The organism is Roseburia hominis, assembly GCA_040702975.1.
Classification (GTDB): Bacteria; Bacillota; Clostridia; order Lachnospirales; family Lachnospiraceae; genus Allocoprococcus; species Allocoprococcus hominis_A.
The window spans coordinates 115344-576716 of record CP159990.1; the positions used below are offsets into that span (position 1 = coordinate 115344).

389 protein-coding genes, 14 tRNA genes, 3 rRNA genes, 9 pseudogenes and 1 riboswitch (2 of these 416 running past the window's edge) are annotated in these 461373 nt (G+C 44.0%); of the genes and pseudogenes, 165 read left to right on the forward strand and 250 right to left on the reverse strand.

Annotated elements, in window-relative coordinates; translation table 11 throughout:
• The 11 genes from ABXS75_00490 to ABXS75_00540 all read right to left on the reverse strand — a co-directional run.
• Positions 1–194: the 5' portion of an SDR family oxidoreductase gene (locus ABXS75_00490; protein ID XCP85324.1), read on the reverse strand. 781 nt of this gene lie to the left of the window's left edge; only the first 194 of its 975 coding nucleotides appear in the window; its start codon is at positions 192–194; the stop codon falls past the left edge of the window.
• A gap of 59 nt (positions 195–253) precedes the next feature.
• Positions 254–1564: a nucleotide sugar dehydrogenase gene (locus ABXS75_00495; protein XCP85325.1), complete on the reverse strand. Its 1311-nt coding sequence runs from the start codon at positions 1562–1564 to the stop codon at positions 254–256.
• Positions 1565–1614: 50 nt separating this feature from the next.
• Positions 1615–2709 carry a glycosyltransferase family 4 protein gene (locus tag ABXS75_00500; protein XCP85326.1) on the reverse strand — a complete coding sequence of 365 codons (1095 nt, stop codon included), beginning with the start codon at positions 2707–2709 and terminating at the stop codon, positions 1615–1617.
• Positions 2710–2853: 144 nt separating this feature from the next.
• A complete protein-coding gene (locus ABXS75_00505; protein XCP85327.1) occupies positions 2854–3507 on the reverse strand; it encodes an acetyltransferase in 654 nt (217 codons plus the stop codon).
• 72 nt (positions 3508–3579) lie between these two features.
• Positions 3580–4218: an acetyltransferase gene (locus tag ABXS75_00510; GenBank protein XCP85328.1), complete on the reverse strand. Its 639-nt coding sequence runs from the start codon at positions 4216–4218 to the stop codon at positions 3580–3582.
• Positions 4215–4871, reverse strand: a complete 657-nt coding sequence (locus ABXS75_00515) for a sugar transferase (protein ID XCP85329.1) — start codon at positions 4869–4871, stop codon at positions 4215–4217. The genes ABXS75_00510 and ABXS75_00515 overlap by 4 nt, the downstream gene beginning before the upstream one ends.
• Before the next feature lie 11 nt (positions 4872–4882).
• Entirely contained in the window at positions 4883–6166 is a 1284-nt protein-coding gene (locus tag ABXS75_00520) for a DegT/DnrJ/EryC1/StrS family aminotransferase (protein ID XCP85330.1), read from the reverse strand.
• A 104-nt stretch (positions 6167–6270) separates the two neighbouring features.
• The gene (locus tag ABXS75_00525; protein ID XCP85331.1) at positions 6271–6780 is read right to left on the reverse strand and encodes a transcription termination/antitermination NusG family protein; all 510 of its coding nucleotides are present in this window, start codon (positions 6778–6780) and stop codon (positions 6271–6273) included.
• A gap of 170 nt (positions 6781–6950) precedes the next feature.
• On the reverse strand, positions 6951–7544 hold the full coding sequence (gene loaP / locus ABXS75_00530; protein XCP85332.1) for an antiterminator LoaP: 594 nt from the start codon (positions 7542–7544) through the stop codon (positions 6951–6953).
• Between the two features lie 705 nt (positions 7545–8249).
• A complete protein-coding gene (locus ABXS75_00535) occupies positions 8250–8855 on the reverse strand; it encodes a class I SAM-dependent methyltransferase (protein ID XCP87207.1) in 606 nt (201 codons plus the stop codon).
• 98 nt (positions 8856–8953) lie between these two features.
• Entirely contained in the window at positions 8954–9982 is a 1029-nt protein-coding gene (locus tag ABXS75_00540; GenBank protein XCP85333.1) for a site-specific integrase, read from the reverse strand.
• Between the two features lie 189 nt (positions 9983–10171).
• Here ABXS75_00540 and ABXS75_00545 point away from each other — a divergent pair, with 189 nt between their 5' ends.
• Positions 10172–10441, forward strand: coding sequence for a helix-turn-helix transcriptional regulator (locus tag ABXS75_00545; protein XCP85334.1), 270 nt, complete (start codon positions 10172–10174; stop codon positions 10439–10441).
• 213 nt (positions 10442–10654) lie between these two features.
• On the opposite strand, the gene ABXS75_00550 is transcribed toward ABXS75_00545, so the two are convergent.
• The 11 genes from ABXS75_00550 to ABXS75_00600 form a co-directional block, all read right to left on the reverse strand.
• Positions 10655–12124 (reverse strand): protein kinase, encoded by a 1470-nt coding sequence (locus tag ABXS75_00550; GenBank protein ID XCP85335.1) that lies wholly within the window; start codon positions 12122–12124, stop codon positions 10655–10657.
• A gap of 11 nt (positions 12125–12135) precedes the next feature.
• Positions 12136–13833 (reverse strand): protein phosphatase 2C domain-containing protein, encoded by a 1698-nt coding sequence (locus ABXS75_00555; GenBank protein XCP85336.1) that lies wholly within the window; start codon positions 13831–13833, stop codon positions 12136–12138.
• A gap of 38 nt (positions 13834–13871) precedes the next feature.
• Complete coding sequence (locus ABXS75_00560; protein ID XCP85337.1) at positions 13872–14588, reverse strand: hypothetical protein; 717 nt, start codon at positions 14586–14588, stop codon at positions 13872–13874.
• 13 nt (positions 14589–14601) lie between these two features.
• Positions 14602–16023 (reverse strand): hypothetical protein, encoded by a 1422-nt coding sequence (locus ABXS75_00565; GenBank protein XCP85338.1) that lies wholly within the window; start codon positions 16021–16023, stop codon positions 14602–14604.
• A gap of 149 nt (positions 16024–16172) precedes the next feature.
• Positions 16173–16868 carry a hypothetical protein gene (locus tag ABXS75_00570; GenBank protein ID XCP85339.1) on the reverse strand — a complete coding sequence of 232 codons (696 nt, stop codon included), beginning with the start codon at positions 16866–16868 and terminating at the stop codon, positions 16173–16175.
• Positions 16861–21165, reverse strand: a complete 4305-nt coding sequence (locus tag ABXS75_00575) for a hypothetical protein (GenBank protein XCP85340.1) — start codon at positions 21163–21165, stop codon at positions 16861–16863. Before ABXS75_00575 ends, ABXS75_00570 begins: the two co-directional genes overlap by 8 nt.
• 80 nt (positions 21166–21245) lie before the next feature.
• Complete coding sequence (locus tag ABXS75_00580) at positions 21246–21740, reverse strand: DUF4231 domain-containing protein (GenBank protein XCP85341.1); 495 nt, start codon at positions 21738–21740, stop codon at positions 21246–21248.
• 307 nt (positions 21741–22047) lie between these two features.
• Complete coding sequence (locus ABXS75_00585; GenBank protein ID XCP85342.1) at positions 22048–22965, reverse strand: tyrosine-type recombinase/integrase; 918 nt, start codon at positions 22963–22965, stop codon at positions 22048–22050.
• 586 nt (positions 22966–23551) lie between these two features.
• Positions 23552–24727 (reverse strand): IS91 family transposase, encoded by a 1176-nt coding sequence (locus ABXS75_00590; GenBank protein XCP85343.1) that lies wholly within the window; start codon positions 24725–24727, stop codon positions 23552–23554.
• Positions 24724–25572 (reverse strand): site-specific integrase, encoded by an 849-nt coding sequence (locus ABXS75_00595; GenBank protein XCP85344.1) that lies wholly within the window; start codon positions 25570–25572, stop codon positions 24724–24726. Before ABXS75_00595 ends, ABXS75_00590 begins: the two co-directional genes overlap by 4 nt.
• A 334-nt stretch (positions 25573–25906) precedes the next feature.
• Positions 25907–26842, reverse strand: a complete 936-nt coding sequence (locus ABXS75_00600) for a hypothetical protein (GenBank protein XCP85345.1) — start codon at positions 26840–26842, stop codon at positions 25907–25909.
• A 27-nt stretch (positions 26843–26869) separates the two neighbouring features.
• On the opposite strand from ABXS75_00600, the gene ABXS75_00605 reads away from it, so the two are divergent.
• Complete coding sequence (locus ABXS75_00605; protein ID XCP85346.1) at positions 26870–29155, forward strand: hypothetical protein; 2286 nt, start codon at positions 26870–26872, stop codon at positions 29153–29155.
• Here ABXS75_00605 and ABXS75_00610 read toward each other — a convergent pair.
• The 6 genes from ABXS75_00610 to ABXS75_00635 all read right to left on the reverse strand — a co-directional run bounded on the left by ABXS75_00610 (position 29129) and on the right by ABXS75_00635 (position 40647).
• On the reverse strand, positions 29129–30109 hold the full coding sequence (locus tag ABXS75_00610) for a hypothetical protein (protein XCP85347.1): 981 nt from the start codon (positions 30107–30109) through the stop codon (positions 29129–29131). The genes ABXS75_00605 and ABXS75_00610 overlap by 27 nt on opposite strands.
• 464 nt (positions 30110–30573) lie before the next feature.
• Positions 30574–32424: an AAA family ATPase gene (locus ABXS75_00615; protein ID XCP85348.1), complete on the reverse strand. Its 1851-nt coding sequence runs from the start codon at positions 32422–32424 to the stop codon at positions 30574–30576.
• A 131-nt stretch (positions 32425–32555) separates the two neighbouring features.
• Positions 32556–35969: an SIR2 family protein gene (locus ABXS75_00620; protein XCP85349.1), complete on the reverse strand. Its 3414-nt coding sequence runs from the start codon at positions 35967–35969 to the stop codon at positions 32556–32558.
• A 96-nt stretch (positions 35970–36065) separates the two neighbouring features.
• The gene (locus ABXS75_00625) at positions 36066–36518 is read right to left on the reverse strand and encodes a hypothetical protein (GenBank protein XCP85350.1); all 453 of its coding nucleotides are present in this window, start codon (positions 36516–36518) and stop codon (positions 36066–36068) included.
• A gap of 24 nt (positions 36519–36542) precedes the next feature.
• Complete coding sequence (locus ABXS75_00630; GenBank protein ID XCP85351.1) at positions 36543–40160, reverse strand: LamG-like jellyroll fold domain-containing protein; 3618 nt, start codon at positions 40158–40160, stop codon at positions 36543–36545.
• A 124-nt stretch (positions 40161–40284) separates the two neighbouring features.
• Positions 40285–40647 carry a hypothetical protein gene (locus tag ABXS75_00635; protein XCP85352.1) on the reverse strand — a complete coding sequence of 121 codons (363 nt, stop codon included), beginning with the start codon at positions 40645–40647 and terminating at the stop codon, positions 40285–40287.
• A gap of 292 nt (positions 40648–40939) precedes the next feature.
• Here ABXS75_00635 and ABXS75_00640 point away from each other — a divergent pair.
• Positions 40940–42256: pseudogene (locus ABXS75_00640) on the forward strand (IS66 family transposase).
• A 433-nt stretch (positions 42257–42689) separates the two neighbouring features.
• On the opposite strand, the gene ABXS75_00645 reads toward ABXS75_00640, so the two are convergent.
• From ABXS75_00645 to ABXS75_00890, 50 genes are all read right to left on the reverse strand, one after another.
• A complete protein-coding gene (locus ABXS75_00645; GenBank protein XCP85353.1) occupies positions 42690–43553 on the reverse strand; it encodes a fumarate hydratase in 864 nt (287 codons plus the stop codon).
• The gene (locus tag ABXS75_00650) at positions 43546–44052 is read right to left on the reverse strand and encodes a fumarate hydratase C-terminal domain-containing protein (protein ID XCP85354.1); all 507 of its coding nucleotides are present in this window, start codon (positions 44050–44052) and stop codon (positions 43546–43548) included. Before ABXS75_00650 ends, ABXS75_00645 begins: the two co-directional genes overlap by 8 nt.
• A 99-nt stretch (positions 44053–44151) precedes the next feature.
• A complete protein-coding gene (locus ABXS75_00655; protein ID XCP85355.1) occupies positions 44152–45297 on the reverse strand; it encodes an HpcH/HpaI aldolase/citrate lyase family protein in 1146 nt (381 codons plus the stop codon).
• Between the two features lie 22 nt (positions 45298–45319).
• Positions 45320–46219 carry a peptidase gene (locus ABXS75_00660; protein ID XCP85356.1) on the reverse strand — a complete coding sequence of 300 codons (900 nt, stop codon included), beginning with the start codon at positions 46217–46219 and terminating at the stop codon, positions 45320–45322.
• A 61-nt stretch (positions 46220–46280) separates the two neighbouring features.
• Entirely contained in the window at positions 46281–47411 is a 1131-nt protein-coding gene (gene aepY, locus ABXS75_00665; protein XCP85357.1) for a phosphonopyruvate decarboxylase, read from the reverse strand.
• A gap of 21 nt (positions 47412–47432) precedes the next feature.
• Complete coding sequence (locus ABXS75_00670; protein ID XCP85358.1) at positions 47433–48404, reverse strand: aldo/keto reductase; 972 nt, start codon at positions 48402–48404, stop codon at positions 47433–47435.
• A gap of 5 nt (positions 48405–48409) precedes the next feature.
• The gene (locus ABXS75_00675) at positions 48410–49756 is read right to left on the reverse strand and encodes an MmgE/PrpD family protein (GenBank protein XCP85359.1); all 1347 of its coding nucleotides are present in this window, start codon (positions 49754–49756) and stop codon (positions 48410–48412) included.
• Between the two features lie 983 nt (positions 49757–50739).
• Entirely contained in the window at positions 50740–51339 is a 600-nt protein-coding gene (locus tag ABXS75_00680) for a hypothetical protein (GenBank protein ID XCP85360.1), read from the reverse strand.
• Positions 51336–52100 carry an acylneuraminate cytidylyltransferase family protein gene (locus tag ABXS75_00685; protein XCP85361.1) on the reverse strand — a complete coding sequence of 255 codons (765 nt, stop codon included), beginning with the start codon at positions 52098–52100 and terminating at the stop codon, positions 51336–51338. Before ABXS75_00685 ends, ABXS75_00680 begins: the two co-directional genes overlap by 4 nt.
• Positions 52097–53029 carry a Gfo/Idh/MocA family oxidoreductase gene (locus tag ABXS75_00690; GenBank protein ID XCP85362.1) on the reverse strand — a complete coding sequence of 311 codons (933 nt, stop codon included), beginning with the start codon at positions 53027–53029 and terminating at the stop codon, positions 52097–52099. Before ABXS75_00690 ends, ABXS75_00685 begins: the two co-directional genes overlap by 4 nt.
• On the reverse strand, positions 53026–54012 hold the full coding sequence (locus ABXS75_00695) for a Gfo/Idh/MocA family oxidoreductase (GenBank protein XCP85363.1): 987 nt from the start codon (positions 54010–54012) through the stop codon (positions 53026–53028). Before ABXS75_00695 ends, ABXS75_00690 begins: the two co-directional genes overlap by 4 nt.
• A gap of 45 nt (positions 54013–54057) precedes the next feature.
• Entirely contained in the window at positions 54058–54744 is a 687-nt protein-coding gene (locus tag ABXS75_00700; GenBank protein ID XCP85364.1) for an acylneuraminate cytidylyltransferase family protein, read from the reverse strand.
• 2 nt (positions 54745–54746) lie between these two features.
• Positions 54747–55892 (reverse strand): UDP-N-acetylglucosamine 2-epimerase, encoded by a 1146-nt coding sequence (gene neuC / locus ABXS75_00705; protein XCP85365.1) that lies wholly within the window; start codon positions 55890–55892, stop codon positions 54747–54749.
• Positions 55889–56899 carry an N-acetylneuraminate synthase gene (gene neuB, locus ABXS75_00710; GenBank protein XCP85366.1) on the reverse strand — a complete coding sequence of 337 codons (1011 nt, stop codon included), beginning with the start codon at positions 56897–56899 and terminating at the stop codon, positions 55889–55891. Before neuB ends, neuC begins: the two co-directional genes overlap by 4 nt.
• Before the next feature lie 2 nt (positions 56900–56901).
• The gene (locus ABXS75_00715; GenBank protein ID XCP85367.1) at positions 56902–57531 is read right to left on the reverse strand and encodes an acetyltransferase; all 630 of its coding nucleotides are present in this window, start codon (positions 57529–57531) and stop codon (positions 56902–56904) included.
• A gap of 3 nt (positions 57532–57534) precedes the next feature.
• Positions 57535–58584 (reverse strand): sugar phosphate nucleotidyltransferase, encoded by a 1050-nt coding sequence (locus ABXS75_00720; GenBank protein XCP85368.1) that lies wholly within the window; start codon positions 58582–58584, stop codon positions 57535–57537.
• Complete coding sequence (locus ABXS75_00725) at positions 58581–59756, reverse strand: LegC family aminotransferase (GenBank protein XCP85369.1); 1176 nt, start codon at positions 59754–59756, stop codon at positions 58581–58583. The genes ABXS75_00720 and ABXS75_00725 overlap by 4 nt, the downstream gene beginning before the upstream one ends.
• Before the next feature lie 22 nt (positions 59757–59778).
• Positions 59779–60930, reverse strand: a complete 1152-nt coding sequence (locus ABXS75_00730) for a polysaccharide biosynthesis protein (GenBank protein XCP85370.1) — start codon at positions 60928–60930, stop codon at positions 59779–59781.
• Positions 60931–61017: 87 nt separating this feature from the next.
• Positions 61018–62418 carry an oligosaccharide flippase family protein gene (locus ABXS75_00735; protein XCP85371.1) on the reverse strand — a complete coding sequence of 467 codons (1401 nt, stop codon included), beginning with the start codon at positions 62416–62418 and terminating at the stop codon, positions 61018–61020.
• A gap of 53 nt (positions 62419–62471) precedes the next feature.
• Complete coding sequence (locus ABXS75_00740; protein ID XCP85372.1) at positions 62472–63581, reverse strand: polysialyltransferase family glycosyltransferase; 1110 nt, start codon at positions 63579–63581, stop codon at positions 62472–62474.
• Between the two features lie 50 nt (positions 63582–63631).
• Positions 63632–64777, reverse strand: a complete 1146-nt coding sequence (locus ABXS75_00745) for an O-antigen ligase family protein (GenBank protein XCP85373.1) — start codon at positions 64775–64777, stop codon at positions 63632–63634.
• A gap of 219 nt (positions 64778–64996) precedes the next feature.
• Positions 64997–66166 carry an ATP-grasp domain-containing protein gene (locus ABXS75_00750; GenBank protein ID XCP85374.1) on the reverse strand — a complete coding sequence of 390 codons (1170 nt, stop codon included), beginning with the start codon at positions 66164–66166 and terminating at the stop codon, positions 64997–64999.
• Between the two features lies 1 nt (position 66167).
• Positions 66168–67013: an NAD(P)-dependent oxidoreductase gene (locus tag ABXS75_00755; protein XCP85375.1), complete on the reverse strand. Its 846-nt coding sequence runs from the start codon at positions 67011–67013 to the stop codon at positions 66168–66170.
• On the reverse strand, positions 67010–67720 hold the full coding sequence (locus tag ABXS75_00760; protein XCP85376.1) for a sugar transferase: 711 nt from the start codon (positions 67718–67720) through the stop codon (positions 67010–67012). Before ABXS75_00760 ends, ABXS75_00755 begins: the two co-directional genes overlap by 4 nt.
• A gap of 5 nt (positions 67721–67725) precedes the next feature.
• Positions 67726–68397 carry a PIG-L deacetylase family protein gene (locus tag ABXS75_00765; protein XCP85377.1) on the reverse strand — a complete coding sequence of 224 codons (672 nt, stop codon included), beginning with the start codon at positions 68395–68397 and terminating at the stop codon, positions 67726–67728.
• Positions 68398–68420: 23 nt separating this feature from the next.
• Entirely contained in the window at positions 68421–69050 is a 630-nt protein-coding gene (locus tag ABXS75_00770; GenBank protein ID XCP85378.1) for a hypothetical protein, read from the reverse strand.
• 315 nt (positions 69051–69365) lie between these two features.
• Positions 69366–69875, reverse strand: coding sequence for an antiterminator LoaP (loaP, locus tag ABXS75_00775; GenBank protein ID XCP85379.1), 510 nt, complete (start codon positions 69873–69875; stop codon positions 69366–69368).
• A 406-nt stretch (positions 69876–70281) separates the two neighbouring features.
• Positions 70282–72183: a nucleoside-diphosphate sugar epimerase/dehydratase gene (locus ABXS75_00780; protein ID XCP85380.1), complete on the reverse strand. Its 1902-nt coding sequence runs from the start codon at positions 72181–72183 to the stop codon at positions 70282–70284.
• A gap of 112 nt (positions 72184–72295) precedes the next feature.
• Positions 72296–72496: a hypothetical protein gene (locus tag ABXS75_00785; GenBank protein ID XCP85381.1), complete on the reverse strand. Its 201-nt coding sequence runs from the start codon at positions 72494–72496 to the stop codon at positions 72296–72298.
• Positions 72497–72530: 34 nt separating this feature from the next.
• Positions 72531–73991: an LCP family protein gene (locus ABXS75_00790; protein XCP85382.1), complete on the reverse strand. Its 1461-nt coding sequence runs from the start codon at positions 73989–73991 to the stop codon at positions 72531–72533.
• A 105-nt stretch (positions 73992–74096) separates the two neighbouring features.
• Complete coding sequence (locus tag ABXS75_00795; protein ID XCP85383.1) at positions 74097–74831, reverse strand: immunoglobulin-like domain-containing protein; 735 nt, start codon at positions 74829–74831, stop codon at positions 74097–74099.
• 12 nt (positions 74832–74843) lie between these two features.
• Positions 74844–75542, reverse strand: a complete 699-nt coding sequence (locus tag ABXS75_00800) for a polysaccharide biosynthesis tyrosine autokinase (protein XCP85384.1) — start codon at positions 75540–75542, stop codon at positions 74844–74846.
• A 5-nt stretch (positions 75543–75547) separates the two neighbouring features.
• Positions 75548–76315 carry a Wzz/FepE/Etk N-terminal domain-containing protein gene (locus ABXS75_00805; protein ID XCP85385.1) on the reverse strand — a complete coding sequence of 256 codons (768 nt, stop codon included), beginning with the start codon at positions 76313–76315 and terminating at the stop codon, positions 75548–75550.
• Positions 76316–76354: 39 nt separating this feature from the next.
• Positions 76355–77092, reverse strand: a complete 738-nt coding sequence (locus tag ABXS75_00810) for a CpsB/CapC family capsule biosynthesis tyrosine phosphatase (GenBank protein XCP85386.1) — start codon at positions 77090–77092, stop codon at positions 76355–76357.
• A gap of 336 nt (positions 77093–77428) precedes the next feature.
• Entirely contained in the window at positions 77429–78535 is a 1107-nt protein-coding gene (locus tag ABXS75_00815; protein ID XCP85387.1) for a HigA family addiction module antitoxin, read from the reverse strand.
• The gene (locus ABXS75_00820; protein XCP85388.1) at positions 78528–78887 is read right to left on the reverse strand and encodes a type II toxin-antitoxin system RelE/ParE family toxin; all 360 of its coding nucleotides are present in this window, start codon (positions 78885–78887) and stop codon (positions 78528–78530) included. Before ABXS75_00820 ends, ABXS75_00815 begins: the two co-directional genes overlap by 8 nt.
• A gap of 198 nt (positions 78888–79085) precedes the next feature.
• Entirely contained in the window at positions 79086–79328 is a 243-nt protein-coding gene (locus ABXS75_00825) for a helix-turn-helix transcriptional regulator (protein XCP85389.1), read from the reverse strand.
• A gap of 160 nt (positions 79329–79488) precedes the next feature.
• The gene (locus ABXS75_00830) at positions 79489–80109 is read right to left on the reverse strand and encodes a nucleoside recognition protein (GenBank protein ID XCP85390.1); all 621 of its coding nucleotides are present in this window, start codon (positions 80107–80109) and stop codon (positions 79489–79491) included.
• A gap of 146 nt (positions 80110–80255) precedes the next feature.
• Positions 80256–81521 (reverse strand): AI-2E family transporter, encoded by a 1266-nt coding sequence (locus ABXS75_00835; GenBank protein XCP85391.1) that lies wholly within the window; start codon positions 81519–81521, stop codon positions 80256–80258.
• A gap of 245 nt (positions 81522–81766) precedes the next feature.
• Positions 81767–82879, reverse strand: coding sequence for a sn-glycerol-3-phosphate ABC transporter ATP-binding protein UgpC (ugpC, locus tag ABXS75_00840; protein ID XCP85392.1), 1113 nt, complete (start codon positions 82877–82879; stop codon positions 81767–81769).
• Positions 82880–83131: 252 nt separating this feature from the next.
• Positions 83132–83584: an RbsD/FucU domain-containing protein gene (locus ABXS75_00845; protein ID XCP85393.1), complete on the reverse strand. Its 453-nt coding sequence runs from the start codon at positions 83582–83584 to the stop codon at positions 83132–83134.
• 138 nt (positions 83585–83722) lie between these two features.
• A complete protein-coding gene (locus ABXS75_00850) occupies positions 83723–84451 on the reverse strand; it encodes a GntR family transcriptional regulator (protein XCP85394.1) in 729 nt (242 codons plus the stop codon).
• A gap of 26 nt (positions 84452–84477) precedes the next feature.
• Positions 84478–85260, reverse strand: a complete 783-nt coding sequence (gene frlD / locus ABXS75_00855; GenBank protein ID XCP85395.1) for a fructoselysine 6-kinase — start codon at positions 85258–85260, stop codon at positions 84478–84480.
• A 77-nt stretch (positions 85261–85337) separates the two neighbouring features.
• Complete coding sequence (locus ABXS75_00860; GenBank protein ID XCP85396.1) at positions 85338–86093, reverse strand: GntR family transcriptional regulator; 756 nt, start codon at positions 86091–86093, stop codon at positions 85338–85340.
• Positions 86094–86182: 89 nt separating this feature from the next.
• A complete protein-coding gene (locus ABXS75_00865; GenBank protein ID XCP85397.1) occupies positions 86183–86611 on the reverse strand; it encodes a secondary thiamine-phosphate synthase enzyme YjbQ in 429 nt (142 codons plus the stop codon).
• Between the two features lie 10 nt (positions 86612–86621).
• Positions 86622–87467 carry an amidohydrolase family protein gene (locus ABXS75_00870; GenBank protein XCP85398.1) on the reverse strand — a complete coding sequence of 282 codons (846 nt, stop codon included), beginning with the start codon at positions 87465–87467 and terminating at the stop codon, positions 86622–86624.
• Between the two features lie 15 nt (positions 87468–87482).
• Complete coding sequence (frlC, locus tag ABXS75_00875; protein XCP85399.1) at positions 87483–88313, reverse strand: fructoselysine 3-epimerase; 831 nt, start codon at positions 88311–88313, stop codon at positions 87483–87485.
• Between the two features lie 52 nt (positions 88314–88365).
• Positions 88366–89187: a fructoselysine 6-kinase gene (gene frlD / locus ABXS75_00880; GenBank protein XCP85400.1), complete on the reverse strand. Its 822-nt coding sequence runs from the start codon at positions 89185–89187 to the stop codon at positions 88366–88368.
• 84 nt (positions 89188–89271) lie between these two features.
• Positions 89272–90267, reverse strand: a complete 996-nt coding sequence (locus ABXS75_00885) for an SIS domain-containing protein (protein XCP85401.1) — start codon at positions 90265–90267, stop codon at positions 89272–89274.
• A 45-nt stretch (positions 90268–90312) separates the two neighbouring features.
• Positions 90313–91677 carry an amino acid permease gene (locus ABXS75_00890; GenBank protein XCP85402.1) on the reverse strand — a complete coding sequence of 455 codons (1365 nt, stop codon included), beginning with the start codon at positions 91675–91677 and terminating at the stop codon, positions 90313–90315.
• Between the two features lie 556 nt (positions 91678–92233).
• On the opposite strand from ABXS75_00890, the gene ABXS75_00895 reads away from it, so the two are divergent.
• On the forward strand, positions 92234–92968 hold the full coding sequence (locus ABXS75_00895) for a GntR family transcriptional regulator (protein ID XCP85403.1): 735 nt from the start codon (positions 92234–92236) through the stop codon (positions 92966–92968).
• A 44-nt stretch (positions 92969–93012) separates the two neighbouring features.
• Positions 93013–93741 (forward strand): GntR family transcriptional regulator, encoded by a 729-nt coding sequence (locus tag ABXS75_00900; protein XCP85404.1) that lies wholly within the window; start codon positions 93013–93015, stop codon positions 93739–93741.
• Between the two features lie 125 nt (positions 93742–93866).
• Here the strand turns inward: ABXS75_00900 and ABXS75_00905 are convergent, their stop codons facing one another.
• The 15 genes from ABXS75_00905 to ABXS75_00975 all read right to left on the reverse strand — a co-directional run bounded on the left by ABXS75_00905 (position 93867) and on the right by ABXS75_00975 (position 108226).
• Entirely contained in the window at positions 93867–94925 is a 1059-nt protein-coding gene (locus ABXS75_00905; protein ID XCP85405.1) for a PDDEXK nuclease domain-containing protein, read from the reverse strand.
• 150 nt (positions 94926–95075) lie between these two features.
• Positions 95076–95915 carry a 16S rRNA (cytidine(1402)-2'-O)-methyltransferase gene (gene rsmI / locus ABXS75_00910; protein XCP85406.1) on the reverse strand — a complete coding sequence of 280 codons (840 nt, stop codon included), beginning with the start codon at positions 95913–95915 and terminating at the stop codon, positions 95076–95078.
• A 1-nt stretch (position 95916) separates the two neighbouring features.
• Positions 95917–96672, reverse strand: a complete 756-nt coding sequence (locus tag ABXS75_00915; GenBank protein ID XCP85407.1) for a tRNA1(Val) (adenine(37)-N6)-methyltransferase — start codon at positions 96670–96672, stop codon at positions 95917–95919.
• The gene (locus ABXS75_00920) at positions 96662–97573 is read right to left on the reverse strand and encodes a stage 0 sporulation family protein (protein XCP85408.1); all 912 of its coding nucleotides are present in this window, start codon (positions 97571–97573) and stop codon (positions 96662–96664) included. The genes ABXS75_00915 and ABXS75_00920 overlap by 11 nt, the downstream gene beginning before the upstream one ends.
• Before the next feature lie 3 nt (positions 97574–97576).
• Positions 97577–98566 (reverse strand): DNA polymerase III subunit delta', encoded by a 990-nt coding sequence (gene holB, locus ABXS75_00925; GenBank protein ID XCP85409.1) that lies wholly within the window; start codon positions 98564–98566, stop codon positions 97577–97579.
• Between the two features lie 70 nt (positions 98567–98636).
• Positions 98637–99233 (reverse strand): guanylate kinase, encoded by a 597-nt coding sequence (locus ABXS75_00930; protein XCP85410.1) that lies wholly within the window; start codon positions 99231–99233, stop codon positions 98637–98639.
• Positions 99226–100707: an aminotransferase class I/II-fold pyridoxal phosphate-dependent enzyme gene (locus ABXS75_00935; GenBank protein ID XCP85411.1), complete on the reverse strand. Its 1482-nt coding sequence runs from the start codon at positions 100705–100707 to the stop codon at positions 99226–99228. Before ABXS75_00935 ends, ABXS75_00930 begins: the two co-directional genes overlap by 8 nt.
• Positions 100708–100938: 231 nt before the next feature.
• A complete protein-coding gene (locus ABXS75_00940; GenBank protein ID XCP85412.1) occupies positions 100939–101856 on the reverse strand; it encodes a hypothetical protein in 918 nt (305 codons plus the stop codon).
• Entirely contained in the window at positions 101856–102089 is a 234-nt protein-coding gene (locus ABXS75_00945; protein ID XCP85413.1) for a hypothetical protein, read from the reverse strand. Before ABXS75_00945 ends, ABXS75_00940 begins: the two co-directional genes overlap by 1 nt.
• On the reverse strand, positions 102089–102703 hold the full coding sequence (locus tag ABXS75_00950; protein ID XCP85414.1) for a hypothetical protein: 615 nt from the start codon (positions 102701–102703) through the stop codon (positions 102089–102091). The genes ABXS75_00945 and ABXS75_00950 overlap by 1 nt, the downstream gene beginning before the upstream one ends.
• Positions 102704–102829: 126 nt before the next feature.
• On the reverse strand, positions 102830–103273 hold the full coding sequence (locus tag ABXS75_00955) for a DUF3781 domain-containing protein (GenBank protein ID XCP85415.1): 444 nt from the start codon (positions 103271–103273) through the stop codon (positions 102830–102832).
• A 343-nt stretch (positions 103274–103616) separates the two neighbouring features.
• Positions 103617–104681, reverse strand: a complete 1065-nt coding sequence (locus ABXS75_00960) for a DUF4340 domain-containing protein (GenBank protein ID XCP85416.1) — start codon at positions 104679–104681, stop codon at positions 103617–103619.
• A 4-nt stretch (positions 104682–104685) separates the two neighbouring features.
• The gene (locus ABXS75_00965) at positions 104686–106230 is read right to left on the reverse strand and encodes a GldG family protein (GenBank protein XCP85417.1); all 1545 of its coding nucleotides are present in this window, start codon (positions 106228–106230) and stop codon (positions 104686–104688) included.
• 12 nt (positions 106231–106242) lie between these two features.
• Complete coding sequence (locus tag ABXS75_00970) at positions 106243–107109, reverse strand: ABC-2 transporter permease (protein XCP85418.1); 867 nt, start codon at positions 107107–107109, stop codon at positions 106243–106245.
• Positions 107093–108226 (reverse strand): ABC transporter ATP-binding protein, encoded by a 1134-nt coding sequence (locus tag ABXS75_00975; GenBank protein XCP85419.1) that lies wholly within the window; start codon positions 108224–108226, stop codon positions 107093–107095. Before ABXS75_00975 ends, ABXS75_00970 begins: the two co-directional genes overlap by 17 nt.
• A 297-nt stretch (positions 108227–108523) precedes the next feature.
• Here ABXS75_00975 and ABXS75_00980 point away from each other — a divergent pair, with 297 nt between their 5' ends.
• Entirely contained in the window at positions 108524–109015 is a 492-nt protein-coding gene (locus ABXS75_00980) for a prolyl-tRNA synthetase associated domain-containing protein (protein XCP85420.1), read from the forward strand.
• A gap of 297 nt (positions 109016–109312) precedes the next feature.
• On the opposite strand, the gene ABXS75_00985 is transcribed toward ABXS75_00980, so the two are convergent.
• Positions 109313–110632, reverse strand: a complete 1320-nt coding sequence (locus ABXS75_00985) for a hypothetical protein (GenBank protein XCP85421.1) — start codon at positions 110630–110632, stop codon at positions 109313–109315.
• A gap of 262 nt (positions 110633–110894) precedes the next feature.
• Positions 110895–111587, reverse strand: coding sequence for a 5'-methylthioadenosine/adenosylhomocysteine nucleosidase (locus ABXS75_00990; GenBank protein ID XCP87208.1), 693 nt, complete (start codon positions 111585–111587; stop codon positions 110895–110897).
• Between the two features lie 237 nt (positions 111588–111824).
• Here ABXS75_00990 and ABXS75_00995 point away from each other — a divergent pair, with 237 nt between their 5' ends.
• Positions 111825–112067, forward strand: a complete 243-nt coding sequence (locus ABXS75_00995; protein XCP85422.1) for a TIGR03905 family TSCPD domain-containing protein — start codon at positions 111825–111827, stop codon at positions 112065–112067.
• Between the two features lie 56 nt (positions 112068–112123).
• Here ABXS75_00995 and ABXS75_01000 read toward each other — a convergent pair whose 3' ends face one another.
• From ABXS75_01000 to ABXS75_01055, 12 genes are all read right to left on the reverse strand, one after another.
• Positions 112124–113242 carry a glycerol dehydrogenase gene (locus tag ABXS75_01000; protein XCP85423.1) on the reverse strand — a complete coding sequence of 373 codons (1119 nt, stop codon included), beginning with the start codon at positions 113240–113242 and terminating at the stop codon, positions 112124–112126.
• A gap of 18 nt (positions 113243–113260) precedes the next feature.
• Positions 113261–114466 carry an iron-containing alcohol dehydrogenase gene (locus tag ABXS75_01005; GenBank protein XCP85424.1) on the reverse strand — a complete coding sequence of 402 codons (1206 nt, stop codon included), beginning with the start codon at positions 114464–114466 and terminating at the stop codon, positions 113261–113263.
• 3 nt (positions 114467–114469) lie between these two features.
• A complete protein-coding gene (locus ABXS75_01010) occupies positions 114470–115183 on the reverse strand; it encodes an ABC transporter ATP-binding protein (protein XCP85425.1) in 714 nt (237 codons plus the stop codon).
• Positions 115176–115955 (reverse strand): ABC transporter ATP-binding protein, encoded by a 780-nt coding sequence (locus ABXS75_01015; GenBank protein ID XCP85426.1) that lies wholly within the window; start codon positions 115953–115955, stop codon positions 115176–115178. The genes ABXS75_01010 and ABXS75_01015 overlap by 8 nt, the downstream gene beginning before the upstream one ends.
• A 4-nt stretch (positions 115956–115959) precedes the next feature.
• The gene (locus ABXS75_01020; GenBank protein ID XCP85427.1) at positions 115960–116961 is read right to left on the reverse strand and encodes a branched-chain amino acid ABC transporter permease; all 1002 of its coding nucleotides are present in this window, start codon (positions 116959–116961) and stop codon (positions 115960–115962) included.
• 9 nt (positions 116962–116970) lie between these two features.
• Complete coding sequence (locus tag ABXS75_01025; protein ID XCP85428.1) at positions 116971–117849, reverse strand: branched-chain amino acid ABC transporter permease; 879 nt, start codon at positions 117847–117849, stop codon at positions 116971–116973.
• 105 nt (positions 117850–117954) lie between these two features.
• Positions 117955–119118, reverse strand: coding sequence for an ABC transporter substrate-binding protein (locus ABXS75_01030; GenBank protein ID XCP85429.1), 1164 nt, complete (start codon positions 119116–119118; stop codon positions 117955–117957).
• A gap of 194 nt (positions 119119–119312) precedes the next feature.
• Positions 119313–119987 carry a hypothetical protein gene (locus ABXS75_01035; protein XCP85430.1) on the reverse strand — a complete coding sequence of 225 codons (675 nt, stop codon included), beginning with the start codon at positions 119985–119987 and terminating at the stop codon, positions 119313–119315.
• A gap of 79 nt (positions 119988–120066) precedes the next feature.
• Entirely contained in the window at positions 120067–121575 is a 1509-nt protein-coding gene (locus tag ABXS75_01040; GenBank protein ID XCP85431.1) for a xylulokinase, read from the reverse strand.
• 35 nt (positions 121576–121610) lie between these two features.
• Complete coding sequence (locus ABXS75_01045; protein XCP85432.1) at positions 121611–122411, reverse strand: SDR family oxidoreductase; 801 nt, start codon at positions 122409–122411, stop codon at positions 121611–121613.
• A 21-nt stretch (positions 122412–122432) separates the two neighbouring features.
• Positions 122433–122774 (reverse strand): phenylpyruvate tautomerase MIF-related protein, encoded by a 342-nt coding sequence (locus tag ABXS75_01050; protein ID XCP85433.1) that lies wholly within the window; start codon positions 122772–122774, stop codon positions 122433–122435.
• Between the two features lie 21 nt (positions 122775–122795).
• The gene (locus ABXS75_01055) at positions 122796–123497 is read right to left on the reverse strand and encodes an HAD family hydrolase (protein ID XCP85434.1); all 702 of its coding nucleotides are present in this window, start codon (positions 123495–123497) and stop codon (positions 122796–122798) included.
• A 406-nt stretch (positions 123498–123903) separates the two neighbouring features.
• Between ABXS75_01055 and ABXS75_01060 the strand changes: the two genes are divergently transcribed.
• The gene (locus tag ABXS75_01060) at positions 123904–124803 is read left to right on the forward strand and encodes a LysR family transcriptional regulator (GenBank protein XCP85435.1); all 900 of its coding nucleotides are present in this window, start codon (positions 123904–123906) and stop codon (positions 124801–124803) included.
• Between the two features lie 477 nt (positions 124804–125280).
• On the opposite strand, the gene cysK is transcribed toward ABXS75_01060, so the two are convergent.
• From cysK to ABXS75_01090, 6 genes are all read right to left on the reverse strand, one after another.
• Complete coding sequence (gene cysK, locus ABXS75_01065) at positions 125281–126207, reverse strand: cysteine synthase A (protein XCP85436.1); 927 nt, start codon at positions 126205–126207, stop codon at positions 125281–125283.
• Between the two features lie 17 nt (positions 126208–126224).
• Positions 126225–127814, reverse strand: coding sequence for an AAA family ATPase (locus tag ABXS75_01070; protein ID XCP85437.1), 1590 nt, complete (start codon positions 127812–127814; stop codon positions 126225–126227).
• A 307-nt stretch (positions 127815–128121) separates the two neighbouring features.
• Positions 128122–129366, reverse strand: a complete 1245-nt coding sequence (locus ABXS75_01075) for an ISAs1 family transposase (protein ID XCP85438.1) — start codon at positions 129364–129366, stop codon at positions 128122–128124.
• 40 nt (positions 129367–129406) lie between these two features.
• Positions 129407–129988, reverse strand: a complete 582-nt coding sequence (locus tag ABXS75_01080) for a hypothetical protein (protein ID XCP85439.1) — start codon at positions 129986–129988, stop codon at positions 129407–129409.
• A 630-nt stretch (positions 129989–130618) separates the two neighbouring features.
• Positions 130619–131074 carry a DUF6147 family protein gene (locus ABXS75_01085; GenBank protein XCP85440.1) on the reverse strand — a complete coding sequence of 152 codons (456 nt, stop codon included), beginning with the start codon at positions 131072–131074 and terminating at the stop codon, positions 130619–130621.
• Positions 131075–131131: 57 nt separating this feature from the next.
• The gene (locus ABXS75_01090; protein XCP85441.1) at positions 131132–132085 is read right to left on the reverse strand and encodes a DUF4367 domain-containing protein; all 954 of its coding nucleotides are present in this window, start codon (positions 132083–132085) and stop codon (positions 131132–131134) included.
• A gap of 95 nt (positions 132086–132180) precedes the next feature.
• Between ABXS75_01090 and ABXS75_01095 the strand changes: the two genes are divergently transcribed.
• Positions 132181–133248, forward strand: a complete 1068-nt coding sequence (locus ABXS75_01095) for an undecaprenyldiphospho-muramoylpentapeptide beta-N-acetylglucosaminyltransferase (protein XCP85442.1) — start codon at positions 132181–132183, stop codon at positions 133246–133248.
• 123 nt (positions 133249–133371) lie between these two features.
• Here the strand turns inward: ABXS75_01095 and ABXS75_01100 are convergent, their stop codons facing one another.
• The gene (locus tag ABXS75_01100) at positions 133372–133926 is read right to left on the reverse strand and encodes a sigma-70 family RNA polymerase sigma factor (GenBank protein ID XCP85443.1); all 555 of its coding nucleotides are present in this window, start codon (positions 133924–133926) and stop codon (positions 133372–133374) included.
• A gap of 167 nt (positions 133927–134093) precedes the next feature.
• Positions 134094–134504 (reverse strand): HIT family protein, encoded by a 411-nt coding sequence (locus ABXS75_01105; GenBank protein XCP85444.1) that lies wholly within the window; start codon positions 134502–134504, stop codon positions 134094–134096.
• 110 nt (positions 134505–134614) lie between these two features.
• Between ABXS75_01105 and ABXS75_01110 the strand changes: the two genes are divergently transcribed.
• Entirely contained in the window at positions 134615–135349 is a 735-nt protein-coding gene (locus tag ABXS75_01110) for an ATP-binding protein (protein ID XCP85445.1), read from the forward strand.
• Positions 135350–135474: 125 nt separating this feature from the next.
• Here the strand turns inward: ABXS75_01110 and ABXS75_01115 are convergent, their stop codons facing one another.
• The 16 genes and pseudogenes from ABXS75_01115 to ABXS75_01190 all read right to left on the reverse strand — a co-directional run bounded on the left by ABXS75_01115 (position 135475) and on the right by ABXS75_01190 (position 150451).
• Complete coding sequence (locus ABXS75_01115) at positions 135475–136266, reverse strand: DUF6382 domain-containing protein (protein ID XCP85446.1); 792 nt, start codon at positions 136264–136266, stop codon at positions 135475–135477.
• Between the two features lie 119 nt (positions 136267–136385).
• Positions 136386–136811 (reverse strand): TadE family protein, encoded by a 426-nt coding sequence (locus tag ABXS75_01120; protein XCP85447.1) that lies wholly within the window; start codon positions 136809–136811, stop codon positions 136386–136388.
• The gene (locus ABXS75_01125) at positions 136805–137227 is read right to left on the reverse strand and encodes a prepilin peptidase (GenBank protein XCP85448.1); all 423 of its coding nucleotides are present in this window, start codon (positions 137225–137227) and stop codon (positions 136805–136807) included. The genes ABXS75_01120 and ABXS75_01125 overlap by 7 nt, the downstream gene beginning before the upstream one ends.
• The gene (locus ABXS75_01130) at positions 137218–137970 is read right to left on the reverse strand and encodes a pilus assembly protein (protein XCP85449.1); all 753 of its coding nucleotides are present in this window, start codon (positions 137968–137970) and stop codon (positions 137218–137220) included. Before ABXS75_01130 ends, ABXS75_01125 begins: the two co-directional genes overlap by 10 nt.
• Positions 137971–138176: 206 nt before the next feature.
• On the reverse strand, positions 138177–139544 hold the full coding sequence (locus ABXS75_01135; protein XCP85450.1) for a DUF5702 domain-containing protein: 1368 nt from the start codon (positions 139542–139544) through the stop codon (positions 138177–138179).
• Between the two features lie 27 nt (positions 139545–139571).
• Positions 139572–139751, reverse strand: coding sequence for a Flp1 family type IVb pilin (locus tag ABXS75_01140; GenBank protein XCP87209.1), 180 nt, complete (start codon positions 139749–139751; stop codon positions 139572–139574).
• 56 nt (positions 139752–139807) lie between these two features.
• A complete protein-coding gene (locus ABXS75_01145; protein ID XCP85451.1) occupies positions 139808–141130 on the reverse strand; it encodes a hypothetical protein in 1323 nt (440 codons plus the stop codon).
• 52 nt (positions 141131–141182) lie between these two features.
• Positions 141183–141941, reverse strand: coding sequence for a type II secretion system F family protein (locus tag ABXS75_01150; GenBank protein ID XCP85452.1), 759 nt, complete (start codon positions 141939–141941; stop codon positions 141183–141185).
• Positions 141880–143100 carry a CpaF family protein gene (locus ABXS75_01155; protein XCP85453.1) on the reverse strand — a complete coding sequence of 407 codons (1221 nt, stop codon included), beginning with the start codon at positions 143098–143100 and terminating at the stop codon, positions 141880–141882. The genes ABXS75_01150 and ABXS75_01155 overlap by 62 nt, the downstream gene beginning before the upstream one ends.
• Positions 143075–144028, reverse strand: a complete 954-nt coding sequence (locus tag ABXS75_01160) for a hypothetical protein (protein XCP85454.1) — start codon at positions 144026–144028, stop codon at positions 143075–143077. Before ABXS75_01160 ends, ABXS75_01155 begins: the two co-directional genes overlap by 26 nt.
• 307 nt (positions 144029–144335) lie before the next feature.
• Positions 144336–144542, reverse strand: coding sequence for a pro-sigmaK processing inhibitor BofA family protein (locus tag ABXS75_01165; protein ID XCP85455.1), 207 nt, complete (start codon positions 144540–144542; stop codon positions 144336–144338).
• A gap of 312 nt (positions 144543–144854) precedes the next feature.
• On the reverse strand, positions 144855–145340 hold the full coding sequence (locus ABXS75_01170) for a dCMP deaminase family protein (GenBank protein XCP85456.1): 486 nt from the start codon (positions 145338–145340) through the stop codon (positions 144855–144857).
• Positions 145341–145351: 11 nt separating this feature from the next.
• Positions 145352–146893, reverse strand: coding sequence for an L-threonylcarbamoyladenylate synthase (locus ABXS75_01175; GenBank protein XCP85457.1), 1542 nt, complete (start codon positions 146891–146893; stop codon positions 145352–145354).
• 59 nt (positions 146894–146952) lie between these two features.
• On the reverse strand, positions 146953–147675 hold the full coding sequence (locus ABXS75_01180) for an N-acetylmuramoyl-L-alanine amidase (protein XCP85458.1): 723 nt from the start codon (positions 147673–147675) through the stop codon (positions 146953–146955).
• Positions 147676–147740: 65 nt separating this feature from the next.
• Positions 147741–149475 (reverse strand): annotated as a pseudogene (locus tag ABXS75_01185) (glycosyl hydrolase family 18 protein).
• A gap of 745 nt (positions 149476–150220) precedes the next feature.
• Positions 150221–150451, reverse strand: a complete 231-nt coding sequence (locus ABXS75_01190) for a hypothetical protein (GenBank protein ID XCP85459.1) — start codon at positions 150449–150451, stop codon at positions 150221–150223.
• A 468-nt stretch (positions 150452–150919) separates the two neighbouring features.
• Here ABXS75_01190 and ABXS75_01195 point away from each other — a divergent pair, with 468 nt between their 5' ends.
• The gene (locus tag ABXS75_01195) at positions 150920–151705 is read left to right on the forward strand and encodes an adaptor protein MecA (GenBank protein XCP85460.1); all 786 of its coding nucleotides are present in this window, start codon (positions 150920–150922) and stop codon (positions 151703–151705) included.
• Between the two features lie 279 nt (positions 151706–151984).
• On the opposite strand, the gene nadC is transcribed toward ABXS75_01195, so the two are convergent.
• From nadC to nadA, 3 genes are read right to left on the reverse strand one after another with little or no spacing between them, the layout of a single operon-like run.
• Positions 151985–152836 carry a carboxylating nicotinate-nucleotide diphosphorylase gene (gene nadC, locus ABXS75_01200; GenBank protein XCP85461.1) on the reverse strand — a complete coding sequence of 284 codons (852 nt, stop codon included), beginning with the start codon at positions 152834–152836 and terminating at the stop codon, positions 151985–151987.
• Positions 152837–152871: 35 nt separating this feature from the next.
• A complete protein-coding gene (locus ABXS75_01205) occupies positions 152872–154029 on the reverse strand; it encodes an L-aspartate oxidase (protein XCP85462.1) in 1158 nt (385 codons plus the stop codon).
• Positions 154030–154046: 17 nt separating this feature from the next.
• A complete protein-coding gene (gene nadA / locus ABXS75_01210; GenBank protein XCP85463.1) occupies positions 154047–154952 on the reverse strand; it encodes a quinolinate synthase NadA in 906 nt (301 codons plus the stop codon).
• A gap of 263 nt (positions 154953–155215) precedes the next feature.
• Between nadA and ABXS75_01215 the strand changes: the two genes are divergently transcribed.
• Entirely contained in the window at positions 155216–156148 is a 933-nt protein-coding gene (locus ABXS75_01215) for a DUF4474 domain-containing protein (GenBank protein ID XCP85464.1), read from the forward strand.
• Positions 156145–157068, forward strand: coding sequence for a metallophosphoesterase (locus ABXS75_01220; protein ID XCP85465.1), 924 nt, complete (start codon positions 156145–156147; stop codon positions 157066–157068). Before ABXS75_01215 ends, ABXS75_01220 begins: the two co-directional genes overlap by 4 nt.
• A 110-nt stretch (positions 157069–157178) precedes the next feature.
• Here ABXS75_01220 and ABXS75_01225 read toward each other — a convergent pair whose 3' ends face one another.
• Entirely contained in the window at positions 157179–158099 is a 921-nt protein-coding gene (locus ABXS75_01225; protein XCP85466.1) for a D-ribose ABC transporter substrate-binding protein, read from the reverse strand.
• 173 nt (positions 158100–158272) lie between these two features.
• On the opposite strand from ABXS75_01225, the gene ABXS75_01230 reads away from it, so the two are divergent.
• On the forward strand, positions 158273–159724 hold the full coding sequence (locus ABXS75_01230) for a DDE-type integrase/transposase/recombinase (GenBank protein ID XCP85467.1): 1452 nt from the start codon (positions 158273–158275) through the stop codon (positions 159722–159724).
• Positions 159725–160093: 369 nt separating this feature from the next.
• Here the strand turns inward: ABXS75_01230 and rbsC are convergent, their stop codons facing one another.
• The 8 genes from rbsC to ABXS75_01270 form a co-directional block, all read right to left on the reverse strand.
• Entirely contained in the window at positions 160094–161029 is a 936-nt protein-coding gene (gene rbsC / locus ABXS75_01235) for a ribose ABC transporter permease (GenBank protein XCP85468.1), read from the reverse strand.
• Positions 161029–162513, reverse strand: coding sequence for a sugar ABC transporter ATP-binding protein (locus tag ABXS75_01240; GenBank protein ID XCP85469.1), 1485 nt, complete (start codon positions 162511–162513; stop codon positions 161029–161031). The genes rbsC and ABXS75_01240 overlap by 1 nt, the downstream gene beginning before the upstream one ends.
• A gap of 14 nt (positions 162514–162527) precedes the next feature.
• Positions 162528–162941, reverse strand: a complete 414-nt coding sequence (rbsD, locus tag ABXS75_01245; GenBank protein ID XCP85470.1) for a D-ribose pyranase — start codon at positions 162939–162941, stop codon at positions 162528–162530.
• 5 nt (positions 162942–162946) lie between these two features.
• Entirely contained in the window at positions 162947–163834 is an 888-nt protein-coding gene (gene rbsK, locus ABXS75_01250; protein XCP85471.1) for a ribokinase, read from the reverse strand.
• Between the two features lie 2 nt (positions 163835–163836).
• Positions 163837–164826 (reverse strand): LacI family DNA-binding transcriptional regulator, encoded by a 990-nt coding sequence (locus ABXS75_01255; GenBank protein XCP85472.1) that lies wholly within the window; start codon positions 164824–164826, stop codon positions 163837–163839.
• Positions 164827–165088: 262 nt separating this feature from the next.
• Positions 165089–165298: a DUF1858 domain-containing protein gene (locus ABXS75_01260; GenBank protein XCP85473.1), complete on the reverse strand. Its 210-nt coding sequence runs from the start codon at positions 165296–165298 to the stop codon at positions 165089–165091.
• Positions 165299–165477: 179 nt separating this feature from the next.
• Entirely contained in the window at positions 165478–166581 is a 1104-nt protein-coding gene (locus ABXS75_01265; protein ID XCP85474.1) for a PD-(D/E)XK nuclease family transposase, read from the reverse strand.
• A gap of 625 nt (positions 166582–167206) precedes the next feature.
• Positions 167207–168130 (reverse strand): C40 family peptidase, encoded by a 924-nt coding sequence (locus tag ABXS75_01270; GenBank protein ID XCP85475.1) that lies wholly within the window; start codon positions 168128–168130, stop codon positions 167207–167209.
• Positions 168131–168487: 357 nt separating this feature from the next.
• Here ABXS75_01270 and ABXS75_01275 point away from each other — a divergent pair, with 357 nt between their 5' ends.
• Together ABXS75_01275 and ABXS75_01280 are read left to right on the forward strand one after the other, a co-directional pair.
• Positions 168488–168877 (forward strand): transcriptional repressor, encoded by a 390-nt coding sequence (locus ABXS75_01275; protein XCP85476.1) that lies wholly within the window; start codon positions 168488–168490, stop codon positions 168875–168877.
• A 171-nt stretch (positions 168878–169048) separates the two neighbouring features.
• Positions 169049–169591 (forward strand): rubredoxin-like domain-containing protein, encoded by a 543-nt coding sequence (locus ABXS75_01280; protein ID XCP85477.1) that lies wholly within the window; start codon positions 169049–169051, stop codon positions 169589–169591.
• Positions 169592–169860: 269 nt separating this feature from the next.
• Here the strand turns inward: ABXS75_01280 and ABXS75_01285 are convergent, their stop codons facing one another.
• From ABXS75_01285 to ABXS75_01305, 5 genes and pseudogenes are all read right to left on the reverse strand, one after another.
• Complete coding sequence (locus tag ABXS75_01285) at positions 169861–171696, reverse strand: extracellular solute-binding protein (GenBank protein XCP85478.1); 1836 nt, start codon at positions 171694–171696, stop codon at positions 169861–169863.
• Between the two features lie 10 nt (positions 171697–171706).
• On the reverse strand, positions 171707–173557 hold the full coding sequence (locus tag ABXS75_01290) for an extracellular solute-binding protein (protein XCP85479.1): 1851 nt from the start codon (positions 173555–173557) through the stop codon (positions 171707–171709).
• 43 nt (positions 173558–173600) lie between these two features.
• Positions 173601–175850 (reverse strand): ATP-binding protein, encoded by a 2250-nt coding sequence (locus ABXS75_01295; GenBank protein XCP85480.1) that lies wholly within the window; start codon positions 175848–175850, stop codon positions 173601–173603.
• Between the two features lie 149 nt (positions 175851–175999).
• Positions 176000–176182, reverse strand: a pseudogene (locus ABXS75_01300) (IS630 family transposase).
• Positions 176183–176982: 800 nt separating this feature from the next.
• Positions 176983–178317, reverse strand: coding sequence for an acetyl-CoA hydrolase/transferase C-terminal domain-containing protein (locus ABXS75_01305; GenBank protein XCP85481.1), 1335 nt, complete (start codon positions 178315–178317; stop codon positions 176983–176985).
• A gap of 558 nt (positions 178318–178875) precedes the next feature.
• Between ABXS75_01305 and ABXS75_01310 the strand changes: the two genes are divergently transcribed.
• A complete protein-coding gene (locus ABXS75_01310; protein ID XCP85482.1) occupies positions 178876–179523 on the forward strand; it encodes a hemolysin III family protein in 648 nt (215 codons plus the stop codon).
• A gap of 94 nt (positions 179524–179617) precedes the next feature.
• Here the strand turns inward: ABXS75_01310 and ABXS75_01315 are convergent, their stop codons facing one another.
• From ABXS75_01315 to ABXS75_01450, 28 genes are all read right to left on the reverse strand, one after another.
• Positions 179618–179866: a GIY-YIG nuclease family protein gene (locus ABXS75_01315; GenBank protein XCP85483.1), complete on the reverse strand. Its 249-nt coding sequence runs from the start codon at positions 179864–179866 to the stop codon at positions 179618–179620.
• 174 nt (positions 179867–180040) lie between these two features.
• The gene (locus ABXS75_01320; GenBank protein XCP85484.1) at positions 180041–181210 is read right to left on the reverse strand and encodes a PD-(D/E)XK nuclease family transposase; all 1170 of its coding nucleotides are present in this window, start codon (positions 181208–181210) and stop codon (positions 180041–180043) included.
• A gap of 234 nt (positions 181211–181444) precedes the next feature.
• Positions 181445–182239, reverse strand: coding sequence for a peptidoglycan DD-metalloendopeptidase family protein (locus tag ABXS75_01325; GenBank protein XCP85485.1), 795 nt, complete (start codon positions 182237–182239; stop codon positions 181445–181447).
• Between the two features lie 172 nt (positions 182240–182411).
• On the reverse strand, positions 182412–183293 hold the full coding sequence (locus ABXS75_01330; protein ID XCP85486.1) for a SpoIID/LytB domain-containing protein: 882 nt from the start codon (positions 183291–183293) through the stop codon (positions 182412–182414).
• Between the two features lie 127 nt (positions 183294–183420).
• On the reverse strand, positions 183421–185904 hold the full coding sequence (locus ABXS75_01335; protein ID XCP85487.1) for a glycogen/starch/alpha-glucan phosphorylase: 2484 nt from the start codon (positions 185902–185904) through the stop codon (positions 183421–183423).
• 100 nt (positions 185905–186004) lie between these two features.
• The gene (gene ileS / locus ABXS75_01340) at positions 186005–189151 is read right to left on the reverse strand and encodes an isoleucine--tRNA ligase (protein XCP87210.1); all 3147 of its coding nucleotides are present in this window, start codon (positions 189149–189151) and stop codon (positions 186005–186007) included.
• Positions 189152–189749: 598 nt separating this feature from the next.
• Positions 189750–191174: a serine hydrolase gene (locus ABXS75_01345; protein ID XCP85488.1), complete on the reverse strand. Its 1425-nt coding sequence runs from the start codon at positions 191172–191174 to the stop codon at positions 189750–189752.
• 86 nt (positions 191175–191260) lie between these two features.
• A complete protein-coding gene (locus ABXS75_01350; GenBank protein XCP85489.1) occupies positions 191261–192979 on the reverse strand; it encodes an ABC-ATPase domain-containing protein in 1719 nt (572 codons plus the stop codon).
• 130 nt (positions 192980–193109) lie between these two features.
• Positions 193110–193182, reverse strand: a tRNA-Lys gene (locus ABXS75_01355).
• A gap of 33 nt (positions 193183–193215) precedes the next feature.
• Positions 193216–193288 (reverse strand) — tRNA-Phe (locus ABXS75_01360).
• Between the two features lie 5 nt (positions 193289–193293).
• Positions 193294–193367: transfer RNA gene (locus ABXS75_01365), tRNA-Met, on the reverse strand.
• 33 nt (positions 193368–193400) lie between these two features.
• Positions 193401–193482 (reverse strand) — tRNA-Tyr (locus ABXS75_01370).
• Positions 193483–193516: 34 nt separating this feature from the next.
• Positions 193517–193589, reverse strand: a tRNA-Thr gene (locus ABXS75_01375).
• A 107-nt stretch (positions 193590–193696) separates the two neighbouring features.
• Positions 193697–193769: transfer RNA gene (locus ABXS75_01380), tRNA-Val, on the reverse strand.
• A gap of 89 nt (positions 193770–193858) precedes the next feature.
• A tRNA-Asp gene (locus tag ABXS75_01385) sits at positions 193859–193932 on the reverse strand.
• Positions 193933–194007: 75 nt separating this feature from the next.
• A 23S ribosomal RNA gene (locus ABXS75_01390) occupies positions 194008–196894 on the reverse strand.
• A gap of 405 nt (positions 196895–197299) precedes the next feature.
• Positions 197300–197372 (reverse strand) — tRNA-Ala (locus tag ABXS75_01395).
• A 113-nt stretch (positions 197373–197485) separates the two neighbouring features.
• Positions 197486–197559 (reverse strand) — tRNA-Ile (locus ABXS75_01400).
• 11 nt (positions 197560–197570) lie between these two features.
• Positions 197571–197688: ribosomal RNA gene (gene rrf / locus ABXS75_01405) — 5S ribosomal RNA — on the reverse strand.
• Between the two features lie 66 nt (positions 197689–197754).
• A 16S ribosomal RNA gene (locus tag ABXS75_01410) occupies positions 197755–199286 on the reverse strand.
• The 16S, 23S and 5S rRNA genes sit together here with 10 tRNA genes alongside, the layout of an rRNA operon.
• Before the next feature lie 251 nt (positions 199287–199537).
• Positions 199538–199625, reverse strand: a tRNA-Ser gene (locus tag ABXS75_01415).
• Positions 199626–199837: 212 nt separating this feature from the next.
• The gene (locus ABXS75_01420) at positions 199838–200842 is read right to left on the reverse strand and encodes an oligopeptide/dipeptide ABC transporter ATP-binding protein (protein ID XCP85490.1); all 1005 of its coding nucleotides are present in this window, start codon (positions 200840–200842) and stop codon (positions 199838–199840) included.
• Positions 200843–200859: 17 nt separating this feature from the next.
• Complete coding sequence (locus tag ABXS75_01425) at positions 200860–201807, reverse strand: ABC transporter ATP-binding protein (GenBank protein ID XCP85491.1); 948 nt, start codon at positions 201805–201807, stop codon at positions 200860–200862.
• Positions 201808–201809: 2 nt separating this feature from the next.
• Entirely contained in the window at positions 201810–202703 is an 894-nt protein-coding gene (gene opp4C, locus ABXS75_01430) for an oligopeptide ABC transporter permease (protein ID XCP85492.1), read from the reverse strand.
• Positions 202704–202708: 5 nt separating this feature from the next.
• Positions 202709–203674 (reverse strand): ABC transporter permease, encoded by a 966-nt coding sequence (locus ABXS75_01435; GenBank protein XCP85493.1) that lies wholly within the window; start codon positions 203672–203674, stop codon positions 202709–202711.
• Between the two features lie 61 nt (positions 203675–203735).
• Positions 203736–205397 carry an ABC transporter substrate-binding protein gene (locus tag ABXS75_01440; GenBank protein ID XCP85494.1) on the reverse strand — a complete coding sequence of 554 codons (1662 nt, stop codon included), beginning with the start codon at positions 205395–205397 and terminating at the stop codon, positions 203736–203738.
• Positions 205398–205455: 58 nt separating this feature from the next.
• A complete protein-coding gene (locus ABXS75_01445; protein XCP85495.1) occupies positions 205456–206271 on the reverse strand; it encodes a DUF169 domain-containing protein in 816 nt (271 codons plus the stop codon).
• A 265-nt stretch (positions 206272–206536) separates the two neighbouring features.
• Positions 206537–207244, reverse strand: coding sequence for a lysophospholipid acyltransferase family protein (locus ABXS75_01450; protein ID XCP85496.1), 708 nt, complete (start codon positions 207242–207244; stop codon positions 206537–206539).
• Between the two features lie 319 nt (positions 207245–207563).
• On the opposite strand from ABXS75_01450, the gene ABXS75_01455 reads away from it, so the two are divergent.
• The gene (locus ABXS75_01455) at positions 207564–208811 is read left to right on the forward strand and encodes an IS110 family transposase (GenBank protein ID XCP85497.1); all 1248 of its coding nucleotides are present in this window, start codon (positions 207564–207566) and stop codon (positions 208809–208811) included.
• Between the two features lie 162 nt (positions 208812–208973).
• Here ABXS75_01455 and ABXS75_01460 read toward each other — a convergent pair whose 3' ends face one another.
• From ABXS75_01460 to ABXS75_01560, 21 genes are all read right to left on the reverse strand, one after another.
• Positions 208974–209525 (reverse strand): Fe-S-containing hydro-lyase, encoded by a 552-nt coding sequence (locus ABXS75_01460; GenBank protein XCP85498.1) that lies wholly within the window; start codon positions 209523–209525, stop codon positions 208974–208976.
• A 111-nt stretch (positions 209526–209636) separates the two neighbouring features.
• Positions 209637–210479 (reverse strand): fumarate hydratase, encoded by an 843-nt coding sequence (locus ABXS75_01465; protein XCP85499.1) that lies wholly within the window; start codon positions 210477–210479, stop codon positions 209637–209639.
• A gap of 141 nt (positions 210480–210620) precedes the next feature.
• Positions 210621–212270, reverse strand: coding sequence for an AAA family ATPase (locus ABXS75_01470; protein XCP85500.1), 1650 nt, complete (start codon positions 212268–212270; stop codon positions 210621–210623).
• A 243-nt stretch (positions 212271–212513) separates the two neighbouring features.
• On the reverse strand, positions 212514–214106 hold the full coding sequence (locus ABXS75_01475) for a sodium:solute symporter family protein (protein ID XCP85501.1): 1593 nt from the start codon (positions 214104–214106) through the stop codon (positions 212514–212516).
• A 287-nt stretch (positions 214107–214393) separates the two neighbouring features.
• Positions 214394–215584, reverse strand: a complete 1191-nt coding sequence (locus ABXS75_01480) for a thiolase family protein (protein XCP85502.1) — start codon at positions 215582–215584, stop codon at positions 214394–214396.
• Positions 215585–215602: 18 nt separating this feature from the next.
• A complete protein-coding gene (gene fabG / locus ABXS75_01485; protein ID XCP87066.1) occupies positions 215603–216346 on the reverse strand; it encodes a 3-oxoacyl-ACP reductase FabG in 744 nt (247 codons plus the stop codon).
• 30 nt (positions 216347–216376) lie between these two features.
• Positions 216377–217969, reverse strand: coding sequence for a CoA-transferase (locus ABXS75_01490; GenBank protein XCP85503.1), 1593 nt, complete (start codon positions 217967–217969; stop codon positions 216377–216379).
• Between the two features lie 3 nt (positions 217970–217972).
• Positions 217973–219598, reverse strand: a complete 1626-nt coding sequence (locus tag ABXS75_01495) for a class I adenylate-forming enzyme family protein (GenBank protein XCP85504.1) — start codon at positions 219596–219598, stop codon at positions 217973–217975.
• A gap of 16 nt (positions 219599–219614) precedes the next feature.
• On the reverse strand, positions 219615–220388 hold the full coding sequence (locus ABXS75_01500; GenBank protein XCP85505.1) for an SDR family oxidoreductase: 774 nt from the start codon (positions 220386–220388) through the stop codon (positions 219615–219617).
• 37 nt (positions 220389–220425) lie between these two features.
• Entirely contained in the window at positions 220426–221184 is a 759-nt protein-coding gene (locus ABXS75_01505) for an IclR family transcriptional regulator (GenBank protein XCP85506.1), read from the reverse strand.
• Between the two features lie 12 nt (positions 221185–221196).
• Complete coding sequence (locus ABXS75_01510) at positions 221197–221826, reverse strand: RpiB/LacA/LacB family sugar-phosphate isomerase (GenBank protein ID XCP85507.1); 630 nt, start codon at positions 221824–221826, stop codon at positions 221197–221199.
• A gap of 74 nt (positions 221827–221900) precedes the next feature.
• Positions 221901–222506 (reverse strand): flavodoxin family protein, encoded by a 606-nt coding sequence (locus tag ABXS75_01515; protein ID XCP85508.1) that lies wholly within the window; start codon positions 222504–222506, stop codon positions 221901–221903.
• A 111-nt stretch (positions 222507–222617) separates the two neighbouring features.
• Positions 222618–224126: a Na+/H+ antiporter NhaC family protein gene (locus ABXS75_01520; GenBank protein ID XCP85509.1), complete on the reverse strand. Its 1509-nt coding sequence runs from the start codon at positions 224124–224126 to the stop codon at positions 222618–222620.
• Positions 224127–224301: 175 nt separating this feature from the next.
• Positions 224302–225126, reverse strand: a complete 825-nt coding sequence (locus ABXS75_01525; GenBank protein XCP85510.1) for an amidohydrolase family protein — start codon at positions 225124–225126, stop codon at positions 224302–224304.
• Positions 225127–225182: 56 nt separating this feature from the next.
• On the reverse strand, positions 225183–226319 hold the full coding sequence (locus tag ABXS75_01530) for a Gfo/Idh/MocA family oxidoreductase (protein ID XCP85511.1): 1137 nt from the start codon (positions 226317–226319) through the stop codon (positions 225183–225185).
• 47 nt (positions 226320–226366) lie between these two features.
• The gene (locus ABXS75_01535; GenBank protein ID XCP85512.1) at positions 226367–228247 is read right to left on the reverse strand and encodes a thiamine pyrophosphate-dependent enzyme; all 1881 of its coding nucleotides are present in this window, start codon (positions 228245–228247) and stop codon (positions 226367–226369) included.
• Positions 228248–228507: 260 nt separating this feature from the next.
• Entirely contained in the window at positions 228508–229878 is a 1371-nt protein-coding gene (locus ABXS75_01540) for a hypothetical protein (protein XCP85513.1), read from the reverse strand.
• Between the two features lie 208 nt (positions 229879–230086).
• Entirely contained in the window at positions 230087–230728 is a 642-nt protein-coding gene (locus tag ABXS75_01545; GenBank protein XCP85514.1) for a NosD domain-containing protein, read from the reverse strand.
• On the reverse strand, positions 230638–232542 hold the full coding sequence (locus ABXS75_01550; GenBank protein XCP85515.1) for a choice-of-anchor R domain-containing protein: 1905 nt from the start codon (positions 232540–232542) through the stop codon (positions 230638–230640). Before ABXS75_01550 ends, ABXS75_01545 begins: the two co-directional genes overlap by 91 nt.
• A gap of 18 nt (positions 232543–232560) precedes the next feature.
• Positions 232561–233046 carry a TIM barrel protein gene (locus tag ABXS75_01555; GenBank protein XCP85516.1) on the reverse strand — a complete coding sequence of 162 codons (486 nt, stop codon included), beginning with the start codon at positions 233044–233046 and terminating at the stop codon, positions 232561–232563.
• Between the two features lie 5 nt (positions 233047–233051).
• A complete protein-coding gene (locus ABXS75_01560) occupies positions 233052–233363 on the reverse strand; it encodes a hypothetical protein (protein XCP85517.1) in 312 nt (103 codons plus the stop codon).
• A 36-nt stretch (positions 233364–233399) separates the two neighbouring features.
• Here ABXS75_01560 and ABXS75_01565 point away from each other — a divergent pair, with 36 nt between their 5' ends.
• The 6 genes from ABXS75_01565 (at position 233400) to ABXS75_01590 (ending at position 238432) form a co-directional block, all read left to right on the forward strand.
• Positions 233400–233825 (forward strand): hypothetical protein, encoded by a 426-nt coding sequence (locus ABXS75_01565; GenBank protein XCP85518.1) that lies wholly within the window; start codon positions 233400–233402, stop codon positions 233823–233825.
• 19 nt (positions 233826–233844) lie between these two features.
• Complete coding sequence (locus ABXS75_01570) at positions 233845–234852, forward strand: Gfo/Idh/MocA family oxidoreductase (GenBank protein ID XCP85519.1); 1008 nt, start codon at positions 233845–233847, stop codon at positions 234850–234852.
• A 234-nt stretch (positions 234853–235086) separates the two neighbouring features.
• Positions 235087–235539: a DUF2975 domain-containing protein gene (locus ABXS75_01575; GenBank protein ID XCP85520.1), complete on the forward strand. Its 453-nt coding sequence runs from the start codon at positions 235087–235089 to the stop codon at positions 235537–235539.
• Between the two features lie 12 nt (positions 235540–235551).
• A complete protein-coding gene (locus tag ABXS75_01580) occupies positions 235552–235767 on the forward strand; it encodes a helix-turn-helix transcriptional regulator (GenBank protein ID XCP85521.1) in 216 nt (71 codons plus the stop codon).
• A 269-nt stretch (positions 235768–236036) separates the two neighbouring features.
• Complete coding sequence (locus ABXS75_01585) at positions 236037–237521, forward strand: DUF4173 domain-containing protein (protein ID XCP87067.1); 1485 nt, start codon at positions 236037–236039, stop codon at positions 237519–237521.
• A gap of 287 nt (positions 237522–237808) precedes the next feature.
• Entirely contained in the window at positions 237809–238432 is a 624-nt protein-coding gene (locus ABXS75_01590) for a PHP domain-containing protein (GenBank protein XCP85522.1), read from the forward strand.
• A gap of 148 nt (positions 238433–238580) precedes the next feature.
• On the opposite strand, the gene ABXS75_01595 is transcribed toward ABXS75_01590, so the two are convergent.
• The 7 genes from ABXS75_01595 to dnaA form a co-directional block, all read right to left on the reverse strand.
• Positions 238581–238820 (reverse strand): hypothetical protein, encoded by a 240-nt coding sequence (locus ABXS75_01595; GenBank protein XCP85523.1) that lies wholly within the window; start codon positions 238818–238820, stop codon positions 238581–238583.
• Positions 238821–238918: 98 nt separating this feature from the next.
• Positions 238919–241456 (reverse strand): DNA gyrase subunit A, encoded by a 2538-nt coding sequence (gene gyrA, locus ABXS75_01600; GenBank protein ID XCP85524.1) that lies wholly within the window; start codon positions 241454–241456, stop codon positions 238919–238921.
• Positions 241457–241481: 25 nt separating this feature from the next.
• Positions 241482–243398 (reverse strand): DNA topoisomerase (ATP-hydrolyzing) subunit B, encoded by a 1917-nt coding sequence (gyrB, locus tag ABXS75_01605; GenBank protein ID XCP85525.1) that lies wholly within the window; start codon positions 243396–243398, stop codon positions 241482–241484.
• A gap of 43 nt (positions 243399–243441) precedes the next feature.
• Entirely contained in the window at positions 243442–244533 is a 1092-nt protein-coding gene (gene recF / locus ABXS75_01610; GenBank protein ID XCP85526.1) for a DNA replication/repair protein RecF, read from the reverse strand.
• A 12-nt stretch (positions 244534–244545) separates the two neighbouring features.
• The gene (locus ABXS75_01615) at positions 244546–244755 is read right to left on the reverse strand and encodes an RNA-binding S4 domain-containing protein (protein XCP85527.1); all 210 of its coding nucleotides are present in this window, start codon (positions 244753–244755) and stop codon (positions 244546–244548) included.
• 19 nt (positions 244756–244774) lie between these two features.
• On the reverse strand, positions 244775–245887 hold the full coding sequence (dnaN, locus tag ABXS75_01620; protein XCP85528.1) for a DNA polymerase III subunit beta: 1113 nt from the start codon (positions 245885–245887) through the stop codon (positions 244775–244777).
• A 183-nt stretch (positions 245888–246070) separates the two neighbouring features.
• Entirely contained in the window at positions 246071–247471 is a 1401-nt protein-coding gene (gene dnaA / locus ABXS75_01625; protein XCP85529.1) for a chromosomal replication initiator protein DnaA, read from the reverse strand.
• A gap of 325 nt (positions 247472–247796) precedes the next feature.
• On the opposite strand from dnaA, the gene rpmH reads away from it, so the two are divergent.
• From rpmH to rsmG, 8 genes are all read left to right on the forward strand, one after another.
• The gene (rpmH, locus tag ABXS75_01630) at positions 247797–247931 is read left to right on the forward strand and encodes a 50S ribosomal protein L34 (protein XCP85530.1); all 135 of its coding nucleotides are present in this window, start codon (positions 247797–247799) and stop codon (positions 247929–247931) included.
• Between the two features lie 127 nt (positions 247932–248058).
• Positions 248059–248406, forward strand: coding sequence for a ribonuclease P protein component (rnpA, locus tag ABXS75_01635; GenBank protein XCP85531.1), 348 nt, complete (start codon positions 248059–248061; stop codon positions 248404–248406).
• Positions 248407–248524: 118 nt separating this feature from the next.
• Entirely contained in the window at positions 248525–248737 is a 213-nt protein-coding gene (yidD, locus tag ABXS75_01640) for a membrane protein insertion efficiency factor YidD (protein XCP85532.1), read from the forward strand.
• Between the two features lie 42 nt (positions 248738–248779).
• Positions 248780–250045 carry a YidC/Oxa1 family membrane protein insertase gene (locus ABXS75_01645; GenBank protein ID XCP85533.1) on the forward strand — a complete coding sequence of 422 codons (1266 nt, stop codon included), beginning with the start codon at positions 248780–248782 and terminating at the stop codon, positions 250043–250045.
• A 13-nt stretch (positions 250046–250058) separates the two neighbouring features.
• Positions 250059–251045 carry an RNA-binding cell elongation regulator Jag/EloR gene (jag, locus tag ABXS75_01650; GenBank protein ID XCP85534.1) on the forward strand — a complete coding sequence of 329 codons (987 nt, stop codon included), beginning with the start codon at positions 250059–250061 and terminating at the stop codon, positions 251043–251045.
• Between the two features lie 506 nt (positions 251046–251551).
• Positions 251552–252928 carry a tRNA uridine-5-carboxymethylaminomethyl(34) synthesis GTPase MnmE gene (mnmE, locus tag ABXS75_01655; GenBank protein ID XCP85535.1) on the forward strand — a complete coding sequence of 459 codons (1377 nt, stop codon included), beginning with the start codon at positions 251552–251554 and terminating at the stop codon, positions 252926–252928.
• Positions 252894–254786, forward strand: a complete 1893-nt coding sequence (mnmG, locus tag ABXS75_01660) for a tRNA uridine-5-carboxymethylaminomethyl(34) synthesis enzyme MnmG (protein XCP85536.1) — start codon at positions 252894–252896, stop codon at positions 254784–254786. The genes mnmE and mnmG overlap by 35 nt, the downstream gene beginning before the upstream one ends.
• Before the next feature lie 8 nt (positions 254787–254794).
• On the forward strand, positions 254795–255508 hold the full coding sequence (gene rsmG, locus ABXS75_01665) for a 16S rRNA (guanine(527)-N(7))-methyltransferase RsmG (GenBank protein ID XCP85537.1): 714 nt from the start codon (positions 254795–254797) through the stop codon (positions 255506–255508).
• Between the two features lie 49 nt (positions 255509–255557).
• Here the strand turns inward: rsmG and ABXS75_01670 are convergent, their stop codons facing one another.
• Complete coding sequence (locus ABXS75_01670; protein ID XCP85538.1) at positions 255558–256562, reverse strand: alpha/beta fold hydrolase; 1005 nt, start codon at positions 256560–256562, stop codon at positions 255558–255560.
• 528 nt (positions 256563–257090) lie between these two features.
• On the opposite strand from ABXS75_01670, the gene ABXS75_01675 reads away from it, so the two are divergent.
• The 8 genes from ABXS75_01675 to ABXS75_01710 all read left to right on the forward strand — a co-directional run bounded on the left by ABXS75_01675 (position 257091) and on the right by ABXS75_01710 (position 263471).
• On the forward strand, positions 257091–257519 hold the full coding sequence (locus ABXS75_01675; GenBank protein ID XCP85539.1) for an NUDIX domain-containing protein: 429 nt from the start codon (positions 257091–257093) through the stop codon (positions 257517–257519).
• A gap of 62 nt (positions 257520–257581) precedes the next feature.
• The gene (locus ABXS75_01680) at positions 257582–257845 is read left to right on the forward strand and encodes a hypothetical protein (GenBank protein ID XCP85540.1); all 264 of its coding nucleotides are present in this window, start codon (positions 257582–257584) and stop codon (positions 257843–257845) included.
• Between the two features lie 553 nt (positions 257846–258398).
• Positions 258399–259166, forward strand: a complete 768-nt coding sequence (locus ABXS75_01685) for an AAA family ATPase (GenBank protein XCP85541.1) — start codon at positions 258399–258401, stop codon at positions 259164–259166.
• Positions 259167–259168: 2 nt separating this feature from the next.
• Positions 259169–260077, forward strand: a complete 909-nt coding sequence (locus tag ABXS75_01690) for a ParB/RepB/Spo0J family partition protein (protein XCP85542.1) — start codon at positions 259169–259171, stop codon at positions 260075–260077.
• Positions 260078–260079: 2 nt separating this feature from the next.
• Positions 260080–260622, forward strand: coding sequence for a DUF4446 family protein (locus tag ABXS75_01695; protein ID XCP85543.1), 543 nt, complete (start codon positions 260080–260082; stop codon positions 260620–260622).
• 167 nt (positions 260623–260789) lie between these two features.
• Positions 260790–262070 (forward strand): serine--tRNA ligase, encoded by a 1281-nt coding sequence (gene serS / locus ABXS75_01700; protein XCP85544.1) that lies wholly within the window; start codon positions 260790–260792, stop codon positions 262068–262070.
• Between the two features lie 96 nt (positions 262071–262166).
• Positions 262167–263042: a DUF3881 family protein gene (locus ABXS75_01705; GenBank protein XCP85545.1), complete on the forward strand. Its 876-nt coding sequence runs from the start codon at positions 262167–262169 to the stop codon at positions 263040–263042.
• 357 nt (positions 263043–263399) lie between these two features.
• A tRNA-Arg gene (locus tag ABXS75_01710) sits at positions 263400–263471 on the forward strand.
• A 126-nt stretch (positions 263472–263597) separates the two neighbouring features.
• Here ABXS75_01710 and ABXS75_01715 read toward each other — a convergent pair.
• Both ABXS75_01715 and ABXS75_01720 read right to left on the reverse strand, forming a co-directional pair.
• Positions 263598–264293, reverse strand: coding sequence for a nucleotidyl transferase AbiEii/AbiGii toxin family protein (locus ABXS75_01715; protein XCP85546.1), 696 nt, complete (start codon positions 264291–264293; stop codon positions 263598–263600).
• 184 nt (positions 264294–264477) lie between these two features.
• Positions 264478–265065, reverse strand: a complete 588-nt coding sequence (locus ABXS75_01720; GenBank protein ID XCP87068.1) for a hypothetical protein — start codon at positions 265063–265065, stop codon at positions 264478–264480.
• Between the two features lie 726 nt (positions 265066–265791).
• Between ABXS75_01720 and ABXS75_01725 the strand changes: the two genes are divergently transcribed.
• The 7 genes from ABXS75_01725 to ABXS75_01755 all read left to right on the forward strand — a co-directional run bounded on the left by ABXS75_01725 (position 265792) and on the right by ABXS75_01755 (position 272174).
• Positions 265792–266979 carry a MalY/PatB family protein gene (locus ABXS75_01725; protein ID XCP85547.1) on the forward strand — a complete coding sequence of 396 codons (1188 nt, stop codon included), beginning with the start codon at positions 265792–265794 and terminating at the stop codon, positions 266977–266979.
• 105 nt (positions 266980–267084) lie between these two features.
• Positions 267085–267813, forward strand: a complete 729-nt coding sequence (locus tag ABXS75_01730; GenBank protein ID XCP85548.1) for a DUF5058 family protein — start codon at positions 267085–267087, stop codon at positions 267811–267813.
• Positions 267814–267830: 17 nt separating this feature from the next.
• The gene (locus tag ABXS75_01735) at positions 267831–268385 is read left to right on the forward strand and encodes a hypothetical protein (protein XCP85549.1); all 555 of its coding nucleotides are present in this window, start codon (positions 267831–267833) and stop codon (positions 268383–268385) included.
• A gap of 12 nt (positions 268386–268397) precedes the next feature.
• Complete coding sequence (locus ABXS75_01740; protein XCP85550.1) at positions 268398–269375, forward strand: dipeptidase; 978 nt, start codon at positions 268398–268400, stop codon at positions 269373–269375.
• Positions 269376–269410: 35 nt separating this feature from the next.
• Positions 269411–270634, forward strand: a complete 1224-nt coding sequence (gene pepT / locus ABXS75_01745; protein XCP85551.1) for a peptidase T — start codon at positions 269411–269413, stop codon at positions 270632–270634.
• Positions 270635–270803: 169 nt separating this feature from the next.
• Positions 270804–271265: a MarR family transcriptional regulator gene (locus ABXS75_01750; protein ID XCP85552.1), complete on the forward strand. Its 462-nt coding sequence runs from the start codon at positions 270804–270806 to the stop codon at positions 271263–271265.
• Positions 271266–271415: 150 nt separating this feature from the next.
• The gene (locus ABXS75_01755; protein XCP85553.1) at positions 271416–272174 is read left to right on the forward strand and encodes an EFR1 family ferrodoxin; all 759 of its coding nucleotides are present in this window, start codon (positions 271416–271418) and stop codon (positions 272172–272174) included.
• 229 nt (positions 272175–272403) lie between these two features.
• On the opposite strand, the gene ABXS75_01760 is transcribed toward ABXS75_01755, so the two are convergent.
• Positions 272404–273246 (reverse strand): PocR ligand-binding domain-containing protein, encoded by an 843-nt coding sequence (locus tag ABXS75_01760; GenBank protein XCP85554.1) that lies wholly within the window; start codon positions 273244–273246, stop codon positions 272404–272406.
• 137 nt (positions 273247–273383) lie between these two features.
• Here ABXS75_01760 and ABXS75_01765 point away from each other — a divergent pair, with 137 nt between their 5' ends.
• The 10 genes from ABXS75_01765 to ABXS75_01810 all read left to right on the forward strand — a co-directional run bounded on the left by ABXS75_01765 (position 273384) and on the right by ABXS75_01810 (position 290017).
• Entirely contained in the window at positions 273384–274247 is an 864-nt protein-coding gene (locus tag ABXS75_01765; GenBank protein XCP85555.1) for a class II fructose-bisphosphate aldolase, read from the forward strand.
• Between the two features lie 61 nt (positions 274248–274308).
• Positions 274309–275715, forward strand: coding sequence for a hypothetical protein (locus tag ABXS75_01770; GenBank protein XCP85556.1), 1407 nt, complete (start codon positions 274309–274311; stop codon positions 275713–275715).
• Positions 275716–275729: 14 nt separating this feature from the next.
• Positions 275730–277214, forward strand: coding sequence for an FGGY-family carbohydrate kinase (locus ABXS75_01775; protein ID XCP85557.1), 1485 nt, complete (start codon positions 275730–275732; stop codon positions 277212–277214).
• A gap of 128 nt (positions 277215–277342) precedes the next feature.
• Entirely contained in the window at positions 277343–278320 is a 978-nt protein-coding gene (locus tag ABXS75_01780; GenBank protein XCP85558.1) for an aldose 1-epimerase family protein, read from the forward strand.
• Between the two features lie 211 nt (positions 278321–278531).
• Positions 278532–279860 (forward strand): AAA family ATPase, encoded by a 1329-nt coding sequence (locus tag ABXS75_01785; GenBank protein ID XCP85559.1) that lies wholly within the window; start codon positions 278532–278534, stop codon positions 279858–279860.
• A 128-nt stretch (positions 279861–279988) separates the two neighbouring features.
• The gene (locus ABXS75_01790) at positions 279989–280447 is read left to right on the forward strand and encodes a DUF4869 domain-containing protein (protein ID XCP85560.1); all 459 of its coding nucleotides are present in this window, start codon (positions 279989–279991) and stop codon (positions 280445–280447) included.
• Between the two features lie 5 nt (positions 280448–280452).
• Entirely contained in the window at positions 280453–280953 is a 501-nt protein-coding gene (locus ABXS75_01795; protein XCP85561.1) for an ATP-binding protein, read from the forward strand.
• 624 nt (positions 280954–281577) lie between these two features.
• Positions 281578–286674, forward strand: coding sequence for a hypothetical protein (locus tag ABXS75_01800; GenBank protein ID XCP85562.1), 5097 nt, complete (start codon positions 281578–281580; stop codon positions 286672–286674).
• A 344-nt stretch (positions 286675–287018) separates the two neighbouring features.
• Entirely contained in the window at positions 287019–288431 is a 1413-nt protein-coding gene (locus ABXS75_01805) for a hypothetical protein (protein ID XCP85563.1), read from the forward strand.
• Between the two features lie 242 nt (positions 288432–288673).
• Positions 288674–290017, forward strand: coding sequence for a sialate O-acetylesterase (locus ABXS75_01810; GenBank protein ID XCP85564.1), 1344 nt, complete (start codon positions 288674–288676; stop codon positions 290015–290017).
• 16 nt (positions 290018–290033) lie between these two features.
• Here the strand turns inward: ABXS75_01810 and ABXS75_01815 are convergent, their stop codons facing one another.
• Complete coding sequence (locus ABXS75_01815; GenBank protein XCP85565.1) at positions 290034–290273, reverse strand: Txe/YoeB family addiction module toxin; 240 nt, start codon at positions 290271–290273, stop codon at positions 290034–290036.
• Entirely contained in the window at positions 290266–290535 is a 270-nt protein-coding gene (locus ABXS75_01820) for a type II toxin-antitoxin system RelB/DinJ family antitoxin (GenBank protein XCP85566.1), read from the reverse strand. Before ABXS75_01820 ends, ABXS75_01815 begins: the two co-directional genes overlap by 8 nt.
• A gap of 315 nt (positions 290536–290850) precedes the next feature.
• Here ABXS75_01820 and ABXS75_01825 point away from each other — a divergent pair, with 315 nt between their 5' ends.
• Positions 290851–291723: a tyrosine-type recombinase/integrase gene (locus tag ABXS75_01825; protein XCP85567.1), complete on the forward strand. Its 873-nt coding sequence runs from the start codon at positions 290851–290853 to the stop codon at positions 291721–291723.
• Positions 291659–292864 (forward strand): IS91 family transposase, encoded by a 1206-nt coding sequence (locus ABXS75_01830; GenBank protein ID XCP85568.1) that lies wholly within the window; start codon positions 291659–291661, stop codon positions 292862–292864. Before ABXS75_01825 ends, ABXS75_01830 begins: the two co-directional genes overlap by 65 nt.
• A 447-nt stretch (positions 292865–293311) precedes the next feature.
• Here the strand turns inward: ABXS75_01830 and ABXS75_01835 are convergent, their stop codons facing one another.
• Entirely contained in the window at positions 293312–294586 is a 1275-nt protein-coding gene (locus ABXS75_01835) for an ATP-binding protein (protein XCP85569.1), read from the reverse strand.
• Between the two features lie 265 nt (positions 294587–294851).
• Here ABXS75_01835 and ABXS75_01840 point away from each other — a divergent pair, with 265 nt between their 5' ends.
• From ABXS75_01840 to ABXS75_01960, 25 genes and pseudogenes are all read left to right on the forward strand, one after another.
• A complete protein-coding gene (locus tag ABXS75_01840) occupies positions 294852–297500 on the forward strand; it encodes a family 78 glycoside hydrolase catalytic domain (GenBank protein XCP85570.1) in 2649 nt (882 codons plus the stop codon).
• A 169-nt stretch (positions 297501–297669) separates the two neighbouring features.
• On the forward strand, positions 297670–298500 hold the full coding sequence (locus ABXS75_01845; protein XCP85571.1) for an MBL fold metallo-hydrolase: 831 nt from the start codon (positions 297670–297672) through the stop codon (positions 298498–298500).
• Between the two features lie 14 nt (positions 298501–298514).
• A pseudogene (locus ABXS75_01850) lies at positions 298515–299930 on the forward strand (glycoside hydrolase family 1 protein).
• Positions 299931–299932: 2 nt separating this feature from the next.
• Positions 299933–300916, forward strand: a complete 984-nt coding sequence (locus ABXS75_01855; protein XCP85572.1) for an ROK family protein — start codon at positions 299933–299935, stop codon at positions 300914–300916.
• A 48-nt stretch (positions 300917–300964) separates the two neighbouring features.
• Positions 300965–302146 (forward strand): FAD-dependent oxidoreductase, encoded by a 1182-nt coding sequence (locus ABXS75_01860; protein XCP85573.1) that lies wholly within the window; start codon positions 300965–300967, stop codon positions 302144–302146.
• Between the two features lie 114 nt (positions 302147–302260).
• Positions 302261–302879 (forward strand): annotated as a pseudogene (locus ABXS75_01865) (hypothetical protein).
• Between the two features lie 21 nt (positions 302880–302900).
• Positions 302901–303884 carry an AraC family transcriptional regulator gene (locus ABXS75_01870; GenBank protein XCP85574.1) on the forward strand — a complete coding sequence of 328 codons (984 nt, stop codon included), beginning with the start codon at positions 302901–302903 and terminating at the stop codon, positions 303882–303884.
• Positions 303885–304013: 129 nt separating this feature from the next.
• Positions 304014–305417, forward strand: a complete 1404-nt coding sequence (rhaB, locus tag ABXS75_01875; GenBank protein XCP85575.1) for a rhamnulokinase — start codon at positions 304014–304016, stop codon at positions 305415–305417.
• 43 nt (positions 305418–305460) lie between these two features.
• Positions 305461–306288, forward strand: a complete 828-nt coding sequence (gene rhaD / locus ABXS75_01880; GenBank protein ID XCP85576.1) for a rhamnulose-1-phosphate aldolase — start codon at positions 305461–305463, stop codon at positions 306286–306288.
• 9 nt (positions 306289–306297) lie between these two features.
• Positions 306298–307716: an arabinose isomerase gene (locus ABXS75_01885; GenBank protein XCP85577.1), complete on the forward strand. Its 1419-nt coding sequence runs from the start codon at positions 306298–306300 to the stop codon at positions 307714–307716.
• Positions 307717–308114: 398 nt separating this feature from the next.
• Positions 308115–309302, forward strand: coding sequence for a BTAD domain-containing putative transcriptional regulator (locus ABXS75_01890; protein XCP85578.1), 1188 nt, complete (start codon positions 308115–308117; stop codon positions 309300–309302).
• Between the two features lie 271 nt (positions 309303–309573).
• Positions 309574–309927, forward strand: a complete 354-nt coding sequence (locus ABXS75_01895) for a hypothetical protein (GenBank protein ID XCP85579.1) — start codon at positions 309574–309576, stop codon at positions 309925–309927.
• Positions 309928–309953: 26 nt separating this feature from the next.
• Entirely contained in the window at positions 309954–310667 is a 714-nt protein-coding gene (locus ABXS75_01900; protein XCP85580.1) for a hypothetical protein, read from the forward strand.
• A 21-nt stretch (positions 310668–310688) separates the two neighbouring features.
• Entirely contained in the window at positions 310689–311279 is a 591-nt protein-coding gene (gene lepB, locus ABXS75_01905; protein ID XCP85581.1) for a signal peptidase I, read from the forward strand.
• Between the two features lie 442 nt (positions 311280–311721).
• Positions 311722–316674: a SpaA isopeptide-forming pilin-related protein gene (locus ABXS75_01910; GenBank protein XCP85582.1), complete on the forward strand. Its 4953-nt coding sequence runs from the start codon at positions 311722–311724 to the stop codon at positions 316672–316674.
• A gap of 190 nt (positions 316675–316864) precedes the next feature.
• A complete protein-coding gene (locus ABXS75_01915) occupies positions 316865–318430 on the forward strand; it encodes a SpaH/EbpB family LPXTG-anchored major pilin (protein XCP85583.1) in 1566 nt (521 codons plus the stop codon).
• 107 nt (positions 318431–318537) lie between these two features.
• The gene (locus tag ABXS75_01920) at positions 318538–319437 is read left to right on the forward strand and encodes a class C sortase (GenBank protein XCP85584.1); all 900 of its coding nucleotides are present in this window, start codon (positions 318538–318540) and stop codon (positions 319435–319437) included.
• Positions 319438–319450: 13 nt separating this feature from the next.
• Positions 319451–320413 carry a class C sortase gene (locus tag ABXS75_01925; protein ID XCP85585.1) on the forward strand — a complete coding sequence of 321 codons (963 nt, stop codon included), beginning with the start codon at positions 319451–319453 and terminating at the stop codon, positions 320411–320413.
• Entirely contained in the window at positions 320406–321566 is a 1161-nt protein-coding gene (locus ABXS75_01930; protein XCP85586.1) for a DUF5979 domain-containing protein, read from the forward strand. Before ABXS75_01925 ends, ABXS75_01930 begins: the two co-directional genes overlap by 8 nt.
• A 15-nt stretch (positions 321567–321581) precedes the next feature.
• Positions 321582–322184 (forward strand): hypothetical protein, encoded by a 603-nt coding sequence (locus ABXS75_01935; protein ID XCP85587.1) that lies wholly within the window; start codon positions 321582–321584, stop codon positions 322182–322184.
• A complete protein-coding gene (locus ABXS75_01940) occupies positions 322184–323017 on the forward strand; it encodes a hypothetical protein (GenBank protein XCP85588.1) in 834 nt (277 codons plus the stop codon). The genes ABXS75_01935 and ABXS75_01940 overlap by 1 nt, the downstream gene beginning before the upstream one ends.
• 11 nt (positions 323018–323028) lie before the next feature.
• Positions 323029–323874, forward strand: a complete 846-nt coding sequence (locus ABXS75_01945; GenBank protein ID XCP85589.1) for a hypothetical protein — start codon at positions 323029–323031, stop codon at positions 323872–323874.
• Positions 323867–325018, forward strand: coding sequence for a hypothetical protein (locus ABXS75_01950; protein ID XCP85590.1), 1152 nt, complete (start codon positions 323867–323869; stop codon positions 325016–325018). Before ABXS75_01945 ends, ABXS75_01950 begins: the two co-directional genes overlap by 8 nt.
• 386 nt (positions 325019–325404) lie before the next feature.
• Positions 325405–326508, forward strand: a complete 1104-nt coding sequence (locus ABXS75_01955; GenBank protein XCP85591.1) for a PD-(D/E)XK nuclease family transposase — start codon at positions 325405–325407, stop codon at positions 326506–326508.
• A gap of 402 nt (positions 326509–326910) precedes the next feature.
• On the forward strand, positions 326911–327519 hold the full coding sequence (locus ABXS75_01960) for a signal peptidase I (protein XCP85592.1): 609 nt from the start codon (positions 326911–326913) through the stop codon (positions 327517–327519).
• 172 nt (positions 327520–327691) lie between these two features.
• Here the strand turns inward: ABXS75_01960 and ABXS75_01965 are convergent, their stop codons facing one another.
• Genes ABXS75_01965 through ABXS75_01995 form a run of 7 tightly spaced genes read right to left on the reverse strand, consistent with a single transcriptional unit; the run spans position 327692 to position 332535 of the window.
• Positions 327692–328753, reverse strand: a complete 1062-nt coding sequence (locus ABXS75_01965; protein ID XCP85593.1) for a PilT/PilU family type 4a pilus ATPase — start codon at positions 328751–328753, stop codon at positions 327692–327694.
• Positions 328754–328779: 26 nt separating this feature from the next.
• Positions 328780–329199 (reverse strand): hypothetical protein, encoded by a 420-nt coding sequence (locus ABXS75_01970; GenBank protein XCP85594.1) that lies wholly within the window; start codon positions 329197–329199, stop codon positions 328780–328782.
• Positions 329199–329624 carry a hypothetical protein gene (locus ABXS75_01975; GenBank protein ID XCP85595.1) on the reverse strand — a complete coding sequence of 142 codons (426 nt, stop codon included), beginning with the start codon at positions 329622–329624 and terminating at the stop codon, positions 329199–329201. The genes ABXS75_01970 and ABXS75_01975 overlap by 1 nt, the downstream gene beginning before the upstream one ends.
• A complete protein-coding gene (locus tag ABXS75_01980; GenBank protein XCP85596.1) occupies positions 329621–330121 on the reverse strand; it encodes a DUF4860 domain-containing protein in 501 nt (166 codons plus the stop codon). Before ABXS75_01980 ends, ABXS75_01975 begins: the two co-directional genes overlap by 4 nt.
• Before the next feature lie 10 nt (positions 330122–330131).
• Positions 330132–330455 (reverse strand): hypothetical protein, encoded by a 324-nt coding sequence (locus tag ABXS75_01985; protein ID XCP85597.1) that lies wholly within the window; start codon positions 330453–330455, stop codon positions 330132–330134.
• Between the two features lie 10 nt (positions 330456–330465).
• Positions 330466–331518 (reverse strand): type II secretion system F family protein, encoded by a 1053-nt coding sequence (locus ABXS75_01990; GenBank protein ID XCP85598.1) that lies wholly within the window; start codon positions 331516–331518, stop codon positions 330466–330468.
• A gap of 21 nt (positions 331519–331539) precedes the next feature.
• Positions 331540–332535 (reverse strand): transglutaminase-like domain-containing protein, encoded by a 996-nt coding sequence (locus tag ABXS75_01995; protein ID XCP85599.1) that lies wholly within the window; start codon positions 332533–332535, stop codon positions 331540–331542.
• 149 nt (positions 332536–332684) lie between these two features.
• Here ABXS75_01995 and ABXS75_02000 point away from each other — a divergent pair, with 149 nt between their 5' ends.
• Positions 332685–332891 carry a hypothetical protein gene (locus ABXS75_02000; protein ID XCP85600.1) on the forward strand — a complete coding sequence of 69 codons (207 nt, stop codon included), beginning with the start codon at positions 332685–332687 and terminating at the stop codon, positions 332889–332891.
• Between the two features lie 106 nt (positions 332892–332997).
• Here ABXS75_02000 and ABXS75_02005 read toward each other — a convergent pair whose 3' ends face one another.
• Positions 332998–333795: an IclR family transcriptional regulator gene (locus ABXS75_02005; GenBank protein XCP85601.1), complete on the reverse strand. Its 798-nt coding sequence runs from the start codon at positions 333793–333795 to the stop codon at positions 332998–333000.
• Between the two features lie 241 nt (positions 333796–334036).
• On the opposite strand from ABXS75_02005, the gene ABXS75_02010 reads away from it, so the two are divergent.
• Entirely contained in the window at positions 334037–335047 is a 1011-nt protein-coding gene (locus ABXS75_02010; GenBank protein ID XCP85602.1) for a tripartite tricarboxylate transporter substrate binding protein, read from the forward strand.
• 327 nt (positions 335048–335374) lie between these two features.
• Here ABXS75_02010 and ABXS75_02015 read toward each other — a convergent pair whose 3' ends face one another.
• Positions 335375–336826, reverse strand: coding sequence for a DDE-type integrase/transposase/recombinase (locus ABXS75_02015; protein XCP85603.1), 1452 nt, complete (start codon positions 336824–336826; stop codon positions 335375–335377).
• 173 nt (positions 336827–336999) lie between these two features.
• On the opposite strand from ABXS75_02015, the gene ABXS75_02020 reads away from it, so the two are divergent.
• The 5 genes from ABXS75_02020 to eda all read left to right on the forward strand — a co-directional run bounded on the left by ABXS75_02020 (position 337000) and on the right by eda (position 342728).
• Entirely contained in the window at positions 337000–337230 is a 231-nt protein-coding gene (locus ABXS75_02020; protein XCP85604.1) for a hypothetical protein, read from the forward strand.
• A 268-nt stretch (positions 337231–337498) separates the two neighbouring features.
• On the forward strand, positions 337499–339016 hold the full coding sequence (locus tag ABXS75_02025) for a tripartite tricarboxylate transporter permease (GenBank protein XCP85605.1): 1518 nt from the start codon (positions 337499–337501) through the stop codon (positions 339014–339016).
• Between the two features lie 26 nt (positions 339017–339042).
• Entirely contained in the window at positions 339043–340068 is a 1026-nt protein-coding gene (locus ABXS75_02030) for a sugar kinase (GenBank protein ID XCP85606.1), read from the forward strand.
• 22 nt (positions 340069–340090) lie between these two features.
• Positions 340091–341737, forward strand: coding sequence for an FAD-binding protein (locus tag ABXS75_02035; protein XCP85607.1), 1647 nt, complete (start codon positions 340091–340093; stop codon positions 341735–341737).
• Positions 341738–341759: 22 nt separating this feature from the next.
• The gene (gene eda / locus ABXS75_02040; protein ID XCP85608.1) at positions 341760–342728 is read left to right on the forward strand and encodes a bifunctional 4-hydroxy-2-oxoglutarate aldolase/2-dehydro-3-deoxy-phosphogluconate aldolase; all 969 of its coding nucleotides are present in this window, start codon (positions 341760–341762) and stop codon (positions 342726–342728) included.
• Between the two features lie 165 nt (positions 342729–342893).
• On the opposite strand, the gene ABXS75_02045 is transcribed toward eda, so the two are convergent.
• Together ABXS75_02045 and ABXS75_02050 are read right to left on the reverse strand one after the other, a co-directional pair.
• Complete coding sequence (locus ABXS75_02045; GenBank protein XCP85609.1) at positions 342894–343190, reverse strand: hypothetical protein; 297 nt, start codon at positions 343188–343190, stop codon at positions 342894–342896.
• Positions 343191–343427: 237 nt separating this feature from the next.
• Positions 343428–344198 (reverse strand): arginine deiminase family protein, encoded by a 771-nt coding sequence (locus tag ABXS75_02050; GenBank protein XCP85610.1) that lies wholly within the window; start codon positions 344196–344198, stop codon positions 343428–343430.
• 324 nt (positions 344199–344522) lie between these two features.
• Here ABXS75_02050 and ABXS75_02055 point away from each other — a divergent pair, with 324 nt between their 5' ends.
• From ABXS75_02055 to ABXS75_02100, 10 genes are all read left to right on the forward strand, one after another.
• A complete protein-coding gene (locus tag ABXS75_02055; GenBank protein XCP85611.1) occupies positions 344523–344846 on the forward strand; it encodes a cupin domain-containing protein in 324 nt (107 codons plus the stop codon).
• A gap of 253 nt (positions 344847–345099) precedes the next feature.
• Positions 345100–346809: an AAA family ATPase gene (locus ABXS75_02060; GenBank protein ID XCP85612.1), complete on the forward strand. Its 1710-nt coding sequence runs from the start codon at positions 345100–345102 to the stop codon at positions 346807–346809.
• A gap of 377 nt (positions 346810–347186) precedes the next feature.
• On the forward strand, positions 347187–348611 hold the full coding sequence (pyk, locus tag ABXS75_02065) for a pyruvate kinase (GenBank protein XCP85613.1): 1425 nt from the start codon (positions 347187–347189) through the stop codon (positions 348609–348611).
• A 173-nt stretch (positions 348612–348784) separates the two neighbouring features.
• The gene (locus ABXS75_02070) at positions 348785–350491 is read left to right on the forward strand and encodes an AAA family ATPase (protein ID XCP85614.1); all 1707 of its coding nucleotides are present in this window, start codon (positions 348785–348787) and stop codon (positions 350489–350491) included.
• 76 nt (positions 350492–350567) lie between these two features.
• Positions 350568–350981, forward strand: a complete 414-nt coding sequence (locus ABXS75_02075) for a hypothetical protein (GenBank protein XCP85615.1) — start codon at positions 350568–350570, stop codon at positions 350979–350981.
• A gap of 25 nt (positions 350982–351006) precedes the next feature.
• Positions 351007–352053, forward strand: coding sequence for a type II TA system antitoxin MqsA family protein (locus ABXS75_02080; protein XCP85616.1), 1047 nt, complete (start codon positions 351007–351009; stop codon positions 352051–352053).
• 120 nt (positions 352054–352173) lie between these two features.
• Entirely contained in the window at positions 352174–353754 is a 1581-nt protein-coding gene (locus tag ABXS75_02085) for a glucose-6-phosphate isomerase (GenBank protein XCP85617.1), read from the forward strand.
• A gap of 197 nt (positions 353755–353951) precedes the next feature.
• Positions 353952–355058, forward strand: a complete 1107-nt coding sequence (locus ABXS75_02090; protein ID XCP85618.1) for a helix-turn-helix domain-containing protein — start codon at positions 353952–353954, stop codon at positions 355056–355058.
• A gap of 38 nt (positions 355059–355096) precedes the next feature.
• On the forward strand, positions 355097–357406 hold the full coding sequence (locus ABXS75_02095) for a hydratase (GenBank protein ID XCP85619.1): 2310 nt from the start codon (positions 355097–355099) through the stop codon (positions 357404–357406).
• A gap of 184 nt (positions 357407–357590) precedes the next feature.
• A riboswitch (TPP riboswitch) is annotated at positions 357591–357699 on the forward strand.
• Between the two features lie 47 nt (positions 357700–357746).
• A complete protein-coding gene (locus ABXS75_02100; protein ID XCP85620.1) occupies positions 357747–358412 on the forward strand; it encodes an energy-coupled thiamine transporter ThiT in 666 nt (221 codons plus the stop codon).
• Positions 358413–358552: 140 nt separating this feature from the next.
• Here the strand turns inward: ABXS75_02100 and ABXS75_02105 are convergent, their stop codons facing one another.
• Positions 358553–358780, reverse strand: a complete 228-nt coding sequence (locus ABXS75_02105) for a hypothetical protein (GenBank protein ID XCP85621.1) — start codon at positions 358778–358780, stop codon at positions 358553–358555.
• Positions 358781–359084: 304 nt separating this feature from the next.
• Here ABXS75_02105 and ABXS75_02110 point away from each other — a divergent pair, with 304 nt between their 5' ends.
• Both ABXS75_02110 and ABXS75_02115 read left to right on the forward strand, forming a co-directional pair.
• Positions 359085–359675, forward strand: coding sequence for an RNA polymerase sigma factor (locus ABXS75_02110; protein XCP85622.1), 591 nt, complete (start codon positions 359085–359087; stop codon positions 359673–359675).
• On the forward strand, positions 359672–361663 hold the full coding sequence (locus ABXS75_02115) for a beta-propeller domain-containing protein (protein XCP85623.1): 1992 nt from the start codon (positions 359672–359674) through the stop codon (positions 361661–361663). The genes ABXS75_02110 and ABXS75_02115 overlap by 4 nt, the downstream gene beginning before the upstream one ends.
• A 281-nt stretch (positions 361664–361944) precedes the next feature.
• Here the strand turns inward: ABXS75_02115 and ABXS75_02120 are convergent, their stop codons facing one another.
• Both ABXS75_02120 and ABXS75_02125 read right to left on the reverse strand, forming a co-directional pair.
• Positions 361945–363309, reverse strand: coding sequence for a DUF4097 family beta strand repeat-containing protein (locus tag ABXS75_02120; protein ID XCP85624.1), 1365 nt, complete (start codon positions 363307–363309; stop codon positions 361945–361947).
• Positions 363296–363643 carry a helix-turn-helix transcriptional regulator gene (locus ABXS75_02125; GenBank protein ID XCP85625.1) on the reverse strand — a complete coding sequence of 116 codons (348 nt, stop codon included), beginning with the start codon at positions 363641–363643 and terminating at the stop codon, positions 363296–363298. Before ABXS75_02125 ends, ABXS75_02120 begins: the two co-directional genes overlap by 14 nt.
• Before the next feature lie 531 nt (positions 363644–364174).
• On the opposite strand from ABXS75_02125, the pseudogene ABXS75_02130 reads away from it, so the two are divergent.
• From ABXS75_02130 to ABXS75_02150, 5 genes and pseudogenes are all read left to right on the forward strand, one after another.
• Positions 364175–364485 (forward strand): annotated as a pseudogene (locus tag ABXS75_02130) (TnpV protein).
• A 140-nt stretch (positions 364486–364625) separates the two neighbouring features.
• A complete protein-coding gene (locus tag ABXS75_02135; GenBank protein ID XCP85626.1) occupies positions 364626–365066 on the forward strand; it encodes a LytTR family DNA-binding domain-containing protein in 441 nt (146 codons plus the stop codon).
• A 10-nt stretch (positions 365067–365076) separates the two neighbouring features.
• Complete coding sequence (locus ABXS75_02140; protein XCP85627.1) at positions 365077–365547, forward strand: DUF3021 domain-containing protein; 471 nt, start codon at positions 365077–365079, stop codon at positions 365545–365547.
• Positions 365540–365659, forward strand: a pseudogene (locus ABXS75_02145) (cysteine-rich KTR domain-containing protein). The gene ABXS75_02140 and the pseudogene ABXS75_02145 overlap by 8 nt, the downstream one beginning before the upstream one ends.
• Positions 365660–366119: 460 nt before the next feature.
• On the forward strand, positions 366120–367592 hold the full coding sequence (locus ABXS75_02150) for an IS1182 family transposase (GenBank protein ID XCP85628.1): 1473 nt from the start codon (positions 366120–366122) through the stop codon (positions 367590–367592).
• Between the two features lie 9 nt (positions 367593–367601).
• Here the strand turns inward: ABXS75_02150 and ABXS75_02155 are convergent, their stop codons facing one another.
• Positions 367602–368390, reverse strand: a complete 789-nt coding sequence (locus tag ABXS75_02155; GenBank protein XCP85629.1) for an MmcQ/YjbR family DNA-binding protein — start codon at positions 368388–368390, stop codon at positions 367602–367604.
• Positions 368391–368807: 417 nt separating this feature from the next.
• On the opposite strand from ABXS75_02155, the gene ABXS75_02160 reads away from it, so the two are divergent.
• A complete protein-coding gene (locus ABXS75_02160) occupies positions 368808–370532 on the forward strand; it encodes an AAA family ATPase (GenBank protein XCP85630.1) in 1725 nt (574 codons plus the stop codon).
• 140 nt (positions 370533–370672) lie between these two features.
• Here the strand turns inward: ABXS75_02160 and ABXS75_02165 are convergent, their stop codons facing one another.
• Together ABXS75_02165 and ABXS75_02170 are read right to left on the reverse strand one after the other, a co-directional pair.
• Positions 370673–371335, reverse strand: a complete 663-nt coding sequence (locus ABXS75_02165) for a DUF6198 family protein (GenBank protein XCP85631.1) — start codon at positions 371333–371335, stop codon at positions 370673–370675.
• A gap of 225 nt (positions 371336–371560) precedes the next feature.
• The gene (locus ABXS75_02170; protein ID XCP85632.1) at positions 371561–372418 is read right to left on the reverse strand and encodes a hypothetical protein; all 858 of its coding nucleotides are present in this window, start codon (positions 372416–372418) and stop codon (positions 371561–371563) included.
• A 167-nt stretch (positions 372419–372585) separates the two neighbouring features.
• On the opposite strand from ABXS75_02170, the gene ABXS75_02175 reads away from it, so the two are divergent.
• Positions 372586–372795 (forward strand): hypothetical protein, encoded by a 210-nt coding sequence (locus tag ABXS75_02175; protein XCP85633.1) that lies wholly within the window; start codon positions 372586–372588, stop codon positions 372793–372795.
• A 187-nt stretch (positions 372796–372982) separates the two neighbouring features.
• Here ABXS75_02175 and ABXS75_02180 read toward each other — a convergent pair whose 3' ends face one another.
• The 6 genes and pseudogenes from ABXS75_02180 to bioB all read right to left on the reverse strand — a co-directional run bounded on the left by ABXS75_02180 (position 372983) and on the right by bioB (position 378803).
• Entirely contained in the window at positions 372983–374179 is a 1197-nt protein-coding gene (locus tag ABXS75_02180; protein XCP85634.1) for a hypothetical protein, read from the reverse strand.
• 321 nt (positions 374180–374500) lie between these two features.
• A pseudogene (locus ABXS75_02185) lies at positions 374501–375161 on the reverse strand (DUF6198 family protein).
• A gap of 4 nt (positions 375162–375165) precedes the next feature.
• Positions 375166–375531, reverse strand: coding sequence for a hypothetical protein (locus ABXS75_02190; protein XCP85635.1), 366 nt, complete (start codon positions 375529–375531; stop codon positions 375166–375168).
• A 147-nt stretch (positions 375532–375678) separates the two neighbouring features.
• A pseudogene (locus ABXS75_02195) lies at positions 375679–377089 on the reverse strand (amidophosphoribosyltransferase).
• A 173-nt stretch (positions 377090–377262) separates the two neighbouring features.
• Positions 377263–377820 carry a biotin transporter BioY gene (locus ABXS75_02200; protein XCP85636.1) on the reverse strand — a complete coding sequence of 186 codons (558 nt, stop codon included), beginning with the start codon at positions 377818–377820 and terminating at the stop codon, positions 377263–377265.
• A 14-nt stretch (positions 377821–377834) separates the two neighbouring features.
• The gene (gene bioB / locus ABXS75_02205; GenBank protein ID XCP85637.1) at positions 377835–378803 is read right to left on the reverse strand and encodes a biotin synthase BioB; all 969 of its coding nucleotides are present in this window, start codon (positions 378801–378803) and stop codon (positions 377835–377837) included.
• Between the two features lie 1673 nt (positions 378804–380476).
• Here bioB and ABXS75_02210 point away from each other — a divergent pair.
• From ABXS75_02210 to glyA, 3 genes are all read left to right on the forward strand, one after another.
• Positions 380477–384058, forward strand: a complete 3582-nt coding sequence (locus ABXS75_02210) for a hypothetical protein (protein XCP85638.1) — start codon at positions 380477–380479, stop codon at positions 384056–384058.
• Between the two features lie 197 nt (positions 384059–384255).
• On the forward strand, positions 384256–386193 hold the full coding sequence (gene glgB, locus ABXS75_02215; GenBank protein XCP85639.1) for a 1,4-alpha-glucan branching protein GlgB: 1938 nt from the start codon (positions 384256–384258) through the stop codon (positions 386191–386193).
• 106 nt (positions 386194–386299) lie between these two features.
• On the forward strand, positions 386300–387541 hold the full coding sequence (glyA, locus tag ABXS75_02220; protein XCP87069.1) for a serine hydroxymethyltransferase: 1242 nt from the start codon (positions 386300–386302) through the stop codon (positions 387539–387541).
• Between the two features lie 58 nt (positions 387542–387599).
• Here the strand turns inward: glyA and ABXS75_02225 are convergent, their stop codons facing one another.
• Together ABXS75_02225 and trmB are read right to left on the reverse strand one after the other, a co-directional pair.
• Positions 387600–387926 carry a thioredoxin family protein gene (locus ABXS75_02225; GenBank protein ID XCP87070.1) on the reverse strand — a complete coding sequence of 109 codons (327 nt, stop codon included), beginning with the start codon at positions 387924–387926 and terminating at the stop codon, positions 387600–387602.
• A 423-nt stretch (positions 387927–388349) separates the two neighbouring features.
• Positions 388350–389006, reverse strand: coding sequence for a tRNA (guanosine(46)-N7)-methyltransferase TrmB (gene trmB / locus ABXS75_02230; GenBank protein XCP85640.1), 657 nt, complete (start codon positions 389004–389006; stop codon positions 388350–388352).
• Between the two features lie 221 nt (positions 389007–389227).
• Between trmB and ABXS75_02235 the strand changes: the two genes are divergently transcribed.
• Positions 389228–389869, forward strand: coding sequence for an adaptor protein MecA (locus ABXS75_02235; GenBank protein XCP85641.1), 642 nt, complete (start codon positions 389228–389230; stop codon positions 389867–389869).
• A gap of 255 nt (positions 389870–390124) precedes the next feature.
• Here ABXS75_02235 and ABXS75_02240 read toward each other — a convergent pair whose 3' ends face one another.
• Positions 390125–390598 carry an Lrp/AsnC family transcriptional regulator gene (locus ABXS75_02240; GenBank protein XCP85642.1) on the reverse strand — a complete coding sequence of 158 codons (474 nt, stop codon included), beginning with the start codon at positions 390596–390598 and terminating at the stop codon, positions 390125–390127.
• A gap of 224 nt (positions 390599–390822) precedes the next feature.
• Here ABXS75_02240 and ABXS75_02245 point away from each other — a divergent pair.
• From ABXS75_02245 to ABXS75_02260, 4 genes are all read left to right on the forward strand, one after another.
• Positions 390823–390895, forward strand: a tRNA-Lys gene (locus ABXS75_02245).
• Between the two features lie 125 nt (positions 390896–391020).
• Positions 391021–392211: a phosphopentomutase gene (locus tag ABXS75_02250; protein XCP85643.1), complete on the forward strand. Its 1191-nt coding sequence runs from the start codon at positions 391021–391023 to the stop codon at positions 392209–392211.
• Positions 392212–392248: 37 nt separating this feature from the next.
• Positions 392249–392551 carry a hypothetical protein gene (locus ABXS75_02255; GenBank protein XCP85644.1) on the forward strand — a complete coding sequence of 101 codons (303 nt, stop codon included), beginning with the start codon at positions 392249–392251 and terminating at the stop codon, positions 392549–392551.
• A 52-nt stretch (positions 392552–392603) separates the two neighbouring features.
• Positions 392604–393935, forward strand: coding sequence for an MATE family efflux transporter (locus tag ABXS75_02260; protein ID XCP87071.1), 1332 nt, complete (start codon positions 392604–392606; stop codon positions 393933–393935).
• Between the two features lie 138 nt (positions 393936–394073).
• On the opposite strand, the gene ABXS75_02265 is transcribed toward ABXS75_02260, so the two are convergent.
• The 10 genes from ABXS75_02265 to ABXS75_02310 all read right to left on the reverse strand — a co-directional run bounded on the left by ABXS75_02265 (position 394074) and on the right by ABXS75_02310 (position 402947).
• The gene (locus ABXS75_02265; protein ID XCP85645.1) at positions 394074–395438 is read right to left on the reverse strand and encodes a sodium-dependent transporter; all 1365 of its coding nucleotides are present in this window, start codon (positions 395436–395438) and stop codon (positions 394074–394076) included.
• A gap of 102 nt (positions 395439–395540) precedes the next feature.
• On the reverse strand, positions 395541–395687 hold the full coding sequence (locus ABXS75_02270; GenBank protein ID XCP85646.1) for a hypothetical protein: 147 nt from the start codon (positions 395685–395687) through the stop codon (positions 395541–395543).
• Positions 395688–395771: 84 nt separating this feature from the next.
• Positions 395772–396257: a GAF domain-containing protein gene (locus tag ABXS75_02275; GenBank protein XCP85647.1), complete on the reverse strand. Its 486-nt coding sequence runs from the start codon at positions 396255–396257 to the stop codon at positions 395772–395774.
• Between the two features lie 125 nt (positions 396258–396382).
• Positions 396383–396453, reverse strand: a tRNA-Gly gene (locus tag ABXS75_02280).
• Between the two features lie 178 nt (positions 396454–396631).
• A complete protein-coding gene (locus tag ABXS75_02285; GenBank protein XCP85648.1) occupies positions 396632–397543 on the reverse strand; it encodes a dihydrodipicolinate synthase family protein in 912 nt (303 codons plus the stop codon).
• 18 nt (positions 397544–397561) lie between these two features.
• Positions 397562–398665, reverse strand: a complete 1104-nt coding sequence (locus tag ABXS75_02290; protein XCP85649.1) for a Gfo/Idh/MocA family oxidoreductase — start codon at positions 398663–398665, stop codon at positions 397562–397564.
• A 21-nt stretch (positions 398666–398686) separates the two neighbouring features.
• Positions 398687–399523, reverse strand: a complete 837-nt coding sequence (locus tag ABXS75_02295; protein ID XCP85650.1) for a carbohydrate ABC transporter permease — start codon at positions 399521–399523, stop codon at positions 398687–398689.
• Positions 399524–400408, reverse strand: a complete 885-nt coding sequence (locus ABXS75_02300; protein XCP85651.1) for a sugar ABC transporter permease — start codon at positions 400406–400408, stop codon at positions 399524–399526.
• Between the two features lie 67 nt (positions 400409–400475).
• Positions 400476–401816 carry an extracellular solute-binding protein gene (locus ABXS75_02305; protein ID XCP85652.1) on the reverse strand — a complete coding sequence of 447 codons (1341 nt, stop codon included), beginning with the start codon at positions 401814–401816 and terminating at the stop codon, positions 400476–400478.
• Between the two features lie 264 nt (positions 401817–402080).
• Positions 402081–402947, reverse strand: a complete 867-nt coding sequence (locus ABXS75_02310) for a helix-turn-helix domain-containing protein (GenBank protein XCP85653.1) — start codon at positions 402945–402947, stop codon at positions 402081–402083.
• A gap of 277 nt (positions 402948–403224) precedes the next feature.
• On the opposite strand from ABXS75_02310, the gene ABXS75_02315 reads away from it, so the two are divergent.
• From ABXS75_02315 to ABXS75_02325, 3 genes are read left to right on the forward strand one after another with little or no spacing between them, the layout of a single operon-like run.
• Positions 403225–403680: a YhcH/YjgK/YiaL family protein gene (locus ABXS75_02315; GenBank protein ID XCP85654.1), complete on the forward strand. Its 456-nt coding sequence runs from the start codon at positions 403225–403227 to the stop codon at positions 403678–403680.
• 2 nt (positions 403681–403682) lie between these two features.
• Positions 403683–404396 carry an N-acetylmannosamine-6-phosphate 2-epimerase gene (locus ABXS75_02320; GenBank protein ID XCP85655.1) on the forward strand — a complete coding sequence of 238 codons (714 nt, stop codon included), beginning with the start codon at positions 403683–403685 and terminating at the stop codon, positions 404394–404396.
• Positions 404389–405339: an ROK family protein gene (locus ABXS75_02325; GenBank protein ID XCP85656.1), complete on the forward strand. Its 951-nt coding sequence runs from the start codon at positions 404389–404391 to the stop codon at positions 405337–405339. Before ABXS75_02320 ends, ABXS75_02325 begins: the two co-directional genes overlap by 8 nt.
• Before the next feature lie 138 nt (positions 405340–405477).
• On the opposite strand, the gene ABXS75_02330 is transcribed toward ABXS75_02325, so the two are convergent.
• The gene (locus ABXS75_02330) at positions 405478–405708 is read right to left on the reverse strand and encodes a hypothetical protein (protein ID XCP85657.1); all 231 of its coding nucleotides are present in this window, start codon (positions 405706–405708) and stop codon (positions 405478–405480) included.
• A 215-nt stretch (positions 405709–405923) separates the two neighbouring features.
• Here ABXS75_02330 and ABXS75_02335 point away from each other — a divergent pair, with 215 nt between their 5' ends.
• From ABXS75_02335 to ABXS75_02385, 11 genes are all read left to right on the forward strand, one after another.
• Positions 405924–408011 (forward strand): penicillin-binding transpeptidase domain-containing protein, encoded by a 2088-nt coding sequence (locus tag ABXS75_02335; GenBank protein XCP85658.1) that lies wholly within the window; start codon positions 405924–405926, stop codon positions 408009–408011.
• 101 nt (positions 408012–408112) lie between these two features.
• The gene (locus ABXS75_02340; GenBank protein XCP85659.1) at positions 408113–408268 is read left to right on the forward strand and encodes a hypothetical protein; all 156 of its coding nucleotides are present in this window, start codon (positions 408113–408115) and stop codon (positions 408266–408268) included.
• Positions 408269–408297: 29 nt separating this feature from the next.
• Entirely contained in the window at positions 408298–409446 is a 1149-nt protein-coding gene (iadA, locus tag ABXS75_02345) for a beta-aspartyl-peptidase (protein ID XCP85660.1), read from the forward strand.
• A 427-nt stretch (positions 409447–409873) separates the two neighbouring features.
• Positions 409874–410839: an ABC transporter permease gene (locus ABXS75_02350; GenBank protein ID XCP85661.1), complete on the forward strand. Its 966-nt coding sequence runs from the start codon at positions 409874–409876 to the stop codon at positions 410837–410839.
• Positions 410840–410849: 10 nt separating this feature from the next.
• A complete protein-coding gene (locus ABXS75_02355; protein XCP85662.1) occupies positions 410850–411704 on the forward strand; it encodes an ABC transporter permease in 855 nt (284 codons plus the stop codon).
• Positions 411705–411708: 4 nt separating this feature from the next.
• Positions 411709–412686 carry an ABC transporter ATP-binding protein gene (locus ABXS75_02360; GenBank protein XCP85663.1) on the forward strand — a complete coding sequence of 326 codons (978 nt, stop codon included), beginning with the start codon at positions 411709–411711 and terminating at the stop codon, positions 412684–412686.
• Positions 412679–413683, forward strand: a complete 1005-nt coding sequence (locus ABXS75_02365) for an ABC transporter ATP-binding protein (GenBank protein ID XCP85664.1) — start codon at positions 412679–412681, stop codon at positions 413681–413683. Before ABXS75_02360 ends, ABXS75_02365 begins: the two co-directional genes overlap by 8 nt.
• A gap of 65 nt (positions 413684–413748) precedes the next feature.
• Entirely contained in the window at positions 413749–415341 is a 1593-nt protein-coding gene (locus ABXS75_02370) for an ABC transporter substrate-binding protein (GenBank protein XCP85665.1), read from the forward strand.
• Between the two features lie 171 nt (positions 415342–415512).
• A complete protein-coding gene (locus tag ABXS75_02375; protein ID XCP85666.1) occupies positions 415513–416898 on the forward strand; it encodes a M14 family zinc carboxypeptidase in 1386 nt (461 codons plus the stop codon).
• Between the two features lie 16 nt (positions 416899–416914).
• The gene (locus tag ABXS75_02380) at positions 416915–417775 is read left to right on the forward strand and encodes a MurR/RpiR family transcriptional regulator (GenBank protein XCP85667.1); all 861 of its coding nucleotides are present in this window, start codon (positions 416915–416917) and stop codon (positions 417773–417775) included.
• Between the two features lie 366 nt (positions 417776–418141).
• Entirely contained in the window at positions 418142–418363 is a 222-nt protein-coding gene (locus ABXS75_02385) for a hypothetical protein (GenBank protein XCP85668.1), read from the forward strand.
• Positions 418364–418375: 12 nt separating this feature from the next.
• Here ABXS75_02385 and ABXS75_02390 read toward each other — a convergent pair.
• A tRNA-Pro gene (locus ABXS75_02390) sits at positions 418376–418450 on the reverse strand.
• A gap of 300 nt (positions 418451–418750) precedes the next feature.
• Here ABXS75_02390 and ABXS75_02395 point away from each other — a divergent pair.
• Entirely contained in the window at positions 418751–419695 is a 945-nt protein-coding gene (locus tag ABXS75_02395; protein ID XCP85669.1) for an AEC family transporter, read from the forward strand.
• 66 nt (positions 419696–419761) lie between these two features.
• A complete protein-coding gene (locus tag ABXS75_02400) occupies positions 419762–420202 on the forward strand; it encodes a GNAT family N-acetyltransferase (GenBank protein XCP85670.1) in 441 nt (146 codons plus the stop codon).
• Positions 420203–420374: 172 nt separating this feature from the next.
• Here the strand turns inward: ABXS75_02400 and asnB are convergent, their stop codons facing one another.
• The gene (gene asnB / locus ABXS75_02405) at positions 420375–422210 is read right to left on the reverse strand and encodes an asparagine synthase (glutamine-hydrolyzing) (protein XCP85671.1); all 1836 of its coding nucleotides are present in this window, start codon (positions 422208–422210) and stop codon (positions 420375–420377) included.
• Positions 422211–422409: 199 nt separating this feature from the next.
• On the opposite strand from asnB, the gene ABXS75_02410 reads away from it, so the two are divergent.
• From ABXS75_02410 to ABXS75_02560, 31 genes are all read left to right on the forward strand, one after another.
• A complete protein-coding gene (locus tag ABXS75_02410; GenBank protein ID XCP85672.1) occupies positions 422410–422499 on the forward strand; it encodes a putative holin-like toxin in 90 nt (29 codons plus the stop codon).
• Between the two features lie 289 nt (positions 422500–422788).
• Positions 422789–423979, forward strand: a complete 1191-nt coding sequence (locus ABXS75_02415; GenBank protein ID XCP85673.1) for an iron-containing alcohol dehydrogenase — start codon at positions 422789–422791, stop codon at positions 423977–423979.
• A 77-nt stretch (positions 423980–424056) separates the two neighbouring features.
• A complete protein-coding gene (locus ABXS75_02420) occupies positions 424057–424698 on the forward strand; it encodes a 4'-phosphopantetheinyl transferase superfamily protein (GenBank protein XCP85674.1) in 642 nt (213 codons plus the stop codon).
• A 249-nt stretch (positions 424699–424947) separates the two neighbouring features.
• Complete coding sequence (locus tag ABXS75_02425) at positions 424948–425754, forward strand: polyphosphate polymerase domain-containing protein (protein XCP85675.1); 807 nt, start codon at positions 424948–424950, stop codon at positions 425752–425754.
• A gap of 94 nt (positions 425755–425848) precedes the next feature.
• The gene (locus ABXS75_02430; protein XCP85676.1) at positions 425849–426523 is read left to right on the forward strand and encodes a DUF4956 domain-containing protein; all 675 of its coding nucleotides are present in this window, start codon (positions 425849–425851) and stop codon (positions 426521–426523) included.
• On the forward strand, positions 426523–428721 hold the full coding sequence (locus ABXS75_02435; GenBank protein XCP85677.1) for a carbohydrate-binding domain-containing protein: 2199 nt from the start codon (positions 426523–426525) through the stop codon (positions 428719–428721). Before ABXS75_02430 ends, ABXS75_02435 begins: the two co-directional genes overlap by 1 nt.
• Positions 428722–428963: 242 nt before the next feature.
• Positions 428964–429434 carry a hypothetical protein gene (locus ABXS75_02440; protein ID XCP85678.1) on the forward strand — a complete coding sequence of 157 codons (471 nt, stop codon included), beginning with the start codon at positions 428964–428966 and terminating at the stop codon, positions 429432–429434.
• A 138-nt stretch (positions 429435–429572) separates the two neighbouring features.
• The gene (locus ABXS75_02445; GenBank protein XCP85679.1) at positions 429573–430301 is read left to right on the forward strand and encodes a hypothetical protein; all 729 of its coding nucleotides are present in this window, start codon (positions 429573–429575) and stop codon (positions 430299–430301) included.
• Between the two features lie 758 nt (positions 430302–431059).
• Complete coding sequence (locus ABXS75_02450; GenBank protein ID XCP85680.1) at positions 431060–433246, forward strand: alpha-galactosidase; 2187 nt, start codon at positions 431060–431062, stop codon at positions 433244–433246.
• A gap of 31 nt (positions 433247–433277) precedes the next feature.
• Positions 433278–434309, forward strand: coding sequence for a LacI family DNA-binding transcriptional regulator (locus ABXS75_02455; protein ID XCP85681.1), 1032 nt, complete (start codon positions 433278–433280; stop codon positions 434307–434309).
• A gap of 348 nt (positions 434310–434657) precedes the next feature.
• Complete coding sequence (locus tag ABXS75_02460; GenBank protein XCP85682.1) at positions 434658–436010, forward strand: ABC transporter substrate-binding protein; 1353 nt, start codon at positions 434658–434660, stop codon at positions 436008–436010.
• Between the two features lie 143 nt (positions 436011–436153).
• Positions 436154–437170, forward strand: a complete 1017-nt coding sequence (locus ABXS75_02465) for a sugar ABC transporter permease (GenBank protein XCP85683.1) — start codon at positions 436154–436156, stop codon at positions 437168–437170.
• The gene (locus tag ABXS75_02470; GenBank protein XCP85684.1) at positions 437167–438018 is read left to right on the forward strand and encodes a carbohydrate ABC transporter permease; all 852 of its coding nucleotides are present in this window, start codon (positions 437167–437169) and stop codon (positions 438016–438018) included. The genes ABXS75_02465 and ABXS75_02470 overlap by 4 nt, the downstream gene beginning before the upstream one ends.
• Positions 438019–438099: 81 nt before the next feature.
• On the forward strand, positions 438100–439122 hold the full coding sequence (locus tag ABXS75_02475) for a glycoside hydrolase family 130 protein (GenBank protein ID XCP85685.1): 1023 nt from the start codon (positions 438100–438102) through the stop codon (positions 439120–439122).
• A complete protein-coding gene (locus tag ABXS75_02480) occupies positions 439123–440346 on the forward strand; it encodes an AGE family epimerase/isomerase (GenBank protein ID XCP85686.1) in 1224 nt (407 codons plus the stop codon).
• Positions 440343–441521, forward strand: coding sequence for a glycosidase (locus ABXS75_02485; protein ID XCP85687.1), 1179 nt, complete (start codon positions 440343–440345; stop codon positions 441519–441521). Before ABXS75_02480 ends, ABXS75_02485 begins: the two co-directional genes overlap by 4 nt.
• Before the next feature lie 102 nt (positions 441522–441623).
• Complete coding sequence (locus ABXS75_02490; protein ID XCP85688.1) at positions 441624–442277, forward strand: hypothetical protein; 654 nt, start codon at positions 441624–441626, stop codon at positions 442275–442277.
• Between the two features lie 20 nt (positions 442278–442297).
• Positions 442298–442915 carry a YesL family protein gene (locus ABXS75_02495; GenBank protein XCP85689.1) on the forward strand — a complete coding sequence of 206 codons (618 nt, stop codon included), beginning with the start codon at positions 442298–442300 and terminating at the stop codon, positions 442913–442915.
• 12 nt (positions 442916–442927) lie between these two features.
• On the forward strand, positions 442928–443968 hold the full coding sequence (locus ABXS75_02500; protein XCP85690.1) for an electron transporter RnfD: 1041 nt from the start codon (positions 442928–442930) through the stop codon (positions 443966–443968).
• Between the two features lie 34 nt (positions 443969–444002).
• Positions 444003–445727 carry a phospho-sugar mutase gene (locus ABXS75_02505; protein ID XCP85691.1) on the forward strand — a complete coding sequence of 575 codons (1725 nt, stop codon included), beginning with the start codon at positions 444003–444005 and terminating at the stop codon, positions 445725–445727.
• 13 nt (positions 445728–445740) lie between these two features.
• Positions 445741–447594 carry a type I phosphomannose isomerase catalytic subunit gene (locus ABXS75_02510; protein XCP85692.1) on the forward strand — a complete coding sequence of 618 codons (1854 nt, stop codon included), beginning with the start codon at positions 445741–445743 and terminating at the stop codon, positions 447592–447594.
• A 138-nt stretch (positions 447595–447732) separates the two neighbouring features.
• Positions 447733–451401, forward strand: coding sequence for a glycosyl hydrolase (locus ABXS75_02515; protein XCP85693.1), 3669 nt, complete (start codon positions 447733–447735; stop codon positions 451399–451401).
• Positions 451402–451553: 152 nt separating this feature from the next.
• Positions 451554–452099 carry an NUDIX hydrolase gene (locus ABXS75_02520; GenBank protein ID XCP85694.1) on the forward strand — a complete coding sequence of 182 codons (546 nt, stop codon included), beginning with the start codon at positions 451554–451556 and terminating at the stop codon, positions 452097–452099.
• A 252-nt stretch (positions 452100–452351) separates the two neighbouring features.
• Positions 452352–452576, forward strand: a complete 225-nt coding sequence (locus tag ABXS75_02525) for a transcriptional regulator (protein XCP85695.1) — start codon at positions 452352–452354, stop codon at positions 452574–452576.
• A complete protein-coding gene (locus ABXS75_02530) occupies positions 452566–453669 on the forward strand; it encodes a PD-(D/E)XK nuclease family transposase (GenBank protein XCP85696.1) in 1104 nt (367 codons plus the stop codon). The genes ABXS75_02525 and ABXS75_02530 overlap by 11 nt, the downstream gene beginning before the upstream one ends.
• A 366-nt stretch (positions 453670–454035) precedes the next feature.
• Positions 454036–454953 (forward strand): C39 family peptidase, encoded by a 918-nt coding sequence (locus ABXS75_02535; protein ID XCP85697.1) that lies wholly within the window; start codon positions 454036–454038, stop codon positions 454951–454953.
• A gap of 11 nt (positions 454954–454964) precedes the next feature.
• Positions 454965–455588 (forward strand): class I SAM-dependent methyltransferase, encoded by a 624-nt coding sequence (locus ABXS75_02540; protein XCP85698.1) that lies wholly within the window; start codon positions 454965–454967, stop codon positions 455586–455588.
• Between the two features lie 18 nt (positions 455589–455606).
• Complete coding sequence (locus ABXS75_02545; protein XCP85699.1) at positions 455607–456482, forward strand: aldose 1-epimerase family protein; 876 nt, start codon at positions 455607–455609, stop codon at positions 456480–456482.
• Positions 456483–456546: 64 nt separating this feature from the next.
• Positions 456547–458568, forward strand: coding sequence for a beta-galactosidase (locus ABXS75_02550; GenBank protein XCP85700.1), 2022 nt, complete (start codon positions 456547–456549; stop codon positions 458566–458568).
• Positions 458569–459008: 440 nt separating this feature from the next.
• Entirely contained in the window at positions 459009–459707 is a 699-nt protein-coding gene (locus tag ABXS75_02555; protein XCP85701.1) for an ABC transporter ATP-binding protein, read from the forward strand.
• 11 nt (positions 459708–459718) lie between these two features.
• Positions 459719–461373 carry the 5' portion of an FtsX-like permease family protein gene (locus tag ABXS75_02560; protein XCP85702.1) on the forward strand. 679 nt of this gene lie beyond the right edge of the window, so only the first 1655 of its 2334 coding nucleotides appear in the window; its start codon is at positions 459719–459721; its stop codon lies beyond the right edge, outside the window.

The following is a 461373-nucleotide window of genomic DNA, read 5'->3' on the forward strand; positions in this document are numbered from 1 at the left end:
TTAATAAACTCATAGTTAGAATTATCCATAAACATATCAACATTGGCCTGCTTGCCCGTAGATAAATCATCCAGACAGCGCACTTTATATCCAAGTTTAAGAATCGCTTCACAAAGATTCGATCCAATAAAGCCAGCTCCGCCAGTAACCAGAAATAAGCTGTCTTCATGAAATTTTACATTTTGATAACCCATCTATAATCCTCCAATAAATTCTATAAGGACAGATAATATATTATATCTCTCCAGTCACTTTATAATCTCCAGTATATATATCCAGCAGCTTCATACTCTTTACGATTCAGAAGTCCCTTAATATCAAGAAGTACCTTTGTCCCAGTGCCAAAAAAGCTATTCATTTCAGATATTGAAAAATTACAAAATTCGGTATGAGCAACCGCCAAAACAATTGCATCCATATCCTTAATGGTACTCATATCTACAAATTCAATACCGTATAATTGTTTTGCTTCATCAGAATCTGCCTCTGGGTCAGCAATAAGTGGATCAATACCGTACTCATTGAGTTCGCTAACGATATCAACAATTTTTGTATTTCTAGTATCTGGACAATTTTCCTTAAAAGTAAAGCCTAAAATAGCAACCTTTGCCCCTTTTACTGCTTTGTCAGCTGAAATCAAATTCTTAACACAGTTCTCTGCCACATACTTTCCCATATCATCATTAATCCTTCTTCCGGATAAAATAATCTGGCTGTGATATCCCATCATTTCTGCTTTATACGTCAAATAGTAAGGATCTACTCCTATACAATGCCCTCCTACAAGTCCCGGGTAAAATTTAAGAAAATTCCATTTCGTACCGGCAGCTTCCAAAACAGCTTTTGTATCAATACCCATTCTATTAAATATAATTGACAATTCATTCATAAAAGCAATATTAATATCTCTTTGGCTATTCTCAATAACCTTAGCAGCTTCTGCAACCTTAATACTCTCTGCGCGATGAACCCCTGCATCCACCACTAACTCATAAACCTTTGCCACGCATTCTAACGTTTCTTCGTCCATACCTGATACAATCTTTGTTATTGTTTCAAGTCTGTGAACCTTATCACCTGGATTAATACGCTCTGGCGAATAACCAATTTTAAAATCAACCCCACATTTTAGTCCGGACTCTTTTTCAAGAATAGGAACGCATACTTCCTCTGTAACACCCGGGTAAACTGTTGACTCAAAAACTACAACAGAACCTGTCGTTAAATTTCTTCCAAGAATAATACTTGCGCTCTCTACAGGAGTTAAATCTGGCGTGTGATCATCATTAACCGGTGTTGGTACCGCTACAATATGAAACTTTGCTTCACGAAGTTTCGATTCATCTGCAGTAAACTCTACTGTTGTATTGCTTATTGCCCCATCTCCTACCTCATGTGTAGGATCAATTCCGCTCTTGTACAAATCAATCTTCTTAGTATTTAAATCAAATCCTATAACATTAATTTTTTTTGCAAAAGCCACAGCTATAGGCATACCAACATATCCAAGCCCCACCAAAGATAATTTTTCTTTTTTAGTAATAAGCTGATTATAAAGTTTCATTTTGTTTTCTCCTTCTACCCTTTCCAGTTCTTTCTTTTTTAATTTGCAAATTACCTTTGAGCAGCATATTCGATTTCTTGCTTATATGCATTTATAACAATATTTCGGTCATATTCCCTCATCATTTTTTTTCTTGCCGCACCCCCCATTTCCCTACGCTGATTCTGTGTAGTTAACAAAAACAAACGCATCGCTTCAATCAAACTGTCCACACTTTTGACTTCGCAACCATAGCCTGTTATATTTTCATCAAATGCTTCTTGACATCCTGGAATTCTTGTAGCAATCACTGGTCGCCCAGTTGCAGACGCTTCAAGCAGTACATTTGCCATACCTTCATGGTAAGAAGGCAGAACAATGCAATGACATTTGGCATAAAATGGATGCACAATATTCTGACGCCCATAATTTACTATCTCGCCTGCCTTTTCCGCCTTTTCTAAAGCTTTTGAATAATCTTCATCCCCCCATCCTACAATATCCAAAACAACATTTTTATTTTCATTGTGGATAACATGTATGGCCTGTAAAAGTTCTTCTATTCCCTTATCTTTCATTATGCGTCCAACAAATAAGAAATGAATACCTTCCGAATCTGAAGGATATGGTTCCAAACAATATGTATCCAAATTTACACCTGATCCCGGAATCAACCTTGTCTTCCCTTTCACTATACCTTTGTCTTCAAATAGCTTTAGGTTGCTTTTATTCTGGAAGAAAATACAGTTTGCTTTCTTTAATCCAATCTTATATAAAGATATTGATATGGTTGCCAACAGGCCCCCATTTTCAATCGTTGTACCAAGCCCTGTCACATTTGCGATGTATGGAATTCCTTTTCGACCGCATACCAACCCTCCATATACATTCGGCTTAATCGTATAGGTTAACACAACATCAGGTTTAATATTTGAAATAGTTTTTCTGTAGAAATGAACGAGTTTCAAATCTTTAATTGGATTAGTACTTCTTCGATCCAACACATTGCAAGAAACAAATTTGCACCCAATAGCCTCAATTTTCTCCACAAACTCTCCGCCCGGAACACAAAAGTACACTTCATGTTTCTCGACAAGAGTCTCTAGTAGCTCACGTCGAAACTTGTACAAACCCATATCAATATTAGCCAATATCAATATCTTCATAATTACGAATCCTCTCTCAATATCCAAATTAGAAACATTATCTATATTCCTTTTGTGACGGTCTAATCAGTATCTATATTTTGTCTTTTAGGAAGCTCAAACCTCAACATAGCCATAAGTCAAACGTTCATCGTCTCTTTCCTTCTATTCAAAAAATTTGATTGGTTTTGCCGGGCTTCCCAACGCAGTACACCTGTCTGGAATATCTTTAACAACTACTGCTCCAGCACCTACAATACTTCCTGTACCAATCTTTTTTCCCTGAATAATCTGCATCCCGGTTCCCAATTCGCTACATTCGCCAATTTCTACATTACCAGATACATTGACACTTGGATACATAGTCACAAAATCATGAATAATGCCATCATGTCCGATAGTACAATCAAGATTAATAATCACATGGCTGCCTATTTTAATATCTACAGTAATAATTGTCCCAGCACAAATGATACAACCCTCGCCAATTTCTACTCTTTTGGAAACAATAACATCCGGATCGACTACAGTTGCAAACTGAACTTTTCCAGACAACTTTTCAACAATCGTCTTCCTGACTTTTGCAGAGCCCACGGCACAAACCGTATATACCTCTTTTTTTTCAGCTTCCTCTAGCAGATAATCACAGCCACCTAAAACTGGATATTCGCCTTCATTCTTTCCCCACAAAAAAGTGTTATCATCAATGAATCCTTTAAGATTCCAGGTAAGATTAACTTTGTTAATTCTTTCAATCAGCCAGACAACCTCTCTCCCAAAGCCGCCAGCCCCGATTATGTATAAATTTCTCATATCCATTATGCTGCCTCCTTACGCACACTTGCTCCTGGAAGCATAATAAAATATTCTGGATTTACTTGTCTGGAGGAACTACCCCCCCCCCAGACCGTTTTCTTTTGCCATATTCTTCTCCTCCGCAGGAACACCCAAATATATCCCCGCTTTACTTATATTTCTTATAACCACTGCTCCTGCGCCAATCATACAATCTCCGCAGATGCTTACATTATTGCTTACCGTTACTCCTGCACCAATCCAGGTTCTCTCCCCTACATTGACTGTACCTGCCACATGCGCACCAATAGAAATATGAACATAATCCCCAATTACACAATCATGATCGACAGATGAACAGGTGTTGATGATGCAACCTTTTCCAATTGTCGTTTCTGGATTAATAACAGCACCTGCCATTACTACTGTGCCAATTCCAATCTTTACAAATTCCGCTATGACAGCATCCGGATGAATCAATGTGGCAATCTGCACGCCAACATATTCAAGCTTTTTCTGTATTCTCTGACGAATTGAAGCATCTCCAATCGCCACAATCACATCACATTTTTGATAAACAGCTTCTTCACTTTTTCCAACCACAGGATAATCACTGCATTCTTTTACTGATTCGTTATCATCAAGGAAAACGATCTCATCATACCCATTTCTCACTGCAATATCTGCCACGACTTTACCATGACCACTTGCGCCAATAATTACCAGTTTTCTCATGATTGCACCCTCATGCTTTCGTTGGCGGTACTTTTTGTTCCCATAAACTCTTCCATGGTCGCAGAAGTTTCAGAATTAATTCCTTCCCGTTTCAATACCGTCCATACGGTCATGAAAATAATCTTCCAGTCACCAAGAAATGTTATATGATCTACATACTCTACATCATAATCAAACTTTTCTTCCCATGTGATTGAATTTCTGCCATTCACTTGTGCCAATCCTGTAAATCCAGGTCTAACCTCATGCCTTCTTACCTGATGTTCGTCATATAGTTGAAGATACTTAACCAGCAACGGACGAGGACCGCAGACCGACATCCGTCCAACGAGGATCGCCGCCAATTCTGGTAATTCATCTAAAGAAGTCGAACGAAGCATTTTACCGAAAGGTGTGAGGCGCTGTTCGTCCGGCAATAACTGACCATTTTCATCTCTTTCATCTGTCATTGTTCGAAATTTATACAGTTTAAATATCTTACCGTGTAACCCTGGCCTTTCCTGTGCAAAAAGAACCGGCGACCCAATCTTTACCCTTACCAAAATTGCAATAATTAACATGACAGGGCTTAAAACGATGCATGCCAGTAATGCACATAGAAAATCCTGTGGACGTTTTATGTACTTTTCATAAAATCCCTTTTTATGTTCCATTTGAATACCTCTTACATGAAACAATTCCTAATAACCTCAATAACCTTCTCCTGCTGTTCTTCCGTCATCTTGTTATCACTCGGCAGACACAGACCACGATTGAAAATATCCATGCCAACATCGACACAACCACCCTCAATGTAAGCATTTGTTCTTGCCCTGCCATTACCATCCCGAACCACAAATGGATTCATACGGTAAATCGGCTGCACGTGCATTGGTTTCCAGATTGGACGTCCTTCTGCATTGATGCTTGTGATAGCATCCAGAATTTCCGTTGGGCAACTCTTTCCATGCTCTGAGATATAGAGCACATCCTGTTCCCCTCTAACCTGCTTACACATAGCATCTTTATCAATAATCAAACAGCTTAACCAGTAGTTCGGTTCAGAATTCACTTCATCATATGGATTCATCTGCACCGGCAACCCCTTTAAACCTTCTTTGTATCGCTCATAAATTGCTTTCTTCTGTGCAATATGCTCTTCCAGATAAGGAAGCTGACCACGAACGACGCCTGCTATCACATTGCTCATGCGATAGTTGTAGCCAAGTTCCTCATGCTGGTACCATGGTGCATTTTCTCTAGACTGTGTAGACCATTTTCGAACCTTATTTGCCGCATTCAAATCATCTGTCAAAAGCATACCACCAGAAGAACCGGTGATAATCTTATTCCCATTAAAGGAAATTGCATTGAATGTTCCAAATGTTCCAGTCTGAGCGCCTTTGTAAGTCGCACCAAAAGATTCCGCAGCGTCTTCGATCATAACAGCACCGTGTCTAGCACAGATTGCTTTCAGTTCGTCTATCTTACCTGGTGTCCCATAAAGGTGTGCAATAACGACAACCCTCATTTCCGGATACAACTCAAACGCTTTTTCAAGTGCTGCCGGATCCATATTCCAGGTATCATACTCCGTGTCAATAAAAATAGGGATACCGCCTTCATAAACAACCGGGTTAACCGTAGCATCAAAAGTCATATCGCTTGATGCAACATATTGTCCGGCAAGTGCTCCCTTTCCCAGTTCTGGCTTTCCATACATCATCTCACCGGCAAGTTTTACTGCCAGGTGCAAAGCCGCAGTGCCTGCGGACAAAGCAACTGCATACTTACAGCCCAGCTTTTCACAAATAATTTTTTCAACCTTATTTATATTTTCGCCCACAGTAGACATCCAGTTCGTCTCGTAGGCTTCTGTTATATATTTAATCTCCTTACCGTGCATTGTCGGCGATGACAGCCAAACTTTTTTCTCAAACGGCTTCATATCATGTTTTTTGGCAAACATCGTACATTCCTCATTTACTCTAACTACATATTTTCAAGTGGTATAAACAGTGCGAATCCTTGTTCCATTTCGCTCCCCCTTCTGAGCGTGCTTTTAGGCTTTCTTTAATCCGTCTCCAATCGAACCCCCAACAAAATCTCCCTCACTTCCCCCAACAACTCCTTCTCTATCCAAACGCTCCTCTTCCGAAGCCTCTGCCTTACCATACATCCCAGATATTCCCCAAGCGCTCCCTCCGCGGCCACAATCTGCCCTTCCTCATCAACCCGGACAAGCGACCTCCTGACCACATGCGTCTCATCCTGAATACTTTCCAAAAACTCCTGCTCATCCTCCGCCACCCTCAGAAACATCTCACCCTCACTCGCAAGCAACTTACTGAGCTTCGGAATATTTTTCAATTCAAAATACACTTCTTCCGGCGAATCCGTTTGAATAAAAACATAAGCCGGGAACAATGGTTTCAGATAAACCCGATATTCCCCGCCTATTTTAAGCGTATATTCTCTTTTTATATAGAAGCAATCCGCATAACACTCTTTCGAAAGTTGCTTCTTAACCATTTTCACCAGACTGTCCTCTTGGCCGGACATCGTCTGAATCACATACCACACCTCGTCAACTCCTTTTTGGGTATGCTTCGCCATATCCGCAACTTAAATAAAAAAGTTCCGAACACTTTCCAGCATCTCCACGCTCAATATTACTCAAACTAACACACTCCATGGCCCTTACCACAGAACATATTTCCTGTTTCAGTGTTTATTAAAATAACAGAATTACTTCAACTTTTCTCTACAATCTCCAACCCCGCAGTAATATAGTCAGAAGAATTTCCATTTCTCCGCTCCACACGGGCAAGCCTTTTGTGCCTGTCGATCTTTCGGATCTGATTTTCCAACCCTATAAGCGGCCCTTCCGTAATCAACGTGACTCCATCCCGAATGATTCCTCTGGACATTTTCAAATGATGCTGCCTTCCGCAGAGACGCCTTAACATTTCTTCCTCTTCCGGAGTGACCGGTGTAAATGTTGTACTCTCATCCTGAACATTCGCCATTTTCCCGAAATTCCTAAGCTCTTCATACAACTTTCCGGAATCTTCACTCTCCAGAAATACATAGTCTGGAAACATAGGCTTTTTCTCCAAATGCCAGGTGCCCTGATATTTTCGCATCCTATCATACGTAAATGCAAAGATATCTTTCGCCGCCGAATGTGTCAAATGCTCTCTGCACATCTGTATCACATCCTGCTCATTCTCTCTGGGACAATATAATGCATACCAGATAGGAATCCCTCCTTTAGGCCATATAGTATAGGCAAATACTTTCTTAGAACATGTTAATCTAAGAGTTTCCGTTGCCAATCTGATCATGTTTGTGTGAAAGTGAGTTATAAAATTGCTATTATTGCAATTAATTTGAAATTTTTGAGGGGTAATAATCTGCCCATTACATTAAAATTCTCACGCCATTATAAAATTGATATCGTTATAAAACTTGGAAATTCCGCAAAGAAATTGACTTACATACCATAGCATGAAACGATGATGTCATAAAAACGATGACATAAATCAAAAAATATGAATAGATTTAGTTTCTATTATAAAACTATATGGAAAGTTCATGCTGCTTTCACCTCTGCTTGTCAGCAAGGATAAAGATCCACCAAGCTTTCGTTCAATCACGATTAGCAACTAATATTATCAAGAACTTTGACTGAAACAGCAAAAATATATTATAAAAATTTAATATTCGACATTTCAAAAGAAAAATGCTTGTTGTAAAATCGGTAAATGTTAACAAAACGCAACAAAATTGTGGATAGCGGTTGAATTTTCCTATGAATCCCGTTATAATAGCAAATGGAATTACGAAACCTAGAAGATAGCGTTTCCTATATTAACATGCTCTAAGAACCTTTTTCAGCAACCATCCCAAAATCTCCATTTTACGCGATCAAAAGAACCTTCAACTGGACAACCTCACGATATTGACCACCCCATTCCCAGATACACCTGCCAACAAAAAACCTGAGACCAAACCACAGTTGATTCAGCCCCAGGCCCATAACATTAACCCTATTTTTTAAAAATAAACACTGGCATCGGAGGATTATTTCCCCGATTATAATATTCATTCACAATCACGACATATTCCCTTGACGGAAGATTTTTAATAAACTCCAAAATCCGTTCCTTCTCCTCAAATCCCGTATCCCCGCCGCTATAAATGCAAAGACACATCATTCCACCATTTTTCAAAATATCCAGCCCTTTACATATCGCGGTCACACTAGTGTCCGCCGAGGTCGCAATACGGTGATCCCCTCCGGGAAGATACCCAAAATTAAAACAAATGACATCCGCGGAACATCTCTTTACATACTGGTCCATATGTTCATGCCCGTCCTTAATCAAACGTGCCCTTTCCAGACATCCCTGATCCGTAAGCAACGCTTTGGTCGCTTCCAACGCCTGATCCTGAATATCAAAGGCTATGACCTCCCCATTCTTTCCGGCAAGCTCACAAAGCAGCAAAGTATCGTTTCCATTTCCCATAGTTGCGTCGATATAAACTCCCTCTCTGGCTGCCTGCGAACGAATGATTTCATGGCACCAGTATGTGATTTGTGATTGTTTCAAATTTCTCACCCTCTCCAAATTCCTCTCATATTTGTTGCTTATTCCCCCAAATTGCTGTTTCTTTCATTTTGCCTCTCCAAATATAACAAAAATTTACTAATTTATCAAGCAGAACTCCACATTTCTACTTTTTTCGACACCTATGAGCATTCAGATATAAGGCATACCTTCGCCATACTCCGCCTCTTCTGGTCCATCGAAGAATGTACATATTTATTCAATGTAATATTCACATTCGCATGTCCCAAAATCTCGCTGAGTGATTTCACATCCATCCCATTTTCCACACACCTTGTCGCAAACGTATGTCGAAGTCCATGATAATTGATCGGCTTCATCCGGCACTGCCTCAAATAAGATTTAAAAATATTTTCCAGCGTTCGGGGCTCCACAAAATTTTCCTCATCCCCAGACAGTAAGTAGACCGCCTCTGGCAGATCCTCCAGTTTTCGCAGCCGCCCCATCAAAAATTCCGGAATCGGTATATCCCGTTTAGAAGAAATACTTTTCGGTTCCGTAACCACCACTTTTGTTTTCGTTCCCACATTGCCGTTAAAATCCTGAATCCTCTGCATCGTCCCTCTCACTTCCAGAATTCCACTCTCAAATCGAATATGCTTCCTTTGCAACGCGCAGACCTCCCCGATGCGCAGTCCCATATACAGGCTCAACAAAATCCCTGTTTTGGTCAGCTCATCATCTTCCATCAAAAACTCTTCCAAACACATTTGTTCCTTATAACTAAGTACCTGAATTTCCGGTTCCGCCGCTCTCACTTTAATGAGTTCCAGGTGACATGGAAAATCAACATTTTGCCTCCTCGCAAAGAGGCATATTTCTTTTAATACTACTAAAATATCTCGTACCGTTTTCTCGGATAGACCTCCTTTTCCGCGAATTTTTCCATTTTTTAACTTTTCTTCAATATAATCTTCTACCAATTTAGTAGTGAAATTTGAGATTTTGACCTGCCCCAGTTGCGGAAGAATATGTTTCTCCACAAGATTATAATATTTGACGTAAGAAGACTCTTTCACGTGAAATTTTACATTTCCCAGCCATGCCTTCGCAAACTCATCAAAGTATCCTTCCTCACCTCCCCTCTCCTGATATACATTCCTGCGCAAAAAACGAAACATCTTTTCTCCCAATACGTTTTCAGTTGACATAGATCATCATTCCTTCCTTTTTGAATCATTATATATTTGATGTCTTCGCAACTGGAACCAATTCATCAATATCCTTAACATTTGTATCATTTTTACAACCCACCACTGTCTTTCTTGTTAGTACAATCAATAAAAAAGTGCAAAATGTGAGACGATATGATTAAAAATAACAGAGAGGAAGGTAGAATTATGCCAAAACCAAGAACTAAGACCGGAGAAAAGAATCTGATCAGCAAACAGCTCATTGAACTTAGGAGAAAATACGATTATTCTCAAAGAGACCTGGCTTACCAGCTTCAACTGGCAGGCTATGACATGGATAAGAATGTGATTACCAGAATTGAGACAAATAAACGGTATGTCACGGATTTGGAGTTAAAAGCTCTGACGGAGATTTTCCATGTTTCTTATGATTATTTGATTAATGGGGAAGGAGGGGATGACGAAAAGGGGCAGTAATAGATAGTGCATTGTGGGGGTAAAGGGGAGTTCATTTATCCCAACTTGTCATAGATACTATAAAGTAGAACTGGTCTTCACTTTTAATGTACCCAATAACTCATCGTTGAATTGGACGCACATGACTTCCAATTCAACGATAGTGCTTTTTTCATGCAAAAATTACCGCTTTTCAGGATATCCAACCTTTTTCTTTCACAATCAAGGCGATATCTATATAAACGGAATTGCATACAGTAATTTTTCCTGCTCATAATTAGAGATTTCCGTATTTAGCAACTGCGCAATCTCCTCATTGGGGCAATAACCTTCCCGTCCCTTTTTCTGAATTCGTTTTAAGTATCGGATAGCCGGTATATATCCCTTTTTTGCTGCGCTTTCTAAATATCCAATCCCTTTCTGCATATTTCCCTGAATCTTCCGATACCCCTGACAAAGCATTCTCCCATAAGTATAGCCTCCAATTTCCGAACCGTTCTCGGCCGATTTTTTCATATAAAAGAGGCCTTCCTTTTCCTCCCCTTTGTCATAAAAATACAGTCCATACAAGTATTGTGCCACAGCATCCTCCGACTCAGCCATCATTTTAAGCATCAGAACTTCTTCCGACTTCAGCATACGATATTGCTTGTCCAAAGACATTTTGATATAAATAATAATTCTAAAACATGCCAGTTCTTCTTTATTGGGCGTCCTCCTCCCAGACTCTCTGAATTTTTGAAAACCTTCAACCGCATACGCTTCAGCAAGATTCTTCTTATCTTCCATCAACGCCTTCTTTGCAAGATACACATAAACGTTAAAGAAAATTCTATTTACATTATTGACCACAGGCAACCTTTCAAGTTCCCTTCTCATATCCACTGCATGCAGATATCTCGCAGTCGGCTCCCACTCTATTGCCTTCAAAATAACATTCTGAAATGCTGCTGAACCTTGCTGCAGCCTAGGCTTTCCTCCCTGCTTATAAAACCTGATCGGGCATTCTCCCTGTGTCAAAATATAGTACAGACTTGCTCCAAGGCTGAAAATATCACTGTTAAATCCCACCAGTTCCCTTCCATTCAACACTTCCGGCGCTCCAAAAGCCCTCGTCCCATGCGGCGTCACCTTGCTATACTGAAAAGTTAATTCCCTTGCAAGGCCAAAATCCCCAAGAATAAATCTGGGACTTCCTTCAACCCATTTAATAAAAATATTCCCCGGTTTAATATCCCGATGCAATATTTTCCTTTCTTCTAATGCTTCCAGGGCTTTTAGCACATCTATTGCAATTTGGATCAGCAATCCTTCTGTCAAATTCTGTGTCCGAACAAAATCATCCAGACATTGATACTTCTCTTCAAACATAAAAAACAGATTTGCTCTTCCCACCTTCCCGGTGCAGATTTCGCATGAATCAATAAGCCTTGTTATATACTTACAATCGCGCATTTTCATCAAAAAATGGATTTCCTGTCTCAAATATCTGACAATATGCTCATAGTAAAAATCATATGACTTATAACTTCCCTCCATCTTTGACAGGAGTTGGTCAACAGAAACTACCTTAAGTACAGCCTCTTGCCCCATCCCCAATACCTCATATACTTCTGCCATTCCTCCCTTTCCCAGGTATCTCCCTAAACTTAACGTACTTTGAACCTTCTGTTTCAGAATACGTTCAACTTCTTCAGCATACATTCTTTTTCTCCTTATTCAAGTGCATTTATGTCATTTAGCATATCTGCTGCCTGCCTGTATCCGTTCCCCTTATAGTGGCTACGCGCCTTCAAAATAATTTTTCCAAATTCAGTAGTCTGGAAACTGCGCTTTACTTTTCCCCATCCCCATAAAGAATATGGCAACTCCTTGGTCTCTGACAACATTCTGTACAAAACATTTCCTAAACAATACAGATCAAACCCTGCGTTTTCCTGATTCAACTCCCTGGCTCCTTCAAAGCCGCTCAGCACAAAGCAAGGGCTTCCTGCAATACAATCCATCATAATATTATCCTCTCGGATATTTCCATGCAGAATATGTACTTCCTCTAACACTAATAATGCATTCAAAATATCTTGCGCCACCTTTCGGGCAAGCAATTCCATATACAGATACTCCGTCCTCATCTCACTTCTCATATAATCTGCCAGAGTAACATATTTCTCCCGCCTTCTTTTAGCGAATATTGGTCTTTTTTCGATAAATGTCCGAATAACGCTATACCTTTTCTCGATAACTAAAAACATTTTTACCTCTCCGGACTCTTCCATCACAACCTCACAGTCCGCATATATATCAACAATATTTGGACAATCCCCCATTCTTTTCAGAGCGTGTAGAACGCCTCGCATTCTCGCCACCTCAGCCTTGTATCTCCCCTCCATGTTGATACTCCGGTCCACTGATCTTTTGACCAAATCCCGAACTAGAATCACTTTTGCGACAGCCTGCTGTTCCACCCCCTGAAGATAATACTCATAAACGTGCTCTCTGTTCCTTCCTTTTCCATACACATAATATCCAGGCGACATCCTCCATACAATTTGTTCCACGATTTCGGCACTCGCCAGCCGTCCTTCCTTTCCCTGATAATACTTCCGGGGAATAAAAATCGTATTGGTTCTACTTTCCTGTGCAGACACTTCTTCTGCATATATCTCCGGACTCAATAAAACTGCAAGAATCGACCAATCATCAAGTTTTTCCACTTCCAGTTCTGTCATTTGATCCAGAAGCCTTCCAAAATCCACATCATCTTCTACCAAACCGTTCACAAGGAAAGGCAGCAATTCTTTAACTGTCTCCTCTGGATTACCAAATCCTCTGTCTTTAAACATAAGCTGCGGACCATCAGACATCAGGACTGCCATAGCAGGATTCTGCTCTTTCCTATCCACAATTTTAATATAAAAATGCTCATATGCGTCCCCACTCACCGTAAAAAAAGTTTGCTGTGAGGATAACTTATTCTCAGGTCCAGACACAAAACAGATTTTCCCGGCAACATCAGCCATATATATAGCTCCATCCCCGATATGGCCGGTTAGTATAAACCTGCTATTTATAACGACAAATACCAATGTCGCAGAAAAATGTCTCAAATCCCTACACCCTACACGCCGCGCCTGCTCCCCAATATAATATATACATTGACTAAGGACTTTCTGTTTCTGCTCCTCTTTAGAGAATTTCATGAACTCTTCTAATGCAATCTGCTGAAACAGCTCTATAACTGCCCGCACATTACACTCCGATGCCATTTTTGCATACTGTGCCTGACTGGCCCCATCAGACAATGCCAACACTACCATGTCATCTGACTGCATAAAATACTCCGCAGTATCCTGGCACTGAACACCTTTTTCCTGATGGATTGTTCCTTTGCGAATAAACCGAAATATTTTCATCCGCCACTCTCCTTTTGTGAAATTTCCAAAATGCCTCATCAAAACAAATGATGTATAATTTGTTCCATTGGTGTCTCTGTATCAAGAACCGTTGCACCAATCAATTCAAAGAATGATTCAATACGATTCATTCCTGATAGCCCTTCCGAAACACAAACTATGTGGTCACCCAACTCTTTCAATTTGCTCATATTGGCTGATGCCCCACCCTGCCTTTGAATACCAGCCGCTGCAAAGGATAATTTCCGTTTTTCCTCCAATTGTCTGATTTCTTTAGCCGCCATCATATATCTCTCCTCAATCTCTTTTCCAACACTATCCGGAGCTCCAAGCCATGCACTTGGATATCCATCCGTAAGCAAAAACAATTTAGGCTGCCAATACTCTATCATATTCGCTTTATATTCTTTTTTCTTTTCCTCAAGAAGCCGAAGTGCTTCCAACAACGCCCTTCCAGTATCAGTATATCCTATAACGCCCGCTATCATAAGCTGATCTGGCTCCACATTTTCCAACGGTTCAAAATTTACCTTCACTTCCGCTTCCCCATTAAAGAAAATAACCAGCAAATCTACACTTTTTTGAAAATTAGGAGTTTCCTTCAGTTTTTTGATTAGTTTTTCCATTGCCCGATTAATAATTTCCCGCACATCCGCCGTCGAACTACTGATATCCTCCAAAATACCGATTGGTATTCGCTTCGTTGCAGCATAATTCTTTTTTTCTACTCTATACTCATTTGGATTCCATGCCATAAATGTCCACCTCCTATTTCATCGCCTCTAAAAAAATATGCATCCAGTAACCTATACTAAAATCTTTTTTAAATGTAAACGCCTCCACAAAGGCTTTCTGTAAAATCACTGGAACACCTTTCCATTTTTCTAAACAAATTGCATTCACCTCCATCTCCTCATATTCTGCTACCTTATATGGAAATTCATATGTTCCCCAAAATAATCTGTTTTCTGACGCTGCATCCAACGCTGCCTTTTGAAACAGCGGAGAATACGTTCCACAAACAAGAAGTTTGAACATCAAAACTCCAAACGCAAAATCCTGGTATCTCGGCTCAATCATAAAATTTCCCTGCTTTCCTACCAACTCTTTATGCATGTAATGTGGACGCATGCACACACCTGCGCCATAATGCATGAGTTGAAAGCTATCCGTATCTATTAAATGCATTTTTTTATTTTTGTCCAGAATAATATTATCACCATCTAAATCCACTACCAGCATATGGCACAGGTTTAACTCCAACATAACCAATGCCAGATCCTGAAGCACTTCTGCAATATCAAACTCTATACTCGTATCCACCATTGCATCTGTCAGACTGTTACCTGAAATCCGTTTTACGGCAATCCCCACAAGTTTGCCGCCATTATAAAGCAGACCTTTTGGCAATTCCACCTGCTCTCTTCCCCTGAATTTAGCGCCTTGCTGGAGCAACATCAAATATTCCATCTTCTTTAAATGATTAGAAGAAGGATATTCTTTAAATATTTTTAATACGATATCTTCTTGTTCTGAAATCCCATAGACCTTCGACTCCCCTCCTTCTCCCACGCATTCCGCTTTGCTATATTCTGCTATTTCCTTCCCTCCTATGCCTTTAGAAGTAACTTTCTGGACACTATCTATTTTAATTTTCTCTCTTGCACCATTACGAATTGTTTTTACATGACCTACGCAATCTAAAAGTCTGAGCCACTGCCTGGCCACTTTTACCGAAGCAATGCACTCGTCCGAAGAATACTGTGTATGCTCCCAACGATTGTGAAAAAACACATAATAGTTCTCCTTCTCCGAAACATTCTTCAAAAATTCTTTTAATTTTAATTGGTCTCCAAATATAAAAATCAATCTCACAGTTTTCGATGTACCCAATGCTGTAAGAGGTGCCTGAGAATAGTAAAATTCTTCCAGGTTCCCTTCTATATAGACAGCCTTTCTCTTTTTCCCCAATCGAAACACCAGCCCTACTTTTTTCCCAAACACACTTGATTTCCTTAAGAATTGAAGCTCATAATATACATTCTCCGGAAACACCCATTTCCAGGGAATTTCTTCTACGATTTTTTCCAACATTTCATCTGGGAAATTTAATATACTAGTATGAAAAACTAACATACCATTTTCATCTGGATTTAATAAATAGAATTTTTTCAGTTCATCGTACAACATGATTTTTCTCTCTTTGTATTTTATTGAACATTTATCTGAATACGTTCAACGGACAAAATTAAAATATGTAAGCCTCCCATTGGTAATCCGCAAAAAGGAACTACCCGCGGGAGGCTTTTAAGTCCTGCAACTTTATCCTTCTTCAAACATTATGCAAAAATCTTCCCGTAAGGATCATCCATCAACATATCAATATTAAAACCACTTTTTTCAAAATCCTGCTGTCTCTGCCAGCACAAAACCTGTTTCAACTGCTGATAACCAATTGACAGGTTGAACAGCGAAATCTGGCTTTTATTACTCAAATCAGACAGCCATTCATCTACGTCCAGAGGATATATTCTGCAACTATCCAAATATCGTACAAATTCTTCCTTAAACACTTCCAAAGGCAAAAGCAAAAATAATGCCACAACATCTGCGGCGACCTCTTCCAACCCTTGTGGAATGAGCGGTATCGCATAGCTGCTTTCAAAAATCTTATACTCTGAGCTGATAATCCACCGTCCAATCGCATGCGCGATTGCGTAACGCTGCGTCTTATAGCTCACAGAATTATCTACAGTAATTGTAATACGATCCCCTCTGGTAAAAATCTTCCCCAACATGCGACTGTAACGCTTTTCTCCCGTTGAGTTCAATTCCTCTCGCTCCACATGAAATCCATGCTCTCTCGCTATCATTTCGATATCGATAGGGAACCTCGGTTTTCCGCTACCTGTTTTTTCATACACATCATTTACTACTTTCTCAGCTGCCAGTGCCGCTTTTAAATACGTTCTGGTGATATTTTCGATATTCTCTACCGAAATACACCCATTAAAATAATCCCTTAAATTATTCATGAATTTCTTCCTTCTCTGCCTTTTTTAGTCCAATATTAGTGATTTTCTTAATAAATTGATAATTAAAATGCTGCTCGATCTGTTTTCCTCCTCTTTCCGTCAAAATTTGCTCGCTTTCCTTCCAGATGGCCTCATAATTTTCCTGAATTACCTCCTGATCATTGCCATTCATCTGTGCAGTCCATCGGGACAGATTCTCTCTTCTTGAATTTTCATCCCAATCCCGGATTTTAATCCTTTGCATTTCTTCCTTCAATACTGCATCTTGTATTTTTTCTATTTTCCTCCACCATATATAACAATAATCTGTCAATTCATCCAACAGCCGGAACATTTCCTTATTTTCCATGATCTCATCCCGAAAATATCCTACCGTAAAATAAGCACTTTCATTCAAAATTTCCGTGTAAATTTTCCTGCATAACTCATTCAAGTCAGAAACAGGCGGCAATTCTTTTGCTTCATCTGTCCGCGGCTGATAAACTTCAAATCTCTTCTGTAAGACCATATCAAATCCCAAACGAATCTTATCCCAAAATCCTCCTGCCTTGACTGGACGTTTCACACTATTTAAATGCGCTGCATACCTTTGATTAAATAAGTTCATAAAATCTTGATCATCTTCAAATAAATACATATCAATTTCCACACATTTTTCCAGTGCTTTTCCTTCATTGATAATTTGTGGTGTGATTTCCTTTTCCAACAATTTCGTTAACTCCTGTATCGTATTTCCCATATATGGCAACACCATATACCCTCTATTTGCATATACATATTTCTCCGTAATACTACATACATCTTCCTGAACCTCATTCACCATGAGCGCCTCATACCCTTTCCATACAAAAGATGCAAAACGGTCCGCATTGCTTTTCGTTTTCCGCTCGGCCATTTTTTTCATAAGAAGATATTTTGCATTTCTATTATAAAAGATACTGTCCAGAGGCTTACCTGACAGCACGTGAATCCTTTGATTCCCTCCAAAATCAGCAAATATTCCTACTACCGGGACATATTTCATCAACCATTGGATAAAAGAGCTTTGTGCTGCTGACTGGTCCTTAACAATACCCACAATATTTTTCAAGACAATTACCGCCCACTGCTCCAGACTCTCCTGCCAACACCTATCTCTGTTTGCTCCAAATGTCTCTTTAGCAATTTCATCAATAATATCCGGTTTCGACTCCTTGGAAAGCATCACCAGATAATTGACCCAAACATCTCCTTCATAGCGCCTGGTCGAAATTACCACAAAACGATTTTCACGGTTGAAGAAATCAGCCACTGCTATATCCGCTCGCGAACTGATCTGGCAGATATTTTTCTCCGCATCAATAAACAATTCATCCACCTTTATCTTTCCCGCTGTATCCATCACTCCGTGATCCGCCAGCTTCTGCCGATAGTCTTCCATTATTTTACCGACTTTTTGGATTGTTCTGTTCCATCTATTATCTTCTAGCCTATCATTTGTTGACAAATATTTCTTCCGCTCCTTCCCCCGCTCCAGCATATAGAAATGATAAAACAAACTAATCCCCATTAGCTGGCGCTTCCATCCCAGGTCATTCTCATTCTTTTTAACTGCCCTTTTTATCATTCTTTCCAGATTATTGCCTACCGCCTCAACAAAATCCCAGTTCTTATGATTGCCACTGTCTTCCTCAGGATTCTCCTCACTTCCTCTGTTATCGTATTTGTCCTCTTCCAGCACAAGCCTTTTCAACGCCTCAAATAATCCCTGGAAAATATCTGGTACCACGGTTTCCTGAATATATCGCTCGCCTTCCTCCGTAAATCCATTCCGGCTCAACTGCAGAAAGCTTTTCGTACTCCTATGTCCCTGGATATCAATATGCTCCAATAATTCAGCGTCATTTTTAACCTCCATGGACTCAATCCATATTCCTTTATAATACACTTTACATAGTTTTTTCTCACCGGAATTACCTCTGCCTATAATTCTACCAACACCCAGTTTGGCACTCACAGCCCGTTTTTCCAGCCACAAATAAACATCCATTTTAGTCAGATCTACCATACAGGTCCCATTGGTCAGATTGTACTTTATAATATTTTTCCCAGAATAATCTGCTTTTGAATTCTCATCAGAACACACCTGATATGCAGAACCTTCACCCGAATTACACTTATAGATCCAACTGGTATATTCTCTCAAAATCGATTCTTTATATCGACGGTTATCTTTCGTATTATCGAATACAATGTTATGGATTTTTTCTGCCAGCTTGGAGCTATAATTTCCTTCCATGTCAAACTTAACATAGGCATAGACCGGAAATAATAGATTCTCTAATTGTCTGTCAATGTCCAGCAAAATCTGTGATGTCAATTCCACGATGTCATGCTTCATCGTATCCAGCTCATACCCATCTTCAAATGGATCGTAGCCCGGCCACGCTTCCATGAATTCCTTTCTAGGCTTACATTTATCGTAACCAATAAATACCCGGAATTCTGTACCATAGGCCATCGGATTATCCAAATCATCCAGTGGCTCCACGTTAATATAGCCTTTATCTCCATTTGCACCATTACGGAATTCAATCCGGTAATGCTCTCCATTGCGCACATAAGTCTCACACAAAAACTGATCCGTGACAAGAAATACTGACTGTAAACCGATACCAAATTCCCCAGTAGGCCTCAACCAATCCGGCATCTCTCTTATCATCCGCTTACGCCCCTGATAACTGGTTCCCACATCCGAAATTGACTTAATAGTCTCTTTATCAATTCCGGTTCCATAATCACGAATACTGAACAAAATTCCATAATTCTCATTTTCATCACATTTCTCCGGAATATCTTCATATTGAATTGGACTACACACATTATTTGCATCCTGATGTGCACACTGAATCTCAATCTCAATAGGATATTCAACCGGATTAATAATCGTAGAAATATTTGTAATGGAAGGTTGCTCCTGCTCTTTTTTGTATCTCAACTTAGAACTGGATTTGAAATCACGATAGCACTGTATCTTCGTAGAATCAATCGCATTCTGCACCAATTCCCGCACGAAAGGAAAACGACCAGAGTAAATATTTTCTCCCTGAAGCAATGTAAATGCTTTTCTCTGGGAAATCTGGAACCGCATCATTGTAAGCTCCAGCGGAATCGCTTTCCCTTTTAGTAAAAGACGTGGCGCCTTAAGGGATGGCAGCGCGCCGCTAAATCCCCTCGGAGCAATACTGGACCAGTGATAACTTGCCGATTTCAGCAAATCTTCCAGCGCATCACATTCACTTCTCACCAAACGCATTGCTTCACGACTCTCACAATCGGCCTCAATCACCACTTCTTCCGGCGTTATTTTCAGCGTACGAATCGCCAAATGCTTATCATAATGCGCCTGAGACTGCATTGGAAATCTCCCTAAAAACGCCTGTGCAAAAGGATGGAAACGATCATTGTCAATATCAAGTGCATCCCCAAGCTGCAAAAGCACCGCAACAAAACGAGGATGGATCATATCCTTCTCATATCCATTTTCCTCATCAGGCAAATCCATCACATGCTGAAATTCCCAATCTGTATGCAGACTAGCACAGTCCGCAATCCGGAAAAAAATTCTCATTGGAATACCGGACATAGCGAATTCCGACTGGAGCATATCCTTCCCTTTGATCCAATCCTTTACCTTCGTTGCTACATTTTCTCCGTGCTTCCTGCGCTGGTACTCCGAAAGCATTTGAATAACAGCATAGTATGTATCCAGTTTTTCAGCATAAAGCTTCTGCTGTTTTTCATAATACTCCCTTCCACCATAATCTACCGTTTCCTCCGAACGCTTTCTATAGCATCTTTTCTTTAACTGCTGCGCAGCATACCGCATATCCTCGTCCGCACTATTTTCCAGATTATCTATCATATCGGCAAACTCGTCACTTTTAATAATATTCTCCCTGTCGCTTGCCAGCATAGCCATCCCGATATCATGGACGTATACTGTATGTAAAATGGCAAAGCAATCCGTAGCCGAAAGTTCTTTAATCCGGTTTTCTCCCAGAATCCGCTCAATATTATATAACACTGCTTCCGCATGAGAGGCATTGTGTCTACTGTAAGACGGAAAGGACGCTACCGTAAGCTCCAGAAGCCGGGTAAGCCACCCTTTATTCTGCCGCCACGCATGCCACAAAGTCGCGCTGCGCTCACTTTTTTCCGGATGCCTTTCATACATCTGAAGCTGCCCTTCAATCGTTAACCTATTTGGCATATACCTTTTACTCTCCCGCTGATAAATCATCTCTTCCTCACTCATAACTTTATCCTCGCTAGTATCGTAAATTTTACATATTTTCCTACTTTGCATACTTTCCCAATTACTATGTATATGCTTTACTATTTACTCTCATGAATATCCTTTTCTTTTTCCCGGACTACTTCGCACCATTTTCTCGCTTCATCGCTGATTAATGCCTCTATATTCATAACAAATTTATGAAATCGTTTCTCCTTTTCCGCATATTTTCCACTCCCTGTTGCATATATTCTCTGTTCCCTCCCCAGTTGATTATAAGTGTCACGATAAATAATCCACTTTTCACGTGTACGCCACATTCCCATAATTGACTCCACCAGCAAACAAATAGAGGAGGCCATTGCCGCGATCCATGGCCTATCCGCTGTTACATCAATCATTTGTATGATCGGAATGGCTGCAAGCGCAATAAACTTGATAATATTGAAACCATAATATTGATATTTACATCTCTTTGCACGTCTTGCATAATATCTAATATAATTGTTAACAACTTCAAAATATTCCTCTTCTGTTGACTCATGGCCTTTCATAAAATATAGTTCTTCTTCATAGGTATTTTTTGATTTCCCCATTCCACATTTCACTCCTGTTTATTGCTTAAACGGCTTTCTATTTAGCAACGTCACTGCCAAAATGGCTACATACTTATTAAACATTAACACTAATATAAGTTTAAATCCTTCCTATTCTTTGGGCAAGCGCGAACCTTGTCGCAATTTGTCGAACCGGAGATATTTTGCCTTCTTTCACCAGTAGGACTAAACGATGATGCTCTCATTTTTTAATATGAAATTACCCTTTCTACAAATTTCCTAAAACCAAGATCGTGGATGACGGCGGAATCAAATCCCAGACAAGCTATAAAAATGCAATAAAAATTTATGCAGCCCCGACTATATTCATATGATTCCGCGGATGCATTTCTCTCAAAATTTCAGCCTGTTTTTTCGATGCAATATGTATATAAATCTGTGTCGTTTTAATAGAACTATGCCCCAAAATCTGTTGAACACAACTCACATCCACCCCTTCCTCAATTAAATAAGTGGCAAACGAATGCCTGAACATATGAGGCGTAATGTTTCTTTCGATTTGTGCCAGTTTCGTATATTTTCTTAACATCAGCCGAATGGATTGCTCCGTATACCGATTTCCTCTATTGTTCACAAAAAAATACCCACTCTCCTTGATTGCCTGCTCGTTTTGCGCATAATACTTTCTCAGAACTGTCAGAACAGCATAATTTCCAATCTGAACATATCGTTCCTTCCCGCCTTTCCCCATAAGCCTTATAAGTCCCGTATTTAAATTGATACTATCCTCCCGTATATTCGAGATTTCATATACTCTCGCCCCAGTTGCGAAAAACATCTCTACAACCGCCGTATCCCGCAGCATGCATTTGCGGGATATCGTATTATTTCCATTTAAACATTGATACATCTGATTCAAAAGCTGCTCGATCTCCTCCCGCGGAATGATTCTTGGAAGGGTTACATTTTCTTTAAATTTAACTCTTATTTTCCGAAATGGATTTTCGTCAATGATTTCTGCCTCTTCCAGATAATTATAATACGCTTTTATGGATGCTATTTTCCTCTTTACAGTCTTCTGCTTATAATTTTTATGTAGTTGTGTAATATATTCTTCTATTTTCTCCTTTTCAGGCCTCTCCGCACCAACAAATGCAAAATACTGATGCAAATCAATGCGATACGCCTTTAATGTTTTCTTATCCAGTTCCTTTCGATATTCACAATACTCTAAATACATTTCCAGCTTATTCTCCAAGTTCATCTTTCGTTTCCTCCTTCTTTTGTCCGTAATTTGCGAGGTGCTGAATTCGCTTGTCTGACGGATTTTGGCCGTTTGTAATTCAGATATCACCTTCTTTTATTTAAACATGATACTACTTATTTCGACATTATTTTTAATGAAAATGCGAAATTTGGCATGAAGGGGGGACTTAAGGATTTTTTAGATGTTATAAATGGTAGAGTTCATTTGTTGTTGGTGAATGTAAAAACTATTCGTAGAGTTTTATTTTGGAGTGGCTTTAGATTGCACAGGATAATGGTGGATAATTAGCAGTTATCCGTTATTTGATAAATCGTTAAGGAAAGAATCGAAGATGGTGCAAACGAAAAAGCAGCCTTGAACTCTTTGATAACTGCCCTTTCGTTTGCATCAATTTCGATTTTTCCTGGTTGAACAAAGCGCATCCGGGCGGCCGCTATATATGGGCTTTCAATTCTGACGCTCTTTGCAAAACAGTATATCGCATGCCTGTGCAGATGGAGAAAAATCCCTTTAAAATCATTTCCAGAGCACCACGAATAAGCCTCCATAGGAAGCTTTTTTGAAAATATTCAGTTGCAGGTGTTTAACATAATAGGTGTGGCTCAGGCCTTGTGTAATACCTGCCAGACGGCAGAGGAATGATGTTTCCACCGCAGGATGAGCATTTGCAGACATCCTTGTTATAGAGCAGTTTGATAATAGCGGGCGCATCAAGATCTTTAAGTCTGGAAATGTATTTCTTACAGCCAAGCAGATTGCGGCATAGTATAATCTTCTTGTTTTTATTCCGAGAAGAAAGCAGGCCGTAATGCCGAATCCGCACAAAACGTTTTGGAGGAACATGCATCAGAAATCTCCGGATGAATTCTTCCCCAGGAAGTGTAAGTTCCTTCCACTGGCCTTGATTTTTGTAATCCTTAACAGTAAACGTAACCGTGGAATCCGTCATACCCTTTATTCGGTAGTTGCTTATGGCAATCCTGTGAGTATATTTGCCAAGATATTTGATAACAGACTCCGCACCACGGAATGGCTTCTTGCAATAAGGAATCCATTCTTTGGCATAGCAGGTGTCCAAAAGTTCCATGAAGGCATAATGATTTTTGTAAGGTTCCGCTGTTCCATGGAACTCCAGCTTTCCATCCGTCCATAGCTGTTTTAGCCCGGCAAGATACTTGCCCCGAAAAACCCTGGAAATGACTTTGACAGGGAGAAAAAAATCCTCACCGTTATCTTTCCAGTGGTTCTTGGCATCCAGCCCTCCGCCTAACACGATGGTGTGGATATGGGGATGGAAATTCATCGCACTTCCCCAAGTGTGGAGAATACAGATATAACCGATGTCTGCCCCAAGGTATTTTTTATCTCTGGCAAGTTCGCTTAAAGTATCTGAAGCTGCATGATACAAGGCATTATAGAGTGACTTCTGGTTGCTGTAAATGACAGGATTTAATTCCTCAGGCACAGTGAAAACCACATGAAAGTATGGGGCGTCCAGTATATCCTCCCTGCGGGCATCTACCCACTTTTCCTTCGGAAACTCCTGACACATGGGACAACACCTGTCCCTGCAGGAATTATAATGGACGGAGATACAGCCGCAGTCCTCGCAAACACTTACATTAACACCAAATGCACCGGTTTTGCAATTCATGATGTGATAAGCTGCTTTTCGCTGTGCCGCAGACAGTTCATGAGTTTTCTCATAGTCAGAATAAAAGCGGTTAAACACATCCTGTATCGTGCAGTTTTCGCTCATGATTCACCGCCTTCCGGAGCATCAAAAGGGCTGCGGATACCAAGAAGAGTTTTGTTGCTTACATGAAGGTATATATCCGTAGAGCGGGGATCAACATGACCAAGAAGGGACTGGATATATTTGATATCCGTTCCACTTTCAAACAGGTGGCTTGCAAAACTATGGCGGCACGCATGGGAAGAAACACGGCGGGTAATACCGGCGCGTCTGGCACTTTCTTTAAAGAACTGGTTGATACTGTTCGGCTCAAGGTATCCACCGGTCCATGAGCTTGGGAAAAGAATGCCTTTCGGACGGCCGCACTGATACCAGTACTCTGTGAGAAGATCCAGATTTCTCCGGGAAAGGATCGTATACCGGTCGATCCTTCCCTTTGTCTCACGGACATGAATGGTCAAGTTGGTACGGGAAATATCATCATAGTGGAGATGGATCACCTCGGATACGCGCAATCCAGAGGAATACATGGTCGCAATGATGGCTTTATGCTTCAGGTTCGTTGTTGCATCAATGATGGCATTTATCTCCTGATGGGTAAGGACTGTTGGAAGATTACGTTCCCGCTTCATTGCAGGAATTTCATCATCGTCCCAGCGTATCTTCAATACTCTTTTGTAGAAGAACTTGATTGCTGAACGATAATGATTATGTGTTTCCGGCGATCTGCCTTCCAGACGTTTCATGGTAAGAAAGGCATCTGCATCCTCGAGTGTGAGGTCAGTAACAGGCTTATTGGTGCAGCGCAGGAAATAGCTGACATCACTGCAATACAGTTGAATGGTCCGTTCTCTAAGGTTGCGTTTTTCCGCAGCTTGGCGGATGGAATTAAAAATATCTTCGTACATTATAAAACCTCCATGAATAAGTAGTTGTTAATAGTGGCAGCTACCTATCAAGGAGGTGCATTGGCATCATAATTCCGATTGCGGAAGACACCAAAAAGTGCTATTGTATTCATAGGCAGTGGGAGTCTCCGTGTTTGATTGTTTTGTGTGGTAACTGAACAATACCGTATTACGGGAGATTTTTCCACTGCTTTTTATTTGTTGTTAAAGAAAAACTGCGCCCCAGCCTTGGCAGGCCATCGCGCAGCGATTTTGTTCAATCGGGGATAATACTTGATTATCCTTAATCGGACTGCAGAATAATGCCCCATTATCCTTTATTACAAGCAGAATATTACCCGATATGGAACATGGAAAGAATAGCTTTTTCATAAATTTCTGTTGCTATATTCCTGCCCAATGGAACTTGCTGAATAAACTGATCCATTGCAACACCGGCATTAATTTCCAACACGGTTAGATTGCCATTTTCTTCTTCTATTATATCAATAGTTGCAAAAGATATTCCTATGGCATTGGCAGATTTAATGGCAAGATTGCACAGTTTTGAGCGTAAATCAGATTCCTCTATGATTTGGCAAGATGCTCCTTGCGTCAAATTAAATTTCCAGTTCAAGATTATCTTTTGCCCTACTGGATGGATAAGATTTAACTCTTTATATAATTGACGATTTATCATTTCAAAATCATATGATTGCCCAACAAGCAATTCCATTAATGTAGATTTGCCGTCTGCAATAATATGAGGTAAGCTCTTTCTATAAACAAGAAGTATAGTTCCATTCAAAAAAAAGGTTCTATATTCATTAACAGCATTTATGTAAGGTGTAGCAACTATAAATTTATAGCTGGAATATATTGATTGAAGTGCTTTTTCAACTTCTTTCATTGTGGAACAGCGGCATACATTTTTACCCTCGTAGGAATTATTAGGTTTAATTACAATGGTTCCGTATTGCTCCAACAATTTTCTGCAAACACATAAGTTGCTCTCCGGGTTATTTTCGTATTCCTCTGTTCCAATACGAGACAGTTTGTGGCATTCTACTACAGGAATATTACAGGCTTGCAATACTATAGATGTTTCATATTTGTTATCTGCCAGACGTGAAGCTATGGCAGAATTCAAATCAAATCGCCTGCTCCATATAAAATGTTGTTCCTTTTGGTATAATAGGCGCAGAACTGAAGTGTTATCGAATGAGGTTATGCGTATGGAATGTTTTTTGCATATCTCATTAATTATCTCTAAATAGTCTTTTGGGTACATGACAATTACCTCCGGAGGTTGATATTAATGCAAGAAGCTTATAAAAATCGCAAAAAAGAAATTAACGATGTTGTCGATTTCATTTTTTCTGCGGACAGTCAAATATTGCTTTATGAGAGTGCTAAAGGTGCTGGCAATACAGCCTTTATAAGTAGAGCTATATATATGATGCGGACCACACCATCTGTTCAGCTTTTTAGTGCAGAATTATCAACAGATGTAAGAAATCCGATACAGGCTATCACTAATGGATTAAGCAGTAAAAACAATCAACTTTATCAACAACTTCAAATGTTCACAGACCAAGAATATGGTACTTATGAAGTGCCATTACTTTCGTCAGTCATTAAGGATATTAGCCAATCAGACACACTTGCAGCTTTGTTTCAGCCTAAATCAGCGCTACCCATTTATGCGGGTTTCTATCAGAGTCGTTTGAAAGAGATTTTTTTTATTTTAGTTGATGAAATAACCAAAACAAAAACACTTGTTATTTTTATAGATAACATACAATTTATGGACAATGAATCTATTTATGAATTACAGGCACTTTTAAATAACCCCAAAGTAAAAATTGTATGTTCTAAGTCTGATACAGGAGAAAATTTTGAAAAGTTCTACCTGGAGACCAAATATAAGTATGCCTATACAGAATTGTCTTTTCCAATGCCTAATATTAGTTATGTAAAAAAACTGGGTGAAATCTACCATAAAAGCATGTCCGACAAAGAGGCGGATATGATTTTATTCAAATCAAGTGGAAATATCCGCAAAATCCTATTTCATTTAAGAGAACCATTAGGAAAGCAGTCTGTTGATTCGATTAACTTACAAACTTTAAAAATCATATACCTTTACAATGATTTTATTACAAGCAAAACATTGCTGAAAATATTAGATGCTAGTCCATATAAAAAAGTTTTCCCTATCGGATCCATACCAACAATGCTTAATTCATTGGAAAAAGAAGGTTTTCTTAAAACACTGATCGATATTGATGGAAGGATCAAAAGTTATCGCGTAGATTCTACTTATATCCCTGAATTAGATATTGCTGATCGCCTGATAATTTCTAAATCTCTCTTAGCATACTATAAACAGTGTAAGGAGTTGTCCTATCAGCATCTATTACAAGCATGGGATTTTGCTATATTACTAAAGGATCAAAAAAGTAGTCAACAATTTGCAATTTCCATAGTAAGAAACGCTCTTCAAATGGGCTATGTTGTTAATGAAGATATTATATCTGCTGCACAAACAAGTGAGGATGATCAGATACAGTTACTTATAGCCATTTTCTTTTTTTGTAATGCAAGATACAAGCAAGCCAAAAATATACTGGACAAATTTATTTTAGACAATACAAATCGTGCTATAAATGTAATATATGCAATTACCTTGAACAGATGTAGGGAGCATCAATTAGCCCAAGAACGATTGCAGCGTCTGATAGACACATCTACTGATGTTGATGAACTTGCAATATTAATTTCGTTTTTAATAAGCAATGATGTTCATAGCGGTAAGCTATCAGACGCTATAAATATATATCAGACTTTTGATAAACAACTAAAGTGCAGTAAAAAGTATCCATATTTTTTAAGAAATGCGGCCACTATATTTGTACCCTCAAAAGCTCACCAACTTCGAAATATGGCAAAATGTATATTTAAAGAAAATGGGGACTTATTCGGGTATTATAGTACAATTATTAATCTGACTTCATACAATCTCAAAAATGCCTCTATATCTTACGCATTAAGTCAGGCATTAATGGCATTTGAAGGATTACAACAATTCGGTGCAAGCCAGATTCACTTGGCAGCTAACAATCTTGGCATCTGTTATTTGATGGATAATAATTACATTGAAGCTATAAAGTATCTAACCTTGTCCATTGATATTGCCAAAACAATCATGCCAATTGGATATGCTACATTCAATCTTGCTGCGTTGTATATAAAAACTGGAGAAACTCAAACCGCCTATGAGCTGGTTACTAATTTGCAACAACGTGTACTTTCCTCTGGTCTGCCAAGATTGAAAGGGAAATACTATCTTTTTATGGCTGTTATAGAATATGTACTCGGCAATTCTGATAATTCGCAAAAATATGGGCACCTTGCGTTAAAGGAATCTAATTTTGCTCCAGGCACAAAACCTTACAGTGTAGTATCATTTCTTAACAAAAAATGCAACGCATCCTGTCATTACGAATTTGAACAATGGGAGGATTTGTATGCACCTTGCTTTTTGGAATATTGGACAATTAACTCTATTGATATTTTAGCAGATGAGCTTTTGCCGTTTTAAACTGTTCCTAAGTATTTGTGTTACTAAATCGGCTTGCGATAACCCTACATTGTTTGCTGATATACAAAAAGCAGATTGCCGTCCAAGATTACAACATACGTTAAATTCAATGAATTCAACTGTTTTGGATGATACCATAAAATCGATCCTTGTATAGTCAATCGGTGTAATCAATTTTAAAAAAGCATCCGATTGACGCACAAGTTCGACTTCAAGTGTTCTATCTAAATTAATCGTTCTGGTCAAACCGGAATCTAATTTCCTTTTCTGTCGGTAAGTAACTACGTTTCCTTTCAGAATAGACTTTTCTTTTACCGATGGTAGATGAATTGCAACAGAATCGTTAAAATAAACTGGAACACTATAAAATATGCCATCTACGAATTTTTCCACAATAACATCAATGCCGTACCGTTGTAAATCGATAATCTTTTCTCGGGCGTCTTCCCAATAGTTGGCAATGGAACTTTCATCAATATAAGCCGAAGATGCCCCAAAACGCGGTTTTACAAAATAGGGCCCCGCAAATGGTTGTTTAAATGAAATGGTATCATCTGCGTCGATGGTTATCCATTCTGGTGTATTTAGTCCCGCATACTTTGCCGCCATTTTAGCAAGATGTTTATCCTCTGCCAGCGCTCGTATATTAGGTCTAGCACCTAAATATGGAATATTAAGATATTCCAATAAAGCCGAAACAAATATTTCTGAATTTCGGTAGGGTGCACGGTTTAATAATGTAAAAACATAATCATATGAACTAGACTTTTCAAAAAGGAAATTGACATCATGACAGCAAACTGTCTTGGGGCAAATACCCTTTAAAATCTGATAAATGTCATAGTGATATTGTGCATATATTCCATCAGATTCTTCTGTTATTAATGGATAATCCTCCCCTGCATTAGGGGCAAATTTTGCCAGAAATATAATTCGTAAATCCTTTTCTTGCATAACTTTTCCTCCAGATTATGGGAATCACATTTGAACTGTGATTTTGTGTTGTCAAAAAATAACAGATAATGGGGCATTATTCTGCAGTCCGATTAAGGATAATCAAGTATTATCCCCGATTTATCAAATAACGGATAACTGCTAATTATCCACTATTATCAATTATTAAAAACATTTCCCTATTTTTCTACAATAACAATTTCTCTATTCATATTTTACTCATCTTAAACTACCCCTGATATAAGTTTATATGCACCTCATTTTTAATGCAAGCGCTAACTTTGTCTAAACATGTCGAATGCTCCCTTCGTAACACTAGAGGGCACCCAACAACCGGAAATTCATCCCCTAACTTCGTTCGATTATACAATTATATTGCAGCACGCACCGATCATTTGTTCAATCAACTTTTCACAATCTTCTATTTACCAAAATATGGAGTCAAATTACATTAAGTAATTATTTTATCTTAGTTCAATTTCCACATTTTTTCCGCAAAAAGCCACTCCATATTTCAAAACAGACCTGACCCCTGCTTTTTCCAGCATTGCTTGGTACTTCTTTTCCTCAATCTGCCAAATAGCATCTTTTGCCAATTCTTTCAGTCCGCCGCTGTCTTTTGAAGCTTTCAGCTCTATGAGGATGCCCGGCAGCCCTTCTTTTCTCGGTTTCATGCAAATATCAAATCGCCCTTCTCCGGATTCTCGATTTGAAGTAATCTCATAACAGTTATCCACGATAGCACACAAGCCGAGCACAAAACCATGATAGAAGCTTTCTTTCGCCACATCATAGAAACTTGCGGACTGTAACAGGAGTTTTTCCAGTTTCCTCTTTAACTCTGCGGCGTCTCCTGTGTACAAGGCCACCTGAATATCAATTGCAGTTGCCTGCGGAATCATCGGACTCATCCGCTCCAGTATCTCCTTGTTATACACATAGGTAATCTCCCAGTTCGGAATCGCAAGTTCACACATATAATCCCCATTAAAGGAAGCCTCAGTTTTAACAGTTTTCAGATACCCAGCTACCAGGAGGAAGCTGTATACAGAAGAAGGCCGCTCTTTAATCTGTGGATATATTACATTGGTATCGATACATGCGGTTACGGTTCTTCCCTGCAGCAATGACCGGAGGCTCTCATAGATTAATTCCTCTACACTTTTTAGCATCTCGCCGATGATATCATTACTGCCCGTTGCAATCCAGAAGGCTCTTGGTTCACAGCTATTGGCGAAGTAATAGCTCACAGACCATGGATTAAAAATGTCGACATTGCCAAACCGGTATCCGTCGTACCATTCACAGATTTCCTTGTACTTGCTGCTTGCTTTATAATAGGCCGCCATCTCCTTCACTTCATCAGCCGTAAATCCAAAATACTCACAGTACTTCTGATCAATAACAGAGTTAATCTTGAGATTATTAAGACCACTGAAAATAATTTCCTTTGAGCTCAAAATACCTGTCATAAAACCATAGGAAAGATGAGGGTTATCCTTTAACCCCCCTGAAAAGAAATTTCGCATGAACAGCACCGCCTGATCATAAAACCCTTCGGTGAAGCCCTGTTGAATCGGTGTATCATACTCATCAATAATAATGATGGGAGACACACCATAATGCTTATCCAGCATTCGTGATAGGATTAGTAATCCCTGAGACAATTCCACTTCACTGGCTTTTTGACCTGCGACCTTCTGATAGTATTCCTTATCAAAAGCATTGACCTTCCCGCTATCCATCAGCTCCTGGTGTCGGAGGAACTCTCCTGAAAGCACGGATGCAATATTGGCAAGTGAGTCTTCCCAATTCTGATTTTTGATATCCTTAAAGGTAATAAAAATCACAGGATACTTTCCCTGAAAATCCCGATACTTCTGTCCACATGACCAGATTTTCTTATCACGAAACAATACAGACGTATCCTCCTCGCTAATTTCAAAAAAGGTTTTTATCATATCCATATTCAGCGTTTTGCCGAATCTGCGGGGTCTTGTAAAGAGAGATACCTTCGCTTTTTCATCCAGAAATTCCTTAATCAGCAGGGTCTTATCTACATAGTAATATTCTGACACGGCAGTCTTATAATCCGACACGCCAATCGGCAGCGGCAAATCTTCCGGTAACTTTGTTTTCACATATGCACCGGTTTTTACCCTCTTATCCCCCGGCTTTGCAGCATCAGCAGGAATCAGCCAACACTTATTTTTAATCGCACCTGGAATCCTTCCTTCCCTGCAAAGCGTTGTTATTCTCCGTTCTCCGATTCCCCATAGAATGGAGGCTTCTTTTATCGTCATCACATCAGGCATAGCTTGGATCTCCTTTGCATTTTTGGTCTTATTATACTCCAATATAAGCAAGGAGGCAACTTTATACGGAATAATATTTTATATTTTTGATATTCTGCTGTTTTATTGCCCAATCATTTAAAACATTGGTACTATCTATACCCATAAATTTTTCTCAGCATTTGCACTGACTCAATCAGTTGATTTTCTTCGTTATATGAAGAATAGTCCGCTCTTTGGGCAACAGCCTCCATTTCTTTGAATGTTCTTCGCTGTTCGTTTCTCATATCATGTGACTGCGCATATTCAAGCCTTGACATAAGCAGCCCGAAATACCCTTCCTGGAACTCAATTTCTCCCGGATACTGCAAAGACCACTCTTTTGCCTGTGCTAATAGTTTGTCCGGAACATTGCGATAGTCCGATGTTTTTGCAAATGCATAGTTGCTGACGGCGACATAAGCCGAGCGTATTCTCATGGAATCGGGGAATTCTGAAAAATATTTTCTTATTTTATCATATTCTTCAGCCAGCAGCTTTCCTTTCTTATATGAAATTGCATAACTGTTTATGGCACATAAAGCAGCCACTTCCGCAACTTCCTGCAATCCATTCCTCTCATACAACCGCGTAAGCTGTTCTTCCAGATTTCTTATCCGCTCTACGCTACCGCCAATCAGGGTTCCCAGATAATCATATGCTGCTTCCATGCCTGTCCTGCACATATCATCCTGCCAGCCATACTGCTCTATATAATGCAACACCTTATCCCACTCAGCCCCAACATTCGCTTTCTTATTGTGATATAGCTTTAGATGGCTAAGCAGACTGTAATTCTGACAAAGAATATATCCCAACCGTTGGTTTTCCGGGAGTATTTCAACAGCCGTCTCTATCTTCTGTAGGAAATCAGCATATTTCTGCACTTGACTCGCATTATGAATGCCTATGCAATACGCCTCTATTACATCAACCGCTTCATCCCGAATGGGAACAAAATCGGCACTACACCTCATATACTGGATGAAATGCACCCCGCTTTCATAAAGCCGTTCAACATCATTCCTGTCCGTGAGAACAACGGCGATCCTTCTCCACAGTTCCATCTCATATTTCTGAAAGCAGGGTTCACTATCAATAAGAACCTGTTCAACCGCTTGAATATCCTCCACCGCATCTATTCGCCTCAGCAGGCTGATATAATATTCAAAATAATTCAGCATCTCTGCCGGCGGCGTGACTATCATTTTCTGGAAGCCTTTATTAGCCGGCCAATCATCCAGCGCAAGCGACAGAAAATTCCCAAATCCCAAAATAGAATTGGATCTTGCCAGTTTTGTAAACCGACCGATATCTCTGGCATTTACAGTATATGTCACTATGAACTCTTTAATAATATCCGGAAACACCGGCTCAATGATCCATGCATGATCCGGAAGTGCCGCCACATGCCAAATCCTGTTTTCCCGTACTCTGTCAAGCTCCGCAACCTCCTCGGCCTTTGCCGCACCTGCCCCTACCTTCATCTGCAAATACACTTCCTGCGGATCGGCGTGCAGTTTAACATACGGTGTGAAATAAGCAAACCTTTCAACCTCATCAAGGGTTCTGATCACATTGATATCTTCCTCATCTATCGCCCCGTTCTCCGGATTAAAAAATGCCTCGGCAATCGTATCTTTGCCGGTATCTTCTACAAGCTCATCCATGGAAACGAACAAATCAGAAAATACATTGTCAGCTCCCGGTTTTCCGCTTTCATCATCAAAAAATTGTGTTAATCTCCTGCAGTCTTCTTCCAGATAATTTTCTCCATAAACATCCGCAAGATTAAACCGTTCAATCGCACACGCCATCGCCAAAAGCCGCATGTAAGAATCCACCATAGCCCCATCGCCAAGGATCTTCCTCCATCGCCCCATTTCCCGATGCAGGTATTCGCCCAGCAGTTCTTCAGCCGACGACAAAGAGAGCTCTCCTTCCTTACTCAGCCACACCTCAATGAAGATGCTCAGATACAGTGGTCTGTAACAAGCAGGCTCTACGGATGTTCTGAAAGCTTTCTCTATTTCGCCACTTGCGCTTTGAATATTTGCTTTACAGGTTTCAATAAAATCATTTGATTCTACAAGCGGCAGATACGCAGAAAGATAATTTTCTACATACCTGATCTCATGATCAACAGATAACGCTTCTACCATCAACGCCTTATCGTACACTGCGCTATCAAACAACAGTCTATCTTCCGCATAGAATGCTCTTTTTATTATTGTCAGCCAATCAGAATCCTTCGCTCTTTGCTCTCTTTCGACAAACAGGATACGCAATTTGTACGAAAATGTGCTGAAAATCTCCCGAAAAGCCGCTATCATCTCTGCGCATTCATGTTCTTTTCCAAGGACATAGTCAAATACGATTATAGTATCCGTGAACGGCTTAAAATTCCTGGCTTCTTCCGGGTTCTTCCGGGCGAAGAAACCAAACCAATTGGCTGGTGCATTCCGCAGCCATTCCAGAATAAGCCTGCTTTTTCCAATTCCCCCGTCACCAAGAACCGTCCACCAGGAAAAACAAACATCCTGCTCCAAGAAATCGTTTAACTTCCGTAATTCTTCCTCTCTCCCAACAAACCTATTAAATTCATTTGAAAAATGCAAACGTCCAAACGCAGATGTAACTGTCGGAATATTCTGATAAGGGTTTACTGCCATAATACTTCTCAGCTTTGTTCTTTTGCGCAGGCGCAAAGCCGATAATTCGGCAAGAAATATCGGAAGGTCTCCATAGTCATCCCCATAAAAGACCGATACCGCATTTGCAGGCAACGCCGGCGCCAAATCGCCGTTTTTTAACAGACAGAAATAAGGAATATCCGTCACGCCCAGCTTCTCTGCCACAAAAGACAGAAATCCTGATAGATTCGGATCTTCCATCGTCCCGCCGCACCCAACAATGATTAACGGATGTGTGCTGAGCAGATTTTGAATAAATTGAGCCCCTGCATTGGCAAGAATGCCCTTATACTGCGGATCATCAGCAACGATATCATCGACTCCATGAAGTTTATCATACACACCATGGAGATGAATAACCTTGTTATCCGCATCTCCCCGGATAATCGAGAGAATTTCTGCCGGTACGGAATAGGAAACAGGACTTGCATGCAGGCTTTCCTCAATCTGTAAATCATAGTTCGTAGTTGCAATCAGGTCGCCTGCTCTCCATATTCTACAGAGAGCGGCTTTAAAATCTGGCTCTATCGGATGGAGAGAACCAATCGTTTTGTCCATGAAGGCAGTATAACAATTCGAAAGCTTCAACTTCTCTAATAGAAATGTTACAGCATCAATCAGTTCTCCCGCAGACCAGGAGCCGATACGACGTTCCAATTCCTTCCGGTCATCAGGGTTAAGGCTGTTTTTCCCCGCCATAATCCAGTTCGACCAGCTTAATCCGTGACCGCCGAGGGACATGGACGCTCCTGCTCCGAACAGATATACAATTTTCTGATTACTTTCTAAGATAGATAGTAGCTGTGGATAATCTGCTATATGAGTTATAGCCATCTTTTTCATCGCCTTTCTACTGTGAAGCTTTATAGCATGAATGCGGAGATTGTCACTAAAGCAATCGTTTCCCTATGGTTACTCTTTTCAGTTTTCTTATTTCATATTCTTCAGGCAGAAATTCAGAGACTTTATATGGATAATCTTGATGTCAGGTAAAATACCGTCAAGAAGGATCTCCAGTGTAATTGCATAGGAAACCGACTTTTTACCGTCTTTGCCTATAAAGATTTTCAGCTCCAAGCCTTTCAGCCGGAACTTGATTTTTGAAAAATCTATAATCCCACTGGAAGCATCATTCCCCGAGATGTACACATCGTTTTTTATCGCTTGCAATACCTGTCTCTCATCGAGCTGCTGTTCTTCAACAAGCTCATTAAAATCTGCGGTCATTGCAGAAAGCGTAATACTCTCTGCCGATTCAACTGCATCTGACGAAAACAGGATTGTCATACCCTCATCCGAAACCATATACTCAGCAGTCAAATCAGCACCCATAAACTCAAATTCTAAACTCACAGACATCTGCGGTGCATGAATAGTATTCATATTTTTACTTCAACCTCCAGTCGTTTAAATACAACGATTACGTAAAATACTGCCAATCTGTTCTGAGTCGACCTGGCCGCCTGTTATAATTGTCAGGAACAGATTCCCAATACAAGTCATTTTCACAGATCCGCTTTCATTTTGACTTGTGAACAAGACCGATGCATTTGCAAATACACCGTCAGGTTCAGTAAGTTTCAGGTCACTCGAGGAAATACTACTCAGCATTTGAAGCATTACCTCATGAGCCATACCTGGTTCACTGCACGGAACAACAATCAGTTCAATGGTATTTTCAGGAATGTCATCATGAATGTATCTGTTATGATAGGAACCGGCTATACCTAAATATGCACTTGTTTCTATCAGCTTATATTCATCAAATTGAATCATTGAATCTGGCTTATAAAAAGCAGATTGACCACATGCTTCAGCAGAAGCCCATTTATCATATTTGTAATAATCCCTTATTTCCTGAGATACACTTATCTGTCTGTTGGCATTGCTCTTAAAATACGGATTATACACATTAGCTCTCATATTGCAGATACCTATTCCATCCTTCCTGTTTGCCGCCAGGTGTTCTCTGTATGAATTTTCGGGAGCTGCCGGCATTGGCAGCGGCGGGATAGCAGATAGCGTTGAAAATGGCACATTAACAGGAAGAAACGGTACTCTTTGAGCATCATCGGCATTATCCCATGGCGTATCCCTGTTATCATATTCCAGACACGCATCATAAACCATTAAATCTTTGTCACTTGGTTTAGAGATTTTATAATCGAAGTTGGCGGCAACCGCATGAAACCTAAAACCACCCTTAAATGGTAAGCCCCAGCTTCCGGTACCGATTGCAATTACTTTGTTAAGCTTAAATCCTACGCCGCCTTTTCCTTCCATTCGTCTGACTCTAAGCGTGCAGCCCCATAAATTACTAAATATTGCTACCATGCATGCACAATCTGAACAATTGATTTTAACAGGAACAGATAGAGTTCCTGAATTCTGTAAATCATTTAAAAGCCTGTTATAATCAACTCCTGCCGCACCAGAAACATACCTTGGTGCGCCGCGCATGGTTTCATAGGAAAAAACATCATGCATTGAATTTATCTTAGACGTAATTCGTCCGGCAATCTCTTCGCATGTACTTGCTCCTTTGACCCAAGGATAGGAAAGCTCAATAAACGGAATGCAGGGCAATGTACTGCCAATCCAAGGCACATCGGGCAGTCTGGGGATGACATAAACTGTATTTTGGGATACGGCAAGCCGTATCCAATCGTCTTTATTTTCCAATTTTACCTGCCACTCCAGAACAAGCTGAAATGAATTAACCGCCGACCTGATTGTGTGTGCGGGAAAATCAACTGAGAGAAACTGCGTTTCCTGTTTATATCCATTCAATTTTATAGACACTTCATTGCTGTTTCCAAGGCTTTCGTCACCTGCAGTTCTATCTATAGCCCTGACAAATGCCTTGCCGACATAATCGCTTTGTATATTCAGCTTTATCTTTACAGTAATTTTCTTTACCGTTGGATTATTAGCAGTATTATTATATATGTCTGTTATGCAATACAACAATGGATAAGCGATATTTCTTCGTTTTCTCCATTCTGCTTCAGCCAAATCGGACAAATCGGAGTCGCTGCACATAATTGAGCCGACTGTATTGGAGGTTGAATGAAAGGTAATCTCTTCAAGTGCAAACGGAGTACTTGAATGTTTTGCAAGATGAAGTGCGACAGTAACCGCAAGCGAGGCAATTTCTGCCAGTAAGCTCACAACGCCGCCTAAAGCTCTGGCAATCAAAATAATACCGATTTTGATGACTGTAAATAAGTTCACAGAAAACATAACGCGCAAAAGCGCTTTAAGCACATTTTGATGATACAGTTCCAGAATAAAGTCGATACATTTGGCTGCTACATTTTTCTCTGTCGCGCCCATGAATATTGATCCCAGGCTCGGTATATTCACAATATTCTGACGAATATAACCAACGATTGCCTGTCCGGAAGCGGGACTTAATCCGAACAGGATAAAACAAATGCCTCCAACAACAATGATGATAAGCTCAGTCATCCAAAGAATGTATTCACTATCCGGATCGTCATCATTTTTCACCATATCTGAAACTATATAGGATTCTTTTGCCAGATGAATAACAAAATATATTTTTTCGTCCTTCTCAAAATGATCGACTGCAAAGAAATGTTCCGGTACGGCTTCAATCACCGTACCATTGACCTTCTGATGCTGCTCCAGATACTTCTGAATCGCAATTGTACGAAGTTCATTGGGAATCTCCATATCGGTATACGGATTTTCCGAAGCAGAATCATCCATGCCTCCCTCATGCTCACCTTTTTGCGTAGCTTCCGGCTCTGTCATGCCAAGATAAACTCCGCGCATTCGACCGGCAGGAATAAAATCGATCAGATCAACAAAGCTGTTCTGGAAGAAAAATGCATCTTTCGGATTATTTCCATCCGAAGCAGTGTCCGGAAGCTTTTTGGAAAATTCAATTAATTCATCCTCTGAAAGTGCCTTGTCCCAGATATCAATCCTTGAAATTGCTCCCTCAAACACATCGGTACCGTTTTCCGTACCACCGTTTACCTTAGAGCCTATATAACATATCGGATCATCAAGTTCTGAAGGAATGGGCAAAAGCCCGGATTTTAAAAGCGCAAGGCTATTATCAATATATATCCTACATGTAGCTTTCTCAAATACTGCCGCAACGTTTACCCACTGTTTTTGAGGAATTGGCGTAGTACTTTTCAGAAAGTTTGATTCATATGTAAACATTCCATGCCGCAGACACAAATAAAATTCAGCGTCTCCCTTATCGTTCAATTCACGTTCGACAGTGAAAAGCACGCCGGTATCATTTCCGATATTTGTGTTATGAAGAATGGTACAGCAGCCGGTAGAATCAGAGGCATCCAGATAGATCCACGCCTGAATCGTATAAGGTACATTAATATTGCCGCCGGGATTTGCTTTACTGCCGCTTTCAATTTTTAGATACCCCTGATTTTTAAACATAGCAGCTGTAGCTGTCTTTACAATATCCGCCAGACCGTCATAATTAATTTTCAGGTTATTTACATGCTCAATTGCAGGATTTGAAGTGAAATCATAATATGCGGCAGCATTCTTAACACTGAACATATAATTCTTTAAATCATCAGGCGTTAAAGCTGAAGAATAAAGTACGGCGTTTCTGATATATCCATTCAGGTTCCGACCAATAATCAGATTCCCGGATAAAGATACCGTATTTCCGTTCCCACTAACAAATGTCAAAAACTCACCATCACAGTAAAACCGATAACCTAATATATCAAAAACAATTGCAATATAATGCCACTCTTCGCTCGTAACAACATTCTTCGATGTCGCTATAACATTTCCGTTCAGTCGAATCAAAAGCTGCTGATCGTCCACACCAAAAGTAAAATCGTCTCCCTGAGAAATTACTTCCTTCATCCCGGCATAGTCCTTCATGTATATCCACGCTGCAATGGAATATGCAGAATCACCAGCAAAAGATATTCCTGCAGGCATATCCGAAAACGCATTGCTTGGACCTGCAGTTCTCATCTGAAAAGAATAATAAGGATAATTCATAATAGTCCTCCTTGTCAAACAAATCTTGCAGCACAGATTCTTGGCAAAACAAGTCTGCCATATGCGCTGCTGCTGTCAAAAACAGATATCTTTACAGAGCGAATGCACTGAAAGGCTGCCCGAACTAATATGACAACGCAGCTACATCAAATGCAAAATAAAACCTCACATCAATATTTGCGTCTGAGGGCCATTTTCCATCAGGAGTTTTTGCAGTTGTTACAACATTAGAATCAATACCAGGTTCAACCTCTATAAGAAATTTGGGCTGCTCCTGGGGATCGTATACAAACTCCTGATCAAAATGAAGTGGTGTACATTCAACTCTTATTTTCGTTCCCTTTGGAATCCGGTTTCCGGTTACAGTAATCAAACCGACTTTGACTTCAAAACCCTCACCAGCAATTCTGTCAGCTCTTACATAACGAGAATCAGGAAAAATTTTAACTGCAGCCAGACAAAATTTGCCGTCCTTGTTGCTTGCCATTTTACCCCCCCCCCCTGAATTCTTATGGATCATATGATTAATGTAGACTTGCATATCTCTATCGCACCTGATAGCAGAATTGCCTACCCCTAATATAAGTTTATATACACATTATTTTTAATGCAAGCGCTAACTTCGTCTAAACCTGTCGAATACCCGGCAATCCGAAATATCCTTCAACCGCTTCATCCCAAATGGAAACAGAATCAGCCCTGCACCAAACGCAGATTTAGCTGTCGGAATATCCTGATAGGGGTTTACTCCTCTTCCTGAAAAAGAAGGGAAAAAACGAAGATCCAGAACTATGGATGCCGAGCGTTTCAAAGGCATTCCTGTGACGAAGGAATATTTTGATCTTTCTGATGAGGATAAGATCTGTCCTGTCTGTAATACTCCTCTGGTAAAAATAGGTGAAGAGTTTGTACGCCGTGAACTGGTCTTTATCCCGGCGAAACTGAAAGTAATTGAAATCTATAGTATAAATTATACCTGTCCGGAATGCAGCCGTCGTGATCTTCCAGTTATAAAAAAAGGGAAAGATGGCCGTCCCCATATGCTTCATGGGATGGCTTCTGCCGGTACGGTTGCATGGGTAATGTATCAGAAGTTCTGTAACAGCCTGCCTTACTGCCGACAGGAAAAGGACTGGAAACAGTATGGAGCTGCGATCACCAGAGCAACCATGGCGAATTGGGTGATCCGTAATTCAGAAGAGTTCTTCCGCCCTATGTATGAATACTTTCACCGGAAGCTGCTGAAGCGTGAATTCGCAATGGCAGAAGAAACGCCGCTGCAGGTACTGCATGAACCGGAACGCCGTGCCCAGACCCAATCTTATATGTGGCTTTTCCGCAGTGGTGAAGATGGTGGTCCGCCGATCATCCTTTATAAGTACTCGGAAACCCGTGCCGGAGACAATGCAGCTGAATTCCTTCATGGATTCAAAGGCTATCTAATGTGCGACGGCTACAGCGGGTACAATAAGATACCTGATGCAAAACGAACAGCCTGCTGGGCACATATCAGGAGATACCTGACAGATGCGATCCCGAAAGGAAAGCAGCTGGATTATACCCAGCCTTCTGTACAGGGCATGATGTATATCAATCAGCTTTTCCATCTGGAAGATGTGATCAAAGCAAAGTATTCTTCCTTCGATGCTGTCAAAAAGGCTCGTCTTGAGAAAGAACAGCCGATAATCGAGGGCTTTTTGTCGTGGCTTGATAAACAAAGCCCTGTCCGTGGCTCTAGAATGGATAAGGCAGTCACCTACATTCAGAACCGACGTCCATACCTTACAACCTATCTGGAAGACGGACGATGCAGTTTTTCAAATAATCTCAGCGAGAATGCAATCCGTCCATTTACAGTCGGGCGTAAAAACTGGCTGTTTTGTGATACTCCCAAGGGAGCCCAGGCCAGTGCTATCGTATATACGATGGTAGAAATGGCAAAAGCAAATGGAGTAAACGTCTATCACTATCTGACCTATCTGCTTGAGAAACTGCCAAATGATAGGATGAGTGATGAAGAGTTAGACCTCCTGGCACCCTGGAATGAGAAGGTCAAAGCCGAGATTGAGTATCGGGCGACAAACTCAAACCAGTGATCGATCATATGTGAATTGTCAAAGTACTCCGGCTACAGAAAGGTAGTCGGATATTTTTTGTCAACGGCTAAAAATTAAGCGCTTACGATTGTTTTATATGTAGAAAGGCTCATCGGTTATTTGTAAATAGAAAAGGCAGGAATGGTAACGCTTCTGAAGCGCCCATTCCTGCCTCACTCCTATTCCGTTGGCATTTGTATTATTGACAGAAAATCCCAATTCTATTCCAGAGGTCGGGTATGGACAGCGCCCATGAAAAGAGCAATAAGCACAATGCCTTGTTTGTCATGCAAAAAATCAAAAAAGATGTATAAAATCTTGCCAAATGGTTATACTTTAACGATTCGACAGCAACAAAGGCATGAATTCGACAGCAAAATATTACATATCTAATTCTTATCAGAAAAATTCATTTTTGTAGACACAAAATTTTTTACGCCCTCAATTCTACCGTTGCAATTCTCGGCTCAAAGCAACAAGTGGGACGGACACAGACAATCCGCACACCAGATGCTCTCTGTGGACCGACCTTCATGAAGGTGGCAATCACGCTCGTGTCCCCACGCAGGCCCAGAGGTCCGATATTCGCCTCGTTCACTCTCCTGGTAATCTCTTGCTCCATCTTGCTTTGGACACCGTACCTTCCGTCCACCTGCGCCTGGAGCATCATGGACGTCGCCTCGAAATGCGATCGGCCAATGCCGACAGCCAGCGTACAAGGAGAACAGCCCAACTGCACCACACCCTCAATCGCCCACTTGACAATCTCATCCAGGACAACCTGTGTGTTGTGCTTGTGGAACACGCAACAGGTCTTTGCTCGGATTGCCGGGCCACCGCCGAACATCAGGATATGCAGGCGAATCACATCCTCCTTACATCTCCGCAACAGAATCGGTGCCGGCTCCACGCCGGCAGAATCTGGATTGAGACCACCGCTCTGGTCAATCCTGTGGCTGTCATCGCCCATAATGCCCATAGGACGTCCGGGAAGCTTGCGTAGGCCCTGAGTCACCCCCTCTTTGATGGCATCGAGCATCCGTCCCGTTACAGCGCAATCTTCCCCAACTTCCAGAACCAGATGCGGGATACCCGTATCATCACACAGCGGACTGTGATTCTCCTCCGCAGTTTCCGCATTGGCAAGTACCTGTTCCAGCACCCATTTGGCTTGGTCATTCCGCTCAGTGTTTATTGCTCTGCGGTACGCTTCCTTCTTATCTTCTCTGAACGTGCTTCCAGCTTCCACCAGTGTGTCCCGCACAAGAGCAACAATTTCATCATAAGTCTTAGTCATAAATACTCCTCCCGTGCGCCACACCGATAATAGCGGGATATTTGTCAACCTTGATTAGATGCAGCGCTTCCATGCCCAACTCCGGGAATGCCATGACCTTTTGCTCTGTCGTCTTGGCGCCTAGTAGCGCCGTCACTGGCGGTATCACCGCAAATACGGCGTTATACTTGTCCAGTGCCGCAATCGTCTCGGGGTGAAGTTGCCCCTTACCAAGGTGCAACTTGATGCCCGCTTTACTGAGTGGTTCTATGCTACTCTCGATTTCCAGTTTATTGGAGCTTGTCGGTCCTACTCCCGCAAGGCTTACCGCCGTGTGAAAGATCACCTGTCCGCGCAGATCCACGCCAAGGTCTCCCACTGTACCATCCTCAATCATCTTCAGCACTTTCGGAAGCACAGCATCACGGCCGCAGAGAATATATCCACTGATCTCCACGGTATCACCTACCTGTAGTCCGGCTGCAGCTTCTTCTGAAATTGGTGTGGTTAACTCAATCATAGTTCTTTCCTCGTTCTTCATCTTTTTACCTATCACCTAACTCAGTATCTTTCATTTATATTAATATGCGGCTAGGATGACAAGTAGATATAAGCTATACTACTCGTTCACCGCAAACAGTTTTACATAACCACTCTCGTTCTTAATGACACCAAACGCTCTCGCCCGATTGTAAATCTTCTTCGCCCAGTTTGTATGAGGTTTAATCTCATTCATCTTATTACCACCGGAACCTTTTACTACACCACCACCGGTGCCAAGGATCTGGCAGGCATCATCGTACTCTTCTTTTGTGACGGCCATCAGCGCATTCACAAACTTGACATGTGTCGGGTGAATAACGGTACGCCCAACAAATCCGTTTGCCTTGTCCAAAATCACTTCACGGAGCAGTCCGTCAATTTCATTATTCACTAACGGTTGTCGCCTCATCAAATAATCCTCTATACCATGATGCGGAAGTTCTTCAAACATCATCTCTTTGGGTGCGCGGAAATATTCCCAGACAGGACCGGATATCACATAGTCGTTGTTTCGTCCACAGACATTGATTATATCAGACAGGCACTCACGGACAGTCAAAATATCGTAAAGGCTGTATTCCACGCCACGCCTTACTCCAAACACGGAACTGAAGTCCGTGCCACCAACGCGAACCTGCAACACCAGATCATGATATTTATCCAGTATCTTTTTTATGCCTGTCAATTCCTGCATTCGGCTCTCTTTATAGGCGACTTCCGGGTCTTCAATGATAGGCATACCATAAATGATCTCACCAAACCTGTCATTCAAATCTTGTAAATAGGCGTAATATTCATACCCATTCTCCGCATTGAACTTTGGAAAATTGATGCCGCATAAAGATTTAACCTCCTGCTTGGTTAGCTTTTCCCCGAATGCTTTGAACTGGACAAGATTACGGATACGGACAAAAATCAAAGGCACATGGTCAGAATCCAGTTTTCCATTTTCCGCAGCTTCTGTGACAGTCGCCAGCAGATGATGAACATTCTCCATCGCCTCCGGAACCTTCTCCTCCGGGCAGGCGTCCTCAAAGCAAAGAACCATTGTGGTAAGTCCCGGCATAGAATGATTCAGGATCTTTGGTGTAAAATCCTTGAAGCCAGGCATATACATGGTAGCACCAAGACAGTATTGCAGGAGCTCACGATCCGTATATTTATTAAAATGTTCGGGCTCAACTACAAATTTAAAATCCGGATTATATAAATGGTGTCTCATACCTAAAAACTATCCTTTCTTCTTACAAACTCCCCTTCGGGCTCCATATTGCCTCCGGGTAATACTCATCAATCATTCGCTTAACGAGGCTGCACTGCTTTGCACGTTTACGGGCATCATCCTCTGTACTGTCCCAGGAATGGGTAGCCGCCACGGAACCGCCGGTCTTCAGATAGATTGGCGCGGCAATCCGAATCATCTCCGGCACTTCATAATGGCGAATAAATCCTCCCGTAGACTTCGGGTTCTCAGTATGAATATCAATAGGACAATCAACCGCCTGGCGCATTGCCGCAAGCATCTGAAGCTGAATATCCCGTACCGGGTTAATGGAATCTGCACCGATGCTTTCCAGCAGCTTTGCAGAGCAGGGATTCCCGTGGCCGGCGTGGGCAGAAACCTTAAAGTGGCAGTCCTCTGGAATCTCCCCCGCTTTTCTCATCTCGTTCAGAATCCACAGGCTGCCCTCATCGTACACCAGGAAACCACGGCATCCCAATCTCGCAGCCCTCTTGACATCCTCAACGGCCCTGACAATCTGCTCCTGACCACGCAGACGATAGCCCATGCGCACGCCCTCTTCGGTATGTACAGAAGCGGATGTATCTGTGGTAGCACGCGGGCCGATAGCCAGAATCAAATCAGTCTGCCATTCATGAGCCAACTCCACCATCTTGCTGATTTCTTCATCCGTCAATCGCATAATTCCCTGCGTCTGGGTTACGCGATGCAGATATAATCCATAGCCGTCCATCGCCTCCAGTAATGCTCTCATCACCTTTGGTCCCTGGATTCCGGGCACTTCAAAACGATACTGCCCTCCATCCTTAAAGCGTTTCTCAGATGTCGGCAAATCATATGCGTCCCCACCGGGTAATCCAACAGATTTCAAAAAATCTCTTGTCCTATCCATACTGTTCATAATGCATTCCTTTCTCCGGTTTTTCCGGCAAGTAATATTTTTTATTTCTGCACTCGGATTCTTAGTTGCTCAAGTTTTCCATCAGTGCATTAATAGACTCTCTATGGTCAAAAATAATAGGCGGAAGTTTGCTGTTCAGTCCTTTGTGTATACGGCAGTCTATAAAAGACGCTCTGCCGCAGTCCTTCAATTTTTCAACCGCTTTTACCAACTCGTTCTCTGTTTCTACGGCGTTTCCAACTGTCTCATATCCGCACGCCCTTGCAATGGAAGTGAAGTCGATCAGATGACCAGCAGATGGCTGGCCTCCAACAGACTCATGCGCCCCATTGTTGAGAATCACATGCATAAAGTTAGGAGCTTTCAGTTTGCTCACCATCGTCATAGCGCCCATGTGCATCATAGCTGCCGAATCACCATCCAAGACAACCACATGTCTTTCAGGCTTCTCCAGTGCTATACCAAGTGCCACCGAGGAAGCATGCCCCATCGAGCCGACATTCAGAAAGTCATGCGCTTTCGTCTCATTCCGCTTCTCCCGCAAGAAGAATAATTCTCTGGTTGCACGACCGGTCGTGGCGGAGTAGATTGTATCATCCGGCATGTGGTCAAGAATTACCTCGATAGCCTCTTCTCGGCTCATGGGGTAAGTCGCATCCACGTTGTTGGGCTTGTCCGGATCGGCCATGACGCCTTTCGGTGCGATAAATGCATACACGCCTCTTGTCTCGATGCAGTACTTCACTGCTTCTTCCACAGTCTTCTCGAACTCATCATTATCATCGATGAGAATAGTGTATGGGATGTGCAGGATGTCCAGAAGGCTCGTGGTAATCTCCCCTTGCAACTTATGCTGCGGATGATTCGGCTCGGTGATTCCCTGTCCTCGCCAACCAATGAGCAGGAGCATCGGAACGGCATACACATTCTTATCTACAAGGCTCGCCAACGGATTGATGGCATTCCCTTCTCCGCTATTCTGCATATAGACGAGGGGAATCTCTTTCGTTGCCAGGTAATGCCCCGCCGCAAGCGCCACCGCGTTGCCTTCATTGGCTGTGATTACATTCCGGTCGCCGCATTTTGCCAAGGCATAATTGCAGAAGCCGTTCAGGTAACTGTCTGGCACGCCGGTGAAGTAGCTCACACCGTGCTGCCCCAGCACTTCAAATACTTTCTTCTGATCTAACATTCTTTCGCTCTTCGCCTCCTGTCACTTCTTCTCTCCGCCAACCGAGCCTTTGCCCTTATACAACGTAAAGTATTCCGGGCTGTCTCCTTTTGTGATCTCCCACGCCATTTCAAACGCATCGACCACATTCTCAGGCAGCGGGCCCGCTTTCACTGTTTCCATGTTCTGAAGCAGGTGGTTCAGCTTAGATGCACCAATCAGGATTGCGTCTCCACGCTTTTCATCCAGCATTGAGTGGTATGCCAGCCAACGGTAAGTCGCTTCAATCGTGGTAATGCCGTGCTTTTCTGCTGCTGTTTTTATTGTTTCGACTGCTTTGAAATAGCTTTCTTTCCAGTAACGCTTCTGGTAGTTTGGCCGATGGGTAAAACGACCATCAGTAGGTGTAGCGTCAAAGGATGTATAACGGCCAGTCAGCAAGCCGCCGCACATGGGGTTATAGGCATAAAAGCGCATGCCGAAGTTATTCAAGCAGTCATTCAGTTCCACTTCCGCTTTACGGGTCAGCGGATTATAGACGCCCTCAAAAACTGTTGGCTTGACCCAGCCGTGCTTGTAGCAGATATGCCAAACATCCGCCAACATCCATGCGGGGAAATTAGAGAGTCCCAGCTCCCTAAACTTTCCCTGATCATGCATATCAGCCATCGCGGACAGCACTGATTCCACCGGCGTTGCGGGATCAGGGAAATGCAGGAACACAGTGTCCACACTGTCCAGGTTGAGCCGGGCGAGGCTCTCATTCACCTGCTTGTAGGCCGCATCCGCATCGAGCTTCCCGGAGATTCGAGGATTGACCTTCGTGGCAATCTTGAAGGTTCGGTTCAGTCCCGGCAGCACCTCGCCCAGCAGTCGCTCACAGTTTCCTTCGTTATAGACATACGCCGTGTCCAGTTCTTCTCCGCCGTTTTTCAGAAAAGTGTTGATAAATAAACCAACATCAGGAGGAAACACACTCTCTCCAAATGTCATCGTTCCGAGTACTAATTTCATTATGATTATGCCCCTCCCTTTAATACACGCATCGGATTCTTGAACTTCTCTTTACCTTCGATCTTTTCTATTGCCTGGACAAGTCCCATAAGTGCATCTTCGTCAGCCTGACCTTTTGCACAAGTCCTAAGTTTACCGATAATGTCATCTCTCATCAGTGGCTTCTCCGGATCTCCCTTGGGAACCAATACCGTCTCCTCATACCTTCTACCATCCCTAAGTACCACCTCAACTCGTGTACCTCTGATGCCCTTACTCCTATCTTCCATGGATAAATCCGGAACCAGCTCCGTCTTCGTTATCAAGTCCAGTACTTCTTTTGTAAGCCTCGGCGGGTTCATATCCGCAATGCCATAGGAACCATTCAGAAGTCCACAAACCAGCGTATACTGAATAGAAAACTTCGTCTCATTCTGATCTTTAGGAATTATGATCCCAGCCAGTTTGATGGCATTGGGGTAGATATACACATTAATCTTCTCTATCTCTTCCGCCTTTACTTTTCTATGTAAGGCAACCGCAGCATCGATCCCGCAGTGCGTGTGGCGGCAAGATGGATAAAGCTTGAAATAACAGTCATGGAGCAGCAGGTGGTCGCTTCCTTTCAGATATTTTTCATGAAACTCAGCGGTCACAGCATGAAACCAGCCGTTCTGCCCTTCCAATGCTTCTGTAGGTCCTTGCACACCTTCGTTTGCCAGCATCGCCGCAAACACACCATTCTCCGCCGCCTTACCGGGATTTAGCGGTTTGATTGCCGGCCGCGAATCACCATAGGAGAGCAAACCTCCGGTCATTGTGGTTGCCAGAGCGATAGCGTCCTCGATTCCCTGTGCATCCAAGTGGTACAGCCTTGCACAGGCAGCAGCACAGGCAAGTGTACCGGCCATCCCAGTTGAATGGAATCCTCTACTCACTAATCCTGGCTGCGCAGCGGAGGAGATCCTGATATACGCTTCGTATCCTGTGGCTAATGCCACCAATACATCCTTATTGCTGCTCTCCAGCTTATCCGCCAAGGCAAACACGGCAGGGATGAGATGGACACCAGCATGGCCAGCAGCCTTTTTATTCCCATCGTCCAACTCCGCACCGTGGCCGTAGACAGAATTCATGAAAGCAGCCAAACGTGCCGGATACCTTTTCTCCTGCAGGAACACTGTGCTCTCCTCTGCTCCGCCCTGCAGATACACGACCTTCTCCACTTTCTCATTAAAATTCCGGTTCTGCTTGTACCCGGCATAGGTAGCCGCAAAGAAATCGATTAAAAGCTTATGTAGTTGATTAACATCTTCCCTCTTAAGTTCTTGTATTCGAAATAAATCCTGTGCAAGATTTGTACTAATCCCCATACTGACTCCTTCTATAAATCCTATAATCTTTTGCCTATAGCTAAGATAAAAATCAAGGTTCGAGCATCTTGTGCATCATTTGCTTCAATAAAACTACAGCCTCGGGCAAATATTGACCCTTCCGGTACATCACTACGATTTTCCTCTCCGGTATTATCTCTTTAATGGAGTAATACGAGATACCTTGCATCTTTTTCACCAGACACCCGGGAATGAAAACTGCACCAATGCTTTCCTATACCATTTCCACAAGAACCTCCAGATAAAAGCACTCCACCTCTTTTCTCAAATCCAGCTTATACTTCCTGACCAAACCATCCAGTTCTCTCTGCATCAAATGTTCCTCATTTAGCATTGCAAAGGGAATGCCGTTCAGAGCAGTGGAACTGATCATCAGGGACTTGCAGATTTAATCGTCCTCAGCTTCTATTCGCAGTGTTAAGGGCACAGCAACCACACTATCTTCCACAAAATGTGTCTCATAGAAGGAAATGTTATCATCCACAGAGAGATACTATTACCAGATCAAACTCTCCATGCGCAGATGCTTCCAGAGGATTCTTTCTTTTTCACGCTTCATTCTGCAATATAAAGTCTGGATAGAGAGCTTTGAAGACTCTCACTATCTTCGGCATTAGCGCCACAGATCGATGAGCTGAGATTCCTATGGGCATTGTCCCGACTTGTATGCTGTAATATCAGATATCTGCTCTTCGATCTGGTGCTCTAGATCCAGCACCTTCCGATCTATGCAGAGAATGTGTGTGCATCGGCTAATGTGAGGACATACTTAAGTTGTTTAAGGTTCATGCGGGTGCCATTATATAGAGTTTCTTCTGCCTTTAGCAAAGTCGCCGTAATAATCTGATCCATATCGTAGTACTTGTACTCGCCGATTCAACCACTTAATGAAGAGTCCACAAATGTTCCATCATACTTCTAATCTCATCTTCCGATTTCTGCTTTACTACAATATTGGGACTCTACCCAAACACGATGCAGTTGTCAGGAATGCTCTCATTAAGCAAGTATGCATTTGCAGAGACGATGACATTACTGCCAATGTGTGAATCACCGAGAATCTTGCTGTTGGCGTACATTAGTATAGAATCACCCAAGGTAGGATAACTGAGTTTCCCATTCTTACGGTTCCCGCCGATAGTGGTTCCTTGATACAAAAACAGATACTCTCCTATTGTTGCCCTTCCCACTACCGATCCCAATGGGTGCTCGGCAGACCAGATGGACGGAAACTGAACAGCATAAAACCAATCAACAGAATTCATAATTTTGTTAAGGTAATATACATTATCCGCAGCATCCTGATACTCATCCAAATAAAGCTGATTCGCATAGGTGCACAGAAAAACAGCATACTGAGCAGAATGCGTTACATGAAATGCAGCCTGTCCATCTGATTGAAAGATGGAACCTTTTCGATGAGAGAAGTTGTATTCTGTGCGTATTAGAGCTTTCTTAAGCGATGAGTATGCTTCTTCCGGTACCCCTCCCGATAGCCAAAAATTGCTGATCTGGTGGTTTACCAATTCAAAAATCTCCTGGTCTGTATATTCACAAATCATGTCAGCTTCCTCTTCATGAAGGCAAACGCGGTAGAAAACTCATCTTTATTTTCAAACAGATATTTCGCTATTACCTGCATTAATTCAAAATCGTTCTCGTGGTCAAGATCAAGAATCCCCGTATCGTACATCTGAATAATCTCGCAATATCCGTCCAGTACGCCTTTTCCTGTTTGGAGAAACGCAGGATTGTAAGCATACAATGAAGCATTCATATCGTAAACGGCAGGAGCCTGCTGCCTTGCCACAAAGTCAGAATTCAGGACTTTCTTCACGCCCTTCTCACTTTCTATGACCATGTTAAAATAGGGGTTCCTGCGAGAGCCCGTCACAGAAAATGTTACATCAGCGTTTACCTTCTTTTGCTTCTCAACTAATGCATCAATGTCTTTTGCAGTGCGAAGCGGAGAGGTAAGATCAAGGTCGACTACCATCACATAATGCCGTCTGGTCTTCTCCTTCATTTGAAGAAAAGTATCCAATATAACTGCTGTTTTAGGAATTCTGTCCTCGGCCAACTCTGCCTTCCTGTCTATCACAGACAGATCTATGAAGGGATTCTCCTCGGCCATCTTAATCAGTTCAGAGCTGTCGGTATTCACCGCTACATCGATATGGTCTGTCGCATATTCCTCAATATATTGCGCGATTGCCGCAAAAGTATAATATGGGAGCGGATACCCGAGAAACTCCCGGATATTTTTATTCTTAATCCCCTTTGAGCCGGCTCTGCCGCATACAGTAAATAAAATATTCATCATCTGTCACCTGCCCATCCTTGTGTCAACTTCATCGTATTGATTGCATCTTGAATGGAATTGTCTGAATCTCCTATTTTCATCAATTCCAAGAAATGGATAAGCTCTCTTTTCTGAAAATCATTTCTATGATCCCCAAAATTAATTACTTTCCCGGATTTCATAAATGTAATTTTGCCGGACACAAGGTCACCTACAACCGTATCGTCTTCGGTAAACAGCATAACCTCCCGGATTGTCTTTCTTCCAAAATAATCCAGATGAAGCTCTACAAACTTATCCGCATATTCAGCAATATAAAGTGCAGTATCCTCACAGTTCAGTTCGAGATTAGATTTCTTACCACTCTTATATATGACATCTGTGGGCATTCCAAACAAATACTTCAGATAATCCCACTCATGAATGAGGTCTATCGAAACTCCTCCGCCAAGTTCCTTATGCGAACTGTAAGTATCCCGGTAATCTATCCCAGGTCTCCACTCTGGCAAATAGCTGGAACTGATACACCTCACGCCTATGACTCGGTTTTCTTTTACAAACGTTTTCAAATACTGGATCACATTTGTGTATCGCAGAGGACACGCCACATAATATAGGTTATCTTCTCGTATGCAAAGATTCTCTGCTTGTTGTAGCTTACGGACAGAAGTCACGGGTTTTTCTATAAAAAAATTCGATGCTTTTCCGTTCACCTCAAAAAGAGTATCTAAATGAAAATCCGTAGGATTTGTAATAAAAATTGCGTCGTAGTTCCCTGGCAAATCATCTGTTGAATGATAGACCGTATCAATTCCTATATCCAAGTCCCAGCTATTTGATCTCCTGACGGCATCGACCAGCAGTGCAAACCCATGCTCTTCCGCAATCTCTTTCAGATTACTTATATGACGTTTAGCTATCGAACCGATCCCAATAAAACAGATTTTCATTGGATACCCTCGATTCTATCCAACCACTTAAGTGTAGTCAGATCTTTTTCAAAACCATAAGTCTGATCCTTGTCTCCCCGTACAACGGCAAAAAACTCCTCAATCTCATTTTCATAAGCATTTTCAATGACAGTTGCTTGGTAACCATCCATGTGTTCTATGCTTCTATACAACTGAATCTGATTTAGTGTCTTTGCCTCAATGTTATATTCTTCCAATCCTTGTGGGGTTCCATCCCATGAGAGATATAAGTTCTCCGAATACACTTCAAAATTGCGGATTGCTTTCCTGCATACCACATCAATAATCAGCGATCCCTTATTGCCATTCTTGTGAGTAATCTGAATCATATAGTTGTCATCATAATTAAGGCCGAGACTGCTCATCGTCCCATGGATCGCAGCGACAGAATCTATTTCTCCGAATGCTTCCGTGAGCCAGGGCATCTCAATCGCCATAATCTCCCTACATCCATTTGTCCGCTTGTTGCCAACAAAAAAGTTTTTATAACTTTCCCATGGATGCCAATCCGGTAAATACTGACCTATATGATAGATGTAATTGACAGGGGCGTTTTGCGCTTTCACCTTTTCAGCAATATATTGTGTCTCCTCACGATAAAGGAAAGTGGATGACAAAAACAGGTATTTCCCTACCATGTTTGAAAGCTCAATATTTGCTTCATATCCATCTGAAACTAAATTAATCTCCGTAAAAACATGAAGCTTGTGTTGAAGGCATTCATAGATTATGGAATTGTGGCTCAATGGTGATGTACATACAAATGCGCAGTCAAATGCATCAATTTCAATTGCCTTCTGTATACTCTCTGCGGTTTCAATTCCATACAGTTGAGTTACCTCGCTCCTTCTTTCCGGATTGGAATCCACACCAATGATTTGATCCACATCTCCTCGTTTTTTTAAAAGCCTGATCCTGCGCTTTCCCATAGAGCCAAGGCCAATCAAAATAATTTTCATCATACGCACCTCCTTAAGCTGCGAGGTGCGCACAGGAGGACACAAATGTTACTTTTCTGAGTACCCCCCCCGAATTAAAAATTCGGCATATTCAAAATCCTCAATTGTATCAATATCTACGCTTCTATTTCTATTCATAATGTAGGCGTACTCCTTACCATCTAATATTTTTATTGCGCCTTCCTCATATACAATCTTTCGGATATAGAGAGCGCCATTAATTCTGTAGTATGTCATGAGCAGCTGCCTTGGCACTTCCGCAAGCCCTCTCCGGAATTCCGTTAAAGACAAACTCTCATCCAACGTCATGGACCACAGTGGTGAATGATCCATCTCGCAAACTGCGGTGATCGCATCTGCATTTTTATTTTCCAATTCACGATAACCTGCAACAATATCTTCCGCTGTCCTTAAAGGTGAAGTTGGCTGGAGCAAACATACCGTATCAAATCGATCATGATATCCCGACAAAACTTCTCTTACCACATCCCAACTTCCAGCCTTGTCGCCACTAGTTTGTGCTGACCGTAGAAACGGAACTTCAGCGCCATGCTTGCGTGCAATTGCAGCATATTGCTCATTGTCTGTAGATACCATGATGTGTGTAAATTTGCCGGATACCTTGGCCGCTTGGATACTATAACCAATCAGTGGTACTCCATTAAGCTTTCTAATGTTTTTATCCTTCAGCCCTTTTGATCCGCTTCGAGCTGGAATGATTGCTATATTATTCATACTCATCCCTCGATGTCATAAAAGGTTTTTCTAGGAATCACCGAGCCATTCCCGAAAACATCCTTCAGCTTTTCAATAATCTTTCCTGATGTGTTCCCGTCTCCATAGATGAATGAAGGATTGTGCCTCATTGAAGCCGCCTTCTCCATTGCTTCTATTATGTTATCTTTCTTTGTCTCACAGCAGATGATCGTATCAGCCATCAGGCGTCCCTTCTGCCGATTCCCGATATTTACTGTCGGAGTTCCAAGTGAAGGTGCCTCAATGATTCCGCTGGATGAATTTCCAAGCACGAACCTGCTGTGTTTAACAACGCTTAAGTATTTCCTCATGCCAAGAGACGCAACAAGATTCACCTTGCCGTTTCCTGCAGCAAATTGACTTAGAGCTTTATTTATCACCTCTCCACCCGCATCGGCATTTGCTTTCGTGATCAGGTAATAATATTGGCTTTGTTCTTTCATGGCCGCAATAAGTTCTTCAACCTGTTCTAATTCACTTCCAGCTTCCATAGTGACAGGGTGAAAAGTTACTAGAACCATCTCTATGTCTTCCGGAATGCCGATTTCTGACCTAACCTCTTTGTTTGAAAGAAGCGGAACGTGAAGAATGTTTTCGACACCTAATGCGCCGACATTGAACACACGATCCGGAGTCTCACCCATTTGAATGATTCGTTTACGGTATATTTCAGTTGACGGGAAATGGAGATAACTCATCTTGGTGATCGCATGACGAACACAATCATCGACCGCACCTTCGGTAAGTTCTCCGCCATGAAGGTGAGCGATAGGGATACTTGCATCCATTGCAGCTGCGCAGATACCAAGCATCTCAGTCCGATCTCCTAAAACGACAATACAATCTGGCTTTTCGGTTTCAAAGTATTCCGCAAAGCCTATGATGGCATTGGCCATGATTTTTGAAACCGCTAATGCGGTATCTCCCTCTATAAGGATTGGGATTCGCTTAAAGATGGGAATACCGTCTTTCTCTATCTCTGCTTGTGTATTACCATATTTCTCGCTGAGATGCGTCCCCGTGACCAACAATTGAAAATCAATCTCTTTCTCCTGATTAAGTTTCAGAATCAGTGGCCTTAAAATTCCATATTCTGCTCTTGTGGCAGTCACAACTGCTATCTTCATTTCAGTGCTTCTCCATTGATGATTTCATCTTCTGCGTAATCCTTGTCGGCAATCTTTCCGATAACTTCATACCACCTCATCGGATTGATACCATTTCCAGGACGTTTTACTGTGATATTCTCTTGAGAAAACTCCTCTCCCTTGGAAATTTGAACTCTTGCCACGATGCTCTTCCTGGCTACAGAAATATTTTTTGCTTCCGATACAGTTCTTCTTTTGATCCCATCCCCAAGTCCCGCTTCAACATGTCGGATAGCGAACACCATCCGTTTCAGTTCCTCTGGTTCAAGGCTCACTCTGTGATCAGGACCATCCATGGTTTTATCTAAGGTAAAATGCTTCTCAATGACTGTAGCTCCAAGGGCAACAGCCGCAACAGGGATCTCTATACCCACAGTGTGATCAGAATAACCCACGGGCATCTGTGTCTCCCGTTCGATATGCAGCATAGCTTTTAAATTTACATCTGAAAATGGGGTAGGATATTCCGTATTGCAATGAAGAAGCGTTAGCTTTCCAGCACCGCTTTCTCTAAGGACTCTAAGTGCATCATGAATTTCCTGCATTTCACACATACCGGTGGACATGACTATATCTCTTCCCGTTCTTCCTATTTTCTCAAGATACGGAAGATTTGTGATTTCCCCTGACGGCACCTTCCAGAAGTCCATGTCCAGTGTTTCCAAAAAGTCGATACTGTCCAAATCAAACGGTGTCGAAATAAATCCAATTTCAAGAGACTCACAATAATCCTTTAACTCACGAAAATCAGCAAAGGTAAGAGCCAGCTTCTCAAGCATCTGCAGCTGTGACTGGTCTACCCCGGTTGTCTCTTTCTGATATTCAGCTTTATCTGCATAACGTGATACGAGCTTTTTCGGTATGAATGTCTGGAACTTAATATAATCCACGCCGGCATCCTTGGCTTTTCTAACCATTTCCTTGGCTAATTCCATGCTGCCATTATGATTTACTCCCGCTTCTGCGATTATCAGAACTCTGTCCATCCTTAACTCCTTACAAGCTTAGCCGGAACTCCGACCACTTTTTCAAAATCATTTATATTGTTTAGAACAACTGAACCAGCGCCTACTGTCGCATTATTCCCAATTTGTATACCTTGTATCACTGTTGAATTTGCACCTACCAAACAATGATCTCCAATAGTCACTTCTCCACATATCGTTGCTCCTACCGCAATATGTGAGAAAGATCCTATCCTGTTGTCATGCTCAATGATTGCCCCCGTGTTTATGATGCACATTTTTCCTACAGTTGCATTGGCATTCACGACAGCTCTCTTCCCAACAAAAGCTCCTTCATTTATTATAGCATCGATAGCGACAGACGCCGTGGAATCAATTATAGCCGGAAACAGGAAGCCTATATTTTTCGCCTTTTCATAGATTCTATCTCTAATCAGAGATTTCCCCAAAAATCCAATTCCAAGCACAGCATTGGCCACACCACTTGCAAATATCTCTTCCAGTTTATTATCTGAGCCAAGATAAGTGATGTTATCCTGTTGTTTGTCTTCATTATCTGTGTAACCGGCGATTTCATATTTCCCCTGCCTGATTATACTGTCAGCGACACTCTTGCCATGACCACCATATCCTAAAATTACAATTTTATCCATTTCTCACTCACCATAGAGTCTTTTCCTCATATTTTCCAATTCTGGAAGTTGCCCCATATCCAGCCAGTCATTTTCGCTCACTGGATAGATGGCTACATTCCTTCCCTTATCCTTCTGTTGCTCTACCACATCCGGGAATCCGATTGATACACCATCTTCCATGTCATCCAAAACTTCCGGCTCCACAACATAAATCCCCGTATTCGTCAGAAACGATAACTGAGGTTTTTCTTTCATTTCCTTGATAACACCATCGATTCCCATCTCGACTACGCCATAAGGGATCTGAAGATTTTTATATGCGCAGATCATCGTGATAGCATTTTTATGTTCCTTGTGGAAACGGATAATACTGTCATAGTTCGATAAAAGCAGATTGTCGCAATTTGTGAAAAAGAAGGTCTCATGGAGTGTACCCTTGAGTAATGTTAAGCCGCCACCAGTATTGAGTGGTTTTTCTTCTTCATACCATGAAATGTCATACTCTCCTTCCTTTTCGGCAAAATACCCCTTCATGATTTGCTTTTTATAATTCACTATGATATGAAATCTATTGCAATCATACCCCATGAAGCGTTGCATTATATGCTCGATAACGGGTAACTCGCCTACCGGAATAAGCGGTTTGGGAAGTACTCTGGTATAAGGGTCCAGTCGTGTACCTTTTCCGCCAGCATTGATGACAACAGGTATGTTTAAAGAAACTTTCGGAACTTCAATCTCACCATTTCCAAGATAAATACTGACAATCTTGTCTTCTTCATCAAGGACAGGAATCGCTATATAGTTTTTTTTGTGAAACAAAGATATCGCTTCGTCAAATGTACGAGCATATTTGGGACGCTTATTTGCGGCTTCTATGACATTCCCATCAAGCCGTCCTCCAGAAAGCAAATATCGCCTGATGTCTCCATCGGTAAGACAGCCAACTAATTTCCCATCCCCATCAGAAATCATCAAGATTCCACATGTATTGGCATCTATCTTCTGCATTGCCTCAGACACTGTCATTGTGGACATTCCTATAAATTTTTGAAGCTCACAATCAATCATTTTGCCAACTCCTTAAGCGTAGCCATTACTCGCTCTGCTGCGTATTTGATATCATCCTCTGTTAACTGTGTACTGGAAGGAACGTTTAAAATACGAGTGGCGTAATATGGGCCTTTCTCCAGTTCAAAGCACTCTTCCTTTATATATGGAAGCTGCTCATTGATCAAGCCCCAGATTGCACGGGTTTCTACCCCGTCACCCTGCAGCTTTGTGATAATCTCCCTCATGGAAGCACTGACTTTTGTGCGATCAATCAGCAGTGAGTAGAACCACTGGTTGGAATATGTACCAGAGCGATAAGGCAAGAGCATACCAAGTTCAAAGTTGGAGAACAGGTTCTTGTAGAGATTATAGTTCCTGTGCTTCCGCTCTATGAACTCTTCAAGTTCCTCCATCTGAGCCACACCCAAAGCCGCCTGAATATTTGTCATCCGATAGTTATAGCCCACTTCATTATGGATGTAGTAATGTGGATCGTTCTTTGCCTGGGTGGAGAGATAACGGATGTGGTCAACAACTACTGTTTCATTTGCAGTGACCGCACCTCCACCTCCGGTTGTAATGATCTTGTTTCCGTTGAAAGAATATGCTCCAAAGTGACCGATTGTTCCGGCATACTTCCCGGTATATCTGCCTTTCGTGTATCTTGTTCCGAGAGCCTCTGTGGCATCCTCAATCACTTTAATGTTGTGTTCTTCAGCAACATTCATAATGCCTTCCATATCCGCCATGTTGCCAAAAACATGAACGACAACCAAAGCACGGACAACTTTACCGTTGTGAGTCAGATGCCCGTCAACCATCTCACACTTCTCTTCGCAAAAGCGCTTTAATTTAACCGGATCCATACAAAGACTATCGTCACAATCAATAAATACAGGCTCAGCGAACTGATATTTCACCGGATTAACCGCCGCGATAAACGTCACTGGTGGGACAAGCACGATATCTCCGGGCACAACACCTGCTTCAACAAGAGAAAGGTGCAGTGCGGAAGTACCGCTTTGACAGGCACATACATTACCCGTATGGAGAAATGCCGCCAGTCTCTTTTCCAGCTCAGTGATATACGCACCACCAGTAGAAACCCATCCCTGGTCGATTGCATCATCCACATATTTTCGTTCGTTTCCTTCAAAATTCGGAATCGAAAGCGGAATAAACCTTCCCATTGTACTATCCTCCTGTAATTCTTTACATTTTACTATCAAGCGATTTACCCTTCTCCATATGCTCAAAATTAGGCAAATACGCTTTCATGATCTTCACAATTTCTTCTTTAGTGGTTTCTGACTTAAATGCAGCAATCAACTGATTAAAGAGTGCCGCAACCTTCTCTTTATTGGGAATCTCCTTATTTGTGACTACTCCCAGGGAAATGAGCCGATCCAGATCAACTGTTTCCGAATCAGTGTAGAACTCTTCATACGATTTCTCTCCGGATGTATCCGAAATGGAATAATGTACAGGATAGAGCCTACTGTCGGATTTCAAATCTTCAGCTTTGTCGATAGCCTCAGCATCAGAATTGCAACGCAGAACCTCGTAGCCCTGAGATTCCAACAATTTGGTGGCAATCTCATCAAAACTCATCATCTGTGCTTCTTCCAGCTTTGGGAAGAATATCTCCCGGTTCTCTCCCAGCATACAGGCAAGAAGGCAAATCTGTCCTGATTCCTCCGGAGAAACAAAGTACCTGGTAACATCAGATGGTGCTGACAAAGGTTGCAGCTTCTGCATTCTCGCTAGGAATCCTGCCGGCAGTGAACCATTAGAGAATGCAACATTAGCAAACCGCGCCGTCTTAACCGGAAAACAATCTGAATAAGTGAAAATAACATCCTCCATGATACGCTTAGAGGCGCCCATGATATTTACAGGATTCGCAGCCTTATCTGTAGATACACAGAAGTATTCTTCTGGTGGGAACTCAGATAGTAAATCCAGAAGAAGTTTTGCATGCAGAACATTGTTTTGGAGCAATGCTTCCACAGAATAGATATCTTTTTCTGACCTGACATGCTTATGTGCAGAGAAATTACCCACAACATCAAACCCCCCTCTTGCCCGGAACATTTTCTCAAATACCGGAGAGGCAAAATCCATAGGATAGGTAATGTACTCATCCGGTACAAACATCCCTTTTGTAGAACGCAGATCCCTTGTTAGTTCTGCCAGAGCATTCTCGTTGTAATCCACAACAACAAGGGTTGCTGGTCTAAAGGGAAGCAGGGCACGAATGAAGGAAGACCCGATAGAACCAGCTCCGCCAACCACCAGTACAGTCTTTCCGGCAATCTTCTCAGATAACTTAGCCTTGTTCTTTTCTATGTCTGGATAAAACATAGATGATGGCCTCTTGATTACATATTTATTTATAAACTGATCTAGGAAAAACATATTTACTTACCTCCGATTCTCTTTTAATACCTCTTATTCCTTTTTTAGAATCTTAAATATAAGATTCTTGTGCTTATATAGTTCAAATACAATGATCGCTACAGCGACAACAACTGTGATATACCGCACCATTTGCTGCTCATATAGATGATTAATTTCTAAGGTCATTCCGCACATCACCACAACTAGAGCAATAACAAACCGATTGTCAAAGGTCTTTTGCATACCCATTCTCTTGACCAAGAGCATATGTACTGCCAAAAGAAATACGTAACCGGCTAAAGTTGTGTAAGCAGCAGCAATATAACCATACCGTGGTATAAAGTAAGCATTCAGACTGTAGTTGAGAAGAGCTGCACCAACGCTGGCAAATGCCATACCTACGGTTTTTTTCTTGAATTGTTCGACATTAACATATAATGAATATAGGAACTGACAAACGCACCCCATTGCAACTGGGGGCATAACATATTTTGCTTCCAAGTAGCTTTTTCCACCCATAATCAGCAAAATCTCGGGAGCAAGGAGCATCATCACTATGGCAAGAGCGGAAAACATTAGGATATAATACCTGGAAATCTTTTTAATGCTCTTGTAATCCTTTTCGTTAAGCTTATCTCCCAACCATGGTGAAAACGCACTGTTCATAGATGTCATAAGCAACGTAACCATATGGCCACATGAATAAGCTATGGTATACAGAGCATTATCCGCAGAACCGCAAATTTGGGTAATCATGATCCTGTCTACAGAGTTCAAAACTTGTAAAGACAGCAGATGCGGAATGTATGGGATACAGATTTTCAGAGCATACGGTATTGCGGAAAAAACAATATCCTTACCATCTCTTATAAAATAAGAAAGCAACAACAAGCCAATAACAGCAATCGGTAAAACTGCACCTAACACTCTGCCGGTCAGCTTATCCTGCATAAATACTACTAGCAGAACGGAAACAATTGTAGTGCTCACAGCAACAGTTAGTGCAACAAAAACAGAACGTTTGTATTGATACATATACCTTTCATTGATTTGAAAGATATTGATGATTGCATTAAAGAAGCAGTACAAAAGAAGTAAGTTTGTGTACAATCTTCCGAATCCTAACATGCTGCTAAAGGTTCCTGAAAAGAGGTTCAAGACAATTGCCCATAAAGCAACCATCACAGCCGTCAGAAAAACTATAGTCCTATTATATTTGTTTAAGTTGTCCTTAAAATCAAATTTAGCACTAATTAGGCTAGACTCCATTCGCATCGTTACAATTATCACAGCAATGTTCATCCACGATTGGAAGTTGCTGTAATCACCATACTGTTCATGGGTTAGAAGTCTTGAAAATATCGGTGTCGTTATCAATGTCATCCCACGGACAACGAGATTCGATAAAATGTACCAAAATCCCGATTTTAAGGCTTTTGAATTATTATCCATTCAACTACCTCTCGCACAAGCTCTCACGCTTAACCATAGTGAAAACATGTGCATCACAACTCTATCATGCTTAAGAAAGACATTAGTTGCTCCTTCGTTGCAGGTGCTACCACTCTTTCAGGATTCTTATATATCCTCTTAAACTTTTCAAAAATAGGTTCAAAGATCTCACTACTTCGAGTATGAGAAAGAATTCTATGAAGACTAATAACAATTGGTTCCTTATCAAACAAGATTACTGGTGTGAAAATCGCGGTAGATGTATAAGAAACCAGTATTCTGTTTTCTATATCTGACATACCACTATATAAAACTTCCATTGGAAGCTCTTGTTTCTTATATAACTCTATCTCAACATTTGTCCTCTCAACACTTCTTGGATGAGGCTTGCAAACCACATTTGTTTTTCCTATATATTCAGTGATTAATGAATAACATTTATCAATTTCATCATAATCGGCGTCAGTTAAATCCTTAAAAGGCCGTAGAGTATCAAAAATAATGCACTTTTCATTAATCTCGTCATCTTTCCCAACTGAAAAGATATCAAGCAGCATATGTCTTGTCTCTTCAGTAAAAGCAAGTCTAGGCATCTGCGTGACTGGCAATATTCCCACACTTTCAGGTGGTTCTACCAAAGGAGGAACATTTGCCATCATGCTGGTTCTCTCTGGTATATCCAATTTCCATCCCAGAAGCTTTTCTGCTGCTAATTTCATCCTGGTAGCATTGAGAGGATGGGAATTCGCTGCATAGGTTCCGAGACCATCCTCATATACAACTCGTGTCATATCTGAATTTCTATCCAACAAAACCTTATGAAGGATCGTTTTTGGAAATGCCCTGCTGGATGAATAGTATGTTTTATAGGCAATATTCTTAGGCAAGAAAGGAGATGCCATTCTGTGTGCGAATAGCATCTGGAGAAAACCTTGTACTCTCCCGGGCGCTCCGATCTTTGAGCAATCAACAGGAATAACTTTTTGAAAAATTTTGTACTTTTCAAGTCTTTTAGCAACTTCCTCATAATGGGGGAACATCCCAAAGATGTAGAGATCTGCTTCCAAGCCCAAACAAAGAGTAATGCTGATTGCTCCAATCACCTGATATGGAGTCGTACACGCAAAATATGCATCTTTTAATTCATAGTTTTGTCTTTCCATTTTATCTCACTATTCTTCTATAAATTCTATTATGTTATAGTCTTGTTCTCCTATTGCTTTATACTTTTCACATACGACTCCATATAAGGCCAAAGGACAAGATAAAGCATAATCGGCATGCCGTACTGGCCAAATATAAATTTATCTGTCATTCCTCTTATTATTACTGATATCATCGCAATTGCTATCAAATGCTGTCCATTCTTAAATTCGTATATTAAACTCTTAATTGCTACAATCAAAAATGCTAACAATGCTATCAAACCATTACATGCGTGCAACTGTAAAAAGCTATTATGAGTATTATAATTATATGAAACTATTACTGGTATGTACTTAAGTGGAGTTCCGAAAAATAAATACACAATGCTTTCTTTTGTTTTATTGAAATAACTTCCCCAGATTATCTCACGTGCCGTATTATCTGTACCTCTAGACTGCCACTTTCCAAGATTCATGAAGCTATCAAATATATTAACATTCCTAAAAGACATTACAGCAAGAAATATAATAACAGCAATTGCCATTATAATGTAATTTCGAGTACTCTTTTGGGCATAAGATCGTAAATAATATACTAAAATAAGTACTAACAGAACCGAACAGGATAGGATGCCTCCTCTCCCTCTAGCCCAAATCGAAAGCAAAAAACTCAACATAGCCGGTAATATATCAAAAATTCTAAATTCATGGTTTGAATTTTGTATGCATAAATAATAATAGGCACATGACAAAACAAGTAATACGGAAACATAATTTCCGCTACTTATCAAAATCGTACTTGCATACCCTCCTCTAAAATAGACTGTTAGGAAAACGAAAGCGCTCACATAGAAACACACTAAACCATTCTTATATGTCTGTGGATATACAAACATTGCAACTAAAACACCAAAAAGGAGTAAATCATTAACCAAATCACGATATCCTACATTTCCTATAATTATGCAATTGATTAGTTCTGTAAAAATATATATAACAATTGTAAGTGTTAGTGCAGAGTTTAAGATTTTTTTATCAAAAACAAGTTTCACAAGTCCTATAATTCCAGTTACATACAAAACCCCTAAATAAATAGTCGTTCCATGGTCAGTCATCCTATAAAGGTTTACTACCCAAAAGAGCACAGGTAACCACGACAACCAGTCTTTCTTCATAGGTTTTGTAATTAGAATTTTAGATCCTTTAATTTGCATCTTCTTCCATTCCTTATTAACATTATTTATAATAATTATTCCATCTGAACTTCTTTATATTGTCTGTTTCCTTATCTATTTCTTCACATAAAAATTGGATCAACTCGTTAAATATGATATATTCTCTGAATCATAACTTTCAGATATACTATTTTCATTCTCATCTTGACATATTTGTTCAAAATTCATATTTTCTATATGTTTTGTTTTCTTTAATGTTTAATGTTTTCTCTTTGCCATATCTTTCTGATAAGTCATCACATGTTCTATTGCATAACTAAAGAAAGGAACCGGATCAGCCCATGAAAAAATATAATCTTTCTGCTTAAAGCAGTAAAACCATGACGGATGAACTTTGAACCTATCAGGGTTTTTTATGAGCCACATAAAATCCGTGTGAAAATAACGGAGAGCCAAATGTTCCGGGATAGGTTTAGTCATGGGAACTAATCTTTTCCCATAAGCCAGGTCGAGCATATTTCTAACGGGCTCCGTTCCAGCCCATTCACAAATTTTTATACTCGCAGGAATACGTCCATTAATTTCCATAACCTTAGGTGTTTCATCACGAGGATCCATGATAAAACCTATATGGCCAAAGCTCGTCCATCCTAAAGCTTCGAGTAATCTATTTGAACTATCAATCATAACTGGATGGTTGATTGTTCTGATATAACATCCTGGACCACCATCAATTGGAAACCATCTGCAAGATTCAACGACAAGCGTTGCCTGGGGCTTGTGACCCTTATCCATCATCACATAACCACCATATTGAAGGCCACCCTTTGGAATAAGCTCTTGTATAACATATTCCTCCGGGACAATCGTTCCGTCAGCTATATATCTATCCAGCTCATCTCGGTTCATAATCCGTTTAAAACCAGCGGCACCACTGCCTTTTCTGGGTTTCGCACAGATCGGAAACGAAACTTTGGACAAATACTCTTCCATCGTTTCATCATCCATTTTGGTAATAGGACAAGGAATTCCATTTTCCATGCAAGCTTTCATAGTGAGTTGTTTGTCGTAAGCTTTAAGGAAAGCTTCTCTAGGGGCAGCGATGATTTTAAGTTCTGGATACTTTTCCTGTATTTCCCCACCGATACATATATCAGTAGCTCTCTCCAAGATTGGAAAAAGCATATCATATCCATTTCCCAACTCCTTTTCTATTGCTGTGCGATAAATATCTACATCTTCCCTTATTCCATGAACTACAACTCTCTTGCTCGGATAATGAGACGTATATCCCACATCCAGCTTAGATTCACACATCGTAGTAACTTTGCAACCAAGTCCATGTAATTGGTGAAGAAGACTTGGAATCTGTCTGCCATAGCCATCTAAAAGAAGGACTTTTTTCCCTTTATAACTCGATTCTGCCACTTTATTCGCTCCTCAACGGATACACCGCTTTATTTAATAAGTAAGTTTTTTCATTTTCACCAAGGATTCCTTTAAGCACTGCATAACTAGCATTGACAACCCATTGAGGAATCCAAAGAACCCGCTTGGCTCGACCTTCAGCTTTTTCCGCCAGTATGTACGCAACTGTATCCATCATCACATTATCCTTGATAATCCTTATATCATTCTTTGGCTCTTCTTGACACCAATCAACCATTGCGTTAACTGCATTGTTTATATTAAGAATTTCAAACTGCGTTCCTTTCCCAATCTTGTAGGCAAGACTAGGATATTTCAGGTAGTACCTCTTCTGTATATCTCTCTTAATCGTATCTGTATATACAGGAGAGAATCTAAAAATAGTGTGATGGGGAAGCTTTCGACACTCGGCCTCTGCTAATGCCTTACTCTTCCCATAGTTGCTCACAGGATTAAGTTTTGTCTCTCCATTCACAGGCTTCTTTCCATCGTAGAAACCATAGACATCAACTGTACTAATAAAAAGAACTGGTCGGTCGTTTGCTACTTCAAATACATTTTTTGCGCATTCTACATTAACATGATAATAGCAATCCCAAGAAAGATCTGGTTCATCCTCTGTGTGTGCCAATGCGGCAAGATGGATGAACCGATCCACTTTATTGCTATCAGCGATTTCTTTTAATCTTTCTTCATCTCCAAGATCTGCACTATAGTGGTAATAGTTCCCACCACAAGTCTGATCCCTGCTTCTATCTATTCCAACAACAGTATGCCCCGCATTAAGAAGTCCTTGAACAAGCTGAGATCCAATCATACCACTTGATCCAGTAACTAAAATAGTCATCTCTTCACCTCTTCCAGTGCCCTTCTATCACCATTAACCGCATCAATGAGTTCTTCTAAAATGTCGACTGGTGTATGATGCGTAATCGTTCCCCAGATGCATCTCACCGTTTGCCAAATCATCTTGATGTCATATCCTATGGCTTGCTCACCTACATAGTAGCGGTCGAGAGCTAACCGTGTAGGCGCAACCTTATCCATGTATTCTTCTTCGTCCTCGATATCGTCGCCATAAAGATAGTCATAGAGAGCTGCGGGAGATGCTAAACCCGGTTTCAACAATGCCACAATTGCATTCTCCCCACCTCTAGTTATCGGAATCTGATCAACTGCTGCAGGACGCGGACCAACCACAGCCATGTCACCCTTCAATATGTTAATAAGCTGGGGCAGCTCATCAATTTTCAGCCGCCGAATCAGCTCTCCAAAACGAAATATGCGGTTTGTATCAGCTCTCAGGCTTTTCTCATCTGCGTTCTTATCCACTCGCATGGATCGGAATTTATACATCAGGAACTCTTTATTGTCTTTTCCCACTCTGTGTGCCATATAAAATACTGGCCCTGGATCGGAAATCTCAATCCCCAGTATGGCAAAAATCCAAATAGGAGACGTCCCGATGATTCCGAGTAATGAGCAGATTATATCAAATCCTCTCTTTACGGATTCATATACTGGTTTTTCTTTAATCCTGTAATGGTGTTCCATCTCTTCTATCCTCTCTTAAATGCGCATTCAAATGCCTCCGCATAATTGCAGCCTGCCTGTACACCACGGTAGGCAGCCAGCCCTTCCAGTGCTTCCACCGAACGGGGATGAGGATATGGCCGCATAACACCTTTATAAGCAGATAAAGCCTTAAGCTTAACGTCCACACCTGTTTTTCCAATCTCCACAAAATAATTTGGAGTAAATCGGTTTGCAGATGTATCAAAAGACCATTCTGTAGAAGAAGGGACTTCCATATAAAGCAGTTCCTTCAAAGCAGAGATGCTACCCCTTCTCTGGAACAGACGGCATGCTGCCTGCACTGCATAAGAAGTATTGACATGGTCGTTGTTTGTGTCCGACGGATGGTGCGTGATAATGGCCTCCGCATTCCAGTCCGCAATACAGGATTCAACAAACTGAACTAACTCCAAATGGGGAACCGTGTTCATTTTTATATTTGGAAAGCTGGCATGATAAGTCTTTTCCACACCAAGAAGAGTCAGCGCCTCTTCCTCGTCCGAAGATAATGTGGACGACAAATCTTTCCTCGCCGCTACCTGTGAAACCATGATTGCCACAGCTACTTTATGTCCTTCATTAATGAACTTATGTATTGTTGCGCCTACACCTAAAACTTCATCGTCCGGATGTGCTACTACTACTAAATAATTCATTTCTATCTCCCCATCTTCAAAGCCTAAAAGAAACTGACTTCTTTTCCTGTCGCTTCCCTATATTCCTTTGCAAAATCAGAATTACTATCGGCCGGTTCCACCATTGATTTCACCGTTGGTTCCACTGTCGCTTCCACCACCGGCTTTACGACCCTCTCCTGGTATACTAGCACCATACCCCCGGCTTCCAACTTTTTCTCGCTTTCAACTTTACCTCCGGCCTTTACGATTGCTCCGGCATTCACATGAACACAATCGCCTAGTATAACGTCATGATCAACAATCGCTCCGATTGAGATAATGCAGCCAACACCAACCTGTGTATTTGCATTCACAATCGCTTGCGGCTCAACTATCGTTCCTTTTTCTAGATGGCAGTTCTTGCTCACATAAGCAGTCGGATGTATAAAAACAGGTATCTCATATCCGATAGTCTTCAATTTATGTATCAATTCATTCCGCAGATGGTTATCTCCAATTCCAGCAAAAGCAGAATCATATATTTCGTGCAACCGCTCCAGATCAGAAACCTTTCCCACAGCAATGTCACTGCGGTCATCTACAAAATCTATCCTGTTATACTTTCCTGTCGCCTCGGCCACTTCTTTTACAACTCTGCCGTGTCCGCTAGCTCCCAATATCAGCAAATCCATCTGTGAGCCTCATAAAAATCTATCTGTTATGCGCGTGTGGACATCCACACAGCTGCTACTTCTCCAAAATTTATGTACTTTTCCACCCATTTCTGTCCTCGAACATTTGGTTGCTATTATCTCAACATCAAGATACTTTCTTCTCAAACGGCTTAATCCCTGCAAAGCACTTTGCCTCCGTTCTATTTATCATTTATCTTTCTATAATTTCCTCATAATCACTGCCAAAATAAATATCCATCGAATTATTAATCAGTATATCTCCCCAATTAAAAAAAGCCCCTTCTCCTCCAGGACTTTTTCCACTCACACCTTCTATTCTCTTTTCTCCACGATCTCCAACCCCACTTCAATCTTCTGCTTTCTTCCAAACATCTCCACTTCCAGATAAGCCTTTCTCTTATGCCTGTCAATCTTCCGAATGCAACCTTCCAGCCCCATAAGCGGACCTTCCTTCACAATAATCTGCTCTCCTTCGATAATTCCTTCCGACATCCGAACAACCTGCTCATCCCCGCCAACATCTCTCAGGAACCCAATCTCTTCCTCCCTAAGCGGCACAATCTCATCTCCCGTACCAATCAGCTTCGTAAGTCCAATCACCTTCTCAAGCTGCTGATACATCTCTTCCAATTGTTCCGTAACAACAAAAACATATCCGGGAAAAAGGACCTTCTGATTCACGGTCCATTCACCCCGGATACGTTTCTTCTCTTCATAGTAAGGGATAAAGCAGCGTTTCAGCACATCAGAATTCACATTCTTCAAACATTGCTTCCGAATGTTCTCCTCTGTACCCGTGCGCACCTGCACAACGTACCACATGTCTGGTCTCCTTATTCGTTTTAATCCCTTGCCTAAATAAATATTCTTTTAATGCCTAATTCCTATTACATTTTTGCATATTGTAAGATTACTGTTCTAGCATCCTAACTTACAACTTACATCCTTACACTTAACACCTAAAGCTTTATAACATACACTCATACAGAATAACCGAGCCTGCCTCTTCATCCAAAATGGCAATGCTTCGCCATTCTGTCTTTATTCAGGCAGACTCTTTACTCCATATCACATCCGGCACTCCCAAACGCGGCAAGGCGACGATTTGGAAATACAGGAATTTGCCCATCTCTAATCTTCATGTATTCTAACATGAACCATTATAACTGTCAACTCTTTGTTGCCGGTTCTTTTATAAGCATTCTTCTATACAACAAAAAGTGTCCTTCTAAACTCCACTCTCCTGTTTTTTATATCGATAAGTCGGCACAACCTCCGAAACCAGCGTCCGAATCTCATCCGAATCCTGCCGGCTTGCCGCATCCAGCTCCTCCAGCTTACCAGCAAACCACTCATCATCCATTTGAATCGGATGACCGATATAAATCAGTTTATTCTCTGTTTCCGTAAGACCTTCTTCATCCATCAGAAGCTCTTCATAAAGCTTCTCCCCCGGCCTTAACCCAGTATACTCAATCTTAATATCCACATCCGGCGTTAGTCCTGAGAGTCTGATCAGATTCCGGGCCATATCATCAATGCGGACCGGCTCACCCATATCCAGCACAAAGATTTCTCCGCCGTTTGCATAGCAGGCTGCCTGAAGCACCAGTGCCACAGCCTCGGGTATCGTCATAAAGTACCGGATAATATTTTTATCCGTAACCGTGACCGGACCGCCCGCTGCAATCTGCTTCTTAAAGAGCGGGATCACGCTGCCGTTGCTTCCCAGTACGTTTCCAAATCGAACTGCCTGGAAACTTGTATTTTCATATTTGCGATTCATCATCTGTATGATCATCTCGCAGATTCGCTTGGAAGCCCCCATCACATTGGTCGGATTTACTGCTTTATCTGTGGAAATCAGTACAAAACGCTTCACGCCTGCCTCAGCAGCGGCCATGGCAGTTTTATATGTACCCATTACATTATTCTTGATCGCTTCATTTGGGCTGTCCTCCATGAGCGGCACATGCTTATGTGCGGCTGCGTGGAATACAAGGTCTGGTCTATATTTCCGCATAACCCAGTTTATCCGATGTGTATTGCGGACCGAGCCAATCAGTGCTTCCAACTTCAGATTCGGATATTTCCGCTTAAGCTCCTGCTGAATCTCATACGCATTGTTCTCATACACATCAAAAATAATAAGCTGTTCCGGACCTTTTGCCGCAATCTGCCGGCAAAGCTCACTTCCGATAGAACCGCCGCCTCCGGTAACCAGAACCCGGGAACCTTTAATCAGCTTCGTCACATTCTCATCATCGATCTTGACCTGTGCGCGCCCCAGCAAATCGGATATCTCAACTTCCCGCAGGCTCTTGATGCTGACCTCACCATTTACAAGCTGATATACGCCCGGTACGGTCTGCATCCGACATTTTGTCTCTTTACATATATTTAAAATCTCTTTACGATTCTTTCCTGTCGTAGCCGGGATAGCGTAAATAATCAGGTTAATATCGTACTCTTCCACCATTTTTACGATATCATACCGATTACCTACGATCGGGATTCCTTCGAGAAATCTTCCCTTTTTACTTGGATTATCATCGATTACACAGCAAACTGTTGAATGCAAATGGCTGCTGTTGATCAACTCCTTGATCAACACTCGTCCTGCCGCACCACCACCAATGATCATAATCCGGTCACCGGTACGTCCTCCATGCTTTTGTTTATTTCGGTTTAAGAAATTGCGCATAAACCGATAGGAAAATCGCAGTGCCGTATGAAGCATAAACGCAACAATATATCCAATCAGATACCAGGCTCTCGGCATATGAAGGTGCATAAAAGCTGCTCCTCCCAAATAGCAGGCAAGAAGAACAACATATGCCTGAACCATCTTATTTAATTCTTCCACACTGACAAAATGCCAGATACTATGGTACAACCGGAACATATAGAAAACAACGATGGTCACAACACACCAGTAGGGCATAGCCCAGATATACCCTTCCATATATTCATGCGGAATCTTTGAAAAAATACAGTCAAAACGCAGCCAAAGTGCAAACAAATAACTGAACGCTATAATCAGAATATCCATGAATACGATAATCGCAGCTCTCTGTGGCCACACTGACTTTAAACTAACTTTTCTGTTCCCCTTCTCTATATCGCTCATTACTCATTCTCTTTTCTTTCCGTAATATAATTAAAGTCTGTTTTATTTTACAGGAAAACGAAAACACTTTCCTTCAAAATAAATAATCACGATATGTACCTTGGCAGTCCTGCTAAAAGGCTATATTTCGTTTAATAAATACGCCAATTCCGACCGCTCCGGCCACGATTGGCAAAATCACTGCCCTCTGCATATCTACTGCCATAGTCTGCCCCAGTTCAACGTCAACGCTCTGTTGCACGAGCATGCACACCGCGACAACTGCTACAAGGCCTGCTACAACCCCAAAAATCACCATCCAATATTTTTTCATTTTCCTCAACTCTCCTCCTCATATCCATAATCATTTACTTCGCAGACGTAAGCACCGCCTGCATCTTCCTCTTAATATCGTCCACAGAGGTATTATCCGGCTGCATTACATACAGAATCTGACTTCCGGATGAATAGCATGCCTGCTTATCTCCAAGACCGGTCGCATTGACAGAGACAATCTCCCAGCTTGCCCCATCATTAAGCTGCATCTGAATCAACTCACTGATCTTGTTTGACGGCATATTAGTCTCCAGGCAGCTGCTTACACTGCTCAACAGACTGCTTGCGTTCGTGAGAATAGCCGGCGACATCGCTTTCTGAATCATCGCAGTAAGTACCTTTTCCTGATTCTTACCACGCTGGTTATCTCCATCGGCAAAACTATGTCTCTCTCTTACAAATGCGAGGGCTTTCTCCCCGTCCAGGTGGTTCATTCCCTCCGTGAACTGGTATTTGCCCGCACTGAATGAATAATCGGAAGACACATCTACTCCGCCTAATATATCAACAATTTTAATCAAGGATGTAAAATTCACCCTTGCATAATAAGGAATCTCAATATCATAAATCTGTTCCAGGGTCGCAATAGAAGTATCTATGCCGTAAATACCTGCGTGGGTCAGCTTGTCTTTCTGCTCACCTGAAACTCCCGGAATCTTGACATAGTAATCTCTTGGCGTTGTTGTCAAAAGAATCTTTTTCGTTTCCGGATTCACTGTAGCGATAATATTTACATCGCTTCGGCTGTTCGTTGTGATCGGACCGGAAACATCGATACCACTGATATAAACATTGAATGGTTCTTCCACAGATACGTCTTCTACTTCCAGTTCTGTATCAATTCCATAATGGTAAATGATCTTCACCTGAGACTGATAGTCCGGAATCGCATCTTCAATAATTCCTGTGAAAGCTTCATTATAAATAGCCGCTTCCACCGAACCACTAAGCAGAGCCTCAGCAAGCTCCTGAATCGTATTATATTCCGTCATATGCACATCCCGGCCGAGAATCTTATTCACTTCCTCGACCATCAGCTTTGTATTCTCCTGGTCTACCATCGTCTGCGTTCCATAGCGATAGTTCTTCATATCCAGAAGCGTCTCTACAGGTTTTCCTTCTTTTACGACCACGATCATATTATCCGTTTTATAGTTGGCGCCGCCAATGTCTTGCACCGCCTGGCTTGCCTGATTCAAGTACACGATTCCGATTACCTGCAAAAGGCTGATCAATACGCTGATAATAATACCGACAATATATACTTTACTTTTTACATACTGCAATCCAAACGTGAGTCCGCTCAACACGATCAGCACAACTCCGGCAGCTATCAGATATTTACCCGGTATCAGTCCGCTGTTCCAAAGAAATCCTAACAGAATTACCGCAAGCAAAAACTGAAGCACTGTAATCAGCTTACCGACAATATTTCTCCCCGCAAGCGCGCTCTTCTTTTTTCCATGATGCCTCTTGTTATTCGTATGACTCATATCTGACTGCTCCTTACTTCCAGCTATAGCACCTGTTTACTATAGTTATCATCCTTGCGATAGCACGAGATTCACAGCTGCTGCTTATCATTATGTATCCACTTCTTACTGTACGATCAATGTAAACTCTTCTACATTAGACTCGTTTCCATTGCTGTCCACCACATAGTATTTCAGGACGTAGGTCCCCGGCTTATTGGTGTCATACGGTACATCCTGGCGAATATTGCGATAAAGTGTGTCTCTGCTGTCTTTATCATCCACGATATTCTCAACTGGAGATACAACATCAAAATATTCTCCCACTTTAATGGTTCTTGTTTTCTCTTTCAGACGAATTGCCGGAGAAGCTCCATTGGGAACTAATTCCTCTTCCTTCTTATCTTCTGTTTCCTTCTTATCCTCTGACTCTTCTTTACCGTCCTCAGACTTTTTGTCCGAATTCTCTTCTGATTTTTTCTTGTCTTCTCCTTCAACCGAAGCCAGAGTCTCTACTGCACCGTCATTTCTGATATAATTAATGCTCCGTCTCGCAGTCCCCACATTATTCGCAGAATCGATAACTGCGTACTTCACGATTGCCTTGCCCTCACCTGCATTGGTGGTATCTATAATCTGGTCTATAAATACTTTATCTGTCAGATCTCCATCCTTGTCATCTTTGGCTGTCACACCTTCCATTAACACAGTCGTATCTTCACCTTCTGTATAGGTGATATCCGCTTCTTCTACTTTAATCTCAGGTGCTGTCGTATCCTGACCGGCCCGAATAACAAACACTACTACTGCCAGTCCCACACAAGCCACTGCCAGTAATCCAGCTATTATTTTTTGCCGCATGGTCGTATTCCTCTACTTTTCTCCACTTTTCCCGTAGTTTCCATAATATTTGCCGTAGTATTTTCCATAATATTTGTTCTGCTTCATGTCTACTTTATTCAGCACAACACCCAAAATCTTGCAACCGGACTTCTCCATCTGGTTTTTGACAACCCGGGCATAATTGTAACTGACTGTCTTCGCCGCAATAACGATCACTGCCGCATCACTATTCTTTGCAACGACTGCACTGTCGATTACGCTGCCGAGCGGCGGGGTATCCACAACCACATAATCATACGCTTTTCTCGCCTCTTCAATCAGCGCTGCAAAACGTCCGCCTCCCAGAAGCTCCGCCGGGTTTGGCGGAACGGGTCCGGCAAAAATCACATACATTCCTTTTACATTGGTCTTGCAAAGCGCCTCTGCAATCGTACACTGACCAGACAGGAAATGGCTCAGCCCCATAATTTCCTGATGAATATGATATCTTCCATATAATACAGACTTTCTAAGATCCGCATCTATCAGCAATACCTTTTTCCCGGACTCGGCAAGAGATGCCGCAAGTGATACAGCCACTGTACTTTTTCCTTCATTCGGTGTACAGCTCGTGAGCAGCAGCACCTTATTCTCTTTGCCGGAAAACTCGATATTGGTACGTAAGGATTTATAAGATTCGTTGGTACGGTAATCCTGACCGTCCAGTATATTTAGTGTAATCTCTGGCATCTCGCTTATCTCCTCTTTCTTGTATTCGATAACTTCTTGGCATCACGTTTTCCTGCGCGTCTGCTCTTGTCTTCCCCTTCAGAGATCGGAATCGATGCCAGGACATTCAGATCCAGATAACGTTCCACATCCGCCGGTGTCTTGATCGTGTCATCAAGCAGGAAAATCAAAACGAAAATACCTGCCGCAACGATCACGCCCAGAAGTCCGCCTATCACCGCGTTCTTTTTAAGGCTCGGTGACGCCGGTGATTTGGGAAGATTTCCTTCCTCTACCGTATTGACCGCATCCGCATCCATAACTTCCGTAATCTGAATACTTACCGCTTCACGCACCGCATTTACAATATCTCTCGCCTTCTTCGGATCCTCGTCCACAACGCTGATACTGAAAATACGGGTATCTCCGCTCGTCTCTGTCGTAATTCTTTCTTTTAATTCCTCCGGCTCCATATCCAGATTCAACACGGAAATTGTCTGCTCCAGTACCGGCCGGCTCTTCACCAGTTCCATATAGTCCTTTACAAGCTGTGTACCTGTCTGCAAATCTGAATATGTAACCGATGCCGTATTATCCTGCTTAGATAAAACATATACCTTCGTCACAGACCGGTACATCGGTGTAAGAAGCATCTTAGTCCCTACCAGCGCAAGCAGCGCAGTAAAAACACCCGCCAGCAAAATAATATGAGCTTTTCCCAACAATACTGTGAACAGCTCTAACAAATCAATCGTAACTTCCCCGTCTTCTCGGCTTTGCTTTATGTTCTCCATCTGACCCTTTTCCTTTTTCCCTTTTGTTCTTTTTCATTTTCAGATTGGTATCTTCTTATTTTTCAGCATCATAACTGCATTCTTAAAGAAAATCCGCTCCGCGTATTCTGCCCCATAATGTTTCTGTACATAGGAGGCTGCTTCCTTCATCTTAGGACGCCTCCGCTCCATGCTGTGGGCATCTGTCCCCACAAAATGTACATAATGATTTTTCAAAAGTTCTTTGGTGAATTTCTTCACCGTCCTCCCACTGTCTCCGATGATACTTCCAGAGTTTACCTGAATATAGGTTCCCATATCTAGCAGTTCTTCCGTATAAGCAAGCTCCTCTAGCATGCATTGATAACGTTCCACATGAGCAAGCACTACCTGATAACCTTTCATCTGGACCTTCTGTACTGCACTTCTTATATAAGAAAATTCATCGCTTGGTGAAAACTCCAGTAAAATATATTCAGACTTACCCATGGGCTTAATCTCGCCGTTATCCAACTCTTTCAGGATATCCTCGCCAAAAAAAACCTCCATACCTAAAAAAAGGCGCAAATCCTCCCCGATTTCTGGAATTCTTTCACGCAATCTCCTAACCTGTCTCTTTAATTCTCTAAGTCCTGTACGACCCCTTCTCGGATGATGATGAGGGGTAAGTACGATAATGCGAATTCCTTCTTCATACGCCATTCTTAACATGCCGCAGGCTTCTTCCAATGTCTGCGCACCATCATCAACTTCCTGCAAAGTATGACAATGAACATCTGCTAATGTTTTGATATCCATCCCTCCTTCTGCTGTCCATTGTATTATGCAACATTTTGATAGCATTGTCAATTAGATTTGCAATTTTCCGCATTTTTCCGGCGTTTTTGAGAATATATATCAAGGAAATTATTTGGATTTTACAGTCACGAGCGTCGATTTTCGTCGAATCATTATGCACTTATATTCATCCCAATTAAAGTCGCCTTTACTAAGGAGCCCTACTTAATAAATGCAACACCTCTAGGCATAATCAAAGCCCTAAAAGATTTCTCTCCCAAGGCTCTATTTCATTTTGCTTTCCGCATTATACAATATCATATATATTCCATGACAATCTACGACATTTGCACGCAATTAGGCAATAGCATATTTAATTTTTAATTTATTCAATGCAGTTTGATACGTCAAGTATTTATCCTGTTGAAGTCTTCCAACTACAATTCCAGGAATAATTCCGATCTTAGCAGCAAACGCACGAATAGAATCTGCTGTAAATCCATATTGGTTTGACTTTATAAATCCTTCGTATTCAGCTTTAGGTATCAATGTATCTTGTGAAAACATATCAGCTTCATACTCAAGCCTTTGCGTTAAACCATCCGTTTCAAGATCAGCCTTATTTTTTTCACTTACGAGCAGGACCTTTATTCTTTGTTGAAAAACATGCCCTAATTCATGAAATAATGCAAACCAGAATGTGTCCGCATATTTTCTTCTATCATTCAATGCCAAAACAACTTTATCTTTACCGAGCCATTTTACAGCACCATTCACTCCACAATTTTTGAGATTAGGAATTAATACAAGAGCAACTCCACAGCTTGCAAGTAATTCTTTCAATCTAGGATAAAAAACCGTTGGATCCTGCACCGTCATGCTGCGTATTTCTGGTATTGCTTCTGTAAGCTTCTTTTTATCATAGGACTTAACCTCAACGGAAGAGCCAATATTTATTGCTGTTTGTACCCATGCATTTGCATTAATTACATTGATATCCGTAACCTCAGAAACACTCGTTCTGTATTGAACCAAAAAATCTCTCTGACTTAATACGCTTAGTGAAGACACTTTAAAAAATCTCTGAAGTTCTTGAACCTTTTCTCTTGCTATCCGCGTCGCTTTGACGAGCCCTAAATCAGCCCAAAACTTATAATCCATTTGGCGTACGATTTCACACTCTGCCTCAAGCTGCATACGAGCTTTAATTTCAAGCTTCTTCTCAATATACTTCTGATTTAAATTCAACCACATTGTTGTAGAGGTCCCGAAAACAATAGAAAGTTTCAGAACCATCTCATCTGTCAGATTAATCCTGCCATTCACCAAATCACTTACATACTTTGGAGTAACCTGAAGTCGCTTTGCCAATTCTTCCTGCGTAATGCCCTGATCCTCAATATAATCCTTAACATAATAGCCAGGGTGGAATGCAATCAACTCTTCATATTCAATCCTATTCATAGTGATTAGACACCTCCCATGCAACAATTATTTCTGTTGATTTATAGACAACATTCACATCTTTTTCTTTCCATTTCTTTCCATTTAAGTCCAAAGGAATTACAATTAAACGATAACCTACTCGTCTTCCAGCAATATCTAAAGCATATAGTCCTTCCCTGTCTCCATGCAGCGGATGCAAATGATAAATCTGCATATTTGCAATATCCTGAAGGTTAACCGAACTCTCGATAAGGTTGATAAGGGCATGGAGTTTTTCCGCAACACTTACAGGCATTTCTTTTTTAGCCTTTTTTAAATCTGTACACAGCTTTTTCACTGTATTATCATGATATTGTATCCTGATAGCCACTCATCCTCCCTCAAAAAACAATTACTATTTTGGTAATTATTTTTCTTTATAATAACACTAAATATTCCTTCTTTCAACTGAATTTTAACTTACAGTTGCATTTCAAATAGTATTGTATGGTGTATGTATGGAAGACATCTTTCACGCAACTTTTTTATTGCCTTCCTGACGAACCTGTCGAAAATTCCGGCAGGCTAATTATTCGTCCAATTCCCCCTTTTTATAAATGTCAACTCCCGCTTCCACAAAGAAAAACACATCCTCTACAGATACCTGAAATTCCTTCGAGATATCCATAGCCAGCTTCAAAGAAGGATTGTACTGCCCTTTTTCTAAACGGACAATCGTTTCGCGCCGCACCCCCACCCTATCGGCTAACTCACTTTGGCTCATGGATAATCTTTCTCTATACACTTTCATTCTTGTAACTAAGTCCGACATTTTTCCCTCCACCCGTATAACGTGTGATAAATATATCACTTTCCATTAACGGTGTCAACCATATTTTCATGTAACAATCACAAATGATAAAGCTTGGTCATATTTGGAGCAAAACATGCTCGCAATCTCCAAAAAATCAGAATATAAAAGCGGAGAACCTTCACGCTCTCCGCCTCCCACGATCCATCATCTTACAAAACACGATCGCCACCCCCGTGCTCACCGCCGTCGCCATGATCCCCGGTCCCACGATCGCCGTCGGATTCACGCTCCCATACTGGCTCCGGTAGGCGATCACATTCACCGGTATCAGCTGCAGCGACGAGATATTGAGGATCAGAAACGTACACATCTCATTACTGGCCACTCCCTTTTTCCGCACCGGTCCCGCCAGTCTTCCACGCCTTCTATCCTCCTCCAGCTTCCCTAATTCGTCCATAGCCCTAAGCCCCGCCGGCGTTGCCGCCCAGCCAAGCCCCAGCACATTCGCAATGATATTTGCCGCGATCGCCTCCTGCGCCGGGTGGTCTTTGGGAAGCGATGGGAATAGAAAATGAATGAACGGTCCCATCCGTTTTGAGGTCGACTCCAGCACTCCCGCCTTTTTTGCAATCTCCATAATCCCCACCCAGAAAGACATCACCCCCATCATCGTGATACATAAGGTCACCGCCTCCCGGGAAGAATCCAGCGCCGCATTCGTAATGTCCGGCATTTTCCCCGTAAACGCCGCAAAGACCACACCTACAATAATCATTCCTGCCCATAAATAATTCAGCATACTAAAAATCTCCATGTATTTCTTCTATATAAAATATATGGCGATTCCGGGCATTCATTCCTGACAACCGAATATAATTTCTCAGGAAAGGAACAGCATTTATTTCCACGAGATAATCCATTCCTGACAACTAAATAAAGTTTTTTCTACCTCTCCTCAGCACCCCTTGTCATTTCCCTAAGTCTCTCGGCCTGCTCCTCTCTAAAGATCTCCTGCATCCGTTCTACTTCTTCCTCCGTGTACTCCTCCACAGAATCGACGGTAACCCTCTTGATCCGCTGCTTCTTCAGTTCCAGGTACACCACTTCCCTAAACAACGTATATACCACCGAAACCAACGGGATAAAAATCAGCATTCCCACGATTCCCATCAAATTTCCGCCAATCGTAACGGCGGCGAGCACCCAGATTGACGGCAGGCCCACCGAGCCGCCAACTACATGCGGATAAATCAGATTCCCTTCTATTTGCTGCAATACCAAAAACAGAACGACAAAAAATACTGCCTGCCGCACATCCACCATAAATATCAGGAAGGTCCCCACCCCACAGCCGATAAAACCGCCGAATATCGGAATCAACGCTGTAAAAGCGATCACAATTCCGGTGAGCAGTGCATAAGGCAGTCCAAGAACCGTCATGGAAACTACGAACATACTCCCCAGGATCACCGCTTCCACACACTGCCCGGTCAGGAAACTGGAAAATGTCTTATAAGTCAATGCACAGATCTCAAGCCCTACCTCAGCCTTCCTTTTTGGCACAAATGCAAAAATAACTTTTCTTACCTGCACATGCAGTTTTTCTTTTTGAATCAAAATATAACACGCAAACGAAAAAGCGATGAAAAATGTCGCTACGCCGCTAATGATAGAACCAACCGCAGCCACCGTGGTGTTCATCATATTGCCTGCGCCATTTCCCAAAAATGACATCGCCCACTGAATAATCTTGTCCGGATTGAATTCGATCTTATCAACATAATTCATGATTTCCTGATTATTATTGGTAAAATCCTGAATCCATTTCTGAAACTGGGGAATAAAAGCCGCAATATTCTGCCCCAGGCTGGAAAATGTTTCCCCAAGCTGCGGTACCAGAACAAACATGACCAGCACGATGACTCCCAGGACCAGTACAAGCGTCAGCACCAGACTCAGCGGCCGCGCCAGCTTCTTCGCGACCTTCCCACGCTTTTCCTTCTCCGCCCCAAAAATCTTCTTTTCCAGAAAGCTCATAGGAACATTGATGATAAACGCGATCGCTCCCCCTATCACAAAGGGTAAAATAATTCCCCACACGAATCCCAATACATCTAAAACAATATCGAATTTCCAAAGTCCTACCAATATTAATATGGTAAATACGATCAGTCCCCTGATTTTCCGAAATGTCACCTTGCTCCAGTCCATTTTCTACGCTCCTTCTCTATTTTCAATTTAATTTTACCTTTTTATTCCCTGCTATATAATCGCAATATTCCCAAATCCTTCTTATCACACATGATTTATTTTCTGCTTTACTACCTTTATTTCCAACTTAATCTTTATTCATTTCCACCAGTATATACCAATTATTCCCACAAAAAAAGCTCCGCCGGACAAAAAGTCCGGCGGAACCGTAAATTTTATAAATTCTTAAGTTTTAAGCCTTCTGACTAGTTGGTGATTGTCAGCTCAGTCTCTTTATCGAATACATGAATCTTATCCGGATCAAGAGCAAATTTAACAGTATCGCCTGTTCTTGCAGTTGTTCTTGGATCAACTCTTGCAGTCATGGTAGCTCCTTCGTAATCGAAGTGCAGGTAAACTTCAGCACCAAGCATCTCGTATACACGGATAGTAGCCTGGATAATGGTGTTCTGATGTTTAGCAAGGTAATCCGGCTCATCATGTACGTCTTCCGGACGAATACCAAGTACAACAGTCTTTCCATCATATCCGCCAGCGATAAGCTTTTTAGCTTTTGCTTCCGGAAGTTCGATCTCTGCCGGGCCAGCCTGAAGAACAACTTTGTTGCCTTTTACTTTACATACAGCGTCTACGAAGTTCATCTGCGGAGATCCGATGAATCCGGCAACGAACAGGTTGCACGGTGTATCGTAAAGTACCTGCGGAGTATCTACCTGCTGAACGATACCAGCGTTCATAACTACGATTCTGGTACCAAGGGTCATAGCCTCTGTCTGGTCATGTGTTACGTAAATGATGGTTGTGCCCAGTCTCTGATGCAGTTTGGAGATCTCAATACGCATCTGTCCACGAAGCTTAGCGTCCAGGTTAGAAAGCGGCTCGTCCATAAGGAATACCTTCGGGTTACGAACGATAGCACGTCCCATAGCAACACGCTGTCTCTGTCCACCGGAAAGAGCCTTCGGTTTACGATCAAGCAGTTTCTCAAGGTCAAGGATCTTAGCTGCTTCACGAACCATCTTATCGATCTGATCCTTCGGTACTTTTCTTAACTTAAGACCGAAAGCCATGTTATCGTATACTGTCATATGCGGATACAGAGCGTAGTTCTGGAATACCATTGCGATATCTCTGTCCTTCGGCTCTACGTCGTTAACTACCTTGTCGCCGATGCGAAGCTCGCCGCTTGTGATGTCTTCCAGACCAGCAACCATACGAAGTGTAGTAGATTTACCACATCCTGACGGTCCTACGAAGATGATAAACTCTTTGTCTTCGATTTCGAGGTTGAAATCTTTAACTGCTTCAAATCCATTCGGATAAGTTTTGTTGATATGTTTCAATGATAAACTTGCCATTGTTCTTTTCCTCCTAAATTTGTACGGCCCCGGCCGCTGTTTTCTTTCTGACACTAAGTATAGTAGAGATTTAGGAAAGAATCCATAACCGACTTGAACAAAGATTTTCGAGTTTCATGTACAAATTGACGAAAAGAAGGATTTTTTCCCTTTCAAGTATCCATGGCGCCGGGATGAATGTCCACCGTACCTTTACTTAAATATGCCCGGCAGCAAAAAGGACGGGCATAAGCCCGTCCCCTCCACAGCCAATTAGCTATCTTTGCGGATAACTCCCTTCTGCAGGAAAATGTTCCCATACACATCTCTTTCTCCGGTGCCGATCACCAGATCAATTTCCTTTGAAACAGCCCAGAACTCCGGATCGTCCAGATACTGAATTCCGTTCGGCAGTTTGGAATATTCCTCACTGTTTCTCACAATTTCCTCATAATCCTTCCACACATCCGGCGCCGGAATTCCATTCTCCGTATTGCAGATGCGAACAGAATTATCAATATAATCATCTAACGGAATCAATTGAAGGACCGCTTTTAGAACTTCAGCTCCTCCCACTCCGTCAAGACGGACACGATAAGCCCTGTCATGTCCCACCGTATTGATATCACAATTTCCATCACAGATCATAATCTTAGAGCCGTGTCCAATGGCACACAAAGCTCTTAACAAATCCGGCGACATACAAGTCGGTATATTTTTTAACATACTGATTTCCTCCACAATATATAAATAACTCTTAATTTTTCATGCAGCTCTTACTGTTTTACTATTTTTACACCTCTTACTGCCAACACAATGTATCGCGGAATATCTGGTGGTATAATTCTAAACGTCAATGATACACTAGTCATCATTACGAAACGTAGCAGTAAAGCTGCAAATATCTGCACGGCTGTATGTACGTGAAAACTCAACTACACGGTGATCTGTATCATAACTTACACACTCAAACAGCATCACCGCAAGCTCGCTGTTAATTCCAAGCAGCTTCGCGTCGCTTTGCTCAAGCTGCGTCAGTTCCAGCGTCTGGTTCGCCGTTTTTATCTCAATATTATAGAATTCAAAGACTTCATCTAATGAAAACACGGTCAGGTCCACATCGTCCAGATTCGGCAGAACACACTGCGGAACATAAATCTCATCTATAGAATATGGCGTGTCATCAGCAAGGCAGAGACATTTAATATAGTAGATATTCTCCTCCGGATCTATCTGAAAAATATCTCCGAATTTGGTTCCTGCCCTCCGAAGCCCCTTCGCAAGAATCCTTGTGGCGGGCTTCATATGCCGGTCCTTCAGTACCTGTGTAAATCCTCCCAGCGTGTCCAGGGTCCTCTCGATTTTCTCCCCCATGACAAACATGCCTTTTCCCTGAATCTTTTTAAGAATTCCTTCATTCGCCAGAGTTTCAATCGCACTACGCACCGTAAGACGGTTGAGTTCATATGTTTCTGCCAATTCCTTCTCTGTCGGTATTGCAGTCCCCGGCGGATACTCGCCGGACTCTATTTTATTCCGTATAACCTCCCGCAGCTGCAAATACATCGGGGATTGATAATTGATATCACTCATATGACTCTTCTGCCTTTCCTAACTAACTACCAGGCGCCCTTGTACCCAATAGTGATCGTACTGTTCTTCGCTCCTGCCTGCATACACTCTTCGAGGCTCGCTCCTCTTAAGACCCCATCCAGGAAGCCCGCGATATAACTGTCTCCCGCTCCCATGGTATCTACCACTTCACAAGAGATAATTCCAAATTTATAAAACTGATTGCCGTCATAAGCAATACTTCCGTTGCTTCCAAGGGTGGCAATGACATATTTCGCACCCTGAGCCTGCCTTCTGCGGATAAATTCCCTTGTCGGTTCATCATCCTCATCAAATGCAAAAAATGCATAATCCACATAGGGCAACGCCTCATCGATGATCGGATTATCCCGCTCCGTAGAGAAATCAAACGCGATGATATTCTTTCCGGAACGCATCTTCGGCAGGTCAGATTCTATGTGACTCCAAATGCTGCTGACGATCAGGTCCTGCTCCCTGCAAAAAGCAAGATCATCTTCAGAAAGCCTGATGTCCGCAAGAACGCCCTCGTCGTAATCTTTGAATACTCTGTCATTATTTACCAGCTCTACAATAGTAATCGCTGTCTTACCCGGCAGAGTTCTGACTCTGGAGGTGTCGACGCCTTTTTGTGCAACGGCCTCTTTCAGCACCGGGCCGTATTTGTCATCCCCCACCACTCCAATATAAGATACCTCATGCTGATATCTCTTAAAATAAACCGCAACATTTACCGGATTTCCTCCCGGAAACGCCTGGCCAAGCTGCTCATAAACATCCATACAATTATCGCCAATTGTAGTTATTTTCATTTTCTTCACCTCATTTTGCAATCCATATCCCAGGGACGCCGGATTTGCAATAGGAGCGGCTGCACATTAACAAACGGTTATTCTCTGTTTTTCTTTTCTTTGGGGATTTGCTTTAATATACTCATAAAACAAATCTTGTCCGCTCTGACAACAGACCTGCAATACTCAACAGGTTCTCCATCGCTTCCACAGATCACACCGCTCACATAAATCACCGCTGTCTCTTCCGGAATCCTTAACAATTCAGACTCCTTCTTCGTCGTATACGTGATACTGACCTTCTGCTGTCCCTGAGTAAGTTTCGTTCCATATATATTTTCTATTACATGATAAAGTGACTCCTGCGTGAAATCGTGCTCTTCTATGCCGCGAAAACGCCCGGCGTCAAGATAAGAAGTCTCGATCCACCCGGGACTATCGTCCACTAATCTCAATCGCGATATCACAAATATCTTATGTCCTAACGGTACATGTAATTTCATAGAGATCTGCTTTGTACACTCAATCACAGATGATGACACGAGAACTGCCGTAATCTTTCTGCCGGACTCCTGCGCTTTACGCTTCATGCCCAGGCTCTCGATATCCTGAAGATTTCGCACATATTTCGGAGGGGAAACATAGGTGCCGCTTCCCACCACGCTATACACCTTTCCCTCGATCTCCAGCTTCCGCACCGCTTTGCGCAAAGTGGTACGGCTGATATCCCACATCTCACACATCCTGCGCTCTGCAGGCAGACGGTCGTGCGGCTTCATATGATTCTCTTTTATATAACATTCCAGCAATTCAACTGCGATATCTCGCGGTTTTCCGCGGTATTCAGACTGCATTACACTTCTCCCTTTTCTGATTAATATAATCCAGTATAGCATACTTTTGCCGGAATTGTCATAAAAATCAATATGATGCGCCCCTGCAATTACTCACCATCTATAAAAATTTTTATCATGCGGTTGGCTGGTCCGTCGAACTCGCAGAAGTACACATCCTGTGCCCCTCCCTGAATCAATTCGCCATCTATCACATAGAAGTGACAGTGATTTCCTGTTAAATAGGATTTCAAATGACCCGTAGGGTTTCCGGCAGTTGAACCATAATCATGCAACATTCGTGCATGGGAATATGTACCCTCCTCCGGGGCATTTTTTTCAAGCATATTAGCAATATCACTTTCCAGGCACTCCAATGCTTCATTCACCGCAATACCCGTTGTGGTATGCATTGTCATAACGGTTGCAACTCCATTTTGAATCCCGCTCTCGCGGACGGCCTCACGAAGCTTATCCGTCACAAGGATCATCTGATTATACTCCTTTGTGAGTATCCTATAACTATACATCCGTATCATAACAATCCTCCTATACACCAATAAACTCAAGTGCGTTCTGTCCTTTTATCAGCTCCAGAGTACTCTCTCTAAATCCCAGGTGATCCAGCGCCTTCGCCATCCTCATCTGTTCAAATCTTGGAGCGTCACTTCCGAACATGACCTGATGACGGAGACTACGGTCGATCCATGTGACCGGAATATCCTGGGTAAATAGTTTTTTGTAAAATTCCAGAGCACTATCAAAATAGAGTACGCCGGTATCAGCATATACATTCGGATATTTTACCATCAGCATCGCCGTTTCCCCAGTCCATGGCCATCCAAAATGCGCCAGGCATATCTTCAGATTAGGATGCCTTTGCACCATTTCCTCGAATTCCATCGGGCGGCAGTATTTTGCAACACAATCCGGCTCCCAACTCAGACCACTGTGAAAAATAATAGGTTTTTTCCTGCTTTCACAGAATTGGTATACCGCTTCCAGCCGTTCATCGTCCGGATAGCAGTGAAGCCTTCCCAGATTCAGCTTCAATCCTTTTAGCTTTAACTCATCAAAAGCATATTCCAGTTTCCCGCAGGCGTCATCCTTAAGCGGATCCACCCCTGCAAAACCGATAAATCTCTGCGGCTCCATAGCTATCAGGCTTGCAATCTCTTCATTCATAACCAGCGCTTTTCCATCAACACTGCTTACATCCATTGGTAACAGGCAGAGTTTGTCAATTCCCGCGCAATCCATTTTATTTTTCACATCATCAAGCGGTGCCGCCGAATTTCTGTGAATCTGCAGCTTTTCATGACGCATTCTGACCATTTCCGCATCCTGGCAGATCGGTTCATAAAAAGCCGGATGAACATGCATATCGATAAACATTATGCCACTTCCTCCTTAGAATCCCGCCTCTTTCATGTAGGCTCTTACATTGTCAATGCTTCTTCTTGCATACAGCCTGGGTTCATTGATATATCCATTTACCAGCTCCAAGGTGGCAGTCCCTTGATATCCCGCCTCTTTTAGCTCCATAAACAACTCGCGAAGAGGAATGGAACCCTCACCGGGGACAATGTGGCTATCTGTTCCCTGCTCTCCATCAATAATATGGAAATGATACATTTTTTCACCAAGCTTGTCCAGATATGCCAAAATACTCTCATACTGCACAAAAGGCGGCACAAGGTCACACATTCCCACCACATAGGGAGAATCAATTTTCTGAAACAGCTCCACCGCGTCATTGGCGCTTGTAAATACATTGCTTTCATAAGGCGTCAACGTCTCGACCACCAGCTTCACGCCTGTTTTCTCTGCGTGCTCGCCTAACTCGCGTACCGTTTTCTCCATGCGGTCCCAGATTTCCCGGCGAGTAGCCAGATAACCTGCATGAGCCGGGCTGATCAACATGTAATCGGCTCCCAGTTCCTTTGCCATATCCAAACATATCTTCAAATATTCTATGGCATCCCGTCTCTGCCGTTCACTACCGATCATAAAATTATATGGGTAGGCATTATGCTCCGGGGTATATCCCAAAACCGGCATCTCGTATTGATCAATGAGGCGTTTTACCTCCCCTATTTCTCCGGCTTTCAGATCCGGTGCAAATGCGTGGGGACGTCCTCCCCATAGCTCGATGAAATCATATCCAAATTTTTTCGCATCCTGAAAACAGTGTTCCAGCGGGTTTCTCTGATACCCAAATGTAAACATCCCGATTTTCATTCCATTTTCTCCTGTTCTATTATGCCTCTCGTAATATCTGGCAGCGCTTCATCTACCATTCCTGCCAGGCCGGTATCACCGGACAGCCTTGCCACGGGCCAAATACAGATACGACCTTAGCCGCCACTTGTGCCCCCTTATCCAAAGCCTGCTCAATTGATCCGGACATGCTATATTCGTAGATAAAACCTGCAATAAAGCTGTCGCCCGCTCCAACCGTATTTACCAGATTTGCCTGCACAATTTGGCCTCTGTAAAATCTCGCGCCGTCATATGCCAGGCTTCCCTGATCTCCAAAGGTTGCAACGGCGACTTTCATTCCTCTGTCAACTTTATCTTTTAAATACTGTTCAATATAGGCGTCTCTGCCTGCCGGGTAGGAAAAAAATCCATAATCGACGAATGGAAGAGTCTTTTCGACCAGCGGATGCTCCAATTGATTTGAGTAATCAAAGCTGATCGGAACCTGCTGCTTTTTTATATGTTCCAGTGTATTTTCTGCCATTCCCCAGATAGCACTATGAACCCAGTCGTGTTTTGTGCAAAAAGAAATATCCTCCTCATCAAAGCTCATCGTTTCCAAAACGCCTTCCAGATATTCTCCATGCACCCGGTCCAGTCCGTTCATATCCATATAGGTTACGGCCGTTGCCCCATTTTCTACTTTTAAATGGCTCACATCCAGTCCGGCCTTTTGGAGACTCTCATACATCCAACGCCCATGAAAATCACTGCCCGTCGTTGAAATCACTGAAACAGACGCTCCCAGTATTTTAAGATTGACTCCTGTGTCTACAATATTACCGGTTGGATATTTTTTATCTAATTTCGGATAAATATCAATACAGTTATCTCCTATTACCGCTATTTTCATTTCTCAATCTCCATTTTTTCAGAAGGGAGCAGGCATTTTCCTTCCTATCACTTTCCATGCCTGCTCCCTGTACTCCGGTTCTTCTTAGTAATCCAACTGACGATAATATCTGCGGATAGAAAGCGGATGGCAGTTCAGCTTCTCTATGTACGCATCGATTCTCTGCGTCACGCAGTGCATTACCATATAAGAGATCAATCCTCTAAATTCCGGGCTGATTCCCTTCAGCTCATAGTCTTTGGTGTCAATGATCGTATAACGTGAGGTAATCTGCGGCAGGAAACGCGCTACACGTTCACATAACGGACGTTCCTCATCTTCTCCCATGAACAGTGTCACATTCGTATCCCGATCGATGATCTCCAGTGTTCCATGGAAAAATTCGGCAGCATGGATAGATTTTGTACGCAGCCACTCCTGCTCCTCTACGTAGCACATTGCATAAGAGTAGGTAGCACCCCACATATTTCCCGCGCCAATGTAGTAATGGATCGGGTCGTCCTTATGTGCGATCGCGAACTGCTCGCCAAATGCATCGGCTGCCTTCTCTACTTCTACCAGATCCTCTGCAAGATGCTCATCCAGTTCTTTATAGAAACGCTCATAATCATCAAACTCTCCGTTTCTGTACATCAGACGATGTGCCAGCATGAACAGCTTCATCTGCTCATTCTTCGGATAAGAGAGCAGGTAGTCGGACATTTCCGCCAGCGGTGAATTTGCCTCTTCAATAAATCCTACAACGGTTGCGCCAAGTTCTTTTACTTTTTTCACGGCTTCAACCATTTCTTTTGTTGTTCCGGTAACAGATGCGATCACAACCACAGACTTATCTGTCAGACGTTTATTTCCATTTGTCAGATACTCTGCTGCGCTCTGTGTATAGAACGGCAGCGCTGATTTTCCGATGGTTCCGTCTACTACCTGCATACTGGATGCCAGAGTTCCTCCCATCCCCATAAAGTACATGCCGTCAAAACCCTTTTCAAAAAGCTCGTCTGCGATCTTTTCTACCTCGGGACGCCGTACAAGCATCCCATTTACATTGTCAAGCTGCCACTGCTCATCAAATTTTAACATTTCAAAATCCCTCTTTCTTCTTATTATAATATTGTCAGATTATGATTAACCTTTCATTGCTGCCTTCTTATTCTTGCTTTCCCAGTAATAATATACCGGAAGTCCTGTTCCAACTACGACAACCGCCGCGATGATACCCGGAATCGGTGCCCACATAAATGTGGAAACAATCAGGGTCATGGTAGTTCCCATAGCCACTACGATCATAAGCCCCCATGCCGGCATTCTCCAGGTCGGCTTGTAATCTGCTTTTCTACGTAACAGAAGAATACTTGCAAAAGTCATAAAGTTTTTCACGAGCGCTACCAGTGTAAAATATCCCAGCAGATCGGAAAGTGATCCCGCGAATACCATGATGATCGCTACTGCACTCTCGATAAACAATGCTACATACGGTGTTTCCCACTCTTTATGGATCTTGCCAAAAGCTTTAAAGAAGAGGCCGTCTTTTGCCATTGCATATGGCATACGTGCGGAAAACATGATCTGGCTGGATAACACGCCAATGATAACGATTACCGCGCACACGCCGGTAATAGTACCTGCCGCTTTTCCGATCATCGGAATCTGGGCTGCCGCGTCAGCGATCGGAGCGCTGCTGTTCGCCAGCTCATCGATCGGCAGAAGACCCGTTGCAACAAATGACAGTAACAGGTAAAGCAAACTTACTACGCCTACTGAAATAATTAAGGCGCGCGGCATATTTTTGTGTGGATCTTTAATCTCGCCGCCCATGTAGCAGACTGCACTCATACCATCAAAGGACCATGTCGTTGCCGAGATCGCACCAAGTAAGGTTGCAAAGCCGGCGGAAGCTCCCGCCGCTGCCGGCGCTGTGATCAGATCGCCTTTTATGTAGAAGATTCCGACTCCAATCAAAAGAATGAACGGTAAGATCTTAAAAGCTGTAATAAATGTCTGGAACTTTCCGCCGCCTTCTACGCTTCGTGCGTGTAAAAACGTAAATCCAACAATCAACGCAACCGCAACAAACTTCAATACAATACCGTCCCACCCCAAAAGAAATCCAACATAGTTTGCTGCTGCAAGCGCCATAACTGCGATTGCATTGGAATCTGTCGCCCAGAAACTGATCCAGCCGGTAAGGAACGCTAACGGTCTGGAACCTGCCTCGCGGAAATATACGTACTGCCCGCCGTCTTCCGGATAAGCCGTCGCCAGCTCTGCATAACACAGATTGGCCGGAACATTGATAATACCTCCGATAACAAACGCTAACAACATGATAATCGCTGTGTGGCTCGCTGCCGCCACCTCGCCTAATGACGAGAATATACCCGACCCAATCGTACTGCCTACACTGAGGGCCACTGCTGCGCCAAGCCCTAATTTTCTCTTCAATTCAACCTGATTCCCTATCGGCTGAACCTTTTCTTGTGTTTGTGCCATCGCACTTTACCTCCTTTTATTTAGATGAGTTTGCGTGATTTCGGTACCAAATCTGATTACATATTAATCTTATAGATGAATTTTGTCAATATAAAACCAATTATTTTCTGTTTTTCAGTTCATTTCCACAAATACACCGTCTCTGTTTTATAATAATTGCACAATAAATTCCTTCTTTTCAAGCCTTTTCTCCCCTTCAAATCAATTATTATATAAATAACATTCCTAAAAAATAAACCAGATAACTTCCTCTAAACTTGATGGATTCTAAAAATCATATACTTCCTTAGCATAATCCAGATGATTTTTATACCAGTTACCCTTCTCTTTTTTATGAACAACTTATATTTTCTTCCATTTTGTTCGAAAAGTATACCTTTTCCGAGTCATTTATTATACAAAATTCCAAGTTATTTAAACCAATCCACTCACCATTCGGTATAACGTCTCACATCTTTCCAGGTTTCAAGCCCAATTTGATATGTTGACATTTTTTTATAGATGTTCTAAGATGATACTTAGACGACAAAATATACAAATTTGAGGAAAATCTGCTATGAAAATAGAATATCAAAAGCCTCGCGATGAGGCTATCGAAAAAATTGAAAACTATATTATAAAGAACGGATTACAGGCAGATGATCAGCTTCCTTCGGAGCGGAAGATGTGCGAAATGTGGAATTTCAATCGTACGACGCTCAGAAGTGCAATCAAGCAATTGATCTCACAGGGAATAATTTATAATAAGACCGGTTCAGGCACCTATGTAGCAAGGGAAAAAGTAATACGCAATCTCCGCGATATCAAAGGGTTGCACCAGGCTGCCGTCGAAGCACAAAGAGAAATCACAAGCCAGATACTTGGTTTAAAGCTTTGCGAGACCTCTAAGAATATCGGTCAAAAGATGAAACTGCCTTTGGGGCACAAAGTCTGGCGGCTGGAACGGGTCAGAAGTCTTGATGGAGTACCGGTAACGATATCCACCATTTTTCTGGACGCGAAACGTTTTCCGGGGCTCGATGAACATGATTTATCCAACGCCTCCCTCTATACGATTCTCAGACAATTTTACGGGGTAGAGGCGCAGAGCGGTTATGAAAAGTTAAGCATTTCCAGTTGTGATGAGAGAGAGGCACAATATCTGGCGGTAGAGCAGGGGAGCCCGGTTATATACCAATCGGGCGTTACCAGCGACAGCGAAGACCGAATCTTTGAATATTTTAAGGAGATTACCAGATCCGAGTACGTTTGCTTCGCCAGTGAACTGACTCGAAAACCGGCCACTTCATAGACTTAGTACACCACCAACATACATTCAAAAAGGAGGCGTTTATTTTGTCAGGAATAACAGAAATCGATTATCAGGCTCCGATGTACGTACAGCTCCGCGAAGTTATACGTTCCAAAATAGAAGATGGAGAGTATGCACCCGGAACAGCGATACCCACGGAGAATGTACTCGCAGAGACCTACGGAATAAACCGCCTGACGGTTCGCAGTGCGGTCGACACGCTGGTAAAGGAAGGGCTGCTAAAACGTGTCCAGGGAAAAGGAGTCTATGTATTGTCCAAATACGAACGGGATCTGGAAGTGCTGGGCGGTTTCACTCAGACGATGAATGAGCAGAATGTCCGTGCGGGCAAAAAGATCTTATTGCGCGGGCAAAGGCGGGCTGGTGAAAAATATGCCTCAATCTTTCAGATTGATGAGGATGATGACATTTATTATATTAAACGTTTAGACTATGCTGATGATGAGGCGATTGCCATTCAGGAAATCTATATCCCATACAATTTAGTGCCGAATATAGATGACATCGATATTTCCGTATTCAGCATGCTCGAAATCTACAAATTTTATGGGATAAATCCCACCAGAGCATGGCAGGTTCTGGATTTGGTACAGTTGGCTCAATCAGATGCGCGAATGATAAATATCACGAAAGATGACACGGTATTTCTGTTCTCCTGCACGACATATGACGAAAACAAGCGGGTTATCGAATACTCAAGATCCTATACTCGGGGAGATAAATGTAGTTTTACCGTTCATTTTCACAAGTAAAATTCCTTAAAAATACATATAAGGGCAACCTTTGGTTACCCTTATATGTATCGTCATAGTTGCTAAAACAGCAAACTGCCTTACAAAAAATCAAAATCCCCTGTAATCAGAATCTGTAAGCCAATTTATTCAGCCAACTCATTTTCTATTTCTTCAACCGTCGGCAAGCTGCTCTTAAATTCCTCACGAAGCACCTTTGTCAATTCATATTCCGCGATTCCGATTGGTTGTGAGATATCATCAAGAGCATATTCCGCAACAACATCATCTTTATCTTTACAGATAAGTATACCTATTGTTGGATTGTCCTGTTTCGTTTTCATCTGTTTATTAACGGCGGTTACATAAAAGTTTAATTTACCCGCAAATTCTGGCTTGAATTTCTCCGTTTTCAACTCCACGACAACATAGCAATGTAGACGGACATGATAAAAAAGTAAGTCCATATAAAAATCACTTTCTCCAACATGCAAATGTACCTGCCTGCCCAAATATGAAAATCCTGTGCCCAATTCCAACAGGAACTGTGTAATCTGGTTAATGAGAGCAGCCTCTAATTCTTTTTCATTATACTCTTCACGCAATGTCAGGAAGTCAAAATTGTATGGATTTTTCAATGTCTGCTCCGCCAAATCAGACTGCGGCTCTGGTAACTTTAACTGGAAATTGGTAATAGCTTTCCCCTGTCGGCTATATAAATCACTATCTATCTGATGCTCCAAGACAGTCCTGCTCCATCCGTTATCCATTGTTTTTTGCACATAGAACAAAGCTTCTTGGATATTTTTACATTTATACATAATCCTCTGATTATGGCCCCAAGGAATTCCTTTTACCATTTTTTCAATCAGTTCCATTTGGCTTACAGCCTGTAAGCCATTTTCATCGGAGTTGTAAAATGTGTACCAATAACGTATGCTTTTCAAATTTTGCACGGAAAAGCCTGACATATCGGGAAAAGTTTTCTTCAAATCCCTGCTCATTGTTGTAAGAAACGCATCACCCCATTTGGCATGTTTCTGTTTTGTAACAATATCTCTGCCTATATCCCAGTACAAATCAAGCACCTCATAATTCACTTTAACAGAAGCTTTTATCTGACTATGCTTTATCTTATTCTTTATATTTTCTATCCATGTCTTGTATTCGTCATCCACAACAAAGCCGACCTCTCTATCTGCCACGTATATTCCTCCAATCAGTATATCCCATACAGAGTTTGCATATTCGGTCTTTATTGTAGCATACGACAATAAATTTTTCCACTCTGCAAATGGTTAAAGACGGCATAAGGGACACTTCCTTATGTGAAGTGCCCCTTTCACAGCCACTTTTTATAAAAGAGCCTTATACACGTCTCTCTTCCCCATTCCGCGGTCCTTTGCCACCTGCTTCATGGCTTCCTTCTTCTCCATTCCCTGCCCCAGATAATATTCCATATGCTCAGGAATGCTCATTTTCTCCCATTCGTCCCGCTTTTCCTGCACGATCTGATCCCGACTCTTTCCCTCGATGACCAGAACGCATTCCCCTTTCGGTTCATTACTCTCATAATAAGAAAACGCCTCTGCAAATGTGGTGCGAAATGCCGTCTCATGCTTCTTCGTGAGCTCCCGGCACACGGTAAGACGCCGTTCTTCCCCCAGCACTTCCCCCAGTTCCCTAAGCGTTCTGACCAAACGGTGCGGCGCCTCATAGACTATCATCGTCCGGGTTTCCTCCGCAAGCTCCGAAAGTACCATTTGCCGCTCCTTCTTATCTGCCGGCAGAAAGGCTTCAAATGCAAACCGTCTGGTAGAAAGTCCCGATAACGTAAGCGCCGTAATACAGGCAGCCGCCCCCGGAAGGGAAGTCACAGGAACTCCCGCCTCATAGCACATCTGCACCAGTTCCTCCCCCGGGTCAGAAATCCCCGGCGTTCCGGCATCCGTGATCAGCGCGATATTTTCCCCCGCAAGCAGACGCTCCACCAGCTTATGTCCCTTCTCGATCCTGTTATACTCGTGATAACTCGTCATCGGCGTTTTAATTTCAAAATGATTCAGCAGCTTGATACTGTTTCTCGTATCCTCCGCCGCGATCAGATCCACTTCTTTTAAGGTACGGATTACCCGAAACGTCATATCTTCCAGATTCCCGATCGGGGTCGCACATAAATATAATGTTCCTGCCATCTTATACTCCTCCGGTCCCGTCCATTCCGTAATGCTCCAGCACTTCCTTCGTATACCGCCCGTCCTTCTCATAAATGATCAGCGGCGGTTCCACCGTCATACGCGGTTTCCCATTCCGGATCCCTTCCACCAGAACCATATTCGGCTCCTTATCCACATACGGGTACACCAGCCGCATGCGTTTCGGCTCCAGATTCACCCTGCACATTCCTTCCAGAATCTCTGCCAAACGGAACGGACGGTGCACCATATAGAATCTTCCCTGGGGTTTCACGATTCTGGCGCTCTCCCGCAACACATCTTCCAAAGTACACAGGACCTCATGCCGCGCGATCGCCTTGGCGCTCTCGGGATTGGCCAGCCCGTGGCCTCCAATCATGTACGGCGGGTTCGTACTTACCACGTCAAAAGAAGAACCGCCAAATAGTTCCGACGCCTCCCGTATATCCCCCGTGACGATCGACACACGCCCCGTAAGCCCATTATGCTCTACGCTCCGCCTTGCCATGTCTGCGCTTTCTTCCTGAATCTCCAGCCCGGTAAAATGCTCTCCCGCAGTCTTTGCAGCGAAAAGAATCGGGAGAATACCCGTTCCTGTCCCCAGATCAAGAACACATTCTCCCGTCTTCACTCTGGCAAATGCCGAAAGCAGCACCGCGTCCATTCCAAAACAGAAACGCCCCGGGTGCTGGATAATCTCATAACCCTTTATCTGTAAATCGTCTAACCTCTCTCCCGGTTTCAGATTAGTTGTCATCTAACTTTGACGCTCCTTCACCTTTTTCCAGAGCCGCAAGCTCCTTCATCTCCTGTTTGGAAAGCTTCACATCGTTCTTCCGCCTTCTGGGCCTGAATTTCAGTTCACCCGCTTTATATTCGCGAATCTCCTTCTCGTCGTTATCCAGGGTCACCACCACTTTCACCTGCTGCCTGAGCACGCTGAGCGACTGCACTTCCCCTTTCAGTCCTTCCGGCGTCGTGACCGTATCTCCCACTGACGGCAAATGACTATTCAGCTCTTCATAAGTCTCTTCCTCATTGGTCAGACAGCACATCAGCCTTCCGCACACACCGGAAATCTTGGACGGATTCAGGGACAGATTCTGTTCCTTCGCCATCTTGATAGAAACCGGGGCAAACTCCGACAAATAGGTATGGCAGCAAAGCTCCCGCCCGCAGATGCCAATACCGCCGCGGATCTTCGTCTCGTCCCGGACGCCGATCTGCCGAAGCTCGATCCTGGTGCGGAACACCGCCGCCAGATCCTTCACCAATTCCCGGAAATCGATTCTTCCGTCCGCCGTAAAGTAAAACAGTACTTTATTGTTATCGAATGTATATTCCGCATCGATCAGCTTCATCTCCAGACCATGCTTCTGAATCTTCTCCAGACAGATCTGAAACGCCTCTTTTTCCTTCTTGCGGTTCTTCTCCTCTATTCTGCGGTCGTCGTCAGTAGCGATTCGAATGACAGCCTTCAGCGGCTGCGTAATCTCCTCGTCTGCCACTTCCTTGGTGCCCAAAACTACATTTCCAAACTCAACGCCCCGGGCAGTCTCTACAATTACCTGTTCCCCCTGCTTAACCTTCAGTTTTCCCGGCGAGAAATAATACACCTTCCCTGCCGTGCGGAACCGGACTCCAATCACTTTTGTCATCGTCTAATTCTCCTTTATCGTGAGCAGCATCAGCTCCATCACCAGTTCAAAATTCACATTCGCTTTTAAACGCGCCTTCGCTTTTTCTATGCCCTGAAGAATCGTCTCGATTCCCTCATAAGAGCTTTTCCTTGCGCGCTCCCGGATATATTCAAGCTGCTCGCCAAAAATCACTCTGTCAATATTCTTTGTCGCTTTATAAATCAGAACATCACGATACCAGATCATCAGGATATCCAAATAATCCGTGATCTCCAGCTTATAGACCGAAATACGCTTTACCGCATCCATGAGATCAGGAAGCTCCATGGTATCAATAGATTTCAGAAGCAGAATCGCCTCGTCCTTGATCTCATTAAAATGCTCGGAATTCGCCAGCATGATCGCTCGTCCCACATTACCCTGCGCAAATGCAGTACACACATCGGCTTTGTAATCCGGCACTTCCAGATGCTCCATAAGATATTTCTTCACTAATGTATCTTTAATATTGCGCAGCTTCAGCATCACGCACCGGGAGCAAATCGTCGGCAGCAAGCTCTGTGCGTTCTCCGTCAGCAAAAAGATCACCGCATAGGCCGGCGGCTCCTCGATGGTCTTCAAAAGAGCATTCTGCGCCTGCACCGTCATCATATCCGCATCAGGAACAATATAAATCTTATATTTTCCACTATATGGCTTTATCTGGATATCTTCGTTGATCTGTACTCTGATATCGTCCACGCTGATGGAATTCGGCTTCTCATGTGTTACCCGGATAATGTCTGGGTGATTACCGCTTACCGCCTGACGACAGGAATGGCATTCATAACACGGATCTTCCGAATTATTCTCGCACTGAAGCGTCATAGCGAACAGCCTCGCCAGAAGCTTCTTCCCGCTTCCTCTCTCCCCGTTTAATATATAGGCGTGGGAAACTTTATCCTGACTGCATGCTGTCTGTATATATTGTATGATATCTGTATGTCCTACGACATCTTTAAATCCTGACATATCCTCACCCTCTTTATCTGTAAAATACCTAATATCATTTTATTAGTATACCACATTTTCCTCTGAATACCTAGTCTAAATTCTCACACAAGTTTTGAATTCTTTCTGAAATTTTTCTTAATGTCTCGTTAATTTCTATATTTTCAAAGCGTTCCCGAATCCCCAGGCGTTCGATGTTCTCTTCCGCGAAATCCTGGGTGTCAGCCAGAAATCTGCGGCACATCTCAGCATACTTCGGTTCTCTCTGCTCCCGCTCCCGCCTAAGTGCGCGGCTGAGGCGCTCGCCGTCCTCCACTTCAATATAGAGAGGAACCATCACCTGTTCCCCGAAATACTCCCGCATCTTTTCATAAGACTCCAGCGTTCCGATCATCAGGAAATCCTCATGCGCAAGGTCGAACTGTCCGTCGTCTACTGTAAAATATTTCCAAACGCCATACACAGTATCATAGGCGCGAAGTTCGATCACCTTTCCCTCATCCAGAAAAGCGTCCAGCTCCTTCTCCCCCACAAAATGGTACTCCACCCCTTCCGTCTCCCCTTCCCGGATCGGACGGGTGGTGTAGATCGTCACCGTCTTTAGCTGCGGCATCATTTCCCGCAGTTCTTTATAGATTGTATCTTTCCCTGATGAACTTTTCCCCATCAGATAAAATATCTTACCCATTTTTCCACACCCTGATATAACCTTCCCGGCAGATTCCCTCAATGCGAAAATGCTGCCGCTCATAATATGTAAGAAGCTCCACCGCTTCCCTCGCAATCCGCTCGCCCGGCACGATCACCGGACTTCCCGGCGGATAGAGGTAAGCGAAATCCATGGAGATCCTGCCGGCACTTTCTTTCCACAAGATTTCCTCACACTGGCCGGCAAACTGCATTTCCCGTATCTCATACGGGGTATAGATCTGCTCCTGCCTGCATATGCGGCCTGGTATTTCCTGGCAGGATTTCCTGGCTATTTTTTCCGGATTATACGTACCCGTTTCTTCTGGCATTCTCCCAAGCTCCCGCAAATTTTCTCCCCCAACACGCATTAGTTCTTCATCAATCTCAAACAAAGCATGTTTCAACCGCTCGAACCCTTCTTCCGTATCGGCAATCGATGTCATTGCCAGTACGTAGCTGCCCGCTGCCATTTCCATCTGCAAATGATAGTCATTTAATAGTTTCTCATATAACGCATGACTTGTCAATTCCGTTCCAGCCACAGAAATTACCAGTTTAGAACGGTCAAAATGTTTGGTCTGCACAAGGTGCAATTTCCTAAGCCCTCCAAGCTCTTTTCTCAGCCCCCCAAGCCTGGCGGCATATCTGTCAAACAGTTCCCCGCTCTTTCTTTCCAGCAAGTCCACACATGCGTCCAGGCTCGCCATAAAAATATAGGACGGGCTGCTGCTCTGCAGCATATCCAGATACATACGGATCTTCCCCCGGTCTGCGTATTTCCCATTGAGGTGCAAAAGCGCCGTCTGCGTAAGCGAAGGCAAGGTTTTATGCAGACTATGAATCACCACATCTGCCCCGAGACGGTTCGAATTCTCGGGAAAATAAGAATGGAACCCAAAATGTGGCCCGTGCGCCTCGTCCACGATCAGCGGAATTCCATGGGCGTGAGCGACCCTCGCTATCCCCTCCACGTCCGACACCACGCCGTCATAGCTGGGCGAAACGATGACCACCGCCCGGATATCCGGCTCAGCCACCAGCATATTTTCCACGTCCTTCTTCTGAATTTCCTCATTAATCCCCGATTTGCCGTCAAACTCGGGATAAAGATAGCGGGGCACAAGTCCATTCAGGTAAATGGCATGGTAGATCGACTTATGGCAGTGCCGCGCCACCAGAATCTTATCTCCTCTGCGGGTGCAGCCCAGAATCCCGCTCAGGATTCCCACCGTACTTCCATTTACAAGGAAATGCGTCTCATCTGCCCCAAATACTGCCGCCGCCCGTGCCTGGGCTTCTTTAAGGATTCCATCCGCATGATGCAGATCATCAAATCCTTCTATCTCCGTGATATCGATACTATAGGGAAGCGAAATTCCCATCACGTTCTCATTCCGTTTATGGCCCGGCATATGGAAACCATAGTAGTCGGATTTGGAATATTCTTCTAATTTTTCATATAAACGTTTCATCGTAATTTTTCCCTCGATAATATATTGTTCACTTTATCGCTCATTTTACTGCACCCCTGTTAAATTGTAAATAGCGTCAGCAAAATGTTGCTCTATTTCCAACACAAGTGCATCTTTTAGATATACAAAGCAATAAAAGAGTGTACAGATTGTTGCTCCAATTTCTGCCCACTCTTTTCCCCTATCCGCTATAATTACTCAGTTTCTCCTGCCTTTGCCACTCTTTTTTCATTATGTAATAAGTGTTTTAAGTGCACTTCTACTTTTAATTGCCTTTAATAGTTTTTCTTTTTCTTCTTGCGATATTTTCTTAGAGGATGTTTGAATCACATTTTCTATAATCTCCATAACTTTATCATACTTTGTTTTTATAGTGATATCTTCTATAAATGCGACAGCTTCCTCATGTTTGGGATTTAATTCAGTTCTTTCCAAAATTTCTTTTTTTAACTGTTTTAACTGTTCTTTATTACCTATAATACACATGGAATTAAGATCCTGACTTAACATATCCTTCCTTGCTTGAGCCGACATAATCCCTTCCCAATCTGCTGTTCCAACCCGCGAATACATATTTCCCACTAACCACCCCAATTTAGCTTTAAATTCATCTGTCAACTCTATTCTTTTTGCCCGCAAACACTCGTCATAATGTTCATTACTTTTTAAAGCAATTGACACCTTTAAATAGGCAACCATAGATTCAGGAAATCTTAATGCTTCTTCTTTATAAAGAAAAAAATATTCAGGCTCAGTATTATTATACAATCTTTCAACAACCTGATATGCTCGATCTTTATTTTTTTCATCCATTAGCAAAAGTCCATGATTCTTTTCAGCATATTTTCCTTTGATAAGCATTCTCTCTAAGAAATCTGTGTAACTTCTAATAGCCGCCAGTGTAATATATGGAGTTTTACAGGGTTTCCCGTTTCTTCGCACTAAGTCGCAACTTTGGGATAGAACCATAAAATATTTATATTGTTCATTTAAAAAATACGGGTGAACCTCCTTTAACACTAATGACAATTCCTCAGTAATTGCTAGAATATCTCCTTGGCAAAGGGAAGACATGTCAGGTTCTGTTTTGTAGGTAAAATGGATATTTTGGTCTATTTTATATCCTATTGTTTCTTTTTGCAAAGACATTAGTTTCCTCCTAACATCTTATTAATTTTCTGATATGTTTCTTTCACTTTTTTTTCTGCATAGTTTACTTTTCTGTAACCTGAAAACGTTTTTTCATCAGTTCCTTTCTTTATCATTTTTATTACTTCAATTCTTTCTTGTCTACTTCCTTGGGTATTTTCTTCTGTTTCTTTCCTATTTTGAGAATATACCGTCCTTCCAAATTCTACTTTAATATGCTTCGTATTTATCATTATTCATCACCCTCTATTTCATATCCTAACCCACGTAAAATACCGCAAGATTCTTCAATAAAATTTTTTATATCATCTATACAAAAATTAGGTTTATTTTCCCCTGGATTATGATGTTCATTAAAATGTACCATCAGATTTTTGTTTTCTAAATTACAATCCATATTGATAAATTTATCATCACGTTTTAAAGTCCTACTGATTTTTGTTGAAACAACTTCATATCCATTCTCCACAATATCCCTAGTGTCTGACATTGAATCAATCACCTCAGCAAATAAAATACCCTCTTCTTCCAAAAAATCAGCATTTAGTCCATAAGCAAATAATTGTGGTGTATATGCTTTTTCTACAAAATTATTTATGCATTGGCATAATTTATTTAACGTTTCATCATCTGTATTGATAACAGAGAAAACTACCTTACTCTGTCCAGGGGAAACTACAACACCATTTTCTCTATATGACACTGCAAAATCAGACCCTTGCCCATTAATTCCTATCTCAATTTCTTCTTTTTCAAATACATTATTCGCTACCCAATCTGGTTGAATATATAGTTTATTCCAATCACCAACTAAAACTATAGTTAACGAGTCATTAATAAAAACCATTTTTTCTCCTTTTCTCTTAAATATGTATTATTATATTCTTTATCATTACCATGTTTCACATTTCTATAATATAATTACTGCGTGTTCTTTAAACCAATCGCTTTCACTAAATGATAGCCTTTGAAATTATAATGCATCCTCTAATTCATATTCTGAATAGCCACACATATAATCTTCATCTTTACCATGTGAAGCCCAAATTAGTGCAGCTTCATCAACTGGTAGACATTCACTACTATAATAATCTCCCTCATATCTAGCAATTTCATCATCATCAATAGAAGACTCGCAACCACAATTAGGGCATCTCAACATCTTTTCGTCCAAATCCAGTTCCATGTCAACACCACATTCACAACATTCATAACTTGCCATAATCTTTTTCCTCCATTTTGTACCATTACCTTTGTTTTCAAAATGAACCTCTGCATTCTTATCTAATACCCTATTTTTATAGTACCCAACCACATCGTCGGTACCTGATTTGAAATTTTTCTTTATTCTACCGGCACCCGTTTTCGTAGTATGGATTTTATCAATATTATCTAACAGCATTTGTTTCTTTTGCATTGCGTTTTACCTGTAAATTTCACTATCTCTATCATATAACCATTTTATCAGAAACCATTTCTACTTTCCACATATTTTCAAGGAAATAACAAATCCCCACCCACTCGCCAAGAGTAAACTGAACATCTACACTACTCTCGTCTAACTGGCAGGGATTCGTTTCATGACAGCTAAGAGGGCTTTAAACATCTCTTTATCCGTAGGAATTAAGCAATCTGATTACACCGGCTTTAAAAGACGGAACGGATTGATTTTCAACCCGGAATGTTGCCAAATCGTTGCCGATACTTAGATAAATTTACTTGAAACCTGTATAAATACTTGGTTCTCAAATTCTATTTCATCACTCAAACTCAGAGAGCCCCAGCGCCTGCTCCACATTCGTAGCCGTCACCCGATTGACCATCTGGGAGCCTTCAAGCTGCACGTAATAATACGTCCCCGTATCATCTTTACTGCCCACATAGAAGGTAATCTCCTTCTCCTCGTCAGAGTCCACCGTTTCTTTGTAGGTCAGCACCACTTTCGTCCGTTTTCCTTCCGCTAATCCATATTGCCCCAGGGTGCCATCGGTCACATGATAATCGATGCAATCCGTAAAATAGAAGCTGGCAAGTCCGTCGCACACGGAAGAAACTCTGGCACTCTTCTCATCTTTTACCTCGTCGTCAGCCGATTCCGCATTTGCCTCAGCAGACTCAGTATCCGCATTTACATCTTTATTCGTCTCTTGATCCGCATCAGATTCTTGTTCCGTATTTTCGCTGCTTTCTTCCTTAGTATCTTTATCCGCAATATCATATACCGATTCTGTTCCATCCGGCATAGTCACGATTTCCTTTACAAAATTATTTTCCGTGACAGAGACAAATTGATCCTTCTTCGCCACATCAGAAATCTCCCAGAGCAGCCCGGAAACCAGGGCAGATTCCACCGTATATACCGTTTCCTGCCCTTCCTCCATAAAGTAGTAATTTTCCCCGGCTGCGTCACCTACCAGGAAGGTATGCGTCTGTTCGTCCTCCCCGGAAAGCCGGAGCCGGTACTGCGGCTCCTCAAGACCATAATCTGCCAATGCATCCGGACTCTCAATCGTTTTCAGAGCCGTGATATCGGAAAATGTATTTTCCAGCGTTTCCATGGTATCCTCTGCGAGCCCTATCGTCTCGTCAGCCCCATATACCCATTCGCCGTCCTTTTTGGAAAATGACATCACTGTCCCGTCACTCTTCTCATACTCCATGGCGGCCAGACTGTCTGCTTCAAAAATGTGAACCTTTTGGGCCTGCCTCTTTGCCTCTTCCTCCTCGTCATTGGATTTATTCCAGGATTTTAGTCCTAAGAAAATGGCAACAAGCAGAGCAAAAATAAGGAGAAGAATCCATAACGTTTTCGATTTTTTCATCATTTTTCTATGCCTTCCTCCTTCTCATCCAAACCACAAATCCGAATACAAGCACTGCAAGCGGAATCACAAATATCACGATCAGGCTGATGCTGCCTGCGTGCATCGGCGTATTTTGCTCGGTGGCGAGGCTCTTCGCCTCAATCGCCAGATTCTCCACATCATCAAAATTCTCCGTCACCGAATTGACGAATAACGTCAGGTTATCCAACGTCGTGAGCTGATCCGTGATTTCTGAATTGATCATGGAAGTCGATGCAAGAACAGTCAGCCTTGACTCGCGGGGTTCCTCCGTATCGTCGATAGAAGTACTCGAATCACTGTCAGACTCTGTATTTCCCTCGGCGGAATCATCACCCGACTCTGCAGCGTCCTCTTCCGTTCCATCTCCTGCATTCTCCTCGGCATCGTCCCCCGAACTATCCTCACCATCTGCGCTCACCGCCTCTGTCGCAACTGCCCCCAGAATATACTGCCCTTCCGCTTCATCATTCTCCGTTACCGCATAAGCATTAGAAGACGTCTGCATGAACGGCGAAACCATCAGACTCTCGCTATCTTCTGTGTCCAGTTTTTCCATTCCCAGAGAATTCACCAAAAGAACCATCTCATTGCTGATTCCCGTCCCCAAATCTCCGCTAAGAGAAAGCTGCGGGAAAATCGCGTAGTAATTTCCCTGATAATTTCTCTGCATATCAGCGATATAACCGTCCGCCTTCCTAAGACCATACCGTTCCATCACCGCGTTCAGATTCGGAGTCGAATTTGCCGCATCTCCGAGAATCAAATACACATTTCCGCCATCTGCCAGATAATTCAGAATCAACTCTTTTTCATCATCTGTAATATCCGAGGTCGGCCCATAGAGGAACAACAGATCACAATCCGACGGAATCTCCGGATTCATGCTTAGATTGATCTCCTCTGTCTCCAGATTATTTCTGGAGAACAGGTCCGTCACTGAAGTGGAAAATGTCTCCTCGCCATGACCGCTGGTCCGGTAAATCTTCTTCACGGAATCACTGGTGACATAATTCACCGCGCCGGTGAGCTGTCCTTCTCCGTCAAAGGAAGTCTCGCTCATTTGCCCCGTCGTATAATAGGAATACTGATCGTATTCAATAATGCTGGAAAATGGAATCGTCGTACTTTTCCCGGTCTCCTCGCAGGAAACCACGATCACGTCTCCCTCGGTATCATTCTCCTTGAGTGCAGACGGGTGAAGCACGCTGTCCGTCCATTTGACCTCGATCTTCCCTGAGAGCGCCGCATATTTTTTCACAAATGTTTCAATCCTGTCATCTATGGAATCCAATTCGGCGATCACATTCATCGTGACCTTCTGATCCAATTTCTTTAACATATTTCTTGAAACATCACTGATTTCATATAATCGGTTATCACTGATGTCAACATTTTTCCATTTTTCCGGGAGCTGGGAAACCACCAGATTCACCACGACCGCAATCGCGATCACGACCGCTGTAAGCACCAGACTGTATGTACCGTATTTGGAAGACGCGCTCTTCCACATTTTTTTGATTCTATCCATGCTGCTTCCCTCCTAACTCCAGCGTCTTTTCTGAATTGACTGCATAGTCAAAAATACAAACACCACAATCAAAGTCAGGTACATCACAATGCCTTCCGTATCAAATAGCCGGTTGATCGCCACATTTTCAAATACTTCCCCGATATAAAGCCTGTTCATCAGATTCACCAGAAGATTCTCGAACACCTCTCCCTTCACGAAACTCACGATCACAACGGCTGCCACGCCTGCCACTTCCAGCACGCCCGCTATGATCCAGTTCTTCGTCACCTGGTAAATGATTCCCGCCACCAGGGTGACCAGCACCACGATACCGACCATGCCGCTGACCTTAGAGGTCGGCATAAAATTCACCAACCCGCCCCAAAGGTAAATGACGAGCAGCGCGCCCACCGTCGTTACCGCAGCAATAATCTGGCTTTCTGTCAGTGAAGAAAGAAACATTCCAACTGCAATATACACGCACCCCATCAGATAAAATGTTAAAATAGACAAATAGTCGACCTTTAAATATGCCGTCCCAACACTCTTTATGATCAGCGGAAATATGCAGTAAATCGCACACGGCAGCGCAAATACCGTCGTCATGGCAAAATATTTTCCCAATACGATATCTTTAAGTCCCACTGGAGCAGTCAAAAGGAACTGATCTGTTTTATTTTTTCTCTCCTCCGCGAATGACCGCATCGTGAGGAGCGGAATTGCAATGATTAATATGTAGTTAATGCTCATCAAAACGTAGGAAAAATATGGGTAACCGGAATTCAGGTTATATGCCATAAAATAAATGCCGGTAAACGCCACCATGAATGCGGTCAGAACATATCCGATCATGGACTGGAAATACGCCTTAAGTTCACGCTTATAAATCGCTGTCATCTGCGGTCACCTCCTCTGTTTGGTCTGCCTGGTCTATTAAATCGCTCACTAAATTTTCTGAAATTACATTTTCGATCAGAATATCTTCCACTTCGGACTTGCCTACATTTCCCAGCTCGTGCTCGCCTGTATCTTCTATCCCAGTCTCGCCTGCCCTCTTCTGTGTCTTATTCAAGATCGGCGAACTCCCCTGTGTCAGCTCCAGGAATACATCTTCCAGCGTACTTCTGCTGTGCATCAGCATAAGCAGCGGACATGCGCTCTTTGCAAACGCATGGAACACATTTTCCCGAATATCTTTGCCTTCTTTTGGAGTCAGACTTACGTGAACAGTACCTTCTTCATTTCCCGGCTCATATTCTGCACGCTTGACATCAGATACCGTTTCCACAATAGCTTTCACTTCTTTTTCCTTGCCCTTAGCCAGGATTTCTATGGTCTGCTGCCCCTCCAGCATTCTCTCCAGGTTCTCAGGGGTATCGCTTGCGACCAGTTTTCCCTTGGAAATGATCATGATATAGTCGCAGACTTCCTGAATTTCCGCAAGAATATGAGAGCTTAAAATGACGGTATGCTTCTTCGCGAGTTCACGGATCAGTTCGCGGATCTCGATAATCTGTTTCGGGTCCAGTCCCACCGTCGGTTCATCTAATATGATGATTTCCGGAAAGCCCAGAATCGCCTGCGCCAGCCCTACCCTCTGCCGGTAGCCTTTTGACAGGTTTTTGATCAGGCGGTGCGCCACATCGGTGAGTTTCACCAGCATCATTACGCGCTGCACCTGGCTTTCCCTTTCTTTCCTCGGTATTTTCTTCAGTTCTGCCGCAAAATACAGATATTCCTCCACGGTCATTTCCATATAGAGCGGCGGCATTTCCGGCAGATATCCAATCGAGCGTTTTGCCAGCTCCGGTTCTTCCAGAATATCATGCCCGTTCACGAGCACCTGCCCCTCAGTTGCCCCCAGATATCCGGTCATAATGTTCATTGTCGTGGATTTTCCGGCGCCATTCGGTCCCAGAAATCCGTAAATCTGTCCGGATTGCACGGTAAAATTCAGATGATCTACCGCCATGTGAGAACCATATTTCTTCACAAGATTTTTCACTTCAATCACTGCATTTCCTCCTCTTCGCTATTTGCACCAGCCATTTTCCCTACTCCAAAAAGCCTGTTTCTGCGGCCACAGAAATACTCCCCCTTGGCAGATTTTGACCGGAGAACAATTTACATGCATATTACAGTATAGGAAGGAAGTGTGAAAAATTTGCGGGAAAATTATGTTTTTTCTGTGTGTTTTGTGTGTTTATTTTGTGATGATATTGACTTGCTGGTCATGAAAGCTCCGTAATAATTGACTTTTCCCCCTCCGTTCAGTATAATATTTCTAATTTCAGTCAAAGGAGATCTCGTTATGGAAAATCAAAAGCAGCGCATTTATGACGAATTAAAAAAATTAGGAATCAAATATGAAGTAGTAGAACATGAACCCGTTTACACCATGGAAGATATGGACAGGCTTGGACTTCCCGCCAAAGGAACCCTCTGCAAGAACCTGTTCCTGCGCGACTCCAAGGGAAAACGTCATTTCCTCGTTACCTGCGATGAGGCAAAACGGGTAGATCTAAAAGCGCTCGCCCATAAGCTTGGAGTGAGCGGTGTAAGCTTCGCTTCGGAAGAACGACTGGAAAAATATCTCGGGCTAAAGCAAGGCAGCGTAACTCCTTTTGGTCTGATCAACGATACCGATCACGCCGTAGAATTCTTCATCGACCGCGACCTGACCAAATGTAAGAGCCTGGGAGTACACCCCCTGGAGAATACGGCAACCGTATTTCTTTCCTACAAAGACCTGGATAAATTTTTGTGGGAACTGGACGTAGATGTCATGCAGATACGTCTGTAACTATTCGAGTCAAAATAAGGTCCACCCGCCCTTATTTCAGGCATGCTTGGCTACCGGACATTCACTTAAATATGCCTGGCAACTTTAAAAGGACAATAGCAGCAAAAGCCACACACTTTCCTTTTTACTGCTACTGTCCTTTATTTAATGTCTTATATCAAACTGGAAATCCATCAGCCTTTCACTGTATACACCTGATTACCAAACTAAAATTTAGCCAGTCCCTTCACTCAGTCAAACAGTTCCCGCCTTAACCAATCATCTTCCAAGCTCAGGTCTCATCAGAACTCCTCCTTTTTACGTAAGAAATTCCTCCAAAATCTCCCGGATCCTGGCCTCTTTCGGTACGTCCTGCCTGTCATGCTCTGCGCGGACTGCTTCCTCCGCCCCTCCGGGAGCTTGTCCGTAGAACCTTCCATTTTCCATACCGGCCCCATCTTGCCCGTATCCTCCGGCTGCCTGCACATATCCGCTGCTTACCGGCTGCGCCTGCACGGCAGCCTGTCCCTTCTGACGCAGCACATCTCCCGCCTTGCGGCGCCCTCCCCGGTCCTTCCTGCCCTCGGAAGACCGGTTTCGTTCCTCTCTGATATCCTGAGAATTCGCCTCCGCCGACCGGTACTGCATATTCCGTTCTCCATACGAATCTGCTCTGTAGACATCTTCCCCCTGATTCTGAAAATATCCATTTTCCATGCGCCGTGCATTTGCATTTCTCTGAGGCACTGCCCCCGCCCCGGAAGGCATGTCCCCTCTTGTTCGCGCATACCCATAATTCTCAGGCGGCAGATCCTCTCCGTCCTCCATTCGCAGAACCACGCCCCCATCCGTCGGATGGCGCTGCGGAGATGTCGGCGGAAGTGGCGCCCTCTGGGGAGACGGCTCCCTGACCGGCATATTTTTCTCCGGCTGCACCATCGGATCATTCATCGGCGGAACCTCCTGGGGCCTGGGATCTCCATAAGGAACCTCCTGCCTTTGCCTATCCGCATAGGCCGCTTCCGAAACCCCGGCATTAGCGTAGACCACCTCTCCGGGCCGTTCCTCTGCCGCATCTGACGGCGCTCTCTGCACAGTTACCTGGAATCCTTTCTGCTGATTCTTCTCATACCGGTGTGCATATGTATTTTCCAAAAAATCCACCATATACATTCGCGCGGCCTGAATCTGATATTGCTCGTCCGTCAGATTATGAACGATGAATAGCACCAGAACCCCGGCGCCTCCCACAATTCCATACTGGTACACATTTCTTCCCAGCCCGTCCTCATAATAGGCCAGTCCTGCTCCGACCGCCGCAAACAGCGCGCATAGCCAGATTGCCGCCCGTTCCAGCCGTTTCAAACTATGGAGCCTAAGCCCCAGCACCCGATACTCATACACATACTTGTCCACAAATGCACCCACATTTTGCACCCTGTCGCTCACCATACATGCATGTTCGAACTTTGCCCTCACCAAACGCATCAGCGAATGATTGCTTTTGCTCATGTTACTTGCCGCCTTCACAAGGCGTTTCAGCGAAATGCCGGCCGTCAGCTTTGCTATGATCCCTATTGCAATAGCCGCTCCGACGAAGTAAAAGACTACCTGTCTGTCTACGATTGTCTCCAACATAATAGAGTCCTCCTTCTCGCGATTCCTTTGGAATTTGCCGCGCAGCGTCCTGCCCGGCGCGTTACCTTCATGGATATTCTACACCATGTTTGCGAATTTGGACTCATAAATCGTTCCTCAAATTACGACAAGGAAAATAGGGAAAATGCGTTTGCTGTCGTTTTCCATGCTAAAAAGAAACGGCACATTAGACCTTTTTCAGGGTATGCTCGCCGGCCGCAAAAATGTTCCACCGGCTGTTTACCACTGCCAGTCCGGTCACTTAAATCCTGCCAAGCAGATTGCGGACTAATTTCACACTGTGCGCGATCGCCTGACGCTCAAAAGCAGGATAATCCACCACCGCGCTATTGTCAGCTTTGTCCGAAATAGCCCGAATAATGACATACGAAACATGATTCAGATATGCCGCCTGCGCGATTGCCGCACCCTCCATCTCCGTACACTTCCCGCCGTACAGACTTACCAGAGTGTCCTTCACAGCCTGATCCGCCACAAACTGATCCCCGCTAAGCACTCTTCCCGTAAACGTGTGGATCTCCGGATTTGCCTCCTCATTTGCCGCCACTGCCGCCTTTACCAGACTCTCATCTGCCTGAAATGCAAATGTATCCAGCCTCGGGATCTGTCCCATCTCATATCCAAATCTCGTCGCGTCCATATCGTGCTGTACCGCATCGGTGGAAATCACAATATCCCCGATATCAATGTCAGCGTCCAGAGACCCCGCGATTCCCGTGTTGATCAGCGTATCCACGCCAAACCGGTCAACCAGGATCTGCGCACAGATTCCCGCATTCACCTTACCGATCCCGCTGCGGACCACCACAACGTCCTTCCCCTCAAGCTTCCCCTTCACAAATGTCATAGCCGCCGCCTCGAGCGTCTCCTCTACCTCCATCTCAGCCTTAAGACCCGCAACCTCTTCGTCCATCGCACCAATAATTCCGATCATATCCAATACCTCCGTAAAATTCATTATGTCTTCCCAAAGTATAGCAGATTTCCACCCGGAAACCTAGTGGAATGTAAAATATTAAGAGTTACGCAGACCTTCAAATATAAAAATAGACAATAAATTGACGCTTTCTATTAATATTATCTATTGTTTTATGTCTGGTATTTCCTACACTGATTTGTTATAATCTCTTTGATAAATATATAAGTATGATATAAAAAGGAGGATTGAATCATGGATTATAAACCACATGGGGTCTGTTCAAGATCAATTCACGTAGACGTAGATTCAGAAGGCTTTATTCACAATGTCAGCTTCCTCGGCGGCTGCAATGGAAATCTTCAGGGAATCTCCCGTCTCATAGAAGGCATGAAAGCGGAAGAAGCCATCAGCCGTCTTGAGGGAATCCGCTGCGGCAACAAAGCTACTTCCTGCCCGGACCAGTTGGCTCACGCATTGAGAGAAGCGATACAATAAGATTTTACCCTGATTATAAAGCACTGTACTTTATAATCAGGGTATTTTTCAGGATATTAATGCTCTTTATAATAATGTCCCAGAGCGTTTGCTGCCATAATAGAATTATACACAAACTCTACCGTAACTTTAAACGGCTCAGCATAAATCAGCTTATTATGATTTACAACCGTATCAGCAATAATCATAACATTTTCCTCTGTCGGCTCTACATCCAGCTCCTCTAAGGTAGTCGGAAGACCAACCTCCTGACAGAATTTCATTACTTTTTCAAATAAATCCTTCGGAGTGTTTTCCATGACCATCTGACAGATCACTCCAAATGCCACCTTCTCGCCATGGAGATATTTGTGTGTGGAGGGAATCTGGGTCAGTCCTGCATGTATTCCATGTGCTGCCGCACAGCTGGTATTTTCAAAGCCTACTCCACTAAGCAGAGTATTCGCCTCGATCACATCCTCGACAGCATCGGTACATACGCCCTGCTTCAATGCATTCAGCGCTATCACACCTTTTTCCATCAAAATTTCAAACGATAATTCTGCCAGGGCCACACCGGTATTTGTGCAGCGATATCCTTTTCCAACATAGTTCGGGCTAAAGGAAGCGCGGTTTGCATGACCTTCAAATACGGTCGAAAGCGCATCTCCCATCCCTGAAACAAACAGGCGAACCGGTGCTTTGGTTACGATGTCGGTATCAACCAACACAATTTCCGGATTTCTCTTATGACGAATGTTATGTATATATTCTCCGGTATCCGTGTACATAACGGACATTGCGCTGCATGGTGCGTCGCAGGATGCAGAGGTTGGAACAATAATAACCGGAACTTCCATCTTGTCCGCTGCCGCTTTTGCAGTATCCAGCGTTTTTCCTCCGCCTACTCCAACCAAAACCTGTGCCTTGGCTTTTTCAAATTCAGCAATCGTACGGTCAACCTCCGCGTAAGAACACTCACCGCCGAATTTTATGGCCTCAAAGGATGATTCCGTATTTTCAAACGCTTTCTGAAGCCTCTCCTTCAATCCTTCATACAAAAATCCATCAATAGTAAAGAATGCCTTAGCGCCAAACATACTGGTGTAGTTTTCCAGCAAATCAAATTCTCCGATTCCCTGAAAATATTTTGACGGGCATGCAAACGCCCTTGTTCTTGTTTCTGCCATTGCCATTTCTTTATACCTCCAAAATTAAAAATATTCTATTTCTCCAAGAATCATTGCCTGTAACAGCCTCGTCGCCTCATCCCGCGAAATACTGCGCGGGTTTTTCTGACGATAGTATCGGTTCAGAAGCGTATCAGCCAGATTCGGAATATCCGAAACCGTATACCCTAAATCTGACAATGACTCCGGAAGCCCTGTTTCTACGAACAGCTGCTGTATTTTTGCAATCACCCTGCGTCTTAGTTCCTCACTTCCTGAATGCCCGAAGCAGCGGGCACTCAGGTTATCTAATAGGGAGTGTATTTGTGATTCATTCATTGCCAGCGTATATGGCAGTGCCAATCCACATCCCAATCCATGAGGTGTATCCTTTTCAAGTGTAAGAATATAGGAAATGCTGTGCGCATAGAGACCGCCACCCATCACATAAGACAACATTCCCATAACAGAAGCAAGCGACAGATAGTATCTTGCTTCTATATCTTCCCCGTCTGCCAGAACCCTCTTCAGATAAGTGAGTATCAAGGCAGTACTCTCTGTGGCCAGGCATTCCGTATACGGATTTTGGCTTGCCATGCTTCCTTCCAGCGCATGCGTCATCGCGTCAAACGCTGTGGCCGCTGTCGTTCGCGGCGGCATCGTTACCGTAAGAAGCGGGTCCACAATAGCAACATCGGGCAGAAAAGCCGCCGATGTATAGAACTTTTTCGTTCCTTCGACCGTAAGTACCGTATAAGGACTGACTTCACTTCCTGTCCCGGACGTAGTCGGAAGCAGAATAAGCGGCAGGCGGGCGTTCGAGAAATCATTTGTCATAATTTTTTCGATTAGCCTGCCATCAGCCCCATGCGCGGCAAGCTTAGCCATATCAAGCGAACTTCCGCCTCCTGCGCCAATCACCGCACCATAATGATTTTCGTTCATATGGACACTAATATGTACAGCAACATCAAAGTGCGGTTCGGGATAAAGCTCCGAAAAAATATCGAATTCCACTCCCGCTTCACTTAGAGCCTGACAGATCACCCTGCCTGTCTCCTGCTCTCTGACATGCCTGCCCATCACGAGAAGAACCTTTTCATCAGTCAGCTTCCTGACCTCCTCACCCAGGGCCAGAGCGGCCCCATTGTGCATACGGGTTTTTCCCTGAAGCGTTGTCCCGGGCATCTGCCATACAAGCGGTTTCAGAAATCTTTCATCTGATTTCTCTAACAGTTCATGATAAGCCACTTTCTATTCCTCCACTCCCAAATACGCTTTTTGCACCATCTCGTTTTCAAGAAGGTTTTTGGATGAATCACTCAAAATAATTTCTCCGGTCTCCAAAACATAACCTCTGTTCGAGACCTCAAGGGCAAGATATACATTCTGCTCTACCAGCAAAATGGGCGTCCCGTCCACTCTGTTGATTTCTTTAATTACTTCAAAAATAGCCTCGATCACCTGCGGTGCAAGTCCCAGGGACGGCTCATCCAGAAGAAGGATCTTCGGTGCCTGCATCATAGCACGCCCTACCGCAAGCATCTGCTGCTCACCGCCTGACAGGCTTCCGCCTTTTTGTTTCCTTCTCTCGCCCAGAACCGGAAACAGGTCATACACCTTATCAAAATCTCTTTTTACACCATCTTTATCCTTACGGTTAAATGCTCCCATTTCCAGGTTTTCCTGAACCGTCATACGTGTATAAATTCCACGCCCTTCCGGCACCATGGACATTCCCATCTTGGATACTTTATACGCCTTCGTTCCTGAAATCTCCTCATCAAACAGCTTGATGGAACCACTTGCAGGAGTGACGATTCCCGTAAGAGCCTTCAGGGTGGAGGATTTGCCTGCGCCATTGTTTCCTATTATAGATACAATCTCTCCCTTCTCAACATGAAAGGAAATATCACGAACAGCCTTGATTGCTCCATAAGAAACACTTAAATTTTCTACCTTAAGCATTCACATTTCCTCCTTCCTTTTTACTTCCCAGATAAGCGTCAATAACGACTGGGTTATTTCTTACTTCATCCGGCGTACCCTCTGCAATCTTAGTCCCATGATCCAGAACCACAATATAATCAGATACGTTCATAACGACCCTCATATTATGCTCGATAAATATAATCGTCTTCTTAAGGTCCGTATTGATCCAGCGGATCAGCTGTAAAAGGTCCGCAGATTCGTTAATATTCATACCGGCTGCAGGCTCATCCAGAAGCAGAAGCTTCGGATCACTGACCAGTGCCCGGGCAATCTCCAGACGCCGCTGCTGCCCGTAAGAAAGCGAACCACCGTAATCAGAATACTTCTTGTCCAATCCCACGATACGCAGAGCTTCCATACTTTTCTCAAGGATCTTGGCCTCAATTTTTCTGGAACGTCCCGGAATAAAAGCCTCAAAATCCTTTGCCTTGATTTTACTATGCATACCCGTCATAACATTTTCCAGAACCGTCATCTGCTTGAACAGCCTGATATTCTGAAACGTACGTGCAATTCCCAGGGCGTTGATCTCATAAGGCTTCATCGTATCGATCTGCTTTCCGTCGAAGGTGATCGTTCCCGACGTGCGGGTATATGCCCCTGTAATCAGGTTGAACAGTGTAGTCTTGCCTGCACCATTTGGGCCGATGATACTGAATATTTTTCCTTCCTTGACGCTCGCCGATACATCATTTGTCGCTACAACTCCGCCGAATTTTTTCGTAACGTGATCAATTTCCAATAACATCTGCCTACACCTCCTTTTCCTTCTTTCCTTTTTGTTCACCCGGCTTCATAAGCGATTCCAGATAGGAAATACGCGTATTCATTCCGCCCAGAATTCCATGCGGCCGTATCTGCATCATAATGACTACGATAAGTCCATAAATCAACATACGATATTCAACAAAGGAACGAAGAAGCTCCGGCAGAATCGTCAAAAGCACAGCTCCCAGAACCGGGCCGATTACCGTGCCGCCGCCTCCGATAAGCACCATAGTTAAAATAGTAATAGAATCATTATATACAAATGTATCCGGACTGATATAGCAGATATAATGTGCATAAAATGCGCCCGCGATACCTGCGATCAGACCACTGATTGCAAATGCTGCCACCTTATAGCGGGAAATACGGATTCCCATAAATGCAGCCGCGTCCTCATCATCCCGTATTGCCATAAGCGCACGTCCGAAGAAGGTACGCGGAATATTGTAGACAACCAAAAAGATGATTACTGTTACGAACAAAATGATGTAGTAATAAACGTTTTTGTTTGTAAAATCAAGTCCGAACAGCACCGGTCTTGCAATCCCTGTAAGCCCTCTGGGACCGCGGGTAAACTCTCCGCCATTTACCAGGATCAGTCTGAAAATCTCCCCGAATCCCAGCGTCGCAATAGCCAGATAATCCCCTTTTGTCCTGAGCGCCGGAAGCCCGATCAAAAGTCCGAACAAGCCCGCACTAAGAGCAGCTATAGGAAGGGTTACCCAGAAGCTCCACCCTAAATGAATGGACAGCAGTGCCGATACGTATGCACCCATCCCATAGAACGCCGCGTGACAAAGCGAGAACAGATCCGTAATTCCAAGAGCAATCTCAAGCCCAAGGCTCAAAATAATGTAAAGCAGTACCAAAATCGCCACATGCATCACAGACGCATCTTTCACGAAAATCGGCAGGAAGAATGCAGCCACCAGAACGATTCCGAATTGTACCCGGTTATTCTTCAATAATTTCTTAATATCCATCATTCTCCCTCCTTATACTCGATTTGAATGCACGTCTTCTGCGCCAAACAGCCCCGTCGGCTTCACCAGAAGAACAACTATAAGAACTGCAAAAGCGATAGCCGGTCCCATACTGGATGAAATGTATGTTGTACCAAAGCTCTCGATCTGTCCGAGAATAAGTCCGCCAAGCATTGCTCCCGGAATACTTCCGATACCGCCCAGAATTGCCGATGTAAACGCCTTCATACCTGCCATATATCCCATAGTAGAATATACCGCATCGTAATAAATACCGATCAATAATCCCGCCGCACCGGCCAGAGCCGATCCGATAAAGAAAGTAATACTGATGATCAGGTTCGTATTAATTCCCATCAAATTCGTTACGTCCATATTCTCAGAGGTCGCACGGATTGCTTTCCCATATTTTGATTTGCTTATGAACCAGTTAAGGACGATCATAAGAACAATCGAACACCCCAGAAGAACAAACTGCAGACTGTTAAAAACCAGATTTCCTACCGTATAATATTTCGTTTCAAAGAAAGCCGGTACCGCATACGTCTCTGCTCCGACCACTACACGCGCCAGATTTGACAATACGATCGATGCGCCAAGCGCACTTGCCGTAACTACGACACGGGGTACATTTCTCAGACGGCGATACGCCAGAAATTCTACTGTGACCCCCAAAAGACCCGTACAGATCATGGTCAGGATTAACGCAACGGGGAACGGGATATTTCCTATTCTTGCGAAAATAAGTCCGAAACAGGCGCCCCACATATAGACGTCACCATGTGCAAAATTGATAAAACGCAGACTGCCGTATACCATGGAGTATCCCAGTGCAATCAACGCATATGTGCATCCTAGTGTAAGTCCGTTTACAATAATTTGTAAAATCATACCTATCCTCCAATCTACATACACTGGTGTCAGACAGGTCCGCCGCATCCATTTTGCTCAATACGGCGGACCAGAATCTGACGATTATTTTATCTTGCGCTCCAATTATTCCACTACTGTAAATTTGCCATCTTCTACAACCAGACGTTTCAAAGATTCAAAGATCAAGTCATGCGTCTCGTTGAAGTTAACGGTACCGTAAATTGCATCGAAAGTTGTTGATTCAATATACTCAGCCATCTTATCCGGATCAGTACCCACATTCTCGATTGCCTCAGCGATCATCTTAACTGCTGCATAGCCATGTCCTGAGAAGGTTCCCGCAACTTTGTCATCGCCGAATTTTTCTTTGTAGGCAGATTCAAATTTCTGAATGGTCTCAGACGGATCATCCGGAACAAGTACGCCCTGTACCTTTGTACCTTCTGCCGCATCACCTGCCGCATCAAGGAACGCTACCTCAAACATAGAGGAAGACGAATAGCACGGAATATCCATTCCAAGAGACTGGCGCTGTTTTACGATCAACGCACCCTCTGTATAGGTTCCTGCAAGGAAGATAGAATCCGCACCGGAGTTCTTGACCTTCGTTAAAATATTTGTGAAGTCTTTGGTCTCGCCCAGAATATATGCCTCAGAGCAAACGATCTCAGCCCCTGAATCTGTAAGAATCTCACTGATAATCTCTTCCTGTCCCATACCATAATCTGTACTTTCATAGAGAATTGCTACTTTCTTACGTCCATCCTCTACCATCCAGTCTGCCGCATATACTGCCTGCTGCTTATCTGACGGCTCTGTACGGAACCCGTACTTCTGATTCTGCTCAGAAATGTCAGGACTGGAACCCGTAACGATGGTTACCAGTTTTCCTTCATTTATAATAGGAAGCGCGGAAAGTCCACAAGAACTGTTATAATATCCGATAGAAGCGACCACCTTTTCGTCTGCCACGAATTTTGTCGCTATCGTTGCGGCCTCTTTCGGGTCTGACTTATCATCCTGTATAGAGAGCGCCAGCTTCTTACCGTCAACTCCGCCTGCATCATTGATTTCATCAATGGCCATCTGTGCTCCGTAGGAAAGCTGCTCGCCAAAGCTTGCATTTACGCCGGTCATCGGGCAGTCCAGTCCAATCACCAGATCGCCGTCCGCTGTTTTGGAACCGCCATCATCAGTGGACTCTTTTGCGCCACAGCCAGCCAACAAGCCTAAGGTCATGCAAACTACTAATGCCGATGCTACTTTGCTCTTGAGATTCTTTTTCATACTTTTTTCCTCCTTTAATGTGGTTTGTTATTAATATTTCCATCTGAATTATCCCCTATCCGTGACATCTGCTTCTGTCATAGAATTTGCAGGGTGGCGTTTACTTCCGCGAGCAACGGGCCAAGCAGGCATGCTCGCATGACTATTTGACTTATGAACTGCAAAGGTAAAATTCAGATATAAATATTCTAAATTTATTCGTCTAATTTGTTAAGTATATCGTCAATCTTGTCTGAAATATGTTCATAGTGTCCAAAACTGTCGTCGAATAGAGCGGAACCAATCGTAAAGCCCCATGGTTTCATGTTCTTAACAAACTCCAAACGCTCATCATTACTGATACTTCCGGTAACGATCATCGGTTTGTCAATACTATTAACAAATTCCATCGCCATCGCTTCCGGATCTCCATCCTGGTAGCGGTATACGGATAAGCAGATTCCTTCAACCCCGTCATAAGAAAGAATACGCTTTGCATCGTCGATGATCTCCTGATGTGTTCCGTACAACATTCTCGGAATTCCGGCTCTTCTTCCACAAGTCGGGAAATATTTAATGCCGGTTCCCATCAGTTTTTTTGCTACGCTTTCATAAAATGCCATCCCGATCACATACTCAAACTTACAATCTATTGCAAACTGAGCAGCCTCAAGGCACTCTTCCTCGCTCTCCACCAGCGGTTCCATAAATGTTGTCTTACCTTCCGCCTTCATACTTTCAACTAACTTCCGGGCCTCAGAAAGCTCAATGCCAATATCCTTAAATCCCCAGCAATCCGTTTTTGTCATTTTATTATTCTCAAAGACCTGCGTCGCATCCGGCACCGTTTTGTCATGATTGGTAAGCATGGCAATCAATTTCACGCTCATCACAAATTTCCTCCTTTGTTTCTTCTATATTTTTCTTACATTTTTTGTGTTAAACACTTAGAACCTGTACATTAAGCTCTTATAATTTTTTATAGACCGGCTCTAATACATCATGAAGCTGACGGTAGATCTGGAAATTCTTCTGGTAAATCTCAACCATTTCCGGATTTGGTTCTACTCTCTCCTTCAGATGCAGTCCCTTGCTGACAGCTTCCTCATGGCTTCCGAAAATACCTGCGCCTACTCCGGCAAGAAGCGCCGAACCATAAGAGGAATCATCATTCTCAAATTTCAGGATCGGTCTGTTCAGGACATTTGCCATGATCGAACGCCAAAGCGGGCTCTTTCCGCCGCCTCCTACGATTCGCACTTCTCCTATATCGACCGTATCTTCGATCAGCGCAAAATTATCTTTGATAGAGTAAGCAACGCCCTCTAAAACCGCACGGTTGAAATGTCCTCTTCCGTGATGAGCCGTTGCCCCGATAAAGCTGGAGCGCAGCTTGGTATCCCAATATGGAGAACGCTCTCCCATCAGGTACGGATGGAAGAAAAGTCCTTCACTTCCCGCCGGAACCTTTTCTGCCTCCATATCCAGCCTTCTGTATGTACTGATGCCGCCTTTCTGCTCCATTTTCCACTCTTCCTGGCAGAAGGTGTCACGATACCAGCGAAGGCTCTCTGCCGCAGAAGAAGTTGCAAGGCAGGTATACCAAAGTCCATCCACCACATGGGAATACGTAAGCGCCTTCGGGTTCGGATACGGGTCCGGGCGGAACAGGTAAATCGTTCCCGATGTAGCAAGCTTCGTAACGCAGCTATTCTCTTTGATCGCACCTACACAATAGGCCTCAAGCGCGGTATCTGTCGCTCCGTTGATCACCGGAACTCCTTCCGGAATACCGGTGATGCGGGATGCTTCTGCCGTTATATGTCCCGCAATATCCGTCGGCTTCACGATTGGCGGAAGAATCGAGATCGGCACATTACTCATCCGGCATAATTCCTCGGACCAGCACCAATTCACATTGTCAAACAGAAGGCTTCCCTGCGCCTCTATATGATCCGTTGTCCATGTTCCAGTAAGCTGATAACGCACATAATCCTTGACGAACATTGCGCGCTCGGCCTTCTTTAATACTTCCGGCTCATGGTTATTGATCCACATCAGCTGAAGCATCGTCCAGGTAGGGCTTGGCATCTGATAGCCAATCTCAAAGATCCGGTCCTTGTGGTGCTCCATCATATACGCGGTCTCCTCCACACTACGGGTATCCGTCCACATAATAGTTTTTCGAAGCACATTGTCATTCTTATCCAAAAGAACAATATTGTGTGCAGACGCATCAAGACTGAGGGCTACTACCTGATATGCGCCCACGCCGCCTTTTTCCAGTGCAATACCAAAACTGCTCATAAATGCCGGGAACCAGTCCGCCGCATCCTGCTCAGACCACCCGATATTCGGATGATAGGTCGTATACTCCGTATAGCCGTCACCGACAAAATTACAATCCGTATCGATCAAAGTTACCTTACAGCCGCTTGTTCCAATATCAATTCCAAGCAAAAGTTCTTTTTTGCTCATAACAAACCTCTTTTCTCCGTAAATTCCGGTTATTTTTAAAGTTGTACCTGCCCGCAGGTAATCGAAATATTGCTTCCGGTAGTTGCCATACTAAGCTCACTACAAAGGACTGCCGCCCAGTTACCTACCTCCTCGATTTCCAGCAGACGATGGGTCGGAAGCATATCTGCGAAATATTTATATCCGCCATCCGTATCTGTACCTAACTCCTCAGCCTTTCTTGCGATGGAATTCACCATCATAGGAGTCATAACATAGCAAGGACAAAGCGCATTTACCAGAATATTGTCCGCTGCCAGCTCATTTCCCCAAATACGTGTCAGATGGGAAACCGCCGATTTTGATGCCGAATATGCACTGTATGTCTCTGAGGTAAGGAATGCCTGAGAAGAAGAAATATTGACAATTCTTCCCCATCCTGCCTTTTTCATATAAGGAACCGCATGCTTCGTACAAATAACCGTGCCGTGAAGGTTGATATCTATTACATTCTTAAAGCGGTCCAGCTCCAGCTTGTCTACCGGATTCTTATAAATAATGCCTGCATTATTGCAAAGGATATCCAGCTTTCCGAAACGCTCTGCAATCTTAGCAAAAACCTCTTCCACTTCCTCTTCCTTCGTGACATCCATGATCATCTTTTCAATTCCGTCACGAAGCCTAAGGCGCTCTTCCTTGCTCTCTTCCCCAAACCGAATATCCGTAGCAATTACCGTAGCACCTGCATCAAATAATGCGTTGGCAATTCCCAGTCCATTTCCCTGAGCTGCTCCGGTAACTACCGCAACATGGCCACTCAGATCAAATAATTCACCAAAACGATTTAAATTCTTCATAATGAACCTCCAAAATAACTTTTAAAAATTCTTTCCATTCCAGCCCCAACACGGGGTCATAGCGTATTTGATGTAAATATGTTCCTTACTGATGTCAAGCTCAGAACTTACAATTTGCATCAATTCTCCTGTCAATTGATTCAGACTCTCCTTTTCAGGCTGTCCGTAAATACCAACCTCCAGAAATGCAAGGCGCTCCTGCCTGCCCTGAAACCACATCTCGCATGTAGGATGAAATACACACATAAGCCATTTTTCTGATTTCCCGGGTATCAGTTCAATCGCTTGCCCAAAACGGGTCTTTAATGTTTCCTTTTTCTCCTCCGAGACAGTTTGATTCGTGGACATTTGAATACACGGCATATTAACACCTCCTGTTTTTTATTAATCAGCCTCTGTGCTATTTTTAATAAATCGCTGCAGCTCACACAAAGCACTAATCTCATAATCTGCGGGTTCTATGTCAGGAATCCAGTTGTCCATCACGTTAAGCCATGCTGTCTTCATCCCGGCATTCCTGGCCCCCTCTATATCATTGATCGGATTATCTCCTACATATAAAATCTCCTCCGGCAAGATCCGAAGTCTCCTGGAAAGTTCTAAAAATGCATCCGGCTCGGGCTTACATCCCACCCCGCTGTCCAGGTTACAGACAATACACTCTTCCACATAGCCCTCCAGCTTCATACTGCGAAGCTTTCTCTCCTGCAGGCCCGGATGTCCATTTGTAATAATCGAAGGATGGAAACCGTTTTCCCGACACCATACAAGGACGTCATAGGTGTCCGGATAAGGAACAATCGCATCAGGAAAATATTGACAAATAAATGCGTAGAACTTCTCGAAGCTCGCCCTCTCACATAACACCTGCGTTTTTATAAGCTCTTCAAGCATCCCTCTCCAGCTCGTCTCTTCATAAGTCGATCTTCGATCAGCCGACTTTAAGCTCCTTAAGATTTCTACCTGGGACAGGGGTGGATTCAGTTCATCATGGAAGGTAGTTAAAAATTGGGGTAAAAGGTTGTCCCAGGTAAAATCTCTGTTATATAAGGTGTGGTCTAAATCAAAGGCTATGGCTTTTATCATGTTCCGCTTCTCCTTGTACCTGTTTGCTTATCGTTTTAATCCATAATCTAAGCTTCAACTATTCAATTTCTTTAATGTAAAAACAGTATCCGCGAAATATTGTCTCTTTTTTTAACGAATTTCGTTTGTTTTTTAACATTTTTGGGGTTCTATTTTTATTTTTCAAAAAATTCTGTAAAAAATTATATTTTTTTCTTGTTTTCTATTATTTTACTATGGAAATTATAATGAATAAAGTTTATAATATTTATATTAAATATGAAAAAATTTAATGGTAAATTGTACTTTATAAAACGGCCGAATGGCCATACGGGATGCCCTTTGGGTATACCTTGTGAAACGGCCGAATGGCCATACGGGATGCCCTTTGGGTATACCTTGCAGATTACAAGAAAGGAAATACAAAATGGATATTCAAAAATTTGACGCTCTACTCATTGCCATTGACTCCGGAACGATGACACAGGCTGCTTCATCCATGGGATATACACAGTCGGCAATCAGCCATGCCATCAGGACCTTAGAAGATGAATTTAATGTAAGAATCTTATCAAGGGGACGATCCGGTGTGGAACTCACACATGAAGGGCAAATTCTTCTGCCCTATATCAGAAATATAACGAATTCCTTCCGGGAATTTGAAAATAAGGTGGCCGAAATCAACCACCTCCACTGTGGCACCGTAAGAATCGGCACCTTCACCAGTGTGGCGGTCAATTGGCTCCCGCGGATATTAAGCTCCTTTCACGAGCTTTATCCGGCCATTACTTTTGAGATCAAACATGGAAATTATGCAGAAATTGCCGATTGGATCGCACAGGGGATTATTGATTGCGGTTTTACAATTACCCCCTCGTCTGCCGGACTCAAAAACAAGCTATTGTTTGAAGACCGATTATTTCTAATCTATCCACCGGATCACCCTCTGGATAAATTAGAGATAGTAAAACCTGAAGATTTGGTAGAATATCCGTTCATTTTGGTCGATGAAGGAAAAGACCCCATTATACGCCATTTCTTTGAACGGCAGAACATCAAACTTGATATACAATACCGGGTAGTTGATGACTATGCGACCATAGCAATGGTAGAAAGCAACCTGGGTATCAGCGTGTGTCCGGAGCTGTTTTTCTACAGGCTTCCTTTTAAGGTACTGCATCGCCCCATCCACACAGATTTCAGGCGTAGAATCAGTATTTCCTATAAGGACCACTTCACGCTGTCGCCAATCGTAAAAGAATTTATAAAGCATGTACAAAAATGGGCTGGAGAGAATCTGTCGCCGTTACCATGTGACAAGGAATAGGAGAAGCTAATCAAGAGTGGATATTGGAAAACAGTAAAACACTAAGAGTTACGGCCCCCTGGCTCTCGCACATTTTAATCTTTCCCTTAGCTTAACTCTATGGTAAGATATAAATAACATTTGCGAATGCCTAAAAAACACAATGACACATTGATAATGTGTTTACCAAGGCAGCCGGGGACGTGCTGCCACCCACTCTGAGTCTTGTCAGAGGGGGTGGTAATTATGAGTACATATGAGGAGCTTATGATTATACTGACAACCGCCAGTCTGATTATATCCATTCTGAAATATACACATAAAAAATAGCCGTCCTACCCTCACAAAGTAAACGGCTATTTTTTAATAACTAAAAATTTTGCCAGGGTGGGTGAATAGCGGCCACCCTCCGGCTGTCTTGTTAAGCATATTATAATCAAATATGCTTTTATTGTCAAACTTTTTCTCGCTTTTTGAAATTCCATTTTATAAATAAAATTAATCAAACAACGCCGTAGAAAAATATCTCTCCGCCGTATCCGGCAAGATTGTCACGACCGTTTTGCCCTTCCCCAGCTTTTTCGCCAGCCGCAAAGCCGCCGCCACATTCGTTCCGCTGGAGATTCCGCACATCAGCCCTTCCTGACGCGCCAGTTCTCCGGTGGTTTGAAGCGCTTCTTCGTCCGTCACGATTACCACATCATTGAAAATATCCTGATTCAGAATCTTCGGTATCAGACCATCTCCGATTCCCATCTGAATATGGCTTCCCACACTGCCGCCGGACAAAATAGCTGCATTCTCAGGTTCGACCGCCCAAACCGTCATATCCGGATTCGCTTCTTTCAAGATCTCGCCCACACCGGTAATCGTTCCTCCGGTTCCAATACCGGAACAAAAACCATCAATCCGCTTTCCGGCCTGCTCCAAAATCTCTACCGCCGTCGTCTTATAATGCGCGCGGGTATTTGCCGGATTCTCAAACTGCTGCGGCACATACACCTTCGGGTTCTCCGCCTCCATCTGCGCTGCCAACTGAATACATTTCTGGATACACTCTCCGATGTCCCCGTCATCATGTATAATCCGAACCTCAGCGCCATAATTCTGCACCAGCTTCCGCCGTTCCTCACTGACAGAATCCGGCATGATAATAATCGTCTTATATCCCTTTACAGCCCCCACCAGAGCCAGACCAATTCCCTGATTGCCGCTGGTCGGTTCTACAATAATACTATCCCTGTCAATAAGTCCCTGCTCTTCCGCCTCCGTAATCATATTAAATGCCGTCCGGGTCTTAATGGAACCTCCAATATTAACCCCTTCGAATTTAACCAAAATCTCCGCCATATCATCTCCGACGAGCCGATTCAAACGAATAAGCGGCGTATGGCCAAGCGCTTCGAGCACATTATTATATATCATGGTTAAAACCTCTTTTCTTATTTATTATATTTCTCTATCACACACTGGTGAATTTTATTTGCTTTATCATAGTTGATTCCGACCAGAAGAAGCTCTCCACCATAGTTCTCAAGAGCCTTCACATATTTCCGTTCTTTTATTTGAGAAATTGCCCCCGCCACCGTCTTATTCCACTTTAACTCCACTATAATTGCCGGTTTGTCAGAATACCGATGAGGTAAGAATACAATGTCAGCAAATCCATTTCCCGCCGGCAACTCTCGAATTAAAGTATAATCTGCGCGAGCACTAATATATGCAAGTGAAATAACGCAGCTCAATGCATTTTCATCATTATATGAAAGCGTAGAAACCGAAGCCAGATGTGCCTCCTCAACTCCTGCCGCAACCGCTTCCTCATCTTTCCGGAGCGTCGCCTCCAATAACCGCTTTGAATTTTCGAAAATGGCTGCAACTGCCTCCCAGCCTCCGCCTCGCACTGCTCTTACAAATTCTTCCCGTACTTCTTCATTTGGAATAAAAACCTCTTTGTACTGTTTCTCGTATGCTAAATATCCCAGATGCACAAGTAAAGTTAGAATATCATCTTTCGTCCTAAACGAAGTCATATCATTCTGAAACGAACCAATATCTATTTCAAAATGTCCGCCGCCAATCATATAAACAATCGCATCTTTCAAGCCGTCAAAATTCATATCAATGTATGCTCTCAGGCTCTCATAGGTCTCCGTCTGAGTCCAGTAATTCTCATATTCTCCATTCAACATTGCCTGAACAATAGACCTGGGATTGTAAATATGCGTCGACCTACGAAATCTATAGCCATCATACCATCGTTTTGCCTCGGCAAAATCCATCTCATAAACTTCACAAAGCCCTTTCACCTCTTCCTCCGTGAAACCTACATATTTCGCAAGAACTCCCGGATTGGTCATTGTATACTCATCAAAATTATTTAACGCAGATTCTGTTCCATATTTCTTAATAGGTAAGATTCCTGTCAAATACGCCAAATGAATACATTCTTCCGCCTGAACTCCCTTAAAAAGGCTTCTAAGAAATGCAACATACTCCTTTTGCATCTCTATATTATTCTTTTCTTCTCTGAACACACAATCCCACTCATCTATGATAACTACGAACCTTCTGCCCGTCAGCATCGTAATCTTCTGCAGTATTCCCGCCAAAGACCTATCCTCCTCGGAAAGATACTGCCCATATTCCTGCCGAAGCTCTGCAACAACCGGTCTCTGAATATACGATACAATCTGTCCGTTAGCTCCTTCACCCTTCGCCATATTCCATACGAGCTGAATGTCCAGCCGGATTACATCATATTGATTCAAATGCTTTTCAAACGAGTCCGCCCTTCCGATTTCCAGATTCTGAAACATTTCCCGCGAATCACAGCCACAGCTGTAATATGCCGTCAGCATCTTTGCCGCCATGGATTTTCCAAACCGCCGGGGGCGACTGACACATACAAATTTATCTTCCGTGTCCAACAACTCATTCAAATAGCGAATCAATCCGGTTTTATCTACATAAATTCTCGAGCGCAAAGATGTCTGAAATCCTGTATTTCCAGGATTTAAATATAGACCCATACCCCGAACCCCCTTTCCAGGACTCTTCTATTACGATACCGTAAATGTAAGCAACAACATTATCCTATAATCATACTCGAACCATTCAGAAAAGTCAATGTAACCGCGCATAGTGCCAGGGTTGTTTCATGAATCTTCCCAAACAGCTTCATTTGTTATAACCCCTCTATTATTCAGATCAGAATCTTTCTAAACGCATCCTTTGCAATTCCTTACCCGCATCCAAGATGTTTGCCCTCTAAAAAGGCGCAAAATATCCCTATATCTTATTTACACTTTTTTCAAAATAACTTATACTTATTTTATATCAATAGAAACTGGCTATCCCGTTGAAGACATATTTCTTTCTTAAGAATGGATCATCACTGAACTCGTCCATAGCTTCTGTCATGATCTCCGAACAGTCCCCGGCCAGCATAGCTATCCGCAGGATGTTATAGGCAAACTTCCTGATCAGGGCCAGATTGATCTTTGATTTTTTCGCCGGGGACCTGTCTTCACGGAACGTATCGTCTAACACATGGTGAAGTCGGTTTTCGACCGACCAGTGCTCCCTTTTTATACGTCCCATTTCTTCCGCTGTCAGTTCCATATCCGAGATCATTCCTGTTTTCTGTATATCCTTTGGCCTTTCCTCATCCTGGACTGGTCTGGGCCTTCTTCTTGAACCCTTTTCCAGAAATGTCCTCACATCTGGTGTGATATCATTTCCCTTAGGATCCCGTTCAACCGGTATCCGTATCTGACGGGCTAATCCCACTGTTTTTACAAAAGGCCATTCTTTCTGTGTCTTTGTCAGGAGGCTGCATTCCCCACAAACGCTGTACCATCGGTATTCCTGCCTGTCACGGTTCCTTTCCTGCTGGCACACTTCCTCATATTTTTCCTGCATTTCCGGATACCTTGCCCTGTAGTTACTGTCTTTTTTCATCTTTTTGTGGTCTTCTGCCATCTCTCCGAAATATTTCACGATCTCATCATAGGACTGTGGCTGGTTCTTTTTTACCATCAGCACAAAATGTCCCCCCTGGGAAAGGATCTGCTCCATGATCTGCGTCTGTGTCCCAATTGCATCTGTTGTGACTGTACTTCCCTGGATATCAAGCAGTTTCAACAGCTCCGGTATCGCCTTAATCTCACAGTCTTTATTCTGAATGGGCATCTGCGCGATCACCAGTCCCGTTACCGCATCTATCGCATTCAGGATCATCGGGGTCCTGAAATCCTTCACTTTCTCCATTGCTGCCCGCAGTGCCTTTCCGTCAATTGATATATGGATTCCTTTCGTGCTTACAATCTCCCCGATCCATTCCATGAATGCCAGCGCAAACAGTTCCACGTCAATCCCCCATAGGATCCGGCATGCTGTTGCCGGGGATGCGATACCCTTCTTTAATAGAAGATATTCCCGCAGCTCTTCCAGATGTTTGTTACACCATCTAAGGCTCCTGCGTATAGTTGTCTTTCCTGCCAGAAAACCGGTCACCAGACATACCAGCACTTCCGCAGAGTCATGCTTTGTCTCCCGGCCGCATCGTGGATCCGGCACCATCCTCATATATTCCAGAAGCATTTTTGTCCGAAAGCCATTCTCAGCACACGGAAAGTTCCACCCCTGTTTTTTCTAACAGTTCCTCCTGTTCTGTACTAATCTTTGATATCACCCTTTCTTTTTCAAAATACAGCAGATAAATACTTTTCAATATCTGCAGTTTTTGAAGTTCTACTCCGTGCTCTTTATAAATCCGTCTGCTCAGGGATGCTGCCTGGGCATTAAACTGATAGTGAAATTCCTGCTCCGTTTTTATCTCTCTTTCTTTCGCAAGGTAGGTCTCTGGTGACCATTTTTTCAGAATAACCGAAAGGACATCCTCCCAGTCATTCCCCAGAGGTTTCTTCCATCCCTCCGGGCACAGCTGCCATACTGCCCTGGAGAATCCATACTCCCTCACTTCTATCCCTCCCAGGGATATTTTTTTCTTTTCACTTTTTATGACTCCTTCCGGAGTTATGATGCCGATATAAGTATCTACCGGCTGTGGGTATTTTTTCCCGGGAACACGCCTGGAAGTGCGTTTATAGAGATAATAAGTATCACCTTTCTTTTTGACGGTGGTTCCCCTGGTCCGTTTCTCCTGCACCCAGTCAGGATATTTTTTCTCTGTTACTGGCATAATATCCTCCTTTCTGTATAGGTAGAGCATACCTATACTATATAGACATTATACCTCTACAAGAGAAAAAAGTCGAGGGTTATGAAAAAAATGTATAATTTCCATAACCCCCGTAAAAACAGTATGCTTAATCATTTGAATTATTCTTCATGAAACAACCCTGGCATAGTGCCTTTTAGATTTCCCGACACCAATTTCATTTCTAACCTTTCGCATAATAACCAATAGCATATCTTACATCGGCTTTTTCTGTTTACGTAAAACTTGAAACACTATCATCTATAAATATAGAACCTTCCCCCAATACTGTACAGATATCTCTTAAGTTTATTCAATGTAAGGCTTTTATTTTTTTCTATTCCTTAATCGATATCTGTACAGTATTGGAAGAAGGTTCTTCTTAATACTTTCATTATTCAGTTGTAAATGTTTAATTTGTATGTGTGTGCTTTGAGGTAATTTTAATCTGATGATAGTAATTTTGTCCTTCCCTCACTACTACACAAAAATCTTTTTCAGACTATTCAATGTAAGGAATTTTTTATTATTTTTATCTTCCAGCGACTTTTGTGTAGTAGTGGGGGAAGTAATAATTACCCTAATAAATTACTTTCTATTTTTTGGAGTTATCTAAATATAAATACCATTTGTACAAGAAGTACTTACATCAGAATTCGCATAATGTGTACAACGAACCCTATAATAATACCCTGTGGCTACTGTCTTTACCTTACTTGTACTTACATAAGCTGAGTTATAATTAGTAGCTGACCAAGAACTTCCATAAGTATACCATCTTCCATTTTCTAAGCGCTCAACTTGAACCACAACTGTTATCTTACTTACAATTTTCTGGCCAACTGTATCACCACCTGCCCCAATTTTTCCTGTACCTTGCTTATTAATAATGGATGTTCCACTCTTCAAATAAATGCCTCTACTAACAGCTCCTACTGTCACTTCAGATGAATCATCATTAGTTAAATATGACCCGTCAATACATTCCTCATTTTCTACCGCCATCGCTTTATTGCCCATACCTAAACAAAGCATAAAACATAAAATTACAGAAATCAACTTTTTCATTTGTTTCTCCTCCCTATACTATAATAACAATTAAACCCGAAAAAACTAACGCGCTTTTTAAAAAAAATTTAAATTTTCTATAATTTTTAAAAACTCTGTTTCGTTGATGGGTGCGTTCAATATATAATATACATTCTTATATTTAAATTCAGCTACCATTTGATACGTTTGATTTTCAAGAAGTAGGTATCTTTTTATCTTAATAGGCACATTTAATACTTTTAACTCTTTTTCTTCAACTAACGTATCTTCAACATCATATCCTGCCGATTGTTCCAAATAATTCAACATAATCTTATATTCAATTATACTGTCTTGACTTTGATACAATAAACATACTCGTTTCAATGTCATATCTAAATCACTATTTAAAAAAGTAGTCTTATCCGGCAAATACTGCATTCTAACCACATCAACCCCAAATGCCTCTTCTATCGCATCATAAGCTCCACTCTCTTCATCTTCTCCAACTAAATTATTCTCCCCTTCTCTAGCCGAATCTATCTGAACAATCTCTCTACTTCCAACATTTAACTTCCCAACCTTCGTATACATCGGCGTCTCACCAAAACTAGTTACCCCCATTGCCATAACCATCACCGCAACAATCGCCACCATAACATAAGCCATACGCCGTTTCTTCCTGAAAAACACAACCCGTTTTCCAGTTGTATCCTCAGCTTCCGTCGCATCGTCCATTTTACCGTCATGATCCGCACTTTCACCCACCTCGCTGACCACTTCATCCTTATCCATCTCTTCCAACTCCCGAAGGACCTGCATATCTTTCCCAAGCCGCAACGCTTCCCTGTCTTTTTCCGACAACTTGGCGTACACTTCTTTTTCTTCCTCAATTTTTCGCATCCGTTCCATCATGCGGGCATCAAGATCATCGGGAAGCTCAATATGTTTCAGAGATTCATCTGCTTCCAACTCAGCCAATATCTGATCTGCTTCTTTTTTCAATTCCTCTTCTAAGAGCTTTTCTAAATTATCCTGTCTGTCTTTCATATTGCTTCCTCATTCTTTTATTTATTTTCCCTTTTTCTTGACCTTTTTGCGCTATCTGTTTAATATATTTATAGAGAAAACGGGAGGTTAAAATCATGAAACGTATTATCTTAACCGGCGGAGGTACTGCCGGACATGTTACACCGAATATTGCTCTTCTGCCCCGTTTAAAGGAGCTTCAGTACGATATTCATTATATTGGATCATATAACGGCATGGAGAAAAACCTGATTGAGAAGCAGGGGCTTCCCTATCACGGAATCTCTTCCGGTAAATTACGCCGTTACTTTAGTCTTCAGAATTTTACGGATCCTTTCCGGGTTCTGAAAGGATTTTCAGAAGCTAACAAATTAATCAAAAAACTGAAACCCGATGTGATTTTTTCAAAAGGTGGTTTCGTCAGCGTGCCTGTTGTCATTGCTGGGAAACGCAACCATGTGCCGGTCATCATTCACGAATCTGATATGACGCCGGGACTTGCCAACAAGATTTCCATACCATCTGCGGTCAAGGTCTGCTGCAATTTTCCGGAGACCTTAGAAGTCCTTCCCAAAGATAAGGCTGTACTTACAGGCTCTCCCATTCGCCAGGAATTGATGACGGGGAATAAAGAAGCAGCCCGTGCTTTCTGTGGTTTTAAAACTGACAAACCTGTCATCCTGATTATAGGCGGAAGTTTAGGAGCCGCCGCCGTCAATGACGCAGTCCGTGCCATCCTTCCTGAGCTTTTAAAGGATTTCCAGATTATCCACCTCTGTGGCAAGGGAAAACTGGATTCTTCCCTCACAAATCTGGAAGGCTACGCACAATTTGAATATATACAGGATGAACTCAAGGATCTGTTCGCCCTCACCGATATCGTAATCTCCCGTGCCGGAGCAAACGCAATCTGCGAGCTGCTTGCCCTTCGTAAGCCCAACCTCCTGATTCCGCTTTCCGCCAAATCTAGTCGTGGTGACCAGATTCTGAATGCCCGCTCCTTCGAACGCCAGGGCTTCAGCATGGTGATGGAGGAAGAGGAAATCACGAATGAAAAACTGGCAGCTGCTATCCATCAGCTTTATGCATCAAGAGAAGACTTTATCAAAGCCATGAATCAGTCATCACAGCAAAATCCGATTGAGACTATTATAACACTGATTCAAAATGCATCGCGACATTAGGAACAGCATCACACTTTTTTCGACATAATTCCAAAGTTCTTATGCGAATTTCGCAACGAGTATTGCAACAAATATCAAACAGGTGTCGTTTCGGCACCTGTTTATTTATGGAATCGCTGCGGACTATTCTTTTTCATTATCAAAATCATCATGTTCTCTAATCCATTTTCTTGCTCTGTACAATACACTATTCAAAACCTCCGGGCTGATTCCCATCTCATCTGCTACATCCTTTTGTTTCTTTCCCATAATGTAGACCATGGTGACAGCAGTGTACCAACGCTCATTCACTTCATACAATTTTCCAAGAATCGTGTCTGACTTAAACTTCGTCTCTTCTTCGTTGAACCTGCGCATATATACATCTTCTGCGCTTTCCTCTGAAACATTCAAATCCACAGTCAAATCGATGTTTTCATCGAGAAGCTCCCAAGATGCTTTCTTCATCGCATTGATCGTTGCATTTCTTGCAGTAGTCATCAACCAACGAGTAATACGTTCTTTATCAATAGTGTCGAAATGTCTATACAAAATCTCGAACACTTCATTCGTAATATCCTCTGCCAATGAATAGTTATTGTAAGAGTAATGCATGGAAACCCGAAACACCTTTTCTTTTAACGCATGGTAAATGCGCAAGAATTCTTCATCTTTCTTGTTATGAGTATCCACTCTCATATCCCTCAGCTTTACTCTTTCTCTTTTGTAATTAATTCCATTTATACCTTTTGAAACGGCCGAATGGCCATACGGGGTGCCCTTGGGTATACCTTGTAAGACGGCCGAATGGCCATACGGGGTGCCCTTGGGGTATACTTTAGCAAACGAGGTCCTTTCATTCCCTCTTAAGCATTCAGTTTTGCAAGGATCTCATCGCGATCTTCATCTGTGAGCTTGCCCATCTTCCAACCAAACCCGCACTGATCTCCTTTATAACGCGGAATCAAATGCATATGGAAATGGAAAACCGTCTGGCCTGCAGCCTCTCCGTTATTCTGCACTACATTATAGCCGTCGCATCCCAGAACCTCAGTCAGCCTTATCACCATCTTTTTCGCCAGTTTAAACGCCTTTGCTGCCGTCTCGTCATCAATCTCATACAAATTTGCATAATGATTCTTAGGCAGGATCAGGGCATGTCCTTTTGTCGCCGGTCCCAAATCAAGAATTACACGAAAATCCTCGTCTTCGTATAACGTCGCAGAAGGGATCTCTCCATTTGCAATTTTACAAAAAATACAGTTCTCATCTCTCATGTTCTACTACCTTCTTTCTGTTTTTCTGTTATTTTTACAAAATACTTTCTTTACTATTCTTCTCATCAATGCTACACTATCCTCTGAAAACTTTGAAAGGCGGTGCTTTTATGACATTTTCTTCTGACGATTACGCAAACCTCCAAAAAATTATGGAAGAATCCCCGGATAACCAGAAACTAATACAAAAACTTCTGGATTACCAGCAATATACAATCAGCAAGATCAGTCATGAGATCCGGAATCCTCTGGCACTTGTTTACAGTACACTCCAATTGATCGAATCACAACACCCGGAAGTCCAGACCTTCAAACACTGGAACGAAATGCGGGAAGACATTGAATTTCTGACCTCGCTTTTGCAGGAATTATCAACCTACAACAACGGAGAACGCATTCGTCCTACCACCTTCTCTTCCTATGACTTTCTGGCACGGATCTGCCTGTCATTTGCTGCCTCCTGCACAGATACCGAAATTGAATTTACATCCAGACTTTCTCCGACTCTTCCCGACATTGCAGGGGATAAAATAAAACTGCAGGAAGTTTTCCTAAACCTGCTGCAGAATGCAAAAGATGCGGTAAACTCCTCTGGAACGATTCGTCTGGAAGCTTCCGCAGATTCCAGTACATTGAAAATCACTGTTACTGATAACGGCTGTGGCATTCCACCGGAACACCTAACAGATATCTTCAGCCCCTTCGTTACTCATAAATCAGGCGGTACCGGACTGGGACTTGCTATCTCACAAAGAGTAATAACTGCCCACAACGGCACGATATCCGTAGATTCTACACCCGGAACTGGAACTACTTTTACCATACTTCTCCCTGTTTCCCAATGATTTTGGTTATACTCAAGCTTATAGCTAAAGCACTGAGAGCCTGACATCAGGCTCTTATGTGCAACGCTATAAGCCGTTTGCTATTTTTTATTATATGTAACACGCTCATATTTGACAAGTTATTTTTACCAAAATTTGGAATAGTCGCCAAGGCCATCAGAGCTGTCACTCTCTTCGTCATCCAACATTCTCCCGTCGCGTTCCCAGTTTCCCCGCCTTTTTCTGCGTGTCCGACGGCTTAAAAATTCCAGCACGCCTTGCCGCTCTCTTGCCACATGCCCGGTCATTTCCTGCTGCTCCGCCCAATCATCCAGTATGATATCCTCTGCCAGTTCATAAGACTCCTGCCCGTGATCCACTCTCTTTTCTTCCATCTCTTTTTCTTTCCTTTCCAAGATATTTTCCAAAATCTGCTCAATATTATAGTTTTCCTCCATAGATGCCTTATGCAGCTCATACGCCAGATAAATTCCCTCTTTCTCCTGATAATCCATCTCCCGGACAAAATATTCCGTCAAAGTATGGAACTCCTCCCTAATATCCCCCTCATACCCCGGACAATAACAGAAAAAATACTCCTCTCCCTCCCTGTATATATGCTCCGGCTTAAGGCTTAAACAATTTACATTCAACAAGTACTGGTTTATTGTATATAGGACCTTAATAAACTGCCTCATAAAAAGCTCCAGTTCCTGATAATTCCACAATTCTTTTTCTCCCCGCGCCTTGACCGACACCTTTCCACTGATATCATATCTATATACACTATGTTCATCGCGTCCCTGCCCATGTACCTTCAAAATACCCGGAATGTTATTTGTTCTCAACATGCGCATCTGATAATCCTCTTTGTATAACTGTTCTATCTCCAAAACCAGCCATGTATGGCGTAAATTTCTCTCAAATTCCGTCTTCATTCCTAGCTCCCTGCTTTCTATCCCAATTGAATGTCAACTTGTTTATTCCCGCGAGTAACGGGCCGCGCGAACATGTTTGCGCAGCTATATAGTTACTTGAATAGGTCTTATAAACTTATTTATTGCGCAATATCTTCCACGAACTCTTTACCCGATTTTATTTTCCGAATCCGCTCCTCGGGCACTGTCACCGCAGCGTTCCGCTCTGCTGAAACAACAAGCCACCTTCTCACTGCCCTGGCCTTTACTGACACCTTACCTTCTTCACTAGTGATCTGAACCTGGACACTTCCGAAAAAGAGCAGCTTTCTATATATGCGCTTTCGAAAATAGGCTTCCATTTCCCCTTCCGGAAGTTCATTCTTTTCGTGCAGAATCTCACTTGCTGTTACAGCCGTCTCATATGCTGCACCGCCTACTATATTCTTGTCATGATAATAAAATAATGCAAAAACAATCAGCATCCACGTCAAAAGCACGACCGGCATCAGATATGCCATCTCCACAATGGTACTTCCTTTAATGCTTTTTTTCACATCTAGCATAGCAACGCCCCCACATACCCGGCTAATAGAAACGGTAAAAAAGGAATTCTTGTCTTTCTTCCCCACTTTCTGATCTTTACCCCTATCAAAGCTGCTACAAGCATCAACACAAATGCACCGGCAAGAACTGCAAACACTTTCCAAATCCCCAGCAGCATTCCGAGATTTAAGATCATCCAACTGTCCCCATAACTGATTCCTTCTCCGGAAAGTCTCGACAACATAAGAAAACACACGCCGACTGACATTCCCAACACCCATAACATCCATCTCTGGCGAAACCAGATCATCTGGTACAGCACCACCGCCAGCGTGAAGAAAATAAGATAGACCACTGGAACCTTTCTGCTACGCACGTCCCAAAATGCCCCCACTGCCAGCATCACCAGAAAAACCGCCTCACCTATTACCCGCATTTTGAACACGCTCCTCTCCCTCGTACTTCTGATATCGGAACCGCATAGACTGTACGTTTGATTCCGCTACATTCCAGCGTGCTATGATAACGATTCCCATATTCCGTAATATAAACCATCCCGGAAGCCCCATGCCTTCTCATACATCTCTCGCAGGCATGGTATTTCCCCTGACTTTCGTTGCGCAGTCCTTCCACTGCATCAAGAGGAACCATACGAACAGACGGCTCCAGATAGGTACAATGATAATTTCTATGATACACGATTCCAGTCTCCGTAATATAAACGACAGTCGGATCGCTGCGCTCCATAAAGCCCGCTTTACTGTATCCATTCCACCCTTTTATGCGCATCGTCTCCTGATATTTTATGGGCTCTATCACGAACACCGGAATCGGCAGCCTCACCTGATAGACTACCTTGATTTCCAGAATCCCTGTCCCCGGTATCATATAAGATTTCCCGCAGTCCAGGCCACTGCTGCCTCCTTCTACCAGGCTCCGGTCAAGTCTCTCTGCGCCGATAGACGCGACAATATCTCTCTGAAGCTGTACCGGCATCATCACCGGTATCTCATATACTTTTTCGGCCATTCGCTTTCCGGCTTCCTGCATTCCGCTGCGTACCGCATCCTGAATAGCCAGTATTTCCAACAGCCAGATCAGACAGATAGCCGCATAAAAAAACAGTGGTACACAAAAGACGGCCTCAACCGTGATACTTCCGGCAGAATATTTCTTCATCAGACATTCTCCATGGCATGTCCGGCGCTGCATTGAGGCAGATACAGATGCCTTTTCCTTTTGACAAGAAATGAATAGGTTTTGGGTCACAAATCCGTTCTCCTTTCTAAGGTATTCTTGGATCAGTTCTAGTATAGTATTAGTTTTTGAATTATAAACGAGGTTTGGAAAAGGCATCTGTATCCACCCCCCTTTGCCTTTTTGCACTACTGATACATGAATTCTGTCTTGAAGTGGTATTTTACCCCTCTTCTTAGCGAGCTGGTCATCTCAAATCCGGCTGCTGTTACACATTGGTCTGCCTGAAACCAGGTAAACCCTTTTCCCACGCGCAGATTCTGTTCCACTAAATCCAAAGCACGCATGGTAAGTACTTCCTTCTTCTCCAAAAATAGCAAAACCTGCAAATATGTTTCATATGTGTATCCACCTTCTGCATTCCTCCCATCCTGTAAAGCCCCTTCTTCCCCTAATTTCAGCAAAGCGCTCAGTGACAGCTGCCAGGTTTCCCTGCTCTTTACCAAAGGTACCTTTTTCCCGTCAAGCAAGGTCCTCACATCCAGCACGCTCTCCCCAAATGCCCAAGCCAGAAGTAATGCCTGCTTCACCACCGGAATGATCTCCGGCGATACAAAGAGCATGCAAAGAGCGCCCGCTAATGTCTCCGCTTCAGCCTGCTTCTCGGCATCGGTAAGTAAATACCCATAATTTGCTGCCATTCTGAACAAACACAACTTCTTTGCCACAGCTTCCAGGTTTGCTTTATCACTTTCTTTGCCCTCCAGCAGATATTCCAATTCATAATCCAACGCTCTTTCTTCCTTTGGAGCCGTTGCATTTCCAAACCGATCGAGAAGATAGAGATTGAAAAAAATGGTATCTCCGGTATTTCCGGCTTTCTCCTCAAACACGCCATATCCCTTTTTTAATGCTCTATGAGATACAAGCTGCGCCTTACTGACAGCCTTTTGGGACAATGAAAACCCGTCCGGCAGCACGATTCCAAGCAGGGAGCCCGTCTTTAAATCAGATATCTGTTCCAGAGGGTTGTTCTCCGCGGGAAGCCCGCTTTCTTCCTGCTCCAGCAGATGATCCAGTTCCCGACTAGTCCTGTCATTTTCTTTCCCGTATTCTTCCGCCTGTTGGTCCTGCTCCTTCCACACAGATAGCTTCCCTGTAAATTCATCCAATACCGAAGCCCCGGTCCTTGTCCTCTCAAACTGAACCGCCTGCCTGTAGAATTCCCGTCCATTCTCATCTGTCAAATACTTGATTCTTTCTATGTCCTTCTCCATATTTTCTGCTCCATACAGAGACAGTCGGTTTAAAATATTAGATTCGGACATATCCCCGGTCTCATAACTGCCTTCCAGTCCGAAGATTCCATATTCCTCAAGCAAATCTCTTTGATATTCTGCAAATATGGACTCGGTCGCCCTGCCTGCATCTGCCCTCTTCTCATTCTTCAGCACCTGAATGGACGCGCTTTCCAGCACTGCCCCCACAAGTCCTAAAAGTAGAAGAAAAACAAGGCTCAAAAAAACAGTTATTTCACCCATTACCATTTTTTTCATCTCTCTACTCCCAATCTCTGTTATAAACTAGATACCGGCACTCTCGCTTGTAATCTTAGAGAAAATAGACTCTACCAGACTGGTAAGCTGTGACTTAAATATAATTACCAGACCGATAATAACGACCAGCACCAAAATCAACTCCACTGTTGATATTCCCCGCTCTTCTGCAAGCGTCTCTCCTACCCGAAACTTAATCCGGTACATAAAATTCCTTAATTTGCGCATCCTCTCACCTCCTGACTACCTTATATCTGACATTTCTACAAAGATGCGGAAAGAAACGCAGGTACGATAACAATGGTCAGCACGATGATCAACATGAGGAGCATGGGCAATAACAGCTTTGTTCCGGCCTCTTCTCCCAAACGCCGTGCCCGGCTTTTCTGTTCTTCCATCGCTTGAATCGCTTCCATAATCAATAGTTTTGCCGTCCCCTTCGCACCCTTCCTCAGATTCTGGGATAACAAAGCTCCCAGCTTCATATACGGTGCTGCCTCGCACCGCCTTGCAAAACGTTCATAGCACTCGCTTTCCGGAATGCCGCTCTGCATTTCCGTCAACGTATAAAGCATCTCTTCATACGCTGCCCGCTCTCTTCCTGTACCCGCTTTTTGCTCGCTGTAATCTCCGGTCACCTTTTTCCAGGCATTTTTCACCGTAAGTCCTGCTCCCATGAGCATCGTGATCTGGCTTACAATCTCAGGATAATCCAGAAGCATCTGTTCTCTTCTCTCCTTTCTGCGCTTTTGCTCCTCCTGCCGTTTCAGGCAGATCAGAAGGATACTGCCTATGATTCCCAGAAAGATCAGTGGCAAGGCAATTGGAGAAACCGGGCGGTGCCAGGTCACTTTCCGGCCTTCCAGCTCCTGGGGAAGCTCTATGAAGGCTGCTTCTCTTGACTCTTCCTCCAGCTTTCCTACTGCATCCATCACCTGTCCGATCATTCCCTTTTTTTTCTCTTTTTTTGCGAAAATCCGGACATCCATGTTGTATGCCGCTTCCTCTTCCTTGTATCTTAAAATCCCGGTCACTGTTACCAGAATTCCCTGTTGCTCATCTGCAGCCGCCCTTTGTGCTTCTTTCACTGCCTCCTGATCAATATGCCCTGTCATATCCATCACATCATACCGGCTCAGTCCCCAGATAATCGTGAACGGAAATCCTTCCAACTCTGCCGGCAGACTTAAATCTTCCTCCACACAGTCTGCCGATTCATTCTCCCCCAGCACCACATCATCCAGCCTTTTTATTGCCTGCCGGAATAGAGCCTGCACCTCTTTGTGACTGTATTCTCTGGGAGAAATCTGAAGCGTGACTTCCTTTTCTTTTTCTCCTTCAATTTGCAGCTTCAGCGATTCTTCCTTTTGTCCTTCCCCGTACCCGTTCCGCTGAAGCTTCCGAACTCCTTCCCCGGCCTCCAGCCTTTGAGAAACCTCCAGAATCAGAGCCAAAGTGCAGATACTGACCATGATTCCAAAAATCTTTCTGCCGAGTCCATCGCCCCAGCTAAAGATCTTCTTCTTTCTTCGCTCTGCTACATATACTGCTGTAAGCAGCAAGTACACGCCCGCGCATATCCACATACACTGCCTCCTATGGTTTCTATCGAATGCTTCCCTGCTTAGGCACAACCTGTCACACCTGAATATCTACAATCCGGCTTCCCAGTTTCCAGGCTGCCAGATAAAGACCTAGACAAATACTCATAAAACAGACTCCAAACAGGTTACCGTAAAGCAGTCCCATAAACTCCGGAAAACTAAAACGCATATACCCAATAATTCCAAAAGGGATCACCGACATGACCTGAAATTCCAATTTCTTTGCCGCAATCACGGTCTCGATCTCCCGTTTAACGTCGGCCTTGTCCGTCATCTGCTTTACTGCATTCCGAATAATCATGATACTGTCCCCGCCGCTTCGTTTTGCCTGAATGAAAATGGTAACAAACCCGGATACTTCCGGCAGACACACCCTCTTTTCCAGATCCCGCCAGGCCTGTTCCGCTGTCACATTCAGATTAAGCTGCCGAACCATATACGTGAACTCCCTGCAGATCAGGGATTGCTCGGAATACATGACCCGCAGATCATTCAGCACTTCCTTTACCGCGTTCTCCATGGAGTAGCCTATATTCAGCTCCGCAGACAACGATTCAAGCGCGTCCCGAAACTGCTTCTCAAAATCCTGCCGTTTTTTACGTACACACTGTGCGACACATCTTCGATAATACAGTACCCCCAGCGGAGCCGGAAGAATCAGCCACCGGATATCACCGTAAAACAGGAAGGTAATGCCTACCACCACCGCTGCGCCCTTTACCGCTGCCAGGCTATATTCCCGCCTTGTGATTTCCTGCTGCCAGTAGCTTTTCCCGGTGTGTAAGCTCTGCACATTTCACCCATGTACCTTTGATTCTGCCATCTTTCGTCTCCTTCGCTTCCTGAAAGGAAAACAACGTTTTAAGCTGGATTTCTCCTTCTTCATATCCCAGTACCTCCATAATCTCCAGTATCTTCCTGCTCTTATCCCTGAGTCTTCCGATATGTACCATAATGTCTATTCCCGACGCAATCTGCCTCTGAATCGCCGGAAGCGGAAGATCCATTCCCATCAGCACCATCGTCTCCAGTCGGCTTAACATATCCCTCGGACTGTTGCTGTGTCCGGTGCACAGAGAGCCGTCATGACCTGTGTTGAAGGCTTGCAGCATATCGATGGCTTCCTTTCCCCGGACCTCGCCCACGATAATTCTATCTGGTCTCATTCGCAGGGCCGTGCGAATCAAGTCGCGAATAGAAATCTCCCCTATCCCTTCCACATTCGCATTGCGCGCCTCCAGCCTGACCAGATTAGGCAGCGTTCTGATCTGAAGTTCCGCATTATCTTCAATCGTAATGACCCTTTCCTCTTTGGGAATATAGTCTGACAATGCATTTAAAAACGTAGTCTTTCCGGAGCCCGTTCCTCCGCTTATAAAGATGTTGTACCCTGCCTGCACCAGCCGCACCAGATAATCTGCAGCTTCCCGGCTGATCGCCTGAAGCTGTATCAGCGTCTTTAAAGTAATCCTGCCCGGCGGAAACTTTCTGATCGTAACAATCGGTCCATCTATGGCTACAGGAGGAAGAACCACATTCACACGAGAACCATCTGCCAGCCTTGCATCCACGATTGGCGAGGCCTCATTTACGATTCGGTTACAATCCGCGACCATCTGCTGCACCACATCCTCCAGCTTTCCCCGACTTAAAAACCTCTTGTCAGACTGGTAGATCCTTCCACCCTTTTCAATAAAAATACAGCTTGTCCCGTTAATCATAATCTCGGTGATCGTCTCATCTTCAATTAGTTCCTGTAAAATATCTAATTTACGAAACGAGTTGAATAATTCTTTTCCCAAAGCTGCTTTTTCCTTAAGCGGTATGAATTCCTCTCTGGATTTTTCCTCTAATAGCTGATGAATCAGATTCAGAAGTTCCTCATCCTTCATCTCATGAGACATATCCATTCTTGCCAGTATCTGCTCATGAAGTTGTTCTGCGCGAAGCATTCTTTCGCTCCTTTCCGGCTCTGCCGTCTATTCGTTCCAATGTTTCCCGAACAGCCTGACGCAGCGTTTTTTCCATATCTACATAAAGAGTTCTGCCCTCCAGTTCCTGATATCCCAGCACCTTCTGCATATAACGGTACTGGCTGATCTTGGCTTTCGCATAGACATCCTCTGCACTGGGAAATAGAATTCTGTCACATCTCTTTAAAATCTCAAAAACCGATACGACCGCATTTCCCAGGTCGACCAGAATCGCATCGTAGATACTTTCCTTCATAAGCCATCCAAAAAGCAGCTCCCAGTCCTCAATCGCTACCGCCTGCAAGTCTGTCCACACTTTCATCGGCGGAATATAATCCAAATTCCCAATCTGTTTCACGATGGAAGAAAGCCGGATACTGATATTCCCGTCATCCTGCTTCACATAATACAAAAGGTGGGATAGGTCCTGCTCGTCCTCCTCTTTGAAAAACCCGCCTATTCCGGCATAAGTCTCCAGATTCAAATACAGTACATTCTCTTTTTCCGCCAACGCCTTGCCCAGCTTCAGTGAAAATGTTGTTTTCCCGATCCTATGTATCGGGGAATAGACTGCGATGATTTGCCTTCTCCTGCCGCCTGGCCGGCCGTACAGCCGTGAATCTTTCTGAAATGCCTGCATAATTCCTGCAGCAAGTACATCAACCGATTGGTATTTGGGAAGTTCCTCTTCCTCGACTCCCAAATCCCGGCAATGACTTTCCGTTAGTATGATCCGTCTGCCTTCAAATACCTGCTTTCTTTCATCATATGGAAATTCCTCGCTGATCAACAGAACCTGATTTTTCCCTATTTCCAGCAGCCTCTCCAGCATCGAAAGTGATGAGCAGGCTCGCACCCCTGCTGCCACTTCTTTTTTCAGAAGCAGGACCTCCGACAAACGTTTCATATAATCTTCTTCTTTGTCACAAATAATAATTTCTCTGTTAATTCTTCACCCAAACTCCTTTCTGACGGAAATGTCATCCGTTCTCTCTCTTTTTCTACTGGTTTCTTTGAATAGTTTATGCCGATCCGGCATCTGGAGGAATGTCGTCACATTCCTTCGATACAGCCCTGCCCCTGACGACAGGTGCTGCAAAAAAATTGATTTTGATTAGTGACCCTCGTTATTTATTTCTTGTAGGGTGTATTATAGACTTGAATTTTTTAAATGTCCATAGGTTTTTTTCAGGTAAATTGGTTTTGTGAAACACTTACATAAATTGATAAAACATAATCCCGTAAAGCATGCAGACCCCGGGAATTCCCAATGTTCCGGTTGTCAAAAACGAAATCAGATTAAGGCCAACAGAAACAGGAATGTTTCTAAAGTCCAGGTATTGATTTACAAAGAATATGACTGCCATACCCAAAATTGCTCGTATGACAAAATTCACAATAAACGGTGTCTTTTTCTCCATTCCCGCTTCCTCCATATCTGTCTGCAACCCCTTTGTCCTTACTCAAATATATACAGATATCCGAAGAAATATACCTTGTATCAGGAGAAAGTCAGCAGACCTTCATTTCAGACGGTCTTGACGACCAGGAGAATATCTACCGGCTGTTCTCTTAAGTATTCTTGACTCTTAAAAATATTCTCTGCACTCTTTTTCAGATATATTTTGCAACCAAGATGAACGTCCACTGGACGTTCACTCAGGTATGCCTGACATCAAAAAATGCTGCCCCCATTAAGAAAGCAGCATCATCTTCACACTTTACACCTTTCCTTATAACTCAATCTCGATCTTCCGTCCCGTCCGGTGATAATTGTGATAACGCACCCCGGCGCAGTCAAACATCCGTTTCGACGCCATGACCGAAGTCGTATCCGCATATTTATCGCTGTCATAAATCACTTCTTTGATTCCACTTTGAATAATCGCCTTCGCACATTCGTTACACGGGAACAGCGACACATAGAGCTTCGCCCCTTCCAGACTTCCCCCGCTGTAATTTAAAATAGCATTCAGTTCGCTGTGCACGGTATACACATATTTCGTCTCCAGCGGCTCGCCTTCCCGCTCCCACGGAAATTCGTCATCCGAACAGCCTCTTGGCAGGCCATTATACCCCATGGACAAAATCTTATTATCCGCACTTACAATACAACAGCCCACCTGGGTATTCGGGTCCTTCGACCGTCTGCCCGAGAGCATCGCAACCCCCATAAAATATTCATCCCAGGAAATATAATCGTTTCTTTTGCCACTCATATCCTTTTCTCCTATTCTGTATACACTCTATATTTGCACTTTGCTTCCTCATTCAGCTGGTCCGCCAGTTTCCTGACATTCTCCTCTATTAACATGAACATACGATCATATTCCTCCTGGGGCTGTCCGTAGACCTGTGGCACCTCGTCCCCGCTGCCGGTAAATTCTCCCAGTGTATAGACTTCTTTAAACTTTGGATACTCACCAAGAATCTTCTGCTTCTGTGCCTGCTCCATGGTAAGCACCAGCGTATCCTCGTTCAGAATATCATCTGAAAAGGCGACTGCCTCATAACCTTCCAGTACGATCTGCCGGCTCGCCAGCAATTCCTCCGCCCGCGGGCTCAACGGTTCGGGAAACAGCACCACCATTCCCCTTGACGTGATCTGGAACTCCTGCAAAAGCGGCTGCCTCTCCATCAACGCAGCTGCAATCGGCGCACGGCAATTATCACTGTTGCTGACAAATACGATCCGATGATACTTCTGAAGGCAGGTGATGGCCTCCGCGCGAATCGTCTTATGTCCCGCAGCCTTTCCAAGACGGTTCATGACCGCAGTCCCGATCCCCACCTCCGGAAAGACCTCACTATAAATATATCTTACATTTTCCTCATCAAACTCACGCAGAACCCGGTACAGACTCCGCGCCACCGTGCGTTCATTCTCACGGGATCCAATGCTTTTTACCACGCCCGCAGTATAGGATCCGACAGACTCATTCGTCGCGATGATCCCGACCTTTTCGCCCATACGCACCTGCTCATAGGCGATCTGTTTTATCGCCTTGACCGCTTCCCTGGGCTCTCCTTCTACCAGAATCATCTCCGCTTTCGGCGCATAATGACGGTATTTCATGCCCGGGGCTTTCGGTGCCTGTGTACTGTCCTCGGATAGCAGCGTTATATCAACCGCCACCTCTCCGACGATCTCCTCCAGCATCTCTTTTGTGACCGCTCCCGGCCTTAAGATCATCGGTGGGGTCACCGTCATATCCACGATTGTAGATTCTACTCCAATCTCTACGCTTCCGCCGTCCAGAATCATCTCAATCTTGCCCTCTAGATCTTCCTCCACATGCTGTGCCGCTGTAGGGCTTGGCCGCCCGGAAGTATTGGCACTGGGTGCGGAAATATACCCTCCCCCCGCCAGGATCAGTTCCCTTGCGATCTCATCGTCCGGCATACGGACTGCAACCGTATCCAGTCCTCCCGTCGTCCCGTAAGGTACGCAGGCACTTTTGCGGAAAATCATAGTCAGCGGTCCCGGCCAGAACACCTCTGCAAGCCCGAACGCCTGAGGCGGAATCTCTTCGACGATCTCTTCCAGATCAGAGGTTCTCGCAATATGAACGATCAGCGGGTTATCGGAAGGACGTCCCTTTGCAGCATAGGTCTTTTTCGCTGCCTCTTCATTCAGCGCATTTGCCCCGAGTCCGTAGACTGTCTCCGTCGGAAATGCCACCAGTCCGCCCTGTTTTAAAATAGTTCCCGCTTCTTCTATGAAATCTTTATTTATATTCGTCCTGTCAATTTTTCTGATTATCGTTTCCATACCGATAATTATAGCATTATCTGATATCTATGGCAAATTTATTTTCCGCATTTGCCTCTCTACTGCTTATCTTTCTTACCCTTTTCTTTGCCTCCTTTTCCCAGGCATTCCATAATTCCGGTGCACACTGCCTCTGCCACCTGCTCCTGATATGTCTCGTCTGTCAATCTCTGCGCCTCTTCCCAGTTACTTAAGAACCCACATTCTACGATTACCGTGGGTACCTCCGTCCTCTTCAAAAGATAATATGTATCGTTGGCCTTCGCCTTCCGGTGATTCTCGGTATCCAGAACCTCCAGCGAATTTTGAAGTATTTCCGCCACCTCTTTTCCCTCAGTAGAGTGTGTAAAATAAAACACCTGCGCGCCTTTGATATCTCCGCTCGGGTAGCTGTTCTGATGTATGCTGACGGCAAGGCGCGGCGCCGTATCGTTAATAAGCTTTACCCTTGCTTTCATATCCTCCACCTTTTTATTCCGGCTTCCCTCCGGCTCCAGTCCCGTATCCTCCCTGCGAGTCATCAGAACGGATATCCCCTCTTTTTTCAACATCTTTTCCACCTTCAGGGCAATCGCAAGGTTGATATCTTTTTCCAAAGCCTCATTGACGCCGATCTTTCCGGGATCATCCCCTCCGTGCCCCGAATCGATTACCACCTCTATCTCCCCTTCCTCCACTTTCTCAGATACCACATAGCGGCTCAATGTATAACTTCCGTAAATGATCAAAAGCAGACAGGCAAGCGCTGCCACCCACTTCAGTTTCGTTAAAACAAACTGCAAAAAAAGCCCTCCCTGCATACATTTTATTAAAATATATGCAGAAAGGACTTTCCAATATACACCGGTTAATTCACATATTTGATAATCAATTCCCAAATATCCGAAGTCTCAAATCCCAATTTCCATGCGGCGGTTCCAGCAAGCTGGTAATCCTTCATCAGTCCCAGCTTCGCCTCCAGAGAAGATGCGTCCTCCAGCCAGATCTTATAGACGGCTCCATTTACATCTGACCACTCCGCATAGTTCTGCTTCGTCACATCATCCCACTCAGCGGTCGCGCCGGCACTGCTGACACGTTTTGCTCGCAGCCTCCATTCCCAGAGCTTCGCTGGTAACATTTGTCAGGTAATTCCCTTCTTCGGTTCCCTCCTGCTCTGCCAGTTCTTCCTCTGTCTTGGGAACCTCCTTCCACAGACGGGTATAGAACGGAACACCATTGATCAGCTTCTCGGCAGGAACATCCTTAAGGCTCTCTTCAATCCCTTCCTTTACATAATTGTAAGACGCAACAGAACCCGCTTCCAAAGAGCCGCCAAAATGTTCATCATATCCCATAATGATCACATAATCCGCTACAATTCCCTGTTCCTTCTTATGATAATGTTCATTATATCCCTTCGGCACATAGTTATCCACAGAAAGCACAAGGTTATTCAATCTGCATTTTACAGAAAGTTCCCGGATAAACTGAATGTAATGCTCGCCTGCCGCCGCCGGTATCTGCTCAAAATCCACATTAATTCCGTCAATCCCGCTCTGAAGTGCTGCAGAAATCAACTGATTGACCAGATTCTCTCTCGCCGTCGTGTGGCTGAGCAGCTCCATCTGATCTACCTCACTTCCGAAGTTGTCCACAAGCGCCCACACTTCTATACCGGACTGATGTGCATAATTCACGTAATCTGAGCTTGCGATCGAAGTAATATTTCCGGCGTTATCTGCCACACTGAACCAGGTCGGGGAAATCGTCGTCAGACCCTTGGTCTTTGCTATGGTCTCCAGTACCGTAGAATTAGCGGCCTGACTCGTCACCTGATGCCACGCAAGATTGATCTTGTAATCCTTGTGAATACTGGTAAACTCCGGCTCCGTGAATTCACGTGAAGACTGGATCTGCTCCGTCTTTTCTTTCCTGAGCGCCGTCTTCTTCACATATCCGATCAATCCGTCCTCTGTGCGGACTTCCTTCCAATCACTGACATCTTCAATCACCGTGACCTTATCGCCTTTTTCAAGCTCTGCAAGTACCGGGCTCTTCACTCCGCCCCGATAGCGCACCTGCGTGTCACGTTTGACCACAGCCGTCGTCACATCACCCCAATCGGTCACGATCATCAGCCTCGGCGTTCCCTCTTTATCATGAACCGTATACTCCAGATCTGTATACTGCTGCACGAAATCCAGTGCAATATATGCCGTGCTGCCATCTGTCTTTAAAATTACATAGTCTTCACTCTTGGTTTCCTTTGAAATCGTGTATTCTTTACTTCCCACGTCCACACGGACCATCTCCGTCGGCAGCGTGTAAAGCAGAAGATTCTCATTCGGGTCCCAGTAGAACCGGTCATTCAGATAATCCCGGACCGCCTCATAAGAGACGTATGCCCGTTCTTCCTCCATCAGCCCCTGGGCACCGATCACCTGGTTATCCACCGTCACTCCCAGCTGTTTATCGGACGTAATCTCAAAATAAGTGTTCAAATCATATTTTTCCTTTGAAGGGCCGTACTTCGTCCAATAAAAGGCGCCTCCAAGCAATCCGGCGATTGCAAAAAACAGAATAAATGTTGTCAGAATCACTCTGAGGACTTTATTCTTTTTCTTTGGCTTTTTCACCGGTACACCTCCATAAGCAGCCGCCCTGGCCGCCTGCTCCCTGGCACCGCTGCGGCTGTTCCCCGCTTTGCGGTCTGACTGTATATCTCTGGGGCTGCGTACCTGACGCTCTCCGGATAAACTGCGCCCCGCTTCCGCCTGACGGCCTGTCCCTGTACTGCGCGCTTCAGATGCTTTTCTTTTTGGCACCCGCTCGCCTGACATTCTTCCTGCGTCAGAGCTACGCTCACGGCCCGCCCCCGCCGACACACTGCCTGTGCTTCCCGCAGGTCGTCTGTTTCTTGCTGTCCGCCCTGCGCCGTCTGCCGCTTTCTCCCGGGAAATACGGCTCCTGTCTGTACTTCCTTCCGCTCTCATCGGCGTATCCAAAGGCCGCTTTCCCGCCGTCCGCTTCCTCTCACCGGTTCTATCGCCCGATGTTCTCCTTACGGCATCTTCCTCTGTTCTGCCTTTACGTGATCTGACTGATCTTTCTGTATTCTCACCTGAGTTTCCCCGTTCCTCCGATGCACGTCTTCTTTCGTCCACACCGCACCTCCTGTTGCCTGTTTTCTGCTGTAAAACATTACTAAAAAATATATTCTCCCCAGCAGTCAGGAATAATGTCATAATTAGAATAAGTATAACATATTTTGCCCTATTTCACAAACAACACATTACACAATTTCAAAACTTAATTTTTGTCTTAGACGAGGGGCCGTCCTGCACATTATTCTTCTGAATCTTCCCGGCGTCCTACCCGGTAAAAATCCAATTCCTCGACTACGCCTTTCTCATCCATGATGTAATCCCGCATATACCCGCTGTCCTCGCGCAGCATATGTGCCGATACAATCTGCATCGGACTGGCAGGCATGCCATCAATCTGCATACGAATACCTGAATTCTCGTATCTGGTCAGCTCCGCAAACAATTCCTGATAACCCTTGTCTGTTCCCATAATTCCCCCTTTGGCCCCAACATCCCATTTTACGGCAAAAAGCTGCCATAAGTTTGCGTTTGTGATATACTCTTACTCCCATACTTTTCCCGACGGCAAGAAAATAGCCGGGACACAGGGGCTTCTGATTCCATAATACACAGGTTCTGCTGATAAATTGTCTGATTCGACCGATTCCAAAATGATCTGCCAGTGTGCGAGCTGCATCCCACTTTGGTAATGTATGCCTGAAGAAAGATTCCTGAAACATCCTTCGGCAAAGACGATTCCTCAATTTGAAATAGGAACGGCCAAAAGGCCATCTATTTTCTTGTAAAGCCATTATAAAAAACTTTGTATTTATTGCAAGTATTTTTTTTATTTTGTTTACATCCTTTTATTTTTTGTTTATACTAGTATTGAGTTACTGGTTTCACTGATATTTTACATCAGTGTTCTGGATTATAATGCGATAGGAAGTGATAAGACATGAAGATAGAGAAGATCAATGACAACCAGATACGCTGCACGCTGACAGGCGCCGACCTGGCAGAACGCGAATTAAAGCTCAGCGAGCTGGCATACGGAACAGAAAAAGCAAGATCACTTTTCCAGGATATGATGCAACAGGCCGCATACGAATTTGGATTCGAAGCAGAGGATATCCCGCTGATGATTGAAGCCATTCCAGCCTCTTCCGATTCCATCGTGCTTATTATTACAAAGGTGGAAGACCCGGACGAACTGGACACCAGATTTTCCAAGTTCTCCCCCTCACCCGCAGGCGATGTGGATAAACGCAAAGCCTCCATGCTGGAACGCCTGAAAAAATTAGAAGGAGCCGATGAATTCTTAGATCTCCTCAGACATATGAAAGATGCCATCTCCGCATTGCCGGAGAAGCCGGACACTGCGAAAACGAAACAGGAAGCAAAACCAGCTGCGGCAAAAGAGCATGCCAAAGAACATGCCCCCGCTGCTCCGGCAATCCGCCTGTTCTCGTTTACCACACTGGACGGTGCGATCCAGGCATCCGCACTGCTTTATGGAATGTATGACGGCGCAAATACTTTATATAAGGATGACATGGAAGATATGTACATTCTGGCACTTTCACAGTCTGAACATACCTCCGCAGATTTTAACCGGATCTGCAACATGCTCTCCGAATACGGATCTTCCGAACCGAGTACCGGAGCGAATCTGGCATTTCTCGAGGAACACTGCGAGATTATTGTTCCCAAGACAGCCGTTCAGACCTTAGGCAGTCTGTAGAATCTTCATTTTCCAAATATTGTACAGCAGCCCATGATATATGCTGTTTTGCATGTCTTACTGCTGTATTATACCAAGTCAATCCCCCAGCAAGCCTGTTTTTCCGGCTCATTGCTCGCGGAAATAAGTCAGGAGGTACGCGCAAACCATTTTGCGCAGCACCTCCTTTTTCATACCTAAGACAGCCAAATGAAGAAAATTTCACCAGGCAGACCCCGAAAAATCCATCTTTCACCAGCGGATATCTCTATATTTTCCGCTTCACAAACCCGATCCCAACTACACCGCATGCAGATTCTTGAGCGAAATATCCAGAATTGGCGCCGAATGCGTCAGCGCACCACTGGAGATATAGTCCACGCCCAGCGACACAAGCCGCTCAATATTTTCCTTCGTCACATTTCCGGAACACTCCGTCTCGACACGCCCGTCAATAATCCTGATCGCCTCGCGCATCTCTTCCGGAGACATATTATCCAGCATGATAATATCTGCCCCCGCCTCAACGGCCTCCCTTACCATATCAAGGTTCTCGACTTCCACCTCGATTTTTCGGACAAACGGCGCATACTCCCTGGCCATCTCCACCGCCTTCTTCACACTTCCGGCAGCTCCGATATGATTATCCTTCAAAAGCACCCCATCGGACAGATTATATCTATGGTTATAGCCGCCGCCTACACGAACCGCATACTTCTCAAAAATACGCATATTCGGCGTTGTTTTTCTGGTATCCAGAAGTTTCGTCCCGCTGCCTGCAAGAAGCGACGCCACCTGATGCGTATAGGTCGCGATCCCGCTCATTCTCTGCAGATAATTCAGCGCAACCCGCTCGCCGGAAAGAAGCACCCTGATATCACCTCTCACAACGCCCATCAGCTCCCCTTTCTTCACCCCATCGCCGTCCTGACAATAAAATTCCGCCTGAACCTGGCTGTCCAACAGTTCAAATACCCGTTTGAACACTTCAAGACCCGCAATGATTCCATCCTGTTTACAGATGAGCTGAACCTCACCCTCCACCGCTTCTTTCATGACAGAATTCGTTGTAACATCTTCACTGGAAATATCCTCTTTAAGTGCCTCAAGAATCAAATGATCTGCCTGCAATGTCATCGTAATCTTATTCATAATCGTCTACCTGCTCCTTTGTTATATAAATGAAATTATTTTGCAATCTTCCTCGCCGCCCGCTTTGCAAATACCAGGCTTTCCAGCAGAGAATTGCTCGCCAAACGGTTCGCCCCATGCACGCCGTTACAGCTCGTCTCGCCCACCGCATACAGACGCTCCATGGAGGTCCTGCTGTCTGAATCGACCCAAATACCGCCCATAAAATAATGCTGCGCCGGAACCACCGGGATACATTCCTTCGTCACATCATACCCTTCTTCCAGGCAATGCCGATAAATATTGGGAAAATGATTCAAAATCGTTTCTTTAGAAATTGCTTCCATGGACAGCCACACATAATCTGTCCCTTCTCTTTCCATCTCTTTGCGGATTGCCTCCGTCACCACATCCCGCGGGAGCAATTCGTCCACAAATCGTTCTTTCTTCTTATTATAAAGGACTGCCCCTTCCCCGCGCACCGACTCAGAAATCAGAAATCTCCGTCCGGGTTTTTCGGAGTAAAGCGTCGTTGGGTGAATCTGCACATAATCCAGATGCTCCAGCCGTATTCCATGCTTCTTTGAAATATCCAGTGCATCTCCTGTCAGATGTGGGAAATTGGTGGAATGCCGGTATCTGCCTCCGATTCCTCCACTCGCCAGGATCGTATGATCCGCCAAAATCCTGACCTCGTCTCCCTCCTGCGTTTTTGCAAGGATTCCTGCACAGGCACCATCCACCTCTATGATATCTGTCATAGTTGTATATTCATGCATTTCGACATTATTTAATTTCTTTACCTGTGCCAGCAGCTTACTGGTAATCTCTTTTCCCGTGATATCCTCATGAAAAAGAATCCTCGGCCTGGAGTGCGCACCTTCACGGGTATACGCAAATTCTCCATTCTCCTTCGCAAATTCAACCCCATATCCGACCAGATCATTTATAATCTCGCGGGAGCTTCGAATCATAATATCCACAGATTCTTTTCTGTTCTCATAATGCCCCGCCCGCATCGTGTCCTCAAAATATCCGTCATAATCCTCCTCGTCACGAAGCACACAGATTCCTCCTTGTGCCAGGAAGGAATCGCTGCTCTCCAAATCAGACTTGGTGATCATCACGATCTTTTTCTCCCGGGGGAGATTCAGCGCAGAAAACAGACCGCCTACTCCTGTTCCGACGATTACAACATCTGCCCTAATATCCATTACTTCCTCCTCCATGCTTATCTCGCAAGCTCTAACATTCTCTCAAGAGGCTTCCTGGAATTCTCTCGGAGCTGCTCGGTCACATGCACTTCATTTTCTCCGGTCTTCAACACGTGAAGAATCTTCTCCAGTGTGATTTTCTTCATATCCGGACAGATTGGAACTGTCTCCGTAAAATAAAACTGCTTCTCCGGATTATTCTGGCCCAGCTTATACGCCACGCCCTCCTCCGTACAAATAATAAACTCCATGCAATCACTTTCCGTCGCATATTTGATGATTCCGGACGTACTTCCTATGTAATCGGAAAGCTCCAGGACCCCCTTCGGACACTCCGGGTGAGAAAGCACCTCCGCCTGCGGGTGCTCTTCTTTTGCCTTTAAAATCTCCTGCACCTGCATTCTCTCATGAGTCGGACAGTATCCCTCGTTAAATACAAAATTCTTTTCCGGCGTAAGCTCTGCAATATAATGTGCCAGATTCCGATCCGGAATAAAGAAAATGTTCTGATTTGGCAGTGCTTTCACGATCTGAACTGCATTTGCCGAAGTTACGCACACATCAGAACATTCCTTCAGCTCTGCAGTCGAATTGATGTAACATACTACCGCCAGATCCTCATATTTCTCCCGCATCGCCCGAATCACCTGCGGATCTGCCATATGCGCCATCGGACAGTCCGCCTCTGCGTCCGGCATCAGCACCGTCTTGCCCGGATTTAAAACCTTGGCGCTCTCGCCCATAAAGGAAACGCCGCAAAACACGATGGTCTGCTCCTTAAGTCCCACCGCGACCTTGCTCAAATAAAAGGAATCGCCAATATAATCGGCAATTTCCTGTACTTCCGGATTTACGTAATAATGCGCCAGTATCACCGCATCCTTCTCTTCTTTTAATTTCTTTATCTCTTCTGTCAATGTCATAACTTTCACCTTTCACACCGGGAAATCGCTGCTTCTTGCCGCTATCCCGGACTTTCTTTTGACACCCAGTATATCATATATATTTACATATGACAAGACAGATAAAAATGCTGACCTTTCTGATAAACTATCATATATTAGGTGTTGGGGTCAAAAGGCATTTTGCAGGTTCCAAAATCATGTATTGACATGCGAGCATGTCATACATAACCTTTTGACCCTGATATCATATATTAAAGTAAAACACCAAAAGGATATGTAAAATGTATATACTAGGTAGTTCTATTTTTCTGATCTGTATCCTGTTCCTTGTACTATTTCACTATAAACGGCATCAAATCATACGCAAAATCTGCGAAATGGATCCGTGCCAAAAAATATACCTGCTGGATAATCTGGCCAAACCGTTCGGATTTTCCTACCTTCCCTGCCCGGATATTATGACCTCGCAGGTAGATGCATGGCAGAGAGCCTTCGGCTACCAGTCATTGTTTGATCAAAGCGCGCCACATTTTAATATGGTTCTCGACTGTGAACCCATCTATTTTGACTACGACGGGAGAACCTGGCTGATCGAATTCTGGAAAGGCCAGTACGGACTGAGCTGCGGAGCGGAGATCGGTATCTATGCCGCGGACGAGGTCCTCCGCCCATCGCAATACAAGACGGCACATTTTCACAGTGTGAAAGATGAAGAAATGCTGCCGCTTTCCATGGAATTATTCCACAATAACTGCTGCCTGTTTTCCATAAATCGAATTCACTGGTGGCTGACCGGATTTTGTGTGGGAAAATATACCGTACCCGAAGATCTCCGTCTCCGAATTACACTCACCTTCCCTTCTTCCACTATGTTGAAAAACTTCATCGAAGCGCTGCTAAGCAAGGGATATGAGAAATATGATTTATGTATTAGAAACTTATCCATTTCTTTTACTTTTGTCACTCCTCATTCTTCCCAAAATGTATCCCACTTTCCATTCCGGCGCCTCCTCGCAAAATGCATGGACAAATTTCTCGTCCGGCTTTACTGCCATTTCACACGTCCCTTTACCTGTACCTCGGACCGGCTCCTATATTTATACTATTTTCTTCCATCTGTTTTCCGCCGCATCTTATACTTCTATAAGAATAAATGCGTAAAAAAGAGCCGGCCAAAATGCCGGAATTTTTCCGGAGAAAGGGGAAGGCTATGAGCAGTTCCACACGTATTTCCAAAGCCTTCGAGCATGCGCCCGTCCTCCCGCTTGCGGCGTCCTCCAGGTATATTCTGCTCAGCGACTGTCATCGGGGGATCGGAAACGCCAACGACAATTTTTTGAAAAACGAAACCTTATACACTGCCGCTCTGGATTTTTATTTTCGTCGGGGATTCACCTATATTGAACTGGGAGACGGAGATGAATTGTGGGAAAATCGTTCAATTCGGAAAATCAAAGAAATGCACAGGCGCAGCTTTGACGCGCTTGCCAGATATTATGAAGAAGGCCGCTTGTATCTCCTATACGGAAACCACGATATGGTCAAGAAAGATTTTCATTTCCGTGAAAAGAATTTACGCACCTATTACTGCGAACGAAATCTTTGCGAACGCCCTCTTTTCCCGGGCATTACCTTTCATGCCGGAATCATTTTAAGCACAGAACTGCCGGATTCGGAAAGAAACAGCTCCATATCCGCCGGAACCGGGGCTCCCAAACTCTACCTCCTCCACGGTCACCAGGCAGATCCGTTAAACAGCACCTTCTGGCAGCTTTCCCGGTTCCTGGTGCGCTATGTCTGGCGGCCTCTTGAAAAACTGGGAATCCCTGACCCTACCAGCGCCGCAAAGAACAATCGCCGCAAAAAGCGTTCCGAGGAGATCCTGACTCGCTGGGCGACTGAAAATGGAAACATTCTGATCGCAGGCCATACGCATCACCCGATGATCGGCACGCCAGGGTCTCCCTACTGCAACACGGGCTGTTGTATTCATCCAGGGAGCATCACCGGAATCGAGATTGAAAACCTATGTATGACTCTGGTAAAATGGAGCGCCTCGGTCCGCCCCGATATGACGATGTATGCCATGAGAGAAGTTCTGGGGAAAACGGTGTGTATCAAAGATTATATGTAAGTATTTGGCAACAGAAAAGGAGCTTCGCTGACCAGCATTTTCAATCAGAAAACGGCTTGTTTGAGCGAAACTCCTTTTTCGCGATTATTCCGGCAGATTAGATTTATTTACTATTTTGTAACCAATTCAACCTCAACCGGCATTACTTTTTCCACAGTCTCACCTGCAATCAATTTCACTGCGGTCTCAACGGCTGTTGCACCCATAAGATCAGGCTTCTGAGCAACTGTTGCTGCCATTTTTCCCGCTTTGATCGCTGCAAGTGCATCGTCTGTCGCGTCAAAACCAACAACTACGATATCTTTATTTCCAATCGCTTCCACGGCTCCCAGTGCCATCTCATCATTATGAGCGAATACGCCCTGGATATCCGGATTGGACTGAAGCATATTTTCCATAACGCTCATACCCTCGGAACGATTAAAGTTTGCTGTCTGCTTTGATACTACATCCAGCTTCGCATCTGCCACCTGGTGGAAGCCTTCCCCACGGTCAATCGTAGCGCTCGCTCCGGAAACGCCTTCCAGTTCCGCTGTTTTAGCGCCCTCTCCAATAAGGCTTACCAAATATTCCGTAGCCATCTTCGCACCTTCCACATTGTCAGATGCAATCGCACAATCCACATCGACGCCGTTTACCACACGGTCAACGGAGATTACTTTAATTCCTTTTGCAATCGCATCCTTGACCGCCGGAGCTACCGCATCAGAATCAACCGGATTTACGATCAATACGCTGATATTCTTTGAAATCAGATCCTCAATATCGCTTGCCTGCTTTGCAGCATCGTCTCCTGCATCTACGACCGTCATATCAACTCCCACTTCTTTTGCCTTCGCCTCAGCTCCCTCGCTCAAGGTCACGAAGAACGGGTTATTCAGAGTCGACACGGAAAATCCGATACTTCCATTACCTTCTTTTGACTCTCCCTTTTTATCAGAGCTTCCTCCCTCTCCGTCTATGGAGCAGCCCGCAAGTGACAGGGCAAGCACTGCTGCCAACGCAATTCCTACAAATTTTTTCAATTTCATTTTTTTTCCTCCTACTGATTTTTGGTAGTGTCAAAAACTACCTGTTTTTTTGTTCCAAAATCTTATAAAAACCTTGATTTTTAGGGAAATCTGCAATAAAAAGAGCATTGACCTCCCTTTTTCGTGTATAATGTCATCGACCAAAACAACACTCACGAAAGGAGCCAATGCTCATGGACATTATACAATACCTACTCTCTGTAATTCAATATCTTTACCAACAAAACTGCTGGTTAATTAACTTTATCTGCAAATATATTCCTCTCAAACAATGGGCTTTTGATGATTCCCACTCTCCTAAATACCAGAAGTTCAAAACAGACGAACTCCCCCGCATCGGCTACCGACAGGATGAATGGGACTGGCAGCTCCTGATCCCTTACTTTGAACACAGATATCACAAAATGATCAGGCCTGTTGCACGCCGTAAGGTATGCGATATCTCCGAAGAATGCAAGTGTCCGGCCTGTAATGCCCCACAGCCTTTTCTCTACCGTAATAACGGTAAGAAAGGGCAAATCAAATGCAAGGTCTGCGATACTAAGTTTTCTCCCGATGAGAACCGCTTTTCAAAGCAGTATACTCTGCGTTGTCCTCACTGCAGCAATGCTCTGGTTCACAAGAAAGACCGAAAACACTTTATCATTCACAAATGTGTGAACCCGAAGTGCCCCTACTATCTCCATAACCTGAAGAAAGTTGATAAAGCTCATCTCGAAAAAGATTATGGCAAGAACGAATATAAGCTCCATTATATCTACCGTGAGTTTACGATAGATTTCTTTAAGATGGACTTAAATTCCCTTCCGAAAAACGCCTCTTCCCTGAAATTCAGCAAGTTTGATTCTCATGTCATGTCCTTGTGCCTGACACTTCACGTGAACCTCAGCCTTTCCCTCAGAAAGACCTCCCAGGCTCTCAAAGACCTGTATAACATCCAGATCTCCCACCAACAGATCGCCAACTACTGCAAGACAGCCGCCATCTGTATCAAACCTTTTGTAGACAACTACGATTATGATACCGGTGATACCTTTACCGCTGATGAGACCTACATCAAAATCCGCGGGATCAAGACCTATATCTGGTTCATCATGGACGCCGCCAAACGTTCCATTATCGGCTACCGGGTGTCTGATAACCGTGGTGTCGGCCCCTGCATCATGGCGATGCGCATGGCCTTCCGACACTTAAAAGAACTTCCCAAAAACTTCCGTTTTATTGCTGATGGTTACAGTGCCTATCCCTTAGCAGCACAGCAGTTCTTCCATGAATTCGGTGATGCTTTTAAATTCAACATCACTCAGGTGATTGGACTTACCAACGACGATGCTGTTTCCAAAGAGTTCCGGCCATTCAAACAGATGATCGAGCGGCTCAACCGCACATACAAAGCATCCTACCGGAAAACAAACGGATTTGACAACATCGACGGCGCCAACTATGACCTGGCTTTATGGGTTGCTTATTATAACTTTCTCCGTCCTCACAAGCACAACAACTATCATGTACTTAACGAAGTGGATATGCTGAAAGGCGCGGACAATATGCCGGGAAAATGGCAACTCCTTATCTTCCTCGGTCAGCAGACAATCCTGAATCTCCAAAAATCGGGAACTGCATAAACGGAGCGGAACTGTTGTCAGGTGAACCGTGGAATAATGGGGCAGGGGCCCCGTTATGCCGCGAAAGTCGCTTGACATAAGGTTCTCGGATTATCCTGTACAGCAGAAAAGGGGGCAAGCGCGCCCTTTTCCTGCCTTCCGGCGAGGACGGGTTCGGGCAGAGCCCGAAATGAGTCAAGGAACTGGCCCCTTGCGGGTTCTTAGGGCAGAGCCTCGAGCCTTCGGAGGGCTTACCGTGAGATATATTTGCAATTTTCAAGGTTCATTCAAGCCTGTTTTTTTCGACTCGTTTTTTCATAGATTACTTGACACTACCTGATTTTTATTTTTCATTTTCACACATTTATCTCAACACCTGCCGGTGTAATTTTATCGTTTTCTATCCGATAATACCGCGATCAGGATTACGATTCCTTTTACTACATCCTGGTAATAAGAAGATACGCCCAAAATATTTAATCCGTTATTTAAAACTGCAATGATCAGAACACCTACGAAGGTTCCCCAGATTCTTCCGCGTCCACCATTCATACTGGTTCCGCCAAGGGCTACGGAAGCGATGGCGTCCAGTTCAAATCCCTCACCAAGAACCGGCTGTGCAGAGCCCAGACGAGACAGAAGAATCAGACCCGAAAGCGCTGCCATACATCCTGAAATAGCATACGCTGCAAGTTTGGTCCGGTCAATGTTCACGCCTGCCAGCTTAGCCGCCTGCCAGTTGCTTCCTGTCGCATAGATGCGTCTTCCAAATGTTGTCTTTTCCAGAACAAACATAAAAATCCCAAAAATAACAACGAACAAAATGACCGGTACCGGAATTCCGGCGATATTTCCTTTACCCACAAATTTCAGTAAATAGCTGTCACCCAGATTAGAAATCGGTTTCCCGTCCATATAGATCATCGTAAGTCCCCGGAAGACGGTCATGGTAATGAGTGTCGCAATAAATGGCTGGAGCCGTCCTTTTGTTACAAAAATACCACTGATCATTCCAAAAACAATACCCAGCACTAATGCCAGAAGCATTGCCGGCGCCACAGGCATTCCTTTTGAAATAAATCCCGCACAGAGCGCCGTAGTCAGAGCCAGAACAGAACCAACTGACAGATCAATTCCGCCGGTCAAAATAACACAAGTCATACCAAACGCAATAAATCCATTAATAGATGACTGTCTAAGCAGTGACAAAAAGTTTCCTACTGTCCTGAATTCCGGACTGATAATTCCGATTACTACCACCAACAGGACCAACGCAATCAATGCGCCGAGATCCTGTAAAACATTACTTAATTTTTTCTCCTTCATTATAGATTCCCTCCTGTCGCCAGAATCATAATATTTTCCTGATCCGCCTCTTCGCGGCTTAATGTGCCCCTAACTTCTCCCTCTCTGATGACCATGACCCGGTCAGACATACCCAATACTTCGGGCAGCTCGGAAGAAACCATGATAACCGCAACACCCTGGGAAGCCAGGTCATTGATAATGTTATAGATTTCTTTTTTTGCTCCGATATCCACACCTCTGGTCGGCTCATCCAGAATCAGGACCTTTGGATTCGTATAGATCCATTTTGCAAATACTACTTTCTGCTGATTACCACCGCTTAGGTTATTACATTCATGCTGTGGTCCAAAACAACGAATATGTAACTCCTCAATTCCTTTCTTTACCAGATCCTGCTCTCCTTTTTTATTAAGAACGCCCATCCTGGAAATACGCCCCAGATTTGCAAGGGAGATATTCTTCATAATGCTCTCTTCCAACATCAGGCCTTCCACCTTACGGTCTTCCGTAATAAATCCAATTCCATTCATCATGGCTGTTTGCGGATTCTTATTATGGATTTCCTTGCCTTCAAGGAAAATACTTCCGGTCACATGCGGCATATTTCCAAAAACAGCCTGCATGATCTCTGTTCTTCCGGCTCCCATAAGCCCTGACACACCGAGGACCTCTCCGGCGTGTACCTGGAATGAAACATTTTTGAAAACTCCCGGACAGGTGAGGTCCCTGACCTCAAATATGACATCTCCCACTACGTTATTTCTTGCCGGATAACGCTCGCCGATCTCACGGCCGATCATCATTTTTACGACATCATTCATGTCTGTCTCGGCAATCTTCTTTGTTCCTATATAAGAACCATCCCGAAGTACCGTAATCCTATCGCACAGTTCAAAGATTTCCTCCATACGGTGGGAAATGTAAACGATAGAAACGCCTTTTTCTCTGAGTGAATTCACTACCTGAAAAAGAACCTCTGTCTCACTCTGCGTCAACGCCGCCGTCGGCTCATCCATGATAATGACTTTAGCGTCCACCATAAGAGCCTTCGCGATTTCAATCATCTGCTGCTGCCCTACCGACAGCTCACTCATTCTTTGAGCCGGGTCGATACTGACTCCCAGCCTGTCAAGAACCTTTTTTACTTCCCGGCGCATAGCTTTCTTATCACATATGCCAAGTGCTCCTTTGATCTCTTTCCCAAGGAACATATTCTCCTCTACTGTCAGATCGAACAGGACATTCAGTTCCTGGTGAATAAATACGATCCCGGCCTTCTCAGCCTCCTGCGGATTCTTATAGCACACTTCCTTGCCGTCAACAATTACGGTTCCGGCATCTCTGGTATATACACCTGTTAAAATCTTCATCAGCGTAGATTTACCAGCTCCATTTTCGCCCATAAGAGCATGAATTTCTCCATGATCCAGTAGAAAACCGGCATTTTTTAAAACCGCATTGCCTCCAAATGCCTTGTCAATCCCACGCATCTCAATCTGCATGTTTTTCCCTCCTTTTAGAAAATACAGCCGGACTGAAGAATGATATTTGCATACGGCGTTGTCTCGCCCGTTCGTATAACAGCCTTACATTCCTCTGTCATTTTCTTTAATTCCACATGAGATACAAATTCCACTTCCGGTCTGAAACCGGTTTCAGAATCAGCAAAAAAATTGTATATCCTGCTGAGTATCTCAGGGTTCTTCTCCTTGATTTCTTCTGCCAGAACAATTTTCTCAATTGCCATATCCCGGCAGACTTCCTCCAATACTTCCATGAAAGAGGGCATACCGAATTTTACGGCAAGGTCAATCCTCTCCGTTTCCTCAGGAATCGGAAGACCGCAATCACCGATGCAAATCCTGTCCGTATGTCCCATATAGGATAATACCCGGGAAATATCACTATTTAAAATTCCTTTTCTCTTCATTCCGGTTACCTCCCCAGTTCCTTTTCAACCTCCCCAGCCGAGGGCATTCCACTTTGAGCGCCGAATTTTTCCGTAGACAGACTCGCTGCGGTATTTGCGTAAATGAGCGCCTCCCTGATGTCTGCGCCTTTTGCGATCTGCACGGAAAACGCACCGTTCAGCGTATCTCCTGCGCCTGTGGTGTCTGCCACCTTTGCCGGTCTGACAGGTACTTTCAGCACTTCCCCTGATTTAAGGCAGGTGGAAACTCCTCTTGATCCCTGTGTAATGACCAACTTTTCCGGATACTTCTTCAGCAGCTCCTCCGTTGTCAATTCATTTCCAAAAATCAGAACTGCCTCATGCTCGTTCGGCGTCACATACGTAACCTTTTCAATAATATCCATCGGTACTGCCGCTGCCGGAGCAGGATTCAAAACAACCGGGATCTTCTGTTCATAGCAGAATTCTACGATATAGTGGACGGTATCCAGCGGAATCTCATGCTGCAATACAACCATATCGAACTCCTTTAATTCCTTCTTAATGCCGTCTACATAAGCGCGGTCCACCAGTCCATTTGCACCCGGCACCACAACGATCGTATTATCGTTATCGCCTACCGTAATCATGGCAATTCCGGTCGGAACACCTTCAAGGACCTGAATGTGGGACGTTTTTACACCGATCTGGTTCAGATTATCCAGCATTTTCCTGCCATTTGCATCATCACCTACACAGCCGAACATCTCCACCTCCGCACCCAGTTTTGCCATCGCAACTGCCTGGTTCGCTCCTTTTCCACCTGGAATGTAGCTGATAGAATCGCCCATCAGAGTCTCGCCTTTGAGCGGAATCCTCTCTGCCGTAACGGTCATATCCACATTGATACTTCCTACGACTGCAAGTTTCATACTTACTTCTCCTTTCTTCTTGTAGTCTGACGTTTCACCAATGAAACATCAAATATATTTTCTTTTTGAAACGGCAACCCATTTCCATAACGCATGATAATGTGAGTCGCCAATGTTCCCATATCAGTAATCGGCTGCCGGATCGTCGTGATTTCCGGCGTCATAAGCCAACTGGATCTGACATTATCAAATCCTATGAGTTGAACATCATCGGGTATTTGGTATCCCTCTTTGTCAAGAATCTTGTAAACAGAAATTGCCACCATATCGTTGCAGGCAAGAATCCCATCTACATTGGGATAGTCATGCACTAATTTCTTCGCCGCTTCAAGACCTGCTTCGTAATCATAAATACAGTCGATATACTGTTCTTTGATATCATACTGTGCACACACGTCCCGATAACCACGGTATCTCATAAAACCACTGGAGTACTCCTGAGGACCTCTCATGCAAACAATATTCTTACAGCCACACTCAAGCAGATGTTCCATCGCCAGTTTGCCGCCCTTGTAATGATTGGCCTCAATATAGGCGATCTCGCCACTGCTCTTTAACTTTCTGTCCACTACTACTACCGGTAAATCAAACCTGGTAATTTCCTGCGCCGTATAATCACTATTTGTAATAATAATGATCCCGTCTGCATTCATTCGATTCAGCATCTGAATGTTCAGCATCTCTTTTTCCGTATTGTTATTAGAATTGCAGAGCAGAATCCTATAACCATTCCTGTATGCCTCCTCTTCCACAGCCTTTGCCAATTCACTGAAAAAGGGGTTTTCTATATTCGGAACAATTACTCCGATAATTTTAGATGATTTCTTATATAAAGCTCTTGCCAATTCATTCGGTTTGAAACCCGTTTCATCAATCGCCGCCAGAACCCTCTGCTTTTTTTCTTCATCAACCCTGGCAGTCCCGTTCATTACCCTTGATACGGTGGACGGGGAAACGCCAGCTAATTTTGCCACTTCTCTTATGCTTGCCATTTGTTCCTCCGCTCTGTTTCTTGAAACCCGTTTCATAACTTGATTTCATTATAGATTTATAGAGCACTCCTGTCAATCCGTTTTATTATTTTTGTTATTTAGTTACATTTTTTCACTATGGTTTTTGTGCATTATGCCAGTGTATTATGCCATTTACTTTCAAATAAGTTAATTCGAGTACGATGTACTAGTTATAATACTGTATGATATAGCTGAAAAAGGACAGACCCTCGAGCCTGTCCTAGATATTCACATGCACATCTTATGCATTTGCAGCTAAATACGCATTGATCTTCTCAATTAACAAATCTGAATCAATTCCGTGAACCATAGCTGCTTCCTCTAATGACTCCATCTGAGCAGATGGGCAGCCAAGGCAATGCATTCCGATCTCCATAAGAATCGGTGCTGCCTGAGGTGCAGTCTGGAGTAATTCTCCGATGGTCATTGTTTTTGTAACCTGTACTGCCATTGTGACGCCTCCTTTATTTTTCGTACTCTCTATTATAATACCTCTTTTTTTACTTGGCAACCATTATCCAAAGAATTCCCTCGAAAATCCGTATATGTTGTAGAGATAAACTTTATCTGCCCTGCTTTTTTGACTTGATGGTAGATGCTTCGATATTCCGGCAAATCTCATACACATACCTACTCAGCCTGCCCTAGTCCCTGAGTCTGTTGCTTTAGCGCATCAATCATTTTCTTCAGCTCATCTATTGTTCCCTTCAACTCATCTATTATCTCCTTCTGACCATCTATTGTTTCCTTCTGACCATCTATTGTTTCCTTCTGCTCATCTATTGTCTCCTTCTGACCATCTATTGTTCCCTTCAACTCATCTATTGTCCCTTTCTGTTCATCTATCTCATCTTGCATCTCATCAATCATATACTGCACCGTGTTCCTGTCCAATTCCAACAATTCTTTCGAAAACATCGTCATCACCTCTTCGATATTCCGGCAGATCTCGTATACATGTTCATATAACTCTCGGAATTCTGGATAAGCTTCAATGATTTCCTCTATTACTTCCGGGGAGTCCATACACAAGAATGCCAGCCACGCGTCCAACCTGCTGCTTATACCTTTATTGTGATAACATTCCTGAAAAATGTCAAGCGGAATCAGGTAAAATTCCTGCAGGAGCGGCAGTTCAAGCCCCGTATCCGATCTCTGCCTGAAATGATGTCTGTATTTGTCTTTATATTCCTGAAATTCCTTCGTGCTCCTCTCAAACAAAACAATCGTGTACACACCGCGAATATCCTTATAACTAAACTTTTTCTTTCTCCGGCTCTTCACTCTCTTATACTGCCGAAGTAGCATATCTGCCGAATAACATGCGCATCTCTGCCCCGGAAATTTATATCCTATCTTCTGAATTTCTAGATTTATCACAGATCCATCTTCCATCTCTACGATAATATCCGTAATCAATAGCGACCCTTCATCCGCCAGCCTCACCGAATCATTGGGCAGCACCTGCAAAATGCGCACTCTTCGCCCAAACACCTCTGATACCAGATCCTCCAGCCGTTCCGGCGTACTCTCCGGGTTCAGGATCTCCTTAAAAAATGAGTCATACAACATTTTCACGCCCCGGGCTCCTGTACAAAAATCCAGAAACTCTTCCTTCTGTTCCAAAGTCCACGACTCATATACCGCTTCTAAATCCTTCCTTTTTCCAATTTCCTCCAAAAGTTCCCTGCGCTCGCGAATCATAGGGAAATATTCTTTTAACCTTCCAGCCATCTAACCATTCCTCCTTCCAGATACTTAAGTTCCTAGAAGTATACACCCTTTTTTCCCTATTGCAAGCCTTTCGATGAACTTAGATAAATATCGGTTATTATCGTTATTTTTCATCGATTTTCATTAATCCCGACCTCCTACTTCACTCTTACTTTCCCTTCTCATAACAAAACATTTTCCCTTTACGCCTCCACAGTGAAACATTTTCATTTCTCACTATTGTCTGACAATTTATCATCGTACACCCTAATTAGCCATTCATTTTTATACAGTTTTAGATTACTTAAATGTCAACATTTTTTTCAAAATGAATCGACAAAAAGTGATTTTTATATATTATCTCCAAAACGTCTGTTCTTTTTTTATTCCGAGTTGTCCACCAAAAACATATGTTTTTGTGTGGATAACGTGGATAACTTGGATTTCCAAACGATTTTTCCACGTTTTTCAGCACTTTTTGTGTGGATAACTTGGATAACCCATTTTTGATAAAATCTACAGCTTTTTACGTTTTTAGATATTTTGCTCACTAATTTCGACTATTTTTTTCCATGAAAAAAATCCGGAATAATTTTCCCGGATTTTTCTGTCTGACATTTCAAACTTTTGTTAAAACACATTCTTCCTACAAGACTCTTCTGACTGCCAGTATTGTCGTATAAGTGGCGGGTGAAATTCCAATTCCCTGAGCCGGGTTCATTGCATTTACAATCTGCCCATCTCCGATATAAATTCCAACATGTCCGTCATAGCAGACTACGTCGCCCGGAATCGCCTGATCATAGCTGACCGCGACCCCTGCACTTCTCTGTTCATAAGAAGTCCGCGGCATACTAATTCCAAAATGTGCAAACACGGATTGAACAAAACCGGAACAATCCGCACCGTTTGTCAGACTTGTACCTCCCCACACATAGGGATTCCCTATGAACTGACAGGCATAATCTACAACCGCCTGCCCACTTGATGCTTTTTCTTTTGCTTCCGCCTCTGCTTTGGCCTTCGCCTCTGCTTCCGCCTTGGCAGCCGCCTCTGCCTCTGCCTTTAATCTCGCTTCCTCCTGCTCTCTGGATTCAGCATAAGTAAATGCCTCCTCCTCGCTTCCGGCCTCCGCTACCAGCTCGTCCGCAATTTTCTCAGACTCGTTGCCTACGGTGATATATTCCGTCTTCACATACCCGGTGACCTCCCCGGACTGAATCGGCGTCCATTCTCCAACCGGACCGATGATCTTCGCCGCATATCCCGGATAAAGTTTTCCGACATATTCACTTTCTTTTGTAGGCTGGCTCCTTATATACAGGAAGCTCGTGACATTGGCAAACGCCATATCTAAATACTCACCCTTGTTTGTCGGTACTAAATAATCTTCTACTTTTATATTTTGATTTTGTGAATAACAGTCGTTTAGTACCGCTTCAATCCCGACTCCCGGCATATTTCCAGCAAAAATATCTGTCTCATCTGCCGCATACACCGGAGGTGCCGTAATTGACACTGCTCCCAAACATGTAACCAGGAACAATCCCTTCCTAAGACTTGAATGCATAAATCTCCCTCCTTTATGTATTCTTATCTTTTGTAAATATTACAGAATTGTTACATTTGTTACGATGATATTATATCAACTATATTCCATTATGTCAACATATTTTCTTTATTTTCGTTCGTCACAAGAGCTGATAACTTCCCAAATATCGTCAAATTGTCGACATATTTGTTACAAATTGTTACAATACCTTTTAACAGTATTGACACATTTACGAACTTTATTCCATTTTACCTCTGTATACTGCAAACTAATTTTACAATACAAAAATTTAGAAAAGCTCTTGACAATAAATCATTTTTTCGCTATCTTGAATATAGTAACTATTACTATTATCAGCAGAAAGGGGGATCTCCCGTGGCAAATTTAAAATTCAGCAGACAACGCGAAGCAATCAAAGAGTATCTTGCATCTACCACGGCCCATCCTACCGCAGATACCGTTTATCTGCACGTGAAGAAGGAATTTCCCAACATCAGTCTGGGAACCGTTTACCGTAACCTGAACCTGCTTGCAGATATCGGAGAGGCCATGAAGATTACCGCACCAGACGGCGGCGACCGGTTTGATGCAATCACCGATCCACATTCGCATTTCTATTGTAAATGCTGCGGCAATATTCAGGATATGTTCCTTGACAATATGGAAGAGATCAATTCAATGGCTTCCCAGAATTTTGACGGAATTATTGATTCCCACACAACTTTGTTTTATGGGACCTGTGGAGATTGTATTAAAAAATCCTGATTATGATTGACAATTCCTGACCTGCCAACGCTCAGGAATAAGATAAAAATAAAAAATGTGAAATAAAAATAAATTCTCATTAATCGGTTGACAATGAATACAAAGTATGCTAAATTAAAATCAGTAACTATTACTGATTTTAAAAAATAAAATATAAAGGAGATCAAAAACATGAAAAAATTTGTATGTACTGTATGTGGTTATGTTTACGAAGGAGAGGCTGCACCGGCTGAATGTCCGCAGTGCCACGTTGGAGCTGACAAGTTCAAAGAGATGAGCGGCGAGAGAACATGGGCTGCTGAGCACGTTGTAGGTGTTGCTCAGGGCGTTAGCGAAGACATCATCGCTGATCTTCGTGCAAACTTCGAGGGCGAGTGCTCTGAGGTTGGTATGTACCTTGCTATGGCAAGAGTTGCTCACAGAGAAGGATATCCGGAGATCGGATTATACTGGGAAAAAGCTGCTTACGAAGAAGCTGAGCATGCTGCTAAATTCGCAGAGCTCCTTGGCGAAGTTGTAACAGACAGCACCAAGAAGAACCTTGAGATGAGAGTTGAAGCAGAGAACGGCGCAACTGCTGGTAAGTTCGATCTTGCTAAACGTGCAAAAGCTGCTAACCTTGACGCAATCCATGACACCGTTCATGAGATGGCAAGAGACGAGGCTCGCCACGGAAAAGCATTCGAAGGACTTCTTAAGAGATACTTCGGATAGACCACAGGCGATATACATATACTGAGGATAGATGTCTACTGAACATTTACTTAAGTATACATTAAAATGAAGGAAAGAAAAGTCATACCCCAAACAAAGGGTATGACTTTTTTCACACTGCGGCGGCTATCGCCTTAATAATAGAAAAAATAATTGCCAACCTCGCTAACCTCCTGCTACAGAAGGAAATGCGGTTCATCATAAAGATAGCGGTAATCGAATACAGTTCAATCAGTTCTCAATCTCACGAATAATACGCAGCGCCCTGCTTATCTGCAAAGCTTACCGGGAGCAGTAAGGGTCTTTCCCTCCATAACATTGAGGTATGCATCCGATACGATTATACCTGTATCTTCGCCACTTTGGTAAACCGCCGGGGCGTAGTCGCCTTTGCATATCAACACCCGATAGGTTCCGCTTTCCTCCACGGGTGTTCCGTTTCGGAGAACGGCTGAAACAATGCGGCCGTCTTTCATCTCTGCGTCCATTCCCGACCAGTAGTAGTCGAATACCGCTGTTTCACTGCCCTCCGTAACGCTGTGGCCGCCCTCCAGCAGTGCAAATAGTTCCCTGCCTGTCAGGGTAAGGCGCATTATGCTTTTGTTTAGCGCGCCGGGAATATTGATATTGTAAGACGACTCCTGATAGATGTCCCCGGCAAAAAGCCGGCCGCTTACCCCCGTGGTGTTCGCTACATTGCCGATAAAGGTTCCGTCCGAGACGACTGCCACATCCGCCCCCATCTCATACAACAGATCCGCCATCACCTGCACCGTCTGGGGATGGGTCATATCCTCCTCGACCGTAGCCAGCGGCTGAACTAAATCTTGATCCGTCAGCGCTTTCTGATGAAGCTCATCCATATCCCGGGCAATGGATTCCAGAGAGCCGTTCCCCAGTATAGCTTCCTTCAGCTCGCTGCCGCACTGCACCCAGATGTCGTAGTAGTCTGTCATGAGGTAGGGCAGGCAGTCTCCGCCTTCCACCAGCTCCCACACGTCAGCATACGGCGTATTTTCCGCGGGAGGCGTTTTTTTGCCCAGCGGAGATACGTCTGTATCCAGAACAGCCAGCTCCTTCTGCCCCTCCTCGGAGGAAAGAAATGCCATGATATCCAGTGCCTTCGCCAGCTTTTGCTCGTTGCCGCTCTCTCCCAGGGCCTTACTCAGGCCAAAGTTGAAATTCATAGAGGTAGTCAAAAGGCCGCTGTCCCGGTCCTCCCCCAGGAAGGGGAAAGCTCCGATCTTGTCCTCGCAGTCTGCGATTGCCTTGCTCAGACTGGCAAGCCCGCCTACGGTGTATGCCATGGCTGCCTCCCGATTCATCAGCTTCGCGTACGAATCGTTAATACTGGATGTCCCATCTGACGCATCCAGCACGCCGGCATCCTTCCAGCCCTGCATCATCCGAAGGGCATCGCCAAAGCCTGTTTCAAAGGATACTTTCCCCTCACGGAATGCCTTCGTCCATTCCGCCCCTTCCGACGTGCTCAAAAAGCCGCTCTGAGCCAGCGCGCCCAGCATCCGCCAGTATGTGCCCACAGCAAAACCGCAGTGCGTGACGGGAATGATATCCGTTTCCTCACGAATCTGCCTGCACAGGGCGGTAAATTCGTCATTGGTGGTGGGAACCGTCCAACCCTTTTCCTCAAACAATGACTTGTTGTACAGCATGGAAAAGACAGAATACGTCCCCGGCAGCATATAGAGCGCGCCATCAATATCCCTCTGGTTCATGATGGACACACTGTACTGACCGGCAAAGTCGTAAGAAGACAGATCCAGCAGGTACTTTTTTTGCAGCTCTTCCTTAAGAAGCGCCCCGGAATAGACGATGTCGGGGCCATTGCCGCTTTCAAGGAGTCGGTCCACATACCCCGAACCATTATTGGGCGCAGCATAATACTCAACCTGCAGCTTCACATCGGGAAAATGCGCCTGGATCACCTGGATGAAATTCCGTGAATAATCTGTGTTGATGCCCAGCACGCTCAGGCACACATTTTCTTCCTCAGAAGGTGTGTTGTTCGGGTCCGACGTAGAATCACATGCCGTGAAGGAAAGAACCAATAGGACCGTCAGACAGAAAGAAATCAGCTTTTTCATAGTTCACTCCTTATCTGCACAGCTTCTCCGGAGCAGTAAGGGTCTTGTCTGTCATAAACTCCAAATAAGCTTCCTTTATGACAGAGCCTGTATCTTCTCCGCCAGCGTACGTTTCTGCGTCATAGTCTACGGAAGAGATCATCACCTGATACTCGCCGTCTTTCTCAACCGTTCTGCCGTCCGAGAGAACAGCAGATGTGATTTTGCCATTTTCCATCACCGCGTCCATGCCCGACCAATAGTAATCAAACACAGCGCTTTTCTCTTCATAGATCATCGTTCTGCCGTTTTCAAGCAAACGGAACAGTTCCTCACCTGTGAGAGTAAGTTTTACAAGTGTGTTTCCAGAGTTGCCTGGAATGCAGGTGCTGTAGTTATCATGATCCAGCTCACCTGCGAGAAGTCTGCCGCTTACGCCGCCCGTGTTAGGTACTCCACCTTTCGCACCGCCGTCTGAAACAACAGCCACGTCGCCGCCCGCGCCTCGCATCAGATCCGCCATTAACTGAACGGTCTGCGGGTGAGTCAGATCTTCAGGGACTGCCGCCACATGAACGGGCGCGTTGCTATCGCTGCCTGTCGCCTGCCTGTGAAGCTCGTCCATCTTCTCGGAAAGCCCGTCCAGACTGCTGCTGGTGAATAACTCGTTCTTGACGAACATGCCGGCTTCTACCCATATGTCCTCATAGCCTTCGAGAATGTAGGGAGCGGCTGAACCGGAATTAAACACATCCCATACGTCCTTATAAGGCGGAAATGCTTCGGACGGAACGCTGCCGGCTAACGGAGAAATATCGGTTACCGCCACATGCATAGTGTTTTGTCCCTCCTCCGTAGAAAGATATTCCATAGTCTTCAGAACTGCCTCCAGCCTTTTCTCATTGCCCGGCTCGGAAAGCTTCTTGCTAATGCCAATGTTGTTCACGGAAACATTAAGGAACTGCTGTTCGGGAGTGTCGCCGAGGTACGGGATACCGCCGATTTCGTCCTGGCAGTTCTTGAGATTCTCCACCAGGTAAGGAAAACCGCCAATCGTAAAGGACATGGCAGCCTTGCGATTCAAAAGGTTGTCGGTCACATCGTTGTTTTTTGCTTCCTTATCCGCAATATCAAACGCGCCTGCGTCGATCAGTGCCTGTAGCTTATTTATGGTGTCACCAAAGCCTTCCTCAAAGGACGCCTCACCCGTAACAAATTTTTCCTGCCAAAGCATGCCGTCCTGAGTACCCAGGAAACCGCACTGCGCCATTTCGCCTATAAGCCGCCAATAGGTACCTGCCATAGAACCTGAATGGGTGATGGGTATAAGCCCGGGCTCCTCCTCGCGAATCTGCCTGCACAGAGCGACCAGCTCACTGTGCGTAGTGGGGACCTTCCAACCGTGCTCTGTAAACAACGTCTTGTTGTACAGCATACAGATGATCGAGTAGTTGGCAGGCACTGTGTACACCGCTCCGTCGACGTCGCGCTGATTGACAAGGGAGAGATTGTAATTCTTCAAAAAATCATAGCCGGAAATATCCAACAGGTATTTCTTCTGGAACTCCTCTGATGGCGTACCGCTCAAATAGACAATATCAGGCGGATCCTGACTCGCCAGCCTCTGATTGATGTAGCCCGACGGATTTGAGCCACTGTAATACTCAATATTCATCGGCATATCAGGAGCGCTGCTTTTGACTGCCTTTGTGAAATTCCGGAAGTAGTCGTTATTGACTTCCAGAAGATTTAAAGCGACTGCTTCATCATCACCGCTGCCGGACGAATTCGGCGTCTTGCCGCCGCAGGCAGTAATGGAAAGCAGCATTGCAGCGCACAGGCAGACCGCCGCTAGTTTTTTTCGTAGGTTGTTCTTTTTCATGTGTTTTTTCTCCTAAACGTTAATTTGATGTATGGGCATACTCCTACGCCTTCGGACGATGGTACAGTTCACCAAGTGTCCGGTAGAGCAGGTCGGTATCAATGGGCTTTGCCAGGTGATCGTTCATTCCCGCCTCCCGGGCCCGACGAACATCCTCGTCATAGGCATTGGCAGTCATAGCTACAATCGGAATTGTTTTGGCATCCGGACGATCGAGTGCGCGGATGGCCCTTGTGGCATCCAGCCCATTCATGACAGGCATCATGATATCCATCAGTATCACGTCAAAGCTCCCCGCCGCATGGCTTTGGAACAGCTCCAGAGCAAGCTGGCCGTTTTCCACGCAGGTAACGGTAATACCAACATCCTCCAGCATGAACTGGGCAATTTCCATGTTGATTTCATTATCTTCCACCAGCATGACCCGCATCCCCTCCAGATGAAGCTCGGTTTCCTCCGGCGTCTCGGCGGCGGAAACGGCATGCTGGTCAATGTCAAAGCTGAGATCAATGCCAAATTTACTTCCCTCATGAAGCCGACTCTCCACGGTAATGGTTCCGCCCATCATGTCCACAAACCGCCTGGTGATTGCCATGCCCAAGCCGGTTCCCTTGTAGGTTGTCCGATTTCCGCCGTCCTCCTGCGCAAAGGGCTCCCAGATGTGCTGCAGGAACTCCTGCTTCATGCCGATGCCGGTATCCTCTATTTCAAAGTGGAAGTGCGCCCTGCCATCAGCACTGCCGGTTTCCTTGACGCGGAAGTAGATCTTGCCGCCATCCGGCGTGAATTTCACCGAATTGCCCAGGATGTTAATGAGTACCTGACGCAGGTGCAGCTCGTCTCCGATGAGATTTGGATGCGCAAAGCTGCCAAATTCCCGAATCAGCTCTACATCGCGGCCCAGAAGCTGGCCACCGATAATGGAGGCGCATTCGTCTGTGGTGGCGCCCATGTTCATGGGTGCGGAGTTGACGGTAGCCTTTCCGCTCTCGATTCGGCTCATGTCCAGCACGTCGTTAATCAACGACAGAAGATGCTGTGAGGAATTGCGAATCTTTCCCAGGCAATCCTGCACCCACACGGCATCGGATACGTTTTTGAGTGCAAGTTCCGTCATACCCATAATACCGTTAATGGGAGTACGGATGTCATGGGACATATGGGAGAGGAACTCGCTCTTGGCCCTATTGGCGTTGCGTGCTTCCTCTGCCGCCTCTTTCAGTATCCGGTTGGACTCCTCCTTCTGCTCCATGAGCTTGCGGTTGCGGTTATCAGTCAGGTAGAACACCAGGCACGAGAAATCAAGGATCAGCAGCACTCCCAGGACAGTGAAGAATCGGCGGGTGCTCTCCAGCATATGGTCGGCGCTGTCTCCCAGGACGCTTGTGGGCACAAACATCAGGGTACTCCAGCCCTCGCTGCCGACGCTATGACAGGATACGAAATAGTCGATCCCATCACTGCGAAATTCCAGCACAATCGACTCGATGCCTTGGACGGTTGACCGGAAGTCCTCCACAGTGCCGCCATGGATGAATTCCGCGTCTTCAAGCGCATTGACGATATTGTATGCCTTGAACCGACTGTCGGCATCGTCCGGGACAAAAAGTGCGCGGCCGTCACTATTTACGATATATGTATAACCTCCGCTTCCAAAGGTATTGACAGAAAAACCATCGTTAATCGAGTGGATATCCACCGCCAGCATCACGTAGGTGATAGATTTGCCGGTTGCCTCCAGCACAAGTTTCTCAGGCAACTGCTTCAAAAAACAAAGGTAAGTAAGAGAGCTGCTTTGGTAGGGCAGCGTTGTGATCAATTCCTGAGTCTGGCTTTGGTTTTTGATAATCATGGGAAGCTCTCTCCAATAGCCCTTGCTGCCGTCCGAGGTATAGTAGCGGAAATCGTTGTCAAGCAGCAGAAAGATGTTGCCCTGGGAGGCACGGAAACGGCTCATGTCTTTCAAACGCTGCATAAGCTCGTCCTCAGTCCGTGCCTGGCCCCCTTCCATAGAGAGGAACTGCTCCAGAGTATTCACACTGTCCCATGATCTGGCAATGGTGATGTCATAAATATCAGCAACCTTCTCCGTAATTTCCTGAAGGTGGTTGCTTCTCTCGACAAACAGTTGGTTGTCCAGCTCCACATAATAAAAGTGAATCATCACAAATATAAGGACGACTGAAACCAGGAGCAGTGCTGACATAGAGGCGCCCCGCAGCCAGCCTGTTGGACGTTTGTTAGATACCGTATTCATTTCCTTCTGATTTTGCACAAGTTTTCGTCTAATCATTTCAGTTCCTCTTTCTATTGCGTTCTTGAAGGTTGACAGCAGAACAATTTTTGTTGGAGCCTCAGGGCGCGTCAGCACCCAGGTTTGCCCCTTCCTTCTTCGGGGTAAGGGAGCTATCGCAGAAGAAAACACTTTATACTAATCTTCATTTAAAAGCAGGATAAAATCCAATCGCGACCAGTAATACTTTTGATAGCATTTTTAGATAATGAGCATATAGCATCGCAAAGCCTGTCAACAACTTTAAAACCGACTCTTCTGATCTCTTTCCAAATTTGTTCAATTGGATTCATCTCAGGAGTGTACGGCGGAATAAAAATCAGTTCAATATTAAAAAACATTCATAATTAAAAACATTCATACAGTTGGTGTTGCCATAAGGCATAACAAAAAACAGCTTTCGCCGGTAAACGGCTCAACTGCACTATAAACATATCTATATTTTTCGATTATATCACATAAAATCATACCAGACAACAAACTAATCAGAAAATATGCACCTGTTTTTACTTCCTTGAGAGTTAAAAGTTTGTACCACTAAGAAACCAGCGAGTCGTCGTAGATTCCTGATTTATCCTGTTTTTACTGAATTATTTGCGTTATGCGTAACTCGGGACTTTGCCCCAAAAGGCGAAAAAATGTTTCCGCAAATAATGCATGATGGCGGCTTCTGACATCCTCCCCCTGAAAGGTGTCTTCTTGTAACGGTTCAGTTTTGGCATGTCCCCCATAGAGTTCAAACTCTGTTTCCTGAAATTTTTCTCTGTAAATAGCATTCCAGAAAAAAAGAACGGTATCTATTCAAAATGATAAATACCGTTCACTTTTTTCAAACCCGTATCTTAAATAAATGGTAATATGCTTTTGCGGTCTGTTTCAGAAACACCCATCGCATTCATTGCCTGTTCTGCTGTCAGCCCTAAATTATCCATCAGATTTTTAATTGATTGCAGCAAGGTTGATATTAAATCTGATCCGCATTCCGCACCGTCTTTAAACGGTGGGCAATCATGATAATGGTCTTATCCCTTGTCAGCGTTTCGACGGCCAAATCTTATATTTTCCATATTCCCTCGTCCTCGCGATACGCAAAACTTCCCTGTTCTTGTGAAATATTCTCATTAATTTCCGCTTACCGTTTATTCGATTTTCTCCAAATCTTCTGTTCCTCCGCCGCTTTGATCAATTCATCCCGGAAATCCGGATGTGCAATCGAAATCAGCATCTCTGCCCTCTCCCACGTACTTCTGCCTGCAAGATTCACGATTCCATACTCCGTCACAATAAAATACGCCTGGCTTCTCGGGTCCGTAACGATATCTCCGCCGAAATGCGGTAAAATCCTTGATTTTCTCTCGCCTTCCCTGTCTATAAAGGAAGAAGTCATACATATAAACGCTTTCCCGCCTCTTGCCATCGACGCCCCTGTCAGATAGTCCAACTGGCCTCCGGTTCCGCTGATATGACGCATCCCCGCACTCTCCGCGCACACCTGTCCATAAAGATCCACTGCAATACAGTTATTGATAGAGACCATATTATCAAGCCTCGCGATGACCTCCGGCGCATTGACATACTCCAGCGGTGCAATTGCAATTCCCGGATTTTCAGCGACCCAGTCATACAGACATCCAGAACCAAAAACAATTCCTGCAATTCCCTTCCCCCGGTGAAGTGTCTTCCTTCGGTTGGTCAATTTTCCGCTCTTAAACAACTCATAATACGCATCCGAACAAAGCTCCGTATGCATTCCCAGATCCTTCAGATCCGATTGGGCAATCTTTGCTCCGATCACGTCAGGCATCCCGCCGATTCCGAGCTGAAGCGTCGCGCCGTCCTTGATCATCGGCACAATAAGACCCGCTATTTTCAAATCCTCCTCTGTAGGTGATGCGATTGGAAATTCCGGCAGCGGCTCATGCTCTCCTTCCACAATATAATCCACTTCAGAAATATGAATACTCTCGTCAAATCCGCCGAAAATCCTCGGCAGGCGTTCATTTACCTCCAGAATTACAATATCCGCCTTCTCCAAAATTCCTTTCGCAACTCCCGTAGCCGAGGAAAGATTGAAATACCCGTGCCTGTCCATCGGAGTCACACACATCATCGCCACATTCACGGTAAGGAAATGCCGATAATACGGAACGACGTTCCTGAAAATCATCGGAATATAATTGCACAGTCCCCTATCACAAAGCTTTCTCTCATATGCCGAGCAATGCCAGCTGTTATAAAAAAAATGTTCCCTTGTCGGATCGCACTCTACCGTCTGAATCGGTCCAAACATCAGGTTCCCTCTGATCTTTACGTCCCACAATTCATCCCTGCGCTTTGCAAGCGCTGCATCCAATAATTTCGGAAATCCGATATTCGTAGAATAGTCGACCCAATCTCCACTCTTTATCACTTTTACCGCTTCTTCCGGCGTTCTTAATTTACTCTGATATTCACTCCTATAATCCATACCTTTTCCCCAATCCATAGAATTAGCATTTGCTCTCTTACTGCCACTATCGCATTCCGGGCTTCTGCATTCCTACTACATATGATAACCTAATACAAACGGAATTGCGCATAGGTGGAATCGTAACACTTAGCATTCCTACTACATATGATAACCGAATACCCTGTTTTATACAAGGAAGTTTTAAAGTCTGCCTATCACTGACAGGCTTAGACCTATTATCTTGGCTGTTTGACAAGTCTCTCTAAGTACAAATCCCTACACTACTACACCAGGAAATCGAAACATTTATTATATTTAATTTAGCACTTGCATTTTATACATAATAGGTGTAATATACACATATACTAAATGTAGTTTTAAATACTATATTTAAAAGTATCGTTAACTTCATCATGTTTTTATGATAAATAAATAGATATTTCAGCAATTAGCACAAACATTTTTACTTGTCAATCAAAAGAAGAGCTACTTTTCTTTATATACAAAGAGATTCTTCGCTTAGGTATGCACAGCGATAAAAAATATTCATACCCTAACCAAAAAGGAGGTAACATTATGAGTAAACATATTAAAGACCCCGGAAGTGCCATCACACATTTTATCGGAATGTTAATGGCCATCTTTGCAGCCGTACCTCTTCTGATCAAGGCTGCACATGAGCCCAGCAGACTATATTTGATCTCACTTACCATTTACGCAGCCAGCATGATCCTCTTATATGCGGCCAGCACGACTTACCACACCTTCGACGGCTCTAAAAAGCTGACTACGATTTTGAAAAAAATAGACCACATGATGATTTTTGTATTGATTGCAGGAAGCTACACACCGATCTGCCTTCTGGTACTGGAGAAGAGGACAGGGTTCATGCTCCTGGCTATCGTATGGAGCATCGCAATCGCCGGAATTCTGATCAAGGCATTCTGGGTATACTGCCCCAAATGGGTCTCTTCCATTTTGTATATCGGCATGGGCTGGACCTGCGTACTGGCGTTTGGACAGATTTTGAATAATCTGACCACCAGCGAATTCGGGTGGCTTCTGGCCGGCGGCATCATTTATACGATTGGCGGCATCATTTATGCACTGAAACTTCCGATTTTTAACAGCCGCCATAAGAATTTCGGCAGCCATGAAATCTTTCATCTGTTCGTTATGGGTGGAAGTGCCTGCCATTTTGTTGTAATGTATTCATTACTTTAGTAATTATAGTACCATGATTCTTCGAATCATGGCCCCTCCGGGGGATATCAGGGTCAAAATACCTTTTGACCCCAACATCATTTATACAAAGAGACTATCTTTCCCATGTCAAAACCAATTCTACTTTCTTAGCCCGGCTCAGCTGTTTAATCGCAAATTCCCGTTTCATCGCCTCTTCCTTTGTCGCAAACTTTTCCAGATAGACCAGCTCCACCGGACGCCTTGTCTTCGTATACTTCGCACCCTTACCGGAATTATGTGCCGCAATCCGTTTTTCAATATCATTCGTCCAGCCAGTGTATAAACTGCCGTCACTGCATTTTACGATATATGTATAATTCACCTGACATGTCCTCTACTTTCTACCTGTAATACCGCCAAATCTTCACTTAAACTCACTTGGCAGTCATGACAAACCTCCACAAAGCGTTTACCCAGGCATATTTGACAATTTCAAAAGTCCCATCAGCCAGTTAAAAGCTGCGGGACCTTTGAAGTTTTTAATCAACAGATATTACTATTCCTTTTTTTCGGCAAGAAGCCTTCTCAATTCTTCTATCTCTTTCCTTTGCCTTTCCAGTTCCTCACCTTGCTTCTGATTTGCTTTTTTCTGCTCTTCCAGCTCCTCACTCTGCTTTTGATTCACTCTCTTCTGCGCCTCCGCTTCCTTCTTCTGCGCCTCCGCTTCCTTCTTCTGCGCCTCTGCTTCCTTCTTCTGCGCCTCTGCTTCCTTCTTCTGCGCCTCTGCTTCCCTCTTCTGGACCTCTACTTCCCTCTTCCACTCCTCTAGTTCCTTCTTTTGCTCCTCAATCATATATTTTACCGTATTCTCGTCCAATTTTCTAAGAGCATCTGAAAACATTCTGATCGCCTCCTCCGGGTGATACCGAAACTCACATACTTCCCGGTACATCTCTGCAAATCTGGGACGGGCTTCTATCACCTTCATGATTTCTTCCGGCCTGTCCGAGCCGATAAAGTAGAGCCACGCCTCCAAATCATTTTTTATTGATAGTTCATTTTCATTATGCTTCATTTCAAAGAAAACATCAAGTGGGATAAAATAAAATTCCTGTAGAAAATCCATCTCTATTCCGGTATCAAAATGCATCTTTCCCCTGTGAACATATTGCCCCGGCAGCTTTCGGAATTCTTTGCTGCTGTTTTCGATCAGGATAATCGTATACACTCGTTTTAAATCTTTATAAGTAAAGTCTTCTCCACGAATACTTTTCTCCCTTTCATACTGCCGCATCACCATATCCGATGCGTAACAAGATGCCCTTTGCCCCGGAAATAAATACCCGAGTTTTTGAATTTCGACGTCTCCTATTTCCCCGGTATCGAATTCCACAATAATATCCAATTCCAGAAGTGACCCGGCTTCTGTAATACGGCTATGCTCCTTTGGCAGAGCGCGTTTCACCGTAAGCGGACGCCCTATAATCGCCGACAGCATTTCGGAAAGCCGCTCCGGGTGAGCCTCGGCATTAAAAATACGTTTGAAAAATGTATCATACGTCATTTTTATCCCCCGGACACCCATACAAAACTCTATAAACTGTTCCTGATACTCTTTCCTCAAATCTAAAAATACCGGATACACCGACCGATTACTTTTAATTTCCTGCAGCACCTCTTCTCTTGTTTTTGAATTTCCCAATACGTTTGTTATACTTTTTTTCATTTCCTCATGCTTCCTTTCTGCTTATGCATAGAAAGCGCGGAACTAGCTTATACCATCAAAAAAATATGTCGAACCGACATGTATGACTTGCTAAAAGAAAACCGAAATCTTTTAGAAAATACCTTTTTATCATACTTAGAAACGCCTCTTTTGTCAATATGAAAAACCCCATCAAAATAAGGTTTTGCCCCACAGTATTTTCTCCCAAATATTCTGCAAAGCAAAACCCTTCTTCTACTCTTCTGCCATATAATCCATCGGATTCACAGGCTGTCCGTCTTTACGCATTTCAAAATAAAGGTTACAGCCCTCCACACTATAATATTTCGTAGGCTCACTCAAATATCCAATTACCGTACTTGCCGCCACATAATCTCCGACCTTCACCGGAACCTCTTTCAACTGACCGTACAAACATTCATACCCATTTCCCATATCGATCGTAACCGTCGTGCCGACCTGCGGTAATACATCAATGGATTTTACCGTCCCCGGAGCCGCGGCGATCACATTATCCCCAACTGCACCGGATAAGATCAAAGCCGGATTATATTTGTACTGGTCCAGTGTAGAAAAATAAACCGTTTTGTCCATGGAAAAACTCATCAGAACATTTCCGTTTACCGGCCACAAAAGCTGGCTGTTCTCTGTGAAATTTACCTGAGATGTATTTCCTGATGTCTGGGCAGAGCTGCTGTCCGTCTGCTCATTTTCCTCTGTATTCGTCTCCTCCCCGGCAAATGGAACCTTCTCCTCCGTGGCGGGATCCTGCGTATCTTCTTCCTCTTCCTGTGCTTTTTTTGCATCTGCATTTGCCGCCTCCGCCAGATCTTTGGCAGCCTGCTTTCTTGCCTCCAGTTCCTCTTTCGTCTGTTCCATCTCCAGCTTTGTCCTCTCACGGTAATTACTCCATGTATAGACTCCTGTAATTGCCACCACGGCCACAAAACAGGTCACAAGACCAACAGCGGCGCGTCTTTTTGCTCTCCCTTTGGACTGCTGTTTTTTGTTGTTATTATTATTGTTCATGTTCATCACCTCTGACCATATTTTTGCCAGAAAATGAACGCCTTATTCTGATTCGAAGACATTTTTTATAATAGTCAGATGCCATTGTAAACTACTTACATCAATTACCTATCATATATGATGTTGAGGTCAAAAAATATTTTGACCCCTATGATATACGGATTACTCCACCCTACATCGTCACAATCTCCGCCACTTCCTCCAATGTAGTCCCTTCAAAAAAATAATTCAGAATCTCTTCGCATGTACTCCCGTCCTGTGCCATTTTCGCCGCTGTATACTGGCTCATTCCCAGACCATGCCCGATTCCCTTCACAGTCACCCGAATCTGCTGATCCATCACCTGCAGAGTAAAGCATGCCGATGTCAGATGATAGGTATCCCTGAATTGCTCCCCTCCCACCGTTTCCTTACCGCATCTTATCTCCATCGTATACCCCGCGCTGTCCGTCTTCGTCACTTCCATATCAGTCCCCTGAATCATAGATGTCGTCATCGCACCTTCCGCCTCAACATCGGCGGGACAATCCTTCATGACCAGATACGGATAATCCTCCGTCCCGAACACCTCATTTCCCACTCTTGTCTTCCCGTTACTCAGCTTATGATAGGGGGTAAATGCGAGACTGCCGTTATACATCAGCACCTGTCCCTTCGTATCGTCCCAGGCTTTTTTCAGTTTCTCATAATTTTCCCCGTATTTTCCCTCTCCCCAACCGGTTTTCATCTGACTTCTTGTCCAATACCCTTTCGTCAGCACCGTGTCGCTTCCTTCCTCCTGGATACTTTTATAAATGCTTGTACGAATGAGCACCGCCTGAGCCTTCAAAGCCTCTGCTCCCACTTCCGGGTCGATTTCCTTTGCCAGCACCCCGATCCCATACTCGTCAAGCGGCAGCCGCTTCTCACTCTCATTTCGCTTTACTGTTACGTAGGGACTGTTCCCGTCCTGACTCACACTAATTCCGTTTCCATTCATGAACACCGTGACCACATACGGAAGTAATAAAATAATAATCAGGAAATATCCTGTCTGCTTCAACATTTTCTTCATAAATTGTAAAACCTCCCATACCAATGTATGAGAGGTTTTGTAAATTTATTCGAACTTCACAGTGCAGTAAGCTCACAATACCGGCTCATTTGCCTTATGAAAATTCAATCTGACAAATCCGCCTTCTTTATTTTTCATACTGATTCGGTTCCACCGTTACCCGATCCAGTTTCCAGATATCGTCCACATATTCCTGAATGGTTCTGTCAGATGTGAACTTGCCGCAGGAGGCAGTGTTAAGAAGCGCCATTCTTGCCCATCTTTCGGTGTCACGGTATGCTTCTTCTACCCGTTTCTGGGCGTCAGCGTATGCACGGAAATCTTTAAGGATAAAGTACATATCCGGGCGCGGACTTCCCTGGGTGTTAAGGAGTGAATTATACAGGTCGCGGAACATCTCATGATCGCCGTGAGAATAGGTTCCGTCCATAAGCTGGTCGACAACTCTCTTAAGCTCCCAGTCATTGAAGTAGATTTCCTGCGGATTGTAACCGCCATGGTTCTCGTAATTGATAACCTCATCAGAACTGAGACCGAAAATAAATGCATTTTCGATTCCGACCTCTTCCACAATCTCCACATTTGCTCCGTCCATGGTTCCCAGTGTCGGCGCACCATTTAACATGAACTTCATGTTACCTGTACCGGACGCCTCTTTCGATGCAGTAGAGATCTGCTCACTCACGTCTGCTGCCGCAAAGATCATTTCCGCATTGGATACACGGTAATCTTCGATAAATACCACTTTCAGTTTTCCGTTAATGCTGCGGTCATTATTTACCACATCAGCTACAGAGTTGATCAGCTTAATGATCTGTTTTGCACGGATATATCCTGCAGATGCCTTTGCGCCAAAGATGAAGGTTCTCGGATAGAACGGCATCTCCGGGTGCTCCTTGATCAGGTTATACAGATACATTACATGCAAAATGTTAAGCAGCTGACGTTTATACTCATGCAGACGTTTTACCTGTACGTCAAAAATAGATCTCGGATCGACTTCAACCCCATTATGCTCCAGGATATAAGCAGCCAGACGCTCTTTGTTCTTGTACTTGATATCCATAAACTCCGCTCTTGCCTTCGGATCATCTGCCAGCGGTTTCAGCTTCGCCATCTGAGACAGATCTGTGATCCAGCCGTCTCCGATATGAGCGGTCACCCAGTCAGCTAAAAGCTGATTTCCATGAAGAAGGAATCTTCTCTGTGTAATACCATTCGTCTTATTGTTAAATTTCTGCGGCATCATCTCATAGAAATCTTTCAGTTCCTGATTTTTCAGAATCTCCGTGTGCAGACGTGCCACGCCATTTACGGAGTATCCCGCAACGATAGCCAGATGTGCCATCTTGACCTGGCCGTCACGAAGAATTGCCATCTTGCGGACTTTCTCCTCATTGCCCGGATACATCTGACGGATCTTTTCTACAAAACGGCGGTCGATCTCCTGAATGATCTGGTATACACGCGGCAGAAGTCTTGAAAACAGGTCGATTGGCCATTTCTCCAGAGCCTCAGCCATAATCGTATGGTTCGTATAAGCGACCGTTTTTGTGGTAACCTCCCATGCTTCGTCCCACTCCAGGCCTTCCTCGTCGATCAGAAGACGCATAAGCTCTGCAACAGCAACAGTCGGGTGGGTATCATTCATCTGAATGGTCACCTTTTCATATAATTTGCGGACGTCGTCATGTTTCTTCTTATATCTTGCAAGGAGTGCCTGCAAACTCGCGGAAATAAAGAAATACTGCTGTTTCAGACGAAGCTCTTTTCCTGCATAATGATTATCATTCGGATAAAGGACCTCAACAATATTCTTAGCCAGGTTTTCCTGCTCAATCGCTTTGTGGTACTCGCCGCGGTCAAAGGAATCCAGGTTGAACTCTGTGATCGCTTTCGCGTCCCAGATACGAAGCGTATTTACCACATGGTTGCCGTAACCTACAATCGGCATATCATATGGAATCGCAAGTACGGATTCATAATTTTCCTGAATGAAGTTATTTCTCCTGGTCTTCTCGTCATATTCAATACGAATCGTTCCGCCGAAACGTACTTCCTTCGCATACTCATCACGGCGCAGTTCGAACGGATTTCCGTCTCTCAACCAGTTATCCGGAGTCTCCACCTGATAGCCGTTTTTAATTTTCTGCTTGAACATACCGTAGCGGTAACGGATACCGCAGCCGTATGCCGCATATCCCAGAGACGCCAGAGAATCCAAAAAGCAGGCTGCCAGACGTCCCAGACCACCATTTCCAAGTGCAGCGTCCGGTTCCTGATCCTCAATCGCATTCAGATCGATTCCCATCTCATCGAGAGCCTCTTTCACTTCATTGTAAGCGGTCATGTTGATCAGGTTGTTTCCCAGCGCACGCCCCATAAGGAACTCCATAGACATATAGTAAACAGTCTTCGGATCTTCCTTCTCATACGTTTTCTGCGTATCCAGCCAGTCATCGACGATCGCTTCCTTTACCGCATAAGAAACCGCCTGGAAAATCTGCTGCGGGGTAGCCTCATCAATATCACGGCGGTAAAGGGTACGCACGTTATCCTTTACTTCCTGTTTAAATGTTTCCTTTTCAAATCTTTTGCTCATTTTATACATTTTTTTTATTCCCTCCGTATCGTTGCCTAATCATGCTGCCTGATCTTGCATAGGCTGCGTTTCAAATGTTTTATCATAAAACAATCTATTTTCGATCAACCTATCTTACGACACCCATATTTACAACTTCGCCGTTAATCTTCCACTCTTTCACATAACCTGCCGGCTCGGCCTTCGTGACGCTTACTGCCAGCGTCTCACCGCCGATCTCCTCAGCAAATTTTGCAAATACAGCTTCCGCCTTCTCGCTTCCGTCATAGGTCACCTTAATCTTGTCAGTCACTTCAAAATCAGCTTCTTTACGCATGGTCTGGATCTTGCTGATGATCTCTCTTACAAAACCTTCCTCCAAAAGCTCTTCTGTCAGATTCGTATCCAGGACAACGGTGATACCATAATCGCTTTCAGATACGTAACCCTCTGTCTGAGCCATATCGATCAACAGGTCTTCCTTAAATAAGGTTACTTCCTGTCCGTTAATATCCAGCTTCAGAGAACCATTTGCATTAAGTTCGTCCATCGCCGCATTGCCGTCAAGACTATTCAGCGCATTCTTGATGCCTCCAAGCAGCTTTCCATACTTCGGTCCAACCGTCTTAAGCTGCGGTTTGAAGGTATAAGAGGTAAATGCTCTTACATCTTCAGTAATTTCCATCTCTTTCACATTCAGCTCATCGGTGATGATATCCTGGTAAAACTTCTCCAGAGCCGGAATACCTTTTACAAACATTTTCCCGATCGGCTGACGGTTCTTGATATTTGCAGTGTTACGGCACGCACGTCCCATAACGACTACCTTCAGGACAAGATCCATATTTTCTTCCAGTTTTTTGTCGATGTAAGCCGTATCTACTTCCGGGAAATCACAAAGATGAATACTTTCCGGAGCGCTCTGATCCAGGCTTCTCACCAGATTCTGGTAAATCTCTTCTGTCATGAACGGAATCATCGGTGCAGCCGCCTTGGAAACGGTAACAAGGGCGGTATACAGAGTCATATAAGCATTGATCTTATCCTGCTCCATTCCCTTCGCCCAGAAACGCTCACGGCTTCGTCTTACGTACCAGTTACTCATATCGTCTACAAAATCCTGAAGTGCTCTTGCAGCCTCCGGAATCCGGTAGTTGCCCAGGTTATCGTCCACTTCCTTCACCAGCGTGTTCAGCTTGGAAAGCAGCCATTTGTCCATAACGGATAATTTCTCATAATCCAGCGTATATTTTGTCGCGTCAAATTCATCAATATTTGCATACAGCACAAAGAACGCATAGGTATTCCAAAGTGTACCCATGAACTTTCTCTGTCCTTCTACGACCGCCTTGCCATGGAAACGGTTCGGCAGCCACGGTGCACTGTTCACATAGAAATACCAGCGGATCGCATCTGCTCCGTAGGTCTCAAGAGCCTCAAACGGGTCAACGGCATTTCCTTTGGACTTACTCATCTTCTGTCCGTTCTCGTCCTGTACATGCCCCAGAACGATCACGTTCTTATATGGCGCCTTGTTAAAAATCAGGGTAGAGATAGCCAGCAGTGAGTAGAACCAGCCACGGGTCTGGTCTACGGCTTCTGAAATAAAGTTCGCCGGGAACTGCTGTTCAAATAATTCCTGATTTTCAAACGGATAGTGATGCTGTGCGAACGGCATGGAACCACTGTCGAACCAGCAGTCAATGACCTCCGGCACACGATGCATCGGTTTCCCGCACTTCGGACAACGGATCGTTACCTCGTCAATATACGGACGGTGCAGTTCAATATTATCCGGGCAGTTATCGGACATGGATTTCAGTTCTTCAATACTTCCGATAGAATGCTGATGTCCGCACTCGCACTCCCAGATATTAAGCGGGGTTCCCCAGTAACGGTTACGGCTGATACCCCAGTCCTGAACATTTTCCAGCCAGTCGCCGAAACGTCCCTTACCGATACTCTCCGGAATCCAGTTGATTGTGTTATTATTTGCGATCAAATCCTCTTTTACATCTGTCATTTTGATGAACCAGGATTCTCTTGCATAATAAATCAGCGGAGTATCGCATCTCCAGCAGTGCGGGTAGCTGTGCTCAAACTTCGGCGCATCGAACAGAAGGCCGCGGCTCTCCAAATCCTTTAATACCTCCGGATCCGCCTTCTTTACAAATAATCCCGCAAATGGAGTCGTCTCTCCCATATTTCCCTTCTCATCTACAAGCTGTACAAACGGGAAATCATATTTACGTCCGACCTTCGCATCGTCTTCACCAAATGCCGGTGCAATGTGAACCACGCCGGTACCATCTGTCAGAGTTACGTAGGTATCACATACAACATAGAAGCACTTTTTATTCTGTTTTGCGGCACATTCATAAGCACACTGATAAAGCGGCTCATATTCCTTGTATTCCAGGTCCTTTCCTTTGTAGGTTTCCAGAACCTCATACGCTGACTTTCCGTCCTCGGCGAGCTTTCCAAGCACCGTATCCAGAAGCGCAGATGCCATATAATACGTATAGCCGTCTACACATTTTACCTTGGCATACTCTTCCTGGGGGTTCACACAAAGGCCGATATTGGACGGCAGGGTCCAGGGCGTGGTCGTCCATGCCAGAATATAAGCGTCCTCGTCCTTTACCTTGAACCTGACGATAGCGGAACGCTCCTTCACATCTTTATAGCCCTGCGCCACTTCCTGAGCCGACAGCGGCGTACCACATCTCGGGCAATAGGGAACGATCTTAAAGCCCTTATAGAGCAGGCCCTTCTCCCAGATCTTCTTAAGTGCCCACCACTCAGACTCAATAAAGTTATTATCATAGGTTACATAAGGATTCTCCATATCTGCCCAGAAACCGACGGTGCTTGAGAAATCCTCCCACATTCCTTTGTATTTCCAGACACTTTCCTTACATTTGTCAATAAACGGTTCCAGACCGTATTCCTCGATCTGATCCTTTCCGTCAAGCCCCAGGGCCTTCTCGACCTCCAGCTCTACCGGCAGTCCGTGGGTATCCCACCCTGCCTTTCTCGGCACCATATACCCCTTCATGGTGCGGTATCTCGGGATCATATCTTTAATTACACGCGTCAGGACATGCCCGATATGCGGCTTTCCATTCGCTGTCGGGGGTCCGTCATAGAAAGTATAGGTCTCCCCTTCCTTGCGGTTCTCCATACTCTTTTCAAAAATCTGATGTTCTTCCCAGAACTTCTCTGTCGCTTTCTCACGGTCTACAAACTTCAGATCCGTGGACACTTTCTTATACATCGACATGGCTGTACTCCTTTCTACTTTATTTTCCGCCTGCTGTTTGTAGTCCTATAGCGGAAAATTCCCCAATCTTATCTTATAATGCTTCCACATGACCATATCCGATTGATGGGTAAACATATTTAGAAAACACAAGTTTTCTGTAAAATAAAAAAACTTCCGTCCGTAAAAGGACGAAAGCATAGCATCTTCGTTTAACCACCTGTTACTGCATACCATCATATGAGTTCCCTGTAACGGGGGAAGGGCCGTCAGAATTTAATCATCGCGGTATCCATAAAAAATTCCCTATATAAATACAATCTACCGCAACTTTCAACATCTGCAACTCAGAAGTGATATTCGTCTATATCCTACTCGCACCGGACTTGCACCATCGCCGGCTCGCTTGGCCTTTCAAATATAGCTACTGTCTCCGTCAAAGTCTTTTCGTATTCTTTGCTATTATAATAAAGAAACCCTTGTTTCGTCAAGGGTTTCTTATATTTTCGGTGATTTGACGGATTTAGCATAAAGTTTCCGTCATTATTCAGATAGAATTATAGTTTTAGTATGCAATTACATAGCACAGATATTTACAAAGCGCTATACATTCTTACCTTCTTCTCCTCCGTCTCCGCATTTCTCTGCGCTTCTGCCTCTCTTTGCGCCGTTTTTTCCTGATGCAAAATGCAATCACCAGCCAGATTGCCAAAAGTCCAATCAATATTCCAAAACCTTTGAGTACCCAATAAACCCACTCTGGAATACTCTCCTTCACCTTCTCCACGACATTCCCAGCATTCTTTTCCGTCTGATCTTTATCTTTTTCCACTTCTTCCGGCGCATTTTTCTTCAAATATGCTTCACTGAACGCTACCTTCACACTTCCCACCGGATTTCCCTCATAAGTATAAATGGCCGTTCCTGTCGAAGCATTTTCCTCATCTGTCACCAATTCCATTTTAAGACTTTCAAACTCTATCCCGGAAGGAAGCACCACATAAGCCCCCTCCTCCATGCTTTCGATATCCTCAGATTTTTCTTTTCCTGCGATTTCCACCTTCTGAAAATTGTCGTACCCATAATCCAGTAAATTCTTGGTATTCGGATAAACATTTCGCCCATGCGTTTTCAGCACAACACAGATTAATTTCATATTTCCATCATCAGTGCAGGTCACCAGCGTATTCAGTGCATCATCGGTATACCCCGTTTTTCCCGCCACTACGCGGGAATCATAGCTCTCACACCAGTCATAGAACATCTGATGCTTCTGCTGAAATACTCTCTCCTCCGACACCAGATTCGTCGCCGGAATCCGGTATTCCTTCGTCTGGGAAATCTCCGAAAATTCCTTATGATTTAATAATAACTCCCGGGTGATCAGCGCCATGTCCCGGGCTGTCGTATAATGCTCTGTATCCTGAAGACCGTTCGTATTCACAAAATGCGAATTTACCGCCCCCAGCTCCTTTGCCCTGGTATTCATCTGCTGGAGAAACCAGTCATAACCCTCTCCCGTATTTGCTCCAATCGCATAAGCCACCTCGTTCGCCGAAGCCAAAAGAAGGGCATAAAGCGCATCATTTAACGTAATCTCCTCGCCCGGAGTCAACCCGATATGCGCATCTCCATATTCCAGAAAATCAATACTCTCCTGTGTGATCGTAATCTTGTCCTCTACATTTTTATTTTCCAGAGCGACAAGAGCCGTCAAAATCTTCGTGATACTGGCCGGATAAGCCTTTCCATCTATATTCTTAGAATATAAAATAGCCCCGCTTTTTGCCTCCAACACGATTCCTGCTTCTCCATACGTCTGCGGTCCCTTGGGCCAGCCCGTTAACTCATTGGACTCAACCTTCATCTCATAAGCTTTCTTCGTATTCTCCTCCTCTTCCTTGGTTTCCTTCGGAACAGGTGCTGCTGTCGTATCAAATGATTCTTCGTCCACGGCTTTTGCGGTCCTTACCGGAATTCCTACTACAGCCAAGACAACTGCCAGTATCCCAGCCAGCCATCTTACTTTCTTTTTCATTACAAACCTCCTATTTCAGGAAAATATGAAACATACCCACTAAAGTATGCCTGGCAATCGAAAAAAACTTCTTCTATCAAACAAAATTACAGATAAAATCCCCGATATCTGTTCAGACACGCGTAAATGTCCTGTTTTCGGATCTGCGCCATGCCGACCGGCAGATAAGACCCCTGGCACAAAGAAGCAATTCCTTTATCCTGAATCTGCTTCCACAGGTTTTCCACCATACTATCCACATTCTGTTCTCTTTTCTCCATCTGCTCTAACAGGTTCTTCAAACAATAGGAAAGGGCCGTAGTCTGCTCACTGTCCAAAATCTGTTCCACATATTTCAGATCCACCGTGTCTTTTCCGATAGAAAAACTATCCTTCCCGAACTGTTTAATCTTGACCTGATCATGCTTTCTGTCCAGCTTACCGGCACGAACGAGTCTCTTTCTCCCTTCCTTTGAAAAAATCACATCTACCGGTATCTTTAAGTCTTCCGTCTCTTCCTCTCCCGGAATACGGCTGATCACATTTTTCACTTTCTCCGTGATATCAAAAGTTCTGTAATTATCCATCTGTAAAATGTGATCTGCAATATAAAAATACGATCCCGAACTGCCTGCGACCAAAATAACCGATACGTCCTGTTCTTCATACAGTTTCCGCGCCTGCAGCGTAAACGGAGTGATTGGCTCTTTATCTCCCGAAACCACAGCCTGCATCAAAGAATCCCGAACCATAAAATTCGTAGCGCAGGTATCCTCATCGATCAACAGGACCTTAGCTCCCGCCTGTACAGCCTCCACAACATTGGCCGCCTGAGAAGTAGAGCCACTGGCATCTTCCGTACTAAAATCCACCGTATCCTTCTTATTCGGCAGATCATTGATAAAAGGAGAAATATTTACATGAGACACCGCACGACCGTCCTCAGCCCTGATTTTAACAGCCGTATCCGATGTGATAACATATTCCCTGCCATCGCCTGCAATATGGTTGTAAATCCCCTGTTCAAGCGCTTTTAACAGGGTAGATTTGCCGTGGTAGCCGCCGCCTACGATCAACGTAATCCCTGCCGGTATTCCCATGCCGGTAATCTTCCCCTTATATGGCAGATTCATCTCAACCTCCATACTTTCAGGAGACTTAAACCGCACTGCATTCTTCATGGGCTTCTGGGAAATCCCGCTCTCCCTGGGCAATACTGCGCCATTTGCCACAAATGCCACAAGATTCCGTTTTTTAAGCTCCTCCCTGATCGTATGCTGATCCTCGGAAAGCTCTACGACCTTTCTCACCTCATCAGCTCTCAAATTCTTGTAGTACAAAGATTTCCTGACCGCCTCGGGCAGATACTCAAACAAGATCTTTTTCAATTCAAATGCATTGATCGTACGTCCATTTGCCGGAAAACCAACCTCAAAACGGACCAAAAGGTCTCCCCCCTTAATCTCAAATGCCGTCCTCTCGAGAATTTCCTGACCGCACCGGCTGATTCCGATTAAACCGCTTTTTCCCGAACCTTTCGCCTGAAAAGTATAATTCCCCACTGCACGATAAAAAGCCCGCGTAAGGTAGTCCTGCAAAGCCACACGGCGATAATTTACCGCGTACATCTCCTCCGGAAAACCAGCCTGCGCCTTCTTCACCAAAATACTCAGTTTTGACGGCGCTGCAAACGGATCCCCCTGCACATGATCAATATTTAACTGAAATCCCGGAAACTGATAATTTCCCCGCAAATCTTTATATGCCGGATAACTCTTCCGATTAATACTCATAAGTAATTTTTCCAAATCTGTTGATGTTTTCATATACAGCCTCCTTTTTATATTATAAAAATAATCAAATCTTCGCTAACCTAAAAATACCTTATATTTTAATAATTAAATTTCTCATATGAAAAAAACGCAAATCCCAATGTATGGATTTGCGTTATAATCATGAAGCATCGGGGATTCGAACCCCGGACAACTTGATTAAAAGTCAAGTGCTCTACCGCCTGAGCTAATGCTCCATCCGAGTTATTTACTTGTCCCGGTAGACAAGATGCCCAGAACCGGAATCGAACCAGTGACACGAGGATTTTCAGTCCTCTGCTCTACCGACTGAGCTATCTGGGCATGAATTGCGGGGGCAGGATTTGAACCTACGACCTTCGGGTTATGAGCCCGACGAGCTACCAGACTGCTCCACCCCGCGATATTCAATTAGGTTACATTATTCAAATGTAAATGGGCGGAGGTGGATTCGAACCACCGAAGCAATTTGCAGCAGATTTACAGTCTGTCCCCTTTGGCCACTCGGGAATCCACCCATATTTTATTATTACATCACTTATGTGATGTACAAGCCGATGATCGGACTCGAACCGATAACCTGCTGATTACAAATCAGCTGCTCTGCCAATTGAGCCACATCGGCATATTAGCCCGCGCCAGCTTCGAAGAAGCTGTGTGCATCGGTGTGATAACACCGCCGTCACATTTTGCGATCGGCTAATTGCGATTACATAAACTGCTTTCGCAAAATGGGACCAATAGGGCTCGAACCTATGACCCTCTGCTTGTAAGGCAGATGCTCTCCCAGCTGAGCTATGATCCCATATTAGATTAAGGAACATCTTTTCGCAGAGCTCAAAGATGGACTTTCGCACTAACCGCGAAAATACCTCGCTAAGTGCGAAATGTCAACGACCCGAATGGGACTCGAACCCACGACCTCCGCCGTGACAGGGCGGCGCTCTAACCAACTGAGCCATCGGGCCTAATTAAAGGCTTTATGTACCTTCAAAACAGCATACAAAGAATCATCTTCCATCCACTACTACCTATCCTACCTCTTGGTTATGCCCTCGACCGATTAGTAACAGTCAGCTCCGTACATTACTGCACTTCCACCTCTGTCCTATCTACCTTGTCGTCTTCAAGGGGTCTTACAACTTGCGTTGGGATATCTCATCTTGAGGGGGGCTTCACGCTTAGATGCCTTCAGCGTTTATCCCTTCCTGACTTGGCTACTCTGCCATGCCTTTGGCAAGACAACAGATACACCAGCGGTCAGTCCAGCCCGGTCCTCTCGTACTAAGGCCAGCTCCTCTCAAATATCCTACGCCCACGCCGGATAGGGACCGAACTGTCTCACGACGTTCTGAACCCAGCTCGCGTACCGCTTTAATGGGCGAACAGCCCAACCCTTGGGACCTACTTCAGCCCCAGGATGCGATGAGCCGACATCGAGGTGCCAAACCACTCCGTCGATGTGAACTCTTGGGAGTGATAAGCCTGTTATCCCCAGGGTAGCTTTTATCCGTTGAGCGATGGCAATCCCACTTTATACCACCGGATCACTAAGTCCTACTTTCGTACCTGCTCCACCCGTCGGTGTCGCAGTCAAGCTCCCTTCTGCCTTTGCACTCTTCGAATGGTTTCCAACCATTCTGAGGGAACCTTTGAGCGCCTCCGATACCCTTTCGGAGGCGACCGCCCCAGTCAAACTCCCCACCTGACATTGTCCCCCAGCCGGATCACGGCTGCTGGTTAGAAATCCAATACTGCAAGGGTGGTATCCCAACAGCGGCTCCATGGCAACTGGCGTCACCACTTCACGGCCTCCCACCTATCCTGTACATACAATATCGAATCCCAGTATCAAGCTGGAGTAAAGCTCCATGGGGTCTTTCCGTCCTGGCGCAGGTAACCAGCATCTTCACTGGTACTTCAATTTCACCGGGTGCATTGTTGAGACAGTGCCCAAATCATTACGCCTTTCGTGCGGGTCGGAACTTACCCGACAAGGAATTTCGCTACCTTAGGACCGTTATAGTTACGGCCGCCGTTTACTGGGGCTTAAGTTCAAAGCTTCGCCTTTCGACTAACCTCTCCCCTTAACCTTCCAGCACCGGGCAGGCGTCAGCCCATATACTTCACCTTACGGTTTTGCATAGACCTGTGTTTTTGCTAAACAGTTGCTTGGGCCAATTCTCTGCGGCCTGTCGCCAGGCACTCCTTCTCCCGAAGTTACGGAGTCATTTTGCCGAGTTCCTTAACAATGCTTCTCCCGTCGGCCTTAGGATTCTCTCCTCACCTACCTGTGTCGGTTTACGGTACGGGTGCAGTATGAACGATAGCGGCTTTTCTTGGCAGCTGGCTCACACACTTCCCTACTTATAGTTCGGTACGCATCACGTCTTCGGATTGAGGAACGGATTTGCCAATCCCTCTCCTACCTCGCTTGCCCCGGGATTCCATTCCCGGTAGTGCTCTCCCTCTGCGTCCCCACAGTTCTGTCATACTGCAGTACAGGAATCTCAACCTGTTGTCCATCGGCTACGTCTCCCGACCTCGCCTTAGGTCCCGACTTACCCAGAGCAGATCAGCTTTACTCTGGAAACCTTGGGTATTCGGCCGGAAGGATTCCCACCTTCCTCTCGCTACTCATTCCGGCATTCTCTCTTCTTAAAGATCCACAGCTCCTTCCGGTACTGCTTCGTCTCTCTAAGAATGCTCCTCTACCAATCTACTTTGTAGATTCCTGAGCTTCGGTAGTGTGTTTCAGCCCCGGACATTTTCGGCGCAGGACCTCTCGACCAGTGAGCTATTACGCACTCTTTTAATGTATGGCTGCTTCTAAGCCAACATCCTGGTTGTCTTTGAAATCCCACATCCTTTTCCACTTAACACACATTTTGGGACCTTAGCTGCAGGTCTGGGCTCTTTCCCTTTTGACTGCCCAACTTATCTCGTGCAGTCTGACTCCCATGAATCATCTTACTGGCATTCGGAGTTTGATATCCTTTGGTAAGCTTTGACGCCCCCGCGGGAATTCAGTGCTCTACCTCCAAAAGACTCTCATGAGGCTAGCCCTAAAGCTATTTCGAGGAGAACCAGCTATCTCCGGGTTCGATTGGAATTTCTCCCCTATCCACACCTCATCCCCACCCTTTTCAACGGATGTGGGTTCGGACCTCCATTGCCTTTTACGGCAACTTCATCCTGGACATGGATAGATCACCCGGTTTCGGGTCTACTCCGACTGACTTCACGCCCTGTTAAGACTTGGTTTCCCTTCGGCTCCGCACCTTGAGTGCTTAACCTCGCCAGCCAGCGTAACTCGCCGGACCGTTCTACAAAAAGTACGCGGTTCATCATATATAGATGTTCCACAGCTTGTAAACACAGGGTTTCAGGTTCTCTTTCACTCCCCTCCCGGGGTCCTTTTCACCTTTCCTTCACAGTACTATGCGCTATCGGTCACTAAGGAGTATTTAGCCTTACGGGGTGGTCCCCGCGTATTCCTACAAGGTTTCACGTGTCTCGTAGTACTCTGGATACCGCCATGCTGGTTCATCTTTCGCTTACGGGGCTTTCACCCTCTTTGGCTGGCTTTCCCAAAACCATTCTGCTAAACTTACCAGATCATTTATGCGGTCCGAACCCCGTGGTGCACGCACCACGGTTTGGGCTCTTTCCATTTCGCTCGCCGCTACTTTGGAAATCGATGTTTCTTTCTCTTCCTCCGGCTACTTAGATGTTTCAGTTCACCGGGTTCCCCTCCATACGTTATGGATTGGCGTATGGATACTGGAGGTCTGCTCCAGTAGGTTTCCCCATTCAGATATCTCCGGATCGTCGGATATTTGCTCCTCCCCGAAGCTTTTCGCAGCTTATCACGTCTTTCATCGGCTCTTAGTGCCAAGGCATCCACCCTGCGCTCTTTCTAGCATAACCAAACGCTTCCTCTCACGGGAATGAGAGTCGGCTACACATACTAGCGTGTATGTGTTGGCATTCAGGTTTGTTTTTTTACTTCGTTGTCTCGAAGTGTCAGTTAATTGTTATCCTTAAGAACAACAATCACCTCGGATGTCTTTCTCTTTTATTTGAGAATTGATTTATCTTTGTATGCAGTTTTCAAGGTACATAGTTGATGTAACAAAGATTTAAGTTACATCTGTTAGATAATAAAGAGCTTGTTTGTTGAATGATTTAGTCCGCAACCGAGACTTCGGAACAAGTTCCTCAGTCACGGATATTCTTTGAATATCCTTCTGCCTTCAGCCATGATCCTTCGCTCAAGCGAGCTTGGCTCAGGCTTCTGTCTTCAGGCATCGTCTGCTCTCTTCATTATCTGCGTGGAGAATACGAGATTCGAACTCGTGACCTCCTGCTTGCAAGGCAGGCGCTCTCCCAACTGAGCTAATCCCCCGTATGGGTATGTATTAAAAATATAGATTTTTTAATAATGGGCTTAAGTGGGCCTTACCTCCTCAGACTCACACTTACCTAAATGAATCTGATTCGTCGGCTCTCTTAAAACAGTGGGCTTAAGTGGACTCGAACCACCGACCTCACGCTTATCAGGCGTGCGCTCTAACCGGCTGAGCTATAAGCCCTTTCTTTCTGAATCTGGCGGCCACCTGCTCTCCCACACCGTCTCCAGTGCAGTACCATCGGCCGCTTAGGTCTTAACCATCGTGTTCGGGATGGGAACGGGTGTGTCCCCTAAGCGCATCGCCACCAGATATCTCTCGTTATCTCTTCGATAACTAAATAACAGACAACAACTTTCCTTACTTCTTCTTCCTTAGAAAGGAGGTGATCCAGCCGCACCTTCCGATACGGCTACCTTGTTACGACTTCACCCCAGTTATCGGTCCCACCTTCGGCAGCTCCCTCCTTTATGGTTGGGTCACTGACTTCGGGCGTTACCAACTCCCATGGTGTGACGGGCGGTGTGTACAAGACCCGGGAACGTATTCACCGCGACATGCTGATTCGCGATTACTAGCGATTCCAGCTTCATGTAGTCGAGTTGCAGACTACAATCCGAACTGAGACGTTATTTTTGAGATTTGCTTGGCCTCGCGGCTTCGCTTCCCTTTGTTTACGCCATTGTAGCACGTGTGTAGCCCTGGTCATAAGGGGCATGATGATTTGACGTCATCCCCACCTTCCTCCAGGTTATCCCTGGCAGTCTCTCTAGAGTGCCCATCCTTAATGCTGGCTACTAAAGATAAGGGTTGCGCTCGTTGCGGGACTTAACCCAACATCTCACGACACGAGCTGACGACAACCATGCACCACCTGTCTCCAGTGTCCCGAAGGAAAGCAGACATTACTCTGCCGGCACCGGGATGTCAAGACCAGGTAAGGTTCTTCGCGTTGCTTCGAATTAAACCACATGCTCCACCGCTTGTGCGGGTCCCCGTCAATTCCTTTGAGTTTCATTCTTGCGAACGTACTCCCCAGGTGGACTACTTATTGCGTTGGCTGCGGCACCGAATAGCTCTGCTACCCGACACCTAGTAGTCATCGTTTACGGCGTGGACTACCAGGGTATCTAATCCTGTTTGCTCCCCACGCTTTCGAGCCTCAACGTCAGTCATCGTCCAGCAAGCCGCCTTCGCCACTGGTGTTCCTCCCAATATCTACGCATTTCACCGCTACACTGGGAATTCCACTTGCCTCTCCGACACTCTAGCTGTATAGTTTCCAAAGCAGTCCGGGAGTTGAGCCCCCGCCTTTCACTTCAGACTTACACAGCCGTCTACGCTCCCTTTACACCCAGTAAATCCGGATAACGCTTGCACCATACGTATTACCGCGGCTGCTGGCACGTATTTAGCCGGTGCTTCTTAGTCAGGTACCGTCATTTTCTTCCCTGCTGATAGAGCTTTACATACCGAAATACTTCTTCGCTCACGCGGCGTCGCTGCATCAGGGTTTCCCCCATTGTGCAATATTCCCCACTGCTGCCTCCCGTAGGAGTTTGGGCCGTGTCTCAGTCCCAATGTGGCCGTTCACCCTCTCAGGCCGGCTACTGATCGTCGCCTTGGTGGGCCGTTACCCCGCCAACAAGCTAATCAGACGCGGGTCCATCTCATACCACCGGAGTTTTTCCCACTGAGCCATGCGGCTCCGTGGTCTTATGCGGTATTAGCAGTCATTTCTAACTGTTATCCCCCTGTATGAGGCAGGTTACCCACGCGTTACTCACCCGTCCGCCACTCAGTCACTAAAGCTTTCATCCGAAGAATCCGTCTTAAGTGCTTCGTTCGACTTGCATGTGTTAGGCACGCCGCCAGCGTTCATCCTGAGCCAGGATCAAACTCTCGTTAAAAGTGTTTGTATCCAGTCAGAATCACTGCTAGCAATTCTGTTCCTGTTTACTGTTCTTAGGTTTCGAATCTTGTCGATTCAACGTTCTTGAAAATCTCTTTAAAGAATTTTCAGGGTTGTTGTCTATTATTTAATTATCAAAGTTCTTTGTGTTAATCACTGTCGTTCGCGACAGCTCTAATAGATTATCACATCTTTCTTCGTTTGTCAATACTTTTTTGAAAGTTTTTTAAAAAATTTTTTCAAACGAAACGGAGAAAGAGGGATTTGAACCCTCGCGCCGGTTGCCCGACCTACACCCTTAGCAGGGGCGCCTCTTCAGCCTCTTGAGTATTTCTCCATAGCCTGAATCTCAGTCCTTATTCTATTGTATTGTACTACTTTTAAGCAGTATTTCACAACGCATTGATTATTATATCCAAGAATTTCTGTTATGTCAATGGTTTTTTTACATATTTTCCTCTTTTATTTTTTAAATCTATATATAGGAAGAAACTCATTTTTTCAACCTATATATAGACTATTTTTTTACTTTATATTGATTACAAGATTCTACACGAATTTCTTTAAACGTATATAATCCTTTTTATAGTGACAACATACAAAATGATGTCCTTCATACTTCTCCAGTTTTGGTTTTTCCTCCCGACATTTTTCAGTTGCATATTTACACCGTGAAAAAAAACTACACCCCTTTTCGATTTTTTCTTTTTTTATCTCAACTTCTTTTTGCTCTTTCCTGTCTTCAGGAATCTGTACCGGAACCGATTCCATTAACAATTTTGTATATGGATGTACCGGATTCGAATATATCTCTACACTTGTACCACTTTCTACAATTTCTCCCATATACATAATCATTACATCATCACAAAAATTTTTTACGATATCTAAATTATGAGAAATAAAGAGATATGTAAGTCCACTTTGTTCTTTCAAATCTAATAAAAGATTCAGAATCTGTGACTGTACCGACACATCCAGGGCCGATGTTATTTCATCGCACACAATGAACTTTGGATGCAGTGCAAATACTCTTGCAATTGCAATTCTTTGCTTCTGCCCTCCTGACAATTCGTGCGGATAGCGCATAAGCAGCGTTTTATCAAGGCCACACTTTTCCATTACTTCAATACAATAATCTCTCATTTCCTTTTTATCACAGATTTTATGCTTTTCTATTCCTTCACAAATAATCTGCTCAACATTCTTTCTCGGATCCAGACAAGAGGCCGGATCCTGAAATACAATCTGGATTTCCCGTCTCAGTTTTTCCATTTTTTTTCGTGAGATTCTCGTGTTTTTTTCTATATCATACAAGCAGTTACCGTCGAATAAAACATTTCCTCCATTTACCGGAATCAGATTTAGAACCGCTTTAGCTACCGTAGATTTTCCGCATCCTGATTCACCAACTAATCCCAGAATTTTTCCTTTTTCTATCTGAAATGATACATCATTAAGTGCTTTTAGGACATTTTGTTTTCCAATCAGTCTCCCACTTCTTCCGCTGTACTCTTTATTCAGATGTTCTACTTTTAAAATAATTTCAGACATAGATTTTATCCCCTTACTTAAACATTCCAGCAGGCAGCATAATGTCCTTGGCTGATTTCCTTTTCTTCCGGCATTTTTTCTCTGCATTTATCCAGACATTCATCACATCTTTCCGCATATGGACATCCTTTCATTTCTCCATAATTGTTACATATACTTCCTTTGATTGTATAATAGCGCCCATCAAAATTAGAAGGTCTGGATGCAATCAGGCCTCTCGAATAAGGATGCAATGCATTATGAAAGAATTGTTCCACTTTGCATTCTTCCATTTTCTTACCACGGTACATAACAATCATTCTGTCCGCGCATTCCGCAACGACTCCCAGGTCATGTGTAATAAGCAGAACCGTGCTTCCCATATTTTTTGCTGTCTTTCTCAGAAGAAGTAATATTTCTTTCTGCGTTGTCACATCCAGAGCAGTTGTAGGTTCATCTGCAATGATAATTTCTGGCTGGCATAAAACAGCCATCGCTATTACAATTCTCTGTTTGAGTCCCCCGCTTAATTCAAACGGATATTTCTTAATCATAGCATCCGGGTTGTTTATGTTCAGCATGCGTAATGTTTCTTTGATTTTCTTTATATTCTCGTCTCGGTTTCCTATCTCGTGGATTTTTAAAATCTCTTCCAACTGCTTTCCTATCTTCACAACCGGATTCAGAGCCGTCATAGGCTCCTGGAAAATCATTGCTATCTTTAATCCACGTATCTTACAGATTTCCTTTTCCTTCATCTGCAAAATATTTATCCCGTGATACAAAATATCCCCCGTTACCTTTCCCCCTTCTAAAAGGTGCATAATTGCTTTTGCCGTAACGCTTTTCCCGCTTCCGGATTCCCCGATCAAACCAAGGATTTCTCCACGTTTAACATTAAAATTCAAATCCGTCACCGCCTTAAGTTCCCCATTCATATTTCGGAATGTGATATTCAGATTTTTTATTTCCAGTAATTCACTCATTTTTATTCACCCGTGTACAATTTACTCTTTGCATCCAATGCATCCCTCAGCCCATCTCCCAGGAAATTGACTGCCAGTACCATAAGTACAACAACCATTCCTGCCGGTATCCACATCCACCACTGATGCTTTAAAACAGACATATTCTGGGCGGCTACCAGCATGTTCCCCCAACTCGGCGCAGGCGGATTTACTCCTAATCCCAGAAAGCTAAGAGTTGCCTCCATCAATATTCCATTCGCAACAGCCAAAGTTGATGCAACTAAAATGGATGACAGGACATTTGGAATTACATGATGAATGATAATTTCATATGAATTAAGCCCTAATGCTTTTGCTCCCATAATGTATTCATTTTCCTTAATAACCAAAACTTCTCCCCGCACAATTCTGGCAATTCCCGGCCACATTAGCATTCCGATTATCAGCACAAGATTTGTCATACTTCCACCGATTACTGCTGCTAAAGCAATCGCAATTACGAAAAATGGAAAACACATGATAATATCTACCAAACGCATAATGACTTTATCGACCAGTCCTCCAAAATATCCAGCTACAGTTCCTATCGTCACACCGATTAACATTTGAAGAAGCATAGAAGTCAAACCGACCGCTATCGATATTCTTCCCCCGTAAAGAAGCCTCGAAAAAATATCTCTCCCCAAATCATCCGTTCCCAATATATGAACAGTATCAGGACATCCCCTTATATTTAGAAGATCTGTCTCATTTGGTTTCTGCTGTGTAAAAACAGGCGCAAAAACAGACATGATAACTATCGTAATGATAATCACCATTCCAAGCACTGCCAATTTATTACGAAAAAATTTTTTTCTTGCTATCTGACCGGCAGTTAAAATAATTTTTGTATTTTTCTCTTTCTTCACTATCATCACCATCAATTTTCATAACGAATTCTTGGATCTACTATCATATATAATATATCTGCTACCAGATTACACACGATCACAATTACCGCAATTAAAAGAGTAATTCCCATGATCAAAGGATAATCCTGCTTTAAAATGGCCTGATAATTCAGCAGGCCAATTCCCGGCCACACAAAAATAGTTTCAACAATCAAAGCTCCACTCAATAAATCCGGCAGACGGTTACATAACACTGTAATAATAGAAATACGTGCATTTTTCACGCCATGCCGTATAATAGCCTGCTTTTTAGTAAGCCCCTTCGCCATCGCAGTCCTTATATAATCCTCCGATACCGTCTCCAGCAAAGAAGATCTTGTGTATCTTACCAGCGTCGCCGTCTGCGTCAATGCCGATGCTATAACCGGTAATACCAGATGCTTTCCAATATCAATTACTCTTTCTATCCCTTCATAGTTGGTTCCTATCGTCTCTATTCCCGAAAATGGCAGTAATTTCAAATCATATCCGAATACCTTAATCAGAAGCAGACCAAAAAAGAAAACAGGGATAGACACCCCTACGAAGGACAAAAATGTCATCACATGATCCATGACTGAATTCGGATAAAGAGCTGATAGAATACCTATTCCAATGGATATCACTGTACTGACCATAAAGGATGCCATTGCTAGTAAAAAAGTATTACTGAACCGGTCTGCGATTAATTCTACAACCGGAGCATTGTATTGAATAGAATATCCTAAATCCATATGCAAAGTCCTTATCAACCATTTTCCATATTGAATCGGTAACGGATCATAATAGCCAATTTCAGTAAGTTTTGCTTCAAGAAACGCAGGATCCGTATCAAACTGTACCATACTGAGAAATGGATTTCCCGGTTGCAGGCGGATAATGCAGTAAATGATCATTGTCACTCCAATTAGCATAATGATTGCAGTTCCCACTCTTTTTGCAATATATTTTCCCATAATTCTCCTCGATAAAGAAATGGAATATATGCGTCATATATTCCATTTCTTTATTAATTAACTATTTACTAAATTTCCAGTTTCTTACATTATAGAATATATTGAACGTTCCAGGATTGAATTCTTCCAGATTCGGATTACACATAATTTCTCTGTCCTGAACATACAGGTAAATCATCGGGGCATCTTCATTAATCTGTTTTGCAACATTCAGATAAGCTTCCTTTCTTTCATCCTGATTCATTGTATTTAAACCTTTATTAATGTTCTCATCAACTACATCACTCTTATAAGAACCAAAGTTGAAACTTCCTACACCTGGTTCATCAGATGCTGACTCAGAAGACCACCACGGATATGGATCTGGATCCTGACCGAAGTAACAGTTTAATGCATACATTTCGAAGTTATGATTATAGATACAATCCTCAGCTACCACACTATCTTCTTCAATTGAAACTTCAACCTTTATTCCTACTTTTTCAAAACATTCTTTTACATAAAGAACAGCATTTTCTCTAGTTTTTGAATCATTTGAGCATCTTAAAGTGAATTCCAGCTTTTCTCCCTCTTCATTCTCACGGATTCCGTCACCGTCACTGTCTTTCCATCCAGATGCTTCCAGCAACTCAATTGCCTTATCTGGATTATACGCATAATCGTTAAGCTCATTCTCAGCCGGAGCCGCCCATCCTGCCGGGATGAACGGTGCATTAATCAGGCTTCCGCGTCCTTCTACAATATTTTTCAGAATGCTTTCTCTGTCGATTGCATAGATCATCGCCTGTCTAAGATTCTTATCCTGGAAAATAGGCATACGCATATTGAATGAAATATACTGATACATATTATCAGCGATGGAATATTTCTTAAATCCTTCTTCCTCCAGTTCGTCTACTTCTGTTTTCTTTAATTCTTTTACATCAACAAAATCAATATTTCCACTCGTCAGTTCAGCTACAATAGCATCCTGATTTACTACTTTCAAAATAAACTTTGAAATCTCCGACTTTCCATTGAAAAATTTATCAAAAGCCTCAAGTTCAACGGATTCACCTGAATTATATTTTGTAATCTTATATGGTCCGCATCCAACCGGATTGTTCAGCAGTTCTGTATTTTCTCCCCACTGTTCAAACGGTATTTCTCCCCAGATATGCTTTGGAATGATTCCAAGTGTTCCTATATTGTTAAGCAGAGGAGCATAAGTCTCCTTTAGTTCCAGTTTTACTACATTATCAGATACAGTAATACCACTGATTGTATCACTTTCACCATCTCTGAACTCCTGTGCTCCGACAATTCTTGAAACCTTCCCGAAATCATCATCCGTCTTTGCTACGGACTCCAATGTAAATGCAATGTCATCTGCAGTAAATTCTTCTCCATCCTGCCAGACAATATCATCTTTCAACTTAAATTCAATCGTCTTTTGGTCCTCTGACACCGTATATTCTTCCGCCAGATAGCCTTCAAGACTTCCATCTGGTGTAATGGCAAGCAACGATGCATAAACCAGATTATCAATCAGATTATCGCTTCCCATGTATGCAAGTACAGGATTAAACGTTCCTCCCGGCGCCGTTGGCGTACCATATACAACTACATCCTTTTTCTGTTCTGTTTTCTCCTCTGTCTCCTTATTCCCCACACCACAGCCGGCAATCATACTAATTACCATAACTGCAGTTAAAGCCAGACACACCAATTTTCTCTTTTTCATTTTACTTCCTCTTCTTTCTTTTTATTTCAACTTGCATTCTGCAAATTGTTTCTCCTTTTTAAAATAACTCTTTTTTATATAATTTTTCAGAATATTTCATATCCTTTGCATAGCTTGCATATACTTTGCCAAATTCCAAATCCAGTTTCATATCCGGAGTATCTTTTATTCTTTCTTCCAGTTCCTCCTTACGGTTATTGTCCGTAGCCGGATTTACCGTCTTAATTACTCCTTCAGCCACATCCCTGAATAAATGAATCGGCATACCTGCCCCAAGTTCACCATCGTCCGCATGTGTGTTCATACGTGCCCCCATGCATAAAACAGATATATTCATATCATTCATCAAAAACGGCCGTGCTACTAAATCGGAACAAATCCCCTGATTTCCTATCATACCAATATTCTTTGCCATTCCATGATGGTATGTATATCCTTGCACTACACGCATCATCTGCCACGCATTACACAAAAACATGACGACATCCGCATCCTCCATCTCTTCCAGAGGACCAGCTGCTACACCATAAATCTTCTGATCGATAAAACAAAGTTCATTCTGTACCTGTCTGGAAACAGCTAAATCTTCATAAAGTCTAAACGTTTCAAACTGCTTTCCCGACCGTACATAGTTAGGAACTTCCTTCATCCCCAACATTTCAGGTCCTCCCTGACAACCGAAACTGTCATATTTTCCTTTAATGATTCTTCCTTCCATTGCCTGAGCAGTCAATCCACAAAATGAAGATTTTCCTTTCAATTCTTCCGCATTAAAATCCTGATACTCTTCCTGAATGAACAGAAATTTAATACCAATGACTTTTCGATTTAGCCCCAACACTACACAGAATTTTTTCAATAATTCTTTTTCCATTTTTCACATTCCCCCAATGATTTATCTATAATTCATTATACTTATAAGTCTAATTTTGTCGAATTGATATTTAGAATAACTAATTTTATCTATAGATAGCTTCTATTTATTTGCATATTATCTGGAATTCAAAAACCGGCTTGTGAAGAAATCCAATTCACTAATATTAAGAACAAGATAAAAAATGGTGAATCAGCAAATAAAAAGACAGATTGTTCAGCTTCTCAGCTTCAACATTCTGCCTTTTTATTTCGTCTTTTTATTTTTAGTATTCCGCAATCTCTTCATCAATCCGTCTTTTTACTTCTTTTGCAATCTCCGGAGTCTTCATATCCTTATATTCATCATAATACATCGGTTTCAAAAAATGTACTTGCACTGTTACCGGCGAAACACTGCCCGTATCAAAAGGTTTAAAAGAATCAATCAATGCGAGCGGCACAATCGGACATTTCGCTTTCGTCGCTGATTTAAAACTACCGCCTTTAAACTCCAGGGTAGTATTTCCCTGCTTTGAACGGGTACCTTCTGCAAAAATCAGGTAATTTCTTCCGCTCTTTACTTCTTTTGTAACATTTACAATAACCTCCAGCGACTGCCGAATATCTTCTCTGTCAATCAGATACGCTTTCATGCAGGCAAATGTCTGTTTTAACAGAGGAATGTTTCCTACTTCTTTTTTGGCCACCACTGAAAATGGAACAGGACAGGCCTCTACAATCGCAAGAACATCGTATAATCCTTGGTGGTTCGGATAAAACATAAATCCGTTCTCTTTCGGAATATTCTCTTCACCATATGTTCTTATAGTAACATTTCCTCCTTTATTTGCCCGCTTTACAATATATTTTAAAAGAGCGTAACGTTTTAATTCCGGATACTTATCCACGTGTGATGCATAATAACATAATTTTATCCACATATAAGGTACTAACAAAATATTGCGAAGTACCATCATTACAATTCGTTTCATCTTTATATCCATTCCTTTCGCGCTGCTCAAGGCACAAAACGTGATGAAAAAACGTTGGACTCTCGCAGCTTTCTTTTTATAATAGTTTCCATAGGGATACTCAGTACACTACAAATCACGGGGAGGTGAGTGGGCTGTCCGAACTATTGGGTGACCGTATTTTTATATGTGTAGAATGCTTTTTCAAGTACAAATAAGTGTGCCTCGAGCACGTAACCTTATCTTTGTTAAAACAACTCTCGTTTTAATCCTAAGCATTCAGTCAATGCTGTTTACTCCCTATAATTCTATCGAACCTATGGTTCTGAAAGGTGGCCCTATGGCTTTAAAAATTGTGTATCAAATTTGTTGTGGTATCGATGTTCACAAGACTTTTGTTGTTGCCTGTATCGCTTCCACTAACAAACAAGGTGTTACCACCTACAAGCGCCATCGTTTCTCAACCTTCACACAAGGGTTGAAGGAATTGTTACAGTGGCTGCTTGACAATCATTGTAAGGATGTCTGCATGGAATCTACTGGCAAATACTGGATTCCAGTTTACAATGTGCTCGAAAAAAGCTGTACAATTGTACTTGCTCATCCCAAATATGTTAAGGCTATCCGTGGTAAAAAAACTGACAAGAAAGACGCAAAATGGATTGCTGACCTCTTCAAGCATGATCTTGTTGCCGGTAGCTTCATTCCCTCTGTTGATATCAGACAACTTCGTGACCTGATGCGCTATCGTTTCAAACTGACCTGCTTTATGTCCAGTGAGAAGAACCGTTTTCAAAACTGTCTCACGGTCTCCAACATTCAGTTGGCTTCCGTTGTCTCGGACACTTTTGGTAAAAGTTCACAACGAATTCTGGATAAGATTCTTGAAAATCCTGAAGATACTTCTTTTGATATTGGACCTTTAATTCATGGCTCCATGAAGAAAAAGCTTCCTGAACTGGAGCTCGCCATTGATGGTTTTATCACACCGGAACAGGCTGGTAAATTAAAGATCATCAAAAAGCATTTTGAAGATTTGGAATCCCGGAAAGCAGAGCTAGAAGAACTGATTCTTGCGCTCGCCAGTCCCTATCAGCAAGAACTCGACCTAATCCTAACCGCTCCATCATTCAAAAATAAATTTACCGCTATCGGAATCATTTCTGAAATCGGCGTGAATATGGAGGCTTTTCCTTCGGCGAAACACTTATGCTCATGGGCTGGACTTACGCCGACCAACAATGAAAGTGCAGGGAAGAAAAAATCTGTCCGGGTTTCCAAAGCCGGATGCTATATCAAACCACTTTTGGTTCAATGTGCCAACTCTGTGGTTAAAAGTGAAAAGCACCCTGAAATCCGCAACCGCTATCTTCGTTTAAGAAAGCGCCGCGGCCACAAGAAAGCAATCATTGCAATAGCAAGAATGCTTCTAACAGCATTATACAACATGCTGAAAAATAAGGAACCCTATAATGCACAACTTTACCGAAAAAGTGATGTTCTTCCTGTCAATCGTGAAATTACAATTGAACAGGCAATTTTAATGGCTCAGTTTCATGGTTATAAAATCAAGTCAGTTGCTGAATAAACCTTAACTTTGCTACATATTCAATTTTTAAATAACCACCGCAAGATGGTCTGTTTGTGATGCCTAAAAAAATGGATATCCTCTACTATTCTTTTTCAACCTTCTACCTGACCTTTCCCCGATAAGTCATGTTTATCATTAGAAATTTGTAAAAAAAACTATTTATATTTCCTGGTATTCTTTTATTGCGGTTTCATATAAATTATTTCCCTCACTGTCAATTACTACGATTACCGGAAAATTCTCTACCTCCAGCTTGCGGATAGCCTCAGTTCCCAAATCATCATAAGCGACCACTTCGGATTTTTTAATACATTTTGACAATAATGCACCAGCACCGCCGACTGCGGCAAAATAAACTGCCTTGTTTCTTATAATGGCATCAATGACAGCCTGGCTTCGCTTTCCTTTTCCGATCATAGCTGCCAGACCAAGATCCAGAAGTCTTGGTGCGTATTTATCCATTCTGCTTGCTGTTGTAGGCCCTGCGGAACCGATCGTGCGCCATTCTCTTGCCGGAGATGGTCCCATATAGTAAATTGTCTGTTCTGCTACAGAAATTGGAAGTTCGTCTCCCGCTGAAAGAGTCTCGTCCATCCGCTTATGCGCAGCATCCCTCGCCGTATAAATGGTTCCGCTTATATATACGTAATCGCCTGCTTTTAACTCCTGTGCTTTTTCTTTTGTGATTGGTGTTTGAATATGTATATCCATTCCTTTACCCCTTCTCTTCTCTCAGTATGATCTCTACCAATTTTTTTACCGTCATTTTTACAATAGTATTTCCATATCTAATCTCATTTAAAAATACTCCTGATCGTATTTTTAAATTGTACGCACAACATGTCTGTTTACATGGCAGCAAATATTAATTCCTACCGGAAGTCCTGCAATATGCGTCGGATAGGTATTTACATTTACCGCTAAAGCAGTCGTACTTCCCCCCAGACCTCCCGGCCCGATTCCGAGCTTATTGATTTTCATAAGAAGCTCTTCTTCCAATTCTTTTACATATGGTATATCAGAATGCACACCCACTTCCCGTGTCAATGCTTCTTTTGCCATCAGTGCACATTTTTCAAATGTACCCCCTATTCCTACTCCTACTACCATCGGCGGACATGCATTAGGACCGGCATCTTTTACTGCAGTAAGTACAGCGTCTTTTACGCCTTCAATTCCATCAGCCGGCTTTAACATAAATACACGGCTCATATTTTCGCTTCCGAATCCTTTTGGAGCAACTTTTATCTTTACTTTATCACCCTTTACTATCTTATAGTGAATAATTCCTGGTGTATTATCTTTGGTATTCTCCCGAATGATCGGATCCTTTACCACAGATTTTCTTAAATATCCCTCTACATATCCTTGTCTTATTCCCTCGTTAATGGCATCTTCCAAAATTCCTCCCTCAAAATAGACTTCCTGTCCCACTTCGATAAATACGACTGCCATTCCGGTATCCTGACAGATGGGAATCATGTCTTCTCCGGCAATTTGCAAGTTTTCCTGCAACTGATTCAGAATTTGTTTTCCTAAAGGAGATTTTTCGGTTGAAATTGCATTTTTCATTGCAAAATCCATATCTTTCGAGAGGAAATGATTTGCTTCAATACACATTTCTTTTATGTTTCTTGTAATTTCTTCCACATTCACTACACGCATGACTGCTACCTCACATTTGATTATTATTTCTAGTGTTGTTGTTAAGGCTACACTGAATTGCAACTATATCATTTATTTGTATATTATTTAATAAACATAGTTATTTTTTTATTGCTAATATGGATTAAATATCTACTCAAACTAACCTTGTATTATGTCTGTGCTATCTTCCTGGATCTCCACTCGCTCTATCTTACAACGATGTTTTTTCTTTTCCTTATCATATCCAATGCCAACCAGCAATATCCTCTGTATTTTTTTATCTATCCGTCTTCTTTTCCAAAAACGTAACAGATATTTTTTTTCTTTAATCTGATGGATTGCCTCTTCCGGGGAATGATTCACCTTCAACTCCAGAATGATACCTTCTTCTGCTGCAGGTGTCTCTGGATAAAAAATGAAGTCTACAAAACCTTTTCCCGCTTTTTCTTCCCGCTCTACCCGGTATGCATCTCTTGCTGATAAATAGACCAGGTTTACTACCGCACTAAGCTCCGTCTCATGATTATAAGAGAGAATTGGCGTCTCTGTATCATGTGTCAACTCCAGAATTTGCTCCATTGTATTTGTATCACCGGCAAGTGTCGCTCGCAGCATTTTTTCTGATGCTTTGGCAAGCTGATATACATATCCCAAAGAAGCTTCCTTTTTTAGCATATCGGAAAACTTATCCATTAGCTCTTTGTTAGGAATAGACACATTCCCGTTTTCATAACTTAAAAAGCCATACACAACCATCGCCGACAGAATCTCCTCCTTTGTCCGAAGACTCTGGGAAGTGGCTGCATACTCCTGAATCTTTGCAGGCACGCACTGACCGGATACCATCAGGACGAGGTCATCACGCACGGAATCTACATTGTTACGGATATAATAGAATATTTCATCATAGGGCCCGGAGCTGGTCCAGTAATTGTCCAGACTGTTATTGCTAAGTGCCAACACAACAGAACGCGGATTATATAGACGTATTCCGGATGGCGTAGCATACCCGTCATACCACTGTTTTAATGCCTCCCTGGAAACCAGAAACGACGAATCATGCACTTTGCAGTATCTTTCATAGAGCATATCCACTTCTGAATCAGAAAAGCCAAAATATCCGCCAAACATCCGACTTTTTGCCATTGTATACTCCACGAACATATTCAGTTCAGAACCACTTGAATACTTTGAAATTGGCAAAATTCCTGTCATATAAGCCAAACGCACGTAAGGACGGTCTTTTAACAGACTTCTTAAAAACGCAAGGTATGCTTTTTTATCCGTATCCGTTACAAAATCCTGATGGAATATAAAATCCCACTCGTCCATTACAAATATGAACTGGATCTTTGGATGTTCCATATAAAGCGTCATAAACATGTCCCACAGAGCATCCTCCGAATCAAACTCCACATCTGGGAATTCTTTTATAAGGTCTTTTCCCAGACGTTTCTCAATCCGCTCTATATACTGTTCATAAGAACTACAATCCCTGGGAACATCGTTAAAGGAAATGTGCACTACATTATATTTATTTCGATAGCATTCGTACTCCTCTGCATCTGCAACCGCAAGCCGATCGAAAAGTGTTTTTGAATCACAGGCTTTTGAAAAAAATGAAGCAATCATATTTGCCATAATCGTTTTTCCAAATCTTCTCGGACGTGTCAGGCAGATATAATTGTTTCCTTCACTTATCAACGGAAACAGTTCTTTCAACATATGCGATTTATCTACAAAATAAGGCTTCTTTGATTCATTTTCATATAAGGTATACGCTGCCATGCTGTTTAAGTAAAATCCCATATCTGCCCCTCCTTTCCTTTTTTATCTTACCATGAACCAGAATATGAAGCAAGCAGGCTTCTCCATTCTCTTACTGTTTTACTATTTTTACAGTATTCACTATTACAGCTTCACAATCGGCTGTAATAGTGAATACTGTATCCGTTATTTTCACGGGGTGGGAAAAATATATTTCCCCACCCCGTAAAAAGTAACTATATTCATTATAACCAATATGTACAGCAAAAAGAAAAATAGCGTAATTCATTTCAATCCATTCAAATAAGGAATAATCCAGAGAAAGAGCAATACAGATACAACAGTCAGGCTCAGAGGCAAAGAAAATATCGAAAATACTTTTGTTTTTTTTACTTGCTTTTTATCAAATTCACTATCTGGAATGATAAAGAGTTTACTTCGAGCTTCTATCTCTGCTTGTGTTATCTTTGAAGTTTTCGATCCTATTACAATTCCAAGTATACTGGCAATAACACCTATAAAAAATGGATCAAAATACATTGGCACACTTAAATCATTGATAACCAGGAAGGATTTCATTGAAGCACTGACAAGAAATCCTAGAAGCATTCCCCAAAAAGCTCCTTTTTCTGTTATCCGTTTACTCCATACACTTGCCATTGCAACAGGAAGCCATGAACTGGCAATGATTGTCGCCCCAAGATGCGTAATCCAAAAAATCTTAGGCGGACTGAAAATACATAGCAGGGCAATAATTGAAGAAACAACTATCATAGACAGCCTGCTAATTCGTATACTCTTATCACCAGACTTAATATTTAGAATATCATTCGCTACATTTGATCCAATCAACGACAAAAAAGTAGTTGCCGAAGAGATTCCAGCAGCGAGCACACCTGACAAAATAATAATACCAAATACCTTTGGTATAACATTCATTGAAGCCCAGATCAGAGCATGAGAAGGGCTCTCCAAATTCGGATTTATCTTGTGTGTAAATACCCCTGCCATGCACATTAAAAATTCTATCATAAAAACACTGACAGTAGCAAAAATTGACGAGCGGATAACATCATGCTCACTTCTCGCCATAAGATAGCGGCTGGACTGCCAAGGAGCTACCATTAAAACTGCCATCCATGCGATGCCATATCCAAATGCCCAGATAAGATTCTCTATTCCGCTACTGTAATTATAATTCAAATTACCATGCCAGGAAAGGATATCAGTAAGTTCTTCATATACCGCCATAGATGAAACAGTATTTATCCATCCTCCTGTCGCCCTCGAGATAAATAGTACCCCGATAATCGTTGCAATTGAAAAAACGCCAAACATAATCGTATCCGTTATCAGCACTCCTTTAGATCCCGAAAAAATAGTAATCAAGGTAAATGTAATCGTAGTAAGAATAACACAGATTTTGTAATCAAGCTGAGTCACAGCTTTCATTAATCCCCCTATACCCTGAACACATGAAAGCATGTATACCATCATGATGAATACACTTGTTATCGTGGCAAGCATTTTCATTCGTTTTGAGTGAAAACGTGTTCCAAAAAATTCAGGTATTGTAACAACACCACTTCTTCTGAGGTATCTTCCAAAAGCTATAGAGCCTACCATATATCCAATAGAAAGTATTCCAACCGCAAGAATGATTGGCCCGAAAAATCCGCTGTAACATTCGCCCACATCCCCCATGAATAATCCAACGCCAATAAATGATGCAACAAGCGAGCCGGTTATCAAAATAGCTGGGGAATTTCTTCCTGCAACATAAAAGTCTTCCGCATCTTTTACGCTTTTACTTATAATTAATCCAATAATAATATAAATTGCCATCGTTATGCACATTCCAATAAAAAATATGTTCATTCTCTACCCTCCTTGCTTTTTCTAAAATCATACCCATGGGCATCCCGTATGGCCATTCGGCCGTTTCACAAGGTATAATCACGAAATACAGCATTAATAACAAATAGATTTGCCATTGTAAACCATAATCCAATAAAAATAACGATAAAATATTCCATTGCTACAAACCACCTTTCTGCGAAAGACATCGGTAAAATTATGAGCCATTCTCCCGATAATCTTTTGCCTTTTGTGTCTCATTTCTTATACTCTTCCGAAAATAGATAATTCCGCAACCGATAATACTTTTATGATTCGCATTTTTTCAAATACATTGAAATTCCCTGTCCACCGCCGATACACATAGAAATCATGGCATCTTTCTTATCTGTTCTTAGCAGCTCATAGAAAACCTTTGTCGTCAGGACTGCACCTGTGGCGCCAAGCGGATGTCCGATGGAGATACCTCCGCCGTAAATATTCACCTTTTCCATATCAAGCCCCAAATCCCTTGCAACTGCTACGGACTGGCTTGCAAACGCTTCATTGATTTCAAACATATCAATATCCTTCACATCCACACCAACTTTCTCTGCAAGCTGTTCACTTGAGTACTTTGGTGCATATCCGAAAAGCTCCGGCTCATTTCCTGCAATCAGAAAATCTACAACCTGAAGCTGTGATGTAATATTAAGCTTCTCAGCCACTTCTTTTGACATTACGACAACTGCAGAAGCCGCATCATTCAGGCTTGAGGAATTGCCGGCCGTAACGGAGCCTGTGCCGTCTGTAACAAAGCACGGGCGGAGCTTTTTCAACATTTCCATACTCTCGTCCTCACGTGGCCCCTCATCGGTGTCAAATACAGTAATTTTTCCTTTACGCCCCTTCACCTCAACCGGAACAATCTCTTCTTTAAACTTTCCGGCTTTGATAGCCGCAACCGCCCGTTCATGACTGCGAAGTGCAAATTCATCCTGTTCTTCTCTGGATACATTGTATTTCTTCGCTACATTTTCGGCGGAAACACCATTGTGTTGTCCATTCAACGGCCATGTGAGAATATCGATGACGCCGTCTTCAAAAGTTTTGTGTCCCATTCTTGCACCCCAGCGTGCGTCCTTCACGTAATACGGAAGCTGAGACAAGTTTTCCGTGCCTCCTGCTACCACGATATCCGCATGACCGGTCTGGATTTCCATCATCGCATCTGCAATTGCCTGAAGCCCGGATCCGCACTGACGATTAACAGAGTACGCTGTTGTCTCCTTTGGCATACCTGCCTTCAGACTAATACTTCTTGCAATAAATCCATTCTCAGCGACCTCTCCGACATTACCGATAATAACTTCGTCCACGTCCTCCGGCCTAATTCCTGCACGCTTCACTGCTTCAGCTACAACAATCGCTCCCATGTCAATAGCAGAAACCGTCTTAAGTCCACCTCCGTATGAACCAACAGCCGTTCTGCATGCACTTACTATTACTACATCTTTCATTGAAAATTCTCCTTTCTTTTATACAATCATTCCGCCACCTACATTAATCACTTCAGAAGTGACATAAGCAGCCTCGTCAGAAGCCAGAAATGCCACCATATTTCCCACGTCCTCCGGTTTTCCGGCATATCCTGCAGGAATGCGCTTCAGCATGCTGTCCCATGCTGTACCGCCATTGACTTCTTTTAGCTTCATAGTCATATCCGTCTCAATAAATCCGGGACAAATGACATTGCAGGTGATTCCTTTGCGGGCATTCTCCCGCGCTGCCGTCTTCGTAAGCCCGACTACGCCAGCCTTTGCTGCCGCATAGTTAGCCTGTCCGACATTGCCAAGCCAGCTTCCCGAAGAAATATTGATAATGCGGCCATACCCCTTCTCACGCATGTATTTTACGGCTTCCTGCGTTCCATAAAATGTTCCGGTCAAATCAACATCGATGACTATATTCCAGTTTTCCACTGGCATCTTGTGAAGCATCCCATCCCGATTAATCCCTGCATTATTCACCATGATGTCTAAAGTGCCGTAGGTGTCGACCGCAAATTTTACCAAAGCCTGCATTTCCTCTTGTTTTGCCACATTGACTGTAAATGCACATGCTGTTCCGCCATATTCCTCAATTTCTTTTACCGTCTCATCTGCCGGAATCATATCGGCTGCAACTACCTTTGCCCCTTCCTTCGCAAGTTTTACAGCAATACCTCTCCCAAGACCTCTTCCTGATCCTGTCACAATCGCAACTTTATTCTCTAATCTCATCATCTGATTCTCCTCCCAAAAATCTGTACCTTATTCATCATTTTCCTTCGCCATAATCATATCCTTCATTCCGACCGGTCCGGCGCTAAACAAATTCACATCCATGAGTTTGAGATTTTCGGCTATAATCGGTCTGAAATCCATCATGTCCAACACCTGAGTCTGTAGATCTACACCCGGCGCGATTTCAATCAGTTCTACACCTTCCGGAATTAACCTAAATACTGCACGCTCTGTCACAATATATACTTTTTGCATTTTCTCTCTGGAGAGTGCTCCGTTGAACGAATACTGCGCCACACGAGATACCATTTTACGGATTCTGCCTTCCCTTACAATATTCAGTTTTCCTCCTTCAAAGGAAAACTCACAGCCGGCTGCAGTAAAGGTTCCACAGAATACAACCTTCTTTGCATTTTGTGTAATATCAATAAATCCGCCGCAGCCCGTACATTTCGGTCCCATTTTTGTGGCGTTAACATTCCCCTCACCGTCCAGTTCTCCAAAGCCCATGAAGGTAATATCCACCCCCGCGCCATTATAATAATCCATCTGCTCATGATGTCCTATCATGGCATATAGGTTCCGCCCAATACCAAAATCAATCCCGCCAGCCTGTACACCTCCGTAAATGCCCGACTCCACGGTAATCATAATCTCGTCGTTGATATCCTCCTCCGCGCTGATATTCCCAATGACATCATTAGGAATTCCGGTTCCCAGATTGATTACACAGCCCGGATAGACTTCCTCAATCGCCCTTCTGCCGATAAATTTTCGAACATTCATAGGCAATGGTTCAATCGCATTCTGCGGCACTCTTGCCTGGCCACTATAGGAAGGATCAAATACCCATGAAGATGTCTGCCTGTGATCGATTTCCGGATTCTCGCAAATCACAATTCCGTCAATAAATACACCGGGCACAGTGACGTTTTTAGGATTCAGCGTACCGGTCTGGACAACTCGTTTTACCTGTGCAATAACCTTTCCTCCATTTCGTTTTGCTGCCATGACTGCCGGAAGCACCTCCAGCTTCATAGCTTCCTCCTCTGTCGTGAAATTGCCCATCTCATCACATTGTGTGCCCCGGATAATGCACACATCAATCGGAATCTCTTTATAGAACATATAAGGCTCTCCGTGATAATCCAAAATTTCCACAAGGTCTTCCAAAGATTTTGTACGTCCATTCATTTTCCCACCCTCGAAACGCGGATCTACAAAGGTTCCAAGGCCAACCTTTGACATCTTCCCCGGGAGGCCGCAGGCCATACTCCGATAGAGCTGTGCGATTTGTCCCTGGGGCAGACAGTATGCTTCTACTTTATTATTGGCAATCATTTCCATCCATCTTGGCTGTAATCCCCAATGGGATCCAATGATTCTTTTCACAAGCCCTTCATGAGCGAAATGCTGAATTCCGTCCTTTCGGTCGCTCTGCCCACAGGAATGAAGCAGAGTGATTCCCCTGGGATGTCCTGTATCCAAAAATGACTGTTCGATTGCTTTCAATATGGACTCACTGGCACTTACCAATGTCATGCCAATCGGGCAGACAGTCATACCGTCCTTAATATACCCGGCTGCCTCCTGTGGAGTAATAAAATTCGCTTTTATCATTCATCAATCCTCCATTAGCATTTTCCTGATCCTGATTTTATCTGTTTTTCCATTTGGCGTTTTTGGCACCGTTTCCACCATCCTGATTTTCACCGGTACCTTATATTTCGCCATTCTGCCATACAGATACTGCTGTATTTTTTCTACTGTTAAGCCGCTTCCCTTTTTGAGCCGTACGATAGCTGCGGCAACCTCCCCGTACATCTCGTCCGGTATACCAACAACTGCGGAATCCAAAATCTCTTCCATTCCGGCAATCGCATTCTCTACGTCATAACACCAGATTTTTTCACCACCTCGGTTAATCATATCTTTTTTTCGATCTACTACATAAAGATAATTCTCTTCGTCGAAATAACCCAGATCCCCTGTATAAAGCCAGCCGTCTGTCAGATTGTCCGTCTCCTGCTTATAATAACTATCCAGTACGACACTACCACTTACCGCGATTTCCCCTACCTGGCCACAGGGAAGTTCCTTATTATCTTCATCTACAATCTTAAATCGTATCCCCGGAATCGGGAGGCCGGAGGACCCAATACGTCCGCTTACTGCTGCGTCATCCGGGAAAATCGCAGCAGGTGAACTCGTCTCTGTCAGTCCGTATACCGTATGAAACTGTGAATTCGGAAGCCATCTGTGCAGACTCATCATCTTGTCTTTTGGCATATTTCCACTTCCACAAGCGAAAGAAACCAGACCCGGAATTGCAGGAGTATGCTCCCCGGCCTGCAAAAGCAGATAAAATACAGTCGGCGAGGCATGAATAAATGTAAACCCATATGTTCTCGCATCGGCTATGACTCGTTTAGCATCAAAAAATTTATGTAAATGCAGAGTGCCCCCGGTATAAACAAATAGTCCTAACAGGGCAACAAGTCCTGTAATATGATAGATTGGAGTTGCAATCACTGATATATCCTTCTCTGTGATGTGAAGAATACGCCGATATGCTTCTACTGCATGCATGATATTGTAATTTCTAATCTGCAAAGCCTTACTTTTTGACGTAGTTCCGGAGGTAAACATAATGAGGGATATGTCATCAGAACCTCCTGATGAGAATTTGTTTACTTCCGCCACATCCTTTGCACGGCTTGCCCAGTTTTTGTAAACCTTCTCATATCCGCAGCAAATGCCGGATCCGGAGATAACCAAAACCTGTTCCTTGGGATACATTCCCTCAAACCAGTTTGCATAGGCTTCATCACAGACCACAAATCCCACTTCAGCAAGTTTTGCAAGGGAAAGTACCTCGTCTCGTTTAAACTTACTCGGAAGCGGCACAGCCACCGCTCCAAGCCTGATCAAAGACAGAAATGCGACACAGAACTCCACGCTGTTGTATAGGAGGATTCCTACATGACTTTGTTTTCGTATCTTCCGTTCCTTATACAAATATGCCGCCAGCTCCTGGCTGTATGTAAGCAGCTGCCAGTATGTACAGACGTTCTCTCTGTCATCCACCAGAGCAATTTTCTTCGGATACAAAGAAGATGTTTTCTTCAGAGCTTCATAAAGATTTTCCGGCATATCTGTAAATGTATCAATCTCTTTTCCATCAAATACCTGCCGTTTTTCCATAGCTTTTGTAATCTCAGGACTCCATAAGGCATTTCCATCTACCATGATTACACACTCCCTTCTATTTCCCCATAAATCCTCCGTCTACAGGAATAACTGCTCCGGAAATATAGGCGGCCGCATCGGAAGCCAGAAAAACGACTGTTCCCTGAAGATCCTCCATATTTCCCCAACGCCCCATCGGGATTCTGGAAGTAATCTCCTCATACTGTTTTGGATTCACTTCCTTCATATTTGCCGTCAACTCTGTCGCCATATATCCCGGTGCAATCGCATTGACAGTCACTCCGCTTGAGGCCCACTCATTAGACAAAGCTTTTGTTATCTGTGCTACGCCGGCTTTGCTGGCACTATAGGCAGGAATCAACACGCTCGCAAAATATACCGTCATAGAAGCAACATTGATGATTCTTCCATAATTCTGTTTCAGCATAGTACGTCCTGCAAGCTGCGACATGTAGAATACTGCGCTCAGATTAATATCCAGTATTTTCTGCCATTTATCTGCCGGAAAATCAACTGCCGGACAACGATACTGAATTCCCGCGCCATTCAGGAAAATATCTACTCGTCCCCCCAGCTTTTCCAGACATTCTTCATACACATTTTTCAGTGTTTCCGGCTTGGACAAGTCACCCTTTACCGCATGGACTTTGGCTCCAACTGCACCCATTTTGGCTGCGGATTCCTCTACCATGTCCATAATATCCAAAAGTACTACCTCGGCACCTGCATCATGTAGTGCCTGGGCCATTCCATTGCAGAGCCCCCTTGCGCCGCCGGTTACAATAGCTTTTTTTCCTTCCAAACTGAATTTGTTTATAAATATATTCATATCGCTATTATTCTCCTAATTCTATTTCCTTTGCCTGTTAGCTTAAGTGACTTTCACAGCCCAACTCTTCGCTGATCAGGCGGCTGTACTTTTTCATACAATGTACATACTTTTTTATATTTTCTTTTGTCATCTGCTCTTTCGGTACAGAAATTCCCAGACAACTATTGACATTCCTGCCGTAATGGAAAATAGGGACTGCCACGCAGCACACTCCCTGCGAAAACTCTTCGTTATCCAGTGCATAACGCTGTTCCCGTATCTTTTCCAGTTCTTCCTTTAACTCCTCATAAGTCGTAATTGTGTTAGGTGTGTATTTTTTGAATTCGTAGTCATGAAAGATTTCTTCAATATAGGATTGTGATTTAAAAGCCAACAGGCATTTTCCCACAGAGGAACAATGCCACGGCTCAATCATTCCGATTTGAGCCGAAATATTGTACGGCTTGTGGCTCAGAATCTGATCCGCAATATACATCTTACGATTTCCCAAAGTTGCCAGATGAACGCTTTCCTTTACCTCATCACAGATCATATGTATATAAGGCCGCGCCACATTGACAATATTAAAATCTTTCTTGACTCCCTCGCCAAGGTACATCAGCCGAAAACCCAAACGATACTTTTTATTTGACGGATTAATGCTGACCATATCATACTGCATCAATGTTGACATAAGCCGGGAAACCGTGCTTTTATCAACATCAAGAACTTCAGCAATTTCAACGATCGTCGCACTTTCTCTTTTCTGAAGTAACAACAGTATTTCAATACCTCTTGCCAATGACTGTACCATATAGCACCTCTCCTATTTCGTATTATTCAACAATTCAAATACCTTCTTTGCCTTTTGTGATCCATCTTTTAGGACCTTCATAAATTGTTCGCAATCTGCAATTGTTTTCAAAATTTCCGGATCTGAATCTTTTAGGATATCCATAAAATCTTTGTGAGAAATTCTCGAAATATCAGACAATATACGGCGACTTTGCTGCTGACTTTCTGCTCTTTCCTTCGGATACCCTCCTTCTGCAGGATCTGCGAACAATTTTTCAAAAATGTATCTTAAATTGACATTTCCAGCCCATCCATACCCTTTATTCAAGGGCAATGAGATACAGTTTCCTCCGTTAATCTGTGAAAAAAGCCAGGCGTCCAACGGGTCGACAATTAATCCACATGTCACTCCTGGAAATTGCAGAACAGCGTTTAGGAATCCCTGCCCGGTTCCGCAGCCGCTAATCACAAAATCACAGCATCCGGTATTTAGGAGGATTGCCGCTATGTAACTGGTATGAATGTAGGTCAAAGACGGCGCCTGCTGCGGACTCTGCATTCCAATATTGATTACCTCCGCGTCTGTAGACTGATGCAGTGCATTTACAATATCCTCATTCTTAGGTGAAGCACTTACTTCATTGATAACTGCTATCTTCATATTCTCTTCTCCTTCTGAATTCTTATTACTCTATTATTCATACATGATGCCGAAAGAAATGGACTTGCTACGGTTTAGCGGGCAAAATTCGTATAAACGCGCTCTTCGGGGCAGCCGGACAAGACGGGCTGCTTTAACATAACCGCCATATTCCGTCCCAAGGTCCGCATCACCTGTAACCCCTCCTGATCCTGCTCCACATCTTCAGGATTTAACCCATGAACGCTGTTCCAGTATACAGATGGAACTACCGGCATCTGATTAATCGTAAAGTATTTGTTAAGCCGATCAAACGTTGCACTGGCTCCACCCCGCCGGCAACTGACGACTGCACAGGCAGGTTTTCCTGCAAGCATCTCACCAGCGGAAAAGAATACCCGGTCAAGCAGAGCACAGAGGCTTCCGTTAGGTCCCCCATAATATACTGGAGATCCGACTACCACTCCATCAGCATCCTTTAACAGATTCAACAGATTCAGATAAACTTTATCCCGGTATACACACATGCCTTCCTCACAAGCGCCACAGCCAGTACAACCCTGCATCGGTTCTGTACCTAGCAGAAAGGTCTCCGTCTCTACACCATTCTCCCTGAGAGTTGTTTCTACCTCTCGTAATGCCCGTCTTGTGCAGCCTTCAGAATTTGGACTGCCACATATAAGAACAACTTTTTTTCCCATATCATTTACCTCACTTTGTTCATTTTAAATATCGATATGAGGATCCCTGCCCCAACAAATTGGCAGTTATCTGTTTCATATTGCAGGGATCCTCAAGGAAAGATAGGCCTGCTAACTGGGTTTAGCAACCATCAGAACTTCAACTTCGTCTCCTTCTTCTTCAACTTCCCCTTCGACCTCTTCCCAACCTCTTGGGACATTTATGTTCAATGCTGTCAAGATAATATTGACAATCGGAGGAATATAGGCACAAAAAGCAAACGGAATCCATCCCCAAGTCCATTGACCATTCATTAATAAAGAAGTTGCATATGCGCCAGTAGCCCCCCAGGGAACCCAAATGGTTGACAACGAACTTCCTTCAGCAACAGTACGTGCAAAAACTACCCTGGAAAGATTATTTTTCTTGAACATATTCCTATAGATTTCGGTAGTCAGAAGAACTGATACATAAGAGGAAGCGCTAAGGCAACCTGCAAATACACCGGAAATAGTACAAATAGTAACAAGTGCAACAGGCTTGTGAATATTTTCCGTGATGCCTCCCAAAATCACCTCAAGCATATTCATTCGGGAAATGGCTCCTGCAAAAAGAAATGCCATGAACAACATAATTACCAATCCACCATTAACGGTAAATCCACCCTGTGACAGCATCTGGTCAATAAATTCATTGCCAGTGTGAGCTATATAGCCATTCCAGCATGCGCCTAATGAAGTAAGCAGATCTTCACCCTGAATACTTACACCGAGAACCAAGGCCAACATGGAACTAATCACATAAGTCGGTACCGGATCAATTTTAAAATACAGCAACACGATAAAAATTAGCAGAGGTAACAATACTATAAAACTAAGGTTAAAATTAGAACTCAATGAAGACAAAATTGTAGAAACATCGCTGATATCTGCTTCAACGTTGACTTCAATACCCATACCGACAATCGCAAAAAGAATCGTAGAGACAACAAAGGAAATTACAGAAGTAGGGATCATATTGACCCATACCTTGACTGGCTGTGTGCGCGTAGTTGCACAAATAAGATTGAAGGTATCCACCAGAGGAGACCACCGGTCAGAACTCATACATGCACAAATAATTGCAGCAGCAGAATAAATAACCGGAACTCCCAGCGCATTACCTACATTAACCAGCGCTAGACCCATTGTAGCCATTGTTCCCCAACCATTACCAGTCATAACAGCAGTTAAAAAACATGCAACAAAAGTAATCGGAAGATAAGTTGCCGGAGTCAGAAATTTCAGGCCGTAGTACATAAAAAACGGTACTGTACCGGACATCATCCAAGTCGCCTGAACCACGCCGCACAATAAAATAATATAATAGATTGGGAAAACGGAATTTCCCTGTTTTAAAGCAGAATTCCAAAAATCATCCCAGGAATAACCCAATACAAATATACCGTAGAGAATCAACAATGCAGCAGCAATAGCAAGCCCCATTCCGGTACCCAGCCCCCAGATTAAATTATTAACAACCAGAATAATAACACTCAGCAACAGCAGAATAATTGCCTCCAGTTTAGTGATTTTTCTGTGTTTTCTTTGTTTGTCAGGAATATTTTTTTCGATTTTCCTTTTCTTATTCAAAATGCTCAAATAATTCACCTCCATACAGTGTGATTAACCATAAACAAAATTCAATTTTTCATTCCAGTGATTTTTCCAACCCTATATAATTTTGATAAAATACTTTTATCCTCAGGTGTAGATTACCATGTAAACTACGCCTCAGACAATTTTGTTATTTTCGCAGTTTTCTGCCCTCAATAACTTATTTAATCAAGTTCCACATATTTTCGCCCATAATTTTCTCTTTATCAGAATCAGATATTTTTGAGTTGTTCATCACAAGGTCAACATGATATTTAATATTACAGAGTGGCTCTGTAGGATAATCAGTACCAAATAGAATCTTATCAGCACCAATATATTTCACTGCCTTTGTCAAAAGATCCATATCTACCAGTTCTATTTCCTTTAATGCCGCAATACCCACATAGACATTCGGATTTTTCCATGCAACGTTCATGGCTTCCTTAAACCACATTCCAAAAGGAAAACTACCCATATGCTCAGCGATAATCGTCAGGTTTTTAAAACGGCTTGCTACTTCATCAAGATAGATCGGATTGGAATATTTAATCAGACCGCCATTCTCGCCGCCAGTATGAATTACTACCGGAACACCCAACTTTTCCGCACATTCATAGAATGGATAAAGGCTTTCATCATTCGGATAAAAGAATTGTGTAGGAGGAGTAATCTCTCCAATTCCCTTAAGACCGAGCACTTTAATAGCATATTCCATCTCTTCTATCGCCTTTTCACCCTCGGTAGGATCTACAGCAGCAAATCCAATAAAACGTCCATTGGATTTTTTACAAAAATCTGCAATCTCTTCATTAGAAATAGTAAATTTAGCAGTCTTAAGCCCAAGTAATATGCCTTTATCCACACCGCCTTCATCAAGTGCGTGGATCATCCCCTCCATTGACAGGTCAACATTCTGATACCATTCTTTCTTTGCTCCTTTTGCGCCATTTACCCAATCGGCCGGAATCTGTTTAAACGGGTGAATATGAGCATCAATAATCATAATTTTTTCCTCTCTTTCTTTCAAAACATTGAATCATCATTTTCCGATAATTATAATTAATATTTGTCGGTAGCTTCACTAACTTTAACTACACGGTTTTCTGCAGCAGATTGATAAGCGGCCTTGATAACTTGAAGGAGCTTTTTGCCGTCCTCTCCACTGCAACTTGGTTCTCTATCTTCAAGCACAGCATCTGAAAATTCCTTATTCTCGAACTTAAATGCAGCAGTATATCCGCATTCAAGATTCTCATAAGAGATAGATGTTCCATCTTTATAATGAATCAATGGTGCTTTCATTTGGAGTCTTCCCTCAACTCCATTAAGCCAGATTACACCTTTGTCTCCGATAATTTCTACACGATCGTCGAACGGTGAACCACCTGTTTTTGAAATGCTTAACGGAGCTCCGAAATGCTCGTCGAAGCTGCCGACTGCATACGAATCAGCATATTTAAAAGCTGTGACCGAACAATACTCTCTGTCTGTGACTCCATCATTTGCATATTTGATTATGCAGGAAATTTCCTCGATTTCTCCTCCCAAATACCTGGCAACAGCAAATCTGTGATGCCCACAATCGTAGAATCTTCCTCCACCCATTTTGCAAGAATCAAATCTCCAATCACCGGTAGCTGTCAGTTTGTTAGCCAAGCCATAGTATCCGTGGAAAGCATCTGAGAATTTCTCCGGATCGTCCGGAAACATTGGACCAGTTCCTTGTCCGAGAGTTACCCGGACCATCGTCAAATTACCAATTTCACCATTTTCAATCAATTCTTTCGCCTTCATAACAGACGGATCAAACACACAGTTTTCAAGAAGCATCAGTTTTACATCTTTCGCTTTAGCTGCTGCAATCATCTCATCTGCATCAGACAATTTTGTAGCAAAACATTTTTCAACGCCAATATGTTTTCCTGCATTTGCCGCATCAATTGTCATTTGCCGATGAAGATGATGAGGAGTAAGCACAAACACAGCATCTACTTCATCATCACCAAGCATATCATGATAATCCGTATATAATTTTGATATGCCTGTAACCTTACCCCATTTCTGTAAAAGTTCTTCTTCTGTATCGCATAATGCTACCAGAACACCATTGATTTCTTCAGCGTGATCCATATAAGCTCTGATATGATGCTTTGCAATCATACCTAACCCAATTAGTCCAATACGTACTTTTTCCATCTTTTCTCTCCTATTTTTTTCATTTTCTATTTTCAGTTTTACATCAATTAGAAACCTATCGTATGCTTGAGATTTTGAACTCTCTCACACCAATTTCCCACATTCCAATCTCCAAAGGTTCCAAGACCTCCCATCTCATCCCTGCCGAAATATACAGGAACATGTACCAAGGACAGTCCATCATACTCGTATGCCTGTTCCAGAGCTTTTTTCAATTCCTCCACAGATTCCCCGCCATAAAAGCCTTTTACTCCTTTAATAGACTCTGCCATCTTCACATAATCTACTACGACCTGATCGTCTGTCCTGAATTCTACGTCATACTGATTGTACTGAAGGCTTGTGATAGCTCCCATACGCCGGTTGTCAAAAACGACGATCATACCCTTAAGTCCATACTGAGCTCCATCTATCAAAACCTGCGGATTCATCATAAAACTTCCGTCACCGCTGAAAGCTATCGGATAATCCCTTCCTCCTGCAAGTGCAAATGCAAGCGTCGAGGATACTGCAAATCCCATATAGGAAGACCCCGTGTCTGTGATTGTCTGCTTGGGTTTCTCATCAGTTACAATCTGAAATCCATTTGCCTGAACGTCTCCTGCATCAAATATCTTCACACATTCATGAGAATCGGCAAAATCCACTACTGTCTTAATCGCAGCAGGTTCTGTGAGAATCAGTTTCCCATACTTCTCGTCATATAGAACAGGGTTGTCATATCTTAATTGTTTGTATGCCTCCCACTCTACGCGTTTCTTCATACATTCTTTCAGCCACTTTGAATCGGACGCTCTATTTTCTGCTGCCTTCAAAAGTTCAATCAGCCGCAAAAGGACTTCTTTTGCATCTCCTTGTATCCGAATCGAATTACTATACTGCCCCAGATCATCATAATCGCAGTTAATATTGATAATCTTCTTAGATTTTCTAAGCGCTGTTCCTGAGCTGTCCCACTGACAGACACCTCTGGCCCCAACAGCGATAAACAAATCACACTCGTTCATGGCAAAGTTTCCGCAAATGGAGCCTTTAGAACCACCAACACTCATATGACGCTTTTTAGAAGCCGGATACAGTCCCGGAACCTGGAGTCCCTGCACATAAACGGCATCCGTAAGCTCTAAAAACTCCTCCCAAACTTCCTCAGGAACATTGGAAGCTCCACCTCCTGCTTTTACCGTAATTCTGGAGGCATTACAAATAGCATTTACAGCAGCTTGATAAATATCCATATCAACGCTTACAACCTTTGATTCCTCAGACTTTTCCGGAAATTCCAACAAATTGCAGCCTTTTATGATTTTGGGCTGGATATTCATCGGAAGCAGCATATAGAACGGGGATCGTTTAGCCTTTCCATTCACTGCAACATCGCCTCTCTTCAGTGCGGTAAACACAGCTTCCGCAGTATGCAGCGAATATGCCGGGCCAAAAGTTGACAAAACCTTTAAAAACAGCTCCTGCTCCCTTCTTGGAATCTGCTGCATGTTTGGCCCTTCACTTTGACTGGTTTCATCACCCATCAAATAATAAATACCAAGGCCATTAGACAATGGAACCAGTGATCCTGCCGCCGCCTGCATAGCTCCTGGCCCTATAGATGTAAACACTGCAGCGGCTTTTCCGTATTTCCATCTCAGCATAGATGCCACATGAGAAGCCTCTACCTCATTTCGAACATTGATCGTTTTTACCACATTTTCTTCTTCATATATACGAAGCACTTCTCCAACATCCGTCGTTCCATGTCCAAAAATACCTATAAATGTTCTTACATCCTGATTTGCCAATCCAAGAATAACCGCCTCACTAAGGCTAATATCCTGAAATTGTTCCAAGCCGCCTATTTCCACAGCTTTTCGGATTGTACCATAAGTTTTAATCCCTCTGGCACGCTTTCTTCTTTGTTCAATTTTTTCGTCCATTATTTTTTTTATTCACACCTCCCTGACGTATTTTTTCCCGGGAAATACATCTCCTTTTTTCAATTTAATTATATATTGAGGAAAACAAATTACACAATTATAATTGCAACCGCTGTTGCGCATAATACAACACATCTTTTTTTTCAACAATTTAGACAAATACTTTTTGTTCATTTTATGCAATTTATCCAAAAAAGGAAGACTCTGATAATTTATCAGAATCTTCCTTCCTATTTCTATATATTACTTTTACATTTTAACTATCTGCACTTTCTTTTCTTAACAAAGCAGATTGCCGCAATAACACATACTGCTGACATCATGACAATAATCCATCTATAACTTCCAAAATCACCCGTATTAACTTTCTGATCTGACTTTGAAGTAGTCGATGAACTACTCTGATTGCCCGGTTTGCTGTCACTTGGTTTATTGTCCCCTGGTTTATTCGGATTGCTCGGGTTGTCCGGCTTATCCGGGTTGTCCGGCTTATCCGGGTTGTCTGGCTTATCCGGATTGTCCGGGTCATCCGGCTGACTACTCTTCCCGTTATCCTTCATCAATTCAATTTCAGATACCAGCACGGCATTTTCACCTGAAGTAAATTCGAAAGTCAGATTCTTAGCCTTTATGATTTCTTCAAAAATAATCTCATTAAATCCGGCTTTTAACTTATCTGACGCCAGAGTCATAACTTCTTCATCGCCATTTTTAATTACAAGTTTTGCAGGAACTCCATTTTCCTCAAATGCAATATTGATGAGGCCAATTTCTTTCAATTCATCTAATTCAACAAAGACAGAACCCTTCTCTCCATCGTAACTCCAGTTCCAATCATCATTTACCAACCCATTATTAATGCTGTCTATAGACGCTTCCGGAATGGTAAATGTCTGATAACGGCTATCCTCTGTATAAGCTCCAACGCCGTATCCCGTCTTTCCGTTCGTCTCAAAACTGTAATCCACAACCGGGGTATCAGAACCTTCTGCATAGATCTTAAGCCATCCGGTTCCGAGTGCCTCAACATTGAAGCCGTTAATCACGTCATAATTATTATCATGTCCTGTTACTTTACCAAATGTTTCATTTGACGCTGCTTCCACATTTTTACTCGTTACAAATCTCCAGTGTGCCTGGCCGTTATTATTGTAATCTCTCTGTGTCGCAAGCAACAGTGCATATTTTTTACCTGCCTTTAACGACGCCTGATTTCCGTCCTTGTCCCGCATTTCTACTTTGAACAGCTTTTGCAGTTCAGCCGAATTAACTGCGTCTTTCTTAATCACGCCTTTAGCAAGATAAGCTCCTTCCGGTCCTTTTCCACTCGCATCTGTCTCATAAATGTAAAGCTCCAGATCATGAATGTCGCTCTCCCAGAGACTCTTGTCATTTACAGTTCCCCAAATCTCCACGGCATCTAATGTAACGTCGCTTACAACCGTAGATGTTATCACCGGAACAGAATTTTCCTCGTAATCCAATTCCGTCATATAATTCTCTGTGTTAAATGCATGGAATCCGTAAAGTGCAACCGGACTATGATCCGTTGTATCAAATTTTACACGGATCTTATTTGTCTTAATCCTGTCAAATGTGACCGTATTACGATTTGACGTAATCGTTCCCATCGTGGCTTCCGGCACGTCCTCCCACTTGCCATCCACTTCGTACTGGGCGACTACTGAATTTGCAATACCAGTGTGTCAAGGCTCGGATTTCCTACCGGCTCATAATAGAGATAATAGTCGATACGGTCCACATAACGCTCTGTTCCGAAATCTACGCCATACCAGATATCTTCATCTTGCTCTGCAGATTCCCATCTCGCCTGAGTATTCAGTGCATTAAGATACCGCCGCCATGTGTGAAATCATTATTGTAAATAGAGTTATAATTTGAACCTGATTCAAACAGGGAACTTGTTGAATCCCGCGCATGAACTTCATCATATACATCGATTCGGATACCCCAGCTAAAATCGTTATCCTCTACGGTATTGTAGCTTGAATTATCCATTTCCAGACAAACGTCCGAAGCAATCGCAAAGCTGTTATCCTTGATCGTATTGTTATTGCTTTTCCGCATGATCAGGGCATTTGCATTGTTATTTGCATTATTTCCGCTAATTGTACTCTTACTTACTCCTTCCATCAGAAGAGCTCCGCCTTCCTGGTCGCCCCATCCGCCTTCCGGATTCGTATAGTTATCAGAAAAATCACAATCTGCTACTGTAACTCCTGAACAATTAACAAGTTTTGCCGCCCAATAGAAGCCGCTTACCGTAATGCCGCTTATGGAAGAACCTTTCACTTTCTCCATCACGATACCCGTTCCTTTGAAAGCACCTGTATCAATTGTACATGCCGTTCTGTCAAACGGTTTATTTCTCATGGAATCCGAAACAGCAGCTTCATCGTCATAGGACATATCCCAATAATAGAAAGGTTTTGCTTCGCACAGATCGCTGAATGTACGCACGCCATCTTCTGAAACCTGAACCTTAAGGATACCGCAAAAATGTTTTGCTTTTGAGTCAAAACTAAGCTTAATGGAAGATGCACCGGAAAGCACCAGAGAGCGCGCCATGTTGTAGAAGTTTTTCCGGACACGGCATTAAGCTGATATGCATAAGCTCCTGTTGTCGTATCAGATACGAATTTTTCTTCCTCTGCATTTACGATCTTTACATAATCTGCTTTTACTTTTACATTGTCCGCACCGATCGTAATTCCTGTCTGTGCCCCTCCAAAATTATAGATACCCGGTTTTAACGCCGTATCTTTCTTTATGACCATGCCAGCCGTTGGTATGGTATAATCCTTGCTCTGATCGTAAACGTAAACATCTACACTTGCGACAGCACTTCCGCTCTGCACGGAAATTTTGGCAACTCCTTCTTTTGCGCCTGTAACGACAGCTTCGCCATCTTTTGCATTTAGAGTTACAGCATCGGAATCCGCAGAAAATTCTATCTTAGAATCCGTGATCTTAGCGCCATTTTGATCCAGAACCGTTGCCGTGATCTTAGTTGTTCCGCCGATTTCCAGAGTATCCTGATTGCTTACTTCAAGGGTAATATCATAGGGAACTGCCCCTCCAGGCACCGGTGGAAGATCCGGACCTACCGGCCCCTCCGAGCTGCTTCCCGGTGTATAATTGACCTTCAGATACATTGTGCCTACTACGGCCGTCTCATCGCAGGTACCCCTTACTCCAATCTGACCGGCTGCTTCTGTCCTGGCCGCCTCAATATTTTTGCTGCTTACCCAGTCGTATCTTCCATTTGTCTTTGTCAAATTATCTGCCAAGGGATCCGTAGTAAGTACAACCGCATACTGCGTATCCTTTTTCAAGCCTTTCACAGAAGACAGATCAATCGTGGTGACGCCTTTATCCACCACATCCGCCCCTGCTACCGTCACGGAACCAATCTGCTTATCCGGTACGCCACCGGACATAGAATAGACTGATGCCACCAGATCGGCCGTATTTCCACCTTCATCTGTTCTCTTGATCAGCCATACTTCAACAGAATTCAGATTTCCGTCTTCCGGCATGGTAAAGCTCTGCCAACGACTATAGGCATCCAAAGAGCTTCCAAAATCAAATCCTGATCTTTTGCCGCTCGCGTCATGAGAATAATCAATTGCCCCTGCCTTTATTTTTTCGTAGGTGACCTTAAGATACATGGTTCCTACTGTAGTTTCTGCAGCAAATCCTCTGCCGTTATGTTTTCCGGCCACATCACCGCTTGCCACCACGGTCGTTTTATTACTCACCCAGTCATACTTCCCATTTGTCTTTTCAAAACTGGTAGTCAAAGTATCCATAGTAAGAAACAGCGCATACTGCTTTCCTTCCTCCAGTTTTCCCACATCACTGAAATTTATCGTAGTAATTCCTTTATCCGTAACGTCTGAACCCTTTACGATTACCTCCCCGCCGATCTGAGTGCTGGGAACGCCGCCTTCCATCGCATATAAACTGGCCTTTATATCGCTTGTCCCGCCACTTTCATCTGCTCTCTTGATCAGCCATACATCTGCTGATTTTAGCGTGCCTTCCTCCGGCATGGTAAAACTCTGCCAACGGCCCCACGCATCTAGTTCATTTCCAAAATCCAACCCCCAGGTTTTTCTACTTGCATCAAACGTGTAATCAACGCATGACTCATCTGACGCATCTTCTGCGTGAACGACAGGTACACTGCCTCCGAACACCGTCGCCACCAGCATGAAAAGCGTCATGATCATACTCAAAAAACGCTTTTGGTGTGTCGAAATCTTTCTCATTTTTTTCCTTCTTTCCGCTTACATTTCAATAAGCTTATCTAGTATTTCCTTTGCCTTTACGATATCCCTTTTCTGTTCTTCGCCAGAAATTTCCCGTTCGATCGTGATATCGCCGTCATATCCGATTTCTCTTAATTTCTTGATAAAATCCGGATAATTTACCTTTCCCTGTCCGAGAAGTACTTCTTTTCCAAGATAGTGCCCATCCGTAGGATACAGCCCGTCCTTACCGTGAATGCCGCGCACATATTCGCCAAATACGTCCAGCGCATCGATAGGATTTGCCTTACCGTACATGATCAGATTCGCCGGATCAAGGTTAATTCCAACATGCCCTTCTCCAAGCTCCTTTTCAATATCCTGAATCGCACGTTTCAAAGTCACCGGCGTTTCCTGCCCCGTCTCAAACAGGAAAATCTGCCCATTTTCTTTACATTTTTCTACAATACTCTTGCATGCCGTAAGTACTTCCTGATATTTGGGATCGTAAGGATTTTCGGGCATATACCCTACATGCGTTGCAAGCTGGAGACATGAATTTTCTTTGCAAAATCAGATCCTTCCATCAACATTTTTACACGCTCGGCACGATAATCGGCAGGAATCAGGCCCAAGGTAAGCTGTCCCTCGTAAAAATCCCATACCTTTCGTCCCTCCCAGCCACACCAGAAGGCGCTAATTCCTACGTCATACTTTTCGATTGCGGCATTTACTGCTTTTGCAGCAGCATCATCATTTAAAATTTTCCTGTTCCAGCAGACCAGCTGACAACTTTCCAATCCCATCGATTTCAGCTCTGCAAAACGTTCCTCAATATCCAACCTTGCTCCTGTGGAAACCGGGGATGCCTGGAATTAATGATCGGTGAGAATTCTCTTAGGAAACGGGTCCTGAAGCTTGACCAGCATTCCGGACTGGCGCAGAATCAGGTCGTTACGTACAGTGATTTAGGTTCTGCCTCTCTATATGGCGATATTTGTGCGCAGACGGTAATTCATGATATAGCCGGAGATTTTTCAAATGCCCTTCGCAATCTTATCTGCCTTGTGCGTCCAAAGATTGTAATTATCGGCGGAAAAAGCAAGAATCTGGGACCATTGTTTCTCGAAGAGGTTAAAAAGAATCTGAATACTACCGGATTCCGACAAATTATAGATTCAATGGATCCGATCAGATATAGTATGTTAGATTCTGCAGCCTATTATATTGGCGCAATGAAATATTTCTTTGATATACACTATGATTTTACGCAGAATTTATTCGATAGCTTCTTTATTGGATAAATTCGCAGATTGGAGAATTATGAAAAAATTGAGAGTTGCCCTTGTAGGATGTGGCCGTAATATCGAAAAAGCGAAATCGTTTGCAGACAAATTTCCCGGGTGTAAATATACGGCCGATTTTGACGAGATACTGGATAACAAGATCGACATTGTTCACCTCTGTCTTCCTCATTATCTTCACCCTAAGATGGCTATAAAGGCCATGAAAGCCGGAATTCACGTTATGACGGAAAAACCGATTTCCATCACTTTGCAGGAAGCTGACGAGATGCTTAAGGTGCAGCGGGAAACCGGAATGAAATTAGGTGTGATCTTCCAGACCAGATATACAAAAAGTGTAGAAACTTTGAAAGCTATGATCGAACGCGGAGATTTTGGAAGGATTCTGTCTGCCCGCTCTTATCTCACCTGGAACCGCCCGGCCAGTTATTATGAAGACAGCGACTGGAAGGGAACCTGGGATAAGGAAGGCGGAGGCGTTTTGATTGACCAGGCTACCCACAGCGTCGACAGAGTACGCTACCTGGTGGGAAGCGATGTGGTGTGGATAGACGGAGGTATTCACAATTATGTACATGATTTTGTAAAAGTTGAAAACACTGCACATGCAATTATGATGTTTGAAAATGGATGCCTGTACAACTTGTACGCATGCAACACTTACGGACTGGATTCCTCGATTCTGATTGAGCTTGTCGGTGAAAAGGGCCGTTGTGGCCTAAAGCAGGATACCGGCTTCTATGAAATCGGTGATACCTATGAGGAAATTTATGACGCCTACATACCGGCAAGTGTCGGTCCTGTCTATTGGGGAAGCAGCCATTATATCCAGCTCCGTGATTTTTATGATTCCGTGTTATTGGATAAACCTGTGGCGGTTGATGGGTTAGAAGGACGTAAGACATTGGAGATTATTAAGGGAATCTATCTGTCTTCTGCAACTGGCAAGCGGATTACTATTCCTTTTGAAGATGTTTCATATGTAAATATTAATAAAATCGAAAAAGATGGGACTGCCGAAAAATAGATATTCCTAAAGAAAATAACTGTTATATAAAGTACCAAGATGAACGTCCACCGGACATTCACTTAGGCATGATTGGCAAGAAGAATAGACGGATAAGAATCTAATCGTTTCTTATCCGTCTTCTTTTTTCAATAAAAATATATCGAAAAACAATAAATTTATATTGCAATTCGAAAACCATTCAAGTATAATAGAACAAAATCAATAATGAATAAAAACTCGGAGGACACTACCATGGAATATGAAAAAATTGCAAAATTTACAAAATGGATTCTTGATTTTATGTTTTTTGCCGGAATCATTGTTGTGATTACCGTGCCGCTCTGGCTCAAGTTTGGGGGGCTGTACTACTCAAGGGAGATCATGAAGCATTACTGGCTGATGCTGATCGTATTCGTATTATCCGGTCTGCTTGGAATATTTATCTTGAATGAATTGAGAAAAATGATGAGGACTGTATTGGAACAGAATTGTTTTGTCATGGAGAATGTGCTCAGTTTGAAAAAAATGGCAAGATATAGTATTGCTATCTCTATATTTTTTGCCATTAAAGTCGCATTTTTTCCTACACCTGCGACCTTGATCATCGTACTTGTATTTTTCATAGCTGCACTTTTCAGCCTGGTCCTTTCCTGTGTATTTAAACAGGCCATTGATTACAAAAATGAAAATGATCTTACAATTTAGGAGGTGAGTCTGATGGCAATTATGATAAACTTAGACGTTATGATGGCAAAGAGAAAGATCGGGCTCACGGAGCTTTCCAAAGAAGTAGATATTACGATGGCCAACCTGTCCATATTAAAAAATAATAAAGCGAAAGCCATTCGATTTACAACGCTGGAAGCAATCTGCAAAGCCCTGGACTGCCAGCCGGGAGATATTCTTGAATATATTCCGGATAGGGAAAATTAGAAACATTATTATGTCAAATATTATTGATATATTACACTAAGACACCCTTAACAAAAAATAAGCAGAATATATAACCTGATTCAAACGAAAGGAGACCAAATATGATGTATGAAATGAATACGAACCCAATCCAATCCCCTACTCCATTACCACCTGCTCCTACTCCCCTTCCCACACCTAAGTTTAACGACAGGGAACTAACAATCCGAAATGAAGCCTTTTACTTTATAGGTATCAGCATTCTATACGGTATTCTTTTTACATTCTGCATGTACAAGAATTTATTTGGAACAACCTTCTTATTATACGCAGCAGGAACAGTCGGAGTTTTATACTTATTTTCAGAAAAGATTAACTTAAAAGTAAATAAAGAAACTAAAATATACTTCATAGAAATTATTTTGTTTGGTTTATCTACATGCATCACTGCGAGTAAATTACTGCAATTTTTTAATTGGTGCTTCGTGATCATGCTTCTCCTTCTGGCGATGATCAGCCAGTTTTTTGAAAAAAGGCAGTGGAACCTGGGTTCCTATTTTATCTATCTTGCGAAGTTGTTTTTCTCTACTATAGGTTATACCTTCCTGCCGGTAAGCGAAGCATTTACCTCTTTAAAATCCAAAAAGAAAGCGGATCATAAGAAAGTAAAACCGGTAATTTTCGGAATAATTGCGGCAGTTTCGGCGTTATTTATCATTTTTCCGCTGCTTCTCAGTTCGGATATGATTTTCAGAACTGTATTTGCTAAAATGTTTTCTCCGTTTAACCTGATAGAATCCTTTTCAAATATCGATACAGTGATTGGGATTTCTATTACCTTTATCTTTGGTTTTACGCTGATTTACGCCCTTTTCTACGCTTCCTGCCATGCTCAGTATCCAGAGCAGCCAAATAGAAATATGCCTTATTTTCACCCAATTACAGGCATCACTTTTTCCGGTATCATCGCAGGAATTTACCTTCTGTATTCAGGTATTCAGATCACGTATCTGTTCATGGGCGCCGGGCTTCCCGCGGGAATCACTTATTCCGAATATGCCCGCTCGGGCTTTTGGCAGCTGATGCTGGTGGCATTTATCAATGTGTGTTTAGTGCTTGGTTGTATGTATCTGTTTAGTGAAAATAAAGGACTGAAAATCCTTTTGACCGTTATATCATGCTGCACCTATATCATGATCTGTTCAGCGGACTGGAGAATGTATCTGTACGTGAAAGCCTATCATCTGACTTTCCTTCGGGTATGCGTATTTTACTCCCTGGTTATTCTGGCAATTCTGATGCTCGGAGTGATCATCAGTATCTATGTAAAAAAATTTCCGCTGACACATTATATAATAGGCGTCATTACATGTGGGTATCTGCTGTTTTCCTTCGCTCAGCCGGACTACTGGATTGCTAAGTATAATGTCAGCCATATCCAGCATATGAACGTCTCTGACCTGGATTATTTGCTCTATGGTCTTTCCTTAGATGCGGTTCCTGCAATCAGTGAGATTAAAGCTGAACAACTCTCGGGAGAGGGATTTGGTTTTCAAAGCGAAGGTTCACTTATTTATTCAGATATGATTGACAGGCAAAATGACTCATCTACGCTTGGAGAGACTATTGTTGCTGAACAAATTAACAGCAATATTTATGATTATTACAGAACGATTTACGATAATAATAAGGATCTGGCTTTCCGCAAAGCCAATTATTCCAGAATACGCGCAAAGAATATTGCCTATGATAAATTAAAAGAACTGAATAAATAGTTGGCTACTACATTTTGCAAAATCGAAAGAGTAAACGTTATAAAAATAGTAATAATTATGTAAAAAGTTAAGACCGAGATGAACGTTCACTAAGATATGCTTGACAACTTAAATTTTCCCAAAGCCATGTTTTTATAAAAATATAAAATGCATGGCCTTGGGATTTTTATTTTTTTATTTATAGAAGCTATATATAAATCTCATTAACTTATTTACTTTATCTATTTGACACTGTATTTCACCGATTATAGAATGGACTTATAATGTAACTACAGGAGGTACCTGCTTTGTTTGTTGATATGCATATGCACGAATTAACCTATTCAACGGATAGTTTTTTAAAGCTGGAAGAAATGGTGGAAATAGCTAAAAAGAAGGGACTTGGCGGAATCTGTATCACCGATCATGACAGCATGGGACTTCGTGATTACGCCGCTGAATATAGTAAAAAGACCGGATTTCCTATTTTTACCGGTATTGAATTCTACTCTCTTCAAGGAGATATTCTGGCATTCGGAATCGATGACTATCCAAGAGAACGCATTGGTGCTCAGGATTTCATTGATCAGGTTCGTGCGCAGGGTGGTATCACGATCAGTGCTCACCCGTTCCGTAATAACAGACGCGGCCTGGAGGAACATCTGGATATCGTGCAGGGATTAGATGGAATCGAAGTGCTTAATGGAAGTACGCTCCCTGATGCAACTGCAAAGGCAGAGGAATATGCAAAAAAACTGGGACTTGCCGCTACCGGCGCGAGCGACTGCCATGTACCGGATAAGGTAGGCGTATATGCTACCTATTTTCCAAATGAAATACGAACGATGGACGAGCTTATTAAAGCTGTCAGAAATCATGAATGTCAGCCGGCATATTATAAAGATGGAATATATCATATTTATAAATTTTAAACTTTATAATGACACAGACCTTTGAGAAAATGGGCGGCAAAGTATAAAAACTCTGCCGCTTTTTCAATTCCAAGCATACCTGAAATAAGGTCTACCGGACCTTATTTTGGTCTTGAAAATATTCTATCATTTTATTAAGATTTCCCATTTATTCAACATTATTAAAAATTTCAAAGCCTAATATCTCTATAATAAATCCATCATCGTATGGTTTTACCTTTCCCTCCTTCTCCATTTCTTCTTCTGTAATAAGTGAATGAACCTTTGAAATTTTATATGACAGTGATTTATATTCCACAGTACCTCCATCTTTTAGTTGGTGTCTTATTGGAAATAATAAAATTAACAAAATAATTATTATAACTACTATGGCTAACTTCTTTTTCATAGTGGCGCATCTACCTTTCAAATTATCTCATTTCTGTTAAAAAAATGGTCCATCAAAAAATACGATTGATGAACCATTTTTTAACCTATTCTTTAAATCTACTCTTTTTCTTCCGTTTCTTCCACGCTGATTTCCGTTTCATCTTCTACTGCATTCTCCGTCTCAGAAACCTCAGCTTCTCCTTCCAGTTCTTTCGAAGCATGGCGTACCTTTGCGATACTTGCCACTTCCTCTTTCTCCTTCAAATTAATCAGCTTCACACCGGAAGTAATTCTTCCCAGCAGGGAAATTCCCTTACATTCCATACGGATCACGATACCGTCCGTGTTGATGATCATGATCTCATCTTCTACATTGACCGCTTTCGCGCCGACGACATTACCTGTCTTTTCCGTGATCTTGTAGCATTTTACGCCTTTTCCGCCACGATTTTGTGCTGTAAACTCTTCCATACCGGTACGTTTACCCATACCCTTTTCTGATACGATAAGTAAGTCTTCTCCCTGCACATCGAGCTGCATCGCTACCACTTCATCGCGGTCACTCAAATTCATTCCGCGGACTCCCATAGAAGTTCTTCCCGTAGCGCGGACGTCGCTTTCATGGAACCGGATACATTGTCCATATTTGGTGACAAGGATAATATCTCTGTCATTATCCGTGAATTTTACTTCGATCAATTCATCATCTTCGCGAAGAGTGATTGCCGCAAGTCCGGTCTTTCTCACATTTGCATATTCACAGATCGGAGTCTTCTTCACCAGACCCTTTCTGGTGGCCATAAACAGGTATTCTCCGTCTTTATATTCCTTGATCGGAATCATCGCCGTAATCTTCTCATCCGGCATAAGCTGCAACAGGTTGATGATCGCCGTTCCTCTTGACGTTCTTCCCGCTTCCGGAATCTCATAAGCCTTCAGGCGGTATACACGTCCGGTACTGGTGAAGAACATGATATACTGGTGCGTATTCGTCATGAATAACTCTTCTACATAATCCTCTTCCAGAGTCTGCATTCCTTTGATTCCTTTGCCGCCACGATTCTGGCTCTTAAAGGTATCGTTGCTCATACGTTTAATATAACCCAGCTTCGTCATGGTGATCACAACGTCTTCCTTTGGAATCAGATCTTCCATGGTGATATCAAACTCGTCGAATCCGATGGCAGTTCTTCTCTCGTCGCCATATTTCTCTGCGATGATCAGGATTTCTTCCTTGATCACGCCGAGAAGCAGTTTTCTGTCAGCAAGAATTGCTTTTAACTCGTCGATTCGTTTCATAAGCTCGGCATATTCTGCTTCCAGCTTCTCCCTTTCCAGACCGGTGAGTGCTCTCAGACGCATATCGACGATTGCCTGAGCCTGTACTTCTGAAAGCTCGAACCGCTTCATCAACTCTTCTTTGGCGATCTGAACCGTCTTGGAACCGCGGATAATGCGAATTACTTCGTCAATGTGATCCAGCGCGATCAATAACCCTTCCAAAATATGGGCGCGTTCCTCCGCCTTATTCAGCTCATACTTTGTACGTCTGGTCACGACGTCTTCCTGATGAGCCAGATAATGATTCAGAATCTCCATAATGTTCATGACTTTTGGCTCATTATTTACCAGAGCCAGCATGATCACGCCAAAGGTATCCTGAAGCTGTGTATGTTTATATAACTGATTCAAAACAACATTTGGATTTACATCACGCCTGAGTTCAATGCAGACACGCATACCCTCACGGCTGGACTGATCGCTCAGATCCGTGATTCCGTCGATTTTTTTATCTCTTACCAGCTCTGCGATCTTCTCGATCAAACGCGCTTTATTTACCAGATACGGAAGCTCCGTCACTACGATCCGGTTCTTGCCGTTTGCCATAGGCTCGATATTTGTCACGGCCCGCACACGAATCTTACCGCGGCCTGTCCGGTACGCTTCCTCGATTCCCCTCGTTCCCAGAATCGTTGCACCTGTGGGGAAATCCGGACCTTTTACAATCTGCATGATTTCCTCAATGGTTGTCTCCTCTTTATCTGCGATCTGATCATCGATGATCTTCACCACCGCGCCAATGACTTCCCGCAGATTATGAGGCGGAATATTGGTAGCCATACCCACCGCAATACCGGAAGCTCCATTTACCAGAAGATTAGGAAACCTTGCCGGAAGTACGGCCGGTTCTTTCTCCGTCTCATCAAAGTTCGGGTTAAAATCGACCGTATTTTTATTGATATCCGCCGTCATTTCCATGGAAATCTTGCTTAAACGCGCCTCTGTATAACGCATGGCAGCCGCGCCGTCCCCATCTACCGAACCAAAGTTTCCATGACCGTCTACCAGTACATAACGGGTAGACCACTCCTGCGCCATATTGACCAAAGCTCCGTAAATGGAACTGTCTCCGTGGGGGTGATATTTACCCATGGTATCGCCGACAATACGCGCACACTTACGATGCGGTTTGTCAGGACCATTATTTAACTCAATCATAGAATAAAGAATTCTTCTCTGTACCGGTTTTAGACCATCTCTTACATCGGGGAGCGCCCTCGATGCGATAACACTCATGGCATAATCGATATAGGATTCTTCCATCGTTTTTTTCAAATCCACTTCCTGGATCTTATCAAAGATATTATCCTCCATCGTTTATCTCCTTTATTTTTACTAACTATACATCAAGATTTTTGACAAATTTCGCATTCTCTTCGATAAATTCACGTCTTGGCTCCACCTTATCTCCCATCAGGGTCGTAAAGGTAAGGTCAAGCTCCGAAGAAGTTTCTTCGTCCATATTTACACGCCGCAGGATTCGATGCTGCGGATCCATGGTCGTATCCCAAAGCTGTTCCGCATCCATCTCTCCCAAACCTTTATACCGCTGAATCTTGTTATTATTGTCACGCCCTACTTCCCGAAGAATACTGTCAAGCTCTTCGTCGCTGTATGCATACCAGACCTTCTTATTCTTCTCCAGCTTATAAAGCGGCGGCTGCGCCAGATAAACATGTCCTTCTTTGATAAGATCAGGCATAAAACGGTACAGGAAGGTAAGTAATAAGGTACTGATATGAGCGCCGTCCACGTCGGCATCTGTCATAATGATGATCTTATTGTACCTCAGCTTTGAAATATCGAAATCCTCATGGATTCCTGTGCCGAATGCCGTGATCATGGCTTTGATTTCCGCATTGCCGTAAATCCTGTCAAGCCTTGCCTTTTCTACGTTCAGGATTTTTCCCCGAAGTGGAAGAATCGCCTGCGTTGCACGGTCACGGGCCGTCTTTGCAGAGCCGCCCGCGGAATCTCCCTCTACGATGTAGATCTCACAATTTGCAGGATCCTTATCCGAACAATCCGCTAATTTTCCCGGAAGGGACATTCCCTCCAGGGCAGACTTTCTTCTGGTCAGATCTCTTGCCTTTCTCGCCGCTTCTCTGGCCCTTTGCGCCATCACGGATTTATCTACGATGGTCTTTGCGACCGAAGGATTCTGCTCCAGGAAAATCTCAAGCTGGGTACTCACAATACTGTCCACCGCACCTCTCGCCTCGCTGTTTCCCAGCTTCTGCTTCGTCTGGCCCTCGAACTGAGGATCCTCGATCTTCACACTGATAATGGCAGTAAGACCCTCCCGTATATCCTCGCCGGAAAGATTCGGCTCACTGTCTTTTAATAATTTATTCTTTCTCGCATAATCATTAAATGTCTTTGTTAGAGCATTTCGGAAACCTACGATATGGGTTCCGCCCTCCGGAGTCGTAATGTTATTTACAAATCCATAGGTACCGTCGGTATAGGAGTCATTATGCTGCATGGCAACCTCTACTTCCACATTGTCCTTGTTGCCCTGACAATAAATGATATGCTCATATAACGGAGTCTTGCTCCGGTTCAAATACTGAACAAATTCCTTGATTCCGCCTTCATAGTGGAATACCTTCTCCCGCGGTTCCTCGTCTCTTAAATCAGTCAGACTAATTTTTAAGCCCTTTGTAAGAAAGGCCATCTCACGAAAACGCTGCTTTAATACATCATAATCAAAAACAGTATCTTCAAAAATTGTATCATCAGGAAGGAATGTGATTGTTGTACCGGTCTTTTCCGGCTCACATTCTCCAATTATTTTCAATTTATAGACCACATGCCCTTTTTCATAACGCTGTTTGTAAATCTTACCTTCACTGTAGATCTCAACCTCCAGCCAGTTAGAAAGCGCATTTACAACGGAGGCGCCTACGCCGTGAAGTCCGCCGGATACCTTGTATCCTCCACCGCCGAATTTGCCGCCGGCGTGAAGTACGGTAAATACGACCTCCACCGCAGGAAGCCCTGCTTTGTGATTAATCCCGACAGGAATTCCACGTCCGTTATCAATAACAGTTATTGAATTATCAGGATTGATAAAAACCTGGATATGATCACAATATCCAGCCAGTGCTTCATCAACAGAATTATCCACAATCTCATAAACAAGATGATGAAGACCCCGTGAAGATGTACTTCCGATATACATACCCGGTCTCTTTCTTACTGCTTCCAATCCTTCCAAAATCTGGATTTGATCTGCACCATACTCTACACTCATAGAAAGCCTCCTAAAATATTTTAATATATATTAACTGTTAAACTTACTCTCCCACCGGTTCCGTGACATGTCCGGCCTGGACATGAAAAACCTTATTGACGGAAAACCGATGATTGACAAACTCGTCCAATCCGGTACAGGTTATCAAGGTCTGAATATCTCCTATACTCTCCAATAAATAGTTTTGCCTGTGTTTGTCCAGTTCAGACAACACATCATCTAATAAAAGAACCGGCGTATCCCGTATGATCTTCTTTACAAGCTCAATCTCCGACAGCTTCAGCGACAAAGCCGCCGTTCTTTGCTGCCCCTGGGAGCCAAACTTGCGGATATCAAGATCTCCCACCTTAAAACAGATGTCGTCCCTGTGCGGGCCGGCCGAAGTGCTTTTCATACGGATATCTCTTTCCCTGTTCCTAAGCAGCGCCTGCTCCAGAGAACAAACTCCGCAGCCCGATTCATAAGACAACCGGATCCGCTCTCTTCCACCGGTCAATTTGTGGTGGATATGGTAAATGATTTCATTTACCTCATCTATGAACTGCCTTCTTCTTGTAATAATTTTGTTCCCATATGTGACAAGCTGCATATCCCACACGTCCAGAGTATCGATCAGATGCTCGTCATAGTACGCATCTTTTAAGAGCTTATTTCTCTGGTTAATAATCCGGTTATAGCTTGAGAGATCTTTTAAATACACCTTGTCAAGCTGCGACAATTCCAGGTCCATAAAACGCCTTCTCTCGGAGGGTCCATTCTTGATGATGTTCAGGTCCTCAGGAGAAAAAAACACAAAATTCATCAGCCCGAATAGTTCACTTGCTCTTCGAATCGGGACCTTATTGATCGCGATTCCCTTCGGGCTGTTCTTTTTCAAATGCATATCAATCTGCCAGGGAACCCCCTTCTTCTCAATCTGTGCCTCAATATGAGACTCCTCACATTCGAACCTTATCAAATCCCTGTCCTTGGTCCCTCTGTGTGATTTTGTCGTTCCCGACAGATATACTGCTTCCAGTATATTCGTTTTTCCCTGGGCGTTATCGCCATAAAAAATATTGGTGGCTTTATCAAATTCAATATGCTGAAATTCATAATTTCTATAATCTTTTATTTTTAATGATTTGATAATCATAACCACACCAGCTTATTTTTCAATTTTAATCTCTTCCCCGTCGAAGGATACCACGTCGCCCTCATAGAGCTTCCTGCCCCGTCTGGTGTCGACCTCTCCATTGACCTTCACAAGTCCGTCTACGATGACCTGTTTTGCCTCTACGCCGGAAGAAACCAGGCCGGCAGCCTTGATTGCCTGACCCAGTTTAATGAACTCTTCCCTTAAATGAATTGTATACATAATCTATCCCTCTATCTGTTTACGCGATTCCGTTGAAGTTGACCGGAAGAATCAGGTAAATGTAACTCTCCTTCTCATCTTTGATGAAACAGGGCGCTTTTGCATTCATGAAATACAGATCCACCTCTTCATCGTCAATGACGCGGAGCGCATCAATCAAAAACTTAGGATTAAAACCGATCAGAAGGTCCTTCCCGTCTTTTGTAATCATAATCTCTTCGTCCATCGTTCCAAGCTGAGACTTAATCTTAAGCTCCATCAGCTCGTCCGTGATATGAATGATGATCGGTTTTTTATCTCCTTCTTTTACCAGCAGGGTCGCTCTGTCGATACAGCTAAGCATCTCTTTTTTGTTAATGCGCACCTTCGTCTCATAATCGTTCGAGAGCATCTGATCAATTCGGAAATATTCTCCCTCAATCAATCTGGACACAACGACTGTCTGGTCAAATTCAAAAACGATATGATTATTTGTAAAATATAAGTTTACGTCATTATCGACTTCGCCGGAAAGAATCTTGCTCACCTCAATCAAAGTCTTTCCAGGAACTACGACCTTCCTGGGATCATAAGAAGACTTTAACTCGATCTTGCGAATGGAGATTCTATGACCGTCCAGAGAAACGACCCTCAGAATATCTCCGTCCATCTCAAAAAGCTCACCGCTCATTAATTTATTGCTGTCATTGTCTGCAATAGAGAAAATAGTCTGTCTTATCACTTCTTTTAAAGTAAATTGTGAAACAATAACAGGTTCGTCTCGCTCAATATAAGGCAGGTAAGAAAAATCTTCCCCTGACTTACCCGAAATATTAAATTTGGCTTTCTCACAGGTAATGAGAGTCTGAAGACTGCTCGGATCTGCTTCAATAACAATCTCATTATCCGGCAGCTTTCTTACAATGTCGGAAAAGATTCTGGCGTCCAACGCAATAAGTCCTTTCCGATCAATCGTTCCTTCAATCACTGTCTCGATACCAAGTTCCATATCATTTGCAGTCAGCTTAATGATATGGGTGGTAGCATCGATCAGGATACATTCTAATATCGGCATAGTCGTCTTTGTAGGTACGGCTTTTGAGACAATGCTGACGCCTTTTACAAGATCTGACTTTTGACATCTGATTTTCATAATGTGTATAACTCCTTTCGAGGTGCAATATAAATAAATATATTAAAAATTATCCGCCTTATCCTTAATAGGGGGTGTGGATATGTGGATAAGTACTTGAACCCCTTAAAAACAGAGGGATTCAGAAATGGATAAGCCTGTTAATATCTTAAGAATTAACTGTTTAAGCCGTTGGGAAAACTTTTAAACAGGGTTAATCTTTTTCTTGATGATATCAATAGTATTCCGCAGTGTCTCACTCTTTTCCACATCACGAGACACTTTATCCACACCATGATTCACAGTGGAATGATCTCTTCCCCCAAGCATAATGCCAATGGTCTTTAAGGGGGTATCCGTCATTTTCCTGCACAAATACATCGCAATCTGTCTTGCATTTGCAATGTCGGCGTTCCGTTTGGTGCTCTTAAGGTCAGAAATCGAAATGTTAAAATGTTCGGATACAACATCGATGATTAGTTCCGGGGTCACTTCCCTGTTATCATCGGGAGAAATCATATCCTTCAGCGCTTCGGCTGCAAGTTTAATATCGATTTCCTTCTGATTATTATTGATCCGGTAAAGTGCGATCAATTTATTCAAAGAGCCTTCCAGCTCTCTGATATTCGTTTTAATATTCGTCGCAATATATTGAATGACTTCATTCGGTATATTGTATCGTTCTAACTGGTCAATCTCAATCTTCTTATAAAGTATGGCCATACGTGTCTCATAATCCGGGGCGGAAATGTCTGCGATCAGACCCCACTCAAAACGGGTGCGCAGTCTGGCCTCCAATGTCTCCATATCCTTCGGAGGTTTATCACTGGAGATAATAATCTGTTTTCCTGCATTATGTAAATGGTTGAACGTATGGAAGAATTCTTCCTGTGTACTTTCCTTACCTATAATAAACTGAACGTCGTCTATGAGCAGTACGTCGTTGTTGCGGTATTTGTCACGAAAAGCCGTCATGGCAAGTTCGTTCCCTGTCTTACCTATACGGATTGCATCGATCAGTTCGTTGGTAAATGTCTCGCTTGTTACATATAATACTTTTTTAGAAGAATCCTTTTCCAAAATATGGTGGGCAATGGAATGCATAAGATGCGTTTTGCCAAGTCCGACGCCTCCATATAAGAAAAGAGGGTTGTACACCTCGCCGGGAGATTCCGCAACGGCGAGAGATGCAGCATGAGCAAAGTTATTATTCCCGCCAACCACGAAAGTGTCAAACGTGTATTTGGGATTAAGGTTTGCCTGTTCTGCAATATTATTCATCTTTTTATGACGGACTCTGGGTTCTTCCTTTTCCTCCTTATGACGAAAAATGTCCAGATCCGGATTCGGGGCGTCTTTGGCGATAAAACGAATATCATATTCATCTCCGGTCACTTCTGCAATACATACCTTTAAGGGCAGAAGATATTTATTCTGAATATGTTCGATGCTCGCTTTAAAGTTAATGGAAAGGTATAATATATCCCCGACAATATCATACACTTCAAGCGGGCGGATCCAGGTCTCAAAAGAAATATTTGATAAAAAGTATTCCACCTTTAATTTTTGAATAATCTCTTCCCATCTTTCTTTAACGGCATTCATCTCAATTTACTCCATTCTAAGCATAATCATACACTTATATTCTACATTAAAATTTCCGCAGAATCAATGAAAAATAAGTTTTGATAACTTTTCCACATAAGAAAACGACGTATTATAGGCAAATGTGAGGTTAAAAAAAATATTATAAACGAGTTATCAACCATATTTTGAAAAGTTATCCACAAATTGTGGATAAAGTAAACACAAAAAAAGTGCGGTTTTGCTTGACTACACGCGGTTTTTTGCTTATAATTAAAACGATGTCTTAGAATGTAAATAAGTTCTATCTTAATATAAGAAGGAATTGGATAGGAGGTGGATATCAATGAAGATGACATTCCAGCCGAAAAAACGTTCCAGAGCGAAAGTTCATGGATTCAGAGCAAGAATGAGCACCGCAGGTGGAAGAAAAGTTCTTGCGGCAAGAAGAGCTAAAGGAAGAAAAGTATTATCAGCGTAGGCCGCAGATATGTGGCCTTTTCTTCTAACGTAGATTGCGCATCGGCGCAATCTATTTTTATATCATAGAGGTCAAAATGCTGTCGGCTCATGAGTAAATGCCGGCAGAAAACAGGAGAATGGTATATATGAAATTTTCCGAATCATTAAAGAAGAACCGGGATTTTCAGACTGTTTACAGACAGGGGAAGTCCTATGGAAATAAGTATCTTGTAATTTATTTGTTAGCGAATAGTCTGAATAAGAACCGTGTAGGTATATCTGTTAGTAAAAAAGTGGGAAACAGTATCGTAAGACATCATTTGACACGGCTTATAAGAGAGAGCTACAGACTACAAGAAGACCAATTCCTTTGTGGATATGATTTGGTAATAATAGCAAGAGCAGCGGCAAAAGGTAAGACATATCATGAGATTGAGAGCGCTCTCGTCCACTTGGGAAAACTTCATAATATATATCAAGTAACTTCGGACTGACCGGAGGGTATCTCGTATAGTCATTTTACAAAATATGATTCCGAATGTGAGATGTTCTGCAAAGGTCAAGTTCAGCATATCAAAAAGATGGATATGCAAAATGAGGCACATAGAGAATATGAAAAAAATATTGCTATCTTTGATTCGATTTTACAGAAAATATTTATCACCTATGAAACGAAGCTGTCACTGTATTTACATTCCGACTTGTTCTGAATATGCGTTGGAAGCGATTGAAAAATACGGCGCGCTTAAGGGAGGACTGCTTACGGCATGGAGGATTCTGCGCTGTAATCCGTTTGCAAAAGGTGGATATGATCCGGTGCCTTAGAGAGAAAAGCCCAAATTTTGGGGCGTAAATGGAGGAAAGATTATGACAGGTATTTTAATGACGCCAGTCAGCACTCCGATCATCGGACAGGTTGCCTGGCTGCTTGGTAAGATCCTTGACGGAGTTTACCATGTTCTTAACGGTGTGTTTGGAATTCAAAACATTGGTGTTTGTATCATTTTATTGACAGTTATCATCTACATGCTTCTGCTTCCGCTGACGATCAAACAGCAGAAATTTTCAAAGATGTCGGCTGCCATGAACCCAGAGATTCAGAAAATTCAGAAGAAATATCAGGGAAAACGTGATCAGGCTTCCATGCAGAAGTTGCAGGAAGAGACCCAGATGGTCTATGACAAATACGGAATTTCTCCGACAGGCGGTTGTCTTAGTATGTTTATCCAGCTGCCGATCCTGTACACGATGTGGTACGTGATCCGTAACATTCCTGCTTATGTTTCACAGGTAAAAGCAGTTTATATGCCGCTTGTTGAAGCTATCCAGGGGTCAAATGGCTGGCAGAAGATCATGGAAGGAATCGGTGAGGCACAGCCGGTCCTGATGGATCCTTCCAAGTATGATTATACCAAAGCAAATACGATCATTGATGTATTATATAAGTTCCAGGAATCTACCTGGAATACACTTATCGATAAGTTTCCGGCACTGGAGTCCACGATTGAGTCCACTATGCACCAGCTTCAGAAAATGAACAGCTTCCTGGGACTTAACATTGCAGAAGCTCCGCTTACCATGATCAAGAGCGGGTTCAAATCAGGTGCTTACGGAATGATGATCGTAGCGCTTCTGATTCCGATTCTGGCTGGTCTTACCCAGTATATCAGTGTGAAAATGGTTCCGCAAAGTCCGGGTCAGGAGCAGAATAACCAGATGGCGTCTACGATGAAGACAATGAACATTATGTTCCCGCTGATGTCTGTGTTCATGAGCTTTACACTTCCGACAGGTCTTGGAATTTACTGGATTACCAGTGCGGTAGTGCGTACAGCTCAGATGTTCTTTGTCAATCGTAGTTTAAGTAAGATGCCTATGGATGAATTGATTCAGGCTAACATAGAAAAAGCTGAGAAAAAGCGTAAAAATAAGAAAGAAATAGACGCAGCTACCGTAAATGCGATGGCTCAGAAGAAAGTTAAAAATATCAAAGAACCGAGATCAGCAGCAGAAGAAAAGGCACTGGAAGAGAAGCTCGAAGCGGCAAGAAAGAGAAGCGAGGGCGCTAAAGAAGGAAGTCTTACTTCTAAAGCTAATATGGTAAAGAGATTTAATGAAGGTAATAGGAAATAGGGGGAATAGAGTTATGAATGAGATTACAGTATCTGCTAAAACGTTGAATGATGCTATAACAGAAGCTTCTATTCAGCTTGGCGTTACCAGTGATAAGATGGAATATGATGTGATAGAAAAAGGCAATACAGGCTTTTTTGGAATCGGAAGCAGACAGGCGGTCATCAGAGCATGGAGAAAGGTAGAAAAAAAAGAGCCTGATTTTGACGATATTAAGTTGTCTGCTATGGCAGAAATTAGGGAAGAGAAGCTGGATAAAAAGGTAGATAAAGAAGAGAAGGCTTCTGAGAAGAAGGAAGCAAGAGAACCGAAGGAAAATAAAGACAATAGGGAGAACAGAAAAGAATTCAAAAAGGATCGTAAGAAGGATTTTAATAAGAATCGTAAAAAAGATTTTAAGAAAGATTCCCGCAAAGAATACCGCGATCCGAAGCCAAGTGTGAAGGAGGCAGTGGAAACGGTGGCTCCCGCAGCTCCTACAGCTCCGGTCAAGGAAGAAGTAAAAGAGCCTCGCAGGGAGATTGAAATTGCGGTCGTAACAGAAGAGACAAAGAAAATCTGTGAAGCATTCCTTGGCGATGTACTGAAAGCGATGGGAATGGAAGGTGTAGAATTTACTTCTGAAGTGGATGAAGACGGAGCTCTTTCTATTGAGATGAAGGGTGACAATATGGGTATCCTGATCGGCAAGAGAGGTCAGACTCTGGATTCTCTTCAGTACCTTACGAACAGAGTGGCAAATAAGTCTCAGGAAGGTTATGTGAGAGTTAAACTGGATACAGAGGATTATCGCAGAAGAAGAAAACAGACACTTGAGAATCTGGCTAAGAATATTGCATATAAAGTGAAGAGAAGTAGAAAGCCGGTTTCTCTGGAACCGATGAATCCTTATGAGAGACGGATTATTCATTCGGCACTTCAGGGAGATGACAGGGTGTCTACGCATAGTGAAGGGGAAGAACCTTATAGAAGAGTTGTGATTACGCCTAATAGGAGATAGTGGTTTTGGGGTGAGAGGGACGCCACCGAGTTGTATTATATAATCCGGGACTCGCTCTCGCTCGGAAAAAAACGAAGCGGTACTAACTGCCAGGGCGTCGCCTTGATGGGCGACTTCTGCCAGTAAGTGCCGTCGTTTTTTACGGTCCCGGATTATATAATACAACTCGGTGGCTGGCTTCTCAAAAACGCACCGGATGAAGTTGTCTGACGGGCGCCAAGGCGTCTCCCCTCACTTTGTGAGGGGGACTGTTGGCTTGGAATTGGATGTTTTTTTGGAGTGAGAGAGATTGTTTTTTGAATAAGTGTTGTGATGTATATTTTGGAAATTGAGAGAGATATTTTGGGGGTTAGAATTTGTTGTTTTGTAAGAGAGTATTTGATAGAATTTCAGAATATTAAGAGATATATTTTTGGAGTTAGAATTTGTTGTTTTGTAAGGGAGTATTTGGTAGAATTTTAGAAGATTTTTAGATATAGATATGGTTTGTGGGAAGGGTGATTTTTGTGTTTAAGAGGGATACGATTGCGGCTATTTCTACTGGGATGGGGAATTCTGGGATTGGGATTGTTCGGATTAGTGGGGATGGGGCGTTTGAGGTGATAGATCGGGTTTTTCGGGGGAGGAAGGGGAAGGTGCTTTCCCGGGAGGAGAGTCATACGGTTCATTATGGGTTTATTGTGGATGGGGAAGTGACGATTGATGAGGTTCTGGTGATTTTGCTGAGGGGACCGAGAAGTTATACGGGGGAGGATACGGTTGAGATTGATTGTCATGGCGGGATGGTCGTGATGAGGAAGATTTTGGATACGGTGGTGAAGTATGGGGCCAGACCGGCTGAGCCCGGGGAGTTTTCTAAGAGGGCTTTTTTGAATGGGAGAATGGATCTGTCGCAGGCGGAAGCGGTGATTGATATTATTAATTCTGAAAATGAATATGCTTTGAAGAGTTCGGTGAGCCAGCTTAGGGGATCGGTTAAGAAAAAAATTAGTGAAATTAGAAATAAAATTGTTTATCAGACGGCTTTTATTGAGTCGGCTTTGGATGATCCGGAGCATATCAGCCTGGAGGGTTATGCAGATGAGCTTGAGAAGGTGGCAGGCGAGCTTATTAAGGAGATTGAGAAGCTGCTGGATACGGTGGAAGATGGAAGGATTATGCGGGAAGGGATTCGGACGGTGATCGTTGGAAAACCGAATGCGGGGAAATCTTCTCTTTTAAATGCGCTTCTTCGGGAGGACCGGGCGATTGTGACGGATATTGCGGGGACCACGCGTGATATTCTGGAGGAGACGGTTCAGCTTAAGGGAATTACTCTTCATATTATGGATACGGCGGGAATCAGAGATACGGAAGATGTGGTTGAGAAAATTGGTGTGGATAAAGCGAAGACAAATGCGATGGATGCAGATTTGATCATTTATGTAGTTGACGCTTCGATTCCTTTAGACGATAATGATTATGAGATTATCAACATGATAAGAGGAAAAAATGCCCTTATTTTGCTGAATAAAACGGACTTATCCACAGTAGTGGATAAAGTTATGCTTCAAATGTTGATAAATAAGCCTATATTTGAGATTTCCGCAAAAGAAGAGACGGGAATTGAGGAACTTGAGGATAACTTAAAGGAAATGTTTTATCATGGGGATATCTCTTTTAATGATGAAGTCTATATTACAAATGTGAGACATAAGGCGGCTCTTCAGGATGCTAAGAACAGTTTAATGAGGGTTAAGGACAGTATTTTAAATCAGATGCCGGAGGATTTCTTTACGATTGATTTGATGGATGCGTATGAAGCGTTGGGAAATATTACCGGGGAGACAGTGGGAGAGGATTTGGTCAATGAGATATTCAGCAAATTCTGTATGGGAAAATAAAGAAGAATATGATGTAATCGTAGTGGGCGCCGGACATGCAGGGTGTGAAGCGGCTCTTGCGAGCGCCCGGCTTGGGTGTAAGACTCTGATGTTTACCGTCAGTATTGAAAGTGTTGCGATGATGCCTTGTAATCCGAATATCGGAGGAAGCTCAAAGGGACATTTGGTTAGAGAAATCGATGCGCTTGGCGGGGAGATGGGAAAAAACATTGATAAGACTTTTATTCAGTCTAAGATGTTAAACAAGTCCAAGGGACCGGCTGTGCATTCTCTTCGGGCGCAGGCAGATAAGAATGGATATAGCCGCGCCATGCGCTATATTTTGGAAAATCAGGAAAATCTTGAGTTAAAACAGGGAGAAGTTGTAAATCTTCTGGTGGAAGAACAGAAAATTGTAGGCGTTCAGACCTATACAGGGACCATTTATCGCTGTAAGGCTGTCATTTTGTGTACGGGAACCTATTTGAAGGCAAGATGTATTTGTGGTGATGTAAGTACAGCTACCGGTCCAAATGGACTTCAGGCGGCAAATTATTTAACAGATTGCCTGAAAGACCTGGGCGTTACCATGTACCGTTTTAAGACGGGAACGCCGGCCAGAATTGACCGGAGAAGTATTGATTTTACAAAGATGGAAGAGCAATTCGGAGATGAGAGGGTAGTTCCTTTTTCCTTTACTACGGACCCGGAAAGAGTACAGATTGAGCAAGAGTCCTGTTGGCTTACTTATACGAATGAAAAAACGCATGAAATTATCAGGGAAAATATCCACAGATCTCCACTATTTTCCGGTATGATTGAAGGAACAGGGCCTCGGTATTGCCCTTCTATAGAAGATAAGGTCGTTAAATTTGCAGACAAGAACCGACATCAGGTATTTATTGAGCCGGAAGGTCTGGAAACAAATGAAATGTATGTAGGCGGAATGTCCAGTTCTTTGCCGGAAGATGTACAGGTTGCGATGTATCGAAGCGTTCCGGGGCTGGAAAATGCAAGAATTGTGCGAAATGCATATGCGATTGAGTACGATTGTATTGATGCCAGACAATTAAATCCCACATTGGAGTTTAAAAATATAAAAGGACTTTTCAGTGCCGGGCAGTTCAATGGAAGCTCCGGATACGAAGAAGCGGCTGCGCAGGGAATCATAGCAGGTATCAATGCAGCCAGGGAGGTGCTCGGAAAAGAGCAGATCGTAATTGACCGTTCTCAGGCATATATCGGCGTTCTCATCGATGATCTGGTGACCAAAGAAAGCCATGAGCCTTATCGAATGATGACCAGCCGTGCAGAATACCGGTTGCTTTTGAGACAGGATAATGCAGATCAAAGGCTCACTGAAATAGGATATCAGATTGGACTGATTTCCGAAGAGCGTTATCAGAAATTATTGGAGAAAAAGAGAATCATCAAAGAAGAAATAGGAAGGCTGGAGCATACAAATGTAGGTACAACTCCGGCCATGCAGTCACTTCTGGAACAAAATGGAAGTACCCATTTGGTATCCGGATCGACTCTCGCAGAACTGATCAAAAGGCCGGAGCTTTGTTATGAGGCATTGGCGCCTGTCGATCAGGAGAGAAGGCAGGATTTGAGCGAAGAAATCAAACAGCAAATTGATATTAATATAAAATATGATGGATATATTAAACGACAAATGAAGCAGGTAGAACAGTTCAAAAAGCTGGAGACGAAGAAAATACCTGAAGATATGGACTATGATGCAGTGCCAAGTCTGCGGATCGAGGCAGTGCAGAAATTAAAGGCGTATCGGCCGGTTTCCATCGGGCAGGCGTCACGTATTTCGGGAGTATCTCCTGCGGATATATCAGTTCTTCTGGTCTATATGGGAAAATAAGGTGGATTATGAGTAAAATATTTGTAGACAAATTATCTGCTTTAGGAATTCAGCTTTCCGAAAAGCAGTTGGCAGATTTTGATAAATATTATGAGATTTTGGTCGAGTGGAATAAAGTGATGAATTTGACCGGGATTACAGAGTATGAAGAAGTGAATGAAAAACACTTTATTGATAGCTTATCTATAATGAAAACTATAAATATGAGTGATATTCATAGAATAATCGATATAGGTACAGGCGCCGGGTTTCCGGGAATTCCTCTGAAAATAGTATTTCCGCATTTGGAAGTCACGCTTTTGGATTCTTTGAATAAGCGAATCCAGTTTTTGAATACGGTGATTGATGAATTGCATTTGACGGGAATTGATACGATTCATGGAAGAGCAGAGGATTTTGCGAGAAAACTGGAATATCGAGAAACATATGATTTATGTGTTTCACGTGCTGTTGCAAATTTGTCTACACTTTCTGAATATTGCATACCATATATACGGGTAGGGGGTATGTTTATTTCCTATAAATCCGGCGAAATTGATCAGGAAGTTGTGCAAGCTACGAAAGCAATTAATATATTGGGTGGAAAGAAGGCGGAAGTGGTGAAATTTCAGCTTCCGGGAAGTGATATCAACAGATCCTTTGTAAAGGTGGAGAAGATTAAACAGACTGGAAAGAAATTTCCAAGAAAAGCCGGGTTGCCGGCAAAAGAGCCAATTAAATAGGAAAATGAAAACCTTCAGGCGGTGGTAAATTTGCCTGAAGGTTTTTACATTATTCATCAAGAAAAACATCTATAGTGTTGATAAATTCTTCGGCTGCCTCCATATGCGGTAAGAACTTCGTGTCTGGAATCGAAGTTGTCTCTATCGCCGGAACAGCTTTCTTATATTGTTCAGCAATCGTTGCATTTTCCGGAGTTGCCTCGCCGTATACGATGTAGATACTGTTATTTATCCTGGTAATGCAAGGAAGAATGTTTGCTTTAGTATATCTCCCTTTTATACTGGCAAGTAAATATTTTGAGCGCAATTTGTCTGCATGTGCAGCTTCGCAGTAGGTTCTAATCATTTTTTCTTCAACTTTATACTGGTCGAAGAAATATTTTGTTTCAAAATCCTCTTCTATGAGATTTCTTGCCTCCAGCATATTGAATAGTAATGTTCCGATTAGTGGAAGTTGGAGTAAGAATTTCAATGTTTTTGTTTTCTTCGTAGGAATCTTAGCCAATTCCGAAAGAGAGGAGGGGTTTACCATAATAATCTTTCCTATGTTCGCATTGTCAATTGCATTTGCCATAACTACAAAGGAAGAGGATTCTCCGGTTGCGATAACATCGGTTTTTTCACCAATCACATGCTTGATGAAATCATTTATCATTTGAACATAAAGAAAATTGGTGTATGTAATGTTCGGTTTTTCCGAACGTCCACAGCCTAGAAGATCAATGGTATATACCTTGCGTTTCTTCGCCAATAATTGTGCAGCTTTTTTCCATTCATATGAAGAACTGTGTGCGTTTAAGTCATGGATCAGAAGCAGAGGAGAGTCTTCACCTTGGTTTTCAGAGTTATGTATATCCGAATGTAGATTCGCTGGACTCTCAACTTTGTAATAAATTTTTCCATAGCGCCAGTGATAGTAGTTCTCGCCTGATGAATGAAGCAAATTATCTATGGTGGATAGATAATATATCACTTTATTTACAAAATAGATTACGAAAGCAATAATGCATGTCAGAATCGCAAAAATACTTATTTTTTTCTTCAAATATAACACCTCTTTTTTATGGTTTAATTTATTGAGTAACGAGCCAATTACCTATGTTCGTATGGATATTGGCAAATATCATGAAAATCAAAGCCCTATGGTTATGTGATGTTGCAAATCAGATATTCTTTAGTTTGCTGCACAAGATTTTGATTGTCGGGATATATAGATTTAGTATAACATATATGTGGCTTGAAGGATAGGTTTTATGTGAGATTTTGCTTTTAATCTTTTTGGTCGGAAGCTCTTACTGTTTCACTATTTTTACAGTATTCACTACGTTTTATAAAATATTGATTAATTCAAGTTTAGCCCACATTTTTATTACGATTACGTTTCAAGACATATTTATAAAATATTGGTTGATTTTAGAATCTGTTTTATATAGAATAAAAGAAAAATATATTATAATTATTTAGTCAATATCGCGTAACTTTTACTGCTTTACTATGTTTATAGTATTCATTGCAAAAATAGTTAAATAGTAAGAACTATGTAAAAGAGTGAAATTTTAAAATTATATAAGGAAAAATAGAGATGATACAGGTTAAATTCTATGATTATGTGAAGGATGAGTTACTCAAATTTGCCGTAATAATAGCGAAAAGCCAGAATAAATATGTCTTTTGCAAGCATAAAGAAAGAGATACATGGGAAGTACCCGGAGGTCATCGAAAAATCGGAGAAAATATTATAGATACAGCAAAGCGTGAACTGTACGAGGAAACAGGTGCATTAGAATTTGATATAAAACCTATATGTGTATATTCTGTTATAGATTCTAATGGTTTTGATGATAAGGAATCCTTCGGAATGCTATTTTTTGCTGATATAAAGTGTTTTGAGGCAGAATTGCATAGTGAGATTGAAAAAATTATAGTAACAGGTGAATTTCCAGAGAGATGGACATATCCCAGTATTCAACCTGTTTTGATGAAGGAAGCAAGGAAAAGAAGTTATTTATAAGGAAGAAGATAATTATATCCCCTTTAAAATGATATAACAATTTCCTTTGAGAGGGAATCAGTATGGAATTTATATTAGAATTAGCTTTTGAAGGCAGTATAGAAATAAGTAAAAGTAGAAAAGTACCTAAATATATTAAGTACCCGTTAATCGTAGTAATAATTTTATTTTTTGTCAGTGTTATTGGAATTATATTTTTTACAGGTATTATATCATTAAAAGATCATTTATTATTAGGAATACTTCTTATACTATTTGGAATATTTATGTTGATAATGAGTATTATAAAGTTTAAGAAAACATATTTGACTAGAATTGATAATTAGTGATAACAAATTTTATTTTTAGGTTTAAATTTTCGCTTTTAAATGGAGAGTAAATTGTATTATAGTTATTCATTCTTATAATTTGTTATCCACTTATTTGCTATTTTAGTCTTAATAATGTTTCACGTGAAACATTATCAGTAATGATAACCTTTTTTATGAGAGTAAAAGGGTCATGTATGACATGTTTACATGTATATAAATGACTCTTGAAACCTATAAAATACCGAAAAAATTTAAAATAAATAATTTCTATATTCTATTCATTCTATTATATTCTAAGAAAGTACAATTTACAGCTATATTTTGAATAGTATATTCATAACTCTGTTAATTAACAAAGCCTACCAAGTCTTAAGTAAAATTTTCTTTACCATATAATCACCAACAGAAATAATCATGAATAAATTCTACTATGTTTCACGTGAAACATTTACACAAATTGTGTAAAGTGCTAAAAAGATGTTTCACGTGAAACATTGGTGGATTTTGAAAAAGATTGGTGTTACAATATAAATGTAGCTCGTGTTTTTAGATGAAAGGGGTTTAATAAATGGGAAGGATTATTGCAGTTGCCAATCAGAAGGGCGGTGTAGGAAAAACTACTACAGCAATAAATTTGTCTTCGTGTTTAGCATCTTTGGGTCAGAAAGTGCTGGCAGTTGATATGGACCCGCAGGGCAATATGACAAGCGGCTTAAGCGTTGATAAAGACGGAGTTGAATACACGGTATATGATTTGATCATAGGGGAGGCATCTATAGATCAGGTCCTCTGCAGAGAAGTGTTTGAAAATCTGGATGTTTTGCCGACAAATATTGATTTATCCGGTGCGGAAATTGAACTTTTAGATGTGGAAAACAAAGAATATATTTTGAGGAACGAGATAAATAAGATACGAGATAATTATGATTTTGTTATTATTGATTGTCCGCCGTCACTTAGTATGCTTACAATCAATGCAATGACGACCGCCGATACGGTACTTGTGCCGATACAGTGCGAATATTATGCGTTGGAAGGATTAAGTCAGTTAATCAGGACGATTCAGCTTGTGAAAGAAAGATTAAATGAAAAGTTAGAGATCGAGGGCGTTGTGTTTACAATGTATGATGCGAGAACAAATCTTTCATTGCAAGTTGTTGAAAATGTAAAGGATAATTTGAATCAAACAATCTATAAGACAATCATACCCAGAAATATACGTTTGGCAGAGGCACCAAGTCATGGGCTGCCAATCAATCATTATGATCCGAAGTCAACTGGGGCGGAAAGTTATATGTTATTGGCAGATGAAGTGATTCATAAAGGAGAAGAATAATAATGGCAATAAAACGTAGCGGATTAGGTAAAGGATTGGACAGCCTGATTCCAGATAATAAATCTGTAAAAAATGTTAAAAAGGAAGCAGAAAAACAGGAAGAAAAGCAAAATTCCGGCCCTGTTATGATGAAAATCAATGATGTTGAGCCGAACAGAGAACAACCGAGAAAAAATTTCGAAGAAGACACTCTTCTTGAATTGTCGGATTCAATTAAACAGTTTGGGGTACTTCAACCGTTGATTGTTCAAAAGCGAAAAGATTATTATGAAATTATTGCCGGAGAGAGACGCTGGAGAGCAGCTAAGATGGCAGGAATCAAGGAAGTACCTGTAATTATCAAGGAATATACAGATCAGGAAATTCTGGAGATTTCTTTGATTGAGAATATTCAGAGAGAAAACCTGAATCCGATTGAGGAAGCTATGGCATTTAAAAAACTGCTCCATGAATTCAATCTTAAGCAGGACGAAGTGGCGGAGAGAGTTTCAAAGAGCAGAACTGCTGTTACGAATTCCATGCGTTTGTTAAAATTGGACGAGAGAGTACAGCAGATGATCATTGATGATATGATTTCAACTGGACACGCACGGGCGTTACTTGCAATCGATGATGGCGAACTGCAGTACAATCTGGCAAATAGAATATTTGACGAAAAATTGAGCGTGCGTGAAACAGAAAAACTGGTAAAGGATATCAAAAACCCGAAAAAAGAGAAAGCAAAACCGGAAATCAAGAATTCGTTTGTTTATGAGGATTTAGAAGAGAGAATGAAACATGTTATAGGGACAAAAGTACATGTAAATCACAAGGCGAACGGAAAGGGAAAAATTGAAATCGAGTATTATTCAGACAGCGAATTAGAACGTATATTCGATTTACTGATGACAATACGTGAAGGAGAATCATAAATATGGAGAGTAAAATCTTATCAGCACTGGGGATAGACCCGGCATACATTTTTATTTTGCTGATTATGTTGATTATTTTGATGTTTTTATTGTATGTAAATGTAAATATGAAATATAATCGGTTAAAAAGCAGCTACTCATCGTTTATGCGAGGGCGAGACGGAAAGAACCTAGAGCAGAGTATTCTTGAAAAGTTTGATGAATTAGATGAAATTGCCGCTATTTGTAAAAAGAATCTTGCTGATATTAGGGAAATCTCTCAGGGAATTAAGGGAACCTACCAAAAGGTAGGAATTGTAAAATATGATGCGTTCAATGAGATGGGTGGAAAACTCAGTTTTGCATTAACTCTTCTCGATGGAAATGACAGTGGCTGGATCATCAATGCAATGCATAGCCGGGAAGGCTGCTATACATATATTAAAGAGATTGTCCGCGGAGAGAGTTATATCGAGCTTTCCGGAGAGGAAGCAGAATCCCTGGAGCAGGCGATTTATCAGGAAGTATACGATCCGGAAGTACATGGAGCTATTATGCAGAAGTAAAATCAAAAATCTTTTGACTATGTTTTCTGAATATAGTATGATTGATAAAATGCGAATAAAAATAAAACTAAGAGTAAAAAATAAGAGTTTTGTGAAAACTAAATTTGAAAAATTGCGATTATTTGATAAAGATTATGGGAAACTTGAATAGAGAAGGAGAATAAATTATGTTAGATATTAAATTTGTGAGAATGAACCCAGATGTAGTAAAGGAAAACATCAAAAAGAAATTTCAGGACGAAAAGTTACCTTTGGTAGATGAAGTCATCGAATTAGACAAACGCAATCGTGAAATCAAACAGGAAGTGGAAGCGCTGCGTGCTGATCGAAATAAGATTTCCAAACAGATTGGTGCATGTATGGCTCAGGGAAAGAAGGAAGAGGCAGAGGAGTTTAAGAAGCAGGTACAGGCAAATGCTGCTCGTGTAGATGAACTGTCTGCTGAGGAGAAAGATGTAGAAGCACAGATTAAGAAAATTATGATGACGATTCCGAATATTATCGATCCTTCCGTACCGATTGGAAAAGATGATAGTGAAAATGTAGAAAACGAAAGATTTGGCGAGCCGGTTGTACCGGAATTCGAGATTCCATATCATACGGAAATTATGGAGAAATTTAATGGTATTGATCTGGAAAGCGCAGGAAGAGTAGCCGGAAATGGATTCTATTACCTGATGGGAGATATTGCCCGCCTTCATTCCGCAGTGATCTCTTATGCAAGAGATTTCATGATTGACAGAGGATTTACCTACTGTGTACCTCCGTTCATGATCCGCAGTAATGTTGTAACAGGCGTTATGAGCTTTGCTGAGATGGATTCCATGATGTATAAGATCGAGGGTGAAGATTTGTATTTAATCGGAACCAGCGAGCATTCTATGATTGGTAAATTCATTGACACGATGTTGGAGGAGGAAAAACTTCCGCAGACACTCACCTCCTATTCTCCGTGTTTCAGAAAAGAGAAAGGAGCTCACGGTATCGAGGAGCGTGGTGTATACAGAATACATCAGTTTGAAAAACAGGAAATGATCGTTGTATGTAAGCCGGAAGACAGCATGGATTGGTATGAAAAAATGTGGAAAAATACAGTTGATCTGTTCCGTTCTCTTGATATCCCGGTTCGTACGCTGGAATGCTGCTCCGGTGACCTAGCAGATCTGAAAGTAAAATCTTGTGATGTGGAAGCATGGTCTCCGCGTCAGAAGAAGTATTTCGAGGTGGGAAGCTGCTCTAACCTGGGAGATGCGCAGGCAAGACGCCTTGGAATCCGCGTGAAAGGAAAAGATGGAAGCAAATATTTTGCTCATACTCTGAATAATACAGTAGTGGCTCCGCCGAGAATGCTGATCGCATTTTTGGAAAATAACCTTCAGGCAGACGGCTCTGTGAGAATTCCCGAAGTGCTTCGTCCATATATGGGTGGAAAGACTGAGATAAGATAATTGTCTAATAGAAAAAACAGCTAAGTTGCAGAAGCTAATACTATAAAATTGTCAGGTAGTTAAATATGCACTGACATAAATATAAAGAGGTAAATTGTGCATAAATTTTTAAAAGCTATTGGATTTCATAACATAAATTCAGAAAAGATTTGGTTTGAATTTCTTCGTGATGCAGAGGAACATTTTACCGGATATGAAAGAATTTCTCTGGAAGAAGGGCTTGATTTCTGTGAGCTGCGTAAGGTTTGCGGGGTCAGTATCGGAATTTTCTCTTATGGAGTTATAGGTGATGATGAAATTTATAGCCGGGAATATTATCTGCCCTATTTTGAGGGAAGCGGTGTCACGTCTTATGCCGATATTATTGTGGAGAGGCGAAGTGACAGGAAGGCATATGTGGGAATTTGTGAAGATGCCAAGGTGGGAGTCAGCCTTATTTTTCATCTGATCAATGGAATGGAATATGCGAAGGAGCTGCAGATTGGTAATATTCCCAAAAGCTCTACCTCTGTAACACTTTCCGGGCTTGCCTGTTCGGGAACGATCCTGTTTCCGGTCATGAAGAGCAGCCAGCAGGTACAAGAGAGCCGTGAGGAATCCCGCAATCGAATGATGCTTATAAGCGCTGCCAGGGAAGGAAATGAAGAAGCAATCGAAAGTTTGACCATGGACGATATCGATACATATTCCGAGGTGTCCAGAAGGCTGCAATATGAAGATGTGTATAGTATCGTCGATACGTATTTTATGCCGTATGGCGTGGAATGTGACCAGTATTCAATATTGGGTGAGATACTTGATATGGATACAGTGGAAAACAAATTGACTGGTAAAACAGTTTATGTGCTTACTCTGGAAGTCAACGAATTGCAGTTTGATGTATGTGTTCCGGTAGAAAAGGTTACCGGGCAGCCGGAGATCGGGAGAAGATTTAAGGCGAATATATGGTTACAGGGGAGAATTAATTTCTAGAAATAATATGTTGAGAAAAATGCTGCAAGTGTGGAAAATGTGTCTGCGCTTGCAGTGTTTTTGTTGTTATATATGTCTAAGTGAAGATTAGCTGGTTATTCATTTTAGTTGTCAAACATACTTAAAATTTGGAAGGATTAAATTCAACCCCAAGGTGGAATTTCGGATTACAAGTAATATACCTGAAAATAGTAGATTTTATTTATTGACAAAAAGCCTATTAAAAGGTATCATATTATAGTATTAATAGTTAAGTGAAGATTGGCTATAAGCCATATCTTTCAAAAGTCCATAGAAAATATGGAATTCAATTAAATTCATATGCATTTCGCATATTTCTCAAAAAATAAATAATAGGTTCCCTTAGTTAAATGGATATAACAAGCGCCTCCTAAGCGCTAGTTGTGAGTTCGATTCTCGCAGGGAACGGTTTTAAGAACAGCCTTTTCCAGAGACGGGAAAGGCTGTTTATTAGGTATCAAATATACCTAAGTACACACAAATAAAAGGACAATATATTTCTACACACGATTCTTATGATACATACTATGTATTTTAATTCCAACTTTTAGATTCTTTGTTCCACCTACTATTAAACGATGAATCATTTCGAATAGCTTCTGCAATTGGCATAAGTAATGATTTAATCAGGGATATCGTATTTTTAAAATCCACTTGCATAAGAGCCTTCTTCTTTTTAATGAAAGATTTCCATCTGCTTTGCCTTGTAGCATCTTCTGTGAAATCAGCTTCGAAAGCTATAATATCATCAAAACCAGTTCCTCTATGACAGAATGTTTCGACAATTGCATTTTTCAGTTCTGATCCATCAAGAACATACCTATCTGCTAAAACATAGATATCATAAAAATCTTTATATCTGCCATTCGCAAGACCAAGTGATACAAATGCTTCAAACTTCTCTGCTATTACAGAATAGATGGAATAAGCATACACTTTGGGCATTTCCATATCTAACAAAACAGGGAAGTCCATTTTCATTCTTTCAGGATAGATCACATCACCAAAGCCTATGTCGATGGATACCGGCACTTTTGTTCTATCTAGATATCCCATGATAGAAACATCCACTCCATGGTATTCTTTAAATTCTGTTATATTAATCACTTTTAGTGTATCTAGGTCAAATCTAATGGCATCATCACATTTAATCAAAAAGATATCTTTGAAAATCTTTTTCATTTCGTCTGCATTGTTGGGAATATGTTGAGCAAGCAGATCGATGTCCATTGTTGCGCGTGTATATTCCCCATCAAATAATGCATATAGAAAAGTGTAAATCGTTCTGCATATAAAGAGACAGATATCCTATAGATGGTTCTCTCCAAACCAAAGGTTACCAATTTATCCTGCATGGTTTTCCCATCCTTTACAGCCTGATTCTTTAATCTAGCTTTTACTGATCTCGCATTTGTCATACAAGTACCTCCAGATATGATTTCATAACATCTCCACATTTCAGCATATTTGCATATCGAATAAGCCGATTCAAATTGCGGTCTTTTCTATGCAAATACGTAGTAAGTACTTCCTTAGTTTCTTCAATTCCAATCTTTTCACGGTAAAAAACGATATCTACAACTGTTTTCTCAATATTATAGATTCTGAATTGATTGTTTCCGTTTTTTACTGTTTCGATTCCTACATCAAAACGTTCATCTGTAAAATAGCACACATTCAGCTCTGGCCAATCCGGAAGAGTAGAAACTTTTGATTTTCTTGGAATTGCAACATCGATAGCTTCCGGTCTGTACGTTGACAGATTATAATATACAGCTGCGCTCAGCAGGCATACTACTCCGCCGGGAACAAAGGCATATGCATAATAAAAATCCGACTCTTCACCTTGAAAGTTTGCGTTTTCATAGAATTTCTTATTTAGTTTTATTAGTATGCCCTGATTCACCATCTGATTTATCTTATAATAAGAGAAACCCTTGTCTTTTAGTTCTTGCACCGAAAAGATCATCTGATCATCTGGAATTATGGCTGCGTTCTGCATATCTCTCACCTCAATTTCAGTATATCCAAAATTACAATAAATATTTAAATAAATTTCGGCATTTTAATATTCCGCCGTATTTTATTTAAATTGTACAAATCACATTGTGATTTGTCAATAGTATTTTGCTGAGAATATGATACGATTAGCTACCGAAGCTTTGGTGTTATAAAGTAGGTAGCCACAGTTGTTTCAACTATCTGATAATCACTTAAATTAAAATCGCGAATTTCTATTATAAAAAATGCGGAAATAATGAAATGAAACAGGAGTAGAAGATATGGTGCTGATAGCGGGGTGTTTCTTTCCTGTGACTGCGAATGCAAAACGATAGATAATGAAGATTGGGAAAGACAGATAGAAGAAACTTCAAATAGTATTATATTCATTGATGAGGGTAACAGGTTTCTTACTTAGAAAAGAACCTATATAGAGAGATATCTGAGCGGGATAGCATTAATCCCCAATTTGTAATGTAAGCGTTTAATTAAGCGCTTACGTTCAATCTAGCTTTTATTGATACCGCATTGTCATACAAGTACCTCTAGATATGATTTCATAACATCTCCACATTTCAAATAAAGTTATCCCAGTAACAAAAGATAAGGGAATGTACACTATGCATAAAAAAAATAAAAAAAATAAATATATTATTGACATAAACGATAAAGAAGTATACAATTAGTTTAACAGACAAACTAATTATGATAAACAAGGAGTGGTGAAATGGAATATGATTTTGACAGAATTGTAGATCGGAAGGACACTTTTGACATGAAGTGGCATTCTAGAGCAGTAGAAGATTATATTGGGAAGAAGATTCCGGATGACATAATTCCGATGTGGGTGGCAGATACGGAATTTGCCTGTGCTCCGATTATTGTAGAGGCAGTAAAAAAGAGAGCAGAAAAACAGATTTTCGGATATTGTACGTTACTTCCGGAAGTGTACCGCACAATTTGCTTTTGGCAGAAGAAACGTTTCCATTGGGAAATACAGTCGGAGTGGATTGCGGCTTTGCCATCGGTTGTAGCAGGAGTTAACATAGCAATCCGATCTTTTTCGGAAAAAGGAGATGGAGTGATTATTCAAGAACCGGTATATAATCCGTTTGCTAAAATCATAAGGAATGCAGACCGAAGGGTAGTGAATAATGGTTTGAAATGTGTGGATGGATATTATGAAATGGACTATGAGGAGTTAGAGATGTTGGCAGCTAAGCCGGAAAACAAAATGATGGTTTTGTGTAGTCCGCATAACCCGGTTGGAAGAGTCTGGATGGAAGAAGAGCTACGAAAAGTTGCAGATATTTGTTTGAATAATGAAGTAATGCTGATTGTTGATGAAATTCATAGTGACATTGTGTTTGAAGGGCATCGTCATTTGCCATTATTGAGTCTTGATCAAAAATATAGAGAGAAATTTATCTTACTGAATTCTCCGGGTAAGTCATTCAATATATCCGGATTAAAATTCAGTATGGCTATCCTTCCAAATGAAAGCATAAGGAAGAGATTTTGTGAGATGCAGATTCGGATGTCTCTGGATATCAAAAATACATTTGGTCTCGAAGCTGTAGTTGCAGCATACACAGATGAAGGGGAAGAGTGGTTAGAGCAGGAATTATCTTATATGCAGGACAATGTAGAGTATATGCTGAAATTTGTAGAAGAAAAGATGCCGGGGATTAAGATGGTAAAACCAGAAGGTACATTTCTTGGATGGTTGGATTTTTCGGGAATGGGACTGACTGAGGAAGATATTTTTCGCAAAATATTTTTGGAGGCCGGAGTAATCGGCGTTCCGGGAGCATGGTTTGGAAAAGGAGGGGAGCAACATTTAAGAGTAAATTTCGGATGTCCGAGGTCGCTTCTTGTTCATGCGATGGAAAAAATCAGAGCAGCATTGTATTGATATTTTTTTACACTAATAGTTTAACAGACAAACTAATTGAAAAACAAAATAGGTTGACAAGGCTTTACATGAGTTGTGTTAATGAAGAAAATGAGGAGGATATTTATGAATGAAATTTTGAAACTAGCGAATGGACCGGTAATGTGGGCGTTTTCATTGATTACAATCGGAGTAGCTGTACTACAGTCGATATTAATATTTCGGCAGACACAAAAGTATAATGAGAAAACCAATATGTTAACGAAAAAAGAAGTGAAAGCAAGCTTAAAAGCAGGTGGAATTGTTGCAATCGGACCGGCAGTATCTGTATTTGTTGTTGCATTAAGTATGATTACATTGATCGGAGCGCCTATTACATTGATGCGTATCGGAATGATTGGCTCTGCAGGATCTGAATTATCGGCTGCAAGTATTGGAGCACAAATGGCAGGAGTAACCCTTGGAAGCGAAGAATTGACAGGAAAAGCATTGGCGGCAGCACTATGGTCTATGGCGTTGATGAGCTGTGGATATTTGGTTCTAGTACCTATGATCGCAAGAGGATTGGGCTCCACATTTGATAAAATGTTACAGAAAAATTCAGATGGAAAAACATCCGTGGGCGTTTACATTTGTAGTGCAATACTTCCATTTGTGATTTTTGCCGCGCTTTCATATTTTCAGGCAAAAGAAAGTGTAGCGCATTTAATCGCTTTGATCGTAGGTGGAGTACTGATGGTAGCTACAAATGTACTTGCCACGAAAATGGATAAGCAGTGGTTGAAACAATGGGCAATGGGTATTTCTGTTTTGGGTGCGATTATTTCTGGTGGAATTGTAAATAGTTTGTTTTAATATAGGAGAAAGAAGAAATGGAAGAAAAAAAGAAAAATAATGTAAATGCAGAAAATCTTTATCATAAAGATTATATTCCAAAGGTTCATCGTATTGGAACATTCAGTATGCTTTTCCTTTTAGTATTTAGTTTTGTTCCGGCACTTTGGTTATCTTTTGGGATGGATTTCCATCCAGGATGGGATGTGGTAGCAAAAGCCGGTGCAACACAGTTTGGAATGAGTATTTTTACATGGATATTAGAACCGGTAATCTACTTCCCGATGATTGGAATTGCTGGAAGTTATATCGCTTTTGTTGCAGGAAATGTAACTACAATGAGAGTTCCGGCGATTACAGCGGCACAGAATGCAGTAGAAGCAAAATATGGAACAAAAAAAGCAGAAATTGCAGGAGTATATGGAATCGTATCATCCGTTGTAGTGAACTTCTTTTTCCTTGCAATTGTAATTCTTTTTGGTTCGTACATTGCAAATATATTGCCGGAGGCAATTAATGATTCATTGAAATTCGCACTCCCGGGTGTATATGGAGCACTTTTAATTACATTTGCGGTTCGGTTAAAACGTTAGGAGGGAGTTTACGTGAATTATATTGATTTTCATTGTGATACGTTGATGATGTCTTATCTGTTTGGAAAAAAAGATATGTTGGAACTTCCAAACGCAATGGTTGATGTAAAACGTCTTAGGAAAGGCGGAACGAAAGCACAGTTTTTTGCGATTTTCATGCCGCCGGACGGAGCGGAGAAAATGATAGGGCGTCCGGTACCTAAAGATGATGATTACATAGATGCTCTTGTTGAAATCATGAATACGACTGCATCGGATCAGTCTGATATTTTAGGAATGGCATATAATTATGAAACACTAAAACAGAATGCCGAGAAAGGAAAAATATCAGCATTTTTAACAATCGAAGACGGAAGAAGCGTCAATGGAGACTTGGATAAGTTAAAAAAATATTATGATAAAGGTGTAAGACTTATGAGCCTTACATGGAACAAAGAGAATTGCTTTGGCTTCCCGAATTCGAAAGATTCATCCGTAATGGAAAAAGGTCTCACTTCATTTGGAAAAGAAGCGATTCCATATATGAATCATCTTGGAATACTCATTGATGTATCCCATTTATCGGATGGGAGTTTTTGGGATGTAGCCAATCTTTCTGAAAAACCGTTTATTGCATCACATTCCAACTGTAGAAGTATATGCCCGCATCAGAGAAATTTAACAGATGAAATGATACGCTGCATTGGAGAAAAAGGCGGTGGAATCGGAGTGAATTTTGGACCGGAATTTTTAAATCCAGATGTATCATGTAAAGAGAGCACGGTTGCAAGGATGTGTGAGCATATGGATCACATGATTCAAAAAGGCGGTGAAGACTGCGTAGTGATCGGAACGGACTTTGATGGAATTCGAGGAAATTTTGAAATAGCAGGTCCAGATTATATGGGATATTTATTTGAGGCTTTGGAAAGAAAAGGTTATTCTTCTCAACTGATCGAAAAGATTGCATATAAAAATGCGGAGAGAGTTATACGAGAAGTTTTGAAATAACTGAAAGTAAGAGAGAAAGGCAGGCGATATACAAATTGAAAGCTTATGAGAGAATGTTGCGATATATTAAAATTCCAACAGCAAGTAACAAATCAGCCACGACAGTCCCATCCTCAGAAAATCAATGGAAATTGGCAAACATGTTGGCTACGGAATTAAAAGAACTTGGCTTGACAGATGCTGCTATAGATGAATCTGGCATTGTATATGCACACCTTGAGGCAACGGATGGATATGAGAATTCGGTAAAATTGGGATTTATTGCACATATGGACACAGTTGAGGAGGTAACGGGCAATGAGATCAATCCGGTGTTTCATGAGAATTATGATGGAACAGATATTCATTTACCATATGGGAACAATTGCATTACGGTAAAGGATTTCCCACATCTTCAGGATATGAAAGGCCGCACAATTATTACGAGTGATGGGACTACGCTTTTGGGGGTTGACGATAAGGCTGGAATTGCGGAAATTATGACCATGCTGGAAATCGTCCAAAAGCATCAAATTCCGCATGGAATGCTGTGTGTTGCATTTACACCAGATGAAGAAATTGGTACTGGAATCTTTCAATTTGATATACAAAGATTTGGAGCGCAATACGCATATTCTTTGGACGGTGGAGCAGAAGGGGAAATCGAATATGAAAACTTTAATGGAAGCAAAGCGATTTTTGATATTCATGGAGTAAGTGTTCATCCGGGTGCAGGGAAAAATAAACTCCACAATGCAAACCTGATTGCCATGGAAATCAACGCAGCAATCCCGTTAGAGGATATTCCGTTTGCTACAGAAGAATATGAAGGATTCTATCATTTGGTGAATATGAATGGAAGTGTGGAGCATGCCACATTGGAATATACAATACGGGATCACAATCAAGAATATTTTGAATTCCGTCAGGAGTTATTGCGACATATTGAAAAGAGAATCAATGAGAAGTGGGGAGACAGCACGGTAGAATTAAAAATAACAAAACAATACCCAAATGTGGCCGGAATAATTGAAAAGGAGAAACACTTGATTGAAATAGCAAATCAGGCTTGTGAAAAAGTCGGGGTGAAACCAAGAATCGTGCCAATCCGAGGAGGAACAGATGCTTGTTATTTATGCCTCAATCATGTTCCTTGCCCGAATCTAGGGACTGGGGGTTTTGCATATCACGGTCCGCTTGAACATACTTCGATTGAAGGAATGGATTATGTGACGGAAATCATTGTCGAGATCGTGAAGAAGTATTCCATGATGCAATAAATTTTAGGATTTTGAAACGCCGGATATAGTATTTTTAATACATGGCACCGGATAAATTTTGGGTATGAAAATCATTTTCTTATATGGTATAATAGACACAAAGTGCGTATTATACCATTGTGCATGATGCGATGCAATAAATGAATCATGGCGAAGAAAGAGGGATAAAATGTCAGTTAGTACCGAAATTTATCATTTGATTAATCAATTATATACAGTAGAATTGATTATGAAGGCGCTGCGTGTTAGGCCGAGAGACTATTTGGGCGAAGAACTTTATGATAATGAGTCGCATACATTGGAAATGATCGTTGAGAATGAAGGAATCAGTCAGGCAGGACTTACAGAAAAGATGTTTCGCACGAAAGGTTCTACTTCTGTAATGGTGGATAAATTGATTGAAAAAGGACTCGTGTTCCGTGAAAAGCTGGATAGTGATCGCAGATATTGTGTATTGATTCCGACTGAAAAAGGACGTAAAGTGAATCAGGCACATATCAAACGGGATATGGAACATGCTTCTATAGTAGCCGAGAGTATTGATCTGTGCGAAGAAGAAGTAAAACAAACGAATGAATCTTTGGAAAAATTAATCGGATTTTATACCGAATTTCAAAGAAACTATCATTAATGAGAGGGGGCGTTGCAAATAGGTGAATAATCACTTATGGAGTAGCGCTCCATTTTTGTGTTGCCAAGCATACCTGAGTGAAGGTCCGGTGGACCTTTATCTCGGTTTAAAAAAAGGAGATATTGAAGAAAGGGAAAGGCGGGAATAAATATGAATGTATATGCCACATATTTCAGTCCGACAAGTAGTACTGAAAAAATAGTAAAAATAATTGCTAATGAATTTGGAAAATATCAAGAAATTGATTTGAGCAAAAGAGAAAATACATTCCAACAAACTTTTGATAAAGAAGATATTTGTATTATCGGCGTTCCATCTTATGGCGGCCGTGTACCAGCCATTGCGATAGAACGAATGAAAGATTTCCATGGAAATAATGCTAAAGCTATTTTAGTAGTGTCTTATGGTAACAGAGATTATGATGATACGCTGAGAGAATTGACAGAATGTATGGAAAAGAATGGATTCTCTTGTGTGGCTGCTGTTGCAGCAATAGCAGAACACTCTATCATGCATCAATTTGCTACTGGCCGTCCAGATGAGAAAGATAAAAAAGAACTTGTAGAATTTACAAGAAAAATAATGCATAAGATAGAAAATGATTCATCATGTGAAAAAATAAAATTACCAGGAAATTATCCATATCGAGAATATAAAGGGGTACCGTTAAAGCCAAAAGCAAAAAAAGGTTGTACGAATTGTGGACTATGTGCGAAGGAATGTCCAGTAGGAGCTATTTCATTAAGAGAACCTCAAAAGACAGATAAAAATGCATGTATCTCATGTATGAGATGTGTGGAAATTTGTCCAAGCAAAGCAAGGAAGGTCAATTCGTTTCTAGTTAAAATGGCTTCAAAGAAAATGAAGGCAGAGTGTGAAAAGAAAAAAGAAAATGAACTTTTTATATAATGGGAAAGCAAATCAAATTTCTTGGTGTTGAAGTGGAAAATTGGATAGTGTATTAAATCATATTCAGAATGATGATGATTCATTAAAATTGGGAATATTTAATGCTATTTCGTTTGACGATGTTTTTTATTAATTGGAATATATTATGAAAAGTTAAGCAAACAAATTTTCTGCCTGTTTATATGACACCGTTTTTGTAAACGCAATAAAAATCCCGCGCGATACGATATTATTTTGATTTCCGAAAGCTCCCGGCAGACATTCCCACAACTTTCTTAAATACTCTACAGAAATAATTATAATCATTGAAACCAACATTGTCTGAGATCTCATGTACGGACAGGTTGGTTTCTTTTAATTGACGCTTGGCCTCAGCGATACGAAGGCGTTTGATATGTTCAGCAATCCCGATATCCATGTAGCGGCTGCAGGAATCGTAGAGTTTATTTTTGCTGATATGAAATTCTCTCGTAAGGCGGTCCACAGACAGATCTTCTGACAAATGAGCAAGAAGGAAAGAATTCAAATTCTGAATAAAATTCTTTTTTTGCAGTCGAACAATATCCTTGAGAAGGACATAAAAAGTACATGCCTCAAGAATTTTTGCGGCGGCCTGAATCTGTTCGTTTGTTTTTACCGTAATGTCCTGTATAGAAAAATCACTTTTAGCATCTCTAAAATGGTACCTTGAAATTACATTCTGCAGCAGATTCGAAAGCTTGGCCGAATCAGGCTGATCTGTAATCTGTCCAAACATAATATAGCCGATCACGTTTTCGCTATCAATCAGCGGTGCAGTGGCCTCGATTAGCCCTGCATGGCAATGGAATATTTCCAGTTTTTTGGTTTTCTGACATCTTTTGAAGGATTGTTCATTGCTCTTTAAGCAATGTGCTTCGCCATTTTTGTCAGAGCGGATAAGGGAACAAAAAGCACAGTGGATTTCCGGATAGGATAATATTTCATTTCCTGCCGCATCAAAAAGTGCGATTTTGATGCCGGTCAATAAGTGGAAGTCACGCATGAAATCAAGAAGTTCTGTTTTATTCAGATTAAGTGTAAAAGAGTCCATACTTATTCTTCTCCTCATTAAAAAGTATAATAGCATTAATAAAAAACAAATTTACAGTATTTAGAAACAGAATACACTATATTCTATCTGAATACAAGTATATGCTTATTATAAATAGAAAAGGAGAGACGAGAGATATGTTAGTTACATTAAAAGAAATTATGAAGATTGCCGAAGAGAAGAGAATCGCGGTTGGCTCTTTTAATGCGCCTTGTCTGGAGGCTGCTGAAGCGGAAATTGCAGCAGCACAGGAGCTTGGTCTGCCGGTCATTCTTCAGTTTGCACAGTGTCATGAACCATGGATACCGCTTACGACCATAGGGCCGATTCTGGTGGAAATGGCTAAGAAAGCGACGGTTCCGGTGTGTGTTCACCTGGATCATGGTGAGACGTTAGAATATTTGCAGCAGGCGCTGGAGATAGGGTTTACAGGTATTATGTATGATGGTTCTGTTCTGCCGTATGAAGAAAACCTTGCAAATACGAAAAAAGCAGTGGAGATGGCAGAAAAATACGGTGCGTCCGTGGAGGCGGAGCTCGGTTCTATGGGAAAAAGAGAAAGTGGCAGCGGCGAGGCAGGTGCAGAAGATGAGACGAAGATCTATACAGACCCGGAGCTGGCATCTGCATTTGTTGAGGAGACGGGCATTGATGCCTTAGCATGTTCCTTTGGGACGACGCATGGGATTTATCTGACAGAACCGAAGCTTGATTTTGATGTGGTGAAAAATGTAAGAGAAAGGACGAACCACATTCCGGTCGTCATGCATGGTGGTTCCGGTGTAAGCCGGGAAGATTATGTGAAAGCAATCAAGGCCGGCGTGCGTAAGATTAATTATTTTACTTATATGGATAAATCAGGGGGAAATGCAGTTGTAGAATATCTAAACAGCTTAAAAGAAGGAGAGCCGGTATTCTTTTCGTCTATTTACATGGCAGCAAGAGAGGCCATGAAAGAGAATGTTAAGGGGGCTATGAAGGTCTTTGGACTGTTGAAATAATAGGATATCAGGGTCAAAAGGTCATAATATTTACAAAAATAAGCGAAATGAGGTAGAAAAGATGATGAAAAAAAAGATGACATTTGCATTGGCATTTTGTAACAGGGGATTTATGCCCGGGGAATTAATCTATGGAGCAAGGGAGGACATGGTCCAGGCCGTCACGGATGCAGGCTATGACTATATCGCCATGGACCCGGAGCTTACACGCTTTGGCGGGATTGAAACGAGGGATGAGGGAAGGCTTTATGCAAATTGGTTAAAGGCGCATGAAGGAGAATATGACGGTGTGATTTTTTCCATGCCGATTTTTGCAGATGAGAATGGTGCCATTACGGCACTTCAGGATGCAGGCGTTCCCATTCTTATGCAGGCATACCCGGATGAGATCGGGAAAATGGATTTTGCACACAGAAGAGATGCTTTTTGCGGAAAGTTTTCCGTGACAGATGTATTTACCCAGTATCAGGTACCGTTCACCGTGTTAAAACCGCATGTGGTACACCCGTTAAGTCCGAAGTTTCAGGAAAATCTGAGAGATTTTGCGGCAATCTGCAGAGTAGTGAATGGAATGAAGCGGTTTACCATTGGGTGTATCGGTGCGAGGACGACTGCATTTAAAACAACGAGGTTTGATGAGGTTGGATTACAGAAAAACGGGATTACAGTGGAGACCTTTGATTTATCAGAATTGGTTTATAAGGTAAATAATAAAGCAGATGAGGAAGCAGCAGTTCGTGAAAAGCTGGCAGTTCTTGAGAATTATACGGATTTCACCAGAGTACCGATGGAGAAGAAGCTTACGCTTGCGAAGATATCGGTTGTTATCGATGAATATATAGAGGAGTACCACTTAGATTCGCTTGCAATTCGTTGTTGGAATGAGATGGAACAGATTTTAAGAGTATGTCCTTGTGTGCTTCTTTCGGAGTTAAATGACCGGGGAATCGTCACAAGCTGTGAGATTGATCTGACCTCCGCGATTTCTATGCGTGCCATGTCTCTGGCAAGCGAAGAGCCGACAGCCGTACTGGACTGGAATAACAACTATGGTGACGAAGAGAATAAAGTAATTCTTTTCCACTGTGGTTCTACTGCGCAGAGTCTCATGACAGAAAAGGGAACCGTTACAAGTCATAAGATGTTCGACAAAGGCGATCCGGGAAGCGGCTGGGGAACCAATGAAGGAAGAATTCGGCCAATGAAGACGACGATTTCCAACTGTCTGACTGTGGACGGCAAAATTAAAATCTATGTGAGTGAGGCAGAATTTACCGATGATCCGATTGAGGAAGCTTATTTCGGATGTGCAGGTGTATGTGAGATTCCGAATATGGAGGATAAGATGATTCGTCTTGCAAAAGGAGGATTTAAACATCATACCTGTATCGGCGTCGGTCATATGAAAGAGGTCTTAAAAGAAGCCTTCACAACATATCTTGGGTATGATTGGGTGGATATTGACTAGACAGGAGGACAGCCATGAAAATAGCAGGGCTTGATATTGGAACGACCGGCTGTAAATGCACGGTCTTTGATGAACAAGGTAGTTATCTGGACAAGGCGTATCGTGATTATCCGGTGCGGCGTAGTGTGGGTGGGCATGAAATCGATATCTCCACGATGATGGAGGGCGTCTATGCGGTTCTCAGGGAGATGGCAGAAAAATATCCGGATATAGCAGGTCTGGGAGTGACCAGCTTTGGCGAGACGTTTGTCATGACAGATGAAGAGGGAAAACCGTTACATACGGCGATGCTCTATACAGATCCCAGGGGCACCGGGGAATGCGATTACCTGAAGGCACAGCTTGGAGACCGGAAGATAGCGGAGATTACAGGACTTCGCGCTCACGAAATGTATAGTATTTCGAAAATCATGTGGATGAAAAACAACCGGCCGGAAATATATCATAAAGCCAGGAGAATCCTGCTTATGGAAGATTACGTAGTATATCATCTGACCGGAAAGGCCCAGATCGACTATTCCCTGGCTGCCCGAACGATGGCTTTCGATATCCGCACGCTAAAGTGGAGCAGAGAAATCTTTGACATAGCGGGGATTGATATGGCAAAAATGTCAGAGCCGGTCCCGACCGGAACGACGGCAGGCTGTATCACGAAGGAAGCCGCAGAAAAAACAGGGTTATTGCAGAGCGTACAGGTGATTTCTGTCAGTCATGATCAGGTAGCGGCAGCAGTGGGTGCAGGGGCGTTTGATGCGTCTGTGGCGGTGGACGGCGCGGGAACGGTAGAGTGTCTTACCCCTGTCTATAATGAAATCCCGGATATCGATGTGATGTATGACGGTTATTTTTCTGTTGTGCCCTATGTGATTCCCGGGAAATATGTGGCATATGCATTTTCCTATACCGGCGGAGCATTAATACAATGGGCAGTAGATACGTTGGCAAAAAAAGAAAAAGAGCAGGCGAAAGGAAGGGGAGTTTCTGTGAATTCCCTGCTGGAAGGGCAGGCGAAGAGTCCCACAGGACTTCTGGTGCTCCCACATTTTGCCGGTGCGGCAACTCCGTATATGGATACGGGTTCAAAGGGAGCAATCCTGGGCCTGACGACCGATACGAGTACAGCAGAGCTATATCGAGGCTGTATGGAGGGCGTTGTCTATGAAATGTATCTGAATATGAGGCGGCTTGAGGGGTCAGGAATCGCATTTCAGAAACTGCTTGCTACCGGAGGCGGCGCTCATTCCGGTGAATGGATGCAGATGAAGGCAGATGTCTTAAATATGCCAATTACTGCACTGAAAACAGTGGATGCTGGAACCGTGGGAAGCGCAATGCTTACCGGAATAGCCATTGGTCTTTTTAAGAACCTCGATGATGCGGCCGGCCATATGATCGAGAAAACGGTTACTTACGAACCAAGGGAAGAGATGCATGAAAAGTATATGAAAATATACGAAAAATATGAAAAGTTGTATGATGCTGTCAGACCTCTTGTGTGACAATATGATGCTGTATGGTTCAACTCGGATGTATTGACATGCATGACCTTTTGAATCTAATATCGTTTAATCAGAATACAAAATCAGGATGTGAATGAATCAGAACATTTCCTGAGGAAAGGAAGAATATGAATCCTTATATTGGACATGACTCACAGCTATATGGTGTGGAAGAGCACCGTTTGATCGGTGGGAAAGGCGATGGGATGCGCCTGTATGAAATACATAACGGTCAGGGAATCGATATGACGGTTTCGCCCGACCGAAACGGAGATATTACCAGATTAAGATTTCAGGGAATCAATTTAAGCTATATGTCGCCCTGTGGGTATGTTGCACCGGCGTATTATGACAGTGTGGAAAGTAACTGGCTGAATTCTTTTACGGCAGGCTTTCTTACAACTTGTGGACTGAATGGAGTGGGAAGTCCCTGTGTGGATGAGGGTGAGAAAATTCCTCTTCACGGTTCTATTGCCAACACACCCTGCGAGCAAGCTTATTATACGATGGAAGAGGAAAAACTGATTGTAAGAAGTGTGACAAAGGATGAGACGATCTTTGGGCGGAAACTACGTTTGACTAGAGAAATCGTGGTGTCAACAAAAGAAAATACCTTTACTATTATAGATGTGATCGAGAATACAGGAGATCGAACAGAGCCTTTTGAAATCCTGTATCATATGAATATGGGGTATCCGCTTCTTGACGAAGACAGCGTGGTGGAGATTCCATCCAAGAAAGTGACGCCCCGCGATGCACATGCGGCGGAAGATATGGAGAATTGGATGCATATGGAGAAACCAACGGCAGGGTATCAGGAACGATGCTATTATCATGAATTTTCTGATAGCAATGGAATAGCAAGGATTACCCAGCCGAAACTGGGAATCAGTCTTGAGATTACGTTTGATGCAGCAGTGCTTGATGGTTTTGTAGAGTGGAAGATGATGGGGGTAAGAGACTATGTACTGGGTCTGGAATGCGGCAACTGCTATCCGGACGGGAGAGATAAGATGCGTGAAAGGGGGATGTTAAAATTCCTTCAGCCAGGAGAAAAGAAGACATATCAGGTAACAATACAGATGGGGCTGTCGGGAAATAGATAGTTCCAAACAGGGGCAGTTGTGACTCGTATGAGTCACAACTGCCCCTATCAGCTTTTAATACTAATTTTCTTGGCAGGTACCTATTGACAAAAACAGATGTTGATGCAAATTTTGAGTATAAAAAATGCGGAAATATGGTATAATAGAGAAATAAAAAATGCGGTAATCATAAATTTTTGATAATTAAAAAATGCGATATCTGGGAGGACATATGTTTAAGAGAAAGATATATGACAAAATGCTTGAATGGAAAAAGACTTCTGAAGGAAGAAGCGCACTTCTGATTGAAGGAGCCAGACGAATTGGAAAGTCCACAGTGGCAGAAGCATTTGCCAGGAATGAGTATGAGAGCTATATTATGATTGATTTTGCACAGGCAGCCAAGGAGGTAAAGGATCTTTTTGAGGATGTTTCAAATCTGAATTATCTATTCTTACAGCTTCAGCTGAGATATAGAGTAGATCTACATGAAAGAAAATCACTGATAATTTTCGATGAAGTGCAGCTTTGCCCGAAAGCGCGGCAGACAATCAAGGTATTGGTGCAAGATCATAGATATGATTATATTGAAACGGGTTCTCTGATTTCCATAAGGAAAAATGTAAAAGATATTCTGATTCCAAGCGAGGAAAGAAAGCTTGCAATGTACCCGATGGATTATGAGGAGTTCCTTTGGGCGCTAGGCGATGAGACCACTATACCGCTTCTGAAAAGGTGTTTTGATGCAGGGGTAGGATTGGGAGATCAGATGAACAGGAAACTTATGAGGGATTTCCGATTGTATATGCTAGTAGGTGGAATGCCGCAAGCTGTAGATGAATATATCAGAAGTAATAATTTCAGACTGGTAGATCAGGTAAAGAGAGATATTCTGAATCTGTATGAGGATGATTTTATGAAGATTGACCCAACGGGGCGCATTTCCATGCTGTTTGATGCAATTCCGGCACAGCTAAATAAAAATGCGTCAAGGTATCAGGCTTCCTCTGTACTTGGGGGTGAGAGTTCTGACAAGATATTGGAACTGGTTGCAGAACTTAAGGATTCTAAGACGGTACTTGTTTCTTATCATGCAAATGATCCAGCTATTCCAATGTCAAACAGTAAAGACTTAAGACGGTTTAAGCTTTTTATCTGTGATACAGGGCTGTTTGCGACACTTATGTTCAGGGACAGAGATTTTACAGAGAATATCATTTATGAGAAACTTCTGAGCGATAAGCTAAGTGCAAACCTTGGATATTTGTATGAGAATGTTGTAGCTCAGATTCTTGCAGCAAATGGAAATGAGCTGTTCTATTTCACGATGTTAAATGAAGTGTCAAAGCATAATTATGAAGTGGATTTCCTAATTGCAAGAAAAAATAAAATATGCCCTATTGAGATAAAATCGTCTGGATATAAGACACATAAATCGCTGGATGCGTTTGCGGAAAAATTCTCGGACAGGGTATTGTGGAGGTATTTAATCTATACGAAAGATTTCTCAAAGGATAAAGATATCTTTTGTCTGCCTGTTTATATGACACAGTTTTTGTAATTAATATGAGAGAACGGATTGCGGTACCAATTTTTAACTTACAAAATATTTATTTTTGATAATTAAAAAATGTAATAATATCTGGTACAATGATTATTAATAAAGGTTGACGAAAATGGAGGTATTGTATGCTTACTATCATATATGGCGATGTGGAAAATAGCATTTATAACACAAATGTTTATTTCAAGAATACCTATGAAACAGAATGGTTGGAAACAGAGCTTGCGAAACAAATGATCAAGGATATTGATGGCTCGGATGTTGTGAGCGGAGAATGTATTAACAGTCCGGTACTGGGGCAGATTCCACCGGAACGATTATCCGGAGGTGTAAAGACATTATTATTGATATTGAATGAGCCGGATAGAATTTTTAATGCATCTACATGTGGAGATAACTGTGCAAAATGGATACTGGAAATCGGAAAACAGCAGGATGTGACAATTAACTTAAGACATATGATGAGCTTTGGAAAAGACACGGAATTTGACATAAAGATAAAAAACGGGAATGAGATGGTCCACTCTATGAGAGAATTGATTCCGATAGCAAGCCAGTATTTAAATGAAATGAAACAGGAGTAGAAGATATGAAAGGTTCACATAGAATTATTGTAGAATCCAAAAAAGTGAAATATGATTTTATCATAAAGAGAAATATCACTATCCTCACAGGTGACAGCGGATCCGGGAAAACGGTATTGATTGATTTTATTCGTGAATATAGAAGATATGGCGCTGATAGCGGGGTGTTTCTTTCATGTGACTGTGAATGCAAAACGATAGATAATGAAGATTGGGAAAGACAGATAGAAGAAACTTCAAATAGTATTATATTCATTGATGAGGGTAACCGGTTTCTTACTTCGAAAAGATTTGCAGAGCTTGCTTTGCAGTCAGATAATTATTTTGTCCTTGCGACAAGGGAAAAATTACCGATGCTTCCTTACAGCGTGAACGAAATATATGGATTCCGGCAATCAGGAAAATTTCATGAAGCGAAGAAAAAATATAATGAGATCTATCACCTATATGGAGAGATATCTGAGAGGGATAGAATTAATCCCCAATTTGTAATTACAGATCTTTAAAAGTAATGAGTGCAGTAAAGAGAATTATGAAATTGATTGCATGGGATTGATGTGGAATGGATTTGACGGGATAGAGTAGCCTATTTTTAAAATATACAGAGCTTTCATAAACAACAGAAAGCAATGTTTTATCTTTAGCAATAAGAAAATATAGAATAGAAAACGAGGTGTCGTGGATTTGCGACACCTCGTTTTGATGTTGCTATGCATACCTGAAATAAGGTCCAATGGGCCTTATTTTAGTTTGGAAAATCTGTAAAATGTAAAATTTTTACAAAGAAAGTAAAAATAATCATAATCGACTTTAAACCAATAAATAAAAAAGTATTATTTAGAAAAAAAAGAGTCAAAAGGGTCGATGTTCTTTAAAATAAAGACATTTTATAATTGTAATATAATCAACAGAAGTGGGTTTTTTTATCATTTTTTAAAGGAGGGGCTGAAAAATTTGAAGTTTCAGCCGCGGAAGCAGCGGCAATTCGGACAACCCGTGCAACTATTGTTGGGATGGGAGAAGGCGCAAGGGAGGCGCTGCCGGATCTTTTCCTGCAAAGTGCAGGGGAATTGTCCATTGCAACAATATATAAAACTTCTGAGGAAGGAACAAAAAGGAGGATTTTAGACATGAGGGAACGTGGAAAAGCGGTTCTGAGCCTGCTGCTAAGTGCGGCAATGAGCCTGAGTGCGGTAATGCCTACAGCGGCTGCACCTGCACAAAACGACTCGGGTCTGAACCCGCTTGTAGCGGTGATCGAAAAGGTGAATTCGGGAACGACATTGAACCTGACAGAAGAGGGCGCCCTCGACTGGGTTCATATTGCGGGACAAGATAAGGTCACCCGCAAAAGCGGAGATACCCACCTGATCGAATGGGAGAACCTGGACCCGGACAGCGCTCTGACAACGGCAAATGATTCGGCTATGGGATACACCTGGACCGACGGTGATTCTGAGGCGGAAAAGACAGGATACACTTATGCAGGTGTATTTAACTATCGGGGAATCGGAACCGGTACTGTGGACAAAGACGCGGGATACCGGATCACGATTCCGGAGGCAGATGAAACCCGTACATTGACATTCGTTTCCGGTATCTGGAATGCATCAGCAGAGATCGGTATTGCAGTCAATAACGAGGAAACTCCGGTATATACGACGGAGTTAAAAGCAGGCGGATCTGCACAAATGAATAAGTATACGGTAACCGTCCGCCCGGGAAATGAAGTTACCGTTACGACGAAAATCAAAGAAAAAGCACATAACGACGGAAATCTTTCACTTGGCGGAATTGCGCTGAAGACAGCGGAGCCTTCACCGATCGCGGTAACCGTTCAGGATGTCACTGCACTGCCAAAGCTGAACCTGACGGAGCGGGGAGATCTGGACTGGATCCATTTCGAAGGTGATGGCCAGACAACCACCCGTAAAAAGGACGTTGAGCCTCAGATTACTTACGATAAATTAAGTGATGATGAGATATCAACGATGAATGATGCGAAGGTAGCATATACCTGGACAGACGGAACTCCGGTGGAATCTGCGGAAAATAATACGACAGGAGCCGTGTTCACATACAAGAACGGCAGTGTGGAGTCTATTGGCCAGGAAATCACAGAACCGGCCGGATATGAATTAAAGGTAGCGCCGTCAGATCAGGACAGAGAGCTTGTATTTGTATCCGGTGTTTGGAATGCAGACGCTGCAATTTCCATTAAACTGGATGGAGAAGATGTTCCGGTATATGAGAATAACGAGTTGACAGCAGGTGGAAATGCTGTGAATAAAGTGTATACCGTTTCTCTTGCGGCAAATAAAGGAATGACTGTTACAGGTCAGATCAAGAAGAAGAGTAACGAATGGGGTAACTTCAATCTTCAGGCTGCAGCCCTGTCATCAGAACAGACCCTGAGCAATTACAAAGCGCTTCTTCAGGAAAAGGTAAATGAGGCAAACAGACTCAACCTTGCAGATTATGAAGAGTTTTATGTAAATCAGCTTGAGGCTGAGATCGCAAATGCAGAAAGTCTTCTTGCAGGCGGCGGTACAAATGCAGAGTATTATACAGCGCTTTTGTTTTTGACACAGGCATATGAAAGCTGTCTGAAAGCAGAGACGAAAGGATCTTATCTGTATGATACGAACGGAGGTCTGACATCTTCTTTCGGTTGGGAAGGGGACAAGCATGCACCGATCGCTTACATTGACGGAAGCTATAAGCTGAGAGATAATGGAAACAGAATGGTTACTTTCGGCGTAAAGGATATTCCGGGCAAGGTGAAATGGTACAATGCAGAAGGATATCTTCCGTGCTTCGTAAGTGAATATTCCAAAGATGGAATGGATTACAAGATCGAGAACTTTGCAAACAAGCATACCATTGATGGAAATGATTATGAAATCGCATATTCAAGAATGACGGTAACGAATAATTCAGAAGAGGATAGAAGCCTCCCAAGGGTATCCGCTGATCTCGTTCCGCTCAATGATGCGGCTGAAAATGCAAACAAAGTAGCGGTAGGTGAGACTGTCGTAAGAGATTACGCAATCGGAGCCGATCGTTTCGGCGGAACCTATGAGTATCCGGAAAGTGCAAAGATTGCCGGGCAGGGCGGATTTGACGAGAACTACGATTCCATGAAGAAGTACTGGAACGATCGCCTGGCACCGCTGACTGTTCTTGATCTTCCGGATGAACAGCTTGTAAACGCTTATAAGGCCGGATTTATTTACACACTGATCATTCGTGACGATGTGGACGGCAAGAAAGAACTTCATGTCGGTGAGAACGGATATGATATCATGTTCGATCATGATACGATCGGTATCGTGGCATCACTTCTTACAGAAGGAGATTTCACATATGCGAAAGAGTATCTTGCAACACTTCCGGCACAGCTTCAGTATGATGATGCAAAATGGAAATATAGCTGGCCGTACGCAGTTTATCTGAGCAAAACCGGCGATTATGATTTTATCAGTGAAAAATTTGATACGATTAAAACACATACACACAATGTAGAGACAGACAGAATTGACGGAGGAGAAGGTATCATCAAGCAGACGGACGCCATCGATTCCCATGGATATTGGCTTATCGACAACTGGGCTGCTCTGGCCGGACTTAGCACATATCAGTATCTGTGCGATGAAATGTATGAGAAATACGGCGACTCCAAATATCAGACAGAGTCTGAGTGGGCGCAGGCAGAATATGATTCTCTTCTTAAAGTAGTTGAGGATACGCAGAGAGAGATGCGTGAAAAAAATAATTATCCGTATCTTTCCATCAACATGAATTTGACAACAGAAAACAGTGCGCGTGGCGATGTGCGCGACGGAAACTGGGCGTCCATGTTCCTGTTCGGACGTTGGGGATGGGATGGATATCTCTTCGGAGCCGAGCAGGAAGGCAGTGAGATGATCGACCTCATTGACGATACATATACACACGGATTTGAGCGTCGTGAGGCAGTAAGCGATACGATTTATAACTTTGGCGGCTATCCGCACGGATATTACAGTAGTGCTTATAATGCGGGATACGGAAGTACGGCACTTAGAGGCGAGCAGTATCGCGATTCAGGTATCAAAGCATATCAGTTTATGATTCAGAATGCAATGAGCGGCCCGTTCGGATGGTGGGAAGGCGTTGATTACCCAAGTGACAGCTCACCGTGGGATATCGATCATGCAAGAGGTGGCGGCGGTTCCTGCCAGCATATGTGGGGACAGTCCACAGCATCAAAAGTGCTGATTGATTCTCTTATTGCGGAGAAAGTAAACGATAAGATCATTATCGGACGTGGCGTTCCCAAGGAGTGGATCACGGCAGACCAGACATTCTCTGTTTCAAATCATGTAGTTGAACAGGGCAAGAAGGTAGGATATTCCATCAGCACATCATCAGATGGAAGTAAAGTGACGATCGAATTTACAGGAGATACAACTAAACTTCCATACAGTGTGGAACTGATCAGCTTTAAGAATAATATCGCTTCTGTAAGCGGCGATCTTGAGTTCGATCAGGAGGCGGGAATCGTGACTGTTCCGGCAGGAACAAAATCTGTTACCGTCACTCTGAAATCTGAATATGATCCTGATGCAGCAGCAGAGTTAGAAAAAGCAGACAAGAGACTGAAAGCTGCCATTGCGGATGCAGACGAAAAAGATGCATCTGATTATACAAAGTCAAGCTATGATGCGATGGCGCAGGCAGCAGAAGAAGGAAAAGCTCTGCTTGAGGATGAGACAAGAACAGCAGATACAGTCAATGCTTCAGCAGAAAAGATTGAGGAGGCTGTACAGAATCTTGTACCTGTTTATGTGGACTATAACGTGGTAGATACATCAGGCGGAAAAGAAGGCAAGTCGTACCGTGTGGGGCAGCAGAATGATCAGTATATGAGATATCAGACATTCTTCGCAAACCATACAGGCCAGCTTGAAAAGATTCAGGTAAAGGTAGGAAAAGAAGGACAGAACGTCAGCAATCTGATCGTGAAGGTTTACTCTCTTCAGGATGATCATATGAATCTCGATCAGGAACTGGCTTCGGTAACGATACCGGTAGAAGAGGCAGACGGAATCGTAAGTGCAGTATTTGCAGAGGCACCTGTTTTAACAGAGGGAGAGGCCTATGCAGTATTGCTTGCACAGGAAACGCCGGATAATGATTCTGTTTACATATGGTCACATGTAGAAAATACGGATCCGAGTATTTACTCCGTAAAAGTTTCCAATAATGACGGAAATATTACTTATACAGATGAGACAAAAGGAATTGGAACAGCATGGTTCAGAGCAGTGATTGCAAATTACAGCAAGAGAAATCTGGAAGAATTAGTAGAAAATGCTGAAAATCTGGATACGGATGTATGTACGGAAGAAAGCTTAGCAGCTTTGGAGGAAGCTTTGGAAGAGGCAGAAGCTGTCCTGGCGAACAAAGATGTTGATAGGGATACTGTTGTAAAGGCAGAGGAAGACCTGAAGGCTGCTATTGACGGAATGAAAAAGAAAGCGGATCTTTCTGCTCTGGAAGCTCTCATTGAGGAGTGTAAGGAACTTGATCTGAGCAAGTATACAGAGGAAAGCGTAGATACATTTACCGCAGTACTTGACGAGGCAGAAAAGCTGGCAGCAGACAAAAATCTGACAGCAGAAGATCAGGCCCGTATAGAGGAAATGTACGAGAAGCTGTCTCAGGCCAAGAAGGATCTTGTATTTATCGAAGTTCATGAGCATAAGGCTGTTAAAGTCGAAGCGAAAGAAGCTAATTGTACAGAAGATGGAAATATCGAATACTGGTATTGCAAGGACTGTGGAAAGTATTTCGCAGATAAAGACTGTACGGAAGAAATCAATTTTGTTGATACTGTGATCGAAGCAAAGGGTCATGAGTGGGAAGATGATTACACGATTGATAAAGAACCGACTGCGACAGAAGAAGGAAAGAAGTCTATTCACTGTAAGCATTGCGATGCGGTCAAGGATGAGACGACTATTCCGGCTAAAGGCGGAAAACCAGGTCCTTCTCAAAACACAGGTAACAACAATAACAATAATACCAATAATGGAAATAGTAGCAATAGCAGCAGTCATAGCGGAACTGTGAAGACAGGCGATACGGCAGCGCTGACGATTGCTTTGGCAACAATAGGAATGCTGTTGTCATTGGGTACAGTCATTGTTATACTGATAAAAAAGAGAAAAAGAATTCGCTAATATGTAAAGACCGGATATTATAAAACGGTAGTGACATAGCAAAAGCAGCGGTGCGATCTGAAGATCGTGCCGCTGTCTTGATGATGAAATGCTTTATGTTATAGCTTATCATTGTTGCGGTTTGGCTTATTCTGGGATAATCTGGTTAAAAATGGGCAAAAAATACCGGCAGGCAAAATTGCACAATGTCAGATTTGGATAGTATCAATGTCGCACAGGGTTATTGTTCATATCAGCCGTAGGTTTTATAGTAAACATAACAGCAGATATTACTTATGGCAGAAAGAAATTTCAAGATTCCGTTTGCAATATACTGCTGAAAAGAAACCAGGAGGTCGGATTTTATGGCATCATACAGTATCATGGAGCATTTTGAAGTTCATAAAAATAATAGATTCCTTCAGATAGCAGAATCGCTTAAACCGGAATTACACCATAAAACGGTGTATGCCGATTATGAAATCAAATTAAATAAGGACAGCCAGACGCGGACCGTTGTAACACAAAAAGCACCGATCAGTACATTATATGGAAAGCATTTGAGAAGAGATGATAAAATTTTTGCAGATTTTGGCGATCATGTAGTTGGATATGTAACGCTGAAACTGAGTTCGTCTGGCAGCCATCAGGATGCACCGGCATATATTTACCTGAAGTTTGGCGAGACGCTGGAAGAAATGACAGATAATATGGAAGATTATGACGGCTGGCTGAGCAAGGGATGGATTCAGGAGGAATATATCCATATCGATGAGCTTCCGGCAGTTGTAAGGCTTCCGCGCAGATATGCTTTTCGATATATGGAATTGAAGGTCATTGATACATCGGCAAAATATAAAATTTGTATAGACGAGATAAGCTGTGATACTGTGTCCGCGGTAGAAATGAGTGATGCACGGGACATTGATTTTGGAGATCCTCTTTTAAATCAAATTGACTATGTAGGAAGAAAAACATTGAAAGAATGTATGCAGGATGTATTTGAAGATGGTCCGAAAAGGGATCGCCGCATGTGGCTGGGGGATCTGAGACTGCAGGCCAGGGCCAATTACTATACATTTAAGGATTATAGCCTTGTTAAGCGGTGTCTTTATATTTTTGCAGGGCTATTATTTAATGAAGGAAAAGTAAGTGCATGTGTTTTTACAAAACCGACGATGGAGCCGGATGATACCTATTTGATGGACTATGCGTTGTTCTTTGGCTGTATTCTTTTAGATTATTTTGAGGCAACAAAAGATAGGGAGACTTTGGAGGATTTATACGAGATTGCCGTGGATCAGATACGTATTGTCGCCGGGCAGTTAAGCGAGAAGAATGTTTTGCCGGATGCCGGAGATGAGTTTGCCTGTTTTCTGGATTGGGGAGACGGTTTAAACAAGCAGGCAGGAGCGACGGCAGTATTGATTTACTGCATTCGTTATAGTATCCGTCTTGCAAGACTCATGGACAGGCAGGATGATATCATCTGGCTGGAAGAGAAAGAACAGCTGCTGAAAAAGGCCGCTATACAGGAATTCTGGGATGAAGAACAGGGATTGTTCGTCAGCGGAGAAGAGCGGCAGGTATCATGGGTTACGCAAATCTGGATGATCCTTGCACGGGTATTTGACAAGGAAAGCAGTCGCAGATTCATTCATCATGTGATAGAAGCGGGTCCGCGCATCAGCATGGTAACGCCATATATGTATCATCATTATATTGACGCTTTGATACGTTGTGATGAGAAGGTCCAGGTGTGCGTCGGGATGAGATAAATATAAAGCTTTGAAAAACAGTTCATCTGCATTTAAGGGTACTGAAAAATGATTTTCCGGCAACATATTGTCCACTTCCATTCTGTTTCGTATGATTTATAAATTATTATACATGAAATTGGAAATGGAGGAAAGCGGAGTTTAATAAAATGTCAGATTTGGATAGTATAAATGTCCGGGCGGGGTATAGATAAGAATGAACAATAATTTTATACTGAATATAAGGAAAGGAGATTATAAATATGGCGGTGAAGGTTGCGAAAATATTTCAATCAGGAATGGTTTTACAGCGGGAAATGCCGGTAAGGGTATGGGGATATGGAAAACCTGATGAAAAAATCAAAGTAAGCATACAGGGAGAATGTGCAGAAACATTAGTGGAAGCTGACGGCAGATGGAGTTTGGAGCTTCCGCCTCTTGCAGAGTCATCACGGGAAACGATGGTCATAGTTTGTGAAACCGATCAAATGGAACTCAAAGATATAGCGGTCGGTGAGGTTTTTGTGGCAGCAGGACAATCCAATATGGAGTTCTGGCTGAAGTATGAGAAACACTATCAGGAAATCCTGCCATCTTATGAAAACCAAAATATTCGGTTTTATGACATGCCCAAGCTGGCATATGACGGTCAGGAAAAAGATTTTGATTATCATAAAGTGGGGATTTGGAGAAAGGCGTCAAAAGAAAATCTGGCATATTTTTCTGCGGTAGGTTTCTATTTTGCAAAGAAGCTGGAAAAAGATCTGTCTGTTCCGATTGGCATTATCGGGTGTAATTGGGGCGGGACGAAATCCTTGGCCTGGATGAGGGAAGATCATGCACGTGAGATTCAGAAAGAACAGACAGAGGATTTTGAGATAAAGTTAAATGGCCGAAACTATGGGGAATTTTGCAGAACGTGCGGAAATAATCCAATGAATGACACGGGAAACAGTACATGGAATCCATTTAATGAATTTATTTTGCCCCAAACGCCCTCGATGGATGAAATCATGGACTTTCTCCGTAGTGATCAAAAGATGGGATCGGTGATGGAAGCGGCAAAGCCGCAGGATGCGCCGGGTATGTTGTATCGTCATATGGTGCAGAGACTTGCTCCATATACAGTTCGCGCTATCTTGTGGTATCAGGGGGAAAGTGACGACGAGATAGACGGGACGCAGAAGAATTATAAGAAAGCTTTGGATACGATAAAAAGAGACTGGCGGGATGCATGGGAGAATCCGGCATTGCCATTTTTCATTGTACAGCTTCCCGGATTTTATTCCTGGTTCGGCTGCGATATTCTTGCAGATGCGCCAAGGCTTGCGGGAATAAAAAGAGAAGGGAGAAAATTAACATTAATATTTGAGAATGCGGAGGGCGGATTGTTTGTAGAGGGGGACAAAGTAGAGGCGTTTTCAGTAACCTCGGGGGAAGATGAGATAGCTTACACAGAGATGATAGCAGGAGAGACTATCATTTTAAATCTGCCCAGTGACAGGTATGATAGGCTGACAGTTCAATTTGCGTGTGATGGCTGGTATCGTGTGAACCTCTATAATCAGGCAGGTATTCCTGCGATTCCATTTAAAAGAACTTGTTAGAAATGTCAGCTTATATTTATCCTTGCTCCTTTATTTTTGTACGGATATGCCACAGTTTCCCTTTTTCATTGATACGACGACTGTATTCGCCCTGCAGGTCTCCTGTGAGTGGTTCGGGTTTTCCGATACCCTCCATACAGCCATTGCGTTCAATATCTTTAATGAGCTGGTTGATGCGTTTTAATGTTTTTTTATCCTGTGTCTGCCAGTAGAGGTAATCTTCCCAGGCATCATCAGACCATATTTTTTCACTCATCCGCCACCTCGATCAGCTCATGCGCGGTGCCCTTCCCTGCTTTCAATTCCTGTACGGATTTTCTGACATAAGCCATGTTGGTTTCGGAGAAAAATGGATCAGGAGCCTGTGTAATTTCAAATGGGATACGGTTCTCGCGTAAAACTGCTTTCACAAAGAGATTAATTGCGGTAGAAGTATTCAGGCCGACATTGGAGCAGAATGTATCAAAGCTAGCCTTGTCTTTTTCGTCCACTCTTGCGGTTAAAGTAGCCAGTGCCATATAAAATCTCCTTTCGTGTTCGATATGTATTCATTGTACCAAGTCGCTAACGCGACGGCTAGCCCTAAGTACGTGATTCCACTACTTTTTCTTGAAAATTTCATTTTTCTCAAAATAAAAGTAGCAGTTTTTTTATATTTGTTTTATTGTTGAATCACCACAAGACAACCTAAAACAATACAAGAAAACTGCTATGCTTAGTTTATCATGGATTTTTAAACTCAACAACTACTTATCTTATTTTTTTATTCGTCCACCGCCTTCTTGCGTGAGGAATACATTACTTTTCATTTCATCACAAAGGAGTTTTTTATCATGGACAAATATTTCAATACTTTTCGGGAAATGATTTCCCTTCGCGGTCTTACTGACCATACCTTATCTGCTTACTGTACCTACATTCGCGCTTACCTGGACTATCTTGAATGCTTTCTTCATAAACAGCCTGAAGAAGTGACATGGTCAGAACTGCGTGATTTTGTCAGATGGCTTTCATATAGCAGAAACCTGTCTGACCGCACCATTAACTGTGCGATTTCCCAGCTCCGTTTTTTTACCATGTATGTTCTTCATAAGCCCTGGGATGCTACCCACCTCCCCCTACGTAAGTTCGACACTTATATCCCGTTTGTCCCTACAAGAGAAGAAATCTCTGGTTATTTTTCCGACATCCCTGATATAAAAGAAAAAACCATGCTTGTTCTCATGTATTCTTCCGGGCTTCGTCTCGGTGAAGTCTGTTCCCTCCGTTATGAGGATATCGACCGCAAACAGATGAGGATCTTTATCCGGCATGCAAAGAACCGTTCTTCCAGGTACGCTATCCTTTCAAAGTATGCCCTGGATTTACTTACTGCTTATTGGTTCCAATGTGGAAAACCCAAAAACTGGCTTTTCCCTGCGAACCGAAAGGAAAATGCACCCTATAGCTCTACTAGTTTCTCTAATAAATTTGTGCAATACCGCAAAACTTTTCGTTGGAATGAGAAACTCACCTGCCACTCGTTTCGCCATGCTTTTGGCACCCATCTTTATGAAAATGGCACTGACCTGCTCACAATCAAAGAGCTCCTTGGACATAAATCACTGTTATCCACCACTATTTATGTCCATCTTGCCAGTAATGGGGTACAGGCGGCACTTAGTCCTTTTGACCAGTTTGGAGGTGCTCTTGTTGACAAACAGTAAAATTTCCCAAATCTGGCACTATTCCTATGAAAATTTTTCTGCCTTACATCACCAGTCCGGTGTTCAGGAAAAGACTTCTCATGCCATCCTTAACTGTAAAACCGGAAAACTCGGCTGTAACATCAGCCAATGTACAGTCTGTGGACATACGCAAGTCCACCACAATTCCTGCCGGAATCGGAACTGCCCCAACTGCCAGGCTGTACGAATGGAAATCTGGGCAGATAAGCGGAGAGCAGAGGTCATTGACACCCCTTACTTTCATGTGGTGTTCACACTCCCACATGAACTGAACTCCCTGATCTACTGTAATCAGAAACTCCTGTACAATCTTCTGCACAGATGTTCCGCCGAAACACTTCTGGAATTATCCCAAAATCAGAGGTATCTCGGAGCAACGCCCGGCATTATTCAGGTTCTTCACACGTGGAACCAGGAACTGGATTATCATGTGCACATGCATTGTATCGTATCCGGAGGCGGTCTGACTGCTGATCAAAAGATCCGGAAATCCAAAGGGATTTTTTTTATTCCCGTTAAAGTGCTTCGCGATAAATTCAAAGGAAAATATCTTGCCCATCTAGAGAATTATTATCGGAACAGAATGCTGTCCTTTTCCTCTTCCTGTAAAGAACTCCAGAACTCTTACTGTTGGAAAGAATGGAAAAACAATCTATATGAAAAAGACTGGTGTCCTTACATCAAAGAGACGTTCAATGGTTTTGGGAATGCAATCGAATATCTGGGACGATATACCCATAAGATTGCTATTTCCAACAGCAGGATTCTCTCTGTCACACAATCAGAAACCACTTTTTCGGCACGTGGAATAAAACCCGGTGACCCTAAACGGGAAATCACTCTTCCGAACACAGAATTCATCCGAAGATTTCTGATGCATGTACTTCCATCAGGATTCCAAAAAATCCGTTACTATGGTTTCCTAAATAACCGTATGAAATCAAAAAATCTGAAATTGATTTTCAAACTACAAGGATACCAGAAATTCAAGCGACAATATACAGATTTATCTATAGCAGAACTGTTAAAGGCTGTCTGGAATTATGATATCCGTGTCTGTCCGGAATGTGGCTGTGCGAGTATGGAACAACTCGGAAGGACATATGCAAAACCAAGCTAAACAGCAGTTCCATTCATACTGTTTTTTCAAGACCTCCCAACGGAAGGTCTGCGAAGCATGCCCAAAAAAATTTTTTCGGCCGGTTTTTCCATTGATTTCTTACAGTTTTATCCGAAATCTGGAATTTTTATCAAATGAGGGAAAATACTATCCCCATATCATTTCAGGCTAAACGTCCGCGAATTGGTACAATTGAGAAGAATCACATTCAGAGCAGTTCTTGTTTATTCCGAACTGCTCTTTTTGTCTGCTCAGAATCTGATACTTCTCTAAAGAATTATATCATTATTGTATGCGCAGAGCAAGCGTATGTATTATAAAAAGAAGAATATTTTTTGACGAATGTAAAAACATATGTCAGATTTAGACAATCCCGATGTCGGGATCAATGTTTTTATTTCAATCTATCCTGCTGTATACCTGATTCCAAGGTGAAGTAAAGGTTTTTTAAATCAACCAGACCGGTACATACCAGTTTTTTTCGTCAACGGGCAACAAATCGCTTGCCAGACAAACAACACTGCCGGTTCCGATTTCGACCTTTAATGATTCCAGATTTCCGAATGTTTCAGCCTTGCTGATTGGGGTCAAAACATGGAAATTTTTAATTGCAGCTTTGCCAGGCGAAGCTGCTTTTTTAATTTCTATTGGGGAAATAATCCCGTTCTGATAAATCAGCAGGTCAATCTCTTTCTGGTCTTTATCTCTGTAATAGAAGATAGGAGGCTCTTTTCCGGCGTTGAGATAACTTTTATAGATCTCTGAGAACACATAGGTTTCAAAGAAAGCTCCGGACATTGCTCCTTTTTCTAATGCTTCAGGGTTCCCCCATTTCAAAAGGTAGGCTGCCAGGCCGGTGTCTACAAAATGAAGAAGCGGCATTTTTACAACTCGTTTCAGTGCATTGTTATGATAAGGCGGTATAAGCGCAATGATATGGGAAGATACTAAAATGGACAGCCATTTTTTTGCCGTTGGGGCCGATATGCCGGCAGCATTTGCCAGTTCTTCATATACAACCGGTTTGGAAGTATGCGCCGCTACAATCGTCATGAAATTATAAAACTGCATTTCATCAGAGACTTGTGCCAAATCACGAATATCGCGCTGCAGGTACGTATCTACATAGGAACGATAATAGGTCTCCCAATCAACATTTTCATCGGCATAAAGTTCCGGCATGGAGCCTTTGAAAATGCGCCTATATATTTCGTTCAGTCCGCGCGCGTTTGTGACGGACAGTCGATTCATGAGGCGATGGGGGTCTGTGGAAAATGGTTCATTTGGCGCCTGGTAAATCTCTGCATCGGACAGGCCCATCAAATTTACAATGCCAGCACGCCCAGCAAGGCTTTCGCTGACGTTTTGCATCAGGCGAAATACTTGAGAGCCTGTGATCCAGAATTCTCCTTTGCGTTTTGAGCGGTCGACACTCATTTTGATGTAAGGAAGCAGCTCTGTTGCGTATTGAATCTCATCGATGAGCACCGGAGGAGTGTACCTTTGCAGAAATAAGGCAGGGTCATGTTTCGCAAGGTATCTCACATCGGGATCGTCTAAAGTTACGTATTTGCGTTCTATGCCAAGCGCCTTCTGTTCTTCCGCCAGTTTTTGCAGTAGGGTAGTCTTTCCAACCTGTCTGGGGCCTGTTACCAAAAGAATAGGAAACATTTTTGAAATTCGCGTGATTGTATCTTCAGCAGCTCTTTTAATATATGGCATGAAAATCTCTCCTCTCAGGGTTAGTATATGTTGTTTAAGATAAAATAACTGTCTAATCAAAAGTATGATTTTATTATAGCCTCAAAATGTGTGTTTGTAAACGCTGATTTAGTTGTACATTATGTCAGATTTAGACAATCCCGATGTCGGGATCGGTTATTGTTGAAAATGCCGCTGAAATTTACAATAAATATATAAAGAATAGGGCATTAGAAAGGGGAAAAAGTTTCTAATACCTTCTTATTTCATAGGAAAGGGAAAGACCATGAAAATAGAGAAGATTAAAATCAACGGAATGAAAAACCCAGTTGGATTTTCTTTTGACAACCTCCGCTGTGCGTGGGTGGTCGCTGATACAACAGCTAAAAAAACAGTGAACGTAAAGATTGACGTATCTGAGGACAAGGATTTTGAGAATGTTCTTTTTTCAAGGGAAGGAGCAGAACTGAATTCTGCCTGTGAAGTACTGGCTGTACCTTTAAAGCCCCGTACCAGATATTATGTCCGCGTTGCGGTAACCGGCGATAATAAGGAAAGAGCCGCAAGCACAGCGTATTTTGAGACGGCAAAGATGGAAGAGACATGGCTTGGAAAATGGATAAAGCCGAAGAAAGAGGACAAATTTCACCCGGTGTTTGAGAAAGAATTTTCTGCGAAAGAAGATTTGATTAAGGCCAGATTATACATTTCCGGTCTGGGGCTTTACGCTGCAAGGCTGAATGGAAAGAAAGTAAGCGGGGAGATATTAACGCCATATTATAGCGATTATCGTACAGAGGTTCAGTATCAGACCTATGATATCACGGGTATGATCAAGGCAGAAAACAGGATACGGGTCGAGCTGGGAAATGGCTGGTATAAAGGTTACTTTGGACTGGCGGGAACGGATAAAAATTTTGGCGATGAGTTCCAGATGATCGCAGAGATTCATCTTTGCTATGCCGATGGTACGGAAGAAATCGTTGCTTCTGATGAAAGCTGGTTTTATTTCGGGTCTGATACTGAGGAGAGCGATATCTATAATGGAGAAATTGTGAATCGCTGTGTTTGGGAAGGAAAAGAGAATCCCAAAAGGAAACCGATTCCCGGAGGGATTGCTCCGGCCGTCCTGGCAGCGCGTTATAGTCTGCCGGTCATAGAGCATGAGGATATGCCGGTGAAAGAGGTCATTCATACGCCGGCGGGAGAAACGGTGTTAGACTTTGGGCAGAACTTTGCCGGATATGTTACCTTTCATTCTAATCTGAAAAAGGGCACAAAAGTGGTTCTGGATTTTGGCGAGATTCTTCAAAAGGGTAATTTCTATAATGCAAATTACCGTCGTGCAAAAGCACAGTTCACCTATATTTCTGATGGACAGGAGGAATTGGTAAAACCACAGTTTACTTATTTTGGTTTCCGCTATGTCCGGGTGACAGGGTGGGAGGGAGAAGTCGACCCTTATGCTTTTGTGGCGAAGGCCCTTTATTCTGATATGGAGATTACCGGGCATATCGAAACCGGACGGGAAAACGTAAACAAGTTGTTTTCTAATGTGATGTGGGGGCAGAAGTCCAACAGCATCGATTTTCCTACGGATTGTCCCCAGCGGGATGAACGTCTGGGCTGGACGGGAGAAGCGCAGATTTTTGCCGGAACGGCCTGTTATAACATGGATACGGCCGCATTTTACAATAAATTTATTCACGATTTGCGGGTGGAACAGGAGAAGCTGGACGGAATTATGCCGGGCGTCATTCCGGTGTTCGACCCTGCCGGAGCTGCCTTTGCTGCGGTCTGGGGAGATATAGCGACCTTTTTGCCAACCGTCGTTTATGAACATTATGGTGATAAGAAGGCCCTGGAAAATTATTATCCTATGATGAAAGACTGGGTGGATAAGATCACAAAAGAAGATAAGGCCAGAGGGCAGCGTTATCTCTTTGATTACGGGAATCAGATGGGAGACTGGCTGGGTCTGGATGGACGGACTAAGCAGAGCATGAAGGGTGGAACGGACGATTATTTTATCGGCTCATGCTATTATGCCATGTCCACGAAAATGGTTGCAGATGCCGCACGCACTCTGAATTATTCGGAAGACGCAGTATATTATGACGAACTTTATCGGCACATTTATGAGGCTGTTCTGAGGGAGTATTTTACGGAAAGCGGAAGGCTTAGCATTGACACGCAGAGGGGTTATCTTGTGGCGTTATACTCCGGTATTTACAGAGATAAGGACAGGGTTGTGAAGGGGCTGAAGGAGCGGCTTTATAAGGATTGCTACAAGATGAAGGGAGGCTTTGTCGGTTCTCCTATTATGTGCAAGGTAATGGCGGACAACAATCTGGAGGAAGAGGCATTCTACTTCCTCTTACAGAAAGGCTATCCCGGCTGGATGCATTGTATCGATCTGGGAGCGACCACCATTTGGGAGCGCTGGAATTCCGTGCTTGATGATGGCACGATGAGCGGCACGATGATGAATTCCCTGAACCATTATGCCTATGGTTCTGTTGTGGAGTTTCTTTATAAAAACGTTGCCGGTATCCGTGCGCTGGAGCCGGGATTTAAAAAGGTGCAGATTTCGCCGCTTATTAACCAGAAGCTGAAATATGTGAAAGTTTCTTATGATTCCGTTTATGGAACGTATCGGGTGGAATGGAAGATCAAAAAGGATGGACGGGTTCATGTAACGATAGAGGTTCCTTTCGGCTGCACGGCGCTGGTGGGCTTTCCGTTCTATCCCGGCGAAGCGACCGGTGAGCTGACTGCAGGCGTTTATGAATTTGAATATAAGCCTACGGAGGATCTGCGCTGCAGGTACACAAAGAAGACGCTCTTTAAGGAAATGGTGCAGGATGAGAAGGCTATGGAAATTATTGAACGGGTATCCCCGATGCTCGCAGCATTTCCTGTCGTCCGGGGATGAGGAGTTTCTGCATGAGAGTCTGAACACCTTACAGGGAATGTTTTTCCTTGGTTTTTCACCGGAAATGATTCAAAATCTGACGGATGAATTGACCAAAATATATGAGGAGGGTGGATTTTAAAATGAAGCGGCAAAACAATAGAGTGAGCTACTTTCGGGAGGTTTGCATATGAACTATTATACAAGTGAAAAAGTGACAGACCACATTACCGCCGTCAGGAGTCTGTCCGGAGAAATCATGTATCTTGTGGAGGGAGAGCAAAAGGCGGTACTTATTGATACCTGCGTTGGCGTAGGACATCTCAGACAGTTTGTAGAGAAACTGACGGATAAGCAGATTACGGTATTACTTTCCCACGGGCATATTGATCATGCGATGGGAGCACCTGAGTTTGAACGGGTATATATGAACCGGAAGGATATTCCGCTTTACCAGAGCCAGTGTGCGGTGGAAGAACGAAAGGGATACGTTGCTGCGGGTATTGGTCCGGAAGCGGCAGCTGGGATATCTGAGGAAGAATATGTATCTGCCAGACCGGATTATACGTTCAGGAAACTGGAAGATGGAATGATATTTGACCTGGGCGGAGTTCATGTTGAGGCGCATGAATTCGAAGGCCACACAAAGGGCTGTATGATTTTTGCGGTCAGGGAAGAGAGAGTGCTGATTTTGGGAGATGCCTGCAATAATGCGACCTTTTTATTTGACGATATTTGCAGTACGGTTGCAGAGTATAGGCAGCAGGTGAACCGGGTGAAAAATCTTCTTGTCGGGAAATATGACAGAGTGTTTCTTATGCATCACGTGATGGAAGCGCCGCCCTCGATTTTTGATGAAATGTCGGAGGTGTGCGATGTGATTCTTGCAGGGCAGGCCGATAACATTCCCTTTGATTTTATGGGGAAAAAGGCTTATATTGCGAAAGCGACAAATGAGCGGTTTGAACGGGAAGATGGAAAATTTGCTAATTTGATATATAATCCTGAAAAAGTAAGATAACTGAGGTGAAAATTATGTTTCCAGAAAATTTTTTATGGGGCGGTGCAGTTGCCGCCAATCAGTGCGAAGGCGCATATAAGGAAGATGGCAAGGGCTTATCCATTCAGGATGTAATGCCGCACGGTATCAAGGGCCCGAGGACCAAGTGCCCGACAGAAGATAATATGAAGCTGGTCGGAATTGATTTCTATCATCATTATAAAGAGGACATTCGGCTTTTGGCGGAGATGGGATTCAAGGTATTTCGCCTGTCCATTGCATGGAGCAGAATTTTCCCGAGAGGCGATGAGAAAGAGCCGAATGAAAGGGGGCTGGCTTTTTACGACCAGGTATTTGATGAATGCCATAAGTATGGCATCGAGCCGCTTGTGACGATTTCTCATTATGAGACGCCGCTATACTTGGCAGAGCATTATGACGGGTGGAGAAACAGGGCGTTGATTGGGTTTTATGAAAATTATGTGCGCACGATTTTTACCCGGTATAAAGATAAGGTGAAATATTGGCTGACTTTTAATGAGATTAATTCGATACTGAATTCTCCTTTTATGAGCGGTGGAATCAACACGCCGAAGGAGGAACTCTCAGAATCGGATCTGTATCAGGCGATACATCATGAACTGGTGGCGTCTGCACTGGCAACAAAAATCGGGCATGAGATCAATCCTGATTTTAAGATTGGCTGTATGATCCTTAGCATGCCGATCTATCCGCTGTCACCGGATCCGGCAGATGTGATCAGGGCAATGGAGGAGAACCATCAGAATTCTATGTTTACAGATATTCATGTAAGGGGAGAGTATCCGGGGTACATGAAGCGGTACTTAAAAGAGCATGGAATTAAGGTTACATTTGCCGATGGCGACAGAGAGATCTTGAAGAATACGGTAGACTTTATTTCTTTTAGTTACTATGTAAGTGTCTGCGCCACTGCTGATCCGGAAAAAAATATCCGTGGGGAAGGAAATCTGCTGGGCGGCGTACCGAATCCTTATCTTGAAGCATCAGAGTGGGGGTGGCAGATTGATCCAAGAGGTCTTCGATATATTTGCAATGAACTTTGGGACAGATACCAAAAGCCGCTGTTCGTGGTGGAAAATGGTCTGGGAGCGGTTGACCGGTTTGTAATGAATGAGGCAGGCGAATGGACGGTAAATGATGATTATCGGATTGACTATATAAAAAATCATCTGCTGTAGCTTGAGGAAGCGATTGAAGATGGAGTGGATGTGATGGGATACACTGCATGGGGCTGTATCGATCTTGTCAGCGCATCATCTGCAGAACTAGGGAAGCGTTATGGTTTCATTTACGTTGACCGAAATGATGATGGCAGTGGAACTCTTAAGAGATATAGGAAAAAGAGTTTTTACTGGTATAAAGATGTCATTGCATCGAATGGCACATCTCTTCACGAAAGGGAGGATTGACTATGAAGTATCTAAGCATTGATGTAGGCGGTACTTTCACTAAATTTGCACTGATGGATGAAGAATGTAATTTTTACGAAAAGGATAAGGTGCCGACCAGGAAAGACAAGCTGGAAGAGTTTGTGGATATGCTGGTAGAATTATATGACCGGTATGCTGATATGGTGGATGGAATTGCCATTTGTGCACCGGGTATGATTGATAGTGAAACGGGATTTATGTATAACGGCGGCTCTATTTTTTGCATAAAGAACATTAATATTGTCGAAATACTGGAGAAACGCTTACATGTTCCGGTCACAATAGAGAATGATGCAAGATGCGCGGCTTTGGCGGAGGTATGGAGAGGGGCACTTTCGGACTGTAAGAATTCCATGGCACTGATCATTGGCACAGCAGTTGGGGGAGCAGTCATTGTAGACAGAAAAGTTTTGAAAGGCAAGAACTTTATGGCAGGGGAATTTAGTTATTTGTTTACAGATGAAAGCCGATATCAGGAAAAAACACAGCTATTGGCAGAAACCGGTGGGGTACCGGGACTGATTCGTCTGGTTTCCGCTAAGAAAGGGGTACCTGTGGAGGAATTAGACGGAGAAAAAATCTTTTCTCTTGCAAATCAGGGAGACGAAGAGACGACCAGGTGCCTGAAAATTTTCTGCAGGCATCTTGCCATTTGGATCAGCAATTATCAGTTTATTGTAGATCCTGAGCGAATTGCCCTTGGCGGAGGAATCAGCGTACAGCCGATTTTTCTGGAAATGATCAAAGAAGAACTGAAAAAACTTAACACGGTATTTCCCTATTCTATGCCGATTCCGGAGGTAGTGACCTGTAAGTTTTTCAATGATTCCAATTTGATCGGTGCATTATATGTGCATTTGAAATCTAAAGAAGAAAAGATCGATGTGGATAAGGTGAAGGAGTTTCTCAGTTATATGGGAGATAGAAGAGAAGGCAGATACTTAAAAGAATTTTTTATGTCGTAAGCGTTAAAAGACCTTTTGACGTTTTATTATAATATGGAGGTTAAGAAGATGGAAAGAAAATATCCGAATTTATGCAGGCCGATAACAATTGGAAGAACAACATTTCGTAACCGTATGTTTTCCGCACCGATGGGAGGGACCGATATCACAAATGATGGCTGTATCGGACCGAAATCTACAGCATTTTATGAGCTTAGAGGTCCAAAGCAGATGGAAGAAATTATTGCAAGCGGAAAAGCAGATGTTGTCTATATGGCAAGAGCTCTTCTTGCAGATCCGTTTCTTCCGAGAAAAGTTATGGAAAACCGTGATGAGGAGATCGTAAAATGCCTGCGCTGCTTTACCTGTATGGCGGAACGGGTAGCTACCTCGACCAGAAGATGTACGGTAAATCCGCTTATTGGACGGGAGATAGAGGGCGATGAGGTGGTTCCATCTCCGGTGAAGAAAAAAGTGCTTGTGGCAGGAGGAGGTCCGGGAGGACTGTATGCAGCTTATACGGCGGCAAGACGCGGTCATCAGGTGATACTCTGCGAAAAAGAAGAGGAGCTTGGAGGAATTCTGAAGAGCGAACAGGCCCTGCCTTTCAAACATGAGATGTATGAACTGGCAGGAACGTATGCGCTGCTGGCTAAGAAGGCCGGTGTAGAGATCCGGACATCTGTAGAAGTTACACCGGAATATGTGGAAAAGGAAGCACCGGATGCTCTGATTATTGCAGTTGGTTCAAAGCCCCTGATTCCGCCGATTAAAGGCTTAGACGGAGACAATGTAGTTGTAGTAAATAATTACTATCTGGAAAAAGAAAAGGTCGGAGATGATGTGGTTGTATTTGGCGGAGGACTTGCAGGGTGCGAGTGTGCGATTCATTTCGGAATGGAAGGTAAGAAGGTCCATCTGGTAGAAATGCGGGAAGAGCTTGCACCGGATGCAAATGTACGCCATCGTCCTTTGCTGCTAAAAGAAATTGATAAGTATGTAACGGTACATACGGGATATCGTGGGCTGGAAGTTACAAAGGAGGGTGTTCTGTGTGAAGATACAGAGAAGAATCAGGTGTTGGTACCGGGTACTACAGTGATCTGTGCTCTGGGGCAGCGCTCCAGAACAAAGGTGGTAGAAAGCCTTAGGGGCAGTGCTCCGTATGTGGCGGTGATTGGAGATGCGTCCAGGGTGTCTACAATTACGAATGCCGTATACTGGGGGTATCATGCGGCGTTGGATATATAATGATTAAAAATCACTTCGAATCAGACACTTCGAATCAGAATGACGAGGGCTTACGGCTTGAAAGATTAGAAGGTTTATGCTAATATGGTGGTACGAAAAGGAAAGTAGGTGGAGATATTGACGGTGAGAGTACAACAACACCAGGAAGATTTACAGCGTTTGCGTGATTTGCGTCCGATTGATGATGATTTCATGCGTTGTCTCTTTAAAGATAATATTCCACTTGCTGAATTTGTGTTGCGCATCATCATAGATAAACAGGATTTAATTATCACTAACTGCGAAACACAGAAAGACATGAAAAGACTGGCTGGTGCACGCTCTATCTGTTTAGACGCATATGGAACAGATTCAACCGGGAAAAGATACGATTTGGAAGTCCAAAGGCAGGATAAGGGAACATATCCTATATGTGAATGGCGAATACCGTGGAGAATCCGATTTAGGGAAACTCATGCACGATTTTAATTGCACTAAGGCAGACGATATGAATTTTGAACTGATGGCTGCCCGAACACGGTATCTGAAAGAGAATCCGAAAGGAGTGAGTGAAATGTGCCGTATCATGGAAGATATGAGAAATGAATCTATGAAAGAAGGTATTCAGGAAGAAAAGAAAATGACAGTATTTCGAATGTTGGAGGCCGGGAAGTATGTACTTGAAGAAATTGCAAGTATTTCTGGGCTTACTCTTGATGAGGTGAAAAAATTGAAAGCAGAACGAACAGTATAAGTAAACTACAGGTTGTGGATTATGAAGGAAAGACTACTGGAGAAAATGCAGGAAATTTCACCCGAAGAGAGATGTTATCTGGATGGAAATCAGGATATCAAACGGGAAATATACTCCCATCACAATATATCTGAAATAGACAGGAATCTTTTCCTGAGAGAGGGACGGCTGGTAACAGTGCGTCCCCATAGCCGTTTTGTGGACTTCCCGGAGCACAGGCATAATTATATCGAAATGATGTACGTATGCAGCGGAACGATCACACACCTGATTGATAAGAAAGAGATCGTCATGGAAAAGGGGGATCTGCTGCTTCTGAACCAACAGGTACGCCATAGCGTAAAAAGAGCAGAATATAATGACATTGGAATCAATTTTATTGCATTGCCGGAGTATTTTGATATTCCGATTCATATGCTGCGGGAGGATAATGTGCTTGCGGATTTTCTGGTCCACACCTTGAGGCAGGGTAATCAGCAGCCCCAATATCTCTTATTTCGCTTAGGAGATAATCCGCCAATCGAAAATCTGATGGAAAATATGATTTCTTCCATGATAAGCCAAGCGGAGGACGAAGATGTGATGAACCAGTATTCCATGGGTCTTGTGTTCTTATATCTGCTGAAGCATTTGGACAGCCTGACCAATAGCTCCTCACAGAGTTATGAGGATATTGTACTGCAGTCTACGTTAAAATATATAGATTCTAGTTACCGGACGGCAAGCCTGACAAAAATTGCCGCAGACTTCTATCTGTCTCTTCCTGTGCTGAGTAAGATGATCAAGCAGAGTACAGGTTTTACCTTCCAGGAGCTGCTTCAGAGAAAAAGATTCCAGAAAGCAGTCATGCTGCTTCTGGAAACGGATCTGCCCGTTGAAGAGATTTCTTTTGCGGTGGGATATGAGAATCTGAGTTATTTTTACCGGCAGTTTAAAGGGCGGTATGGGATGACGCCGAGGAAGTACCGCAAAGAGCACAGTGGTGACGAACGGGTCAGAATATAACCGCTTTTGGAAAATAGAAAATAAGGACAGTTTTTTTGTTAAATGGGAACCTTATAACAGGTTCTCATTTTTGTTATATTCGTATCAGAACATGAAGAAAGGCTTCAGGAAATTGAAGGAGGAGTGCATGTGAATACATATTATCTGGCAATCGATATCGGTGCTTCCAGCGGAAGGCATATGCTGTCCTGGATAGAAGATGGGAAGATTTGTCTGGAAGAAATTTATCGTTTTGAGAACGGAATGAAGGAGAAAAACGGACATTTGTGCTGGGATTTGGACCGATTATTCGAAGAAATTTTAAGGGGTATGGCAGTATGTAAACAAATCGGGAAAATTCCGGTAAGCATGGGAATTGATACCTGGGCGGTAGATTTTGTTTTGCTTGATCGGGAAGGAAAGATGTTAGGAGAGCCGGTAGGATACCGTGATCACAGAACGGAGGGGATGGATGACGAAGTATATCAGGTCATAAAGCCGGAAGAACTGTATAAGAGGACAGGCATCCAAAAACAAATCTTCAATACCATTTATCAGTTGATGGCAGTGAAGAAACAGACACCGGAATGGCTGGAACAGGCGGAGATGCTGCTGCTGATACCGGATTATTTTAATTATCTGCTGACGGGGGTGAAAAAGACAGAGTATACCAATGCCACGACGACTCAGCTTGTGAATCCGCAAACCTGTGATTGGGACAGGGAATTGATTGAAAAACTGGGATACAGGAAATCCTTGTTTACGCCAATCAGCATGGCGGGAGCTACCGTCGGTCATCTGGCTCATAAGATTCAGGAAAGGGTGGGATTTGACCTGGAGGTCATTCAGGTTGCTTCCCATGATACGGCGTCTGCGGTGCTGTCTGTACCGGCGAAGGAGAAGGATTTTCTCTATATCAGTTCAGGGACCTGGTCGCTTATGGGTGTTGAACAAATGGAGGCGGATTGTTCTGATGCAGCCCGGCAGGCGAATCTGACGAACGAAGGAGGATACGAGTACCGATATCGGTTTTTGAAGAATATCATGGGGCTTTGGATGATTCAGTCGGTGCGTCATGAATGGGATGACAGATATTCTTTTGCAGAGCTTTGCCGGATGGCAGAGGCATGTGACGACTTCCCGGCAAGGGTAGATGTCAATGATAACCGATTCTTATCACCGGAAAGTATGATAGAAGCGATACAGGAATATTGCAGGCATATGGGTCAGGAGGTCCCGGAAACGCCGGGAGAGATTTCTGCGGTGATTTATCACAGTTTTGCCGAGAGCTATGGGAGGACTGTGAAAGAAATAGAAGAAGTGACCGGAAGAAAATATGGCGCCATTCATATCGTGGGAGGCGGGGCCAACGCCGGTTACCTGAACCGGCTGACGGCAAAGGCCACCGGGAAGACGGTGTACAGCGGTCCTACGGAGGCGACGGCGATTGGAAATGTTGTGGTTCAGATGCTGAAGAGAAAGGAATTTGGAAATCTTGAAGAAGCGAGAAGTGTAATCTATGACTCATTTAGAGTAAATTGTGTGGAACCGTAACGTATGAAAAGCTAAAAATGAAATATAACAGGAGGAAAAGGACATGGGTATTTTAGATGCAAAATTTGTACAGGGATTCATTCGTATGTGTAACGACGGCTGGGAGCAGGGCTGGCATGAGAGAAACGGCGGTAATCTGTCCTATCGCATGAAACCGGAAGAAGTAGAAGAGGTTAAGGAATATTTGAAAGCTGACGGCGAGTGGAAGCCGATTGGAACCAGTGTGCCGGGACTTTCCGGGGAATATTTTATGGTGACTGGGAGCGGAAAATATTTCCGAAATGTGATTCTTGATCCGGCAGACAGTACCTGTATTATTGAACTGGATGCGAAGGGCGAAAATTATCGTATCCTCTGGGGACTGGAAAATGGCGGAAGGCCCACCAGTGAATTACCCAGCCATCTGATGAACCATGAAGTGAAAAAGGTGGCATCAGGCGGAACGCACAGAGTAATCTATCATGCGCACACGACCAATGTGATCGCATTGACATTTGTACTGCCACTTACAGATGAAGTGTTCACAAGAGAGCTTTGGGAGATGGCGACAGAGTGTCCGGTCGTATTCCCATCGGGAATCGGCGTTGTAGGATGGATGGTTCCCGGCGGACGGGATATCGCGGTGGCGACCAGTGAACTGATGAAGCAGTATGATGTGGCGATCTGGGCTCATCACGGAATGTTCTGCTCCGGTGAAGATTTTGACCTGACCTTTGGACTTATGCATACCGTAGAAAAATCCGCGGAAATCCTGGTCAAGATGCTGTCTATGAGACCGGATAAGCTGCAGACCATTACCCCGCAGAATTTCCGTGATTTGGCGGTAGATTTCCATGTGACACTGCCGGAAAAATTTTTATATGAAAAATAGGAGGTTATCATGTTAGTTGAGACAAAAGCAAAAATAGGCGTTTTTTCCATCGCATTAGGGGCATATTTGCCTCAGTTCCCGCAGTTAGTACCGGAATTTGAAAGTCAATATGAGGCGTTTAAAAAGACGTTGCCCGATACGGTCGAGATTATTGACGGCGGCATGGTAACGACGAAGGAGCAGTCGCAGGCTGCGGGAGATCTGTTTAGAGCGGCAGATGTGGATCTGGTATTTTTACAGCTTTTAACCTACGCTACTTCCTACAACATGCTTCCGGCCGTGAAAGACTTAGATGTTCCCGTTGTACTTGTGAATATTCAAAAGCTGCGGGCGCTTGATTATGACCATACGGACATCGCCTCCTGGCTTGGCGAGGGCTATGCATGTGGTGCTGTCGGCGAGATGGTAGCCGATCTGGAGCGGTATGGCAAAAGACACGCCGTGATCACCGGCGTTGTAGAAGGCGGCGATCCGGGAGTGCAGGCGGAAATCGAAGACTGGTGCCGTGCGGCCCAGACGAGGAGAAGATTCCGTGATACCAATATTGCACAGATCGGAAGGCCGTACCCGGGCATGATGGACCTGTATATTGATGAATCAAATTTGTACAGAAGAATGCATCTGTATACCAAACAGTTCGACTGGGAAAAGATGTGGGTCATTGCAGAAAATATCACCGATGAAGAAGTGATTCGCAATAAGGCGCAGGAAATTCTGGATACCTTTGATATTGAAGGCGGCGGAACGATCGAGAAGGTATGGGAGATGGCAAAATATGTGGTCGCTTTTGAGAATTGGTGTGAGAAGGAAAAGCTGGGATTAATCGCTTCCCACTATGACGGTTTTGCGAAAGGGCAGGCGGGCGTCCTGGACAGTATGCTAATTCCTGCATTTTCCATGCTGATTAAGCAGGGAGTAGCCTGTGCAGTCGAGGGAGATATGAAGGTTGCCATGGCAATGAGCATTCTGAAGACCATTTCGGGAACCGGTCAGCTTGCGGAAATGTATTCAGTAGACTTTAATGACGATATTGCCATTATCGGGCATAGCGGTTCTGGTGATGCGGATATATCGGATAAGAAACCAACCATGAAGATCGTGGAAGTGTTCCACGGAAAGACCGGGGGCGGCTATCTGACGCAGTTCTATCCTTATACAGGGCCTGTTACTTATCTTGCAATCACGCAGGATGGAGACGGACACTTTAAATTTGTTGCGGCAGAGGGCGTGAATGAGGAAGGGAAGATCCTTTCCTTCGGGGATACGAACATGAGAACCCGGTTTACCTGCGGGGCCAGAGAATTCGTGAACCGCTGGAGCGAATGCGGGCCGACACATCATTTTGCGGCTGCTGCGGGCAGACATATCGATACGATACTCAAGGTGGCAAAGATATTTAATGTGCCGGTTGAAGTTGTGACACGGTAGTTATAAATATCGTTCAGCTTCATTAGGATATTGAAATATAAACAGAATATGTTACTCTTGATCTAGAACAACCGTTACAGGGTGGTAAAAAATAAAAATGCCTACCCTGTTAGCCGACAGGATAGGCGTACCCATTAGGGTATAAACTAACGTTGGCTACCACTTTATGTGGCGGTTGTTCTTTATGTTTTTATATAGCACATCCGGCAGTAGGGCGACTACCTCTGGTGGGAATTTTAAGTCGCCCCGGATAAACAAAATATAAATAAAGAACAAAGACCTCCAAAAGTTATTGAAATTGCAAAAAAAAGAGTGTAAACTAAAATGTTAGAAAAGGCAACACACCTAATAAAATAATTCATAGCGGGCTTATAAATAAGGGAGAAATGATAAAGAAAATGGAAATGCTACATGTAAAAATGTTTGGGAATTTTTCCGTCACTTATGAGGGGAAGTCGTTGCTTGGAAAGAAGATCAGCGAGACGCAGTTCTCTTATCTGATGATGGTGCTGCTGCATAACAGGGAAGAAGGTGTCAGCAGAGAGTACCTGGAGGAGATACTTTTCAGGGATCGGGACCTGGAGAACGTACATCACACGATGCAGAGTGTTATCTACAATACCAAAAAGAAACTGGAGAAATTAGGACTTCCGAAGACGAAGTACATCACGCTGCAGAAGGGGAAATACTGTTGGACAAAAGACATTCCTGTGATAGAGGATGCAGAAGAATTTGACAAATTATATCAGGAGGCGCAGGAGGAGACGGACGAGGACGTGAAGATTCAGCTCCTTATGGACGCCTGCCATACTTATACCGGGGAATTTCTGGAGAATTATGCGGGGATTCTGTGGGTGTCCGCGGAAGCGCGCAAATACAGAACTGCTTTTTACCGCTGTGTGGAGGAAGCGGCAGAGCTTCTCAGAAAACGAGGTGATTATATGCAGCTTCAGGAGCTGGGGCGCTATGCGACCTCGGTTGCGCCATTTTCCGATTGGGAATCCCTCACGATGGAAGCCATGATCGAACTGGGGCAGTACGAGGAGGCCAGTGAGCTGTATGCACAGACCGTAGATACCTATTTTAAAGAGCGGGGCTTAAGACCTTCTCAGAAACTCATGGATTCTCTGAACCATCTGGGAGACCGGCTGGTGCATTCGCATGAGACACTGGACAATATCCAGAAGGAACTGGAGGAGACTGCGGACGAGGGCGGAGGATATCTCTGCAGCTATCCTATATTTCAGGGAATCTATCATATGCTGGCGCGTATGATGGAACGGGGAGGGCAGTCTGTATATCTGATGCTGTGTACGATCGTGGACAGCAAGGGCAATCCCATGCGGAGCGGAGAGCATCTGGAGGAGCTTTCCACCCGTCTCGGCGACGCTATTTGCAAATCCGTCCGCCGGGGTGATGTGATTAACCGATACAGCAAAGGTCAGTATTTGGTGCTGCTGGTCAATACGACGCGCGAGAGCTGTGCGGTCATTCAGAAGAGGATTAACTACAATTTCCTGATCGGACGGCAGCGGACCGGTATTCAATACTATGTGAACAGCGTCGTCAAGGAACATATGTTATAAAATCAAAAAAATAATCAAAAAAGCACATTTAACCCCTATTTCTTTGCTTTTTTGATTATTTCTTTGACTATTGACTTGTTAAAATAAAATTACTAAAAGGAAGCAGACTTATTCTCGTAAGAGGAGGATAGACAGTAAATAGATGGAACATACAGGATTATATATTGGCGCGCCGAATGGCGTTATACTCTGCATAGATGAAAGTGTCGAGTGGAGAAAAGGTGGTCGCCTCTATCACTCCTATCAGATGGAAGCAGAGGAGTTCCAAAGTATGGAACAGGCAATTAAGCTGATGGATCAATTTTTTGACTGGCTTGGTTATCCTTTCCCGAACATGGAACCAAGGAAATTTGAAACAAAGAAAGCTGCCAGTGAAGGCAGAGACAGAATCAGGACGGAAGACAAAAGGAAAGGGTTGGAAAAGGTTATGAGCGACGAGACATTATTGAGACAGCATGGAGATCTGGGGACATTTATCATCCGGGTTCAGCACAGACAGAACAGTACCTGGCAGGGACTGGTGACCTGGTCAGAGAAGAATAAGACCGTAGCTTTTCGCTCGGTACTGGAGCTCATCAAACTGGTCGAGGGGGCAATCGATGAGGCGGAGCCGGTTCAGGAATAATCAATGAATAATAAAGGGGTAATAACATGACAGATAAAGAATTTCGAAGGCTGAAAAGGGGAGATCTGGTAGAGATCATTTATCAGCTGCAGAAGGAACTTGAGGAGGAGAAAGCAAAAAACGAGCAGAAGCTCGCTGAACTTGAGGCAAAGGCACAGGATTTGTCGCAGCTGGAATGTGGGACGTTGGCGGAGGTAGCGGCGAGAGTCAACGGATTATTTTACGCGGTACAGAAGACGGCGGATCAATATCTGGAAGGTATAGAGAAGACGAAGGCTAACATCGAGGCTGAGAAGGAAAATATTTTGGGAAGCGCCAGAGTGGAAAGCAAAGCGACAGTTAAGGCAGCCCGGGAGAAAAGTGAAGCACTCCTTAAGGCTGCTAAAGAGGAAAGCGAAGCTACCCTTAAGGCTGCCAGAGAGGAAAGTGAAGCCACCCTTAAGGCTGCCAGAGAGGAAAGCGAAGCCACCCTTAAGGCAGCTCAGGAAAAAAGCGAGGCAATCCTAAAAGCAGCGCAGGAAGAGAGTGAAGAGATTCGGAAAGCGGCTCAGGAAGAGAGACTTGAGAACCGCAAGGCTGTTGAGACAGAGAAGATCGTGATCCTGAAAACAGCCCAGGAGAAGATTGAAGCGATTCTGAAGGCAGCCCAGATCGGAATCGAAGAGGCTGCGGAAGCAAAGAAGGCAGTGAGAGAAGTAAAAGCTGAGGGGAAAGCGTTGACAGAAAAGCTGGAAGAATAGCAGTAACGAGGAGTATGGAGTATGACAGAAAACGAGGGACGCAAGATACAGCTCCCCACTCTTGAACAGATAGAGACAGAGCGGAATAAACTAAAGTATCGAAGAGAATACCGCAAAATCTTCCTAAGTACCATCGGGGCGCTCCTGGTGGTGGCAGCGATCGCGGTACTGATTGCTACCATGTTTCTTCCGGTTCTGCAGGTATCTGGAACCAGTATGGAGCCTACATTAGAAGATGGCGAGATCATCGTGCTCCGTAAGACAGACAAATTCAAGACCGGCGAACTGGTAGGCTTCTATTACCAGAGCAAGATCCTCCTTAAGAGGGTAATCGGCAAAGCCGGCGATTATATAGATATGGACGAAGAAGGAAATGTATTTGTAAATGGAGAATTGATTGATGAACCATATGTCCTGGAAAAATCGGTCGGGGAATGCGATATCGAATTTCCCTACCAGGTTCCGGAGAATAAGGTTTTCGTGATGGGGGACCACAGGTCTACATCGATAGATAGTAGAAACTCCACCATCGGATGTGTAGATGTGGAGCAGGTAGTCGGAAAGGTAATGTTCCGTGTGTGGCCGTTTGGCCGCTTGGGATTTCTAAAGTAAAGAGGTGCTAAGTATGCAGGAATTATTAAGAAAAGTGAACGAAAGCAGGAAAAAACACAGAAATCTAAATATTGTGCTGTCCGTGCTGGCTGTTCTAGTCGTAGGAGGAGTGCTCTGGAAGCTGACACTGCCGGGTATCACCATGACGACAGATAAGGTTTACTGCGGAAAGGAAGATCATACACATACAGAAGAATGTGAAGCGAACAGAAAACTGATCTGTGGAAAGGATGAGGCAGAAGGCCACACACATAGTGACAGCTGTTATACCGAGAAATCAGAGTTGGTCTGCAGTCAGAAGGAGACAGCAGGCCATACTCACAGTGACAGCTGTTATACCGAACATAGCAAGCTGGTATGCGGTCTGGAAGAAGACGAAGACCATAATCATGGGGCAGACTGCTATGAGACAGTCAAAGAGCTGACCTGCGGAAAAGAAGAGATGGCGGGTCATACACACGGGGCAGATTGCTATAAGAAGGTTAAAGAGCTGGCCTGTGGAAAAGAAGAGGTAGAAGAACATAAACATAATGATAACTGCTATGATAGCAAGAACGCATGCGGTAAAGAGGAACATGTTCATACGCTGGAGTGCTACTCGGACGTAAAAGCTGACGTGGAAGACAGTGCAAAATGGAAGAAGATGTTCAAGGATGTGAAGCTTGGCGACGACTGGGGCGAGAACGTACTCACCATCGCAAAGACACAGATTGGCTACCAGGAGAGCAAGAAGAACTACGAAGTAGCAGAAGACGGCACGACCCTGAAGGGCTATACCAGATACGGCGCATGGTCCGGTAAGAATTACAGTGACTGGGACAGCGCATTTGCTTCCTTCGTTCTGAACTACGCACAGGTTCCGGAAAAAGCTTTTCCGACCAAGCCGGAAGACATGGATACTGTAAAATGGATGAATAAGCTCTCCGAGAGTAAGCTGCTCGGCGGAACCGACGCACAGCCGGAGGCTGGAGATCTGGTATTCTTCAAGAGGAAGGTTAACAATGCGGAGAAAAATTTTGTCGGTATCATCTCTAAGGTTGAGAAAGATAAGGATGAAAAGATTACATACATTAAGGTAATCGAAGGAAATTACCGCTTCGAGGAGAAGGATATCGTAAAAGAGAATGGATATGCTTATACGGACAGCAGCATACAGGCTTATGGGCTTCTGAGCGTGGCTGAGAAGAACTATAAGGGGACGGATGCGACGCAGCAGGAAGAAGCGGTAGAAGCTGCCAAGGAACAGGTTGGAACGGAAGAGACGACGAAAAGGCAGATTTTTAAAACCGCCCGTAGTGAAGAGAAGGCAGCTGCACTTAAGGCAGATGAGGGAATGCAGAGCGATAGCAGAGATGCAGCGCATGGTGCTATTGAGAGCAGAACGATTGCTTCGCTGCCGGTAACTGGTGTTAGTGGCTCAGGAACGACCTATGATCCGAATACAGGGGATTTTCAAACGAATCTAAAAATTGATTTTACGTTTGAGAAAGGAGAAGCCAATGGCAGTTCCGAGTATGTCTTCAACTATCCAAAAGGAGTTTGGGTTCCGGGAAATTTACTCAATAAAGAGGAGGATTTACTGGACGAAAACAAGACGGTTGCTGGTAAATATTCTTTTGTGGAAAATGAAGATGGCACGTATTCTGTCCATGTGAAGTTTGATCAGGATTATCTTAACACGGCAAAAGACAAAATAACTGGTCATGTTGCTTTTGACGGTATACTGACCACTCAAACGGATGAAAAAGGTAATATTAAAATTGACATTGGGACTGACCTGAACATTACGATTCCATCAGAAGACATCACCTATCCGGGAAATGAAACGGATAAGTTTGATATTTCCACTCAAAAGAAAGGTAGCTATGTGAAGGATGGGAATAAGCTGGTTTACACCGTATATGTTCGCTCTGAAAAGGGTACGCCTGATTCAATTAGCTTTAATGACAAGATCACGGCTAATGGCGTGAATTTGGGAACCCCTATAGTAACGGTGAAGGAGAAAACTTACATCGAACATGGTGACTGGCAAGAATATAGTAGTACAGGAGACGATGTTACACCAACTGATTATAGTTATAATAATGGAACTATTTCCATGAGTTTGCCAGGGTTATCCAAAGGTGATGCCACGGAAAAAAGATATCATTGCTATGAGGTTACCTATACCTATGAATTAGGCGACCAAAAGATTGAGCATCTTTCAACGAAAAACAAGGCCATGGTTGAATCGGAAGATGATAAAACCGGAAAAACAGTCAAAGATGAAAAAGAATTCGATGTGAATATTGACAATCGTTATTCTTTGAAAAAATCTGGATGGAATGAAAACGGTAAAGCCAAATGGAAAATTGAGGTCAATACGAATCGCGTAGATATTGCTGGTGCAGTGTTAACCGACGAGATGCTGGGTGAAATCGGTGATGCGACTCAGATTGCTGTGACTCCGAAGGATAAGGGTTACCAGTTTATATATGAAAAGGGGAAGATTATTGGTATCAAATTTACGCCTACGGATGGTGAGGTTAATAAAGAGTATTATACGATTGAATATGTCACTGATGTTACACCAAATTGGAATAAGCAAGAAGTGAACAATACCGTTAAGTTTGACCCAGATCCGAACTATTCCGGAGATGAATTAACCGACACAGGAACTGCTCAAATTCCTGGTGCTGGTAGTGTTAAAAAAACCAGTGGTAACATGACTATTTCTGAGGATGGAAAGACCGGCATAATCGAGTGGAAAGTTGAAGTGAACGTTCCGGCTAGTGGTTTGCCTAAGGGCGCTGTTATCACGGAATCGATGGGTTATTATGCTCACGGAATAACACAGGCACAGATTAATGCCTGGATAGCGTCCTGGAAATGGGAAGGTTCCGACAAGCCGGTGAAACTACCAATTCAGTGGGAGACACAAGAAAAGACTAGCAATAACGTTCCTCCGGAGGCATATCAAAAACTTGTTGGCACACTTACAGAAGATTTGATACCACCAGGTGGTAAGGATGGCAAACTTGTCAGCACCTATTACACTACAGTGGATTTAAGTAAGGCTACAAATCTTGAGACCTCGTACCACAATGAGTTTAAAGTGGATGATAAGAGCGGCAGTGATGATTATGTTTATCGCAAGGATGCGGTAGTGAAAACAGATGGCAATGGTCAAATGGGCGACACTTCCTGCAGCTCTGAAGATGGTAAACTGACTTGGCAGGTTAAGGTTTCCGTCAGTGAAAAGAATAAAGATTGTAAAAAGCTTTCGGTTACAGATACTTTGCCTAAAAATGTGGCATTAGATAGTATTACTCTCAGTAATGGAACAGTGATGGATTTGAATATTAGCAGTGGAAAAATTTCCGGTAGCAACGACGAGTATACTATTAGCGGCACATACGATGCGACAAGTGGAAAAGTTGTATTAGAGATGACAAATAAGACCTCAGATAGCCCAATCAAAAGTAATGCCCTATATGTTTTCACTTTCAATTGTCATGCGGATTTCGAAACAGGGAAGTTTGAAGTGGGTAAAACCTATGAATTTAAAAATGAGGTGAAAGTTCACATCAATGATGTAGAGTTTGGTTCTGATAGTCAACAACAGAAATGGACGTACACGAAGCCTACTGAAGAAAAGGAGGTTCTGAGTAAAACCGGAGCATGGGATAATAATAATCGGCTTTTGAAATATTCTATTCAGATTAATCCAGAGGGGAAAGATTTGGTGGAAGGCGCGGATTTTCTGACTCTTATTGATACATTAGAATATGATAGCAAGGTTCACTATCATAATAATAATAATGATGCAATGATGGAGATCGCACTTGTTCAGAATAGTGTAAAGCTATACAAAGGAATCCTGGATGACCAGGGTAACTTGCAGAAGGGTCCTGAAGTGACAGATTGGAAGTGGACTTATTCCTCGGATAAAGTAGAAAATAGTGGCGATTGGTACATGAAAGTTAAGAACACTATTACTGCTACCGAGGTTCCCGACAGTACCCCTCTGATTTTGGAATATAATTATTCTGTAACTTCCACGATTCCTAAGGGAGAAAGCATGGGGAATCTGCCTATTTCAAATACTGTCAGAATAGAGGGAGCTAGTGAACAAGATACAGAAGGTAATGATAACAAGGAGTGGAAGGATCAATCTTCTTCAGCCGGAATAGACACAGGTAGAAGTTATACTTTTTTCAAGGTAGAGACGGGAAATTATCAAAGTGCTTTAGCGGGAGCTGTATTTTCTGTGTACGAGTGTAATTCTTCAGGAGAAGAGAGCGGTGGGGCTATCGGAACCTATACGACTGACCAGAACGGTATGTTCCAAATCAAGTTTACTGATGAGAACATACATTATGAACACAACAAACTCTACAAAGTGAGAGAGACAGCACCTCCTGAGGGATACAAACTTCCAGCTTCTGTGAAAGAATATTATTTCTATTTCTCTAATACAGAGGCAGAAAATCAATTACCTACACCGCTTCCCACATCGGCGGTAGATTTGACTGAGGCTGGCCAAACGGTGTATGTGGAAAATGAGAACACGATGACCAGCATTAAAGTCAATAAAAAGTGGCTTGATTCTACTACGGGGAAAGATATTACGAAGGATAAGCAAGGACAGATATTGGTTGATTTGTATCAGGTAGCTAATGTTGAGTGTGGTGGAAGTGCATCTGATGAAAGTGGAGCAGGAAATAGTGTAAATGTGAGGTATGAGTTTGGCCAGTGGAATCCCCCTGATGGACGATGGGGTACAGGAAGTTTTAAGTGTCAACCAGGTTCAATCATTAGATTTAGCATTACCTGTGCGTCTAAGCCAACTGTATATTATTATCCATATAATGTGGGATATTATAACGCTGAGAAAGAGGAGATGGGATTTTATTATAAAGATGAAAAATCAAATACGTATTACTATGAGTATGTGGTAAAGGAGCAAGATAAAGAAAGTGGGATTGCTATTGGTGCAATAGCGGGAGATGATAAGACTTCTATAAGTAAAATAACATGTCTTGCATCAACTAATAAATATAAAGAAAGTCCATATATTATTTCTTCTGCCAATGATTGGAGGTTAACTATAAGGAATCTTCCGAAGAAGGGTACAGATGCCAATGGAAAAACCGTATATTATACTTATTATGTAAAAGAGAGTGCTGATGATGAGAGCATGTATCAGGCAAAGTATGAAAACAATAGCGGTATTGTCTCCGGCACCATCACCATTACGAACAAAACAACCATTACCGAGGAGTACGAACTCCCGGAAACCGGTGGATCCGGTACAATTCCATATACAACAGCAGGTCTTAGCATCATGCTGATGGCAGGCTTTATGTATACATTAAAATCCAGGAAAGGAGGGCGTAGGTTCTTCAGAAATTGAATGGATTACAAAAAGTAAAAGGATATTTTAGCAGTCAACAAAATCAAAGGTTTCTTGAAAAGCGCCCTGTATATGGGAGAGCAAGACAGCTTTGATTGTTGGCTGGCTAAGATAGAGAGCGAGGTAGCTGAGAAAATCAGCATACCAAAAAGCAAGTAAAAAATAAAACAAATCAAAAGGAGAGAAAACAATGAAGAAGATGAAAAAAATCATAGCGTTGGCACTTACTTTAGTAATGATGCTGTCTATGAGTATGACAGTATTTGCTGCTCCGGAAGAGGTAGCTTTATCAGTACCAGCCGGTGACAGCCACACTTACGAGGTTTATCAGATTTTTACTGGAGACCTTGCGGGAAAGGTATTATCTGATGTGCATTATGGTGCGAATGCAAGTATTCCAACAGGAAAGAAGGCAGGAGATACGGTAGAGACTAGCGTTTTGAATACAATTAAAGGAATTTCTGGTACAGATGCGGAGAAGGCAGAGGTGCTTAAAACATATGCAAATCTTACTTCTGATCCTTTCACAACGGTAAGTGCTGGTTCAAGTGTTAATGTTCCTACAGGTTATTATTTGATTAAAGATAATAATGTTGATCTTGCAGTCGGTGACGAGCATACACTTTATATTCTGGCTGTAGTGGGTCCGACAGAGATTACGCGTAAAGCAGGTACAACTTCATCAGACAAAAAAGTAGATGATACAAATGATTCTGATACGACTGAAGTGGATAATGGTCAACTGCAGACATCTTCGGACTATGATATTGGTGATAAGGTTCCATATCATGTAACAGCAACTATTTCGGATAAGGTTGAGCAGTATGAGAAATACCATATTACGTTGGAAGATATTCTTGAGACGGGTAAGTTTGATGATATTACACTTGATAAAGAGAATGCCATTAAACTTGGTTCAGACACTATCGCTGATACAGAGAATTATACAGTAACAACTACGTGGATAACGGATCCATCTAAAGATGGTTTTAAAGTTAAAATCGAATTCACGCCTAAAGAGGGCAAAACTCTTGAATCACTGGCTGGAAAAACAATCGCAATCGACTTCACAGCAACGCTTGGTGAAAATGCAGCTATTGGCGAAGAAGGAAATAAGAACACATTGAAAGTTTCTTATAGCAATAACCCGAATGAATCAGATGGTGGTTCTGAAGGACATACTCCGGACAAAGAGGTTATTACCTTTACTTATAAAGTTGTTATTGATAAGTTTAATAATGAAAATCAGCCTTTGGAAGGTGCAGGTTTTACATTGTATAAAGTTTCTAAGGCAGATGCAGAAGCAAATGTAATAGGTAAGGATGCCGCAGCTAAAAATACCGCATGGGCGAACAAGGCTATTACTACATGGACAACTAATGCCATAGATGGTGAGACAGTAGGAACAAAGAATCGTTTTTCATTTAATGGTATTGATGATGGTTACTATGTGCTTTGCGAGACAACCACACCTGCTGGATACAATACTCTTGAACCGCAGGTATTTAAGGTTACAGCTACTCACGACGCGAATGGTTTGGAATTGACCGACTTAAGCGGAAATTGTGTTTCAGGAGAAATTACGTTTACTCCTAATAAGTCAACCGGCGCTTTGAGTGCAAATGTTATCAATAACCAGGGTACAATCCTTCCGGAAACCGGTGGTATCGGTACTACAATCTTCTACGTAGTTGGTGCTATCCTGATGATCGGTGCAGGCGTGATGCTGGTTACCAGAAAGAGAATTTCCAAATAATAGGATAATGTAAGAAATAAAAAAATCGGACGGGGCGGTCTTAGGACCGCCAAGTCCCATTTTTGAAAAGCGGGAGACCGCAATAATACAGCTTTAGGGAGATGCTTATGAAACGAATGAAACGAATGAAAAAAGACAGAGGTTCTACCATTTTGGTCTTTATTTTTTTCATTGGTCTCTCCGTGGTGCTGTATCCATTTATCAGTGATTACTGGAACTCCAGGACACAGTCCCGGGCCATCGCTACGTACAGTGACACGGTCGCGCAGATGGACGAAACGGATTATGAGGCGTTACTTGAGGAAGCGAATGAATATAACAGGGAGCTTCTGGATCTCTCATTTCCCTTTGTGGAGTATGAGAGCCTTGGAAAATATGAGAAAATACTGGATATCAGCGGAACCGGGATCATGGGATATGTGACCATACCGATTCTGGGCGTGGAACTTCCTATTTACCATGGGACGGACGAAGGGGTGCTGCAGGTTGCGGCCGGGCATCTGTCGGGTTCCAGTTTTCCGGTGGGAGGCGTTGGCACCCACGCGGTGATTTCCGCACACAGGGGACTGCCCTCGGCGAAGCTCTTCAGCGATCTGGATGAGATGATGGAGGGCGACATTTTCACGATTACGGTTCTAAATCAGACGATCGCCTATGAGGTGGATCAGATTCGGATTGTTCTTCCGGAAGAGGTGGAGGAATTACAGATCGATGCAGATAAGGATTACTGTACGCTGATGACGTGTACGCCTTATGGCATCAATTCACACCGTCTGCTGGTCCGGGGGATTCGGACGGATGCGCCGGGGCTGACGACAGCCTATGTGCCGGCGGACGCGACACAGATTAATTCTACTGTGGTTTCCATCGCGCTTGCGATACCGATGGTATTTATCCTGCTCATTATCCTGCTGATCGATCAGCGGAGGGTTGATAAGAAGTCAAAGAAAAAACCGGCCGCCGAAGAGGCGGTGGAGCGGATCAAGACCGAAGGAATCGAGAAGTAAGGGAGGATTTTCAATGAAGAAGAAACTGCCGAATATCCTGTTTGGTCTGATTTTCCTGATTGGCTTTGGCATTTTCGCCTATCCGAAGGTGGCGGATCAGTGGAACACGCTGCACCAGAGCCAGGCGATAGCGACCTACGATGATGCGGTGAAGGAATTGGACGAAGAGGATTACAGTCAGATTTGGGAGGCTGCCCGAAACTATAATGCGAAGATAACAAGCAATACATTTGGCGGAGATATATTTACGGCGGCGGACGCCGGAGACGGTCAGGAAGCTGCTGGGGACGAGAAAGATAAAGAAATCGCGCTGGAGGAAACGGAGTACTGGAAGGTCCTGAATGTGGGTGAGACCGGGATCATGGGATATCTTTCTGTTCCCAAGATCAAGCAGAAGTTCCCCATTTACCATGGAACCTCCGAGGGCGTGCTGCAGATTGCGGCGGGACACCTTCCGGGGACGAAGCTTCCCATCGGAGGGGAGAGCTGCCACAGCGCCATTGCGGCGCACCGGGGGCTGCCGTCGGCGAAGCTCTTATCGGATGCGGATCAGCTCCGGGTAGGAGATAAATTCTATATTCATGTGTTGGATGAGGTGCTGGCGTACCAGATCGATCAGATTCTTCCGATGGTGGATAAGGATGACCTGGAGGCACTTACGGATGCGATGCAGATCGTGGAGGGGAAGGATTATGTGACCCTGCTTACGTGTACGCCTTATGGGATCAACAGCCACCGTATGCTGCTGAGGGGGATTCGGGTTCCCTACAATGGTGAGGATGACGAGAAAGCGCTGACGCCGGTGGACAGCATGGTGGAATCCGTACAGAGCTACTACATGCTGTATCTGATGATGGCGGCATTTATCATACTGATGATCCTGTTGCTTTCGAAGATCAGGATCGCGGTGTACAATAGAAAGCATAAGGGAAATAAGGAAATAACAGACCCATCAAGGAGGGAGAAGGATGAATAGGATCAGGAAAAAGAAGGGATATGCAGCCGGGGTACTGGCGCTCATTCTTGCCGTGTCGGGAATGCATCTTGTGGCGGCGAGAGCGGCGGGTGCTCTGAATCTTGCGGATCATACCTGCTCACTTACTCTGGAGACGACGGGCGTGGAGTTCGCGAAGGAGCTGTCCGAAGTGCCGGAGATCCCGGTGAAGTTATACAAGGTGGCTTCCATGGAGGAGACGGCGGATTATACAGTGGATACGGATACATACGGAGAGGATATCGTGATCGAGGACAAAGGGAACGACCGGGCTGCGTGGACGCAGCAGTGGAAGGACCTGGCGGAGAAGATCACGAAGAAGATCGAGGCGGAAGGAAGCACTATCAAGGAGGATACGACTGTGGAGCTGTATCCTGTGGCGGGAGCGTCTACCTCTTACAGCCGGGGAACCGCGGAGGATCTGGAGCCGGGCCTGTATCTGGTGAAGGCGGAGAAGGTGCAGCATGACGGCTACGAGTATTCGTTCAGCCCGTATCTGATCTCGGTTCCTACCAGCGAGTACCGCATGGGTGAAGGAAATGGCGACGATGAGTGGCTGTATGATGTGACGGTGGGGCTGAAGCCTTCGAGGAAGCCGCTGGAAGGCGATATGGAGATCCGGAAGACGTTGAATACTTACAATGAGTCCCTTGGAGAAGTGACCTTTGTCTTTGAGGTGACGGGGAAGGATCCGATCACCGGGGAAGTGGTGTATAATAACGTAGTTTCGATGAATTTCGACGATGGGACGCCGACCGGCACCCAGACCGTGAAGATCACGGGGCTCCCGGTGGGGACCATTGTTACGGTGAAGGAGATCTATAACGGTGGGAGCTATAAGGAAGTGTCCGCTGACTATACGACGACGATCGAGCCGACGAAGGACGGGGTCTCCCAGACGAAGCCGGTGAGTTTTGTAAATGATTATGATGATAAGCTGAAAAAAGGCTACGGCATCGTGAACCATTTTGATTTTGTGGGCGATGAGGCCCATACGGATGAGGATGGCAGCCTGGTGGTGAAGGGCCATTACGAGTGGGAGAGGTGGTTCCCGGATTCCGTGGAAGCGGAGTCGGAGAGCGGGCCCACGGGAAAGGGTTCCGTGCCGGAGGAAGAAGAGCAGAGTGCGCAGTAAAGGAGGGGCAGGAGAATGAAGAACAGGATCAGTAAGAAAATGATCAATAAAAAAACGCTCGTGCTGTCCGGGGCTGCGCTGGTGCTGGTGGGGAGTATTTCCATCAAGAGCGCGATGGCGTATTTTACGACCTATGTGACGGCAAAGGGAGGCTATGAGATCTCCTTTGACACGACGACCACCATCGAGGAGGAGAAGGTGGTGAACCGCATCAAGCAGGTGCAGGTGCAGAATACGGGAGAGAACCCCTGTTATGTGAGGGTGAAATATTTTGTAGGAACGGAGCTGTTTGCCCTGGCGCCGACCCAGACAGACGGCTGGGTGCAGGGAGAGGATGATTACTGGTATTACACCAAAGTCCTGCAGCCCAAAGGAACGGCGGACGGCACGGATCTGACCAGCAGACTGGGGATGCAGATCGTGGCAAAGGACGGTACGAAGGATATGTTCGGCGTAGATGGTGAGTACAGCTATGCCTATGATTTTGATGTAGTAGTCGTTCAGGAGTATGTGCCGGTGCAGGCGGATGCGGATGGGAATCCTCTGGAGCCGACCAGCCCGGATGTTGACTGGACGATGGCTGTGAAAGACGTGAGTGGAGAGGGGGCTGATGAATAATGAGTAAGAACAGGAAAGCCCCGGATAAGAACAGAAAGGCATCAGGTAATAACAGAGATGCCCTGCAGAGGATTAGAAAGATCCTAAAGGGAAGAACGGGAACATTCCTTCTGCTAGGACTCGCGGTGGCATGTTTACTGGGGAGCGGGATCGGGAGCACCCGTGCGGCTCTGCAGATCTACAGTGAGTACTATGAAGCGCGTGTCGGTATGTACGACATCGGCATCACCCTGATGGAGAACGGGAAGGAGATCGCGGTCCGTGACTATGCGAACCAGATGGCTCAGGGCGAGGAGAGCACGGGCTGGACGACGAAGGAAGGCGCGCTTCTGGAGAACATGCTGAAGGAATCGGACGGACGTCTGGTCCCGGAGCGGAAGTACAAGGAGGAGTTGTCCGTTGTGAATTCCGGCTCCATCCCGGAGTATGTACGTGTCCGCATCTACCGCTACTGGGTAGACCCGGAGGCTGGGAAGGATGAGGACGGTAACGAGGTGAAGGTGACCACCATGGATCCCAAGTGGATCAAGCTGGAATTAGATGAGAGCGGCTGGTGGAGAAATGAGGCAGAGTGCACGGATGAGTGTACGGTGCTCTATTACCGCTCGGAGCTGCCGACAGGCGGAGCGGCCGCCTTCTGTAAGAGCATCACCATCGATGATGCGGTGGCGAAGGTGACGAAGACGGAAGTCGGGAACGGAGTCGTGAAGACGACGTATGATTATGAAGGCAGGAAGTTCGTCCTGGAAGTTGATGCGGATGCGGTGCAGAACCATAATGCGAAGGATGCGATCCGCAGTGCCTGGGGCGTGGATCCGGGCTATATCGATTAGGAGGATGGGCTATGAGAGCTATGAGAAAATCAATGAGATGTCCGGTGGGATGTCTGATCGCCATGCTGCTGGCCTTTCTGATGGTCCCGGCCAGTGTATCTGCAGAAGACATTGTCAGTACCCAGGATAACTGGGTGGAGTTCACGAAGGACCATAAGATGACGGATAACTTCAAAGCCACCGGTATCACAGACGAGGCGAAGAATGACCTGCAGCCGGGGGATACGATGACCTTTCAGGTGAACTTAAAGAACAGTTCTTCGGATAAGACGGCATGGTACATGAGAAATGAGGTGCTGCAGACGCTGGAGAGCCAGCAGTCCATCGCGGAAGGCGGAGCGTATACCTATGTGCTGACCTATATCGGCCCGAAGGAGACGAGGGTGTTGTATGACAGCGAGGCAGTCGGCGGAAGCGAGGAGAGCGGAGAAGGCTCTGTAGTAGACGGGAATAAGGGTCTTGAGCAGGCGACGGTGGCGCTGGATGATGAGGAATATATCTATCTGGATACATTGGAGGCAGGCGCGAAGGCGCAGATGACGCTGAAGATCGGACTGGACGGGGAGACCCAGGGAAATGACTACCAGGATACCCTGGCGAGAGTGGAGCTCGGGTTTGCAGTGGAGCTCGTCGATACGCCGGCGACGCCGGATAACCCGGACACTCCGAACCGGAATGTAATCACAACGCCGAAGACGGGAGATACGTCCCATGTGATGCTGTTCTCCATTATGGCGCTCGTCGCGGGGATCGTGTGCATCGTGCTGGTGTTCCTGCGTCTGAAGAAGCGCAGTGAAGAGGAGAAGAAGAGGAAAAGGAGAGCGAACAGGAAAGGAGGCCCAAAAAAGTATGAGTAAGTGGAAAACAGTACAGAATGGCCTTCTGAATGTGGATGGAAAAATAAGGGAACCGTTACAAAAAAGTCTCCGAAGCATAAGAAGCAGAGCATTGCAAAAAGGGCTTGCAAAGGGTGTTGCGGCGGTATGCCTGGCGGTTCTTGCGGTATCCCAGCTTGGGGTGCTGGAAACCAGGGCTGCGGATGATTATGAGACCACTTATAAAGTGATGATCTATTCCGGAGACAAGGGAACCTTCAACGGGACTGGCTGTGTGTCCGGGGCCGGAGAGGCGTCGCTTGCGGGAGCGGATACGATCGTGGTGTCCGGCCTGCATTACGGGGACACGATCAGCATCAACGTGTCCAGCACGAACGGGGCGATCAGCCTGAATCCGGAGGACGGCGGAAAATACCAGCCGACAGGAACAAGACGGAGCGGTCGTGACAACAGCGAGGCATTTGACAAGGAGAACACGACCAGCCCGAGTCGGATCTATACAGTAACGAGCGACCGGACCTTCGTCGTGACCTATGGGGTTCCGGGGAAGATGGTCCCGTATACGGTCAGCTATGTGCTGGCGGATACGACGACGCCGGTGCCGGGAAGCGAAGCGCAGACCTTCTACGGGGTGGCCGGGGAGAAGCCGGTAGTGTCTGCACCGTATTTTGAAGGCTATACGCCGGTTTACAAAGCGATAACGGGAACACTGAGACGCGGGCAGGAGAATACCTGGGTATTTGAATATACGAGAAACGTGGAGCAGACCACAACGGAACCGACAACGCCGCAGACCCCGCAGCAGGGCGAGGACCAGACCGGAACAACGGCGACTCCGGGAACGGCGACGCCCGGAACGAATGATAATGAAGGAACAGGAACGGCTCCCGGAACCGACAATGAAGGAACGGGAACTGAAAATGAAGGGACCAATGAGGGAGGTACCACGTCTATAGAGGATGAGGAGACGCCGGGAGGCGTGCTGGATTTGGATGACGAGGAGGTCCCGACCGGTAATCTGGATCTGAGCGATTCCAAGAAGGATAATAAGGAAGATACAGCGGAAGCGAACCATTTCCCGGTATTTGTGGGGATTGGGATAGCGGCAGTGATCCTGCTCCTCGTATTGATCGGACTGCTGATTAAGAGAAGGAAATCTTTGTAAAAGAGGTTTGAAGGCAGTTTAGGATTGGATAGGTATTTTTATAAGTGAATAACAGGTAAAATGATGAGGGGAACTCGCGGGGCGAGTTTCCCTTATTTTATGCTTTGGGGTTTATATACAAGAGCATCTCCTGTGAAACGATTGAATAGTCATATGGGATGCCCTTGGGTATAGGAATTAAAACAGGCGGAGTAGGCCTGGTTTTTCTTTACAAAGGAATATGTGCTATGGATGGGGAGATTTAGAGTAGAGAGGATAGAGTTCATGAAAATCGATGAAAAATAACGATAATAACCTATATTTACCTAAGTTCGGCGAAAGGGTTGCAATAAGGGAAAAAGAGTGTATACTTCTAGGAACTTATACCTGGAAGGAGGAACGTCGAGATGACTGGAAGGCTAAAAGAATATTTCCCTATCATCCGCGAGCGAGGGGAAGTTTTGGAAGAGATTGGAAAACGGAAAGATTTGGAAGCGGTCTATGAGTCGTGGACTTTGGAGCAGAGAGAAGAGTTCCTGGATTTTTGTACGGGAGCCCGGGGAGTGAAGATGCTATATGACTCATTTTTTAAAGAGATCCTGAATCCGGAGAGTACGCCGGAACGGCTGGAGGATCTGGTCTCGGAGGTGTTTGGGAGAAGAGTGCGGATCCTGCAGGTTCTGCCCAATGATTCGGTGAGGCTGGCGGATGAAGGATCGCTGCTGATTACAGATATCATTGCGGAGATGGAAGACGGGTCTGTGATAAATTTTGAGGTGCAGAAGATAGGCTATAAGTTTCCCGGGCAGCGATGTGCATGCTATTCAGCAGATATGCTGCTTCGGCAGTATAAGAGAGTGAAGAGCCGGAAAAAGAAGAAATTTAGCTATAAGGACATCCGCGGAGTGTACACGATTGTTTTATTTGAGAAGAGTACGAAGGAGTTTCAGGAGTATAGAGACAAATATATACATCATTTCAGACAGAAATCGGATACAGGGCTCGAACTGCCGCTATTGCAGGAATTTTATCTGATTCCGCTTGACATTTTTAAGGAATGTTATCACAATAAGGGTATAAGAAGCAGGTTGGATGCATGGCTGGCGTTCTTGTGCATGGATACTCCGGAAGTGATAGAAGAGGTTATAAAGGCGTATCCGGAGTTTCGGGAGTTGTATGAGCAAGTGTATGAGATCTGCCGGAATATCGAAGAGGTGATGACGATGTTTTCGAAGGAATTGTTGGAACTGGACAGGAATACGGTGCAGTATATGATCGATGAGATGCAGGATGAGATAGATGAGCAGAAAGGGACGATTGACAAGCAAAAAGGGACCATCGGGAAACTGACGGATATAGTAGATGAGCAAAAGGGAACAATTGACAAGCAAAAAGGGACCATCGGGAATCTAACGAATAGAGTAGATGCACAAAAAGGAACTATAGACGAGTTGCAGGAAACAATCGATGCGTTAAAGAAACAGATCCAGGAACTGAAGCAGGCCGAGTAGGCCTGCTTTTTTCGAGTTGCCAGGCATACCTGAATGAACGTCCTGTGGACGTTCATCTCGGTGTGTACCTGGCACTGTAAGCCCCCAATTTACCACGGCTATAAAGAAAATATAGATAAGACAGTGGAAGTTTTATTTATAACGAAAACTGTAATTAACGAGAAGACAGTTTATCCCGTTGCGCATTTCACGATTTACTGGTATGATAATTAGAGAGTGCGAGCGGAGGAAATTTTTCTTGCTTTGGTAAGTTGACAACAATATAGTAGGAAAATCCTATCAGGTAAGGTCGAACCAGCTATTTACGTTAATAGCGCACGTACAGCTTTATATGGGGGTATGGGAGAAAATCCACATATCTAATAGAAAAATAAGGAAATGTAACATAAGGAAATGGATAAGATGAGTCAAGAAAAGAGACAAGAAAGAAGACGCGAGAAGAGTCAGGAAACGAGACAAAAAAGAAGACAGGAGAAGAGCCAGGATGAGAGAGCGGAGAAGAAGAATTCCAAGAGTAGAAGAAGGGCCTCTATCTGCTGCAGTATAGCAGGGACGTTGATTTTGGTCGCTGTGATTCTGGCGTGTGTTCCTTTGACGCTTCCGCGTCTTGCGGGATATCAGGTGTACAACGTAATCAGCGGAAGTATGGAACCGGCACTTCCCATCGGGAGCCTCGTTTTGGTAAAACCGCAGGATGCAGCTAAAGTCCAGGAGGGGGATATCATCGCTTTCTACAGCGCGACGGATACCGGAGCAATCATTACGCATCGTGTCGTGGAGAATCAGGTTGCGGCAGGGCGTCTGGTCACCAAGGGAGATGCGAATGAGGATAAGGATATCAATCCGGTGGAGTATGATCAGTTCCTGGGAAAGGTGATGTTTTCGGTTCCTTTTCTTGGAATGATCCTTCAGGGAGCGGCTTCCACATCAGGGAAGGTCGCGGCAGTCTGTCTGATTATTATTGCAGTTCTTCTACATAGTATTGCCGGGCTTTTGAAAAACCGGGCATAGAATTTTATCTGATCCCGCCTGACATTTTTAAGGAATGTTATCACAGTAAAGGTATAAGCAGCAGGTTAGAGGGGAGTCGCTCGATTACAATTTGGCGACTCCCCTCATTTTTATGAATAGAGATAATAATTTCCTTGAAACTTTGAAATAAACCTTTGAAACAAAATGACCATTATACCAACTTCCTTTTCATCATCTCCGGGTTGGAGGCGTACATAAGAGCGGTATCTTTTGAGATAATGCCGCGTTTGTAGTAGTCGGCCAGGCAGGTGTCCATGGAGTACATATTGTTGTTTCCGGATGCGGAATACAGCATACCGTCAATCTGCGGAACCTTGTTGTCCCGGATCATATTGCGGATAGCCGAATTGACCGTCAGGAATTCAAAGGCGGGCATACTATGTCCGTCTTTATCCGGAACGAATTGCTGTGAGATAACGGCCTGCAGCGTCATGGAAAGCTGGACAGCGATCTGCTGCTGCTGGTTGGCGGGGAAGACGTCGATGATTCGGTCGATTGTGTTGGCAGCGCCGACGGTGTGAAGCGTGGAGAATACCAGGTGGCCGGTTTCAGCCGCGGTCATGGCGGTCTGGATGGTTTCGTAATCACGCATTTCACCAAGCAGGATGACGTCCGGGCTCTGCCGCAGGGCAGCTCGGAGAGCCGTCACGTAGTTTTCCGTGTCTGTATTGATCTCACGCTGACTCACGATGCTTTTGTTATGCCGGTGGAAATATTCCAGCGGGTCTTCCAGGGTGATGATGTGTTTTTCGGCCGTGTGATTGATGTGGTCAATGATGCAGGCCAGGGTTGTGGATTTTCCGCTGCCTGCAGGTCCTGTGACCAGGACAAGGCCTTTATTCAGCTGCCCCAGGCTGATGATGTTGGAAGGAATATGCATTTCCTCCGGCGTGGGAAGGGAAAAATTGATGATTCTGATCACGGCAGCCAGGGATCCCCGCTGTTTGTAGGCATTGATTCGGAAGCGGCAGATACCGGGAAGCGCGAAGGAGAAATCATCATCTCCGGTGATATGCAGGCGCTCCATATCCCGGTTCTCTGCCAGGCGATAGATATCCTGAATCATCTGGAAAGTGTCTTCCGGGAGCAGGCGCTGTCCATCCTCCGCCAGGATCTGTTCGTCCTTCCGGTAAGAGAGCGGACGTCCCGCGATGATAAATAAGTCAGAGGCATGAAGCTCTGCCGCGTGTTCTAATATATTTTTTGTATCCATAGTGTTCAAATCCCTCCTGAGCTTCTTTATTGAAGAACCGGAAGGTGTTCGTCGCCTTCCCAGTCTTCTATGGAAATTTCTTTAAATTCTGTTATCCTGCAATATGTCCCGCCCGTCTGATCCGGATTACAGAGAGTAAGGACTACATTTAGCTGTTTTTGCTCGTCAATCGGTACGGTAATCGTATACGTCTTCGGAAGTTCGTCGTAAGTGCCATTTTTCCAGCTCTGTTTTACCTGTTCTGTATACTCCGCAATCTGATGGTTGGCTTCGTTGGAAGCGGCGTAGTATGCCGTAGTTCTGTCGGCAATCTGCCGGGTGAAAGCGGCGTCCTTGTTGGCACTGATAAAGGAAAGGGTCGCAAATGTTACCATGCAAAGTACGATAAAGATCGTCAGTATGGATGCGGTTCCCATATTCATGACTGGATATTTGGTCTTTTTCATTAGTCGTCCCCCCTGTAATGTTCCGCCTGCAGTGTGTAAATCACTTCGTCTTCGCCGGTCACGGTAATGTTGCCTGTCAGCATCCCCTGGTCAGTCGAAAGCAGCACTTCCATCTGAAAGAAAGCAGAGGAAGCATCGCAGGGCTTCCAGGAGCGGTCGTAGAAGACGCGCAGGGTCTGTCCGTCTGTCACTCCATCTGGAAAACTGGAAAGCAGGGATTCCGGTGTCCCGTCGCACACCTCCAGTGCTTCCGCCGCACTGGAAGCGGCAAGCACGGCCTGATTCAGAGCTGCGGCGTTGTCGCTTAGCAGCTTTGCTTTGGCAAACAGCTGGATACAGACTGCGCTGGCGATGGAAAAGAACAGGATGGAAATGATAATTTCCATCAAAAAAATGTTAGATCTGCGTTGCGTTTTGTGTTTCATGAATTCCCTCCTTCCCCAGCGCTTGAGGGGTGAGCCAAGACAGAGGAGGAAGCTCCTTCTTTGTCCGTTACGGTGATCTTAAGCAAGGAATTACCCAGGTCCTCGAAAGAGAGGGTGATGTCCTGAATCAGACCGGTACCGTCCTGGGGGTCGGCGGAGGTGTCGTTTCGGACAAACAGCTCCCGCATTTCCCCTTCGCTGGAGTAGATATAGGTGGTATAGGCGGTACCCTGATAGTTAGCGGTGATCAGAAGCGCGGGAGTTCCGTCGTCCATCTCACCGATGGAGATTCCGCCGTTTTCATCGCTCTGGCGGATTTTCTCCGTGATGTAGGAAAGGGAGGTACGTCGCCCGTAGTTGGCGTCGGAAGCCTTTTGGGCGTTTCGGTAAACGTTTGCTCCGATCACGATCACAAATATGGCAGAGATTAAAAAAACGCAGAACAGGGCAATTGTAAATAAAAGCTCTGTAACATGGTCTTTTTCTTTTTCTTTCATAAGCTGCCTCCTATTTTTTGCGAATAACGGTAATGTCGGGCATCATATTCTGGCCCTCAGTCTGATAGTCTATGAAGAAGCTGGATTCGTCATAGGTAATGTTGTAGCGGGACAGCAGCTGTTCCAGGGTCTCCGGGTAGGAGCCCTCCACCGCATAACAATGTACGGCGCTCTGCACGAGTGCCTGCTCCAGATTCTTCTGCTGCTCTTCCAGAGAACTGCCTGACAGAGAGTGTATGGCGGTAAGGAAGATAAAAATCAGCACCAGAAATATGATCAGGGACAGATATATATTTCTGCCTTCGGTTGTATTTTTTGCACCAAATCTTTTCATACAGGGCCTCCTACATTCCTGACAGGATTCCAAGGAGCGGCAGCATGACTGACAGCAGGATGATTCCGGTAATTACGGAAAGTATGGCGACCAGAGTCGGCTCGAGGACAGCCATGGCGCCCGCCAGACGGCCGTCCAGTTCTTCCTCGTAGCGTCCGGCGATGTCCTGCATGACCTCATCCAGTGTTCCGGTTTTCTGGGCTACGAGGACCATCCGTCCGTAGATACCGGTGAAAATGCCGGATTTGATGAGGGCGTCGGACAAGGGCTCGCCTGATTCCAGCTTTTCCAGGCATTCCTTAAGCTTTTGCTGGAACCGTGGCCCGTCGGAAAGCTTGCCTGCCATGTTAATGCTCTCCTCCGGCGAAAAACCGCTGGAGAGCAGAAGGGACATTCCGCCCGCAAAACGGCAGGAGGCGGTCAGGTCCGAAAATTTCCTGGAAAAAGGAAGGCGGTCGCTGACTGTGATGAGATATGCCTGACCCTTCTGGCTTCTGGTCAGGTACAGTACAAGCACCGCCAGAACGAGGATTACAAGTATGAATACAATTCCGTAGCGATTAAGTACATTGCCGAGGGCCATCAGGCGCCGGGACGCCCAGCTCATCTCTGCCCCCAGCTGATTAAATACCTGCTGGAATATGGGCAGCACCCTGGAGAGCAGGACCGAGATCACGATCAGCATCATGGTCAGCATGACCATGGGGTAAGTCACGGCGCTGCGCATCGATGCGGCGATTCCGGCTTCTCTTTCATAGAAGGCGGAAAGAGAGGTCATGACTTTGTCCAGCTGTCCGGTCTGTTCGCCGATGTGGCACATTTGCAGAAAATATGCAGGGAACACGCCGGAAGCTTCGAGTGCATCGGTCAGCAGCCCGGTCTCGAGCAGCGAGTCGTAGATAGTCGTGAGAATCTTCTGATCTTCCGGCAAGGTGGCCTCTTCTTTCATGATAGCGATTCCCTCGAGAGAAGAAATCCCGGCTCGGAGGATCATTGCCATCTGGCTGCAGAAGGAAGCGACCTCCGAATGGGAAAGGCTTTTTGTGTTTTGTTGATTTGTCATAAAATCTCCTTTCCAGCTCCGTTAACGGGAGTATTTTACAGTATAATTCGTTCCGTCTCCGATGTAATCGCGCAGGTCGGAGGCGTCGTTGGTGGCACCCAGCGTTGGGTCCATCAAAGCCCAACTCTTTCCGTCAAACTGGATGATGTCGTTGATCCAGCCGGTTTCGGTGCTGTAGGTGCTGATCCAGGCGTGGTAGATCTCCCCGGAATAGCCGATCTCCAGCTTGGTGGGAATGCCCTGGGAGCGGAGCATCGCTGTCATCAGGGCGGCGTAATCGAAGCAGATCCCTTTGCCGGTATCCAGAGTATCGTCCACGTTGGGAAGATAACCGCTCTGTACGGTGCGGGCCTTCTCATCGTCATAGGCGACGTTTGTGATCACGTAATCGTAAATGGCTGTAATGACATCCAGAGTGTTGGACGCACCGTCAGCAAGCTCGGATGCTTTCGCGACGGCTCTGGTGTCGGAAGTGAACCAGGTGTACTGGTTCGGGTATAAGAAAGGCTGAAATTCGTCTTTCAGCTTTACGTCGATTGTCTGCTTAAAAAGGTTGGAATATAGCTTGTCCTGCACATGTTCCCTTACGTCCAGCGTGTAGGTACCTTCTCCACCCGTCAGCGGAAGAACCGCATAGCTCTCAGAAGCGGGCAGATCGTAGGTATAGCGTACATCGTCAGGCGTGATGACAAAGAATTTGACCTTGTCAGCAGAACCTGTGTACCGCGACATGATATATCCATTTTCCGTATGGGAAGCATCTATTTCCAGTCCGCCCTCCTGAAAGGTCACTGCACCGTCAGTGGCTGGGACCAGTACTTTGGGAGTATTGTCCCACTGGCCTTCGGAGGAGGATTCGGAATCGGCAGCTTTAGCAGCAATTTCGGAAGAGGCATTCGCCTTGTCCTGACTGGAATGATCAGCCGGGGGAGGGCTCTTCTGATTGCCACAGCCGCACAAAAGCAGAGTAAGCAGAAACATGCAGGTCAGAAACGGACCGTTCAGGCGCCTGTGCATTTACCGTTCTCCTTTCTATCATTTCTTCTTCTTATTATACACAATCCTTTTTTTAAAAACAACTCATGAATATCACTTTGGTTACATATTGATATCTGAAATGCCACGGTCTTTCATGTCATATTTTATTCACAAGCATACAAAGTATTATGTCTGGAAGAGCGCTGCCTTCACTTTCGGAATTTTTGATGATGTGTGATTATCTTGGCGTGACACCCGCAGCGTTTTTTGATAAAGATGTGAAAGAGCCGATACTTGTGCGGCAGCTATGCTCCCTGGCACAAAATATGTCGGATAAGGATCTGTTGGTGCTGATTAATATAGCTGACAGGTTGAATGAAAAAGAGAGAGGTTAGGATAACGTTTTAATTCTGTTATGGAACGAAATCGCTGACAGCTTAAAAGAGACTGTTTGAAGCAGTCTCTTTTAATTATGTTGCAATAAGTATTAACTGATGAGGATTAACCTTCTGATCTCAGTGCAGGAAATAGAGGAGCATACTGCGAAAGAAGATTACAGGCTCTTGCCAGCTGGTCCGCGTAACATGGTATTTGTTCATCCCGCATTGAGATGATAGAACCGGATATGCTTATAGCGCCGGCGACAGCTCCATTATTATTTCGAATCGCCATAGCAAGACATTTCACGCCCAGGGATTCCTCTTCCAGATCAATTGCGTAGCCGCGCTCCTTTGACAACTCCAGTTCAGAAAGTAATTGGTTATAGTTAGTGATGGTATTTTTAGTTATTTGGGGAAGGCCATGCTCTTTTATGATAGTATCAACCTCATCACGGCTCATGTAGCTTAACATGGCCTTTCCTGAAGCGGTACAGTGCATCGGCACGGTTTTTCCTGTAACAGAATAAGAAATTGCCTGCCGTGTTGGGTATACACATTCCATATAAAAAACTCTTCCGCCAAGATGTGAAGTAAGATACACAGTTTCGCTTGTTGCGTGCATCAGGTTTTCCATGATCGGGATGGCGCCCTGGATCACGGGTATTGCAGAGTATGCACAGTAACTTAATTCCATAATCTTATATCCAAGTGAATATGCCTGTCCGTCACGGAGCCGGATAAGAAAGCCGGCTTCTTCTAATGTTCTGATTTGATTCAACAAAGTGCTCTTGGGAATTCCCAGCATCTTACTTAGCTGTGCCAGAGAAAGTTCTGTTTGGATCGGTGTAAAACAATCAAGTATTCTAAAGGCTTTTGCAACGGCAGAAACTTTTCCCGGTGTATCTTTCCTGTTTTCCATAAATGATTTCCTTTCCACTACAATATAATAATACTTAAATAAACTGTACTATATTTTGCTTAATACGTCAATAAGATATTAAAATTGAACAATATTCGAAAAAATATCATAATATGTTGACAATTATGAATAATATTGGTAAACTATAGGCATATAAATGAATGCGCGTTCATTGATACTGAACAACAGAAACTGATGTAGAAACACTGAGAAGCAATAAGAGCAAAAGGAGAAAAAATTTATGAAGAAAAAAATAGCGTTGCTGCTTGCCGGACTAATGGTAGTGTCTTTATGTGCATGTGCACAAACGGGGGAATCTTCTGCTAAGGAAGAAAAAGAAAGTAAAACGGTATCGGTTGATTTCCCGAAAAAGAATAAACAAATTAATATAATCGTTCCGTATGCTGCGGGTGGCGTAAGTGATGCAACCATGCGGGTTTTTGCTCCACAGTTAGAGGAGGAGCTCGGAGTGAACGTAACAATTTCCAATATTACAGGTGCATCCGGAATCGTAGGGCTTACCTCAGCTCAGACAAGTGCGGCGGATGGATACACGCTGGCGTATGTTCCGGTTGAGCTTACCATGTTCAAGTCTCTTGGCCAGAGTGATCTCGGGGTCGATGATTTTGATTATGTTTGCCGGATCTATACAGCGCCAACCGTCCTGAGCGTGAGGGCCGACAGCGGGTATGATACTTTAGAAGACTTTATCAATTATGCGAAAGAACATCCGGGCGAACTTACAGTGGGCAATTCCGGTGCAGGCGGAATCATGCAGTTAGGGGCAGCGGCATTTGCGAAGTCCTGCGGTATCGAAGTAAATCATGTACCGTTTAACGAAGGAATTGCAGGTTCTGTAGCGGCCGTACTCGGAGGCACATGCGACGCATGCGTCACCTCGCCGTCTGACGTTGTGTCATATGTTCAGTCCGGCGACTTTAAAGTCTTAGCTTCCATGAGCGAGAAACGTTCAAGTGCGTTACCGGATGTTCAGACAGCTTCAGAACTTGGCTATGACGTGACCTGTCTTTGCTTTGGAGGGCTTGCTGTTCCGAAGGGAACTCCGCAGGAAGTAATAGACATTCTTACAAAGGCGGCTAAAGCGGCAAGTGAATCTGATGAAATGCTGGAATTTTATGAGACGCACGGAACGGATCTGGATTATCTTGATTCCGGGGATTTTGCCAAGTATCTTCATGAGAGTGAGGAAAATCTGGGAGGCCTGATCAAGGAACTTGGAATTAACGAGTGATGATGCGGTAGGTAGTGTCAAGTAATCTATGAAAAAACGAGCCGAAAAAAACAGGCTCAAGTGAACCTTGAAAATTGCAAATATATCACACAATAAGTCCTCCGAAGGCTCAGGGCTCTGCCCTAAGAACCAGCAAGGAGCCAGCCCTTTGACCCATTTTCGGGCTCTGCCCGAACCCGTCCTCGCCGGAAGGCAGGAAAAGGGCGCACTTGCCCCCTTTTCTGCTGTACAGGATAATCCGAGAACCTTATGTCAAGTGACTTTCGCGGCATAACGGGGCCCCTGCCCCATTATTCCACGGTTCACCTGACAACAGTTCCGCTCCGTTTATGCAGTTCCCGATTTTTGTAGATTCAGGATTGTCTGCTGACCGAGGAAGATCAGGAGCTGCCATTTTCCCGGCATATTGTCCGTGCCTTTCAGCATATCCACTTCGTTAAGTACATGATAGTTGTTGTGCTTGTGAGGACGGAGAAAGTTATAATAAGCAACCCATAAAGCCAGGTCATAGTTGGCACCGTCGATGTTGTCAAATCCGTTTGTTTTCCGGTAGGATGCTTTGTATGTGCGGTTGAGCCGCTCGATCATCTGTTTGAATGGCCGGAACTCTTTGGAAACAGCATCGTCGTTGGTAAGTCCAATCACCTGAGTGATGTTGAATTTAAAAGCATCACCGAATTCATGGAAGAACTGCTGTGCCGCTAAGGGATAGGCACTGTAACCATCAGCAATAAAACGGAAGTTTTTGGGAAGTTCTTTCAAGTGGCGGAAGGCCATGCGCATCGCCATGATGCAGGGGCCGACACCACGGTTATCAGACACCTGGTAGCCGATAATGGAACGTTTGGCGGCGTCCATGATGAACCAGATATAGGTCTTGATCCCGCGGATTTTGATGTAGGTCTCATCAGCGGTAAAGGTATCACCGGCATCATAATCGTAGTTGTCTACAAAAGGTTTGATACAGATGGCGGCTGTCTTGCAGTAGTTGGCGATCTGCTGGTGGGAGATCTGGATGTTATACAGGTCTTTGAGAGCCTGCGAGGTCTTTCTGAGGGAAAGGCTGAGGTTCACGTGAAGTGTCAGACACAGGGACATGACATGGGAGTCGAACTTGCTGAACCTGAGGGAGGAAGCATTCCTGGGGAGAGAGTTTAAGTCCATCTTAAAGAAATCTATCGTGAATTCACGGTAGATATAATGGAGCTTGTATTCGTTCTTGCCATAATCTTTTTCGAGATGTTCTTTATCGACTTTCTTCAGGTTATGAAGATAGTAAGGGCATTTCGGGTTGACGCATTTATGGATGATAAAGTGCTTGCGTTCTTTCTTATGTGCCAGAGCGTTGCCGCAGTGAGGGCAGCGAAGGGTGTATTGTTTAGAGAAACGGTTCTCATCAGGAGAAAAAGTGGTGTTGCAGACCTTGCATTTAATCTGCCCCTTTTTACCGTTGTTGCGGTAGAGGAAGGGCTGGGGAGCATGACAGCAGGGACATATGAGGTCCTCAGGGATATCGCATTCCTTGCGGCGTGCAATAGGTCTGATCTTTTCGTGATACTTGTGATCAAAGTAGGGAATCAGGAGCTGCCAGTCCCAGTCATTTTGATGGATCTGCATTTTGGGAAGCTCATCAGTTTTGAACTTCTGGTATTTAGGAGAATGAGAATCATCAAAGGCCCACTGCTTGAGGGGGATATATTTGCAGATAAAGTGAATCAGCCAGCAGTTTTGTTGGTAAAGATATTGAATTACAGAGAGTAAGTATTGTATAATGTCCATGAGCATTGGCTCCTTTCGTGAGTGTTGTTTTGGTCGATGACATTATACACGAAAAAGGGAGGTCAATGCTCTTTTTATTGCAGATTTCCCTAAAAATCAAGGTTTTTATAAGATTTTGGAACAAAAAAACAGGTAGTTTTTGACACTACCATGCGGTATATGGAGGACGGATTATGTTAAGTGAACTATTGGCGGGTGCAATCACATCGCTTATTGGTGCTGTACTTTTTATTACCACGCTGCTGAATCCAAAGCTTACTTTTACTACGGTATTAAATGACGGAACTCCGGGAGCGGGTTTTTTCCCGATGATATTCAGCGCTGTCCTGTTTGCACTTGGGCTTGCGATGGTGATTAAAAATGCAAGGAAAATCCCCGGGAAAAGCAGCCTTCCGAAGAGATGATGGCTAAAAAGGCAGCAATAACAAAGGGAAATATTATCGCGGCGGTAGCCATTTTTGCGGCCATAATATTGTTTATTGTTTTTTGGAAACTGACAAAGCAATTCTATATATGTTTGTTTGGACTGACCTTAGCCGTGAACCTGCTTTTTCGCAGACCTGTTCGATTTACGATCCTTTTTTCCATTGGTTTGACGGTGTTCATGTATTTGATGTTTACAGTTGGTTTTTCCATACAGTTTATTATTTAGCATAAAGGAGGGAGTAAAAAATGTCATTATCAATATGGGGCGAGGCTTTTTCTTCGTTGATGCAGATAGACATCATACTGGCGCTTATTATTGGCGTTTTAGTAGGCACATTTATCGGTGCGCTTCCTGCTTTATCGGGAACCATGGGTGTTGCCATAATGACGCCATTAACGTTTTGGCTTTCAAAAGAATGTGGTTTTGCAATGCTTATAGGTCTTTACAATGCAGCGTGCTTTGCCGGAGGTATCTCCGCAGTGCTTATTAATACCCCGGGAACCCCGTCATCCGTAACACAGTGTTTTGACGGCTATCCCCTTTATTTAAAGGGGAAAGGCGGGCTGGCTTTGGGAATCAATGCGATTTTTTCTTTCATAGGCAGTATAATCAGTATTTTCTTTTTAGCTGTTCTTGCGGAGCCGATCGCAAGATTCACGGTATCCTTTGGACCGGCGGAGTATTTTATGATCTCACTTTTTGGCATTGTGATGATGATAGCCGTTGCGGAAGGAAAAGTGCTAAAAGGTTTTATCATGGGAACGCTGGGAATTTTACTGGCGTGCGTGGGCTTGGATCCGATATTGGGGATGCCGCGTTTTACATTTGGAAGTGTTTCCCTACTTGCGGGCATCGATTTCATACCGGTGATAGTAGGCATATTTGGATTGGGAGAAGTCCTCTACCAAACGGTTATCAGAAATGAGAAGCTTGAGAAGGAAAGCCAGGAAAAACGGCATATAAACATGAAGCTGGGAAGTATATGGCCGAAAAAGGAACAAATGGGTAAATGGATGCCTATGGCGCTTGTTACCGCGTGCGTTTCGACGGTGATCGGTGCAATACCGGCTGCCGGCGGCGATATCTCTACTATTATATGCTGGGGAAATGCCAAAAAATTCTCCAGGCATTCAGAGGAGTACGGAAAAGGTTCTCTGGAGGGCTTCATGGTATCAAGCACTGCAAATAATGGGGTCGTGGGTGGTGCGATGATGACAATGCTTACGCTTGGTCTGCCGGGTGATTCGGTCACTGCCGTACTTATCGGTTCTCTCATGATGTACGGCCTTCAGCCGGGGTGGTCTATGTTTAACGAACATCAGGTGTTCACGGCACAGATTATTTTGCTAATGGCGTTTGCAAGCGTTGGTTTCCTGATCGTGGGGCTGGCCACTGCAAAGATTTGTTCAAAATTCTTTAACGTGTCACAGCCCACGATCTGGACGTGTATTGTGATTTTGTGCATTGTCGGTTCCTTTTCTCTTAACGGCAGGTTTGGCGATGTTGTCATCATGCTTGTCATGGGAGTTCTGGGATTTTTTATGAAATATTTTGACTTTCCGGCAGGCCCATTGGTTCTTGGGCTGCTGCTCGGGGAGACACTGGAATCAAATATGCGGAAGGCACTTTCGATATCAGGCGGTGATTACAGTTACTTTTTCCGTCGTCCGGTTTCTTGTGTAATCTTCGCTTTGATAATTGCTACTTTGATATTTCCATTTGTTAAAAAATTTGTAAAGAGCGTAAGACAAAAACGTGGGTAGAGTGAAATACAGATTAGGAGCATTTTATGGACAAAAGTATTGTTTTATATGGAGATTTGATGGAAAGGCTCAGCCCGGCAGGAATGGGAAAAATCGTTCAGGCAGATCAATATGAAGTGAGGTTCACCGGAGCTGAAGCGAATGTCGGGGTATCCTGTGCGAACTACGGAATGAAGGCGTATGTGGTGGGGCGTGTCCCGGACCACGATGTCGGGCAGGCGTGCATTAATTACCTTCGCAGATACGGGCTTGACACGTCTTTTATTGTAAGAGGGGGTGAGCGGCTTGCCATATTATATACGGAGACCGGATATTCGCAGCGTCCTTCCAGGGTCATATACGATCGCGGTCATAGTTCTTTTGCATATTTAGAACCGGGAACTTTAGAATGGGAAAAAATCCTCGAAGGAAAAGACTGGTTCCATTTTTCAGGTACGGCGCCGGCGATGGGAGAAGGACCGAGAGAAGAATTGCTCAGAGGGCTGAAGATTGCGAAACAGATGAATGTAATGGTCAGTGTTGATTACAATTACAGGCATAAGCTCTGGGATAAAAAGACCGCGCGTAAAACGATGGAGACATTGATGGAATATGTGGATGTCGGCATTGGAAATGAAGAAGACTGTGAAGCTGTTTTCGGGATAAAGGCAGAAGGGACTGACTTTGAAAAAGGGAATGTTGATGAAAAGTCCTACACCATCGTTGCCGAGAAGATGGTAAAGCGTTATGGGCTTAAAATGCAGGCGATCACGCTGAGGGAAAGCATATCTGCCAGCAAAAATGGCTGGTCGGCGATCCTTCATGATGGGGAGCAGTGCTATACGAGCAAAAATTATATGGTAGATCTGGTGGATCGCATCGGCGGAGGGGATTCCTTTGCGGGCGGCCTGATTTATGGATTGTGCAGCGGTATGGATAAACAGGCGGCATTGGAATTTGCGGTTGCAGCGTCCTGTATAAAACAGACGATACCGGGAGATTTTAACTTAGTATCAAGAGAGGATGTACTCGCACTTGTAAATGGAAATGCATCAGGAAGGGTACAGCGTTAAGTGGAAGGGAGATGAGAAAGGGATGAATAAAACTATGAACTGCGATGTGCTGGTTGTCGGAGCGGGCGCTGCCGGTATGCGTGCGGCCGTTGCGGCGCAGCAGCAAGGCGCCAGTGTGATCCTGGCGGTCAAAGGGCGTGTCGGCAGCTCAGGAGCTTCCTGTTATAAGGTGACAGAAGCTTCGGGATTTGCAGTGGCCGATAGTTATCGTTGCAGGGAAGATAATCCGGATGTTCATTACGAGGATATTATGCGTGCCGGGCATGGCATGTGTGACCCGGAGGTTGTCAGAACATTGGTAGATGGGGCGGTCGGAACGGTTCGGGAACTCGAGAATTTTGGAGTGGAATTCGAAAAGGAAGGCGGAAAATATCTCGTTTCACAGGGATGTTTTGCTTCTCTTCCGAGAAATTACAATCTTCGCGGACATGGAAGTAAAATTGTTAATGCCTTAAAAAATGCATTAAACGAAAAGACCGTAGTATTAGAAAACACGATGGTCTCCGACCTTCTGGTCGAGAACGGAAGATGTATAGGAGCAGCCGCGATAGCAAGAAGCGGGGCTGTGACGATCATTTATGCCGGCACGGTAATCCTGGCAAGCGGCGGTGCGGGGCAGCTGTTCAAATATTCGCTTAATCCCAAAGAGATGACAGGAGATAGCTATGCTCTTGGATATCTTGCGGGAGCACGGATTATGAATATGGAATTTATGCAGGTCGGAATGGGGGTTCTGGCACCGGGCCTTTCGATATTAAATTCATGGATCTGGGCGTTGCATCCGCATGTCACGGATAAAGAGGAAAAGTCGGTCTTCCCCGATACATTTCCGGATGGCATTGCGCTGGAAGCTGCGATGGATGCAAAATCGGTGCATTATCCGTTTAGCAGTGAATCGACGTCGAAAAATATTGAGCTGTCGATCCAGAACGCCGTAGCTTCAGGGAAAGGGCTGGAGCATGGAGGGGTGCGGCTCGATGTGAGAGAGGCGCTTAAGGCCGGGAATAAAGTAGATCTGCCGTTATTTGAAGATATGTGGCGGCTTACGAATCAATGGTTCTTACAAAGAGGAATTGATGCAAAGAACGCTCCAATGGAAATTGCCTGTTTTGCCCATGCCATAAATGGGGGAATAAAAATTGATTCCAAAGGAAGAAGTTCGGTTCCGGGGCTGTATGCGGTCGGCGAGGCGGCAGCCGGGCCCCATGGCGCGGACAGACTAGGGGGAAATATGTTGGTCACCTGCGTTGTGTACGGTAAAATTGCCGGTGAGGAGGCTGCAAAGGAAGCGCTCGCTTTAGACAAGAATTTTCCCGAAACAGTACAATATCATTTACTTAAAGCAGAGGGAGCCGGCCGTCCTGCCGGTGAGATCATGGGGGAGATCCGGCAGCATATGCTCAATGATTTGCTGGTCATTCGTTCCGAAGAAAAATGCATACATTTAAGGGAGCAGCTTGCGCGCTTAAAGGAGGAAGCCCAAAATGCAATCTATGATGAGAATGACGTCTGGGGGCCTTATCAGATGAGAAATATGTTCCTGACGGCAGATATGATGCTTAAAGCTGCGCAGGCACGCAGGGAAAGCAGGGGCAGTCATTATAGAGAAGATTATCCTTACGAATCTCCTGTATTTGATAGGCCATTTGTAATTCAAAAACCATTATGAACAGGATAAAGGAGTTTACAAAATGACAGAAATAATGGAAATGATTTATAATGTAGGATTCGTTCCGGTGGTAACACTTCATGATGTAAATAAAGCAGTGTGTCTTGCGAATGCGTTGGAAAGAGGAGGAATTCCTATAATAGAAGTAACATACCGCACAGAGGAAGCCTCCGAGTGTATACGGGCGATTCGAAAAGAATGCCCGAATATGCTTGTCGGAGCAGGAACTGTTTTATCGGTCGCTCAGGCTGAGTGTGCGCGGGATAGCGGCGCGATGTTCGTAGTTTCGCCCGGGTATGATGAGGCGGTTGTGGAATATTGCTGTAATAATCAGATTCCTGTTATCCCGGGAGTCTCAAATGCGGGCGAGATTCAAAAAGGCGTAGCGGCGGGGTTAAAAGTTCTGAAACTATTTCCGGCGGAACCAATTGGGGGACTTTCCGCGATCCATTATTTAGCCGCACCATTTCCGGGAATTAAATTTCTTCCGGCAGGCGGGGTCGTTATGGATAATCTGGCAGAGTATATGTCTGACGAGTATGTATTTGCCTGCGCAGGTGGATTAGTCACAAGAAAGAATCTGCTCGAATCGGAAGACTGGGAGGGAATCTCAGCTCTTTGCAGGCAAGTGATAGCAGTATCCCTTGGGTTTGAATTTGCGCATGTGGGAATCAATTGTGAAACTTCGGAAAATGCTCATGCCTGTGCCGACCGTCTTGAAGAGTTATTTGGGTTTACGGGCGAAGAAGGAAAGAGTTCTATATTTTCTGCGGACAAGCGTATTGAGATTATGAAAAAGCCTTTCTATGGTATCAATGGCCATATAGGATTTTTTACAAATTCCGTAAGGAGAGCAATATATCAGTTGACGAAACAGGGATTTGGCGTCATTGAAGAGAGTATTCGATATGATGTTGACGGACAATTAAAATCTGTGTATTTGCAGGATAGTCTGAATGGATTCATGCTTCATATCGTACAGAAAAGTTAGAAGGATTGTCGGAGCCGCTGCAATATAGATGAAGGGGCATCTATAGAGCAGCGGCTCCGGTGTTTTTGTTGCCGGGTATACCTGAAGTAAGGTCCAGTGGGCCTTATTCTGGCAATTGCATCGTTACTATATTTGGAAAAGTATAGAGCGGAAAGTAACAGAGATTTACTCTTCTTTGCACTTTCTGATCTCGTCCTCCGAGGTATCGCAGAGCATTATAATTTGCTCATTGCTGAGACCTTGTTTTACCATTTTAATGATGATTCTCTGGCGTTCTTTTTCAATTCCTTTTTCAATATTTTCCTGGTCTCTCATCAATAATGTCATATATTCATGCCTCCATTCTCGATTCTTTTTTGCTTCTTGTACAGCTTCCTCAAGTTCTCGTACATAAACATCATCCGTTTTTTCACCGGCCAGATAATCCAGAAAAGCTTTTAACTCATCACTCACATCATCCATTTATTATACACAATCCTTTTTTTAAATACAACTCAGGAATATCACTTTGGTTATATACGGTTATGGGGGATGCCAGAAATTGCGAAATTTTGCGGAAAAATAATAGAAAATAGGTAAGATGGAGGTATAAATTCATGTGAAATAATAGTAGCTTACCCAAAGGGCCATGGGCCCTTTGGGTAAGCATAGTAACAGAATAATGAACTACCGGTATCGGCGCCGTACATTTTTTACCGTTTAGAATCTCAGGCTAAGGCAGCTTAAGCCGCCGTCAATTTTACGATATTCCGAGGTATCCACCAGAATCACCTCATATCCTGCGTCTTCCACGATTTTTGCTACTTTCGGGAAGTTTGCCGGCACGATGACCTTGTTATTGACCCAGATACAGTTTGCCGCATAGGCTTCGTCTTCCGGGATTACATATTTGTTATATTGGGCAAAATCGGGTTTGTCGATAAATTCACCGGATACCAGCATATTATTATTTTCGATATAATTTACGCCGGTCTTCAGGTGGAGGACTTCCTCCAATACCACTTCTGATCCGCTGAGGCCGTACTTTTCCAGGATTGCGATAAACTGACGAATGCCCTCTGCGTTGGTCCTTGCGGAACGGCCCACATAAAAATGATCTCCGACCATCATAACGTCGCCGCCTTCTAATGTGCCGGGGGTTTTGATGTATTCGATGCAATCCTCACTGTAAAATTGTTTGATTACCGGGATCATCGCCTCTACTTCTTTGTTTCTGGAGGCTGCCCCTGGGTTCGTGATGATCGCACATTTTCTGGTTAGAACTGCCGTATCCTCCACAAAGCAGGAATCCGGGAAATTCTCATCTGCCTCCAATACGGTCACGTTCACGCCACAGCTTTTAAGTGCTTCGATATAGGCGTCATGCTGTTTGAGCGCCAGTTCATAATTCGGTTTTCCAAGTTCCGGAGCGGAAGTGATTCCCTCGATGATCTTGCTGCATGGTCTTTTTACAATTACATTCTGAAACATGTTAATATTCTCTCCTGACATAGTGTAGTATAAGGTATACCCAAAGGGCATCCCGTATGGCCATTCGGCCATTTCATAAGGTATATTTATGAAACAATATTAAACCCTTGCTGCATAAAAATCAAGAAAAACTGAATAAAAACACAGGAGAATGTAAAAATATTAAAATGGACAAGAGCATGAGGAAGGCTGCGAAACTGAGAGACTGGGATGAGGAAGAGCAGAAAAGAAATTTTCTGTATGTTGGAATTCCAACATACAAGTGAGAATTGGTAGAGTAAAATTACAAGTAAGATTTAAAATTGCCAAAAAGGAGGAAATACAATGTATAAAAATATTGACAAGAAGGTATGTCTGAAACTGAAAGATCTGGTAGCTTATCAGGAGGGACAGGTCGTAAGCAAGACGCTGGTACAGAATGAATATGTCAGCATGACCATTTTTTCTTTCGATAAAGGGGAAGAGATCTCCACACATGCGGCAGGCGGGGACGCAATGGTAACGGTGCTGGAAGGTACTGGTAAATTTACTGTAGGCGGAGACGTATTTATCCTGCATGAGGGAGATACCCTGATTATGCCGAAGGATATTCCGCACGCTGTGTTTGGCGAGGAACAGTTTAAAATGCAGTTGGTCGTTTCTTTCTAATTGCCGGATATAGGAAAACGGTTTTTGCAGAGAGCCTGCCGGGATTTTAGGGCTGAGGTGAGCTGTCTGTTCAGGTTTTTATAAAGAAGGCTTTGGAGCGAAGCCAGCGATTTTGCGCAGCCGGTTCATGGCTGCGCTTTTGCTATGCCTTGTATATACATACTTTTTTGAAAAACATCCCCTAAAGTTTTTGTATAATGGGGAAAAAGATGATATTCTATGAGTAGGTAATGAAAAGAGGTGAACACATAAAATGAGTGCTGCGATGAAGAAAAAACTCCCGGTAGGGATTGAGAATTTTGCCGAGATCAGGACAGAAGATTTTTACTATATTGATAAAACCGCATTGATTGCCGATTTGCTTCATAATTGGGGAAAGGTAAATCTTTTTACCCGCCCCAGGCGTTTTGGCAAATCTTTAAATATGAGTATGCTAAGGACATTTTTTGAAATCGGTTGTAATAAGGCGCTATTTGAAAATCTGAATATTTCAAAAGAAAAAGATTTATGTGAACAATACCAGGGTAAATTTCCGGTAATAGCGATTTCATTAAAAGATGTAAATGGTGAGAATTTTGATACTGCCCGTTCTATGATGTGTTCCATTATCGGAAGCGAGGCAATGCGTTTTGAGTTACTGAGTCAAAGCAAGCGGTTGTCGGAAATGGAAAAAGCGCGGTTTCAGGCACTTATCCATGTGGGAGCTGAGGGTAATTTTGAAATGTCTGATGAGATGCTTATGAATGCCCTTTTTACTCTCTGTTCTCTTCTTCACAAGCATTATGATACGAAAGTTATTGTTTTGATTGACGAATATGATGTTCCACTGGCAAAGGCAAATGACGGGGGATATTATGACCAGATGGTTTCTCTGATTCGTAATATGTTCAGCCGGGGACTTAAAACAAATGATTTTTTATATTTTGCTGTCTTGACGGGATGCCTGCGCGTGGCAAAAGAGAGTATTTTTACGGGTATGAACAATTTAAAAGTTTTATCCGTTGCCGACGTGCGGTTTGACAAGTATTTTGGTTTTATGGACTGGGAAGTGAGAGAAATACTGAAATATTATGGGCTTACTGAAGCATATACCAGTGTAAAAGAGTGGTATGACGGGTATCGGTTCGGGAATGTGGATGTTTACTGCCCGTGGGATGTGATCAGTTACTGCGACGAGTTAAGAGCTGACTCTACGGTAGTGCCGCAAAATTATTGGTCTAATACGAGCAATAACGATATTGTGAGACATTTTGTAGAAAAAGCTGATACAGGTACTATGAAGCGGGAGATTGAGAGACTGATTGCAGGGGAGACGGTGCTTAAGGAAGTCCGGCAGGAATTGACGTATAAGGAGTTGTATGATTCTGTAGATAATATATGGAGCGTCTTGTTCACTACGGGATATTTAACGCAAAGAGGAAAGGTGATGGGGGATAGGTTCGAACTTGCTATTCCCAATATGGAGATACGAAAAATATTTACCCGGCAGATCATGGAGTTATTTAAGAGCAATGTGCAAAAAGATGGGAAGACGTTACAGGTATTTTGTGAGGCCTTGAAAAAGGGTGATGCAAAAAAGGTGGAGGAGCAATTTACAGAATATTTGAAGAGAACGATCAGCATCAGGGATACATTCGTTAAGAAACCGACGAAAGAGAATTTTTATCACGGGATTTTGTTGGGCATTCTTGGATTTAAGGATACATGGGGCGTGGTGTCAAATGGAGAAGCAGGGGAAGGATACAGCGACATTCGGGTCGAGATTGACGAGGAAGAAATCGGAATTGTTATCGAGGTAAAATATGCGCAGGATACAGAGCTTGATGCACAGTGCAGGCGGGCGCTGAAGCAGATTGAAGAAAACGGATATGCAGACAGGCTTCGGGCGGAAGGAATGAAAACGGTGTTGAAATATGGTATTGCGTGTTGTAAGAAACGCTGTAAGGTATTAATTGGCGACTAATACTAGAGTCAAATACTCCCTGGTCCTGTCGTGGATTTGACTGGAAATATACCTTGTGAAACGGCCAAATGGCCGTACGGTATGCCCTTGGGTATACCTTGTGAAACGGCCGAATGGCCATACGGTATGCCCTTGGGTATACCTTGTGAAACGGCCAAATCGCCATACGGTATGCCCTTGGGTATGATAATAGAAAATCACACAAAATAGTGTAATTGTGGGGTTTGTCTTGCCTTGGATTGGGCAGATGATGTATTCTTAAGGTAGTTCATTGAAGGAAGTTTTTCGAAAATATGCCGTGCAGCTTTTAAAATTATGCGTTGGCAGAACTTGGGGGCTATGATAAAATATGGAGCATATACAGGAGGTATGTAATTATGCGCAAAACTAAGATTATTTGTACCCTTGGCCCATCGACGGACAAGGAAGGCGTTCTGGAAACTCTGATTAAAGAAGGGCTGAATGTCGCCAGATTTAACTTTTCTCATGGCACTCACGAGGAGCAGAAGGCAAGGCTGGATCAGCTAAAGGAGATCAGAGAGAGACTGGGACTCCCCATTGCAGCGCTTTTGGACACGAAAGGGCCGGAGATTCGTATTCGTACATTTGAAGAGGGAAAAGTAGAGCTTGTGGAAGGGCAGGAATTTATCCTGACGCCGGAAGATATTGTCGGAACGGCCAAGGAGGTATCCGTGACATACGAGAATCTGTATCAGGACGTAAAGGAAGGAGACAGCATTCTGATCGACGATGGACTGATCGGACTTCAGGTGCTTGCCATCGAGGGCAAGGATATTCGTTGTGTTGTAAAAAACGGCGGTATGGTTTCCAACCGGAAGGGAATCAACCTCCCGGGCGTGGATGTGAATATGCCGTTTATCAGCGAGAAGGACAGAGAGGATATCCTGTTCGGAATCAGGGAAGGATTTGATTTTATTGCGGCGTCATTTACCAGAACGGCGGAAGATGTGCAGGAGATCCGGGATATTCTGAAGGAAAATGGCGGAGAAGGGATCAACATTATTGCGAAGATCGAGAATCAGCAGGGCGTGAATAATATAGACAGTATTATAGAAGCGGCGGACGGAATCATGATCGCCAGAGGCGATATGGGCGTGGAGATTCCGCTGGAAGAGGTTCCAGTGATCCAGAAGGAGATTATTTCCAAGGTCTACAATGCAGGAAAGCAGGTGATCACTGCGACGCAGATGCTGGATTCTATGATGAAGAATCCGCGTCCGACCCGTGCGGAGACGACGGACGTGGCGAACGCCATTTACCAGGGCACAAGTGCGATCATGCTATCCGGAGAGACGGCGGCAGGAAAGTATCCGGTGGAAGCGCTGAAGACGATGGTGCGGATCGCGGTGCGTACCGAGAGTGATATCCCCTATGATCAGCTGCTTAGCGAGCGCAAGAAAGAGGGACGTCAGGATATGACCAGTGCAATTTCCCATGCGACCTGTATGACGGCGATGGATCTGGGCGCGAAGGCGATCATCACGGTCAGCAAGTCCGGACACACGGCGCAGATGATTTCCAAGTATCGCCCAGGCTGTCTGATCGTGGGCTGTACGCCGGATGAGAGGACTTATCGGAAGCTGAATATGTCCTGGGGGATCGCTCCGATCATGATCAAGGAAGAATATAGCATGGAGATTCTGTTCCTGCACGCGACGGAGGCTGCTGAGAGAGCGGGTTACGTGGTTGAGGGCGATATGACGGTGCTGACGGCAGGCGTGCCGCTCGGGAAACCGGGTAATACGAACCTGATCAAGGCTACGGTTGTGGGGGAGTATTAAGTAAAGATTGATTATTATGTAAAGCAGGAAAGCCGTTTTGCCGAATCATTCATGACAGGAGTCTGAAATCGAGATGAAAGTTATACGATATGTAGAATTGTAAATTGATGCGTAATCCGCTATACTAAGATGGAGGAAGGAACTTGGTATAGCGGATTTTTTAGGAGGTATCTATGGCGAAGACAGTTGCGATCGGGATACAGAATTTTGAGGAACTTATACAGAAGAATTGTTTTTATGTGGATAAGACAGATTTTATCAAAGAGTGGTGGGACAGTAAAGACAGTGTCACACTGATCGCGCGTCCACGGCGTTTTGGAAAGACGCTGAATATGAGTATGACAGAGCAGTTTTTTTCGGTGGATTATGCGGGAAGAGGAGACCTATTCGAGGGGCTTTCCATATGGGAGAATGAAGAATACAGGGAAATCCAGGGGACCTATCCGGTGATCAGCCTTTCTTTTGCAAATGTGAAGGAAGTTACTTTTCGGAATACGAAAGAAAAAATCTGCCAGCTTCTTACGAATTTGTACGTAAAATATTCTTTTTTGAAGGAGAGCGATGTGCTGGCAGATGCGGATAAAGCATTTTTTGACCGAATGCTGTCGCCGGTGGACATGCGCGATACGGATGCGACTTTAGCGTTGTATCAGCTGTCGGATTATCTTTGTCGTTATTATGGTAAGAAGGTCATTATTCTTTTAGATGAGTATGATACTCCGATGCAGGAAGCTTATGTAGATGGTTATTGGGAGGAGCTTACAGCTTTTACAAGGAGCCTGTTCAATTCCACCTTTAAAACCAATCCGTGGCTGGAGCGTGGACTCATGACCGGAATTACCAGAGTCAGCAAGGAATCGATTTTTTCGGATTTGAATAATTTGAAGGTAGTAACTACAACGTCTGATGAATATGCTACAGCCTTTGGATTTACGGAGCCAGAGGTATTTGCTGCACTGGAGGAATATGGGTTGGGTGCGGAAAGGGAAAGGGTAAAGCAGTGGTATGATGGCTTTATTTTTGGCAGCCATAAAGATATTTATAATCCCTGGTCCATTTTAAATTTATTAGATACAGGAACAATCACAACCTATTGGGCAAATACCAGTTCAAACAGCCTTGTAGGAAAGCTGCTTAGGGAAGGAAACCGTAAAGTCAAGGAAACGTTTGAGAGACTGTTAAAGGGCGAAGTCATAAAGGCTCCGATTGACGAGCAGATCGTGTATAATCAGCTAAACGGAAGCGAGGAGGCAGTTTACAGCCTGCTTGTGGCAAGCGGCTATCTGAAAGTCCTTTCTTATGAACGTTTGGATCTGCTGGAAAATGGAGAAGAGCAGATGTATGAACTGGCGCTTACGAATTATGAAGTGGAGCGTATGTTTGAGGGTATGATCCGTCGGTGGTTTGTGGAGGTAAAATCGGATTATAATGATTTTATCAAGGCGATGTTACTTGACGATCTTGATGCGATGAATGAATATATGAATCGGGTGGCTTTTGGAACATTCAGTTATTTTGATACGGAGCGGAACTCGCTGAGGGAGGAGCCGGAGCGTTTTTATCATGGATTTATGCTGGGGTTATTGGTAGAATTGCAGAACAGATATGTGATTACTTCCAACCGGGAGAGCGGCTTCGGCAGGTATGACGTGATGTTTGAGCCGAAGAATCCGAAGAAGGACGACGCGATCATCTTGGAATTTAAGGTGTTCAATGCGAGAAGAGAAAAGAGCCTTGCTGATACGGTAAATGCAGCGCTTCAGCAGATTGAGGAAAAGAAGTATGCGGCGCAGCTTGAGATGCGGGGGATTGCAAAAGAATGTATCCGGAGCTACGGATTCGCTTTTCAGGGGAAGAATGTGTTGATTGAAAAGGGATAATTTTGTGTATTTATTTTGTAGACTTGACGCACTATCAATTAACTGATATACTATCAAAAGATAGTATAATTCGGAGGTGGGCATAATTAAGTTAGGTGTTCAATCTAAGGAAAAAGAAGTAATTGAATTTCTGAGTGACCTGAAGAATACGCTTCATAGTAAAACGTTTGATGTAGATAATGATTTGACAATTATTAAATCGAAAAAGAAGGGTGAAAAAGTACAGTATTCCACGCGGTATACTTTAGTAGATTTGGATTATGATGCCAGTGATGTGGCAGAACGTTTAAAAGAATTAACAATCCGGGAATATTCGGAAACGCTGGTGGATAAAGATGATCTTAATCCCCCATTATTGTTTGTGTTTGGGAAAGACATTAATGGGAAACAGATTTATATAAAATTGAAAGTAAAAGGAAAGCAGACAAGACATGTATTATGCGTGTCCTTCCATTATGCGGAGAAAAGAATGTCATTTCCATATGCATGATGGGAATTAAAAGGGAGGAACCAAAATGGAGGCTATTACATTAATCAGAAAAGTTCATATGGAATGTCCACTATGTGATAAGGTTCACGAGATTGAGGAAAGGAAACGTATAACAAATACAGTTATTAAAGGGGAAGAGGTGACTTACGAAGAGAGATTCTATTTTTGTGCAAATGCTACTGAAGATGAAAACGAATTTGAAAGTGGTGCCATGATGAACGAAAATCTTCTGAATGCCCGCAATGCGTACCGGAGGAAGAAGGGGCTTCTTACTTCAAATGAAATAATTGAAATTCGTGAGAATTATGGATTATCCCAGGTGGATTTGGCAAGATTGCTGGGCTGGGGAGAGGCGACAATCTCGAGATATGAGAGTAAGGCCATTCAAGATGAGGCGTATGATGTGATGCTTCGTTTGATTAAGGATAATCCTTTAAAAGCACTGGAATTTTTGAAAAAAAATGGCGGCAAATTTTCGGCTTCAAAAAGAACAGGGGTAAGAGAGCAAATCATTAAAGAATTAGATACTTATGGAAAAGAATTTCTCACACGGCAGACATTTGAAGGTGAGTATGCTGACTTTGATGAGCCATCGGATTCTAATGGCTATGCAATACTTGATATTGATAAATTAGAAGCAGTGGTTTCTTATTTGGCTGAATTTATGTCGAACTTATATAAAGTGAAGCTTATGAAGTCATTATGGTATTCGGATGTATTATCTTATAAGCGGACCGGAAAAGCGATGACGGGGTTGGTATATAGGCATGAGGCTATGGGAGCGCTTCCTGTTGGACATTATAGTTTAATGAATCTAGAAAACTTAAATATTAAAGAAGAAATAAGTTATAACTATGATTCCATGCTTCATGTGTATCCTAGCGAGGCTGCGGATTATTCGATTCTTAGTGATGAGGACAAAGAAATTCTTGATGCTGTAATCAAGAAGTTTAAGAATTATAAGGCGTCTGAAATTGTGGACTACATGCATGAAGAAAAAGCATATAAAGAAACTTCAAATGGTGCGATTATCCCATTTAGCCTTGCTAAAGAGATCAGAAGTTTTGAATAAACTCAACAATGAAACTATTTTCCCGCATTACTTGAATTACCTGCGGTTTAATAGTATAATCTCTCTATTAAGGCACTTTAGAATACCAAAGCGCATAGTAATGATGAGGAGGCAACAGATATGATTAATTGGAATAACTTAGATACACTTACTTCATTTGAAGAGCTCCAGAATGTAGAGCGTGTGAAGCTGGCAGAGGCAATGTCCGGAGAGAACGGCGCAGAACGTGTAAAGAAATACAGCGTTCCGATGGCAGCAGGACTTAACTTTAACTACGGAGCAAGACCGGTGGACGACGCCGTACTTGCTGCTCTCGCAAAGCTGGCAGAAGAAGCGCAGCTTACAGAAAAGTATGAAGCTCTGTATAACGGCGAGATGATCAATACCGGCGAGAAGCGTCTCGTGCTTCACCAGCTTACCCGCGGTCAGTTAGGTGAGGCGGTCATCGCAGACGGCGTTGACAAGCGGGCTTTCTATGTAGAGCAGCAGAAGAACATCGCTGAGTTTGCGAATAAAGTACATGCCGGTGAGCTTACCAACGCAGCAGGAGAGAAGTTCACGACTGTTGTACAGATCGGAATCGGCGGAAGCGACCTTGGACCGCGTGCTATGTACCTGGCGCTGGAGAACTGGGCAAAGGTGAATGACACACTGAAGATGAAAGCGGAATTCATCAGTAATGTTGACCCGGACGATGCGTCGGGCGTTTTGAGCAGGATCGATCTTGCGCATTCTATTTTCGTACTAGTTTCAAAGTCCGGTACGACTCTGGAGACTTTGACCAATGAGTCTTTCGTAAAAGACGCTTTGGCAAAAGCGGGATTAGATGCTTCTAAACATATGATCGCTGTCACCAGCGAGACCTCTCCGCTTGCAAAGAGTGAGGATTATCTTGCGGCGTTCTTTATGGACGATTACATCGGCGGAAGGTATTCTTCCACATCGGGAGTAGGCGGAGCCGTATTGTCCCTTGCATTCGGACCGGAGGTGTTCGACCAGTTCCTTACCGGTGCGGCAGAGGAAGACGCGCTTGCAAAAGAGAAAGATCTCTTAAAGAATCCGGCAATGTTAGATGCTTTGATCGGCGTTTACGAGCGTAACATATTAGGCTACCAGAACACGGCAGTCCTTCCGTACTCACAGGCGCTCAGCCGTTTCCCGGCACACCTGCAGCAGCTGGATATGGAGTCCAACGGTAAGTCAGTGAACCGTTTCGGAGAGCCGGTAAATTATGCAACAGGTCCGGTCATCTTTGGAGAACCGGGAACGAACGGACAGCATTCCTTCTACCAGCTCCTTCACCAGGGAACAGATATCGTACCGCTGCAGTTCGTTGGATTTAGAAACAACCAGATGGAAAATGATGTTGTGATCCAGGGCAGTACAAGCCAGCAGAAGCTGTGTGCAAATGTTGCCGCTCAGATTGTAGCTTTTGCATGTGGCAAGGCAGATGAGAACCGCAATAAGAACTTCGAGGGCGGACGTCCGTCAAGCATCATTATCGGCGACAAGCTGGATCCGAAAGCCCTTGGAGCTTTGTTATCACATTTTGAAAATAAAGTGATGTTCCAGGGATTTGTCTGGAATCTGAACAGCTTCGATCAGGAGGGCGTACAGCTTGGCAAGGTATTGGCGAAGCGTGTACTTGCCCATGAGACAGACGGAGCACTGAAGGTATACAGTGATCTGCTGAATATCTAAGCGGCCACTCAGAAAATTGTAAATAAGAATCATGATGGGGGAATGTCCATATGAATCCGGTTTTGGGATTCGGGCGTATGATGGAATACGTGCAGACGTTCCCCCTATGTTGCCAAACAGGCCTGGTTTTTTGGCGAACATTGTACCAGATGGCGGTTTGGCAGATTCCCATCACGGCAGGTTAGGAGGATAAGATTGTGTTAGCAAATCAGGTTTTGCAGAGAATGATTTATGAAATAGCAGATATCGTAGGGTGTAATTGTTCCATCTGGAGCATGGAAGGATTGATGCTGGCAGCGGTGGGAGAAGAAAAGCCCGCGGTAAAACGGGAAGTAAAAAACTATATACTTGATGTCAGGGAATACGGGCCGCAGATACAGAAAATAGACGCAGAACTGGCACTTTTTACTGCCTGCGATGAGCTGGACCCGGTCTATATATTTGTGATGGAGCATAGAGGAACCGTAGACGCCCGCGTGAGCGGACGGCTCTGTATCAGCCAGCTTGAGGCGCTGATCCGCATGAATAAGGAGAGAATGGATAAGAACCGGTTCCTGCAGAATCTGATTTTAGACAATCTGCTTTTGGTGGACATTTATAATCAGGCCAGAAAGCTGATGATTCCCATCGAAAAAAAGCGGACAGTCATTTTAATTGAACCGAAGAACCCGGAAGATACGATCGTCCTTGATATGATCCGGGGAATTTACACTTCGGGCAGTGGAGACTATGTAACAGCGGTGGATGAGAGGCATGTGATCCTGATTAAATCACTGGAAGAGACAGAAGGTTACGAGGAAATCAACCACATAGTAGAGATGCTGGTGGATATGATAAATACCGAGGCGATGATGAATGTACGCATCGCTTACGGAACGGTGGTGCCGGAGCTGAAAGGGGTATCCCAATCCTATAAAGAAGCGGCGATGGCACTCGATGTAGGAAGAATATTTTATCCCGAGAAGAATATTTTCGGCTACAACGAATTAGGTATCGGACGGCTGATCCATCAACTTCCCTTATCGCTTTGCGAGATGTTTATGGAAGAAGTATTTGAAGGGAAAAATGTGGACCAGTTTGAGGAAGAGACGCTGTCAACGGTAGACAAATTTTTTGAAAATAATCTGAATATTTCGGAGACGGCGCGTCAGCTTTTTGTGCATCGGAACACACTGGTGTACAGGCTGGAGAAGATTCAGAAACAGACAGGGCTTGACGTAAGGATATTTGAGGACGCTCTGACGTTCAAGATCGCACTTATGGTGGCGGATCACATTAAATTTCTTCGAGCAGAGGAGCAATAGGATAAAGAGCAGCAGGCAGACAGAAAGGAGCAGAACAAATGGTGAAATTATATGATGGCGGTGCTTATCTGGTAAACGGAACAGAGATTATTGCAGATGCACCGGACGCCCTGGAAGCAGTCAGGGCAAAGACAGGAGTAGAGACGACAAAACAGACGGCTGCGCAGCAGACCATGGCGTATGGTATTCTGCGTGATCACAACACTTCCGGAAACATGGAGCGGCTGCAGATCAGGTTCGACAAGCTGACCTCGCACGACATTACATTTGTCGGGATCATTCAGACGGCAAGGGCGTCAGGCCTTACGAAATTCCCGATTCCCTATGTACTGACGAACTGTCACAACAGCTTGTGCGCGGTTGGCGGTACGATCAACGAAGATGACCACATGTTTGGACTGACCTGTGCAAAGAAGTACGGCGGCGTGTATGTTCCACCTCATCAGGCAGTGATCCATCAGTTCGCAAGAGAGATGTTAGCAGGCGGCGGGAAAATGATCCTTGGCTCCGACAGCCACACCCGCTATGGCGCTCTTGGCACGATGGCGATGGGCGAGGGCGGACCGGAGCTTGTAAAACAGCTTCTAAATAAGACCTATGATATCAAGATGCCGGGGGTTGTCGGTATTTACCTGGACGGAGAGCCGATGAAAGGGGTAGGTCCTCAGGACGTGGCGCTTGCCATCATCGGTGCGACATTTGGAAATGGCTATGTAAACAATAAAGTGATGGAATTCGTGGGACCGGGCGTGGAGAAGCTGAGCGCAGATTTCCGTATCGGAATCGACGTTATGACGACGGAGACGACCTGCCTGTCGTCTATCTGGAAAACGGACGAGAAGATCAGGGAATTCTACGATATTCATGGAAGAGTGGAAGAATATAAGGAGCTTAACCCGGGCGCGGTGGCCTACTATGACGGCATGGTCTATGTCAACTTAAGTGAGATTAAGCCGATGATCGCAATGCCCTTCCATCCGTCGAATGTTTACACGATCGAGGATGTGAACGCAAATCTTGCGGACGTGCTGCATGATGTGGAGCAGCGCGCTCTGGTGAGCCTTGATGGTGCGGTCGAATATTCCCTTCAAAGTAAAATCGTAAACGGCAGGTTGTATGTGGATCAGGGAATTATCGCAGGCTGTGCGGGCGGCGGATTTGAAAATATCTGCGCGGCAGCAGACATTATCCGCGGAAAATATATCGGCTCCGACGAATTTACATTCAGTGTTTACCCGGCAAGTACGCCGATTTATATGGAACTGGTGAAAAATGGCGCGGTCGCTGATCTTATGGCAGCAGGCACGATCGTGAAGACGGCGTTTTGCGGACCTTGCTTCGGTGCGGGAGATACTCCGGCAAACAATGCATTTTCTATTCGCCATTCGACCAGAAACTTCCCGAACCGTGAAGGAAGTAAGCTGCAGAGCGGACAGATTGCTTCCGTCGCACTGATGGACGCACGTTCCATTGCTGCGACGGCTGCAAATAAGGGATTTTTGACCCCGGCGACCGACATGGACGTGGAATTCAGGAATCCGACCTATCATTTCGATAAAAATATTTATGCGAACCGTGTATTTGACAGCCATGGCGTGGCAGATCCGGGTGTGGAGATCAAATTCGGACCAAATATCAAGGACTGGCCGGCGATGAGCGCTCTGCCGGAGAATCTGGTACTGAAAGTGGTTTCCGAGATTCACGATCCGGTAACGACGACGGATGAACTGATTCCGTCAGGAGAGACCTCTTCCTATCGTTCCAATCCGCTTGGACTTGCAGAATTTGCACTGTCCAGAAAGGACCCGGCCTATGTGGGACGCGCGAAAGAAGTACAGAAAGCACAGAAAGCGATCGAAGCTGGTGAGTGCCCTGTGGAAGCGCTATCTGAGGCAGCGCCGGTCATGAAGGCAATTAAGGCGGCGTTTCCTGACAAGGATTTCCATGACGGCAAGCTAGCGGACAATATCGGATTTGGAAGTACCATTTTCGCTGTGAAGCCGGGCGATGGCTCCGCAAGAGAGCAGGCGGCTTCCTGCCAGAAGGTGCTTGGCGGATGGGCGAATATTGCAAATGAGTATGCGACCAAACGATATCGTTCCAACCTGATCAACTGGGGTATGCTCCCGTTTATCACGGATGAGGAGCATACGGCGCTTTCCTTTAAGAACGGAGATTACATTTTCGTTCCGGATGTAAGAAAAGCGGTAGAGGAAAAGGCTACTGTGATTAAGGCCTATGTGGTCGGGGACGAGTTAAAGGAGATCTCGTTAAGGCTTGGTGATCTGACGGACGCGGAGCGGGAGATTATTTTGAAAGGCTGCCTGATTAATTATTATAGAGGTTAGAAGAAAGATTCTGAATAGAGCAGAGGATGAATCAGTTATATCATTTCCACGATGTCAGGAAAATAATAAAGAACTTGACATTTACGGATTATGCGGCTATGATAGATTTGTTCAGGAAAAGAACAGGATGCCAGTTTTATTTAAAGCAGGAGAGATGTTTAAAGTGCAGGCATCAGAATACAAAATGGATAACAAGGGGAGCTTGTTTTGACAGGCTGAGAGGAAGTTGGAAACTTCGACCCATAACCTGATTTGGATAATGCCAACGTAGGGATGCGTTATGTTATAGAAAAAGCCCTTTTTGTTACCATGTATATGACAAAGACAAGGAGGGTTTTTTATGTTTGATTTTTTAGTAACTGGAGAAGGTTCTTTGACGACTGCCGGATATGCGGTGTGCATTATTGCGGGAATACTGCTTTTTGCTCTTGCGCTGGTATTTGCCGGAAAGAGCAGCAGTAAGAATAAGATGACAACCAGGCAGCTTGTGTTCTGTGCTGCATCGGTAGCGCTGGCTTTTGTGACGTCTTATATTAAGATTTTCCAGATGCCGTGGGGCGGAAGTGTTACCCTTTGCAGTATGTTGTTCATCGTACTTGTGGCAAACTGGTACGGAGTACAGACCGGGATTCTGGTCGGACTTGCGTATGGAATTCTTCAGTTTATCCAGGAACCGTATGTGCTTTCCTTTTTCCAGATATGCTGCGATTATGTCTTAGCGTTCGCGGCGCTTGGCGTGGCAGGTTTCTTCGCAAAGAGCAAGAGCGGGCTTCTCAAAGGCTATATTGCAGCGGTGATTGCAAGGGGGGCGTTCCACGCATTGGGAGGATACCTGTACTGGATGGACTATATGCCGGAGAATTTTCCGAAGGCGTTAAAGAGTGTGTATCCGATTGCGTATAATTATAGTTTTCTGCTTGCGGAAGCGGCGATTACAATTATCATTATTTCTATTCCGGCGGTGGCAAAAGGGCTGAATCAGGTGAAGAAGCTGGCGATGGAATAGGAACATGCTGATGGGAAAATAATGAATAAATAACAGGGGACGTTTCGAATTAATGGAACGAGCCCCTGTTTTTGATAGGTGAAGAGGAAAACGGCTGATGCAATGAAGCGGATTACTCTGAAAGATTTTCGCCCTATGTTCTATTTCATTTTCCTTTTGATAAGCCATCTTACGATTAAAATTACTGCAACAATGATTGCTGTAAATATCCCGTGTATTTTAATACTCAGATACCATGGTGCGGACTGCGCTGCGTAGAGGGCAGGATGCGATTTATAGTCCCAATATTGATAAAGACTCTTTCCTATAAAAGTACCGATGAAACCCCATTGGAATATTCTTAATATATCGTATAATTTCTTCATCATGAATTCCCTCCCGTTTTAAAGGTGTGTAAAGTGCATCATTTTGGATATTTTCATTCTATCATAGTTACCGGGTTGGTGAAATCTTTTTTGATGTGTCCAGGCATCTATTTTTGTCATACCTATCAAAAATCAATTCTAAAACTTCGCTAAAAGGCAATTCGCACTTGCCGGCATCGCGGAACTGTGTTATATTTAGCTATCAGTTTTTCCTACGGGAAAAATTTTTTACAAATATGCAACACTTGGGAACAAAATTGACTCTAATATATAGAAGACGTCTTCGGAAAGGGAGGAGGGTGGTTTCATGATGGATATATGGTCATTTACAGATCGATACAAATTAGTTTACAAAGATTTATATCGGTTTGCACTCTGTATGATGCGTCACCAGCAGGATGCAGAGGATGCGGTGAGCGAAGCAGTACTTTCTGCTTATGAAAATATACATAAGTTGCGCAAAGAGGAGGCATTTAAGTCCTGGATTTTTCAGATTCTGGCAAATGTCTGCAAGAAGAAGTTAAGAAGTGCTGACAGAAAAGAAGTACAACTTTATCAGGAAGAGGCGGTTAGAAGTGACGATACTGCAGAAGGAACAGAAACGGAAGCGATAAAGAATGCGAGGGGAGAAGAAATGCAGGGCGTGGCAGAGCCCCAGGCGGACTTAAGCGGCAAACCGATGGAAAATGCGGTGGCAGACGGGTTGCGCGAGGACGTGAGAAAGGCATTTTTCATCCTCAGCGAGGAAGAGCAGTTTATCGTATCACTCTCCGTATTCGGCGGGTATAACAGCAAAGAGATTGGGGAAATGTTCCAGATGAATGCAAGTACGGTGAGGTCAAAGCGAAAGCGTGCGCTTGAAAAAATGAGTCTTGTATTAAAGGAGGTGGCGTTATGACAGAAATGGAAAAAAAGGTTCTGGAGGCGCTTAGTCAGGCAGGGGAAGAAATTGTGGTGCCGGAAAGTTTGCGCCCGGAGAATATTGAGAAGATGCTGCTGGAAGTGGAAGAAAAGAAGAAGGGGGAAATGTTAAAGTTGAAAAAGAAACGCAGAACAGTTCTCGGACTTGCGGCTGCCTGCGCTGTTTTGGTGGCGGGGGTGATTTATGCAGGAGTGTCCCGTTCCGTGGGAACAGAAGTGAATTCGGGTACAGAGAAAGATGAACTTAAGATCAAGAGCCAGATTGCATCAGCCGGGAGCTATGATGAGGTACGCGAATATTTTGAAGAATACCAGAAGAGTATGGATGAAGCGAATTCATCAAGCTCGGGGATCGCAGAGTTCTTGGGAGTCAGGCCGGACAGCGAAGAAAAAACGAGTGCTGGGGCCGAAGTCGATATGGCAAAAACAGAATCAGTACAGGATTTGGGTACGGGCGTGGACTCAATGAGCAATACCGCAGCCGGCGGATTCTCCGATACGAATGTGCGGACGGAAGGAGTCGGCGAGGCAGATATCGTAAAGACGGATGGAAAATATTTGTATACGCTTCAGGATAATGCAAGGGAAATCGCGATAGTCGATACCACAACGGACACGATGAAAAAGGTGGGAATCATCGAGTCGGGCGATCAGGGGCAGATTACGGAATTCTATGTGAACGGGAAGCAGGTATTCGTGCTTTCCACCACGAATATTACCCGTTTTGATAAGGACGGAAATGAATTGTATTACGGGGATCTAACACAGCTTGAGACCTTTGACGTTTCTGATATAACAAATCCTGAGCTTACGGCGCGTATAACCCAGAGCGGATATTATCAAAGTTCTCGATATGTGGGCGATTACCTGTATCTGTTCAGTAATTATTATATATATGATACTTCTGATGTAGGTTCACCGGAGAATTATATTCCTTACGTGGACAACAAGCTCGTGGAAGATAAGGATATTTACCTGCCGCCAATCCATTCGGCGAATCAGTATCTGGTGGTGTCGTCAGTTAACATCAATGATCCGACCAAGGTAGTCGATCAGAAAGCGGTTTTGTCAGAATATGGTGAACTGTATGTAAGTCCCGAGAATATCTACATTTATGAGAATACCTGGAGTAATTCCCTTGCCAGAAATGAATTGTCGAATATCGGCAGAACGATTCTCCGGAAGATTTCCTATAAAGATGGAAAGCTGGAGGGCGTGGCGCAGACGAAGGTAGACGGAAGGTTAAACGACAGCTTTAGCATTGATGAATATGAAGGGAATCTGCGCGTGATCACGACGATTGACGGGGTAGAGACTACGAGCAATGCGGTATTTGTACTGGATAAGGATCTGAGAATTATAGGAAAGATTAAAAATCTTGCAAAAGATGAACGTGTTTATTCTGCGAGACTTTTCGGAGATATCGGTTATTTTGTGACTTATCGTGAGACAGACCCGCTGTTTACCGTGGATTTCTCCGATCCGACGAGCCCGAAGATTATTGGAAGTCTTAAGATTCCGGGATTCTCCGAGTATCTTCATTTCTTCGGGGAAAATCAGCTTCTTGGAATTGGAATGGATACCGATGAGAAGAGCGGAGTGACGAACGGGATGAAAATATCCATGTTTGATATTACGGATCCGACGGATGTAAAGGAGGTTCAGAAATATACGATTGAGGAGGCCTATTATTCTGATGTGTTCAATGATTACCGGGCAGCTCTTATCGACTATGACAAGAATTTGATTGGATTTTCGGTCAGTGCTGACAGGGAGATGTATTATGTGTTCAGTTATGATAAGACGAATGGCTTTAATCTGGACATGAAAGAGGAAGTGAACGGGAATTCCTGGCTGGTGACCAGAGGGGTGTATATTGAGGATAAATTGTATGTGGTGAAAGGGAATGCAGTGGAAAGTTATCGGTTGGGGAGTTTTGAGAAGGTTGATGATATTTTGTTGTAGGGGATTTGGTTGTAGACCGTGTGTCGGGAGCCGGAAGGTGGTTCTGCTTCGACGTTTCGGAGCCTGCGACTAGTCCACCAAACTCTAAGAGTCCGAAACAGTCGGCCAGTGGGCCTCCTGTCTCGGGCTCTAAGAGTTTGAGGGACGGATTCTCCGGCTCCTACACTTAACCTCAGCAGAACCACCTTCCGGCTCCCGCCTCACTCCCTACAAGACGGGAAATGTTGGCGATTGTCGAGAGGGAGATTTATAAATCTCTTAAATTATTTAGTGTATTATTTCTACTTTACATAGATTTCGATGTCTCCGCTGGTGCTGGATATTTGGATTTGGGAGTCGGAGCCGTTGCCTAGGGTCATTTCGCCCCGGCGTTTTGTCATGTTGGTTGTCAGGGGGAGGTTTGTTGTGAAATCTCCGCTGACGGTTCGGTAGTTAATGTGCATATTGTCTGACCAGGGGATTCTTACTTCGCAATCTCCGGAGGTTGAGATGAGATTGACGCTTGGCGGTATGTTTTCTAAGTCGATCTCTACGTCTCCGCTGGTGCTGGAGCACTTGATTTCCTGGCTTTCTCCGTGAAATTCTACGTCTCCGCTGGTGGAGCGGAGTTCGCAGCGTCCCAGATGGCCTTGTACGGATGCGTCGCCGCTTTTGGTCGTCGCATATAGGTTGCCGGTCAGATTTTTCAGGTCCAAATCGCCACTGCCGGAATAGCAGGTTACCTGGTCGCAGAGCAAATCTCCGATTTGGAGGTCGCCGCTGGCTGTACTTAAGTGCAGTTCTCTGCATTCAAGGCCGTCTTCTATCTGGACATCTCCGTTTGTTGTGGAAATTTTGATTTGGTTCCACATTTTCTTTGGTATTGTAACTATGATGTCGCATCGGCGCATACCGCGCAGGAAGAAGAAGGAGGCGCTGGCTGTGTTTTCCTGGACAATGGATAATACTCCGTCTTCGCGCAGGAAGGTCTCTACTTCCTGGGTGTCGCCTTCTACTTTGAGTAAGGTGTCTTCGGCGTTTTCAAGGCGGAGAGTAAGGTCGCCGTTCATCAGACGGATGTCCAGAGAATGGAGGGTATCCGTCACCTGGACGGCGGTGCAGTCTACTTTTTCCCCTTTTGGCGTTTCATATTGGGAAAATACGCCGTCCGGGTAACGTTCTTTCCACTGTTCAGATACTTCTTTTGCCACATCCCGTGCACAATCGGCAGTGGCTTTTACTGTCGTATGGGCAACTTTTGCGGTTGCCTGTGCGATGTTTACAAAAGCGTCGATTCCGCTTCCCAGATCTTTTTTGAATTCGGAGGTCCAGTTCTCGCGGTGGGTTTCATCCTGGTCAGAGTCGGTCTGTTCTTCACTGGTTTCTTCGCGTGTATTTTCGCCATATGCATTTTCAGCGCATATATTTTCTTGTGTATCAGTCTCTGTCTCGCGTAAAAAGGCGAGCAGTTCTTCTACATCTCCTAAGCTTTCCATTGTTGTTGTGAGCGCTGTGTCTTCCGGCATGCCCTGTTGCGTCAGTTCCAGATAGCGCTGGTACAGGTTCTCGCTTAATTCTTCAATCATCTCTGTCTTGGCATCGCTGTCCTTCGCGGCTGCCAGTTGGTTTGTTACCATAATGATAATCTTTGTCTCAATTCGATTCATAATCTACCTCCACTGTAAGCAATGCGTCTAAAAGCCCGCGGGTTTCCTGCCACTTGCGGTGGTGTTCCTCCCACTGCCTTTTTCCTTCTTCAGTAATCTTATAATAACGCCGTCTGGCCCCGGTCCCCTCTTCGCCCCAATAGGATGTGATGAGGCCATTTTGACTCAGACGTTTAAATGCTGTATAGAGGGTCGCCTCTTTAAATTCGTATTTTCCGCCGGTACGCTGCTGGACACTCTTATTGATCTCATAGCCGTAGCTGTCTTTTGCCATCAATTGGGTGAGAATGATTGTGTCGGTATAGCCGCGCAGGGTATCTGATGAAATTGACAAAATCTGTTCCTCCTTTCATGGATTATCTAAATATTTTTGAGCTGTCAGGCATACCTAAGTGAAGGTGCGGTGGACCTTCTGCTCGGTTGCTTTCATTTCTGGGGTCATTTTAACATGATATACCTCGCCTGTCAAGGTATATCAATATAAAGAATTTCGATAAGCAAAGAAAATATGGAGACAAAGAATTTGATAGTCGGTTCTGTAAAACCGGAACTGTCTTTTTGTTCTAACCTTCTACCAATTTATAACTCGCGTTTATTAAATATTGATTTGAAAACCACGATTTCATAAGTGGTTACGGCCCCTCATAGGGCTTTAATAAAATCCTCCAAAACGCTTGAAAATAAAGGATTTATTGCAATGTGTCCGCCTTTTCCCTTTATACGATTTCGCTTGTGCTTATGCTTCCTTCGCCGCCTCATATGGGCAAAAACAAGGGAAGAAAAATCTGATAACAAGTTATAACAGCAAGTGGCAATCGGGAAACTGTGGCATATGTGCGAATATATTATACTGGAGGATTTCAAGATGGACAAGTACATTTATGACGAAAGCAACGGTCTTTGGTATGAGCTGCAAGGCGAATATTATCTGCCGTGTCTTACCTTACCACCCGAAGAAGAAAAGCCTATCGGGATATGGGGACAGCGACACAAACGCTACCTGAAAGAGCATAGAAAAGCGACCTACACAACACTCATCTTGCAGAGATAGACCAGCAGGCGCAGGGTATTACGGAACAGTTAAAGGCAGAAAATGCTTTAGAATGGGTTGTATGGCTCAATAATATGCGGACGTGTACAATGGAGATAGCGGAAAAAGAAATTATATACACATAACAGACTGGTGACAGGGAGAAGTCTCTGCCACCATATTCAATTTTGACCACTTGTGTTTAGAAATCAACCGACTGTTGGAATCTTATTGAAAGCAACATTGGTTTTTCATATAATATTGTCACAGAGAGGAGGAATTTCAAATGCAGCTCGAAGTAAAAATAGACAGCTCATATATTGAGCCTAAAGTAATTATATTGACTGCTTCTATGACGGAAGATGTTAATATCATATTGAACAAGTTATCAGATCAGGCGCCGCAGATTATTTCAGGAAGCAAGGATAATAAAATTGAAGTTATAGAACAGGCAGATTTGATTCGGATTTATGCAAGCTCTGGAAAAGTTTTTGCCGTTACCCATAAAGGCGAATACGCACTGCGCCTTCGGCTATACGAAATAGAGGAACGGTTGCCACCCCATCAGTTTGTCCGTATCTCCAATTCAGAAATCATTAATCTGAAAAAGGTCAATAACTTTGACTTGAGCTTTACAGGCACAATTTGCGTTAAATTAGCAAACGGTACAATAACATATGTATCCAGACGCTATGTTTCAAAACTCAAAAAAATATTAGGAATATGAGGTGAGAAAAATGAAAAAGAAAATAGTCTTGCGCAGTATTTTGGGATTTCCTATTGGAATTGCTATCGGATATTTAATCACTATATTCATTTCTCTTGGTTGGGCGAATGGATATTATTCGCCTTGTGTACCTGAACTAATCTCCGCAATGGGAAACGAAATCAATGCAGTTGTTTTACAGGCGCTTCTCTGCGGATTATTGGGTACTGGTTTTGCGGCAAGTTCAGTAATATGGGAAATAGAAAATTGGAGTATCATAAAGCAAACTGGAATTTACTTTATTATTATTTCTGTAATAATGTTGCCGATTGCATATTTTGCGTACTGGATGGAGCATAGCATTGTCGGGGTTTTCAGCTATTTTGGGATTTTTGCTTTCATATTTGCTTTTATTTGGATTATACAATTTGTGATCGGAAAGCATAATGTAAGAAAAATGAATAAAAACCTGCATAATGTAAAAGGTAGCAAGGATGAATAAGGGTGAATGGATTCTTTGCCCAGTTTGCGGCAATAAAGCCCGTGACAGACTGCGGGAAGATACAGTCTTAAAGAATTATCCTCTCTACTGTCCGAAATGTAAGCAGGAAACCTAATCTCTATATGTATGCCGCCGTGTATGGGTAAAACCATAGCGGCGGTTTTTCTTCGCCTATCGGCTGTCTCTGTCAAAGGATTTCCTTCGTGCTATCTGCTGCCTGCCTTGCTCCTGCAACTGTCTGAGCCTGTTTCGGACGCTCTCCCTTTCGGGCAATACATCGTAGGTAGGGGCGAATACCCATTGCACAAAGCGCTGGTTTGTACAATGGGTGTATTTCGCTCTCAAACGCCGATGGCTTATTACCCGCCGGAAAAGTACTTTGTGTTCAGATAACTAAATTTCCCTTGTCCCGGCTCGTAAGGGCAAAAACAAGGGAAAATACATAAGGTTGGAACACAAAACAGGCGAAATGCCTTGAAAATAAAGGGCACTGAAAAAGTCTGATTCTAAAAAAGAATTGGGCTTTTTTAATGTATCCATTATAATAGAATCATGAGGAAGGAGGTTCTGCCATGTTGAAAGACCATTCACAGTTGAAACTTTCATTATCACCCTATCAGGGGATTTATGATGCAATCATTCCAGCAAATCATCTTTTGCGTAGAATTAAAGAAAATATAGATTTTAGTTTTGTAAATCCAATGCTCCGTAAACACTATTGTGAAAATTTCGGGCGGCCGGCGAAAGAACCGGAGATGATGTTTAAACTGCTTTTTCTGAAAAAGCTGTACGATCTGTCCGATGAAACCCTGATCAGTAGTGCTCAGACAGACATGGCATATAAATTTTTTCTGGATCTGGAACCAGAAGAAAAAATGATAGATCCCAGTCTTCTGACGAAATTCAGAAAGACCCGCATCACGGAAGATATTCTGGAGGAAATGCTGAAAGAAACAATCCAGCAGGCTCTGGACAAAGGTCTAATCAAATCGGGAACGATTATCGTGGATTCTACCCACACAACTGCATCCGTCCGAGCGAAATCCCCCACACAAATCCTGAGGGATATGAGTAAACAACTTCGGAAAGAGATTTATAAAAATGCTTTTGAATTATCAGAAAGATTTCCAGAGAAACCATCTTTGGAAGCAGGATTGGACGAAGAGATCGCCTATACGAAGGAACTGCTCCAGGTTCTGGAGGAAGGGATAGAAACCTGTGAAAATCAAAAGATACAGAAAATCTCTAAAGAGATGAAAGAACTGCTTGAGAACGAAGAGATCAGAGAGATCCGTTCCAAAGATGATAAAGATGCACGGTTTGGGCACAAAACGGCGACCAGTACGTTTTATGGGTATAAGAATCATCTCGCAATGACAGAAGGCCGTCTGATTGCTGGGATAAGTGTAACAGATGGAGGAGCACCGGATGGTCAGGAATTGCCGAAACTGATAGAAAAAGCACAGAAAAATGGAATAAAAGTAACAGAAGTTATCGGAGATATGGCTTATGTCAGTGATGATAATCTGGAAGTATGCGGAAAAGAGATTGCACTGATTGCCCGAACAAATACAGCTGTAGCGGCGGCTGCAAACGGAAACCTTGCGGAGGGGTTCTGTTTCAATAAAGATGCAGGGTTGCTGCAATGTCCTGCCGGAGAGCTTTCCATGCGAGTGGAAAAGAGAGCTGCCAAAAACGGGAACACCTATTTAAGATATATATTTAGCAAAGTTAAGTGCCGGAAATGCCCGCAAAGAGAAAACTGCCGTGTAGGAAAATCAAACTCAAAAGAACGAAGTTACAGTATCACGCAGGCAAGCGCGAAAAACATGGAAAGGCTTAAATTTGAAGAAAGTGAATACTTCCAAGAGAGAATGAAAATCCGGCATAGGATAGAAGAAAAGAATGGAGAATTAAAAGAAGCCCACGGTTTGCGCAGAGCAGATTCAAGAGGGTTATTTGCTATGCATGTTCAAATGTATTTTACCGCATTTACAGCAAATGTAAAAAGGATAGTAAGATTACAGGAATTGGCTATGGCTTAAACCATAGCATTATTCTGTAATCTTATCGAAAAAGAACTGAAAATCACGAAAAATTGTCATAAAAGAAAAACTCCCACTTAAAAAATGGAAGTTTTTCAGTGCCCTTGAAAATACAGCGTTTTCAGGGAGAGTCATAGATAAATTTTTGATTTGTTCATCTGAAACACTTCCGTCCAGGCAAATGGTGTACCAGTGTTTTTTGTTCATATGATATGCCTTAAAGAAAACATTTTCATCAATACGCTGTTCCACATTATCCGGAATATCTTTTAAGTCGATAATTTCAATATTTCCATGCCCTGGCAGGCCGAGTTTCGATCTGTCTATCGTCATGATGACAGCAAACCATTTTTCATTTTCCCTGTTTCGGAATGCCGCATAATTAGGGTATTTTTCCCAAAGAAACTCAGGCTCTGCACCATAGTTTTCCTTGATGAATTCAACAATTCTTCTGGTTTGTTCTGCTCTGAGAAGTTCTGTATGAAAACATTTGTTTGAAACCTCAATGAGCACTTTTTCACAAGCCTTTCGGACATCGCCGACAAATGCGCCCCTGGCACCTGGAACATGAACAAGAACATATTCTTCATTGGTTTCTGTATCGAAAACCTTAAAATGTACAGCTCCTGTATCTGTCACAGATATTTGAACAACAAACTGTTTTCGCATAATAAACACATCCTTTGTGTATACTCTGTCAGCATATACGAAGCCATTCGCAAGGAGTTTCTCCCTATCCGGAACTTTATATTTGAAAATATTATCTATGTCAATCAAATGTATTCCTCCAATTATCATACATCATGCTTTTGGGCCAATTTTTTGAGTTGATTTGTAGGCTTCTTCTGCTGTAGACCATGAAAATCCGGCATAAATTATTCTAAAACCAATGTTTTTTTATTTGCCCTAAAAAATGCTGTATATGTTACATCCGCAGTGCGAACTCACGAGCGGAACGCTCGCTCGTTCACGGGCTTTCGCTCTATCAAAGTATCTGGGAAGAAATATGTCTGCAAGCAGCCGATTCCTTCCCGGATACTTTGGCACTGCTCATTGCTTTCGTGGACATTATACCTCTGAAATGTATTTTTGAAAAGAGGAGTAGGCTTTAAATAGGATTTCTGATATTATGAAAGAAATGTTTTTGTGCAATAGTAGAAAAGTGGCCGAGGTGTCTCGCATAGGAGCAGGGATTTAAACGAGGAGTGTGATTCAATGGAAGTCAGGAAAAAGAAACTTCCCATAGGCATAGAGAATTTTGAAAAATTACAAACAGAAGATTTTTATTATGTGGATAAGACAAAGCTCATCAAGGAACTGCTTGAACACTGGGCAGAGGTGAATCTTTTTACACGGCCCAGAAGATTTGGAAAGTCATTGAATATGAGTATGCTGAAAAATTTCTTTGAGTTAGGTGGAAATAAAGAAATTTTCAGCAAACTGGAAATCTCGAAGGAAGTTTCTCTGTGTGAAGAATACATGGGAAAATTTCCTGTGATATTGGTTTCTTTGAAAGGCATCAATGCGGCGACTTATGAGAAAGCGTGTGATATGGCGGTTCAGGTCATTAACGGGGAGGCGAGGAGATTCCAGTATCTTTTGGAAAGCGAGTGCCTTACTTCTTATGACAAGGCAGCATTTTCTGCGCTGCTTGAGCCAGACATGAGTGAAGCTGTTTTGTGCAGCAGTCTGAAAGTTTTGTCAGAGCTTCTTGAGCGGCACCATAGACGCAAAGTAATCTTGCTGATTGATGAGTATGATGTACCATTGGCAAAAGCATTTGAGTGGGGATATTACGAGCAGATGGTGTTATTTCTCCGGAATATGTTTGAACATGCACTAAAAACGAACGATAGCCTTAAGTTCGCAGTATTGACAGGCTGTATGCATATCTCAAAAGAGAGTATTTTTACCGGGCTTAATAATTTAAAGGTTCTGTCTGTAGCAGAGGTGCAGTTTGATGAATATTTCGGGTTTACAGACGGGGAAGTGAGAGAAATGCTGGAATATTACGGGTTATCTGCTCATTATGATGAGATGAAGGAATGGTATGACGGCTATCAGTTTGGAAATGTTCAGGTATATTGCCCGTGGGATGTGATAAACTATTGTGACGCTCTGCGGGCAGACCATGATGCACAGCCCAAGAATTACTGGTCGAATACCAGTGGTAATGAGGCTGTAAGGCGTTTCGTTCAGGAAGCGGACAAAGGAGCTCTCAAACGTGAGATTGAGAAATTGGTTGCCGGTGAAGCGATCACAAAGGAAATTCGTCAGGAACTGACGTATAAAGATATGTATGCTTCTGTTGATAATCTGTGGAGTGTCCTGTTTACCACAGGCTATCTTACACAGCGGGGAAAGCCCGAGGGAGACAGTTTTCATCTGGTGATTCCCAATATTGAAATCAGGAAAATCTTTACGACACAGATCATGGAATTCTTTAAAGAGAATGTTCCTAAAAATGGGGAAGCTCTGAAAGATTTCTGCAAAGCATTAAAAAACGGAGAACCGGAGGCGGTAGAAAAACGGCTGGGCGAGTATCTGAAGCGGACGATCAGTATTCGCGATACCTTTGTGAAAAAGCAGATGAAGGAGAATTTCTACCATGGTATTCTGTTAGGGATATTGGGCTTTCAGGATACGTGGAGTGTCTCTTCCAATAAGGAGTCCGGGGATGGGTATAGCGATATCCTGGTGGAGACAGATGATGGTGAAACCGGCATTGTACTTGAAGTAAAGTATGCTAAGGACGGCAGACTGGATGCGGCCTGTAGAGAAGCTGTAGAACAGATTGAATATAAGGGGGATGAGGAGGAACTTCTCAGCGAAGGAGTCAGTCAAATTTTGAAATACGGAATTGCCTTCTATAAAAAGAAATGTAAGGTTATTCTTGCAGACTCTGATTATAGTCTGCAGCAAAGTCCCGGATACAAATAAGATAAAAGTTTGCAGATAATAAAGCCTTCTGAACAGCTTGTTTGGCTGGACAGAGGGCTTTCATTCGATTCTTTTTTCGCACATCTCAGTAAACTGAGAACTTGCAGGGTTATTGAACTTTAGCCTTTCTTAGATCTTTATCACAACTTATATTCAATTGCCTTCATAACAAATCCACGAATATGTTTTGTGATAAATTTTACCACCAACCCTGTAAGAAGCGCCGATATAATCGTTCCTTCTCTGGTTCCGACAATCTTTCCCCGGAAGAAAATAACCGACAAGCCTACAGCCACAATAACACAAGCCACGTCAAAAGCAACCTTAACATATCCGAATTCCTTATGTATTGTATCAGAAATTGCCTTGACAAGAGCTTCGCCGGAATTCATGATTACATTTGCAATAACAGATAGAGAAATACCGAGCGACAATATAACGATTCCTAAGAGCAGAATTACCAGCTTGGCAATATAATTCGGCGTAGGAATAAATGATGCCAACCACATTCCAAAGTCAGTAAACCAGCCGAAAAGAAATGATAGAGGAATCTGAAAAAGTTGATACATCTTAAAATTACGACGCAGTATCAGAACCTGCCCCACAATTAAAACACAATTCCATACAATCAACCAATTTCCCAGGGTCATAACAGGAAATTTAATGCTTATGACATTTGCTACGGAAGATATGGGGGATACTCCCGAATCACCATGTTTCGTAAAAGCCACGCCTACGCCTGCAAAGAACAAACCCAGAATAAAAACTATATATCTTCTGAACACTTCTTTCTTACTCATCATTCTATATCTCTTTTCTTTTTTAGATTCTAAAAATCTGATATATATTTTTCCCTATCATAATCTTATCATCATCTGCCCGCCCTCCAAAATCTTGGGTTGTCCCATAGGCAGGGGCGTAACCTCTCTTTTGCAACAAAAAATCAACTAACCTGAATAAAACCAATTAGCTGATTTTTTAATATACTAAATTTACCTTATAAAACGGCCGAATGGTCATACGGGCCATTAACGATGAATCTTGTGCACCTGTCCGTTTTCCAAAACCACTTCGTATCCATCTCGATCTACAAATTTGCAATCCAATTCATCTTGCATGTACTGGCAGACTTCATAATATTCTGCTATTTTTGACGACAGATCACCCCGTTCGCTTTTCCATTGATTCTGTAGGAAGTTAGCAGTAGCAGTGCTTATTTGCCGGTCTCCAGATAGAAGAAGCTTTTTTAGCTCTTCGCGGCCCTGAATCCTACGAGTTTTACAATCTACTCCGCAGTATAGCGTGTCTCGTTTCCAGAGGTCGAGACCTACCGGATTAAATCCTTCCCGTTCTTCGGACAAAAGCGCAGGACTTTGGCTGATCCTGTAATATGCCTGAAGTTTTTCTCGTAGACTGGGGCAATATTTGTCCAACAGTCCGTGGTAATACAGATAATAGCTCAACCGCGATGCAAGCAGCCCACCGTGGCTGTTCTGTATGATTTCACGAATGCACTGGTCTCGCTCTGATTCATCTGTAGAAATGACTGCAAGGATAATTGCGACTGCAAAATGAGGGTCATCCCATTGTTGCCCAAATTTGTTCTTTGTGGCTCTGACATTGACGGGATCCATGGCAGCCCGGCACAATTCTATAGCCTTTTGCCGGTCAATTTTATCTGGTAATTTTTCTGCCGTATAGATGTAACCGCCATAGCTATCCATCGTTCCATCGGTATAATTAAGCGTTCCGTTAATATAAACACCCAGCGTAACTTCATATTCTTTGCAGGGCCATTTCCATGCCAGCTTTTCTTGCTGAGCAAAATATTTGTGCAACGGATCTGCTGCATCTTGCCGCGAAAATAAATTTCCGAAAAATCCCATTATATTGCACCTCCCTTTAAGTGATTTAAATATAGTTTATTGTACCACTTATTTATGGGAGTTGACAAGAAATTTCACACATAAAAAGGAATGGATAGTTAGTTGAGACAGGTTTTTATCTGGCGCTTCCCAATATTGAAATCAGGGAAATCTTTACGACACAGAGTATGGAATTCTTTAAAAAGAATGTTCCTAAAAATGGGGAAGCTCTGAAAGATTTCTGTGAAGCGTTAAAAAATGGAGAGCCAAAGGAGGTAGAAAAACGGCTGGGCGAGTATCTGAAGCGGACAATCAGTATTCGTGATACCTTTGTCAAAATCGTCCGCTGTACGTCCGCGCACCGGAACATGTGGATGCACACCTGCTGGTGTGCATGATTGCCCTGACTTACCATCACGATCAAATCGCTTTACTAAAAATGTGCTGCCGAGTTTGGAAAACTTTTCAAGCTTAGGCTCCAGGCATTCTTCGCTGTCACATAGGAAGCGCAGGAGCCCCCGGCCGTTGGCCGGGGGCTCTCACGATTTACACTTCTTTTAGAAGGAGTCTACTTTTAGAAGGAAGCTATTGGCCAAAGCGCTGCTGCGCCCGTTCCTCCGCACGCTGGGAGGTGTCGTAGTCGGAGCCCAGCTCGCAGAACCAGTCCCGTACCAGGGCCAGGATCTCTTTGACCCGCTGGCTGCCCATGTCTTTGTAGTCGGAGCCCAGCTGCTCCAGGTAGAGTTTCCCGGAGCCCTGGCTCTTCTTTTCCTGGTTGTCAGCCTCCTCCAGAAGGGTTCGGGCCACCTCCTCCAACAAGCCAAAGAGGCGGCGTTCCGCCGCCAGGCGGGCTTTGTCCTCCTGGGTCAGGGCCAACAGGTTATTGGCGCTGGCTCGCAGCTTCTGTTTCAGCTCCTTGGGGCCATTGCCCTCCCGGGTTGCCGGCTGCAATCCCAGGGGCGCAAGGCAGAGCAGCCCCAAGGGAATCAGCAGGGCATGAACATAGGGGTCGGCCTCTGCCAGCAGTTTGCCCACCGGAGGGAACCGCATTAGCAACGGTCCCAGCACCTTGATTTGCAGCAGCAGGGCGGCGATCAGCGCTGCCACCGTGCCGCCGATGCCCAGCAGGAAGTTGGATGTCATTCCCACCGCCGCAAGGGATCCCAAGATCCCCAGCACGATGTAGACCGCCAGAACCAACGACTCCATTTTGGCGAAGGTCAAAAGGTCCGCCACAAAGGGCAGATTCAGCAGGAACCAATAGCCCGACAACAGCAGCAGCGACAACAGCAGCCCGACTGCCAGCATGGGCGGCTTGGTCTTCTCACAAGCTCGATAGCCGTTGCAGGCGCTGAGATAGTTGCGATACAGGGGCGAGGTGCAGCAGAACTTGGCGCTACTTTTGTCCTTGGTCACCTTTTGGCTGATGCCGATTATGTTCTTGGCGCAGACCACCAGGTCAAAGTAGTCCGAGGTCTGAAAAGCGCTGCCCACCTCTGTGTGCTGACCAATAAAGTCCAGCTCCTGAACGAGGCCAAGGCAGTTTTGGACGCTGCCCATGGTCTGCTCAAAGGGATTGTCGATGGGCCGTTTGTCGCCTTTCTGCAGGGCGTCGGCCTCCTCGTGGTAGTTGCTGTTCAGAACCGCTTTGCCGTAAGAGAGCATATCCAGCAGCTCGCTGGCCAGCTCAAGATTCTCCTGGTGCGAGTTGTCGGCCAGATCATGGATCAGATCCTCCCCGGCTTCGGTGTTGAATTTTGCATATAGGTACTTGTACTCCATATTCACGCCTCCTTTGTGTGTTATATCTCAAACTATTCTAAAACCAGTATCCCTTCATTTGCTCTAAAAAAGGCTTTGTTAAAGGCTGGGCTTTACTTTCATATACAATAGAATCGGTACCACAGTACGGACAAATCGCAGTCTGTCCATTATCGCACCAATCAACGATTAGCTTAGGATCAAACATTTTTAAACAATAGAAACAACCACAAAAATTCGTCTTAGATAATTGTTCTTTGTTGTGTGAACTGCATACATGAGCATTTATGATGTCTTTGTTTTCCATTTATAAAATACCTCTGTAAACGAAATAGATCTTTATCACAACTTATATTCAATTGCCTTCATAACAAATCCACGAATATGTTTTGTGATAAATTTTACCACCAACCCAGTAAGAAGCGCTGATATAATCGTTCCTTCTCTGGTTCCAACAATCTTCCCCTGAAAGAAAATAACCGACAACATAACAGCCACGATAACGCACGCCACGTCAAAGGCGACCTTAACATATCCGAACTCCTTATGTATTGTATCAGAAATTGCCTTGACAAGAGCTTCGCCGGAATTCATGATTACATTTGCAATAACAGATAGAGCAATTCCAAATGCCAATATAACGATTCCCAAGAGCAGCATTACGAATTTGGCACCATAATTTGACACAGGAATAAATGCTACGATCCACATTCCAAAGTCAGTAAACCAGCCGAAAAGAAACGATAAAGGAATCTGAAAAAAGTTGATACATCTTAAAATTACGACGCAGTATCAGGACCTGCCCCACAATTAAAACACAATTCCATACAATCAACCAACTTCCCAGGGTCATAACAGGAAATTTAATGCTCATGACATTTGCTACGGAAGATATGGGGGATACTCCCAAATTACCATGTTTCGTAAAAGCCACCCCTATACCTGCAAAGAACAAACCCAGAATAAAGACGATATACCTTCTGAATATTTCTTTCTTACTCATCTTTCTATACCTCTTTCCTGTGATTTAAGTGAATGCCGATATGTCCTATACCCAGTATGATTGCGGCCCCAAACAGTATGGGATTCCGTCCATATACAGCGATTAGAATACACGCAATAACCGGGAGAGTAGCACCTGCAACAGGAATCCCCATTAAGCTGCTGTAAAAATCCTTCATGGTCTTTTCGCTCTTGAAATACCGTATCCAATATGCCTCATACATGATCATCAATATAAATGCAGCAATCAGCCAAACCAACCATGCGGAAATTCCCCGAACATTGAAATCACTAAAAATCAACAGTAGACAAGTCACGAGTACCTCGCCGGCTCTCTCGAAGAGCAGCAGGATTTTGTTTTCTTTATTCACATATTTCTCGTAATCTTTTGGCTGATTCTTTGTCCAAAATATGTTGGGAACCATCAACATAACAAGAAAAATCAAACCAATATATGAAAATCCAAAATGCATGTCCTTTATTTCCGTACCACAACCTCCAAATTCCCCAATTTATCCCTATTCCACCCCATTAAAACAATAAGTACAAACCTTACAAGCATCAATCCCAATAGACTCAATCAAATCATCAAGCCTATGATACCGAAGCGATGTAAAATTCTGCTGCCGGCAGATCTCGTCCATCATCTTTTGATACCGGTCGCTGTTCGGGTCAGCGTACTCGTCCAGGACATTTACATCATTGTCCCCTTCCCACTCCTTGATGATCCGTCTGGTAATAAGGTCCAGATCCGATTTGGAACGTGAGAAGTTCAAATATTTACAGCCATACAGAAGCGGCGGGCAGGCAGGTCTTACGTGCACCTCTTTTGCCCCGCTCTGGTACAGGAATTCCGTCGTCTCACGAAGCTGGGTGCCCCGCACGATAGAATCATCAATAAGAAGCAGCTTCCGGTCTTCGATGAGGTCATGAACCGGGATCAGTTTCATACGTGCGATCAGATTTCTCTGGCTCTGGTTGGTCGGCATGAAGGAACGCGGCCAGGTCGGAGTGTATTTGATAAATGGACGCGCGTAGGGGATACCGGACTCATTTGCATAACCGATCGCGTGCGCAATGCCGGAATCCGGCACACCTGCAACGATATCGGGCTCCACGGTTCCCGCGTCACGCTTAGCCAGCAGGCTTCCGCAGTTGTAACGCATCTGCTCCACATTCACCCCTTCGTAGGAAGAGGTCGGATATCCGTAGTAAACCCAGAGGAAAGAACAGATCCGCATCTTATCGCACGCAGGGCTTACGGTCTCTACCCCTTCCGGAGTCATATATACGATCTCGCCGGGGCCCAGTTCTTTATAATCCTGATAACCCAGGTTGATATATGCAAAGCTCTCAAAAGAAACACAGTACGCATCTTCCTTTTTACCGATCACCACCGGAGTACGTCCGTGAAGGTCACGCGCCGCATAAATTCCCTCCGGCGTAAGAAGAAGGAGGGTCATAGAGCCGTCCACGAGAGACTGCACATAGCGGATACCCTCAACAAAAGAATCCTTCCGGCTGATCAGAGCGGCGATCAGTTCGGTCATATTGACCTGTCCGTTGGTCATCTCCTGAAAATGCGAATGACCGTTTTCATATACGATTTTCATAAGCTGGTCTGCGTTGTTGATTTTACCAACTGTTGTGATGGCAAAGCTGCCGATATGTGACTGGATCAAAAGGGGCTGCGGTTCAAAATCGGAAATGCAGACCGATTCCCAGATTCCCTTTCATCTCTGCTACGTCCCTGTCGAATTTGGTACGGAACGGTGAATTTTCAATATTGTGAATCGCGCGGTCAAAGCCGTGCTGTCCGTGGGTCGCCATACCACCGCGGCGTGTGCCCAGATGTGAATGATAATCTACTCCATAGAACAGGTCAAGTGTGCAGTCTGATTTTGAGGTAACTCCGAAAAAACCTCCCATAAGTAAATTCCCCTTTCTAGAATATGACGTAAAATAATCAAAGTAAAAACTGAAATCAGGGCTTTCCCTGAAACGAAAAGCCTGTCTGATTTCAGTTTATCACGATTTTTCTGAAATGAAAAATAGAAATTACTTCGTTTTTACACTTCTTTATAATGCATTTTGCCGGATTTTTATTGCAGGTTACCTACCCGCTTCTGCAAAGTCGGTCCGACGATCAGTGCGGCGATCATTTTTACAGCGTCTCCCGGAAGATACGGGATCACGCCTGTGGCAAGCCCCTGGGCAAAGGTGAGGTTCATCATTTTGGCAAGCCAGACCGTTCCGAAGGCGTAGCATACGGCGGTTCCCAGAACCATGCCGGCAAGGCTTAAGGCGTGGCGGTATTTGCCGTGGCATTTTTCCACGAAAAATCCTGCGATGATGGTCATGAAAATGAATCCCACCAGATAGCCGCCGGTCGGTCCGGCCAGTTTGGCAAGACCGCCCGTAAAGCCGGAAAATACGGGAAGTCCGACAAAGCCTAGCAGCAGGTATACGAGATAACTGACGGTCGCCATCTTATAGCCTAACACGAAGATACTGATGTAAAGTACCAGGTTGGTAAATGAGATCGGCACCGGGCTGAACGGGATTGGTATGGAAAATGGAGCAAGTATACAGGTGATGGCCGTCATAAGGGCGATGAGGACGAGTTGTCTGGTGTTGAATTTGGTTGTAGTTTGATTCATGATGTTGGTCGCTCCTATTCGTTTTTTCTCCAATGGATATCGTACCCAAGTCTGGTAAATAGTTCCTGATCTTCCGCGATTCCATTTCCGCTGGTCGTCAGCATATCTCCGGTGATGGTGGCGTTGGCACCGCCTTTTAATGCGGCCTCGCCATAATTTTTCATGAGCATACGCCCTCCGGCGAGACGGATTGTCATATCCGGACATATGAAGCGGAAAATGGCGACGCTGCGGAGGATTTCTTCTTCGGAAAGCGGCTTTAGATCCGCAAGCGGGGTGCCCGGTATGGCAACCAGCACGTTGAGCGGAATGGAGTCGACTTTCAGATCCGCCAGGTCAAACGCCATGTCGATGCGGTCCTGCATGGTTTCGCCAAGCCCCAGGATTCCGCCGGAACAGACCTCCAGGCCGGCGCGCTTCGCGGCGCGGATACAGGCAATTTTATCGTCGTAGGTGTGGGTTGTGCAAATGTTTGGAAAATTCCTCCGGGAGGTCTCCAGGTTTGCATGGTACCTTGTCACTCCGGCTTCCTTGAGACGGATTAGTTCGTCCTCCGTCAGAAGACCGCAGGAGGCACAGAGTAGCATATTTGTATTTTCACGCAGGCAGCGGTAGGCCCCTGCCGCACGGCTTAAGTCAGCTCCGAGATTTCGCCCGGCTGTGACGATGGAATAGCGGTGGACGCCGCGCATTTCCAGATTCCGACAGTCCTCAAGGAGTTCCTGGTCGGATAGGAAACCGTAGGTCCTGACATCTGTGTGATGGTGGGCGGATTGCGCGCAGAATTTACAGTTTTCCGGGCATTTTCCGCTGCGGCCATTCACGATCGTGCATAATTCGCCGCGGTCGGATAGAAGCGCCCGGCGAAGGCGGTCCGCTTCCCGGGATACTTCTTCGATGGGGGATGAAAGTAGCAATGTCAGATCATCGTCTGGGGTCAGCCTTCGTCCGGCGATGATAGAATCGGTCAGTTTTGTCAGCATATTTTTGAGTCCTTTATCTTTGCAAAATGTTTTTGAGTTGCCAGGTATACCTGAAATAAGGTCTGGTGGACCTTGTTTCGGTAAGGCAGGATCCCGGTGAGCGGCACAGCCGGAAAACGCTGGTGAGACAGCTAAGAGGTAAGAGTTACGTGAAAAATTAAGAATGAAAATGTTTGCTGTTTTATTATTTTTTTGTATCACTCTTACAGCTTAGTTAGGGGCCTGTTTGCCGGCCATGTGGGATTCGTGCATTTGTTATATTAGCGAGTATAATATAAGATGAAACAAATGTCAACCTTATATTAAATGGGGTTTACAATAGAATGAAAGTGTCAGAATGTTCAGATAATAATGAATAGAAGACATAATAATAAAAAAATATAGAAAAAATACAAAAATAGTGTTGACAAAATAAACGTCAAGTGCTATCATTAAGTCAATCCAAAAGAAAAGAAGTTCCTGACGAGAAAGGGAATTTCGAAAAAAGAATATTTTTTAATTATCCATTCTGATTTTAGTTTTACATTTCTTATTCGCCGAGAATATAGAAAAAAGAAAAAGCCAGATTAGAAAAAATTAAAAGAATAATTAGTATTTGAAGATTTGAAAGTTTTAAAAAAGAGACCAGATGTTTTGTTTATGAGAGTTTCGTAGATGGGGGATTTGAAAATCGAATTTTTCTAACTGATAATCCAGAAATATTAAGAGAAAATTTTAATTTAACTTCTTAAAGAGCAGAATTCTTTAAACAAAAACAGAATAAGATCAAACAAAAAATATTTATAAAAATTTTGGAACGATAACGAAAGGGAGGAGGCTTTAACCGTTGGACAATTCAGAATTTAAAACTCAATATGTTGGTGGTATGGCAAATGAAAGTTCCTGTGATTTGAGCCTTTACCATAGATTATAATCGGCAGATAGTATATCATAATTATATCGGAGAAGAAAGCATAAGCCGAACAGATTATAATAATTAAAAGATTCAACATTTGCGAACATATTGAAAAAGACTACCACAGTAATTCAAAGAGTTGGAAGATGTGTAAAGAAACATTAACCAACAGATATCACATTTATATGAATTCAATTTTATAGATATCGGTTATAGACGGAATAGCCTAATAAGATTATTGAATCATTCAAAGGCTCTGATTATAAGATGAACAGTTATAGATAAGAAATAACCAGGAAGATATTTATATTAGAAATTGAAGAATTATAAATAAGGTATGAAAGATGACGAAGATGAAATCCGGAGCTTTGAATTACATTAAATATAGATTACAGGGACAGGAATCAATGGATTCCTCCGATAAATAAAAAAAGAATAAAACTTAATATAAAACAACCGTTACATGAAAGTGTAGCGGTTGTTTTAGGGTATAGGGCACACTTGAAATAAGGTCCGGTGGACCTTGTTTTGGCGCAAGGCATACCTAAGTGAAGGCTTAAAAGTGGATAGCGTAAAAATAGTAAGGCAGTAAGCACCTCATGAAAAGCTAAGAGTGATGTGAGATTTTTTGATTGTAATTTTTGTAACATTTTTTTAATATTTTTGAAAAATAGTTCGCGTAAATTTTGACATTACCTAACCGTTATGGTACACTTAAGTAACAAATCTGTATATACTTACCGGAAGAAAGTAAAATAATTGTACGAGGTGAGAGACATTGGATAAATATGAATATCGAGTAAAAACGGAGCAAATGCTCGAATATGTGGAAAAGAAATCATACGGAAAGGCAATGGAGATCGCGGATACCATTGATTGGAGAAGGATTAAGAATACCTCCATGCTTACTTCTGTAAGTGAAATATACGAGAATGTGGGTGAATACCGCAAAGCAAAGGATATTTTATTTATCGCATATGACAAAGCTCCGGGCAGTCGAAAGACAGTATATCATCTTGGACTTTTGGCACTGAAGACGGGAGATACATCTGAGGCAATGGACTGTTACGAGGAGTTTGTGAAGCTTGCTCCGAAAGATCCGAATCAATATATTTTGCGCTATAAGATTTTGAAAGCGCAGGGAGCAGCCCTGGAGCAGCAGATTGAAGCGCTGGAAGAGTTCAAACATGCGGAGTATGTGGAAAAATGGGCGTTTGAGCTGGCACGTTTATATCATGAGGCAGGAATGACAGAAGAATGTCTGGAAGAGTGCGATGATTTGATTCTTTGGTTTAGTGAAGGTAAGTATGTATACCAGGCCATGGAATTGAAGATGAAATATAAACCGCTGACTCCTCTGCAGCAGGAGAAATATGACAGCCGGGTCACCGATAAAACGGAGGCAGTTCGCAAGAAACCGATGTTTAAGAAGCCGAAGGAGCGTCCGGTGCCTGATCCGAGAATTTCCAGAAAGATTCGTGAGAATGTGCATGTGACAGGAAGCATTGACCTTCCTGAATTGCCGGAGCCGACGGGCAATACGATTGAAGCGGAGCTGGAGAGTCTGCCGGATGAGCGTCCGCAGAGTTCCAGACCGAGGACGAAGATTGAGAGTACTTCGGATATTATGACAACGATTACGGGTGCGAATCTGGCGGATGTATTGAAAGCAGGTGTTGCCGTGGCCAGTGGCGTTGATCCGAAAGAGGTTTCCGGTGGGGAGGATCCCCAGGTTACCGGCCAGATGAGAATTGAGGAGATTCTTGCAGGCTGGGAGGAAACGCAGAGAGAGAATGCGAGAATTATAGAGAAGAATCAGGAAGAGGTCAACAGGAAGAAAGCAAAACGGAAAAAAGAAGAAAGCACATCCGAAGATACCAAGACGATTTTGCCGGATGATATTCGGAAATTGATGGAAGAACTGGAGAGCGGTGTTGAGCCTTCTGATGATGTAGATTCTTCGTTGGATGAAGAACCAGAGGAATCATTTGAACAGGAAGATGAACTTGATTTTGAAAATATGGGCAGTGTAGTCGAGTCTTTGCAGCTTTCGGATGATGACGAGTATGATGACGATTCTGAATATGAGGAAGAGGACGAGTACGAAGAAGACTCCGAATATGATGAGGAGGACGATGAGTACGAAGAAGACTCCGAATATGATGAGGAGGACGATGAGTACGAAGACGATTCCGAGTATGATGAGGAAGAGGACGAGTACGAAGACGATTCCGAGTATGATGAGGAAGAAGACGAGTACGAAGACGATTCCGAGTATGATGAGGAAGAAGACGAGTACGAAGACGATTCCGAGTATGATGAGGAAGAAGACGAGTACGAAGAAGACTCCGAATATGATGGTGAGGAAGACAAGTTCGAAGACGATTTCGAATATGAGGACGATGAGTACGAAGAGGACTCCGAGGAGGAAGCTGAGTACGAAGACGATTCCGAATATGAGGATGAGGAGGACGAAGAATACGAAGGGGATTCCGAGGAAGAAGCTGAGTACGAAGACGATTCCGAATATGAGGACGAGGAATACGAAGAGGACTCCGAGGAAGAAGCTGAGTACGAAGAAGACTCCGAATATGAGGACGAGTACGAAGACGATTCCGAGGAAGAAGACGAGCATGAAGACGATTCCGCATATAAGGAAGAAGAATTTAATGAAGATTCTGAGGCAGAGGAAGACGAGCATGAGTCGGAATTTATAGATGCCAAATATGAGTCTGATTCCGAATGGAATATCAATTTCAAGGATGAGCTGGGAGCATTGAGCGAAGCGTTTGAAGATGGAGCAGAAAGTGTTGAAATATCCGGAATTGAATTTGATGATGAATTAGAAGAAGACAACGTGGCAGACGAAGAAGATATATTTGCAGGTGTATTTAATGATGTAGACGAGGAATACGAAGAAGGTTCCGAGGAAGAAGACGAGTACGAAGACGAAGAGTACGAAGAAGACTTCGAGGAGGAAGAAGAGTACGAGGAAGAAGAGTACGAAGAGGACTCCGAGGAGGAAGAAGAGTACGAGGAAGAAGAGTACGAAGAGGACTTCGAGGAGGAAGAAGAGTACGAGGAAGAAGAGTACGAAGAGGACTTCGAGGAGGAAGAAGAGTACGAGGAAGAAGAGTACGAAGAGGACTTCGAGGAGGAAGAAGAGTACGAGGAAGAAGAGTACGAGGAAGAAGAGTACGAAGAGGACTTCGAGGAGGAAGAAGAGTACGAGGAAGAAGAGTACGAAGAAGACTTCGAGGAGGAAGAAGAGTACGAGGAAGAAGAGTACGAAGAAGACTTCGAGGAGGAAGAAGAGTACGAGGAAGAAGAGTACGAAGAAGACTTCGAGGAGGAAGATGCGTACGAGGAAGATGACGAATATCTGGAGGCAGAACCACTTCCGGAACCGGAGCCAGAACCAGTGCCTGTAAAGAAGCCGAAAAAGGCGAAAAAATCGGCTGTAAAGAAGGAAGAGGTTCTTGAAATCGAGGAGCCAAGCGAGGCGGAAATCACAGCCCGCATGGAGAAATTTGATACCGGTTTTGTGGTACAGGGGCGTTATGATTTAAGTGCTACCAGTGAGATTGGTCTGAGAATGGGTCTTACAGAAGAGCAGAAGAAACTATTTTCTTACTTTGTACCGATTCGTGGCGTCAGCGAACAGATTGTTGAGATCCTGAACAGAGACAAACACTGTAAGAACCGTTATGGTACTTCCCGTACAGGAAATATCGTAGTAGTCGGAAGAAAGGGAAGCGGTAAGACTGTTTTGGCGGTGGACCTCGTAAAAGCAATCCAGAAGCAGCGTAAGCTGAAACAAGGCAGAGTAGCTATTGTAACGGGTGAATCCCTGAATAAGAAGGAACTCACCGGAATTATTGATAAATTACAGGGCGGTGCACTGATTATTGAGAAAGCGGCTAAGATGAATACCAGAACGATTCGTGAGCTGAATGAACTCATGGAGGAGCAGACCGGAGAGATGCTCTTCGTTCTGGAGGAGCAGAGAAAACCGCTGGAGAGAATGTTTGCAGCGAACCCGAAGTTCAAGAAGAAATTCACTTCCCGCATGGAGCTTCCGGTATTTATCAACGACGAGCTGGTAACATTTGGACAGACCTATGCGAAGGAAAATGGATATCGTATCGATGAAATGGGTATCCTGGCATTGTACAGCAGAATTGATATGATGCAGAGAGAGGATCATGCGGTGACGGTCGCTGAAGTAAAAGAGATTATGGATGAGGCCATTGAGCATTCTCAGAAAGCCAATGTAAAACATCTGGTGAAGCGTGTATTCGGAAAGAGCACAGACGAGTCCGACCGTATCATTTTGAAGGAGGAGGATTTCAAACTGTAGATCACTTAGGCGGGTGCAGTATTTTACCCGGAAGAACAAATAAAAAATGAGATTTGAGGTTTGATAGACCTTCACGAAAGCAGACTTAGCAGCACAAAAGCGTTTTGGTATGTGTAAATTTACCAAAACGCTTTTCTTTTAACATAATTTCTAGTATAATATTCATAACTATATCATTGATAGAAGGTGGAGACGTGATGGCTGATAAAAAAGCAAAAAAAGTAACCGATAAGGAGCAGGTAAAAGAGTACGAGATTGGCGAATTGGACCAATATCTGTTCGGACAGGGGAACCATTATGAGATCTATAAAAAATTGGGAGCGCACCCCGTAAAGGACGGGAAGAAGCAGGGAGTCTATTTCGCAGTCTGGGCACCTCGCGCTAAGGCCGTTTCCGTTATTGGAGATTTCAATGGCTGGAACGAGGGGGCGGCTCCGATGGAGCGTCACGAACCGCTGGGAATATATACGGCATTTATAGAAGGCGTTCCGGTGGGCGCTTATTATAAATTCTGCATTGAGACACAAAATGGGGACAGGCTTTACAAAGCAGATCCGTTTGCGAATAGTGCAGAGATGCGTCCGGGAACCGCGTCCCGCATTGCGGATATTTCCAATTTGAAGTGGACGGACAGCAAGTGGCTGGAGCGAAGAAGGACCTGGGATCATCATACTCAGCCGATGTCGATCTATGAAGCGCACATTGGTTCATGGAAACGGCACCCGGGACGTGAGGATGAGGGATTCTACAACTATCGTGAGTTTGCACATGCGATAGTGGATTATATGAAGGATATGGGATATACGCATATAGAGCTGATGGGAATTGCGGAATATCCGTTTGACGGCTCATGGGGATATCAGGTGACGGGATATTTCGCACCCACCGCACGGTATGGGACGCCCGAGGATTTTGCCTATATGATCAATTATCTGCATCGCAATAAGATCGGCGTTATTTTGGACTGGGTACCGGCGCATTTCCCGAGAGATGCACATGGTCTTGCAGAGTTTGACGGGACACCGACATTTGAATATGCGGACCCCAGAAAGGGAGAGCATCCGGACTGGGGAACCAAGATTTTTGATTATGGCAAATCCGAAGTAAAGAATTTCCTGATCTCTAATGCGCTTTTCTGGCTGGAGCATTATCATGTGGACGGTCTTCGTGTGGATGCGGTGGCTTCCATGCTGTATCTGGATTACGGCAAACAGGACGGACAGTGGGTCGCTAACAAATACGGCGGCAATCAGAATCTGGAAGCGATCGAGTTCTTCAAGCATCTGAATTCTGTGGTCCTTGGGCGGAATCCGGGCGCGGTAATGATCGCAGAGGAATCTACGGCGTGGCCGAAGGTAACAGGAAGGCCGGAGGACGACGGACTGGGATTCAGTATGAAATGGAATATGGGCTGGATGCATGATTTTACAGAGTATATGAAGCTGGATCCGTATTTCAGAAAAGGCTGCCATAACCAGATGACATTTGCATCTTCCTATGCATACAGTGAGAATTATATTCTGGTACTTTCTCATGATGAGGTCGTACATTTGAAATGTTCTATGCTCAACAAGATGCCTGGTCTTGGCTTTGATAAGTATGCGAACTTAAAGGTCGGCTATGCATTTATGACCGGACACCCGGGCAAAAAGCTGCTCTTTATGGGACAGGAATTTGCGCAGCTCAGAGAATGGAGCGAGGCGAGAGAACTGGATTGGTTCCTGCTTGCCGAGCCGGAGCATCAGGCAGTACAGAATTTCTATCGCGATCTTCTGCATCTGTATCGGAAGAATAAAGCGATGTATGAGATGGATTCTTCGCCGGATGGCTTTGAGTGGGTGAATGCAGATGACGGATACCGCAGTATTTACAGTTTTATCCGTCATTCTAAGGATAATAAAAAGAATTTGTTGTTCGTATGTAATTTTACGCCGATGGAATGGGCAGACTATCGTGTGGGAGTGCCGAGAAGAAAGCAGTATAAGCTGGTACTCAATAGCGATGAAGCACAGTATGGCGGAAAGGGTGAGGAGCGCCCAGCCGTATACAAAGCCGTAAAACAGGAATGTGACGGCCGGCCGTATTCTTTCGCTTACAAGCTGCCGCCGTATGGCGTAGCTGTGTTCGAGTTCTAAAACGATGTTGTAAGATAGCCTTCCCGGTGCTGCCGGGAGGGCTTCTAAATAGTAATATTAAACATACTAACAAAGTGGAAAATAAGGAGGAAACAAAAAGATGAACCTGATTACGGATGTGATGGACTACATCAAGAATTATGATGAGGAGGTCGGAGATGCGCTTTACCTGGAACTGAATCGTCAGAAAAGGAACCTGGAGCTGATTGCTTCGGAAAATATTGTGAGCCCTGCAGTGATGCTGGCGATGGGAACGGTTCCGACGAATAAGTATGCAGAGGGGTATCCGGCGAAACGTTATTATGGCGGTTGTGAGGATGTGGATCTGTTGGAGAATCTTGCGATTGAGCGTGCGAAGAAATTGTTTGGCTGCGATCATGTATGTGTGCAGCCGCATTCCGGAGCAAGTGCAAATATCGCGGTATATCAGGCATTTTTGAAACCGGGCGATACGGTGATGGGACTTAATCTGGCACATGGCGGTCATTTGACGCATGGTTCACCGGTTAATATCTCCGGACTTTTGTATCATTTTGTACCTTACAGTGTAAATGACGAGGGATTTCTGGATTATGATGTGATCCGCGGGCAGGCGAGAGAGTGCAGGCCGAAGATGATCGTGGCGGGAGCTTCCGCGTATCCAAGAGAGATCAGATTTGACATTTTTGCGGATATCGCAAAGGAAGTGGGAGCCATTCTTTTCGTAGATATGGCACACATTGCGGGTCTGGTAGCGGCTGGTCTGCATCAGAGTCCGGTGCCCTACGCAGACGTGGTGACGACTACCACGCATAAGACGCTGCGCGGGCCGAGAGGGGCTATCATCATGTGCAAGGAAGAGCACGCGAAAGCGATCAACAAGGCGATCTTCCCGGGTACGCAGGGAGGCCCGCTGATGCACATTATCGGCGCGAAGGCGATTTGCTTCGGAGAGGCGTTAAAACCGGAATATAAAGAGTACCAGACGCAGGTGGTTAAGAATGCCAAGGCTTTGGCGGACGCGTTGCTTGCAGAGGGATTCAAATTAGTCAGCGGCGGAACGGATAATCATTTGATGCTGGTAGACCTGCAGAATATGAATATCACGGGAAAAGAGTTGCAGAACCGTCTGGATGAGGTCTATATTACCGTAAATAAGAATGCGGTTCCCAATGATCCGGCAAGTCCGTTTGTCACAAGCGGTGTAAGAATCGGCACGCCGGCTGTTACGACCAGAGGGCTTAAAGAGGCGGACATGAAAGAAATCGCCCGCCTGATCAAGATGGCTGTTACCGAATTTGATACGAAGGCGGACGAGATCCGATCTGCGGTAAATGTGATCTGCAGTAAATATCCGTTATACGAATAAAAGAACAGGGATTGTTTTTGTGTTACGTGGCGTACCCTGGTGAAGATCCGGCGGAATGTTATGCTTCTTCCAGCATTTCAAATATCCGTTCTTCCAGTAATTCTTCACTGAGTACGCCCGTTGTGTAGCCGAGGATTTTACCATTTTTATAGATTATAAAGGTGGGGACGATCTCAATACCGAGGTTGTCGGCAGTCTTTTCTGAAATATCGATATCTACTTTTTTGAAGACCAGTTCCCGGCGGTGAATACGCGCCAGACGTTCTACGACATCTTTCATCATGGAGCACTTTGGGCACCAGGAGGCGAAGAATTCGACAACGACGGGGAGTCTCTCGCGGGCGATCTCACCAGCATAATCTTTGGTGATCAGTGGTATGGACATCAAGAAACCCTCCTTGGTCATGACCGGGTATTCGGGCCACATTTGGGATTCAGAAAATGGTATACTTCCAGAAATGATTTCCGAAGGCAGATTAGTTCGTGATTCATTTTATGATTATTATATAGAAAACGGCATATAAAGTGTTGAAACCTGCGGCATTTTCTCATATCATACAGCCCCATTCCCGGTAGTTTCTATTAGTATATGCCGGGCGGCGCAAAGGGTGAGGCGGGAAGGTGATATGAGAGGCGTGCGGTTCCTGCAAAGCGCTTTTATTCCTGTGGTTAACGAGCTGGGGAGCTGTGCTTGTATGGGGGGCGAAATATTGTCGGAATAATCAGAAATAATCAAAAAAATCCCCGTGCATCGGTTGCTTTTGTCATAAAAGGGCAAAAGAGATGCATAGGGATTAAAAGAACATATTTAGTTACGCATAGCAATCAGTTTATGAATCGGATGTCCCTGCCCCGCAAACTTCTCTTCGTATTCGGTCATGATATTTCCGCGGCTCAGGGTGGGGTCGCGATACAGGTCGTAAGTTCTCGCAAGGAGAATCCAGCCGGCCATGTCCACCTGTTCCAGGGAGAATTCAAACAGGTCTTCGTTGTCTGTCTTGAATTCCACGGTGCCATCATAGGCGAGAATCTTGTCATAACGCTCAAAATACTGACGGCTGGTGAGACGCCGCTTTGCATGGCGGGCTTTCGGCCAGGGGTCAGAAAAATTAAGATAGATCTTGTCCACTTCACCTACGGCAAATACATCCGGCAGATCCTTGGCGTCCATACAGATAAAACGGATGTTGGATACGTCCTGATATTCCTCCTGTTTATCATAACGTTCCAGGGCGCGCACGAGCACGCTGGAATAACGTTCGATCCCGATGTAGTTGATGTTCGGGTTATCCTTGGCAAGAGTCAGGAGGAATTTGCCTTTTCCCATTCCGATCTCGATATGGATCGGATTCTCTGAATGTTCAAAGGTGTCCTTCCAACTGCCGCGGTATCTGGTTTCATTCTTTATGACAAGTGGGTGAGCAGTCAGATATGCCTCTGCTCCTGGTACATTACGCAGTCTCATGATATTGTTATTATCCTCTCAGCTTCGCGTATTCTCTTTCCGAAGAAGTTCGGAAAGGGTGAACGCTATTTATTGTACACCATTCGGGGGAAATTGGAAACATTAATTTTTGGAAACTTAGTTTTTTGATGGTTTTCCACAAATTTCAAGATAATTTTTGTGAAAAGTATTGACACAAAGCATATTATGTTATATAACGTATAGAACAGGGAGGTGAATTTATGACCTTTTGGAAAGTATCGGATACCAGAATGAATTGTTTGATCACCCAGGAAGAGATAGAGATTCTGGGATTTCATATAGATGAATTGATGAGTAACCGTGAGCGGACCGTGGAACTTTTGAATCTGCTGGCGGCGAAGGGGAAGGAAGCCCTCGGCATGGACCTGCAGATGGTGGTGCATAGTTTTTACGGCGCTTTTCTGCCTGACAGAAGCCTGCTTCTTACGATTACCTGCGGGGAGGCAGCCGGAGATGGCGAAGTCCAGGTGCTAAGCGGGGAGGGAGATTTTTTTGCAAGACTTCTGGCGGACAGAGACGAGGAGGAAAAGGAGAGTGCGGGAGAGCCCATATCATGCCAGATCTTGTTCTCGACCATTGACAGCGTGATCGACTTTTGCAGGATTTTCCATGAGGGCAGACCGATCGGAAGCCGACTGTACGAATACGATGACATATATTACCTGATGATGGATTTTGAGGATACGCAGCAAGGCAGATCCGATGCGCTTAAAGTCGCCATGGCGGGGGAATTTGGCGGCGTCGTGGAAGAGGAAGCTCTTTCTGAGGTGTTCCTTAAGGAGCATGAGTGCTGTTTGATCGGGGAAGCTGCGGTGGAGAAGCTGTATGAGCTGGAAGCGTAGCGCTGAAATCCCCGGAGGAACCATGATGCGAAAACAACTACGCCAAACTGCTTGCTGTTGAATCAGAAATAAAAAGAAAGGAAAGGTGCGTCGGTACCTTTCCTTTCTTTTTATTTCATAGGAAAGCGTGTGGCATTTTCCTATGAGATAAAACGCACTTTGTGCGATAATGCGCAGCGCGCGGGAAGGAAATGCTACTACGCAACCCGCTCGCACGCGAAGAATGTGCGAGCGCACATTCTGGTTTAAAATATATTATTCGGTTATATTTTGCTCTTCGGGCGGTGCGGGAAGGGTAGTATAAATATTCTTGACGTTACGGAGTACAAAATGAGTACGGGTGAAACGGACGCCTTTGCGGTCCTTGACCCACTTATGTATCTTTTCAAGATGTTCTGAAGACTGGCAGGCGATTTTTATCATATAATCAAATTCTCCGGTCAAATAATAACAGGATATGATATTCGGGTGTGACATCACCTCCTCGACAAAGGCGTCGTTAAAACGGGGGTGTGTCAGGCTGACTTCCATTAAAGCAGTGAGGTCATTGCCAATCTTATGCTCGTTAGTGATAATAGTGTAGGATTCGATGATTCCGGAACTCTCCAGTTTGCGAATTCGTTCTATAACCGTCGATACAGAAAGATGTATCTCCTTGCTGATATCAGACGCTTTCTTGCGGGCATTTTTTTTCAGTATGTTTAAAATTTGATAATCAAGAGTATCCATGAATGCTACTTCCTTTCGATAGACCAAAATCGAAGTTTATACTCTTATTATGATATAAAATCAATGGTTTGTCAAAAGAATTTTAAGTTTATGTAAAAAGACTCAGTTTTGTGCAAAAAAGTACAAAAAACCGCGAAAATTTAATTTTTTGAAAAAAATTAAAAAAAGGGCTTGCTTTTTGTTGGATAGTGTTATATAATAAATCCTGCATTCGAGATAAGCAAGCGCCTTTAGCTCAGTTGGTAGAGCAGTAGACTCTTAATCTATTTGTCCAGGGTTCGAGTCCCTGAAGGCGCACTATAAGCACTGTTTTCGATGACATCTACGAGAGCATCGGGGACGGTGCTTTTTTTTGCATAAATATTCTTAAATGAAGGCGAAAGAAATGTGCCTGGTCGTAGAGCATAGAAAGAAGGGGAATTATGGGACCATATAAACGAATATTTACGATTGTGATCGATTCGCTTGGAATCGGAGCGATGCCGGACGCTGTGGATTTTGGAGATGAGGGTGCGGATACGCTGGGACATATTTCTGAGTCCGCCACGGAGCTTCGTATCCCGAATCTGCAGAAGCTGGGGCTGGCGAATCTGCACCCATTAAGACAGGTGCAGGCAGCAAAGCGTCCGTTGGGGTATCAGATGGTGCTGCGGGAAGCCAGTAACGGGAAGGATACGATGACGGGGCACTGGGAAATGATGGGACTCCATATTACGAAACCGTTTTTGACATTTACGGAGACAGGGTTCCCACAGGAGTTGATCGATGAGCTGGAGAGAAGGACCGGGCGGAAGATTATAGGGAATAAGAGCGCCAGCGGGACTGAGATTCTGGAAGAACTGGCGGAAGAGGAGATCGCGACGGGACACATGATTGTGTATACTTCGGCGGATTCTGTGCTGCAGATTTGCGGAAATGAGGAGACGTTTGGGCTTCAGGAGCTTTATCGGTGCTGTGAGATTGCGCGGGAGCTTACGATGAAGGAAGAATGGCGTGTGGGGCGTGTGATCGCAAGGCCTTATGTGGGAAAGAAAAAAGGGGAGTTCAGGCGCACAAGTAACCGTCATGACTACGCACTTAAGCCGTATGGGCGGACTGCTTTGAATGCGCTGAAAGACGCGGGGCTGGACGTGATTTCCGTGGGAAAGATCTACGATATTTTTGACGGGGAGGGACTTACCGAGTCCAACAAGTCGAAAAGCTCCGTACATGGAATGGAGCAGACACTTGAAATCGCCGGAAGGGATTTTACAGGCCTTTGTTTTGTGAATCTGGTGGATTTTGACGCATTGTGGGGACATAGAAGAGATCCGGAAGGGTATGCGAGGGAACTGGAGAGATTCGATGTGAAATTAGGGGAATTGCTGGCAGTATTAAGAGAAGATGACCTGCTTTTGATCACTGCGGATCATGGAAATGATCCTACCTATAAGGGGACTGACCACACGCGGGAGAAGGTGCCGTTTCTGGCATATTCTCCGGGAATGAAGGGAAACGGGAGCCTGGGAGAAGGAAGCAGCTTCGCACTGATTGGTGCGACGATCGCGGAGAATTTTGGCGTTAGAATGCCGGAAGGGACGATTGGGGAGTCGATATTGGGGAGATTAAAATAAAAGGGGATTTACAGAGGCATAAAGTTGTGTTCGAACAATGGAAGAAACATATCAGGCTATTCGGGAAATGCTGCATTCTAAAAAGCAGTTGGATCGAATTGTGAATGATGGAGAGGAGGTTGTGGATATGTGTGAGGCTCTGCAAGAGTTATATGATGAGGGTGTGGAAAAAGGGCGTGAGAAAGGGTTGCAGGAAGGTATAAAAGAAGGTATACAGGCATTCGTAAGACTATGTTGTGATGTAAAGTTAAGTCAGGAAGATGCGGCGGTCAGGCTTGCGCAGGAATTCCATGTTGCTATAGAGGAGGCACATGAGTATGTGCTAAGCTATTGGAAGTAATATCATTTTGCGATAAGACAGGCAGGAGTTACGGAAAATGAAGACACGAAAGCTGGAGAGGGACCTGACGGAGGGGAATATTACCGGAACGATGCTGGCATTTGCGGTGCCGATGATTCTGGGAAATCTCCTGCAGCAGGCTTATAATATTGCGGACACGTTGATCGTAGGACGTTTTTTGGGGCCGAATGCACTGGCAGCAGTGGGTTCGGCTTACACTTTGATGACTTTTTTGACGTCTATTTTGCTGGGGCTTTGTATGGGAAGCGGGACGGTGTTTTCCATTTATTATGGCGCGAAGAAAGAGGACGGATTTAAAAATAGCATATTTGTTTCTTTTTGTATGATTGCGGCTTTGACGATTTTGCTGAATGTCATTGTTTTTGCGGGGATCGATCCGATCATGCATCTTATGCGGGTTCCCGGGGAGATCTATGAAATGCTGCGGGAGTATTTGAAGATTATTTTCATCGGGATCAGCTTTACCTTTTTATATAATTTTTTTGCGTTTCTTTTGCGGGCAGTGGGAAATTCCGTGGTGCCGCTGGCATTCCTTGGAGTGTCCGCGGGGCTGAATATCGTGCTGGATCTGTTGTTCGTGATCGTGTTTCGCAGAGGCGTATCCGGAGCTGCGGAGGCGACGGTGATTGCCCAGGGAGTATCTGCGGGCGCCATGATCTGGTATACGATAAGGAAGATGCCAGAGCTCCTTCCGGGGAGGCGGCATTTGGAAATCAGCCGTGAGCGGGTTCGGGAGATCGCCAGATTCTCCGTGTTGACTTGTGTGCAGCAGTCGGTGATGAATTTTGGGATTCTGATGATCCAGGGATTGGTGAACAGCTTTGGCACGGTGGTGATGGCGGCGTTTGCGGCGGCGGTGAAGATCGACTCTTTTGCCTATATGCCGGTTCAGGATTTTGGAAATGCATTTTCTATTTTCATTTCGCAAAATTACGGGGCGAAGAAGTTTGACAGGATTCATAAGGGCGTAAGGAGCGCGGTGATTACTTCGTTTGCATTCAGTGTGACGGTGTCGGCGGTCGTGTGTTTGTTTGCGAGGCAGCTTATGATGATTTTTGTGGAGGCAAAGGAAGTGGAAATCCTGGCGGTCGGAGTGCAGTACCTTCGGGTGGAAGGGGCATTTTACTGTGGAATCGGCTGTCTGTTCCTGTTGTATGGATATTATCGGGCTGTGGAAATGCCGGGTATGTCGGTGGTGCTGACGGTGATCTCGTTGGGGACGAGAGTCGCTCTGGCTTATGCGCTGGCTCCGCTTCCGGAGGTTGGAGTTCTTGGAATCTGGTGGGCGGTGCCGGTTGGCTGGTTTTTGGCAGACCTGGTGGGCGGCGCGTATTATTTCCGTAAGGCGGGGAAGGTGAAATAAAATCAAGGGAATGTTAGAAAAAAGGGAGAAAAAAGTAAGAGGTGGCGGGAAAATCCGTCACCTCTTGATTTTGCTATGATGAATTGTATTAAGCCGCCAGGTATGCCAAGAGAACGAACAGCATCGCCCCTTCTATTCTTAGAATTTTGCCAGATATCCCTGCACAAAGATAAATAGCACAATAAGCGGAAGAAGATAGGAAACATAAATCTTAGCCCATTTAGGGAATCTGGCTCCGTTTCCACTGTCGGCCTCTTTGATGAAATTGTTCCAGCCCCAGCCGTATCTGCTGGTACAGAACAGAAGGTAAACGAGGCTTCCGAGGGGCAGCAGGTTATTGCTGACGATGAAATCTTCTAAGTCAAGTACGCCGGAACCTGCGCCGAAGGGAGCAAATCCGCTCCATACATTAAAGCCCAGTACGCAGGGCATCGACAACACGATAATGGCGATCATATTGCCGATTACCGCTTTTTTCCGGCTGCACCCGGTCAGGTCAATGGCAAAAGAGATGATATTTTCAAACACGGCGATAATGGTGGAGGCCGCGGCAAATATCATGAACAGGAAGAATAGTGTCCCCCAGAGCCTTCCGCCTGCCATGGAGTTAAATACGTTCGGCAGGGTAATAAAGATCAGGCTGGGGCCTTCTCCCGGATTGACTCCGTAAGCAAAGCAGGACGGGAAAATAATGAGTCCTGCGATCAATGCCACAAAGGTGTCCAGCGCGGTGACGCAGATGGCTTCCCCGGTGAGGGAGCGCTCTTTGCCGATGTAGCTTCCGAAGATGGCGATCGCTCCGATTCCGAGACTCAAGGTAAAGAAGGACTGGCCCATAGCCGCAAATATGACCTCAAAGAGACCGTATTCTACCAGCTTTCCAAAATCCGGATAGAGGTAGAACTTTAATCCCTCCACTGCGCCCGGAAGAGTGACAGAACGCACTGCAAGAATGGCCATGAGGGCAAGAAGCATCAGCATCATAACTTTGGTAATCTTCTCCACGCCTTTTTGGAAGCCCATACCGCAGATGGTAAAACACACGATTACTACGATGATCATGTAAATAGCCATGGTGGCAGGCTGTCCCAGCATTTCTGAAAATACACCGGCTACGCCGTCGGTATCCAGTCCGGTAAACCGGCCGGAAGCCATTTTCACAAAATATTGTACCATCCAGCCGCCGATGGTGGTGTAGAACATCATCAGCAGATAGTTCCCTGCCATAGCACCCCACTTGTACCAATGCCATTTACTGCCCTTTGGTTCGAGGCGGTCAAAAGAAAGTGCGGCGCTGGCCTTGCTTGCCCGTCCGACGGAGAATTCCATGACCATGATGGGAAGTCCCAGAATCAACAGGAACAGAAGATAAATCAATACAAAAGCGGCGCCGCCGTATTTGCCCACGATGTAGGGGAAGCGCCAGACATTTCCCAGACCGATGGCGCACCCCGCAGAAATCAGGATAAAGCCGAGGCGGGAAGAAAAGTTTTCACGCTGCATAAGTAATTCCTCTCATTCTTTTTTGATAAACGTGCTTCTATTATACTGGAATCTATCACGAGTGTCTATGGAGAATTTTATAGAATACGTGAGAGGAATGGGTTAGGTCCATTTTTCTTCCCGGCGGACAGGTTTTGTGTTCCCTCCCAGAAGCCCGATGATGGAAAGGACTACACCTGCCGGCCAGTAAAGTAAAAGGGCGGCTCCCCATAAAATGATAAATGCATTACTATTTAAAAAAGTCTTCATGATTCATTCCTCCAATCTGATAAATGACGGTTCGTTTTTTTGCATGAACCTATCTTATCAGAAGAGGTGTACCATAAATAGGACTTATCTAATGCTTTGCTCTAATATTTGCGTAAATGTCAGCAGTCCTGCCCGATCTTCTTCATCAAATCGGGAGAGAATCGGGCTGTCGATGTCCAGGACGCCGATGATCTTTCCGTTTGCATGAAGAGGAATGACAATCTCGGAGTTGGAAGCCGAGTCGCAGGCAATATGTCCGGGAAATTCGTGGACGTTTTTGACCAGCATGATTTCGTCAAGGGATACGGCGGTGCCGCATACGCCTTTTCCAATCTCGATTTTGACACAGGCGGGCTTTCCCTGGAAGGGGCCAAGAATAAGTCTGCCGTCTTCTATGAGGTAGAATCCTGCCCAGTTGATATTAGGAAGTGCCTGATAAAGCAGTGCGGAGGCATTGGCAAGGTTGGAGAGCGTATAGGGAATGCCGTCGATGAGGCCCTGAAGTTGGGTCTTTAACAGGCGGTAGAGTTGTTTTTTGTCGGTAGGGTAGGTCGTGGGGGTAAATTTCATGGTCTGATAGCTCCTTATTTGTATTTTTGTTGTGTGAAAAATGTTTTTTGTCTTTCATAGGGAATGTATTAAAAAAGATGACCAGCACATTCCGTGAGTCATCAAAAATAAGATAGAAATATAAGAGCAGGTAAGGGGAGTCGAACCCCCCTCTCCAGCTTGGGAAGCTAGCATTCTACCGATAAACTATACCTGCATGTTTCCAGTATACCACTTGAACAAAAAAATGCAAGGGAAGAATGAGAAAAATTATTCGTCTGAAAAATGAAATTTTAAATTCCACTCCTCCATTAGGGAGGAAAATTTACTCCAGCACAGTTATCCTGGTAGAAAGAGAAAGAACCAAAGCAATCTTTGGTCCTTTCTCAGCCTTTTTATATTCTGCTAATCGCCTCTTTAATCATTTTTTTGCATTTTTCAATGTGTAAAAAATCCTGTTCAATTACCGGTGGCAATGGTTTTCGGACTCCGCCAAGATTCAGTCCCTGTTCTTTCAGTATTTCCTTCATTACTGCGTACAGGTTGCCGTGACATACACACATTTCATAGATAATTCTGTCAGCATCATTCTGAATTTCTCTTGCCTTACTTATTTCACCGGCATCTGTTAGTTCTTTTATTTTCAGATAAAGCTCTGGCATAACAGCATATGTGCCGCCAATTCCACCATCTGCACCGATTGCAAGTCCGCTTACGAGCTGTTCATCAGGGCCGTTAAATACAACGCATTCGTCACCTTTAACATCCTTGAACATTTGGATATCCTGAACGGATACAGAAGAATTTTTTACGCCAATGACTCTCGGATTTTTCAGCATTTCGCGATAAAGGGACAGGTTCAGCGCTACTCCTGCAAGCTGGGGAATATTATAAATAATGAAATCTGTATTTGGAGCTGCCGAACTAATATCATTCCAGTATTCTGCAATTGCATGGTCTGGAAGATGAAAATAAATCGGTGGAATTGATGCAATTGCATCCACTCCCATACTCTCGGCATGTGCAGCTAATTCCATACTGTCTGCAGTATTGTTACAGCCAACATGCGCAATAATTGTAATTTTTCCTTTTGCTTCCTGCATTACACTTTCCAGGATAGTCTTTCTTTCTTCTTTACTTTGATAGATACACTCGCCCGAGGAGCCGCATACATACAGTCCTTTAACACCTTTGTTAATCAGATGGCGTGTAAATTCCATAGTCCTTTCACGACTGATACTTCCATCATCATTGTAGCAGGCATAAAACGCAGGGATAATTCCTTTATATTTTTCAAGATTTTTCATAGTCTGTTTTCACTCCAGTTATTTTATTTCAGAGACCTTTACTTTTCTGTTTTCTTTGATGGATAAAGTAAGTGCGTCTGCAGTTGCTATTGCTGCCCGTGCTGCAGAACCGTTTAATAATGGCCGGAATTCTTCGTTAATAGTCGCTCCGTGCATAATTTCATTGAAGTACCTCATTTCATTCTTCATGATGCTATGCAGCCACATTGGCGGCTTTTTGCCGGGCTTTCCGTACATAATAGCGCCATCCATTTCTGTACCATGGTAGATGCGTGTACGGTCATCGTCTTCTTCTTTTGTTTCATGGACCAGAAAGTGCTCTTCGCCATTCTCTGTTTTTACAGTCATTCCTACATTTGCCATATCAATGCGGATTGCGCCTTTCGTTCCCTGAATCAGGACATAATGCTCTGGCCAGTGGAATGCAGAACCATATTCAAGAACTGCAAACTTTTTGTTTGGAAATTCCAGACTGATAAATAACATATCATCCTCATCTCCAAACTGTTCTCCTCTGTGTGCAACATTTCCACCCATCATGGTTACTGTTTCAGGTTCGCCCATAATGAACTGAATGCAATCCAGTTCATGAATGTGATGATATAAATGTCCACCGGATTTTGCGCGTATTTTCTTCCAGCTGATGGATTCCTGCGGTTCTTCCCAGCCATTTCTGGCAGAATGGCAATATAATACGTCGCCAATCACACCTTCATTAATCAGTTTCTTGGCGTGTCTGACACCACGGAAAAAGTTCATGACATGTCCAGCCATAAATGTTACACCATGCTTCTCACATGCTTTTACCATTGCGTCGCAATCTGCATAAGACAACGCAATCGGTTTTTCGCAAAATACATGTACACCATGCTCAGCAGCTTTAATAACTGGTTCTTTATGTAAGTAATTTGGAGAGGCAACGATCACAGCATTTACATCATCGCGGCCAAATAGTGTATCCAAATCTGTTTCCACATCGCATCCCAGTTCCTCTGCAATCTTTGGTGCGTTTTCAGGGTCATACACCGCAATAATTTCCGCTCCGTCCTGTTCCTTCATAATTCGTCCAAGCTCTGCTCCAAAATAACCTGTACCAACTACCGCGTAACCAATATTTTTCATTCTGAAATTTCCTCCAAATTTTTATTTTACTGAACCTTCTGTCATACCACCGGCAATATATTTCTGGATAAACATAAAGAATATTACTGATGGAATAACCACAAGTGTTGAAGCAGCCATCATACTGCCCCAGTCAAGAATCTCTGCTCCCTGTAAAGACCGCAGCGCTACCGAGACTGTCATCAAATCCGTACTGTTTATCAGAATCAGGGAATACAGGAATTCATTCCATGCATTGATAAAAGTATAAATAGCAGTCGCAACAATTCCGGGTGCTACCAGAGGTAATACGATTCTTACAAATATAACCATTTTATTTGCGCCATCAACACGGGCCGCTTCCTCAATACCAATTGGCACGGTTTTAAAAAACCCAATCAGCATCCATACTGCATACGGAACACTGAATGACAGATAAACGATCACAAGACCTATGCGGGTATTTGTTAATCCCATCTTTGCCATAACCAGTGTATACGGGATAGCCAGAAGTATCGGCGGAAACATATATGTTGTAACCAGTGCGCGTGACATAATATTTCCGAATTTTGGAAAGAATCTTACTATCCCATAAGCAGCCAGAGAAGAAATTACAATTGCAATTACAGTTGTACAGAGCGCTATGATTAAACTGTTTGCGATGTTTTTTGTAAATCCCAGTGTTTCAATAACATTTCTGAAATGATCTAGTGTAAATTCCTTCGGGAAAATGGACGTGGGATTAGAAGTCAGATCCCTTGAGGATTTTACAGAAGAAAGAAGAACCCATAGCAATGGAAATGCTGCTATAATTGACAGGATAGTCAAATACAAATGACAAAAACCATTGCCGATTTTTTCCTTTAATTTTCCGGACATCTACTTATCCTCCTTTTCCCATTTCCCAATAATCTTAAAGTATATGAAGCATACAATAAGAAGAAATGCCAGTAGCAGTACCGTAACTGCTGATGAACGGCCAAGCAGTTTTGTTCCCCAGCCCATATTATATGCATAGATTGGAACCGTTGTCGTTGCATTTGCCGGTCCGCCGCCGGTAATCAGATAAATAATATCAAAGTTATTGAATACCCAGATTGTTCTCAGAACAACAAGGAGACCAACCACTACTTTAATATGCGGAACGGTAATGTACAGAAATTGCTGCAATTTGCTGGCGCCGTCAATCTGTGCTGCTTCATACTGATCCTGAGGTATGGTTTGCAATGCAGATAAAACATTTACCATAATCATCGGCGCTCCGAACCATACATTGATGAAAATAAGTGTCCCAAAGACCAGGCTGCTGCTACTCAGGAACTGTGGCAGTTCTGCTGCCAGACCTGATTTATACAGCACATTTGGCAGAAAACCAGAAACGCCGTTGAGGATCCATTTCCAGGACAATGCAATTACAATCGAAGGAAATGCCCAGGGGATAATCATTAAAATTCGGTATACGCCTTTCAGACGTTTAACCCGGTTCAATGCCAGCGCGGCTGTAAACCCCACAAAAATCTGTCCGAGAAGAGAAGCAACCGTCCATAAAATAGAGGTAATAAATGCCTTATAAAAATTCGGATCAGTTAATACACTCTGATAATTGCCCAGTCCGACAAAATCATAGGTAGCTTTTATCAGATGTTTCGATGTAAGACTGTAGTAAAGGCTTGAAAAAATTGGATAAACCAGAAGCATTCCAACAACAATCAGAGCTGGTAACACCAAAAGCCATCTGCCATAGTCAATTTTTTTTGTTTTCACTCGCGACTTCCACCTTTCTTAGAAAGGCTGCCCCATTATGCCCAATATGGGGCAGCCTTTAAAAATATTATTGAACAGAAGCAAACACTTCATTCAATTTATCTTCAGCAGCTTTAGCCGCAGTTTTCACGTCTGTACCATTAGTGATAATGTCCTGGAACATTTCTTCTATGATACCCTGAGATGTCAGTAAACCGGCTTCTACGCTTGGACCATGTTCGAATCCGATTGCTGCTGAAAGTCCTACTGCCTCTGAAATAACCTGCTCCGCATTTGAGAATTTCTGTACGGTCTCATTGGACTGATATTTCTCTGTATCAGAAATACCTGTAATGGACGGAAGCATTCCTACAGGTGTGGCCGCCAGAAAATCAGTATATGTATCTGTCTCGTACAGTGTCTTAATAAATGCCTTACAGATTTCCGGGTGTTCAGAATTTGCCCATACTACCATAGGAATATTAGATGTTTCCGCGCCATAGACCGGGTCGTCCGCATTGATTCTTGGAAGTGGAGCACAGTCGATAGAGTCTACCAGATCCGGTGAGTTGGTTTCTACGCCTGAGATATGGAAACCACTGTTAAAGTCAAATGCTGTTTTTCCCTGGTAGAAAAGGTTGGCCTGGTCAAGTACTGCATAATTTACAGAATCCTTCGGAGAACAATTCTCATAAATATCCAGCCAGTAGTTAATACCTTCAATTGCCAGATCACTTGTCAGGTCTGCTTTTAAATCATCTGTCAGTAAGCTTCCGCCGCCGCTTCTTACATAGAAGTTAAGAAACCTTGTCGCCATCAGGTCGCCGGATCCACAGGGGAATGAACAACCATATACACCATCCTTTGTCAGGGTTTTTGCAGCTTCTGCGAATTCTTCCCATGTTTCAGGAACTTCAAGGTTAGCCTTTTCGAGAAGATCTTTTCTGTACCACATTACCTGTGCATGCGAATACAATGGCAGGGAATAGCATTTGCCATCCCGTTCTCCTTCTGATAATGCTGCTTCTGCAAAACGGTCTCTTCCGATATCATCAACAACATCATCGACCGGGATAATAGCCTCAGCATCCATCATTTCAACAACATGTCCCGGTAGTGCTGTACTCATATCCGGAACGTTTCCGGCTGCCAGTCCGGTTGTCCACTTTGTGTAAAAATCTCCCCAGGAAAATGTCTCAATCGTAATTTTCACATCCGGGTTTTCCTTCATGAACTTGTCGGCAGCTGCCTGAATGACCTCCATTCGTGGTCCCTGTGTAAAGGAATGCCAGAATGTGATCTCCCCTTCCAGTTTCCCGTCTTTGCCTGAACCATTCTCGGTTTTGCCAGCAGAATTATTTCCACATCCCACCGCCATAGATGCCACCATAAGCGCTGCCAACAAAACACTCAACACTCGCTTTTTCATAAAATACCTCCTTCACATTTTTTGTTGTATTTGCTTTGTTGAAGTAAATTCTACGATATTTTTTTGTGCAGTTCTACGGTAAGAAATCTCAATAATAGCACATTACGCTTGTAATATAAACTTTTTGTTTTTCCCCTTTTCCGTATAAAAACAAAAAAATAGAGGCGTAATCCGTTAAATACAGACATACGCCCTTCTCATTTTATATGATTAAACATTTTATAAACTCCATTTATAGCACAATACACTTGAAATCTGTGGCACCTAATCCTTCGCGGCTTTCCGGTATTGGTTTGGGGTATATCCAAAAGCTGCCTTAAATTCTCTGATGAAATAGTTCGGATCTTCATACCCAACCTCATAGGCAATTTCACTAACTGTCTCATTACACACTAATAATTTTCTCGCAGCCATTGTCAGCTTAAGCTCCTTAATGTACAGCATCGGTGATTTTCCAACCTGCTCCTTAAACAGACAGCTGAATCTTTGCTTGCTCAGTTCTGCCATATCAGCCATACGCTGCGGGGTATATTTTTCTGACGGATGCAACGTGATATAATCCATCACGAACTGAATCCGTGAATCGACTTTATTGCTGACTTTCCGTATCCGCTGCCGGATTTTTTCAAGGTTATACTCATCACTGCTGTGTTTTGTTTCTTTTCCGCAATTATCGGTTATATTCATTTTAGAAATTAATGTTCCAATTAAAATCTCAAGATATCCCCTCACGAAATACATTTTTGCCGGACTGTCTTCCTTTACCCAGTGATATATCTGTTCAAAATATGTCTTTACTTCCCTGCAGTCCATTACCTTCTGAATTCCATAGTAATCTGAAAGAAAATCTCCTCCTTCGAAATATACGGATGTAGTAAAACGGATACTGGTAAATGAAAAATTGTCCTCTATTGCATAGCAGGATAATTTGCTTCCTCTGGGAATGTACACAATTTGATTCTTATAAACGGTAAATTCTTCGTCATCAATAAAGAATGTTCCAGTACCTGATTCTATATAACGCAGCAGATTATATGGAATCATGCTTTCCGGGAAAACCCAGTTTCTTCCAAATGAATAGGTGTCGATATATAAAAAATTAAATCTGACATTGTCAACAACACTGCTCATTTTTCGCCTCCTAATATGTATTTACCTATATTATATCTTCTATTTTTTACATATTGCAAGTGTATTGTGCTATTTTTAGGGTTCGCGCGCATTTTTTTTTCCATCCTTATAGAATATAATGAACGCAAAATATAAGGAGGTGAAGAAATGCTAGAAAACAACGATGTATACTGGGAATTAACGGCCTATTTTAAAGAACCAAATCTGCTCTTCATTAACAGAGGAATGGAGGGCGATACTACAACACCATATTTTAATCTGATTTGAGGAGGCTTCTATGATTTATGATTCTTTAAAAAATAAAGAAAATTATAAGTATTTTCCTGCTTTGTATCAGGCGTTGGAGTATCTTGACAGCCTGCCGGACCTGGAGCTTCCTGCTCCAAAAGTTTTCCTTAACGGAGACAGGTTATTCTGTAGTTCGGTTATCTTTATATCAAAGCCTGAGGAACAGTGCCTCTATGAGGCGCACCGCAACTATATTGATCTGCATTTTATTGTAAAAGGTATAGAAAAAATTGCAACAGCTGATATCTGTTCATTAACTACTACAATTCCATATGTACCGGAAAAAGACATCGAATTTTTAAAAGGGAATGCAGACGGATATTATGAACTGAAACCGGGTCAGTTTATGGTCTGTTTCCCAACCGATGCCCATAAGGTAGCAATAATGAAAGAAAAGCCGGCAGAAGTCGAAAAAATAGTATTTAAAATTAAAATGGAGGGATAATTGTGAAACATTCAAAAAGTGAAATATTAAATCGAATAAAGGGACAGCTTATTGTATCCTGCCAGGCATTACCGGGAGAGCCCCTGTATGTGTCTGAAAAATCTATTATGTATCTAATGGCAAGAGCTGCTAAAGAGGCTGGTTCAGCATGTATCAGAACCAGCAGCATCCGCGATGTCAAAGCGATAAAGGAAGAAACTGGTCTGCCTGTTATCGGTATTATTAAAATCAATTATGAAGGGTATGACTCTTACATAACTCCGACTATGAGGGAGGTTGACGAACTTGTCGCCGCAGATGCCGATATTGTGGCTCTTGACTGTACCATGCGTCGTCGTGGCGATGGAAGTACAATCAATCAATTTCTTCTGCAAATTAAGGAAAAATATCCGGATATTGTTCTTATGGCTGATATCTCTACCTATGAAGAGGGTATAAACGCATGGAAGTGTGGGGTTGACTTCGTAGGAACAACCTTGAGTGGTTATACAGAGGATTCCCCTAAAACAGATGGGCCTGATACGGAACTGGTTCGCAGACTTTCTGCAGATTTGGATATTCCGGTAATTGCAGAAGGAAAGGTACACACCCCCGAAGAGGCGGTACAGATGTTTGAAGCCGGCGCCTATGCCGTTGTTGTAGGCGGAGCCATAACGCGCCCGCTTGAAATTGCAACCCGTTTTATAAATAGAATTAAGGAATACCATCATGAATAATAAATACCTGGGAATCGATATTGGCGGGACTGCCGTGAAAATGGGAATTGTGAATGAAGCCGGGGAGATTTCTTTTTTCTGTCAGGCTCCGGTTTCTTTTGATAACTACCGGACCCCGATTCTGGAGACGGTCTTAAAAGTAACGGAAAATTTTTTGGAAGAAAACAATATAAAGCCCGGTGAACTTTGTGGCATTGGACTTTCTGCAACCGGACAGATTGACACAAAAAAAGGAATCGTGGCAGGCAGCGGAGGAAATATCCGTAATTGGGATGGAACCAACTTAAAAGAGGCGTTTACACAGAGATATCATCTACCGGTTACAGTCGTCAATGATGCTAATTGTGTTGCTCTCGGCGAAAAATGGGTCGGGAGTGCAAAGAATGCCAGGGATGTTATTGTTCTTACTATCGGTACCGGACTTGGCGGGGGCATCATTGTGAATAACCAGATTTTACTGGGACAGGCAGGATTTGGTGGGGAACTGGGGCATTTTTCCATTCATAAAGAAGGCACCGGGTGTACCTGTGGAAACCGGGGATGCTTTGAACAATATGCGTCCATGACTGCTTTAATCAAAGCTGTAAGCAGATATTATGAAATGACTGACCCTGGTTACCTCGATAATCATCCTGTAAATGGCAGGAGCATTTTTAAATCCATCAAAAATGGCAACGAAGCAGTTGCACATATTGTAAATCTGTGGATACAGGATATAGCTGCAGGAATTGTCAGTCTGGTTCATATATTCAATCCAGAACTGATTGTCGTAGGAGGCGGTGTCAGCGTGCAGGAAGAATTGTTTGTTGCAAAGCTGCGGAAAGAGGTTATGAAAAACGTAATGCCGAATTTTAGAAATAACCTTACCCTCCGGGCCGCAATTCTTGGCAATAATGCCGGAATCACCGGTGCAGTATATTACTTGATTCAATCCTTATCTTAGAACATTTGGAAGGAAGGGAGCTTACAAAAGCGGGCTTTAAGATGCATGTCGCTGGCATAGCTATAGAAGAAAGAGTAGTAAAAGCTGTTGCGTTTTGGGTGCAACAGCTTTTTCAAAAGCCAGCTTAGGTCAGCAAAATTATTCGTCAAATTCTGCCGTTACATAATATCCCTGCGGGGTTCTGGAAATGTCCACTACGGTGCCGGAAGTAGACTTGAGACGCTCTAAGGTCCTATAATTCCCACTCATGGCGAGACTTGGTTCGATTGTGTAGTAATAAGAACTCGGCAGGACACCTTCGGTCACTTCCACTTTCTGCCCTATTTCCAGGAGTCCGGGACGTTCCATTTTGAATTCCATTCTTCGCATGTGGTGATTCTCCTTTTTTGAATTCTTTGGAAGTTAAATAGAGTGTGTCTGGTATTTAACTTCATATTATGGTTGCTTTTCGCAAAAGCATTCTATCATATTGTCTTCTATATTTCAATAAATGTACTAATGAAATAAAAGTATGAAGTAACAGTAACAGAAATAACCGGGATATGATATACTGGGTGAAAGTACAGATTAGTAGGAGGGAGAGTATGAAACATAAAAAGGGTGCAAATGCCGGGGCTGAGAGAAGAACAGGCAGTAAGCGTAAATGGTTGATCGCTGCGATTATTTTCATGGGGATCGTGGTCTGCGCAGAAATTGTTTTCATGATTTGGAGTTATAGAAAAGACCGGCCTACACCAGAAGATGCTTTGACAAAATATTTCTCTCTTCTTTCCGAAAAAAAATATGAAAAGATGTATGAACTTCTGAGCCCGGATTCGCAAAAACGGACTAAAAAAGAAAAATTTATTTCACGGAATCAGAACATTTACGAGGGAATCGAGGCGGCGAACATCAAGGTAACATTGCCAAAAGACAGGAAGTCGTCTTATAGGGATACGGAAGTAGTGACTTACCATACTTCTATGGACACGCTGGCCGGCAGGATTGAGTTTGACAATCAGATGGAGCTTGTAAAAGGAGAGGACGGAAAGTATCAGATCAGGTGGGATTCTACACAGATTTTTCCGTCTCTTGCGGACAATATGAAGGTGCGGGTGGAGACGGCGAAGGCCCTTCGCGGAAAGATTTATGACAGGAACGGTACGATTCTGGCGTCACAGGGGGCGGTCAGCGAGGTGGGACTGGTTCCGGGGAAAATGAGTGAAGACCGGGAGGCTGCCATCAAACAGGTGGCGGAAATCCTGGATATGAATGAGGAGAGTATTGATAAAAAGTTAAGTGCTTCTTATGTAAAGGATGATACCTTTGTTCCACTTAAGAAAATTGCACAGGATGATGAGGCAAAGCAGGATAAACTTCTTGAAATTCCAGGGGTTTTGATTAATAGTGCTGAGGACAGGGTTTATCCGCTGGGCCAGGCGGCGGGACATTTAACCGGGTATGTGCGGCCGATTACGGCAGAGGAGTTGGAGGAGAGAGAAGGAGAAGGTTATACAACGGAGGGTGTGGTAGGGAAGTCCGGGCTGGAACTGGCGTTTGAGGAAAAATTGCGGGCGTCTGACGGTGCGGTGATCAACATTGAGGACGAAAATGGTCAGGTAGTGGAGACGATTGCGTCTCAGGAAGCAAATGGCGGCGAAGATGTGTACCTCACGATCGATGCTTCTTTGCAGAAGCTGATCTATGAAGAGTGGAAGGACGAACCGGGAGCCGTAGTGGCTATGAACCCCAAAAATGGCGAAGTATTGGCAATGGTGAGTACTCCGGGGTATGACCCGAATGAATTTATTTTCGGTATTTCCCAGAGGCGATGGGACGAGCTGAATGATTCGGAAGGCCAGCCGCTTCATAATCGGTATGCCGGAACGTGGGTGCCGGGTTCCACCTTCAAGCCGGTTACTGCGGCAATCGGACTTAGCACGGGGAAGATCGATCCGGAGGAGAATCTGGGAGATGTAGGCCTTTCCTGGCAGAAGGATTCAGGATGGGGGAATTATTTTGTGACGACCTTGACAGGATATGGAAAAAATGTGAATCTGGAAAATGCGTTGATTTACTCGGACAATATTTATTTCGCGAGGCAGGCACTGGCGATGGGCGCGGATACATTGACGGAAGGGCTTGTGAAGCTGGGATTTGGAGAGAAGGTTCCGTTTGAACTGGGGCTGAAGGCATCTTCTTTTGGCGAGGACGGCAAGATCGATTCGGATATTCAGCTTGCGGACACCGGATATGGACAGGGGCAGCTTCTGGTAAATCCTTTGCACATGTTATCCGTCTATTCGGCATTTGTGAATGGGGGGAATATGATAGGGCCGACTCTTTTATATGAGGAAGGCAGTGAGGGAAGTGTGTGGAAAGAACAGGCGATCACGCCGGAGGCTGCGGAGATTTTGAAAAGGGATCTGATTCAGGTGGCTGAAAGTTCGCAGGGAGCGGATGTGAGAATCTCAGATGTAACATTGCTTGGGAAGACCGGGACGGCCGAGATGAAGTCCAGCCAGAGTGAATCCGGTGGTGTGGAGCGTGGCTGGTTCATTTGCGAGACGACGGAAGATTGCAAGAAGCCGATTGCTGTTGTAGGGCTTATGGAGGATGTGAGCAGGAAAGGCGGCAGTCATTATGTTGCAAAGAAGGTGCAAGGTATTGTGGCATCTTATGAAGGAAGATAGAAACCATATTTTTCATGATTTAGAAATATAAAAATATACAGGGGGTATGCGGAGGCTCATTTGACTGGAAAGGAACCACCTTATCATCCTTCGGCGTGGAAGTGGATTATGAGACAGGAATTGTGATCGGATACGAGCTTTATGACGAACAGGGGGAGATGGTGGAATATATGGACAATTATGAAGTGCGGTTCGATAGAGAGGTGAAGCCGGAAATGCCGCTGAAAGATTCTTATGCGGATTATAGAGAAAAATAAAGAGCTTTATCGTAAGGAGAGAGTGGAATATGATTTTAATCAAGAATATTGAAGTATATGCGCCAAAGTATAAGGGCAGGAAGGACGTGCTGCTTTGCGGAGGGCAGATTGAATTGGTGGAGGACAGGATCGAGGCGGTGCCGGGGCAGTGCCGTGTGATCGACGGCACAGGAAAGGTATTGATTCCAGGTCTGATCGACAAGCATGTTCATATCACCGGAGGCGGCGGGGAGGGGAGTTTCCACACCCGGACTCCTGAGATGCAGATGTCGGAAATGATTACGGCAGGAATCACGACGGTAGTGGGGCTTTTGGGAACGGACAGCGTGACGAGAAGTACAGAGAATCTTCTGGCGAAGACGAAGGCGCTGAACGAGGAAGGAATCACGGCGTATATGCTCACAGGAGCATACGGATATCCAAGCCCGACCCTTACGGGAAGTGTTTATCGGGATATTGTTTTGATACAGGAGGTGATCGGAGTAAAACTGGCGCTTTCTGATCACCGAGCGCCGAATATTTCAAACGAAGAATTGATCCGCCTGGCAAGCGATGCAAGAGTGGCGGGTATGCTAAGCGGCAAGGGTGGATATGTGGAGCTTCACATGGGAGATGCGAAAAACGGACTGGCGCCGGTCTTTGAGGCGCTTGAGGGGACCGCGATCCCGGCAAAAATATTCCACCCGACACATTTGAATCGTAACAGTCAGCTTGTGGAGGAGAGTTATTGTTTGCTGGAAATGGGCGGCTGTGTGGATTACACCTGTGGCATGACGGGGCAGACGGCTGTTTCGGACTGTATCATGGAGGCGCGGAAACGGGGGCTGCCGGCAGATCATATCACGATCAGCTCGGACGGACACGGGAGTTGGTCGAAGTATGATGATGCGGGGAATCTGCTGGAAATCGGGTATTCCGGGATGGATGCAATTTATCTGGAACTGAAAGAACTGGTGCAGAAGAAAGGGCTTTCACTGGAAGAGGCTCTTACCTATGTGACCTCCAATGTGGCGAAGTCGATAGAGGTCTACCCGAAGAAAGGATGTATCCGGCCTAGCGCAGATGCCGATGTGGTGATACTGGAGCGGACAATGGGAATTGATACGGTGATCGCGAAAGGGCAGATCATGATGGAAAATGGCCAGCTTTGCCGGGCGGGGACGTATGAGAAGTTATAAAAAGAAATAGGAACAAAATAGTGTATTAGGGAATGTCAAAGGAGATATGCGCTTATTTGAGCGTATGTCTCTTTTTGCGTTGCCAAGCATGCCTAAGTGAACGTCCAGTGGACGTTCATCTCGGTTGCCAAGCATGCCTAAGTGAATGTCCGGTGGACATTCATCTCGGCATATGAAAGCTTCAGGGTATATGATAAGGACATTCAATTCAAAAAAATGGAATAGTTGATAAAACTATATCAAATGAGATAATTACAGATTATAGACAAACTATTCTGTAAAAAACTATTAATTTTGATAAAATATAGCAAATGTTATAAAAACGACAAAAAAAGCGATTAAATATTGACAGCTATATAGGAAGACAATATAATGAATAATATAAAATTTGAGAGACATATAGAAAAAAGCAATAGGAGGGATGCATGTGAAACGGTTTGTATTACGAAGAATTTTCACAGGTATATTGACAGTAATTATAGTGTTTGCACTAAATTTTGTCATCATCAAGATGGCTCCCGGAGATCCCATTTCAACTTTGGTGGGCAAGGATGTCAACAACCAGGAACTGAGGGAGGCGTTGGAGGAAAAATATGGGCTGAATAAGCCACTGCCGGTACAGTTTGTGAGCTACTTAAAAACTGCTGCAACAGGCGATTTAGGGACGTCTATTATTTATAATCGTCCGGTTTCCGAGATGATCGGAGAGAAGGTGGGAGCCACTGTTATGCTGGGGTTGTCATCGGCGCTTCTGGCGGCGATCATCGGAACGGTTCTGGGAATTTTAGCTGCCAGACATGAAGGCAGCGCCTACGACGTGGTGGTGTCGGGCGCTTCGTACACGTTCAACTCCATGCCGGCATTCTGGCTGGGCCTTATGCTGATCATCCTTTTCTCCTCCCTTTTGGGCTGGTTCCCGTCATACGGGTTCTCGGACACCAGGGCAGGCTATACGGGAATGGCGTATGTGGTGGACGTACTGAAGCATATGTTCCTGCCGGTACTTACACTTACCCTTGTGCTTCTGCCGCAGTACTTCAGAATTGCAAAGTCGTCTGTACTTCAGGTAACCAATGAAGATTTTATCACTACATTTCGTGCAACAGGAATGAGTGAGAAGAAGATCTTCAACAAATACATATTCCGGAATGCGATTCTGCCGACAGTTACCATTTTCGGTATTTCAATGGCATATCTGATCACCGGAGTTACTCTGATTGAGATCGTATTTGCCTGGCCGGGTATGGGCCGGCTGGTAATGACTGCGATCACGCAGAGAGACTACCCGACGCTGATGGGAATTTATCTGATCATGTCGATTTCCGTCGCTGTCGTAATGCTGATCGTGGACATTGTATATGCAATGTTAGATCCGAGAATCCGGTACGAGTAGAGGTGGAAATATGGAGAAAAAATATTCATTTAAAAAACTGTGGAAAACGATCACCGGAGACGGGCAGTTATTTGCCGGAGTTATCGGTATTTTGCTTTTGTTGCTTCTCATCGTTCTGGCGCCGGTGGTCGCTACGGAGAATCCGTATCATTTTGGTAAAGATGTTTTGGTAGGTTTAGGCGAGAGGGGACATATCCTGGGGACCAACCACATGGGACAGGATATTTACAGCATGGTGGTATATGGCGTGAGGACTTCTGTCCAGGTAGCGGTAATTTCCGCTTTGATCTCAGGAATCCTGGGCGTGCTTATCGGCGGCGTGGCAGGTTTCTTCGGAGGGAAAGTGGATACAGTGATATCTGAGATTATTAACGTGTTCATGATGCTGCCTAGCTTTTTCCTGATTCTTTTGGTTATTGCGCTGTTCGGCAACAGTCTGTATAACGTAATGGTCGTAATTGGAATTACTACCTGGCCCAGCAATGCGAAGCTTATGAGGGCGCAGGCATTATCCCTCAGGGAGAGAACCTTCGTTAAAAGTGCTACGGCTATGGGCGAGACAAAGTTTCAGATTTTGTTTAAATACATCATTCCAAACGGCATTTTCCCGGTAATCGCAAATACTACTATGGGAATGTCCAATGCGATCCTGACAGAGGCAGGGCTTTCCTTCCTGGGACTTGGCGATCCCGGAATTATCAGTTGGGGTCAGATGATCTATACAGGCAAACAGTATATTACTACCGCGTGGTGGATTTCCGTATTTGCAGGTATCGCGATTGTTTTGACAGTTCTGGTATTTTATTTGCTCGGTGATGGACTCAATCATGTGCTGAATCCGAAACATATGAATGGAAGGGAATAACGGTATGGAAGAGATTTTAAAACTGAAAGATGTAAATGTTACATATCGAAATAAAAAGAAATCGGTTTATGCAGTGAGAAATGCCTCGTTCTCCATATATAAAGGAGACTCCATGGGAATCGTGGGGGAATCCGGATCGGGTAAATCCACCCTGGCGATGGCGCTTCTGAGACTTCACAATGAGAAGGCGACGATGATTGACGGAGTGGCCGAATTTGAAGGCAAGAATCTGCTTACGCTGACACAGGAAGAGATGAACGAACTTCGGTGGAGCGGTATATCTGTCGTATTCCAGAAGGCGATGAATGCGCTGAGTCCGGTGCACAGAATCAGTACTCAGGTAGAAGACATTTACCACGTGCATGAACCGCATGCTACAAAGGAAGAGATTGAGAAGAGGATGATATATCTGCTGAAACTGGTAAATCTTCCGGAGCGGGTCTATCACCTGTATCCGCATGAGATGTCAGGCGGAATGCTGCAGAGGGTAGCGATCGCCATTAGCCTTCTTCATAATCCGAAGCTGGTGATTTTTGACGAGGCTACGACGGCACTTGATGTAGTTACCCAGGGACAGATCCTGGAGGAAGTTGTACAGATGGAAAAGGAGCTGGATATGACCCGTATCATGATCACCCATGATATGTCGGTAGTGGCAGCTTCCTGTAATAAAGTAGCGGTTATGTATGCCGGAGAATTTATGGAGATCGGTTATGTGAAGGATATCTTCAAACATCCGATGCATCCGTACACCCAGGGACTTTTGGCTTCTTTCCCGTCTCTGAAAGGGGAGAATACAAAGCTGAGTGCGATTCCGGGCTTTTTGCCTGACCTTTCAAAGAAATGTGAAGGCTGTGTTTTTGCACCCAGATGTCCGAAAGCCACCGATGAATGCCGCAAGAAAAAACCTGAGGAAGTCATGATGGAAGACGGCCGTATGGTGAAATGTATCATGTACAAAGGGGGAACGGCAAATGAGTGATAAAGCATTTATTTCAGTAGATGACGTGGCTATGTGGTATCCATACCATGGTACAGATAAGGCCTCACATAAACAGAAAAAAGAAAAGGGGAAGGACTGGATCAAGGCCGTAGACGGAGTGAGCCTTGAGATCAAAGAAGGCGAGATTCTGGGCGTGATCGGTGAGTCCGGCTGTGGTAAATCCACACTGGGCAAGATACTGACGAGACTGGAGCAGCCCACGAGAGGCGATTGTTTTATCAACGGAGTATCCACTAAGGAAATGCTTAAGAAGAATCCGAAGGATTTCCGAAGCACGGTACAAATCGTATTCCAGAACCCGTTTGATACTTTTACGCCGAGAGACACGATTGAGAAGATTCTGATTCGCCCTCTGAAGAACTATAAGATAGGAAGCAATGACGAGGAACGGAAGAAGATGTGTATGGAAGCTCTGGAGGCTGGCGGACTTCGTCCGGCCGAGGATATTATGAGCCGGTATCCGCATGAGCTTTCCGGAGGACAGCTTCAGAGAATCTCCATTATTCGTTCTATGTTCCTGAAACCGAAGTTTATCATCGCGGATGAGCCGGTATCCATGCTGGATGTGTCTGTCCGCGCAGATATCATCAATATGCTGATTGATCTGAGCCGTAATGAGAACACGGCGGTTATGTTCATCAGCCATGACATCGCGTTGACCAGATATATTTCCGATAATATTGCTGTTATGTATCTGGGGAGGATTGTGGAATATGGAAAAGCGGACGATGTTATCAAGAATCCGCAGCACCCGTATACACAGGCACTGATCTCAAACTGTGCGTCCATTGATCCAGAGGAGAAAAGTGAGAGTATCGCCATAGAAGGTGAGCCGCCCACACCGCTGAATCCGGGACCGGGCTGCTATTTTGCACCGAGATGCCGATACGCCTGCGACAAATGTATGGGCAGTTATCCGGAGAAGATCGAACTTGAAAACGGACACTGGTACACCTGTATGAGACAGGGAAAGTAGAACTTATGCTGTACTAAGCAGGAAGGACCTGTTTAGATATAAAACTCAAAAGGAGGTAACAAAGTATGAAAAAGAAACTAGCATTGCTTTTGGCAGCTCTCCTTAGCGTGACCACGATTCTCGGCGGTTGCGGAAATAAGGAGAAGAGTGACGATGCCAAAGGCGGACAGGAAGCAGAAGGAGGCGGCGGCGGAACGTTTATTGTTCGTGCTGTAGGTGACCCGATTTCCTTTAACCCGGATATGGTTGGTGACGATAATGGATATCCGATTGCTCAGAATATTTATCTGAGACTCTGTGGCCTGGATGTAAGCAAGCAGAATCTGGTTCCGGAGGCTGCTGAATCATGGAGCTACAATGACGGTGCAACAGAGCTGACCTTTAAATTACGTCAGGATCTGAAGTGGACAGACGGCGAGGCACTTACCAGTGAGGACGTAAAATATACGTTCGATACGATCAAGGCAACACCGAGCTATTACTTCAGCTCAAGTTTGGCAGGTGTTTCTTCCATTGAGACACCGGATGACTACACTGTAATCTTTAAACTGTCTAAGCCAGACGCATCTTTAGCGTCGATTCTTGGATGGTATGGAACCTTTATTCTTCCGGAGCACGTTTACAACAACGGTGAGCCGTGGGAAGACAATCCGGCAAATATGGAGCCGGTATCCTGTGGACCGTTCAAGCTGGAGGAGTACAAACAGGGCGAGAGTGTAACACTTGTTAGGAATCCGGACTTCCCGGAACCGGCAAAATTGGATAAATTGATCTTCTCTATCATTCCTGATGAGGCGACTGCAATTCAGGCACTCAAGAATGGTGAGATTGATTTCTTTGAGAATATGCCGACAGCTTCAGCGGAAGAACTTAAAAATGACGACAGCGTTCGTATCATGTATAATGAATACCCGTCACCTATGCGTTTGGTTTTCAACATGAATGATGAAAAGGTAGGGGATCTTGCACTCCGTAAAGCAATCGCAACTGCAATCGATCGTGATGAGATCTCTGAGAAGGTATTCAGTGGCGTACAGAAGCCGGAATACTGTATGTATCCGTCTCAGGTTACATGGGCAGCAAATACTGAGGATGTGGCACCGTCCTTTAATATCGACGAAGCAAGAAAGATTCTGGAAGATGCAGGCTATAAGGCAGATGCAGACGGTATGTATGTAACAGGACTTGTTCTGGATGTATTTGAAGGAAGTGGATATCCGGACAGTGCAAAACTTATCCAGGCTACTTTGAAGGAAGCCGGAATCGGCATTGAACTCAATGTTCAGGAATACAATGCATGGGATCAGAAGATTTTTGTTGAGAGAAATTTCCAGATCGAGTTTCAGGGAGGATTCATGGGACCAGACCCGGTAGCTCTTACAAACAGAATTGGAACCGATAGTTCAGGTAACGTTGGCGGATACAGCAATGCACAGGTTGATGAGCTTCTGGCAAAAGGTGTAGCGACCGGCAATCAGGATGAACGTGCAGGATACTACAAGGAAGCTCAGAAGATTCTTGCAGAAGAACTTCCGTATGTAAACGTTGTAAGCTTTGCAGGACCGGAAGCAAACAGCACACGCTTTATCAACCTTCCGAGTGATGGCGAAGGCAAATGGGCATGGGCAAACTATGGCTATACTGAGCTTGCAAAATAAAACCTGTTTAATTTCAAAATGAAGGAAGGGTCCGTCGGGCTTTTTCAAAATGCAATGAAGCAAAAAGGGGCGGGACATGTACCTGTCCCTTTTGTTGTCAAGTATACCCGGGCGAATGTCCAGTGGACGTTCGTCTCGACTTAAAATGGTTAGATGAGAGGAGACTAGGAAATGAAAGCTATTTACGAAAAATTAATTAAAGATATCCCGGAGTATAAAGTGTTCTACACGGTAGATGAGATGGAGGAGCATTCCAGAAAGCTGGCAGAGGCGCATCCGGAGTGTGTGAGCATGTTTGAGATCGGCAGAACCCGGGCAGGAGAGCCTCTTAATTGTTTGAAGATTGGAAATGGTTCCCATACGGCATTGATGTTTGGATGCCCTCACCCAAATGAACCGATCGGAACCATGATGCTGGAATATTTTACAGAAAAATTAGCTGAAAGCGAGGAACTTCGCAATGAGCTTGACTATACATGGTATGTGGTAAAGGCATGGGATACTGACGGATACCGCCTGAATGAGAAATGGCTGAAGGGACCGTTCACACTTTATAATTACTCCAGAAACTTCTTCCGCCCGGCAGGATATAAGCAGGTGGACTGGACCTTCCCGATCGATTATAAGGAACTTCATTTCCATGACACCATCCCGGAGACGAAGGCGATGATGGAACTGATTGATAAGATTCGCCCGGAGTTTATTTACTCACTTCACAATGCAGGGTTCGGCGGTGTATACTGGTATTTGACAAGAAAGACGCCGGAAATTTACGAAGAGATGCATCAGGCTGCCAAGAAACAGGAAGTACCGCTGAATTTGGGCGAACCGGAAGCTCCGTACTGTGTGGCATGGGCACCTGCGATCTATCAGAGCCTTGGTATCCGTCAGGATTATGATTATATGGAGCAGTATGGCGGGCTGGAGGATATGTCCAAAGCTATTAACTGTGGAACCTGCAGTGCAGACTACGGAAAAGAAGTATGTGATGCGTTTACTTTGCTGACTGAGCTTCCTTATTTCTTTGACGAGCGGATCAATGATCTGTCTGAGTCGGATGTATCCAGAAAGGATGTGGTCCTGGAGAAATTAATCTGGGGCGAGGAATCCAACAAGTTTGTCAGAAGTACTTTGGATATTTCCAGACAGTATATGGATAAAGAGAATCCTTTCCTTTTGGCTCTTAATGCATTTTCAGAAGGAAGCGAGCTGGAAGCTACGAAGAAAATGATCGAGGAAAATGAAGAGTACCACAAAACTGCGACCGTAGCAGAAAAGTTTGATAACCAGCTTATCTCCAAATTCTATAAGCTCTTAAGTTATGGTATGCTGATTCGTGCAAATGAGTCTGAACTGGAAGCTATGAAGGAAAAAGGCGAGCAGAATGAAGAGAAAGAGGCGGCATTTAAGAAGGCCTTTGATATTGCAGTGAAGGCCCATAAAGAGCTGGCAGATGAATTAGAGGAAGAGATTCACTATCAGGTAGTGCCGATCCGCAAGCTGGTATCCATTCAGCTGGAGTGCGGTCTGCTGATGGCAGAATATCTGAAAAAATAGAAGTAGAAAGGGAAACATGGGCGACATTATAACTACAATAAAAGAAAAATATCCAAATCTTACACGAAAGCAGAAACAACTGGCTGATTATATATTGGAGAATACCGGGCGTATGGCATTTCTTACTCTGCGGGAACTTAGTAAAGAGACGAATATTACCCCTGTGACGGTCCTGAATACCTGCATAGCATTGGGATATTCCAGTTTTAATGAGATGAAGTATGAGATCAGAAAATACTTAAGTATGCGGGAGCGGGAAGACCTTTATAGGGAGAAGGAGTGCATATCTACCTATATTCCGCCCTATGAGATGGAAGACCAAAAGCAGTTGCTTCAGAGCATTTGCGAGGAAGAAAGTGCGCAGATGAACGCCATGGTTAAGAATCTGGATATGGAAAGGCTTTTCGAAATAGCGGAAGCGATTCTTGCGCATAAACGTGTAGTGATATGCGGCCGGGGAGTATCCAGGATGTTGGGAGACTTTCTGACTGTACGTCTAATTAATTCCGGCGTGCCTGCGGTGGTGCTGGATACGGAATTAAATGATGAGATAGGCCGGATGTTGCTCTTGTTGGACAAAGATACTCTGGTGACCGCAATCTCTCTGCCGGATTATTATTTTATGACGGATCGGGTTGTGGAATTTGCTAAAAAAGAGGGATGCCATATACTTGGAATCATGGGCGAAGAAAATGAGTTGCTGGTGTCGAACTGCGACTATACTTTAATGGCGCCTTGCAATACCAGACTGTTTTTGAATACGCCATCCAGCGTGCTGGCTCTTTTGAATATGCTGGCCTCGGCAGTGGAGATTATGGCAAGTTATCGGAATAAGGGTAACTCGGTGATGGATAAATTTAGCGAGTTGTTCGAATAGTATGAATTAATATGGCAGAGCCGATTATGATGGTTTTGCAAAAATGTGCACAAAGGCAGGAAACCCTGAATAAATCGGGGGAGTTCCTGCCTTTTGTATATTTTTAAGAGGAAGAGAGGCAAAATATTTTGTGAAAGTTTCCGGGTTGCATTTTTGTCATACATCAATTATAATAAACTCAGTTTTCGTTGGAAATCTGATTTATCGAAAGCGTCTTCAGAGTTTATGAATAAGTACCTGAAGGCAATCTGTATAAAATGTCAAGGCGTTTCCGCCAGGGATTTCCGTGAGATTGCAGGAAAGAGGAAAAAGGTGATACAATGGATGCGTTTCTTGAACGGTAGGAGTAAGAAGGAGTTCGAGGATATGGATAAGAGAGATGAGTATCTAAACGAGGCTTACAATACCTTGCTGACATTAAGTACAGACGAGCAGAAACGACTGGAATATGAAGCGCGGGAGAGGGCGCTTAAGGATTATAATTCGCAGATGGAAAGTGCAGAGGAACGAGGGAGGAAGATAGGGGAGCAGATTGGTGAACAGCGGGTAAAGCAGATGTTCCTGTCTGTAATTGAAAAAAGCCCGTAACCACGGGCAAAATCGGGGTGACAGGATTCGAACCTGCGACCTCACGGCCCCCAGCCGTGCGCTCTAACCAAACTGAGCCACACCCCGATACCTTTCTATTATAATATAAGTATGATAAAATCTCAATCATTATTTTTGTGAACTGGTAATTTTTTTAGTACTTTTTTTTAAGTATTTTTCTGGAGGCCATTTTTGATACAGGGAATCCTGCATTTGAGCTGCCAAGTATATAAGGGCCGGTGGACCTTATTTTGGCTGCCGTACATACCTGAGTGAGCGTCCGGTGGACCTTGTTTGGAAAAGCAGAGGTTACCCTACGCTCTTGACAGTATTTACGAAATCATGCAAAATGGAGAGGAAAAAGAAAATGCCAAAGGATGATGAGGGATGGAAAATCTGATATTTAGTTTAAATGCGACAGTCCCGGTATTTCTTATGATGCTGCTGGGGCTGTTGTTTCGTAAAATAGGGTGGATCGATGAGGTGTTTGCCTCTAAGATGAATAAGTTTGTGTTCATGGTGCCGCTCCCGCTGCTGGTGTTTGAAGATCTGGCGACGGTGGATTTTGCGAAGGCGTGGGATGCGAAGTTTGTGCTGTTCTGTTTTTGCGTGACGGTGCTGAGTATTGCGATCGCGGCGGCGGTGTCCTGTTTATGGAGGGACAGATCGGTACGGGGAGAATTTATTCAGGCGTCCTATCGGAGCAGCGCGGCGCTTTTGGGAATTGCATTTATTCAAAATATTTATGGAAATGCAGGAATGGCGCCGCTTATGATCATTGGAAGTGTGCCGCTTTATAACGTGATGGCGGTCGTCTTGTTGTCATTTTTTCAGCCGGAAGCGAAAGGGATTGATGCGGTGGTGTTGAAAAAGACGCTGAAAGGGATTGCTACGAATCCGATCATTATTGGAATTGCAGCAGGACTTTTATGGTCGGCGCTTGGGATTCCGATGCCGCATATTATGGAAAAGACGGTATCAAGCCTGGGAGCGGTGGCTTCCCCGATGGGGCTTATGGCAATGGGCGCTACATTTGACATCAGTAAGGCATTTGCAAAAGTGAAGCCGGCGGTGACGGCCGCGTTCATTAAATTGGTAGGATTCGGGATTATTTTCCTGCCTGTTGCGGTGCGTCTGGGATTCAGGCGCGAAGAGCTGGTGGCGATTTTGGTCATGCTGGGATCGGCGACGACGGTAAGCTGTTTTGTCATGGCAAAGAATATGGGGCATGAAGGAGTGCTGACATCGAGCGTTGTCATGCTCACCACGATGTTCAGTGCATTTACATTGACGGGGTGGCTTTATATCTTGCGGAGTATGGGGCTGGTGTAGCACTTGAGGCGGACTGGATGGGAGGCTTTTATACAGTAAAATTATAAGATGATAGGAGAGGTTTTTATGGTAGAGATTAAACAGATGACACAGGTACACACAGAAGAGGTTCTGGAAATGATGCGGATTTTTTACGCATCGCCGGCCGTATTTACCAATGGTACGGAGGAAATTTTCCGAAATGATGTGGAGAATTGTGTGAATGACAATCCATATTTGGAGGGGTATGTTTTTTGTGAAAATGATGCGATTCTCGGTTATGGTATGGTGGCAAAAAGTTTTTCTACGGAGTTTGGCAGGCAGTGCATCTGGATCGAGGATCTGTATTTTAAACCGGAATATCGGGGGAAGGGAATCGGCACGCGGTTCTTTGCATATATGGAAGAAAAATATCCGGAGGCAATTCTGCGTCTGGAGGTAGAAGAGGAAAATGAGCGGGCGGTCCATGTGTACAGGAAGAATGGGTTTGATGTGCTTCCTTATATGGAAATGAAAAAAGTGCTTTAGTTATGATTTTGTTCAATAGACCATAATAGGTATGAAAAAATAATGGATGGAAAATAAATCCCAGGGCTTACCTTCTCGGCAGGTCCTGGGATTGTTATTAAGCATATTGAATGAAAGAAGTTTTGTTTACTAAGTTGAGTGAAGGCCCAGCGGATATTGGGGGGGGGTGACACTATCTCAGTACAAAATATTGCTCATACCACAGAAGGAAGGAATACACGGTGTAAATCTTCCGGTGGAAATTGCCAACCTTATTCTTGTGGTCTTCCAGCCATTTCATGAGAATATCCCGGTCGAAGAATTCGGAGACGAAGTCCTTCTGGAACATCTCTTTGACTCTGTTGTAATATTTATCCTCGCGGAGCCATACACGGAACGGAACCAAAAACCCGAGTTTCTTTCTCTTTGCCCAGTCCATCGGAATATGGGAGAGGGCAGAGGTACGGAATGCTTTCTTGGTCTCTTCTCCTTCCACGCAATATTTGCTGTCGATACTGCGTGCCAGCTTCCATACTTCCTTGTCCAGGTAAGGTACGCGAAGCTCCAGGGAGTGAGCCATCGTCATCTTATCTGCCTTTAGCAGAATGTCGTGAGGCAGCCAGAGATGCATGTCCAAAAATAGTTTCTTGTGCAGGTCATCCAGGTCTTTTACCCGGTCGAAATATGGTTTTGTCACGTCCTGATATCTGAGATCACTCTTATAATTTGGAGCGAGGACTTCATTTGCCTCCTCGTTATCCATGATAAACGCCTGGCCGATGTAGGATTCCTCCACGGAGGTCGCGTTTCGCTTGAGGAAATTCAGACCTCTGTGTCCCGGCTTGCTGGCCGCCCAGTCGCCGAGCTTTTTGCGAAGTCCTGCCGGAACAATGGCGCGGTAGAAATCACCGGACCGGCTGGGCTTGTAGGTGTCGTAGCCGCCGAACATCTCATCAGCGCCCTCACCGCTAAGTACGACCTTGACATCCTTAGCTGCGAGCTGAGCCAGATAGTACAGCGGCACAGCGGACAGATTGGCGTGAGGCTCGTCGGAGTGGTACTGTACATAGGGCAGTGCATCGAAGAATTCGTCGGAAGAGATCTCCTTCTTTGCATTGGACATGTGCAGGATATCGCAGAGGTCCTTGGAATAGGTGGTCTCGTCGAAGCCGCCGACCTCGAAGCCTACAGAGTAGGTCTTCATCGGTTTTACCGTCGAAGCAATATAGCTGGAATCTACGCCGCCGGACAGGAAGGAACCAACCTCCACGTCGCTGATCTGGTGGTAGTCCACGGACTCCTGAATGGTCTCGCCGATTAATTTCACCGTCTCATCGAAGCTGCGGTTTTCCTTGTCGTAGGTAGGATCAAAATATTTGGCAGTTTTAAATTCGGTTCCGTCGTAGGTGAAGTACGTTCCCGGATCCAGCTTGAATACGCCCTTGAACATGGTCTCCAAAAGCGGGGTATACTGGAAGATCAGGTACATCTTCAGTGCGTCCTTGTTGACTTCCTTATGAAAATGAGGATGTGCAAGGAAGGATTTGATCTCGGAGCCGAAGAGAAGACTTCCATTCATCTGTGCATAGTAGAACGGTTTGATTCCGAAGTAATCCCTTGCCCCGTAGAGGGTGTGTTTTTCTTTGTCATAAATGACGAATGCGAACATTCCGCGCAGCATGGATGCCGTCTTTTCTCCGTAGGTCTTGTAGGTCTGGAGAATGACCTCCGTGTCGGAATTCGTCTGGAATGTACATCCGTGATTATCGATCAGGTCCTGTCTGATCTCTTTGAAATTGTAAATTTCTCCGTTGAATATAATAACATGCTTTCCATCGGCGCTGTGAATGGGCTGGTCGCCGCCTGCCAGGTCGATGATGCTGAGGCGTCTGAAGCCCAGAACCACATAATCATCTACAAAGCTGCCTTTGCTGTCCGGGCCGCGGTGAGCGATGAGTTCGCCCATCTTGTCGATGATTTCTTCTCTATTGAAGTCGCCTTTACCGTAGTAGCCTGCAAATCCACACATAAGTTATACGTCCTTTCTCGAATAGGTGATTTAATACATGTCGGTATTATAGCATAGTATACCCAGAATTGCCAAGCCGGAAAGGGGGAGAATTTGAATCGCCTGGTTGTAAAGGGATAGTGGTAGTGCTATAATCTGTTCATGAGCACCGTGTACAGGGCGGGCCCTCCCAACTTGCAGAAGAAGGGAGGTGGTGTGAATGGGTACATATGAGGTCCTGAGTTTATTATTTCTGGGCGGTACGTTCCTGGTCGCATTGCTGACCTATGTCGATAGACATACCTTGTGAAACGGCCGAATGGCCATACGGGATGCCCTTTGGGTATAATAAGCGAAAATAAAAATGCCTACCCTGTCAGCCCACAGGATAGGCAGTGTCCGTAAGGACATATAAACTTATAATGAGGGCTTCCACCTTGTGGGCGGCGCTCTTTTTATATGATTATTATATATCGGGATTTTTGAAAATGCAAGGGGCAGCCTTGGGATGATTCAAAAAATTCATTTTGCCTTATGTTCAAAAATGTTTTATGATAAAAGGGTATATCAGACATTTGTCAAAAAGGAGGAATGGAAAAATGCAGGATTTTACATTTTATTCACCCACATATTTTTATTTTGGAAAAGACGGGGAGGAGCACATCGGTGAGCTTGTGAGGCGGTTCGGCGGAAGCAAGGTGATGATCCATTATGGCGGAGGCTCCGTGAAACGAAACGGGGTGCTGGACAGGGTAACCGCGTCCCTTAAGGCGGCGCAGCTTCCGTATGTAGAGCTGGGCGGGGTGCATCCGAATCCGCTCAGTGGGCTGGTATATGAGGGAATTGAGCTTTGCAGGAAGGAAAATGTGGACTTTATTCTTGCGGTAGGCGGGGGAAGTACCATTGATTCGGCAAAGGCGATCGCAGCGGGCGTCGTGTATGACGGAGACTTTTGGGATTATTATTCGACGGATAAAACGGTGGATGTGGCGCTTCCAATCGGAACGGTGCTTACAATCGCGGCAGCTGGAAGTGAGGGAAGCGGGGATTCTGTGATCACACACGAAAATGGCATGCTGAAATGGGCAGCTGCAGGAGAGGCCCTGCGCCCGAAATTCTCCATTTTAAATCCGGCAAATACCTGCACACTCCCGGCGTATCAGACGGCTTGCGGGATTACGGACATCATGGCGCATGTGTGTGAACGGTATTTTACCAATACGAAGGATGTGGAGATCACCGACCGTCTTTGTGAAGGGATTTTGAAGGCGATGATCGAAGAGGCGCCGAAGGTAATGGCAAATCCGAATGATTATGAGGCGCGGGCAAATATCATGTGGTCCGGAATGGTGGCGCATAATAATATCTGCGGTGTGGGACGCACGCAGGATTGGGGAAGCCATACGCTGGAACACGAGCTGTCGTCCCTGTACGACGTGGCGCACGGAGCCGGGCTTGCGGTGATGATGCCGGCATGGATGGAGTATGTAATGGAAAATCACAGTGTGGACAGAGCGGTGCAGTTCGCTGTAAGAGTGTGGGGCTGTGATATGAATTTTGCGGATCCAATGCGTACAGCGCGGGAAGGAATCGAAAGATTCAGGGCGTTTCTTGATTCCATTGGAATGCCGGGCAATTTTGAAGAGCTGGGTGCGAAAGAAGAGGATATTCCGAAGCTGGCAGAGCATCTGGGGCTTGGGGAAAATGGAACCATCGGCGGTTATATGAAGCTGGGCACAAAGGATGCGGAGGCGATCTACCGGATTGCGGCGCAGTATAAGAGGAACTGATGTACAGATAGGAATGCAAAGAATTGCCCCCGGCAAGATATGATGAGCGAAAAATATAATTCCAGGAGGATGGAAAGATGCCCCGAGAACTGAACGAGGTGCATACGCTGGTAATGAACGTGACGCCTCTTTTGGACAAAGCGAAGTATGACAGACTTTATGATAAAATGCCTGATTTTCGAAAAGCGAAGGCGGACAGACTGCATTTTGCCGAGGATCGGCCAAGGAGTGTTGGGGCGTGGTATCTGCGCATGCTGGCTAAGGAGCGGTACGGACAGATCGAGGAGGCGGCATGTAATTTGTCGCACTCCGGAGAATACGCACTCTGCAGTGTGGGACCCGCTGGGGCGAAGGTGGGCTGCGACGTAGAGAGGATGAAGACCTTCCGTGAGGCTGTCGCGCGAAGATTTTTTGACGGGGAAGAATATCGGCATCTCATGAAACAGGAAGAAATGCTCCGGACTGATTGGTTCTACAGGTATTGGGTGTTGAAAGAAAGCTTTATCAAGGCGACCAGGCGGGGACTTGCCATGAAACTTGACAGCTTCCGGTTCGCGTTCGACGAAGAGGGGAGGCCTTATCTGACCTGGCAGCCAAAGGAAGTGGCGGAGTCTTATTTCTTTAAAGAATATGAGATAGAGGGCGCACGGATTGCAGTGTGCTCTACCTGTGAACGGTTTGCCGGAAGCCTTGAAATTTGTGAGCTGCCATGGGCATAGAATGTGCAAAAGTACAGTTGATTTCGTGAAAATGGTTTGCAGCGGAGATTAAAACGCTATACGGAAAAAGAGTAAAAAACAGTGTAAGGACAGGGAAAATCCGAAATGTCCTTTCACTGTTTTTTCACATTTCCACCATATTTTTCCCACATTTTATTTATAGAATAATGCCAGTAAAGCGCATCGCAAATAACCCTACTGCGTGGTTGGTATAGGGATTTGCCGAACGTTATGCCAGGAGGGAGTCACATGGGAAATCAAAGTGTATTTGAACGGGTCGAGAAGAAATATAGAATGAACCGAAAGCAGTATGAAGCATTTCTAAATGCGGCGGAAGGGAAAATTCATGCAGACAAATACGGACTTCACACGATCCGCAATATTTATTATGATACGCAGGACTACGAGCTGATCCGAAGCTCTATTGAGAAGCCGAAATATAAAGAAAAATTCCGGCTGCGCGGATATGGCGAGATCAGGGAGAACAGTCCGGTATTCCTGGAAATTAAGAAAAAGTATAATGGCGTGGTATATAAACGCCGGACGGAGCTGCCATTTGGGGAAGCAAAGGCTTATCTGGAGCGGGGAATCCTGCCGGATAATGACAATCAGATCATGAGGGAGATTGATTATTTTATGAAGTTTCACAAGCCATTTCCGAGGGTATATCTTGCTTATGACCGGGTGGCCTATCAGGGAGATGAGGAGGCCGAACTGCGGATCACGATAGACAGGAATATCCGCAGCCGCCGCCACCATCTGGAGCTTTCCTATGACGGGGAATGTACTTTACTGAGTCCGGGAGAATATTTGATGGAGATTAAAGTGGATACGGCATATCCACTGTGGCTGGCAGATCTGTTATGTGAGCTTCAGATTTATCCGGTCTCATTTTCTAAATATGGGGCGGTGTACGCGAAGGCTTTGATGGCCGGTGAAATTTGCCTGGATATGGAAGAACGGGTAAAAATGCAGGCCGAAATGCGAACGGAAGTGCAGGCGGAAACACAGTCGGAAATTTCTGCGAAAGTGCAGATGGAAATGCAGGCCGTGTGATCAGGAAAGAGTAGTGAGGCCAAGGAGCCAAAGTTTACGGCAGCTTGCGTAGCATGAGATGATAAAATAAGGAAAAGAGTAAGGAGATAAGAAGATGTTTACGAGTGTTTTGGGAAATGTAGAGGGAAGTTTGACGATGCAGAACGCACTGCTCTGTGCGGGCGTATCTTTACTTTTGGGGCTGGTGATCGCAGTCATTTACCGGAGTCAGGGGACGTGCAGTAAGAATTTTATGATCACGCTGGTGCTGCTTCCGGTGTTGGTGCAGATGGTGATTATGTTGGTAAACGGTAATCTGGGAACGAGCGTGGCGGTGCTGGGAACATTTAGCCTGGTGCGCTTTCGGTCGGCGCCGGGGACTTCCAAGGAGATTGCGGCTATTTTCTTCGCGATGGCGATCGGGCTTGCGACGGGAACCGGATTTTTGTCCTTTGCTGCGGCGATGACCGTAGTGGTGGGAGCGACGTTTGTGGCTTTGGAGAGAATTCCCTTCGATGAGTGGAAGCAGAATGAGAAGGATCTGCGGATTACGATCGCGGAAAATCTGGATTACACGGAGATTTTTGAGGATATTTTTGAAAGATATACTTCCCGGCGCAGACTCCTGCGGGTAAAGACGACGAATCTCGGAAGTATGTATGAGCTGGATTACCATATTACTTTGAAGGATATGAGGCAGGAGAAAGAAATGATCGATGCGATTCGCTGCCGGAATGGGAATCTGACGATTGTCTGCGGGCGGCGGCAGACGGTACAGGAGGAATTGTGATGGCGAGAAGAAAATATATTGCCCTGTTTTTGTGTGCGGCGCTTTTGGGTACTTTGTGCGGGTGCAGCCAGAAGGAGGCCGGGGAGGAGTACGTATCGGACTTGTCGGGGCATGCGACGGTGTCAAAGGTGACACTTACTGAGGGAAAGTACAGTGAGGAAAAGCTGGACGATACCTGGGACGAAAATGCTGCGATATCCCTGAAACTTGAGGAAGACCGCATCAGCGCGTCTGGAGTAAGTGAAACGGGCATGGATGGAGTTATGATTGAGGGAAGTACGGCGACGATTTCAAAAGCCGGAACATATATCCTGTCCGGCAGTTTGAAGGACGGGCAGATTGTGGTAGATGCGGATAAGAATGACTATGTGAAGCTTGTTTTAAATGGCGCAGACATTACTTGTGCGGATTCGGCGCCCATTTACAGTAAGGGCGGCAACCTGATCATCACGCTGGCGGAAAATACGGAAAATACTGTCACGGACGGGGAAAGTTATGTGTTCGAAGAAGGAGAGGACGAACCGTCGGCAGCCATTTTTGCGAAAGATGACCTGAGTTTTAATGGAAAGGGAGCTTTGTATGTAAATGCGAATTATAACCATGCGGTGCAAAGTAAGGATGACTTAAAATTCGTGGCAGGCACTTATGTGATGAAGGCAGCAGGCGATGCGGTGGTCGGAAAGGACAGTGTGTCCGTAAAAGACGGCAATTTTACGATAGAATCCGGGGAGGACGGCATCAAGGCGACGAACATAGAGGATCCCGGGAAAGGGTATGTGCTGATTGAAAATGGTACCTTTCAGATTACGGCAGGAGGCGATGGGATTCAGGCGGAGACACTTCTGCGGGTAAATGATGGGAAACTGGATATCGTAACTGGCGGCGGAAGCGGTGAGGCTGTGATAACAGGCGATATGATGGAAGACGGATTCCACGGGCGAGGGGAAATGAAGGAAGGCGAAGCCCCGGAGGGTGGCGAGAGGCCGGAAGGAGAGATGCTGCAAGAAGGGGACAAATTGGAACTGGAAAAACCGGAAGGAGGAGACAGGCCGGAAGGTGAGATACCCCAAGGCGGAAAGGGGCCGAAAGGCGAGATGCCGCAAGATGGGAACAAGCCGGAAGGTGAGATGTCACAAGGTGGGGACAGGCCGGAAGGAGAAATGCCGGAAGGCGAAGTACCACAAGGCGAAGTACCACAAGGCGGAGAGAAACCAGAGGGTGAAAGTGATTTTTCCGGGGATCCGCCCCAGGAAGAATTGCAGGAAAAAAATGATACGCCCGGCACGAATACAGATACCTCCGAAAATGGGGAGGGAGTTGTCAGTACAAAGGCTTTGAAGTCCTATGTGGAGCTTGTGATCGCCGGAGGTGAGTTTGAGCTGGATTCCTACGATGACGGCCTGCACAGTAATCAGAATGTAACGATAGAGGATGGAGCATTTACCATACAGGCCGGCGATGATGGAATTCATGCGGACCGTAACCTGACAATTGACGGAGGAACGATAGATATCACACAGAGTTATGAAGGTTTGGAAGGGTTTGATATTGTAATAAATGCGGGCGATATCAAGGTAGTAGCGTCAGATGACGGGGTAAATGCCGCGGGCGACGATGACAGTGCTCAAAATCCGGAAGATGATGCAACGCAGCAGGCGTCAGACGAAAAGGCGGAGAAGGAGGATTCTCCAGCAGGAAACGAACCTCAGATGAAGCGAGGCGGTTTTATGGCGGGAGAAGATCAGGGCGCGACGATGACGGTAAATGGCGGCACTCTGTATGTGAACGCGAACGGAGATGGCCTTGACGCGAACGGAGACATTCTCCTAAGTGGCGGAACGGTTACTGTGCATGGTCCGGCAAGCGGAGGAAACGGAACCCTGGATTATGCGACAAGCTGCAAAATCATAGGAGGCGTTTTCTTAGGCGTGGGAAGCATGGGAATGGCGCAAAACCCCAGTGATGATTCTACACAGCCCTCACTTGTCGGTACGCTTGATTCGGCAGTGGAGGCCGGAACGACGATTTCCGTGAAAACGACGGACGGTGCAACAATCGCGTCTGTTGTGACAGAGAAACGGACGCAGTGGTACGCGATTTCGTCGCCGGAATTGAAACAAGGGGAAAGTTATATTGTTTGTGTGGGAGAGAAGGAGAAGACGGTAGAACTGAGTGAGGCTGTGACAGAGGTTAAATAGTAGGATAGATGATTGAAGGGTTATGATTTGAAGAGGATTTTGAATCATAACCCTTTTTTCTGCCAGGCATACCTGAGTAAAAAATTGCCAGAACTTCCTCTTAATGAAAAAAATTGTGTAGGGCCTGAAAAAATGAGGGGGGGGGGTGCGGGAATGAATGAAACATGAGATAATAAAATTATGAAAATCCCAGCGAGGAAGAAAAAGTTTACGGTACTAGTCAGTAAGAGGGAGGAAACGCTATGAAGAAGAAATTATTACTGATTTTAATGAGCGCAATGTTATCAATACCGATGATATCACAAGCAGCACCAGAGACGGAGCAGCCAGCAGAAAATGTGAGCGTGCAGAAGGCGGCAGACCAGGGTAAATGGGTGAAATCAGGATCCAGATGGTGGTTCCGTTTTGAAGATGGTTCCTATCCGGCAGATGGTATTATGGAAATTAATGGGGCACGGTATGGCTTTGATAAAGAAGGCTATATGGTGACCGGCTGGTATCTGGCGGCGAATGAGGATGGCAGCAGATCCTGGTATTACTACGATAGCAATGGTGCCGGGCATACCGGGTGGTTAAAGTATCGTGGCCAGTGGTATTATATCAACAAGGGATATATGGTAAACGATAGTATTGAGTATGTCGGCAATGAAGTGTATGGATTTGGCAAAGATGGCGTGATGGTAACCGGTTGGAATAAATTTCCGGTTATATAATGTGAAAATGTCGGCGGCAGCTGGCAGTCGTGGAGAGAGAATTGCTGGTTCTATTTTAAAGCAGGAGGCGCTGCCTACCATGGCTGGTTAAAAGATGGCAGGAATTGGTACTATCTGGATGGCGCAAAGGATGGCATCATGCAAACGGGCTGGCGAAAGATAAGTGGTAAGTGGTACTATATGGGCAGTGCAAACGACGGAGCTATGAAAACGGGCTGGCAGAAGATATCCGGCAACTGGTATTATCTGGGCGGTACAAATGATGGAACCATGAAAGCTGGCTGGCAGAAGATATCCGGTAACTGGTACTATTTTGGCAGTACAGAAGACGGAAGCATGAAGACAGGGCTTCAGGAGATTAACGGTGAATGGTATTATTTGGGCGGTGCAGAAGGTGGAAGTATGAAGACCGGCTGGCTGGAAATCGACGATGAATGGTACTATTTTGAAACATCAGGAAGCCGGCAGTCAGATGAAGGTCTGAGTGTTCCTGAAGGATTTGCTGTGCGGGAGTTATCAGATAATCATGCTATTTTCCAGTTACAATATAATGGCTATTGGACGACAGACAAGATTGTGTATGACCGGAAAACGGAGGAATATTTAGTATATCGGACCAATATTGATGTGAATACGCTGGAGAATATTAATTTTGATTTGGTTAAGAAGAATGCGGAGTCATTTGCTGAACATCATGATGCAGCGGAATATACGGAGTATGTTGATTATATCACTCTGGTAGATAGCGCACCGACGGTTGTGAGAGTTGCGATTATCAGAGACGGAGACAAGATCATATATGATTGCTTTGATTTACAGACTGATCAGATGATCGATGTTCCGGGGGATATATTTACAGAGATTTAATAAGAAGACAGGTGCTTGGAAAACCGGAGCAGATTATGTGGGTCTGCTCCGGTTTTTTGGCTTGAAGTAAAAGGCATTGACTGTTTAGAAAGAAAAAGGGTGTTCAAATGAATTCCCAATGTGAATAGATTTTATGCAAATTTTGTTTCATCAACGCGTGCATTTCTGTGGTGATGATAACTGGTTATAATCGAGGTTTCCCAAGAGGATTAATTAAATAATTGTGTAGAACGGAAGGAGTTCTGGCGGATATCCTGGTCGGTCAGAGAACGGAGGTTGTCAGTATGATATTGCATATGACCTATGAAGAGCATGAGAAGCTGGTGAGGGAAAACGAGCGTAAAGAGGGAAAAATATTGTTTGTGATTTCGGCGATACAAGCGAAGTGCAAGCAAGGTAACAATCCTGTTTTATTCTTCGGGTACTATTTCATAAGTGTATTTGTTATGCAAAATCTAAGTAAGGGAGCAGTCCTATATGGATTTGCTCCACTTTTTTGCCGGTGCCTTTCAAACCTTATGAAACGGCCGAATGGCCATACGGGATGCCCTTGGGTATACCTTAGTAAATGCTCATAGACTTTTATCCTATTTTTCACTAAAAATGGATTGACTTTTCTATAAACTTATGTTTAATTATAATTATATTAAAAAGTGAATTAAATTAATTAGAAAATAAGTGAAACGGGAATGAGAACACAAGTGGATAGATGAAGCATTTAACGGACATATAAATTCCCGCGGAATGGAGGAAATCATATGGCGATTCGATATAATGAAGAACAGAAAATGTTTAAGCTGGACACTGACAACACAACATATATCATCGGCCTGACGGACGAAGGATATGTGGGGCATGTCTATTATGGAAAGAGAATGCATGGATTTGGCGGCAAGATGCTTCTTAGGACCGAAGAACTGCCGAAAACTCCTTCGGTAAATAAGCGCGAGAAGTCCTCGTTTCTGGATAAATTCCCGATGGAATATTCTACGGCCGGAATCGGGGATTATCGTGAGAGCTGCCTGAACGTGCGGAATGAAAAAGGCTGTTCGGGGTGTGAGATTTTCTATGACTCACATCAGATTTTGGAAGGGAAACCGGGGCTTTGCGGGCTTCCGGCTTCCTTTGGAACAAGGGAGGAAGTGCAGACATTACAAATTACGTGTGTAGACCCGATTCTTCATTTGCAGGTGATCCTTTCGTATTCCGTATTTCCGGGGGAAGATGTGATTACCAGAAGTGTGAAGATTTGCAATTTGGGAGCAGAGACGTTATGGCTGGAGAAGGTGTATTCCGCCTGTCTTGATATGGACAACCAGGATTTTGAGATGCTTACTTTGTGCGGTTCCTGGGCGAGGGAGCGGCATATTCAGAGAAATGCCATTGTCTATGGCAGGCAGCAGGTTTCTTCCACAAAAGGGGAATCCAGCCATCAGGAACACCCGTTCCTGGCGCTGGTGACTCCGAATACGACCCAGGAGACCGGAGAGGTCTATGCGATGAATTTTGTGTATTCCGGGAATTTTATCGCGCAGGCAGAACTGAACCAGTTCGATCAGGTGCGAATGGTGATGGGAATCCATGCGGAGGAATTCCGATGGAAACTGGGATCCGGGGAGGAGTTTCAGGCTCCCGAGGTGGTCCTTGTGTATTCGGACGCGGGACTCGGGAAAATGACACGCTCTCTGCATGATTTTTACAGGGTCCATCTGATAAGGAGCCAATTCAAATATAAGAAGCGTCCGGTGCTGATCAACAACTGGGAGGCAACGTATTTTGATTTTAATACCGAGAAGCTGTTTGACATTGCGAGAGAGGCGAAGAAAAACGGAATCGAGATGCTGGTGATGGACGACGGCTGGTTCGGCAGACGGAATTGGGACGACAGTTCTCTTGGGGACTGGAATGTGAATGAAGAGAAGCTGACCGGCGGACTAACGGATCTGGTGCGCCGGGTCAATGAGATCGGATTGGAATTCGGTATCTGGTTTGAGCCGGAAATGATCTCGCCGGATTCAGATCTGTACCGCACACACCCGGACTGGGCGATTCAGATTGAGGGACGGGAAGTGACCCAGAGCCGCGCGCAGTACGTACTTGATCTGTCCAGAAAGGAAGTGCGGGATTACGCTTATGAATGTGTGGCGAAGATTCTCAGAAGTGCGCCGATCGCCTATGTGAAATGGGATATGAACCGCCAGCTTACCGACCTGGGAAGCCGGCATCTGGCAGCAGATGAACAGCAGGAGCTTTCCCATCGTTATGTTCTGGGACTTTATGAGATGCAGGAAAGACTGGTAACGGAATTCCCGGATCTGCTGCTTGAGAATTGTTCCGGCGGAGGGGCCAGGTTCGACCCGGGAATGTTATATTACAGCCCGCAGATCTGGTGCTCTGATGACACCGATGCGATAGAACGGCTGCGGATTCAGGAGGGAACGGCCCTGATCTATCCGCTTTCTACGATGGGGGCGCACGTGAGCGATTGCCCGAATCATGCTGTGGGAAGATCTACTCCGTTTGAGACCAGAGGGCACGTGGCGCTTGCGGGAACTTTCGGCTATGAACTGGATATTACGAAGATTCCACAGACAGAGCGGGATCAGATTCAGGGGCAGGTGGAGATGTGCCACAAATATCAGGGATTGATCCAGACCGGAGATTATTACCGGATCGCTTCCTGGACGGACCGGAAGCCGTTTGACTGCTGGGAGGTTGCGGCGAAAGACGGCTCTGAGGCTTTGGTGACCTGTGTGCAGGTTCTGGGGCGCACCTCGGTTCACAGCAGAATCATACGTTTAAAGGGACTGACAAGCGATGGAATATATCGGTTGGAAGGAACGGAAGAGGTCTATCGGGGAGAGGAACTTAAGAACTGTGGATTTGCGGTGAGAGATTTGAAAGGAGATTTCCAGAGCAGGATATATCATTTTGTACGTCAATAAAAGGCGGGCGGGTGAAGTGGAGGTGTGTGAAATGCGGAAGGTTCGTCTTGCAGATATAGCGGAAAAAGTGGGAGTGAGCACGGTCACGGTGCATAACGCTCTTATGGGGCATAAAGGCGTCAGTGAATCCATGCGGACACAGATACAGGAGACGGCCCGGGAGATGGGGTATGAACCTGTGGCGGCAAATAAAGGGAAAAAAGCAGCGGAGCAGGGAGAATTTCGCAAGATCGGCGTTCTGATCGCAGAGAATTATCTTGCGGAATATGCCACATATTACTGGAAAATGTATCAGGAGCTGTCCCTGATCGCCACGGAGAGAAGATGCTATACCACGATTGAGGTGTTGAAAAAGAATGCGGAGAAAAGGACGCTGGAGATGCCGGTGATCGTCAAAGAACATGGAATCGACGGGCTGATCATCATCGGCTACATAGATAAGAAATATATCCGGGCTTTGAAGGCGTATACGGATATACCGATTGTTTTCCTGGATTTCTATGACAACGAGATCGCGAAGGATTCGGTCATTGCGGATAATTTCCAGGGAATGTACCAGATGACGGAGCTTTTGTTTGAACAGGGGATTGAGAAGATCGGATTCATCGGTTCCATCTATGCGACCAGCAGTATTATGGACAGGTACTGTGGTTTCATGAAATCCATGCTGGAGCATCATAAAACGGTTCCGGCTGAATGGGTGGTCGAGGACCGTGACGAGTGGGGGCAGATCGGCTTTGAACTGCCGAAATGTCTGCCGGAAGCGTTTGTGTGCAACTGCGATGTGGTGGCGGGCCTCCTTGTGAATAAGCTGGCAGAGAAGGGAATCCGGGTGCCGGAGGATATTTCAGTCGTGGGATTTGATAATTTCCTTGCTGCCGGAATCGGATTTACGGATCTGAAGATCACGACCTACGAGGTGAACAGCAAGGCGATGTCCAAGGTGGCGGTGGATAAGCTGTTAAAGCAGTTGAAAAATCCGCTAAAGGGCAGGAATCTTGAAATCGTGTCAGGTCAGGTCGTCTGGAAGAATAGTGTTAAAGTGAAAGCGGATAGGGAATAGGCGGGGAGTTTGGGCTGCCTAAAATATAGAGAAGAATTTTGGCGATTGTTAAATATATTGAAGTGAAGGGTCTGATATGCATTTGCATATCGGGCTCTTTTTTGCTGTCATACATGCCTGAGTGAATTCCTGAACAAAGGTGAATTAAAAACTAAAAATGAATTAATTCAAAAATTAATCTAAATAATAATGTAAAATGAACAAAATACATAAAAATAAGGAAGATAAAATGATTTAAAAGGACGAAAATAACAAAGCAAAGAAAACAAAGTTGAAATATGAGCTTAAAATGGTATAATTAAATTAAGCTAAAAACAAGCTAAACAAAAAGAGAATGGAGGAAAAATCATGAAAAAGAGATTGCTTAGCTTAGGATTGGTGGCAGCTATGGTCCTGTCTCTGGCAGCATGCGGAAGCAAGGATTCCGGCAGCAAGACCGAAACAGCAGATGTGCCGACCATCGACAAACTGAACCCGGAGGATTACAAGGATCTTAAAGCGGATATTAAGATTCTTACTGACAGAACGGATATTGTGGATACGGTGTACAAAGGGTATGCAGACGAGTTCCATGAGAAATATCCGAACATTACGGTTACATATGAAGGAATCACTGATTACGCTGAGTCAGTGACGATGCGTCTTACAACCGGTGACTGGGGAGATATCTGTTTCATTCCGGCAACTGTTGAAAAGAGCGAACTGTCAGAGTATTTTATACCGATGGGAGACTTCAACACACTGGATTCTAAGTATAACTTCGTAGTGGAAAAGACTTATGACGGTACTGTTTACGGTATCCCGAACGGTGGTACAGCAGGCGGTATTGCCTACAACAAGAAAGTTTGGGCAGACGCCGGAATCACAGAGCTTCCGAAGACGCCGGATGAGTTCCTGGCTGACTTAAAGCTTATTAAGGAAAAGACAGACGCGATTCCGCTTTACACCAACTTCTCAGCAGGCTGGACCATGGGTGCATGGAATGATTATGTAGGAATCGCTTCTAATGCAGATGCAGATTATAAGAACAACATTTTGCTTCATACGAAAGATCCGTTTACCAAGAACGACGAGATGAGCGGACCATACGCTGTATTTTACACACTGTACGAAGCAGTTGCGAACAAACTGGTCGAAGAAGATCCCGCTTCCAGCGACTGGGAATCTTCTAAAGGCATGATCAATAATGGTGAGATTGCTTCTATGGTGCTTGGTTCCTGGTGTGTACAGCAGTTCAAGGATGCAGGCGAGAATCCGGACGATATCGGATATATGCCATTCCCGATCACTGTAAATGGTGTGCAGGCAGCAGCGAGTGGTGGAAACTATGCATATGGTATCAACAATAAGGCAAGCGAAGACAATCAGATCGCGGCTATGATCTATGTAAAATGGCTCCTGGAAGAGTCTTCTATCTATGATGATGAGGGAAGTATTCCGGCTCTGAAAGGGAAGGACCTTCCGGATTCTCTGGCAGAGTTTGATGGCGTAGAGCTTCTTTCTGACAATGCGGCAAAAGAAGGAGAAGAGAGCCTTTACGATGATATCCGCAATACGGCTGAAGTATTAAGTGGTGACTATCCGGTATGCGAGGTTCTTGAAGCAGCTCTTTACGGAAACAAATCTCTCGATGATTTGATGGGTGAGTGGAACCAGAAATGGACCAGCGCGCAGGAAAGCTTCGGAGTGGAAGTAGAGTAGTTGTAACTTAATTTAAAAAGATCCACCAAGATGAAGGTCCACCGGACCTTCATTCAGGTATGCATAGCAACTAAAAAAGAGGCGGTTGCCCGTCAGCGGAGCCGCCTTTTCCCAAAAGAAAATCGTGTTTGAAAGGAGAAAAAATGAGTAATCCGAAAACGAACACTCAGGCAGAAAAGCAACCGTTTAAAGTGTGGTTTACCAGCAGGAAGGTGCAAAAAAGACTGGTTATATTTACTTTCATGTTTGTACCGCTTTTGCTTCTTCTGACCTTTACGTATATTCCATTTGCTAAGATGGTACAGTTCAGTTTTTATAATATGAAATACCTGGGGGAGAGAACATTTGTAGGACTTAAAAACTACGCAGAAGTATTTGCACGAAAGGAAATCTTCGGTTCCCTGCTCGTCAGTCTTTACTATATGGCAGGCGGAGCCGTTCAGCTTGCCCTGGCTTTGTTCTTTGCGACGATGATGGTATTCAAGGTAAGGGGAGAGTCCTTCTTCAAGGCGACATTGTTCTTCCCATACCTGATCTGTGGTATTGCGATTGGTTTCATTTTCAAGTTCTTCTACGCAAGAGGATTCGTCCTTGATACGATCCTTCAGGCGTTCGGAATGGAGTTGGAGAATATTCCTCTCTGGCTGCAGGATCAGAGCATCAACAATATTTCCCTGGCGGCGACCTCCGTATGGAGATATACCGGACAGAATGTCATATTGTTCCTGGGAGCTATGATGTCGGTGGATACCGATCTTTATGAAGCGGCGTCTCTGGACGGCGCCAACAGATGGCAGCAGTTCCGCTACATTATTTTGCCGAGTATCAAATCCATTATCGTGCTGAACCTGATTCTGTGTATCAGCGGATGTTTGAGCGCATTTGAGCCGCCTTATGTTATTACAAACGGTACAATGGGCACCGGTACTTATTTCGTAATCATGAACCGTATTGCACATGAGAACCAGAGAGTTGGTCTTGCCTGTGCGATGGCTATCGTTCTTCTGGCACTGATCATCATCTGTACCGTGGCACAGAAATTATTCTTTAAGTATGTGTTTACCGATGGAAACAGTGATGAATCCAAAGCGGCAGTGAAGAGAAGAAAACAAGAAGAAAAAATGCGTAAAAAAGCGATGAAAGGAGGAGCAGCGTCATGAAGAAAGTAAAAGGGACAGGAATTACAAGTGTGATTTTTAGTATTGTGAAATATGTGTCGCTGATCGCTGCATCTCTGGTTGCTTTGATTCCCGTTGTAGTCTGTGTACTGACTGCGTTTAAGACTAATGAGGAGTATGCTTCGACGAACGTTCTGGAGATGCCGGAATCCTTTGCTTATCTGGAGAACTTTAAGATCGCGCTTCAAAAGGCGAACATGCTGAAGTGTTTCGGAAACACGGCGATCGTCCTGGTCGTGGTATTGATTGTTTCCGTGCTTACCGGTTCTATGCTGGCCTATGTATTGAACCGTTTTACCTTCCCGGGACGTGGAATGGTTGAAAATTTGTTCCTGTTTGCATCACTTCTTCCGGGAATTGCCATGCAGGTAACGATTTTCCAGATCATGTACTCTTTGGGGCTGATCAATCATCTGTATGGATATATGATCGTGCTGATGGGAACGGATATTATTTCGATTTATATCTTCCTGCAGTTCTTTGAAAATCTGCCGGTTTCCCTGGACGAATCGGCGATCATGGACGGCTGTACTTACTTTGGAGTCTTCTTTAAGATTCTGTTTCCGCTCTTAAAGCCGGCGATCATGACATCACTGGTGCTCAAAGGCGTTAGCGTTTACAACGAGTATTACGCGTCGAACCTGTATCTGCAGCAGCCGGAGCTGAAGACGATCTCTACTGCGCTCTATACGTTTACAGGCCCTTACGGTAACCAGTACAACTATATTTGTGCAGGCGTAATTATCACAATCTTACCGATTCTGATCTTCTTCCTGGTATTCCAGAAACAGGTCTACAGTGGAATGGCATCAGGTGCGGTTAAGGGCTAATGAAATAGTGAAGAAAGGTTAGTTGGCAGAGTCCCTGGGAATTCATTTCGCAGGGATACTGCACTAAAAGGGTAAAACAGTATGAGTGAAGTTAAGATTATTGGATCTGCAGTCCCGAATATACCGTGGCAGGAAAGACCGGAGAAGCTAAATGGAGCTCCTGTGTGGCGTTATACGGAAAATCCGATTATCGACAGAAATCCCTCTAAAGAGGTGGCGCGTATTTTCAACAGTGCAGTGATCCCTTATGAGGAAGGATTCATCGGCGTATTCCGGGGAGAACAGACGAATGGAATTCCGTTTATTTACCTGGGAAGAAGTGAGGACGCGATTCACTGGAATTTTGATGAGAATAAGATTGATTTTGTAGATGAGGAAGGCAATTCCTTTATGCCGGTTTATGCATACGATCCCCGCCTGGTGGAAGTCGAGGGCGTGTATTACATCATGTGGTGCCAGGATTTTTACGGCGCGTCGATCGGAATGGCTAAGACAACGGATTTTAAGACATTTGTGAGAATTGAGAATCCGTTTCTGCCGTTCAACAGGAATGCAGTGTTGTTCCCGAGAAAGATCAATGGGAATTTCATGCTTTTGTCCCGCCCGAGCGACAGCGGGCATACGCCGTTTGGCGATATCTTTATTTCAGAAAGTCCGGATATGGTCTACTGGGGAAAGCATCGCCATGTGATGGGTAAGAGTCCTGAATGGTGGGAGTCCATTAAGATCGGAGGCGGTGCGGCGCCGATCGAGACGACCGAGGGATGGCTGCTTTTCTACCATGGCGTGACCGGAACCTGCAATGGGTATGTGTACAGCATCGGCGGAGCGATTCTGGATATTGATAATCCGTCCATTGTGAAATACCGCTGTGAGAATTTTCTTCTGACGCCGCAGGAGTGGTATGAGGAGAGGGGATTCGTGCCGAATGTGGCCTTCCCGTGCGCGACGCTCCATGACGCCGAAAGCGGGAGAATCGCGATTTATTATGGCGCGGCAGATACCTATGTAGGGCTTGCATTTACGCAGCTTGAGGATATTGTTTCTTATATCAAAGAGCACAGCGTGACAAGAACAGCCGATACAGAGATGGGGAAAAGGTAGATGCATATGCAGGAATTTGTAAAAGAAATCAGAGGGCATCTGGAGGAGAAGCTGATTCCCTTCTGGGAGGGGCTTCAGGATAAAACATACGGAGGATTTTACGGATATATGGGGTATGACCTGAAGGTCGATAAAACCTATGAAAAGGGCTGTATTTTGAATAGCCGTATTCTCTGGTTCTTCTCAAACGCCTATACACTTCTGAAAAGGGTATATACAGAGGAAGGAGTCATTGACAAGAAGGGCGCATTTTTGAAAGGCTTGTATAATGCTGCCGTCTTAGCATACCGGTTTCTGCGGGATCACTGTGTGGACGAGGAATACGGAGGGGTGTACTGGTCGGTGACCTTTGACGGGAAGCCGCTTGATACTACGAAGCATACCTATAACCAGGCATTTTCCATCTATGCGCTTTCTTCCTATTATGAGATGACGGGAGAAATGGAAGCACTGGAGCTTGCGAAGGAACTAAGGAATCTGATTGAGGAAAAATGTACGGACGATCTGGGATATCTGGAGGCATTCGACCGCACTTTTGCCCCGGAGGATAATGAAAAACTTTCCGAAAACGGCGTGATGGCGGAGAAGACTATGAATACGCTGCTGCATGTCTTTGAGGCGTATACAGAGCTTTACCGGGTGAGCAAAGACCCCGATGTGGCGGACCTTATGCGGTCCATGCTGGATACGGTGGCGGGGCGGATCTATAATCCGGCGCTTGGCAGGCAGGAAGTGTTCTTTGACAGAAAATGGAACAGCCTGATCGACCTGTATTCTTATGGCCATGATATTGAGACGGCGTGGCTGATCGACAGAGGACTTGAGATTCTGAAGGACGAGGAGTATGTAGGGAAGCTTGCACCGATCACAGCAGAGCTCACAGAGAATATTTTTAACCGGGCGCTTAAGGGCGGTTCTCTGTTAAATGAAGCGGAAAATGGCGTGGACGATACGACGAGAGTCTGGTGGGTCCAGGCGGAAGCAATTGTCGGGTTCGTGAACGGATACCAGAAACGGCCGGAGAAGACAGAATATTTAACTGCGGCAGAAGGGCTCTGGAATTATATCAAAGAGTATGTGATCGATAAGCGGGCAGGGTCAGAATGGTTCTGGTCGGTGAACGCGGACGGCAGTCCGGTGGAAAAGCCGATCGTGGAGCCGTGGAAATGTCCTTATCATAACGGACGTATGTGTATGGAAGTAATCAGGAGGATGGGCAGATGATACATAGCAGATATTATGCGGAACTGGAAAAGCAGGAAAGACTGATTGCAAGAAAGAACCAGAAAAGTGACTTTTATAACGGAATCTATGACAGATATGCGTATCCGGTATTGACGCGTGATCACGCACCTCTGCATTGGCGGTATGACCTGAATGCGGAGACGAATCCGTATTTTATGGAACGTCTGGGCGTGAACGCAGTGATGAATTCCGGCGCCATCGAACTCGAAGGAAAATTTTACCTGGTGGTCCGCGTGGAAGGAAATGACAGAAAGTCCTTTTTTGCGGTGGCGGAGAGCGACAATGGGATAGACGGTTTCCGTTTTTGGGATTACCCGGTCGTGCTTCCGGACACCTGCCCGGAGGAGACAAACGCTTACGATATGCGCCTGACAAAGCATGCGGACGGCTGGATCTACGGGGTATTCTGTTCGGAGAGCAAGGATGCCTCTGACCCGGATCTTTCGGCGGCTGTGGCGCAGGCGGGAATCGTAAGGACGAAGGATTTAAAGACATGGGAGAGGCTGGACAATTTGAAGACGCTTCGGTCGCCGCAGCAGAGAAATGTGGTCCTCCACCCGGAATTTGTAGATGGGAAGTATGCATTTTATACCCGTCCGATGGATGGATTTATTGAGACCGGAAGTGGTGGCGGGATCGGTTTTGGCCTGTGCGGGGACATCGAACATGCGGTGATCGACGAGGAGAAGATCATCAGCAGGAGAGTGTATCATACACTGACAGAGGCGAAGAACGGAGCCGGAGCAGTGCCGATCCGGGGAAAGAGGTGCTGGATCCATATCGCCCACGGAGTGAGAAATACGGCGGCAGGACTTAGGTATGTTCTGTACGTGTTCGGAACAGACCTTAAGGATCCTTCTAAAATCGTTGCTGAACCTTCCGGAGTATTTCTGGTACCGCTTGGAAATGAGCGCGTGGGCGATGTGTCCAATGTGGTGTTTACCAACGGAGCGATCGCCAGGGAGAATGGAGATGTGTATATCTATTATGCTTCCTGCGACACCCGGATGCATGTGGTGACAACTTCAATTGACAAACTGGAGGATTACCTCTTCCACACGCCGTTTGATGCGCGGCGGACTGCAGACTGCGTAAGACAAAGATGTGTGCTGATCGATAAGAATATGGAGCTTTTAGCTGCAGGAGAAAGATAAACGGAGAAAGTTGTTCTGGCGGGAAAATAAAAACGTGCCGGGAATCTGACTGATGAAAACGGTTGTCGGATGCGGTACAGACCGGACGAGGGAGATGAATGCATGGTACGGAGATGGATTTCTGATATCAAAGTGAAGACGGCCGAGATGAGTCGGGAGCAGGCAGTGGAATATGTATTTACCTATTACTGGTATCATATTCTGCTGACCGCCATCGCCCTCGGGCTGGTGATTTTGGTGATTTATCATATTGGGTGGGGAGATAAAAGTAAGGATTTTACCTGTGTGCTGGTGAATCAAAGGATTGACTACGACCGGGACGAAAGGATAGCGGAAGAGTTTTCAAAGGCGTCGGGAATCAGCAAGAAGAAGCTGGCGGTGGATTCAGATTATCTGATTTCATACGACGATGTGAAGATCGCAGATGCCAATGAGAGTTCTTATGAAAAGTTTTTCTTTAACTGGATGGCCGGTGAAGTAGACGCGGTGGTGATGCCGGAGAGTTTTTACCGGTATTGTAAGGAGCAGGGCGGCAGCTATACCTGTATCGATGAGATGCTGGAGGAGGAGCTGCCAGACGATGAGAATCTGTTTTATGAAGACGGGGGAGAAAAGGTAGGAATTTATGTGGAGAGGACGAAGCTGGAAACGGCGGTGATCGCAGAAGTGCAGGACCCGTTGGTGCTGGTGTTCCCGGCAGAGTCGAAGCATAAAAAGGCAGGAGAAAAATTTGCACAGTTCGTGCTTGATCTATAGATGACAAAGGAGAGTGGAAAATGATGAAGAAGAGACTGAATATTGAGAATCCGTTTTTTGAATTTATGGGAAGATTAGGAGATTTGGCGTTGGTGAATATCCTGTTTCTGATCTGTTCCCTTCCGGTCGTTACGATCGGAGCGTCGCTTGCGGCAATGTATGAATGCTTCCGCAGGATGCGGGAGGGGGAATTTGTCTCGGCGTTCCGCGATTTTATGGGTGTATTCAGGGAGAGCTTTAAGAAGGCAACGCCGATATGGCTTTTGATGCTGGCAACCGGTGCAGTCCTGGTGTTTGACCTGACATTTTTGGGGCAGGCGGGGACCAGGGGAATCTGGGGCATCGTCGGAATGGTGACCGGCGCTCTTATGCTTCTCTGGGAGATGGTCTTTGCATTTTTGTTCCCGGTTGTTATATGGGAGGAAGGCTCTTTGAAGGAGAAGCTGGTAAGAAGCCTTTACCTTGCGGTGCGGAATCTGCCGTATACGCTGCTGATGGTGGCGATGAATATCATTCTTCCGGTATGTATTGTGCTGGGTGATTATTTTATGGGATTGGTGACGCCGATTTATGTGGTGGCCGGATTTGGCCTGATCGCGTTTGCGGACGTGGTGCTGCTGGAAAGATGTAAGGAATAGGAGCGTGGAAATATGATCTGTGAGCTGGACAGTAAGGAACTGGTCTACAATGGGAGGATTGATAAAACGAATCCTAAAAGACCGGGATTTGTATTCCCGGCCTCTTCCCTGCATTTTCGGTTTTACGGAAAAAGAGCGGTGCTTACAGTGCAGAACCATCACGCTTACTGGAAGAATTATGCCGGTATGGTGGTGGATGGAGAACAGAAAAAATGGCTGCTGAACGAGGAGAAAATAACAGAGATCATCTTGGTGGACGAGACTGCAGAAAAAGAGCACGAGGTCTTGTTTTTTAAACGCCAGGATTCCTGCCATGAGATGGAATTGGTCAGCCTGGAATTATCTGAGGGGGCAAGGCTTTTGGAAATGCCCGAACCGCCAAAGAGAAGGATAGAGGTCTACGGCGATTCCGTTTCGGCCGGGGAAGTGTCTGAGGCGGTAGCGTATGTGGGAAAGGAGGACCCGGAGCATGACGGGGAATTCTCAAACAGCTGGTATTCCTATGCGTGGATAACAGCGCGCAAGCTGGGCGCACAGATTCATGATATTGCGCAGGGAGGAATCGCTCTGCTTGACGGGACTGGGTGGTTCGCGGGACCTGATTATGTTGGAATGGAGACGGCGTGGGATAAGCTCCACTATAACCCCGAGCTGGGAGCACAAACTGAGTGGGATTTTTCCGGATATACTCCACAGGTGGTAATTGTAGCCATCGGGCAGAATGACAGCAATCCGGAGGATTACATGAAGGAAGAATATTGCGGAGAGAAGGCATTTTTTTGGAGATGCCGATACGGAATGTTTCTGGAAAAGATCCGGGGAAAATACCCGGATGCACATATCATTTGTCTGACGACACTTTTGACGCACGATCCGGCGTGGGACAGGGCAATCGGGGAAGTGTGCTGTGAAATGCGTGACGAAAAGATCACGCATTATATCTTTCGAAGAAACGGGAAAGGAACGCCGGGGCATCTGCGGATTCCGGAGGCAGAGGAAATGGCGGAGGAGCTGGCGGCTTATATAGAGAGCCTGGAGATAGAAGGCTGGTAAAGAACAGAATTTATAAAATCGGAGGAGGACAATTATGGAAGCAAGAAAGACCTATGAATTTTGGCTGGAAGATCCGTATTTTGACGAGGCGACGAAAGCAGAGCTTCGCACCATCGCGGGTGATGAGAAGGAAATCGAGGAGCGGTTTTACCGGAATCTGGAGTTTGGAACCGGAGGGCTTCGCGGAATTATCGGAGCCGGAACCAACCGAATGAATATTTACACGGTCCGCAAGGCGACCCAGGGGCTGGCGAATTTTATTTTGAAAGAGAATGCGCAGGAAAAGGGCGTTGCAATCGCCTTTGATTCCCGGAATATGTCTCCGGAATTTGCCGATGAGGCGGCGCTCTGTCTTGCGGCGAACGGAATCAAGGCATATATTTTCCCGTCGCTTCGGCCGACACCGATGCTGTCATTTGCACTCAGAGAGCTGGGCTGCACGGCGGGAATTGTTGTGACGGCAAGCCACAATCCGCCGGAGTATAACGGATATAAGGTGTACTGGGAGGACGGCGCGCAGATTACTTACCCGAAGGATAAGGAGATTATCGGGGAGGTAAATGCGATCACGGACTATGGACAGGTAAAGACGATGGAGAAATCTAAGGCCGAGGCTGCGGGCCTGTATCAGGTAATCGGTTCGGAGATTGACGATAAATATATGGAGGCTTTGATCGGTCTTGCGATTCACCCGGAAATTATCCGGGAGGAAGCGGAGAATCTGAAGATTGTATATACGCCGCTTCACGGCACCGGGAATCTTCCGGTGAGAAGAGTGCTTAAGGAGCTTGGCTTTATGAACGTGTATGTGGTGAAGGAGCAGGAGTTGCCTGACGGGAATTTTCCGACGGTATCCTATCCGAACCCGGAGGATAAGAATGCGTTTACACTGGCTCTTAAGCTTGCCCAAGAAGTAGATGCAGACATTGTGCTGGCGACAGACCCGGACGCAGACCGTCTGGGTGTGTATGCAAAGGATAATCAGACCGGAGAATACGTGAACTTTACCGGAAACATGTCCGGAATGCTGATCCTGGAATATATTCTCTCCCAGAGGAAAGCAATGGGAACTCTGCCGGAAAATGGCGCGGTGGTCACGACGATCGTGTCCGGAAAAATGTCCCGGGAGATTACGAAGGCTTACGGAATGAAGCTGATTGAGACGCTGACCGGATTTAAGTATATCGGGGAACAGATCAAATTCTTTGAGCAGAATCATGCACATGAGTATGTGTTTGGCTATGAGGAGAGCTATGGCTGTCTGGTAGGAACTCATGCGCGTGATAAGGACGCAGTCGTGGCAGTGATGGCGCTCTGCGAGGTGGCGGCATATTGCAAGCATTTGGGCATCATCTTATGTGACAAGATGAAAGAACTGTTCGAGACCTATGGATATTACAAGGAAGGACTTTGTACCGTGACACTGAAAGGGCAGGACGGCGCAAAGAAGATCGTCTCCATGATGGAGCAGATCCGCAGTGATGTGCCGAAGAGTATTGGAGGTCTTGCGGTGACGCAGTTTCGGGATTACAAGGAAGATGTGCTTCTTGATATGACGGACGGGACGAGGACGGCCACGGGACTTCCGAATTCCAACGTGCTGTATTTTGAACTGGAAGACGCCGCGTGGTGCTGTATCCGTCCGTCCGGAACGGAACCGAAGATCAAGTTCTATATCGGTGTCCGGGGAGAAAATGAGGAAGAGGCGGACAGGAAGCTGGCGAAACTTACGAAGGCGGTGAAAGAGCTGGCACAGTAGAAGGAGAACGATCATGAGTATTTTAAAATTAAAACCGAGCTGTAAGGATTATCTCTGGGGCGGTCACCGTTTGGCAGAGGAATATGGAAAGGAATATGACGGCGATGTGCTGGCGGAGACATGGGAGTTATCCTGCCACCCGGACGGGCCGTCGGTGATCACGAACGGCTGCTTTGCGGGAAAGACCTTGAAACAATATATTGACGAACAGGGGAAGGAGGTTCTGGGGACGCATTGCAGGAGGTTCCGGGATTTTCCGATTCTGACGAAATTCATTGATGCGAAGGACAATCTGTCGATTCAGGTCCACCCGGATAACCGTTACGCCCTGAAAAATGAAGGACAGTACGGGAAGACAGAAATGTGGTATGTGATGGACGCAGGAAAGGACGCATTTCTGTATTATGGGTTCAAAAAAGAGATCAGCAAGGAGGAGTTTGCAAGAAGGATACAGGAGGACACCTTGCTGGAGGTATTAAACGCCGTTCCGGTTCAAAAAGGTGATGTGCTGTTCATTGAGTCCGGGACGATTCATGCGATTGGTAAGGATATTTTGATTGCGGAGATTCAGCAGAATTCGAATGTGACGTATCGTGTGTACGACTATGGAAGAGTCGGAAAAGACGGGAAAAAACGGGATCTGCATATCGAGAAGGCCCTTGCCGTGACGAACCGGGTGCCGATCATCAAGGATAAGAGCAGCTATCCGCATGTGGCAGACTGTGACTATTTTACGGTAGATAAGTTAAATCTTGACGGAAAAGTCATGAAGAAAATGGAAGGAACAGTTTCCGAGGAATCCTTTGCCAGTATCCTCATGCTTGACGGCGAGGGAACTATCTCAAATCAGGGGGAGACGCTTGCATTCAGGAAAGGGGACAGCTTTTTCCTGTCGGCGGGAAGCGGCACGTACCAGGTGCAGGGCTCATGTGACGCTCTGATTACTACGATCCGCGAGAAGTCGGCGCCGGTCAGAATCGGCATTGATATCGGCGGAACGGATACGAAGATCGGCCTGGTGGATGTCCATCAGAAGCTGATCACGCAGACGACGATGGCGACCGGAAGCCATCGCCCTGCGGAAGAAATTATCCGGGAAATTGGGCAAAAGGCGCTGGAGCTTCTGGATACGCAGGGAATCCCGATGGATCAGTGCGTGGGAGCCGGAATCGGAGTCCCGGGGACGGTAGACCGGAGGGGTGGCCTGGTGCGCTATTCAAATAATATCAAGTGGGAGCATGTGGAACTTGCGAAAGAAATGGGTAAGTTTCTTCCGATACCAATACAGATTGCAAATGACGCGGACTGTGCGGCGCTTGGAGAGGCGGTCGCCGGAGCGGGAAGAGACTGTCAGGATGTGATCATGCTGACGCTGGGAACCGGAGTCGGCGGCGGAATCATTCTCGACGGAGCAATCTATGAAGGGCGCGGTGTCGGCGGCAGTGAACTCGGTCATATGGTGATCATCGAGAATGGAGAACCGTGTACCTGCGGAAGACGCGGGTGTCTGGAAGCGTATGCTTCGGCGACTGCGCTTAAAAGAGACGTAAAGAAGGAGACAGGGCGCGAAATGGCGCCGGAAGACATATTTGCCATGGCAGCGAGCGGGGAGGAGCCGTTTGAGAAAATTGTGAATGCTTATATCCGCAGACTGGGAATCGGAATCGTAAATATTGTAAATATTTTCCGCCCTCAGCTTGTACTGCTTGGCGGAGGAATTTCGAATCAGGGAGAGGTGTTGCTTGTGCCACTTCGCAAGATGATGGAGGAAGGCTGTTTCGGAGGAGAAAAGGGTGAGATACCGGAAATCGGGACAGCGGCGCTTGGAAATACGGCAGGAATGATCGGGGCGGCCAGCCTGATCTGAGGTGTGTTGAATTTTGGATGATCGGAATCTCGAAGAAGGGGAAACTCTGGTCATCTGAAAGATAAAATTTCAGGAGAGCGCCGCCCGGAGCATAAAGATGATGAGGGAAAGGGCGTACCTGAGGAAAGGAAGGAAAAGATGAGAAAGAGAAACAAGAAAGTGTGTGCCCTGCTGCTGGCGTTTACGATGGCAGCGGGCATGTGTATGCCGGTTTCTGCCAGGGAGGCGAAGAGCGTTCCGGCTGCAACAGAGTTTGCAGGACTGGAAGAGGCGGGAAGCTGGTATTACGGAGGAGGCTGGGAGTATCAGTATTCAGGTGCCGATAACTCTGCAGTGGCCATGGAGAATGGCATGGTAAAGGCCACAGTCGACTACAGCGCCGATGCGGACAAGGACTACAGCAAGATGGCGATTTCCAGCTGGAATGATGATGGAATCAGCTTCGAAGAAGTGACAAAAGTCACACTGGACTTCTATTATGATGAAGCAAAGATGACAAGCGGCAGTTTTAAGCTGACAGTAAATTCGGATGCCCTGAATGTCGGTGACACCGCGCTGGATTTAAGTGCGGCAGAGGTCGTGGACGGGACCTTGAAGAAACTTCCGGTCACACTGAAATGTGACGCGGCAAATGGTTCTGTAAATGGTATCACCTTCTGTTTGATCGGCGTCAATACGGATTATAAGGGGGATATATGGCTTGATAATATTCAGTTTGTGGCTGAGGAACCAAAGCCGGCTTCGGATGCAAAAACGTGGGATTTTGAAGACGGTACCACCCAGGGCTGGTATTTTGACAATAGCTGGGCAGGAGACAGTTATCATGGACCGACCGAGAATGTGTGCAGCGTTGAGAATGGAAGGCTAAAGGTCGATATGGACTATTCCAAAGATGTGGAAAACGGCTGGCTGCAACCGGCGATCAGTATTTCGCCGGAGGGCGGCATTGACTTTTCCGGCGCGACCATGCTGGGATTTGAGATGTATTTTTCTGCGGAGGCGAAGACCACGGGCAATATTACGGTAAAAGGCGTGGCCGGAAATGTCCTGAATGAGCAGATGTCGGGAATCAATAACATGGAGACAGAGGACGTCGGAAACGGGCTGACAAAGGCGGTGTTTAATTTTGAAATCGATACGGCAGCGGCCAAGTCGGAGACACCGGATAAGCTGATGCTTTTGCTGGTGGGAAATAACACGGATTACAAGGGACCGATTTATTTTGACAATATCCGGCTTTATACTCCCGTTGTCGAGGATGTCTATGTAGACGCTACGGTGAAGGCTGAGACTAAGACAAGTGTTTCAGGAAACAGCTCCGCTCTGTCGGTAAATGGAAGCAGCTATGCTTATGCGGATAAGATTCAGCTTGCTGATCCCAAGGCAGACGCTTCTGCAAAGGCACTCTATCAGTATCTGAAAGCGGTAGGAGAATCTGACGCGGCCCTTTACGGACACATGGAGGATACAGTCCTGAAGGCAGGCTCTTCGGAACTGTCGGATTCTGATACGGAAGATTTGACGGGATCTCTGGCGGCAATCAATGGCCTGGACTGTGGCGGATTATTCTCAGGCTTTGCATCCAAATATAATGCCCGCCATCCGGAGGAAGAGCCGCTTCCTGACACAACGGAGGGGAATATTAAGGCGGCAGCCCTTCTGTCCAATGAGGCAATACAGGGCGGCGCAGTTATGACCTTATCCTGCCATATGCCGAACTTTGCGTTCGCATCTGAAAAAGATAGTTCTGCAGTGAAAACGTATGACCGTTTTGATTACAGCAGTGCGGATTCCTATAATCTGAAGGGAGATTGTATGAATCAGATTCTGCCGGGAGGCGCGTTCAATCCACAGTTTACAGCCTTCCTTGATTTGATTGCCGAATATGCAGACCAGGTGGACGGTGCAGTGCTTTTCCGCCCGTTCCATGAAAATACAGGAAGCTGGTTCTGGTGGGGCAAGGCGTTCTGCGATGCGGAAACTTATAAGAGCGTATTTAAGTATACGGTAGAATATCTGCGTGATGTAAAAGGGGTACATAATTTACTCTACGTATATGGACCGGGTTCTGAGGCGGCGACCTTGGAAGAGTACGGTGAGCGCTATCCGGGAGACGAGTTCGTCGATATGGTAGGATTCGACACCTACGACGACAAAGCGTCTGCAGATGAAAGCTACACATTTATGAAGAACTTCGAATCAGTCGTAAAACTTACGGACCAGTTCGCAAAAGAGCATAATAAACTGTTTGCAGTGACAGAGACCGGTATCACGAACAGTGCGATGAAAAAGACCGGAAACGAACGCCCGGAATGGTTCACGGAGATTCTGGATATTATCACAAAACCGGAATATAACTGTGCATATTATATGGTATGGTCGAACTATGATTCCAAGAGCAATTACTACTCACCATTCGCTGTTTCAAAGGCGGAGGACGGAACGCTTCACGGGCATGAACTGATGGATGGATTTATCCGTTTTTATAACAATGAAAAGAGTATTTTTGCTGCGGATCAAAAGCAGGTAGTCTATGGTGAGAAACCGGCAGCTCCGACGGTAAACGGCTGGGAGGCGACAGGCTATATTACAGCGCCGCTTGCAGGAAAGCGTATCCTTGAGGCAGTAGATGTGACGGCACAGCTCAGCGAGGGCGTGACAGACGCATATCTGGCAGTGTCAAGTGGGACGAAGGAAATAAAGCTTGACACAAAGGTGGAAGGCAGAATAGCCCTGGCGAAGCTGACAAGCGAGGTTTTGGAGCAGCTTGGCGAGGCGGCAAACGGAAAAATCATTCTTTACGGAAATGGCGCAAAGCTGGCCGAGATCACAGTTATTTTCAACATTGCGGAGAAAGAACCGGACCCATATATGGTAGATGATTTTGAATCCTACTATGGCGTGGATTCCATGCTGACCGGCACCTGGGCGACCAATAAGGCTTCCGGCAGTACGATTGAACTGAATCTGACGAATATGGAAGGGGAAACGCAGGACGGCTACGCTATGAAGTTCACCTACAGAGAGACCAGCGGAGGCTGGGCCGGAGCTACGATTAACAAAGAAGTAGACTGGTCTGATTGTAATGCGCTTCAGTTCTGGACGATTCCGGACGGAAAGCAGCAGAAGACTGTTATCCAGATTCAGGCAAATAACACCTGCTATGAGGCGTATTTGAATCTGTATGATGATTATAATGCACGGGCAGGCAAACCGACGCTGGTGACGATTCCATTTTCTGAATTCTGTCAGCGCGATACAGCCGGGAATCCGAAGGGCGGTCTGGTAAATGACTGTGGAGCAGTTTCGAGCTTCGGTTTGTGGGTCAATGCGGTCGACAATGAATTTTTTGACGGCGATACAGTAAGTGGCACGATCTGGTATGACAACATTACAGCAGTTAAAACGGACGTTGAAACGCCTGTATTTGCAGAACCGAATCCGCAGGAACATACGCATGAGTATACCTATACGGATAACGGAGACGGAACACATACAAAGAAATGTGAGTGTGGAGAGACTGTTTCGGAGGAGCATATCTGGGAGAATGGAACATGTATCTGCGGCGCGAAAGAAACAAGTGAAGAGAAGCCGGGAACAGATGACAAGAAACCAGGAACGGATGACAAGAAGCCGGGAACAGATGATAGAAATCCGAATACCGGCGATAAGAAAACAGATGTGAAAAAGACCGGTACGGTAAATACAGGAGATTCGGCGAATACAGCCATGCTGATGGTAATATGTGCAGCGGCGTTGACGGTCATTCTGGGTGTAGTGTTCAGAAAGCGGATTAGCAGACGGTAATTGTTGTTTTGGAGGCAGATGACGGATACATCTGTCTCCTTCTATTTTGGAGATATATTTGAGCGAAGGTTTCTTAGACATTCGCAGGATGACAACTATATGCAAATGGGAGTATAGTAGTATAAAAGAGCGGAAAGGAAGGTATATAGAATATGTTTGGAAGAGGTTGCATAAAAGAGGAAATTATCCCTTTTGAAACCATGTCTTCGGAAAAAGTGACCGTGGGGCGTTTTACTGTGGTAGAGGACCAGGTTCAGGTGAGAGGCCACAAGCAGCCTTACGATTATCTGGAAATCCGGGAAGGGGTATCCATTTTACCAATCCATGACGGAAAAGTGGTTGTGCTAAGACAGTATCGCTACCCAGTGCGGTCCTGGCAGTGGGAGGTTCCGGGCGGATTTGTGGATAAGGGCGAAACCCCGGCAGAGGCGGTAGCAAGAGAATTAAAGGAAGAAACCGGTTATGATGTAAAGGAAATTGTTTCTTTAGGGGCATTCTACCCGTCTTTTGGCTCTACGAATGAGAAGATTCATTTATTTATGGCCGTGTGTGGCATGAAGGGAGAAGATGCCAGAGAGCCGGGTGAGGTGCTTTCAGTGACAGAGGTTACGTTCGACGAGTTTCGGGAGCTGGTGCGCTCCGGGGAGTTTATGCATGGGGCAGGGCTTGCGGCGTGGGCGAGATATTGTGAAAGATAGGGCGCGAATAATTGCTGAAGTAAATATTCGTGAAATTGCTATAAGGGTATACCCAAGGGCACCCCGAATGGCCATACGGGGTGCCCTTGGGTATGAAAGTTAAACAGTAATAGTTACGTAAAAGACTAAGAGTGAAATTGGAAGTAAGTAAGGACCGAATTGTGAATTGTTCAGAGTTTGGTTCTTTTTATTGATTTTTATGTGATAGGGTGTTAAAATATACGCAATGAGTATATAAAGGAGGAGAAGCAAATGGATTCAAGAGATATATTGATTGAACTGAGAAGAGAGACAGGAATGAAGCGGACAGAATTTGCGGATTATTTTGAGATTCCTTATCGAACAGTTCAAGAGTGGGAACTTGGGAATCGTAAGATGCCCAAATATTTGCTGCATTTGATGAGATACAAGTTGGAGATGGAGAAACTGATACGTGAGAAAGAAGAGGAGAGAGGAGGAGATGCCTATGACAAATAAACTTCAGCAATATTTTCCCATGATTCGGACAAGGAATCAAGTTTTGGAGGAGATACAGAGGAAGCAGGAATTGCTGGCTGAATTTGAATCCTGGAAAGAGGAGCAGCAGGAAGAATTCCTGGATTTCTGTGCCGGGGTCAGGGGCGTTAAGATATTGTATGATGTCTTTTTTAAGGAAATTTTTAGCCCGGAATATCACTCGGAGAGAATGGAAGGGCTACTTTCGCAGTTGCTTAAGAAAAAGGTGAGAATTCGCCAGGTGCTTCCGAACGATTCTGTCCGCCTGACAGATGAGAATACACTTTTGATCACGGACATTGTGGTGGAGTTGGAAGATGGCAGTCTGGCAAACATCGAGGTGCAAAAGATAGGATATGCATTTCCCGGTCAGAGAGTGGCCTGCTATTCGGCAGATATGCTTTTGCGGCAGTACAAAAGAGTGAAGAGCATTAGGAAACAAAAATTCACCTATCGGGATATAAAAAATGTTTACACTATTGTGTTTTTTGAGAAGAGTACTGAGGAATTTCATAAAATAAAGGACTCTTATATTCATTGTTCTAAGCAGGTATTCGATACCGGTCTGGTACTGGATACTTTGCAGGAGTTTATTCTGATACCACTTGACATTTTTAAGGATGCCATGCACAATAAAACTATAGATAACGAGTTGGAAGCATGGCTGACATTTCTGGTATTTGACAGACCGGAGAAGATGGTGGAGTTGATTGAAACTTATCCGCAATTTAAGGCCATGTACGAGGAGATTTACGACATTTGCCGTAATGTCGAAGAGGTGATGGGAATGTTTTCAAAAGGATTAGCGGAACTTGACCGGAACACGGTGCAGTACATGATTGAAGAGCAGGAGAAGAGATTAAGTGAGAATAAGAAAAAGCTGAACGAGAGTGAGAAAAAGTTGAGTGAGAGTGAGAAAAAGTTGAGTGAGAGCGAGAAAAAGTTGAGTGAGAGTGAGAAAAAATTGAGCGAGAACAGGGAACGGCTTAATGAAAAGACTCGCCAACTGGAGGCCAAGGAACAGGAGATTGCCGAACTGAAAAGAAGACTGGAGGAACTTTCAAAAAAAGCATAGATGAATTGTAGAAAAAGTGTGTGGTAGCAAATGAAGCTGACCACACATTTTTCATAAGTTGCCAAGCATACCTCAGTGAACGTCCGGTGGACGTTCATCTCGGTCAGGAAGAATATGGAAAACGCCTCAGAAATTACTCGGAAAATTTGTCGAAAAAGGGTGTATTCTGCGCAGGAAATGTGTTAAAGTAAGTATCACCTATAGGAATAGACGGGGGGACTTGGAAACAATAGAAGTAAAGAGTTGTTTGAAAGGACCGTGACATAGATGATACAACGAAGTGCAGAATTACGTTTTCTTATAAATGATTATAGAAAGATATGGAGACGACACTCAAGAAAGTTGACGAATATTGCAGCAGGTGTCATGTTTGCAACAGGTATATTAGTCGTCTTATGTTCAGGGGATTGGGCTGAAGATAAGGGAGAGTCTCTTAGAATCAATGCGGATACGGTGCATGGGGCTTCGCAGGCAGGAGAATCCGCGGACGTGTATCCGGGGCTGAACGGTGAAGGCGAGGAGTACCAGCTCAGTGAAAAGGAGTTGTCTCTCCTGTTTGCGTTGGAGCCATATTCGGATCAGCTCCGCAGTTTATATGAAAAATATCCGCAGGTGGGGCGGATCATAGTGAACCGGACGGCGTATCCGGATTGGGTGATTGAATATTTGACGGGTCATGAGGAAGCTGTGGACTGGGTGACAGCATTTCCGGACTATGCGAAACTAAGTCGGGAAGAACTGATGAATAGAGCACTTGCTCCTGTAAATCTGGAGGAATATCCGGCCCAGGAGGGGATTCCGCTGTATTATCAGTGGGATCAGACCTGGGGATATGCCGCATACGGGAATGGAACCGTGGCGACAGACGGGTGCGGGCCGACCTGTCTGGCAATGGTGGTGTCAGCTCTTGCGAAAGATGGCAGCTTTACGCCGGGAAAACTCGCGGAGTTTAGTATGGAAGAAGGATTTTATGCAGAGGATGCAGGCACTTCCTGGAGCCTTATGGATGTGGGCGCCGAGAAACTGGGCGTCCATGCATGGCAGATACAGAACTGGTCTCAGACGTCCATCAAAGAAGAGCTTGCAGCGGGTCACCCCATAATCTGCAGTATGGGACCGGGAGATTTTACGGATGCCGGGCATTTTATTGTGCTGACCGGGCTTACGGAAGACGGAAAGATTATTGTGAATGACCCGAACAGCAGGGTAAATAGTATGAAACGATGGGATGCTCAGGTGCTTTTGGATCAGATGAAAGCCATGTGGGCATATGCGAAAAAGTAAAGGAGTTTTTGATGTTAAATAGTAGTGGATTTGATTTGTGGGCAGATGATTATGACAAAAGCGTCAATTTGAGCGAGGAAGCGGATTCTTACCCGTTCGCGGGCTATAAGGATGTGCTGAACCGGGTATATTGTCACGCTCGCGCCGGTGAGGCGAAAAAGATTTTAGACATAGGTTTTGGAACGGGAATTTTGTCCGGGAAATTATATGATGACGGCTGTCTGATATACGGAATGGACTTCTCGGACAGAATGATAGAGCTGGCCGGGAAGAAGATGAAAGGGGCGAAGCTGATCCGTCATGATTTCGCAGAGGGATTTCCGGAACTCTGGGATGAGGAAAGGTTTGAATGTATTCTCTCGACGTATGCGCTGCATCATCTGGACGACGAACAGAAATTTGCGTTTATTAAGGAACTGAAACGCCATTTAAAGCCCGGAGGAAGGATTGTGATCGGGGATATTGCGTTTGAGACGGCAGAGGAGATGGAACAGTGCCGGAAAGTAAGCGGTGAGGAATGGGACGAGGAAGAAAAATACCTTACCTGCGATGCGGCTAAAAAGGCGTTTCCGGATGTGGAATTTGAGAAGATTTCATTTTGCGCGGGCGTTTTTGTGTTTTATGGCAGTAAATAGAGGAAGGGGACGAAGGAAATGGGTATCTATCAGTTAAAGAATGAAGAGCTAACACTGGAAATTACATCTGCCGGTGCAGAGATGAAGTCATTAAGGGATCATCACACAGGACAGGAGTATCTGTGGTGTGCGGATGAGGCGTACTGGGGGCGGACATCACCGGTCTTATTTCCAATTGTCGGAAACTATAAAGATAAGACCTCATATTTTGAGGGGAAGACCTATACGATGTCTCAGCATGGATTCGCACGGGATATGGAGTTTGAACTGGTTTCACAGTCAGAGGAGGAGATTTGGTTCCAACTGAAGGATAACGAAGAGACGCGGGCGAAATATCCTTTCCATTTTGTGTTGTCTCTGGGATATATTCTGACAGGGCGGGAAGTACAAGTCCTGTGGAAAGTAGAAAATACGGATTCCCGGAAGATGTATTTTTCAATTGGTGGACATCCGGCGTTTAACTGCCCGCTTCGGGAGGGAGAAAAGCAGACGGATTGCCGGATCGAATTTGGATGCGACGGCCCTTTGAAAGTGAGCGTTCTGAATGAAAATGGCGTTCTTTCCGATAAGGTGAAAATGTTGGAATTGGAGGAAAGAAAACTCACAATTACAGAGGATTTGTTTGATGATGATGCGCTGATTATTGAAAATAATCAGGCTCATGAGGTGGCTCTTATGGACTCGCAGGGGCATAAATATCTGACGGTTTCCTTTGAGTCTCCGCTTTTTGGTATCTGGTCTCCGGTCGGAAAGCATGCGTCGTTCGTATGTATTGAGCCGTGGTATGGCAGAGCGGACCGGGCAGATTTTAACCAGAGGTTAGAAGAACGGGAGTGGGGCAATGTACTTAATCCGGGAGAAGTGTTTGAGAAAAGTTATGTGATCCGGGTGTAAGAGCAGTCTGCGTTCCTAAGTGTCGTATGAAGGTATGGAGTTTTATGGAAAGAGGGAAAAGGTAATGGGTTACGGTAAGCATGTAAACGAGATTCTTTATGGCGGCGATTACAATCCGGAGCAGTGGCCCGAGGAAGTGTGGCAGGAAGATGTTCGTATGATGAAAAAGGCACACATCAATGAGGTCACTTTGAATGTCTTTAACTGGGCTGCACTCCAGCCGGATGAGAATACGTATTGTTTTGAAAAACTGGATAAGATCATGGACCTGATGCGTGAGAATGGTTTTAAAGTCTGCCTGGCCACGTCGACAGCGGCGCATCCGGCCTGGATGGCCAAAAGGTATCCGGATATTTTGCGTACGGAATTTAATGGTATGAAGCGGAAGTTTGGCGATCGGCATAACTCCTGTCCAAACAGTGAGACCTACCGGTACTATGCCCCCAGGCTGGCTTCGGAGCTGGCAAAGCGATATAAGGATTATGATAATATTGTGGCATGGCACATTTCCAATGAATATGGTGGGGCATGCTACTGTGAGAACTGTGAGAAGGCGTTTCGGAAATGGTTAAAGGAAAAATACGTGACGATCGAGGCGATGAACCGCAGTTTTAATACGGCTTTCTGGGGACATACTTTTTATGACTGGGATGAAGTGGTTCTCCCGAACCTCTTAAGCGAGCATTATGCAGAAAATGATACGGTATTTCAGGGGATTTCTCTGGATTATAAAAGATTTATGTCTGACAGTATTCTGGACTGCTATCGTCTGGAGTATGAAGCGATTAAAAAAGTGACGCCGGATATTCCGATCACCACCAATCTGATGGGCTTTTATAAGGATCTGGACTATCAGAAATGGGCGAAGTATATGGATTTTATTTCCTGGGACTGCTACCCCTTCCCAAAGGACGCCCCGGCATACACGGCAATGCGCCATGACCTGATGCGGGGAATTAAAGAGCAGAATTCCTTTGTCCTTATGGAGCAGACGCCGGGGGTCACCAACTGGCAGCCGTGCAATAAGTTAAAGCGGCCGGGCGAGATGCGGCAGCTTAGCTATGAGGCGATCGCGCATGGGGCCGATGCAATCCAGTATTTTCAGATTCGCAGATCCATAGGCGCCAATGAGAAGTTCCACGGTGCAGTGATCAGCCATTCGGGGCGGGACGATACCCGCGTGTTCCGGGAAGTCATACAGCTTGGGGAGGAACTTTCTCATCTGGGCGATATATTTCTGGAGGGGCGCACCCCGTCGCAGACAGCGATCGTATTTGACTGGGATAACTGGTGGGCCGTAGAATATTCCTCCGGTCCGACTACCAGACTAAAATACATGGACGCCGTGAAAGATTATTACACGGCAATATTTGAACAGAATATTCCGGTGGATATTGTAAGTGTGGAGGATTCCCTGGAAGGCTATCAGGTGGTCATTGCGCCTCTTCTTTATATGACAAAGACCGGCTGGGACGAGAAGGTACGGAGGTTCGTGGCTGACGGAGGCACATTTATCACGACGTATTTCAGTGGGATTGTTGATGAGCATGATCTGGTGATCACGGGAGGCTATCCCGGCCGCCTGAAGGATATTCTTGGAATCTGGGTGGAGGAAAGTGACGCTATATTAGAAGACGAACGGCATACTTTCCGGTATGAAGGCAAAGAGTATCCGGCAGATGTTCTCTGTGATCTGATGCATCTTACAGGAGCAGAGAGTGTGAGTGAATATGGAGAAGATTTTTACGAAGGAACTCCGGTCATCACAAGAAATGCTTTTGGAAAAGGGAAGGCGTACTATGTGGGAACCCGCTCCAATCCGGAATTCTATTACCAGTTCATGAAGCGCGTGTTTAGGGAGGCCGGGGTATCCGCACCTGTTGAAGTTCCCGAGGGAGTGGAGGCTGCAGTGAGGGAGAACGAGAAAGGGAAGGTAGTGTTCCTTCTCAACCATGGAAAGGATACGGTGGAGATTGCTCTTCCTAATGCATATGTGGATCTGTTAAGAGATACGGACTACCGGGCCGGGGATGTGATTGAACTGGAAAAATATGGGGTCTCTGTTTTAAAAGAAATAGAATCATAGATGTTGGAAAGATACGCTTCCGGCGGGAATGATAAAATCTGCCGGAAGCGTTTTGTTGTTGCCAAGCATACCTGAGTGAAGGCCTGCCGGAAATTCGGTGCGGAATCAGGTATATTTAAACACCGGCAGATTTTTAGATAGGCCTTTTAAAATGGCGGCACTATCTGGCTTGCAGAAAAAGCCTCATATATGCTTCAAAGGCAGCCGAAGGATAATGAGAAAAAATATCATTAAAAAAGGTGGGATTTTTTCCGCAATAGTGCTATTATAGAAAAGGTTAGTTAAAACTAATCATAAACCATTTTTGCTGTTAAAAGGCACAGAGTAAAAAGATACACGGTAAAAAGGTGGACAATAAAAAGTATACAGTCAAAAAGCAGACAATAAAACAGCAAACAGTGGCCCGAAATTCCAGGCATCGGGCAGAGAGGGGAAATCATATGTTTCTGGAAATAAAAGATCTAAAAAAAGGTTTTGGAAGCGGCGGGAATCGAGTCGAGGTACTGAAGGGAATCAGCTTTTCGATTGAACACGGAGAGATCTGCGTACTTTTAGGCCCGTCCGGTTCCGGTAAATCCACGCTGCTCAACATTATCGGCGGAATCGACCAGGCGGACTCAGGTTCTATTTCCATAAACGGCGAGCGGACCGCGGATATGACGGAGAAGAAGCTGACGATTTACCGGCGGAAACATCTGGGCTATATTTTCCAGATGTACAATCTGATCCCGAATCTGACTCTGCGGGAAAATATCGAAGTGGGTGCCTATCTTGGCAGCAATTCGCTGGACGTGGACGAGCTGCTTCATACGCTGGGGCTTTACGAGCATCAGAGGAAGCTGCCGAACCAGCTCTCGGGAGGCCAGCAGCAGAGGACGGCCATCGGAAGGGCCATCGTGAAGAATCCGGATATTCTGCTTATGGATGAGCCAACAGGGGCGCTGGATTATCATACTTCCAAGGAAATCCTGAAACTGATCGAGACGGTGAACCGGAAGTACGGAAATACAATTATCATGGTTACGCACAACGACGCGATTAAGGATATGGCGGACCGGGTGATCAAGCTGAGAGACGGTGTAATCAGGAAAGACTACCGGAACGAGCAGAAAATCTCTGCCGACGCGCTTGACTGGTAAGGGGGACGAAGATGAAGAATCCATTACAAAAACGTCTGCCGAGAGAACTGAAAAGCGAATTGGGGAAATATCTGGTCATTTTTTTGCTGCTCGTCGGCAGCATTGGATTTGTGTCCGGTTTTCTGGTTGCGGACGGCAGTATGATCATTGCCTATAATAATAGCTTTGAAAAATACAAGATCGAGGACGGGAATTTCAGGACAACAGAAAAACTGAATAAGGCACAGAAAAAGGCCGTAGAGGAGGCTGGCGTCACCCTATATGACAATTTCTATGTGGAGGAAAGTCTGACAAATGGAAGTACCATGCGGATTTTTTCTATGCGCAGGGAAGTGGATCTGGCCTGCCTTATGAGCGGTGCGTTTCCGGAGAAAACAGGTGAGATCGCTATAGACCGCATGTATGCGGACAATAATCAACTGGAAGTCGGAGACAGTATCAAAAGTGGGGAGCGTACCTGGAAGATTAGCGGGCTTATCGCACTTTCCGATTATAGCTGTCTGTTTGCCAACAATAACGATTCGATGTTTGACTCCGTAAAATTCGGGGTTTCCGTGGTGGCAGAAGATGAATTTGCCACATACGACGAGGAGGCGCTGCATTACAAATATTCCTGGAGATACGGTGACGGTACAGGAAGGCGGCAGAAGCTGGAGGAAAAGGAAGAAAAGAAATTATCGGAGGATCTGCTGGAAGTGCTGGTAAAGGAAACCAGCCTTAACGAGTTTGTTCCCTGTTATCTGAATCAGGCCATACAGTTTACCGGAGAGGATATGGGAGGGGACCGGGCGATGATGATCGTGCTGCTCTATATCGTCATCGCGATCATGGCGTTCGTGTTTGGCGTTACGATCAGCAATACGATCGTCAGGGAAGCCAATGTGATCGGGACCTTGCGCGCTTCGGGCTACACCAAAGGGGAACTGATCCGCCATTATATGATGATGCCGATCCTGGTCACGCTGATTGGAGCCGTCGCAGGCAATCTGCTTGGCTACACGATATTCAAAGATGTGTGTGTGGCAATGTATTACGGCAGCTACAGTCTGCCGACCTATGAGACGATCTGGAACGGGGAAGCCTTTTGCTTGACAACGGTGGTTCCTGTGATTTTGATGTTCCTGATCAATTTTATGATTCTGCACCGGAAGCTGCGGCTTTCCCCGCTTCAGTTCCTGCGCAGGGACTTGTCGGGGAGAAAGCGGAAAAGGGCGATTCCTTTGAGCCCCCGCATGGGAATCCTAAGCCGGTTCCGGCTGCGTATCATTTTTCAGAATCTCAGTAATTACGTGGTGCTGTTTGTAGGGATTTTGTTCGCAAATCTGCTACTGATGTTCGGGCTTTTGCTTCCCTCGGTCCTGGAAAATTATCAAAAGGAAATGGAAAGCAATCTGCTCAGCAATTATCAGTACATACTGCAAATGCCGGTGAGCGATATGGGAGATGACAGTCCTCTGGGAAATATGATTTCTATGCTGACCTTCGCCTATTCCGTGGAGACGGAAAATGAGGACGCGGAGAAATTCAGCGCCTATTCGCTGAACACCATTTCAGGGAAATATAAGAGTGAAGAGATCCTTCTGTATGGGATACAGAAAGGCAGCCGCTATATTTCGCTGGAACCCGGGGAGGACGAGGTCTATATTTCTTCCGGATTTGCGGAAAA

Excerpts from the sequence above, each read along its gene's own strand:
- ABXS75_01420 (XCP85490.1), bottom strand. The coding sequence starts at position 200,842 with ATGTCTGAAATTATTTTAAAAGTAGAACATCTGAATAAAGAGTACAGC.
- ABXS75_01350 (XCP85489.1), bottom strand. The coding sequence starts at position 192,979 with ATGAAAACATCAACAGATTTGGAAAAATTACTTATGAGTATTAATCGG.
- ABXS75_01270 (XCP85475.1), bottom strand. The coding sequence starts at position 168,130 with ATGCATTCAAGTCTTAGGAAGGGATTGTTCCTGGTTACATGTTTGGGA.
- ABXS75_01815 (XCP85565.1), bottom strand. The coding sequence starts at position 290,273 with ATGAGTGAAAAAATATGGTCTGATGATGCCTGGGAAGATTACCTCTAC.
- ABXS75_00950 (XCP85414.1), bottom strand. The coding sequence starts at position 102,703 with ATGGTTTTTATTAATGACTCGTTAACTATAGTTTTAGTTGGTGATTGG.
- ABXS75_01280 (XCP85477.1), top strand. The coding sequence starts at position 169,049 with ATGAAAAAATTTGTATGTACTGTATGTGGTTATGTTTACGAAGGAGAG.
- ABXS75_02050 (XCP85610.1), bottom strand. The coding sequence starts at position 344,198 with ATGTTTCAGAATGTAATTGTAAAAAGACCATGCAGCAAGATCATCGAG.
- ABXS75_02410 (XCP85672.1), top strand. The coding sequence starts at position 422,410 with ATGGGTACATATGAGGTCCTGAGTTTATTATTTCTGGGCGGTACGTTC.
- ABXS75_01040 (XCP85431.1), bottom strand. The coding sequence starts at position 121,575 with ATGAGCAAAAAAGAACTTTTGCTTGGAATTGATATTGGAACAAGCGGC.
- ABXS75_00930 (XCP85410.1), bottom strand. The coding sequence starts at position 99,233 with ATGGGTAAGATATTTTATCTGATGGGGAAAAGTTCATCAGGGAAAGAT.
- ABXS75_02155 (XCP85629.1), bottom strand. The coding sequence starts at position 368,390 with ATGATAATTGGAGGAATACATTTGATTGACATAGATAATATTTTCAAA.
- ABXS75_01890 (XCP85578.1), top strand. The coding sequence starts at position 308,115 with ATGGAAATGCTACATGTAAAAATGTTTGGGAATTTTTCCGTCACTTAT.
- ABXS75_00740 (XCP85372.1), bottom strand. The coding sequence starts at position 63,581 with ATGGAAAGACAAAACTATGAATTAAAAGATGCATATTTTGCGTGTACG.
- ABXS75_02465 (XCP85683.1), top strand. The coding sequence starts at position 436,154 with ATGAGTAATCCGAAAACGAACACTCAGGCAGAAAAGCAACCGTTTAAA.
- ABXS75_01020 (XCP85427.1), bottom strand. The coding sequence starts at position 116,961 with ATGATGGATATTAAGAAATTATTGAAGAATAACCGGGTACAATTCGGA.
- ABXS75_01215 (XCP85464.1), top strand. The coding sequence starts at position 155,216 with ATGTATATACTAGGTAGTTCTATTTTTCTGATCTGTATCCTGTTCCTT.
- ABXS75_02060 (XCP85612.1), top strand. The coding sequence starts at position 345,100 with ATGAGTGCTGCGATGAAGAAAAAACTCCCGGTAGGGATTGAGAATTTT.
- ABXS75_01140 (XCP87209.1), bottom strand. The coding sequence starts at position 139,751 with ATGTACCGGATTAAGTTTCGGGTAGGAGAGACGCTTGCAGAAGAGCGG.
- ABXS75_01825 (XCP85567.1), top strand. The coding sequence starts at position 290,851 with ATGGACAAATATTTCAATACTTTTCGGGAAATGATTTCCCTTCGCGGT.
- ABXS75_01580 (XCP85521.1), top strand. The coding sequence starts at position 235,552 with ATGGCAATTATGATAAACTTAGACGTTATGATGGCAAAGAGAAAGATC.
- ABXS75_00745 (XCP85373.1), bottom strand. The coding sequence starts at position 64,777 with ATGCAAATTAAAGGATCTAAAATTCTAATTACAAAACCTATGAAGAAA.
- trmB (XCP85640.1), bottom strand. The coding sequence starts at position 389,006 with ATGAGACTGCGTAATGTACCAGGAGCAGAGGCATATCTGACTGCTCAC.
- ABXS75_00725 (XCP85369.1), bottom strand. The coding sequence starts at position 59,756 with ATGGGAAGGTTTATTCCGCTTTCGATTCCGAATTTTGAAGGAAACGAA.
- ABXS75_02460 (XCP85682.1), top strand. The coding sequence starts at position 434,658 with ATGAAAAAGAGATTGCTTAGCTTAGGATTGGTGGCAGCTATGGTCCTG.
- ABXS75_01115 (XCP85446.1), bottom strand. The coding sequence starts at position 136,266 with ATGAAGACGGAATTTGAGAGAAATTTACGCCATACATGGCTGGTTTTG.
- ABXS75_01130 (XCP85449.1), bottom strand. The coding sequence starts at position 137,970 with ATGAAGAAATATTCTGCCGGAAGTATCACGGTTGAGGCCGTCTTTTGT.
- ABXS75_01470 (XCP85500.1), bottom strand. The coding sequence starts at position 212,270 with ATGGGATTTTACTTAAACAGCATGGCAGCGTATACCTTATATGAAAAT.
- ABXS75_00860 (XCP85396.1), bottom strand. The coding sequence starts at position 86,093 with ATGCAGTCTGAATACCGCGGAAAACCGCGAGATATCGCAGTTGAATTG.
- ABXS75_02385 (XCP85668.1), top strand. The coding sequence starts at position 418,142 with ATGGATAAGAGAGATGAGTATCTAAACGAGGCTTACAATACCTTGCTG.
- ABXS75_00495 (XCP85325.1), bottom strand. The coding sequence starts at position 1,564 with ATGAAACTTTATAATCAGCTTATTACTAAAAAAGAAAAATTATCTTTG.
- jag (XCP85534.1), top strand. The coding sequence starts at position 250,059 with ATGAATGAGATTACAGTATCTGCTAAAACGTTGAATGATGCTATAACA.
- ABXS75_01035 (XCP85430.1), bottom strand. The coding sequence starts at position 119,987 with ATGAGCGTGAAATTGATTGCCATGCTTACCAATCATGACAAAACGGTG.
- ABXS75_01975 (XCP85595.1), bottom strand. The coding sequence starts at position 329,624 with ATGAAACACAAAACGCAACGCAGATCTAACATTTTTTTGATGGAAATT.
- fabG (XCP87066.1), bottom strand. The coding sequence starts at position 216,346 with ATGAGATTAGAGAATAAAGTTGCGATTGTGACAGGATCAGGAAGAGGT.
- ABXS75_01910 (XCP85582.1), top strand. The coding sequence starts at position 311,722 with ATGGCGGGTCATACACACGGGGCAGATTGCTATAAGAAGGTTAAAGAG.
- rbsK (XCP85471.1), bottom strand. The coding sequence starts at position 163,834 with ATGAAACTTGCAGTCGTAGGAAGTATCAATGTGGATATGACCGTTACG.
- ABXS75_01075 (XCP85438.1), bottom strand. The coding sequence starts at position 129,366 with ATGGTGCCGGATCCACGATGCGGCCGGGAGACAAAGCATGACTCTGCG.
- ABXS75_01715 (XCP85546.1), bottom strand. The coding sequence starts at position 264,293 with ATGGACATCGATCTGCTTGCTCAACATATTCCCAACAATGCAGACGAA.
- ABXS75_01915 (XCP85583.1), top strand. The coding sequence starts at position 316,865 with ATGAAGAAGATGAAAAAAATCATAGCGTTGGCACTTACTTTAGTAATG.
- ABXS75_01070 (XCP85437.1), bottom strand. The coding sequence starts at position 127,814 with ATGGGTCTATATTTAAATCCTGGAAATACAGGATTTCAGACATCTTTG.
- ABXS75_00615 (XCP85348.1), bottom strand. The coding sequence starts at position 32,424 with ATGCCTGATGTGATGACGATAAAAGAAGCCTCCATTCTATGGGGAATC.
- ABXS75_02360 (XCP85663.1), top strand. The coding sequence starts at position 411,709 with ATGGAAGAGATTTTAAAACTGAAAGATGTAAATGTTACATATCGAAAT.
- ABXS75_01000 (XCP85423.1), bottom strand. The coding sequence starts at position 113,242 with ATGGCAATGGCAGAAACAAGAACAAGGGCGTTTGCATGCCCGTCAAAA.
- ABXS75_02515 (XCP85693.1), top strand. The coding sequence starts at position 447,733 with ATGAGAAAGAGAAACAAGAAAGTGTGTGCCCTGCTGCTGGCGTTTACG.
- ABXS75_00730 (XCP85370.1), bottom strand. The coding sequence starts at position 60,930 with ATGTTTTATCCAGACATAGAAAAGAACAAGGCTAAGTTATCTGAGAAG.
- ABXS75_02200 (XCP85636.1), bottom strand. The coding sequence starts at position 377,820 with ATGAATCAAACTACAACCAAATTCAACACCAGACAACTCGTCCTCATC.
- ABXS75_01105 (XCP85444.1), bottom strand. The coding sequence starts at position 134,504 with ATGAGAGATGAGAACTGTATTTTTTGTAAAATTGCAAATGGAGAGATC.
- ABXS75_00970 (XCP85418.1), bottom strand. The coding sequence starts at position 107,109 with ATGACAGCGATTTATAAGCGTGAACTTAAGGCGTATTTCCAGTCCATG.
- holB (XCP85409.1), bottom strand. The coding sequence starts at position 98,566 with ATGTCAGGATTTAAAGATGTCGTAGGACATACAGATATCATACAATAT.
- ABXS75_01455 (XCP85497.1), top strand. The coding sequence starts at position 207,564 with ATGGCTTTAAAAATTGTGTATCAAATTTGTTGTGGTATCGATGTTCAC.
- aepY (XCP85357.1), bottom strand. The coding sequence starts at position 47,411 with ATGTTAGATCAGAAGAAAGTATTTGAAGTGCTGGGGCAGCACGGTGTG.
- ABXS75_02550 (XCP85700.1), top strand. The coding sequence starts at position 456,547 with ATGGGTTACGGTAAGCATGTAAACGAGATTCTTTATGGCGGCGATTAC.
- ABXS75_01225 (XCP85466.1), bottom strand. The coding sequence starts at position 158,099 with ATGAAATTGAAAAAATTTGTAGGAATTGCGTTGGCAGCAGTGCTTGCC.
- serS (XCP85544.1), top strand. The coding sequence starts at position 260,790 with ATGTTAGATATTAAATTTGTGAGAATGAACCCAGATGTAGTAAAGGAA.
- ABXS75_01565 (XCP85518.1), top strand. The coding sequence starts at position 233,400 with ATGATCGGTGAGAATTCTCTTAGGAAACGGGTCCTGAAGCTTGACCAG.
- ABXS75_01500 (XCP85505.1), bottom strand. The coding sequence starts at position 220,388 with ATGAATATATTTATAAACAAATTCAGTTTGGAAGGAAAAAAAGCTATT.
- ABXS75_02415 (XCP85673.1), top strand. The coding sequence starts at position 422,789 with ATGCAGGATTTTACATTTTATTCACCCACATATTTTTATTTTGGAAAA.
- ABXS75_00890 (XCP85402.1), bottom strand. The coding sequence starts at position 91,677 with ATGGCACAAACACAAGAAAAGGTTCAGCCGATAGGGAATCAGGTTGAA.
- ABXS75_02375 (XCP85666.1), top strand. The coding sequence starts at position 415,513 with ATGAAAGCTATTTACGAAAAATTAATTAAAGATATCCCGGAGTATAAA.
- loaP (XCP85379.1), bottom strand. The coding sequence starts at position 69,875 with ATGTGGTACGTTGTGCAGGTGCGCACGGGTACAGAGGAGAACATTCGG.
- ABXS75_00825 (XCP85389.1), bottom strand. The coding sequence starts at position 79,328 with ATGTCGGACTTAGTTACAAGAATGAAAGTGTATAGAGAAAGATTATCC.
- ABXS75_01525 (XCP85510.1), bottom strand. The coding sequence starts at position 225,126 with ATGATTATTGATGCTCATATTCACCCGTTTAAACAGATTCCGGCCGAT.
- ABXS75_01490 (XCP85503.1), bottom strand. The coding sequence starts at position 217,969 with ATGATAAAAGCGAATTTTATTACTCCACAGGAGGCAGCCGGGTATATT.
- ABXS75_02450 (XCP85680.1), top strand. The coding sequence starts at position 431,060 with ATGGCGATTCGATATAATGAAGAACAGAAAATGTTTAAGCTGGACACT.
- rsmG (XCP85537.1), top strand. The coding sequence starts at position 254,795 with ATGAGTAAAATATTTGTAGACAAATTATCTGCTTTAGGAATTCAGCTT.
- ABXS75_01045 (XCP85432.1), bottom strand. The coding sequence starts at position 122,411 with ATGAAGAATTTAAATCGTTTTGGTGAATTATTTGATCTGAGTGGCCAT.
- eda (XCP85608.1), top strand. The coding sequence starts at position 341,760 with ATGACAGAAATAATGGAAATGATTTATAATGTAGGATTCGTTCCGGTG.
- ABXS75_00915 (XCP85407.1), bottom strand. The coding sequence starts at position 96,672 with ATGACAACTAATCTGAAACCGGGAGAGAGGTTAGACGATTTACAGATA.
- ABXS75_02045 (XCP85609.1), bottom strand. The coding sequence starts at position 343,190 with ATGGATGATGTGAGTGATGAGTTAAAAGCTTTTCTGGATTATCTGGCC.
- ABXS75_00895 (XCP85403.1), top strand. The coding sequence starts at position 92,234 with ATGAAAATAGAATATCAAAAGCCTCGCGATGAGGCTATCGAAAAAATT.
- ABXS75_01290 (XCP85479.1), bottom strand. The coding sequence starts at position 173,557 with ATGAAAAAGAACAACCTACGAAAAAAACTAGCGGCGGTCTGCCTGTGC.
- ABXS75_01615 (XCP85527.1), bottom strand. The coding sequence starts at position 244,755 with ATGTATACAATTCATTTAAGGGAAGAGTTCATTAAACTGGGTCAGGCA.
- ABXS75_02530 (XCP85696.1), top strand. The coding sequence starts at position 452,566 with ATGACAAATAAACTTCAGCAATATTTTCCCATGATTCGGACAAGGAAT.
- pyk (XCP85613.1), top strand. The coding sequence starts at position 347,187 with ATGCGCAAAACTAAGATTATTTGTACCCTTGGCCCATCGACGGACAAG.
- ABXS75_00980 (XCP85420.1), top strand. The coding sequence starts at position 108,524 with ATGGAAAATCAAAAGCAGCGCATTTATGACGAATTAAAAAAATTAGGA.
- ABXS75_02505 (XCP85691.1), top strand. The coding sequence starts at position 444,003 with ATGGAAGCAAGAAAGACCTATGAATTTTGGCTGGAAGATCCGTATTTT.
- ABXS75_01695 (XCP85543.1), top strand. The coding sequence starts at position 260,080 with ATGGAGAGTAAAATCTTATCAGCACTGGGGATAGACCCGGCATACATT.
- ABXS75_00815 (XCP85387.1), bottom strand. The coding sequence starts at position 78,535 with ATGAATAGGATTGAATATGAAGAGTTGATTGCATTCCACCCTGGCTAT.
- ABXS75_01775 (XCP85557.1), top strand. The coding sequence starts at position 275,730 with ATGAAAATAGCAGGGCTTGATATTGGAACGACCGGCTGTAAATGCACG.
- ABXS75_00625 (XCP85350.1), bottom strand. The coding sequence starts at position 36,518 with ATGAATACTATTCATGCACCGCAGATGTCTGTGAGTTTAGAATTTGAG.
- ABXS75_01790 (XCP85560.1), top strand. The coding sequence starts at position 279,989 with ATGCTTACTATCATATATGGCGATGTGGAAAATAGCATTTATAACACA.
- ABXS75_01090 (XCP85441.1), bottom strand. The coding sequence starts at position 132,085 with ATGAAAGACAGACAGGATAATTTAGAAAAGCTCTTAGAAGAGGAATTG.
- ABXS75_00885 (XCP85401.1), bottom strand. The coding sequence starts at position 90,267 with ATGTTAAAATTTGATGAGCAGTGGCAGCTTGACAATGTAAATGGGATG.
- ABXS75_00985 (XCP85421.1), bottom strand. The coding sequence starts at position 110,632 with ATGTTGGAGACAATCGTAGACAGACAGGTAGTCTTTTACTTCGTCGGA.
- ABXS75_02020 (XCP85604.1), top strand. The coding sequence starts at position 337,000 with ATGTTAAGTGAACTATTGGCGGGTGCAATCACATCGCTTATTGGTGCT.
- ABXS75_01510 (XCP85507.1), bottom strand. The coding sequence starts at position 221,826 with ATGAAGATAGCAGTTATCAATGAAGTAAGTGCTTCACCTAAGAATGAG.
- rnpA (XCP85531.1), top strand. The coding sequence starts at position 248,059 with ATGAAATTTTCCGAATCATTAAAGAAGAACCGGGATTTTCAGACTGTT.
- ABXS75_01555 (XCP85516.1), bottom strand. The coding sequence starts at position 233,046 with ATGCCCGAAAATCCTTACGATCCCAAATATCAGGAAGTACTTACGGCA.
- ABXS75_00830 (XCP85390.1), bottom strand. The coding sequence starts at position 80,109 with ATGCTGAATTATTTATGGGCAGGAATGATTATTGTAGGTGTGGTCTTT.
- ABXS75_01095 (XCP85442.1), top strand. The coding sequence starts at position 132,181 with ATGAAACGTATTATCTTAACCGGCGGAGGTACTGCCGGACATGTTACA.
- ABXS75_00545 (XCP85334.1), top strand. The coding sequence starts at position 10,172 with ATGCCAAAACCAAGAACTAAGACCGGAGAAAAGAATCTGATCAGCAAA.
- ABXS75_01805 (XCP85563.1), top strand. The coding sequence starts at position 287,019 with ATGGCATCATACAGTATCATGGAGCATTTTGAAGTTCATAAAAATAAT.
- ABXS75_02420 (XCP85674.1), top strand. The coding sequence starts at position 424,057 with ATGCCCCGAGAACTGAACGAGGTGCATACGCTGGTAATGAACGTGACG.
- ABXS75_01820 (XCP85566.1), bottom strand. The coding sequence starts at position 290,535 with ATGGCACTGGCTACTTTAACCGCAAGAGTGGACGAAAAAGACAAGGCT.
- yidD (XCP85532.1), top strand. The coding sequence starts at position 248,525 with ATGAAAAAAATATTGCTATCTTTGATTCGATTTTACAGAAAATATTTA.
- ABXS75_00850 (XCP85394.1), bottom strand. The coding sequence starts at position 84,451 with ATGAGTGATATCAATTATCAATCCCCGATGTATTTGCAGCTGCGGGAG.
- ABXS75_02080 (XCP85616.1), top strand. The coding sequence starts at position 351,007 with ATGGAGGCTATTACATTAATCAGAAAAGTTCATATGGAATGTCCACTA.
- glgB (XCP85639.1), top strand. The coding sequence starts at position 384,256 with ATGGCTGATAAAAAAGCAAAAAAAGTAACCGATAAGGAGCAGGTAAAA.
- ABXS75_00845 (XCP85393.1), bottom strand. The coding sequence starts at position 83,584 with ATGTTAAAAAATATACCGACTTGTATGTCGCCGGATTTGTTAAGAGCT.
- ABXS75_02030 (XCP85606.1), top strand. The coding sequence starts at position 339,043 with ATGGACAAAAGTATTGTTTTATATGGAGATTTGATGGAAAGGCTCAGC.
- ABXS75_01800 (XCP85562.1), top strand. The coding sequence starts at position 281,578 with ATGAGGGAACGTGGAAAAGCGGTTCTGAGCCTGCTGCTAAGTGCGGCA.
- ABXS75_00760 (XCP85376.1), bottom strand. The coding sequence starts at position 67,720 with ATGGAACACCATTACAGGATTAAAGAAAAACCAGTATATGAATCCGTA.
- ABXS75_01895 (XCP85579.1), top strand. The coding sequence starts at position 309,574 with ATGGAACAGGCAATTAAGCTGATGGATCAATTTTTTGACTGGCTTGGT.
- ABXS75_02475 (XCP85685.1), top strand. The coding sequence starts at position 438,100 with ATGAGTGAAGTTAAGATTATTGGATCTGCAGTCCCGAATATACCGTGG.
- ABXS75_01425 (XCP85491.1), bottom strand. The coding sequence starts at position 201,807 with ATGAGTGAATTACTGGAAATAAAAAATCTGAATATCACATTCCGAAAT.
- ABXS75_00765 (XCP85377.1), bottom strand. The coding sequence starts at position 68,397 with ATGAATTATTTAGTAGTAGTAGCACATCCGGACGATGAAGTTTTAGGT.
- neuC (XCP85365.1), bottom strand. The coding sequence starts at position 55,892 with ATGAAGATAGCAGTTGTGACTGCCACAAGAGCAGAATATGGAATTTTA.
- ABXS75_02100 (XCP85620.1), top strand. The coding sequence starts at position 357,747 with ATGTTTGATTTTTTAGTAACTGGAGAAGGTTCTTTGACGACTGCCGGA.
- ABXS75_01165 (XCP85455.1), bottom strand. The coding sequence starts at position 144,542 with ATGGAGAAAAAGACACCGTTTATTGTGAATTTTGTCATACGAGCAATT.
- ABXS75_02025 (XCP85605.1), top strand. The coding sequence starts at position 337,499 with ATGTCATTATCAATATGGGGCGAGGCTTTTTCTTCGTTGATGCAGATA.
- ABXS75_01780 (XCP85558.1), top strand. The coding sequence starts at position 277,343 with ATGAATCCTTATATTGGACATGACTCACAGCTATATGGTGTGGAAGAG.
- ABXS75_01010 (XCP85425.1), bottom strand. The coding sequence starts at position 115,183 with ATGCTTAAGGTAGAAAATTTAAGTGTTTCTTATGGAGCAATCAAGGCT.
- ABXS75_01770 (XCP85556.1), top strand. The coding sequence starts at position 274,309 with ATGATGAAAAAAAAGATGACATTTGCATTGGCATTTTGTAACAGGGGA.
- ABXS75_01085 (XCP85440.1), bottom strand. The coding sequence starts at position 131,074 with ATGAAAAAGTTGATTTCTGTAATTTTATGTTTTATGCTTTGTTTAGGT.
- ABXS75_01530 (XCP85511.1), bottom strand. The coding sequence starts at position 226,319 with ATGGAAAAAGTACGTATTGGACTAATTGGGTTAGGTATGATTGCAAAG.
- ABXS75_00800 (XCP85384.1), bottom strand. The coding sequence starts at position 75,542 with ATGCCAGAGATTACACTAAATATACTGGACGGTCAGGATTACCGTACC.
- ABXS75_00675 (XCP85359.1), bottom strand. The coding sequence starts at position 49,756 with ATGGGGATTAGTACAAATCTTGCACAGGATTTATTTCGAATACAAGAA.
- ABXS75_01330 (XCP85486.1), bottom strand. The coding sequence starts at position 183,293 with ATGAAGAAAATGTTGAAGCAGACAGGATATTTCCTGATTATTATTTTA.
- ABXS75_01720 (XCP87068.1), bottom strand. The coding sequence starts at position 265,065 with ATGCAGAACGCAGCCATAATTCCAGATGATCAGATGATCTTTTCGGTG.
- ABXS75_01495 (XCP85504.1), bottom strand. The coding sequence starts at position 219,598 with ATGGTAGATGGAAATGCCTTATGGAGTCCTGAGATTACAAAAGCTATG.
- ABXS75_01930 (XCP85586.1), top strand. The coding sequence starts at position 320,406 with ATGAATAGGATCAGGAAAAAGAAGGGATATGCAGCCGGGGTACTGGCG.
- ABXS75_01015 (XCP85426.1), bottom strand. The coding sequence starts at position 115,955 with ATGTTATTGGAAATTGATCACGTTACGAAAAAATTCGGCGGAGTTGTA.
- ABXS75_01680 (XCP85540.1), top strand. The coding sequence starts at position 257,582 with ATGGAATTTATATTAGAATTAGCTTTTGAAGGCAGTATAGAAATAAGT.
- ABXS75_02310 (XCP85653.1), bottom strand. The coding sequence starts at position 402,947 with ATGAGCAGTGTTGTTGACAATGTCAGATTTAATTTTTTATATATCGAC.
- ABXS75_02265 (XCP85645.1), bottom strand. The coding sequence starts at position 395,438 with ATGCAGCGTGAAAACTTTTCTTCCCGCCTCGGCTTTATCCTGATTTCT.
- ABXS75_02535 (XCP85697.1), top strand. The coding sequence starts at position 454,036 with ATGTTTGCAACAGGTATATTAGTCGTCTTATGTTCAGGGGATTGGGCT.
- ABXS75_00940 (XCP85412.1), bottom strand. The coding sequence starts at position 101,856 with ATGTCTTTGCAAAAAGAAACAATAGGATATAAAATAGACCAAAATATC.
- ABXS75_01080 (XCP85439.1), bottom strand. The coding sequence starts at position 129,988 with ATGCCAGTAACAGAGAAAAAATATCCTGACTGGGTGCAGGAGAAACGG.
- ABXS75_02370 (XCP85665.1), top strand. The coding sequence starts at position 413,749 with ATGAAAAAGAAACTAGCATTGCTTTTGGCAGCTCTCCTTAGCGTGACC.
- ABXS75_02510 (XCP85692.1), top strand. The coding sequence starts at position 445,741 with ATGAGTATTTTAAAATTAAAACCGAGCTGTAAGGATTATCTCTGGGGC.
- ABXS75_01585 (XCP87067.1), top strand. The coding sequence starts at position 236,037 with ATGTACAAGAATTTATTTGGAACAACCTTCTTATTATACGCAGCAGGA.
- ABXS75_01480 (XCP85502.1), bottom strand. The coding sequence starts at position 215,584 with ATGAAAGATGTAGTAATAGTAAGTGCATGCAGAACGGCTGTTGGTTCA.
- ABXS75_01110 (XCP85445.1), top strand. The coding sequence starts at position 134,615 with ATGACATTTTCTTCTGACGATTACGCAAACCTCCAAAAAATTATGGAA.
- ABXS75_01900 (XCP85580.1), top strand. The coding sequence starts at position 309,954 with ATGACAGATAAAGAATTTCGAAGGCTGAAAAGGGGAGATCTGGTAGAG.
- neuB (XCP85366.1), bottom strand. The coding sequence starts at position 56,899 with ATGGACAGAGTTCTGATAATCGCAGAAGCGGGAGTAAATCATAATGGC.
- ABXS75_00865 (XCP85397.1), bottom strand. The coding sequence starts at position 86,611 with ATGATACGGATGTATAGTTATAGGATACTCACAAAGGAGTATAATCAG.
- ABXS75_01685 (XCP85541.1), top strand. The coding sequence starts at position 258,399 with ATGGGAAGGATTATTGCAGTTGCCAATCAGAAGGGCGGTGTAGGAAAA.
- ABXS75_01540 (XCP85513.1), bottom strand. The coding sequence starts at position 229,878 with ATGGGAACGATTACGTCAAATCGTAATACGGTCACATTTGACAGGATT.
- ABXS75_01860 (XCP85573.1), top strand. The coding sequence starts at position 300,965 with ATGGAAAGAAAATATCCGAATTTATGCAGGCCGATAACAATTGGAAGA.
- ABXS75_00790 (XCP85382.1), bottom strand. The coding sequence starts at position 73,991 with ATGAGTCATACGAATAACAAGAGGCATCATGGAAAAAAGAAGAGCGCG.
- ABXS75_00715 (XCP85367.1), bottom strand. The coding sequence starts at position 57,531 with ATGGATAAAATTGTAATTTTAGGATATGGTGGTCATGGCAAGAGTGTC.
- ABXS75_00690 (XCP85362.1), bottom strand. The coding sequence starts at position 53,029 with ATGAAAATCTGTTTTATTGGGATCGGTTCGATAGCTAAACGTCATATA.
- ABXS75_00570 (XCP85339.1), bottom strand. The coding sequence starts at position 16,868 with ATGAATAATTTAAGGGATTATTTTAATGGGTGTATTTCGGTAGAGAAT.
- ABXS75_01785 (XCP85559.1), top strand. The coding sequence starts at position 278,532 with ATGTTTAAGAGAAAGATATATGACAAAATGCTTGAATGGAAAAAGACT.
- ABXS75_02005 (XCP85601.1), bottom strand. The coding sequence starts at position 333,795 with ATGGAAAACAGGAAAGATACACCGGGAAAAGTTTCTGCCGTTGCAAAA.
- ABXS75_01195 (XCP85460.1), top strand. The coding sequence starts at position 150,920 with ATGAAGATAGAGAAGATCAATGACAACCAGATACGCTGCACGCTGACA.
- ABXS75_02490 (XCP85688.1), top strand. The coding sequence starts at position 441,624 with ATGGTACGGAGATGGATTTCTGATATCAAAGTGAAGACGGCCGAGATG.
- ABXS75_00720 (XCP85368.1), bottom strand. The coding sequence starts at position 58,584 with ATGATTGATTGTGAGCTTCAAAAATTTATAGGAATGTCCACAATGACA.
- rpmH (XCP85530.1), top strand. The coding sequence starts at position 247,797 with ATGAAGATGACATTCCAGCCGAAAAAACGTTCCAGAGCGAAAGTTCAT.
- ABXS75_02525 (XCP85695.1), top strand. The coding sequence starts at position 452,352 with ATGGATTCAAGAGATATATTGATTGAACTGAGAAGAGAGACAGGAATG.
- ABXS75_00620 (XCP85349.1), bottom strand. The coding sequence starts at position 35,969 with ATGGCTATAACTCATATAGCAGATTATCCACAGCTACTATCTATCTTA.
- ABXS75_01450 (XCP85496.1), bottom strand. The coding sequence starts at position 207,244 with ATGAAACGAATTGTAATGATGGTACTTCGCAATATTTTGTTAGTACCT.
- ABXS75_00685 (XCP85361.1), bottom strand. The coding sequence starts at position 52,100 with ATGATGAATATTTTATTTACTGTATGCGGCAGAGCCGGCTCAAAGGGG.
- ABXS75_01230 (XCP85467.1), top strand. The coding sequence starts at position 158,273 with ATGGACATTATACAATACCTACTCTCTGTAATTCAATATCTTTACCAA.
- ABXS75_01845 (XCP85571.1), top strand. The coding sequence starts at position 297,670 with ATGAACTATTATACAAGTGAAAAAGTGACAGACCACATTACCGCCGTC.
- ABXS75_01570 (XCP85519.1), top strand. The coding sequence starts at position 233,845 with ATGAAAAAATTGAGAGTTGCCCTTGTAGGATGTGGCCGTAATATCGAA.
- ABXS75_01295 (XCP85480.1), bottom strand. The coding sequence starts at position 175,850 with ATGATTAGACGAAAACTTGTGCAAAATCAGAAGGAAATGAATACGGTA.
- cysK (XCP85436.1), bottom strand. The coding sequence starts at position 126,207 with ATGATATATAATAATGTGCTCGAAGCGCTTGGCCATACGCCGCTTATT.
- ABXS75_01980 (XCP85596.1), bottom strand. The coding sequence starts at position 330,121 with ATGAAAGAAAAAGAAAAAGACCATGTTACAGAGCTTTTATTTACAATT.
- ABXS75_02325 (XCP85656.1), top strand. The coding sequence starts at position 404,389 with ATGAATAATAAATACCTGGGAATCGATATTGGCGGGACTGCCGTGAAA.
- ABXS75_02440 (XCP85678.1), top strand. The coding sequence starts at position 428,964 with ATGAAGAAGAAATTATTACTGATTTTAATGAGCGCAATGTTATCAATA.
- ABXS75_01855 (XCP85572.1), top strand. The coding sequence starts at position 299,933 with ATGAAGTATCTAAGCATTGATGTAGGCGGTACTTTCACTAAATTTGCA.
- ABXS75_00990 (XCP87208.1), bottom strand. The coding sequence starts at position 111,587 with ATGATCGGAATTATTGGTGCGATGGACGAAGAGGTTGCGGGTCTTAAG.
- ABXS75_01725 (XCP85547.1), top strand. The coding sequence starts at position 265,792 with ATGGAATATGATTTTGACAGAATTGTAGATCGGAAGGACACTTTTGAC.
- ABXS75_00660 (XCP85356.1), bottom strand. The coding sequence starts at position 46,219 with ATGAACAGTATGGATAGGACAAGAGATTTTTTGAAATCTGTTGGATTA.
- bioB (XCP85637.1), bottom strand. The coding sequence starts at position 378,803 with ATGCTGACAAAACTGACCGATTCTATCATCGCCGGACGAAGGCTGACC.
- ABXS75_02355 (XCP85662.1), top strand. The coding sequence starts at position 410,850 with ATGGAGAAAAAATATTCATTTAAAAAACTGTGGAAAACGATCACCGGA.
- ABXS75_01260 (XCP85473.1), bottom strand. The coding sequence starts at position 165,298 with ATGGCAGTACAGGTTACAAAAACAATGACCATCGGAGAATTACTCCAG.
- loaP (XCP85332.1), bottom strand. The coding sequence starts at position 7,544 with ATGATCAGATTGGCAACGGAAACTCTTAGATTAACATGTTCTAAGAAA.
- ABXS75_01170 (XCP85456.1), bottom strand. The coding sequence starts at position 145,340 with ATGAGTGGCAAAAGAAACGATTATATTTCCTGGGATGAATATTTTATG.
- ABXS75_01645 (XCP85533.1), top strand. The coding sequence starts at position 248,780 with ATGACAGGTATTTTAATGACGCCAGTCAGCACTCCGATCATCGGACAG.
- ABXS75_00550 (XCP85335.1), bottom strand. The coding sequence starts at position 12,124 with ATGTATGCTGAAGAAGTTGAACGTATTCTGAAACAGAAGGTTCAAAGT.
- ABXS75_01465 (XCP85499.1), bottom strand. The coding sequence starts at position 210,479 with ATGCGTGTAGTGAATGTGGAAGAAATTACAAGAAACATAAAAGAAATG.
- rbsD (XCP85470.1), bottom strand. The coding sequence starts at position 162,941 with ATGAAGAGAAAAGGAATTTTAAATAGTGATATTTCCCGGGTATTATCC.
- dnaA (XCP85529.1), bottom strand. The coding sequence starts at position 247,471 with ATGAATGCCGTTAAAGAAAGATGGGAAGAGATTATTCAAAAATTAAAG.
- ABXS75_01925 (XCP85585.1), top strand. The coding sequence starts at position 319,451 with ATGAAGAAGAAACTGCCGAATATCCTGTTTGGTCTGATTTTCCTGATT.
- ABXS75_01125 (XCP85448.1), bottom strand. The coding sequence starts at position 137,227 with ATGCGGGTAATAGGTGAGGCGGTTTTTCTGGTGATGCTGGCAGTGGGG.
- ABXS75_01730 (XCP85548.1), top strand. The coding sequence starts at position 267,085 with ATGAATGAAATTTTGAAACTAGCGAATGGACCGGTAATGTGGGCGTTT.
- ABXS75_00960 (XCP85416.1), bottom strand. The coding sequence starts at position 104,681 with ATGATGAAAAAATCGAAAACGTTATGGATTCTTCTCCTTATTTTTGCT.
- ABXS75_00945 (XCP85413.1), bottom strand. The coding sequence starts at position 102,089 with ATGATAAATACGAAGCATATTAAAGTAGAATTTGGAAGGACGGTATAT.
- ABXS75_00575 (XCP85340.1), bottom strand. The coding sequence starts at position 21,165 with ATGAGTGAGGAAGAGATGATTTATCAGCGGGAGAGTAAAAGGTATATG.
- ABXS75_01440 (XCP85494.1), bottom strand. The coding sequence starts at position 205,397 with ATGAAAAAGAGAAAATTGGTGTGTCTGGCTTTAACTGCAGTTATGGTA.
- mnmG (XCP85536.1), top strand. The coding sequence starts at position 252,894 with ATGAGATATTCAGCAAATTCTGTATGGGAAAATAAAGAAGAATATGAT.
- ABXS75_01750 (XCP85552.1), top strand. The coding sequence starts at position 270,804 with ATGTCAGTTAGTACCGAAATTTATCATTTGATTAATCAATTATATACA.
- ABXS75_01265 (XCP85474.1), bottom strand. The coding sequence starts at position 166,581 with ATGGCTGGAAGGTTAAAAGAATATTTCCCTATGATTCGCGAGCGCAGG.
- ABXS75_02160 (XCP85630.1), top strand. The coding sequence starts at position 368,808 with ATGGAAGTCAGGAAAAAGAAACTTCCCATAGGCATAGAGAATTTTGAA.
- ABXS75_00580 (XCP85341.1), bottom strand. The coding sequence starts at position 21,740 with ATGGGGAAATCAAAAAATACCTATGAAGAAGAACTATATTTTATGAAA.
- ugpC (XCP85392.1), bottom strand. The coding sequence starts at position 82,879 with ATGGCAAGTTTATCATTGAAACATATCAACAAAACTTATCCGAATGGA.
- ABXS75_01995 (XCP85599.1), bottom strand. The coding sequence starts at position 332,535 with ATGCACAGGCGCCTGAACGGTCCGTTTCTGACCTGCATGTTTCTGCTT.
- ABXS75_02165 (XCP85631.1), bottom strand. The coding sequence starts at position 371,335 with ATGATGAGTAAGAAAGAAGTGTTCAGAAGATATATAGTTTTTATTCTG.
- ABXS75_02250 (XCP85643.1), top strand. The coding sequence starts at position 391,021 with ATGGGACCATATAAACGAATATTTACGATTGTGATCGATTCGCTTGGA.
- ABXS75_01550 (XCP85515.1), bottom strand. The coding sequence starts at position 232,542 with ATGAGAAAGATTTCGACACACCAAAAGCGTTTTTTGAGTATGATCATG.
- ABXS75_00780 (XCP85380.1), bottom strand. The coding sequence starts at position 72,183 with ATGAGCGATATAGAGAAGGGGAACAGAAAAGTTAGTTTAAAGTCAGTG.
- ABXS75_01335 (XCP85487.1), bottom strand. The coding sequence starts at position 185,904 with ATGTATAAAATGAGCAAAAGATTTGAAAAGGAAACATTTAAACAGGAA.
- ABXS75_00595 (XCP85344.1), bottom strand. The coding sequence starts at position 25,572 with ATGTACGAAGATATTTTTAATTCCATCCGCCAAGCTGCGGAAAAACGC.
- ABXS75_02115 (XCP85623.1), top strand. The coding sequence starts at position 359,672 with ATGACAGAAATGGAAAAAAAGGTTCTGGAGGCGCTTAGTCAGGCAGGG.
- ABXS75_02015 (XCP85603.1), bottom strand. The coding sequence starts at position 336,826 with ATGGACATTATACAATACTTACTCTCTGTAATTCAATATCTTTACCAA.
- ABXS75_02330 (XCP85657.1), bottom strand. The coding sequence starts at position 405,708 with ATGCGAAGAATGGAATTCAAAATGGAACGTCCCGGACTCCTGGAAATA.
- ABXS75_00810 (XCP85386.1), bottom strand. The coding sequence starts at position 77,092 with ATGGATATCAAAACATTAGCAGATGTTCATTGTCATACTTTGCAGGAA.
- ABXS75_02110 (XCP85622.1), top strand. The coding sequence starts at position 359,085 with ATGATGGATATATGGTCATTTACAGATCGATACAAATTAGTTTACAAA.
- ABXS75_02150 (XCP85628.1), top strand. The coding sequence starts at position 366,120 with ATGTTGAAAGACCATTCACAGTTGAAACTTTCATTATCACCCTATCAG.
- ABXS75_00540 (XCP85333.1), bottom strand. The coding sequence starts at position 9,982 with ATGTCAACTGAAAACGTATTGGGAGAAAAGATGTTTCGTTTTTTGCGC.
- ABXS75_02055 (XCP85611.1), top strand. The coding sequence starts at position 344,523 with ATGTATAAAAATATTGACAAGAAGGTATGTCTGAAACTGAAAGATCTG.
- ABXS75_01840 (XCP85570.1), top strand. The coding sequence starts at position 294,852 with ATGAAAATAGAGAAGATTAAAATCAACGGAATGAAAAACCCAGTTGGA.
- ABXS75_00605 (XCP85346.1), top strand. The coding sequence starts at position 26,870 with ATGCAAGAAGCTTATAAAAATCGCAAAAAAGAAATTAACGATGTTGTC.
- ABXS75_02435 (XCP85677.1), top strand. The coding sequence starts at position 426,523 with ATGGCGAGAAGAAAATATATTGCCCTGTTTTTGTGTGCGGCGCTTTTG.
- ABXS75_01305 (XCP85481.1), bottom strand. The coding sequence starts at position 178,317 with ATGGATTATAGGAGTGAATATCAGAGTAAATTAAGAACGCCGGAAGAA.
- ABXS75_00585 (XCP85342.1), bottom strand. The coding sequence starts at position 22,965 with ATGAACTTGGAGAATAAGCTGGAAATGTATTTAGAGTATTGTGAATAT.
- ABXS75_00955 (XCP85415.1), bottom strand. The coding sequence starts at position 103,273 with ATGCAAAAGAAACAAATGCTGTTAGATAATATTGATAAAATCCATACT.
- ABXS75_01025 (XCP85428.1), bottom strand. The coding sequence starts at position 117,849 with ATGATTTTACAAATTATTGTAAACGGACTTACACTAGGATGCACATAT.
- ABXS75_02235 (XCP85641.1), top strand. The coding sequence starts at position 389,228 with ATGACCTTTTGGAAAGTATCGGATACCAGAATGAATTGTTTGATCACC.
- ABXS75_00805 (XCP85385.1), bottom strand. The coding sequence starts at position 76,315 with ATGGAGAACATAAAGCAAAGCCGAGAAGACGGGGAAGTTACGATTGAT.
- opp4C (XCP85492.1), bottom strand. The coding sequence starts at position 202,703 with ATGATAGTGAAGAAAGAGAAAAATACAAAAATTATTTTAACTGCCGGT.
- ABXS75_00520 (XCP85330.1), bottom strand. The coding sequence starts at position 6,166 with ATGTTTGCCAAAAAACATGATATGAAGCCGTTTGAGAAAAAAGTTTGG.
- ABXS75_02495 (XCP85689.1), top strand. The coding sequence starts at position 442,298 with ATGATGAAGAAGAGACTGAATATTGAGAATCCGTTTTTTGAATTTATG.
- ABXS75_00600 (XCP85345.1), bottom strand. The coding sequence starts at position 26,842 with ATGTACCCAAAAGACTATTTAGAGATAATTAATGAGATATGCAAAAAA.
- ABXS75_01830 (XCP85568.1), top strand. The coding sequence starts at position 291,659 with ATGGGGTACAGGCGGCACTTAGTCCTTTTGACCAGTTTGGAGGTGCTC.
- ABXS75_00680 (XCP85360.1), bottom strand. The coding sequence starts at position 51,339 with ATGATTTGTGAATATACAGACCAGGAGATTTTTGAATTGGTAAACCAC.
- ABXS75_00735 (XCP85371.1), bottom strand. The coding sequence starts at position 62,418 with ATGGATAATAATTCAAAAGCCTTAAAATCGGGATTTTGGTACATTTTA.
- ABXS75_00630 (XCP85351.1), bottom strand. The coding sequence starts at position 40,160 with ATGAATTATCCTTATTATTCTTTTCAGATGAGAACTGCAGGTCCAAGC.
- ABXS75_01060 (XCP85435.1), top strand. The coding sequence starts at position 123,904 with ATGGATATTCAAAAATTTGACGCTCTACTCATTGCCATTGACTCCGGA.
- ABXS75_00655 (XCP85355.1), bottom strand. The coding sequence starts at position 45,297 with ATGAGACACCATTTATATAATCCGGATTTTAAATTTGTAGTTGAGCCC.
- ABXS75_01985 (XCP85597.1), bottom strand. The coding sequence starts at position 330,455 with ATGAAAAGATTTGGTGCAAAAAATACAACCGAAGGCAGAAATATATAT.
- lepB (XCP85581.1), top strand. The coding sequence starts at position 310,689 with ATGACAGAAAACGAGGGACGCAAGATACAGCTCCCCACTCTTGAACAG.
- ABXS75_02395 (XCP85669.1), top strand. The coding sequence starts at position 418,751 with ATGGAAAATCTGATATTTAGTTTAAATGCGACAGTCCCGGTATTTCTT.
- ABXS75_02500 (XCP85690.1), top strand. The coding sequence starts at position 442,928 with ATGATCTGTGAGCTGGACAGTAAGGAACTGGTCTACAATGGGAGGATT.
- ABXS75_01135 (XCP85450.1), bottom strand. The coding sequence starts at position 139,544 with ATGAAAAAAATGGTAATGGGTGAAATAACTGTTTTTTTGAGCCTTGTT.
- ABXS75_01345 (XCP85488.1), bottom strand. The coding sequence starts at position 191,174 with ATGAAAAAGAAAGTAAGATGGCTGGCTGGGATACTGGCAGTTGTCTTG.
- ABXS75_02315 (XCP85654.1), top strand. The coding sequence starts at position 403,225 with ATGATTTATGATTCTTTAAAAAATAAAGAAAATTATAAGTATTTTCCT.
- gyrB (XCP85525.1), bottom strand. The coding sequence starts at position 243,398 with ATGAGTGTAGAGTATGGTGCAGATCAAATCCAGATTTTGGAAGGATTG.
- ABXS75_02455 (XCP85681.1), top strand. The coding sequence starts at position 433,278 with ATGCGGAAGGTTCGTCTTGCAGATATAGCGGAAAAAGTGGGAGTGAGC.
- ABXS75_01810 (XCP85564.1), top strand. The coding sequence starts at position 288,674 with ATGGCGGTGAAGGTTGCGAAAATATTTCAATCAGGAATGGTTTTACAG.
- ABXS75_01175 (XCP85457.1), bottom strand. The coding sequence starts at position 146,893 with ATGGAAACGATAATCAGAAAAATTGACAGGACGAATATAAATAAAGAT.
- ABXS75_01460 (XCP85498.1), bottom strand. The coding sequence starts at position 209,525 with ATGGATATACATATTCAAACACCAATCACAAAAGAAAAAGCACAGGAG.
- ABXS75_01870 (XCP85574.1), top strand. The coding sequence starts at position 302,901 with ATGAAGGAAAGACTACTGGAGAAAATGCAGGAAATTTCACCCGAAGAG.
- ABXS75_00645 (XCP85353.1), bottom strand. The coding sequence starts at position 43,553 with ATGACTAAGACTTATGATGAAATTGTTGCTCTTGTGCGGGACACACTG.
- frlD (XCP85400.1), bottom strand. The coding sequence starts at position 89,187 with ATGAAAATAGCGGTAATAGGAGATAACTGTATTGATATTTATCCGAAA.
- nadA (XCP85463.1), bottom strand. The coding sequence starts at position 154,952 with ATGACATTGACAGAAGAGATAAAGAAATTAAAAGAAGAGAAGGATGCG.
- ABXS75_02120 (XCP85624.1), bottom strand. The coding sequence starts at position 363,309 with ATGAATCGAATTGAGACAAAGATTATCATTATGGTAACAAACCAACTG.
- ABXS75_01100 (XCP85443.1), bottom strand. The coding sequence starts at position 133,926 with ATGAGAGTGGATACTCATAACAAGAAAGATGAAGAATTCTTGCGCATT.
- ABXS75_00635 (XCP85352.1), bottom strand. The coding sequence starts at position 40,647 with ATGGCAAGCAACAAGGACGGCAAATTTTGTCTGGCTGCAGTTAAAATT.
- ABXS75_01940 (XCP85588.1), top strand. The coding sequence starts at position 322,184 with ATGAGTAAGAACAGGAAAGCCCCGGATAAGAACAGAAAGGCATCAGGT.
- ABXS75_02520 (XCP85694.1), top strand. The coding sequence starts at position 451,554 with ATGTTTGGAAGAGGTTGCATAAAAGAGGAAATTATCCCTTTTGAAACC.
- ABXS75_01155 (XCP85453.1), bottom strand. The coding sequence starts at position 143,100 with ATGCTTCGCGCAGAACAACTTCATGAGCAGATACTGGCAAGAATGGAT.
- ABXS75_00610 (XCP85347.1), bottom strand. The coding sequence starts at position 30,109 with ATGCAAGAAAAGGATTTACGAATTATATTTCTGGCAAAATTTGCCCCT.
- ABXS75_01795 (XCP85561.1), top strand. The coding sequence starts at position 280,453 with ATGAAAGGTTCACATAGAATTATTGTAGAATCCAAAAAAGTGAAATAT.
- ABXS75_01515 (XCP85508.1), bottom strand. The coding sequence starts at position 222,506 with ATGGGAAAAAAAGTTGTTCTTATATGTGGCAGTCCAAATTCTGAAGGC.
- ABXS75_01735 (XCP85549.1), top strand. The coding sequence starts at position 267,831 with ATGGAAGAAAAAAAGAAAAATAATGTAAATGCAGAAAATCTTTATCAT.
- ABXS75_02270 (XCP85646.1), bottom strand. The coding sequence starts at position 395,687 with ATGAAGACTTTTTTAAATAGTAATGCATTTATCATTTTATGGGGAGCC.
- ABXS75_02105 (XCP85621.1), bottom strand. The coding sequence starts at position 358,780 with ATGATGAAGAAATTATACGATATATTAAGAATATTCCAATGGGGTTTC.
- ABXS75_02180 (XCP85634.1), bottom strand. The coding sequence starts at position 374,179 with ATGGAGTACAAGTACCTATATGCAAAATTCAACACCGAAGCCGGGGAG.
- ABXS75_02485 (XCP85687.1), top strand. The coding sequence starts at position 440,343 with ATGATACATAGCAGATATTATGCGGAACTGGAAAAGCAGGAAAGACTG.
- ABXS75_02170 (XCP85632.1), bottom strand. The coding sequence starts at position 372,418 with ATGGGATTTTTCGGAAATTTATTTTCGCGGCAAGATGCAGCAGATCCG.
- ABXS75_01055 (XCP85434.1), bottom strand. The coding sequence starts at position 123,497 with ATGATAAAAGCCATAGCCTTTGATTTAGACCACACCTTATATAACAGA.
- ABXS75_01535 (XCP85512.1), bottom strand. The coding sequence starts at position 228,247 with ATGGACGAAAAAATTGAACAAAGAAGAAAGCGTGCCAGAGGGATTAAA.
- ABXS75_01755 (XCP85553.1), top strand. The coding sequence starts at position 271,416 with ATGAATGTATATGCCACATATTTCAGTCCGACAAGTAGTACTGAAAAA.
- recF (XCP85526.1), bottom strand. The coding sequence starts at position 244,533 with ATGATTATCAAATCATTAAAAATAAAAGATTATAGAAATTATGAATTT.
- ABXS75_02540 (XCP85698.1), top strand. The coding sequence starts at position 454,965 with ATGTTAAATAGTAGTGGATTTGATTTGTGGGCAGATGATTATGACAAA.
- ABXS75_02555 (XCP85701.1), top strand. The coding sequence starts at position 459,009 with ATGTTTCTGGAAATAAAAGATCTAAAAAAAGGTTTTGGAAGCGGCGGG.
- ABXS75_02305 (XCP85652.1), bottom strand. The coding sequence starts at position 401,816 with ATGAAAAAGCGAGTGTTGAGTGTTTTGTTGGCAGCGCTTATGGTGGCA.
- ABXS75_00565 (XCP85338.1), bottom strand. The coding sequence starts at position 16,023 with ATGTTGTACGATGAACTGAAAAAATTCTATTTATTAAATCCAGATGAA.
- ABXS75_02135 (XCP85626.1), top strand. The coding sequence starts at position 364,626 with ATGCAGCTCGAAGTAAAAATAGACAGCTCATATATTGAGCCTAAAGTA.
- ABXS75_01690 (XCP85542.1), top strand. The coding sequence starts at position 259,169 with ATGGCAATAAAACGTAGCGGATTAGGTAAAGGATTGGACAGCCTGATT.
- ABXS75_01675 (XCP85539.1), top strand. The coding sequence starts at position 257,091 with ATGATACAGGTTAAATTCTATGATTATGTGAAGGATGAGTTACTCAAA.
- ABXS75_01050 (XCP85433.1), bottom strand. The coding sequence starts at position 122,774 with ATGCCGTGTATTCAAATGTCCACGAATCAAACTGTCTCGGAGGAGAAA.
- ABXS75_02095 (XCP85619.1), top strand. The coding sequence starts at position 355,097 with ATGGTGAAATTATATGATGGCGGTGCTTATCTGGTAAACGGAACAGAG.
- ABXS75_01240 (XCP85469.1), bottom strand. The coding sequence starts at position 162,513 with ATGCAGATTGAGATGCGTGGGATTGACAAGGCATTTGGAGGCAATGCG.
- ABXS75_01835 (XCP85569.1), bottom strand. The coding sequence starts at position 294,586 with ATGCCATATATTAAAAGAGCTGCTGAAGATACAATCACGCGAATTTCA.
- ABXS75_01445 (XCP85495.1), bottom strand. The coding sequence starts at position 206,271 with ATGGAAAAAGAATTATTGAAAAAATTCTGTGTAGTGTTGGGGCTAAAT.
- ABXS75_01935 (XCP85587.1), top strand. The coding sequence starts at position 321,582 with ATGAAGAACAGGATCAGTAAGAAAATGATCAATAAAAAAACGCTCGTG.
- ABXS75_00870 (XCP85398.1), bottom strand. The coding sequence starts at position 87,467 with ATGTTTATCGATATGCATGTTCATCCGGCTTTTTATGAACCGATCTGC.
- ABXS75_00755 (XCP85375.1), bottom strand. The coding sequence starts at position 67,013 with ATGACTATTTTAGTTACTGGATCAAGTGGTATGATTGGATCTCAGCTT.
- ABXS75_00700 (XCP85364.1), bottom strand. The coding sequence starts at position 54,744 with ATGAATAATATAGCAATCATTCCAGCTCGAAGCGGATCAAAAGGGCTG.
- ABXS75_01220 (XCP85465.1), top strand. The coding sequence starts at position 156,145 with ATGAGCAGTTCCACACGTATTTCCAAAGCCTTCGAGCATGCGCCCGTC.
- ABXS75_01145 (XCP85451.1), bottom strand. The coding sequence starts at position 141,130 with ATGTGGATATGCGCGGGCGTGTACTTGCTGCTTACAGCAGTATATGTA.
- ABXS75_01575 (XCP85520.1), top strand. The coding sequence starts at position 235,087 with ATGGAATATGAAAAAATTGCAAAATTTACAAAATGGATTCTTGATTTT.
- ileS (XCP87210.1), bottom strand. The coding sequence starts at position 189,151 with ATGTATAAGAAAGTGTCCACGGATCTGAAGTTTGTAGACCGTGAGAAA.
- ABXS75_00965 (XCP85417.1), bottom strand. The coding sequence starts at position 106,230 with ATGGATAGAATCAAAAAAATGTGGAAGAGCGCGTCTTCCAAATACGGT.
- ABXS75_01920 (XCP85584.1), top strand. The coding sequence starts at position 318,538 with ATGAAACGAATGAAACGAATGAAAAAAGACAGAGGTTCTACCATTTTG.
- ABXS75_00785 (XCP85381.1), bottom strand. The coding sequence starts at position 72,496 with ATGAAAAAATATTGGATGGTGATTTTTGGGGTTGTAGCAGGCCTTGTA.
- ABXS75_02000 (XCP85600.1), top strand. The coding sequence starts at position 332,685 with ATGTCTGGAAGAGCGCTGCCTTCACTTTCGGAATTTTTGATGATGTGT.
- ABXS75_01320 (XCP85484.1), bottom strand. The coding sequence starts at position 181,210 with ATGAAAAAAAGTATAACAAACGTATTGGGAAATTCAAAAACAAGAGAA.
- ABXS75_02240 (XCP85642.1), bottom strand. The coding sequence starts at position 390,598 with ATGGATACTCTTGATTATCAAATTTTAAACATACTGAAAAAAAATGCC.
- ABXS75_00770 (XCP85378.1), bottom strand. The coding sequence starts at position 69,050 with ATGGATTTGCTGATATTGGGAGCTAGCGGACACGGCAGAGTTGTAAAA.
- ABXS75_02470 (XCP85684.1), top strand. The coding sequence starts at position 437,167 with ATGAAGAAAGTAAAAGGGACAGGAATTACAAGTGTGATTTTTAGTATT.
- iadA (XCP85660.1), top strand. The coding sequence starts at position 408,298 with ATGATTTTAATCAAGAATATTGAAGTATATGCGCCAAAGTATAAGGGC.
- ABXS75_02010 (XCP85602.1), top strand. The coding sequence starts at position 334,037 with ATGAAGAAAAAAATAGCGTTGCTGCTTGCCGGACTAATGGTAGTGTCT.
- ABXS75_02335 (XCP85658.1), top strand. The coding sequence starts at position 405,924 with ATGAAACATAAAAAGGGTGCAAATGCCGGGGCTGAGAGAAGAACAGGC.
- ABXS75_02085 (XCP85617.1), top strand. The coding sequence starts at position 352,174 with ATGATTAATTGGAATAACTTAGATACACTTACTTCATTTGAAGAGCTC.
- ABXS75_01190 (XCP85459.1), bottom strand. The coding sequence starts at position 150,451 with ATGGGAACAGACAAGGGTTATCAGGAATTGTTTGCGGAGCTGACCAGA.
- ABXS75_02275 (XCP85647.1), bottom strand. The coding sequence starts at position 396,257 with ATGAAATTTACCCCCACGACCTACCCTACCGACAAAAAACAACTCTAC.
- ABXS75_01310 (XCP85482.1), top strand. The coding sequence starts at position 178,876 with ATGAGTAAACATATTAAAGACCCCGGAAGTGCCATCACACATTTTATC.
- ABXS75_02365 (XCP85664.1), top strand. The coding sequence starts at position 412,679 with ATGAGTGATAAAGCATTTATTTCAGTAGATGACGTGGCTATGTGGTAT.
- ABXS75_01885 (XCP85577.1), top strand. The coding sequence starts at position 306,298 with ATGTTAGTTGAGACAAAAGCAAAAATAGGCGTTTTTTCCATCGCATTA.
- ABXS75_02380 (XCP85667.1), top strand. The coding sequence starts at position 416,915 with ATGGGCGACATTATAACTACAATAAAAGAAAAATATCCAAATCTTACA.
- ABXS75_01945 (XCP85589.1), top strand. The coding sequence starts at position 323,029 with ATGAGAGCTATGAGAAAATCAATGAGATGTCCGGTGGGATGTCTGATC.
- ABXS75_00995 (XCP85422.1), top strand. The coding sequence starts at position 111,825 with ATGGATTATAAACCACATGGGGTCTGTTCAAGATCAATTCACGTAGAC.
- ABXS75_02225 (XCP87070.1), bottom strand. The coding sequence starts at position 387,926 with ATGTCCATACCACTGATCACCAAAGATTATGCTGGTGAGATCGCCCGC.
- ABXS75_00835 (XCP85391.1), bottom strand. The coding sequence starts at position 81,521 with ATGGACTGGAGCAAGGTGACATTTCGGAAAATCAGGGGACTGATCGTA.
- ABXS75_01955 (XCP85591.1), top strand. The coding sequence starts at position 325,405 with ATGACTGGAAGGCTAAAAGAATATTTCCCTATCATCCGCGAGCGAGGG.
- ABXS75_01970 (XCP85594.1), bottom strand. The coding sequence starts at position 329,199 with ATGAAAAAGACCAAATATCCAGTCATGAATATGGGAACCGCATCCATA.
- asnB (XCP85671.1), bottom strand. The coding sequence starts at position 422,210 with ATGTGTGGATTTGCAGGCTACTACGGTAAAGGCGACTTCAATAGAGAA.
- ABXS75_01595 (XCP85523.1), bottom strand. The coding sequence starts at position 238,820 with ATGAAAAAGAAGTTAGCCATAGTAGTTATAATAATTATTTTGTTAATT.
- ABXS75_02430 (XCP85676.1), top strand. The coding sequence starts at position 425,849 with ATGTTTACGAGTGTTTTGGGAAATGTAGAGGGAAGTTTGACGATGCAG.
- rsmI (XCP85406.1), bottom strand. The coding sequence starts at position 95,915 with ATGGCAGGAACATTATATTTATGTGCGACCCCGATCGGGAATCTGGAA.
- ABXS75_02285 (XCP85648.1), bottom strand. The coding sequence starts at position 397,543 with ATGAAAAATCTTGAAAAATATAAAGGAATTATCCCTGCGTTTTATGCC.
- ABXS75_00515 (XCP85329.1), bottom strand. The coding sequence starts at position 4,871 with ATGGAACATAAAAAGGGATTTTATGAAAAGTACATAAAACGTCCACAG.
- rhaD (XCP85576.1), top strand. The coding sequence starts at position 305,461 with ATGGGTATTTTAGATGCAAAATTTGTACAGGGATTCATTCGTATGTGT.
- gyrA (XCP85524.1), bottom strand. The coding sequence starts at position 241,456 with ATGGAGGATAATATCTTTGATAAGATCCAGGAAGTGGATTTGAAAAAA.
- ABXS75_01950 (XCP85590.1), top strand. The coding sequence starts at position 323,867 with ATGAGTAAGTGGAAAACAGTACAGAATGGCCTTCTGAATGTGGATGGA.
- ABXS75_01205 (XCP85462.1), bottom strand. The coding sequence starts at position 154,029 with ATGGATATTAGGGCAGATGTTGTAATCGTCGGAACAGGAGTAGGCGGT.
- ABXS75_02290 (XCP85649.1), bottom strand. The coding sequence starts at position 398,665 with ATGAAAAATATTGGTTACGCGGTAGTTGGTACAGGTTATTTTGGAGCA.
- ABXS75_00555 (XCP85336.1), bottom strand. The coding sequence starts at position 13,833 with ATGAAAATATTTCGGTTTATTCGCAAAGGAACAATCCATCAGGAAAAA.
- ABXS75_00500 (XCP85326.1), bottom strand. The coding sequence starts at position 2,709 with ATGAAGATATTGATATTGGCTAATATTGATATGGGTTTGTACAAGTTT.
- ABXS75_00560 (XCP85337.1), bottom strand. The coding sequence starts at position 14,588 with ATGGCATGGAATCCAAATGAGTATAGAGTAGAAAAAAAGAATTATGCT.
- ABXS75_00590 (XCP85343.1), bottom strand. The coding sequence starts at position 24,727 with ATGAGCGAAAACTGCACGATACAGGATGTGTTTAACCGCTTTTATTCT.
- ABXS75_00695 (XCP85363.1), bottom strand. The coding sequence starts at position 54,012 with ATGATGAAAATTATTTTGATTGGCCTTGGCTCTATGGGAAAGCGCAGG.
- ABXS75_01435 (XCP85493.1), bottom strand. The coding sequence starts at position 203,674 with ATGGGAAAATATATTGCAAAAAGAGTGGGAACTGCAATCATTATGCTA.
- ABXS75_01475 (XCP85501.1), bottom strand. The coding sequence starts at position 214,106 with ATGAACATATTTTTTATTGGAATGTGCATAACGATGGCAATTTATATT.
- ABXS75_00935 (XCP85411.1), bottom strand. The coding sequence starts at position 100,707 with ATGAAACGTTTATATGAAAAATTAGAAGAATATTCCAAATCCGACTAC.
- ABXS75_00650 (XCP85354.1), bottom strand. The coding sequence starts at position 44,052 with ATGATTGAGTTAACCACACCAATTTCAGAAGAAGCTGCAGCCGGACTA.
- ABXS75_01285 (XCP85478.1), bottom strand. The coding sequence starts at position 171,696 with ATGAAAAAGCTGATTTCTTTCTGTCTGACGGTCCTATTGGTTCTTTCC.
- ABXS75_02480 (XCP85686.1), top strand. The coding sequence starts at position 439,123 with ATGCATATGCAGGAATTTGTAAAAGAAATCAGAGGGCATCTGGAGGAG.
- ABXS75_00510 (XCP85328.1), bottom strand. The coding sequence starts at position 4,218 with ATGAGAAAACTGGTAATTATTGGCGCAAGTGGTCATGGTAAAGTCGTG.
- ABXS75_02545 (XCP85699.1), top strand. The coding sequence starts at position 455,607 with ATGGGTATCTATCAGTTAAAGAATGAAGAGCTAACACTGGAAATTACA.
- ABXS75_02425 (XCP85675.1), top strand. The coding sequence starts at position 424,948 with ATGGGAAATCAAAGTGTATTTGAACGGGTCGAGAAGAAATATAGAATG.
- rbsC (XCP85468.1), bottom strand. The coding sequence starts at position 161,029 with ATGAAGGAGAAAAAATTAAGTAATGTTTTACAGGATCTCGGCGCATTG.
- ABXS75_00670 (XCP85358.1), bottom strand. The coding sequence starts at position 48,404 with ATGAAATTAGTACTCGGAACGATGACATTTGGAGAGAGTGTGTTTCCT.
- ABXS75_02070 (XCP85614.1), top strand. The coding sequence starts at position 348,785 with ATGGCGAAGACAGTTGCGATCGGGATACAGAATTTTGAGGAACTTATA.
- frlD (XCP85395.1), bottom strand. The coding sequence starts at position 85,260 with ATGAAAATAACTACAATTGGCGATAATTGTATGGATGTTTATGAGCAG.
- ABXS75_01505 (XCP85506.1), bottom strand. The coding sequence starts at position 221,184 with ATGGTACAGTCATTGGCAAGAGGTATTGAAATACTGTTGTTACTTCAG.
- ABXS75_02295 (XCP85650.1), bottom strand. The coding sequence starts at position 399,523 with ATGTCCGGAAAATTAAAGGAAAAAATCGGCAATGGTTTTTGTCATTTG.
- dnaN (XCP85528.1), bottom strand. The coding sequence starts at position 245,887 with ATGAAAATCAGATGTCAAAAGTCAGATCTTGTAAAAGGCGTCAGCATT.
- ABXS75_01120 (XCP85447.1), bottom strand. The coding sequence starts at position 136,811 with ATGCTAGATGTGAAAAAAAGCATTAAAGGAAGTACCATTGTGGAGATG.
- ABXS75_00795 (XCP85383.1), bottom strand. The coding sequence starts at position 74,831 with ATGCGGCAAAAAATAATAGCTGGATTACTGGCAGTGGCTTGTGTGGGA.
- nadC (XCP85461.1), bottom strand. The coding sequence starts at position 152,836 with ATGAATAAGATTACGATGACATTGCAGGCAGATCATTTGATTCTTGAG.
- ABXS75_01960 (XCP85592.1), top strand. The coding sequence starts at position 326,911 with ATGAGTCAAGAAAAGAGACAAGAAAGAAGACGCGAGAAGAGTCAGGAA.
- ABXS75_00920 (XCP85408.1), bottom strand. The coding sequence starts at position 97,573 with ATGACAAAAGTGATTGGAGTCCGGTTCCGCACGGCAGGGAAGGTGTAT.
- ABXS75_02400 (XCP85670.1), top strand. The coding sequence starts at position 419,762 with ATGGTAGAGATTAAACAGATGACACAGGTACACACAGAAGAGGTTCTG.
- ABXS75_02035 (XCP85607.1), top strand. The coding sequence starts at position 340,091 with ATGAATAAAACTATGAACTGCGATGTGCTGGTTGTCGGAGCGGGCGCT.
- ABXS75_01760 (XCP85554.1), bottom strand. The coding sequence starts at position 273,246 with ATGGACTCTTTTACACTTAATCTGAATAAAACAGAACTTCTTGATTTC.
- ABXS75_01990 (XCP85598.1), bottom strand. The coding sequence starts at position 331,518 with ATGACAAATCAACAAAACACAAAAAGCCTTTCCCATTCGGAGGTCGCT.
- ABXS75_01965 (XCP85593.1), bottom strand. The coding sequence starts at position 328,753 with ATGGATACAAAAAATATATTAGAACACGCGGCAGAGCTTCATGCCTCT.
- ABXS75_02255 (XCP85644.1), top strand. The coding sequence starts at position 392,249 with ATGGAAGAAACATATCAGGCTATTCGGGAAATGCTGCATTCTAAAAAG.
- ABXS75_02140 (XCP85627.1), top strand. The coding sequence starts at position 365,077 with ATGAAAAAGAAAATAGTCTTGCGCAGTATTTTGGGATTTCCTATTGGA.
- ABXS75_02175 (XCP85633.1), top strand. The coding sequence starts at position 372,586 with ATGGAATTCTTTAAAAAGAATGTTCCTAAAAATGGGGAAGCTCTGAAA.
- ABXS75_00505 (XCP85327.1), bottom strand. The coding sequence starts at position 3,507 with ATGGATATGAGAAATTTATACATAATCGGGGCTGGCGGCTTTGGGAGA.
- ABXS75_01325 (XCP85485.1), bottom strand. The coding sequence starts at position 182,239 with ATGAACAATAATAATAACAACAAAAAACAGCAGTCCAAAGGGAGAGCA.
- ABXS75_01765 (XCP85555.1), top strand. The coding sequence starts at position 273,384 with ATGTTAGTTACATTAAAAGAAATTATGAAGATTGCCGAAGAGAAGAGA.
- ABXS75_01255 (XCP85472.1), bottom strand. The coding sequence starts at position 164,826 with ATGGCAAGCATAAGAGAAGTGGCAAAATTAGCTGGCGTTTCCCCGTCC.
- ABXS75_01160 (XCP85454.1), bottom strand. The coding sequence starts at position 144,028 with ATGAAACGTTTGTCGGAGGTCCTGCTTCTGAAAAAAGAAGTGGCAGCA.
- ABXS75_02445 (XCP85679.1), top strand. The coding sequence starts at position 429,573 with ATGCAAACGGGCTGGCGAAAGATAAGTGGTAAGTGGTACTATATGGGC.
- frlC (XCP85399.1), bottom strand. The coding sequence starts at position 88,313 with ATGAAAATCGGGATGTTTACATTTGGGTATCAGAGAAACCCGCTGGAA.
- ABXS75_01030 (XCP85429.1), bottom strand. The coding sequence starts at position 119,118 with ATGAAAAAGAATCTCAAGAGCAAAGTAGCATCGGCATTAGTAGTTTGC.